405 protein-coding genes, 3 tRNA genes, 6 pseudogenes and 1 riboswitch (2 of these 415 cut by a window edge) are annotated in these 454,918 nt (G+C 73.0%); of the genes and pseudogenes, 163 read left to right on the top strand and 251 right to left on the bottom strand.

Annotated elements, in window-relative coordinates; translation table 11 throughout:
• Window positions 1-320, top strand: the end of a protein-coding gene (gene glyA, locus AC1VWI_RS30045; protein WP_499514123.1) for a serine hydroxymethyltransferase. 952 nt of this gene lie to the left of the window's left edge; 320 of the gene's 1,272 nt are visible here — the last part of the coding sequence; its start codon lies beyond the left edge, outside the window; it ends in the stop codon at window positions 318-320.
• 155 nt (window positions 321-475) lie between these two features.
• Window positions 476-1,858, top strand: coding sequence for an L-serine ammonia-lyase (locus tag AC1VWI_RS30040; RefSeq protein WP_499514122.1), 1,383 nt, complete (start codon window positions 476-478; stop codon window positions 1,856-1,858).
• A gap of 26 nt (window positions 1,859-1,884) precedes the next feature.
• On the opposite strand, the gene fxsT (AC1VWI_RS30035) is transcribed toward AC1VWI_RS30040, so the two are convergent.
• The 3 genes from fxsT (AC1VWI_RS30035) to AC1VWI_RS30025 form a co-directional block, all read right to left on the bottom strand.
• Entirely contained in the window at window positions 1,885-4,368 is a 2,484-nt protein-coding gene (gene fxsT / locus AC1VWI_RS30035) for an FxSxx-COOH system tetratricopeptide repeat protein (protein WP_499514121.1), read from the bottom strand.
• 111 nt (window positions 4,369-4,479) lie between these two features.
• Window positions 4,480-5,265 carry a hypothetical protein gene (locus AC1VWI_RS30030; RefSeq protein WP_499514120.1) on the bottom strand — a complete coding sequence of 262 codons (786 nt, stop codon included), beginning with the start codon at window positions 5,263-5,265 and terminating at the stop codon, window positions 4,480-4,482.
• Between the two features lie 85 nt (window positions 5,266-5,350).
• A complete protein-coding gene (locus AC1VWI_RS30025; RefSeq protein WP_499514119.1) occupies window positions 5,351-6,442 on the bottom strand; it encodes a YhgE/Pip domain-containing protein in 1,092 nt (363 codons plus the stop codon).
• Window positions 6,443-6,510: 68 nt separating this feature from the next.
• Here AC1VWI_RS30025 and AC1VWI_RS30020 point away from each other — a divergent pair, with 68 nt between their 5' ends.
• Window positions 6,511-6,963 carry a MarR family winged helix-turn-helix transcriptional regulator gene (locus AC1VWI_RS30020; protein ID WP_499514118.1) on the top strand — a complete coding sequence of 151 codons (453 nt, stop codon included), beginning with the start codon at window positions 6,511-6,513 and terminating at the stop codon, window positions 6,961-6,963.
• Window positions 6,964-7,025: 62 nt separating this feature from the next.
• On the opposite strand, the gene AC1VWI_RS30015 is transcribed toward AC1VWI_RS30020, so the two are convergent.
• Together AC1VWI_RS30015 and AC1VWI_RS30010 are read right to left on the bottom strand one after the other, a co-directional pair.
• Entirely contained in the window at window positions 7,026-7,724 is a 699-nt protein-coding gene (locus AC1VWI_RS30015) for an anti-sigma factor family protein (protein WP_499514117.1), read from the bottom strand.
• Complete coding sequence (locus AC1VWI_RS30010; RefSeq protein WP_499514116.1) at window positions 7,721-8,278, bottom strand: sigma-70 family RNA polymerase sigma factor; 558 nt, start codon at window positions 8,276-8,278, stop codon at window positions 7,721-7,723. Before AC1VWI_RS30010 ends, AC1VWI_RS30015 begins: the two co-directional genes overlap by 4 nt.
• Before the next feature lie 184 nt (window positions 8,279-8,462).
• Here AC1VWI_RS30010 and AC1VWI_RS30005 point away from each other — a divergent pair, with 184 nt between their 5' ends.
• From AC1VWI_RS30005 to AC1VWI_RS29995, 3 genes are all read left to right on the top strand, one after another.
• Window positions 8,463-9,515: a hypothetical protein gene (locus AC1VWI_RS30005; protein WP_499514115.1), complete on the top strand. Its 1,053-nt coding sequence runs from the start codon at window positions 8,463-8,465 to the stop codon at window positions 9,513-9,515.
• Window positions 9,516-9,606: 91 nt separating this feature from the next.
• Entirely contained in the window at window positions 9,607-10,674 is a 1,068-nt protein-coding gene (locus AC1VWI_RS30000) for a right-handed parallel beta-helix repeat-containing protein (protein ID WP_499514114.1), read from the top strand.
• Window positions 10,671-11,747, top strand: coding sequence for a methyltransferase (locus tag AC1VWI_RS29995; protein ID WP_499514113.1), 1,077 nt, complete (start codon window positions 10,671-10,673; stop codon window positions 11,745-11,747). The genes AC1VWI_RS30000 and AC1VWI_RS29995 overlap by 4 nt, the downstream gene beginning before the upstream one ends.
• A gap of 4 nt (window positions 11,748-11,751) precedes the next feature.
• Here the strand turns inward: AC1VWI_RS29995 and AC1VWI_RS29990 are convergent, their stop codons facing one another.
• The 10 genes from AC1VWI_RS29990 to AC1VWI_RS29945 all read right to left on the bottom strand — a co-directional run bounded on the left by AC1VWI_RS29990 (window position 11,752) and on the right by AC1VWI_RS29945 (window position 20,597).
• On the bottom strand, window positions 11,752-13,098 hold the full coding sequence (locus AC1VWI_RS29990) for an acetyl-CoA carboxylase biotin carboxylase subunit (protein ID WP_499514112.1): 1,347 nt from the start codon (window positions 13,096-13,098) through the stop codon (window positions 11,752-11,754).
• Between the two features lie 6 nt (window positions 13,099-13,104).
• Complete coding sequence (locus AC1VWI_RS29985; protein WP_499514111.1) at window positions 13,105-13,734, bottom strand: acetyl-CoA carboxylase biotin carboxyl carrier protein; 630 nt, start codon at window positions 13,732-13,734, stop codon at window positions 13,105-13,107.
• Window positions 13,731-15,419, bottom strand: a complete 1,689-nt coding sequence (accD, locus tag AC1VWI_RS29980) for an acetyl-CoA carboxylase, carboxyltransferase subunit beta (RefSeq protein ID WP_499514110.1) — start codon at window positions 15,417-15,419, stop codon at window positions 13,731-13,733. Before accD ends, AC1VWI_RS29985 begins: the two co-directional genes overlap by 4 nt.
• Entirely contained in the window at window positions 15,412-15,744 is a 333-nt protein-coding gene (locus AC1VWI_RS29975; RefSeq protein ID WP_499514109.1) for a TcmI family type II polyketide cyclase, read from the bottom strand. Before AC1VWI_RS29975 ends, accD begins: the two co-directional genes overlap by 8 nt.
• Window positions 15,741-16,202 carry an SRPBCC family protein gene (locus tag AC1VWI_RS29970; RefSeq protein WP_499514108.1) on the bottom strand — a complete coding sequence of 154 codons (462 nt, stop codon included), beginning with the start codon at window positions 16,200-16,202 and terminating at the stop codon, window positions 15,741-15,743. Before AC1VWI_RS29970 ends, AC1VWI_RS29975 begins: the two co-directional genes overlap by 4 nt.
• Before the next feature lie 2 nt (window positions 16,203-16,204).
• Complete coding sequence (locus AC1VWI_RS29965; protein WP_499514107.1) at window positions 16,205-16,462, bottom strand: acyl carrier protein; 258 nt, start codon at window positions 16,460-16,462, stop codon at window positions 16,205-16,207.
• Window positions 16,463-16,490: 28 nt separating this feature from the next.
• Window positions 16,491-17,711, bottom strand: coding sequence for a ketosynthase chain-length factor (locus AC1VWI_RS29960; protein WP_499514106.1), 1,221 nt, complete (start codon window positions 17,709-17,711; stop codon window positions 16,491-16,493).
• A complete protein-coding gene (locus AC1VWI_RS29955) occupies window positions 17,708-18,976 on the bottom strand; it encodes a beta-ketoacyl-[acyl-carrier-protein] synthase family protein (protein ID WP_499514105.1) in 1,269 nt (422 codons plus the stop codon). The genes AC1VWI_RS29960 and AC1VWI_RS29955 overlap by 4 nt, the downstream gene beginning before the upstream one ends.
• Window positions 18,973-19,410: a cupin domain-containing protein gene (locus AC1VWI_RS29950; protein WP_499514104.1), complete on the bottom strand. Its 438-nt coding sequence runs from the start codon at window positions 19,408-19,410 to the stop codon at window positions 18,973-18,975. Before AC1VWI_RS29950 ends, AC1VWI_RS29955 begins: the two co-directional genes overlap by 4 nt.
• Before the next feature lie 80 nt (window positions 19,411-19,490).
• On the bottom strand, window positions 19,491-20,597 hold the full coding sequence (locus AC1VWI_RS29945) for a SchA/CurD-like domain-containing protein (protein ID WP_499514103.1): 1,107 nt from the start codon (window positions 20,595-20,597) through the stop codon (window positions 19,491-19,493).
• A gap of 140 nt (window positions 20,598-20,737) precedes the next feature.
• On the opposite strand from AC1VWI_RS29945, the gene AC1VWI_RS29940 reads away from it, so the two are divergent.
• Window positions 20,738-22,375: an FAD-dependent oxidoreductase gene (locus AC1VWI_RS29940; RefSeq protein ID WP_499514102.1), complete on the top strand. Its 1,638-nt coding sequence runs from the start codon at window positions 20,738-20,740 to the stop codon at window positions 22,373-22,375.
• A gap of 132 nt (window positions 22,376-22,507) precedes the next feature.
• On the opposite strand, the gene AC1VWI_RS29935 is transcribed toward AC1VWI_RS29940, so the two are convergent.
• The 5 genes from AC1VWI_RS29935 to AC1VWI_RS29915 form a co-directional block, all read right to left on the bottom strand.
• Complete coding sequence (locus AC1VWI_RS29935; RefSeq protein ID WP_499514101.1) at window positions 22,508-23,395, bottom strand: scabin-related ADP-ribosyltransferase; 888 nt, start codon at window positions 23,393-23,395, stop codon at window positions 22,508-22,510.
• Window positions 23,396-23,684: 289 nt separating this feature from the next.
• On the bottom strand, window positions 23,685-24,182 hold the full coding sequence (locus tag AC1VWI_RS29930) for an ATP-binding protein (protein WP_499514100.1): 498 nt from the start codon (window positions 24,180-24,182) through the stop codon (window positions 23,685-23,687).
• A 254-nt stretch (window positions 24,183-24,436) separates the two neighbouring features.
• Window positions 24,437-25,204, bottom strand: coding sequence for an enoyl-CoA hydratase/isomerase family protein (locus tag AC1VWI_RS29925; RefSeq protein WP_499514099.1), 768 nt, complete (start codon window positions 25,202-25,204; stop codon window positions 24,437-24,439).
• A gap of 58 nt (window positions 25,205-25,262) precedes the next feature.
• On the bottom strand, window positions 25,263-26,441 hold the full coding sequence (locus AC1VWI_RS29920; RefSeq protein WP_499516956.1) for a L,D-transpeptidase: 1,179 nt from the start codon (window positions 26,439-26,441) through the stop codon (window positions 25,263-25,265).
• 202 nt (window positions 26,442-26,643) lie between these two features.
• A complete protein-coding gene (locus AC1VWI_RS29915) occupies window positions 26,644-27,795 on the bottom strand; it encodes a L,D-transpeptidase (RefSeq protein WP_499516955.1) in 1,152 nt (383 codons plus the stop codon).
• Window positions 27,796-28,129: 334 nt separating this feature from the next.
• On the opposite strand from AC1VWI_RS29915, the gene glgX reads away from it, so the two are divergent.
• The 5 genes from glgX to AC1VWI_RS29890 all read left to right on the top strand — a co-directional run bounded on the left by glgX (window position 28,130) and on the right by AC1VWI_RS29890 (window position 38,146).
• On the top strand, window positions 28,130-30,325 hold the full coding sequence (glgX, locus tag AC1VWI_RS29910) for a glycogen debranching protein GlgX (protein ID WP_499516954.1): 2,196 nt from the start codon (window positions 28,130-28,132) through the stop codon (window positions 30,323-30,325).
• 135 nt (window positions 30,326-30,460) lie between these two features.
• The gene (locus AC1VWI_RS29905; RefSeq protein ID WP_499516953.1) at window positions 30,461-31,660 is read left to right on the top strand and encodes an MFS transporter; all 1,200 of its coding nucleotides are present in this window, start codon (window positions 30,461-30,463) and stop codon (window positions 31,658-31,660) included.
• Between the two features lie 34 nt (window positions 31,661-31,694).
• Window positions 31,695-33,539, top strand: coding sequence for an ABC transporter ATP-binding protein (locus AC1VWI_RS29900; protein WP_499514098.1), 1,845 nt, complete (start codon window positions 31,695-31,697; stop codon window positions 33,537-33,539).
• Complete coding sequence (locus AC1VWI_RS29895; RefSeq protein ID WP_499514097.1) at window positions 33,536-35,431, top strand: ABC transporter ATP-binding protein; 1,896 nt, start codon at window positions 33,536-33,538, stop codon at window positions 35,429-35,431. The genes AC1VWI_RS29900 and AC1VWI_RS29895 overlap by 4 nt, the downstream gene beginning before the upstream one ends.
• A gap of 339 nt (window positions 35,432-35,770) precedes the next feature.
• Window positions 35,771-38,146 carry a M4 family metallopeptidase gene (locus AC1VWI_RS29890; RefSeq protein WP_499514096.1) on the top strand — a complete coding sequence of 792 codons (2,376 nt, stop codon included), beginning with the start codon at window positions 35,771-35,773 and terminating at the stop codon, window positions 38,144-38,146.
• Between the two features lie 50 nt (window positions 38,147-38,196).
• On the opposite strand, the gene glgP is transcribed toward AC1VWI_RS29890, so the two are convergent.
• Window positions 38,197-40,833, bottom strand: a complete 2,637-nt coding sequence (glgP, locus tag AC1VWI_RS29885; protein ID WP_499514095.1) for an alpha-glucan family phosphorylase — start codon at window positions 40,831-40,833, stop codon at window positions 38,197-38,199.
• Between the two features lie 567 nt (window positions 40,834-41,400).
• On the opposite strand from glgP, the gene AC1VWI_RS29880 reads away from it, so the two are divergent.
• The 4 genes from AC1VWI_RS29880 to glgB all read left to right on the top strand — a co-directional run bounded on the left by AC1VWI_RS29880 (window position 41,401) and on the right by glgB (window position 49,427).
• Window positions 41,401-43,398, top strand: a complete 1,998-nt coding sequence (locus AC1VWI_RS29880) for an alpha-1,4-glucan--maltose-1-phosphate maltosyltransferase (protein WP_499514094.1) — start codon at window positions 41,401-41,403, stop codon at window positions 43,396-43,398.
• The gene (treS, locus tag AC1VWI_RS29875; RefSeq protein WP_499514093.1) at window positions 43,395-45,095 is read left to right on the top strand and encodes a maltose alpha-D-glucosyltransferase; all 1,701 of its coding nucleotides are present in this window, start codon (window positions 43,395-43,397) and stop codon (window positions 45,093-45,095) included. The genes AC1VWI_RS29880 and treS overlap by 4 nt, the downstream gene beginning before the upstream one ends.
• 206 nt (window positions 45,096-45,301) lie before the next feature.
• Window positions 45,302-46,759, top strand: coding sequence for a maltokinase N-terminal cap-like domain-containing protein (locus AC1VWI_RS29870; protein ID WP_499514092.1), 1,458 nt, complete (start codon window positions 45,302-45,304; stop codon window positions 46,757-46,759).
• A gap of 37 nt (window positions 46,760-46,796) precedes the next feature.
• Window positions 46,797-49,427: a 1,4-alpha-glucan branching enzyme gene (gene glgB, locus AC1VWI_RS29865; protein ID WP_499514091.1), complete on the top strand. Its 2,631-nt coding sequence runs from the start codon at window positions 46,797-46,799 to the stop codon at window positions 49,425-49,427.
• A gap of 9 nt (window positions 49,428-49,436) precedes the next feature.
• Here glgB and AC1VWI_RS29860 read toward each other — a convergent pair whose 3' ends face one another.
• Window positions 49,437-50,633 (bottom strand): hypothetical protein, encoded by a 1,197-nt coding sequence (locus AC1VWI_RS29860; RefSeq protein WP_499514090.1) that lies wholly within the window; start codon window positions 50,631-50,633, stop codon window positions 49,437-49,439.
• A gap of 567 nt (window positions 50,634-51,200) precedes the next feature.
• Window positions 51,201-51,980, bottom strand: a complete 780-nt coding sequence (locus tag AC1VWI_RS29855; protein WP_499514089.1) for a metallophosphoesterase family protein — start codon at window positions 51,978-51,980, stop codon at window positions 51,201-51,203.
• A gap of 162 nt (window positions 51,981-52,142) precedes the next feature.
• Between AC1VWI_RS29855 and AC1VWI_RS29850 the strand changes: the two genes are divergently transcribed.
• Together AC1VWI_RS29850 and AC1VWI_RS29845 are read left to right on the top strand one after the other, a co-directional pair.
• Complete coding sequence (locus tag AC1VWI_RS29850; protein WP_499514088.1) at window positions 52,143-53,078, top strand: DUF4231 domain-containing protein; 936 nt, start codon at window positions 52,143-52,145, stop codon at window positions 53,076-53,078.
• A gap of 37 nt (window positions 53,079-53,115) precedes the next feature.
• A complete protein-coding gene (locus tag AC1VWI_RS29845; RefSeq protein ID WP_499514087.1) occupies window positions 53,116-54,006 on the top strand; it encodes an alpha/beta fold hydrolase in 891 nt (296 codons plus the stop codon).
• 7 nt (window positions 54,007-54,013) lie between these two features.
• Here AC1VWI_RS29845 and fxsT (AC1VWI_RS29840) read toward each other — a convergent pair whose 3' ends face one another.
• The 6 genes from fxsT (AC1VWI_RS29840) to AC1VWI_RS29815 form a co-directional block, all read right to left on the bottom strand.
• Window positions 54,014-57,931, bottom strand: coding sequence for an FxSxx-COOH system tetratricopeptide repeat protein (fxsT, locus tag AC1VWI_RS29840; protein WP_499514086.1), 3,918 nt, complete (start codon window positions 57,929-57,931; stop codon window positions 54,014-54,016).
• On the bottom strand, window positions 57,915-59,258 hold the full coding sequence (locus tag AC1VWI_RS29835; protein ID WP_499514085.1) for a TIR-like protein FxsC: 1,344 nt from the start codon (window positions 59,256-59,258) through the stop codon (window positions 57,915-57,917). The genes fxsT (AC1VWI_RS29840) and AC1VWI_RS29835 overlap by 17 nt, the downstream gene beginning before the upstream one ends.
• Before the next feature lie 120 nt (window positions 59,259-59,378).
• Window positions 59,379-60,164, bottom strand: coding sequence for an AAC(3) family N-acetyltransferase (locus tag AC1VWI_RS29830; RefSeq protein ID WP_499514084.1), 786 nt, complete (start codon window positions 60,162-60,164; stop codon window positions 59,379-59,381).
• 1 nt (window position 60,165) lies between these two features.
• Window positions 60,166-62,523 (bottom strand): FxsB family cyclophane-forming radical SAM/SPASM peptide maturase, encoded by a 2,358-nt coding sequence (locus tag AC1VWI_RS29825; protein WP_499514083.1) that lies wholly within the window; start codon window positions 62,521-62,523, stop codon window positions 60,166-60,168.
• 32 nt (window positions 62,524-62,555) lie between these two features.
• Window positions 62,556-62,753 carry an FxSxx-COOH cyclophane-containing RiPP peptide gene (gene fxsA / locus AC1VWI_RS29820; protein WP_499514082.1) on the bottom strand — a complete coding sequence of 66 codons (198 nt, stop codon included), beginning with the start codon at window positions 62,751-62,753 and terminating at the stop codon, window positions 62,556-62,558.
• Between the two features lie 515 nt (window positions 62,754-63,268).
• Entirely contained in the window at window positions 63,269-64,642 is a 1,374-nt protein-coding gene (locus AC1VWI_RS29815) for a cation:dicarboxylate symporter family transporter (protein ID WP_499516952.1), read from the bottom strand.
• Between the two features lie 143 nt (window positions 64,643-64,785).
• On the opposite strand from AC1VWI_RS29815, the gene AC1VWI_RS29810 reads away from it, so the two are divergent.
• Window positions 64,786-66,420, top strand: a complete 1,635-nt coding sequence (locus AC1VWI_RS29810; protein WP_499514081.1) for a sensor histidine kinase — start codon at window positions 64,786-64,788, stop codon at window positions 66,418-66,420.
• A complete protein-coding gene (locus AC1VWI_RS29805) occupies window positions 66,417-67,100 on the top strand; it encodes a response regulator (protein ID WP_499514080.1) in 684 nt (227 codons plus the stop codon). Before AC1VWI_RS29810 ends, AC1VWI_RS29805 begins: the two co-directional genes overlap by 4 nt.
• Window positions 67,101-67,107: 7 nt before the next feature.
• Here the strand turns inward: AC1VWI_RS29805 and AC1VWI_RS29800 are convergent, their stop codons facing one another.
• On the bottom strand, window positions 67,108-68,133 hold the full coding sequence (locus tag AC1VWI_RS29800) for an ATP-dependent 6-phosphofructokinase (RefSeq protein ID WP_499514079.1): 1,026 nt from the start codon (window positions 68,131-68,133) through the stop codon (window positions 67,108-67,110).
• Between the two features lie 158 nt (window positions 68,134-68,291).
• On the opposite strand from AC1VWI_RS29800, the gene pta reads away from it, so the two are divergent.
• The 3 genes from pta to pyk all read left to right on the top strand — a co-directional run bounded on the left by pta (window position 68,292) and on the right by pyk (window position 73,079).
• A complete protein-coding gene (gene pta, locus AC1VWI_RS29795; protein ID WP_499514078.1) occupies window positions 68,292-70,370 on the top strand; it encodes a phosphate acetyltransferase in 2,079 nt (692 codons plus the stop codon).
• Between the two features lie 23 nt (window positions 70,371-70,393).
• Window positions 70,394-71,545, top strand: a complete 1,152-nt coding sequence (locus tag AC1VWI_RS29790; RefSeq protein ID WP_499514077.1) for an acetate kinase — start codon at window positions 70,394-70,396, stop codon at window positions 71,543-71,545.
• Between the two features lie 109 nt (window positions 71,546-71,654).
• The gene (gene pyk, locus AC1VWI_RS29785; RefSeq protein ID WP_499514076.1) at window positions 71,655-73,079 is read left to right on the top strand and encodes a pyruvate kinase; all 1,425 of its coding nucleotides are present in this window, start codon (window positions 71,655-71,657) and stop codon (window positions 73,077-73,079) included.
• Window positions 73,080-73,193: 114 nt separating this feature from the next.
• On the opposite strand, the gene AC1VWI_RS29780 is transcribed toward pyk, so the two are convergent.
• The 4 genes from AC1VWI_RS29780 to AC1VWI_RS29765 all read right to left on the bottom strand — a co-directional run bounded on the left by AC1VWI_RS29780 (window position 73,194) and on the right by AC1VWI_RS29765 (window position 77,359).
• A complete protein-coding gene (locus tag AC1VWI_RS29780; RefSeq protein ID WP_499514075.1) occupies window positions 73,194-74,462 on the bottom strand; it encodes a hydrogenase expression protein HypF in 1,269 nt (422 codons plus the stop codon).
• Window positions 74,452-75,063 (bottom strand): DUF6114 domain-containing protein, encoded by a 612-nt coding sequence (locus AC1VWI_RS29775; RefSeq protein WP_499514074.1) that lies wholly within the window; start codon window positions 75,061-75,063, stop codon window positions 74,452-74,454. The genes AC1VWI_RS29780 and AC1VWI_RS29775 overlap by 11 nt, the downstream gene beginning before the upstream one ends.
• Before the next feature lie 92 nt (window positions 75,064-75,155).
• Complete coding sequence (locus AC1VWI_RS29770) at window positions 75,156-75,779, bottom strand: DUF6230 family protein (protein WP_499514073.1); 624 nt, start codon at window positions 75,777-75,779, stop codon at window positions 75,156-75,158.
• A 620-nt stretch (window positions 75,780-76,399) separates the two neighbouring features.
• A complete protein-coding gene (locus tag AC1VWI_RS29765) occupies window positions 76,400-77,359 on the bottom strand; it encodes a tetratricopeptide repeat protein (protein ID WP_499514072.1) in 960 nt (319 codons plus the stop codon).
• A gap of 189 nt (window positions 77,360-77,548) precedes the next feature.
• Between AC1VWI_RS29765 and AC1VWI_RS29760 the strand changes: the two genes are divergently transcribed.
• Window positions 77,549-78,166, top strand: a complete 618-nt coding sequence (locus AC1VWI_RS29760) for a TetR/AcrR family transcriptional regulator (RefSeq protein WP_499514071.1) — start codon at window positions 77,549-77,551, stop codon at window positions 78,164-78,166.
• Window positions 78,167-78,368: 202 nt separating this feature from the next.
• Window positions 78,369-79,502: a DUF3103 family protein gene (locus tag AC1VWI_RS29755; protein WP_499514070.1), complete on the top strand. Its 1,134-nt coding sequence runs from the start codon at window positions 78,369-78,371 to the stop codon at window positions 79,500-79,502.
• A gap of 97 nt (window positions 79,503-79,599) precedes the next feature.
• Here AC1VWI_RS29755 and icmA read toward each other — a convergent pair whose 3' ends face one another.
• From icmA to AC1VWI_RS29740, 3 genes are all read right to left on the bottom strand, one after another.
• The gene (gene icmA / locus AC1VWI_RS29750; RefSeq protein WP_499514069.1) at window positions 79,600-81,300 is read right to left on the bottom strand and encodes a coenzyme B12-dependent isobutyryl-CoA mutase large subunit; all 1,701 of its coding nucleotides are present in this window, start codon (window positions 81,298-81,300) and stop codon (window positions 79,600-79,602) included.
• A 152-nt stretch (window positions 81,301-81,452) separates the two neighbouring features.
• Window positions 81,453-81,782 (bottom strand): DUF3817 domain-containing protein, encoded by a 330-nt coding sequence (locus AC1VWI_RS29745; RefSeq protein WP_499514068.1) that lies wholly within the window; start codon window positions 81,780-81,782, stop codon window positions 81,453-81,455.
• Window positions 81,783-81,841: 59 nt separating this feature from the next.
• Window positions 81,842-82,348, bottom strand: coding sequence for a MarR family winged helix-turn-helix transcriptional regulator (locus AC1VWI_RS29740; protein ID WP_499514067.1), 507 nt, complete (start codon window positions 82,346-82,348; stop codon window positions 81,842-81,844).
• A 417-nt stretch (window positions 82,349-82,765) separates the two neighbouring features.
• Between AC1VWI_RS29740 and AC1VWI_RS29735 the strand changes: the two genes are divergently transcribed.
• Window positions 82,766-84,391, top strand: coding sequence for a M4 family metallopeptidase (locus AC1VWI_RS29735; RefSeq protein ID WP_499514066.1), 1,626 nt, complete (start codon window positions 82,766-82,768; stop codon window positions 84,389-84,391).
• Window positions 84,392-84,501: 110 nt separating this feature from the next.
• Here the strand turns inward: AC1VWI_RS29735 and AC1VWI_RS29730 are convergent.
• Window positions 84,502-84,741, bottom strand: a pseudogene (locus AC1VWI_RS29730) (MFS transporter); the annotation flags it as partial.
• Between the two features lie 72 nt (window positions 84,742-84,813).
• Window positions 84,814-86,037, bottom strand: a complete 1,224-nt coding sequence (locus tag AC1VWI_RS29725) for an MFS transporter (protein WP_499514065.1) — start codon at window positions 86,035-86,037, stop codon at window positions 84,814-84,816.
• Between the two features lie 78 nt (window positions 86,038-86,115).
• Here AC1VWI_RS29725 and AC1VWI_RS29720 point away from each other — a divergent pair, with 78 nt between their 5' ends.
• On the top strand, window positions 86,116-87,090 hold the full coding sequence (locus tag AC1VWI_RS29720) for an ArsR/SmtB family transcription factor (RefSeq protein ID WP_499514064.1): 975 nt from the start codon (window positions 86,116-86,118) through the stop codon (window positions 87,088-87,090).
• Window positions 87,091-87,126: 36 nt separating this feature from the next.
• Here AC1VWI_RS29720 and AC1VWI_RS29715 read toward each other — a convergent pair whose 3' ends face one another.
• Complete coding sequence (locus tag AC1VWI_RS29715) at window positions 87,127-87,420, bottom strand: MTH1187 family thiamine-binding protein (protein WP_499514063.1); 294 nt, start codon at window positions 87,418-87,420, stop codon at window positions 87,127-87,129.
• The gene (locus tag AC1VWI_RS29710) at window positions 87,417-87,770 is read right to left on the bottom strand and encodes a DUF3817 domain-containing protein (protein WP_499514062.1); all 354 of its coding nucleotides are present in this window, start codon (window positions 87,768-87,770) and stop codon (window positions 87,417-87,419) included. The genes AC1VWI_RS29715 and AC1VWI_RS29710 overlap by 4 nt, the downstream gene beginning before the upstream one ends.
• 211 nt (window positions 87,771-87,981) lie before the next feature.
• Between AC1VWI_RS29710 and AC1VWI_RS29705 the strand changes: the two genes are divergently transcribed.
• From AC1VWI_RS29705 to AC1VWI_RS29685, 5 genes are all read left to right on the top strand, one after another.
• Window positions 87,982-88,809 carry a DUF2127 domain-containing protein gene (locus AC1VWI_RS29705; RefSeq protein WP_499514061.1) on the top strand — a complete coding sequence of 276 codons (828 nt, stop codon included), beginning with the start codon at window positions 87,982-87,984 and terminating at the stop codon, window positions 88,807-88,809.
• A gap of 3 nt (window positions 88,810-88,812) precedes the next feature.
• A complete protein-coding gene (locus tag AC1VWI_RS29700; RefSeq protein WP_499514060.1) occupies window positions 88,813-89,451 on the top strand; it encodes an AIM24 family protein in 639 nt (212 codons plus the stop codon).
• A complete protein-coding gene (locus AC1VWI_RS29695; RefSeq protein WP_499514059.1) occupies window positions 89,451-90,101 on the top strand; it encodes an AIM24 family protein in 651 nt (216 codons plus the stop codon). The genes AC1VWI_RS29700 and AC1VWI_RS29695 overlap by 1 nt, the downstream gene beginning before the upstream one ends.
• A complete protein-coding gene (locus tag AC1VWI_RS29690; RefSeq protein WP_499514058.1) occupies window positions 90,098-90,874 on the top strand; it encodes an AIM24 family protein in 777 nt (258 codons plus the stop codon). Before AC1VWI_RS29695 ends, AC1VWI_RS29690 begins: the two co-directional genes overlap by 4 nt.
• 64 nt (window positions 90,875-90,938) lie before the next feature.
• Complete coding sequence (locus AC1VWI_RS29685) at window positions 90,939-91,415, top strand: MarR family winged helix-turn-helix transcriptional regulator (RefSeq protein ID WP_499514057.1); 477 nt, start codon at window positions 90,939-90,941, stop codon at window positions 91,413-91,415.
• A gap of 60 nt (window positions 91,416-91,475) precedes the next feature.
• Here AC1VWI_RS29685 and meaB read toward each other — a convergent pair whose 3' ends face one another.
• Both meaB and AC1VWI_RS29675 read right to left on the bottom strand, forming a co-directional pair.
• A complete protein-coding gene (gene meaB, locus AC1VWI_RS29680; protein WP_499514056.1) occupies window positions 91,476-92,432 on the bottom strand; it encodes a methylmalonyl Co-A mutase-associated GTPase MeaB in 957 nt (318 codons plus the stop codon).
• A gap of 159 nt (window positions 92,433-92,591) precedes the next feature.
• Window positions 92,592-93,767, bottom strand: a complete 1,176-nt coding sequence (locus AC1VWI_RS29675) for an acetyl-CoA C-acetyltransferase (protein ID WP_499516951.1) — start codon at window positions 93,765-93,767, stop codon at window positions 92,592-92,594.
• 172 nt (window positions 93,768-93,939) lie between these two features.
• Here AC1VWI_RS29675 and mce point away from each other — a divergent pair, with 172 nt between their 5' ends.
• From mce to AC1VWI_RS29640, 7 genes are all read left to right on the top strand, one after another.
• Window positions 93,940-94,368, top strand: coding sequence for a methylmalonyl-CoA epimerase (gene mce / locus AC1VWI_RS29670; RefSeq protein WP_499514055.1), 429 nt, complete (start codon window positions 93,940-93,942; stop codon window positions 94,366-94,368).
• Between the two features lie 178 nt (window positions 94,369-94,546).
• Window positions 94,547-98,443 carry a polarized growth protein Scy gene (scy, locus tag AC1VWI_RS29665; RefSeq protein ID WP_499516950.1) on the top strand — a complete coding sequence of 1,299 codons (3,897 nt, stop codon included), beginning with the start codon at window positions 94,547-94,549 and terminating at the stop codon, window positions 98,441-98,443.
• A 103-nt stretch (window positions 98,444-98,546) separates the two neighbouring features.
• The gene (locus AC1VWI_RS29660) at window positions 98,547-99,479 is read left to right on the top strand and encodes a coiled-coil domain-containing protein (RefSeq protein WP_018563504.1); all 933 of its coding nucleotides are present in this window, start codon (window positions 98,547-98,549) and stop codon (window positions 99,477-99,479) included.
• 131 nt (window positions 99,480-99,610) lie between these two features.
• Window positions 99,611-100,597, top strand: coding sequence for an ABC transporter ATP-binding protein (locus AC1VWI_RS29655; RefSeq protein ID WP_499514054.1), 987 nt, complete (start codon window positions 99,611-99,613; stop codon window positions 100,595-100,597).
• Window position 100,598: 1 nt separating this feature from the next.
• On the top strand, window positions 100,599-101,375 hold the full coding sequence (locus AC1VWI_RS29650) for an ABC transporter permease (RefSeq protein WP_499514053.1): 777 nt from the start codon (window positions 100,599-100,601) through the stop codon (window positions 101,373-101,375).
• 113 nt (window positions 101,376-101,488) lie between these two features.
• Window positions 101,489-102,706: an ABC transporter ATP-binding protein gene (locus AC1VWI_RS29645; protein ID WP_499514052.1), complete on the top strand. Its 1,218-nt coding sequence runs from the start codon at window positions 101,489-101,491 to the stop codon at window positions 102,704-102,706.
• Window positions 102,703-103,572, top strand: a complete 870-nt coding sequence (locus tag AC1VWI_RS29640; protein ID WP_499514051.1) for an ABC transporter permease — start codon at window positions 102,703-102,705, stop codon at window positions 103,570-103,572. The genes AC1VWI_RS29645 and AC1VWI_RS29640 overlap by 4 nt, the downstream gene beginning before the upstream one ends.
• A gap of 31 nt (window positions 103,573-103,603) precedes the next feature.
• Here AC1VWI_RS29640 and AC1VWI_RS29635 read toward each other — a convergent pair whose 3' ends face one another.
• Complete coding sequence (locus AC1VWI_RS29635) at window positions 103,604-103,927, bottom strand: Rv1322 family protein (protein WP_499514050.1); 324 nt, start codon at window positions 103,925-103,927, stop codon at window positions 103,604-103,606.
• Between the two features lie 214 nt (window positions 103,928-104,141).
• On the opposite strand from AC1VWI_RS29635, the gene AC1VWI_RS29630 reads away from it, so the two are divergent.
• Entirely contained in the window at window positions 104,142-105,167 is a 1,026-nt protein-coding gene (locus tag AC1VWI_RS29630) for an LLM class flavin-dependent oxidoreductase (protein ID WP_499514049.1), read from the top strand.
• Window positions 105,168-105,220: 53 nt separating this feature from the next.
• Here AC1VWI_RS29630 and AC1VWI_RS29625 read toward each other — a convergent pair whose 3' ends face one another.
• A complete protein-coding gene (locus AC1VWI_RS29625; protein ID WP_018563511.1) occupies window positions 105,221-105,613 on the bottom strand; it encodes an SCO5389 family protein in 393 nt (130 codons plus the stop codon).
• Window positions 105,614-105,799: 186 nt separating this feature from the next.
• Here AC1VWI_RS29625 and nucS point away from each other — a divergent pair, with 186 nt between their 5' ends.
• Entirely contained in the window at window positions 105,800-106,462 is a 663-nt protein-coding gene (nucS, locus tag AC1VWI_RS29620; protein ID WP_499514048.1) for an endonuclease NucS, read from the top strand.
• Window positions 106,463-106,550: 88 nt separating this feature from the next.
• Here the strand turns inward: nucS and AC1VWI_RS29615 are convergent, their stop codons facing one another.
• The 3 genes from AC1VWI_RS29615 to AC1VWI_RS29605 form a co-directional block, all read right to left on the bottom strand.
• Complete coding sequence (locus AC1VWI_RS29615) at window positions 106,551-109,112, bottom strand: ATP-binding protein (protein WP_499514047.1); 2,562 nt, start codon at window positions 109,110-109,112, stop codon at window positions 106,551-106,553.
• A 243-nt stretch (window positions 109,113-109,355) separates the two neighbouring features.
• On the bottom strand, window positions 109,356-109,679 hold the full coding sequence (locus AC1VWI_RS29610; RefSeq protein WP_018563514.1) for an STAS domain-containing protein: 324 nt from the start codon (window positions 109,677-109,679) through the stop codon (window positions 109,356-109,358).
• Between the two features lie 189 nt (window positions 109,680-109,868).
• The gene (locus AC1VWI_RS29605; RefSeq protein WP_499514046.1) at window positions 109,869-110,717 is read right to left on the bottom strand and encodes a 3-hydroxyacyl-CoA dehydrogenase family protein; all 849 of its coding nucleotides are present in this window, start codon (window positions 110,715-110,717) and stop codon (window positions 109,869-109,871) included.
• 241 nt (window positions 110,718-110,958) lie between these two features.
• On the opposite strand from AC1VWI_RS29605, the gene AC1VWI_RS29600 reads away from it, so the two are divergent.
• Window positions 110,959-111,531 (top strand): cob(I)yrinic acid a,c-diamide adenosyltransferase, encoded by a 573-nt coding sequence (locus tag AC1VWI_RS29600; protein ID WP_499514045.1) that lies wholly within the window; start codon window positions 110,959-110,961, stop codon window positions 111,529-111,531.
• Between the two features lie 10 nt (window positions 111,532-111,541).
• On the opposite strand, the gene AC1VWI_RS29595 is transcribed toward AC1VWI_RS29600, so the two are convergent.
• Window positions 111,542-112,093 carry a hypothetical protein gene (locus tag AC1VWI_RS29595; RefSeq protein WP_499514044.1) on the bottom strand — a complete coding sequence of 184 codons (552 nt, stop codon included), beginning with the start codon at window positions 112,091-112,093 and terminating at the stop codon, window positions 111,542-111,544.
• A 133-nt stretch (window positions 112,094-112,226) separates the two neighbouring features.
• Between AC1VWI_RS29595 and AC1VWI_RS29590 the strand changes: the two genes are divergently transcribed.
• The gene (locus AC1VWI_RS29590) at window positions 112,227-113,429 is read left to right on the top strand and encodes a sensor histidine kinase (RefSeq protein WP_499514043.1); all 1,203 of its coding nucleotides are present in this window, start codon (window positions 112,227-112,229) and stop codon (window positions 113,427-113,429) included.
• Window positions 113,426-114,076, top strand: coding sequence for a response regulator (locus AC1VWI_RS29585; RefSeq protein WP_499514042.1), 651 nt, complete (start codon window positions 113,426-113,428; stop codon window positions 114,074-114,076). Before AC1VWI_RS29590 ends, AC1VWI_RS29585 begins: the two co-directional genes overlap by 4 nt.
• A 46-nt stretch (window positions 114,077-114,122) precedes the next feature.
• Here AC1VWI_RS29585 and AC1VWI_RS29580 read toward each other — a convergent pair whose 3' ends face one another.
• From AC1VWI_RS29580 to AC1VWI_RS29460, 25 genes are all read right to left on the bottom strand, one after another.
• The gene (locus AC1VWI_RS29580) at window positions 114,123-114,569 is read right to left on the bottom strand and encodes a DUF2550 domain-containing protein (RefSeq protein ID WP_499514041.1); all 447 of its coding nucleotides are present in this window, start codon (window positions 114,567-114,569) and stop codon (window positions 114,123-114,125) included.
• A gap of 99 nt (window positions 114,570-114,668) precedes the next feature.
• Window positions 114,669-115,049, bottom strand: a complete 381-nt coding sequence (locus tag AC1VWI_RS29575) for a F0F1 ATP synthase subunit epsilon (RefSeq protein ID WP_499516949.1) — start codon at window positions 115,047-115,049, stop codon at window positions 114,669-114,671.
• A 123-nt stretch (window positions 115,050-115,172) separates the two neighbouring features.
• A complete protein-coding gene (atpD, locus tag AC1VWI_RS29570; protein ID WP_499514040.1) occupies window positions 115,173-116,615 on the bottom strand; it encodes a F0F1 ATP synthase subunit beta in 1,443 nt (480 codons plus the stop codon).
• 2 nt (window positions 116,616-116,617) lie between these two features.
• Window positions 116,618-117,535, bottom strand: coding sequence for a F0F1 ATP synthase subunit gamma (locus AC1VWI_RS29565; protein WP_499514039.1), 918 nt, complete (start codon window positions 117,533-117,535; stop codon window positions 116,618-116,620).
• A gap of 2 nt (window positions 117,536-117,537) precedes the next feature.
• Window positions 117,538-119,109 carry a F0F1 ATP synthase subunit alpha gene (atpA, locus tag AC1VWI_RS29560; protein ID WP_499514038.1) on the bottom strand — a complete coding sequence of 524 codons (1,572 nt, stop codon included), beginning with the start codon at window positions 119,107-119,109 and terminating at the stop codon, window positions 117,538-117,540.
• A gap of 89 nt (window positions 119,110-119,198) precedes the next feature.
• On the bottom strand, window positions 119,199-120,014 hold the full coding sequence (locus AC1VWI_RS29555) for a F0F1 ATP synthase subunit delta (protein ID WP_499514037.1): 816 nt from the start codon (window positions 120,012-120,014) through the stop codon (window positions 119,199-119,201).
• Window positions 120,011-120,556 carry a F0F1 ATP synthase subunit B gene (locus AC1VWI_RS29550; RefSeq protein WP_018563526.1) on the bottom strand — a complete coding sequence of 182 codons (546 nt, stop codon included), beginning with the start codon at window positions 120,554-120,556 and terminating at the stop codon, window positions 120,011-120,013. Before AC1VWI_RS29550 ends, AC1VWI_RS29555 begins: the two co-directional genes overlap by 4 nt.
• A gap of 44 nt (window positions 120,557-120,600) precedes the next feature.
• Window positions 120,601-120,843, bottom strand: a complete 243-nt coding sequence (atpE, locus tag AC1VWI_RS29545) for an ATP synthase F0 subunit C (RefSeq protein ID WP_018563527.1) — start codon at window positions 120,841-120,843, stop codon at window positions 120,601-120,603.
• A gap of 78 nt (window positions 120,844-120,921) precedes the next feature.
• On the bottom strand, window positions 120,922-121,752 hold the full coding sequence (atpB, locus tag AC1VWI_RS29540; RefSeq protein WP_431965728.1) for a F0F1 ATP synthase subunit A: 831 nt from the start codon (window positions 121,750-121,752) through the stop codon (window positions 120,922-120,924).
• 210 nt (window positions 121,753-121,962) lie between these two features.
• The gene (locus AC1VWI_RS29535) at window positions 121,963-122,376 is read right to left on the bottom strand and encodes a Cg1360 family ATP-synthase-associated protein (RefSeq protein WP_499514036.1); all 414 of its coding nucleotides are present in this window, start codon (window positions 122,374-122,376) and stop codon (window positions 121,963-121,965) included.
• A 255-nt stretch (window positions 122,377-122,631) separates the two neighbouring features.
• Window positions 122,632-123,939, bottom strand: coding sequence for an MraY family glycosyltransferase (locus AC1VWI_RS29530; RefSeq protein ID WP_499514035.1), 1,308 nt, complete (start codon window positions 123,937-123,939; stop codon window positions 122,632-122,634).
• A gap of 118 nt (window positions 123,940-124,057) precedes the next feature.
• A complete protein-coding gene (gene glyA / locus AC1VWI_RS29525) occupies window positions 124,058-125,359 on the bottom strand; it encodes a serine hydroxymethyltransferase (protein ID WP_499514034.1) in 1,302 nt (433 codons plus the stop codon).
• 180 nt (window positions 125,360-125,539) lie between these two features.
• Window positions 125,540-126,172 carry an arsenate reductase/protein-tyrosine-phosphatase family protein gene (locus tag AC1VWI_RS29520; protein WP_499514033.1) on the bottom strand — a complete coding sequence of 211 codons (633 nt, stop codon included), beginning with the start codon at window positions 126,170-126,172 and terminating at the stop codon, window positions 125,540-125,542.
• Window positions 126,169-126,816: an L-threonylcarbamoyladenylate synthase gene (locus AC1VWI_RS29515; RefSeq protein ID WP_499514032.1), complete on the bottom strand. Its 648-nt coding sequence runs from the start codon at window positions 126,814-126,816 to the stop codon at window positions 126,169-126,171. Before AC1VWI_RS29515 ends, AC1VWI_RS29520 begins: the two co-directional genes overlap by 4 nt.
• 31 nt (window positions 126,817-126,847) lie before the next feature.
• The gene (prmC, locus tag AC1VWI_RS29510; RefSeq protein WP_499514031.1) at window positions 126,848-127,693 is read right to left on the bottom strand and encodes a peptide chain release factor N(5)-glutamine methyltransferase; all 846 of its coding nucleotides are present in this window, start codon (window positions 127,691-127,693) and stop codon (window positions 126,848-126,850) included.
• A 16-nt stretch (window positions 127,694-127,709) separates the two neighbouring features.
• Window positions 127,710-128,798: a peptide chain release factor 1 gene (prfA, locus tag AC1VWI_RS29505; RefSeq protein ID WP_499514030.1), complete on the bottom strand. Its 1,089-nt coding sequence runs from the start codon at window positions 128,796-128,798 to the stop codon at window positions 127,710-127,712.
• 114 nt (window positions 128,799-128,912) lie between these two features.
• A complete protein-coding gene (gene rpmE, locus AC1VWI_RS29500) occupies window positions 128,913-129,137 on the bottom strand; it encodes a 50S ribosomal protein L31 (protein ID WP_431965655.1) in 225 nt (74 codons plus the stop codon).
• Between the two features lie 123 nt (window positions 129,138-129,260).
• Window positions 129,261-130,385 (bottom strand): LCP family protein, encoded by a 1,125-nt coding sequence (locus tag AC1VWI_RS29495; RefSeq protein ID WP_499514029.1) that lies wholly within the window; start codon window positions 130,383-130,385, stop codon window positions 129,261-129,263.
• Between the two features lie 287 nt (window positions 130,386-130,672).
• Window positions 130,673-132,604 (bottom strand): transcription termination factor Rho, encoded by a 1,932-nt coding sequence (gene rho / locus AC1VWI_RS29490; protein ID WP_499514028.1) that lies wholly within the window; start codon window positions 132,602-132,604, stop codon window positions 130,673-130,675.
• A gap of 398 nt (window positions 132,605-133,002) precedes the next feature.
• Entirely contained in the window at window positions 133,003-133,926 is a 924-nt protein-coding gene (gene thrB, locus AC1VWI_RS29485) for a homoserine kinase (protein WP_499514027.1), read from the bottom strand.
• A 260-nt stretch (window positions 133,927-134,186) separates the two neighbouring features.
• Complete coding sequence (gene thrC / locus AC1VWI_RS29480; protein WP_499514026.1) at window positions 134,187-135,275, bottom strand: threonine synthase; 1,089 nt, start codon at window positions 135,273-135,275, stop codon at window positions 134,187-134,189.
• A gap of 7 nt (window positions 135,276-135,282) precedes the next feature.
• Window positions 135,283-136,632 carry a homoserine dehydrogenase gene (locus AC1VWI_RS29475; RefSeq protein ID WP_499514025.1) on the bottom strand — a complete coding sequence of 450 codons (1,350 nt, stop codon included), beginning with the start codon at window positions 136,630-136,632 and terminating at the stop codon, window positions 135,283-135,285.
• Between the two features lie 126 nt (window positions 136,633-136,758).
• Window positions 136,759-138,150 (bottom strand): diaminopimelate decarboxylase, encoded by a 1,392-nt coding sequence (gene lysA, locus AC1VWI_RS29470; protein ID WP_499514024.1) that lies wholly within the window; start codon window positions 138,148-138,150, stop codon window positions 136,759-136,761.
• 19 nt (window positions 138,151-138,169) lie between these two features.
• Complete coding sequence (nrtL, locus tag AC1VWI_RS29465) at window positions 138,170-139,150, bottom strand: ArgS-related anticodon-binding protein NrtL (RefSeq protein WP_499514023.1); 981 nt, start codon at window positions 139,148-139,150, stop codon at window positions 138,170-138,172.
• Between the two features lie 76 nt (window positions 139,151-139,226).
• Window positions 139,227-139,658, bottom strand: a complete 432-nt coding sequence (locus AC1VWI_RS29460; RefSeq protein ID WP_499516948.1) for a response regulator — start codon at window positions 139,656-139,658, stop codon at window positions 139,227-139,229.
• A 237-nt stretch (window positions 139,659-139,895) separates the two neighbouring features.
• Between AC1VWI_RS29460 and AC1VWI_RS29455 the strand changes: the two genes are divergently transcribed.
• Window positions 139,896-139,967: transfer RNA gene (locus tag AC1VWI_RS29455), tRNA-Arg, on the top strand.
• Between the two features lie 218 nt (window positions 139,968-140,185).
• On the opposite strand, the pseudogene AC1VWI_RS29450 reads toward AC1VWI_RS29455, so the two are convergent.
• From AC1VWI_RS29450 to AC1VWI_RS29425, 6 genes and pseudogenes are all read right to left on the bottom strand, one after another.
• Window positions 140,186-140,326, bottom strand: a pseudogene (locus tag AC1VWI_RS29450) (tyrosine-type recombinase/integrase); the annotation flags it as partial.
• 282 nt (window positions 140,327-140,608) lie between these two features.
• Window positions 140,609-141,376, bottom strand: a complete 768-nt coding sequence (locus AC1VWI_RS29445) for a glycine-rich domain-containing protein (protein ID WP_499514022.1) — start codon at window positions 141,374-141,376, stop codon at window positions 140,609-140,611.
• 708 nt (window positions 141,377-142,084) lie between these two features.
• Complete coding sequence (locus AC1VWI_RS29440) at window positions 142,085-142,714, bottom strand: hypothetical protein (protein WP_499514021.1); 630 nt, start codon at window positions 142,712-142,714, stop codon at window positions 142,085-142,087.
• Window positions 142,715-143,196: 482 nt separating this feature from the next.
• Complete coding sequence (locus tag AC1VWI_RS29435; RefSeq protein WP_499514020.1) at window positions 143,197-144,048, bottom strand: alpha/beta fold hydrolase; 852 nt, start codon at window positions 144,046-144,048, stop codon at window positions 143,197-143,199.
• Between the two features lie 94 nt (window positions 144,049-144,142).
• On the bottom strand, window positions 144,143-144,349 hold the full coding sequence (locus tag AC1VWI_RS29430) for a bestrophin-like domain (RefSeq protein ID WP_499514019.1): 207 nt from the start codon (window positions 144,347-144,349) through the stop codon (window positions 144,143-144,145).
• Entirely contained in the window at window positions 144,337-144,714 is a 378-nt protein-coding gene (locus AC1VWI_RS29425; protein ID WP_499514018.1) for a bestrophin-like domain, read from the bottom strand. The genes AC1VWI_RS29430 and AC1VWI_RS29425 overlap by 13 nt, the downstream gene beginning before the upstream one ends.
• A 230-nt stretch (window positions 144,715-144,944) precedes the next feature.
• Here AC1VWI_RS29425 and AC1VWI_RS29420 point away from each other — a divergent pair, with 230 nt between their 5' ends.
• Complete coding sequence (locus tag AC1VWI_RS29420; protein WP_499514017.1) at window positions 144,945-145,175, top strand: DUF397 domain-containing protein; 231 nt, start codon at window positions 144,945-144,947, stop codon at window positions 145,173-145,175.
• Between the two features lie 149 nt (window positions 145,176-145,324).
• Here the strand turns inward: AC1VWI_RS29420 and AC1VWI_RS29415 are convergent, their stop codons facing one another.
• The 4 genes from AC1VWI_RS29415 to AC1VWI_RS29400 all read right to left on the bottom strand — a co-directional run bounded on the left by AC1VWI_RS29415 (window position 145,325) and on the right by AC1VWI_RS29400 (window position 150,712).
• On the bottom strand, window positions 145,325-146,053 hold the full coding sequence (locus AC1VWI_RS29415) for an LAVTG motif-containing sortase-dependent surface protein (protein WP_499514016.1): 729 nt from the start codon (window positions 146,051-146,053) through the stop codon (window positions 145,325-145,327).
• Window positions 146,054-146,456: 403 nt separating this feature from the next.
• The gene (locus tag AC1VWI_RS29410; protein ID WP_499514015.1) at window positions 146,457-147,170 is read right to left on the bottom strand and encodes a PspA/IM30 family protein; all 714 of its coding nucleotides are present in this window, start codon (window positions 147,168-147,170) and stop codon (window positions 146,457-146,459) included.
• Between the two features lie 44 nt (window positions 147,171-147,214).
• On the bottom strand, window positions 147,215-149,236 hold the full coding sequence (locus AC1VWI_RS29405) for a TPM domain-containing protein (protein WP_499516947.1): 2,022 nt from the start codon (window positions 149,234-149,236) through the stop codon (window positions 147,215-147,217).
• Window positions 149,237-149,491: 255 nt separating this feature from the next.
• Window positions 149,492-150,712, bottom strand: a complete 1,221-nt coding sequence (locus AC1VWI_RS29400) for a DUF6777 domain-containing protein (protein WP_499514014.1) — start codon at window positions 150,710-150,712, stop codon at window positions 149,492-149,494.
• Window positions 150,713-151,159: 447 nt separating this feature from the next.
• Here AC1VWI_RS29400 and AC1VWI_RS29395 point away from each other — a divergent pair, with 447 nt between their 5' ends.
• Window positions 151,160-151,810 (top strand): cysteine hydrolase family protein, encoded by a 651-nt coding sequence (locus tag AC1VWI_RS29395; RefSeq protein ID WP_499514013.1) that lies wholly within the window; start codon window positions 151,160-151,162, stop codon window positions 151,808-151,810.
• Window positions 151,811-151,823: 13 nt separating this feature from the next.
• Here the strand turns inward: AC1VWI_RS29395 and AC1VWI_RS29390 are convergent, their stop codons facing one another.
• Window positions 151,824-153,749: an alpha/beta hydrolase family protein gene (locus AC1VWI_RS29390; protein ID WP_499514012.1), complete on the bottom strand. Its 1,926-nt coding sequence runs from the start codon at window positions 153,747-153,749 to the stop codon at window positions 151,824-151,826.
• Window positions 153,750-154,095: 346 nt separating this feature from the next.
• Here AC1VWI_RS29390 and pstS point away from each other — a divergent pair, with 346 nt between their 5' ends.
• The 6 genes from pstS to AC1VWI_RS29360 all read left to right on the top strand — a co-directional run bounded on the left by pstS (window position 154,096) and on the right by AC1VWI_RS29360 (window position 161,504).
• Complete coding sequence (gene pstS / locus AC1VWI_RS29385) at window positions 154,096-156,291, top strand: phosphate ABC transporter substrate-binding protein PstS (RefSeq protein ID WP_499514011.1); 2,196 nt, start codon at window positions 154,096-154,098, stop codon at window positions 156,289-156,291.
• Window positions 156,292-156,622: 331 nt separating this feature from the next.
• Window positions 156,623-157,333: a DUF2470 domain-containing protein gene (locus tag AC1VWI_RS29380; RefSeq protein WP_499514010.1), complete on the top strand. Its 711-nt coding sequence runs from the start codon at window positions 156,623-156,625 to the stop codon at window positions 157,331-157,333.
• A 126-nt stretch (window positions 157,334-157,459) separates the two neighbouring features.
• Window positions 157,460-158,350, top strand: coding sequence for a sigma-70 family RNA polymerase sigma factor (locus AC1VWI_RS29375; protein ID WP_499514009.1), 891 nt, complete (start codon window positions 157,460-157,462; stop codon window positions 158,348-158,350).
• 34 nt (window positions 158,351-158,384) lie between these two features.
• On the top strand, window positions 158,385-159,014 hold the full coding sequence (locus AC1VWI_RS29370) for an alpha-ketoglutarate-dependent dioxygenase AlkB (protein ID WP_499514008.1): 630 nt from the start codon (window positions 158,385-158,387) through the stop codon (window positions 159,012-159,014).
• 108 nt (window positions 159,015-159,122) lie between these two features.
• The gene (locus AC1VWI_RS29365) at window positions 159,123-160,061 is read left to right on the top strand and encodes a serine hydrolase (RefSeq protein WP_499514007.1); all 939 of its coding nucleotides are present in this window, start codon (window positions 159,123-159,125) and stop codon (window positions 160,059-160,061) included.
• A 354-nt stretch (window positions 160,062-160,415) separates the two neighbouring features.
• Window positions 160,416-161,504 (top strand): S1 family peptidase, encoded by a 1,089-nt coding sequence (locus AC1VWI_RS29360; protein WP_499514006.1) that lies wholly within the window; start codon window positions 160,416-160,418, stop codon window positions 161,502-161,504.
• Window positions 161,505-161,622: 118 nt separating this feature from the next.
• Here AC1VWI_RS29360 and AC1VWI_RS29355 read toward each other — a convergent pair whose 3' ends face one another.
• A complete protein-coding gene (locus AC1VWI_RS29355) occupies window positions 161,623-162,435 on the bottom strand; it encodes an acyl-CoA thioesterase (protein WP_499514005.1) in 813 nt (270 codons plus the stop codon).
• Between the two features lie 202 nt (window positions 162,436-162,637).
• Window positions 162,638-162,853 carry a DUF6296 family protein gene (locus tag AC1VWI_RS29350; protein ID WP_499514004.1) on the bottom strand — a complete coding sequence of 72 codons (216 nt, stop codon included), beginning with the start codon at window positions 162,851-162,853 and terminating at the stop codon, window positions 162,638-162,640.
• A gap of 143 nt (window positions 162,854-162,996) precedes the next feature.
• Between AC1VWI_RS29350 and AC1VWI_RS29345 the strand changes: the two genes are divergently transcribed.
• Window positions 162,997-163,422, top strand: a complete 426-nt coding sequence (locus tag AC1VWI_RS29345) for a RidA family protein (protein ID WP_499516946.1) — start codon at window positions 162,997-162,999, stop codon at window positions 163,420-163,422.
• Window positions 163,419-164,123 carry a 4'-phosphopantetheinyl transferase family protein gene (locus tag AC1VWI_RS29340; protein WP_499514003.1) on the top strand — a complete coding sequence of 235 codons (705 nt, stop codon included), beginning with the start codon at window positions 163,419-163,421 and terminating at the stop codon, window positions 164,121-164,123. The genes AC1VWI_RS29345 and AC1VWI_RS29340 overlap by 4 nt, the downstream gene beginning before the upstream one ends.
• 171 nt (window positions 164,124-164,294) lie before the next feature.
• On the opposite strand, the gene AC1VWI_RS29335 is transcribed toward AC1VWI_RS29340, so the two are convergent.
• The 3 genes from AC1VWI_RS29335 to AC1VWI_RS29325 all read right to left on the bottom strand — a co-directional run bounded on the left by AC1VWI_RS29335 (window position 164,295) and on the right by AC1VWI_RS29325 (window position 167,433).
• Complete coding sequence (locus AC1VWI_RS29335; RefSeq protein WP_499514002.1) at window positions 164,295-165,278, bottom strand: IS481 family transposase; 984 nt, start codon at window positions 165,276-165,278, stop codon at window positions 164,295-164,297.
• A 103-nt stretch (window positions 165,279-165,381) separates the two neighbouring features.
• Complete coding sequence (locus tag AC1VWI_RS29330; RefSeq protein ID WP_499514001.1) at window positions 165,382-166,278, bottom strand: LysR family transcriptional regulator; 897 nt, start codon at window positions 166,276-166,278, stop codon at window positions 165,382-165,384.
• Window positions 166,279-166,389: 111 nt separating this feature from the next.
• Window positions 166,390-167,433, bottom strand: coding sequence for a helix-turn-helix transcriptional regulator (locus AC1VWI_RS29325; protein ID WP_499514000.1), 1,044 nt, complete (start codon window positions 167,431-167,433; stop codon window positions 166,390-166,392).
• Between the two features lie 153 nt (window positions 167,434-167,586).
• On the opposite strand from AC1VWI_RS29325, the gene AC1VWI_RS29320 reads away from it, so the two are divergent.
• The gene (locus tag AC1VWI_RS29320; protein WP_499513999.1) at window positions 167,587-167,787 is read left to right on the top strand and encodes a hypothetical protein; all 201 of its coding nucleotides are present in this window, start codon (window positions 167,587-167,589) and stop codon (window positions 167,785-167,787) included.
• Window positions 167,788-167,944: 157 nt separating this feature from the next.
• On the opposite strand, the gene AC1VWI_RS29315 is transcribed toward AC1VWI_RS29320, so the two are convergent.
• From AC1VWI_RS29315 to AC1VWI_RS29175, 29 genes are all read right to left on the bottom strand, one after another.
• Entirely contained in the window at window positions 167,945-168,940 is a 996-nt protein-coding gene (locus tag AC1VWI_RS29315; protein ID WP_499513998.1) for a TauD/TfdA family dioxygenase, read from the bottom strand.
• Between the two features lie 3 nt (window positions 168,941-168,943).
• Window positions 168,944-170,047: an amino acid kinase family protein gene (locus AC1VWI_RS29310; RefSeq protein ID WP_499513997.1), complete on the bottom strand. Its 1,104-nt coding sequence runs from the start codon at window positions 170,045-170,047 to the stop codon at window positions 168,944-168,946.
• Window positions 170,044-171,102, bottom strand: coding sequence for an aspartate-semialdehyde dehydrogenase (locus AC1VWI_RS29305; RefSeq protein ID WP_499513996.1), 1,059 nt, complete (start codon window positions 171,100-171,102; stop codon window positions 170,044-170,046). The genes AC1VWI_RS29310 and AC1VWI_RS29305 overlap by 4 nt, the downstream gene beginning before the upstream one ends.
• Window positions 171,099-172,079 carry a DMT family transporter gene (locus AC1VWI_RS29300; protein ID WP_499513995.1) on the bottom strand — a complete coding sequence of 327 codons (981 nt, stop codon included), beginning with the start codon at window positions 172,077-172,079 and terminating at the stop codon, window positions 171,099-171,101. The genes AC1VWI_RS29305 and AC1VWI_RS29300 overlap by 4 nt, the downstream gene beginning before the upstream one ends.
• Before the next feature lie 33 nt (window positions 172,080-172,112).
• On the bottom strand, window positions 172,113-173,039 hold the full coding sequence (locus AC1VWI_RS29295) for an amino acid ABC transporter substrate-binding protein (RefSeq protein WP_499513994.1): 927 nt from the start codon (window positions 173,037-173,039) through the stop codon (window positions 172,113-172,115).
• Window positions 173,036-174,337 (bottom strand): methylaspartate mutase, encoded by a 1,302-nt coding sequence (locus AC1VWI_RS29290; RefSeq protein WP_499513993.1) that lies wholly within the window; start codon window positions 174,335-174,337, stop codon window positions 173,036-173,038. Before AC1VWI_RS29290 ends, AC1VWI_RS29295 begins: the two co-directional genes overlap by 4 nt.
• A complete protein-coding gene (locus AC1VWI_RS29285; protein ID WP_499513992.1) occupies window positions 174,337-174,795 on the bottom strand; it encodes a cobalamin B12-binding domain-containing protein in 459 nt (152 codons plus the stop codon). The genes AC1VWI_RS29290 and AC1VWI_RS29285 overlap by 1 nt, the downstream gene beginning before the upstream one ends.
• 119 nt (window positions 174,796-174,914) lie before the next feature.
• Window positions 174,915-175,901 carry a helix-turn-helix transcriptional regulator gene (locus tag AC1VWI_RS29280; protein ID WP_499513991.1) on the bottom strand — a complete coding sequence of 329 codons (987 nt, stop codon included), beginning with the start codon at window positions 175,899-175,901 and terminating at the stop codon, window positions 174,915-174,917.
• Window positions 175,902-175,929: 28 nt separating this feature from the next.
• Complete coding sequence (locus tag AC1VWI_RS29275; RefSeq protein ID WP_499513990.1) at window positions 175,930-177,315, bottom strand: acetyl-CoA carboxylase biotin carboxylase subunit; 1,386 nt, start codon at window positions 177,313-177,315, stop codon at window positions 175,930-175,932.
• A 12-nt stretch (window positions 177,316-177,327) separates the two neighbouring features.
• Complete coding sequence (locus AC1VWI_RS29270; RefSeq protein WP_499513989.1) at window positions 177,328-177,876, bottom strand: acetyl-CoA carboxylase biotin carboxyl carrier protein; 549 nt, start codon at window positions 177,874-177,876, stop codon at window positions 177,328-177,330.
• A complete protein-coding gene (locus tag AC1VWI_RS29265; RefSeq protein WP_499513988.1) occupies window positions 177,860-179,572 on the bottom strand; it encodes an acetyl-CoA carboxylase carboxyltransferase subunit alpha in 1,713 nt (570 codons plus the stop codon). Before AC1VWI_RS29265 ends, AC1VWI_RS29270 begins: the two co-directional genes overlap by 17 nt.
• A 17-nt stretch (window positions 179,573-179,589) precedes the next feature.
• On the bottom strand, window positions 179,590-180,054 hold the full coding sequence (locus AC1VWI_RS29260; protein ID WP_499513987.1) for a DUF4188 domain-containing protein: 465 nt from the start codon (window positions 180,052-180,054) through the stop codon (window positions 179,590-179,592).
• A 47-nt stretch (window positions 180,055-180,101) separates the two neighbouring features.
• Window positions 180,102-181,514: an aldehyde dehydrogenase family protein gene (locus tag AC1VWI_RS29255; RefSeq protein WP_499513986.1), complete on the bottom strand. Its 1,413-nt coding sequence runs from the start codon at window positions 181,512-181,514 to the stop codon at window positions 180,102-180,104.
• The gene (locus AC1VWI_RS29250; RefSeq protein ID WP_499513985.1) at window positions 181,511-181,939 is read right to left on the bottom strand and encodes a hypothetical protein; all 429 of its coding nucleotides are present in this window, start codon (window positions 181,937-181,939) and stop codon (window positions 181,511-181,513) included. Before AC1VWI_RS29250 ends, AC1VWI_RS29255 begins: the two co-directional genes overlap by 4 nt.
• Window positions 181,932-182,342, bottom strand: a complete 411-nt coding sequence (locus AC1VWI_RS29245) for an acyl carrier protein (protein ID WP_499513984.1) — start codon at window positions 182,340-182,342, stop codon at window positions 181,932-181,934. The genes AC1VWI_RS29250 and AC1VWI_RS29245 overlap by 8 nt, the downstream gene beginning before the upstream one ends.
• A 5-nt stretch (window positions 182,343-182,347) precedes the next feature.
• On the bottom strand, window positions 182,348-182,968 hold the full coding sequence (locus tag AC1VWI_RS29240; protein ID WP_499513983.1) for a sigma-70 family RNA polymerase sigma factor: 621 nt from the start codon (window positions 182,966-182,968) through the stop codon (window positions 182,348-182,350).
• Window positions 182,969-183,260: 292 nt separating this feature from the next.
• Complete coding sequence (locus AC1VWI_RS29235) at window positions 183,261-184,490, bottom strand: MFS transporter (protein WP_499513982.1); 1,230 nt, start codon at window positions 184,488-184,490, stop codon at window positions 183,261-183,263.
• A complete protein-coding gene (locus tag AC1VWI_RS29230) occupies window positions 184,487-185,836 on the bottom strand; it encodes an amidohydrolase family protein (protein ID WP_499513981.1) in 1,350 nt (449 codons plus the stop codon). The genes AC1VWI_RS29235 and AC1VWI_RS29230 overlap by 4 nt, the downstream gene beginning before the upstream one ends.
• Window positions 185,833-187,086, bottom strand: coding sequence for an ATP-grasp domain-containing protein (locus AC1VWI_RS29225; protein ID WP_499513980.1), 1,254 nt, complete (start codon window positions 187,084-187,086; stop codon window positions 185,833-185,835). Before AC1VWI_RS29225 ends, AC1VWI_RS29230 begins: the two co-directional genes overlap by 4 nt.
• Entirely contained in the window at window positions 187,074-188,018 is a 945-nt protein-coding gene (locus AC1VWI_RS29220; protein ID WP_499513979.1) for a transketolase family protein, read from the bottom strand. Before AC1VWI_RS29220 ends, AC1VWI_RS29225 begins: the two co-directional genes overlap by 13 nt.
• Window positions 188,015-188,215: a hypothetical protein gene (locus AC1VWI_RS29215; RefSeq protein ID WP_499513978.1), complete on the bottom strand. Its 201-nt coding sequence runs from the start codon at window positions 188,213-188,215 to the stop codon at window positions 188,015-188,017. Before AC1VWI_RS29215 ends, AC1VWI_RS29220 begins: the two co-directional genes overlap by 4 nt.
• Window positions 188,212-188,412: a hypothetical protein gene (locus AC1VWI_RS29210; protein ID WP_499513977.1), complete on the bottom strand. Its 201-nt coding sequence runs from the start codon at window positions 188,410-188,412 to the stop codon at window positions 188,212-188,214. Before AC1VWI_RS29210 ends, AC1VWI_RS29215 begins: the two co-directional genes overlap by 4 nt.
• Window positions 188,409-189,221, bottom strand: coding sequence for a thiamine pyrophosphate-binding protein (locus AC1VWI_RS29205; RefSeq protein WP_499513976.1), 813 nt, complete (start codon window positions 189,219-189,221; stop codon window positions 188,409-188,411). The genes AC1VWI_RS29210 and AC1VWI_RS29205 overlap by 4 nt, the downstream gene beginning before the upstream one ends.
• On the bottom strand, window positions 189,218-191,080 hold the full coding sequence (locus tag AC1VWI_RS29200) for a M20/M25/M40 family metallo-hydrolase (RefSeq protein ID WP_499513975.1): 1,863 nt from the start codon (window positions 191,078-191,080) through the stop codon (window positions 189,218-189,220). The genes AC1VWI_RS29205 and AC1VWI_RS29200 overlap by 4 nt, the downstream gene beginning before the upstream one ends.
• Complete coding sequence (gene argC, locus AC1VWI_RS29195; RefSeq protein ID WP_499513974.1) at window positions 191,077-192,141, bottom strand: N-acetyl-gamma-glutamyl-phosphate reductase; 1,065 nt, start codon at window positions 192,139-192,141, stop codon at window positions 191,077-191,079. The genes AC1VWI_RS29200 and argC overlap by 4 nt, the downstream gene beginning before the upstream one ends.
• A complete protein-coding gene (locus AC1VWI_RS29190) occupies window positions 192,134-193,453 on the bottom strand; it encodes a DegT/DnrJ/EryC1/StrS family aminotransferase (RefSeq protein WP_499513973.1) in 1,320 nt (439 codons plus the stop codon). The genes argC and AC1VWI_RS29190 overlap by 8 nt, the downstream gene beginning before the upstream one ends.
• Complete coding sequence (locus AC1VWI_RS29185; RefSeq protein WP_499513972.1) at window positions 193,450-194,100, bottom strand: PLP-dependent aminotransferase family protein; 651 nt, start codon at window positions 194,098-194,100, stop codon at window positions 193,450-193,452. Before AC1VWI_RS29185 ends, AC1VWI_RS29190 begins: the two co-directional genes overlap by 4 nt.
• 26 nt (window positions 194,101-194,126) lie before the next feature.
• Window positions 194,127-195,017 (bottom strand): RimK family alpha-L-glutamate ligase, encoded by an 891-nt coding sequence (locus tag AC1VWI_RS29180; protein WP_499513971.1) that lies wholly within the window; start codon window positions 195,015-195,017, stop codon window positions 194,127-194,129.
• The gene (locus AC1VWI_RS29175; RefSeq protein ID WP_450387848.1) at window positions 195,014-195,202 is read right to left on the bottom strand and encodes a lysine biosynthesis protein LysW; all 189 of its coding nucleotides are present in this window, start codon (window positions 195,200-195,202) and stop codon (window positions 195,014-195,016) included. Before AC1VWI_RS29175 ends, AC1VWI_RS29180 begins: the two co-directional genes overlap by 4 nt.
• 320 nt (window positions 195,203-195,522) lie before the next feature.
• Here AC1VWI_RS29175 and AC1VWI_RS29170 point away from each other — a divergent pair, with 320 nt between their 5' ends.
• Window positions 195,523-197,259, top strand: a complete 1,737-nt coding sequence (locus AC1VWI_RS29170) for a hypothetical protein (protein ID WP_499513970.1) — start codon at window positions 195,523-195,525, stop codon at window positions 197,257-197,259.
• A 24-nt stretch (window positions 197,260-197,283) separates the two neighbouring features.
• On the opposite strand, the gene AC1VWI_RS29165 is transcribed toward AC1VWI_RS29170, so the two are convergent.
• From AC1VWI_RS29165 to AC1VWI_RS29105, 13 genes are all read right to left on the bottom strand, one after another.
• Window positions 197,284-197,892: a LysE family translocator gene (locus tag AC1VWI_RS29165; protein ID WP_499513969.1), complete on the bottom strand. Its 609-nt coding sequence runs from the start codon at window positions 197,890-197,892 to the stop codon at window positions 197,284-197,286.
• Window positions 197,886-198,632, bottom strand: a complete 747-nt coding sequence (locus AC1VWI_RS29160) for a thioesterase II family protein (protein ID WP_499513968.1) — start codon at window positions 198,630-198,632, stop codon at window positions 197,886-197,888. Before AC1VWI_RS29160 ends, AC1VWI_RS29165 begins: the two co-directional genes overlap by 7 nt.
• A 7-nt stretch (window positions 198,633-198,639) precedes the next feature.
• Complete coding sequence (locus AC1VWI_RS29155) at window positions 198,640-198,894, bottom strand: acyl carrier protein (RefSeq protein WP_499513967.1); 255 nt, start codon at window positions 198,892-198,894, stop codon at window positions 198,640-198,642.
• Window positions 198,891-203,216 carry a non-ribosomal peptide synthetase gene (locus AC1VWI_RS29150; protein ID WP_499513966.1) on the bottom strand — a complete coding sequence of 1,442 codons (4,326 nt, stop codon included), beginning with the start codon at window positions 203,214-203,216 and terminating at the stop codon, window positions 198,891-198,893. The genes AC1VWI_RS29155 and AC1VWI_RS29150 overlap by 4 nt, the downstream gene beginning before the upstream one ends.
• Window positions 203,213-203,983: a 4'-phosphopantetheinyl transferase family protein gene (locus AC1VWI_RS29145; RefSeq protein WP_499513965.1), complete on the bottom strand. Its 771-nt coding sequence runs from the start codon at window positions 203,981-203,983 to the stop codon at window positions 203,213-203,215. The genes AC1VWI_RS29150 and AC1VWI_RS29145 overlap by 4 nt, the downstream gene beginning before the upstream one ends.
• Before the next feature lie 22 nt (window positions 203,984-204,005).
• Window positions 204,006-205,763 carry an acyl-CoA dehydrogenase family protein gene (locus AC1VWI_RS29140; protein WP_499513964.1) on the bottom strand — a complete coding sequence of 586 codons (1,758 nt, stop codon included), beginning with the start codon at window positions 205,761-205,763 and terminating at the stop codon, window positions 204,006-204,008.
• Entirely contained in the window at window positions 205,760-207,520 is a 1,761-nt protein-coding gene (locus tag AC1VWI_RS29135; protein ID WP_499513963.1) for an acyl-CoA dehydrogenase family protein, read from the bottom strand. The genes AC1VWI_RS29140 and AC1VWI_RS29135 overlap by 4 nt, the downstream gene beginning before the upstream one ends.
• 359 nt (window positions 207,521-207,879) lie before the next feature.
• Window positions 207,880-209,502 carry a PfaD family polyunsaturated fatty acid/polyketide biosynthesis protein gene (locus AC1VWI_RS29130; RefSeq protein WP_499513962.1) on the bottom strand — a complete coding sequence of 541 codons (1,623 nt, stop codon included), beginning with the start codon at window positions 209,500-209,502 and terminating at the stop codon, window positions 207,880-207,882.
• A 28-nt stretch (window positions 209,503-209,530) separates the two neighbouring features.
• Window positions 209,531-217,246: a beta-ketoacyl synthase N-terminal-like domain-containing protein gene (locus AC1VWI_RS29125; RefSeq protein WP_499513961.1), complete on the bottom strand. Its 7,716-nt coding sequence runs from the start codon at window positions 217,244-217,246 to the stop codon at window positions 209,531-209,533.
• 50 nt (window positions 217,247-217,296) lie between these two features.
• On the bottom strand, window positions 217,297-224,172 hold the full coding sequence (locus AC1VWI_RS29120; protein WP_499513960.1) for an SDR family NAD(P)-dependent oxidoreductase: 6,876 nt from the start codon (window positions 224,170-224,172) through the stop codon (window positions 217,297-217,299).
• 36 nt (window positions 224,173-224,208) lie between these two features.
• Window positions 224,209-225,096, bottom strand: a complete 888-nt coding sequence (locus tag AC1VWI_RS29115) for a thioesterase domain-containing protein (protein WP_499513959.1) — start codon at window positions 225,094-225,096, stop codon at window positions 224,209-224,211.
• Window positions 225,080-225,346, bottom strand: a complete 267-nt coding sequence (locus tag AC1VWI_RS29110; protein WP_499513958.1) for an acyl carrier protein — start codon at window positions 225,344-225,346, stop codon at window positions 225,080-225,082. Before AC1VWI_RS29110 ends, AC1VWI_RS29115 begins: the two co-directional genes overlap by 17 nt.
• 15 nt (window positions 225,347-225,361) lie before the next feature.
• On the bottom strand, window positions 225,362-226,654 hold the full coding sequence (locus AC1VWI_RS29105; RefSeq protein WP_499513957.1) for an NAD(P)/FAD-dependent oxidoreductase: 1,293 nt from the start codon (window positions 226,652-226,654) through the stop codon (window positions 225,362-225,364).
• Window positions 226,655-227,066: 412 nt separating this feature from the next.
• Between AC1VWI_RS29105 and AC1VWI_RS29100 the strand changes: the two genes are divergently transcribed.
• The gene (locus AC1VWI_RS29100) at window positions 227,067-227,474 is read left to right on the top strand and encodes a DUF3291 domain-containing protein (protein ID WP_499513956.1); all 408 of its coding nucleotides are present in this window, start codon (window positions 227,067-227,069) and stop codon (window positions 227,472-227,474) included.
• Window positions 227,471-229,009, top strand: a complete 1,539-nt coding sequence (locus AC1VWI_RS29095; RefSeq protein WP_499513955.1) for an MFS transporter — start codon at window positions 227,471-227,473, stop codon at window positions 229,007-229,009. The genes AC1VWI_RS29100 and AC1VWI_RS29095 overlap by 4 nt, the downstream gene beginning before the upstream one ends.
• Window positions 229,010-229,072: 63 nt before the next feature.
• Here AC1VWI_RS29095 and AC1VWI_RS29090 read toward each other — a convergent pair whose 3' ends face one another.
• Window positions 229,073-230,062 (bottom strand): alpha/beta fold hydrolase, encoded by a 990-nt coding sequence (locus AC1VWI_RS29090; protein ID WP_499513954.1) that lies wholly within the window; start codon window positions 230,060-230,062, stop codon window positions 229,073-229,075.
• Between the two features lie 283 nt (window positions 230,063-230,345).
• Here AC1VWI_RS29090 and AC1VWI_RS29085 point away from each other — a divergent pair, with 283 nt between their 5' ends.
• A complete protein-coding gene (locus AC1VWI_RS29085) occupies window positions 230,346-231,380 on the top strand; it encodes an ATP-grasp domain-containing protein (protein WP_499513953.1) in 1,035 nt (344 codons plus the stop codon).
• A gap of 47 nt (window positions 231,381-231,427) precedes the next feature.
• On the top strand, window positions 231,428-231,868 hold the full coding sequence (locus AC1VWI_RS29080; protein WP_499513952.1) for an SRPBCC family protein: 441 nt from the start codon (window positions 231,428-231,430) through the stop codon (window positions 231,866-231,868).
• Between the two features lie 66 nt (window positions 231,869-231,934).
• Here the strand turns inward: AC1VWI_RS29080 and AC1VWI_RS29075 are convergent, their stop codons facing one another.
• The 3 genes from AC1VWI_RS29075 to AC1VWI_RS29065 all read right to left on the bottom strand — a co-directional run bounded on the left by AC1VWI_RS29075 (window position 231,935) and on the right by AC1VWI_RS29065 (window position 234,629).
• On the bottom strand, window positions 231,935-233,149 hold the full coding sequence (locus tag AC1VWI_RS29075; protein ID WP_499513951.1) for a transglycosylase family protein: 1,215 nt from the start codon (window positions 233,147-233,149) through the stop codon (window positions 231,935-231,937).
• Between the two features lie 138 nt (window positions 233,150-233,287).
• Window positions 233,288-233,875: a pyridoxamine 5'-phosphate oxidase family protein gene (locus AC1VWI_RS29070; RefSeq protein WP_499513950.1), complete on the bottom strand. Its 588-nt coding sequence runs from the start codon at window positions 233,873-233,875 to the stop codon at window positions 233,288-233,290.
• A 58-nt stretch (window positions 233,876-233,933) separates the two neighbouring features.
• Window positions 233,934-234,629: a pentapeptide repeat-containing protein gene (locus AC1VWI_RS29065; protein WP_499513949.1), complete on the bottom strand. Its 696-nt coding sequence runs from the start codon at window positions 234,627-234,629 to the stop codon at window positions 233,934-233,936.
• Window positions 234,630-234,716: 87 nt separating this feature from the next.
• Here AC1VWI_RS29065 and AC1VWI_RS29060 point away from each other — a divergent pair, with 87 nt between their 5' ends.
• Together AC1VWI_RS29060 and AC1VWI_RS29055 are read left to right on the top strand one after the other, a co-directional pair.
• Complete coding sequence (locus AC1VWI_RS29060) at window positions 234,717-236,126, top strand: FtsW/RodA/SpoVE family cell cycle protein (RefSeq protein WP_499513948.1); 1,410 nt, start codon at window positions 234,717-234,719, stop codon at window positions 236,124-236,126.
• Complete coding sequence (locus tag AC1VWI_RS29055) at window positions 236,123-237,586, top strand: penicillin-binding transpeptidase domain-containing protein (RefSeq protein WP_499513947.1); 1,464 nt, start codon at window positions 236,123-236,125, stop codon at window positions 237,584-237,586. The genes AC1VWI_RS29060 and AC1VWI_RS29055 overlap by 4 nt, the downstream gene beginning before the upstream one ends.
• An 18-nt stretch (window positions 237,587-237,604) precedes the next feature.
• Here the strand turns inward: AC1VWI_RS29055 and AC1VWI_RS29050 are convergent, their stop codons facing one another.
• On the bottom strand, window positions 237,605-238,687 hold the full coding sequence (locus tag AC1VWI_RS29050) for a ferritin-like domain-containing protein (protein WP_499513946.1): 1,083 nt from the start codon (window positions 238,685-238,687) through the stop codon (window positions 237,605-237,607).
• 52 nt (window positions 238,688-238,739) lie between these two features.
• Here AC1VWI_RS29050 and AC1VWI_RS29045 point away from each other — a divergent pair, with 52 nt between their 5' ends.
• The 7 genes from AC1VWI_RS29045 to AC1VWI_RS29015 all read left to right on the top strand — a co-directional run bounded on the left by AC1VWI_RS29045 (window position 238,740) and on the right by AC1VWI_RS29015 (window position 245,549).
• Window positions 238,740-239,642, top strand: coding sequence for an AurF N-oxygenase family protein (locus AC1VWI_RS29045; protein WP_499513945.1), 903 nt, complete (start codon window positions 238,740-238,742; stop codon window positions 239,640-239,642).
• A 30-nt stretch (window positions 239,643-239,672) separates the two neighbouring features.
• A complete protein-coding gene (locus AC1VWI_RS29040) occupies window positions 239,673-240,428 on the top strand; it encodes a TetR/AcrR family transcriptional regulator (RefSeq protein WP_499513944.1) in 756 nt (251 codons plus the stop codon).
• A 34-nt stretch (window positions 240,429-240,462) separates the two neighbouring features.
• Complete coding sequence (locus AC1VWI_RS29035) at window positions 240,463-240,729, top strand: DUF8847 domain-containing protein (RefSeq protein ID WP_499513943.1); 267 nt, start codon at window positions 240,463-240,465, stop codon at window positions 240,727-240,729.
• A gap of 155 nt (window positions 240,730-240,884) precedes the next feature.
• Window positions 240,885-242,480: a chitinase gene (locus tag AC1VWI_RS29030; RefSeq protein WP_499513942.1), complete on the top strand. Its 1,596-nt coding sequence runs from the start codon at window positions 240,885-240,887 to the stop codon at window positions 242,478-242,480.
• A gap of 126 nt (window positions 242,481-242,606) precedes the next feature.
• Window positions 242,607-243,755 carry a C40 family peptidase gene (locus tag AC1VWI_RS29025; protein WP_499513941.1) on the top strand — a complete coding sequence of 383 codons (1,149 nt, stop codon included), beginning with the start codon at window positions 242,607-242,609 and terminating at the stop codon, window positions 243,753-243,755.
• Window positions 243,756-243,856: 101 nt separating this feature from the next.
• The gene (locus tag AC1VWI_RS29020; RefSeq protein WP_499513940.1) at window positions 243,857-244,441 is read left to right on the top strand and encodes a TetR/AcrR family transcriptional regulator; all 585 of its coding nucleotides are present in this window, start codon (window positions 243,857-243,859) and stop codon (window positions 244,439-244,441) included.
• 88 nt (window positions 244,442-244,529) lie between these two features.
• Complete coding sequence (locus tag AC1VWI_RS29015; RefSeq protein WP_499513939.1) at window positions 244,530-245,549, top strand: zinc-dependent alcohol dehydrogenase family protein; 1,020 nt, start codon at window positions 244,530-244,532, stop codon at window positions 245,547-245,549.
• Window positions 245,550-245,562: 13 nt separating this feature from the next.
• Here the strand turns inward: AC1VWI_RS29015 and AC1VWI_RS29010 are convergent, their stop codons facing one another.
• Window positions 245,563-246,987 carry a selenium-binding protein SBP56-related protein gene (locus tag AC1VWI_RS29010; RefSeq protein WP_499513938.1) on the bottom strand — a complete coding sequence of 475 codons (1,425 nt, stop codon included), beginning with the start codon at window positions 246,985-246,987 and terminating at the stop codon, window positions 245,563-245,565.
• Window positions 246,988-247,231: 244 nt separating this feature from the next.
• Here AC1VWI_RS29010 and AC1VWI_RS29005 point away from each other — a divergent pair, with 244 nt between their 5' ends.
• Window positions 247,232-247,858: a DUF4328 domain-containing protein gene (locus AC1VWI_RS29005; RefSeq protein WP_499513937.1), complete on the top strand. Its 627-nt coding sequence runs from the start codon at window positions 247,232-247,234 to the stop codon at window positions 247,856-247,858.
• Window positions 247,859-247,909: 51 nt separating this feature from the next.
• On the opposite strand, the gene AC1VWI_RS29000 is transcribed toward AC1VWI_RS29005, so the two are convergent.
• The 5 genes from AC1VWI_RS29000 to AC1VWI_RS28980 all read right to left on the bottom strand — a co-directional run bounded on the left by AC1VWI_RS29000 (window position 247,910) and on the right by AC1VWI_RS28980 (window position 253,357).
• Window positions 247,910-249,145, bottom strand: coding sequence for a styrene monooxygenase/indole monooxygenase family protein (locus AC1VWI_RS29000; protein ID WP_499513936.1), 1,236 nt, complete (start codon window positions 249,143-249,145; stop codon window positions 247,910-247,912).
• Window positions 249,146-249,218: 73 nt separating this feature from the next.
• The gene (locus AC1VWI_RS28995; RefSeq protein ID WP_499513935.1) at window positions 249,219-249,821 is read right to left on the bottom strand and encodes a GTP-binding protein; all 603 of its coding nucleotides are present in this window, start codon (window positions 249,819-249,821) and stop codon (window positions 249,219-249,221) included.
• A 1-nt stretch (window position 249,822) separates the two neighbouring features.
• Window positions 249,823-250,248 (bottom strand): DUF742 domain-containing protein, encoded by a 426-nt coding sequence (locus tag AC1VWI_RS28990; RefSeq protein WP_499513934.1) that lies wholly within the window; start codon window positions 250,246-250,248, stop codon window positions 249,823-249,825.
• Entirely contained in the window at window positions 250,248-250,763 is a 516-nt protein-coding gene (locus AC1VWI_RS28985; protein ID WP_499513933.1) for a roadblock/LC7 domain-containing protein, read from the bottom strand. Before AC1VWI_RS28985 ends, AC1VWI_RS28990 begins: the two co-directional genes overlap by 1 nt.
• A complete protein-coding gene (locus tag AC1VWI_RS28980; protein WP_499513932.1) occupies window positions 250,763-253,357 on the bottom strand; it encodes a sensor histidine kinase in 2,595 nt (864 codons plus the stop codon). The genes AC1VWI_RS28985 and AC1VWI_RS28980 overlap by 1 nt, the downstream gene beginning before the upstream one ends.
• 357 nt (window positions 253,358-253,714) lie before the next feature.
• Between AC1VWI_RS28980 and AC1VWI_RS28975 the strand changes: the two genes are divergently transcribed.
• Entirely contained in the window at window positions 253,715-254,560 is an 846-nt protein-coding gene (locus AC1VWI_RS28975) for a hypothetical protein (protein WP_499513931.1), read from the top strand.
• A gap of 38 nt (window positions 254,561-254,598) precedes the next feature.
• On the opposite strand, the gene AC1VWI_RS28970 is transcribed toward AC1VWI_RS28975, so the two are convergent.
• Window positions 254,599-255,027, bottom strand: a complete 429-nt coding sequence (locus AC1VWI_RS28970; RefSeq protein ID WP_499516945.1) for a MarR family winged helix-turn-helix transcriptional regulator — start codon at window positions 255,025-255,027, stop codon at window positions 254,599-254,601.
• A gap of 284 nt (window positions 255,028-255,311) precedes the next feature.
• Window positions 255,312-257,753 (bottom strand): endopeptidase La, encoded by a 2,442-nt coding sequence (gene lon / locus AC1VWI_RS28965; RefSeq protein ID WP_499513930.1) that lies wholly within the window; start codon window positions 257,751-257,753, stop codon window positions 255,312-255,314.
• A gap of 183 nt (window positions 257,754-257,936) precedes the next feature.
• Between lon and AC1VWI_RS28960 the strand changes: the two genes are divergently transcribed.
• From AC1VWI_RS28960 to AC1VWI_RS28915, 10 genes are all read left to right on the top strand, one after another.
• The gene (locus tag AC1VWI_RS28960; RefSeq protein WP_499513929.1) at window positions 257,937-258,503 is read left to right on the top strand and encodes an RNA polymerase sigma factor; all 567 of its coding nucleotides are present in this window, start codon (window positions 257,937-257,939) and stop codon (window positions 258,501-258,503) included.
• Window positions 258,497-259,387: a zf-HC2 domain-containing protein gene (locus AC1VWI_RS28955; protein WP_499513928.1), complete on the top strand. Its 891-nt coding sequence runs from the start codon at window positions 258,497-258,499 to the stop codon at window positions 259,385-259,387. Before AC1VWI_RS28960 ends, AC1VWI_RS28955 begins: the two co-directional genes overlap by 7 nt.
• On the top strand, window positions 259,384-260,169 hold the full coding sequence (locus AC1VWI_RS28950) for an ABC transporter ATP-binding protein (protein WP_499513927.1): 786 nt from the start codon (window positions 259,384-259,386) through the stop codon (window positions 260,167-260,169). The genes AC1VWI_RS28955 and AC1VWI_RS28950 overlap by 4 nt, the downstream gene beginning before the upstream one ends.
• Window positions 260,166-261,500 carry a hypothetical protein gene (locus AC1VWI_RS28945; RefSeq protein WP_499513926.1) on the top strand — a complete coding sequence of 445 codons (1,335 nt, stop codon included), beginning with the start codon at window positions 260,166-260,168 and terminating at the stop codon, window positions 261,498-261,500. The genes AC1VWI_RS28950 and AC1VWI_RS28945 overlap by 4 nt, the downstream gene beginning before the upstream one ends.
• Window positions 261,501-261,531: 31 nt before the next feature.
• Window positions 261,532-262,143 carry a hypothetical protein gene (locus tag AC1VWI_RS28940; protein WP_499513925.1) on the top strand — a complete coding sequence of 204 codons (612 nt, stop codon included), beginning with the start codon at window positions 261,532-261,534 and terminating at the stop codon, window positions 262,141-262,143.
• Window positions 262,144-262,187: 44 nt separating this feature from the next.
• Window positions 262,188-262,871, top strand: a complete 684-nt coding sequence (locus AC1VWI_RS28935) for a spermidine synthase family protein (RefSeq protein WP_499513924.1) — start codon at window positions 262,188-262,190, stop codon at window positions 262,869-262,871.
• Between the two features lie 61 nt (window positions 262,872-262,932).
• Window positions 262,933-263,679: a response regulator transcription factor gene (locus tag AC1VWI_RS28930; RefSeq protein WP_431967385.1), complete on the top strand. Its 747-nt coding sequence runs from the start codon at window positions 262,933-262,935 to the stop codon at window positions 263,677-263,679.
• Complete coding sequence (locus AC1VWI_RS28925) at window positions 263,676-264,773, top strand: HAMP domain-containing sensor histidine kinase (protein WP_499513923.1); 1,098 nt, start codon at window positions 263,676-263,678, stop codon at window positions 264,771-264,773. The genes AC1VWI_RS28930 and AC1VWI_RS28925 overlap by 4 nt, the downstream gene beginning before the upstream one ends.
• A 204-nt stretch (window positions 264,774-264,977) precedes the next feature.
• Entirely contained in the window at window positions 264,978-268,793 is a 3,816-nt protein-coding gene (locus tag AC1VWI_RS28920; RefSeq protein WP_499513922.1) for a multifunctional oxoglutarate decarboxylase/oxoglutarate dehydrogenase thiamine pyrophosphate-binding subunit/dihydrolipoyllysine-residue succinyltransferase subunit, read from the top strand.
• A 158-nt stretch (window positions 268,794-268,951) separates the two neighbouring features.
• A complete protein-coding gene (locus AC1VWI_RS28915) occupies window positions 268,952-269,131 on the top strand; it encodes a DUF6104 family protein (protein ID WP_431967379.1) in 180 nt (59 codons plus the stop codon).
• A 24-nt stretch (window positions 269,132-269,155) separates the two neighbouring features.
• Here AC1VWI_RS28915 and AC1VWI_RS28910 read toward each other — a convergent pair whose 3' ends face one another.
• On the bottom strand, window positions 269,156-269,725 hold the full coding sequence (locus AC1VWI_RS28910; protein ID WP_499513921.1) for a DUF4232 domain-containing protein: 570 nt from the start codon (window positions 269,723-269,725) through the stop codon (window positions 269,156-269,158).
• 257 nt (window positions 269,726-269,982) lie between these two features.
• Between AC1VWI_RS28910 and AC1VWI_RS28905 the strand changes: the two genes are divergently transcribed.
• The 3 genes from AC1VWI_RS28905 (at window position 269,983) to AC1VWI_RS28895 (ending at window position 272,996) form a co-directional block, all read left to right on the top strand.
• A complete protein-coding gene (locus AC1VWI_RS28905) occupies window positions 269,983-270,852 on the top strand; it encodes a DUF4097 family beta strand repeat-containing protein (RefSeq protein WP_499513920.1) in 870 nt (289 codons plus the stop codon).
• Between the two features lies 1 nt (window position 270,853).
• A complete protein-coding gene (locus AC1VWI_RS28900) occupies window positions 270,854-271,759 on the top strand; it encodes a PadR family transcriptional regulator (protein WP_499513919.1) in 906 nt (301 codons plus the stop codon).
• An 802-nt stretch (window positions 271,760-272,561) separates the two neighbouring features.
• On the top strand, window positions 272,562-272,996 hold the full coding sequence (locus AC1VWI_RS28895; RefSeq protein WP_499513918.1) for a hypothetical protein: 435 nt from the start codon (window positions 272,562-272,564) through the stop codon (window positions 272,994-272,996).
• 15 nt (window positions 272,997-273,011) lie between these two features.
• On the opposite strand, the gene AC1VWI_RS28890 is transcribed toward AC1VWI_RS28895, so the two are convergent.
• From AC1VWI_RS28890 to AC1VWI_RS28880, 3 genes are all read right to left on the bottom strand, one after another.
• Window positions 273,012-273,632 (bottom strand): LuxR C-terminal-related transcriptional regulator, encoded by a 621-nt coding sequence (locus AC1VWI_RS28890; protein WP_499513917.1) that lies wholly within the window; start codon window positions 273,630-273,632, stop codon window positions 273,012-273,014.
• A gap of 818 nt (window positions 273,633-274,450) precedes the next feature.
• On the bottom strand, window positions 274,451-275,413 hold the full coding sequence (locus AC1VWI_RS28885; protein ID WP_499513916.1) for a zinc-binding dehydrogenase: 963 nt from the start codon (window positions 275,411-275,413) through the stop codon (window positions 274,451-274,453).
• A 132-nt stretch (window positions 275,414-275,545) separates the two neighbouring features.
• Window positions 275,546-276,793, bottom strand: coding sequence for an NAD(P)-dependent malic enzyme (locus tag AC1VWI_RS28880; protein WP_499513915.1), 1,248 nt, complete (start codon window positions 276,791-276,793; stop codon window positions 275,546-275,548).
• A gap of 496 nt (window positions 276,794-277,289) precedes the next feature.
• Here AC1VWI_RS28880 and AC1VWI_RS28875 point away from each other — a divergent pair, with 496 nt between their 5' ends.
• Genes AC1VWI_RS28875 through AC1VWI_RS28865 form a run of 3 tightly spaced genes read left to right on the top strand, consistent with a single transcriptional unit; the run spans window position 277,290 to window position 279,993 of the window.
• Complete coding sequence (locus AC1VWI_RS28875) at window positions 277,290-278,231, top strand: ABC transporter substrate-binding protein (RefSeq protein ID WP_499513914.1); 942 nt, start codon at window positions 277,290-277,292, stop codon at window positions 278,229-278,231.
• Window positions 278,232-278,257: 26 nt separating this feature from the next.
• Entirely contained in the window at window positions 278,258-279,208 is a 951-nt protein-coding gene (locus AC1VWI_RS28870) for an amino acid ABC transporter permease (RefSeq protein ID WP_499513913.1), read from the top strand.
• Window positions 279,205-279,993: an amino acid ABC transporter ATP-binding protein gene (locus tag AC1VWI_RS28865; RefSeq protein WP_499513912.1), complete on the top strand. Its 789-nt coding sequence runs from the start codon at window positions 279,205-279,207 to the stop codon at window positions 279,991-279,993. The genes AC1VWI_RS28870 and AC1VWI_RS28865 overlap by 4 nt, the downstream gene beginning before the upstream one ends.
• Window positions 279,994-280,061: 68 nt before the next feature.
• Here AC1VWI_RS28865 and AC1VWI_RS28860 read toward each other — a convergent pair whose 3' ends face one another.
• Window positions 280,062-280,826 (bottom strand): methyltransferase domain-containing protein, encoded by a 765-nt coding sequence (locus AC1VWI_RS28860; protein WP_499513911.1) that lies wholly within the window; start codon window positions 280,824-280,826, stop codon window positions 280,062-280,064.
• 79 nt (window positions 280,827-280,905) lie between these two features.
• Between AC1VWI_RS28860 and AC1VWI_RS28855 the strand changes: the two genes are divergently transcribed.
• Window positions 280,906-281,535: a CGNR zinc finger domain-containing protein gene (locus tag AC1VWI_RS28855; RefSeq protein ID WP_499513910.1), complete on the top strand. Its 630-nt coding sequence runs from the start codon at window positions 280,906-280,908 to the stop codon at window positions 281,533-281,535.
• Here the strand turns inward: AC1VWI_RS28855 and sodX are convergent.
• Window positions 281,439-281,873, bottom strand: coding sequence for a nickel-type superoxide dismutase maturation protease (gene sodX, locus AC1VWI_RS28850; RefSeq protein WP_499513909.1), 435 nt, complete (start codon window positions 281,871-281,873; stop codon window positions 281,439-281,441). The genes AC1VWI_RS28855 and sodX overlap by 97 nt on opposite strands.
• A 138-nt stretch (window positions 281,874-282,011) precedes the next feature.
• Between sodX and sodN the strand changes: the two genes are divergently transcribed.
• From sodN to AC1VWI_RS28830, 4 genes and pseudogenes are all read left to right on the top strand, one after another.
• Entirely contained in the window at window positions 282,012-282,407 is a 396-nt protein-coding gene (gene sodN / locus AC1VWI_RS28845; protein ID WP_018563636.1) for a superoxide dismutase, Ni, read from the top strand.
• A 122-nt stretch (window positions 282,408-282,529) separates the two neighbouring features.
• Window positions 282,530-283,696 (top strand): annotated as a pseudogene (locus AC1VWI_RS28840) (serine hydrolase domain-containing protein); the annotation flags it as partial.
• Between the two features lie 247 nt (window positions 283,697-283,943).
• A pseudogene (locus AC1VWI_RS28835) lies at window positions 283,944-284,231 on the top strand (DUF3471 domain-containing protein); the annotation flags it as partial.
• A 290-nt stretch (window positions 284,232-284,521) separates the two neighbouring features.
• A complete protein-coding gene (locus tag AC1VWI_RS28830) occupies window positions 284,522-284,896 on the top strand; it encodes a helix-turn-helix domain-containing protein (protein WP_499513908.1) in 375 nt (124 codons plus the stop codon).
• Here the strand turns inward: AC1VWI_RS28830 and AC1VWI_RS28825 are convergent.
• The 8 genes from AC1VWI_RS28825 to AC1VWI_RS28790 form a co-directional block, all read right to left on the bottom strand.
• Window positions 284,891-285,130: a hypothetical protein gene (locus AC1VWI_RS28825; protein WP_499513907.1), complete on the bottom strand. Its 240-nt coding sequence runs from the start codon at window positions 285,128-285,130 to the stop codon at window positions 284,891-284,893. The two genes, AC1VWI_RS28830 and AC1VWI_RS28825, sit on opposite strands and share 6 nt — an antisense overlap.
• Window position 285,131: 1 nt before the next feature.
• The gene (locus AC1VWI_RS28820) at window positions 285,132-285,377 is read right to left on the bottom strand and encodes a hypothetical protein (RefSeq protein WP_499513906.1); all 246 of its coding nucleotides are present in this window, start codon (window positions 285,375-285,377) and stop codon (window positions 285,132-285,134) included.
• Window positions 285,374-286,057 carry an IS3 family transposase gene (locus AC1VWI_RS28815; protein ID WP_499516944.1) on the bottom strand — a complete coding sequence of 228 codons (684 nt, stop codon included), beginning with the start codon at window positions 286,055-286,057 and terminating at the stop codon, window positions 285,374-285,376. Before AC1VWI_RS28815 ends, AC1VWI_RS28820 begins: the two co-directional genes overlap by 4 nt.
• Window positions 286,057-286,356: a transposase gene (locus tag AC1VWI_RS28810; RefSeq protein WP_499513905.1), complete on the bottom strand. Its 300-nt coding sequence runs from the start codon at window positions 286,354-286,356 to the stop codon at window positions 286,057-286,059. Before AC1VWI_RS28810 ends, AC1VWI_RS28815 begins: the two co-directional genes overlap by 1 nt.
• Window positions 286,357-286,455: 99 nt before the next feature.
• The gene (locus AC1VWI_RS28805) at window positions 286,456-287,142 is read right to left on the bottom strand and encodes a hypothetical protein (RefSeq protein ID WP_499513904.1); all 687 of its coding nucleotides are present in this window, start codon (window positions 287,140-287,142) and stop codon (window positions 286,456-286,458) included.
• A 103-nt stretch (window positions 287,143-287,245) separates the two neighbouring features.
• The gene (locus AC1VWI_RS28800) at window positions 287,246-289,018 is read right to left on the bottom strand and encodes a zinc metalloprotease (RefSeq protein ID WP_499516943.1); all 1,773 of its coding nucleotides are present in this window, start codon (window positions 289,016-289,018) and stop codon (window positions 287,246-287,248) included.
• Between the two features lie 133 nt (window positions 289,019-289,151).
• Window positions 289,152-289,364 carry a hypothetical protein gene (locus tag AC1VWI_RS28795; protein WP_431969350.1) on the bottom strand — a complete coding sequence of 71 codons (213 nt, stop codon included), beginning with the start codon at window positions 289,362-289,364 and terminating at the stop codon, window positions 289,152-289,154.
• A gap of 47 nt (window positions 289,365-289,411) precedes the next feature.
• Window positions 289,412-289,627: a hypothetical protein gene (locus tag AC1VWI_RS28790; protein WP_179280271.1), complete on the bottom strand. Its 216-nt coding sequence runs from the start codon at window positions 289,625-289,627 to the stop codon at window positions 289,412-289,414.
• A gap of 361 nt (window positions 289,628-289,988) precedes the next feature.
• Between AC1VWI_RS28790 and AC1VWI_RS28785 the strand changes: the two genes are divergently transcribed.
• On the top strand, window positions 289,989-290,249 hold the full coding sequence (locus tag AC1VWI_RS28785; protein WP_499513903.1) for a hypothetical protein: 261 nt from the start codon (window positions 289,989-289,991) through the stop codon (window positions 290,247-290,249).
• A 294-nt stretch (window positions 290,250-290,543) separates the two neighbouring features.
• A complete protein-coding gene (locus AC1VWI_RS28780; protein WP_499513902.1) occupies window positions 290,544-290,858 on the top strand; it encodes a hypothetical protein in 315 nt (104 codons plus the stop codon).
• Between the two features lie 87 nt (window positions 290,859-290,945).
• Here the strand turns inward: AC1VWI_RS28780 and AC1VWI_RS28775 are convergent, their stop codons facing one another.
• Together AC1VWI_RS28775 and AC1VWI_RS28770 are read right to left on the bottom strand one after the other, a co-directional pair.
• The gene (locus AC1VWI_RS28775) at window positions 290,946-291,206 is read right to left on the bottom strand and encodes a hypothetical protein (protein WP_499513901.1); all 261 of its coding nucleotides are present in this window, start codon (window positions 291,204-291,206) and stop codon (window positions 290,946-290,948) included.
• Window positions 291,207-291,493: 287 nt separating this feature from the next.
• Window positions 291,494-291,895, bottom strand: a complete 402-nt coding sequence (locus AC1VWI_RS28770; protein WP_499513900.1) for a helix-turn-helix domain-containing protein — start codon at window positions 291,893-291,895, stop codon at window positions 291,494-291,496.
• A 618-nt stretch (window positions 291,896-292,513) separates the two neighbouring features.
• Here AC1VWI_RS28770 and AC1VWI_RS28765 point away from each other — a divergent pair.
• Window positions 292,514-292,990 carry a hypothetical protein gene (locus AC1VWI_RS28765; RefSeq protein WP_499513899.1) on the top strand — a complete coding sequence of 159 codons (477 nt, stop codon included), beginning with the start codon at window positions 292,514-292,516 and terminating at the stop codon, window positions 292,988-292,990.
• Window positions 292,991-293,006: 16 nt separating this feature from the next.
• Here the strand turns inward: AC1VWI_RS28765 and AC1VWI_RS28760 are convergent, their stop codons facing one another.
• Window positions 293,007-294,374, bottom strand: a complete 1,368-nt coding sequence (locus AC1VWI_RS28760; RefSeq protein WP_499516942.1) for a polysialyltransferase family glycosyltransferase — start codon at window positions 294,372-294,374, stop codon at window positions 293,007-293,009.
• A gap of 296 nt (window positions 294,375-294,670) precedes the next feature.
• Here AC1VWI_RS28760 and AC1VWI_RS28755 point away from each other — a divergent pair, with 296 nt between their 5' ends.
• Window positions 294,671-295,036: a YciI family protein gene (locus AC1VWI_RS28755; protein WP_499513898.1), complete on the top strand. Its 366-nt coding sequence runs from the start codon at window positions 294,671-294,673 to the stop codon at window positions 295,034-295,036.
• A 51-nt stretch (window positions 295,037-295,087) separates the two neighbouring features.
• A complete protein-coding gene (locus tag AC1VWI_RS28750; protein WP_499513897.1) occupies window positions 295,088-296,389 on the top strand; it encodes an RNA polymerase sigma factor in 1,302 nt (433 codons plus the stop codon).
• Here AC1VWI_RS28750 and AC1VWI_RS28745 read toward each other — a convergent pair.
• Window positions 296,379-296,645, bottom strand: a complete 267-nt coding sequence (locus AC1VWI_RS28745; RefSeq protein ID WP_499513896.1) for a hypothetical protein — start codon at window positions 296,643-296,645, stop codon at window positions 296,379-296,381. The genes AC1VWI_RS28750 and AC1VWI_RS28745 overlap by 11 nt on opposite strands.
• A 296-nt stretch (window positions 296,646-296,941) precedes the next feature.
• On the opposite strand from AC1VWI_RS28745, the gene AC1VWI_RS28740 reads away from it, so the two are divergent.
• Together AC1VWI_RS28740 and AC1VWI_RS28735 are read left to right on the top strand one after the other, a co-directional pair.
• The gene (locus AC1VWI_RS28740; RefSeq protein ID WP_499513895.1) at window positions 296,942-297,568 is read left to right on the top strand and encodes a histidine phosphatase family protein; all 627 of its coding nucleotides are present in this window, start codon (window positions 296,942-296,944) and stop codon (window positions 297,566-297,568) included.
• A gap of 175 nt (window positions 297,569-297,743) precedes the next feature.
• Window positions 297,744-300,461, top strand: a complete 2,718-nt coding sequence (locus AC1VWI_RS28735) for a SpoIIE family protein phosphatase (protein ID WP_499513894.1) — start codon at window positions 297,744-297,746, stop codon at window positions 300,459-300,461.
• A 12-nt stretch (window positions 300,462-300,473) separates the two neighbouring features.
• Here the strand turns inward: AC1VWI_RS28735 and AC1VWI_RS28730 are convergent, their stop codons facing one another.
• Both AC1VWI_RS28730 and AC1VWI_RS28725 read right to left on the bottom strand, forming a co-directional pair.
• A complete protein-coding gene (locus tag AC1VWI_RS28730; RefSeq protein WP_499513893.1) occupies window positions 300,474-301,454 on the bottom strand; it encodes an acyl-CoA dehydrogenase family protein in 981 nt (326 codons plus the stop codon).
• 378 nt (window positions 301,455-301,832) lie between these two features.
• Complete coding sequence (locus AC1VWI_RS28725; RefSeq protein WP_499513892.1) at window positions 301,833-302,984, bottom strand: acyl-CoA dehydrogenase family protein; 1,152 nt, start codon at window positions 302,982-302,984, stop codon at window positions 301,833-301,835.
• Window positions 302,985-303,031: 47 nt separating this feature from the next.
• Here AC1VWI_RS28725 and AC1VWI_RS28720 point away from each other — a divergent pair, with 47 nt between their 5' ends.
• Genes AC1VWI_RS28720 through AC1VWI_RS28710 form a run of 3 tightly spaced genes read left to right on the top strand, consistent with a single transcriptional unit; the run spans window position 303,032 to window position 305,685 of the window.
• Window positions 303,032-303,817, top strand: a complete 786-nt coding sequence (locus AC1VWI_RS28720; RefSeq protein ID WP_499513891.1) for an SDR family oxidoreductase — start codon at window positions 303,032-303,034, stop codon at window positions 303,815-303,817.
• Between the two features lie 16 nt (window positions 303,818-303,833).
• A complete protein-coding gene (locus tag AC1VWI_RS28715) occupies window positions 303,834-304,481 on the top strand; it encodes a TetR/AcrR family transcriptional regulator (RefSeq protein WP_499513890.1) in 648 nt (215 codons plus the stop codon).
• A gap of 46 nt (window positions 304,482-304,527) precedes the next feature.
• Window positions 304,528-305,685, top strand: coding sequence for an acetyl-CoA C-acetyltransferase (locus AC1VWI_RS28710; RefSeq protein ID WP_499513889.1), 1,158 nt, complete (start codon window positions 304,528-304,530; stop codon window positions 305,683-305,685).
• An 84-nt stretch (window positions 305,686-305,769) separates the two neighbouring features.
• On the opposite strand, the gene AC1VWI_RS28705 is transcribed toward AC1VWI_RS28710, so the two are convergent.
• Window positions 305,770-306,714: an SDR family oxidoreductase gene (locus tag AC1VWI_RS28705; protein ID WP_499513888.1), complete on the bottom strand. Its 945-nt coding sequence runs from the start codon at window positions 306,712-306,714 to the stop codon at window positions 305,770-305,772.
• On the bottom strand, window positions 306,711-307,496 hold the full coding sequence (locus AC1VWI_RS28700; protein WP_499513887.1) for an SDR family oxidoreductase: 786 nt from the start codon (window positions 307,494-307,496) through the stop codon (window positions 306,711-306,713). Before AC1VWI_RS28700 ends, AC1VWI_RS28705 begins: the two co-directional genes overlap by 4 nt.
• Before the next feature lie 54 nt (window positions 307,497-307,550).
• Here AC1VWI_RS28700 and AC1VWI_RS28695 point away from each other — a divergent pair, with 54 nt between their 5' ends.
• The 9 genes from AC1VWI_RS28695 (at window position 307,551) to AC1VWI_RS28655 (ending at window position 316,096) form a co-directional block, all read left to right on the top strand.
• Window positions 307,551-308,318, top strand: coding sequence for an enoyl-CoA hydratase family protein (locus AC1VWI_RS28695; protein WP_499513886.1), 768 nt, complete (start codon window positions 307,551-307,553; stop codon window positions 308,316-308,318).
• On the top strand, window positions 308,315-309,145 hold the full coding sequence (locus tag AC1VWI_RS28690; protein ID WP_499513885.1) for a CoA transferase subunit A: 831 nt from the start codon (window positions 308,315-308,317) through the stop codon (window positions 309,143-309,145). The genes AC1VWI_RS28695 and AC1VWI_RS28690 overlap by 4 nt, the downstream gene beginning before the upstream one ends.
• Window positions 309,142-309,873, top strand: coding sequence for a CoA-transferase subunit beta (locus tag AC1VWI_RS28685; protein WP_499513884.1), 732 nt, complete (start codon window positions 309,142-309,144; stop codon window positions 309,871-309,873). Before AC1VWI_RS28690 ends, AC1VWI_RS28685 begins: the two co-directional genes overlap by 4 nt.
• Window positions 309,873-310,934, top strand: a complete 1,062-nt coding sequence (locus tag AC1VWI_RS28680) for an NAD(P)H-dependent flavin oxidoreductase (RefSeq protein ID WP_499513883.1) — start codon at window positions 309,873-309,875, stop codon at window positions 310,932-310,934. Before AC1VWI_RS28685 ends, AC1VWI_RS28680 begins: the two co-directional genes overlap by 1 nt.
• A 597-nt stretch (window positions 310,935-311,531) precedes the next feature.
• A complete protein-coding gene (locus tag AC1VWI_RS28675) occupies window positions 311,532-313,049 on the top strand; it encodes an ArnT family glycosyltransferase (RefSeq protein WP_499513882.1) in 1,518 nt (505 codons plus the stop codon).
• A 16-nt stretch (window positions 313,050-313,065) separates the two neighbouring features.
• On the top strand, window positions 313,066-313,956 hold the full coding sequence (locus tag AC1VWI_RS28670) for a 1-aminocyclopropane-1-carboxylate deaminase/D-cysteine desulfhydrase (RefSeq protein ID WP_499513881.1): 891 nt from the start codon (window positions 313,066-313,068) through the stop codon (window positions 313,954-313,956).
• A 10-nt stretch (window positions 313,957-313,966) separates the two neighbouring features.
• Window positions 313,967-314,476, top strand: coding sequence for a GNAT family N-acetyltransferase (locus tag AC1VWI_RS28665; protein ID WP_499513880.1), 510 nt, complete (start codon window positions 313,967-313,969; stop codon window positions 314,474-314,476).
• A gap of 206 nt (window positions 314,477-314,682) precedes the next feature.
• Entirely contained in the window at window positions 314,683-315,096 is a 414-nt protein-coding gene (locus AC1VWI_RS28660; RefSeq protein WP_319138557.1) for an ATP-binding protein, read from the top strand.
• A gap of 43 nt (window positions 315,097-315,139) precedes the next feature.
• A complete protein-coding gene (locus AC1VWI_RS28655; protein ID WP_499516941.1) occupies window positions 315,140-316,096 on the top strand; it encodes an RNA polymerase sigma factor SigF in 957 nt (318 codons plus the stop codon).
• 42 nt (window positions 316,097-316,138) lie between these two features.
• On the opposite strand, the gene AC1VWI_RS28650 is transcribed toward AC1VWI_RS28655, so the two are convergent.
• Window positions 316,139-316,561 carry a hypothetical protein gene (locus AC1VWI_RS28650; protein ID WP_499513879.1) on the bottom strand — a complete coding sequence of 141 codons (423 nt, stop codon included), beginning with the start codon at window positions 316,559-316,561 and terminating at the stop codon, window positions 316,139-316,141.
• 74 nt (window positions 316,562-316,635) lie between these two features.
• Between AC1VWI_RS28650 and AC1VWI_RS28645 the strand changes: the two genes are divergently transcribed.
• Both AC1VWI_RS28645 and AC1VWI_RS28640 read left to right on the top strand, forming a co-directional pair.
• Window positions 316,636-317,604 carry a diacylglycerol/lipid kinase family protein gene (locus AC1VWI_RS28645; RefSeq protein WP_499513878.1) on the top strand — a complete coding sequence of 323 codons (969 nt, stop codon included), beginning with the start codon at window positions 316,636-316,638 and terminating at the stop codon, window positions 317,602-317,604.
• Window positions 317,605-317,921: 317 nt separating this feature from the next.
• Window positions 317,922-318,179: a WhiB family transcriptional regulator gene (locus tag AC1VWI_RS28640; RefSeq protein WP_018563321.1), complete on the top strand. Its 258-nt coding sequence runs from the start codon at window positions 317,922-317,924 to the stop codon at window positions 318,177-318,179.
• 174 nt (window positions 318,180-318,353) lie between these two features.
• Here AC1VWI_RS28640 and AC1VWI_RS28635 read toward each other — a convergent pair whose 3' ends face one another.
• The 6 genes from AC1VWI_RS28635 to AC1VWI_RS28610 form a co-directional block, all read right to left on the bottom strand.
• The gene (locus AC1VWI_RS28635; RefSeq protein ID WP_499513877.1) at window positions 318,354-319,802 is read right to left on the bottom strand and encodes a sensor histidine kinase; all 1,449 of its coding nucleotides are present in this window, start codon (window positions 319,800-319,802) and stop codon (window positions 318,354-318,356) included.
• A gap of 366 nt (window positions 319,803-320,168) precedes the next feature.
• On the bottom strand, window positions 320,169-321,239 hold the full coding sequence (locus tag AC1VWI_RS28630) for an SIS domain-containing protein (protein WP_499513876.1): 1,071 nt from the start codon (window positions 321,237-321,239) through the stop codon (window positions 320,169-320,171).
• A 47-nt stretch (window positions 321,240-321,286) separates the two neighbouring features.
• Complete coding sequence (locus AC1VWI_RS28625; protein ID WP_499513875.1) at window positions 321,287-322,810, bottom strand: glycoside hydrolase family 3 protein; 1,524 nt, start codon at window positions 322,808-322,810, stop codon at window positions 321,287-321,289.
• Window positions 322,807-323,694, bottom strand: a complete 888-nt coding sequence (locus AC1VWI_RS28620) for a carbohydrate ABC transporter permease (protein WP_499513874.1) — start codon at window positions 323,692-323,694, stop codon at window positions 322,807-322,809. Before AC1VWI_RS28620 ends, AC1VWI_RS28625 begins: the two co-directional genes overlap by 4 nt.
• A gap of 5 nt (window positions 323,695-323,699) precedes the next feature.
• Window positions 323,700-324,665 carry a carbohydrate ABC transporter permease gene (locus AC1VWI_RS28615; RefSeq protein WP_499513873.1) on the bottom strand — a complete coding sequence of 322 codons (966 nt, stop codon included), beginning with the start codon at window positions 324,663-324,665 and terminating at the stop codon, window positions 323,700-323,702.
• Window positions 324,666-324,763: 98 nt separating this feature from the next.
• Entirely contained in the window at window positions 324,764-326,041 is a 1,278-nt protein-coding gene (locus AC1VWI_RS28610; protein ID WP_499513872.1) for an extracellular solute-binding protein, read from the bottom strand.
• Window positions 326,042-326,266: 225 nt separating this feature from the next.
• On the opposite strand from AC1VWI_RS28610, the gene AC1VWI_RS28605 reads away from it, so the two are divergent.
• The 3 genes from AC1VWI_RS28605 (at window position 326,267) to mctP (ending at window position 329,065) form a co-directional block, all read left to right on the top strand.
• The gene (locus AC1VWI_RS28605; RefSeq protein WP_499516940.1) at window positions 326,267-327,046 is read left to right on the top strand and encodes a GntR family transcriptional regulator; all 780 of its coding nucleotides are present in this window, start codon (window positions 326,267-326,269) and stop codon (window positions 327,044-327,046) included.
• A gap of 133 nt (window positions 327,047-327,179) precedes the next feature.
• Window positions 327,180-327,437, top strand: coding sequence for a DUF3311 domain-containing protein (locus AC1VWI_RS28600; RefSeq protein ID WP_499513871.1), 258 nt, complete (start codon window positions 327,180-327,182; stop codon window positions 327,435-327,437).
• The gene (gene mctP / locus AC1VWI_RS28595) at window positions 327,434-329,065 is read left to right on the top strand and encodes a monocarboxylate uptake permease MctP (protein ID WP_499513870.1); all 1,632 of its coding nucleotides are present in this window, start codon (window positions 327,434-327,436) and stop codon (window positions 329,063-329,065) included. Before AC1VWI_RS28600 ends, mctP begins: the two co-directional genes overlap by 4 nt.
• 57 nt (window positions 329,066-329,122) lie before the next feature.
• On the opposite strand, the gene AC1VWI_RS28590 is transcribed toward mctP, so the two are convergent.
• A complete protein-coding gene (locus AC1VWI_RS28590; RefSeq protein WP_499513869.1) occupies window positions 329,123-330,094 on the bottom strand; it encodes a GlxA family transcriptional regulator in 972 nt (323 codons plus the stop codon).
• Between the two features lie 247 nt (window positions 330,095-330,341).
• Window positions 330,342-330,501: riboswitch (cobalamin riboswitch) on the top strand.
• A gap of 130 nt (window positions 330,502-330,631) precedes the next feature.
• Here AC1VWI_RS28590 and AC1VWI_RS28585 point away from each other — a divergent pair.
• Entirely contained in the window at window positions 330,632-333,016 is a 2,385-nt protein-coding gene (locus AC1VWI_RS28585) for a ribonucleoside-diphosphate reductase subunit alpha (protein ID WP_499513868.1), read from the top strand.
• On the top strand, window positions 333,016-334,026 hold the full coding sequence (locus AC1VWI_RS28580; protein WP_499513867.1) for a ribonucleotide-diphosphate reductase subunit beta: 1,011 nt from the start codon (window positions 333,016-333,018) through the stop codon (window positions 334,024-334,026). The genes AC1VWI_RS28585 and AC1VWI_RS28580 overlap by 1 nt, the downstream gene beginning before the upstream one ends.
• Before the next feature lie 49 nt (window positions 334,027-334,075).
• Here AC1VWI_RS28580 and AC1VWI_RS28575 read toward each other — a convergent pair whose 3' ends face one another.
• The 9 genes from AC1VWI_RS28575 to AC1VWI_RS28535 form a co-directional block, all read right to left on the bottom strand.
• Entirely contained in the window at window positions 334,076-334,864 is a 789-nt protein-coding gene (locus AC1VWI_RS28575) for a hypothetical protein (protein ID WP_499513866.1), read from the bottom strand.
• A 66-nt stretch (window positions 334,865-334,930) separates the two neighbouring features.
• On the bottom strand, window positions 334,931-335,551 hold the full coding sequence (def, locus tag AC1VWI_RS28570; RefSeq protein ID WP_499513865.1) for a peptide deformylase: 621 nt from the start codon (window positions 335,549-335,551) through the stop codon (window positions 334,931-334,933).
• A gap of 73 nt (window positions 335,552-335,624) precedes the next feature.
• Window positions 335,625-336,596: a tetratricopeptide repeat protein gene (locus AC1VWI_RS28565; RefSeq protein WP_499513864.1), complete on the bottom strand. Its 972-nt coding sequence runs from the start codon at window positions 336,594-336,596 to the stop codon at window positions 335,625-335,627.
• A gap of 232 nt (window positions 336,597-336,828) precedes the next feature.
• Window positions 336,829-338,040 (bottom strand): HD-GYP domain-containing protein, encoded by a 1,212-nt coding sequence (locus AC1VWI_RS28560; protein ID WP_499513863.1) that lies wholly within the window; start codon window positions 338,038-338,040, stop codon window positions 336,829-336,831.
• Window positions 338,037-339,338: an HD-GYP domain-containing protein gene (locus AC1VWI_RS28555; protein WP_499516939.1), complete on the bottom strand. Its 1,302-nt coding sequence runs from the start codon at window positions 339,336-339,338 to the stop codon at window positions 338,037-338,039. Before AC1VWI_RS28555 ends, AC1VWI_RS28560 begins: the two co-directional genes overlap by 4 nt.
• A 120-nt stretch (window positions 339,339-339,458) precedes the next feature.
• Window positions 339,459-339,779: a mycothiol system anti-sigma-R factor gene (rsrA, locus tag AC1VWI_RS28550; RefSeq protein ID WP_499513862.1), complete on the bottom strand. Its 321-nt coding sequence runs from the start codon at window positions 339,777-339,779 to the stop codon at window positions 339,459-339,461.
• The gene (locus AC1VWI_RS28545) at window positions 339,776-340,435 is read right to left on the bottom strand and encodes a sigma-70 family RNA polymerase sigma factor (protein ID WP_026251453.1); all 660 of its coding nucleotides are present in this window, start codon (window positions 340,433-340,435) and stop codon (window positions 339,776-339,778) included. Before AC1VWI_RS28545 ends, rsrA begins: the two co-directional genes overlap by 4 nt.
• 232 nt (window positions 340,436-340,667) lie before the next feature.
• A complete protein-coding gene (locus tag AC1VWI_RS28540) occupies window positions 340,668-341,300 on the bottom strand; it encodes an alpha/beta hydrolase family protein (RefSeq protein ID WP_499516938.1) in 633 nt (210 codons plus the stop codon).
• A gap of 38 nt (window positions 341,301-341,338) precedes the next feature.
• Complete coding sequence (locus AC1VWI_RS28535; RefSeq protein ID WP_499513861.1) at window positions 341,339-342,154, bottom strand: SOS response-associated peptidase; 816 nt, start codon at window positions 342,152-342,154, stop codon at window positions 341,339-341,341.
• A 54-nt stretch (window positions 342,155-342,208) separates the two neighbouring features.
• On the opposite strand from AC1VWI_RS28535, the gene AC1VWI_RS28530 reads away from it, so the two are divergent.
• From AC1VWI_RS28530 to AC1VWI_RS28515, 4 genes are all read left to right on the top strand, one after another.
• A complete protein-coding gene (locus AC1VWI_RS28530) occupies window positions 342,209-342,904 on the top strand; it encodes a M50 family metallopeptidase (protein ID WP_499513860.1) in 696 nt (231 codons plus the stop codon).
• A gap of 86 nt (window positions 342,905-342,990) precedes the next feature.
• Window positions 342,991-344,337 carry a 3-phosphoshikimate 1-carboxyvinyltransferase gene (gene aroA, locus AC1VWI_RS28525; protein WP_499513859.1) on the top strand — a complete coding sequence of 449 codons (1,347 nt, stop codon included), beginning with the start codon at window positions 342,991-342,993 and terminating at the stop codon, window positions 344,335-344,337.
• A gap of 3 nt (window positions 344,338-344,340) precedes the next feature.
• Window positions 344,341-345,342, top strand: a complete 1,002-nt coding sequence (rsgA, locus tag AC1VWI_RS28520; RefSeq protein WP_499513858.1) for a ribosome small subunit-dependent GTPase A — start codon at window positions 344,341-344,343, stop codon at window positions 345,340-345,342.
• Window positions 345,343-345,407: 65 nt separating this feature from the next.
• Window positions 345,408-345,731, top strand: a complete 324-nt coding sequence (locus AC1VWI_RS28515; protein WP_361798116.1) for a DMT family transporter — start codon at window positions 345,408-345,410, stop codon at window positions 345,729-345,731.
• Between the two features lie 39 nt (window positions 345,732-345,770).
• On the opposite strand, the gene AC1VWI_RS28510 is transcribed toward AC1VWI_RS28515, so the two are convergent.
• The gene (locus AC1VWI_RS28510; RefSeq protein ID WP_499513857.1) at window positions 345,771-346,397 is read right to left on the bottom strand and encodes a TetR/AcrR family transcriptional regulator; all 627 of its coding nucleotides are present in this window, start codon (window positions 346,395-346,397) and stop codon (window positions 345,771-345,773) included.
• A gap of 160 nt (window positions 346,398-346,557) precedes the next feature.
• Between AC1VWI_RS28510 and hisN the strand changes: the two genes are divergently transcribed.
• Together hisN and AC1VWI_RS28500 are read left to right on the top strand one after the other, a co-directional pair.
• Complete coding sequence (hisN, locus tag AC1VWI_RS28505) at window positions 346,558-347,355, top strand: histidinol-phosphatase (protein ID WP_499513856.1); 798 nt, start codon at window positions 346,558-346,560, stop codon at window positions 347,353-347,355.
• Window positions 347,356-347,497: 142 nt separating this feature from the next.
• Entirely contained in the window at window positions 347,498-347,887 is a 390-nt protein-coding gene (locus AC1VWI_RS28500; protein ID WP_499513855.1) for a CBS domain-containing protein, read from the top strand.
• Window positions 347,888-347,964: 77 nt separating this feature from the next.
• Here AC1VWI_RS28500 and AC1VWI_RS28495 read toward each other — a convergent pair whose 3' ends face one another.
• Window positions 347,965-349,425 carry a catalase gene (locus AC1VWI_RS28495; RefSeq protein ID WP_499513854.1) on the bottom strand — a complete coding sequence of 487 codons (1,461 nt, stop codon included), beginning with the start codon at window positions 349,423-349,425 and terminating at the stop codon, window positions 347,965-347,967.
• Between the two features lie 156 nt (window positions 349,426-349,581).
• Between AC1VWI_RS28495 and AC1VWI_RS28490 the strand changes: the two genes are divergently transcribed.
• Entirely contained in the window at window positions 349,582-349,992 is a 411-nt protein-coding gene (locus tag AC1VWI_RS28490; protein ID WP_499513853.1) for a Fur family transcriptional regulator, read from the top strand.
• Here AC1VWI_RS28490 and AC1VWI_RS28485 read toward each other — a convergent pair.
• From AC1VWI_RS28485 to AC1VWI_RS28465, 5 genes are all read right to left on the bottom strand, one after another.
• The gene (locus AC1VWI_RS28485) at window positions 349,962-351,221 is read right to left on the bottom strand and encodes a hypothetical protein (RefSeq protein WP_499513852.1); all 1,260 of its coding nucleotides are present in this window, start codon (window positions 351,219-351,221) and stop codon (window positions 349,962-349,964) included. The two genes, AC1VWI_RS28490 and AC1VWI_RS28485, sit on opposite strands and share 31 nt — an antisense overlap.
• A gap of 204 nt (window positions 351,222-351,425) precedes the next feature.
• Window positions 351,426-351,499, bottom strand: a tRNA-Met gene (locus AC1VWI_RS28480).
• A gap of 51 nt (window positions 351,500-351,550) precedes the next feature.
• The gene (locus AC1VWI_RS28475; RefSeq protein ID WP_499513851.1) at window positions 351,551-353,413 is read right to left on the bottom strand and encodes a tetratricopeptide repeat protein; all 1,863 of its coding nucleotides are present in this window, start codon (window positions 353,411-353,413) and stop codon (window positions 351,551-351,553) included.
• A 201-nt stretch (window positions 353,414-353,614) separates the two neighbouring features.
• Window positions 353,615-353,688, bottom strand: a tRNA-Met gene (locus tag AC1VWI_RS28470).
• Between the two features lie 39 nt (window positions 353,689-353,727).
• On the bottom strand, window positions 353,728-356,610 hold the full coding sequence (locus AC1VWI_RS28465) for a UPF0182 family membrane protein (RefSeq protein WP_499513850.1): 2,883 nt from the start codon (window positions 356,608-356,610) through the stop codon (window positions 353,728-353,730).
• Between the two features lie 125 nt (window positions 356,611-356,735).
• Between AC1VWI_RS28465 and AC1VWI_RS28460 the strand changes: the two genes are divergently transcribed.
• Complete coding sequence (locus AC1VWI_RS28460; protein ID WP_499513849.1) at window positions 356,736-357,290, top strand: PPA1309 family protein; 555 nt, start codon at window positions 356,736-356,738, stop codon at window positions 357,288-357,290.
• A gap of 65 nt (window positions 357,291-357,355) precedes the next feature.
• On the opposite strand, the gene AC1VWI_RS28455 is transcribed toward AC1VWI_RS28460, so the two are convergent.
• The 4 genes from AC1VWI_RS28455 to AC1VWI_RS28440 all read right to left on the bottom strand — a co-directional run bounded on the left by AC1VWI_RS28455 (window position 357,356) and on the right by AC1VWI_RS28440 (window position 360,403).
• On the bottom strand, window positions 357,356-358,423 hold the full coding sequence (locus tag AC1VWI_RS28455) for a YlbL family protein (RefSeq protein WP_499513848.1): 1,068 nt from the start codon (window positions 358,421-358,423) through the stop codon (window positions 357,356-357,358).
• 44 nt (window positions 358,424-358,467) lie between these two features.
• Window positions 358,468-358,635 carry a hypothetical protein gene (locus AC1VWI_RS28450; protein ID WP_179279782.1) on the bottom strand — a complete coding sequence of 56 codons (168 nt, stop codon included), beginning with the start codon at window positions 358,633-358,635 and terminating at the stop codon, window positions 358,468-358,470.
• A 146-nt stretch (window positions 358,636-358,781) separates the two neighbouring features.
• Complete coding sequence (locus AC1VWI_RS28445; RefSeq protein ID WP_499513847.1) at window positions 358,782-359,240, bottom strand: molybdenum cofactor biosynthesis protein MoaE; 459 nt, start codon at window positions 359,238-359,240, stop codon at window positions 358,782-358,784.
• Between the two features lie 59 nt (window positions 359,241-359,299).
• Window positions 359,300-360,403, bottom strand: a complete 1,104-nt coding sequence (locus AC1VWI_RS28440) for an SDR family oxidoreductase (protein ID WP_499513846.1) — start codon at window positions 360,401-360,403, stop codon at window positions 359,300-359,302.
• Window positions 360,404-360,531: 128 nt separating this feature from the next.
• Between AC1VWI_RS28440 and AC1VWI_RS28435 the strand changes: the two genes are divergently transcribed.
• On the top strand, window positions 360,532-361,980 hold the full coding sequence (locus AC1VWI_RS28435) for a zinc-dependent metalloprotease (protein WP_499513845.1): 1,449 nt from the start codon (window positions 360,532-360,534) through the stop codon (window positions 361,978-361,980).
• Window positions 361,977-362,504: an NUDIX hydrolase gene (locus AC1VWI_RS28430; RefSeq protein ID WP_499513844.1), complete on the top strand. Its 528-nt coding sequence runs from the start codon at window positions 361,977-361,979 to the stop codon at window positions 362,502-362,504. Before AC1VWI_RS28435 ends, AC1VWI_RS28430 begins: the two co-directional genes overlap by 4 nt.
• Before the next feature lie 33 nt (window positions 362,505-362,537).
• On the opposite strand, the gene AC1VWI_RS28425 is transcribed toward AC1VWI_RS28430, so the two are convergent.
• The 4 genes from AC1VWI_RS28425 to AC1VWI_RS28410 form a co-directional block, all read right to left on the bottom strand.
• Window positions 362,538-363,299 carry an AIM24 family protein gene (locus AC1VWI_RS28425; protein WP_499513843.1) on the bottom strand — a complete coding sequence of 254 codons (762 nt, stop codon included), beginning with the start codon at window positions 363,297-363,299 and terminating at the stop codon, window positions 362,538-362,540.
• Between the two features lie 16 nt (window positions 363,300-363,315).
• Window positions 363,316-363,999, bottom strand: coding sequence for an AIM24 family protein (locus tag AC1VWI_RS28420; protein WP_326572541.1), 684 nt, complete (start codon window positions 363,997-363,999; stop codon window positions 363,316-363,318).
• Between the two features lie 12 nt (window positions 364,000-364,011).
• The gene (locus tag AC1VWI_RS28415; protein WP_499513842.1) at window positions 364,012-365,700 is read right to left on the bottom strand and encodes a TerD family protein; all 1,689 of its coding nucleotides are present in this window, start codon (window positions 365,698-365,700) and stop codon (window positions 364,012-364,014) included.
• Between the two features lie 87 nt (window positions 365,701-365,787).
• Window positions 365,788-366,363, bottom strand: coding sequence for a M48 metallopeptidase family protein (locus AC1VWI_RS28410; protein WP_499513841.1), 576 nt, complete (start codon window positions 366,361-366,363; stop codon window positions 365,788-365,790).
• Between the two features lie 216 nt (window positions 366,364-366,579).
• Here AC1VWI_RS28410 and AC1VWI_RS28405 point away from each other — a divergent pair, with 216 nt between their 5' ends.
• On the top strand, window positions 366,580-367,701 hold the full coding sequence (locus AC1VWI_RS28405; protein WP_499516937.1) for a TOMM precursor leader peptide-binding protein: 1,122 nt from the start codon (window positions 366,580-366,582) through the stop codon (window positions 367,699-367,701).
• A gap of 70 nt (window positions 367,702-367,771) precedes the next feature.
• Window positions 367,772-369,142: an ABC1 kinase family protein gene (locus AC1VWI_RS28400; protein WP_499513840.1), complete on the top strand. Its 1,371-nt coding sequence runs from the start codon at window positions 367,772-367,774 to the stop codon at window positions 369,140-369,142.
• A 22-nt stretch (window positions 369,143-369,164) separates the two neighbouring features.
• Here AC1VWI_RS28400 and AC1VWI_RS28395 read toward each other — a convergent pair whose 3' ends face one another.
• The 5 genes from AC1VWI_RS28395 to AC1VWI_RS28375 form a co-directional block, all read right to left on the bottom strand.
• Window positions 369,165-369,365, bottom strand: coding sequence for a hypothetical protein (locus AC1VWI_RS28395; protein WP_326572546.1), 201 nt, complete (start codon window positions 369,363-369,365; stop codon window positions 369,165-369,167).
• A 73-nt stretch (window positions 369,366-369,438) separates the two neighbouring features.
• On the bottom strand, window positions 369,439-369,750 hold the full coding sequence (locus tag AC1VWI_RS28390; protein WP_499513839.1) for a putative WhiB-interacting protein: 312 nt from the start codon (window positions 369,748-369,750) through the stop codon (window positions 369,439-369,441).
• Window positions 369,747-370,094, bottom strand: coding sequence for a WhiB family transcriptional regulator (locus AC1VWI_RS28385; protein WP_499513838.1), 348 nt, complete (start codon window positions 370,092-370,094; stop codon window positions 369,747-369,749). Before AC1VWI_RS28385 ends, AC1VWI_RS28390 begins: the two co-directional genes overlap by 4 nt.
• Before the next feature lie 105 nt (window positions 370,095-370,199).
• Window positions 370,200-370,490, bottom strand: a complete 291-nt coding sequence (locus tag AC1VWI_RS28380) for a hypothetical protein (protein ID WP_499513837.1) — start codon at window positions 370,488-370,490, stop codon at window positions 370,200-370,202.
• Window positions 370,491-370,642: 152 nt separating this feature from the next.
• Window positions 370,643-372,853, bottom strand: a complete 2,211-nt coding sequence (locus AC1VWI_RS28375) for an ATP-dependent DNA helicase UvrD2 (protein ID WP_499513836.1) — start codon at window positions 372,851-372,853, stop codon at window positions 370,643-370,645.
• 153 nt (window positions 372,854-373,006) lie between these two features.
• Between AC1VWI_RS28375 and AC1VWI_RS28370 the strand changes: the two genes are divergently transcribed.
• On the top strand, window positions 373,007-373,264 hold the full coding sequence (locus AC1VWI_RS28370; protein WP_499513835.1) for a glutaredoxin domain-containing protein: 258 nt from the start codon (window positions 373,007-373,009) through the stop codon (window positions 373,262-373,264).
• Between the two features lie 54 nt (window positions 373,265-373,318).
• Here the strand turns inward: AC1VWI_RS28370 and nudC are convergent, their stop codons facing one another.
• Genes nudC through AC1VWI_RS28355 form a run of 3 tightly spaced genes read right to left on the bottom strand, consistent with a single transcriptional unit; the run spans window position 373,319 to window position 379,185 of the window.
• On the bottom strand, window positions 373,319-374,272 hold the full coding sequence (gene nudC / locus AC1VWI_RS28365) for an NAD(+) diphosphatase (protein WP_499513834.1): 954 nt from the start codon (window positions 374,270-374,272) through the stop codon (window positions 373,319-373,321).
• Window positions 374,273-374,315: 43 nt separating this feature from the next.
• Window positions 374,316-375,704, bottom strand: a complete 1,389-nt coding sequence (locus AC1VWI_RS28360) for a dipeptidase (protein ID WP_499513833.1) — start codon at window positions 375,702-375,704, stop codon at window positions 374,316-374,318.
• 10 nt (window positions 375,705-375,714) lie between these two features.
• A complete protein-coding gene (locus tag AC1VWI_RS28355) occupies window positions 375,715-379,185 on the bottom strand; it encodes an ATP-dependent helicase (protein ID WP_499513832.1) in 3,471 nt (1,156 codons plus the stop codon).
• Between the two features lie 117 nt (window positions 379,186-379,302).
• On the opposite strand from AC1VWI_RS28355, the gene AC1VWI_RS28350 reads away from it, so the two are divergent.
• Window positions 379,303-379,581 carry a type II toxin-antitoxin system Phd/YefM family antitoxin gene (locus AC1VWI_RS28350; protein ID WP_499513831.1) on the top strand — a complete coding sequence of 93 codons (279 nt, stop codon included), beginning with the start codon at window positions 379,303-379,305 and terminating at the stop codon, window positions 379,579-379,581.
• Entirely contained in the window at window positions 379,578-379,985 is a 408-nt protein-coding gene (locus AC1VWI_RS28345; RefSeq protein WP_499513830.1) for a type II toxin-antitoxin system VapC family toxin, read from the top strand. The genes AC1VWI_RS28350 and AC1VWI_RS28345 overlap by 4 nt, the downstream gene beginning before the upstream one ends.
• Window positions 379,986-379,995: 10 nt before the next feature.
• Here the strand turns inward: AC1VWI_RS28345 and AC1VWI_RS28340 are convergent, their stop codons facing one another.
• Together AC1VWI_RS28340 and AC1VWI_RS28335 are read right to left on the bottom strand one after the other, a co-directional pair.
• Window positions 379,996-383,283, bottom strand: coding sequence for an ATP-dependent helicase (locus AC1VWI_RS28340; protein WP_499513829.1), 3,288 nt, complete (start codon window positions 383,281-383,283; stop codon window positions 379,996-379,998).
• A 234-nt stretch (window positions 383,284-383,517) separates the two neighbouring features.
• Window positions 383,518-383,919 (bottom strand): MGMT family protein, encoded by a 402-nt coding sequence (locus tag AC1VWI_RS28335; RefSeq protein ID WP_499513828.1) that lies wholly within the window; start codon window positions 383,917-383,919, stop codon window positions 383,518-383,520.
• Between the two features lie 566 nt (window positions 383,920-384,485).
• On the opposite strand from AC1VWI_RS28335, the gene AC1VWI_RS28330 reads away from it, so the two are divergent.
• Window positions 384,486-386,996, top strand: a complete 2,511-nt coding sequence (locus tag AC1VWI_RS28330; RefSeq protein WP_499516936.1) for a lysylphosphatidylglycerol synthase transmembrane domain-containing protein — start codon at window positions 384,486-384,488, stop codon at window positions 386,994-386,996.
• Between the two features lie 52 nt (window positions 386,997-387,048).
• On the top strand, window positions 387,049-387,675 hold the full coding sequence (locus tag AC1VWI_RS28325) for an NIPSNAP family protein (RefSeq protein ID WP_499513827.1): 627 nt from the start codon (window positions 387,049-387,051) through the stop codon (window positions 387,673-387,675).
• Here the strand turns inward: AC1VWI_RS28325 and AC1VWI_RS28320 are convergent.
• On the bottom strand, window positions 387,648-388,727 hold the full coding sequence (locus tag AC1VWI_RS28320; RefSeq protein WP_499513826.1) for an ATP-dependent DNA ligase: 1,080 nt from the start codon (window positions 388,725-388,727) through the stop codon (window positions 387,648-387,650). The genes AC1VWI_RS28325 and AC1VWI_RS28320 overlap by 28 nt on opposite strands.
• A 76-nt stretch (window positions 388,728-388,803) precedes the next feature.
• Here AC1VWI_RS28320 and ligD point away from each other — a divergent pair, with 76 nt between their 5' ends.
• From ligD to AC1VWI_RS28295, 5 genes are all read left to right on the top strand, one after another.
• Window positions 388,804-389,835: a non-homologous end-joining DNA ligase gene (gene ligD, locus AC1VWI_RS28315; protein WP_499513825.1), complete on the top strand. Its 1,032-nt coding sequence runs from the start codon at window positions 388,804-388,806 to the stop codon at window positions 389,833-389,835.
• Window positions 389,836-389,901: 66 nt separating this feature from the next.
• The gene (locus AC1VWI_RS28310; protein ID WP_499513824.1) at window positions 389,902-390,993 is read left to right on the top strand and encodes an Rv3169 family protein; all 1,092 of its coding nucleotides are present in this window, start codon (window positions 389,902-389,904) and stop codon (window positions 390,991-390,993) included.
• Window positions 390,990-392,057, top strand: a complete 1,068-nt coding sequence (locus tag AC1VWI_RS28305; RefSeq protein ID WP_499513823.1) for a phosphotransferase family protein — start codon at window positions 390,990-390,992, stop codon at window positions 392,055-392,057. Before AC1VWI_RS28310 ends, AC1VWI_RS28305 begins: the two co-directional genes overlap by 4 nt.
• A 282-nt stretch (window positions 392,058-392,339) precedes the next feature.
• On the top strand, window positions 392,340-393,209 hold the full coding sequence (locus tag AC1VWI_RS28300) for a glycerophosphodiester phosphodiesterase (RefSeq protein WP_499513822.1): 870 nt from the start codon (window positions 392,340-392,342) through the stop codon (window positions 393,207-393,209).
• Window positions 393,210-393,320: 111 nt separating this feature from the next.
• Window positions 393,321-394,508 (top strand): acyltransferase family protein, encoded by a 1,188-nt coding sequence (locus AC1VWI_RS28295; protein WP_499513821.1) that lies wholly within the window; start codon window positions 393,321-393,323, stop codon window positions 394,506-394,508.
• Between the two features lie 92 nt (window positions 394,509-394,600).
• Here AC1VWI_RS28295 and moeZ read toward each other — a convergent pair whose 3' ends face one another.
• The 5 genes from moeZ to pelF form a co-directional block, all read right to left on the bottom strand.
• Entirely contained in the window at window positions 394,601-395,779 is a 1,179-nt protein-coding gene (gene moeZ, locus AC1VWI_RS28290; RefSeq protein WP_499513820.1) for an adenylyltransferase/sulfurtransferase MoeZ, read from the bottom strand.
• Window positions 395,780-395,884: 105 nt separating this feature from the next.
• Complete coding sequence (locus AC1VWI_RS28285; protein WP_499513819.1) at window positions 395,885-396,646, bottom strand: spherulation-specific family 4 protein; 762 nt, start codon at window positions 396,644-396,646, stop codon at window positions 395,885-395,887.
• Entirely contained in the window at window positions 396,634-397,554 is a 921-nt protein-coding gene (locus AC1VWI_RS28280; RefSeq protein ID WP_499513818.1) for an NAD-dependent epimerase/dehydratase family protein, read from the bottom strand. The genes AC1VWI_RS28285 and AC1VWI_RS28280 overlap by 13 nt, the downstream gene beginning before the upstream one ends.
• Before the next feature lie 118 nt (window positions 397,555-397,672).
• Window positions 397,673-398,716, bottom strand: a complete 1,044-nt coding sequence (locus AC1VWI_RS28275; protein ID WP_499513817.1) for a hypothetical protein — start codon at window positions 398,714-398,716, stop codon at window positions 397,673-397,675.
• Window positions 398,713-400,377 carry a GT4 family glycosyltransferase PelF gene (gene pelF, locus AC1VWI_RS28270; protein WP_499513816.1) on the bottom strand — a complete coding sequence of 555 codons (1,665 nt, stop codon included), beginning with the start codon at window positions 400,375-400,377 and terminating at the stop codon, window positions 398,713-398,715. The genes AC1VWI_RS28275 and pelF overlap by 4 nt, the downstream gene beginning before the upstream one ends.
• Window positions 400,378-400,683: 306 nt before the next feature.
• Between pelF and thrS the strand changes: the two genes are divergently transcribed.
• Window positions 400,684-401,970, top strand: a complete 1,287-nt coding sequence (gene thrS / locus AC1VWI_RS28265) for a threonine--tRNA ligase (RefSeq protein WP_499513815.1) — start codon at window positions 400,684-400,686, stop codon at window positions 401,968-401,970.
• 63 nt (window positions 401,971-402,033) lie between these two features.
• Here the strand turns inward: thrS and AC1VWI_RS28260 are convergent, their stop codons facing one another.
• The 7 genes and pseudogenes from AC1VWI_RS28260 to AC1VWI_RS28230 all read right to left on the bottom strand — a co-directional run bounded on the left by AC1VWI_RS28260 (window position 402,034) and on the right by AC1VWI_RS28230 (window position 409,988).
• Window positions 402,034-403,653 (bottom strand): dipeptide ABC transporter ATP-binding protein, encoded by a 1,620-nt coding sequence (locus tag AC1VWI_RS28260; protein ID WP_499513814.1) that lies wholly within the window; start codon window positions 403,651-403,653, stop codon window positions 402,034-402,036.
• Window positions 403,650-404,648: an ABC transporter permease gene (locus tag AC1VWI_RS28255; protein ID WP_499513813.1), complete on the bottom strand. Its 999-nt coding sequence runs from the start codon at window positions 404,646-404,648 to the stop codon at window positions 403,650-403,652. Before AC1VWI_RS28255 ends, AC1VWI_RS28260 begins: the two co-directional genes overlap by 4 nt.
• Window positions 404,645-405,571, bottom strand: a pseudogene (locus AC1VWI_RS28250) (ABC transporter permease); the annotation flags it as partial. The gene AC1VWI_RS28255 and the pseudogene AC1VWI_RS28250, both read right to left, overlap by 4 nt.
• Before the next feature lie 22 nt (window positions 405,572-405,593).
• On the bottom strand, window positions 405,594-407,306 hold the full coding sequence (locus AC1VWI_RS28245; RefSeq protein ID WP_499513812.1) for an ABC transporter substrate-binding protein: 1,713 nt from the start codon (window positions 407,304-407,306) through the stop codon (window positions 405,594-405,596).
• A 160-nt stretch (window positions 407,307-407,466) separates the two neighbouring features.
• On the bottom strand, window positions 407,467-407,583 hold the full coding sequence (locus AC1VWI_RS28240; RefSeq protein WP_499513811.1) for an Ms4533A family Cys-rich leader peptide: 117 nt from the start codon (window positions 407,581-407,583) through the stop codon (window positions 407,467-407,469).
• 40 nt (window positions 407,584-407,623) lie between these two features.
• Window positions 407,624-409,015: a DUF3152 domain-containing protein gene (locus tag AC1VWI_RS28235; protein WP_499513810.1), complete on the bottom strand. Its 1,392-nt coding sequence runs from the start codon at window positions 409,013-409,015 to the stop codon at window positions 407,624-407,626.
• Between the two features lie 4 nt (window positions 409,016-409,019).
• Complete coding sequence (locus AC1VWI_RS28230; protein WP_499513809.1) at window positions 409,020-409,988, bottom strand: alpha/beta fold hydrolase; 969 nt, start codon at window positions 409,986-409,988, stop codon at window positions 409,020-409,022.
• Between the two features lie 186 nt (window positions 409,989-410,174).
• Here AC1VWI_RS28230 and AC1VWI_RS28225 point away from each other — a divergent pair, with 186 nt between their 5' ends.
• The 4 genes from AC1VWI_RS28225 (at window position 410,175) to AC1VWI_RS28210 (ending at window position 412,086) form a co-directional block, all read left to right on the top strand.
• Window positions 410,175-410,393 carry a hypothetical protein gene (locus AC1VWI_RS28225; RefSeq protein WP_499513808.1) on the top strand — a complete coding sequence of 73 codons (219 nt, stop codon included), beginning with the start codon at window positions 410,175-410,177 and terminating at the stop codon, window positions 410,391-410,393.
• Between the two features lie 100 nt (window positions 410,394-410,493).
• On the top strand, window positions 410,494-411,129 hold the full coding sequence (locus AC1VWI_RS28220) for a TetR/AcrR family transcriptional regulator (RefSeq protein ID WP_499513807.1): 636 nt from the start codon (window positions 410,494-410,496) through the stop codon (window positions 411,127-411,129).
• A gap of 135 nt (window positions 411,130-411,264) precedes the next feature.
• Window positions 411,265-411,495, top strand: a complete 231-nt coding sequence (locus tag AC1VWI_RS28215; protein WP_499513806.1) for a DUF3107 domain-containing protein — start codon at window positions 411,265-411,267, stop codon at window positions 411,493-411,495.
• Window positions 411,496-411,810: 315 nt separating this feature from the next.
• Window positions 411,811-412,086, top strand: a complete 276-nt coding sequence (locus AC1VWI_RS28210; protein WP_499513805.1) for a hypothetical protein — start codon at window positions 411,811-411,813, stop codon at window positions 412,084-412,086.
• 53 nt (window positions 412,087-412,139) lie between these two features.
• On the opposite strand, the gene AC1VWI_RS28205 is transcribed toward AC1VWI_RS28210, so the two are convergent.
• The gene (locus AC1VWI_RS28205; RefSeq protein WP_499513804.1) at window positions 412,140-412,874 is read right to left on the bottom strand and encodes a ferritin-like fold-containing protein; all 735 of its coding nucleotides are present in this window, start codon (window positions 412,872-412,874) and stop codon (window positions 412,140-412,142) included.
• 485 nt (window positions 412,875-413,359) lie between these two features.
• On the opposite strand from AC1VWI_RS28205, the gene AC1VWI_RS28200 reads away from it, so the two are divergent.
• Window positions 413,360-415,027 carry a DEAD/DEAH box helicase gene (locus tag AC1VWI_RS28200; RefSeq protein WP_499513803.1) on the top strand — a complete coding sequence of 556 codons (1,668 nt, stop codon included), beginning with the start codon at window positions 413,360-413,362 and terminating at the stop codon, window positions 415,025-415,027.
• Between the two features lie 127 nt (window positions 415,028-415,154).
• Window positions 415,155-416,036: an alpha/beta fold hydrolase gene (locus AC1VWI_RS28195; RefSeq protein WP_499513802.1), complete on the top strand. Its 882-nt coding sequence runs from the start codon at window positions 415,155-415,157 to the stop codon at window positions 416,034-416,036.
• Here the strand turns inward: AC1VWI_RS28195 and AC1VWI_RS28190 are convergent.
• Window positions 416,033-416,941, bottom strand: coding sequence for an NYN domain-containing protein (locus AC1VWI_RS28190; protein ID WP_431960347.1), 909 nt, complete (start codon window positions 416,939-416,941; stop codon window positions 416,033-416,035). The genes AC1VWI_RS28195 and AC1VWI_RS28190 overlap by 4 nt on opposite strands.
• A gap of 231 nt (window positions 416,942-417,172) precedes the next feature.
• Here AC1VWI_RS28190 and AC1VWI_RS28185 point away from each other — a divergent pair, with 231 nt between their 5' ends.
• On the top strand, window positions 417,173-417,313 hold the full coding sequence (locus AC1VWI_RS28185) for a DUF8834 family protein (RefSeq protein ID WP_086020735.1): 141 nt from the start codon (window positions 417,173-417,175) through the stop codon (window positions 417,311-417,313).
• Window positions 417,314-417,420: 107 nt separating this feature from the next.
• Here the strand turns inward: AC1VWI_RS28185 and AC1VWI_RS28180 are convergent, their stop codons facing one another.
• The 4 genes from AC1VWI_RS28180 to AC1VWI_RS28165 form a co-directional block, all read right to left on the bottom strand.
• On the bottom strand, window positions 417,421-418,035 hold the full coding sequence (locus tag AC1VWI_RS28180) for a MarC family protein (RefSeq protein ID WP_499513801.1): 615 nt from the start codon (window positions 418,033-418,035) through the stop codon (window positions 417,421-417,423).
• A gap of 35 nt (window positions 418,036-418,070) precedes the next feature.
• Window positions 418,071-418,940: a PHP domain-containing protein gene (locus tag AC1VWI_RS28175; protein WP_499513800.1), complete on the bottom strand. Its 870-nt coding sequence runs from the start codon at window positions 418,938-418,940 to the stop codon at window positions 418,071-418,073.
• Between the two features lie 82 nt (window positions 418,941-419,022).
• Window positions 419,023-419,661: a DUF6758 family protein gene (locus tag AC1VWI_RS28170; protein ID WP_499513799.1), complete on the bottom strand. Its 639-nt coding sequence runs from the start codon at window positions 419,659-419,661 to the stop codon at window positions 419,023-419,025.
• Between the two features lie 182 nt (window positions 419,662-419,843).
• Window positions 419,844-420,434 carry a suppressor of fused domain protein gene (locus AC1VWI_RS28165; RefSeq protein ID WP_499513798.1) on the bottom strand — a complete coding sequence of 197 codons (591 nt, stop codon included), beginning with the start codon at window positions 420,432-420,434 and terminating at the stop codon, window positions 419,844-419,846.
• Window positions 420,435-420,875: 441 nt separating this feature from the next.
• On the opposite strand from AC1VWI_RS28165, the gene AC1VWI_RS28160 reads away from it, so the two are divergent.
• Window positions 420,876-421,991, top strand: coding sequence for a magnesium and cobalt transport protein CorA (locus AC1VWI_RS28160; RefSeq protein WP_499513797.1), 1,116 nt, complete (start codon window positions 420,876-420,878; stop codon window positions 421,989-421,991).
• An 11-nt stretch (window positions 421,992-422,002) separates the two neighbouring features.
• Here AC1VWI_RS28160 and AC1VWI_RS28155 read toward each other — a convergent pair whose 3' ends face one another.
• Window positions 422,003-422,947 (bottom strand): DMT family transporter, encoded by a 945-nt coding sequence (locus tag AC1VWI_RS28155; protein ID WP_499513796.1) that lies wholly within the window; start codon window positions 422,945-422,947, stop codon window positions 422,003-422,005.
• A 137-nt stretch (window positions 422,948-423,084) separates the two neighbouring features.
• Here AC1VWI_RS28155 and AC1VWI_RS28150 point away from each other — a divergent pair, with 137 nt between their 5' ends.
• Window positions 423,085-423,612, top strand: coding sequence for a hypothetical protein (locus AC1VWI_RS28150; protein WP_499513795.1), 528 nt, complete (start codon window positions 423,085-423,087; stop codon window positions 423,610-423,612).
• Window positions 423,613-423,621: 9 nt separating this feature from the next.
• Here the strand turns inward: AC1VWI_RS28150 and AC1VWI_RS28145 are convergent, their stop codons facing one another.
• Complete coding sequence (locus AC1VWI_RS28145) at window positions 423,622-424,323, bottom strand: hypothetical protein (RefSeq protein WP_499513794.1); 702 nt, start codon at window positions 424,321-424,323, stop codon at window positions 423,622-423,624.
• A 173-nt stretch (window positions 424,324-424,496) separates the two neighbouring features.
• Here AC1VWI_RS28145 and AC1VWI_RS28140 point away from each other — a divergent pair, with 173 nt between their 5' ends.
• The 3 genes from AC1VWI_RS28140 to AC1VWI_RS28130 all read left to right on the top strand — a co-directional run bounded on the left by AC1VWI_RS28140 (window position 424,497) and on the right by AC1VWI_RS28130 (window position 427,484).
• Window positions 424,497-425,756 (top strand): magnesium transporter MgtE N-terminal domain-containing protein, encoded by a 1,260-nt coding sequence (locus tag AC1VWI_RS28140; RefSeq protein ID WP_499513793.1) that lies wholly within the window; start codon window positions 424,497-424,499, stop codon window positions 425,754-425,756.
• Entirely contained in the window at window positions 425,720-426,247 is a 528-nt protein-coding gene (locus AC1VWI_RS28135) for a DUF1003 domain-containing protein (protein ID WP_499516935.1), read from the top strand. The genes AC1VWI_RS28140 and AC1VWI_RS28135 overlap by 37 nt, the downstream gene beginning before the upstream one ends.
• A 79-nt stretch (window positions 426,248-426,326) precedes the next feature.
• A complete protein-coding gene (locus AC1VWI_RS28130; RefSeq protein ID WP_499513792.1) occupies window positions 426,327-427,484 on the top strand; it encodes an Mrp/NBP35 family ATP-binding protein in 1,158 nt (385 codons plus the stop codon).
• Between the two features lie 87 nt (window positions 427,485-427,571).
• Here AC1VWI_RS28130 and AC1VWI_RS28125 read toward each other — a convergent pair whose 3' ends face one another.
• The 5 genes from AC1VWI_RS28125 to sigE all read right to left on the bottom strand — a co-directional run bounded on the left by AC1VWI_RS28125 (window position 427,572) and on the right by sigE (window position 432,140).
• Window positions 427,572-428,183, bottom strand: coding sequence for a hypothetical protein (locus AC1VWI_RS28125; protein WP_499513791.1), 612 nt, complete (start codon window positions 428,181-428,183; stop codon window positions 427,572-427,574).
• Between the two features lie 78 nt (window positions 428,184-428,261).
• Complete coding sequence (locus AC1VWI_RS28120) at window positions 428,262-428,702, bottom strand: sec-independent translocase (protein ID WP_499513790.1); 441 nt, start codon at window positions 428,700-428,702, stop codon at window positions 428,262-428,264.
• 133 nt (window positions 428,703-428,835) lie between these two features.
• On the bottom strand, window positions 428,836-430,332 hold the full coding sequence (locus AC1VWI_RS28115) for a S1C family serine protease (protein ID WP_499513789.1): 1,497 nt from the start codon (window positions 430,330-430,332) through the stop codon (window positions 428,836-428,838).
• A gap of 69 nt (window positions 430,333-430,401) precedes the next feature.
• On the bottom strand, window positions 430,402-431,367 hold the full coding sequence (locus tag AC1VWI_RS28110) for an anti-sigma factor family protein (protein WP_499513788.1): 966 nt from the start codon (window positions 431,365-431,367) through the stop codon (window positions 430,402-430,404).
• A complete protein-coding gene (gene sigE, locus AC1VWI_RS28105; RefSeq protein WP_499513787.1) occupies window positions 431,364-432,140 on the bottom strand; it encodes an RNA polymerase sigma factor SigE in 777 nt (258 codons plus the stop codon). Before sigE ends, AC1VWI_RS28110 begins: the two co-directional genes overlap by 4 nt.
• A gap of 136 nt (window positions 432,141-432,276) precedes the next feature.
• On the opposite strand from sigE, the gene AC1VWI_RS28100 reads away from it, so the two are divergent.
• Window positions 432,277-432,942 (top strand): O-methyltransferase, encoded by a 666-nt coding sequence (locus AC1VWI_RS28100; RefSeq protein WP_499516934.1) that lies wholly within the window; start codon window positions 432,277-432,279, stop codon window positions 432,940-432,942.
• A gap of 109 nt (window positions 432,943-433,051) precedes the next feature.
• Here AC1VWI_RS28100 and AC1VWI_RS28095 read toward each other — a convergent pair whose 3' ends face one another.
• Window positions 433,052-433,219, bottom strand: a complete 168-nt coding sequence (locus AC1VWI_RS28095) for a DUF3117 domain-containing protein (protein WP_018561471.1) — start codon at window positions 433,217-433,219, stop codon at window positions 433,052-433,054.
• Window positions 433,220-433,481: 262 nt separating this feature from the next.
• On the opposite strand from AC1VWI_RS28095, the gene chcB reads away from it, so the two are divergent.
• A complete protein-coding gene (gene chcB / locus AC1VWI_RS28090; protein ID WP_499516933.1) occupies window positions 433,482-434,273 on the top strand; it encodes a 2-cyclohexenylcarbonyl CoA isomerase in 792 nt (263 codons plus the stop codon).
• Between the two features lie 28 nt (window positions 434,274-434,301).
• Here the strand turns inward: chcB and AC1VWI_RS28085 are convergent, their stop codons facing one another.
• Window positions 434,302-434,892, bottom strand: a complete 591-nt coding sequence (locus AC1VWI_RS28085; protein WP_499513786.1) for a DNA-3-methyladenine glycosylase I — start codon at window positions 434,890-434,892, stop codon at window positions 434,302-434,304.
• Window positions 434,889-435,269: a cell division protein DivIVA gene (locus tag AC1VWI_RS28080; RefSeq protein WP_499513785.1), complete on the bottom strand. Its 381-nt coding sequence runs from the start codon at window positions 435,267-435,269 to the stop codon at window positions 434,889-434,891. The genes AC1VWI_RS28085 and AC1VWI_RS28080 overlap by 4 nt, the downstream gene beginning before the upstream one ends.
• A 123-nt stretch (window positions 435,270-435,392) precedes the next feature.
• Here AC1VWI_RS28080 and folP point away from each other — a divergent pair, with 123 nt between their 5' ends.
• Window positions 435,393-436,253, top strand: coding sequence for a dihydropteroate synthase (folP, locus tag AC1VWI_RS28075; protein WP_499513784.1), 861 nt, complete (start codon window positions 435,393-435,395; stop codon window positions 436,251-436,253).
• Between the two features lie 10 nt (window positions 436,254-436,263).
• Here the strand turns inward: folP and AC1VWI_RS28070 are convergent, their stop codons facing one another.
• Complete coding sequence (locus AC1VWI_RS28070; RefSeq protein ID WP_499513783.1) at window positions 436,264-437,061, bottom strand: LOG family protein; 798 nt, start codon at window positions 437,059-437,061, stop codon at window positions 436,264-436,266.
• 81 nt (window positions 437,062-437,142) lie between these two features.
• Window positions 437,143-438,210 carry a succinyl-diaminopimelate desuccinylase gene (dapE, locus tag AC1VWI_RS28065; protein WP_499513782.1) on the bottom strand — a complete coding sequence of 356 codons (1,068 nt, stop codon included), beginning with the start codon at window positions 438,208-438,210 and terminating at the stop codon, window positions 437,143-437,145.
• Between the two features lie 64 nt (window positions 438,211-438,274).
• On the opposite strand from dapE, the gene AC1VWI_RS28060 reads away from it, so the two are divergent.
• Both AC1VWI_RS28060 and AC1VWI_RS28055 read left to right on the top strand, forming a co-directional pair.
• On the top strand, window positions 438,275-439,276 hold the full coding sequence (locus AC1VWI_RS28060) for a VldE C-terminal domain-containing protein (RefSeq protein ID WP_499513781.1): 1,002 nt from the start codon (window positions 438,275-438,277) through the stop codon (window positions 439,274-439,276).
• Between the two features lie 285 nt (window positions 439,277-439,561).
• Entirely contained in the window at window positions 439,562-439,975 is a 414-nt protein-coding gene (locus AC1VWI_RS28055) for an ATP-binding protein (protein ID WP_499513780.1), read from the top strand.
• 79 nt (window positions 439,976-440,054) lie between these two features.
• On the opposite strand, the gene dapC is transcribed toward AC1VWI_RS28055, so the two are convergent.
• Both dapC and fdxA read right to left on the bottom strand, forming a co-directional pair.
• Window positions 440,055-441,167 (bottom strand): succinyldiaminopimelate transaminase, encoded by a 1,113-nt coding sequence (gene dapC, locus AC1VWI_RS28050; protein ID WP_499513779.1) that lies wholly within the window; start codon window positions 441,165-441,167, stop codon window positions 440,055-440,057.
• Window positions 441,168-441,261: 94 nt separating this feature from the next.
• Complete coding sequence (gene fdxA, locus AC1VWI_RS28045) at window positions 441,262-441,582, bottom strand: ferredoxin (protein WP_018561461.1); 321 nt, start codon at window positions 441,580-441,582, stop codon at window positions 441,262-441,264.
• Window positions 441,583-441,695: 113 nt separating this feature from the next.
• On the opposite strand from fdxA, the gene AC1VWI_RS28040 reads away from it, so the two are divergent.
• Both AC1VWI_RS28040 and AC1VWI_RS28035 read left to right on the top strand, forming a co-directional pair.
• On the top strand, window positions 441,696-442,721 hold the full coding sequence (locus AC1VWI_RS28040) for a GNAT family N-acetyltransferase (protein ID WP_499516932.1): 1,026 nt from the start codon (window positions 441,696-441,698) through the stop codon (window positions 442,719-442,721).
• A 10-nt stretch (window positions 442,722-442,731) separates the two neighbouring features.
• On the top strand, window positions 442,732-443,556 hold the full coding sequence (locus AC1VWI_RS28035; protein WP_499513778.1) for a transglutaminase-like and tetratricopeptide repeat-containing protein: 825 nt from the start codon (window positions 442,732-442,734) through the stop codon (window positions 443,554-443,556).
• Between the two features lie 199 nt (window positions 443,557-443,755).
• On the opposite strand, the gene AC1VWI_RS28030 is transcribed toward AC1VWI_RS28035, so the two are convergent.
• The 8 genes and pseudogenes from AC1VWI_RS28030 to AC1VWI_RS27995 form a co-directional block, all read right to left on the bottom strand.
• Entirely contained in the window at window positions 443,756-444,364 is a 609-nt protein-coding gene (locus AC1VWI_RS28030) for a response regulator (protein ID WP_499513777.1), read from the bottom strand.
• The gene (locus AC1VWI_RS28025; RefSeq protein ID WP_499513776.1) at window positions 444,294-445,541 is read right to left on the bottom strand and encodes a sensor histidine kinase; all 1,248 of its coding nucleotides are present in this window, start codon (window positions 445,539-445,541) and stop codon (window positions 444,294-444,296) included. The genes AC1VWI_RS28030 and AC1VWI_RS28025 overlap by 71 nt, the downstream gene beginning before the upstream one ends.
• A gap of 13 nt (window positions 445,542-445,554) precedes the next feature.
• Window positions 445,555-446,268 carry an ABC transporter permease gene (locus AC1VWI_RS28020; RefSeq protein ID WP_499513775.1) on the bottom strand — a complete coding sequence of 238 codons (714 nt, stop codon included), beginning with the start codon at window positions 446,266-446,268 and terminating at the stop codon, window positions 445,555-445,557.
• Window positions 446,265-447,183, bottom strand: a pseudogene (locus AC1VWI_RS28015) (ABC transporter ATP-binding protein). Before AC1VWI_RS28015 ends, AC1VWI_RS28020 begins: the two are co-directional and overlap by 4 nt.
• A 136-nt stretch (window positions 447,184-447,319) precedes the next feature.
• Window positions 447,320-449,410, bottom strand: a complete 2,091-nt coding sequence (locus AC1VWI_RS28010; protein WP_499513774.1) for a VanW family protein — start codon at window positions 449,408-449,410, stop codon at window positions 447,320-447,322.
• Between the two features lie 194 nt (window positions 449,411-449,604).
• Window positions 449,605-449,961, bottom strand: a complete 357-nt coding sequence (locus AC1VWI_RS28005) for a DUF6113 family protein (RefSeq protein WP_499513773.1) — start codon at window positions 449,959-449,961, stop codon at window positions 449,605-449,607.
• On the bottom strand, window positions 449,958-450,851 hold the full coding sequence (mshB, locus tag AC1VWI_RS28000) for an N-acetyl-1-D-myo-inositol-2-amino-2-deoxy-alpha-D-glucopyranoside deacetylase (RefSeq protein WP_499513772.1): 894 nt from the start codon (window positions 450,849-450,851) through the stop codon (window positions 449,958-449,960). Before mshB ends, AC1VWI_RS28005 begins: the two co-directional genes overlap by 4 nt.
• Before the next feature lie 50 nt (window positions 450,852-450,901).
• Window positions 450,902-451,096, bottom strand: a complete 195-nt coding sequence (locus tag AC1VWI_RS27995; RefSeq protein WP_026251431.1) for a hypothetical protein — start codon at window positions 451,094-451,096, stop codon at window positions 450,902-450,904.
• 188 nt (window positions 451,097-451,284) lie between these two features.
• Between AC1VWI_RS27995 and AC1VWI_RS27990 the strand changes: the two genes are divergently transcribed.
• On the top strand, window positions 451,285-453,417 hold the full coding sequence (locus AC1VWI_RS27990) for a S9 family peptidase (RefSeq protein WP_499513771.1): 2,133 nt from the start codon (window positions 451,285-451,287) through the stop codon (window positions 453,415-453,417).
• Here AC1VWI_RS27990 and AC1VWI_RS27985 read toward each other — a convergent pair.
• A complete protein-coding gene (locus AC1VWI_RS27985) occupies window positions 453,414-454,433 on the bottom strand; it encodes a hypothetical protein (protein WP_499513770.1) in 1,020 nt (339 codons plus the stop codon). The two genes, AC1VWI_RS27990 and AC1VWI_RS27985, sit on opposite strands and share 4 nt — an antisense overlap.
• A 435-nt stretch (window positions 454,434-454,868) precedes the next feature.
• Here AC1VWI_RS27985 and AC1VWI_RS27980 point away from each other — a divergent pair, with 435 nt between their 5' ends.
• Window positions 454,869-454,918: the 5' portion of an ABC transporter permease gene (locus tag AC1VWI_RS27980; RefSeq protein WP_499513769.1), read on the top strand. Its footprint extends 979 nt past the window's final position; the window shows 50 of its 1,029 coding nt (coding positions 1-50); the start codon lies at window positions 454,869-454,871; its stop codon lies beyond the right edge, outside the window.

Below are 454,918 nucleotides of genomic sequence, written 5' to 3'. Positions count from 1 at the left end.
ACGTGCACCTGGTCCTGGTCGACCTGCGCCACAGCGAGCTCGACGGCCAGCAGGCCGAGGACCGGCTGCACGAGATCGGCATCACGGTCAACCGCAACGCCGTCCCGGACGACCCGCGTCCGCCGATGGTCACCTCGGGTCTGCGCATCGGCACCCCGGCGCTGGCCACCCGCGGCTTCGGCGCGGAGGACTTCCGCGAGGTCGCCGACGTCATCGCCGAGGCCCTCAAGCCGGGCTTCGACGCGGGGACCGCCGAGGCGCTCGCCGCCCGGGTCACCGCCCTGGCCGAGAAGCACCCGCTGTACCCCGGCCTGAAGTAGCGAGCGTCACCCGGTGTGCGGGGCCGGCCATGAGGACGGTCCCGCACACTGGAACAAGTGCGGCGCACCCACGCCGCAACACGTACCACCCCGGCGGCGACCCCGCCGGCCGCCCGCGGACAACGGGGTCCGCGAACCCGAGGAGTCATCGCACCGTGGCCATCTCCGTCTTCGACCTCTTCTCGATCGGCATAGGCCCGTCCAGCTCCCACACCGTGGGCCCGATGCGCGCCGCGCGGATGTTCGCCCAGCGGCTGAAGAACGACGACCTGCTGGCGGGCGTGGCCTCCGTGCGCGCCGAACTGTTCGGCTCGCTCGGCGCGACCGGCCACGGCCACGGCACCCCCAAGGCGGTGCTGCTGGGCCTGGAGGGCCACTCCCCCCGCACCGTCGACGTCGAGACCGCCGACGAGCGGGTCGAGCACATCCGCAGCAGCGGCCGCCTCAGCCTGCTCGGCGTCCACGAGATCCCGTTCTCCGCCGCGGACGACCTGATCCTGCACCGGCGCCGCTCGCTGCCGTACCACGCCAACGGCATGACGCTCTTCGCGTACGACGAGGGCGGCGCGCCCGTGCTGGAGAAGACCTACTACTCGGTGGGCGGCGGCTTCGTCGTCGACGAGGACGCGGTCGGCGAGGACCGCATCAAGCTCGACGACACCGTGCTGAGGTACCCGTTCCGCACGGGGGACGAGCTGCTCCGGCTCACCCGGGAGACCGGTCTTTCCATCTCCGGCCTGATGCTGGAGAACGAGAAGGCCTGGCGCACCGAGGCCGAGATCCGCGCGGGCCTGCTGGAGATCTGGCAGGTCATGCAGGACTGCGTGAAGGCCGGGATGACCCGCGAGGGCATCCTCCCCGGTGGCCTCAAGGTCCGCCGCCGCGCCTCCGCGACCGCCCGCCAGCTGCGCGCCGAGGGCAGCACGGTGGCGCACGCCATGGAGTGGGTCACCCTCTACGCCATGGCCGTCAACGAGGAGAACGCCGCGGGCGGCCGCGTCGTCACCGCCCCCACCAACGGCGCCGCCGGCATCATCCCGGCCGTGCTCCACTACTACGTGAACTTCGTGGCCGGGCAGTCGACGGAGGCGGAGAAGGAGGACGGCGTCGTCCGCTTCCTCCTCGCGGCGGGCGCGATCGGCATGCTCTTCAAGGAGAACGCCTCCATCTCCGGCGCCGAGGTCGGCTGCCAGGGCGAGGTCGGCTCCGCCTGCTCCATGGCCGCGGGCGGCCTCGCCGAGGTCCTCGGCGGCGGCCCGGAGAAGGTCGAGAACGCCGCCGAGATCGGCATGGAGCACAACCTCGGGCTCACCTGCGACCCCGTCGGCGGGCTCGTCCAGATCCCCTGCATCGAGCGCAACGGCATGGCCGCGGTCAAGGCCGTCACCGCCGCGCGCATGGCGATGCGCGGGGACGGGCGGCACCACGTCTCCCTCGACAAGGTCATCAAGACCATGAAGGAGACCGGGGCCGACATGAAGGTCAAGTACAAGGAGACCGCCCGCGGCGGCCTCGCGGTCAACGTCATCGAGTGCTGACCCCGCCTTCGCGGACGCGCACGCCGTCACCGCCACGCACGTGACGGCGTGCGCGACAGGCGCGGGACACGTGGTGCGTCCCGAGCCCGGGCGAGGTCGGCACGGGCACTCTCGGTGTACGGGTGGTGCGCACCCAGGACCCGTGCGTAGTCCGCGAGGACGGACTCCAGGCAGATGACGGCACGAGAGCGCTTGCCCGCCGCCAGGAGGGCGAGGCCGAGGTTGCGGCGGGCGTTGAGGGTGCGCCGGTTGTCAGGCCCCAGGACGCGTTCCCGGTCGGTCACGCATCGTTCGAAGAGCGCGAGGGCCGTGGGGTGCCGGTGCGCCGCCGTGTGGGCCCGGGCCAGGAAGACGCGGATGACGAGCGTCTCCGGGTGGTCGGGGCCGAACCGGCGCTCGCTGTGGTCCGCGAGCCGTCGCAGTTCATCGATCGCCTCGTCGACCCGACCGGCCCCCTGCAGCGCAAGGGCCCGGTACCGGCCCCACCAGAACTGCAACTCGTGATCATCGTCGTGGTGGCGGCGGAGGTCGGCAATCACCCGGTCGTGGAGCGCCAGCGATTCCGCCCAGCGGCCCACCCGCCCGTACATACGGGCCAGTTCGCCGCGCGCGTTGAGCGTCGAACCGTGGTCGGATCCCATGGCCCTCACGTTGTCGGTCACGTTCTTCTCGAAGAGTGCCAGTGCCCGCGCGTCGTCGCCCTTGGACCGGAGCGTGCTGGCCAGATTGATCTGCGCACGCATCGTCGTCTGGTCGTCCGGACCGTTGACGCGGAGGCTGTCCTCCAGGTTCTGCCGGTGCAACGCCTCCGCCTCGTCAAGGCGACCTGCTCCTTCCAGGGCGTAGCCGAGCGAGTTGACGGCCTCGAGGGTCCGGGGGTCGTCGGCGCCGAAGCGCCCACGGCACGCGGCCACGTGCCGCTGGCGCAACAGCACCGCGAGGTCGTACCGGTCGGCCACCTGGTACGCATACGCCAACACGGCCAGCGCCCTGAGAAGCCCGTCGTCTCCGGCTGGGACGAGTCGTTCGTGCTCCGCGACGACCGTCTCGCCGACGCTGCACGCACGGAACACCTCGGTGCGGGCCGCCAACAGGCCGACGACGGCGACGTGCAGGTCCATCAAGGCACGTCGGGTGTCGTCATCGACCGATTCGGCAGCCGCCCACAGGGCGAGGATGTGGTCGGTCAGTCCCCTTTCGGCGGCCCCACGCACGGCTGCACCGTCATTGAGGGGCAACAGGGCCCTCAGCCCAGCCCCCGCCTCCACGATCCGCTCGCCGAGGGTGCCTTCGGCACGGAGCCGGTCCCGGACGATCCGCTGGACCAGCCGGTGCATCAGTACCGTCTGACCGTCCAGGCTCAAGGTCACCACCGACGCCTCGGACAGCCGTCCCACCACGTGGTCGATCTCCGCCGGCTCCCGTCCGGACAGCAGGGCCCGCAGGTCCTCCCGGTGCACACCGGCCGGTGACAGCAGGGAGATCAGCTCGACGACGCCTCGTACGGTCGGCCCGCGCTCACCGGTCTCCGCCTGCTCAATGGCCAGGAGCAGCGCCTCCGCCACACCGATGGGGTACGGCTCCCCAGGCACCCGGCGCATGACACCGCCCAGCGGGTCACGGCGGAAGCGTTCGCGATACTCAGCGAAGGTCAGCCCCTGGGAGCGGATGACCCATGCGGCCTGGGCGAGCCCAAGCGGCAGGCACCCCAGGTCCGCGGCGAGTTCGCGGGCTGCCGCTTCGTCCCCGGCTTCCCACCGGCTCAAGCCGGCGGTCTCGCGCAGAAAGGCCATGGCCTCGTCCTGGGTGAACACCCCGATGTCCACAAGGGCACCGAGGTACGTGACCGAACGTAGCGTGCTGGTGATCAGCGTGCGGGTCCGCCCGGTACGGGGCAACCACCGGGTCACCTCGTCGGGATCAACCACGTTGTCGAGGACGAGCAGGGCGGGCTCGGGCAGACGTTCCAGCCACCGTCGAGCAGCGGCGGCCCCGAGTTCGGCGTCCTGGACTGCTCCTTTGACGCCGGCCGCCTCGGCGAGGTCGTCGAGGCCGGCCACAACCTGGCCCGGCTGCTCGGCGACGATCCAGGCGACCACGCGCCATCCGGCTTCGATGCAGGAGCGCGCGTACGCTCCGGCAAGCTGTGTCTTGCCCACACCACGGCCTCCGGTGAGCGAACACACCACGGCGACGCCGCCGTTGTCCATCGCTTCCTCGACCTGCGCCACAAGTTCGGTGCGCTCCTGGAATGCGATCGGCTCCCGGGGGAGCGACCCGACAACCAAGGGCCCCGCCAGGGTCACCTCGGGCGGCGGCTCGGCCCGGACCTCCCGAGCGTCCCGTGCGGCCCACCATCCGCCGACGCTGAGCACAGCAGCGCTGGCCGTGGAGGCAAAGGCAAGAGCGGCGTCCGGCTCGGCACCGGCCAGGGTGAAGACGACCCACGGCAGCAGAAAGGCGGCCATGGCGGACAGAACGACGACGGTCCAGCGAACCCCATGCCCCACAGCAGACCTCCGTGCCGGACCGGCTCCCCTGCACGGCCCGGTGTGGCCATGGTGCCTGACCGGTACGCGCACTCGACACCGTTCGGGACGATCTGCACGGATCCGCCCGCGTCAGCGGTACGTGAGCACCGCCCACACGCCGGTCGCGGCGACCGCGAGGGCGTAGAGGGCGACGGCGGCGCGCAGGATGCGCGTCTTCGCCGGGGCGGCCAGCCGGGTGCGGGACAGCAGCCAGGCGAGGGCCGGGAGGACGAGGACGGCGTGGAGGCTGACGCCGTGGAGGGGCTTGAGGGGGGCCGTGGAGGCGTAGGCGGCGGCCTGGTGACCGGTGCGGGTGAGGTGGACGCCGCGGGCGATCATGGCGGCGCCCGAGAGCAGGGCGACGAGCAGGATCGCGAAACCGGAGCGCAGGGCGAGGGGCATGCCGGCGGGGCCGGCGGGATTGCGCCGGAAGGACGCGACGGCGAAGGCCGACAGGACGGCGACGAGCACGGCGCCGCCGGCCGCGAGCGTCATGGAGACGGCGGTGTCGAAGCCGGTCTCCATGTCGAGGTGCGAGGGTACGTGCCGCCACGCCTGCAGGGTGATGCCGACGACCTCGACGACGCAGTCGGCCGCGAACACGGCGAGCAGTGCCGTGCGCAGGCGCGCGCCGACGTCCAGGTACGAGGTGACCCAGGTGATCGCGACGAGGGTGAGGCCGAAGGAGAGCCCGAAGGTCATGGGCTTGCGCCAGGACACCGGGCCGTCCCAGGGGCCGCCGTCCACCGCGAGGACGGCGAGGTGGAACAGGCCCGAGAGGATCAGCAGGGCGCCGGTCGCGTGACACAGGCGGTCGGCCGTGCGGGGGCCGTCGTGCGCCCGTGCCCCGGCGGTGGGGATGGTGGTCGTCGCCATGGCCCCAGCGTGCCGGGGGCGGCACGGCCGGTCGTCGTCCGGGGGGAGGCCGGCCGGATACGTCCCCGGGAGCAGTGGTTCCCGCTCAGCGGGTGGCCGCGTGCACGATCCCCGAGGTCGCCGCGATGCGGTCGAGCAGGAACATGGTGCCGACGCTCGCCACGATCCAGCTGCAGAGGATGACGATCCCGCGGGTCAGGCCGTCGTGGTGGAAGTAGGCGATTCCGTCCATGGCACGGACGCCCACCCCGGCCGGCATGACGGAGGCCAGTGGCTCCAGCCAGCCCGGCAGGAAGTACGGCGGGAGGACGCCGCCACTGGTGGCGTTCCCGATGATGAGCATGAAGATCGAGCCCAGGAGCACCCCGGCCGGGCCGAAGACGCGGATGAGCGCGACGGTGGCGGCGGCGACCGCGCCGGCCATGAGGGTGACGACGCCGAAGATTCCGAAGAAGGAGCCGGGTATCGCGCCGAAGGCCGTACTGGCGATGAGGGTGGTGGCCAGGCCGCCGACGACGGCGAAGAGGCCGATGCTCAGGACCCGCTGGTAGAAGGAGAGCCGTGGCGCGACCTGGTAGGTCAGCTGGCCGAAGAGGAAGCCGGCCAGGATCAGCCCGAAGGAGGCGTAGAAGACCGACAGCCCTCTGCTGTCACCGGACGACAGCGGCAGGATGTCGACCACCGGGATCTTGTGGTCCTCGCCGTGCGGAACGGACGCCAGGGGGGTGAGCAGGGCGGACACCGCGGGGCCGTTCGCACCGGCGTAGACGACCTGGGGCTTGCCGCCCTCGGACAGGTAGGCCGCATAGGCCTCCCGGTGCTCCACCGCGTGCCGGGCCGAGGCCGCGTCGGGATACCGGTCGACCTGGAAGGCCTCGGGCGCGATGCGCTGGAGGCGGACGTCGAACAGGGCCGCCGAGTGGTCCGAGGCGACGACGGCAACCGGCAGCCGGTGCGCCGTGGGCGTGTGGAAGGCGGCGAGGAAGACGCTCACGAAGGACAGTCCGACGACGAGCACCGTGATCACCGGGGTGATCACCGCCTTCGGGCCTGTCAGTCCCGCCCGGGCGGGCGGTGCGTCGGTCTGCGGCCCCGGGACGTGCCGGTGTCGGTGCCGCTGGTGGGACGGGGGCGGGTCCGCAGGGGGGTTCGCATCGGTGATGATCACGGTGTCCACCAGGGGGAGTCCCTCCTATAATATAAGTTGACTTATATAAGTTAACAGACAACAGAGAGGCGTCCGGCATGCCCCTGCGCGAACCCCGCGAGCACATCGGCTACCTGATCTGGCAGCTCGCGCAGGCTTACGCGATCCGCATCGAGCAGGCGATGCGCCCACTCCGGCTGACCCAGGCGCAGTTCAGCACCCTCATGCAACTGAGCGTCTACGGGGCCATGTCGAGTGCCGAACTGGCACGCCGCTGCGGGGTCACACCGCAGTCCATGGGCACCGCGGTCCAGGGACTGGCCGAGCGCGGACTGGTCGAACGCAGGGCACATCCGACGCACGGCCGGATCATCGAGATCAGCGTCACCCCGGAGGGCGAGGAGCTGGCGGTCCGCGCCGAGCGGGCCATCGCCCCCGCCGAGGAAGAGGCCCTCTTCCCCTTCGCCCCGCACGAGCGCGAGCGGGTCCGGGCCGACCTGCAGCGGATGCTGGCGACCCTCAACCCGTACGCGCTGTCCGAGGGTGACTGAACGCTCACGTCGACGCCGGCGCCCGCATCGGTAGACCGCCCGACCACCGGCTCCCGGGGTGGTCAGGGCTTCGCCGACACGTAGGCCGTGCCGTCGGCGGTCTCCACGAGGACGGCGGCGACGTCCTGCGGGGCCACCGCCGCCGAGCCGTCCAGGCTGACGCCGTGGCCCTCCCCGGTCGGCGACACCACCCAGCTTCCGGCGATCTGCCGGGAGCCGTCCCGCGCCACCACGACCAGCAGGCAGTGCTCCCCCGCCGGGATGCCGCCGACCCGGGCGTGGAGCCGCACCCAGGCGGTGGCCGGGGTGAGCCGCACGGTCAACCGGGCCCCGGTGGACGGATCGGTGGCCGAGGCGGTGCGGACGGGCCACGGCGGCGGGGCCGCGGCCGGCGGCCGGACCGCCTGCCCGGCCCGGTGCTCCCCGATGAGCACACCGCCCTGGAGGAGGCCGGCCGCCACCACCGCCGCCGCGACCCCGGCGGCCGCCCACCGGCGGCGCCGCGCGCCCGCGCGTTCGGCACGCACCTGACGCAACGTCCGCTGCAGCAACAGCTCCCCGGCCTCGGGCGGGCCGTCCAGGAAGGCCTCCGGCGGTACGTCCCCCAAGGCTTGTGCCAGGGAGCGCAGTTCCCCGAGTTCGGCGGCGCAGGGCCGGCAGGACGCGACGTGCTCGTCCACGGCGCGGGCCTCCTCCTCGTTCAGCGCACCCAGGACACGGCCGGTGAGCGCCTCCCCGTCGTGCCGCTCCCCCGTGCTCATGCCGCGACCTCCCCCATCTCGACGGGCCCCTGCCGGCAGAAGTCGCGCAGCGCCTTGAGGGCGTAGTGCGACCGGGACTTCACCGTGCCCGGCGGGATGCCCAGTGACCTGGCGGCCTCGGCGACGCTCTGCCCACGGAAGTAGAGCGCGTACAGCACGTCGCGGTGGTCGGCGGAGAGCCGTTCCAGGGCCTCCATGACGACCACGGCGTCCACCACCGCCTCCGCGTGGTCGCGCTCCACCGGCCCGGTGGCCGTCGACTCGGCCACCTCGGTGGGACGGGCGGCCCTGGCCCGGTGCCGGTCGGTGATGAGGTTGCGCGCCACGGTGAGCAGCCATCCCCGCACCGAGCCCTTGCCGTTGAGCAGCGCCTCGGGATGGCGCCAGGCGCGGATCAGGGTCTCCTGGACGACGTCCTCGGCCGCGGCGCGGTCGCCGGTGAGGCGGGTCGCGTACGCGAGCAGGGCCCTGCCGTGTTCCTCGTAGAGCGCCCTGACGAGCGCCTCGTCACTCGTGCCCCGGCTCTGCCGGATACGGGGCCGCATTGCCGCCATCCGCCCACTCCGTCCGCCCACCGACCGTGCCGCGGTGCCTCGAGGCAGACACGGCCCCCACCCGGGGCGGGTTCAGGTGAGCCGCCTCACACCGCGCGGCCCGGCATTGAACCGCCGGGCCGCGCGGGCCGTGTCTGGTCACACGCCCCCACGTGCCCGGCCGGTCCACAGGAGGAGAGGAACGATGCGGTACAGCCCCGCGATGAGGACGGTCCGCCTGCTGGCGGCGGCCGCCGTGCTGTTCGCCGTCGCCCCGTCCCCCGGCGCCGCCGCGGGCCGCTCCCCCGCCGCCCCCGTACGGCTGGTGCCGCAAGGACCGGCGACCGCCGCCGGTGCGCCCCGTCCGTCCGGTCCGTCCCGTGGTGACGCCGGCCGGCCGCCGTACGGCGCGGCGGCGGGGGCCGGCGTGGTGATGCTGCTGGCCGGCCTCGCCGTGGGCCGCCGTCCGCTGCTGCGGGCGCTGCGCCGGCGCCGGCGGGCAGCGCTGGGCCGGCGGCTCGCCGCGGACACCCGTACCCCGCTGGTGGTGCGGCACGCACTGCGTGAACTGGCCCTGGCGGGACGGCCCGGCAGCCCGGTCCGGGTGCGGGGCGTGCTCGCCGAGCCCGGCCGGGTGCTGGCCACGGTCTCGGCGTGCGGGCCCGCCCCGGCGCCGTGGACGGCGCTGACCCCGACCCGCTGGGAGCGCACGGGTCTCGTCCCGGCCGAGACGGCCGCCACCGGCCCGGGGCCGCTCCCCCAACTGACCAGGCTGGGCGCGGTCGGCCGGGGGCAGCTGCTGGTCAACCTCGCGCGGATCGGCGGCGTCCTCAGCGTGCTCGGGGATCCCGCGGTCGCGCGGGACGCGGTGCTCGCCCTGGTGGACGGGGTGTTGGAGGCGGCGCCCGCGGGCCGCACCGTGGTGGTCGCCGTCGGTCCCGGTGCCCGTGACCTGCCCGGGCCGCCCGCCGTGGTCCGGGTCCGGAGCGTCCGTCAGATCGCCGCGCTGCGCGGCGCGGGGGCGCCGCAGGTCCCGGCGGGGCTGGTCGTGCTGCTGCACCGGCCGGACGCCGAAGAGGCCCGCTTGCTGACGACACTGGCGGGCCCGAAGGGCGGCGGCTGGACGGTCCTGACGGTCGGCCATGTCCCGGGCGCCCATTGGCGCTGGTACGCGGCGGCCGACGGAACGTTGGACGCGGGCGTGCTCGGTCACCGGGTGGTGGTGCCCGTGCGGCCCTCCGTCCGCTGCCGCCTCTGATGCCCCGGCAGAGTGGCGATACGACAGAACCACTCATAGCGTCAGATTTCAGGTGACTCGGGACGTCACCCGGAAAGCAGGTACGGCAGTCATGACACTTCGTCGGCCCCACGCGGCCGCCGTGGTCGCGGTCGTCAGCGTGCTGGGGCTGTGCGCCGTTCCCCGGGCCGAGGCCGCGCCGGGCGCGCTCGTCGTCCGGCCCGGGGAGTCCGTCCAGGCCGCGGTGGACCGGGCCCGGCCGGGCGACGTCATCGAGATCCTCCCCGGGACCTACCCGGGCAGCGTCAACGTGACCAAGCCCCGGCTGACGCTGATCGGCCACGGCACCGACACCGTCCTCACCCCGGCCGGCAGGAGCGACCAGAACGCCTGCGCCCTGGCGGGCCACGGGCTGTGCGTCACCGGAACGGAGCAGAGCGGGCTGGACGGTGTGCGGCTGATGTCGCTCTCGGTCTCCGGCTTCCGCAAGAACGGCGTCGACGCCTCGTGGACCGACGGCCTCGAGGTCAGTGACGTGACCGCCGAGGACAACGGGCACCAGGGCATCGGCGTCCAGCACTCGGTGCGGACGCTGCTGCGGGACAACGTCTCCCGGCAGAACGGCGAGTCGGGGATCTTCCTGGCCAACACCGCGGACGCGGAGGGCGGCGCGCTGGACACCGAGCGCGCCCGCATCAGCGGCAACGAGCTGACGGGCAACCGGATCGGGGTCGTGCTGCGCCGGGTGCGCAACCTGGGGGTCGTCGACAACCACATCACCGCCAACTGCGGCGGCGTATTCGTCGTCGGGGACGAGGGCGTCCCCCGGGCCGGGGGCCTGACCGTCTCCGACAACCTCGTGGCGGCGAACAACAAGTACTGCCCGCCCAACGCCCGGCTCCCCTTCATCCAGGGTGCCGGGATCGTGCTGACGGGGGCAGAGCGGACCCTGGTGGTCCGCAACCGGGTCGTGGACAACCACGGCACCTCACCGATGTCCGGCGGGATCGTGCTCTTCCGCAGCGTGGTGGGCGCCCCCGACACCGGCAACACCGTCCGGGGCAACACGACCCTGGGCAACCGCCCGGCCGATCTGGCCGACCGTGACCAGGGCACCGCGAATGTCCTCCGTGACAACACGTGCCGCGTCTCCGAACCGAAGGGGTTGTGCGAGGAATGACCTTGACAGAAGCCACCAACGCGGACGGCACCGCGACCGCGGCGCCCGCCGAGTCCGCCACGCCGCCGGCGATGCGCCTGCGCGAGCTCGTCTTCGGCGCCGCCTGCGCCGCCGCCGTACGGGCCGCGGCAAGGCTCGGCGTGCCGGACGCGCTCGGCAAGGAGCCCTCGACCGTCGACGAGCTCGCGGCCATGGTCGGCACGGCGCCGCGCCAGCTGCGCCGGCTGCTGCTCGCCCTGGCCGCGTACGGGGTCTTCGAGCAGCAGGCGGACGGCCGCTTCGCCCACACCGAGATGTCCCGGATGCTCCGCAAGGACAGCCCGAACACCCTGCACTACATCGCGCTGTGGTGCACCGAGCCGTGGACGTGGGAGGTCTGGCCGCGGCTGGACGAGGCGGTGCGCGGCGGCCGCAACATCTTCCCGGAGGTCTTCGGCAAGGAGTTCTTCGAGTACCTCCACGACGACGCCCGCGACAGCGCCCGAGTCTTCGACCGCGCCATGACCGCCTCCAGCCGGCAGTCCGCCGAGGACATCGCGGCGCTGCTCGACCTGTCCGGCGTCCGCTCGGTCGCCGACATCGGCGGCGGTCAGGGGCACGTGCTGGCCGCGCTGCTGGAGAAGCACCCCGAGCTGCAGGGCACGCTGCTGGACCTGCCGAAGGTCGTGTCCGGCGCCGACCCGCGGCTGCGCGAGGGCGGTCCGCTCGCCGCGCGGGCCCGGCTGGTGCCCGGGGACTGCCGGGTGGACATCCCGGTGGCCGCCGACATGTACATCATCAAGAACATCCTGGAGTGGGACGACGACAGCACGCGCCGCACGCTGCGCAACGTCGTCGCGGCGGGCGGCGCCGGCGCGAAGGTGATCGTCATCGAGAACCTCGTCGACGACACGCCGTCCATGCGCTTCACCACCGCCATGGACCTGCTCCTGCTGCTGAACGTCGGCGGCCAGAAGCACACGCGGGACAGCATGGTGAAGCTGATGACGGAGGCCGGGCTGCAGGTGGGCGAGGTGGCCCCGGTCAACGCCTACCTGCACGCCCTGCACAGCACGGTCGGCGGGGCGCGGTGACCCGCTAGCCGGTCATCTCCCCCACCAGACCGGTGGTGTGCCGGCCCGCCCGGAACTCCGGGCGGGCCAGCACCTTGCGCAGGAAGCCCGCCGTGGTGCACACACCCTCGCCGCGCACCCGCAGTTCCTCCAGGACGCGGTCCATCCGGGCCAGCGCCCGCTCCCGGTCCGGGGCCCAGACGACGGCCTTGGCGAGCAGGGAGTCGTAGTCGGGGCCGATCCGCCAGCCGGGGAAGGCATGGGTGTCCACCCGTACGAAGGGCCCGCCGGGCACCTCGAACTCCGTGAGCAGACCCGGGGTCGGCGTGAAGTCCCGTGCGGGGTCCTCGGCGTTGACCCGGCACTCGACGGCGACCCCGCGGTGCACGACGTCCTCCTGGCGCAGGGTCAGCGGATGGCCCGCGGCGACCAGGATCTGCTCACGGACCAGGTCGATCCCGGTGACCATCTCGGTGACCGGGTGCTCCACCTGGAGCCGGCAGTTGATCTCCATCAGGTGGAAGTCGCGCTCCGGGGTGAGCACGAACTCGAAGGTGCCCACGCCGGTGTAGCCGACCGCCCGGGCGCCGCGCACGGCCGCGTCGCACATCTGCGACCTCAGCCGCGCCGGCAGGTCCGGGGCGGGGGTCTCCTCCACCAGTTTCTGGTGGTGCCGCTGCACCGAGCAGTCGCGCTCGCCGAGGTGGACGACCGCGCCGTGCCGGTCGCAGAGCACCTGCACCTCCACGTGGCGGGCCCGCTCGACGTACCGCTCCAGGTAGAGCCGGTCGTCGCCGAAGACGGCGCGGGCGTGCGCCGCGGTGCGCTTGTAGGTGTCCAGCAGCCGGTCCGGGTCGGTGACCGCGGCCATGCCGCGTCCCCCGCCGCCCGCGACGGCCTTGAGGATCACCGGGTAACCGGTCTGCTGCGCGGTCTCCTTGGCGTCGGCGGCGCCGGCCAGCGGGCCCGTGCTGCCGGGCAGCACGGGCAGTCCGGCCTCGGCCATCAGCGCGCGGCAGGCGGCCTTGTCGCCGAGCCGGGACAGCACCTCGGGGGAGGGCCCGATGAAGGTGAGGCCGTTGGCCTCGCAGACCTCGGCGAAGTCGGGGTCCTCGGACAGGAAGCCGTAACCGGGGTGGACGGCCTGCGCGCCGGTGCGGCGGGCGGCCTCGACGACGGCGGGGATGTTGAGGTAGCTCGCCCTCGCCGGGGGCGGTCCGATGTGCACGGCCTCGTCGGCGAAGCGCACGACGGCCGAGTCGCGGTCGGCGGTGGAGTACACCGCGACGGTCCGGATGCCGAGTTCACGGCAGGCGCGCGCGACCCGCAGCGCGATCTCGCCACGGTTGGCGACCAGGACGGTGGAGAACACCGGCCCTCACTCCCCCACCGGTATCGGCTCCAGTGCGATCAGCGCCTGCTGGAACTCGACGGGCTGCCCGTCCGGGACGACGACCTCCACGACCCGGCCGGCCGCGTCCGCCTCGACGATGCTCATCATCTTCATGACCTCCAGGACGCCCACGGGCTGGCCGGGGCGGACGAGGTCGCCGACGCTCACGCACGGGCGCTCGCCGGGTTCCGGGGCGTGGTAGAAGGTGCCCACAGTGGGAGCGCAGACGTAGTGAACCGCCGTGGAGTCGCACGCTCCGTGCGCCTGTTGCGCTCCCGGTGCGCCCTGGGCCCGGCCGGCGGAGGAGGCCGGTGCGGGGGCGGCCGCGGGTGCCGCGGCCGGGTCCGCCGCCGGAACGGGTGCGGCGGTGTGCGCGGCAGTGGACGCGGGGGGCTGCGCCTGCGGTTGCGGCCACTCGATCTCGACCGCCGTCTGCCCGTGGCGCAGCCTGATGCGCTGCGGCGGGGTGGGCATGGAGCGGGCCAGCTCGGTGGCGCTGCGGCAGACCGCCTCCAGCACCGGGAGCGCGGCCGGCGCACTGCCGGGGGACGTTCCGTTGAGGGCCTTGCCCGCGCCCGGGGGGCGGGCCGTCCTGTCGTCGCCGTGGAGTGTCACGGTGCTGCCTCCTCCTCCAGTCGGCCGAAACGGTGGAACCGGTCGCGGCGCTCGGCCAGCAGCCGGTCGGGGGCCCAGGGACGCAGTTCGTCCAGGGCGGCCGAGAGCGCGCCGCCGACGAGGGCGGCCGCGTGGGCGTGGTCCCCGTGGGCGCCGTCGGGCGGCTCGGGGACCACACCGTCGACGATGCCCAGCCGGAGCAGATCGCGGGCGTGCAGCCGCAGGGCGGCCGCCGCCGCGGGGGCGGCGCCGGGGTCCTTCCACAGGATCGCGGCGCAGCCCTCGGGGCTGATCACGGAGTAGATGCCGTTGGCGCTGACCAGGACCCGGTCGGCGACGGCGAACGCCAGTGCGCCGCCGCTGCCGCCCTCGCCGGTGATCACGGCGACGACCGGCACGGGCAGCCGGGCCATCAGCCGCAGGTTCTCGGCGATGGCCAGGGCCTGGCCGCCGCTCTCCGCCTCCGGGCCCGGGTTGGCGCCCGGGGTGTCGATGAGGGTCACCACCGGCATGCCCAGCTTGGCGGCGGTGCGCATCAGGCGGGCCGCCTTCCGGTAGCCGGCCGGGGTGGCCATGCCGAAGTGCCGCCGCCTGCGCTCCTCCAGCCCGGGTCCGCCCTTGTGGTGGCCGATCAGCATGACCGGGCTGCCGTGGAGCAGGCCGGGACCGCCGATGACGGCCGGGCAGTCGGCGGCCAGCCGGTCGCCGTGCAGTTCGTGGAAGTCCTGGAGCAGATGGGCCGCGTAGTCGGCCGCCGTGGGCCGCAGCGGGTGCCGGGCCAGCCGTACCGCCTCCCAGGCGTCCCGCTCCGGCAGTTCGTCCGCCGTGCGGACGACGCGGACCGCGGGCCCGCGCTCCCGCTCCGCCGCGGCGCCGCCGGAGCGCAGCCGCAGCAGCCGGGCCAGCGTCGGGCGGAGCGCGGCGCGGGGGACGACGTCGTCGATGAGGCCGCGCGCGAGGAGGAACTCCGCGGTCTGGAAGCCCTCGGGGAGCCGCTGGCCGGTGGTCTGCTGGATGACGCGCGGCCCGGCGAAGCCCATCCGGGCGCCGGGCTCGGCGATGATGACGTCGGCGAGGGTCGCGTAGGAGGCGGCGACGCCGCCGTAGGTGGGGTCGGTGACCAGGGACACCACCAGGACGCCCGCCTCGTCGAGTTCGGTGAGCGCCTGGGCGGTCCTGGCCATCTGCATCAGCGACAGGGCGCCCTCCTGCATACGGGCGCCGCCGGAGGCGGTCACGAGCAGCAGGGGGACGCGCCGTCGCAGACTGGTCCGGGCGGCCCGGGTGATGTGCGAGCCGACGCCCAGGCCGAGGCTGCCGCCGAGGAAGTGGAAGTCCATCGCGGCGACCACGACCGGCTGTCCCTCGACGGTGCCGTGCACGCAGACGACGGCCTCGTCCAGACCGGTCGCCGCGCGGGCCTCGCGCAGCCGCTCGGCGTACGGGCGGGTGTCCGTGAAGCCCAGCGGGTCGTGCTCCGCCGGCCGCTCGCCGCGCTCCGCGGCGAGCGGCCGGCAGGAGCCGGGGTCCAGCAGCTGGTCCAGCCGCTGCCGGGCGGTGAGCCGGCCGTGCGCGCCGCACTCGGGGCAGACGCGCAGCGTACGGGTGTAGCGCTTGCCGTAGACGAGCGCGGCACAGCGCTCGCAGCGCACCCAGTCCGGCTCGGCGGTGGCCGTGTCAGCCACTGCGCTCCCAGCGGTAGAACTCCCGTGCCATGGCGTCCTTGGGCTCGCGCCAGGTCTCGGGGTCGTACGCGGAGATGAAGGACGACAGCTGGTCGCTGATGTCCCGGAACGCCGGGTGGTCCTTGTACCTGCCGACCTCCGGGCCGGGCGGCCGCTCGGCCTCGACCAGGTGCAGGTAGACGTCGCCGAACTGGAACAGGCTGCGTCCGGTGACGCCGATCAGCCCCGGCAGTTCGCCCTTGTCGGACTCGGCGAAGACCTGCGCCACCTGCTCCTCGACGCCGGGCTTCATCCTGGCCACGATCAGGCTGCGGTAGGTCTTCATGCCGCGCCGCCCCCGTGGCGCTGCACGATGCGCTCGCGGATCAGCTCCAGCTGGATCTTGGAGTTGTCGTTGATCCGGGCGGTCATCGCCTCGTCGTCGAGGGGGGCGCCGGGCTTCATGGCGAAGTCCTGGGTCCAGCGCATCCGGGTGCCGCCGGGGACCTCCTCGTACTGCCAGTGGATGTCCATGTACTGGAACGGGCCGGTCTCGACCCGGTGCGCGCGCACCGTGCGGGTGGCGCGGTCGGCGGTCCGCTCGGAGACCCAGCTCCACACCTGGCCGTGCTCGTCGGGGTGCATGGTGAGCCGGAAGACGACCCGGTCGCCCTCGCGCTCCACGATCTCCACGGAGGCGTACTCGCTGAACAGGTCCGGCCAGCCCTCCACGTCGTTGGTGACGTCCCAGACGACGTCCATGGGGGCGGGGATGGTGATCTCGTTCTCGGTGTGGCCGGGCATGGTCAGACTCCTGCCTTGAGTGAGTTGTTCACGACGTCCATGAAGGCGCCGGGGGTCTTGCACGAGTCGGCGTCGCCGGCGATCGGGATGCCCCGGTCGTTCTCCAGGGCGCCGACGATGCCGAGCAGGCCGAGCGAGTCCAGGCCGTACTCGGCGAAGGGCGTCTCGGGGTGGCCGGTCAGCAGGGCCACGTCGACGGTGATGCCCGCATTGGACTTCATCAGGGTGGCGAGTTCGCCGTAGGTCAGTTCCTTGCTCATGGAAGAGCTCTCCTTCACTGCGCCTGCGCTACGCCCGGACGACCAGGGCCGAGTTGGAACCCATGAGGCCGCGGCTGAGCACCAGCGCGGTCCGCAGTTCCGCCGGCCGGGGCCGGCCGATGACCAGGTCGAGGTCGTGGCAGGTGTCGGTGATGTTGGGGGTGGGGGGCACGACTGCGTGCCGCAGGGCGAACACGGCTGCGGCCACGTCGAGCACCGGGGCGCCGCAGTAGGCGCGGCCGGTGCCGGTCTTGGGGGCGGTCACGGGAATCTTCCGGGCGCGCTTGCCGAACACGTCGGCCAGGGCCAGCGCCTCGGCGCGGTCGGCCTCCGGGGTGCCGAGTGCGTCGGCGAAGACGACATCGATGTCCCCGGGTGCGCACCCGGCTTCCGCGAGGGCGTCGCGGATGGCGCGGGCCAGTCCCTCACGGGACTCCGCCCAGCGCGAGGCCCCGGTGAAGGTGGCACCGTGCCCCGCGATGACGGCCTGCACCTCGGCCCCGCGTCCGGCGGCGTGCTCGGGGTCCTCGACCACGAGCATCGCGCCGCCCTCGGCGGGGGCGAAACCGCGGGCGTGCCGGGTGAAGGGCAGATAGGCCCGTTCGGGATCCTCCTCCAGGCTGAGTTCTTCGTATCCGAGCTGGCAGACACCCGAGTACGGCGCCAGCGGCGCCTCGGCGGCGCCGACGACGACGGCCCGGGTGCCGTTGCCACGGGTGATGTTGCGGCAGGCGTGGGAGATGGCGTCGAGACCACCGGCTTCGTCGCTGGCCACCACGCCGCAGGGGCCCTTGAAGCCGCCGCGGATCGAGATCTGACCGGTGCTCGCCGCGTAGAACCACGCGATGGACTGGTACGGGCCGACGAAGTTCGGCCCCTTGCCCCACAGGTGCTGCAGTTCGCGCTGGCCGAACTCGCCACCGCCGGAACAGGCCGCCGTCACCACTCCGATGTCGAAGGGTGACTCCTCGTCGAAGCGCAGGCCCGAGTCGGCGATGGCCTGGTCGGCGGCCGCCATCGCGAAGTGGGTGAACCGGTCGGTCTGCACGGTGTAGCGGTCCTCGACGACCGCCGACACCTCGAAGCCGCGGACCTCCCCCGCGACCCGAAGCGGCAGGTCCCGGCATCCCTCGCGGGTGACCGCGTCGAGGACGGCGACACCTTCCCTGGTCGCCTTCCAGAAGGCGTCGGCTCCGATGCCGTTCGGCGCGACGACGCCGATGCCGGTGACCACCGCTTGCGTGTTCATCGCTGGCTCCCCTCCGGTCGGTTGAGGACGACCGCGGACTGGAACCCGCCGAATCCGCTGCCGACCGACAGCACGGTGCGCAGCTTCAGCTCACGGGCGGTGCGCGGGACGTAGTCCAGGTCGCACTCCGGGTCCGGGGTCTCGTAGTTGGCGGTCGGCGGCACCACGCCGTGGGCGAGGGCCAGGGTGCAGGCGGCCAGTTCGATCGCGCCGATCGCACCCAGGGAGTGGCCGACCATGGACTTGATGGAGCTCATGGGCGTGGAGTAGGCATGCGCGCCCAGCGAGCGCTTCACCGCCGCGGTCTCGTGGCGGTCGTTCTGCTTGGTGCCCGAGCCGTGCGCGTTGACGTAGTCGACGTCCGACGGGTCGATCCTGGCGTGGTCCAGTGCCTGGTCGATGGCCTCGGACATCTCCAGGCCGTCGGTGGTGAGCCCGGTCATGTGGTAGGCGTTGCCGTACGTGGCGTAGCCACCGATCTCGCAGTAGATCCGGGCACCGCGGGCCTTGGCGTGCTCCAGTTCCTCCAGGATCAGCACGGCGCCGCCCTCGCCCATGACGAACCCGTCGCGGCGGGCGTCGAAGGGACGGGAGGCGTGGGCCGGGTCGTCGTTGTTGGGGGAGGTGGCCTTGATGGCGTCGAAGCAGGCCACCGTGATGGGTGAGATCGGGGAGTCCGACGCACCGGCGATGATGATGTCGGCGCGTCCCTCCTCGATGGTCTGGAACGCGTAGCCCACGGCGTCCAGGCCGGAGGTGCAGCCCGTGGAGACGGTCTGCACGGGACCGCGGGCGCCGTGCCGTTCGGCTATCTCCGAGGCGAGCGCGCTGGGCGCGAACGCCCGGTGCAGGTGCGCACCCGCCTGCCGGTGGTCGACGTCCCAGCGGGTGCCACGTTCACTGACGCGTATGTAGTCGTGTTCCAGCCGGGTGGTGCCTCCGACGGCGGTGCCGAGGGAGACCCCGACCCGCCAGGGGTCCTCCTCGTCCAGTTCCAGCCCGGCGTCGCGGACCGCCTCGGCGGCCGCGACGAGCGCGAACTGGACGTACCGGTCGGCGCGTTCCAGGTCCCGCGGGCTCAGCCCGCAGGCCGCCGCGTCGAAGTCGACCTCAGCGGCGATGCGGGACCGGAAGCCCGTCGGGTCGAAGAGCGTGATCCCGCGGGTCGCCGTCCGGCCGGCGGTGAGCAGTTCCCAGAAAGCGGGGACCCCGACACCGCCGGGGGCGACGACACCGGCCCCGGTGACCGCCACCCGGCGGGTCATGACGCCGCGTCCTCGGTCTGCTCGGTGGGCTCGGTGTCGACATGGCCCAGCTCCGGGCGCGGAGCGAGCGGACCGAGGTGGAAGACAAGCCGGGCCTCGGTGTCGCCGACGTTGCGGAAACGGTGGCGGACGTACGGCGGGATCATCAGGCCCTGCTCCGGGCGGAGCACGTACGGCTCCCCGTCGAGGTCCACCTCAAGCGCACCGCACACCACGTACACGAACTCCTCCGAGTACGGGTGGTAGTGCTCGCCGATCCGGTCACCGGGCTCCACGAGCGCGACGCCCATGAAGCCGCTGGTGGCGCCGCACGCGGTCGGGGTGAGCATCGCCCGCAGGTCGCCGCCGCGACGGCGGTTGTGCGGGGTGTCCCCCAGGTTCACGATGGTCGGCGTGAACGGGACGTTCCGTTCGTTGGTCAGAAGATCATCCATGCTTGCCTCCTCCGGCGGGGCCGGCCCGGGGCGCACCCCGGGCCGGCCGGTACCTGCCGGCTGCCGATGGCTCGTACGGGTCAGGACGTGGCCGCGCTGCGGTCGGTGACCATGCGCATGTCGTATTCGACGAGGAACCGCTTCAGGCCCTGCTCGTCCGCGAGGTCCCAGTCGGGACCGAGGTCGAGCAGCCGGGCGAGGACGCCGGCCTTGTGCTTGCCGGCGGCACCCACGGCGATGAGCGAGGCCTCCTCGACCGGGACCCGCAGGTCGACCAGGCGCACCACGATGTCCTCGCTCTCGCGCAGGAAGACGGTGCTGCGCGCGAGCGGCCCCTTGCGGACGTCCACGGCCTCCTCGTCCTGCTGGGCGAGCATCTTGGCGACGGCCTGGCCGGAGCCCGCCTTGGCCGGGTAGATCAGGGCGTGGCGGCTCAGGCCCTCCGGCCGGTCGGTGCCCTTGGCGACGTGGTGCACGGCCGGGAGCGCGGCGCGGGCGAAGAACTCCCGTGCCGAGCCCGGGTCGTTGAGATCCCGGTCCACCTCCAGGTAGGGGTTGATGGCTTCCTCGACCGCCCGCACCTCGGGCTGGCGGGCGACATGGCGCAGTGCCCTGGCCAGGTCGCCCTCCACCTCCACGGCGCGCACGACGCGGTTGCCGTGCATGAACAGCGAGGTGCGGCGCAGCCGCGTGTTCTCGTCGACCACGGCCTGCGGCGAGGTGTAGCCGGACAGGATGTCCGCCACCTGCTGTTCGCTGCCGGGCTTCACGGTGAAGGTGATGGCGTGGCGGATGATCCCGTCCCCGACCCTCGGCACGGTCTGCATGCGACCGGACTCGTAGGAGGTACGGGTCTCCCGCAGCACCCCGAAGCGGAGCGAGCGGGTGTCCTTCACGCAGCCGTGCATCGGCTGCACCATCTCCAGATGGGTCGGGCTGTCCACCCAGGCGAGGAAGTGCAGCGCACTCTCCCACTCACTGGTGATCAGCCATTGCGAGGGATTTTCGATCGACTGGCAAAGCTGGTCGCTGACGTGTCCGGGCACGGCAGCGACGTGGCGGCACATCTGGTCATACGCGTCAAGAAACCGCTGCTCGGCGTCGTCTTCAACATCAAGCATGAGGACGACGCGCAGGCGATTGCCATCGAGCGCGGACTGCGAGACCTTTTCGGCCTGGGCCGGCATATTCCACCTCTTCCGAGAGCGAGCAACCCCCGAGGTCCGTCGTCCAACGATCGTGCTGTGGTGGCCCAACCGGTGCGAGATATGTGATCCAATTGGGTGACGGGCGAAAATACCCCCGGTAATCGGGCATCAAGGGAGCTATGACTCCACAGGCCGAAGACCGGGTTCCGGTCCTCATCGTGGGGGGCTCCCTCGTCGGGCTCTCCAGCTCAGTCTTCCTGGGCCGGCTCGGCGTCCGGCACGTCCTCGTCGAGAAGCACCCGGGTACCTCCATCCACCCCCGTGGCCGCGGCAACAACCTGCGGACCATGGAGCTGTTCCGTACCGCCGGGGCCGAGCCGCTGATCCGGCGGGCCGCCTCCGTACTCGCCGACAACCACGGCATCCTGCAGGCCGACTCACTGACCTCGGACAACGCCGAATGGCTGTTCCGGGAGATCGACCCGGGCGGCCGGCTGTCCGGCATCAGCCCCAGCGGCTGGTGCCTGTGCAGCCAGAACGACCTGGAGCCGGTGCTCCTGGACTACGCCCGCACGCTCGGCGGCGACCTGCGCTTCAGCACCGAGCTGGTGTCGTTCACCCAGGACGACGACGGCGTCACCTGCGAGCTGATGGACCGGGAGACCGGCGACCGCAGCACCGTCAGGACCGACTACCTGGTCGCGGCCGACGGTCCGCGCAGCCCGGTGCGCAGCGCACTGGGCATCGGTCACACCGGACGCGGCGACCTCTTCGCCAACATCAGCGCGACCTTCCGCGCCAAGCGGCTGGCCGACGCGGTGGGCGACCGCTACTTCATCGCGTGCTACCTGACCAATCCGGACGCCGACGGCGTGCTGCTGCCGGTCGACAACCAGGAGAACTGGGTCTTCCACGCGCCCTGGCACCCCGAGCGGGGCGAGTCGCCGGAGGACTTCACCGACCAGCGGCTGGCCGCGCACATCCGCACCGCGGTGGGCGTGCCGGACCTGGAGATCGAGATCACCGGCCGGGCCCCCTGGCGGGCCGCGGAGCGGGTCGCGGACTCCTACGGGCGCGGGCGGGTGCTGCTCGCCGGCGACTCGTGCCACGAGATGTCGCCCACCGGCGCCTTCGGCTCCAACACCGGCATCCAGGACGCCCACAACCTGGCGTGGAAGCTCGCCGCGGTGACCGGCGGCTGGGCCGGGCCGGAGCTGCTGGAGACGTACGAGGCCGAGCGCCGCCCGGTCGCGGTGGCCACCAGCGAGCGGGCCTCCGCCCGTTCCGCCGAGCACGCCCACCCGGGCTACGCGCCGCCGGCCGGCGGCGGGCCACAGAAGGGGGTCCTGGTGGTCGCGCTGGGCTACCGCTACCCCGAGGGCGCGTTCCTGGGCGCGGACCCGGGGCGGCCGGTCGTCCCCGAGGACTTCCGGCCGGTCGCCGAACCCGGTGGCCGTTCCCCGCACGTGTGGGTGACCACCCGGGAGGGCGAGCGCCGCTCCACGCTGGACCTGTACGAGCGCTCCATGGTGCTGCTCACCGGCGACGGGCCGAAGGGCACGGCCTGGCACGACGCGGCCCGCACGGTCGCGGAGCGCCTCGGGGTGCCGCTGCAGGCGTACCGGCTCGGCGAGTCCACGCAGGCCGACCTGGTGCCCGAGGCGGGCACGGACTGGACCGCGGTGCACGGCATGACGCCGAGCGGCGCGATCCTGGTCCGCCCGGACGGCTTCGTCGCCTGGCGGAGCCGCGAGGCCGTCGAGGACCCCGCGGCGACGCTGGACGAGGTCCTCACCTCGGTGCTGCGGCTCGGCTGACCGTACGAACGGCGGCCACCACGCTCACGCGAGCGCCGGTGGCCGCCGTTCCCGTTCGCCGGCGCCCTCGGCCCGGGGCGCCGCCGCCGGGGTTCGACGTCTCCCCCGCACCGCACGGCGGGAAGGGCTCCCTCAGCCCACCGGGCCGTCCCCGCCCTCCACCGAGGACCGTGGCGCGCCCGGCTGGGCGGCGGGCGGTGTCCCCTGCTGGACGGCGGGCGGTGCGGACGGACGGACCGCCGGTGACGCACCGGGCTTGGCTGCCGGAGGCACGGAGGGCCGACCGGCCGGTGACGCACCCGGCTTGGCTGCCGGAGGCGCCGACGGGGCGGCGGGAGGCGCGGAGGGGGAAGAGGGGGCCGCGGGGGCCGCGGGCTCCTTCACCCCCGTCCAGTCGGGGGCCGGCCAGCCGCGCCACGGCGAGTACGCGGGGTTGACCACGCACCGGGCCGTGAGCTCGGCCTTGGTGGCCTTGTCCACCGGGCAGGCCTTCACGAGGAACTGGCGGGCGATGCCCCCGGGGAAGACCACGCCGGTACGGGCCGAGCGCAGTTCACGGGTACCGAGGGTCTCGTCGAGCTCGATGCCCCCGGGGGCGTCGATGTAGTAGTGGTAGGCGGCCGTGTGCTGCCTGAGGGCCTCGCGGTCGTAGGTGGTGGCCACGAACGGCGAGGGTTGCTCGCGGCGGGCGTAGGCCTGCAGGTCGTACTCGCCGTCGCCCACGTCCTCGGGACGCAGGCCGTCCTTGAAGACGGTCTCCGGCGGGCGGTCGTCGCCGTGGAAGAGGGCGTTGCAGTTGGAGCGCCAGGTCGGCTCGTCGGGCCTGATCCGGTCGAGGTCGACGCTGGTGTCCGCGGCGGCGTAGAGCCGGTCGGGAACGACGGGGCACCATTCGGGGACGGCCGGGTCGCGTGGAAGACCCGGGGCGACGGCCGCGGAGGCCGTGCAGACGGGGAGTGCGAGCACCCCCAGCGAAAGGGCGGCGGCGCAGAGCCGGCGCAGCGTGCGCAGTGCGATCATATGCCCACGATCACCCCGGTATCGCCCGGTCGCCGGAATGGTCACCCTTGTCGGCGTGTCCCGCCGGAAGACGAAAGAGGCCCCTGCGCATCGTTGTGCGACGCTGCTGGGGCCTCTCGATTCGTCGTGGAGCCAGGGGGTGTGATCCACGACGCCATGGGACGACCGAGCCCGGGTCATGGGGGTCGTTGCTCCACAACTATACGAGACATCGCAGCCGAAACCTCGCGATGTGGGAGTGAGGTGGGACACTGACCTTGTAAACGCAGGTTTGCTGTTCATTTGGCGTTCAGCGGTCCATGACCCGCATTTCGAACCAGGTGGTCTTGCCGCGTGGCAGCAGATCCACCCCCCAGCGGTCGGCGAGCTTGTCGATCAGGAAGAGGCCCCGCCCGCTCACGTCCATCTCGCGCACCGGCATCAGGCAGGGCAGCGCCCGCGAGGGGTCGCGTACCTCCACCCGGATCCAGCCGCGGCGGCGCAGCATGCGCAGGCCGAAGGTACGGGCCCCGGTGTGACGCACGGCATTGCCGACGAGTTCGGAGACGAGTAACTCGACGACGTCGTTGAACTGGGGCAGACCCCAGAGCCGGAGCACCGAACGGCTCAGCCGCCGGGCCGTGGCCGCGGACTCCGGGCGCGAGGAGAGCCGCACCTCGTCCACGGAGGGATTCCCCAACAGATCGAGGGACGTCGCCGCCAGATCGTCGACCGCCGTGGGCGGCCACCCCGCCGCCGGGACCGTTACCCGCTGCGGCTGCTCAGATGCTCCCTGCTGCCCCGCCATGCTCTCATGATGGCCGTACGCGACGGCGGTTCGGGGCGGATCGGGGGAATTGACGGGGCGGAACGCGTCATTCCGAGTTGCCGTACCGGCATATGTCAAGGGCAATGATGGATCTCACACGACCCCTCCCACCTGCGCGAAGGGGGCATCGGAGAGGAACGGCCGACGAATCCGGCGCAGGTCGCCTTAAGGTCCTCTTAAGGTCGGCTTAAGGCGACCCGACGGGCACCGGCTGTCACTCAACCGGGTTGGGTCTAGCGGAACTTCGCCTTGCCCGGACCCTCCTCGACGAAGCTGCGCATGCCCGTCGTACGGTCCTCGGTCGCGAACAGCCCTGCGAACAGGTTCCGTTCGATGGTGAGGCCGGTCTCCAGATCGGTCTCGAGACCGGCGTCCACGGCCTCCTTGGCGGCGCGCAGCGCCAGCGCCGGCCCCCGGGCCAGCCGCTCGGCCCAGGCGCGGGCCTCGGCGTACACCTGCCCGGCCGGGACCACCTTGTCCACCAGGCCGATGGTGAGCGCCTCGTCGGCCTTGACCATGCGGCCGGTGAAGATGAGGTCCTTCGCCTTGGCGGGACCCACCAGGCGCGACAGCCGCTGCGTGCCGCCCGCGCCGGGGATGAGGCCGAGCAGGATCTCCGGCTGGCCGAGCTTGGCGTCCTCCGCTGCGACCCGGATGTCGGCGCAGAGCGCGAGTTCGCAGCCGCCGCCGAGGGCGTAACCGGTCACGGCGGCCACCACCGGCTTGGGGATCCGGGCGACCGCCGTGAAGGAATCCTGCAGTGCGCGGGACCGCACGGCCATGGCCTCGTAATCCATGACCTGCATTTCCTTGATGTCCGCGCCCGCCGCGAACACCTTCTCGCCGCCCCAGATCACGACGGCCCGTACGTCCTCGCGCCGGGAGGCCTCCTCCGCCACTTCGCGGAGCCGGTCCTGGGTCGCGACGTCCAGGGCGTTCATCGGGGGGCGGTCCAGGCGGATGGTGCCGACACCCTCGTCGACCTCGAGATTAACTGTCATGGCCGACGAGGGTATCCGTGAACGCCCGTTTACGCTGCGACGTGCCTCACGGGGCGCGTCAGGAGGCGGGGGTCCACTGGCTCCACGGCAGGTTCCAGCCGTTGAGCCCGTTCCACCACTGCACGGTCTTGTCGTGGGAGTTCTTGACCTGCACGACGTCACCGATCATCGAGTTGTTGTAGAACCACGAGGACGGGGTGTCGCCGCTGCCGCCGCGCACGTCCCGCAGGCCCACGCAGCCGTGGCTGACGTTGGCGTTGCCGAAGGTGCCGGGCGAGGCCCAGTAGTTGCCGTGGATGAAGGTGCCCGAGGTGGTCAGGCGCTGGGCGTTGGGCACGTCCTTGATGTCGTACTCACCGCCGAAGCCCACGGTGTCGCCGTTCATGCGCGTCACCTTGTACCGCTCGGTGATGACCATCTTGCCGTTGTAGGTCGTCGTGCCGGGCCCGCCCGAGGTGATCGGGATGGTCTTCAGCAGGCTGCCGTCGCGGTAGACCTTCATCGTGTGCTTGGCGGCGTCGACGATGCTGACCTGGCTGCGGCCGATGGTGTAGTGCACGTCCTTGGACTGGGTGCCGTAGACGCCCTTCGCGCCCTCGACCCCGTTCAGCCGCAGGGAGAGCGTGATCTTGGTGCCCTTGGCCCAGTACTTCTCGGGACGGAAGTCGACGCGCTGGTCGCCGTACCAGTGGCCGACGACGGGGACCGAGGGGTTCGCGGTCACCTCGATCGCGTCCTGGACCGCCTTCTTGTCGGTGATCGCCCGGTTGAACTTGAGCGAGACCGGCATGCCGACGCCGACCGTCTGGCCGTCCTCGGGGGTGAAGAAGCCGATGAAGGTGTCCTTCGGGGTGACCGTGGTGAAGCTCGCGTGCTTGGCCGACTCGCGGCCCGCACCGTCCTTGGCTATCGCGTCCACCGAGTACTCGGTGGAGGTGCCGAGCGTCTCGGTCGGCTCCCAACTGCTGCCGTCGGCGGATATCTTGCCCTCGACCGGGTCGCCCTTGCCGCTCTTGACCACGACCGAGGTCAGCTTGCCCTTGCCGGCGGTGACCTTGAGGTCCCCCGTCGTGGCCACCTCGTCGGCCCCGTCCTCGGGCGCGATGGTCACGACGGCCTGCGACTCGGTCGTGTCCCCCTTGCCGCCCTGTGAGGCCGAGGCACCGGGCCTGGCCTTGTCCCCGTCCTTGCTGTCGCCGCTGGCGCTGCCCCCGCACGCGCTGACCAGGAGCAGCATCGCCCCCACCGCGAGGGCCAAGGTGGTCCGCCTTGCGCCCGGCGCGCCCTGTATCGCCTTCAACTCACGTCTCCCCAAAACCGGCCCGTGGCCCCGTGGCCCAAGGGTGAGTCCCCCTCACCTAGCGCTTAGAGAACCACACGGAACCGGTGTTGTGGATCCCGGTATTGTCACCGTTCCGTCCCAGTCGCGGGGCCCGGCCTCAGCCGCCGGCCGCCCACTGCTCCCAGGCCATGTTCCAGCCGCCCAGGCCGTTGTCGGGAGCGACGGTGCGGTCGTGGGAGTTGACGACGGTGACGAGGTCGCCGACGAGCGAGTGCGCGAAGAACCAGGCCGCCGGGGTGGCCGTCCCGCCGCCCTTCACGTCGAGCAGGCCGACGCAGCCGTGGCTGGTGTTGGCCGCGCCGAAGGTGCCGGGGGTGGCCCAGTAACTGCCGTGCACGAAGGTGCCGGAGCGGGTCAGCCGCATGGCGTGCGGGACGTCGGGGATGTCGTACTCGCCGCCGAAGCCCACCGTGTCCCCGTTCATCCGGGTCAGCCGGAGCTTCTCGGAGATGACCATCGCGCCGTTGTACGTCGGGTTGGACGGGGCGCCCGCCGAGATCGGCAGGACGCGCGTGACCTGCCCGCCGCGGCGCACCGTCAGGGTGTGCGCGGCGGCGTCGACGGTGCTGGTCTGGTCCCGGCCGATGTCGAAGGTGACGTCCTTGGACTGCACCCCGTAGACCCCGGGGCCGGTCTCGACGTCGAGCAGCCGCAGCGAGAGCGTCACCTTCGTGCCGGGGACCCAGCGCTCGCGGGGGCGGAAGTCCAGGCGCCGGTCGCCGAACCAGTGCGGGGCGATCTCGACGGCGGGCGAGGAGGCGACGCGGACGGCGCGCTCGACGGCGGCGCGGTCGGTGACCGGCCGGTTGAAGTCCAGGGAGACGATCATGCCCGTGCCGACGGTCTGCCCGTCCTCGGGGGTGAAGTAGCCGATGAGGGTGTTCTTGGGGACGAGGGTGGTGAACACCGCGTGCTTGGCGGCCCGCCGGCCCCCCGTGTCCTCGGCGACGGCGTCCACCGTGTACTTCTCCGACAGCGACAGCCTGGACCGGGCGTGCCAGCGGGAGCGGTCGGCGGTGAACACGCCCTCGACCACCTCCCCCTCCCCGTCCTCGACGTGCACGGAGGTGAGCAGGCCGTCCTCGGCCTCGACCGTCAGCGGGTCGTCCGCCTCCACGTCACGGGCGCCGTCCCCCGGAGTGATCCTGATCCTCGCCTCGGACACCTTCGGGGTGTCGTCGGCCACCGCACCGCTGTCCGCCGGCCCGAACCCGAGCCCGCACGCCGTCAGCATCCCCGCCAGCCACATGGCGGTGGCAAGCCCCGCCCCCGCGCGCAGAGCGCGCCGCACCGCAGTCGTCACGCTCGGTCAACGACCGGACGGCCCCGGGGAAACGTCTGCGGCGCGTCCGATCGATCACGCGTGTGACGCCGCAGGGTGAACGGGAAGGTAAAGCGGGAGGGCGCGACGCGCGCGCGGAGGGACACCGCGCCGCGCACGGGCACGGCCGGCGCCGGCCGGGTCCGGCGTCCCCCGAGCCGCAGGAGGCGAGCACGTGTCGGAGACGCGCGAGGACGAATCGGTCGACCGGGCCGGAAAGCTGCGCCCGAACGGCCACCGGACCGCCCCCGTGGCCGTGCCGCTGCCGCGCCCGGAGACCGCGCCGGCCGTGCCGGGGCCCGCCGGGGCCGGGGACACCCTGGTGTGGCCGGGCAGCCCGCAGCCGCTGGGGGCGCGCTTCCACACCGGCCCCGACGGACGCCCGGGCACCAACTTCGCCCTGTGGGCGGGCGGCGCCGAGTCGGTGGAGCTGTGCCTGTTCGACGACGAGGGGACCGAGACCCGGGTCCCGCTGACCGAGCTGACCCACGAGATCTGGCACGGCTTCGTGCCCGGGGTCCTGCCCGGCCACCGGTACGGCTACCGGGTCGGCGGCCGCTGGGACCCGTGGACCGGTGCCCGCTGGAACCCGGCCAAGCTGCTGCTGGACCCGTACGCGCGGGCGGTCGACGGCGACTTCACACTGCCCCCCGAGGTGTACGGCCACGTCCGCGACTGGCCGGAGCAGGAGGTCGCCGACACCGTGCGGGACAACCGCGACTCGGCCCCGTACGTGCCCAAGGGCGTCGTGGTGGATGACGACGACCCCTGGACGGACGACCGCAGGCCCAAGACGCCCTGGGCCGACTCGGTCATCTACGAGCTGCACGTCCGCGGCTTCACCATGCGCCACCCCGGCATCCCGCTCGAACTGCGCGGCACCTACGCCGGGCTGGCGCACCCGGCGGCGATCGAGTACCTCACCGGCCTCGGCGTGACGGCCGTCGAACTGCTGCCGGTGCACCAGTTCGCGCACGAGGACCACCTGCTGCGCCGGGGCCTGCGCAACTACTGGGGCTACAACTCGATCGGCTACTTCGCCCCGCACGCCGGCTACGCCGCCACCGGCACCCGCGGACAGCAGGTGGGCGAGTTCAAGCGGATGGTGCGCGCCCTGCACGACGCGGGGCTGGAGGTGATCCTCGACGTCGTCTACAACCACACCGCCGAGGGGAGCGAGTTCGGGCCCACCCTCTCCCTGCGCGGCATCGACAACCGCGGCTACTACCGGCTGCCGGGCGACGCGCGCCGCTACGCCGACTACACCGGCTGCGGCAACACCCTCCACGTCGTCCAGCCCCAGGTGCTCCGGCTGATCACCGACTCCCTTCGCTACTGGGTGACCGAGATGGGCGTCGACGGCTTCCGCTTCGACCTCGCCGCGGCGCTCGCCCGGTCGATGCACGACGTCGACATGCTCTCCCCCTTCCTCGCCGTCATCGCCCAGGACCCGGTGCTGCGCCGGGTCAAGCTCATCGCCGAGCCCTGGGACGTCGGCTCCGGCGGCTACCAGGTCGGCGCCTTCCCGCCGCTGTGGACGGAGTGGAACGACCGCTACCGCGACACCGTCCGGGACTTCTGGCGCGGCACCCAGCACGACGTGCGCGACCTGGGCTACCGGCTGTCCGGCTCCAGCGACCTGTACGCCTGGGGCGGGCGCCGTCCGTACGCCTCGGTCAACTTCATCACCGCGCACGACGGCTTCACCCTGCGCGACCTGGTGAGCTACGAGCGCAAGCACAACGAGGCCAACGGCGAGGACAACCGCGACGGCACCAACGACAACCGCGCCTGGAACTGCGGGCACGAGGGCGAGACCGACGACCCGGCCGTGGGCGGGCTGCGCCGCCGTCAGCTGCGCAACATGCTCTCGACGCTGCTGCTGTCGACCGGCGTGCCGATGCTGGTGGCCGGTGACGAGACGGGCCGCACCCAGGGCGGCAACAACAACGCGTACTGCCAGGACAACGAGATCAGCTGGCTGGACTGGTCGCTGCCGCAGGATCCTGACTGGGCCTCGCTGCGCGAGCTGACGGCCCGGCTGATCGCCTTGCGCCGCGCTCACCCCGTGCTGCGCAGGAGGGCCTTCTTCTCCGGCCGGCCGCAGTCCGCCGAGGGCCTGCGGGACCTGGCCTGGTTCACCGCGCAGGGCCGGGAGATGACCGACGGCGACTGGTACAGCCCCACGTCCACGCTCGGGATGTACCTGTCGGGCGCCGACATCCCGCACCGCGACGCGCGCGGCCGCCCGGTCACCGACGACAGCTTCCTGGCGGTCTTCCACGCCTCGCACCGCCCGGTCCGCTTCACGCTGCCGGGCGGGCCGTGGGCCAGGGAGTACGAGTTGCTGCTCGACACCTCGCGCGAGGACCAGACGGAAGCACCGGGCAGCCGGCACCGCGGCGGGAAGGCGCTGACCGTGCCGGGGAGGACGGTGCTGCTGCTGCGCGCCGTCTGAGGGACGAGACGCGGCGGCAAAGGTGTGGACTCGGCCAATTGGTCCAGTCCACACTGGTCGTCCGTGACCTCCGCACCTCCGCCATCGCCGCCGTGCGCCTCCGGCCGCGCCCTGCCGGCCACCCCCCGGGACCGCCTGTGGTCACGGGGGTTCAGCCTGTACTTCACCGCCCGCAGCGTCGCCATGCTCGGCGACTCGATGCTGCCCGTCGCCCTGTCGGCCGGGCTGCTCCAGCACGGCTACGGCGCGGGCGACATCGGCTACGCCATGGCCTCCTTCACCGCCTGCTTCGCCGGGCTGGTCGTCCTCGGCGGCGTGTTCGCCGACCGGTTCAGCGCCCGCGGCCTGATGATCGGCGCCGACCTGGTGCGGGTCGGCACGCAGTCCCTGGCCGCCTGGCTCTTCTTCTCGGGGCACGTCGTGCTCTGGCAGATCTGCCTGATCGGCGCCGTCAACGGCGTGGCGGGCGCCATGTTCCAGCCGGGGGTGGCCAGCACGGTGCCCCAGGTGGCACGGGACGTCCAGGAGGCCAACGGGGTGGTCCGCACCGCCGAGTCCCTGATGGCGCTGGCCGGCCCGGCGCTCGCCGGCGTGCTGGTGGCCTTCACCTCGGCGGGCGGGGTGTTCGCCGCGCACGCCGCCACGTACGCGGTGAGCGCCGTCTGCCTGCTGCTGCTCCGGCTGCCGGCCCGGACCGCGCGGGAGCCGCGGGACGCCGCCCGGCGCAGCAGCTTCCGGGCCGACCTGGTCGAGGGGTGGCGGGAGTTCCGGGCCCGTACCTGGATGTGGTCGGTGATCGTCATCTGGATGGGCTTCATGATCCTCGTCATGGGCCCGGTCACCCCGCTGGCGGCCGGCGAGATCCTGCCAGCGCACGGCCCGAAGGCGTACGGCCTGGTCTCCTCCGCCCTGGGGGCGGGCACCGCGCTCGGCGGGCTGCTGGCGATACGGCTGCGGCCGGCCCGGCCGCTGCGGGGCGGGGCCGTGGCGCTGTTCGGCTTCGCGCTCTACCCGGCCGCGGTCGGCGCCGGGCTGCCGGTGCCGGCGATCGCGGCGGCGGTGCTGGTCGCCGGGACGGCCTGGGCGTTCTGGAGCGTGATGTGGGCCACCAGCGTCCAGACCCAGGTGCCCGGCGAGATCCTCAACCGCATCCACGCCTACGAGGTCGCCGGCTCGGTCGCCATGCTGCCCGTCGGGCAGGCCCTCGCGGGGCCGGCGGCGGGTGTCTTCGGGGCGCGCCCGGTGCTGGTGGCCGGTGGTGCGGTGACCCTGCTGGTGTGCGTGGCGCTGCTGGCGGTGCCCGCCGTGCGCGACCTCGGCCGAAAATCCGGATGAGCGTTGTCGGTGGTCGCACGTAGTCTCTGAAACGATGCCTGAGTCGACCAACCAACCCGAGCCCGAACGTTCCCGATCCGCCGTGCGCTCACTGCTGCGCCTGTGGCCGTACGTGAAGCCGATCAGCCACCGGCTGTTCGGTTCCGCGGGCGTGGCCGTGGTCGCGTCGTGCCTGGCGCTGCTGATCCCGCTGGTCCTGAAGTGGATCGTGGACGGCCCGGTCGCCGACCACGAGCCGTCCGGGGTGTGGCTCGGCGGCGGGCTGGTGCTGCTGCTCGGTCTCCTGGAGGCCGGGCTCTTCGGCGTACGGCGCTGGCTGGTGGCGCGCCCCATGGCCGCGCTGGAGGCCGGGATGCGGGCCGAGCTGTACCGGAGGCTGCAGCGCCTGCCGGTGTCCTTCCACGACCGGTGGGGCTCGGGCCAGCTGCTCTCACGGGCCACGAACGACCTGCAGATCCTGCGGATGTTCCTGACCTTCCCGATGGTCTTCCTGGCGGTCAACACGGCCACCATCGCGGCGGGCTTCGGCATCCTGTTCGTGCAGCGCTGGTCGCTGGGGCTGATCCTGCTGGGCCCGGTCGTGCCGCTGGTGATCCTCTGCTCGTACTTCGAGGCGCGCTACCAGGTCGCCTCCCGCACCGCGCAGGACCAGGTCGGCGACCTGACCACGCTGGTCGAGGAGTCGGTGCTCGGCATCCGCATCATCAAGGCCTTCGGCCGGCACCGCAGCCAGGCCGACGCCTTCCGCCGGCAGTCGCGCGAGCTGCGCGGCACCGAGCTGCGCAAGGCCGGGCTGCTGGCGGACCTGTGGATGGTGATCACCGCGCTGCCGGACGTGGCGCTGGGCGCGGCGCTGGTCCTGGGCGCGGTGCAGGTCGCCGACGGCGACCTGTCGGCGGGCACGCTGGTCGCCTTCCTGTCCACGGCGCTCGCGCTGCGCTGGCCGGTGGAGTCGCTGGGCTGGCTGCTCTCCTTCAGCAACGAGGCGGCCACCGCCGCCGACCGCGTCTTCGAGGTCCTGGACACCGAGGTCCCGCCGGAGACCGGCTCGGGGACGGGGACCGGCCCGGTCGGCGGCGAGGGCGGGCGGCCCGCCGACGGCATCCGCTTCCACGCCCTGCGCTTCCGCTACCCCGACGCCCCCGAGGGCAGCCCCGACCTGCTCACCGGGATCGACCTGCACATCCGCAGCGGCGAGACCGTGGCGCTGGTCGGCGCGACGGGCAGCGGCAAGACGAGCCTGACCTCGCTCATCCCGCGGCTGTACGAGCCGACCGGCGGCCGCATCACGCTGGACGGCACCGACGCCGCGCAGCTCACCCGGTCCGCGCTGCGCTCCCTGGTCGCGACGGCCTTCGAGGAACCGACCCTGTTCTCCGCCAGCGTGCGGGAGAACGTGCTGATGGGCGCTCCCGACGCGGGCGAGACGGACCTGCTGCGGGCGCTGGAGATCGCCCAGTGCGACTTCGTCCACAAGCTGCCGCAGGGTGTGGACACCCAGGTGGGAGAGCAGGGCCTGAGCCTGTCCGGCGGTCAGCGGCAGCGGCTCGCGCTGGCCCGCGCGGTCGTCGGCCGCCCCCGCTTCCTGGTGCTGGACGACCCCCTGTCCGCCCTCGACGTGCACACCGAGGCCCTCGTCGAGGCGGCCCTGCGCCAGGTGCTGGCCACCACGACGGCGCTGGTGGTCGCCCACCGCCCCTCCACGGTGATGCTCGCCGACCGGGTGGCGCTGCTGTCGGAGGGCCGGGTCACCGCGGTCGGCACCCACCAGGAGCTCCTGTCCTCCTCCGCGGTCTACCGCCGCCTGATGTCCGGCCAGGACGGGAGCGCGCCCGCCGCGCCGGACCGTCCGCAATTCGAAGGGAGCAGCACCCGATGACCTCCGTCGCGGAGTCGCAGCCTGCCGAGCAGTCGGCCGACGGGGAACCGGCGGGGCACCGGGAGACCGAGGAGGCCCGGGAGGCCCGGCAAGCCCGGGAGGACGACCTCTTCGACCGGGACCGGCTCCCGGCGCCCGAGGGGGCGTCACGCGCCCTGCTGCGGGAACTGGTCGGGCCGCACCGGCGGCGCGTGTGGCTGGCGGCCGTGGTGCTGCTGCTGCAGCAGGCGGCCGTGCAGGCGGGCCCGCTCATCGTCGCGGTGGCCATCGACCGGGCCATCCCGGCGCTGCGCCGCGACGGCCACGGCCCGCTGATCGCGGTCGCCGTCGGCTACATCGGCTGCGCCGTCGCCGGCGGTCTCCTGCAGCGGACGTTCGTCCGGCAGGCCGGCCGGGTCTGCCAGGACGTGCTGGTCGACCTGCGCGGCCGGATCTTCCGGCACGCCCAGGCGCTCGGCCTGGACTTCCACGAGCGCTACACCTCGGGCCGGATCATCGCCCGCGCCACCTCCGACGTGGAGTCGATCCGGGAGCTGCTGACCGAGGGCCTCCAGGAGCTGCTGAACGTCGGGCTGTCGGTGCTCTACATCTCGGCCGTCCTGCTGTGGCTGGACTGGGGGCTCGGCCTGTTCGCGCTCGCCACCGCGGTGCCGCTGGTGGTGACCGTCCGGATCTTCCGGCGCCGGTCGGCCACGGTCTACACACGCCGTTCCGCGGCGATCGCCTCCGTCATCGTGCGCTTCACCGAGACGATGAACGGCATCCGGCCCGTACAGGCCTTCCGCCGCGAGAAGGCGAACGACGAGGCCTTCGACGAGCTCAACGCCGCCCACCGGCAGGCCAACGGTGACGCGATCCTGGAGATGGGCCGCTTCACCGTGAGTTCCTGGCTGATCGCCAACACCTCGGTGGCGCTGGTGGTGCTGTGGGGCGCGTACCGCGTCGCCTCCGGCTCGCTCGCGCTGGGCGTGCTCGCCGCCTTCGTGCTCTACCTGCGGCGGCTGTACGCGCCGATCGACCCGCTCGGCATGTTCCTCAACTCCTACCAGTCGGCGGCCGCCTCGCTGGAGAAGATCGCCGGGCTGCTGGCCCAGCGGCCGACGGTGCCCGAGCCGCAGACACCGCGGGCGCTGCCTGCCACGCCGGCGGACATCCCGGGCCGCGAGGTCGTCTTCGAGGGGGTCCGCTTCGCCTACCGCACGGGCGGCGAGGTGCTGCCCCGCTTCGACCTGCGGCTGCCCGCCGGGCAGACGGTCGCGGTGGTCGGCGCCACCGGCGCGGGCAAGTCGACGCTGGCCAAGCTGCTGGCCCGGTTCTACGACCCGACCGACGGCCGGGTCACCCTGGACGGGGTGGACCTGCGCGAGCTGGCCCTGCCGGAGCTGCGCCGCGGGGTGGTGATGGTGACCCAGGAGGCGTTCCTCTTCTCCGGCACGGTCGCCGAGAACATCTCCATCGGCCGCCCGGAGGCCACCCGTGAGGAGATCGAGGACGCGGCCAGGGCGATCGGCGCCCATGACTTCATCGCGGCGCTGCCCGAGGGCTACGACACCGACGTCCGCAAGCGCGGCGGCCGCATCTCGGCGGGCCAGCGCCAGTTGGTGGCCTTCGCCCGCGCCCTGCTCGCCGACCCGGCCGTGCTCATCCTGGACGAGGCGACCTCCTCGCTGGACGTACCGGGCGAGCGCGCGGTGCAGCAGGCGATGCGCGAGGTGCTGCGCGGCCGCACCGCCGTGATCATCGCCCACCGGTTGTCGACGGTGGAGATCGCGGACCGGGTGCTGGTGATGGACCAGGGCCGCGTCGTGGAGGACGGCACCCCGGCCGAACTCGTCTCCGGCGCGGGCCGCTTCGCCGATCTGCACCAGGCCTGGCGCGACAGCCTCGTCTGAGCCACCGGCACCTTCCGGGGCGTGCGGGGCCGGCCGGCCCCGCACGCCCCGGCTTCTTTCCGGCACGCTTCGCCCCTCCCTGTCCGGAATGCGAACCCGACGTCCCCCTCAAAGGACGAATTCGGCCAACTTCTCGCCACGTACATGACACCAAGCCGTGAACAGTGGCACTCTTCCCCCCGTCGGCCGTCAGTACGCCCACACACCGCACCGCTTCGTGCTGACGCACCGGCCGAACTCCGCACGTCCCACCCGCACGGCTAGTTCCGCCCGGGCAGCACACCCCGTCTGCCCGGCTGTCCCCGGCCGCCAACCGCGGCCGACGCAGTAGGAGTCCGAGTGAGACGATCCCCCCGCAAGGCAGTCGCGGCCGCCAGTGTGGTCGCCACCGCCGCGTTCATCGCCGTCGGCATACCGGCCACCTCCGCCACGGCGAACGCCGCCCCCCACACGAGCCAGCTCCGCACCGGAGCCCTCGAGGCGAAGCTCACCCCCGCCCAGCGCACCGCGCTCATCAAGAGCGCGAGCGACCGCACCGCCGTCACGGCGCAGTCGCTGGGTCTGGGCAGCAAGGAGAAGCTGGTCGTCAAGGACGTCGTCAAGGACGCCGACGGCACGCTGCACACCCGCTACGAGCGCACCTACGCCGGGCTCCCGGTGCTCGGCGGCGACCTCGTGGTGCACGCGCCCGCCAAGGGCACCGGAACGGTCGGCACGACGTTCAACACGAACCAGAGGATCACGGTCGCCTCGACGACGCCGAAGGTCGCCGAGTCCGCCGCGACGACCGCCGCGCTGAAGACCGCCAAGACGCTGAAGGCCCAGGCGCCCGCGGCCGACGACGCCCGCAAGGTGATCTGGGCCGGCCAGGGCACGCCGAAGCTCGCCTGGGAGACCGTGGTGAGCGGCCTGCAGGACGACGGCACCCCGAGCCGGCTGCACGTCGTCACCGACGCCGTGACCGGCAAGGAGCTCTACCGGTACCAGGACATCAAGACCGGCACCGGCAACACCCAGTACAGCGGCCAGGTGTCGCTGACCACGACGCTGTCCGGCTCGACGTACCAGCTGTACGACACGACCCGCGGCGGCCACAAGACGTACAACCTCAACCGCGGCACCTCCGGCACCGGGACGCTGTTCACCGACGCCGACGACGTCTGGGGCGACGGCACCGGCTCCAACACCCAGACCGCGGGCGCCGACGCCGCCTACGGCGCCCAGACGACCTGGGACTTCTACAAGAACACCTTCGGCCGCAGCGGCATCCGCAACGACGGTGTCGCCGCGTACTCGCGGGTCCACTACAGCAGCGGCTACGTCAACGCCTTCTGGGACGACAGCTGCTTCTGCATGACCTACGGCGACGGCTCGGGCAACACCCACGCGCTGACCTCGCTGGACGTCGCGGGCCACGAGATGAGCCACGGCGTCACCTCCGCCACCGCGAACCTCACCTACTCGGGCGAGTCCGGCGGCCTGAACGAGGCGACCTCCGACATCTTCGGCACGGGCGTCGAGTTCTACGCCAACAACAGCAACGACATCGGTGACTACCTCATCGGTGAAGAGATCAACATCAACGGCGACGGCACCCCGCTGCGCTACCAGGACAAGCCGTCCCGCGACGGCACGTCGCCCGACAACTGGTACTCCGGCATCGGCAACCTGGACGTCCACTACTCCTCGGGCCCGGCGAACCACATGTTCTACCTGCTCTCCGAGGGCAGCGGCGCCAAGGTCATCAACGGGGTCAGCTACAACAGCCCGACCGCCGACGGCATCGCCGTCGCCGGCATCGGCCGTGCCGCCGCGCTGCAGATCTGGTACAAGGCGCTGAGCACGTACATGACGAGCAGCACCAACTACGCGGCCGCCCGCACCGCCGCCCTGAACGCCGCGACGGCCCTGTACGGCGCCGGATCCGCCCAGTACGCGGGCGTGCAGAACGCCTTCGCGGGCATCGGTGTCGGCAGCCACGCGCCCGTCTCGGGCGTCACGGTCACCAACCCGGGCAACCAGAGCAGCACCGTCGGCACCGCCGCCAGCCTGCAGATCCAGGCCAGCAGCACCAACAGCGGCGCGCTGAGCTACGCGGCCAGCGGCCTGCCCTCCGGTCTGTCGATCAACGCCTCCACGGGCCTGATCTCCGGCACCCCGTCCGCCGCGGGCACGTACAACACCACGGTCACGGTCACCGACTCCGCGTCCAAGACCGGCACCGCCTCCTTCACCTGGACCGTCACCACCCCCGGTAGCTGCGCCTCCAGCCAGCTGCTCGGCAACCCCGGGTTCGAGTCCGGCAGCGCCTCCTGGACGGCCACCAGCGGTGTGATCACCAACTCCAGCAGCCAGGCCGCCCACGGCGGTTCGTACAAGGCGTGGCTGGACGGCTACGGCTCGACGCACACCGACACGCTCACCCAGTCGGTGACGATCCCGGCCGGCTGCAAGGCGACCTTCACCTTCTGGCTGCACATCGACTCCGCCGAGACGACCACCAGCACCCAGTACGACAAGCTGACCGTCACGGCCGGGTCGACCACCCTGGCCACCTACTCCAACCTCAACAAGGCCTCGGGCTACACCCAGAAGTCCTTCAGCCTGAACTCCTTCGCCGGCTCCACCGTCACCCTGAAGTTCACCGGCACCGAGGACTCCTCGCTGCAGACGAGCTTCGTGGTCGACGACACCGCGGTGAACACCAGCAGCTGACCCCCGTCGGCTGACCGCACACGCCGGGCCCGCTTGCGTGGACGTCCGGCTCAGCGCAGCACGCCGGCCGTCATCCCCGTCGCCTCGGGCGGCACCGCGATCAGCCCGAGCTCGGCGACCGAGGCGAGCAGCCGGTGCATCGGGAGCACGCGGACGGTGTAGCCGAAGGGGCCGGTGCGGTCGAGGGTGAGCGGGCCCTCGTAGAGCCAGCGGCCCTCCAGGTCCGGCCGTCCGCCCGGTTTGAGGGAGACCACGGTCGGGTCGGCGATCCGGTCGGAGTCGTCGACGCGCCCGGACACCACCTGGACGTCCACGTCCCCGGGCTCCAGGCCGCCGAGGGCCACCTGGACGCGCAGGGTGAGCGTGGTCCCGAGCTCCGGGGAGCCGCCGACCGAGACACCGGTCTCCACGTGGTCGACCGCGATCATCGGCCACTGCTCGCGCACCCGCCGCTTCCACGCGGCGAGTTCGACGGACTCCCCGCCCCCCGCGAGACGGTGGGCGCGGGCGGCGGGCGCGTACAGCCGGGTCACGTACTCGCGGACCATGCGCCCGGCGAGCACCTTCGGCCCCAGGGTGCTCAGGGTGTGCCGGACCATCTCGATCCAGCGGACCGGCAGACCGTGCGTGCCGCGGTCGTAGAACCGGGGCGCGACCTGGTTCTCGACCAGGTCGTAGAGGGCGGCCGCCTCGATGTCGTCGCGGCGGTCGGGGTCGCCGGCCGCGCCGAAGCCGTCCGCGGTGGGGATCGCCCACCCGTTGTTGCCGTCGAACCACTCGTCCCACCAGCCGTCCAGGACGGACAGGTTGAGGCAGCCGTTCAGCGCGGCCTTCATGCCGGAGGTGCCGCAGGCCTCCAGCGGCCGCAGCGGGTTGTTCAGCCAGACGTCGCACCCGGGGTAGAGGTGCTGGGCCATGGCCATGTCGTAGTCCGGCAGGAACACGATGCGGTGCCGCACCCTGGGGTCGTCGGCGAAGCGCACCAGCTCCTGCACCAGCCGCTTGCCGCTGTCGTCGGCCGGGTGCGCCTTGCCCGCGACGACGATCTGGATCGGCCGGGTCGGGTGCAGCAGCAGCTCCATCAGCCGGTCCTGGTCGCGCAGCATCAAGGTGAGCCGCTTGTACGACGGGACCCGGCGCGCGAAGCCGATGGTCAGCACGTCCGGGTCGAGGACGTCGTCGACCCAGCCCAGCTCGGCCGAGCCGGCGCCGCGCTGCCGCCAGGAGGCGCGCACCCTGCGGCGCACCTCCCGCACCAGCTGTTCGCGCAGTTCCCGGCGGAGCTCCCAGATCGCGGCGTCGGGGATGCGGAAGACGCTCTCCCAGGTGTCGGCGAGCCCGGTGGTCATCGCGTCCTCGGCGTTCTGGACGCCGGCCTGCCGGGCGCCGAGCCGGAACACCTCGGGCGCGACCCAGGTGGGGGCGTGCACGCCGTTGGTGATGGAGGTGATCGGCACCTCCTCCGGGTCGAAGCCCGGCCACAGCCCGGCGAACATCTCGCGGCTGACGCCACCGTGCAGGGTGGACACGCCGTTGGCGCGCTGCGCCAGCCGCAGCCCCATCACGGCCATGTTGAAGACGTTGGGGTCGCCGCCGGGGTAGGTCTCCATCCCCAGCTCCAGCACCCGCTGGACGTCGACGCCGCGCAGCTCGCCGTCGTCGCCCAGGTGCCGGGCGAGCAGCTCGCGGTCGAAGCGGTCGATGCCGGCCGGTACGGGGGTGTGGGTGGTGAAGACCGTACCGGCCCGCACGGCCTCCAGGGCGGAGTCGAAATCCAGCCCTTCTCCGTCGGCCGCGAGCTCGCGGATGCGTTCCAGGCCGAGGAAGCCCGCGTGCCCCTCGTTGGTGTGGAAGACCTCGGGCGCCGGGTGCCCGGTCAGGGCGCAGTAGGTGCGCACGGCACGGACGCCGCCGATGCCGAGCAGCATCTCCTGGAGCAGCCGGTGCTCGCTGCCGCCGCCGTAGAGGCGGTCGGTGACGTCCCGTTCGTTGGGGTGGTTCTCCTCGACGTCGGAGTCGAGCAGCAGCAGCGGGACCCGGCCGACCCGGGCCAGCCAGACGTGGGCGCGCAGGCTGCGCCCGCCGGGGAGGTCCAGGGCGATCAGGACGGGGCCGCCGTCCTCGTCCCGCAGCAGCGACAGCGGCAGCTCGTTGGGGTCGAGCACGGGGTAGTGCTCCTGCTGCCAGCCGTCCCGGGACAGGGACTGGCGGAAGTAGCCGTGCCGGTAGAGCAGACCGACGCCGATCAACGGCACGCCCAGGTCGCTGGCGGCCTTGAGGTGGTCGCCGGCCAGGATGCCGAGGCCGCCGGAGTACTGCGGCAGCGCCGCGGTGATGCCGAACTCGGGTGAGAAGTAGGCGATGGCGGCGGGGAGTTCCCCGGCCTCGGCAGCGCCCTGGTACCAGCGCGGGTTGCCGAGGTAGTCGTGGAGGTCCTCGACGGCGGTGCCGAGCCGGCGGAGGAACCTGCGGTCCTTGGCGAGGGCGTTCAGCCGGTCCTTCGAGACCGCGCCGAGCAGCCGCACCGGGTCGCCGGCCGCCGCTCTCCAGCCCTCGGGGTCGACGGACTGGAACAGCTCACGGGTCTCGTTGTGCCAGGACCAGCGCAGATTCTGCGCGAGCTCCCCCAGGGGACGTAGTGGTTCGGGCAGGACGGTTCGCACGGTGAATCGACGAATAGCCTTCACATCTCCGACGGTAGCGGCATCTTTCGGTGCGGTGGTGACAACCGGGGCCCCAACACCCCGCGGCCCGGCACCGCCGCGCGGCACCCGTCGCCTGGCGCACCAGGACGCGCCGGGCGTCCCGGCGCACCCGCGCGCGGCCCGGTGGACGCCTCGTCAGCGTGTCGGGCGGCGGCTACGACAGTCGCAGCACGGCCCCCGGGCCGGGGCGCACCGCGGGAGCTACGACCGGCGGCCAGGACCGGGGCACGGGCGGGACCCGGCGCCCCGGCGGCCGCGCGCGCCGGTCCGCCGGACGGTGGCCGGTTGTCTGCGTCCGGGCGCCGCCGGGGCCGCCCGGCGCGCAACTTACGCGCCAGTACCCCTTCCCGGGGAGTATTCGACCGTCATCCAATGGGCAGGCTCACCCTTGCGCGACGCGGCGCCGAACCCTCCCACACCACAACTCGTATCCGCCCACCCGAGTGAACGCGGACAGGAGCGGTCATGCCCACAGGCAGGCATCCGAAGGAGCAGATAAAAAGAGCGGAAGGTACCCGTCCGGCCACCCGCACAAACTGGTGAGGCGCAATGATCGGTCGCATCCCCGTCCTGGACGTCCGCCCGCTGGTCGACTGCGGACGCCGCCCCGCCAAGGCCGTGGTCGGCGAAACCTTCCAGGTCACCGCCACGGTGTTCCGGGAGGGACATGACGCGGTGGCGGCGAACGTGGTCCTGCGCAGCCCCGCGGGACGCTCCGGGCCACGGATCCCCATGCGCGAACTCGCCCCCGGCACCGACCGGTGGGGCGCCGAGGTGACGCCCACCGCGGAGGGCCGCTGGACGTACACGGTGGAGGCCTGGAGCGATCCGGTGGCCACCTGGCGGCACCACGCGGGCATCAAGGTCCCCGCCGGCATCGACACCGAACTGGTCCTCGCCGAGGGGGCCGAGCTGCACGAGCGCGCGGCGGCCGGGGTGCCGAAGAAGGACGGCCGGGCCGTGGTGCTGGCCGCGGTCGACGCCCTGCGCGACACCTCCCGTTCGGCCGCCGAGCGGCACGCCGCCGCCCTCGCACCGGACGTGGTGGCGGTGCTCGGCCGGCACCCGCTGCGCGACCTGGTGAGCGCCTCGCGCCCGGCGGCCCTCCAGGTGGAGCGGCAGCGGGCGCTGTTCGGGTCCTGGTACGAGATGTTCCCCCGGTCCGAAGGCGCCGTGGTGGACCCCTCGGGCCGCAAGCCACCGAGGTCCGGGACCTTCCGCACGGCGGCCGAGCGACTGCCGGCGATCGCCGCGATGGGCTTCGACGTGGTCTACCTGCCGCCCGTCCACCCGATCGGCGCAGCGTTCCGCAAAGGGCCCGACAACACGCTCGACCCCGGCCCGCACGACGTGGGCTCGCCCTGGGCGATCGGCTCCGCGGAGGGCGGCCACGACGCCGTCCACCCGGACCTCGGGACGATCGAGGACTTCGACTTCTTCGTGGAGCGGGCCCGTGAGCTGCGCCTGGAGATCGCGCTGGACTTCGCGCTGCAGTGCTCGCCGGACCACCCGTGGGTCGGCAAGCACCCCGAGTGGTTCACCACCCGGGCGGACGGCTCGATCGCGTACGCCGAGAACCCGCCGAAGAAGTACCAGGACATCTACCCGATCGCCTTCGACGCCGACTTCAGCGGCATCGTGCAGGAGACCGAGCGGGTGCTGCGGCACTGGATGGACCACGGGGTGCGGATCTTCCGGGTCGACAACCCGCACACCAAACCGGTGGTCTTCTGGGAGAAGGTCATCGCCGACATCAACCGCACCGACCCCGACGTCATCTTCCTGGCGGAGGCGTTCACCCGTCCGGCCATGATGCACACGCTGGCCCAGATCGGCTTCCAGCAGTCGTACACCTACTTCACCTGGCGCAACGGCAAGCAGGAACTGACGGAGTACCTGACGGAGCTGTCCGGTGAGGCCGCGGCCTACATGCGGCCCAACTTCTTCGTCAACACCCCGGACATCCTCCACGCCTACCTGCAGCGCGGCGGCCGCCCGGCGTTCGAGGCGCGTGCGGTCCTCGCCGCGACCCTTTCCCCCACATGGGGGGTGTACGCCGGATATGAGCTCTGCGAGAACGCGCCGGTGCGCGAGGGAAGCGAAGAGTACCTACACTCGGAGAAGTACGAGCTCAAGCCCCGTGACTGGGCGGCAGCCGAGGCCGAAGGCCGTTCGCTGGCTCCGCTGCTCACCACGCTGAACCGGCTGCGACGCCGCCACCCCGCGCTCCAGCAGCTGCGCGACCTGCGCTTCCACCCCGTGAACAACGACGCGGTGCTGGCGTACTCCAAGCGCTCGGGCGACGGCAGCGACGTCGTACTGGTGGTCGTCAACCTGGACCCGCACCACACCCAGGAGGCGACCGTCTCGTTGAACATGCCGGAACTCGGCCTCGCGTGGCACGAGTCCACCCCGGTGCGCGACGAGCTCACCGGCGAGACCTACCACTGGGGCAGGGACAACTATGTGCGCCTCGAGCCGGGCCGCGCGCCCGCGCACATCCTCACCCTGCGACCTACTCCATCGACAGGAGGGTCACCCACTTGATCGTCAACGAACCCGTACCTGACACGTTCGAAGACACCCCGGCCAAGGACCGGGACCCCGACTGGTTCAAGCGGGCCGTCTTCTACGAAGTGCTCGTACGGTCCTTCCAGGACAGCAACGGCGACGGCATCGGCGACCTCAAAGGGCTCACCGCCAAACTGGACTACCTGCAGTGGCTCGGGGTCGACTGCCTGTGGCTGCCGCCGTTCTTCGCCTCGCCGCTGCGCGACGGCGGCTACGACGTCTCGGACTACACGGCCGTGCTGCCGGAGTTCGGGGACCTGGCCGACTTCGTGGAGTTCGTGGACGCCGCCCACCAACGCGGTATGCGCGTGATCATCGACTTCGTCGTCAACCACACCAGCGACCAGCACGACTGGTTCCAGCAGTCCCGCACGGACCCCGACGGCCCGTACGGCGACTACTACGTCTGGGCGGACGACGACAAGCAGTACCAGGACGCCCGCATCATCTTCGTCGACACCGAGAGCTCCAACTGGACCTTCGACCCGGTGCGCAAGCAGTACTACTGGCACCGCTTCTTCTCGCACCAACCGGACCTCAACTACGAGAACCCCAAGGTCCAGGAGGAGATCCTGGCCGCCCTGCGCTTCTGGCTGGACCTCGGCATCGACGGGTTCCGGCTGGACGCGGTGCCGTACCTGTACCAGGAGGAGGGCACCAACTGCGAGAACCTGCCGCGCACCCACGGCTTCCTGAAGATGGTGCGCGAGGAGATCGACGCCCACTACCCCGACACCGTCCTGCTCGCCGAGGCCAACCAGTGGCCCGAGGACGTGGTCGACTACTTCGGCGACTACGCCAAGGGCGGCGACGAGTGCCACATGGCCTTCCACTTCCCGGTGATGCCGCGCATCTTCATGGCGGTGCGCCGGGAGTCCCGCTACCCGGTCTCGGAGATCCTGGCCAAGACCCCGGCCATCCCGCACAACTGCCAGTGGGGCATCTTCCTGCGCAACCACGACGAGCTGACGCTCGAGATGGTGACGGACGAAGAGCGCGACTACATGTACGCGGAGTACGCCAAGGACCCGCGCATGCGGGCCAACATCGGCATCCGGCGCCGGCTCTCCCCGCTGCTGGACAACGACCGCAACCAGATCGAGCTCTTCACCGCCCTGCTGCTCTCCCTGCCGGGCTCGCCGATCCTCTACTACGGCGACGAGATCGGCATGGGCGACAACATCTGGCTCGGTGACCGCGACGCGGTGCGCACGCCGATGCAGTGGACCCCGGACCGCAACGCGGGCTTCTCCTCCTGCGACCCGGGCCGGCTCTACCTGCCGACCATCATGGACCCGGTCTACGGCTACCAAGTCACCAACGTCGAGGCGCAGATGAGCTCCCCGAGCTCGCTGCTGCACTGGACCCGCCGGATGGTGGAGATCCGCAAGCAGAACCCGGCCTTCGGCCTCGGTTCGTACACCGAGCTGCCCTCCACCAACCCGGCCGTCCTGGCCTTCCTGCGCGAGTACAAGGACGACCTCGTCCTGTGCGTGAACAACTTCTCGCGCTTCGCCCAGCCCACCGAACTCGACCTGCGGGCCTTCACCGGCCGGCATCCCGTCGAGCTGATCGGCGGGGTGCGCTTCCCGGCCATCGGCGAGTGGCCCTACCTGCTCACCCTCGCCGGTCACGGCTTCTACTGGTTCCGGCTCCGCCGCGACGTGGCGTAGGCGGATCCGCCGGGGCAGGCTCCCCCTGCCGGATCCAGCGTCATATCGGATGCTGTACGGGCCCTTGTCCCTCGTACGCCAAGTACGCCAATTGCTCCACCGGCTCGGATGATATTCGTCCGACACGTCCCACTCGTCGGACCATCGCCGCAGCGCGCCCCTTCACTTAGGGAACCAGCAGGCCCGGCACCCGAGGAAAGGACGTCATGTCGGACACCTCGTGGCTTCGCACCTCAGCAGTCCGGCCGGGGACCACCGTGCCCCCGGCACCGGGACTGCTCTCCGCGCTCGGCCCGTTGCTGCGGGAATGGCTGCCCCGGCAGCGGTGGTTCGCCGGGAAGGGGCGGCCGATCAGCGGCTTCGGGCTGGTCTCGGCCACCGAGCTGCTGCCCGCCGACGGGCGGCTGGGCACCCCCGGACTGCTCCATCTGCTGCTCGACGTCCACCAGGACGTGCAGGAGCGGATGCCGGGCACCGGGCACGGGAAGCCGGCCGACACCTACCAGTTGCTGCTCGGCACCCGGGCGCTGCTGCCGCCCGCGCTGGCCCCGGCGCTCGTCGGGCACGCCGTCGGCGGACCGTTGGACGGCCTCACCATCTACGAGGCGCTCCACGACCCGCGTCTGACGTCCCTGCTGCTGGAGCGGCTGCGGGCGCCCGGCCGCACCGGGCACCTGCGCTTCGGCTCCGAGCCCGCCGCGGCGATCCCGGCCGGGCTGGCGCCGCGGCTGTCCACCGCGGAGCAGTCCAACAGCTCGGTCATCTACGGCGACACGTTCATCCTCAAGCTGTTCCGGCGGGTCGCCCCGGGCCCCAACCCCGACCTGGAGCTCTCGCTCGCCCTCGCGCGGGCCGGTTCGCGGCGCGCCGCGGCGCCCGCCGCCTGGTTCGAGGCGCTCGGCCTGTACGACGAGCCCGCCACGCTCGGCGTGCTGCAGCGCTTCCTGCCCGGTTCCGCCGGGGCCTGGGAACTCGCCCTGCAGGCGGTGGAAGACGGCACGGACTTCTCCGGCGAGGCGCACGCGCTGGGGCGCGCGACCGCGGAGGTCCACCTGGCGCTGGCGCGCGCCCTGCCGACGAGCACCCTGCGCCGTCCGCAGATCGAACTGCTCGCCGCCGCGATGGCCGGACGGCTGGACGCCGCCGCCGCGGCGGTGCCCGCCCTGCGGCCGTACCGCGCGGCACTGCGGGCCGCCTTCGACGACCTTGCCGCACTCGGGACGCTCGGCACGACGCTGGCCGCCCAGCGCATCCACGGCGACCTGCACCTCGGCCAGGCCCTGCGGACCGGGCCCGGGGGGTGGGTGCTGATCGACTTCGAGGGCGAGCCGGCGCGGCCGCTGCCCGAACGCCGCCGTCCCGCGTCCCCGGTGCAGGACGTCGCCGGGATGCTGCGCTCCTTCGACTACGCCGCCCGGCACCACGACCCGTCCGCCTCCGGGGCGCCCGAATGGGCCAGGACGCAGCGCGCCGCCTTCTGCGCGGGCTACGCCGAGGCCACCGGGACCGATCCGAGGGACGAGCCCGTCGTCATACGCGCCTACGAGACCGACAAGGCCGTCTACGAAGTGCTCTACGAGGCCAGGCACCGGCCCGCCTGGCTCCCCATCCCCATGGCCGCGGTGCGCCGCCTCGCGCAGCCGCCGCACGGCCGCACCCCCTGACCGGGCGCCCCCACGCCCATCCGAGGAGGACCTGACCGTGACCGATCGCCAGCCGTTCCCCGACTCCACCCCCGGCACCCCCGGCCCGGGCGGGAACGGGAGGGCCCGCGCCGCACGTCCCGCACGCGGCACCGGGTCCGAGGGCTCGGCTCCCCCGCCGCCCCCCGCCGCCCCGCCGACCCCGCCGGTCCCGGCCACCGGGCCGCAGAAGGCCGCCGGCGCGAAGCCCGCACGTGGGGGGAAGACCGCCGGCGCGGAACCCGCGGCCGAGGGCGCCCGCCCGGCCGCCGCGGACCGCCCGCGACCGGACGCGTCCGGCTCCTCCGAGGCCGTCGCGCGGGGCTACGACCCCGCCGGGTCCGGGCGGCCGGCCGCCTCGGGCACCGCGCCGCGCACCGTGCCCCCCGCGGGGGTCGGCCACCAGGCGCCGCCGCCCGCGCCCGAGGTCGCGCCGGCCGCCGGCCCCGTGACCGGCGATGTGCCCCCGGCCCCGGAGCTCGACCCCGGCGAGCGGCGCCGGTTGCTGGACGGCGCCCACCACGACCCGCACGGGCTGCTCGGCGTCCACCGCGTGGCGGACGGCCTGGCCTTCCGGGCACTGCGGCCGTACGCGCGGAGCGTGGCCGTCGTCACCGGCGACGGGGCGCGGACGGCGCTGCACCACGAGGGCGACGGGCTGTTCAGCGGTGTGCTGCCGCTGACCGAGGTCCCCGCGTACCGGCTGGCCGTCAGCTACGACGGCGACGAGCGCGAGGTGCACGACCCGTACCGCTTCCTGCCGGCGCTCGGCGAGTTCGACCTGCACCTGATCAACGAGGGGCGGCACGAACAGCTGTGGAAGGCGCTCGGCGCCGAGCCGATGACCCATGAGGGCGTCACCGGCACCCGGTTCACCGTGTGGGCGCCCAACGCGCGCGGGGTGCGGGTGGTCGGCGACTTCACCTGCTGGGACGGCACCGCCTTCCCGATGCGCTCACTGGGCTCGTCCGGCGTGTGGGAGCTGTTCCTGCCCGAGGTCGGCGAGGGGCAGCGCTACAAGTTCGAGGTCTGCGGGCCGGACGGCGGGCGGCGGCTCAAGGCCGACCCGATGGCCCGCCGCACCGAGACACCGCCCGCCACCGCCTCCGTCGTCACCGCGTCCCGCCACGAGTGGCAGGACACCGACTGGATGGCCTCGCGCGGCCGCGTGCCCGTGCACGAGGCGCCCTTGTCGGTGTACGAGGTGCACCTCGCCTCGTGGCGGCCGGGGCTGTCGTACCGCGAACTGGCCGAGCAGCTCCCGGCGTACGTGCGCGACCTGGGCTTCACGCACGTGGAACTGATGCCGGTCGCCGAGCACCCCTTCGGCGGCTCGTGGGGCTACCAGGTCACCTCGTACTACGCCCCCACCGCCCGGATGGGCACCCCGGACGACTTCCGGTACCTGGTGGACGCGCTGCACCGGGCGGGCATCGGCGTCATCATGGACTGGGTGCCGGCCCACTTCCCCAAGGACGACTGGGCGCTGGCGGACTTCGACGGCACCAACCTCTACGAGCACCCCTGGCGCGGGGACCATCCCGACTGGGGGACGCTGGAGTTCGACTTCGGGCGCACCGAGGTCCGCAACTTCCTGGTGGCCAACGCGGTCTACTGGTGCGAGGAGTTCCACATCGACGGGCTGCGGGTGGACGCCGTCGCCTCCATGCTCTACCTGGACTACTCCCGCGAGGACGGCCAGTGGGCGCCGAACGCGTACGGCGGGCGCGAGGACCTGGACGCCGTCGCCTTCCTGCAGGAGATGAACGCGACCGTATACCGGCGCTGCCCCGGTGTCGTCACCATCGCCGAGGAGTCCACCGCCTGGGACGGCGTCACCCGGCCCACCCACCACGTCGGCCCGGCCGGCTTCGGCGGGCTCGGCTTCGGCCTGAAGTGGAACATGGGGTGGATGCACGACTCGCTGGAGTACATCAAGCACGAGCCCGTGCACCGCAAGTACCACCACAACGAGATGACCTTCTCGATGGTGTACGCCTACAGCGAGAACTACGTCCTGCCGATCTCGCACGACGAGGTCGTCCACGGCAAGGGCGCGCTGGTGGCCAAGATGCCCGGCGACTGGTGGCAGCAGCGCGCCGGCCACCGCGCCTACCTCGGCTTCATGTGGGCCCACCCGGGCAAGCAACTGCTCTTCATGGGGCAGGAGTTCGCGCAGGGCGCCGAGTGGTCCCACGACCACGGGCCGGACTGGTGGCTGCTCGACGAGACCTACTCCGCGGCGGGCGACCACCGCGGTGTGCGGGACCTCGTCCGGGACCTCAACACCTGCTACCGGGCCACTCCGGCGCTGTGGCAGCTCGACACCACCCCGGACGGCTTCTCCTGGCTCGACGGCGGCGCAGCCGAGGACAACGTCTTCTCCTTCGTGCGCCTCGACGCCGGGGGGAACCCGCTGGTCGCCGTCAGCAACTTCTCGCCGGTCGTCCGCCACGGCTACCGGATCGGCGTGCCGGACGGGGTGGAGGCGCTGCGGGAGGTGCTCAACACCGACGCCGCCGCGTACGGCGGGAGCGACGTCACCAACCCCGAGCCGCTGAAGTCCGAGCCGGTCGCCTGGAACGGCCGGCGCGAGAGCGTGCAGCTCACCCTGCCGCCGCTGGCCACGGTCTGGCTGCGGCCGGCCTGACCGTACACGTCACGGGATGCCGAGTGCGGCCCGCCTGCGCCACGCCAGGTGCAGGCAGGCCCGCCCCGCGGAATGGGTACGGGGGTGCCGGGCGTAGCCGAGGACGTTCTCCTCGGTGAAGGGCAGCCCCTGGTGGCCGTGGCCGACCACGATCACGCCCTCCTCGTTGCGCTCGGTCATGCCGCCGAAGACGGTGTCGAAGGTCGCGGCCTCCCACACGCAGACGGTGAGCAGCTCCGGCTTCCAGTTCAGCGGGTCGAGCCCGAGCCCCAGGAAGCTGAAGCGGGCCCGGCCCTCGCGGGCGGCGCGGTTCATGCTCGCGTACGGCTCGTCGGTGTCGTAGTCGAGGGTCGCCCCGCCGACGCCCCCGGCGTCCGGCGCGCCGAGGAACTCCTCCGCGTACTCGCGCATCGTGTTGTGCCACAGGTCCAGGTCGGAGTGCCAGACCGGCAGCACGTCGGCGTGCGGCTGGAACTCCCCGGCGGGGACGACGTGGGTGGTGTTCATGGCGGTGGCCACGCCCTGGGCGTCGCGCCGGTGGAGGAAGAAGTACGCCCGGTCGCCGTCGACCCTGACGGTGAGGGTGCTGACGCCGGACTGTGCGCAGCGGCGGCCCAGGTCGAAGGGGTCCCCCAGCCAGCGGCGGTAGCGGCCGGCCATCGGGGCGTCGCCGTCACGGTGGCGCAGGGCGGCCTCGTAGGCGAGCGGCTCGGCGGTGTCGTACGAATCGAAGTAGCCGGCCAGCGCGAACTCCAGGGCCGGCGCCCCCTCCCCGGGCGTCACCCCGGTCAGCCGGTAGCCGGGCCCGTTGAACCACATCGCGGGCCGGTCGTACTCCCCCACGGCCGAGGCGAAGCCGTCCCGGCGCGGCCAGTAGCCCCGCAGCCTGCGCTTCGCGGCCGCGAACTCCCCCTTCCCCGGCTCCGGTTCGGGCCGCAGGCTCAGCCGCACCCGCGCGGCGGGCAGCGGCTCCTCGGGGATCCACCCCGGCGCCGTGAGCAGCGCCAGCTCCCCGTCCCGCGCGGGATGCGCGGCCAGTCCCGCCTCCGCCAGCTCCGCGCGGTGCTCCTTGAGGTGCCGGCGCACCTCGATGAAGCGGTCGACCGCCCGCTGCCGGTGCACGGTGCGCTGCGGCTCCCACGCCAGATACGCCGCCACGGCCGCCAGTGGCAGGCCGGCCACCGCGGTGAGCGTCCCCACATCCATGCGGCGTTCCTACCAGCGGCGCCGGGGCCGGACAACACTGTTCCCATGGCGGTGACACAGCAACTCGCACGGGTGACGGAGGAGTTCCTGGCCCGATGCCGTACGGCGGCCCGGGAGAGCCCGGACGGCGACCCGGGATGGGACCCGCCGCGCGAGGACGTGCTCGACCTCGACTGGGCACCGGCGCCGCTGAAGAGGGTGTGCCGGGCCGCGGGCGCGGCGGCACCGGCCCTGGCCGCGCTGGAGCGCGCGGTGGACGGCGACCCGGAGGTCGCCGTCGCCTTCCTCGACCACCCGGAGGCGGTCGGCGTGTTCGGGCCGCCTCCCGGCGCGGTCGCCCCGCCGGACGTGACCCTGGTCGCGGAGGGTCTGGCGGCGATCGACTGGGACGCGGTGAGAGCGCACGGGGCGGACCACGGGCTGCCGGGCGTCCGTGATCCCTGGGGATACCTGACGGGCACTTCACCGCGCTGCGCGCCTTCTACGAGCAGGCCGCGCGGCGGGGGCTGTACGTCGTCGTGTGGTGGGACTGAGCCGTCCTCACCTCGCGTCGCGTGCGCCGCGGCGTCAGCCGCCGTCGCGCGGGCGCTGCGGCGCGGTCCGCCCGTCGCGCGGGCCCCACGCGTCGATCACGGCCTCGGCCGGATGGCAGCCGAGTACGTACTCCCGCGCCCACCGCGCCGCGCCCTCGAAGCCGGACTCCGCGACGATCCGCGCGGCCGCCGTCTCGCGGTCGTAGACGGTGCGGCGCAGCTGGACGCCGCCCGCGCCCAGGAGCGCCCAGTGGGCGCCGTCGCGGCCGTACGGCATGCCGACGCTCCCGGGGTTGACGACCAGCCGGCCGTGGACGACCCGGGCGTACGGCATGTGCGTGTGCCCGCAGACGACGGTCTCCACCTCGGGGGCGACGCCGGACATCACCTCGGCCCAGCGTTCGGCGCGGGAGTCGACGAGCACGATCTCCTCGTCGTCGCGCGGGGTGGCGTGGCAGAACAGCGTCCGGCCCGGGCCGTCAACCTCCAGCTCCACGGTGTCCGGGAGGCCGGCCAGCAAGGTCACCTGGTCCTCGCGGAGCCGCCGCGCGGCCCAGTCCGACTCCGGGTACCCGGTCGTCCTGCCCGTACGGCGGTGCTCGACCAGTTCGCGGTCCGCGTTGCCGCGGATCCACAGGGCGCGCCCGCCGAGGTCGCGCAGCGCGTCGAGGGTGGGCACCGGCATCGGGCCCGCCGCGTGGTCCCCGGTGAGGACCACCCGCTCGGCGGCGCGGACGTCGGGCTCGGCCAGTACGGCCTGCAGGGCCGGCAGGTTGCCGTGGACGTCGGACAGGACCGCGACTCGTCTCAGCACACCCGTCAGCTTGCCCGCCGCTGCGGCCCGTGCGGCGCGCGTTCGCCGAGGGCGTGACGGACCTGCCGCAGCGGCGCCGCCCGCGCGGCCACAGCGCGTGCGGGGAGCGGGAGTTCGGCCGGACGCCTACTGGGCTGCCGCCCCCGGCACGCCCATACTGGGATGACTGCGGGATTCAGCGAGTGCGGGGGGCCGCTGCCGATGGTGAGCGAACGCGAGTTGCTCCCGGACCTGTTCCGGTCCGCCGACCGGGCGTCACTGCGGGGCCAGTGGCAGACCGTACGGCTGTCGCGCCAGCAGCTCGGCCTGCTCACGGTGGCCTCCGTCTTCAGCTCGTTCGACGCCACCGCGGGCCGCCTGCACTGGGCTTCCTGGCTCGCGGCCGTCCTGTTCGCGTACGCCGCGTGGACCACCTGGGTGATCCACCGCCAGAACCCGCAGGCGCTGTGGTACGAGGGCCGTGCGCTGGCCGAGTCCATGAAGACGCTCGCCTGGAAGTACTCGGTGCGGGCCGACCCCTTCACGCCGCCCGGCGACGAACGCGACCCGGACGCCCTGTACCGGCTGCAGCTCGGTGACGTCCTGCACACCTTCCGGCGCAGCAGGGCCCTGCCCTCCCACGTCGACTCGGGCATCACCCCGGCGATGCGGCGGCTGCGGGACGCGCCGCTGCGCGTGCGGCACGACGTGTACCTGCGGGAGCGCATCCGGGTGCAGCACGAGTGGTACACGATGAAGGCGGTCCGCTGCGAGGTGAACGGGCGCCGGGCGGGACGGCTGGCGATGGCCTTCCCGCTGCTCGGCGTCCTCTTCCTGGTGCTGCGGGCGGGCGGCTGGTCACCCTTCGACACCCTGGGCTTCGTGTCGGCCATCACGGCCTCGGTCGCGGCCTGGGCGCAGCTGCGCCAGTACAGCCCGCTGGCCGCGGCGTACCGGGTGGCGGCCGACGAACTGGAGCTGATCCGGGTGCAGCTGGCGTCCTTGGACCTGGACGACCCGCATGCCGAGCACCTGTGGTCGCAGCTGACCCGGGACGCCGAGGACGCGGTGTCCCGGGAGCACACCACCTGGCAGGCGAGGCGCGAGATGCGCGTGTGAGGGACGGACCGCAGGACACGAGAGGGGGCCGCTCGCAGTGCGTGTCGTACGGGCGAGGGACGGGCGGGAACTGGCGGTGGAGACCCGGGGCGATCCGCGGGGCAGGCCGGTGTTCCTGCTGCACGGCACACCCGGCAGCCGGCTCGGCCCGGTGCCGCGCAGCGCCGTGCTGTACCGGCTGGGAGTGCGGCTGATCTCCTTCGACCGGCCCGGGTACGGCGGCTCCGAGCGGCTGCCCGGCCGGCGGGTCGCGGACGTCGCCGCCGATGTCGCGGCGATCGCCGACGCCATGGGCCTGGACGGGTTCGCGGTGGTCGGCCGCTCGGGCGGCGGGCCGCACTCGCTCGCGTGCGCCGCGCTGCTGCCCGACCGGGTGACGCGGGTGGCGGTGCTGGTGGGGCTCGCGCCGCGGGACGCGCAGGGGCTCGCCTGGTACGCGGGGATGACCCGGTCCAACGTCCGCGACCACACCACCGCCGACGCGGCGCAACGGCGGCTCGCCGTCCGGCTGGAACTGCGCTCCCGCACCATCCGCGACGACCCGGCCAGCCTGCTCGCCGTGCTCCGGGAGGAGATGCCGGAGCCGGACCAGCGGGTGATCGCGGACGCGGGCCTGCGCACGATGCTGCTGCGCACCTACGCGGAGGCGCTGCGCACCTCGGCCGACGGCTGGATCGACGACACGCTGGCGTTCAACCGGAGCTGGGGGTTCGGCCTGGACCGCATCGCGGCGCCGGTGCTGCTGTGGCACGGCGAGGACGACGTGTTCTCCCCGGTGGCGCACTCGCGCTGGCTGGCCGAGCACATCCCCGGCGCGAGCATGGTGGTGCAGCCGGGGGCCGCGCACTTCGCGGCCCTGTCGGTGCTGCCCAAGGTGCTCGCCTGGGCGGCCGCCGGGGGCGGTCGGGCACGGTCGATGCCCGCCTGACCGCCGCTCACACCGGCTGCGGCTCCAGGTCCCGGTTGACCCGGTACCACTCGCGGGCGGCCCGGCTGAGGGGGTGCTCCTCGCCGAGCAGCCGTACGCACTCCGGAAGCACCTTGCTGCGGATCGCCTGCGCCCGTGCGTGCCGGCCGGACTGCCGCAGGGCGTAGGCCAGGTTGATCTCGCAGGCCAGGGCGTCCGGGTGCTCGGGACCGTAGCGCTCGGTGAGGCCGCGCAGGGCGGTCTCCAGGAGGGTCACGGCGCGGTCGGTGTCCCCCTGTTCGCCCGTGGCGTTGCCCAGGTTGATCGTGCAGTTGAGGGTGTAGGGGTGCCGGGGGCCGACCGCGCGTTCCAGCCCGGCCAGGGTTTCGGTGCCGACCGCCACGGCCTCCTCGGCGTTGCCGCTGCCCCGCAGGTAGATGGCGAGGTTGTTGCGGCAGGCCAGGGTGAACGGATGCTCGTCGCCGAGCAGCCGGCGGTAGGCGGCGAGGGCGTCGGTCGCCAGGTCGCGGGCCTTCGCCTTGTCGCCGGCCGCCGAGTAGTCGGCGGCGAGGTTGAGCGCGCAGGCGAGCGTGTCGGGCACGTCGGGCCCGTACCGCTCCAGGTAGCGGTCGTACGTCACCTGGGTGAGCCGCATCGCCTCCGCGGCGCGGCCCGCCTTGCGCAGCGAGACGGCGAGGCTCTTGGCGTTGCGGAGGGTCTCGGGCACGTCGGGGTTGAGGACGTCCTGGAAGACGTCCATCACCTCTTCGAGCATCGCGACGGAACCGGTGTAGTCGCCGATCTCCCGCAGGTCGCGGGCGAGGTTGGCCTTGGTGGACAGGGTGTACGGGTGGCGGTCGCCGAGCATCGGGGTGCGCCGGTCCACGGTCTCCTGGTCCAGCCGGCGGGCGAGTTCGGAGTCCCCGGTGAGCCGGTAGTCGATGGCGAGGTTGTTGGCCGCGACGAGCGAACGCGGGTGCTGCTCGCCGAAGATGTCCTTGAAGCCGGCGTAGATCTGCTCGTCGCGTTCCCTGGCCTCCTGGAACAGGCCCAGCGCCCGCAGGTCCGCGGCGAGGCTGCCGCCGGTGATCAGGGTGTGCGGGTGACCGGGGGCCAGCAGGGCGGTCTGCCGGGCCAGGGTGTCCTCGTCGTACTGCCGGGCCTCCTGGTACTTGCCCTGCGAGCGGAGCACGTTGGCGAGCTCGAACTGCAGGTTGAGGGTCTGCAGGTCGTCCTCGCCGAGGGACTGCTGCCACACGCCGAGGAGTTGCTCGGCCAGTTGCCTGGCCTGCTCCAGTTCGCCGCTCTTCCACAGGTAGCGGACACGGTTGACCAGCAGCTGGCGTGGCTTCTCCTCGCGGCAGTCCTCGGCCTGCGACGGCGCGAGGTGCGGCCAGATCAGCTCGAACCCGGGCCAGTTCGCCGGGTCGTTGATGGCGTCCTCCGGCGGCCGGGCCTCGGCGAGGATGCGGTGCACCTCGTGCATCGTGTCCTGCTGGTCGTCCTCCGACATCTCCGAGCGCACGGCGGCCTGCACCAGCCGGTGCACCTGGATGCTGCTGTCGGCCGGGTCGACCTTGGCCAGGGCGAAGCGGTTGAGCGCCTGGATGACCTTGCCGAGCATGTAGCGGTCGCGCAGCTGGGGGTCGTGCGGCAGCAGCGCCTGGATCATGGAGTCGCTCTCGATGAGGGTCATCGAGATCGGCTCGGCCGCGAAGAACGCGCACAGCTCCAGCAGCCGGACGGCGGCCTTGGACTGGTTGCGCAGCCGGCTGATGGAGATGCTCCAGGTCGCCCCGACCTCCCGCGGGTAGCCGGCGGCGGTGGTGACCGACAGCGCCTTGGTCGTCTGCTCCTTGAGCTGGTGCACGTAGACGTCGACGGGGGTGGCGGTTTCGGCGAGCCACGCGGCGGCCACCTCGACCGCCAGCGGCAGGTCGCCGACCGCCTCGGCCACCTGCCCGGCGTCCTCCCGGCTCATCCCGCCGACCCGGCGGCGCAGGTGCTCCACGCTCTCCGAGCGGTTGAAGACCTCGATCTCCAGGGGCTCGGTCGGTCCCGTCGGCGGCTTGTTCCGGGCGGTGACCACGATGTGGCCGCGTCCCCCGGGAAAGAAGCGGCGCACCCGCTCGGGGTCCTCGACGTTGTCGAACACCAGCAGCCAGCGCGGGAAGCGGGTGCCGGTGGCCAGTTCGTCACGGGCCGCCTCGGCGGCCTCGGAGACGCTGTCGCCGACCCTCAGCTCCAGGCGGCGCGCGAGTTCGGCGAGGGAGGGCGCGATCCGGTCCTCCTGCTCCGCCTCGATCCACCACACGAGGTCGTAGTCGGCCTTGAAACGGTGCGCGTACTCCAGCGCCACCTGCGTCTTGCCGACGCCGCCGAGGCCGTGGAGGGTCTGCGGGAAGGGCTGGACGGAGGGGTTGCCGCCGCCCAGGCGGTCGCGCAGCCGGTCCAGGACGGTGGAGCGGCCGGTGAAGAAGGTGTTGCGGGGCCGCAGGTTGGACACCTTCGGGTCGCCGACGGGGTAGCGCGGGCCGTTGGTCATGGCGGTCGGGTTGAGGTCCGTGTCGTCACGGCCGAGGGCGCGCAGCAGCGTGGTGGCGGCCGCGGCGTGGTCGAGCCGCACCAGGCTGACCGGGCTGCGCTGGGCCAGCGGCGGGCCGGGGCGCACGTCGCCGACCCGGATCGGCAGCAGCTGGTGCTGCGGGCCCGAGGGGTCGGTGCCCGAGCTCGACTCCCACACCCGCATGGCCCGCCGGGACCGCAGGTAGGCGGCGGAGAGCACGACGAGAGTGCGGGCGGAGGCCCCGGCCACGGCGGGCTGTTCCGCGGGGGCGGTGTGGGTCTCCACGTCCCAGGGGACGACCCGGAACCCGGCCCGGGTCAGGATCCACTCGATCCAGTCCGCCCACATGCGGTCCTCGGGCACGTACGCCAGCACCAGGCCGGACGGCGGGACGGGTCTGCGCCGGGTGAACTCCGCCGCCCAGCGCAGCCGTTCGGACTCCGCGATCGGGGGCAGCGAGTTCACCGCGCCGCCGGAGACCACGGAGGTCAGGCGTTCGCAGGCCGACAGCATCGAGCTGGACAGGCCCGGGGCGTCCCCGAAGGTCGCCAGGATCTCCTCGTAGGCGTAGAAGGGACGGTACGGGATCTCCACCGATCCCCAGTAGGAGACGAGTTCGTCGTCGTCCATGCCGGCCGGGAGACCGTCGAACTGGGCGCGGGCCAGGGCCCGTCCGGCGTCCGCCTTCTCCTTCTCGCCGTCGTCGATGCGCATCGGCACGGGGAAGATGCGGATGCCCCGGCCGTTGTAGCGCTCCTCGATGTCGCGGGCGACGGCGGCGGCGCCGAAGATGCTCTGGTCGCTGAGGGTGAAGCAGACCACCAGCTCGTCGGGCATGTGGACGGTGCAGATGTCGGCGATGTCGCTGAGGCCGGTGCGGCTGTCGATGAGGACGTAGTCGTAGTGGCGGCGCATGTCCGCGCGCATGGCGTCCAGGAACTGGCCGCCGCCGAAGCGGTCGTAGAAGACGTCCCAGTCGATGCCGGTGAGCGCGGTGGAGTAGTTGCGGTCCTGCCGGCCGGCGGACAGGTAGTCCAGGCTGCCGCCGCCGGGGAAGGCCCAGTTGAGGGATATGGCGTGCGGGCGGACCCGGGCGAACTGGCGGTGCCAGTCGGGCGGCCGCGGCACGTCGCGCAGCGCCTCCTCCCGGTACTCGGTGATCAGGTCGATCATGCCGGTGGTGGCCGCGAGCGCGGAGGGGTCCAGGAAGGGGTGGAAGAAGCGGAAGAGGCCCGGGGCCTCCAGGTCCCAGTCCACCGTCAGCACCCGGTGGCCGTTGGCGGCGAGGATCCAGGCGGTGTTCGCCAGGGCCATGGTCCGTCCGGTGCCGCCCTTGTACGAGTAGAACGTGATCACACGTCCGTTACGGCTCTCGGTCATCCTGGCCCTCCGGTTTGTCGGGTTCCGTGGTGCCGCGGTCGTCGTGCAGGCCGTACGGGGAGGAGCGCTCGGGTCCGTACGCCCCTGGGGACGGGCCCCGGAGCCTCGGGCGCGAACTGTGCGGGCCCTGGGGCGGGAAGGCCGGGGCGTGGGCGGCGTAGTGCTTGGCGGCACGTCCCACGGCCCTGGGCACGTCGTCGCTGAACGCCTCCAGGCTCGGGATGTTGTTGCGGACGAAGCGCCCGCCCGGGCCGTCCGCGCGGCTGGGGTCGAGGGCGTCGTCGGCGAGGCGGCGCAGGGCCTCCTCGTGGCCGCCCGACTCCGGGTCGGCGCGGTTCCACGGCACCAGGACGCTGACCCAGGGCCGGTGCTCGCTGCCGAAGCGGCTCAGCATCTCCCGCCGGTCGGGCGAGTCCAGCGCCCAGCGGTCGAGCAGCAGCAGTCCGGGGGCGGTGGGCGTGGGGTCCAGCAGGCGGTCCAGCTCCTCCTCGAACACCCCCACGCTGACCCGGTAGTCGAGGTTGCGCGCCAGGTCGGCCGCGTGGTCGGCGAGCGGCCTGCTGCTCTGCGGGCGGTAGGGGTTCCAGTCGCGCGGCGAGGGCCCGTAACAGGTGGGGCTGCGGCCCGCGGGCAGTTCCTCGGCGTCGCAGCAGGCGAGCACCGTCACGCGCAGCGGCCGGCTGGCGCCCGGGGGGCCGAAGGCGCTGGGGACGTGGTGGTAGTCGAGGTGACGCCCTTTGGCGATCTTGGTGTCCTCGACGACCTGCACGATGCGCTGTGCGAGGCGGTAGACGGCCCGCTCGTACTCGTGCTTGAGGTAGCTGAGCTTGATCAGCCCGTAGAAGCCCTCGGCGGCGTAGTCCTCGCCGAAGTCCGCGTGGTTGAACTGCAGTCCCTCGGCCGGGCCCGGCATGTCGTTCGCGGCGACCGGCACCCACAGCGCGGGCACGATGCCGGATATCGGGCGGTCGTGCAGGGACCGGTGGTGGACGGCGCGCTGGGAGAAGGCGAACCACTCCTTGCCGCACTGCTGGCTGCGGAAGTAGCGGGGCGAATAGAGCGGGACGAAGACCTGGCAGTGCGCCAGCGCCTCGGCGAGCGATTCCGGCCAGCCCTCGCCGACGTTCATCCCCCGGTCCATGAAGCCCGCCTTGACCCCGGCGGGCAGTGTCGTCATCTGCAGGATGTGTGCGCACAGGTCGTTGTAGAGCTTGGCGACCCACAGGTCGGGGTCGGGATCAGAGGGGTCGTTCCTGGGGGTGTGCGCGTAACTGAGGAAGAAGTAGGGCTTGTCCGAGGCGTCTCCCTGCCCCACGGGTAATGCCATGCGCCATCTCCCCCGCCCGCCTGCACGACCCCACTCCGCCCCTCGTGAGGGAACCTCAGTGTAGGAACCGTCTATTCTCCGGCGGAATAGCGCATGACCATCATTTTTGCCCGGATTACGTCAACGCCCGTTGTTCACCAGCCACTTGGCGATGACGTCCACGGCGTCGGCGATCGGCACCAGATGGCAGGGCGCGTCGCCGAGGGGACCGTCCAGCACCGCGCACTCGCGCGCCACCACCGGGACCAGCCGTGGGAAGTGGCGGTCGTCGATGTCGGGCGCCTGGAAGTGCACCCACTCCTTGCCGCCGTCCGCGGTGCGCACCAGGGCCTGGTACGGGCGGTCCGGCGGCGGGACCGCCCGGTAGTCGGCGAGGTGGTAGGCGGTGCAGACCCACAGGTCCACGCCGATCAGCAGGGCACGGGCCCGCAGGTCGTACAGCCGGGCGGTGGGCGAGTCCTCGCCCAGGTGGCTCTCCAGCTCGTGGCCCTCGGTGACGAAGCGCGCGGCCGGGCCGAAGGCGGTGAAGGAGGTGTGCGGGTGCGCGCTGCGCAGCGCGCCCGGCACCAGCCGGACCTCCTCGGCGAGCCGTCCCACGCTGGGCGAGACGGGGGTGGTCAGCGGGTCGAAGGCGGGCATCGCGTCGCGGTAGGCGGCCAGTTCCGCCTCGCTCATGCCCTCCGTGCGCTGCCGGTCCAGCCGGGAGGTGACGGAGTTCTCCGGGGTCGCCGCGTACGCGACCAGGGTGCCGTGCTCGCCCAGCGCCGCCCGCAGCGCCTCGACCACGGTGCGTCCGCCGCCCTCGACCGGGCCGATCGCCTTCAGCGAGCCCTGGACGAGCAGCACGTCCCCCGCCTCGACGCCCAGCGCGCGCAGATCCCGGGTCAGGCTTTCCAGAGTGTGCACCTCAGACCCCGTTCAGTTCGGAGAGCCAGGGGGCGACGGTGCCGGCCATCCCGTCCGCGAAGCGCTTTCCGAGCGGGGTCAGCGAGCCGCTGCCGGCCAGCCGGTCGACCGCCTCCGCGGTCTCGCGGGTCCAGCGGGCGAAGGGCGCGGCCGCCTCCGGGACGCCCCGGCGGGCCAGCGCGCGCCAGTACTCGGCGACGGCGACGTGCGCGTACGTCCCCTGCAGCAGCCCCTCCAGCGGGCGCGGGTCGGGGCGCCACGGGGCGTGGAAGAGGCGGGTGTCCTCCGGGTCGTACAGGTCCATCAGGTCCAGTACGGCACCGAGCTTCACGTGCTGGAACTCGTGGGCGACCAGCAGGACCAGCGTGTCCGGGGCGGCGGGCCGCGCGATGCCGACCGCGCCGAACGCCTGCCGGGCGGCCCCGCTGACGTCGCTGCCGTCGCCCGGCGGGACCAACGGGGTGATGGTGCCGAGCCCGGCGGCCAGTCCCGGCACGTAGCGGGGCAGCTCACGGCCGAGGAAGTCCCAGGCGGCGACCAGGTCCTCGTGCCAGGCCTTGACCTCGGCCTCGTCCTGCCGGGGCACCAGGGGCCACTGGTGGGCGTCGCGGTAGGGGTCGGTGTCCTCCAGCGCGACGCTCCATCCGGCCGGGCCGACCCGCCGTACGGGGTGCCACCGCGCGTCGCCCGGGTCGTGCGCGCCGATCCTCACCGTGCGGCCGGCGGCGCTCACGCCGAAGCCGTCGGTGGTCGCGGCGACCTCGGCGTCCGCTCCGTCGGGGGCGCCGACCAGGACGCGGCCGAGCCCCGGCAGGCGTACCGCGCCGTCGCGGACGGGCACCCGCACGCTCGCCCCGTACCGGCTCGCGGCCCGCACCACGGCGGCGGCGGCGAACTCGGCGAGCCCCGCCACGTCCGCCCCGCCGTCGCCGCCCGTCTCCAGGCAGTGCCGGGCCCACGGCCGGACGTAGGGATGGGCGAGCACCTCGTCCAGGGCCTCCGGCGCGGCCTCGTCGACCTCGGCGAGCACCCGCCAGACCGCGGCGGTCCTGCCGTCCCGGGGAGCGCGCTCCCAGACGGCGGTGAGCAGTCCGCGGGTGATCTCCAGTTGCTCGGCGGCGAGCGCGGCGACCGTCGCGGCGTCGCCGTAGCCGGCGGCCAGCTGGTCGATCTGGTCCTCGGTCAGCGAGGACTGGGGCTGCCGCCCCGACGCGGTGCTCACCGGATCCTCCCGTTCCGTCTCCTCGGCGTCACGGATGCCGAGGATCAACTCCATCAGGTCACCGCAGTACGCGGACGGATTCTCGAATCCGGTCCCGGTGCGGTAGCGGTGCGCGTACAGTCCCCCGCCGCAGACGTCGACGACCGGGCAGCGGCGGCACTCGTCGCACAGCCCCTCCTTGCCCTGCCGCCGGGCCGCGATGCCGGGGTGGGCGGCGACCTCGTCCAGGGAGTGGGCGAACACGTCCATCCCGGTGGCCGGGGCGCCGTCGTAGGCGGTCTTGAGCGAGTCGGCCTGCTCGAAGGTCCCGTCGGTCTCGATGACGACCAGGTCGACCGGGTCGGTGCCGATGGACTCGACGAGGCTGCTCCCGCCGCGCAGCATCCGGCGCACGGAGTCGAAGACCCGCACGGGCACCGGGCGCCCCTCGGCCGCCCAGCGGCGGTGGACGGTCAGCAGCCACTGCGCGTAGGGCGCCCGGGCGCCGCCGGGGCGCGCGGGAGGGGCGTCGTGGGTGGCGTGGGGCAGCAGGAAGTCGATGCGGGGCGGTTCGAGCGCCATCAGGGCCTCGTAGACCGCCAGCGGGTCGTTCTCCACGTCGATGGTGCAGAGCAGACCGCCGTACAGATGGCGGTAGCGCGGCTCGCGGAGCAGCCCGAGCGACGCCACCACCCGGTCGTAGCTGCCACGCCCGTCGGCGAACCGCCGGTGGCGGTCGTTCTCGGCCCGGCCGCCGTCCAGGGAGACGCCGACCGAGATGCCGAACTCGTCGAAGACGTCGCAGAACCGTTCGTCCAGGAGGACGGCGTTGGTCTGGATGCCGAGCTCCAGGGCGCACACGCCGTCGAGCGCCCGGCGCAGCGCCTCGGCCGCCCGCCGGATCCGGGCCGGGCCTGCCAGCAGGGGTTCTCCCCCGTGGAACACCACCTGGACGGCCGCGAGACGGTGCGCCGCGGCATGCTCGGCGATCCGTGCGGCCACCCGTTCGAACACCTCGTCGGGGGTGGCCCGGACACGCGTTTTCCAGCTGGTGTCGGCGTGCTCGTAGACGTAGCAGTGATCGCACGCCAAATCGCACCGGCTGTGCAGTTTCAGCACGAATTGTGACAGCGCTCTGGCCGGTGCTGATGTCTCCATGACTGCGGCCCGGACCCCCGAGTCGGCCGGGCCTACTTGCTGCTGAACGACTGGAAGGCCGCGACCGGGACGTTCCCGGCGGAGGCGGCGGCGGGCATCACGCGGTCAAGGGCCGGGGAGGCCACGGAGCTGCCGCGGGAGGCCAGCTCGGCCAGCGGGATCCTCCGCCGCGCCTGCGAGCGCCGGGTCGGAGCGTCGTGGCCGGCGTTCACGGTGGGGGTGGCAGTCATAGCGGGGTCCTCGTTCGGTAAGGTGCGTTGGCGCGCACACCATTTGTCCGGAATTGAGTAGAATCATCTCACTGCATCCCAGACCTTGAAAGGCGACGCAGCACTCCTAACGAGCGAGCCGTCCGCAAGTGTGCGGTTTACGCCAAATGCAGCAGACGACGGACTCGCGCACTCCCCACCCCCCAACGCCGGGCCGTGTGATTATCTCCCTTACAGGGAACGGGAATTGGCCATATCCACGAACCGAGACGAACTTTCTGAAGCGGTTCGTGCGCCGCTCCCCACACATCCCCTCGTCACGCCTCCCGGCGCATCGCGCCGCATGCCCGGCGCCCCGCGCACGAGTCCCGCACACCCGCGCGCTGACCTGCACCGACGCGCCCCGGCGCACCTCGTGGAACTCGCGCCGCACCCTGGACCGATCGGGTGAACTCCCCCGCCCCCGCACACCACAACGGGTCCCGCCGGGCGGAGGGGGGATCCGCCCGGCGGGACCGTTCAGGGGTGACGGCCGGTCAGGCCGTCGTCACCGGCTCCTTGCCGGTGTCCACGGGGGCGGCGGGCTCGGGGGCCGTGCCGTGGCCGTCGTCGACGAGCGTGGTCTCGTCGAAGGGCAGCTCACCCGCGAACACGCGCTGGGCCTGCTCACGGTCGAACTCCTTGGTCCACGTGCCGATCAGCACCGTGGCGACGGCGTTGCCCGCGAAGTTGGTGACGGCGCGGGCCTCGCTCATGAAGCGGTCGATGCCGACGATGAGGCCGACGCCGTCGACCAGGGCCGGCTTGTGCGACTGGAGCGCTCCGGCGAGGGTCGCCAGGCCCGCGCCGGTGACGCCGGCGGCGCCCTTGGAGGCGACCATCATGAAGAGCAGCAGGGTGATCTGCTGGCCGATGGCGAGCGGCTGGCCCATCGAGTCGGCGATGAACAGCGAGGCCATGGTCAGGTAGATCATGGTGCCGTCGAGGTTGAAGGAGTAGCCGGTCGGCACGGTGATGCCGACGACCGGGCGGCTGACGCCCAGGTGCTCCATCTTGGCGATCAGGCGGGGCAGCGCCGACTCCGAGGACGAGGTGGAGACGATCAGCAGGAACTCCCGGCCGAGGTACTTCAGCAGCTGGAAGAGGTTGACCCCGGCGAAGAAGCGGAGCATCAGGCCGAGCACGACCACGACGAAGATCAGGCAGGTGACGTAGAAGCCGAGCATGATCGTGGCGAGCGCCTTGAGGGCGTCCACGCCCGCCGAGCCGACGACCGCCGCGATCGCGCCGAAGGCGCCGATCGGGGCCGCCCACATGATCATGGACAGGACGCGGAAGACCAGCTTCTGGATGTGGCCGACGCCGCGCAGGATCGGCTCGCCCGCCGTCCCCAGGGCCTGCAGGCCGAAGCCGACCAGCAGGGCGACCAGGAGGGTCTGCAGCACCTGGCCCTCGGTGAAGGCGGAGACCAGGGTGACCGGGATGATGCTGAGCAGGAAGTCCGGCAGGGTCTCGGCCGGGGCGTCCTTGGCCTGTGCCTGGCCCGCGTCCTTGAGCGCGTCGGTCAGGTGCAGCCCGTCGCCGGGCTGGAGGATGTTGCCGACCACCAGGCCGATGGCCAGGGCGACGAAGGACATCACCACGAAGTAGCCGAGGGCGAGGCCGCCGACCCTGCCGACCTTGGCGGCCTGGCGGACCGAGCCCACGCCGAGCACGATCGTGCAGAAGATGATCGGCGAGATCATCATCTTGATGAGGTTCACGAACCCGGTGCCTATGGGCTTCAGCTCGATGGCCGCGTCGGGCGCGACCATCCCGAGCACGGCGCCGGCGATCGCGGCGACGACCACCGCGATGTACAGGAAATGGGTACGGTCCCTGCGACCCTGGGTACGGCTCTGTACCGGCACTGACACCTTCGTCTCCTCGGTCCACCCGGACGTCGTCCCGGGACGCCCGCGATTGGATAGGTCCCGGTGACTATGCGCCCGGGCAGTGAGCCAGGTCACGTTTGCGTTCATTGTGTTCGCGGGACCTGTGCACACTGGTGGGCATGCCGCTCCCGAGCCCCCTCCACCGCCCCCGGCCGCGCCGCCGTGCGCGCAGCCTGGCGGGCCAGTTGTTCGCGATGCAGGTGGTCATCGTGGCCATGGTGGTCGCGGGCATCGCGGTGCTCGTCTACGTCAACGCCGCCGGCCGCGCGGAGGACGCCGCGCGGGACCGGGTCACCGCGGCCGCGCGGGCGGTGGCCGACGCCCCCTCGGTCGCGGCCGCGATCCGCGGCGAGGACCCCACCGCCGCGCTCCAGCCCTACGCGGAGCAGGTCCGCCTGGACACCGGCGTGTCCTTCATCACCATCATGAGCCCGGCCGGCATCCGCTGGACGCACCCCGACACCGACCAGATAGGCCGCCCCTTCCTCGGGCACATAGAGCGCGCCCAGCAGGGCGGCACCTTCACGGAGACGTACACCGGCACGCTGGGCGCGTCGGTGCGCGTCGTCACCCCCGTCCGGGACGACGGCCGGATCGTCGGGCTGGTCAGCGTCGGCATCACGGTCGAGGCCATCACCGACCAGGTGCGGGACCAGCTGGCGGTGCTGATCGGGATCGCCGCGGCGGCCCTGGCGGTCGGGGGCCTGGGCACCTACTTCGCCAACGCCCGGCTGCGCCGCCACACGCACGGCATGGCCGCGGACGAGCTGAGCCGCATGTACGACTACCACCAGGCGACGCTGCACGCGGTGCGCGAGGGCCTGATCCTCATGGACGCCGACCGCAGGGTCGCCCTGTGCAACGACGCCGCCCGCGAACTGCTGGGCCTGCCGGGGGACGTGGTGGGCTCCTACGTCGCCGACCTCGGGCTGCCCGCCTCGCTGACCGGCGCGCTGCTGGCGGCCGAGCCGCGGGTGGACGAGGTGCACCTGACCGCGGAGCGGGTGGTGGTGGTCAACACCTCGCCGGTGCGCGGCGGGGAGCGCCGGGGCACCGTGGTGACCCTGCGGGACCACACCGACCTGCAGTCGCTCACCGGCGAACTGGACTCCGTACGCGGTTTCGCCGAAGCGCTGCGCTCGCAGGCGCACGAGGCCTCCAACCGGCTGCACGCGGTCGTCTCCCTCATCGAACTGGGCCGCACCCAGGACGCGGTGGAGTTCGCCACCGCCGAACTGCAGCTGGCCCAGGCACTGACCGACCGCGTCGTCGCGGCGGTGGCGGAACCGGTGCTGGCCGCGCTGCTGCTGGGCAAGGCCGCCGAGGCGAACGAGCGCGGTGTGGAACTGACGGTCACCGAGGACAGCCGCATCGACGACGGGGTGCTGCCCGCCTCACTCACCTCCCGGGACCTCGTCACCCTCCTGGGCAATCTGATCGACAACGCCCTGGACGCCGCCATCGAGGGCGCCGCGCAGACGACGGCGCGCCCGCACGTCGAGGTCACCGCACGCACCGACGACGGCGAGTTGCTGCTGCGGGTCACCGACAGCGGGCGCGGGGTGGACCCGGCCGTGGTGCGCGAGGTCTTCCGCCGCGGCTGGACGACCAAGAGCCACGGGCACGGCCTCGGGCTCGCGCTCGTCGAGCAGACCGCCCGGCGCGCGGGCGGCACCGTGGACCTGGAGCGGGCGGTGGGCGGCGGCGCCTCCTTCACCGTACGGTTGCCGCTGCGCGGGGAGGTGCGGACATGATCAAGGTGCTGGTCGTCGAGGACGACCCGGTGGCGGCCGACGCCCACCGGCTGTACGTCGAGCGGCTGCCGGGGTTCACGGTGGCCGCGGTGGCCCACTCCGGGGGCGCGGCGCTGCGCGCGCTCGAACGGCACCAGGTGGACCTGATCCTGCTGGACCTCAACCTGCCCGACGGACACGGGCTGCAGGTGGTGCGCACGCTGCGGGCGGCCGGGCACACCGCCGACGTGGTGGCGGTGACCTCGGCCCGCGACCTGGGCGTGGTGCGGCAGGCCGTCTCGGTCGGGGTGGTGCAGTACCTGCTGAAGCCCTTCACCTTCCCCACCCTGCGCGACCGGCTGGAGCGCTGGGCGCGCTACCGCGACGAGCTGGCCGGCGGCGAGGCCTCCGGCCAGGACGAGGTGGACCGCGCCCTGGCGGCGCTGCGCAGCCCGGAGGGCTCGGTGCTCCCCAAGGGCCTCAGCGGCCCCACCCTGGAGGCGGTGACGGCGGCGCTGCGCGAGGCGGCGGAGGGCCTGTCGGCGAACGCGGCGGCCCAGGCCGTGGGCGTCTCCCGGATCACGGCCCGCCGCTACCTTGAGCACCTGGTGGAGACCGGCCGCGCGGTCCGCGCCCCGCAGTACGGCCAGGTCGGCAGGCCGGAGCTCACCTACCGCTGGGCCCCGCAGCGCCGTTCGTGACAGGGCGTCAGAAGACCGACTCCGCCTCCTGCATGCGGTCCTCGGGCACCCGTTTGAGCACCATCACCGCGTCGGCGAGCGGCACCAGTTCCACCGCGGTGCCGCGCAGCGCCGTCATGCAGCCGAAGGCCCCCTTGTGCGCGGCCTCCACGGCGTGCCAGCCGAAGCGGGTGGCCAGGACGCGGTCGTAGGCGGTGGGGACGCCGCCGCGCTGGACGTGGCCGAGGATGACGGGGCGGGCCTCCTTGCCCATGCGCTGCTCGAGCTCGGCGGCGAGCCGGGCGCCGATGCCGGCGAAGCGCTCGTGGCCGTAGGCGTCGATCTCGCCGTGGGCGTACGGCATGGTGCCCTCGGCGGGGTGGGCGCCCTCGGCGACGCAGACGACGGCGAACTTCTTGCCGCGGGCGAAGCGCTCCTCCACCATGGCGACGAGGTCGGCGGGGTCGAAGGGCCGTTCCGGGAGGCAGATGCCGTGCGCGCCGCCGGCCATGCCGGACTCCAGGGCGATCCAGCCGGCGTGCCGGCCCATGACCTCGACGACCATGACGCGCTGGTGGGACTCGGCGGTGGTCTTGAGCCGGTCGATGGCCTCGGTGGCGACGGTGACGGCGGTGTCGAAGCCGAAGGTGCGGTCGGTGGCGGAGATGTCGTTGTCGATGGTCTTGGGGACGCCGACCACCGGCATGCCCGCCTCGGCGAGCAGCCGGGCCGCGGTGAGCGTACCCTCGCCGCCGATGGGGATGAGGACGTCCAGTCCGTAGCCGGAGCACACGGTGCGCCAGTTGTCGGCGGCCTCGTGGAGGCGGGCGCGTTCCAGGCGGGAGGAACCGAGGATGGTGCCGCCCCGGGCGAGGATGCCGCTGACGGAGTTGAGGTCGAGCGGACGGTAGCGGCCCTCCAGCAGGCCCTTGAAGCCGTCCTCGAAGCCGATGACCTCGTCGCCGTGGTAGGTCAGCGCGCGGTGGGTCACCGAGCGGATCACGGCGTTGAGTCCGGGGCAGTCGCCGCCGGCGGTGAGGACTCCGATGCGCATGGCGCTCCACGCTCCCTCCGGTCGCGTGTACGGTCGCCTTTTCGCATCGTAGGTCCGCACCGCACCCGCCGCGCGTCATACGCACACCGAACGGTAATGTCAACAGATATCCGCCACCCGACTGGGTGGATCACGCCGGGCAGGAACGGAGAGAGCGCGTGACGCGCAGCGTGTACGTAACCGGTATCGGCAGGGGGGACGGCCGCCAGGTCGTCGAGCTGGGCGTGATGGAGCTGCTGACCCGGCAGGTGGACCGCGTCGGGGTGTTCCGGCCTCTGGTCCACGACACGCCCGACCGGATGTTCGAGCTGTTGCGCAGCCGCTACCGGCTCACCCAGGACCCGGCGACCGCCCACGGCCTGACCTACGAGGAGGCGGCCGCGCTCCAGGCCGAGCAGGGCCGGGACGCGCTCATCGCCCGCCTGGTGGACCGCTACCACCTGGTGGCCACCGAGTTCCCCACCGTGCTCGTCCTCGGCTCGGACTTCCACGAGACCAACCTCCCGGGCGAGCTCGGCATCAACGCCCGGCTGGCGAACGAGTTCGGCGCCTCGGTGATCCCGGTGGTCGGCGGCCGCGAGCAGACCGCCGACGCGGTCGTGGACGAGGTCCGCAACGCTCACCTGTCCTACACCGGCCTGGGCTGCGACATCGTCGCCATGATCGCCAACCGGGTGCCGCCGGAGGTGCTGGAGGAGGCCGCGTCGCGGCTGCGCCGCAGGCTCCCGGTGCCCGCGTACGTGCTGCCCGACGAGCCGGCGCTGTCGGCCCCCACGGTCGCCCAGGTCGTCGAGGCGCTCGACGCCGAGGTGCTCCTCGGTGACCACGGCGGACTGTCCCGGGACGTGATGGGCTTCGTCTTCGGCGGCGCGATGCTGCCGACCTTCATCCGCGCGCTGACCCCCGGCTGCATGGTGATCACTCCGGGCGACCGGGCGGACCTGATCATCGGCTCGCTGGCCGCGCACTCCGCCGGTTCCCCGCCCATCGCCGGCATCCTGCTCACCCTGGACGAGGTGCCCGGCCCGGAGATCATGGCCCTGGCGGCCCGGCTGGCCCCCGGCACACCGGTCATGTCGGTGCCCACCGGCAGCTTCCCGACCGCCGCCGAGCTCTTCGCCCTGGAGGCGCGGCTGGGCGCGGCCACCCCGCGCAAGGCGGAGACGGCGCTCGGGCTCTTCGAGAAGCACGTGGACGGTCCCGAGCTGACCGAGCGGCTGTCGGTGGTCCGCGGCGAGCGCGTCACCCCGATGATGTTCGAGCACGAGCTGATCGAGCGGGCCCGTACCGGGCGCCGCCGGGTGGTCCTCCCCGAGGGCACCGAGGAGCGCATCCTGCACGCGGCCGAGGTCCTGCTGCGCCGGGACGTCTGCGACATCGTCCTGCTCGGCGACGAGGACGCCATCCGCAAGCGGGCGGGAGAGCTCGGCGTCAACGTCGACGTGCCCGGCTGCACCCTGACCGACCCCCAGACCTCGCCGCTGCGCGAGAACTTCGCGGAGCTCTACGCCAGGCTCCGCGCCCACCGGGGCGTCAGCTACGAGCTGGCGTACGACGTCGTGGCCGACGTCTCCCACTTCGGGACGCTGATGGTGGAGCAGGGCCTCGCCGACGGCATGGTCTCCGGTGCCGTCCACTCCACGGCGGCGACGATCCGCCCCGCCTTCGAGGTCATCAAGACCGCTCCGGGCGCGGCCATCGTCAGCTCGGTCTTCTTCATGTGCCTGGCCGACCGGGTGCTGGTGTACGGCGACTGCGCGGTCAACCCGGACCCGGACGCGGAGCAGCTGGCCGACATCGCGATCCAGTCCGCCGAGACCGCCGCGCAGTTCGGGGTCGAGCCGCGGGTGGCGATGCTCTCGTACTCCACCGGCACCTCCGGCTCGGGCGCCGACGTGGACAAGGTGCGCCGGGCCACCGAACTGGTCCGGCAGCGGCGCCCGGAGCTGCTGGTGGAGGGGCCCATCCAGTACGACGCGGCGGTCGACGCCAAGGTCGCGGCCACCAAGCTGCCGGACTCGAAGGTCGCCGGCAACGCCACCGTGCTGATCTTCCCGGACCTCAACACCGGCAACAACACCTACAAGGCGGTGCAGCGTTCGGCGGGCGCGGTGGCGGTCGGCCCCGTGCTGCAGGGCCTGCGCAAGCCCGTCAACGACCTGTCGCGCGGCGCGCTGGTCCAGGACATCGTCAACACCGTCGCCATCACGGCCATCCAGGCGCAGGGCGACCGGTGACCGGCCACCACAGGGAAGGCACCGTGACCGCAACCCGCGTCCTCGTCCTCAACTCCGGCTCCTCGTCGGTGAAGTACCAGCTGCTGGACATGGCCGACGGCAGCCGGCCGGCGGCCGGGATCGTCGAGCGGATCGGCGAGCCGGGCGGGGTCGCGGACCACGCCGAGGCGCTGAAGACGGTCGCGGAGGAGCTCGCCGCCCGCGGCCTCGGCCTGGACTCCCCCGAACTGGCCGCGGTGGGCCACCGGGTCGTGCACGGCGGCACGCGCTTCACCGAGCCGACGCTGATCGACGACGAGGTGCTCGCCGCCGTCGAGGACCTGGTGCCGCTGGCCCCGCTGCACAACCCGGCGAACGTCACCGGCATCCGGGTCGCCCGCGACCTGCGCCCGGACCTGCCGCAGGTGGCCGTCTTCGACACCGCCTTCCACTCCACGATCCCCGAGCACGCCTACCGCTACGCGGTCGACCGGGAGACCGCCGACGCCCACCAGGTGCGCCGCTACGGCTTCCACGGCACCTCGCACGCGTACGTCTCCCGCGCGACGGCGCGGCTGCTGGGCAGGGACCCGGCCGAGGTCAACGTCATCGTCCTGCACCTGGGCAACGGGGCCTCCGCCTCGGCCGTGCGCGGCGGGCAGTGCGTGGAGACCTCGATGGGACTCACCCCGCTGGAGGGCCTGGTGATGGGCACCCGTTCGGGGGACCTGGACCCGGCCGTGGTCTTCCACCTGGCCCGCGTGGGCGGGATGGCGGTGGCGGAGATCGACGACCTGCTCAACAAGCGCTCCGGCCTGCTGGGCCTGTGCGGCGACAACGACATGCGGGAGATCGCCCGCCGGATGGCCGAGGGCGACGCGGCGGCCCAGCTCGCCTTCGACGTCTACGTCCACCGGCTGCGCAAGTACGTGGGCGCCTACACCGCCGTGCTGGGGCGGGTCGACGCGATCGCCTTCACGGCGGGCGTCGGCGAGAACTCCGCGGCGGTCCGGGCCGCCGCCATGGCCGGCCTGGAGGGCCTGGGCGTCGAGCTCGACGCGGTGCGCAACGCGGTGCGCGGCAGTGCCGCCCGCGTGGTGTCGGCCGCGGGCAGCCGGGTGGCGGTGGCGGTCGTCCCCACCGACGAGGAACTGGAGATCGCACAGCAGACGTACGCGCTGGTCACCGGCCGGTGACTCGTTGCGGCCACCCGGAGGCTCTACTCTATGGCCGCCGTCCGCACCGTCCATGCCTCCCCCGCACGGGAAAATTCCGGAGCGGAACAAACCCGATAGGATCGTCCTCATGCGCCGAGCGAAAATCGTCTGCACCCTGGGTCCCGCCGTCGACTCCTACGACCAGCTGAAGACGCTGGCCGAGGCCGGTATGAACGTGGCCCGCTTCAACTTCAGCCACGGCAGCCACGCCGAGCACGAGGAGCGCTACCAGCGGGTGCGCAAGGTCTCCGTGGAGACCGGACGTGCCATCGGCGTGCTGGCCGACCTCCAGGGGCCCAAGATCCGCCTGGAGACCTTCGCGGACGGTCCCGTGGAGCTGGTCGCCGGTGACGAGTTCGTCATCACCACCGAGGACGTGCCCGGTGACAGGACCATCTGCGGCACCACCTACAAGGGCCTGCCCGCCGACGTGCGCGCCGGCGACCCCGTCCTGATCAACGACGGCAACGTCGCGCTGCGCGTGATCGACGTCGACGGCCCGCGGGTCCGCTGCCTGGTCGTCGAGGGCGGCGTCATCTCCGACCACAAGGGCATCAACCTGCCCGGCGCCGCGGTCAACGTGCCCGCCCTGTCCGAGAAGGACATCGAGGACCTGCGCTTCGCCCTGCACATGGGCGTCGACATGGTGGCGCTCTCCTTCGTCCGCGACGCCAAGGACGTCCGCGACGTCCACCGCGTCATGGACGAGGTCGGCCGCCGCGTGCCGGTCATCGCCAAGGTCGAGAAGCCGCAGGCGGTCGACAACATGGAGGACGTCGTCGCGGCCTTCGACGGCGTCATGGTGGCCCGTGGCGACCTGGCGGTGGAGTACCCGCTGGAGAAGGTCCCGATGGTGCAGAAGCGGCTGATCGAGCTCTGCCGCCGCAACGCCAAGCCGGTGATCGTCGCGACCCAGATGATGGAGTCGATGATCACCAACTCCCGTCCGACCCGCGCCGAGGCCTCCGACGTCGCCAACGCGATCCTGGACGGTACGGACGCGGTCATGCTGTCCGCCGAGTCCAGCGTCGGCAAGTACCCGATCGAGACCGTGAAGACGATGTCGCGGATCATCGAGGCGGCCGAGGTCGAACTGCTCAAGCAGGGCCTGTGGCCGCTCAACGGCCGCAAGCCGCGCACCCAGGGCGGCGCCGTCGCCCGCGCCGCCGCCGAGCTCGCGGACTACCTGGACGCCAAGACCCTGGTCGCGTTCACCAAGTCCGGCGACACCGCCCGTCGGCTGGCCCGCTACCGCGTGCCGCAGACGGTGGTGGCGTACACGACCGACGAGTCGACCCGCAACATGCTGGCGCTCACCTGGGGCGTGCAGACCACCGTCGTCCCGCACGTGAACACCACCGACGAGATGGTCGAGATCGTCAACCAGGAGATGCTGAAGCTCAGCGACTACGCCGAGGGCGACACCGTGATCATCACGGCCGGCTCCCCTCCCGGCGTCCCCGGCACCACCAACCTGGTGCGGGTCCACCACCTCGGCCACCGCGCGGTCTGACCGGCCGCCGGGCCGCCCGGAACACGGGAACGGCGGAGGGCACCTCCCCTTGCGGGGACGGCGCCCTCCGCCGTTTCCTCGTGCGGCTCCCGGAGGGGTCCTGTGCGGCCGGGCTCAGTCCGCGGTGTTGTACACGTGCATGCCGGGGACCTTCAGCGTGCCGCCGAACTGGCCGGCCTGCTTGACCGTGACGTTGGTGAAGAAGGCGGCCGGCACGTTGATCGGGGGCGGGGTGTCCGGGGTGAACTCGATCGGGATGAGCCCGAAGAGGTTGCCCTTCAGCGACTCGGTGTACATCGTCACCGTGCCGTTGCGGATCGTCGAGGTGCTGCCCTTGCGGGCGTCCACGTGCCCGACGGTGCCGTTCGGCCCCACGACCTCCTGCTGCAGGTCCTTGATGTCCACGCCGGTGGCGGTGAACTTCAGGACCTTCTTGACCTTCCCGCTCCAGGTCTTGACCTCGACGATGCCCTTGTAGTCGAGCCCGGTCAGGGTCAGCAGGCTGCTGCGCAGGACCCAAGGGTCGTCGGGCAGCAGCGACTGCGTCTCCTGGTAGGCGGCGTCCGCCAGGGCCTGCGCGTCGTGGGTCGGGCACGGGAACGGGGTCTTGCCGTCCGCCGACACGGCCGGGGAGCTCTGCGAGGGATCCGGGGTCTGCGTCGCCTTCCCGGTCGTCTCCGAGAGCTTCTCGACGGCCTCCGACACGGTCTTCTTCAGCGTGTCGGTGGTGTCCTCGGCCTTCGTCCTCACCGTGCCCGTGGAGGCGCTCGGCTTGGGAGCGGCCGAGGTCGCGCCCGGGGCGGGCGTCGAGGTCGCCGAGGGGGTCGCCGTGGCGGACCCCTCGCTCTTCTTGTTGAGCCCCAGCAGGTCGCCCAGGGCGTCACCGACGCCCAGCGGGTCCAGCGGGTTGTTCTGCTGGGCCGCCGAGGGCGAGGCCGACGGGGTGGGCGCCGTCGTCCCCGTGCCGCCGGACGAACCGCCGCCGCTCTCGTCGCCCTTGCCGCCCTCGTCACCGGAACCGGGGGAACCCGACGGGTCGCTCGACGGGCTCCCGGACGGATCCGGGGTCGGGGTCTTGGTGCCGCCGCTCGACGGGGTGGCGCTCGGCGTCGCGGACTCCGCCGGCTCGTCGGGCTGCTCGATGCACTTCGTGCCCGAGAACGGGTTCTTCGGCAGTTCGTCGGCAGAGGCCAGCCTCGGCGTCAGTCCCATGCCCATCAGGACCGCCGTCGGCATCGCGGCCAGGGCTATCGCCTTGCCCGCGGGCATCTGCAGCTTGGTCAGCAGCGACTTCCTCGGTGCCGCGTGCCGCGGCCCCGTTCTCTCACGGGTGCCGCTGCCGGCGGCGACCCCGGAAGCGGGCTGGACCTCATCACCCCGCACTGTGCCTCCCGTTCGCGTCTACGGTCTCGGCGCCGTCCGCCGGGTGCTGCGGGGCGGTCCCTGCCTGGTCGGCGGCCGGGTGGGCCGGGTACTCGCCGTAGGCCGCCGCGTAGGGGGAACCGGGCGGCGGCACGTAGCCGGCGTCACCGTCGTCACCCTTGCCGCTGCCGGGCAGTTCGGCCGGGTCCGCGCCGCCGTCGGCGGGCGGTACGCCCGGGGCCCACGAGACGGCGAGGGCACCGCCGATGAGGCCCAGCAGGAAGCCGATCAGGAAGCCGCCGAAGTTGGAGACCACCAGCGACACCAGCGCCAGCAGGATCGACGCGACGCCCGAGAAGACCCGCACCGCCGACTGGAACCACATGGTCAGGCCGAGTACGACCAGCAGCACGCCGATGATCAGCGAACCGGACCCGGCCGTGGTGGCCATGGTCAGGCTCAGCGCGCCGAGCGAGAGATGGGCGTACGGGAAGTACGCGATGGGCAGTCCGGCCAGCAGTGTCAGCAGGCCCGCCCAGAACGGCCGCTGTCCGCGCCATACGCGGAAGCGGAACCGCCAATAGCCGAACCGGCCCCTCAGTCCGTGTGTCTCGGCGCTCATGGAAAACAGCTCCCTGGGACTGGCGTTTCTAGAAAGAGTCAGGGGTGAGGAAGGTGAGGGGCATCCCGTGCCCCCCACCCCCTCTGGTCAGGCTAGAAGCACTCGTACTTCTTGCCGGAACCGACCTTCACCGACATGCTCAGCCCGCTGAGCTTGAAGGTGCCCGCGCTGGTCGCCCACGCGGTCTGGGTCACACCGGTGAGGTGCGCCTTCCGGGCCTCCTGGGCGAAGGAACCGGGGTCGGTCTTGTCACCGGCCTTGATGCCGGGGCCCTGCTGGGTGTCACCGGCGGCGACACCGATGTTGATGTCGGTGAACTCCGCATCGGCGTCGAGCTGGTCGAGGTCGATGTAGAGGTTCTTCGCCTCGACCTTCTTGCCGTCGTTGCCGGCACCGAGCTTCAGCGTGACGTCGCCGATCGGCGTCGGCACGACCACGGACTGGCACAGCCCGGTGATCGTGGCGCTGTCGAACGCGGAGACCGCGACCGGGATCGGCTTGCCGCCGTGCTGGACGTCGATGGCTCCGTACTGGACGAAGCCGTCACCGTCCAGGTCCTGGGCGGCGACCTTGAACTGCTGGCCCGAAACGCTGAACGACGCGGCGAGCGCGCCCTGACCCAGGGCCACGCCTATCGCCGCGGTGGCCGCGACGCTCGGCACCATGACGACGGCGAACCGCTTCCATCTGGTACCGCCGCGGATGAGCGACTCCATGACTTTCCTCCTTCTCGGACGTACATCTCCGGCCGGAATCGTGGGGATTGCGGCGGGATGGGAGAAGTGCTACGTCCTCGGGAAGGAGAGCGCCGTATCGACGGCCGTCACGCGGGAAAGAGCGGACGACGCTGTCCGAAAAATCGGCGATCACCCCCGAGCGACAACCACACGGCCACGCTCTCGCGCAACCTGCTGGACAGGCCCCGCCGGACGGCAGAGACCCCCCTGTCCGCGGTCCGCGTCCGCTGCTGGCACAGCATCGGCGTCCCGGCCCGGTGGGGACCCGTTCGGCGATCGGACGGCTGGGTGCCGACTGCTCGGCGACGGACCGGGCTTGGCCGATCGTGGTCCATTCGGCGCCGCTGCACAAGGGGCGTCGTTACTAGCGGGTAACGGTGCGATAACCCAGGAGATATGGTCTAGACCATAACCGCTACGCTGCGTAGTTGCGGTGGGGGTGTGAAAATCACCCATCGTGTGATGGATCCGGACAGAGTCCCGTCACTCTCTTACCGGAAGTAACAGCGGCCGCGCTTCATCAAGATTTGGTAAAGCGCGGCCGGTCTTGATCGAGGCTCGAAATGGCTTTCGAGGCACGGCCACCTTACGTGATCAGGTCAGAACAGCACCCGTGCCAGCGCCGCACGCGCGGCCGTCACCCGGGGGTCGTCGGACCCGATCACCTCGAACAGCTCCAGCAGCCGCAGCCGCACGGTGTCGCGGTCCTCGCCCGCGGTGCGCCGCACGGTGTCCACCAGCCGTCCGAAGGCGTCCTCGACATGGCCGCCGACCAGGTCCAGATCGGCCACGGCGATCTGCGCCGCCACGTCCGCCGGGGCGTCCGCCGCGGCCTTGCGGGCGGCCTGCGCGTCGACGCCCTGCACCCGCTGCAGCAACTCGGCCTGCGCCAGGCCCAGCTTCGCCTCGGTGTTGGCCGGCTCGTCCGCGAGCACGTTGCGGTACGCCTGGATCGCGCCACCGAGGTCGCCCTGGTCCAGCGCGTCGTGCGCCGCGGACAGCGCGAGCTCCTGCGGGGTGGGCGGCCGCTCCTCGGCGACCGGCGCCTCGGCGCCCTCCTCGACCGGTACGCCCGTGATGCCGAAGCGCTGCTCGGCCACGGCGACCAGCTGGTCCAGCACCTCGCGGATCTGGTCCTCGGGTGCGGCGCCCTGGAAGAGCGGCATGGCCTGGCCGGCCAGCACCGCGAACACCGCGGGGATGCCCTGCACGCCGAACTGCTGCACCAGCAGCTGGTTCGCGTACACGTCGATCTTCGCGACGACGATCCGGCCCGCGTAGGAGCCGGCGAGGTACTCCAGCGTGTCCTGCAACTGCACACTCGCGTCCGCGCGGTCGGTCCAGAAGTGGACGACGACCGGGACCTCGGTGGAACGCTGCAGGACATCGCTCTCGAAGGTGGCCTCGGTGACCTCGGTCACCAGGGCGGGGGCGGCGGGCTCTCCCCCGTTGCGGGCGGCTTCCGCGCGGGCCTGTTCGGCCTTCGCCTTGGCCTCTCCGGCCGCCTTCACCGCGGCGAGGTCGACCACGCCGCTCATGGACATGTTCCGTGGCTGCATGAGACCAATCCTCCCCCCTCGTCGCGGTTCCCGGGGAATCGCCCCCCGAAAGCGCCACCTGCGGCGCGCGACGGTGACGCGCTGTCCGGCGCGAGGTCCCCTCCCGCGCGGCGGCCGCCACCCTTTCGATACGACCCGTAGCGTAACTGTACGGCCGCACCCTACGCAACGGGGATAGGGTTCCCAGCCATGTGCGCGCGTGAAACAGGCAGAAGGACCGGACGCCCCCGCAGTGCGGAGGCCGACCGGGCGATCCTGGACGCCGCGCGGCAGGCCCTGGTCGAGCTCGGCTGGGGCAAGCTCACCATGGGCGACGTCGCGGCCCGCGCGAGGGTCGCCAAGACCACCCTCTACCGGCGCTGGGCGAACAAGAACGAGCTCGCCGTGGACGCGGTCGCCGCGCTCTTCGACGAGCTCGAACTGCCCGACCGCGGCAGCCTGCGGGCCGACGTGGAGGGCGTGGTCCTGCAGTTCGCGGCCCTGCTGGAGCAGCCCGCCACCAAGACCGCGCTCATGGCGGTGGTCGCCGAGGCCACCCACGACGAGGCACTGCGGCAGCGGATCCGGGAGGCGATCGTCGACCGGCAGAAGCGCCTGGTCATCGAGGGCCGCCGGCGCGCCCAGGAGCGCGGGGAGATCCCGCCGGACGACGGCGACCCCGCGCCGCAGATCGACCTGATCTTCGACGTGATCGCGGGTGCCGTGGTGCACCGCGCGCTCGTCAGCTGCGAACCGGTGGACGCCGACTGGGCGGCCCGCTTCACCACCGTCCTGCTGGGCGGGCTCGCGGCGGCGTCAACGGCGTAGCCGTCGCCGGGAGTTCGGCTTCCCTTTGCTCGATGGAGCCGCGACACCTCTTGCCCGCGTGGCATGTCATCGTCATGATTACCGGCGGGTCATCTACTCGCATAGACAACCCGGCGGCCAGGCATGGCCGTTGCTCGGCGTTCCCTCGTTCCACCCTGTCAGCGCGCCCATTGATCGCTCGCCCCCAGGAGGATCGATCCACGTGAGACACCCTCACCCCGGTCGGCGCGGCGTCGTCGCCACCGTCGCCGCCTCGCTGATCGCCCTGACGGCCGCACAGAGCGCCACCGCGCTCCCCGCGTCCGCCACCCCGCGTGCCCACGCCCCGTCGTCCGCCGTCACCGTGGCGGAGGAACAGGCGGCGCGCGCCATCGCCGGCTCCCTCTCCGACGCCTCATGGCGCGCCCGCGTCCGCCACGCGGCGCTGGCCTCGGACGAGGTGGCCGTCACCGAGCTCGCCGGCCCGCAGTTGCGGCCCGCGCTCGCCGACGCCGACCGGCGGATCGCCGCCGCCAAGGGCCTCGGCGCTGACGTCGGTTCCCTGCTGCGGCTGCGCCTCGGGGACGACTCGATGCGCGGGGCGCTGGCCGCCGGCGTCACCCCGTGGGTGGCCGCGGCCAGTTCCGACGAGGACGTCCGCACCGTCACCGCCTACGACAGCCGGGGCCGGGCCCACCGCCTCGACGCCCGCAGCGCTCCCAGCCACCCGGTGTACGTCGTCGACATCGACGGCTCCAAGGCACTGGCCGCGGGCCTGGACGTCCTCCAGTCGGAGCTGGGCCGTCAGGGCCTGACCTCCTCCGCCCGGCGCCCCGCGGCGCCGTCCTCCGCCTCGGCGGCCGCGGCCGGCTTCTGGACCACGCGGATCACCCAGGTCCGGCTCTCCGACGACGAGGAGCCGTGGGTCAAGGGCGACGCCGAGATCTACACCCTCGTCACGGGATTCGGCCAGGACGGCCTCGTGCGGGTCGACCCCGTCGACATGCCGTACCTGGACAACGACGGGACGACGTACAGCCCGAACCAGATCCTGGTCAACTGGTCGCTGTACAAGTACAACCTCGCCGACGCCGTGATGATGGAGGACGACGGCAGCACCAACTACCGCGACCTGGCCAAGGCCATCGCGGGGATCCTGCTGACCATCGCCGACCAGGGCACCTACATCCCGCTGGTGAACGCGGTCCTGGACGCCATCCCGGACGACTGGTGGACGGACGACCCGGACTACGTCGACTCCTGGTACACGCTGGCGCAGAGCGACAACGGCACCCGCTACGGCGCCCGCGGCAACGGCTGGATGACCCTCCAGCCGTACTTCGTCGAGCAGTTCTGAGCAGCGTGCCCGCCGCCCCCTTGCACCGGGGGCGGCGGGCACGGCAGCGGGGCCCGGTGGGAACACGCGTTGTTCCCACCGGGCCCCGCGTCGTCCGTCAGAAGCGCGCGGGCTCCGTGTAGCTGCCCCACTCGTCGCGCAGGGCCCCGCAGATCTCGCCCAGGGTGGCCTCGGCCCGCACCGCGTCCAGCATCGGCCCGATCATGTTGCTGCCGTCCCGGGCGGCGGTCAGCATCGCCTCCAGCGCCTTGCGGACGGCCGCGTCGTCGCGCTCGCCCTTGCGGCCGGCGAGCACGCGGACCTGCTCCCGCTCGACCTCGTGGCTGACCCGCAGGATCTCCAGGTCGCCCGTCACGGAGCCGGTGTGGCAGTTGACGCCGACGACCTTCTTGTCGCCCTTCTCCAGGGCGCGCTGGTACTCGAAGGCGGCCTCGGCGATCCGGCCGGTGAAGTAGCCGTCCTCGATGCCGCGCAGGATGCCCGAGGTGATCGGACCCACCGCGTGCCGGCCGTCCGGCACGGCACGGGCGCCGAGCTCCTTGATCTTGTCGAAGATCTTCTCCGCGTCCGCCTCGATGCGGTCGGTCAGCGCCTCGACGTACCAGGAACCGCCCAGCGGGTCGGCCACGTTGGCGACGCCGGTCTCCTCCATCAGCACCTGCTGCGTGCGCAGCGCGATCTCCGCCGCCTGGGCGCTGGGCAGCGCCAGCGTCTCGTCCAGGGCGTTGGTGTGCAGCGAGTTCGTGCCGCCGAGGACCGCGGCAAGGGCCTCGACGGCGGTGCGGACGACGTTGTTGTACGGCTGCTGGGCGGTCAGCGAGACGCCGGCCGTCTGGGTGTGGAAGCGCAGCCACTGCGCCTTGTCGGTCTTCGCGCCGTACACGTCGCGCATCCAGCGGGCCCAGATCCGGCGCGCGGCGCGGAACTTGGCGATCTCCTCGAAGAAGTCCAGGTGGGCGTCGAAGAAGAAGGACAGGCCCGGCGCGAAGGTGTCGACGTCCAGCCCGCGCGACAGGCCCAGCTCCACGTAGCCGAAGCCGTCGGCGAGGGTGTAGGCGAGCTCCTGCGCGGCCGTGGAACCGGCCTCGCGGATGTGGTAGCCGGAGACCGACAGCGGCTTGTACGCGGGGATGCCCGCCGCGCAGTGCTCCATCAGGTCGCCGATCAGGCGCAGGTGCGGCTCGGGGGCGAAGAGCCACTCCTTCTGCGCGATGTACTCCTTGAAGATGTCGGTCTGCAGGGTGCCGTTGAGCACGGCGGGGTCGACGCCCTGGCGCTCGGCGGCCACCAGGTACATGCAGAAGACCGGCACCGCGGGGCCGGAGATCGTCATGGAGGTGGTGACGTCGCCGAGCGGGATGTCCTTGAAGAGGACCTCCATGTCGGCCGCGGAGTCGATGGCGACACCGCAGTGGCCGACCTCACCCAGCGAGCGGGGGTCGTCGGAGTCGCGTCCCATGAGGGTGGGCATGTCGAACGCGACGGACAGGCCGCCGCCGCCCGCCTCGAGGATCATCTTGTAGCGCTCGTTGGTCTGCTCGGCGTTGCCGAAGCCCGCGAACTGGCGGATCGTCCACGTACGGCCCCGGTAACCGGTCGCGTGCAGACCCCGCGTGAAGGGGTACTCGCCGGGCCAGCCGATCCGCTCGAAGCCGGGCACCTCGGCACCCGCGGGCGGGCCGTACACGGGCTCGACCGGGTCGCCGGAGAGCGTGCTGAAGTCGGCCTCGCGCTTGCGCGCGGTGTCGTAGCGCGCCTGCCAGCGGCTGCGCCCCTCCTCGATGGCTGCAGCGTCCATGCCGTGTCTCCGCCTCTCTCGCCTTCCGGGCCGGTCCCCGTACCACGAGGATGACCCCTACAAGGCGAAAATACTAGGACGTCCTAGTACCTGTCGACGGCGGATCCCCCCGTCCGCCGAACGAGGGGAGGAAGTCGCTGGTCAGGCCGGTCTCAGACCTTGACGGGTTCACCCGCGGGGGCCACCAGCGGGGTGACCTCGCGGCGCACCTTGCGCTCGACGAAGAACGCGGCGGTGGGGATGGTCCCGGACAGCAGCACCCACGCCAGCTTGCCGAACGACCACTTCGCCTTGGAGCCCAGGTCGAAGGCGAAGACCAGGTAGATGATGTACAGCACACCGTGGACCTGGGAGACGGCGAGCGTCACCCCCTCACCGGTGTCGAAGCCGTACTTGAAGACCATGCAGGTGCAGAGCACCAGCAACATGACGGCGGTGATGTAGGCCATCACCCGGTACCGGGTCAGGACGCTGCTTTTCATGGCGACGAGCGTAACCGGTGCGATTCCGGCGCTTCCCCCGGCCCCGGCCGTGGCGCGCGTCACTCCTCGAAGTCCCCCGCGGCTATGCGCAGCGGCCGCAGCAGGTCGAAGATCTCCGCGCACTGCTCGTCGTCGTACGCGCCGAGCCCGAACTTCATCCCCATGAGGTCCTCGGTGGCGGCCTCGCACACCTCCCGGCCCTTGACGGTGATGGAGGCGAGCGTGCCGCGCCCGTCGTTGGGGTTGGGCCGCTTGGCGACGAAGCCGGCGGCGACCAGTCGGTCGACGGTGTTGGTGACCGAGGTGGGGTGCACCATGAGGCGTTCGCCGATCTTGGACATCGGCAGCTCGCCCTCCTTGCTGAAGGCCAGCAGCACCAGGGCCTCGTAGCGCGCGAAGGTCAGCCCGTAGGGCTTGACGACGGAGTCGACCTGGGAGAGCAGGATCTGCTGGGCGCGCATGATCGACGTGATCGCGACCATCGAGGGCACGCGCCCCCAGCGCCGGGTCCAGATGTCGTCCGCACGGGCGATGGGGTCGAAGGGCAGGCTCAGCGGCTTGGGCACAGGCCCGAGCCTACCCGTCGGTCACATGCTGGGCAGCCGCGTCTCGCGGGGCGGGACGGCGCGCCTCACCCGGGCCATGGTGCGCGTGATCATACGCCGGGCTCCCGTCACACGTATTACCGCGGTGTTTCAGCCACCCGGGCCGCGGATCGTGACCGGAAAGCCGCCCTCCCTGGGGAGGGTTTCCCCTACTCGCGGGACGGAGTTGTCACCCTTTGGGCCGGGAGATGGCCGCATGGGCCGGGGCCGCCGTCGCACGAACCGGCCAATGCATGAAATGCACCTGTCATTAACCCGTCGTTCGGTGCGAGGCTCCTTGCCGCGCGGAACACCGCGCGTCCCCCACACCGCTCCGGGCGCCCACCTGCCCGGAGTCCTCGCCCGTCGCCCCCACGCGACGGGACCCAAGGAGTCACATTGCGCAAGAAGCTGGCACTCGGCACCCTTGCCGCCGCCTCGGCGCTCCTGGCCGGCGGTCTCCAGTCCTTCGCCGCGAACGCCCAGAGCGCCCCCACCGCTCCGGCCCTCGCCGCCTCCCACGCGCAGGCCCTGTCCGACGCCCGCGGCAAGGCCGCCGGCCTCGCCGGGAGCCTCGGGCTCGGCGACCGCGAGCAGCTGACCGTCAGGGACGTCGTCGTCGACCCTGACGGCACCCGTCACCTGCGCTACGACCGCGCCTACGCCGGCCTGGAGGTGCTCGGCGGCGACCTGGTGGTGCACCAGGACAAGAGCGGCGCCACCCGGTCCGTCTCGCGTGCGGTCACCGCGAGGATCGCGCCCGCCACGCTCACGCCCTCCGTCACGGCCGCGGCCGCCGAGGAGAAGGCCGCGGCGACGGTCAAGGGCCTGCTGAAGACCCCGCTCGTCAAGGGCGAGGAGCCGCTGAAGGCGGTCGGGCGGGCCGCGGCCCCCGAGAAGGTCGTCTGGGCCGTCAGCGGCACGCCCCGCCTGGCGTACCGGACCGTGGTCCACGGCACCCAGGCCGACGGCACCCCCAGCGCGCTGAACGTCATCACCGACGCCGCCACGGGCGCCGTGATCCAGGCCTACGAGGGCATCCAGACCGGCAGCGGCACCGGCGTCCACGTGGGCTCGGTCCCGCTGACCACCACGAAGTCCGGCAGCACCTACACGCTCAAGGACGCGAGCCGCGGCGGCATCTACACCACGGACCTGAACAACCGCACCAGCGGGACGGGGACAACCTTCTCCGACACCGACGACGTCTGGGGCAACGGCGCCGCCTCCAACCGCCAGTCGGCCGCCGTGGACGCGCAGTTCGGCGCGGCGGCGACGTGGGACTTCTACAAGAACACCTTCAGCCGCTCCGGCATCCGCAACGACGGCAAGGGCTCCCTGTCGCGCGCCCACTACGGCAGCAACTACGTCAACGCCTTCTGGGACGACAGCTGCTTCTGCATGACCTACGGCGACGGCTCGGGCAACACCCACCCGCTGACCGCCCTCGACGTCGCGGGCCACGAGATATCCCACGGCGTCACCAGCGCCACGGCCGGCCTGACGTACTCCGGCGAGTCCGGCGGCCTCAACGAGGCCACCTCCGACATCTTCGGCACCATGGTCGAGTTCTACGCCAACCTCGCCTCCGACACCCCCGACTACCTCATCGGCGAGAAGATCGACATCAACGGCGACGGCAGCCCGCTGCGGTACATGGACAAGCCGTCCAAGGACGGCGCCTCCGCCGACTACTGGTCGTCCTCGGTGAAGAACCTCGACGTCCACTACTCGTCGGGCGTGGCCAACCACTTCTTCTACCTGCTCTCCGAGGGCAGCGGCGCCAAGACCATCAACGGCGTCAGCTACAACAGCCCGACGAAGAACGGCTCCACCGTCACCGGCATCGGCCGCGCCAAGGCCGCCGCCATCTGGTACCGCGCGCTGACGGTGTACTTCACTTCGTCCACCAACTACGCCAAGGCCCGCACCGCGACCCTGAACGCGGCCAAGGACCTGTACGGCAGCGGCTCCGCCGAGTACAACGCGGTCGCCGCCGCGTGGACCGGGGTCAGCGTCAGCTGACCCGGGACCGGTTGACCCGACCGGCACCCCCATCACCCGTGGTGCCGCGGACCGCCCCATACGGTCCGCGGCACCACGAGCACGCCTGCGCCGGGCTCCGCCCGGCCCCCTCACCCGCCGCCGACGGCAGTCCCCCGCACCCGCGCCAGCACCAACAGGACGCACACCGTCCCCGCACCCCCCGCCACCGCCGTCACCGCGTGCGGCCGGGCGAACTCCGCCGCCGCACCCGCCACCGCCATCCCCAGACCCTGGATCGTCATCAACCCCGCCGACTGCAACGTCATCGCCCGCCCCCGCAACCCCTCCGGCACCGCCGCCACGAACCACTGAGCCGAACCTCCCCCGGCCGCCCTCGCACCGCTCGGCCCCAAGGGGCCTCACGGGCTTCGGACGCCTGCGCCGGGCTCCGCCCGGCCCCCTCACCCGCCGCCGACGGCAGTCCCCCGCACCCGCGCCAGCACCAACAGGACGCACACCGTCCCCGCACCCCCCGCCACCGCCGTCACCGCGTGCGGCCGGGCGAACTCCGCCGCCGCACCCGCCACCGCCATCCCCAGACCCTGGATCGTCATCAACCCCGCCGACTGCAACGTCATCGCCCGCCCCCGCAACCCCTCCGGCACCGCCGCCACGAACCACTGATCGAGGCCGAGGGTGTAGGCGGCCGTCAGGCCCGTGGTGAACATCGCGGCGACGGCCAGGGGCAGCGAGGGGCGCAGGGCGAAGAGGGCGTACGGGAGGAGGGAGCACGCGGCGAGGGGGACGGTGAGGCGGGCGCGGGCGGCCGGGGGCAGGAAGGCGCCCGCGAGGAGTTCGCCGAGGACGGTGCCGACGGGCATCGCGGCCATGAAGAGGCCGAGGCCCGGGGTGCCGGCGCCGATGGAGTCGGTGTACGGGGCCGCGAGCGCCTCCGGGAACACCACGAAGAACGGCTGGATCCAGCAGAGCAGCAGCAGGGACCGCACCCGGGGGTCCCGCAGCAGACGGCCGCTGCCGCCGGCGGAGCGCGCCGCGCCGCCGCCGCGTGCGGGGCGCCGCGCGGTGCCGAGGCGCAGCAGCAGGGCGGAGCCCAGGAAGGCCGCCACGGTGATCGCCAGCGCGGCCCGGGGCGGCAGGAGGACCAGCAGGAACCCGCCGACGCCGAAGCCCACGATCTGCGCGCCCTGGGCGACCATGCGGATCAGGGACCGGCCCAGCACGAAGGTGTCGCCGGGCAGGATGTCGGCCAGGCTCGCGGCCCGGGTGCCGGTGAACACCGGGGCGATCATCGCCATCACGCACCGCAGGCCGAGCAGGACCGCGATCGGTGTCCCGGGCAGCACCATCCCGGCCGCGCACGCCGCGCACAGCAGGTCGCACACGACGAGCACCCGGCGCGGCGGGAAGCGGTCGGAGATCCCGGCGAGCAGGGTGCCGCTGAGCGCGTACGGCACGAAGCCGAGCGCGAAGGTGAGCGCGGTCAGCAGCGGCGACCCGGTGAGCCGGAACACCAGCACGGACAGCGCGATCTCGGCGACCACGGTGCCCTGGAGCGACAGTACGTGTGCCGCGAAGACCGCCCGGAACTCCCGTACGGCGAAGACCGCGCGGTAGCCGCGCCCGGCGGCCGGGCCCGCCGCGGTGGTGTCGGTGTTCAGCGTCATGGGCGCAGCCTGGCGGCCCGGACGGGGCACGCCGTAGTGTTTCGGCTCCAGCCGAAAGTCGAGGAGCAGGGGTCCGCCGTGCCGTTCCGTATGCGCTTCGGACCGGACGACCTGCTGCGCTGCCGGTTCGCGGTCTCCCCGCTGTGGGAGACCGAGGGGGCCGTCCGCACCCTGAAGGAGCCCGGGCTGCAGACGTACCACGTGCCGTGGCTGCGGCAGACCCGTGAGGCGGCCCGGGCACTCGACCTCACACCGTTGTGGCTGCTGATGCCCCGCCCCGGCCACAGCCCGGACTTCCTCTGCCCGCCCCCGCTGGGCCCGTCGGCGGCCATCGAGGACGAGCTCGCCCGGGTGCGGGCCACCGATCCGGAGGTCGCCCGGCAGGACATGGCCCGTTCGCTGGCGGACACCCCGGGCGCCGCCGGCAGCCCGCGCGGCCGGGCGATGCTGGCCGACCCGGCGCGCGCGGTGCGGGAACTGGCGGATCTGTACGAGCGGGCCTGGGAGACGCTGGTGGCGCCGTACTGGCCCCGGTTGCGTGCCGTGCTGGAGGCCGACATCGCCTTCCGCGCGCGCCGGCTGGCGGACGGCGGGCTGACGGGCCTCTTCGCCGACCTCCACCCCTCGCTGAGCTGGGCGGACGGCACCCTCACGCTGCACAAGCCGACGGAGCACGACCGGGACCTGGGCGGCGACGGCCTGGTCCTTGCGCCCAGCGTCTTCGTGTGGCCGGACCTCGCGGCGGGCTTCGACCCGCCCTGGCAGGGCACCGTCGTCTACCCGGCACGCGGCATCGGCGGCCTGTGGCAGACCCCGCAGGCCGCCTCCGAGGCCCTGGTGCGGCTGCTCGGCGCCAACCGGGCGGCCATCCTCGGCGGTCTGGGCGAGCCGGCGACCACGACCGCGCTCGCCCACCGGCACGGCCTCGCCGTGTCGTCGGTGTCGGCGCACCTGTCGGTCCTGCGGGACGCAGGGTTGCTCACCTCGCGCCGCTACGGCCACCAGGTGCTGTACGAGCGCACCCCGCTGGGCGGCGCGCTGGCCGGCGAGTGACCGCCGGGACGCGGAACGCCGCGGGGTGCGGAGCGGCTACTGCGCGAGGTACCGCTCGACGGTCTCCACCTTGGAGGTCAGCCCGTCGGTGACGCCGGGCCGGATGTCGGCCTTGAGGACCACCGAGACGCGCGGTGCCCGGGCCTCGACGGCTGCCACGGCGCGCTTGACGACGTCCATGACCTCGTCCCACTCACCCTCGACGGAGGTGAACATCGCGTCGGTGCGGTGGGGCAGCCCCGACTCGCGGACCACCCGGACCGCGTCGGCCACGTACGCGCCGACGTCCTCGCCGACGCCGAGCGGGGTGACGGAGAAGGCGACGATCATGCCTCGACCACGCCTTCCTTGAGCTCCTTGCGCGCGCGGGCGGCGATGACGCCGGCCTCGGCCTCGCGGCGGAGCCTGCGCTCGGCGAAGAAGCCGCCGGTGGGGAGGACGGAGAGCACGAAGTACAGCGCGGCGCGGCCGAGCGGCCACTTGGCGCGGTTCCAGGCGTCCAGCCAGAACAGGACGTAGAGGATGAAGAGGACGCCGTGGATGTACCCCATCGGCCGAACCGCGTCGAAGTCCGTGGTGCGCTTGAGCACCGAGCAGACCAGCAGGAGCAGGAAGGAGACCGCCTCTGGGGCGGAGACCAGGCGGAGCCGGTTCAGGGCGGAGGCGGCCTTGATGTCCACGGGACCTCACTATCGGGACAGGGACTGCGGCGGGCACGGGCACTGCGATCGGAGTGTTTGTGAACGCGATCACAAGTGTTCCGCCCATTATCACCCGGCCCTCCGGCCGCCCCGCCCCCGGGGCCCCCGGGGGAACAGGTGAACCATCGGCGCGCGGGACGCGTCCCCCTCCACGACGGAAGACGAACCGCCCTCTCGAGGAAGAAGCGGGATGAAGCTGGACTGGGACCGCCGGCACTGCGCCCGGCGCGGGCACATCACGTACGCGCCCGACGAGGCGCACCTGCGGGAGCGGCTGCGCGCCGACACCGCGCTGGGAGAGGTGTGGCGCTGCCTGCGCTGCGGCGACTTCGCCCTGGGTGCGCCGCACGGCTCGGGTCCGGCCGACCGGGCGCCCGAGGTGCCGCGCGGCCGGGCGCTGCGCGACCTGTTCATCCTGCGCTTCCTGGCGGTCGAGCGGCTGTTGCGGGGGGTGTTCATCGTCGTCGCGGCCTGGGCGGTGTGGCGGTTCAGCAACTCGCAGGACTCGGTGCGCCGGTTCTTCGAGGAGAACCTCACCGTCTTCCGCCCGGTCTTCCGGCACTTCCACTACGACCTCGACCACTCCCCCGTCCTGGACACCATCCGCCGCACCTTCGAGTACCGGCACTCGACGCTGCTGATCGTGGCGGGCGCGCTGCTCGCGTACGCGGTGATCGAGATCGTCGAGGCCGTCGGCCTGTGGGCGGCCAAGCGGTGGGCGGAGTACCTGACGGTGGTGGCGACCGCGGCCTTCCTGCCGCTGGAGGTCTGGGAGCTCACCGAGAAGGTGAGCTACCTCAAGATCGGCACGCTGGTCCTCAACGTCCTCGCCGTCCTCTACATCCTGCTCTCCAAGCGGCTGTTCGGGCTGCGCGGCGGTCACGCGGCCTTCGAGGCCGAGCGCCGCGGCGCCTCGCTGCTGGAGGTCGAGGAGGCGGCGGGAGCGCCGCACGGAACCACTGCACCCCATGTGACGAGGACCCTGGTGACGGGTTCCTCCCGGACGGATACGGTCTGACCCGTGGCTCAGTTTCGATTGCAGGGCAGCAAGGTGCTCGCCGTGGACATGGCCGGCGACGCCGTCAAGGCGAAGAACGGCTCGATGGTCGCGTACGACGGCCAGATGAGCTTCAAGAAGATGTCCGGGGGCGGTGAGGGCCTGCGCGGCATGGTCACCCGGCGGCTGACCGGGGAGTCGATGGAGGTCATGGAGGTGCGCGGGCAGGGCACCTGCTACTTCGCCGACCGCGCGAGCGAGATCAACCTCGTCCGCCTGAACGGGGAGAAGCTGTACGTCGAGGCCAGTAACCTGCTCGCCACCGAGGCGACGCTGCGCACCGGCACCACCTTCACCGGCCTGCGCGGTGCCTCGCAGGGCAACGGCCTGTTCACCACCACGGTGGAGGGCGTCGGCCAGGCGGCGATCACCTCCGACGGCCCGGCCGTGGTGCTGCGCGTCGCCCCCGGCCTGCCGCTGCAGGTGGACCCGGGCGCGTACGTGGCGCACACCGGCAACCTCCAGCAGCACTTCCAGGCCGGCATCAGCTGGCGGTCGGTGATCGGCGAGTCGGGCGGCGAGTCCTTCCAGATCCGCTTCGAGGGCGACGGCCTGGTGTACGTCCAGCCCAGCGAGCGCAACACCATCGGGGGGCAGGTCTGATGCCGTTCACCCGCGTCAACTCCAAGATGGTCGAGGCCCAGGTGCTGCCGGGCCAGCGGCTGTTCAGCCAGCGCGGCGCGATGCTGGCCTACCGGGGGAACGTGAGCTTCACCCCCAACGTGCAGGGCGGCCAGGGCGGCATCGGCTCGATGATCGGCCGCCGGCTCGCCAACGAGGCGACCCCGCTGATGACCGTCGAGGGCCACGGCTCGGTGATGTTCGGCCACGGCGGCCACCACGTGCACTGCGTCGACCTGACCGGCGACACCCTGTACGTCGAGGCGGACCGGCTGCTGGCCTTCGACGGCTCGCTGCGGCAGGGCACGATGTTCATGGGGTCCCAGGGCGGCGTCATGGGCGTCATCCGCGGCCAGGTCACCGGCCAGGGCCTGTTCACCACGACCCTGCAGGGGCACGGCGCGGTCGCGGTGATGGCCCACGGCGGCGTCATCGAGCTGCCGATCACCCCCCAGCGCCCGGTGCACGTCGACCCGCAGGCGTACGTCGCCCACCGCGGGGACGTCCGCAACAAGCTGTCCACCGCACTCGGCTGGCGCGACATGGTGGGCCGCGGTTCGGGTGAGGCGTTCCAGCTGGAGCTGTCGGGTCAGGGCACGGTCTACGTGCAGGCGAGTGAGGAGAAGCTGTGAGCACCGGACCCGTCGTCCACGACCCGTACACCCTGCCGGTCGACGACAACGTCAACCCCTACGCCTTCAGCGTCGACCTGAAAGGCCAGTGGTTCCTGCAGAAGGGGAAAATGATCGCCTACTACGGGCAGATCAGCTTCCACGGCATCGGCCACGGCGCCCTCGACGGGCTGATCCGCAGCAACTTCCACTCCCCGCTGCACGCCGCGGACTGGGTGGTCGCCGAGGGCCAGGGCAAGATGATCCTCGCCGACCGGGCGTTCGACGTGAACTCCTTCGACCTGGAGGACGGCAACCTGACCATCCGGTCGGGCAACCTGCTGGCCTTCCAGCCGGGCCTGTCGCTCAAGCAGTCGATCATCCCGGGCTTCCTCACCCTGATCGGCACGGGGAAGTTCGTGGCGGCCTCCAACGGCGCCGTGCACTTCGTCGAACCCCCGGTCCGCGTGGACCCCCAGGCCCTGGTGGGATGGGCGGACTGCCCCTCCCCCTGCCACCATTACGACCACGGGTACATGCGCGGCGTACTGGGCGGCCTGCGGGCGCTGACCGGGGTCGGCGGCACCTCGGGCGAGGAGCACCAGTTCGAGTTCGTCGGCGCGGGGCAGGTACTGCTCCAGTCGAGCGAGGTCCTCATGCCCGAGCAGGCCACGGGCGCGGTCCCGCACGAGGCCGGCGTCCCGGGCGGCGGAGCGGGCGCCGCGGGCATGCCGCAGGGCGTGCCGAGGCTCCCGGGACAGCTCGGGGACCTGCAGCGCCGCTTCGGTCTGTGAACCTACCGACACGTATCGGGACCCCAAATAATCCGGATTTCAACTTTCTGGGTATAATTCCATCATGGAGACAGAGACCGGCACCCTTTGGCTGACCGCCGACGAGCAGCGCACCTGGCGCATCCACCTGGAGGTCAGCAAGTTGCTGACCCACCAGCTCGAACGGGACCTGCAGCCGTACGGTCTGACGTACAACGACTACGAGATCCTGGTGAACCTCTCGGAGTCGCCCGAGCACCGCATGCGGATGAGCGACCTGGCCCGCGCCACCCTGCAGTCCAAGAGCCGGCTGTCCCACCAGATCAGCCGGATGGAGACCGCGGGCCTGGTCCGCCGCGAGAACTGCGAGTCCGACCGGCGCGGGCTGTTCGCCGTCCTCACCGAGGACGGCTGGGAGACCATGCGCAAGGTCGCCCCGCACCACGTCGTCGCCGTCCGGGAGCACTTCATCGACCTGCTCCCGGCCGAGGACCTGGCAGCACTGCGCAAGGCCCTCCACCCCGTCGCGGACCACCTGCGCGCGGTGCGCGGCAAGGCCTGACCCACCCGGCGGCCGGCCCGTTCGCCCGCGCCCTGAGGCCCGCGCCCCAGGACGCGGGCCTCAGGCCTGCTCGGTGAGGCCGGCGACCAGTTCGTCGGCGGCGGCGTACGGGTCCAGCTCGCCGGCGACGATGCGCTCGGCGAGCGCGCCGAGGCGGCGGTCGCCGTGGAGGTCGCCGATGCGCTCGCGCAGCGTGGTGACGGCGATGTGCTCGACCTCCAGGGCCGCGCGGCGCAGCCGGCGCTCCGCCAGCACGCCGTGCTCCTCCATCCAGGCGCGGTGCTTCTCCAGGGCCTCGACCACCTCGTCGATGCCCTCGCCGCGGGCGGCGACCGTCTTGACGATCGGGGGGCGCCAGTCGCCCGGCCCGCGGGCCTCGCCCAGGCCCAGCATGTGGTTGAGCTCGCGGGCGGTCGCCTCGGCACCGTCCCGGTCGGCCTTGTTGACGACGTACACGTCGCCGATCTCGAGGATGCCGGCCTTCGCCGCCTGGATGCCGTCGCCCATACCCGGCGCGAGCAGCACCACGCAGGTGTCGGCCTGGGCGGCGATCTCCACCTCGGACTGGCCGACGCCGACGGTCTCCACCAGGATCACGTCGCAGCCGGCCGCGTCGAGCACGCGGATCGCCTGCGGCGCGGCCCAGGCCAGACCGCCCAGGTGGCCGCGGGTGGCCATGGAGCGGATGTAGACGCCGGGGTCGGAGGCGTGGTCGCTCATCCGGACCCGGTCACCGAGCAGGGCTCCCCCGCTGAACGGCGAGGAGGGGTCCACGGCCAGCACCCCGACCCGCTTCCCGGCCCGCCGGTACGCCGAGACCAGCGCGGACGTCGACGTGGACTTGCCGACGCCCGGCGAGCCGGTCAGGCCGACCACGTACGCGCCGCCGGTCAGCGGCGCGAGCGCGGCCATCACCTCCCGCAGCTGCGGGGACGCCCCCTCCACCAGTGAGATCAGCCGGGCGACCGCCCGCGGGCGGCCCTGCCGTGCCTGCTCCACCAGGGTGGGGACGTCCATCGCTGTGCTCCTCTTGTTTCAAGGCTCGGTTCGCCTCCGGGGCGCTCGGAGCACCCGCCGACAGTCGATCATGCTCGGTCCCTCGTTCCTCGGGACCTCCGCGTGTTCTCCTTTTCGGCGGGCGCCGCGCCCCTTCGGCTCACTCGCCCACAGGTCGTGTTACTTGCCCGGAACGCGGATGATCAGGGCGTCGCCCTGGCCGCCGCCGCCGCACAGGGCCGCCGCGCCCACGCCGCCGCCGCGGCGCTTCAGCTCCAGGGCGAGGTGCAGGACGATACGGGCGCCGGACATGCCGATCGGGTGACCGAGGGCGATGGCGCCGCCGTTGACGTTCACCTTTTCAGGTGTCACGCCCAGGTCCTTCATTGACTGCACGGACACCGCCGCGAAGGCCTCGTTGATCTCGATCAGGTCCAGGTCGCCGACGGACAGCCCCTCCTTCTTCAGGGCGTGCGCGATGGCGTTGGACGGCTGCGACTGCAGCGAGTTGTCCGGGCCGGCCACGTTGCCGTGGGCGCCGATCTCGGCGATCCACTCCAGGCCCAGCTCCTCGGCCTTGGCCTTGCTCATCACGACCACCGCGGCGGCGCCGTCGGAGATCTGCGAGGAGGTGCCCGCGGTGATCGTGCCCTCCTTGCTGAAGGCGGGGCGCAGCTTGGCCAGCGACTCGGCCGTGGTCTCCGCGCGGATGCCCTCGTCCTTGGCGAAGACCACCGGCTCGCCCTTGCGCTGCGGGATCTCCACCGGGGTGATCTCGGCCTCGAACAGGCCGTTCTTCTGCGCGGCGGCCGCCCGCTGGTGGGAGAGCGCGGCGATCTCGTCCTGCTCGGCGCGGCCGATGCCCAGGCGCGTGTTGTGCTTCTCGGTGGACTCGCCCATGGCGATGTTCTCGAAGGCGTCGGTGAGACCGTCGTACGCCATGGCGTCCAGCATCTGGACGGCGCCGTACTTGAAGCCTTCGCGGGACTTCGGCAGCAGGTGCGGGGCGTTGGTCATCGACTCCTGGCCGCCGGCCACGACGACGTCGAACTCACCCGCCCGGATCAACTGGTCGGCGAGGGCGATGGCGTCCAGACCGGACAGGCAGACCTTGTTGATCGTCAGCGCCGGCACGCTCATCGGGATGCCGGCCTTGACCGCGGCCTGACGGGCCGGGATCTGCCCGGCACCCGCCTGGAGCACCTGGCCCATGATCACGTACTGCACCTGGTCGCCGCCGATGCCGGCCCGGTCCAGGGCGGCCTTGATGGCGACGGCACCGAGTTCGGCGCCGGAGAAGGTGCGCAGCGAGCCGAGCAGCCGGCCCATGGGAGTGCGCGCACCCGCGACGATCACGGACGTTCGTGCCTGGCTGGTCATGACGCGGCCCCTTTGCACGGAGGGAAGGTTAACGATGGTTTTCGAGGGTGCTGTCAATGTACTGAGGGGTGGAGCCGGCGGTCACCCGGCAGACGGTGTGATCGCGCGCACGTTGCGTGACCATGCCGACCGGCGGTCCACTGGAGTCATGCTGACGCGAATCGACCACATCGGCATCGCCTGCTTCGACCTCGACAAGACCGTCGAGTTCTACCGTGCCACCTACGGCTTCGAGGTGTTCCACACCGAGGTGAACGAGGAACAGGGCGTGCGCGAGGCCATGCTCAAGATCAACGAGACCTCCGACGGCGGGGCCTCCTACCTCCAGCTGCTGGAGCCCACCCGCGCGGACTCCACCGTCGCCAAGTGGCTGGCCAAGAACGGAGAGGGGGTGCACCATATCGCCTTCGGGACCGAGGACGTCGACGGGGACGCGGCGGCCGTCCGCGACAAGGGCGTGCGGGTGCTCTACGACAGCCCGCGCACGGGTTCCATGGGGTCGCGGATCACCTTCCTGCACCCCAAGGACTGCCATGGTGTGCTCACCGAGCTCGTCACCTCGGCCAAGGACCACTGACCGGAGACGACTCGCCCCGGTAGAGTGGCCTGGCGACCCCGGGGTGGGCTGGGGTACCTGCCCGCGCTTCGGCGTGGGATCGGACACAATTCTCCGCAAGGCCCCGCGGTAAACGGGGCCCCGGGGAATCTCACTCGGTTGGCGGGTGGGTACACCAGGAGACGGATGGGACCGCGGAGTGCGGGGCTACGACCGCTACGAGGTTGAGGACGACCACCTCTCGCAGTTCGAGGCCGAGATGGAGCGGCTTCGTAAGGAGCGGGACAAGGTCGTCCAGCATGCCGACGACCTCGGCTACCAGGTCGAGGTGCTGCGCGCCAAGCTGCACGAGGCGCGCCGTAACCTCGCGACGCGCCCTGCCTACGACAACCTCGGCCACCAAGCCGACCAGTTGCTGCGCAACGCCCAGATCCAGGCCGACCAGCTGCGCGCCGACGCCGAGCGGGAGCTGCGCGAGGCGCGCGCGGCCACCCAGCGGCTGCTCCAGGAGCAGGCCGAGCACCAGGCCCGGGTGGAGGCCGAGTGGCACGCCGAGGCCGTCGCCCGGCGCCGGCGGCTGGACGAGGAACTGGCCGATCGCCGCACCAACGTCGAGAGCCACGTCAACGAGAACGTGGCCTGGGCCGAGCAGCTGCGTGCCCGCGCCGAGTCGCAGGCGCGCCGGCTCATGGAGGAGACCCGCGCGGAGTCGGAGGCCGCGCTGGCCGCCGCCCGCGCCGAGGCCCAGCGGATCGCCGAGGGCGCCCGCGACCGGCTGGAGTCGGAGTCCACGACCGCCCGCGCCGAGGCCGACCAGTTGCTGCGCCGTGCCCGCGCGGACGCCGAGCGGCTGCTGAACGCCGCGGCCAGCCAGGCCCAGGAGGCCACCACCCAGGCCGAGCAGCTGCGCGCCTCCACCCAGAGCGACACCGACAACGCCCGCACCCAGGCCGGCGAGCTCTCCCGCTCCGCCGAGGAGAAGCTGCGCGAGGCCCAGGAGAAGCTGCGCGAGGCGCAGAGCGAGTCCGACCGGCTGCGCGAGGAGGCCGCGTCCAACGCCGCCAAGCGGCTGGCCACCGTCGACGCCGACAACGAGCAGCGCACCCGTACGGCCAGGGCTGAGGTGGCCCGGCTGGTCGCCGAGGCCACCAAGGAGGCGGAGGCCGCCAAGGCCGAGGCCGAGCAGATCCTCGCCGACGCCAGGACCGAGGCCGAACGGCTGCACAGCCAGGCCCAGGAGACCGCCAAGTCCGAGGCCGCCGAGGACGCGGCGGCGGCCCTCGCCAAGGCGGCCCGCACCGCCGAGGAGGTCCTCAACAAGGCCACCGAGGACGCCCGTGCCACCACCCGCGCGGCGAGCGAGGAGGCCGAGCGCATCCGCCGCGAGGCGGAGACCGAGGCGGACCGGCTGCGCGGCCAGGCCGAGGAGTCGGCCGAGGAGCTGCTCGGCACCGCCAAGGACGACACCAAGGAGTACCGCGCCAAGACGGTCGAGCTGCAGGAGGAGGCCCGCAGGCTGCGCGGCGAGGCCGAGCAGCTGCGCGCCGAGGCGGTCGCCGAGGGCGAGCGCATCCGCGGCGAGGCGCGGCGCGAGGCCGTGCAGCAGATCGAGGAGGCGGCCCGGTCCGCCGAGGAGCTGCTGACCAAGGCGAAGGCCGAGGCCGCGGAGCACCGGCAGAAGGCGACCGTCGACTCGGAGAAGGCCCGTACCGAGGCGATCGAGCGCGCCGCGGGGCTGCGCAGGCAGGCCGACGAGCTGCTGGAGCGCGCCCGGGGCGAGGCCGAGCAGGTGCGCACCGAGGCCGAGCAGCAGGCCGAGCAGGTACGGGAGGACGCCGAGGGCGCCGGCCAGGTGCTGCGCGAGGAGGCCGAACGCGCCGCCCAGCGGCTGCGCGACGACGCCGAGGCCGATCTGGTCCGGCTGCGCGAGGAGGCCGAGCGCCGCATCACCGCGGCCGAGGAGGCGCTGCGCGAGGCCCGCACCGAGGCGGAACGGCTGCGCCGCGAGACCGCCGAGGAGGCGGCCACGCTGCGCACGGAGGTCGCCGAGCGCGTCAGGGCGCTGCAGGAGCAGGCCGAGCAGGAGACGGTGCGGCTGCGGGACGAGGCCGCGGCCGACGCGTCGCAGACCCGGGCCGAGGCCGAGCAGCTCGCCGTCCGGCTGCGCGGTGACGCCGCCGCCGAGGCCGAGCAGTTGCGCACCGAGGCGCAGGAGACCGCCGACCGCCTCCGCTCGGAGGCGCAGGAGACCGCGGGACGGTTGCGGGCCGAGGCGGCCGAGGCGCTGTCCGCCGCCCAGGAGGAGGCCGCACGCCGCCGCCGGGAGGCCGAGGAGCTGCTGGCCGCGGCCCGCGGCGAGGCGGAGCAGGAGCGCGCCCAGGCCGGTCGTGAGGGCGAGGAGCTGCTGGCGGCCGCCCGCAAGCGGGTGGAGGAGGCCGGCGCCGAGGCGGAACGGCTGGTCGCCGAGGCCGAGCGGCACGCCGCCGAGCTGGTCGGCGCGGCCGAGCAGACCGCCCAGCAGGTGCGGGACTCGGTCAACGGGCTGCACGAGCAGGCCGAGGAGGAGATCGCCGGGCTGCGCTCGGCGGCCGAGCACGCCGCGGAACGCCTGCAGTCCGAGGCCCAGGATGCCGCGGACCGGCTGCACGCGGACGCCAACGCCGAGCGCGAGCGCGCCACCGAGGACGCCCAGCGGCTGCGGCGCGAGTCGCAGGAGGAGGCCGAGGAGGCCCGGCAGCTCGCCGACCGCACGGTCGGCGAGGCGATCGAGGAGGCCGACCGGCTGCGGGTGGAGACCCGCGACGAGTCCAACCGGCAGCGGGTGGAGGCCGCGGAACAGGCCGACCGGCTGCTCACCGAGGCGATCGAGGAGGCCGACCGGCTCCGCGCCGACGCCGCCGCCCGGGCCGAGGAGACCGTGGGCAAGGCGCAGCGCGACGCCGAACGGCTGGGCATCCTGGCCAAGGACGCCCTCGACTCCGCCGAGCGCGACGCCGAGGAGCGCCGCCGTGCGGCCGAGGAGTCGCTGGGCACCGCCGAGGCGGAGGCCCGCCGCATCCTCGACGAGGCGCGCGACGAGGCCAACAAGCGCCGCACGGAGGCGGCCCAGCAGGCCGACCAGCTGATCACCAGGGCCCGCGCCGAGGCGGAGCGGCTGGGCATCCTCGCCAAGGACGCCCTCGACTCCGCCGAGCGCGACGCCGATGCGGCCCGCGCGGAGTCCGACCGGATCCGGGACGAGGCGCGCGAGGACGCCAACAAGCGCCGCGCCGAGGCCGCGGGGCAGGCGGACGAGCTCATCTCCCAGGCGCAGGGCGAGGCGCTCAAGATCGGCACCACCGCGGAGGAGCAGGCCGACACGATGGTCGGCGCCGCCCGCAAGGAGGCCGACCGGATCGTCGGCGAGGCCACCTCCGAGAGCAACGGCATGGTGGAGCGGGCCCGTACGGACGCCGACACGCTGCTGGAGGAGGCCCGCAGGGACGCCACCGCCATCCGCGAGCGCGCGGAGGAACTGCGGCAGCGCGTCGAGGCCGAGGTCGAGGAACTGCACGAGCGGGCCCGTAGCGAGTCGGCCGCCACGATGAAGTCGGCGGGCGAGCGGGTCGACAAGCTGGTCGAGGCCGCCACCGAGCAGCTGGAGAAGGCCGAGGCCAAGGCCCGCGAGCTGGTCACGGACGCCGAGGCCAGGGCCGAGGAGACCCGGTCCACCGCGAGCGCGGAGGCCAGCAAGGTCCGCATCGCCGCGGTGAAGAAGGCCGAGGAGCTGCTCAAGGGGGCCGAGCAGAAGAAGAACGACACGGAGCGCGACGCGGAGCGGGTGCGGAGCGAGGCCCGCGTCGAGGCCGAGCGCATCGTGACCGAAGGCAAGAAGGAGCTCGAGGTGCTGAGCCGGCGCCGCCAGGACATCAACGCGGAGATCACCCGCGTGCAGGATGTCCTTGAGGCACTGGAGTCATTCCAGCAGCCGATCGACGGGGGAAAGAGCAACAGTCAGAACCCCACGCAGAACGGTAAGAACACGGTCACTGCAGGTGCAGCGGCCGGCACGACCCGGACAGGGAGCAAGCGGTCCGACGATGCGCCACTCGATTGAGCGGTCATTGTGCACAGTTACTGGACAGTGACTGTAGGACACGCCGCTTGGGCCCCTAGGATTCCCCCTATCACCCCACCCGGTCTGAATTGACAGGAACCCCATGAGCGACACTTCCTCCCCCTTCGGCTTCGAGCTCGTGCGGCGCGGATACGACCGCGGGCAGGTGGACGACCGCATCACCAAGCTCGTCGCCGACCGTGACAGTGCACTGGCCCGGATCAATGCGCTGGAGAAGCGCATCGAGGAACTCCACCTCGAGACCCAGAACGCGCAGGCGCAGGTCAACGACGCCGAGCCGTCGTACGCCGGTCTCGGCGCGCGGGTCGAGAAGATCCTCCGCCTCGCCGAGGAGGAGGCGAAGGACCTGCGCGAGGAGGCCCGCCGGGCCGCCGAGCAGCACCGCGAGCTGGCCGAGTCCGCCGCCACCCAGGTGCGCAACGACGCCGAGTCCTACGCCGCCGAGCGCAAGACCAAGGCCGAGGACGAGGGCGAGCGCATCGTCGAGAAGGCCAAGGGTGAGGCCGGCCAGCTGCGCGCCGACGCGCAGAAGGACGCGCAGGCCAAGCGCGAGGAGGCGGACGCCCTCTTCGAGGAGACCCGAGCCAAGGCGGCCCAGGCCGCGGCCGACTTCGAGACCAACCTGGCCAAGCGCCGCGAGCAGTCCGAGCGTGACCTGGCGTCCCGTCAGGCCAAGGCCGAGAAGCGCCTCGCCGAGATCGAGCACCGCGCCGAGCAGCTCCGCCTGGAGGCCGAGAAGCTGCGCACCGACGCCGAGCGCCGCGCCCGCCAGACGGTGGAGACCGCGCAGCGTCAGGCCGAGGACATCGTGGCCGACGCGAACGCCAAGGCGGACCGCATCCGCAGCGAATCCGAGCGCGAGCTGGCGGCGCTCACCAACCGCCGCGACAGCATCAACGCCCAGCTGACCAACGTCCGCGAGATGCTGGCCACGCTGACCGGTGCGGCGGTCGCCGCGGCCGGCGCCCCCGCCGACGACGAGCCCGTCTCGCGCGGCGTCCCGGCCCAGCGCTGACGTCCCACCGGTCTTCCGGAGCACATCGAGCCCCCTGTCCCCTCGGCAGGGGGCTCGGTCGTGTGCGGGAGCGCAAACGGGGGCGTGAATTCCGCGTGCATCGCACGCCGCGGCCAAATAGTGTATGCGGCATGATCGAGCTGCAGGGGCTGACCAAGCGGTACGGCGACAAGACCGCGGTGGACGACCTCACCTTCACGGTGCGGCCGGGGGTGGTCACCGGCTTCCTCGGCCCCAACGGGGCGGGCAAGTCGACGACGATGCGCATGATGCTGGACCTGGACAATCCGACCAGCGGCAGCATCCGCATCGACGGCAAGCACTACCGCGAACTCCACGAACCGCTCAAGCACATCGGGGCGTTGCTCGAGGCCAAGGCCATCCACGGCGGCCGCACGGCGTACAACCACCTGCTGTGCCTGGCCCAGTCCAACCGCATCCCGGCCCGCCGGGTCGACGAGGTGCTGGAGACCGTCGGTCTCGCGCCCGTCGCCAAGAAGCGTTCCAAGGGGTTCTCCCTCGGCATGGGACAGCGTCTCGGCATCGCCGCGGCGCTGCTCGGCGACCCCGAGATCCTGATGTTCGACGAGCCGGTCAACGGACTGGACCCGGAGGGCATCCACTGGATCCGCAACCTGATGAAGGGGCTGGCCGCGCAGGGCCGCACGGTCTTCGTCTCCAGCCACCTCATGAGCGAGATGGCGCTCACCGCCGAGCACCTGATCGTGATCGGCCGCGGCAAGCTGATGGCGGACACGACGATGGCGGACTTCATCGCCGAGAACTCCCGCTCCTACGTGCGCGTCCGCACCCCCGAGCCGGAGAAGCTCAGGGACGCGCTGGCGGCCGCGTCGATCACCGCGGTGGTCGACGACGAGGGCGCCTTCGAGATCGAGGGCGCGGAGTCCGCCAAGATCGGTGAACTCGCCGCCCGGCACCAGCTGGTGCTGCACGAGCTCAGCCCCCAGCAGGCCTCCCTGGAGCAGGCCTTCATGCAACTCACCGCCGAGTCGGTGGAGTACCACGCCGGTGGGGCGGCGGCGGAGGCCGGTGAGGCCGCGGCTCCCGCGCCCCAGTGGGGCGCCGCCTGGAACACGAACACCGGAAAGGAAGCCTGACATGGCAGCGACCACCGCTGTTCTGCAGTCGGAGTGGACCAAGGTCAGGACCGTCCGGTCGACCGTGTGGACGCTGGCGTCCGCCGCCGTGCTGACCATCGTCATCAGCGGTCTGTTCTGCCTGCTCTTCCGTACCCAGTGGGACACCATCGAAGAGGGCGCCCGCGCCCAGTTCGACGCCACCGCCCAGAGCCTGTCCGGTCTCTTCCTCGGTCAGCTCGCGCTGATCACCTTCGGCGTGCTGATCATCTCCAGCGAGTACAGCACGGGCATGATCAGGGCATCGCTCTCGGCGGTGCCGCAGCGTGCGACCTTCTACCTCTCCAAGGTCGCCGTCGCCGCCGGCATCACCTTCGTCCTCGGGGTGATCGTCAGCTTCGTCTCCTTCTTCATCGGGCAGGCCATCCTCGGCGGTGACCTCGCCACCTCGATCAGCGATCCGGGGGTGCTGCGCGCGGTCTTCGGCGCCGGCCTCTACATGACGCTGATGGTGCTCTTCGCGGTCGGCGTCGCAACGATGCTGCGCAGCCCGCTGGTCTCACTGGGCATCCTCATCCCCTTCTTCTTCCTGATCTCCGGGATCCTCTCGGCCGTGCCGGGCGCCAAGGAGGTGGCCCGGTACTTCCCGGACCAGGCCGGCAGCAAGATCATGCGGGCCACGATCGCCCCGGACGACCCCGCCCCGTACAGCGCGTGGGGCGGACTCGGCATCATGGCGCTGTGGGTGATCGTCGCGCTGATCGGCGGCTACGCGTTGCTGAAGAAGCGGGACGCCTGACCGCTCCCGGGCAATTCCGGCCTCACGGGGCGGGAACCGATCCCACCCCGCTAGCCTCCTAATCCTCATGGGGGCGAGCGCCGCCCCGCGGACAGTTCGTCGAGGGGCGGAGCATGATCGAGGCAGTCGGCCTCACCAAGACCTACGGCAGCAAGACGGCCGTGTACAACCTGTCCTTCCAGGTGCGGCCCGGCATGGTGACCGGCTTCCTGGGGCCCAACGGCTCCGGGAAGTCGACCACGATGCGGATGATCCTGGGCCTGGACACCCCCACGGCCGGACGCGTGACCGTCGGCGGACAGCCGTTCCGGCAGCTGCCCAACGCCCCGCGCCGGGTGGGCGCGCTGCTGGACGCCAAGGCCGTGCACGGCGGGCGCAGCGCGCGCCAGCACCTGCTGTGCCTGGCGCAGTTGTCCGGGATCCCGGCCCGCCGGGTGGACGAGGTGCTGGGCGTGGTGGGCCTGCAGGAGGTCGCGCGCAGGCGCTCCAAGGGCTTCTCGCTCGGCATGGGGCAGCGCCTCGGCATCGCGGCGGCGCTGCTGGGCGACCCCGAGGTGCTGCTCTTCGACGAGCCGGTCAACGGTCTGGACCCGGAGGGCATCCACTGGGTGCGCCATCTGATGCGCAAGCTCGCCTCGGAGGGCCGTACGGTCTTCGTCTCCTCGCACCTGATGAGCGAGATGGCGCTGACCGCGGACCACCTGATCGTGATCGGCCGCGGGCAGCTGCTGGCCGACATGAGCGTCAAGGACTTCATCGCCCGCAACTCCACCGGCTTCGCCATGGTCCGCACCCCGGACGTGGCCGCGGACCGCGACAAGCTCACGAAGGCGCTGACCGGGGCGGGCGCGCAGGTGCAGCAGGAACAGGACGGCGCGCTGCGCGTGACCGGTCTCGAACTGCCGCGGATCAGCGACGTCGCCCACGAGTCCGAGGTGCGGCTGTGGGAGCTCTCGCCCCACCAGGCCTCGCTCGAGGAGGCCTACATGCGCCTCACCAACAGCGCCGTCGACTACCGCTCCACCGCCGACCCGCGGCAGGGCCTGCAGCAGCCCGGCGGTGCGCCGGCCCCCGGCGGCTGGGGCATGCCGCCACAGGCGCCGTACCCGCAGCCCGTCCCGCAGCAGCCGCCGTACGGGTACGGCCACGGGCAGCCGCAGCCGCAGCCCCCGGTGCAGCCGTACGCGGCGCCGACCGCGCCCGTGAACCCGTACGCGCAGCCGCCCGTGCCGCCCGCCGCACCCGTACCGCCGGCCGTGCCCGCCGCTCCCGCGGCTCCCGTCGCCCCGCCCGCCCCGCAGCCGACCCAGCCCGTCGAGGACGCCCGATGACCGCCCCCGTCTACAGCCCGGCTCCGCAGTTCTCCTCCACCGTCCCGGTGCACAGGACCCACCTCGGCCACGCGCTGAAGTCCGAGTGGACCAAGATCCGTACGGTGCGCTCCACGCTGTGGACGCTCGGCGTCATGCTGCTGCTGATCCTCGGCATCAACCTGCTCGTCGTCGGCCTGGGCTCGACCGAGAACGTCTCCGACCCGGTGCTCGGCTTCGGCCTGTTCGGGGTGCTCCTCGGCCAGCTCTGCGTCATGACCCTCGGCGTGCTGGTGATCAGCTCCGAGTACGGCACGGGCATGATCCGCACGACCCTCACCGCGTGCCCGCAGCGCGGCCGGGTGCTCACCGCGAAGGCGATCGTCTTCTTCGCGCTGACCTTCACCGTCACCACCGTGGCCTGCGCGCTCACCGCGCTGATGAACTACGCCACCTTCGGCGGCAGGTCGGTGGGCGACGACACCTTCGTGGGCGCCCGGCTCGTCATCGAGGACGGCCTCACCACCGCCAGCGGCACCCAGTGGCTGGGCGCCACCGTCGGCGTCGGCCTGTACGTGGCGCTGCTCGGGCTGCTCTCGCTGGCCGTGGGCGCGCTGCTGCGGCACTCCGCGGGCGCGATCACCACGATGATGGGCGTGGTCCTGCTGCCGCTGATCATCGCGATCTTCATGCAGTCGGACAGCCTCCGCAAGGTGCAGGAGAAGCTGATCGAGTACTCCTCCCCCAACGCCATCGCCTCGCTCTACCAGATGCCGATGCTGGAGAACGGCGACGCCGACGGCGTGCGCCAGTTGATCGGGCTCGCGATCATCACGGCCGTCGCCCTGGGCGCGGCCTACGCGGCGCTCGCCAAGCGCGACGTCTGACCCGGGTCACCGGGCAGCTTCCGCCCCGCGGTCAGTACCGGGGGGCGTTCCGGGACCGCTGGAGCCGTGCGCTCCGGCGGTCCCTGGCGTTCCAGCAGGCGGTGTGCCAGTGGCGCCGGTCCTCCACGCCGCCGTGCTCCGGCCAGGCCACCAGGTGCCCGACGCCCGGCGGGATCTCCTGGTCGCAACCGGGGCAGCGGTAGTGCTTGCCCCCCGGACTCCCGCTCAGCTGGCGGACGGTCCACTGCTCGCCCTGCCAGCTCTCCACACGCTCCGGGCCCCTGGCCGGTCCGGCCTCGGGACGCTCCTCGGCTCTGCCGGCGGCGCCTCGGGGGCGGTTTCGGCGCGGGGACACGGGCACACACCTCATGCGGTTCGGGGGACTCGGGACCGCCAACCAGCGTACGCGTAGCGCGGACCGTGCCGGGTACCCGGTCGGGGAACCCCCCATTCCGGCCATCACCGCGAAAATCATGAAATCGCGGTGCGCGGACCGTGCCTTTGGCACGTGTCAGGCGTTAGTGCCAGTAGGGGAGCCGGGTCGGCCACCGAGGAAGGTGTGAAGCACGATGCGTGTCGGTACTTTCGTCCTCGCCGCCCAGTTCCCGGGGCAGGGACCGGGGGAGGCGCTGCACCGCGCGGTGCGGTCCGCAGAGGCGGCGGAGAAGGCCGGGCTGGACTCCGTATGGCTGGCGGAGCACCACTTCGTGCCGTACGGCGTGTGCCCGTCGGCCGTGACGCTCGCCGCGCTGTTGCTGGGCAGGACGCACCGGATCGGGATCGGTACGGCCGTGAGTGTCCTGCCGACCGCGCACCCCGTGGCGCTCGGCGAGCAGGCGGCGCTGCTGCACATCGCCTCGGGCGGCCGTTTCACGCTGGGCGTGGGCCGCGGCGGCCCCTGGGTGGACCTGGAGGTCTTCGGCGCCGGACTCGCCGCCTTCGAGAAGGGTTTCCCCGAGTCGCTGGACCTGCTGCTGCGCTGGCTCCGGGAGCCGCGCGTGGGGGCCTCGGGTGAACGATTCGCCTTCCGCGAGGTCGACGTCGTGCCGCGGGCGGACGAGTTCGAGGAGCCTGGCGGGCCGCCGGTCGTCGTCGCCTGCACCTCGCCGGGCAGCGTCCGGCTCGCGGCACGCAGGGGTCTGCCGATGCTGCTCGGCATGCACTGCGGCGACGAGGACAAAGCTGCCATGGTCGCAATGTGGCAGGCCGAGGCGCGCGATGCGGGGCTTTCACCCGAAATGGTGGCCACGGCGGAACATGTCTCCGCGGGCGTGGTACAGATCGCGGACCGCCGCGCGGACGCGGTGGAGACCCTCACCAAGGCGATGCCCGGCTGGCTCCAGCGGGGCCTCGCCGCGCACCGCACGGTCGACGGCCGGCCCCGGACGATGCGCGATCCGCTCGCCTACACCGAACTGCTCTGCGACCTCCACCCCGTGGGCCCGCCCGCGCTGTGCGCCGACCGGCTGGCGGCCACCGCCGAGCGGACCGGCATCAGCCGCTTCGCCCTGCTCGTCGAGGGCTCCGGCGATCTCGCGGCCACCGAGGAGAACGTGGCGCGGCTCGGCAGCGAAGTGCTCCCGCAATTGGCCTGATTGAAACATCAAAGAGCAGTGGTGCGACCAACGGCGGGAGCACCCTGCCCGGTTCAGCAGTCCCGCAGCTCCGGGGACTGGTTCAGCAGCTGTGCGCGTACGGAGGTGAAGGTGGCGTAACGCCCGTCGACCGCCGGGTCCAGCGGGAACACCGCGACCCGGTGGCAGTTCTGGAACGCCAGCCGGACCCCGAAGTGCCGCTGCAGGGCCCCCCGTATCGCGTCACTCGCCAGGGCGCGGAGCAGCTGCCCGCGTGCGTGCTCGTCCGGCGGAGGTACCTGGTTGTCGGCGAACTCGCCGCCGTCCACCTTGAGTTGTGCCGCCAGAGAGCTGATCATGTCCCATGCGTAAGGCAGGGAAGTCCGGACGCAGTCGACGAATTCCCGTTCGTCGACCTCGCCTCGCTCGGCCTGTTCGAGGAGGGCCGGTGAGACGTCGAGCGACATGAGTACTCCTCTCGTGACCCCCCTGTCCGAGGAGTCAGACGGACTACGGAGAGAAGCCGCCCAGAGTTCTCCCGCGCGACGGCTTCCACCCACAACCGTAGGCGGCGAGGTCCCATGACACTAGGCGCGAGCGCTCACAACAGGCCATTTTCCGACCGCGCCCGGTAGCGAGTAACGTTGCCGACCATGCGTCTCGTCATCGCCCGTTGCTCCGTGGACTACGCGGGCCGGCTCTCCGCCCATCTGCCGTCGGCCACCAGGCTGCTCCTGGTCAAGGCCGACGGCAGCGTCTCCGTCCACGCCGACGACCGTGCCTACAAGCCGCTGAACTGGATGTCGCCGCCCTGCACGCTCAAGGAGGGTGAGGACGGGGTCTGGACGGTCACCAACAAGGCCGGCGAGCAGCTGATCATCACCATCGAGGACGTGCTGCACGACTCCACGCACGAACTCGGGGTCGACCCCGGCCTGATCAAGGACGGCGTCGAGGCCCACCTCCAGGAGCTGCTGGCCGACCGCATGGAGGTGCTCGGGGAGGGCTGGAGCCTCGTCCGCCGCGAGTACCCGACGGCCATCGGCCCGGTGGACATCCTGGGCCGGGACGCGTCCGGCACGACCGTCGCCGTCGAGATCAAGCGCCGCGGCGAGATCGACGGCGTCGAGCAGCTCACCCGCTACCTCGAACTCCTCAACCGGGACCCCCTGCTGGCGCCCGTGAAGGGCGTCTTCGCGGCCCAGGAGATCAAGCCGCAGGCGCGCGTCCTCGCCACGGACCGCGGCATCGACTGCGTCGTCCTCGACTACGACGCGCTGCGCGGCATCGAGGACGACAAGCTCCGCCTCTTCTGACGCCAGGTCCCAGCGCGGCCGCGGGAAAGCACCACGGCGCGGCCCGGCGGTCGGCTGACCACCGCGGCCGCGCCATGACGGGCGCCGGTCAGGCGATCGTGCCGGGGGCGCCAGGAGCGCCGGGCAGATCGGGGCCCATGCTGGAACTCTCGGGCGCGCTCGCGCTGGCGGAGGTGCCGCCGTCCTCGGAGCCGCCGTCGGTGCCCGTGTCGCTCGGGGTGGGTGTGGGCGAGCCCGTGTCGCTCGGCGTCGTCGACGGGGTCCCGCTGGGGCCGCCGTCGGTCGGGTCGCCCGTGCCGCCTGTGTGGCCGCCGCCCGTGCTCCCTCCCCCGCTCGTGTTGCCGCCCGAGCCACCGCCGTGCGAACCACCGCCCGAGCCGCCGCCGGTGGCCGCGCCACCGCCCGCCGAGGAACCCCCGGCGGCCCCGCCGTCGGTGCCGCCGGAGTCGCCACCGGAAACGGACCCGACGCCGCCAGTGCCGCCTGCCGGGGCGCCCGGCGCCGTCGCGGCGTCGGTGCCGCTCGCGGAGGGGCTGGGCCGCCGGCTGGAGCCGGGGCTCGGGGCGTCCTCGGCCGGGAAGCCGTCGTCCGCGTCGTCCTCCTGGGCGGACTCGACCGGCTTGACGTTCATGGGTGTGTTCTGGTCACCGCCGGAGGCCGTCGTGCCGAGGGTGACGACGGTGCCGAGGACGGCGGCCAGCAGGGCGCCCGCGCCGACGGCGACGAGGTTGCGGCGGGAGCCGGTGAGGGCGATCCGGCGCGGGGCGGCGGCCGCCGCGGCCAGGCGCTTGCCGATGATCGTCGTGGGCGCCTCGGACATGTCGGTGCCCGCCGCCGGGGTCTCGACGCCGGCGAGGCCCGTGCCGGGCACAGGACCGCCCGCGCGGTCCACGACGAGCGCGAGGGTGCGGCGCCCCACCGTGGTGCCCTGGCGGTCCGCGAGGGCGCCGCGCAGGGCTATCGAGGCCTCCAGTTCGCTGCGGGCCCGGTCCAGGTTGCCGAGGCACAGCGCCAGGACGCCGAGTTCGTGGAGGAAGTACGCCTCCTCGGCCACCTCCCCCGCGAGCCGGGCGGCCTCCTGGCCGACGCGCAGCGCACGCTCCCACGCGCTCCAGTGCATGGCGGCCGCAAGGACGGGCGCCACCGTACGGGCCAGGAGCACCGCCGCGCTGGTGTGCCCGCCGTCACGGGCGGCGCTCAGGGCGCCAAGGATGGCCTCCGCCTCGGCGGCGACGCGCTTCGGGGTGACGGAGGGGTGCCCGGCCCACCAGGCGTAGTGCTGGGCAGCGGCCAGCGCCTGCGGTGAGCCCTCGGCAGCGGCCTCCGCGGCCAGTCCGTCCACCAGGGCCAGTTGGCGGCTCACACCGGCCGCCAGGCGGTGGTGCGCCGCGACGGGGACGGCGAGCCCGACGGCCACGATCTCGCCGAGCGCGGCGTCTCCGTGGGTGTCGCCGACGAGCGCCGGCAGGTGCGCCTGGTGCGGGCACTCGCCGCCCAGGGCCACCGCGAAGCGCAGCGCCTCCTGCGCCGAGGCGCCGAGGCGGGAGGCGAGCAGGGCGGCGGGCGCGGCGCTCTCGGCGAGCGAGGGTAGCGGCACGTGCGAGGCCGACGCGCCCGGCTCGGTGCCGAAGGGCGCGTCGACGGAAAGTTCGTCCGTCGCGTCCACGTCGCCCCACACGGACTCGTCGGCCGCGAGGATCTCCGCCCCGAGCGCGTCGCGCTGCCGCAGCAGCGCACCGGCCTGGACGAAACGCAGCGGCAGGCCCTCGGACTCGAACCACAGGTCGGCCGCCCAGGCGGTCTCCTCCTCCACCAGGGGGCGACCCGCGGAGAGCTCCAGCAGTTCCAGGCAGGCGACCCGGGGCAGTCCGGGGAGGAAGACCTCTTCGACCAGGGAGTCGCTTGCGGGGGACGGCACGTCGGGCGTCGCGGACACCAGGAAGGCGCACTCGGGCGCCGCCGCGAGCAGTTCCTCCAGGGAGGCGCCGCCGAACTCCAGGTCGTCCAGGACGACGACCCCGCCGATGTCGCGCAGCAGCTCCAGCAGGCGGCTGCGGTCGGGGCGGTAGTCCTCGGTGTCGTAGACGGTGGCGAAGAGCTCCTGCAGCAGGTCGCTGGGGGTCCGCCGGTAGCCGGAGAGCCGGATCACGCCGTCGGGGGCGAGGTCCTCGCAGGCCCGGGCCACCGCGTCGAGCAGCACGCTGCGGCCGGCGCCGGAGGGCCCGGTGACGCGCACCGAACGGCCCCGGGAGAGCAGCCGCACCAGGCGCTTGCGCTCCTCCTCGCGCTCCAGCAGCGGGAGCTCGGGGGCGCGTGGCCCCGGCGGCACCGTCGGCCGGGCGGCGGCGGTCAGCGCGGCGCGTTCCTCCGCGGTGCGCCGTACGGGTGCGGGCAGGTCGCCGGGGGCGAGGGAGCTGACCTCGCTGCCGTCGACGGGGTTGAGGGTCAGCCTGCAGTCGCCCACGAGGAGTTCGACGACGCGTGGCGCGTCGCTGTCCCCCGTTCCCGCCCCGACCTCGAGGGCGAGCGGGTCGCGCGGCGGCCGGCCGACGCGCGGGGTCGGCGCGGTGCCGTCCTCCGCGCCGCCGGCCGATGTCGCGTCGGCAAAGCCCGTGGAGTCCTGTTGTGCGCCGTACTCGTCACCGGTCATGTCGGGTCCGTGTGGGTCCATTAGTCTCCGCCCCCCATAAGCGTCGCAGCAGGGCCCCACCGGGCCCGTGGTCGCGCCGTGGGACCGGTCCGGCTCCCCTCCTCGGCGTACGGGGTTGAGGCACGCCGGAACCGAACCCTAAACCTTCCCGCAGCATGTGCGAAGCCCAGGGCGGCGATGCCGCCCTTGCGTCCGAATCTGTCCGGGGTTGCCGCTTCCGTATCGGCGCGCCCGGTGGGTGCGCTAGGTCCGCGGCAGTGCTTCTGCCGCGATTCCCCCCTCGATGACCAGGATGCGGTGCAGCCGGGTGGCGACCAGCAGGCGCTGCATCTGCGCGGGCACGCCCCGCAGGACCAGGCGCCGGTCGGCCCGGCCGCAGCGGCGGTGCGCCCCCATGATGACCCCCAGACCCGTCGCGTCCCACGAGTCGAGTTCGGTCAGGTCGAGCACGAGGTCGCCGTGGCCGCCGTCCACGGCGCTGTGCAGGACCTTGCGGGCGTCCGCCGCGGTGCGGACGTCGAGGCGGCCCCCGACGACCAGCTCGGCGTGATCGCCCCTGATGTGCATTACGCCTCCCCGTGGAGTGAATGGGTGGAACTGCCGTGGTTCTACGTAACTGACGGTCCGTCGTACGAAGAGGTTGCCGTCTGTGAGCGAACCGATACCGAATTCACCCTTGCGAGTGACAGGAGGGGTCCGAGGGGCCCAGTCCTCCGGCCATCCGCACCGGACCGGGCCCTTCCGGTTGACGCTCCGTCAGTAGCGGTAGAAGCCCTCGCCGCTCTTGCGGCCGAGCGCGCCCGCGTCGACCATGCGCCGCATGAGCTCCGGCGGGGCGAACTTCTCGTCCTGGGACTCGGTGTAGATGTTGTCGGCGGCGTGCAGCAGGATGTCGACGCCGGTGAGGTCGGCGGTCGCCAGCGGGCCCATCGCGTGGCCGAAACCGAGCTTGCAGGCGATGTCGATGTCCTCGGCCGTGGCGACGCCCGACTCGTAGAGCTTGGTGGCCTCGACGACGAGCGCCGCGATCAGCCGGGTGGTGACGAAGCCGGCCACGTCCCGGTTGACGACGATGGTCGTCTTGCCGATCTCCTCGGCGAAGGCCTTGGCGCGCGCCAGGGTCGCGTCGCCGGTCTTGTAGCCGCGGACCAGCTCGCACAGCTGCATGAGCGGGACCGGCGAGAAGAAGTGGGTGCCCACCACGCTCTCCGGGCGCTCCGTCACCGCCGCGATCTTGGTGATCGGGATGGCGGAGGTGTTGGAGGCCAGCACCGCGTCCGCCTTGGCGATCTTGTCCAGCGCGCGGAAGATCTCCTGCTTGACCTCGATCTTCTCGAAGACGGCCTCGACGACGATGTCGGCGTCGGCGGCCGCGTCCAGGTCGGTGGTGGTGGTGATGCGCGCGAGCGCGGCGGCCGCGTCCTGCGCGGTGAGCTTGCCCTTGGCGACGAACTTCTCGTAGGACGCCTCGATCCCGCCCTTGCCCCTGGCCAGCGCCTCGTCCGTGATGTCACGCAGGACGACCTCGTAACCCGCCTGTGCGGACACCTGCGCGATACCGGAGCCCATCAGGCCGGCTCCGATGACGGCGAGCTTCTTCGCCACGGCACACACCTATCTTCTCGATGCTGTTGCCGGGACCTTAACGTCGCTTCACAGCGGAGCGCAGCAGGAAGAGAGCCGGGTCACCCTGTGTCCTTCGTCGCACAGTTGAGGGCCCCGGCGCCCAGTTGCGGGCGCACCGCGTCCAGTTTGACCGGGACCGCCCCCGGAGTCCGCATCCGCTCCCCGCGCCGCGGGCCCGTCGCGGGGCGCGCCCCGGGCGCGGTCTGACTACGCTCGACACATGGTCAATCTGACGCGCATCTACACGCGGACCGGGGACGACGGCACCACCGCCCTCGGCGACATGAGCCGTACGGCCAAGACCGACAGCCGCATCTCGGCCTACGCGGACGCCAATGAGGCGAACGCGGCAATCGGTGTGGCGATCGCCCTCGGCGCGCTCCCGCAGGAGGTCGTGTCCGTCCTCGTACGGGTCCAGAACGACCTCTTCGACGTCGGCGCCGACCTCGCGACGCCCGTCGTCCCCGACCCCAAGTACCCGCCGCTGCGCGTCGAGCAGACCTACGTGGACCGGCTGGAGGCGGACTGCGACCGCTTCCTGGAGGAACTGGAGAAGCTGCGCAGCTTCATCCTGCCGGGCGGCACCCCGGGCGCCGCGCTGCTCCACCAGGCGTGCACGGTCGTCCGCCGCGCCGAGCGGTCCACGTGGACCGCGCTGGAGGAGCACGGCGGGACGATGAACCCGCTCACCGCCACCTACCTCAACCGGCTGTCCGACCTGCTGTTCATCCTGGCCCGTACGGCCAACAAGGAGGTCGGCGACGTGCTGTGGGTGCCCGGCGAGAACCGCTGACCCCGCCCGCTCAGGTGCGCGGCGCGGCGGCCGGCCCCCGCTTGGGCCACAGCGTGTAGCTCGCCGCGACGACCGCGTGGATCCCGGCCGTCGCCGCCATCCGCACCTGCCACTCCCGCAGGGCTGCCGTGCGTCCGGCGTCCGCGACGAGCCAGACGGCCAGTTGCAGCAGCGTGGCCGCGACCGCGGCGGACACCGCGGTGCGGCCGAGCAGCCGCCACTCGCGCAGGGCCCGGGCCCTGCCGTACTTCGGTGCCGGCGACGGCTCGGGGCCCCCCGCGAAGCGGTGCGCGAAGCGGGCGTCGGCCCAGCGGACGACGCCGTGGCCGTAGCCGGCGGAGAAGCCGACGTACGCGGCGGCCAGGCCGTGCCGGGCGGCGGCCGTGCCACCGTCGCGCAGGTCGGCCACCGCCGCGGCCAGCAGCAGCAGGTCCACCAGGGGCACGCACACCAGCAGCGCTGCGCCGGCCCGGGGCCGGCGCAGCAGGTAGCGCACCGCGAGCCCGGCGCCGAGCAGCGCCCAGAAGGCGATCTCGCACCCGGCGATCAGGGTCACCCACATGCCGCAAGGCTCCCCCGCGGCCGCCGTGGGGCGCGTCGTCGGCGCTGATGAGCCAGCTGCATCCTTCGGTGTACGCGCCGGGTCCGACCACCGGCCGACGCGCACGGTCCGCGCCGCGTGCTGGGATGGGTCCATGACGACCACCGCCGCCCGGCGCCCGCCTCGCGACGACGTGCTGATCGCCGTGTCGGGCCTCGCGGGCGGCCTCGCGATGTGGGCGTTCGGGCTGTACACCCACTCCGGGAACCATCCGGCGGGCGACCACCGCTGGCTGCCGCTGCTCCCGCTGGTGGTCATGGCCGGATGCGAACTGCTGCGGCGGACCGCGCCCCGCGTCGCGATCGTCCTCGGCGCGCTCACCTTCGGCGCGGACTTCGTGATCGGCTCGCTGCTGGTGACCGTGCTGATGTTCACCGACCTCGTGTACGCCGCCGTCCTGTACGGGCCGAAGCGGCTGACCCGGGTCGTGCCGGTCGTCAGCGTGCTCGGCACGGCCGCGCTCACCGCCACCGCCGTGGTGGTGCACCCGGTCGCCGAGTCCCTGCTGATCGGTGTGGTCGGTGCCCTGGTCTCGGTCGCCCCCGCCTGGACCGGCGTGGTGGTGCGGCGGCACCGCGACGAGGCCGCCCACGAACGGCTGCGCGCGGAGCAGACCGCGCTCCTCGCGGAGCTGGACCGCCGGGAGGCGGTGGGCCGCGAGCGGGCCCGGATGGCCCGCGAACTGCACGACATGGTGGCGGGCCACCTCTCCGCGATCGCCATCCACTCCACCGCCGCGCTGTCCCTGGACCGCCACGAGGGCCCGGCCCGCGAGGCGCTGGGGGTGATCCGCGAGAACAGCGTCGAGGGCCTGTCCGAGATGCGCCGGCTCATCGGGCTGCTGCGCGACTCGGCGGGCGAGGACGGGGAACCGGCCCCCGTCCCGCGGCTGGCCGGCCTGGACGCGCTCCTGGAGCAGATGCGCGCGGCGGCCCCGCACTCGGCCTTCGTACTGCGCGACGGGCGCCCCGAGGGCGCCGCCGCGCTGCCCGCGCCGGTGGAGCTGGCGGCCTACCGGATCGTGCAGGAGTCCTTGACCAACGTCCTGAAGCACGCGGCGCCCGGCGAGGTGCCCGTCATGCTGGAGCAGGAGGCCGAGGCGCTGACGGTGACCGTGGCGAGCCCCTGCCGGATCGGCGGCCCGGGGCACCGGCCGGACCCCCGGGCCCCCGGCTCCGGCAGCGGCCTGATCGGGATGCGGGAACGCGCCGAGCTGCTGGGCGGCACCTTCGAGGCGGGCCGGGAGGGCACGACATGGCGGGTACGGGCGGTACTGCCCATGAAGGGGAACGCATGATCCGGGTGGTCGTCGCCGAGGACCAGGCCGCGGTACGGGCGGGGCTGGTGCTGATCCTGGGCTCGGTGCCGGACATCGAGGTGGTCGGCGAGGCCGCCGACGGGGAGGCCGCGGTCCGCGTCGCCCGTGAGCTGCGCCCGGACGTGATCCTCATGGACCTCCAGATGCCCAGGCTGGACGGGGTCGCCGCGACCCGGGAGATCGTCGCGGAGCGGCTGGCGGACGTGCTCGTCCTCACCACCTTCGACCTGGACGAGTACGTCTTCGGGGCGCTGCGGGCGGGCGCCGCGGGATTCCTGCTGAAGGACACCGAGGCGGACCGGCTGATCGAGGGCGTACGACTGGTGGCCCGCGGCGAGGGGATGATCGCGCCCGCGGTGACCCGCCGGCTGATCGGCGAGTTCGCCCGCCCTCGGCCGCGCCCGGCGCCCGACCACGCCGTGCTCGGCGCGCTGACGCCACGGGAGCGGGAGGTGCTGGTCTGCGTGGGCGAGGGCCTGTCCAACGCGGAGATCGCGGCGCGGCTGGAGATGGCGGAGGCCACGGCGAAGACGCACGTCAGCCGCATGCTGGCCAAGCTGGAGCTGCGCAGCCGCGTGCAGGCCGCGGTGCTCGCGCAGGAATGGGGGCTGTCCGTACGGCCCTAGGGCCGGCGGGACCGGGGGGACCCCCAACCAGCGGGGGGAAAGACTGTCAGGCCACGTTCACGCGCTGGCCGGGAGGGGCGGCCTCGAGCCAGGCGAGGAAGCCGGTGAGGGCGTCGTCGCTCATGGCGAGTTCCAGACGGGTGCCGCGGTGCTCGCAGACCAGGATGACGGAGTCGGAGAGGAGCGCCAGCTCCTCCTGCCCCTCCGGGACGCGGCGGTGCAGCACCTCGATGGCGGAGCGTTCCAGCACCCGGCGCGGCCGGGGCGCGTACGAGAAGACCCGGAACCACTCGATCCGGTCACCGCTGTAGCGGGCGACACCATACGCCCAGCCCTTGCCGGAGGGTTCGCCGGCGCCGGTGGGCGGCATCCGCAGGCTGCAGTCGAACGTGCCGCCGGGCCGCTGGATCAGCCGGCGCCGCAGCCCGAAGACGAACAGCCCCAGCAGCGCCACCGCCACCAGGGCCCCGCACACCTGAAAAGCGAGGATCACGCCCACCGACCTCCTCGCTCCGTGTCACGAATAGGGATACTGCAGCCGCGGGACACCCTCACGGGCCTCCCGCGGCTCATGGCCCGGTGGGCCGGGTGCTCAGCGCGACCCGCTGGTCGCGGCGATCAGCCGGACCTCGGCGCGGCGCTCACTGGCGGCGTCGGCGTCGGCCTTCGCACGCTCCAGAGCCCGCTCCGCACGCTGGACGTCGATCTCGTCGGCGAGCTCGGCGATCTCCGCGAGCACCGACAGCTTGTTGTCCGCGAAGGAGATGAAACCGCCGTGCACCGCGGCGACGACGGTGCCGCCCTCGCTGGTGCGGATCGTCACCGGACCGGACTGGAGCACGCCCAGCAGCGGCTCGTGGTTCGGCATGACGCCGATGTCGCCGGACTCGGTGCGTGCGACGACAAGTGTGGCCTCGCCGGACCAGACACTGCGGTCCGCTGCGACCAGCTCGACGTGCAGCTCAGCCAAGATGGCTCCTCGGGTCGGCACCCACCGCCGTCCGGCGGGTGCATAAAACAAAGGATAACGGGGGTGCGGCAAGGGGGCGGACACAGGGTCCGCCCCCTGCCACGGTGAGCCGTCAGGCGACGGGCGTCAGCTGACGCCGAGCTCGCGGGCGTTGCGCTCGAGGTCCTCGATGCCACCGCACATGAAGAACGCCTGCTCAGGGAAGTGGTCGTACTTTCCGTCGGCGATGGCGTTGAACGCGGAGATCGACTCGTCCAGCGGGACGTCGGAGCCGTCGATGCCGGTGAACTGCTTCGCCGCGTGGGTGTTCTGCGACAGGAAGCGCTCGATGCGGCGGGCGCGGTGGACGGTGAGCTTGTCCTCCTCGCCCAGTTCGTCGATACCGAGGATCGCGATGATGTCCTGGAGGTCCTTGTACTTCTGCAGGATCCCCTTGACGCGCATAGCGCACTCGTAGTGGTCCGCCGCGATGTAGCGGGGGTCCAGGATGCGGGACGTCGAGTCCAGCGGGTCCACCGCCGGGTAGATGCCCTTCTCCGAGATCGGACGGGACAGAACGGTCGTCGCGTCCAGGTGGGCGAAGGTGGTCGCCGGCGCCGGGTCGGTCAGGTCGTCCGCGGGGACGTAGATCGCCTGCATCGAGGTGATCGAGTGACCACGGGTCGAGGTGATGCGCTCCTGGAGGAGGCCCATCTCGTCCGCGAGGTTCGGCTGGTAACCCACCGCGGAGGGCATGCGGCCGAGCAGCGTGGAGACCTCGGAACCGGCCTGGGTGAAGCGGAAGATGTTGTCGATGAAGAACAGCACGTCCTGCTTCTGCACATCGCGGAAGTACTCCGCCATGGTCAGACCGGCCAGCGCCACGCGCAGACGGGTGCCCGGGGGCTCGTCCATCTGGCCGAAGACCAGGGCGGTCTTGTCCAGGACGCCGGACTCCTCCATCTCCTGGATCAGGTCGTTGCCCTCACGGGTGCGCTCGCCGACGCCGGCGAAGACGGAAACGCCCTCGTGCAGCTTCGCCACACGCATGATCATTTCCTGGATGAGGACGGTCTTGCCGACACCGGCGCCGCCGAACAGACCGATCTTGCCGCCCTTGACGTACGGGGTCAGCAGGTCGACGACCTTCAGGCCGGTCTCGAACATCTCGGTCTTGGACTCGAGGTCCTCGAACTTCGGCGCCTTGCGGTGGATCGTCCAGCGCTCGCCGACGTTGGCGTTCTCCTCGGGGACGTTCAGCACCTCGCCGAGGGTGTTGAACACCTTGCCCTTGGTGAAGTCGCCGACGGGGACGGTGATGCCCGTGCCCGTGTCGGTCACCGAGGCCTGGCGGACCAGACCGTCGGTGGGCTGCATCGAGATCGCGCGGACCACGCCGTCGCCCAGGTGCTGGGCGACCTCGAGGGTCAGCGTCTTCTTCTTGCCGGCCTCGGCCGGGTCGGCGACCTCGACGGTGAGGGCGTTGTAGATCTCCGGCATGGCGTCGACGGGGAACTCCACGTCGACGACCGGGCCGATGACCCGGGCGACGCGGCCCGTGGCAGCGGCCGTCTCAACAGTGGTGGTCATGATTAGTCACTCCCCGCAGACGCGTCGGCCAGGGCGCTGGAGCCACCGACGATCTCGCTGATTTCCTGGGTGATTTCGGCCTGGCGGGCCTGGTTGGCAAGCCGCGTGAGCGTCTTGATGAGCTCCTCGGCGTTGTCGGTCGCCGACTTCATCGCGCGGCGGCGGGCGGCGTGCTCGGAAGCGGCACCCTGCAGCAGCGCGTTGTAGATCCGGCTCTCGACGTACCGCGGCAGCAGTGCGTCCAGGACGCCCTCAGCCGACGGCTCGAAGTCGTACAGGGGGAGGATCTCCCCCTCCTTGCGGGCCTCGCCACCGGTGGCGTCGACGAGCGAGAGCGGCAGCAGCCGCTTCTCCACCGGCGCCTGCGTCAGCATCGACACGAACTCCGTGAAGATGATGTGCAGTTCGTCCACGCCGCCCTCGGCGGTGTCCTTGAGGACCACCTCGATCAGCGGGTCGGCGACCGACTTGGCGTCCGCGTACGTCGGCTTGTCGGTGAACCCGGTCCACGAGTCCTCGATCGCGCGCTCACGGAAGCCGTAGTACGCCACGCCCTTGCGGCCGACGATGTAGTGGACGACCTCCTTGCCCTCCGAGCGCAGCTGCTCGGTGAGCCGGTCGGCGGCCTTGATCGCGTTGGACGAGTAGCCGCCGGCCAGACCGCGGTCGCTCGTGATGAGCAGCACCGCGGCGCGCGTCGGGTTCTCGGTCTCCGTGGTCAGCGGGTGGTTCGTGTTCGAACCGGTCGCGACCGCGGCCACCGCGCGGGTGAGTTCGTCGGCGTACGGGGACGAGGCGTGGACCTGGCGCTGGGCCTTGACGATCCGGGACGCGGAGATCATCTCCATCGCCTTCGTGATCTTCTTGGTCGCGGTGACGGACTTGATGCGGCGCTTGTATACCCGAAGCTGGGCGCCCATGCTCAGCCCTCACCCAGCAGCTTGCCGTCCGAGGTCTCGAACTGCTTCTTGAACTCCACGACCGCGTCGGTCAGGGCCTCGACCGTGTCGTCGCCGAGCTTGCCGGTCTCGGCGATGCTCAGCAGGAGGTCCTTCTTCTCGCGGCGGAGGTAGTCCAGCAGCTCGCGCTCGAAGCGGCGGATGTCCTCGACGGGCACGTCGTCCAGCTTGCCGGTGGTGCCGGCCCAGATGGAGACGACCTGGTCCTCGATCGGGAACGGGGCGTACTGGCCCTGCTTCAGCAGCTCGACCATGCGCTTGCCGCGCTCCAGCTGCGCCTTGGAGGCCGCGTCCAGGTCGGAACCGAAGGCGGCGAACGCCTCCAGCTCGCGGTACTGGGCGAGGTCCACGCGCAGTCGGCCGGCGACCGACTTCATGGCCTTGATCTGCGCCGAGCCACCGACTCGGGAGACCGAGATGCCGACGTTCAGTGCCGGGCGCTGGCCCGCGTTGAACAGGTCGGACTCCAGGAAGCACTGGCCGTCGGTGATGGAGATGACGTTGGTCGGGATGAACGCCGAGACGTCGTTGGCCTTGGTCTCGACGACCGGCAGACCGGTCATCGAGCCGGCGCCCAGCTCGTCGGAGAGCTTGGCGCAGCGCTCCAGCAGGCGGGAGTGCAGGTAGAAGACGTCACCCGGGTAGGCCTCACGGCCCGGCGGGCGGCGCAGCAGCAGGGAGACGGCGCGGTAGGCGTCGGCCTGCTTGGACAGGTCGTCGAAGACGATCAGGACGTGCTTGCCGTCGTACATCCAGTGCTGGCCGATGGCCGAGCCGGTGTACGGGGCCAGGTACTTGAAGCCGGCCGGGTCGGACGCCGGGGCCGCCACGATCGTGGTGTACTCCAGGGCGCCGGCCTCCTCCAGCGCGGCGCGCACGCCGGCGATGGTGGAGCCCTTCTGGCCGATGGCGACGTAGATGCAGCGGACCTGCTTCTTGGGGTCGCCGGAACGCCAGTTGTCACGCTGGTTGATGATCGTGTCGATCGCCAGGGCGGTCTTGCCGGTCTGGCGGTCGCCGATGATCAGCTGACGCTGACCGCGGCCGATCGGGGTCATCGCGTCGACGGCCTTGAGGCCGGTCTGCATCGGCTCGTGCACGGACTTACGGGCCATGACGCCGGGAGCCTGGAGCTCCAGGGCGCGGCGGCCGTCGGTCTCGATCTCGCCGAGGCCGTCGATCGGGTTGCCGAGCGGGTCGACGACGCGACCCAGGTATCCTTCGCCGACCGCGACGGAGAGCACCTCACCGGTGCGCTGCACCGGCTGGCCCTCCTCGATGCCGCTGAACTCGCCGAGGACGATCGCACCGATCTCGCGCTCCTCGAGGTTGAGGGCGAGACCGAGGGTGCCGTCCTCGAACTTCAGCAGCTCGTTCGCCATGACCGAGGGCAGACCCTCGACCTTGGCGATACCGTCGCCGGCCAGGCTGACCGTTCCGACCTCCTCGCGCGAGGCCGCGTCCGGCTTGTACGACTGGACGAAGTTCTCCAGCGCGTCCCGGATCTCCTCCGGCCGGATCGTGAGCTCCGCCATCTGGGTTCCCTGCTCTCCTTGTTGGGCCCGAAGTATTCGCTACGGCCCAACTCGGGCCGCTGGTACTGCTCTTTGAGTTGGTGGCTGGTTCAGCCGGCCATCCGCCGACTCGCCTCTTCGAGGCGGTCCGCGATGGTCCCGTCGATGACCTCGTCGCCGACCCGAACCGAGATGCCGCCGCGGACCGCGGGGTCCACGTCGAGGTTCAGGTGCACCTGCCGGCCGTAGATCGTGGCCAGCGCGGCGCCGAGGCGCTGCTTCTGCCGGTCGCTCAGCGGAACCGCCGAGACCACGACCGCAACCGTGCGGTTACGGCGCGTCGCCGCCAGCTTGGACAGGGCGTCGATCCCTGCCTCCAGGCTACGGCCTCGCGGGTGGGTCACGAGACGGACCACGATCCGCTCGGTGACCGGGTTGGCGCGGCCGCCCAGCAGCGAGTGCAGCAGGGCCGCCTTCGCCTGGGTCCCCGCGGCACGGTCGGTCAGCGCCGCCCGCAGCTCGCTGCTGCCGGAGACGATGCGGCCGAAGCGGAACAGCTCGTCCTCGACGTCGTCGAGGACGCCCGCACGCTCCGCGGCGATCAGGTCGGCGCCGTAGGACAGCTCCTCCAGCGCGTCGGTCAGATCACGCGACTGCGACCAGCGGCTGCGGACCATGCCCGCGACCAGGTCGGACGTCTCGCCGCCGATCTGCCCGCCGAGGACCGCCTGCGCCAGACCCGCCTTGGCCTCTCCCGGCTGCGCGGGGTCGGTCAAGGCGCGGCGCAGCGAACCCTCGCGGTCGAGCAGCCCCGTGACGGCGGCCAGCTCCTCGGCGAGCTTCGCCGCGTCGACGGACGTGTTGTCCGCCAGCGCGTCGAGGCGCTCGCGCGCGGTGGCCAGTGCCTCGCGGCTCGCTCCGTTCATCGCGCGGCCTCGGCCTTCTCCTCGAGCTCGTCGAGGAAGCGGTCGATCACGCGGCTCTGGCGGGCGGTGTCCTCGAGGGACTCACCGACGATCTTGCCGGCCAGGTCGGTGGCGAGCTTGCCGACGTCCTGGCGCAGGGCGTGCGCGGCGGACCGGCGGTCGGCCTCGATCTGGGCGTGACCGGCGGCGATGATCTCCTCACGCTGCCGCTGGCCTTCCGCACGCATCTCGGCGATGAGCGCGGCGCCCTGCTCCTGCGCCTCCTGGCGCAGACGCGCGGCCTCGTGGCGGGCCTCGGAGAGCGACTGCTTGTACTCCTCGAGGGTCCGCTGAGCCTCGGCCTGTGCGGCCTCGGCCTTCTCCATGCCGCCCTCGATGGCCTCGCGCCGCTCGTCCAGAACCTTGTTGATGTTCGGGAGGAGCTTCTTGGCGAGGAAGAAGAAGACGATGGCGAAGGCGATGAGACCGATGACGAGCTCTGGGATCGGCGGGATGAGGGGGTTCTCCGCCTCCTCGGCCGCCAGCTGTGCCAGGGCGTTCACATCAGTGCCTTCCGTCGAAAGGGGTTGGTCTCGTCAGCCCGGACTCAGGAGGTCGGGTAGACGAACGGCATGACCAGACCGATCAGCGCGAGCGCCTCACAGAAGGCGAAGCCGAGGATCTGGTTGGCGCGGATCAGGCCGGCGGCCTCGGGCTGGCGGGCGAGGGCCTGCGTACCGTTGCCGAAGATGATGCCGATGCCGACGCCGGGGCCGATGGCCGCGAGGCCGTAGCCGATGGAGCCCAGGTTGCCGAGGATCTGGGTGGCGGCGAGGTTCACAGCGGACATGCTGTTTCTTCCTTCTCTTTCACGGACCGGTGGGGGTTGGCCACCGGACAATCGGGGGGCTGTGCGTCGCGCGGGTGCTCAGTGGTGCTCGGCGAGCGCGCCCTGGACGTAGGAGCAGGCCAGCAGCACGAAGACGTACGCCTGGACGGCCTGGATGAAGAGCTCGAAGGCGGTCATCACGATGACCATCACGAACGAGACACCGGCGTAGGCGATGCCGATCCCGTTGAGCAGGTACCAGCTGGCGATGGTGAACAGCAGCAGCAGGACGTGACCCGCGAACATGTTGGCGAACAGTCGCACCGCGTGCGTGAACGGCCGGACGATCACGTTGGAGAGGAACTCCAGGCCGACGACCATCGGCAGGACCGCGCCGAGGTTCTTGTCGTAGCCGGTGATGTTCTTCCAGCCGCCGACGAAGCCGTGCTTCTTGAAGGTCAGCGACATCCACGTGACGTAGACGATCGCGGCCAGCGCGGCCGGGTAGCTGATGATCGCCGTGACGGGGAACTGGGCGATCGGCACGATCGACCACAGGTTCATGATCCAGACGAAGAAGAACAGCGCCACCATGAAGGGCACGTACTTCTCGCCGTCACGCTTGCCGATCGTCTCGTAGACGATCCCGCGGCGCACGAAGTCGTAGCCGGCCTCGGCGACCATCTGCAGCTTGCCGGGGACGATCTTCGGCTTGGCGAAGGCAGCCCAGAAGAAGCCGACGATCACGATGCTGCCCAGCAGCGCCAGCAGCATCGTCTTGTTGAAGTAGGCGCTGCTGTCCGCGTCGCCGATCAACGGCTTGAAGAGGAAGGAGTGCAGGCCGGGGGCCGGGAAGCCGCACCCGTCGAAGATGTGGCAGTTCGTCTCGAAGGCGAGCGTCGTTACATCACTCACCGAGAGCTCCTTCAGCGTGACGCATAGGTACGGCAACCTCTACGTGTCGGCGCGGCACGTGGCCACGGAACGGCACTGGACTGGTCTTACGGATGTGGGGGCGGCGGGTGGGCGCTGAGCCGAAGGGCTGTTGCGAAGGCATGACTGCCACCCGCGCCAGCTCTGCCGCAGTTGAGACCGGACGATAGCAAACGAGCGGAACTTCGCCCGCACCGGCCCTGCTGTTCACGACGGAGTTCCGGCGGATCCGGGCTCCACGTACAGCATCTTGGTCTTCATATGAGCACGGGCCTGGGCGGCGATCCACACCAGGGTCGTACCGAGCAGGGTGAAGGCGAACACCTGGGTGTCGAACAGCGTCGTGTGCTTGAACACGGCCAGCACGATGGCCAGGAGCAGCAGCTGCACGGTGTAGAGCATCAGGCCCATCGCCTGGAACAGCGTCGGGTAGGAACGGGCGGTGCGCTGAAGCACCGTCAGACCGATTCCCATGAACACGATCACCACCACCGCGCCGAAGCCCGCGCCGATCGCGCCCTTGCCGCCCGCGAGCATGCCGGACACAGCCACCGCGATCACCCCCGCGGCAGCGGCGGGCACGGCGCAGTTCAGGAGCGTTCGGACGTCGTTGGACTGCATGGCGGCAGCTCCTCCGGCGAGGTTGGGGGTACAGGGGTCGTCGAGGACGAGGGTAGCCCGGCCGCGAGGACATGCCTCACGCCGGAAGACCATCGCACTAGGGTCTTTCGGCTTGATTCCGGGTTCTCGTGAACGGTATCACAAACTATTTGATGAGGTCTTTACCCGGTTCGTGTGTGACCTGTCACACGGAAGGAGTAACCGGTGTGGCGCCTACCTGACGCTGCACCACGGCTGTGCTATCGCGCGGCCGGCCTACGGACGGGTGCCCGCGCTCCGTCCGGCGTCCACCAGGGACCGTGCGCTGAGCGCGGTCGCGCCGTTGACGCCGGGGGCCTCCCCCGCGGCGATCGTGGCCGCCGCGGCGGCGTGCGCCGCCTGCGCGGCCTCCACCCGGGTACGGCGGTAGCGCGGCGGGACGAACGCCTCGGCCCAGCGCGGGGCCCGGGGCCGGAAGCGCGGCATGAGCAGGGCGATCAGTCCCATGGCGCTCAGCATCACGATGCCCAGGACGATCCACAGGCTGGAGGAGTTGACCGAGAAGGCGACCGCGCCGAAGGAGATCAGCGCGGACCAGAAGTACATGATCCACACGGCCCGGCTGTGCGAGTGGCCGATGTCCAGCAGCCGGTGGTGGAGGTGGCCGCGGTCGGCGGCGAACGGCGACTGCCCGTTCCAGGTACGGCGCACGATGGCCAGCACCAGGTCGGCCGCCGGGATCGCGATGAGCGTCAGCGGCAGCAGCAGCGGCATGTAGACCGGCACCATGAAGTGCGTGGTGTCCCGGGTCGAGCCGGTGAGGTTGGTGATGGCGTCGGGGTCGGTCTGACCGGTGATGGAGATGGCGCCGGAGGCCAGCACCAGGCCGATCAGCATCGAGCCCGAGTCGCCCATGAAGATCCGCGCGGGGTGGAAGTTGTGCGGCAGGAAGCCCAGGCACATCCCGATGAGGATCGCGCTGAACAGCGTCGCCGGGGCGGCGGCCTCGATGCCGTATCCGTACCAGATGCGGTACGCGTACATGAAGAACGCGATCGCGGCGATGCACACCATTCCGGACGCGAGTCCGTCGAGTCCGTCGACGAAGTTCACCGCGTTGATCGTGATCACGACCAGGGCCACGGTCAGCAGGGTCGACTGCACCGGTGTGAGCGCGACGATGCCCTTGCCCGGGATGGGCAGCCACAGCACGGTCAGACCCTGCAGCACCATCACGCCGGCCGCGATCATCTGCGCGCCCAGCTTGATCAGCGCGTCCACGCCCCACTTGTCGTCCAGCACGCCCAGCAGCCAGATCAGCCCGGCGCCGGAGAGCAGTGCCCGTGGCTCGTTGGAGAGCTCGAAGACGCTCTTGAGGTTGGTCAGGTGGGCCGCCACCAGCAGGCCCGCGCACAGACCGCCGAACATGGCGATGCCGCCGAGGCGTGGCGTGGGTTCGCGGTGGACGTCACGATCACGGATCTCGGGCATGGCGCCCGCCGCGATGGCGAACTTCCGCACCGGCCCCGTGAGGAGGTAGGTCACGGCGGCTGCCACGCAGAGGGTCAAGAGGTACTCGCGCACGGCCACACCCTATTCGCGTCCGGGTGGCGACTGTAAACACAGACGAAGACTCACAGCGGGTACCCAGGGTTGCACACACCACTCCCGGGGGCGGCCCGCGCCCCCTGTGAAGCGCGTCTCAGCCGGGGTACGGGGGGAAGCCCTCGACCAGTTCCGCGACCTCGCCCGCCAGTCCCCGCTCCTCCCGCAGCGCCCGTACGATCAGGTCCGCGACCTGCGGCATCTGCTCCTCGCCCATCCCCTGGGTGGTCACCGACGCGGTGCCCAGACGGATGCCGGAACCGGCCGCGCAGGGCTCCGTGTCGTACGGCAGCGTGTACTTGTCCAGCACGATCCCGGCGGCCGCGCACAGCCCGCGGGCGCGCATCCCGGTGACCCCCAGGGCCGAGACGTCGGCGGCGATCAGATGCGTGTCCGTGCCGCCGGTGGCGATGCGCAGGCCGCACGCGGCGAGCGCCCCGGCGAGCGTGCGGGCGTTGGCGACGACCTGGTGCGCGTAGAGCGCGAACTCCGGCCGCGCCGCCTCCCCGAGGGCCACCGCCTTCGCCGCGACGGCGTGCATGTGCGGGCCGCCCTGCGAGAACGGGAAGACCGCCCGGTCGATGCGCTGGGCCAGGTCCGCGCCGCACAGCACCAGCCCGCCGCGCGGACCGCGGAGCGTCTTGTGCGTGGTGGCGCACACCACGTCCGCGTACGGCACCGGGTTGGGGGCGGCCCCGCCGGCGACCAGGCCGAGCGTGTGCGCGGCGTCCACGATCAGGTATGCGCCGACGTCGTCCGCGATCTCCCGGAAGAGGGCGTAGTCGATGTGCCGGGGGTAGGCGATGCCGCCGCAGACGATCGCCTTCGGACGGTGCCGGTGGGCCAGGACCCGCAACTGCTCGTAGTCGATCAGCCCGCCCTCCTCGAAGGTCCCGCCCCGTGTCACCCCGTAGCCGGCGAAGCGGAACCAGCGGCCGGAGAAGTTCGACTCGGAGCCGTGGGTGAGGTGGCCGCCGTGGGCCAGCGACATCGCCAGGACGGTGTCCCCGGGGACCAGGAGGGCCGCGTAGGCGGCCAGCACGGCCGAGGAGCCGGAATAGGGCTGCACGTTCGCGTGCGCCGCTCCGAACAACCGTGTGGCCCTTTCCACGGCCAGCCGCTCGGCCAGGTCCACCAGCTCGCACCCGGCGTGGTGGCGGTGACCGGGGTAGCCCTCGGCGTACTTGTTGGCGAGCGGCGAGCCGAGCGCCGTCAGGACGGCCGGGGAGGTGAAGTTCTCGCCGGCGATCAACTGCAGGCACGAGGCCTGCCGCTGGGCCTCCCCGAGGAGGATGTCGGCCAGCTCGGGGTCATGGGCGCGCAGCTCGTCGAGGCCGCGGCCCCCGGCCGGGAGCGTGGGGGTGACTATGTGGGGTGAAGACGCTTCCGCGGTGGGCATGGCGGCGCTCCCGGGGGCGGCTGGGAAGGTTCTCACCTGCCACTGTTGCACCCTTCGGGACATTTCGCGCCGCGTTGTGCTCCACCGGGGGCCGGGTTTCCGCCAGGGGCCGCGCCGCCGTGCCGCGGCAGCCGCCCCGAGGGCCACGTGCGTCGTGCTGAAACCTTCCGCCCGGGGCGGTCAGGCGGTGGGCGCCGGCATCCCGGTGAGCGCGGTCAGGACGGGGTCCAGCGCGTCGTGGATCTCCTCGCCGATGCTGCGGAAGAACGTCAGCGGGGCCCCGTACGGGTCGTACACCTCGTCCGCGTCGGGGGTGGGCGCCAGCAGCCACCCGCGCAGGGCCGCGGCGGCACGCACCAGGGACCGCGCGCGCTCGGTCACGCTGCCCTCCGGCAGCGTCGCCGGGTCTATCGCCTTCACCAGCCGGGTGAACTCCTTGAGCGTGAAGGTGCGCAGCCCCGCCGCGTGCCCCATGGAGATCACCTGGGCGCGGTGGTCGCGGGTCGCGGTCAGGACGAGGTCGGCGTCGATCACGTGGTCGTCGAGGAGTTCGCGGCCGAGGAACCCCGTGGGGTCGGCGGCGTACTCGGCGAGCACCGTGGCGGCGTGCGCCTCCATCGGCGAGCCCTCGTGCCCCCAGGTGCCGGCGCTCTCCACGACGATCCCCGCGGCGCCGTCACCGAGCCGCAGCGTCAGCTCGTGCCGGGTCAGCCGCTCGGCCATGGGCGAGCGGCAGACGTTGCCGGTGCAGACGTGGAGGATGCGGAACGGGCGCTCGCCGTGATCCCACTGCCCGGGTATGGGCGGTGTCAATTGCCGACCTCCAGGTCGGGGACGACCTCACGGAGCTGCTCCGCGCTGATCGCGCCCGCCCGCAGCAGGACGGGCACCTTGCCGGTGACGTCCACGATCGAGGACGGCACGGCCGCGGGCGTCGGGCCGCCGTCGAGGTAGATCGCGACGGAGTCGCCGAGCATCTCCTGCGCCGCGTCGCAGTCCTGCGGGGAGGGGTGACCGGTCAGGTTGGCGCTGGAGACGGCCATCGGGCCGGTCTCGGTCAGCAGCTCGATGGCGACCGGGTGCAGCGGCATGCGGACGGCCACGGTGCCGCGGGTGTCCCCCAGGTCCCACTGGAGCGACGGCTGGTGACGGGCGACGAGGGTGAGGGCGCCCGGCCAGAAGGCGTCGACCAGCTCCCAGGCCTGCTCGCTGAAGTCGGTGACCAGGCCGTGCAGGGTGTTCGGGGAGCCGACCAGGACGGGCGAGGGCATGTTGCGGCCCCGGCCCTTGGCCTCCAGCAGGTCGCCGACGGCCTCGGTGCTGAACGCGTCCGCGCCGATCCCGTAGACGGTGTCGGTGGGCAGCACCACGAGCTCGCCGCGGCGTACGGCGGACGCGGCCTCGCGCAGTCCGGCAACCCGGTCCGTCGCGTCCGAGCAGTCGTAACGCCGTGCCATCAGCAGACCTCCATGACGTGTGGCGCCGTGGTCACGGCGTCGCCTTGCGGGCAGTGGTGAACCGGGGACGGTTGTTGAGGTCGGGGTGGTCGGCGGCGTCCGCCCAGCCGGCCTCCTCGGTGAAGATCCAGGGCACCTGGCCGCCCTGGGTGTCGGCGTGCTCGATGACGACGACCCCGCCCGGCCGCAGCAGCCGGTGCGCGGTGCGCTCGATGCCGCGGATGGTGTCCAGGCCGTCCTCACCGGAGAACAACGCCATCTCGGGGTCGTGGTCGCGGGCCTCCGGCGCCACATGCTCCCACTCGGTGAGCGGGATGTAGGGCGGGTTGGAGATCACCAGGTCCACCTGGCCGTTGAGGTCCTGGAAGGCCTCCAGGGCGTTGCCCTGCCGCAGGTCGACCTTGCTGCCCTCGACGTTCTTGCGGGCCCACACCAGCGCCTCGTCGGACAGCTCCACCGCGTGCACGCGGCTGCGCGGCACCTCCTGCGCCAGGGCGAGCGCGATGGCGCCCGAACCGGTGCACAGGTCGACGATGAGCGGCTCGGCGACGTCCATGGCGCGCACGGCGTCTATGGCCCACCCGACGACCGACTCGGTCTCCGGGCGGGGCACGAAGACCCCCGGGCCCACCTGGAGCTCCAGGTACCGGAAGAACGCGCGGCCCGTGATGTGCTGCAGCGGCTCGCGGGCCTCACGGCGGGCCACGGCCTCCCAGTAGCGCGCGTCGAAGTCGGCGTCGGCGACGGTGTGCAGCGCGCCGCGCTTCACCCCGTGCACGTACGCCGCGAGCTCCTCGGCGTCGAACCGCGGCGAGGGAACGCCGGCGTCGGCCAGCCGCTGGGTCGCCTGGGCGACCTCGGCGAGCAGCAGGTTCACGTTCTCCGCCTCCGGTTCAGCTTCCGTCGCCCGCGGCAGCCAGCTTGGCGGCCGAGTCGGCGTCGACGCAGGCCTGGATCACCGCGTCCAGTTCCCCGTCGAGGACCTGGTCCAAGTTGTACGCCTTGAAGCCGACGCGGTGGTCGGAGATGCGGTTCTCCGGGAAGTTGTAGGTGCGGATGCGCTCGCTGCGGTCCACCGTCCGCACCTGGCTGCGGCGGGCGTCGGAGGCCTCGCGCTCGGCCTCCTCCTGCGCGGCGGCCAGCAACCGGGAGCGCAGGATGCGCATCGCCGACTCCTTGTTCTGCAGCTGGCTCTTCTCGTTCTGGCAGGAGACGACCAGCCCGGAGGGCAGGTGGGTGATGCGCACCGCGGAGTCGGTGGTGTTGACCGACTGGCCGCCGGGGCCCGAGGAGCGGTAGACGTCGATCCGCAGGTCGTTGGCGTTGACCTCGACCTCGACCTCGTCGGCCTCGGGGGTCACCAGCACACCGGCGGCGGAGGTGTGGATCCGGCCCTGCGACTCGGTGGCCGGCACGCGCTGGACGCGGTGCACGCCCCCCTCGTACTTCAGCCGGGCCCAGACGCCCTGGCCGGGCTCGGTGGCACCGTTGCCGCCCTTGGTCTTCACCGCGACCTGGACGTCCTTGTAGCCGCCGAGGTCGGAGGCGTTGGCGTCGATGATCTCGGTCTTCCAGCCCTGGCGCTCGGCGTAGCGCAGGTACATGCGCAGGAGGTCGCCGGCGAACAGCGCGGACTCCTCGCCGCCCTCGCCCGCCTTGACCTCCAGGATCACGTCCTTGTCGTCGCTGGGGTCACGCGGGACGAGCAGCAGCCGCAGGCGCTCGGTGAGCTCCTCGCGCTGCTTCTCCAGCTCCTTCACCTCGGCGGCGAAGTCGGGGTCGTCCGCGGCCAGTTCGCGCGCGGTGCCGATGTCCTCGCCGGTCTGCTTCCAGCCGCGGTAGGTGCCGATGATGGGGGTCAGCTCCGCGTAGCGCTTGTTGAGCTTGCGCGCGTTGGCCTGGTCGGCGAAGACCGCCGGGTCGGCAAGCTTCTTCTCGAGGTCGGCGTACTCGCCGATCAGTTCCTCGACCGCCTCGAACATCAGGATCCCTGCTTCTGGAAGGGGTGAACGCCGGTGTACCAGCCTGGGACGACAAAGCGCCGGTCCGGCCGCCGGAGGATATCCGGACAGCCGTGGACCGGCGCTTTCGGGTCGCTACTTCTTGGCGGACCCGGCCGCCTTGCCGAAGCGGGCCTCGAAGCGGGCCACGCGGCCACCGGTGTCGAGGATCTTCTGCTTGCCCGTGTAGAACGGGTGGCACGCGGAGCACACGTCGGCGCGGATGACGCCCTCGGTGACGGTGCTGCGGGTGGTGAACGAGTTGCCGCAGGTGCAGCTGACCTGCGTCTCCACGTACTCCGGGTGGATGTCGCGCTTCAAGGGATTCTCCTAGTGTTCGGGAGGGTCCCGGGTCGTGCTGCGGGCTTGCGTCACGTGAACCGGGGCCGACGTACCAGTCTGCCAGCACTGGCCGCATCTGCCCAAACCGGGGCCCGCGGCGATCTATTCCGATCCCGTCGCGGACGGCTGCGAGGAGCTCCTGACCACACCGTTCGTGTCGACGTCGTCACCCGCCGAACCCTTGGTGGCGGACCTGGGGATCGGCTTGTCGGCCCTTAGCGCGGCCCAGACCTGCTCGGCCTGGTCGGGGATCGGCAGGACGCGGTTGGGGTCGGCGGGGTCGTAGCGCACCGGCATGGTGACCGTGTTGATGTCCTTGGAGCCCAGGTCCTTCAGGCTCTCCCCCAGGCCGACCAGCTCCTTCACCGACGCCAGCTCCGAGTCGGTGGTGATGGCGCCGGTGGCGGTGTCGGCGATCTCGTAGAGCCGGGTCGGCGAGCTCAGCAGCCCGATGCCGTTCACCCGGTCCACCAGGGCGCTGAGGAAGGCCTGCTGCAGCCTTATCCGGCCCAGGTCGCTGCCGTCCCCCACCCCGTGGCGGGTGCGGACCAGACCGAGGGCCTGCTTGCCGTCGAGGTGGTGCGTGCCGGCCGGCAGGTGCAGATGGCTCCGGTTGTCGCTGATGGCCTGGCTGGTGGTGACGGTGACCCCGCCGAGGGCGTCGATGAGGTGCTGGAAGCCGGCGAAGTCGATCTCGATGTAGTGGTCCATGCGGATGCCGGTCATCGTCTCGGCCGTCTTGACCGCGCAGGCCGGGCCGCCGATCGCGTACGCCTCGTTGAACATCTCGCCCCGGCGGGGCGGGGCCGTGCCGCCGCCGGGCTCGGCGCAGGCGGGGCGGTCGACGAGGGTGTCGCGGGGGATGCTCACCACGCTCGCCCGGTGGTGCCCCTGGTAGACGTGGACGATCATCGCGGTGTCGGAGCGGGCGGTGCCGTCGTCCTGGCCGCCGCCGGCCTTCTGGTTGCTGCCGGAGCGGGAGTCTGAGCCGAGGACGAGGATGTCCATCGAGCCGTTGTCGACGTCGGCCGGCCGGTCGCGTCCGAGGAGGGCGTTGATGTCGATGCCCCTGATGTTGCCGTTGAGCTTGAGGTAGAGGCAGCCGACGGCGGTGGTGGCCAGCAGGAGGAACGTCGCCACGACCCAGGCGGTGATCCGCAGGGCCCGTCGGCGGGGGCTGCGCCGGCGTCGCCGGGCGGCTCGTCCGTCGTCCGCGTGATCGGCCATCGGCTCCTCTGTCCTGATCGGCTCCTCATGATTGGGGTACCCGTTCGCGCGCCCGATCAGGCACGGGAGGGGTGCCCGCACAGGGCAATGACAGCGGGTCCGGGAGCGCCCCGCCTCGGGACGCGCCGGATCCGCCGCAGGTGAGAGCCATCCGGTCGGTGCCGCGGACGGGCTCGAGCGGCCGCGCACGAGCGGCGGGCGGGCACGAGCGGGTGGGGACGACGGAAGGCCGGTCCCGTCACCGAAGTGACGGGACCGGCCTCCTGGGCCGTGCCGACGCCGGGGCGTCAGTCGTTGTTGCCGCCCGGGGTGGTCTTGGCGATCTGCATCAGGAACTCGGCGTTGGACTTGGTCTGCTTCATCTTGTCCAGCAGCAGCTCGATCGCCTGCTGCGAGTCGAGCGCGTGCAGCACCCGGCGCAGCTTCCAGGTGATGTTGAGCTCGTCCGGAGCCAGCAGGATCTCCTCCTTGCGGGTGCCGGACGGGTCGACGTCCACCGCGGGGAAGATCCGCTTGTCGGCGAGCTTCCGGTCGAGCTTGAGCTCCATGTTGCCGGTGCCCTTGAACTCCTCGAAGATCACCTCGTCCATGCGCGAGCCGGTCTCGACCAGCGCGGTGGCCAGGATGGTCAGCGAGCCGCCGTCCTCGATGTTGCGCGCGGCACCGAAGAAGCGCTTCGGCGGGTACAGCGCGGTCGAGTCGACACCACCGGACAGGATGCGGCCGGAGGCGGGCGCCGCGAGGTTGTACGCGCGGCCCAGACGGGTGATGGAGTCCAGCAGGACGACGACGTCGTGGCCCAGCTCCACCAGCCGCTTGGCGCGCTCGATGGCGAGCTCGGCGACGGTGGTGTGGTCCTCGGCGGGACGGTCGAAGGTCGAGGAGATGACCTCGCCCTTCACCGACCGCTGCATGTCGGTGACCTCTTCCGGACGCTCGTCGACGAGGACGACCATCAGGTGGCACTCGGGGTTGTTGCGGGTGATCGCGTTGGCGATGGCCTGCATGATGATCGTCTTACCGGTCTTCGGCGGGGCCACGATCAGGCCGCGCTGGCCCTTTCCGATCGGGGCGACCAGGTCGATGATCCGGGTGATCAGCTGGCCGGGCTCGTTCTCCAGCCGCAGCCGCTCCTGCGGGTACAGCGGGGTGAGCTTGCCGAACTCCGGACGGCCGCGGCCGCTCTCCGGCGCCATGCCGTTGACGGAGTCCAGGCGCACCAGGGCGTTGAACTTCTCGCGGCGCTCGCCGTCCTTCGGCTGCCGGACGGCACCGGTGACGTGGTCACCCTTGCGCAGGCCGTTCTTGCGGACCTGGGCGAGCGAGACGTACACGTCGTTCGGGCCGGGCAGGTAGCCCGAGGTCCGGATGAACGCGTAGTTGTCGAGGATGTCGAGGATGCCCGCGACCGGGATCAGGACGTCGTCGTCGGCGACCTGCGGCTCACCCGCGAAGTCGTCGCGGCGGTTGCCGCCCCGCCCGCGGCGGTCGCGGTAACGGCCCCGGCGCCGGCGGCCGCTGCCGTCGAACTCGTCGTCGTCCTGGTGGCCGCCGCCCTGCGGACCGCCGCCCTGCTGCTGGCCCTGGGGGCCGCCGCCCTGCTGCTGACGCTGCTGGCCGCCGTCCTCGCCGCCCTTGCGGCGGTCGCGCTGACGGTCCCGCTGCCGGTCGCGGCGGCTCTCGCGGCGCTCGTCGCCGCCCTTGGCGTCGCCGGACCTGCCCTCGGCACTGTCCACGGCGGCCTCGGCACGGCCCTCGGCGGACTGCTCCGCCTTGGCGGACTCCGACTTGGCCTTGGCCGCGGGTGCGGTCTTCTCGCCGGCCGGCTGGCCGGGGATCTCGATCTGCTTCGGCTGCTGCTCGGCGCCCTGGTTCCCGGCCTCGGCGGATTCACCCGTACGGGTGCGCGAGGTCGCCCGGCGCTTCGGCTTCTCGGCGGCGGGCGCGCCCTCGGAGGCGGTGGCCTTGGTGCCGCTGCCGGACTGCGCGGCCTTGATGGTCTCGATGAGCTGGCTCTTGCGCATCCGCGCGGTGCCCTTGATGCCGAGACCGGAGGCGAGCTGCTGCAGCTCGGCCAGGACCATGCCGTCAAGACCGGTACCGGCGCGGCGGCGCCGCGCGGCGGGGGCAGTGGCAGCACCGGTGGCAGGCGCGGCAGCATCGGACGCGGCGACAGGGCTGTCTGCGCGTACGCCCATCAGATCGGTGGTGTCGCTCACGAAGGGTCCTTCCCTGGAGCGGACGTCGGCCTGTCTGGCTCGGCGACCGGTCGTGCTGTCCGGATCCGGTCCTTATCACTTACGCCGGACCCGGGGCGGTGGTCCGCCTGATGGCGGAGGAAATGATGTGGAACAAAAAAACACAGTTACCGGCGAGGTGAGAGTCCACTCTCGGGTGAAACGTCACCCGCGCCGTCTCCGGAGCGTGCTCGGCACTGCCCAGGCAGGCTGCCTATGCGGTGTGGGAGGCTCCCGGAAGAATGGGCGGTCCCGATGCGGGACACAAGGCACCGGGACAACAGGTCCAGCAGGCGGGCGCCTGAGTCCACGGGTGCAGCAATGAGATTAACACTACCGGATCCAACAAACATTCCCCCTCTCTACGACCGGCAATCGTGTCACTGCCCCACGGCGAGCGGCAGCACACTCGCCCCCGCCGCGTCGAGGGCCAGGCGGTTCGCCGCCCACCCCTCGGCCGCCAGCCGGGAGACCTTGTCGGCGGTGTCCTCGTCCGCCAGCGCCAGCACCGTGGGCCCCGCACCCGAGATGACAGCGGGGACGCCCTCGGCGCGCAGTCGGTTCACCAGTGCCGTGCTCTCCGGCATCGCGGGCGCCCGGTACTCCTGGTGCAGCCGGTCCTCGGTGGCGGGGAGCAGCAGGTCGGGGCGCCGGGTGAGGGCCTCGACCAGGAGTGCGGCGCGTCCCGCGTTGACCGCGGCGTCCACGTGCGGGACGGTGCGCGGCAGCAACCCCCGGGCGGTCTCGGTCAGCACCGGCCTGCCCGGCACGAAGACCACCGGAACGACCGACTCGCAGGGGTCCATACGGACCGCGTGGGCGGCCCCGCCCTCGGTCCAGGCCAGTGTGAAGCCGCCGAGCAGACAGGCGGCGACGTTGTCCGGGTGGCCCTCGATCTCGTTGGCCAGTTCCAGCAGCGCGGCGTCGTCGAGCTTGTCCTGCCCGCCTATCGTCACCGCGCGGGCGGCCATGATGCCCGCGCAGATGGCGGCGGAGGAGGAACCGAGGCCGCGGCCGTGCGGGATGCGGTTGGCGCACACGACCTCCAGGCCGCGCGGCTGACCGCCGAGCAGGTCGAAGGCGGTGCGCAGGGACCGTACGACCAGGTGGTTCTCGTCGCGGGAGAGCGAGTCGGCGCCTTCGCCGGCGATGTCGACGTGCAGACCGGAGTCGGCCACCCGGACCACGACGTCGTCGTAGAGTCCGAGCGCCAGGCCGAAGGCGTCGAAGCCCGGTCCGAGGTTGGCGCTGGTCGCGGGGACGCGCACTCGGACGGCGGCGGCGCGGAAGGCTGGTCCGGCCATCGTTCGATGACTCTCCTTGTTTCCAGGGCGTTTCTGCCTCGCGATGCCGCGGCATCGTTGCCGTACGGCGGCGAGGACTTGGGGGACCGTACCAAGGGGATCCCGCGAGGAGGATGCCAATGGCATGGGCCAGAACGGCGTGCGGCGGCGCCGGTGTGAGGCAAGCCTATCGAAGGAAGGTTCTCCTGCGACATAGGGCGCACGGACAGCGCGTGATGCGTGTCGCGTGCGGTTCCGTGCGCCCCTGTCGTCCCGCGGGGTCAGAGCAGTCCGAGCCGGTCCGCGGCCGTGTCGGCGTCCACCGGGACGGTGATGGGCTGCGGCGCGCCGGCGACCGCCCAGTCGGGGTCCTTCAGGCCGTTGCCGGTGACGGTGCAGACGATCCGCTGGCCAGGGTCGACCGCGCCCTGCTCGGCGGCCTTCAGCAGCCCGGCGACGCTCGCGGCGGAGGCCGGCTCGACGAAGACGCCCTCCTGCGCGGCGAGCAGCCGGTACGCCGACAGGATCTGACGGTCCGTCACCGAGTCGATCAGTCCCCCGGATTCGTCCCGCGCCTCCTCGGCGAACTGCCACGACGCCGGGTTGCCGATCCGGATCGCGGTGGCGATCGTCTGCGGCTGGCGCACCGGGTGGCCCAGCACGATCGGCGCGGCGCCGGAGGCCTGGAAGCCCCACATGCGCGGATTGCGCGTCGACACGCCGTCCGCGCGGTATTCGCGGTAGCCCTTCCAGTACGCGGTGATGTTCCCGGCGTTGCCGACCGGCAGCACATGGATGTCCGGCGCGTCGCCGAGCGCGTCCACGATCTCGAAGGCGGCGGTCTTCTGGCCCTCGATGCGGGCCGGGTTCACCGAATTGACCAGCGCCACGGGGTACTTGTCGGACAGGCCGCGGGCGAGGTCCAGGCAGTCGTCGAAGTTGCCCTCCACCTGCAGGATGCGCGCCCCGTGCACCAGCGCCTGGCCCATCTTGCCCAGCGCGATCTTGCCCTGCGGCACCAGGACGGCGCACACCATCCCGGCCCGCACCGCGTACGCGGCGGCCGAGGCGGAGGTGTTGCCGGTGGAGGCGCAGATGACCGCCTGCGCGCCCTCCTCCTTCGCCTTGGAGATCGCCATGGTCATGCCGCGGTCCTTGAAGGAGCCGGTGGGGTTGGCGCCCTCCACCTTCAGGTACACGTCGCAGCCCGTGCGCTCGGACAGCACCTGGGCGGGGACCAGCGGGGTCCCGCCCTCCAGCAGCGTGACCACGGGGGTCGCCGCGCCGACCGGGAGCCGCTCCCGGTACTCCTCGATGAGGCCGCGCCACTGGTGGGTGGCCGGCACGCGGCCGGCAGACACTGCGTTCATCGCTGGATTACTCCCCTTCCACACGCATGATGCTGGCGACGCCCCGGACGGTGTCGAGCTTGCGCAGCGCCTCGACGGTCGCCGCGAGCGCCGCGTCCGGCGCCCGGTGGGTGACGACGACGAGCGACGCCTCCCCGCCTTCCCGTCGCCCGCCACCACCCTGCTCGACGGCGGCTCCGTCGCCGCTGCCCGGATTCCTTCCCTGCTGACGAACGGTGTCGATCGACACCTGGTGCTCGGCGAAGACCGTGGCCACCTGGGCCAGGACACCCGGTTTGTCCGCCACGTCCAGGCTGATGTGGTAGCGCGTCACCACGTCACCCATCGGGCTGACGGTGAGCTGCGCGTACGCCGACTCCCCCGGCCCGGTGGTGGCGGCCAGCTTGTTGCGGCAGGTCGCCACCAGGTCCCCCAGCACCGCGGAGGCCGTCGGCGAGCCGCCCGCCCCGGGACCGTAGAACATCAGCTGGCCGGCGGCCGCGGCCTCCACGAAGACCGCGTTGTACGCCTCGCGCACGCTGGCCAGCGGGTGCGTCAGCGGGATCATCGCCGGGTGAACGCGGGCGGTGACCGAACGGCCGTCGGCGCTGCGCTCGCAGATCGCCAGCAGCTTCACCGTGCAGCCCATCTTCTTGGCCGAGGCGATGTCGGACGCGGTGACCTCGGTGATCCCCTCGCGGTGCACGTCACCGATGGTCACCCGGGTGTGGAAGGCGATGCCGGCCAGGATCGCGGCTTTGGCGGCGGCGTCGAAGCCCTCCACGTCGGCGGTGGGGTCGGCCTCGGCGTAGCCCAGCGCGGTGGCCTCGTCCAGCGCCTCGGAGTAGCCGGCACCGGTGGTGTCCATCTTGTCGAGGATGAAGTTGGTCGTGCCGTTGACGATGCCCAGCACCCGGTTGACCTTGTCGCCGGCCAGCGACTCGCGCAACGGGCGGATCAGCGGGATGGCGCCGGCGACCGCGGCCTCGTAGTAGAGGTCCACCCCGTGCTCGACGGCCGCGGCGTGCAGCGCGGCGCCGTCGGCGGCCAGCAGCGCCTTGTTGGCGGACACCACGCTGGCGCCGTGCTCGAAGGAGGTGGTGATCAGGGAGCGGGCGGGCTCGATGCCGCCGATCACCTCGACGACCACGTCGATGTCCCCGCGTTTGACCAGGGCGGTCGCGTCCGTGGTGAGCAGCTCGGCGGGCACGCCCGCGCGCACCCGGTTGGGCCGCCGTACCGCGATCCCGGCGAGCTCCACCGGTGCGCCGATCCGCGCGGCGAGGTCGTCCGCGTGCGTCGTCATGATGCGCGCCACCTCTGAGCCGACAACACCACAGCCCAGCAGCGCCACCTTCAGCGGACGCGTACGCATCATCCGACCTCGCTTCGCGGTTTACGGCTTTTCAAGCCTCTTGGACGGTCCCAGTCTCACGCACCGGACGGAAGTTTCCACGTGCTGTCCGGATCGCGAGACCGGTCTCCTTCTATGTGAGATTTCACGTCAGCCGACGTCGAGACGCAGGAGATCTTCTTCCGTCTCGCGCCGGACGATCACCCGGGCCTCGCCGTCCTTGACGGCGACCACCGGGGGGCGCAGGGCGTGGTTGTAGTTGCTGGCCATCGAGCGGCAGTACGCACCCGTCGCCGGCACCGCCAGCAGGTCACCGGGCGCCAGGTCGGCGGGGAGGAAGGCGTCGCGCACCACGATGTCGCCCGACTCGCAGTGCTTGCCGACGACCCGGCTCAGCATCGGCTCGGCGTCGCTCGACCGCGACACCAGCGCGACGCTGTACTCGGCGTCGTACAGCGCGGTGCGGATGTTGTCCGACATCCCGCCGTCCACGCTCACGTACGTCCGCAGGCCCTCCAGCGGCTTGATCGTCCCCACCTCGTACAGGGTGAACGCCGTCGGGCCCACGATCGCCCGGCCCGGCTCGACCGACAGCCGCGGGACGGCGAGCTCCGCGCCCCGGCACTCCCGGGAGACGATCTCCCCCAGCGACTTGGCGATCTCGTGCGGCTCGCGCGGGTCGTCGTCCGGGGTGTACGCGATGCCGAGGCCGCCGCCGAGGTCGATCTCAGGCAGCTCCACCCCGTGCTCGTCGCGGATCTGCCGCAGCAGGCCGATCACGCGGTGCGCCGCCACCTCGAAGCCGGAGGTGTCGAAGATCTGCGAGCCGATGTGCGAGTGGATGCCTACCAGTTCGAGCGAGTCCAGGCGCAGCACCCGGCGCACCGCCTCGGCCGCGTCCCCGCCGCCCAGGGAGAAACCGAACTTCTGGTCCTCGTGCGCGGTGGCGATGAACTCGTGGGTGTGCGCCTCGACGCCGACCGTGACGCGGACCTGCACCCGCTGCCGCCTGCCCAGCTTCTGCGCGGCGTCCGCCACCCGGACGATCTCCTGGAACGAGTCCACCACGATCCGCCCCACCCCGGCCTCGACGGCCTGGCGGATCTCCTCCGTGGTCTTGTTGTTGCCGTGCAGCGCGATCCGGTCGGCCGGCATCCCCGCGGACAACGCAACGGCCAGTTCCCCGCCGGAGCACACGTCGAGGTTGAGCCCCTCCTCGTCCAGCCAGCGCACCACGGCGCGGGACAGGAACGCCTTGCCCGCGTAGAAGACGTCGGCGTCCGCGCCGAAGGCCTCGCGCCAGGCACGGCAGCGGGCCCGGAAGTCGGCCTCGTCCAGGATGTAGGCGGGGGTGCCGAACTCCTCCGCGAGACCGCGGACGTCCAGTCCGCCGACGGTGGCGACGCCCTCGGCGTCCCGGGTGACGGTACGGGCCCAGACCCGGGGGTCCAGGGTGTTCAGGTCGGCGGGCGGCGCCGCGTAGTGACCCTCGGGGAGGACGTCGGCGTAACGGGGCCCGGCGGGGTGTGCGGAACGGCTCATCGTCTCGTGCTCTCTGCTCTCACAGGTGTCGGGGGGCGCTGATGCCGAGCAGGGTCAGGCCGTTGGCAAGCACGGTCCCGGCGGCGTCGGCGAGCGCCAGGCGGGCCCCGTGAACGGCCGAGGGTTTCTCCTCGCCCTTCGGCAGCGCCGGGCACTCGTCGTGGCAGCGCAGGAAGGCATCGGCCGTGCGCTCCAGCAAACGCGCCACCCGGTCGGGTGCGCCGTGCCGGGCAGCGGCCTCCACGGTGCGGGGGAAGTCGGCGATCAGGCCGAGCAGTTCGGTCTCCGCGGGATCCCGGCGGCCGGATTCGGCGCCGGGTTCCAGGCCCAGGTCATGGGCGTTGCGCAACAGGGCCCGGCTCCGGGCGTGAGCGTACCGGACCCGGAACAGGGGGTTGTGCTCGCGCTGCGCCAGGTGCGCCGCGGGGTCGGTGCGGGGGGCGACCTCGGCGGGCGGGCGCAGCAGCGCCCAGGCGGTGGCGTCGGCGCCGAGGCTGCGGCGCAGCTCGTCCGGCGTCGCCCGTACGGGGTGCGGCCGCCGCCGCGCGGGCGGCTCGACGCCGGTGGCCGCGTGGAGCCTGCGGAGGGCGGCGGCGTAGGCGTCGGCACGGGCCTCGCCGGTGGGTGCGGGGAGGGCCGCGGCCTCGTACTCCCCGACCCCGTAGCGGTGGCCCCGCTCGCGTACGAGATCGACGAGGGCCTCGTGGGACTCCCCCTGGAGGGTGATGTTCAGGAACCCCGGTGCGGCGACGTCCACCCGGGCGATGCCGGGGGCGGCGGCGAGCCGGCGGCCGATGACGTCGGCGACGGCGAGCGGCGCGACGCCGGTCAGGGGAGCCAGCTGCAGGGCCACGTTGGTGGCGTAGTCCCCGCACCCGGGCCGCGGCGGCCTGCGCACGACGACCCGCTCGGGCACCGGGCCCGCGAGGCTGAGCTCGTCGGCCTCCACGGCACGACGGACCGTGGCGAGCACGGTGCGGGAGAGCTCAGCGGGGGTCACAGACGCAAGCGTAGGCGAGGAGGGGGGTACCGACGCGAACGGGTTTCACCCTTTGGTCACCCCTGGTCACCCGCGGTCAGGCAGTGCCCGGGGTGCCCGCCGACGCGCCCTGCTGGGGTGCGTCGATGTCCTTGTCGACGAGCCTGCGCACCACGTTGAGCAGCTCGCCGGGCTCGAAGGGCTTGCTGAGGAAGGCGTCCACCCCGGCGGCGACGCCGCGCTCCACCTCGGCCTGGGTGCAGGCACTGACCACGACGATCCGCACGTCACGGGTGCGGGGGTCCGAGCGGAGGCGGGCCGCCGTCCGTATCCCGTCCAGGCGCGGCATGACGACGTCCAGCGTCACCACATCGGGGCGCACCTGCTGCACCACGTCCAGGCATTCGGCACCATCGGCCGCGGTCACGACCTCGAAGCCCTCCAGCTCGAGGTTGACCCTGATCAGCTGCCGGATGACCTTGTTGTCGTCGACGACAAGCACCCGGCCGGACTCGCCCGGCACATTCAGAGCCTAGGCGCGCCGGATCGGATGCGTCCGCGTTTTCCCCATTCCTTCCCCGACCGGGGGACCCCGCCCCGGTGCGCCGGACACGCGCCGCCGCCATGGGCTATGCCACCGGCACGCGGCGCGAGGCACGCCCGCCACCCCCTCCCCACCCGCAACCCGCCTCCCCGGAAACCCTGTACACGGACACCCCTTCCAGGCTGGTAAGGTTTCACCCGTCGCCGCCACAGCGGCCGACACGCCCCCGTAGCTCAGGGGATAGAGCAACGGCCTCCGGAGCCGTGTGCGCAGGTTCGAATCCTGCCGGGGGCACCTTGTACGAGGTGCCAAAAGACCCCGCCACCAGCGAAGACGCTGAGTGCGGGGTCTTTGCGTATGCGCAGGCGTGTGTCGCCGAAAGTGGGCGTAGGACGGGGTCTGTGGACAATACGTGGACAGGATCTTGAGCCATCGGCCCAGGTCAGCCCCCGAAAACAGCGAAGGCCCCCGGACAGGTCCAGGGGGCCAGGATCGCAGAACTCCGCGGGCCGTCACTCGTACGCGCGCAGCAGGTCCTCGATGCGGCGGTTGGCGACCTCCTGCCGGCCGTCGATGCACTTGGCGTACCGACTCAGCAGCACCTCTGCACTGTGGCCGCCGTCGGCAACCTCGGTGGCGTTCAGCCACGTCGAAGCCTCACGCGGAGGTCCTGGTGCCGGTGGAAGGTAGCGCCGGTCCGTCAAGCCTGTGCGCCCGATGCCGCTGGGTCGGGAGCGATGCGCAGCAGGAACTACACAGCAAGCGTCGCCAGCGCGGACGACCGGCATCGGTGGCGCCAAGCGCCACCAAGACAGTGCGGTCTGCAAGAAGGGGAAGACACCAGCCGACGCGAACGCCACTGGGGGGGCCGCTGGCTCCTGGCCGGGCTGGCCCGGTATGCCTGACGACACGCCGGGCCCGCCGTATGGCGTTGGCTACCACCAGATGAGTACGTATCCGTTGGCGCCGTTTGCGGCAGGTGTGGCTGGAGTTTCCCTCGCGCCGTCACCGCCCAGGCTCACACCCGGCGGCGCGGGCACAATGCCGTTGACCCCCGGGCTGCCCCCCTGGCCGGCATTTGGTCCAGGGTTCTCGAAGGCGTAACGCTGGCCGGCCGCGCCCTGATAGGCCAACCCACCGGTCGGACAGTCCCCGTTCCCGCCGGGAGTGGGCACGGGGGGAAATGCGAAGGCCCCGCCGGCGCCGCCGTTGGCGCTCGCGAGTATCTGGCCGCCGGGGCCGCTCACGGTGCTATCCGACCCGGCTGTGCCGGGCATAAGCGGCGGCCCGCCGGTCCCGCCCTGACCGACGGTTACCTCGTACGCCGACCCCGGCTGCACGGGTACGGCGCACCAGGCGAGGCCACCAGCACCTCCGCCAGCGCCGACAGTGATGTCTCCGAGTAGTCCACCACCACCGCCGCCGGCGCCCCACAACTGGACGAAGACCTTGGTGACCCCGGCGGGCGGGACGAATTCCCTGCTGCTGGCGAATAGCAACAGGTCGTGCTCGGCACCGGGCCCGGGAGGACCAGGCGGTCCTGGGGGTCCTGGGGGTCCTGGGGGTCCGGGAGGGCCAGGGCGGCCCGGGGGCTTCGGGCAGTAGCCGGGCGAGGCCGGGACGGAGAAGCACGAGAAGGCTGTCTGTTGGGCGTCATGCTCCTCGACCGCCGCAACATGTCCCGTGGTATCGGCGTACGCCATACCCGTCACACCGGACGCCAGTGCCACGCTCGCGGCTACCGACCACACGCGCACACAGCCTGAGCGCCGCCGTATCGAGGCCTGGGGCCTGGTTATTCGGTACAACACGTCACCTCCAGGAATGGGCTCTCAACGGGCGGCCCGCGCCGCCTCCCCGAAGGGGAGCTGCCGTGGGGCAGCAACGAACCCACAGCAAGAATTCCTCTGAGTTACATGATGTGCACTTTCGGTAGCCGACTGGGTGATCTCGGCGAACCCTCCGCCAGCCGCGCCCGCGCTGCACCGTTCGGCCGCTGCGACGCTCGCCCCGCGAACCCGACCTCCGGGTGAGCAGCGAGCAAGGAACGCGTGCCGGCAGCGCGCCCTGGGCGTCTGCTCAGTTCGGAGGCGCTCTGCCACACTCCTCACGCCTGCGCTCCGGAGCTGTGTGCGCAGGTTCCAATCCTGCCGGGGGCACCTTGTACTAGGTGTCAAAAGACCCCGCCACCAGCCAAGACGCTGAGTGCGGGGTCTTTGCGTATGCGCAGCCGTGTGCCGCCGGAAGTGGCCGTATGACGGGGTCTGTGGACAGTACGTTGACAGGATCTTGGAGCGTTCGCCAAGGTCAGCCCGCCACATTCGACGGACCGTGTCTGACAGTTCCTCCGGGAGCGCCGGCCGGTCCACTCCCCCGATTGGCGAGGGGATTCGTGGATCATGGTCCCTGGCTCAACGCCCGGGGAAGCGGACGCTGTCGCGGGCCCTCTGATGCGTCTGGCTCGCTGCCTGCTCGTCCGCCGCGGGAGCGTCGGTTGCGACGTTAACGACATGGTCGTCGTCGCTGATGATGCGGATGAAACCAACCCAGTCGGCGACAGCGGGGTTGGTGACACGAGCATCGAGGACCGCATGGCCATTGACCGTGCTCTTCTTGATGTTGGTCGCCTTGAGGTCGTCGTCGGGGTAGTCGTTGTTGGCGTTCAGGAGGAACTGAAGCTGCAAGTCCAGATCCGCCGACAAGGTAGGCCCGTCATTAACGGTGATGGTGGTGGTTTCGTCTGCGGCAGTCACCGAATACGAGCGAGCGGCGTAGGTAATGTCGTCTTCGACGATCTCCTCCTTGGTGGCCTTTCCAGGAAGTTTGAACATGATGCCAGTGGGGGAATCCGTGGTCTTCACCCATTCCGCCGTATCGGCCTTACCGTGATTGCCTGGCTCGGCCACCGTCACTGTCCTGATGCCGGCGGACGACGGCGCCGGGGCGGCGAAGGCACTAGCGGGAAGCAGCACGCCTCCTGCAGCCAGGGAAGTCGCGCCGGCAACCATCAGAAAGCGCTGCGTTGACGAGAGGCGAGCCATGAGAATCACTCCTTGCGAGACATGGGGAACGGCGTGCGTCGGGCGGCTTTAATAATTCGCAGACATTTTCACGGTGGGCCATATCCCGCCGTACCGCCTGACTCACTTCCGGATGATGCAGGCGTACAACTGCTCTGCGTGAACCCACGTGCCATTCAAGGCCCAATGCGGGATCACGTCATGTTCCGAGATCGCGTGACACGAGAACTCGGGACTTGCCGGAAGGAGGCGTTCCTGATAGCGGAGCAAGCAGTGGGGGTCAATATCATTTCGCCACCCCAGGGCGCCCACGGACAGGGGCCCGCAGTAGGTCCGCGCAGCGGACACGATGACCGGCGCCACTGTCCCGGGCAGGAGGGGTGAGCACGTCAGCCACTCCGATCGCCCGGCCGGACCGTCAGAGCACTGTGGGCGAGTCGCGCCATTGCCGACCGCAGAAGCACCCGATCGCCCTCAAACGTCGCCCGCACTTCACGGACCGGTCATGCGGCGAGTGTCGCCAGCGTCCGCTCGGGTGCGGCAAGGATCGAGAAGTGACCCTGGCCGGGATGGATGTGAAGGCGTGCGCCCGGAATCGCCGCGGCGAAACGGCGAGCGTGCTGGAGCGGGACGGTGGTGTCGGCGTCCCCGTGGTGGATCGACGTGGGCACCCTGATCGATTCGAGGTCGAAACCCCAGGTCGAGGTCAGTAGGCGCAGATCCTGTGCGACCCCCCAGCTTCCGCGGTGGAACGCTCGCAGGTAGTTGGCCAGGAAGGCCGCGCGTGCGTCCGGCTCGGCGAGGGCGCGCCGGTCGCCGGCGGGCATCTCGCTGGTCGCCAGGCGAAGGAACAGCTCTGGTGTCCGGCGCGCCAGCGTGGCCAGGCGGCCCAGAAACCAGCCACCGAAGGCTGGGGCGTGCCGGGCGATCGGCAAGGACGCGCGCTGCCCGGTTGCCATCCCTCGCGTGGGCCAGGCGGGCGGCCCAAGCGGCGCGATGAGCAGCAGGCTGCGGACGCGGTCAGGTAGCTCGGACGCGCAGGCCGCCGCGAACGCTCCGCCGCCCGAAACGCCGAGCAGCGCCACCGAGCCGACTTCCAACGCGTCCAGGACCAAGGCGGCTTCCGCAGCCCAGTCCACGACCCGCGGCAGGCGACGGGCGTCGGTGCCGCCGATGCCGGGGCGGTCCGGGGCGATGAGGCGCAGACCGAGCGTGCGGGCGGCGCCCGCCAAGGCGTACACGGTCAACCCGGAGTCGGCCAACCCGTGGCAGAACAGCACCGCAGGCGCGTCCGGCTCCCCCACCGCCTCGACCGATATCACGCCGCCGTCAGCTCGACGCAGCTCCAGCCTCATATCGTCTCCCATGACCTTGATCTGAGAGCTGCCTGCGCACAGGTCATCGGCCCGTTGCGGGGCCCCGGCGGATCCCTCGCTGGAGTTCACCACGTCACTTGCCCCAGTACTTGCTGAGCTGACCTTCCATGAATGGATGGGGACTCGCGCTGACTTCGCCGGCGAAGGGGTGTTCAAGCACGAGGACGAGGGTGAGGCTCAGGCCTACCAGCAACGCGATCGACCCTACGAAAAGCAGCTGCACCTTGAGGCTCTCCACCCCGTAAAGCAAGGTGATCAGCATGACGATCAACGCGGCCACGCATCCTCCACAATAGCGTGGACGTAGTCCCCGATCGCACGGTCCAATTTTTGCTGCACATCGTCTGGAAAACCGTGGGCGTTGCGGGAGATCACAGCGAGATCTGTGGCCTCCGAGGTCACCACTGCTTGAACTTGCTCAAGATCGGTCCACAAGGTCACGATGACGAAAGCAAGGACGATTCCGTAGATGGCTCCGAACAGTTCAAGTACCGTGCGCGACACATCATTGGTCACGCCATTGCTCAACTCGGGAAAGACACGGCGCGCCACCAAGCAAGCGGCGAGCGACAGAACAACAACGCCGCCAACGATGAGGATCGCGAGGCTGGCCGTGTCCAGGTTGTTGAGTAGCCAAAGTCCCACGTCAGCGACTCTATCCAGCTCGCGGCCGCGTTCAGGGTCGGCACGACCAACGCCACCGCTACATCACCGAGGTAGTCGAAGTACTGGCCGCGCCGGCCCCGACGCTCGCAGAAGCAGCACCTAGTGCCGCAGGTCGTTCGTGCGGCCCGCGCCTTCAGGCGAGATGCGCATCAGGACCATCAGGGTGATGCTGAAAGGAGAACGTCCATCCGATTGCAACAGGAGATCCCATGATGGACGCAGCCAAGACTGAGCTGTACGCAATAGACCTGACTGATGCGGCGTGGGTTACGAGCAGCTACAGCAACAGGTGGGACAAGACGTGTGTGGAGGTCGCAGACCTCGGCGGCGGCGCGGTTGCGGTCCGCGATTCGCAGAACCGGGAGTTGCCGCCGCTCCGATTCACCGCAGAGGAGTGGGCCGCGTTTCGACTGGGCGTGCGTGACGGCGAATTCGGCTAGAGATTGCCGTCGGCAGCCAGGACCGCCGGTTCTACCCGAGGACCCCTTCGGCAACCGCCTCAAGTTCCGAGAGCCCACGGCATCCTGAGACGACGGCGGCGCCGGACCCTTCCCGGGGCCGGCGCCGCGTGACGGCAATGTGCGGTCGATCAGTGCTGTGCGGCGCCCTTGCGGCGGCGCAGCACCAGCACAGCACCCGCACCCAGCAGCAGCAGCGCGGCGAAGGCGATGCCACCGACCTGGGCGCCGGTCTCGGCGAGCCCGCCGCTCTCCGTGCCGGAGGAGTCGGAAGCGGACGGGGCGACGGTCGCGGAGGGCGAGCCGTTCGGCTGCTCACCGCCCGCCGGGGCAGAGGCCGACGGCGACGCGGAGCCCGAGGGTGAGCCGCTCGGCTGCTCACCGCCTTCCGGAGCGGACGCGGTCGGGGAAGCGGAGCCGGAGGGCACCGTCCCGCCGCCGTTGCCCTCGTCCTTGCAGTCGACCCAGAAGACCTTGTGCTTGGCGCGGCCGTGCTCTCCGTCGAAGTTCCAGAAGAGCTTGTAGTGGCCGTCCGCGAGCGCGAGGTTTTCGGTGCGCTCGTGACCGGAGCCGTCGAGGGTGAGCGAGCCGGACTTCACCGTCTCGCCCTTCTGACCGTCGGTCGGCGACCACCGCTCGATGGACCAATCGGCCTTCTGGGCACCGTCGAACTGGAAGCCGTCGAGGTAGAAAGTGCAGACGTGCGGCTCGTTGTTGTGCAGCTCCTCGCCGGTCTTCGCGTCGTGGATCTTCACATTGCCGTTGTCGCCGGGGGCGTTGTGGGCGAGGGCGGCGGGCGCCAACAGCAGGGATGCTGCCAGGGCCGCCGTCGCCGCGCCTGCCGTGGAAAGGGCGCGCATGGGCGTACCACCTGTGGGGTGTGAAACGGAATGCGGGGGGAGGCGGCCAGGTTCCACCTCGCTGACCAGCACGTCAAGGAATGGTTGACCTCATTAGTCGGACTACGTCACAACCGCCCCATAGGTCCGACATAACAATTACGCCACACCGTTCACGTTTGAAGAAGCGCCTAGCAGCACGGCGGGCGGTACGCGCTCGGTGCGCACCTGGGTACCCCCGGAGCCCGCCGTCGGTCACTCGTACTCGCGCAGCAAGTCCTCGATACGGCGATTGGCCACCTCCTGCCGCCCGTCGATGCACTTCGCGTACCGACTCAGCAGCACCTCCACGCTGTTGGCCGTCCGCTCGGCAACCTCGGTCGCTGCATGCCCACGGTGGAGTCGGCGAGGTGGTGGCCTGCGGTCAGGCGTGGGCTTTGAGAGCGGCCAGGCGGGCTTCGATCTCGGCCGCGTCGCCCATGGTGTCGAGGCGCTCGAACTGGGCGTCCAGTGAGGAGTCGGCGAGTTCCTGCTGGCCGAGTGCCCTGGCCTCCTCGCGGCGGACTATTTCCTCGAAGCGGCTCAACTCGGAGGTGGGATCGAGCACGTTGATGTTCTCGGCGGCGTCCAGCATCTGGCTCTGCGCGTGGGCGGTCTTGGCGCGGGCCACCAACTGGTCGCGCTTGGAGTGGAGTTCCGTCAGCTTGACCTCCATTTGGGCGAGGCCGAACTTCAGTTTGTCGACGACCTCCCGCTGCATGGCGATCGTGGGCTCGGCGTCCTTCGCCTCGCGCCCGGCCTGGAGCTGGCGCTGCAGCGCCACCTTGGCGAGGCGGTCGAACGCGTCGGCCTCGGCTTCGGAGCCGGCGGCCCGCAGGTCGTCCGCCTTTCGGCTGGCGGCCAGCGCCTTGGTGCCCCATTCGGTGGCCGCCTCCACGTCCTCCTGGTGGTCCTGCTCCAGGAGGCGCAGATTGCCGATGGTGGTGGCGACCGCCTGCTTGGCCTCGTCGATGTTGTTGCTGTAGTCGCGGATCAGCTGGTCGAGCATCTTCTGCGGGTCTTCCGCCTGGTCCAGCAGGGCATTGATGTTCGCCTTCGCCAGCTGTGCGACGCGGCCGAAGATCGTCTGCTTGGTCATGGGACCGACCCCTTCCTTGGGTTGCCGTCTGCGTACGCCTTGGCTCAGAACCTGCCGCCACCGCCCCTCCGCCCGCGCGTCCCGCCGCCGCCGAAGCTGCCGGGGCCGCCGCCCCCACCGATCCCGCCGCCGAACATGCCCCCGCCGGCCCCGCGGCCCATGCCGCCGAAGATCTCCCCGAGCAGGATGCCGCCGAGCACCGCACCGCCCATGCCGCTGCCCCCGCGGCGGCCGCCCATGGCATCGCCGTACGGACTGCCGTACATGCGCACGTCCCCCTCGGCCTGCTGCTGCGCCGCGCGGGCCAGCGCATCCGCCCGCTGGGCCTCGGCGAGCGCGGCGGTGGGATCGGAGTCCTGCGCCAGTTCGAGGTGCCGCTGTGCCTCGGCGAGACGCGTCCTGGCCTCGCTGCCCACCGCCGCACGGTGGGTCGTGATGAAGTCCGAAGCGGCGCCCACGGCGCTGCGCGCGGTGAGCAGGGCCTGGTCGAGCAGGGAGCGGGCCCTGCGGTTGCCGGCCTCGTGTGCGCGCGCTCCCGTGAGGGCCTCCTCGAGGGCCGCGTCGGCCTCCTCCACGCGGCGCAGTACGTCGATCGGGTCGTACGGTCCCGCGGCGATGTGCGTCCGCACCTCGCCGACGACCGATTCGGCGCGGGCGATCCGGCCGTACAGGTCGGCTGTGGAGATGCCCTCGGGCGTGCCGGCGAGCATGCCCCGCGCCTCCGCGAGGTCGGTCTCGGTCTCCGTCAGCGCGCCGGGCAGCTTGCCCGCCGCCTCCGCGAGCTCCTGGGCCAGTCGGCCGACGGCGTCCACGAACGTGCCCGCCTGGTCGATGGCGCCCTCGGCGGCCCGCAGATGCACCGCGGCCGTGCCGCCCGCGCCCGCCGCGACGGCCTCGCGGGCCTGGCCGAGCTGGGTCGCGGCGAACACCAGCCGGTCCCTGGCCTGCTCGACGTGGCCCGTGACGGGCTGGACCGCGGTGGTTGCGTACCGCGTGCCGAGCGTGGTGAGCGTGGCCTGCGCGGTGTCGGTGCGGCCGGTGATGTCCCGCAGCTCCGCCTCGGCGTGCTCCAATGCCTGGGGCGCGTTCTGCTCCAGCGCGCGCAGCCGGTCGAAGCCCTCGGCCTCCGCGTCGAGCCGGCGATTGGCCTCGGTGCACCGCGCGATGATCTCGTCCAGCATGCGGCGCTTGGCCGCGTCGTCCTCGGGCATCGCGTCGTCGAGCTGCTGCCGCAGCCGGAAGGCCACCGTGAGCTGCGACTGCGCATACCCGAGCGCCTCACTGTAGGGCGCGGCCGCCTCTTCGCCGAACTGGGCGGTGGCGAATCCGAGTTCCTCGGTGCTGGTGCGCACCGCGTCGTCCGTGTCGACGAGCAGCTCCCTGGCCCGCTGGTCGAGTTCGGGCAGGGGCAGGGGCACGCTCTCGGTTCCGCTCGGGCCGGGGGACCCCCAGCCCTGGGTGGTACGGGGCCCGGAGCGCTTCCTGCGCCGGGCGTACACGTACCAGGCGAAGGCGAGCGCGGCTGCGATCACCACGACCGGCAGAAAGAGATCACCCGCACCCCTGTGGCTGCCGGCGCCACCGGGGTCGGCCTCGCCCGGGGTGATCGCCGGGGTGGGCACGGGCATGCCCGCGAGGACCGCGCCGATGCCGTCCGCCGCGCCGATGGCCGCCCCTGCCCAGTCGTTCTGCCGCAGCGCCGGTTCGACCGCGGTCTGCGCGACGTCTTGCAACTGGGCGTCGGTCAGCTGCGAGTCCCGGTCCACGGAATACGCGTACTGCCGGTCGTGCGTGGCGACGGCCAGCAGTACGTCGTTCAGGCCGAGGCCGTTGCGCTCGGCGGTCGCGTCGGCCCAGTTCTGGGCTGAGCGGCCGGAGAAGTCACGTACGTAGGCGACGTAGAGCTGCACGCGGTGCACGTCGTCGAGATTCCTCAGTGCCGTTCCGACGGCGCCCTTGCGGTCGCCGAGCGCGTCCACCCTGTCCGTGATCTGGCCGGTCCGCGACAGCACGATCGGATCGTCGGCGCGGGCGCCTGCGGCGGGCAGAACCAGCCAGCAGAGCATTGCCAGCGCGCCGATCACGGCATACGCGGTACGCAGGGTGTGCGAGGTGCGAACGCCTCCGTGCGACGGTTCCCGGCTCCGGTACGGCCTCACTTTGTGAGCGTATTACCCCTTCTGTCACACCGCGACCGAGAACGTCCCGGGCTGGGTCGTCCGCACATCGCCGTACGAGGGGCATCGGTCATGCGTCGAGCCGGTCGACGGCGTTCACGTCCCTGCTTCCGCGAGCTCGTCGGTCCTCGATGCGCCGATGCCTCAGCTGGGTTTGACGGGGGACTTGGGCTGGGTGGGGGGTTGCTGTTGCTGGGGCTGGTCGCCCGTCCCGCCGCCTCCGCCGGAGGACTTGGGCGGGGCCGGGGGCTGTTCGGGCTGTTCGGGCTGTTCGGACTGCTGGGGCTGGGAGGGGGGCTTCTGGGGCTGTTCCGGGGTGTTGGGCGTGGCCGGGGGCTTGGGTTGCTCCTGCGTGCCTGGGGACTCCGGGGACTTCGGTTCCTCCTTCGGCGACTGCTCCTCGCTCTTCGGCGACTCTTCCTTCTTCGGGGATTCCCCTTCCTCCTTCTTCTGCTCCTCGCTCTTCGGGGACTCCTCCTTCGGCGACTCCTCCTTGCCCTTCTCCGGCGACTGCTCCTCCGTGCCCGGCGACTTGGGCTCCTCCTGCTTCTTCTCCTCGCTCGGCGGCGGCGCCGTCTTCCCCGGCGGTTCCAGCTGCGAGCCCGTGGACGGCGACGGAAGGACCGGCACCGGGGAGCCGGACGGCTGGCCCTTGGGGGGTTCGACCTTGTGGTCCTGCTTGCCCTCGACCTTGCCGCTGGGACGCTCGAACCAGCGCTTGCTGTCCTGGTCGTAGAGCGTGAGCGTCATCATCGGCTTGTCGGACGGGACGACCGCCACCAGGCCGGCCGCGCGGAAGGTGTCCCACTGGCGGCCGCTGTACGTAGGCGTGCCGTTGACGGCGTCGGGCGAACTCAGCGGGTTGCCGCAGGTGCAGCGGACCACCGGGACGCCGTGGTCGTCGACCATGACGGGGGTGCCGGCCTGGAGGATCGCCTGGTAGTCGGTGGCCTGGCCGTCCTTGAAGCCGTGGCTGGTGACGCGGGTGTCCCAGTTGAGCTGAACCGGCGTCAGCGCGCGCAGGTGGGAGGGGAGGTCCTGCGGCTCGACCTTCAGGGTGTCGGCGAAGGCCGCGGTGCGGGCCGGGTCCTTGGTGAGGTACGCGATCTGCTTCTCGACGTCGCAGGCGGACTCGTTCTGCTTGCCGCTGTAAAGCCCCGGGTGGGCGCCGCTCACCTTGAGGGTGCCGCCCGGGGCCGAGGACTCGTTGGGGGTGATGGTGGGGGTGACCGCGGTGCCCGATTCGCCCGCCGTGGAGGGGGTGAAGGGGTCCGGGCCTGCCGCGGAGGCGTTCTGGAGGAAGATCTCGCCGCCGCCCTTGGTGCCGCCCAGGAACGAGAAGGCGAAGATCACCGCGACCGCCACGACCATCGCGGTGCCCGCGGTGACGAGGGTCCGGCGGGCCCGCCACCACGGGGCGGGGGGTCCGCGGTGGCGGCCGGGTTCTCCGCCCGGTGGACCCGGTGGGCCCGGTGGTCCTGGTGGTGGCGGCGGGCCGGGGGGTGGCGCCGCCGGTGGGGGCGGGGGGCCCGGTGTCACCGGTGGGTGCTCACCCGACGGCCGGCCGGACAGCGGTCCGGACGGAGGGCCGGTGGGGCGTTCGGGCGGAGGAGGTATGGAACTCACGGCACTCTCCCCAGACGTGGGGCAGCGGGAATTGAGGTCGATTCCCGTGCGCCCTCCGATTCCATTATGTGCACCCTTCCGGAAAGGCGGCAGTGGGGCATCCGCGAAGCTGTCGCCGCCGCACCGGCTTCCGTGGCGTGACCTGCTGCGCAGGTGGCCCTGCGGGTCGGGGACGAGAATCGGTACATGGAAGCAGTGGGATACACCAGCGCGAACACCGGTCTCTTGCTGATCGACCCGTACAACGACTTCCTGTCCGACGGCGGGAAACTGTGGCCCCGCGCGAAGGCGGTGGCCGAGCAGGTGGGGCTGCTCGACCACATGCGTGAGGTGCTCGCGGCCACCCGGGCCCGCGGAATCCGGACGTTCTTCGTCGCGCACCGCCGCACCGCCCCCGGGGACTACCAGGAGTGGGAGCACCTCTCCCCCGCCCAGGAGGCGACCGTCAAGGGGCAGGTCTTCGCCCAGGGCTCCTGGGGCGGCGAGTTCCACCACGACTTCCAGCCCGTGGACGGCGAGATCCAGGTGCACGAGCACTGGTCGTCGAGCGGCTTCGCCAACACGGACCTGGACTTCCAGCTGAAGCAGCACCGGCTGTCGCGCATCGTGCTGATCGGGATGCGGGCCAACACCTGCGTCGACACCACGGCACGCTTCGGCCAGGAGCTCGGCTACCACGTCACCCTGGTGCGGGACGCGATCGCCGCCTTCAGCCCGGCGGAGATGGAGGCGACCTTCGAGGTGAACGCGCCGGTCTACGCGCACGCCATCCTCACCACGGAGGAGTTCCTCGACGTGCTGCCGCCCTGCACCGAGGAGTACGGGGCAGGGCGGTAGCGGCGGGTGCGGGTCAGGGCTGCTGCGGGGCGGTGAGCCAGCGGTCGTACCAGGCCACGCTGCGGCGCAGCAGGTCCAGCAGATGGCCGCGTCCGCCGATCATGTGGCCCTCGCCGGGGTAGACGACGAACTCGTGGGGGACGCCGTGGTGGCGCAGGGCCCGGTGGAGGAAGAGGCCCTGGCTGACCGGCACATTGGTGTCGTCCTCGCCGTGGAGGATCAGGACCGGGGTACGGACACGGGAGGCGTACGAGACGGGGCTGACGCGGTCGTGGGGGTGGGGTCCGGGGCCCTCCCAGCCGATGCTGCCGCTGCCCGCCGACTCCCGGACGGCCCCCTGCTCGCCGGTCGCGGCCAGCATGCCCCAGTCGCAGATGCCGGCGCCCACGATCGCGGCCTTGAAGCGGTCGGTCTGCGTGACGGCCCACGCGGCCAGGTAGCCGCCGTGGCTCCAGCCGCCGATGCCGAGGCGGTCGGGGTCGGCGACGCCCTGGGCGACGAGGAGGTCGATGCCCTCGGTGATGTCGGTCCATTCCGCCCCGCCGACGGCGCCGTCCGTCGCGGTGGCCGCGAAGGCGTGGCCGTGGCCCTCGCCGCCGCGGGGGTTGGGGAGGAAGACGGCGTAGCCGGCGGTGGCGAGGAGCTGGCCGGGTGGCAGGTCGATGTGGAACTGCCATGAGTCGCTGTAGCGCCCGTACGGGCCGCCGTGCGCGAGGGTGATCAACGGGAAGGGGCCGTCCTCGCGGGTGCGGCCGGGCGGCAGGAGGAGCAGGCCGTCGAGGGCGAGCCCGTCGGAGGCCTTGTAGGAGAGGCGTTCCTGGCTGCCCCACGGGATGTCGCGGATCTCGGGGCGCGTGTCGCTGATCCGGGTGAGCGGGCCGTCGGGCGGTCCGGTGTGGACGTCCTTGGGCTCGTACGCGGTGCCCGCGAGCACGGCGACCGTCCCGCCCGTACGGCTCGCGGTGAGCGCGTGGACGATGCCCGGGCGGGTGTGCAGGCGGCGGAAGCGCCGCTCGCCGGGGTCCAGCCGGAACAGCGCGGTGTACAGGCCGTCGGCGAAGACGGCCAGGGGCGGGCCGTCGGCGACCTGGAGGAGTTCGGTGGGGCAGACGGTCATGCCGGCGGTCAGGTCGCGTGCCTCCGGCCGGGGCCGCTGCTCCGGGTCGGCCGGGATCACGCGGTCCAGGACGGCCGGGGAGCCGACCAGGCCGGGCGGGGTGGTGGCCAGGTGGGCGAGGTGCCAGCCGTCCTCGGCCCGCCACCAGACGGGGCGCTGCGCCGCGTGCCCGGCCGGGCCGAGGTCGTGGACGGTGAAGGCGGCGGTGTCGACGAGGTGGAGCTCCGCGGTGAGCGAGCCGGGGTCCTCCTCCACGCACTCCCAGGTGAGCACGGCCAGCATGCCGCCGTCGGGGCGCTCGGCCACCTCGACGACGTGCCGGTCGCCGAGGGTGTCGAGGGTGCGGACGGCGCCGCTGTCGAGGTCGAGCAGGCGCAGGCGGGCGGAGGGCTCGGGGCCCGTCCGCTCGGTCCACACCATCACGTCGTCGTCCTCGGCCTCGTCGGGTGCGTCGGCGGCGATCAGGGCGACGGTGCGGCCGTCGGCGAGCGGCAGGTGGTTCGCGATGCCGCCGGGCCAGGCGGTGAGGGCCTCGGCGGGGCCGTCCGGTCCGCCGTCGGCGGCGAGGCGTACGCGGTGCAGTTGCCCGCCGGTGACGAAGAGGACCGCCGCCGAGTCCGGGGTCCAGCGCGGGGCGCCGATCCAGCTCGTGCCGTCGGTCAGCTGCCGCGCCGGGGCGCCGCCGTCGGCGGGCACCGCCCACAGGGCACTGGCCAGGCGGTCCGCGATGGCGAGGGGCCGCGCCGTGTGGACGACCGTGCCGCCGTCCGGGGAGAGGGCCGGGAACATCGGTATGACGCTGTCCAGGACCGTCCTTGCCACGATGTCGCTCTGTGCCGTCAATGTGCCCTCCGCAGCGTCCACTTGGGTCTCGCGTTCCTCCTGCTGGGAACCGATCCTGCCGCAGCCCGCGACCCGTGGATAGGCTCGAAGGATCATGGAGCTGTCGCCGACGAGGCCGGACCGCCTCGCGAACGGCTGCCCCGGCGCCCTGCCGGCGGCGGGGGGTGACCTGCTCCCCGGGGTGCGTGCGCACGCGGGTGATCGCGCTGGAGGGCAAGGAGTTCGCGCTCGGGCGGTGAGGTCCGGGCTGCCCGGTACGGGCCCCTGGTGAGGGGCCGCTCCCTATGCTGTGTGCTGCTGCTGGGCGCGGGGAGGGAGCGACCGGGTGACGCTGGTGGAGGGGGATCCGCGGTCCGTCGGCGGGTACCTGCTGGAGGGCAGGCTGGGCACGGGCGGGATGGGGGTCGTCTACCTGGCCAGGTCGGTGTCGGGGAGGGCGCTGGCGGTCAAGGTGGTCCGTCCCGAGTTCGCCGAGGACGCCGGCTTCCGGGACCGGTTCCGGCGCGAGGTGGCGGCCGCGCGGCGGGTCAGCGGGGCGTTCACGGCGCCCGTGGTCGACGCCGACGCCGACGCGGAACAGCCGTGGCTGGCCACCCTGTTCGTATCGGGACCGGCGCTGTCGCGGCGGGTCGCGGAGCGGGGGCCGCTGCCGGCGGAGGAGGTCCTGGGGCTGAGCGCGGGTCTGGTGGAGGCGCTGCGCGACATCCACCGGGCCGGGCTGGTCCACCGCGACCTGAAGCCGGGCAATGTGCTGCTGGCGGAGGACGGGCCGCGCGTCATCGACTTCGGGATCGCCCGGGCCGCCGACACCGAGCGGCTGACCAGGACCGGGACGATGGTCGGCACGCCCGCCTTCATGGCCCCCGAGCAGTTCCGTGCGGGCGCCGTCGGCCCGGCGTGCGACGTCTTCGCGCTGGGTTCCGTCCTGGTGTACGCGGCGACCGGCCACGGCCCGTTCGACGGCGACAGCTCGCACGCGATCGGGTTCCGTGTGGTGTACGAGGAGCCGGACCTGACCGGGCTGCCGGAGGAACTGCACGCCTTCGTGGCGCCGTGCCTGGCCAAGGACGCGCAGGAGCGCCCCTCGGTGGAGGAGCTGCTGGCCTTCCTGACGCTGGCCCGCGCCGGGGGATCCGGGCCGGACCCGGAACCCGCCCCGCCGGAGCCGGAGGAGCCGGAGCCCGACGAGCCGGAGCCCGACGAGCCCGGGTCCGGGCCCGGTCCGGAGCGCTCCCCCACCCTGGCCGACCGCCCCCGGGACACCGCCACACGGGTCATCCGCCCGGTGCCGCGCCCCGGGGCGTTCGGGCCGCCACCGGTGGACCAGGCGGGGCCCACCGGTCCGGTTCCGGCGCCGCGCGGGCGGGCCCGCGGCAGACGGGTGGCCCTGGCGACCGGCGCCGTGCTGGTCGCCGCGTCGCTCGCGGTGGGCATCCCCCTCCTCGTCGACCGCGACGGCTCGGGCGGCAAGGACGGGGACGGCGCGGCGGCGCAGGGCCCCTCGGGGAAGCGGAGAGCGTCCTCCGGGGAAGCGTCCTTCTCCTGCCCGGGGGCCGGGGACGCCCTCGCGGGCGGCGGGGCGAGCGCCGTGAGCGGGGCTGTGGACGCGTGGACTGCCGGCTTCCAGGCCGCCTGCCCCGGCTCCACGGTCTCGTACCAGCCGACGGGCTCGGGTGCGGGAACGATGGCGTTCCTGCAGGGGACGGCGGACTTCGCGCTCTCCGACGTGCCGCTGGCGACCGGGGAGGTCCTGCAGTCCGGGAAGCTCTGCACGGGCGGCGGCAAGGCCGTCGACCTGCCGTTGCTGGCCACGCCGGTGGCGGTCGTCTACCACCTGCCGGGGGTGGACGGGCTGGTGCTGGACCCGCCGACGCTGGCGAAGGTCTTCGACGGGCGGATCACCCGCTGGAACGACCCGGCGATCGCGGTGCTCAATCCGGACGTCGCCCTGCCGTCCCGGGCGATCACGGCCGTCCACCGGGCCGACGCCACCACCAGCACGAGGACGTTCACCGGGTACCTGCGGGAGGCGGCGCCGGACGCGTGGCCGTACGAGGCGGCGTCCGACTGGCCGGGGAGCGCAGCAGAGGGCGTGGCCGGCGCGGACGGTGTGGCCGCGCGGGTCGCGCAGGAACCGGGCGCGATCGGCTATCTGGACTTCGCCTCGGCCGGAGGGCTCGACGCGGTACGGCTGGACACCGGGGCGGCCGAGCCGGTGGCGGCCGCCGTCACCACCGCCACGCGCGCCCTGGCCACCGCGCGGACGGCGGGGAGCGGCGGCGGCCTGGCGCTCGACCTGGCCGGCACGGGCGCGGCCCCCGGCGCCTACCCGATCACCCGGGTCGGCTACGCCGTGGTCTGCGACAAGGGCAACGAGCCCGCCTCCCTGGAGACGTTGAAGGCGTTCCTGCTGTACGCGGTCAGCGGTCCGGGGCAGACCGCCGCCGAACGCCAGGGTCACGCCCGGCTGCCGGCGGCGCTCGCCGCGAAGGTGCGGGACGCGGTACGAGCGCTGGGCTGAGCAGCCGGAGGCCGCCGGGGTTGTCGTACGCGCTGGTGGCGGTTGGCGTCGGCGCCTTCGCTGCGGGTGCGGCACCGCTGTCGGGGTTCGGCTCCGGCCGCCTCGACCACGGGCTCGGCGGCTGTTCACGGCGGGCTTCGGGCCTCGTGGCGCTGTGCGTGGGAGCGGGGGCGGTCTCACGCCGGCCCGGTCGCCGCGCCGTGGTCCGCGACGTGAGGAGGGAACGCGCCCGCGTGCCGCGCCGCGCACGTGCGGCCCCGTGGGGGATGGCGACACCCGGGCACATGTGGTTAGGTTAGGCAAACCTAACCTAGCTCTTGCGGAGATCCGGATGCGCAGCAAGACCACCACCCCCCTCGCTCCCGCCCGGCCGACCCACGCCGAACGCATCCGGTCCGTCCTCGCCTCGGCCCACTCCATGACCGTGGTCACCGACCGGGAGCGCACGGAGGTCACCCGGCTGACCGCGCGGGCGCTCGCCGGCCACGTCCATCTGCACCCCCTCGAGACGGCCTTCGGCCCCGAGAGCACCCCGATCTCGCTGGAGTTCACCGACGTCGCCCCCACCCCGGTACGGGACCGGGTGCGGGCCCGCGTGACCGTCACCGGCTGGACGGCCGCGCCGTACCGGGCGGACGCCCCGGACAGCCAGTGCGTGCAGTTCGTGCACGCGAGGCTGGAGACGGCGGAGGGCACCGCCTCCGTGGGCCTGGCCGAGCTGACGACGGCGGAGGCGGACCCGCTGGCGACGGCCGAGGCGGGGATGCTGACGCACCTGGTGGACGACCACGCGGAGCTGGTGCCGCTGCTCCTGCGGCTGGTGCAGCCCGCCCCCGCCCCCGGCGCGCGGCAGGTCCTGCCCGTGGCCGTGGACCGTTACGGGATCACGCTGCGCGTGGAGTACGCGAACGGCCACACCGACGCCCGCCTGCCCTTCCCGTCCCGCCTGCAGAACGCGGACCAGGCGGGGAGCCAGATCCAGGCGCTGCTCAACAGCGCCCGCCGCGCGTCGCACCGGGGACGGCTGTTCGCCGGCTGGTGACCAGGGGCCGCGGACGCCGCCCCTCCGTGGCCCCGGCCCCCGTCACACCCCTCTGTCACATTGGAGGCGACCGGTTCGTCAGTGCGCCGAGGGAAGCCGGCGGAACGCGACGAGGGAATGGAACCGATGGACGACAAGGAGTTCCTGGCGGAGCGGTTCGAGGAGAACCGGGCGCACCTGCGGGCGGTGGCGTACCGCATGCTGGGGTCGCTGGCCGAGGCGGACGACGCCGTGCAGGAGGCGTGGCTGCGGCTGAACCGGGCCGGGGCGGACGGGATCGGGAACCTGGGCGGCTGGCTGACGACCGTGGTGGGCCGGGTGTGCCTGGACATGCTGCGCTCGCGGACCTCCCGGGGCGAGTCGTCGCTGGACGACGTACGGGTGCCCGATCCGGTGGTGAGCCGGGAGGACGCGGCCGGCGACCCGGAACAGGCGGCGCTGCTGGCGGACTCGGTGGGGCTGGCGCTGCTGGTCGTGCTGGAGACGCTGTCGCCCGCCGAGCGGCTCGTCTTCGTGCTGCACGACATGTTCGCGGTGCCCTTCGAGGCGATCGCCCCGATGGTCGGGCGCACGCCGGCGGCGGCGCGGCAGCTGGCCAGCCGGGCGCGGCGCCGGGTGCAGGGGGCCGCACCGGCGCCGGACGCGGACCTCGGCCGGCAGCGGGAGGTGGTCGGCGCGTTCCTGGCGGCGTCACGCGCGGGCGACTTCGAGGCACTGGTGGCGGTGCTCCATCCGGACGTCGTGCTGCGCGCGGACACCGGCGCCGCCTTCCCGGGGGCGACCCGGGAGGTGCGCGGCGCGCGGACGGTCGCGAGCCAGGCGCTCTCCTTCCGGCGGACTGCCCTGCACGCACGGCCGGCACTGGTCAACGGGGCGCCGGGGGTGGTCGCCGTGGCGGAGGGCCGGGTGGTGTCGGTCATGGGCTTCACGATCGTGGACGGGCTCGTCGTCGAGCTGGACATCCTGGCCGATCCCGAGCGGCTGGCCGGGCTCGACCTGGCCGCGTTCGGCGAATAGCTCATTTGTTCGATTGAGGGGTTACCCTGGACGCATGACCGCACCGCTCCAGGGATCGCTCTTCGACCAGACCGACGAGTTGCTGCTCGGTCCGCTGGACGGCCTCCGGCGGACCGGGCTCGGCAGCGGCGCGTGGGTCGACCTGCTGCCCGGGTGGCTGCAGGGGGCCGACGCCCTGTTCGAGGAACTGGCCGGCTCGGTCCCGTGGCGGGCCGAACGACGGCAGATGTACGAGCGGGAGGTGGACGTACCCCGGCTGCTGGCCTTCTACGGGGAGGGTGAGCGGCTGCCGCACCCCGTCCTCGACGAGGCCCGGGCCGCGCTCGACGCCCATTACGCGGACGAGCTCGGCGAGCCCTTCGTCACGGCGGGGCTCTGCTTCTACCGGGACGGCCGGGACAGCGTCGCCTGGCACGGGGACCGGACGGGACGGTCGGCGACCCAGGACACGATGGTGGCGATCCTGTCCGTCGGCGACCCGCGCGACCTGGCGCTGCGGCCCCGCGGCGGGGGCGCGGCCTCGATGCGGCTGCCGCTCGGGCACGGCGACCTCGTGGTGATGGGCGGCTCCTGCCAGCGGACGTGGGAGCACGCGATCCCCAAGAGCACGCGCGCCGTGGGACCGCGGATCAGCGTCCAGTTCCGCACGCGCGGCGTCCGCTGACCCCCGCCCCGCACCCCGGTGCCGTATCCGTACAACCTTTCGCCCACGGCCGTGGGTCAACGTCTGCGAGCCCCGGGAGCGGGGTCCAGGGGATGACGGGGAGGGGCCATGGGGCGGGGACGGACGGCGCGGCGCGCCGGGAGAGCGGTGGCGGTCGCGGTCGTGATGGGCGCGGTCGTGCCGACGGCCGTCGTGGGAACCGGTGCGGGGAGCGCCGCGGCGGCGGCACCGGCGGTGGTGTGCACCTCGGGCAAGGCGGGGCTCGCGGCGAAGCTGCGCACCGACATCACCAACGCGCTGCGCGGCAGGACGGCGACGGTGGCCCTGTCGCTGCGGGACCGCAGGACGAAGACGGTGTGCACGCTCCGTGCGGACCAGCGGTTCGACTCGGCGAGCACCGTGAAGGTGACGGTGCTGGCCACTCTGCTGTGGGACAACAAGAAGCACAACCGCTACCTGACGGCGCGTGAAGTGAAGCTGGCCACGGCGATGATCACCAAGTCGGACAACGCGGCGACCACGCAGCTGTGGCGGCAGCTGGGGGTGGCCAAGGTGAAGGGCTTCCTGAAGGCCGCGGGCATGACCCGCACCGTGCCGGGGAGCAACGGCTACTGGGGGCTCACGCAGATCACGGCGAAGGACGAGCAGCGGCTGCTCGACCTGGTGACGGCGAAGAACGCGGTGCTGAGCGACAACTCCCGGGCGTACGTCCTGAAGCTGATGAACAAGGTGGTCGGCACGCAGCGCTGGGGCACCCCCGCCGGCGCCCCGCGCGGGGTGACGGTCCACGTGAAGAACGGCTGGCTGCCGCGCGCCACCCACGGCTGGCGGGTGCACAGCCTCGGCGCGTTCACCGGTTCGGGGCACGACTACTCCCTCACGGTGCTGACGCAGGACAACCGCACCATGAACACCGGGGTCGCCACGATCGAGGCGGTCGCCCGCGTCGTCCACCGGGACCTCAACCCGGCGGCCACCGCCGCGGGGACGCAGTCGACGACGCGTACGCCGCAGGAGGCGATCCCCGCCGTCCCGCCCGGCACGTAGCAGACCGGAACCGACGGCACGACAGGCGCCCCCGCGGGGGCGCCTGTCGGCGTTCGCGCAGGCGGTACCGGACAGGTGTAGTCCTCACCGGATGTGCCCGGCCCGTCGCGCAGCGCGGCGGGAGCCCTCCCGCACAGCGGAATGAAAGGTTCCACACCGGGAATCGGGATGTCTTGTGAGGCGGCTGTGGAGACCGGAATCCTGCCTTGCCGGTCACGGAACGGCCTCGGAATACTCGACGGCGTTGCTTGGCGTGGACACGCATTCTTTTCGGGATGTGACGCCTTGGACCGCAAATTCCTCCGGGTTGGCGGTAGTTGAGCCGGCCCATCCCCCCACGTGGAGGTACAGGACTTGAAGCATCGTCGAATATCCGGGCGGAAGGCCGTGCTCGCGGGCAGCGGGGCGGCGGCCGTGCTGGCGGCACTGATCGTGCTGCCCCAGGCCAACGCGGCGCCGAGCCCGGCGCCCGCCCCCAAGAGCCTCACGCCCGCGGCCGCGGTGACCCTGGCCGCGCACCTCACCTCGCAGCTCGGCACCGAGGACACCGCGGGGTCGTACTACGACGCCGGCAGCGACCGGCTCGTCGTCAACGTGCTCGACGCCGCGGCCGCCGACACCGTGCGCGCGGCGGGCGCCGTGCCGAAGACGGTCGCCAACACCATGGCCGAACTGCGCTCCGCCACGCGCACCCTGGGCCTGGAGGCCCGTATCCCCGGCACGGCCTGGTCCGTCGACCCGCGGACCAACCAGGTGGTCGTGACGGCCGACCGAACCGTGTCGGCGGCCGGGATGGCGCGGCTCGGCAAGGCGGTCGACGGCCTCGGCGCCGGGACCGCCCGGATTCACAAGTCGAAGGGCGAGTTCACGCCCTTCATCGCCGGCGGCGACGCCATCTTCGGCTCCGGCGCGCGCTGTTCGCTCGGCTTCAACGTCGTCAAGGACGGACAGCCGTACTTCCTCACCGCGGGTCACTGCGGCGTGGACATCAAGAGCTGGTCGGACAGCTCCGGCGGACAGGAGATCGGCTCGGTCGAGGCCGCGACGTTCCCGGGCCACGACTACGCGCTGGTGAAGTACACCGGCACCGGTGTCGACCACCCCAGCGCGGTCGACCTCTACAACGGCTCGACGCAGGAGATCACGTCGGCGGCCACGCCGACCGTCGGCCAGGCCGTGCGGCGCAGCGGCAGCACCACCCAGGTGCACGACGGCACGGTCACCGGGCTCGACGCGACCGTCAACTACCAGGAGGGCTCGGTCTCCGGGCTGATCCAGACCGACGTCTGCGCCGAGCCCGGCGACAGCGGCGGCGCCCTCTTCTCCGGCAGCACCGCGCTCGGCCTGACCTCCGGCGGCAGCGGCGACTGCACCGGCGGCGGGGAGACGTTCTTCCAGCCGGTGACGGACGCGCTGGAGGTGTACGGGGCCGAGATCGGCTGACCCTCGCGGCGCCACGGCGCAGCGGCGGCGCCGGACACCCCTCCCCGGGACCGGGAGGGGGTCCGGCGCCGCCGCCGTCCGCGTGGGGACGGGGCGGGAACGGGCGGGAACGGGCCGGTCAGCCCTGCCGGCCGGGGCGGAACTCGCGTACGGCGCGAGCCTGACGGGCGAGGGCGAGCAGCAGGCCGTCCTCGGTCCACACGGCGCTGTCCTCCACGGCCCAGCCACCGCCCGCGTGTTCGGTGCGGCTGCGGACCAGGACCCAGCCCTGCGCGGGCGCGGCGTCCAGGACGTCGGTGAAGTGCACGGTCAATTCGGCCGTCGGCACGGGGCGGGGCTCGGTCCAGACCGCGAACAGCGCGGGCGGCAGGGCGTCGGCGAGGACGACCAGCGCCTGCGGGTCCAGCGGCCGCCCGTCGGCGAACCGCATCCAGGCGAGGAGTTCCGCGCGCTCCCCGCCGGCCAGGGGGCGCGCGTCGCCAGCCGGGCGGATCTCCAGGTGGGCGGCGAACGCCGCCAGCGAACGCGGCAGGGTGAGCGGCGGGCAGGCGCCGGGCGCGGGGACGGCGGGCGCGGGCGTGCCGGTGTGGGCGGGGCCGGGTTCGCTCCGTCCGAACACGGCGGTGCCGGTGAGCGCGGCGGCACCGTCCTGCAGGGCGGTGACGGAGGACACGGACGTACGGCGCCCCTCGCGCAGGGTGGTCGCCGCCAGGCGCAGCGGGCGCTCGTCGACGGGGGCCAGGAAGTGCGCGCCGAGCGTGCGGACCGGGAGGCCCTCCCCCGTCCGCGCGGCCAGGTCGTCGCGCATGGCGGTCAGCGCGAGGGCCGCGACGTAGCCTCCCTGCGCCCCGTTCCAGGACCACCAGGAGCGGTCGACGCGGACGGTGCCGGTGGTGTCCTCGGTATCCGTGTCCGTGATCGAGGCGGGCATGACGTCCCCCTGGGAATGTGGGTTCGCTGTCCGCTCCACGGTAATCCAGTGAGTTGGATATTCAAATCAACTCGGCGGGAAGCCCGGCGGGTGACGGGGGCGGTCCGCACGGACACGGACGGCGACCAGAGGTGAGCGACCCGCAGCGGCGTCCGGCGGCGGTCACGTGGCCGGTTCCGGGACGCCGGTGGCGACAGGGCGTTCAGTGCGGCGTCGCCCGCGAGGGGACGTCGTGGTGCTGGTGCCCGCCCGTCGCGAGCATGCGGACCTCCCCCCGGTCGCTGATCTCCGCCTGGACGATGCCGGTGTCGTCGCTGTACACCGGGTGCCCCCCGGCACCCTTGCGCTCGGTGCGCTTGACGACCACGGTGTCGCCGGAGACGGGGAAGGTCAGATCGTAGGTTTCGGCATGACTCATGAGGGGAACCTCCTGTCTCCGCCCATATGACGATTTATGCCCAGAGAATCCCTGGCCAATGACACCGGTCATGACGTCCGCTGTGGCGCCGGGTCGACCCCCTGGGAGAGCATGGAGCGGTGTCGATCATCAAGGGGGAACGCATGGCGCACCTCACCCACCTCGCCGCTCCGGAGGGTGTCCCGCCGGGCACCGGTTACAGCCACGTCGTGTGGGGCGAGGGCCGGTTCGTCGCCGTCTCGGGCCAGATCGCGGTGGACGAGCGGGGTGAGCTCGTCGGACCGGGCGACCCGGCGGCGCAGGCGCGCCAGGTCTTCGGCAACCTCGACCGCTGCCTCACGGCCGCCGGGGCGGGCTGGGGCGACGTGGTCAAGCTGACCTTCTTCGTCACCGACGTCGCCTTCCTGCCCGCGGTCCGCGAGGCGCGCGACGCCTACGTCGACACCGAGCGGCCCCCGGCCAGCTCGGCGGTGCAGGTGGCCGCACTCATCCGGCCCGAACTGCTGCTGGAGGTCGAGGCGTTCGCGATCGTCCCGGCCGCGTCCACGGCCCCGGCGGCCCGGCCGTGACCCTGGTCCCGGAGCGGTTCAGCGTGACGGCGGCGGCCCGGCGCCTGCCCCCGCCGGGGCCCGGCGAACCGCCGCGGCTGTGCCTGGTGGACACGGCGGCGAACGCGGCCGCCGCCGTCCACCTCGCGCCCGGGCTGCTGGACCGGGAGGAGCGCGAGCGGGCCACGGCCTTCCACTTCGACCGCGACCGCACCAGCTACGTCACCGCGCACGTGGCGCTGCGCCTGCTGCTGGCGGCGTACCTGGGGACCCCGCCCGGCAAGGTGCCGCTGACCCGGGAGACCTGCCCGTCCTGCGGCGGCCCGCACGGCCGGCCCGCGGTCGAGGGCGGTACGCCGCACTTCTCGCTCTCGCACTCCCGGGAGCTGACGCTGGTGGCCTTCGCCGCGACCCCGGTGGGGGTGGACGTGGAGGCGCTGCCCGGCCAGGAGGCCGTCGACGGCGTGTGGCGCTCGCTGCACCCGGCGGAGGTCGACGAGCTGGGCGGGCTTCCGCCGGCGGAACGCCGCGAGGCCTTCGCGCGGGCGTGGGCACGCAAGGAGGCGTACCTGAAGGGCCTGGGGACGGGCCTGGCCAGGGACCCGTCCGAGGACTACGTGGGCTCCGGACCCGCCCCCGCCGCGGGCCCCGAGGGCTGGTCGCTCTCCGACGTCGCCGTCGGGGACGGCCACCGCGCGGCCGTCGCCGTACGGCTGGGCTAGGCCGTGTCGTCAAAGGAGCGCCGGCCGCCCGGAGGGCGGGCCCAGCGGCGTCTGGTGCGGTGCATCGTAAGGCGGAGAGTCGTCCTCGTAGTGGGCTACTCGGACGATTCGACAACGCAGCGAGGTGCCGTGCCAGGCGCCGCTGGGCAGGCGGGACTTTGACGACACGGCCTAGCTGTATTGACCCGCAGCGTTGTTGACGCGGCTGATTGGGGGCTTGCCTCCGAGTGCGGTGTGGCAGCGATGGTGGTTGTAGGTGTGGAGGAAGTCTGCCAGGGCTTTGGTGCGCTCTGCGTTTGAGGTGTAGGGCCGTAGGTAGGCCCATTCTTCGAGCAGGGTGCGGTTGAAGCGTTCGACCTTGCCGTTCGTCTGTGGCCGGTAGGGCCGGGTGCGTTTGTGGGTGATTCCGGCCGCGACGAGGGTGTCTCGCCAGGCCTTGGATTTGTAGCAGGAGCCGTTGTCGGTCAGGACACGCTCGACGGTGATCCCGTGGGCGGTGAAGAAGACTTGCGCCCGTTGCCAGAAGGCGATGGCGGTGTCCTTGCGCTCGTCGGGCAGGACCTCGCTGTAGGCCAGGCGGGAGTGGTCGTCGATGGCGGAATGGATGTAGCTGTAGCCGATCACCGGCGTGCAGTTCTGCCGCTGGGTGGTGGTGGCTTGCCGGTTTCGGTCTCCCGCGGCCCTGCCCACGGTGCGCCAGCCGCCTCCGTCTGGGATGTTGCCCAGTTTCTTGATGTCGACATGGACCAGCTCGCCCGGCCGGGCCCGTTCATAGCGGCGGATCGGCTCGCCGGTGGGTCGGTCGATCCAGGCCAGCCGGTGCAGGCCGTGCCGGGTCAGGATCCGGTGAACTGTCGAGGCCGGCATCCCGAGGATCGGCCCGATCCGTGCCGGGCCGAGCTTACGAGTGGTCCGCAGGTGACAGACCCGGGCCTCCATGGCGGCCGGTGTGCGGTGGGGGACGGTGTGTGGCCTGCTCGTACGGTCGTGCAGGCCGGCGTCGCCCTCGGCCCGCCAGCGGCGGACCCACTTGTGCGCCGTGGCGCGCGAGATGCCCATCTCCGCCGCGACATGAGCGACCGGGCGACCCGCGCAGACACGCTCGACCAGTAGCCGCCTGCCGTGCACGGTCAGGCGGGCATTACGGTGGGACACGAAGACCTCCGGTGCGGTGCAGTCCTAGACAGCTCCACCACACCGGAGGTCTTCGCCGTGATCAAGACCCAGCAGGTGTCAACAACGCTCGTGGTCAATACACCTAGCGCGCGTACTCCTCGGCGAGGAAGCGCATGGTCTGGTCGACGAAGACCCGCATCTCGCGGGAGAGGTTCTTGCCCCGCCGCCAGGCGATCTGGGTGTGCACCTCGAAGGGCACCGGCCACGGGAGGGTCACCAGCGTGCCGGCCTCCAGCGCGTCGGCGACGGTGGCGGTCGGCAGCAGGCTGATGCCGAGCCCCGCCGCGACCCCGCGCTTGATGGATTCGATGGTCCCGAACTCCAGGAAGGGCAGCGACTCGCCCGTACCGTCGTTGAGTTCGGCCTCGAACAGCTCGCGGTAGGCGCAGCCGGCCTCGGCGGAGATCACCTGGACCTGCCGCAGGTCGTCGGTGGTGATCTTGTGCGCCCGGGTGAGCGGATGGTCGGGTGCGGCGACCACGGTCAGCGGCTCGGAGCCCAGGACCTCGGTCTGAACGCCGGGGTGCTGGGTCTCGGCCTCCATCAGGAAGCCCATGTCGAACATGCCCTGGCGCAGCGCGTGGCAGGTCTCGGCGCACAGGCTGGGCCGCAGCACGATGTGCAGGGCCGGGTAGCGGTGGTGGAAGAACTCCAGTAACGGGGGCATCCGGTAGGAGGTGATGCTCTCCATCGAACCGATCGTCAGCACTCCCGAGGGCTCCTCGGAACCCAGCGTCGCGCCGCGCGCCTCGCCGGCGAGGGAGAGCATCTGCTCGGCGTACGGCAGCAGCCGCTGGCCGGCCTCGGTGAGCTGGATACGGCCCCCGAGACGGTCGAAGAGGTCGACGCCGAGCGACATCTCCAGGCCCTTGATCTGGGCCGTGACGCTGGATTGCGCGTACTTCAGTTCCGTCGCCGCCCGGGTGAAGCTGAGCAGCGTCGCCACCTTGTGGAACGTCGCCAGCTGCCGAATGTCCATTGACCCCTCCCGTGGTTCGGCTCGCGCCGGATCAATACTCCCTCCACAGGAAATCAAGCCGCCGGTGCCGGGCGCCAGAACTCCGGGTTGTCTGATCGAGGACAACGCCCGTCAGCATTCGGACACATCGCCTCCGGCGGGATCGGGGGGAACGGCATCGCCGTCGGGGATCAATCCCTGGCGGCCGATCAGCAATCCCGCCTGGAATCTGCTGGTGGCGCCGAGTTCCTCCATGATTACGGATATGTGGCGACGGCATGTACGGGTCGCCATCCCGAGGCGGCGGGCGATCACCTCGTCCTTCAATCCCATGGCCATCAGCCGCAGAATTGACAACCGCAGGTCCTCCGTGACCTGCTGGTATTCGGCGGTCCGGCCGACGTCGAAGGGCTGGCTGCCCTGCCATATGGACTCGAACGAGCGGCAGAGATAGGCGACGAGCGTGGGATCGGAGACAATCGCCGCACCCGGCGGTTCCTTTCCCTTCCGTTCCTTCGGAATGAACGCCAGTCTGCGGTCGTAGATGATCAGCCGCTCGGAGAGCTCCTCGGCGGTACGGACCTCGGCGCCGCCCTCGCAGATCTGCCGCACGTAGGTGCGGGTGGCGAGGCTGGTGCGGGCGGTGTGCTGGTAGAGCGTGCGGATGCGGATTCCACGGCGCCGCATCTCCAGGGTCTGCACCAGGTCCTGTTCGAGCAGTTCGGCGCTGCGACCGCCGCCGGGCTGCAGGCTCATCCGCTCCTCGCTGCAGCGGCGCCGCGCCAGGTCGATCTCCCTGCGCACTTCCTCGAAGTCGTCCAGCACCCTGACCGGCACGTCGTCGGGGGCGGCCCGGTCGCTCGTGCGGTAGACGGCGGACAGCGCCCGCAACTGCCGGTGGATCGCGGCGATCTCCTGCCGGCGGTGGGCGATGGACAGCTCGAGCGGTGTCACCAGTTCCGCTTCCGCGACGTCAGGGTCGAGCGCCACGACGGAGCGGCCGGAGCCGATGCGGCCGAGCAGCCGCAGCTCCTCCAGGGTCTTGCGGGCCTCGGCGACCAGGTCGACGCCGACGCCCAGCTCGGCGGCGATCTCCTCATCCCTGAAGGCACCGTCTCGCAAAGCGCATTCGTACGCATCAACAGCAAGGTCGTCCAACAGGCGATGCTCGTCCACCGATCACCCACCCCATGCCCGATTTGCCGCTATCCACTTGTTGCCGCTCCATCATAGGACACTTCCGGCGGCTCGAACTCGATCTCCGCGACTGACACCTTGTTCTCGTGCCCACAAAGGGCGCGACAGACAAGCGATGTGGGGGGATCCACGATGGTGAACACTCGTCATTTACTTGCCCGGGGCTTCTCGGTGATCGTCCTGGCGGCCGGAGTTGTTTACTCCGCCACCCCGGCGGCCCCGGTCGTTTCCGGCGGCAACGGGCCGCGGAACGTCACGCTGGCGGATGACAAGTGGGACGTGGCTCCGATCGGTGGCGCCGACACGCATTCGGCCGACGGCCACCAGGCCTGATTCGTCACGGAATTGGTTGAAGGAGAAATCATGTCGTCGAATGACCCCATGACCGCACCTACCGGTGCCCCGGAAGAGGAATCCGGCACTCTGCACTGGCCGGGGCGGCACCGCTAGCCGCCCGCCGCCGGCCGCGGCCCGGCCCGGGGCCCGCGGCTCAGTGGTGCACGCGGCGGTCGCCCGGGGTCACCCGGTACCTGATGTCCCACAGGTTGCGCCGTACGTACGTGCGCTGGAGCCAGCGGTCCCGGCCGTCGTAGCGGGCGGTGAACTCCGAGCGGGCGTGCACGCCCTTGCGGTTGTTGACCAGCAGGGCCGTGCCCGGCTCCAGCCGTACGGCGTGCGCGGTCGCGCGGCAGGCCTCGTGCAGCAGTTCCAGGGCCGCGGCGGCCCCCCGGGTCAGGGGGCGCACACCGTTGGCGGAGACGGCGATCCCGGGGAAGTCCCGGGAGCCGCTGACGATCGGCACCGGGTCCGACAGGACCTCGGCACCGCCCGCGACATCGCGGGTGTAGCTGCCCGGCGCGTTGAGCCGGAACAGCGGACTGCGCAGCGCCTCCAGCGCCCCGTCCGCCAGCTGCCCGCAGATGTCGCGGGCGTCCGCGTAGTAGGTGGCCGCCGTGCCGGAGGGGTCGCCGCGCAGGCAGTTGAGGACCAGGAAGTCCGGGTTGGCGACGTCCCAGCGCCCGGCCGGGTCGTGGGTGATGTCGCTGTGGAAGTTGAGGAAGACGGCCGAGCCCTGGTTGGTCTGGGTGCTCTCCCCGCCGGGGACGGGGACCACGTCGTGGATCAGCCGCCCCTCCTTCTCGGTGAGCACGCCGACGGGCTCGCCCAGCAGCCCGGACAGGCCCAGCAGCACGCCCTCGGCGACGAAGCCGCGCTTGGCGGTGCTGGGCCCGCCGTCCACCGGGGTGGGCGGCAGGTCCCGGTCCACGGGCAGGTTGCGCACCAGCGCGACGCCCGGGGTGTCGATGTGCCGGCCGAAGTCCAGCACCTGCTGGAGCAGTTCCGTGGGCAGCGCGGCGAAGACCCGGTGGTAGCGGGTCATGGCCCGGTCGATGTCCGGCGCCGGGTCGGGGAGCGCCGCGAGCCGCTCCCCGATGTCGTCCCGTACCGCGTCGGGCAGTTCCAGCTCGGCGAAGGTCGCCTTCACGGCTCACACTCCTACAAGGCGGGCGTCGGGGGCACCGGGGACGGCCGGGAAGTCCAGCCGGTCGTGCAGCCGCTGCGCGAGGTGCAGGGCGTCCTCGCCGCTCTCGGCGATGTGGGTGGTGACCTTGCTGCCGCGCACCTCCGCGACCGGCACCCCCACGTGCCGGCCCGGGGTGACGCCCTGCCGCAGCTGGACGGCCTCCAGGTCGACGTACCCGCCGATGACGGCCACCCGGGACTCCTGGGTGAGCCGTACGGTGTCGATGCCGGCGACGTGGAAGGCGTTGTGCGCGGCGTCGGCGCGGGCGTCGTCGGGGAAGTCCAGCACCACCGAGCGCCGGTTGAGGACGACGGCGGCCAGCTGGTTGCCGACCGCGCTGATCCGGGTGCCCGAGGAGTACGGGGCCCGGTTGTAGCGCAGCACGATCTCGATGCGGTGCCGCAGCGCGAGCTGGACGGCGCGGCGGTGCAGCACCTTCGCCCCGTACAGCGACATCAGGGCGGCCATGTTGTACGAGACCTGCGGCAGCATCCGGGCCCCGGTGACCAGGTGCGGGTCGGAGGTGTAGATGCCGTCGACGTCGGAGTGGATCTCGCAGACGTGGCTCTCCACGGCGCGGGCGACCGCCAGCGCCGACAGGTCGGAGCTGTTCTTGCCCAGCCAGGTGGGCCGTCCCTGGCCGTCCACGGCCTGGCCGCCGGGGACGACCACGACCTCGTGCCGGTCGAGCGCCCTCCTCAGGGGGCCGGGGTCGGTGCTCACCACCCGGGCCCACAGGAAGGAGGAGTTGGTGACCAGGCCGACCTGGTGCCCGGCGAGCACGGTGGCGCTGCGGCCCGCCTTGTGCAGGGCGCTGGCCAGCAGGTGGGCGCTGACCAGGTCCCCGGTGGCGAGCATGCCCGCGGCGGTGGCGTCCTCGGGGCGCAGGTTGACCTCGTGCAGCCGGCCGCGCAGCCCCTCGGTCTCGCCCTGCATCGCGCTGACCACGACCGCCAGCGGCCGCCCCTCGCGGCGGATGCGCTCGTCCAGCCCGGCGGCGAGGTCGTGGTAGGCGGCGTGCGTGCGGAAGGTGGAGCCGCCGAACTTCAGCACCGCCGGGGCCTTCATCGCGCGCCTCCGCCCAGGAAGCCGCGGGTCAGCGCGTACTCGGCGATCTGGACGGCGTTCAGGGCCGCGCCCACCCGCAGGTTGTCCGAGACCAGCCACATCCAAAAGCCCCGCGGGTTGTGCGGGGCGACCCGGATCCGCCCCACGTGGACGTGGTCGGGGTGCCCGGCGGTGAGCGGGGTGGGGAAGCCGCCCGGGTGCTCCCGGTCGTGGACGGTGACCTCGGGCAGCGCGGCGAGCAGCGCGACGAGTTCCTCGCGGTCCACCGGCGCCCCCGCCTCGACCCACACCGCCTCGGAGTGGGAGTTGACCACCGGCACCCGTACGCAGGTGGCGGTCAGGTCCAGGTGCGGGAGCCCGAGGATCTTGCGCGACTCCTGGAGCATCTTCTGCTCCTCCAGGGTGAAGCCGCCGTCCAGCAGCCGGTCGATGGAGGGGACGACGTTGAAGGCGAGGGCGGGCCGGAAGCGCTCGGAGGGCAGGTCCGCGTCCGGGTCGCGCAGCGCGACCTCGCTGCCCTCCAGCAGTTCCTCGATGCCCTGGTGGCCCTGGCCGGAGGCGGCCTGGTACGTGCTGACCACCACCTGCCGGACCCCCCAGCGCCGCTGCACCGGCAGCAGCGTGCGGACCAGCGGGATGGTGGAGCAGTTGGGGTTGGCGACGATCCCGCCGGCCGGCCGCCGGTGCAGCTCGCCGGCGTTGACCTGCGGCACCACGAGCGGGGTGTCGGGGTCCATGCGGAAGGCGTTGGTGTTGTCGATCACCAGCGCGCCCTGGGCGACGGCGGTCTTGGCCCACTTGTCGCTGACCGACGTGCCGGCCGAGAAGAACGCGATGTCGGCCCGGCCGAAGTCGAAGTCCTCCAGGGCGGAGACCTCGCACGCGCGCCCGTCGACCGCCACGTGGCGGCCCGCGCTGCGCGCCGAGGCGACGAGGTGGATCTCGCGGTAGCGCAGTCCGCGCTCCTCGATCAGCTCGATGAGGGTGCTGCCCACGGCCCCCGTCGCGCCGACGATGGCGATGCGCGGGGCGGCGGGATCGGTAACGAGGGTCATCGGGGATCTCCGATCTGGACGAGCCCGGCTGCGGGTGCCGTGGCTTCCGGTTCGGTGCCGTCGGCCGTGGCGGGGCGGCGGCCCCGCCACGGCAGCAGCGGCCAGCCGAGGTTGACGCCGAGTCCGGCGGCGGCGATCAGCGGCACTCCGAGGGCCTGCAGCGGCCCGACGCGGTGGCCGTAGACGGCGAGGTCCACCAGGATCGCCACGGCCGGGTAGACGAACGACAGCACGGCGATGCGGTCGGTGGACAGCTTCCGGTACGAGGAGTAGAGCAGGACGTACATCAGGCAGGTGTGGATCACGCCGAGGCCCACCAGCCAGCCCCAGCGCGCCCCGAGGCCCGCGGTCTCGCCGAGCCGGGCGAAGGGCAGCAGCAGCGGGATGCCCACCAGCACCTGGATCAGCGCGGTCAGTTGCGGGCGGACGGTGGTGAGCCGCTTGGCGATCACCGTGGCGAAGGCGTACAGCAGGGCGGCAAGCAGCGCTTCGGCGACGCCGAGCGGGTACCCGTCCCCGCCGGGACCGGCGCCGGGAAGTCCGGCGACGAGCAGCACCCCGGCGAAGGCCAGCAGGATCCAGCCGGCGCGGTGCCGGTCGAGCCGTTCGCGGAACAGCGCGACGCCCAGCAGCACCACGTAGAAGGGCTGGGTGTGGTAGACGACGGTGGCCACCGAGATCGAGGTGCGGTGGTACGCGTCGAAGAGCAGCACCCAGTTGAGGACGATGAACACCCCGCCGAGCGCGGCGAGCGCGAAGCTGCGGCGGGTCAGCCCGGTGTTCCTCAGGTGGCCCCGCAGCAGGCAGTAGGCGGCCAGCGCCACCGCCCCGAAGACGCAGCGGAAGAGCACCACGGTGGAGGAGGAGACCCCGGACTCCAGGACGAAGACGCCCAGGGTGCCGGAGAGCCCCATGGCCGCGGTGAGTTCGAGGGCGCCTGCGCGCCCGTGTGCTGCGGGTGTGGTGTCAGTGGTCATGCGCCCTCGGCTCCTTCCGCGGCGGACGGGGGGTCAGTGCAGGGGGACGGCGTAGTGCAGCCCTCCCCGGGTCCACAGTTCGTTGGGGCCGCGCGGCACGTCGAGGCCGGAGGCGGCGCCCAGGTTGCGCTCGTACACGTCGGCGTAGCTGCCGACGGCGGTCAGCACGCGGGCGGCCCACCGCTCGTCGAGCCCGACCGCGGGGCCGTGCGGGCCGGCCTGCGCGGCGGCCTGCGCCACGCCCTCGTGCTCGGCGGCGGGCAGCAGCTGCAGCACCCAGCGGACCAGCCGGAACCAGTGCGGGTCGGTGTCGCGGACGGCGGCGGCCATCGGCTCCCGGGAGATCGAGACCGGCAGGAGGCGGTGTGCTTCGGGGTCCGGCAGCCCGGCGCGGGCGCCGGCCAGGGCGATGCGGTCCAGGACGTACGCGGCGCAGTCGCCGGAGGCGTACGCGGCCAGCGCCTCGGCGGGGTCGTGGAAGCCGACGGGGACGGTGGTCAGGCCCCGCGGGCCGTACCACGCGGCCAGGTTGACCGGGGTGGTGCAGCCGGTGTGGACGGCGAGCCGCCGCCCCGCGAGGCGGGCCGGGTCGTCGATGCCGTCGGCGGCCCGCACCAGGAAGCCCTCGCCGTCGTAGGCGGTGATCCCGGCGAAGAGCACCGGGTGGGCGGCCTCCCGGCCCAGCGTCCAGGTCAGGTTGCACACCGTCAGGTCGGCCTCGTCCGCGGCGAGCACGCGGAGCCGGTCGGCGGCGCGCACCGGGCGCCAGTCGACGGCCTCCGGGTCGTGGAGGACGGCCGCCGCCACGGCGCGGGCGATGTCGGTGTCCAGCCCGGTCCAGCGGCCGTCGCCGGTGCGCAGGGACAGCCCGCGGATGCCCTGGGAGACGGCGGCGCGCAGGGCGCCCCGGGCGCGGACGGCGTCCAGGGTGCCGGTCCTCGCGCGCGGGGGGGCGGTCACGAGGCGTACCCGGGGAGCGGGCGCGCGGCGCCGGTGAGGTCCTCGCGGTCGTAGTGGCGTTCGTTGAAGGAGAGCATCTCGCCCAGGCCGCGTGCGGTGACCGGGGCGACGGGCGCCGCCGGGCCGTCCGTCCGGCCGGCGCTCACCGGCATCGCGCCGGCCTCGGTCCAGCGGAGCATGCCGTAGGGGTCGACGGCGGCGCGGGCGCGGTCGGCGTTGTCCGGGTGCAGGCAGTACGGCACGTCGAGGACGCCGCGGGCGAAGGCCGCCACGAGGGCGTCGCCGACGGTGTCCCCGAGGGCGAGGGCGGCGTCGACGAGCGTCCTGGCCTCCTCGTACAGGCCGGTGGCGGTGGGCCCCGGCCCGGTGGAGGCGCCGGCGGCGGCCGATTCCGCGACGGCGTGCGCGAACTCCAGGGCCTCGACGTTCTCCTCGACGGTGGGGATGCGGTGGGACTCGGCGGGGGTCTTGACCACCAGCCGCTCCGCGCCGCCGCGCACCGCGAGCCGGACGCTGTGCTCCAGCAGCCGGTAGGAGCCGATCGGGGTGCGCGGGAAGACGCCCATGAAGGTGTAGAGCACGAGGTGCCGGTCGGTGTCCGCCAGCCGTTCCGCGGCCAGCCGGCGCAGCGCGGCCAGGGCCTCCAGGTCCTGGCCGGGGTGGACCTGCTGGGCGTAGCTGAGCGAGATGCCGGTCAGCCCGTGCTCGCGGAAGAACATCCCCTCCAGCACGCTGAGCGCCACCAGCAGCGACGGCGGGCACAACTGGCCGAGCATGCAGCCGCCGAAGGTCTCCAGGTGCGGGGGCACCGGCAGCCCGGCCAGGAGTTCGCAGGCCGCCCGCCACTCGCGGACCGCCTCGGCGAGCGGGGTGCGGCTGTAGGGCAGGCAGTACGAGACGGGGCCGCCCTCGGTGGCGTCGATCCCGGCCTCGGCCATGACGCGGAACAGGCGCAGCGGCAGGGCGGTGCCGTGCCGGAGCTGCACGGGGAACTCCCGCGCGGCCGTCCCGGCCAGCAATTCCCGCACGGCCACGGGCCCGTGGGCGAGCAGCGGGAAGCCGTTGAGGTCGGCGGCGCGGTCGCGCAGGGCGCGGCGGGCGGCGGCGTAGTCGTGGCAGCGGGTGTAGCTGTCGAGGGTGATGGTGCCGACCGAGGTGGCGCGGGCCTCGCGCACGGCACGCAACCCCGCCCGCATCCGGTCGAGTTCGCCGAAGCCCATGCGCGGCTGGACGACCAGTCGCCCGGCCGCGCGGGCCCGGCGGACGAACGCGGAGAAGCGGTCGGGGCTGTGCGGCATCAGGCCACCTCCGCCAGGGCGGGCGGGGTGCGCAGCGCCCGCAGGTACGTGCCGAAGCGGGCGAGCGCGCCGCCGCCGGTGTCGTCGCCGTCGGCGAAGACGGCGTCGTAGCCGGCGGCGGTCAGACGGGCGGCGAGGCGGGCGTCGTCGCGTCCGTGGACGCCGAGCTTGCCGCCGATCACGACGGGGAGGGCGGCGAGGGCGGGATCGGCGCGCAGGGCGCGGATCAGACGCAGGCCGTCGAGGTGACCGTGCCCGTTGACGGTGCCGATGACCAGCAGGTCCGGGCGGAGCGCGCGGCAGGCGCCGGCGATCTCCGCGTCGGGGGTGAGGCTGCCGAGGTTGGACACCTCGTGGCCGTGCTCCTCCAGCAGCAACTGCAGGAACACCAGGTTCCACATGTGCGCGTCGGAGGAGACACCGGAAACAATGATCCGCCTCCGGGAGGCGGCAGCCATGCCAGTCATTGATTCCCTCGGTAGGAATGTGGAGTGGGCCGGGGAAATCATCCGCGGCGCGCCGCCGGAGGGTCCAGCGGGGCCGGGTAGAAATACCCGAACGTCGCGATCAGGAATTTCTATCCCGCACTGTCCGGATCGTCCCCGTTCCCGAACAGGTCCAGCCTGGTTGCGGCCATGCCCAGTTGGAAGCGGGTCTCCACACCGAGCTTCTCGCACATCCCCGACAGGTAGCGGCGGAGCGTACGGGTGGAGATACCCAGCCGCCGGGAAATGAATTCATCCGACCTGCCGAGTTCCAGCTGGCGCAAAATGGCCACCTCGACGTCCTCGAAGACGTCGCCGTCGAAATCGCCGTCGACCGGTTTCGCGTGCTCCCAGATGTGGTCGAATATCACTTCGAGAAAGGCGACCACGGTCGGGTCGCGGAACAGCGCGGCGCCGCCGCCCTTTCCCGTGGACACCAGGGCCACGACCCCGTCCAGCAGGATCATCCGGCCGGGTATGACCGCCGCGGTGCGCAACTGGGCGCCCAGGTCGCCCAGTCGGGTCATGTGCCGCAGCGCCTCCCGCTGCCGGCGCGCGGTGTGCGGGACCACCGTCCGGTACCGCACGCCCCGGTCGAGCAGGTCGCGGTCCAGGTCGAGGGCGGCCCGCAGGGTCTGCGGGCCGCCGAGGGTGGGGTGGGCGGTGAGCACGCGGTCGCGGACCTGCGACGACAGATCGGCGAGCCGGTGCCGTACGGCGTCGCCGTCGGTGAGCAGTTCGGTGGTGGTGCCGGCCAGCCGCTGCCGCTGGTGGGCGTCGTACAGGGCACCGAGCGGGCCGAGGTCGCGCCGGGTGGTGTCGATCTGGCGCAGCAGCTGGTGCGCCTGGAGGCTGAGGGAGGCGGTGAGTTCGGCCGCGGCCAAGCCGGGCGAGACGACCTCGTAGCGGCAGGGACCGTCCGGATGCAGCAGCCGGTGCGCCATCAGCCGCTTGACCGACTCGTCGAAGTCGTCCGGAACCATTCCGAGTTCCGACGCGCACCGGTCGGCGTCCGGCGACACCTGCAGCAGGTGCCGGTAGACGCCGATGTCCTGGGTCGTGAGCTCCTGGTCCGACACGGCGGCTCCCCTCGGCTGGTCGTGCTGCTCACATGGCGAAGTGGCGCTCCAGGAAGTCGGTGGCCACGTCGCCCCGGCGGAACTCGGGGTGGCCGAGGATCTCCTGGTGCAGCGGGATCGTGGTGTGCACGCCGGGCCCGGAGACCTCGAACTCCGACAGCGCGCGCAGGGTGCGCTCGATGCAGCTGCCGCGGTCCGGGCCCCAGACGATCAGCTTCCCGATCATGGAGTCGTAGTACGGGCTGACGCGTGAGCCCGGGTCGTAGTCGGTGTCCACCCGGACCCACGGGCCGCCGGGGACGCGGTAGCGCTCCAGCAGTCCGGGCGTGGGGGCGAAGGCCCGGGCCGGGTCCTCGGCGTTGATGCGGCACTCGATGGCGTGCCCGCGGATCTCCACGTCCTCCTGCTTGACCGACAGCGGGCTGCCGGAGGCGACCCGCAACTGCTCGCCGACCAGGTCGACGCCGGTGACCAGCTCGGTGACCGGGTGCTCGACCTGGATCCGGGCGTTCATCTCCATGAACCAGAAGACGTCCTCGCCGCGGGCACCGTCCCCGCCGCCCTCCCCGCCGCCGGACTCCAGCAGGAACTCCACCGTGCCCGCGCCCCGGTAGCCCACCGCGCGGGCACCGGCCAGGGCCGCCGCGCCCAGCCGCTCCCGCAACTGCGGGGAGACCCCGGCCGAGGGGGACTCCTCGACGAGCTTTTGGTGACGGCGCTGCACCGAGCAGTCGCGCTCGCCCAGGTGCACGGCGCCGTCGAAGTCGTCGCAGACGACCTGGATCTCGATGTGCCGGGTCTTCTCCAGGTAGCGCTCCATGTAGACGGCGCTGTTCTTGAAGACGGCCTGCGCGCTGGCCCGGGTGGCGGTGTAGGCGTCCCTCAGGTCCTGCGGGCGCCGTACCACCGTGATGCCGCGGCCGCCCCCGCCCGCCGCGGCCTTGATGATGACCGGGTAGCCGATCGAGGCGGCGACGGCCTCGGCGGCCTCCACCGAGTCGACCGGCTCGATGGTGCCCGGCAGCAGCGGCAGTCCGGCCTCGGTCATCAGCCGGCGGGCGGTGGCCTTGTCGCCGACGTTCTCCATGACGTCCGGGGGCGGGCCGATGAAGGTGATGCCGTCGTCGGCGCAGATCTCGGCGAAGTACGGGTCCTCGGAGAGGAACCCGTAACCGGGGTGGATGGCCTCGGCACCGGTTTTGACGGCGGCGCCGATGATGTTGGGGATGTTGAGGTAGCTGCGGGCGGGCGCGCCCGGGCCGATGTGCACGGCCTCGTCCGCGGCCTTGACGAACCGGGCGTCGGCGTCCGGGGTGGAGTACACCGCCACCGTGCGCACGCCCAGGTCGCGGCAGGAGCGGATGATGCGCAGCGCGATCTCCCCGCGGTTGGCGACGAGCACCTTGTCGAACACGGCTGTGCCCTCTCAGTCGACGGGGACGAGGTCGATCAGCGGCTGGGCGTACTCGACGACCTCGCCGTCCTGGACGTGGATCGCGTGCACCCGGCCGCGGGTCTCGGCGGTGATCGCGTTGAGCAGCTTCATCGCCTCGATGATCGCCAGCTGCCGGCCGGGCTCGACGACGTCGCCGACCTGCACGAAGGGTTCCGCGCCGGGCGAGGACGCCCGGTAGCACGTGCCGACCAGCGGTGCGGTGACGCTGACCAGCCCGGCGGGCGGGGCGTCCCCGTCGGGTATGGCGGGGGCGGCGGGGGCGGCGGGCGCCGCCGGCTGCGCGGGGGCGGCGGTGCCCGGTGCGGCGACGGCGGGGGCGGGCGTGGGGGCGGCCGCGACCGGGGCGGACTCCCACTCCACGTCCACGCTGATCCCGCCGGCCCGCAGGGTGATCCGCCGCAGGGTGCCGGGCAGTTCGCCGGCCAGCAGCCGGGTCTGTGCCCGCAGCTCCTCCACGGTCATCGCGCCGTCGGCCGTCCCGCCGGCCGCCTCGGTGGTCTCCTCAGTGCTCGTGCTCATCACGCTTCTCCCAGTCCACTACCGGCTGACGGTCGGGGTGCCCGAAGCGGTCGAACCTGTCCCGGCGCACCTCGACGAGCCGGTCCCCCGGCAGGTCGAGCAGCGGGGCCAGGGCCCGTACCAGGGCGGTCTTGACATTGAGCGCGGTGGGGTACGGCGCGGTGTGCGCGCCGTCCGGCGGCTCGGGCACGATGGCGTCCACCACGCCGAGGCGCAGCAGGTCCGAGGCCGTGAGCCGGAGCGCGTCCGCGGCCCGGCCGGCCTGCTCGGCGGTGCCGAACAGGATGGTCGAGCAGCCCTCCGGACTGATCACCGAGTAGTACGCGTTCTGCAGCATCAGCACCGTGTTGGCGACGCCCAGGGCCAGTGCCCCGCCGCTGCCGCCCTCGCCGGTGACGACGGAGACCACGGGCACGCGGACCCGGGAGAGTTCGAGGATGCACTCGGCGATGGCCAGGCTCTGGCCCCGCTCCTCCGCGCCGATGCCGGGGAAGGCTCCGGGGGTGTCGACGAAGGCGACGATCGGCAGGCCGAACCGGTCCGCCAGCCGCATCAGCCGCAGCGCCTTGCGGTAGCCCTCGGGGTTGGGCATCCCGAAGTTGCTGCTCACCAGCTCGGCGGTGTCGTGGCCCTTCTGGTGGCCGAGGACGACCACGCTCTGGCCGCCGAGCCGGGCGATGCCGCCGACGAGCGCCCGGTCGTCGGCGAAGGCCCGGTCGCCGTGCAGGGCGACGAAGTCGTCGAAGACGTAGCCGATGTACTCGCGCGTGGTGGGCCGCTGGATCGTGCGGGCCAGCGCCACCGTGTCGCGGGTGCTGCGCACGGCCGGGACGGGCGTGGTGAGCGGCTCGGCGCCCGCCGGGTCCGGCAGTTCGGGCACCGAGGGACCGAGCAGGGTCAGCAGCCGGGCCAGGTGCTCGCGCTGGTTCTCGCGCGGCACGACCGCGTCGATCATGCCGTGCTCCAGCAGGAACTCCGCGCTCTGGAAGCCCGGCGGCAGCTCCTCGCGGATGGTGTTGCGGATGACCTGCGGTCCGGCGAAGCCGATCAGGCTGCCCGGCTCGGCGAGGATGACGTCGCCGAGCATGGCGAAGGAGGCGCTGGCGCCGCCGAAGGTCGGATCGGTGTTGAGGTTGATCACCGGCAGCGCCGCCTCGCGCAGGGCGGCGATCCACTGCGAGGTCTTGGCCATCTGCATCAGGGAGAGCGCGCCCTCCTGCATGCGGGCCCCTCCGGAGGCGGCGACCAGCAGCAGCGGCAGCCGCTCGGCGAGGGCCCGGCGGGCCGCGCCGGCGATGGCCTCGCCGACCACCGAGCCCATGCTGCCGCCCATGAAGCTGAAGTCGAGCACGGCGGCGACCAGCGGGCGGCCCTCGATCGTCAGGCGCCCGGCGAGCACGGCGTCGTTGCGTCCGGTCCTGGCCTGGGCGTCGCGCAGCCGGTCCCGGTACGGCTTGCTGTCGGTGAAGCCGAGCAGGTCGCGCGGCCGGTGGTCGTCGGGGAAGGCGCGGAAGCTGCCCGGGTCGGCGAGCTGCTCGATCCGGGTGTCCGGCGGTATGCGGAAGTGGAACCGGCACTCGGGGCAGACCTTGCGGTTGCGGTCCAGCCGCTTGCCGTAGATGAAGGCGCCGCACGCCCCGCACCTGCGCCACTGGACGTCCTGGCCGGCCCGTACCGGGCCCTGCTGCTGTGTCACGGCGGTGTCCTCCTGCCCTATCCGCGGTCCGGGACCTGCGCGAGCGGCCGTTGCGGCCGGCCGGCGGTGGCCCTGGCGATGCCGAACGGCGGCATGTTGCGGTAGACGGTGTGCGTCCGGGCGGGGTCCACGACGTAGGCCTCGTGGAAGATCCCGACGGCGCCGTCGTTGCCGACCGTGCGGTTGAAGCGGGCCCAGGCGGGACGGTGGGCGGCCTCGGTGTTGCGCGAGTACGCCATCAGCTCGTCCATGCTGCGCCAGTACTGGACCATGATCACGGTGCGGTTGAGCCAGGTGCGCGAGCCCAGGAAGCCGTGGTCCTTCTGCTTGTTGAGCTCGATCAGCATCGGGAACATGGCGAGGAAGGACGGCAGCCAGCGGTGCACCTTCCAGAAGCTGTTGATCCTCATCCCGATGAGGAAGAGGACGGTGCCCTCGGGCGGGTCCGCCACCTGGGGTACGGTCTCGACCTTGCCTGCCACGGGGCGCTCCTCTCGGATCTGCTCGGCTCACAACGGTGGGAACGGGCTCAGAACGGGTAACTGCGGGGCGGGACGCTGCTGGTGAGCGTGTGCCAGCGGGTGAAGGCCTCCAGGGCGGCCCGGCCGCCGAAGCCGGAGGCGTTGCCCGACGCGCCGACGCCACCGAAGGGCAGCCGGGGGTCGTGGCCCACGGTCTGGTCGCCGACGTGGACGACGCCGCAGCGGATCCTGCGGGCCAGCGCCCGGCCGCGTTCGGCGTCGGAGGTGTAGACGGCGGCGGTCAGTCCGTGGTCGGAGGCGTTGGCCAGGGCCACCGCCTCGCCGTCGTCGGCGAAGGCGGTGACCGTGGCCACCGGGCCGAAGACCTCGGTCCTGAAGATGTCCATCAGCGGGGTGACGTCGGCCAGGACGGTCGGCGGGAAGTACGGTCCGCGGGCCCGGCCGCCGGTGACCAGCCGGGCGCCCTGGGCGATGGCGTTCTCCACGGCGGCGGCGATCGAGGTGAGTTGGCGCTGGTCGATGACCGGCCCGATCTGCGCGTCCTCGCGGTACGGGTCGCCGATCCGCAGTGCCCCGGCGTGCCGGGCGAGCGCGGCGGTGTACTCCTCGGCCACCTCGCGCTGGACGAGGTGCCGGCGGGCGGCCATGCAGATCTGGCCCTGGTGCAGGAAGGACCCCCAGGAACCGGCGGAGGCGGCCTGTTCGAGGTCGGTGTCCGGCAGGACGACGAACGCGTTCTGCCCGCCGAGTTCGAGGACCACCCGCTTCAGCAGGCGGCCGCAGGTCGCGCCGATCTCCCGCCCGGCCTCGGTGGAGCCGGTGAACGACACCATGGCCACGTCCGGTGCCTGCACCAGGGCCCGGCCGGTGTCGGCGCCGCCGTGCACCACCTCCAGCACGCCCCCCGGCAGCCCGGCGTCGGCGAGGACCTCGGCCAGGAAGCGGCCGCCGGACAGCGGGGTGTGCGGATCGGGCTTCAGCAGCACGGTGTTGCCCAGCGCGAGGGCCGGGGCGACCGAGCGCAGGGCCAGCAGCAGCGGGAAGTTCCAGGGGACGATCACCCCGACGACGCCCAGCGGCACCCGCCGCACCTCGGTCTGCCTGCCGGGGTCGGAGCCGGGGCCGTGCGGGGCCTCGGGCTCCCGCACCAGTTCGGCGGCGTGCCGCAACTCCCCGGCGCCCGCGTGGACCTCGTAGAAGGCCTTGCCGGGGATCGACCCGCCCTCGCGGACCAGCAGGTCCTGGACCTCCTGGGCGCGTTCCACGAGCAGCCCGGCGGCGCGCTCCAGCACCTCGGCCCGGCCGGCGGCCGGCAGCGCCGCCCAGCCCGGCGCGGCGGCGGCCGCCCGGCGGGCGGCCGAGGCCACGGCACCGGGTCCGGCGAGCGGGACCTCGCCCAGCTCCTCGCCGGTGATGATCTCGCGGCTGACCAGCAGCCCGGTATCGGTCGCTGTGCTCACCTGCGTACCTCGGTCTCGTCGTCTGTGGCGGTGGGGGTGGCGGGGCGCTCGCGGCGGGTCAGCACGGCGAAGGCGGTGACCCGGCCGGCGTCGGCGGTGACGGTCACGTTGACGTCACCGCTGAGCACGGTGTCGGCGAAGCGCGCCAGCTCGCCCTTGAACAGCAGGGTCCAGGGCCCTCCTTCGGGGCCCCGTACGTCGATGTCGCCCCAGCGGCCGCCCACCCGGGGCGGCGCGGCCAGGGCCCGCAGCGCGGCCTGCCGCAGCGACCAGCCGACCGCCGAGGCGCCGCCGGCCGGCAGCCGCAGCGCCTCGGGGCCGTGCCAGGCCACCAGCCTCCGGAAGGAGTCCACGTGGACGTCGCAAGTGCCCACCCGCACCACGGTCCTGCCCTCCGCGGACGCCCGCGCCGATTCCTCAGGCATGGACCGGCCGCCCTTCGGCCAGCATGTGCTCGACCATCGCGACGAGGTTCCCGACGGTCAGCCGCTCCAGCATCCGGTCGAGGGTGAGTCTCCCCGCCCAGACCTCGGGGTCGAGTTGCGGCATGACGACGACCAGCCTTTCCAGACCGCGCCGGCTGATGATTCCGTTCGCGTCGCAGAATTCCTCGTCCGGGACCTCGCCCTGGAGATAACGGCCGCACCGTTCGACGGAGAGGACCACCGGGACACAGCATTCGATCCGGAAGAACACGTCGAGCAGGTCGAGCGATTCCAGGCCGAGGTCGGAGGCGAAGGCGAGATCGGGATGGTATTTCTCCGGGTCGATTCCCATCGCCTCCACGACGACGGACCGCACCAATTCCTCGACGTCATAGCGAGGCATGCGCATCACTCCCATCCGGCAGCTCGGCCGGCCGCGGCTTCGGGGCCTTCCCCCACCAGATCCGCCGACCGCCCCGGACCGGACACCTCGCCCCCCGGGCACCGCCCGCAGGGCGCCGGCCCGGACGGCGGCACGGGCTCGCCCTCCTCCGCGGCCGCCAGCGCGCGGCGCAGTCTGCGCAGGCAGCGGGTGCGGATGGGGCCGACCGAGCCCAGCGACATGGACAGCGCCGAGGAGATCTCCTCGTACGAGGCCGGCGGGTCCTCCAGCGCCATCTGCAGCACGCCGCGGCACTGGTCCGACAGGCCGTCGATGGCCCGCAGGACCTCTTCCTTGCGGTGCGCCCGCAGGGTGATCTGCTCGGGGCTCTCGTGGTGGCCGGACAGGACCTCGAGGGTCTGGCTGTCCCCCACCATGACGAGTCGCTTTCCCCGTGTGACCACTTTGAGGGATTCACGCCTCGCCACGGTGGCGAGCCAGTCACCGATCCGGTCCGGGTCGCGAATGCGGTCCACATTCTGCACCAGCCGGAACCAGGTCAACTGCCGTACGTCCTCGGCGTCCACGTCGTTCATCCGGTGGCTCCGGATGACGGACCAGACGAGCCGGCCGAATCGCTCGACCATCTCGTCCCAGGCCGTTTGTTCCCCTCGCGCACACCCCGCCAGAAGCTCCGCATTCCCCTTCCGGGTCATTGGGATTCCTCCGTCTGGAAATTGCCGGACTTTCGACGGGTGCGTATTCCATGCAACCCGGCGCGGGGGTTTGCGGGCAAGCGGTGCCCGCTGTCAGCAAGCGGCCTGGCCGCACCTGGACAGCGGTGCGTCCGGTGCGCGGGCCGGGGCACGGTGGCGCACGCCTGGGCGCGCCCCGCGGCGGCACCGCACGTGTGCGGTGCCGCGGGTGCACCGACCCTCCCTAGGCCGCCGAGGGCGCGGGGGCGGGGGTCGTCTCGGGGTCGGGGTCGGGTTCGGCCGTGCGCTCGCGGGCGGAGACGCCGAGGCTGACCAGGGCGCAGGCGGCCGCGAGGGCGGCGGTGAGGTACCAGTTGAGCCCCGGGATGCCGGTGTTGTGGGCCAGGTCGAACAGGGCGCCCGCGACCAGCGTGCCGGCCATGTTGCCGAAGCTGCGGAAGAAGTGCATGGCGCCCATCGCCCGCGCCAGCCGGTCCGCCGGGATCCGCCGGGTGACCCACAGGTCGAACGAGGGCGTGAAGAGGATGTCCCCGAAGACCACCACGAAGCAGCCGACCACCACCCACAGCACGTTCCGCCCCGCGCCGAACAGGACGAACGCCAGCGCCATCGCGCCGAACGCGACCGCCATGACCTGCCCGGGACGGAAGTGCTTGATCATGAACCGGAAGGCCGGGTACTGCAGCGCCATCAGCGTGATGCCGCTGATCCAGAAGGGTGCCGAGACCGGCAGCCCCTTGACGTACTCCTCCATGAACAGCGGCATGCCGACCAGGAAGCTGATCGACATGATCCAGAACAGGCTGGACAGGAAGAAGTAGCGCGTGCCCGCACCCGCCTTCAGGCCCTTCAGGACCGCGAAGTTGACCAGCGGGGTCGCCGCGGCGGCCGCCCGGTCCTGCTCCCCGTCGCGCGGGATGACGAAGACCGCGGCCAGGCAGTAGCCCGCGAAGAGCGCGAAGACCACCCCGAACAGCACGCGCATGTCGGCCCACAGGAAGAGCCCGCCGACGACCGCACCGGCGATGACGCCGGTCTGGCAGGCCATCTGGAAGTACGAGAAGGCCTTCGCGCGGTGCTCCTCCGGCAGCGCGCCCAGGATGTTCTTCAGCCCCGGGAAGGACATGCCCGACCCGAAGCCGACGAAGAAGGCGCACAGACCGTACGCCACGAGCCCGTCCGCGAAGCCCATCAGGCCGAGGGCGACGGCCTCCAGGGCGATGCCGGCGATGACGCTGCCGCGGGTGCCGAGGCGGGCGCCCAGCCCTTCGTAGAAGAAGGTGGAGGACAGCCGGCCCACGTAGGTCAGGAACATCACGAACCCGGCCCAGAAACCGCTGTACTCGACGCCCAGGGTGGACACGAGGTGCGGGAAGTAGATGTAGTTGCCGACGTGCGCCAGTGCGATGCCGACGCAGACACCGGCGAGCGTCCTTTTCGCCGTTGCGTTCACGAGTCCGACCTCTCGTCGTGGTGCAGGCCGACCTTCCCTCCCGAGGGGGTCGCCCGCAGGGACCTGATCTCCTGCGCGACGGTCTGGCGGTCGACCACCACGCCCGCCGCGACGGTGAGTTCGGGCAGGGCGGACAGCGGTTCTTCCTTGGCGGCCGCCGGGAGCAGGTTGAAGGTCGCGGGGGCGCCTTCGTGAAGAAGATCCGGCGAGGGTGCCGACCCGGACACCTCGTCGAAGAAGAGCCGGTTGTCCAGGGTGGCGGCGCGCAGCAGGCCGTGCCGCAGGGCGGCGCGCTCGCCCGGGTCGTCACCGGCGAGCCGGTCCAGCTCCCCGAGCAGGCTGTAGCCGTGGAAGGCGCCGGTGTTGCCGCAGTCGGTGCCGACCAGCATGCCGCGGCGGGACAGGGCCCGGAGGCTGTTGGCGCGCATGGTGGCGAGCGCGGCGGTGCGGGTGTCCTGGCAGCCGAAGCGGATGCCGAAGGGCTCCTCGACGCCGGCGACGAAGTCGAGGTTGGCCGGGTCCTGGGTCTCGCGGAAGCCGGGCCTGCCGTACTCGCGCCGGAAGTCCTCCCGCTCCATGACCATCGGGTACAGCCCGCCGAGGGTGGAGACGAAGCGCGCCCCCTCCAGGGCGCGCCAGTCCTGCGCCGTCAGCTCCAGGTCGCGGACGGGGTGGGCGAAGAGCCGGAAGCCGTACGCGTACGCCTGCAGGACCTCCTCGCGGGTGTTGCAGTCGAGGATCGCGGGCAGCCCGTGCGTCCGGACCACCCGCGCGACGTGCTCCAGCACGGGCGCGGGCAGCCGCGAGAAACGCCGGGCCGTGCCGGGCTGTTCGGTGCCGTCGGTGAACATGACCTTGAGGAAGGTCGCGCCACGCGCGCGGTTGGCGGTGATCAGCGGCTCCAGGTCGTCGCCGACCCCGAGCATGAAGACCGGAGCGGGGAACTCCACGCCGTGCCCGGTCAGTCCCTCGCCGTCGCGCATGGAGGTGGCCGCGTAGCCGCAGTGCGCCAGCCGCGGGTACGGCACCGGGGACGTGGCGCGGCCGGCCTCCCAGGCGTCGGCGACCAGCGGGAAGCCGAACATGTCGACGACGTGCGTGACGCCGTGGAAGAGGTACGACAGAGCGGAGATCCGCGCGTCGTCGAGGGAGTCGTCGAAGTTGGCGGGCAGCGCGAGGTGGGCGTGCGCCTCGACGAAGCCCGGCCACAGCTCCGGCTCGCCGCCGGCCCGGACGTCCCGGTCGGCGACCGCCGCGATCCGGGTGAAGACCCCCTCGCCGACCTCCACGTCGTACAGCGTCTCCGGGTCGAGGAGGGGGACGGCGACGCGCCGGAGCGCGCTCACCGGGCGACCTGGACGGACAGGTCGACGGCGATCCGGTCCAGCGCCGACTCGCAGCGGCCCCCGGCCTCCGCGCGGCCGTTGCCGGTGAAGATCACGTGGCCGAGCCAGTCGAAGTTGCTCTTCGACAGCCGCGCGACACCGGTGCCGGGGGCGCGGTAGCTGAGGGCCTCGACGAAGCCCGGTTGCTCGTTGAGCGCGGTGAAGTCCACCGCGCGCAGGGTGCCCTCGACCGGCGAGCCGAACCAGCGGCCGCTCGCGGTGACCGTGCCGGGGAAGGGCAGTTCCGGCGTCTCGCCGAGCGCCTGGCGGATGACCTCCAGGTAAGGGTCCACCCCGCTGGAGATCTTCATCAGCTGCGGCACGATGCCGCCGATGAGCCGGCCGTTGACCTCGCACAGCACCGGGCCGTCGGCGGACAGCAGGTACTCGGCGTGGATGAAGCCGAAGTCGATGCCGAGGGCGCGCAGCGCCTTCTCGTTCATCTCGAACAGCTCGTCCTGCAGCGGGTGGCCGCGGAAGTACGTCGCGCCCATCTCGATGAAGTACGGGAAGCCGCTCAGGCAGCGGTCGGTGATGCCGAGGTTGACGATCTCCCCGCCGGCCAGCACCACGGCCTCGACGGAGACCAGCTCGCCCTCGACGAACTCCTCGACGACGACGTCCGGGATGCGGGTGACGCCGCGCCCGTAGTCGGCGACCTTCGCCAGGTCGGCGAGGTAGGCCGCCAGGTCCTCCTCGCCGGTGAGGTGCAGGACGTGCAGGCTCGCCGTGCCGTCGGACGGCTTGACCACGCACGGGAAGCCCACCTCGCGGATCGCGGCCTCCACCTCGTCCAGGGCACGGGCGTGCGCGAAGCGCGGCTGGCGCACGTCGGTGCCGGCGAGGGTGAGCCGGGTGCGGTGCTTGTGGCGGGCGTTGAGGGCGCCCTCCACGCTCATCCCGGGCAGGCCGAGGGCGCGGGCGACGGAGGCGGTGTGGACGGTGTGGTACTCGCTGTAGGTCGTCACGCCGTGGACCGGGCTGCTCGCGTGCACCTCCTTCGCCAGCTGCTCCAGCGCGTCGATGGAGAACGCGGACTCGCTGGTGATCACCCGGCAGCGGGGGTGGGCGAAGGCCGGCTCGGCGAGCGGTGACGCGGCGACGTAGAAGCCGGGGTCGGCGCTGACCAGCGTCACCTCGTGGCCCAGGGACAGGGCGTTGGCGATGCCGGCGACGCCGTTCGGATTGCATTCGACCATCAGTACGTGCATGAGAACCCCCTCGGTTGGTGCGGGATCGGATTCAGTGCGCGGAGCACGGCGGGCAGGTGGAGGCCGAGCGCGGCCATCACCTCCTGGTGGTCGCCGCCCTCGGACGGCCAGCCGTGGCCGGCGCCGACGGAGGTGACCTCGCAGGCCGGCAGCAGCAGCGCGAGGGCCTCGGCGACGCCGCCCTCGGTGCGGTGCTCCTCGACGACGACGAAGCGTCGGTGGTGGCGGGCGAGTTCGGCCGCGGCGCGGGAGAGGTGGGCGTGGTCCAGGTAGGTGAGGTGGGCGTGCGCGGTGCCGGGGCGCTCCGCGCGGGCGGCCAGCGCGAGCCGGGTGCCCTCCTCACCGACCGAGACCAGGCACCGCTCGCCGGCCGCGCCGGAGCCGTGGTGCTCCCAGGTGACGGTGCCGCCCTCCGCGACGGGCGCCTGCAGGCTCTCGTACGCGGCGTTGCGGCCGGTGCGGATGTAGTGCGGACGTCCGGAGCGGACCGCGGCGCGGACCACGGAGCGCATCTCGGCCTCCCCGTACGGCGCGGCGATCGTCACGCCGGGGATGCTGCGCAGGACGGCCAGGTCCTCCAGGCAGTGGTGCGTCGTGCCGAACCACGCGCCGGACACGCCCGCGTACGGGGCGACCACGGTGACGCCGGCGCGCAGGTAGCCGAGGGTCAGCTTCAGGCTCTCGGCGGCGCGCAACGCGGCGAAGGGGGCGAAGGTCGAGACGAACGGCTTCCACCCGGCGGCGGCCAGACCGGCCGCCATGTCGACCATCGCGGCCTCCGCGATGCCCAGGTTGAGGAACCGTTCGGGGTGCGCCCGCTGGAAGGGGTGACCCTTGCCGCCGAGATCGGCCTCCAGGCACAGGACCCGGTCGTCGGCAGCGGCGAGCGCGGTCAGTTCGGCGCGGTAGGCATCGCGCCCGGACAACGTCATCGCAGCGCTCCCTTCCGCTGGGCGGCGCACGGGGCGACCGCAGAGGAACGGGTGGCGGCGAACCGGCCGCGGCGGTGCGCCCGCTGGAAGGGGTGACCCTTGCCGCCGAGATCGGCCTCCAGGCACAGGACCCGGTCGTCGGCAGCAGCGAGCGCGGTCAGTTCGGCGCGGTAGGCATCGCGCCCGGACAACGTCATCGCAGCGCTCCCTTCCGCTGGGCGGCGCACGGGGCGACCGCAGAGGAACGGGTGGCGGCGAACCGGCCGCGGCGGTGCGCCCGCTGGAAGGGGTGACCCTTACCGCCGAGATCGGCCTCCAGGCACAGGACCCGGTCGTCGGCAGCGGCAAGCGCGGTCAGATCGGCGCGGTAGGCATCGCGCCCGGACAACGTCATCGGATGAGTCGCTTCCACTGGGCGGCGCGCGCGGCGTCGATCGTCACGTAGTGCGAGGCGGCCTTCCCCTCGACGGGCGGCACGCCCTTGCCCTTCACGGTGTGCGCGACGACCGCGAGCGGGCGGGTGGCGGCCGACCGGTCGGCGGCGAACAGGGCCGACAGCGCGCCCAGGTCGTGGCCGTCGACCTCGGCGGTGTCGAAGCCGAAGGCCGCGAAGCGCTCCGCGAGGTGCGGCAGGGGGGAGATGTCGGCCACCATGCCGTCGTTCTGGCCGCCGTTGCGGTCCACGACCAGGACGAACCCGCCGAGCCGCTGGGCGGCCGCGACCTGGCAGGTCTCCCAGACCAGGCCTTCCTGGAGTTCGCCGTCCCCCGCGACGGCGATCGCCTTGCCGGTGCCGCCCTGCAGCCGTTGCGCGAGCGCCCAGCCCGCGGCGTAGGCCACGCCGTGGCCGAGGCTCCCGGTCGGGAACACCACGCCCGGCACCTTGGGTCCCGGGTGGCCGGTGTAGGGCCGGCCGGCCAGACCGTAGTGCGGGGCGGGGTTGTCCGGGATCACGCCGGTGACGTGGAGCGCGGCGTACAGGCCGGCGGCGGCGTGGCCCTTGCTCAGGACGACCTGGGTGCCGTCGTCCGCCGCGGCGGCGTGGTCGAGGGCGGCGACGAGGACGTCGAGGACGGACAGGCTCCCGCCCAGGTGGCAGCCGCGGGGGCTCGCCGCCATGTCGACGACGAGTTCGCGGGCGCGGCGGGCCCGTTCGGCGAGCTGCGGGGACGCGGTCTCCCGTACGGCGGTCGCGGGCGTCATGCCGCGCCGCCGGAGGTGAACCAGTGGCGGACGGCGTCGGCGAGGACGCCGCGGGCGCGGCGGTACTCGTCGGCCGGGAGGCGTTCGGCGTCCGTGTGGTCGAGGGAGGCGTCGCCGGGCCCGTAGGCGACCATGGGGACGCCGTGCCAGGTCGTGGCGAGGGTGTTCATGTCGGAGGTGCCCTTCTTGACGACGTGCCGGGGCCGGATGCCGGCGCGCGCGAACGCGCGGCCGAAGGACCTGGCCAGGGTGGTGGCGCGGCCGCCCGCGACGCCGGGGGTGGCGCGGAGCACCTCGACGGCCAGGCCGTCGCCGGGGGCGTCGGGCACCAGGGCGGCCTTGCGGACGGTGGCGAGGTCGGCGTCCGGCGGGATGCGGAAGTTGAGCGTGCCGACGGCCCGCTGGGCCTCCCGGGAGTCGTGGGTGCGGACGTCGATGAGGGCGCTGAGCGCGTCGGGCGCGTGGGCGGCGACGGCGGCGCGGATGCCGGCGACGGCGCGCAGCAGCAGGTCGGGCGCGGTGACGGCGCCCATGCCCGCGGAGTGGCCGCTGGCGGCGGTCGCCGTGAGGCGGAGCTTGAACAGGCCGAAGTAGCCGAGGGTGAGGGTGCCGGAGCCGCTGGGCTCGCCGATGACGACGGCGTCGGCCGGGTAGTGGTCGCGGGCGTGGAAGGCGCCCTTGGCGGAGGAGACCTCCTCCTCGACGGCGCCGACGACCCGCAGTTGGCCGTCGTCCGGGACGTCGGCCGCGGCCAGCACCTCCAGGAACGCGGCCAGGCTCCCCTTGGCGTCGACGGTGCCCCGGCCGGAGAGTTCGCCGTCCCGCCAGGCGGCCGGCCAGTGGTGCGGCACGGTGTCGAGGTGGCCGAGGAGCAGCAGGCGTCGCGGGCCGTCCCCGCGGGTGGCGACGAGGTTGCCCGCGGCGTCGACGTGCGCGTCGATGCCGTGCCCGGCGCACCACTCGCGCAGGTAGGCGGCGAGTTCGTGCTCGTCCCCGGAGACGGAGGGGATGCCGGCGGCGCGGCCGAGCAGGGTCAGGTCCTCCGCGGGGGGCGCCTCGCGCCAGAACCGGGTCCAGCCGGTGGGCTCGGCCAGGGTGTGGGGGCCGGTGATGGCGACGTCCCCGGTCCCGTCGAGGGCGAGTTCGGCGGCGCGGACCTTCTGCCGCATGCGGCCGCCCGCGTACCGCGCGGCCTCGCCGGGGTGGGCGTGGCGGAGCGTCGACGCCGGGTCGGCGGGGTCGGTGAGCAGTCCGGCGGTGCCGGTGACGAGGCGGAGGTGGTCGGCGTCCAGGGCGCGCGCGAGGGCGGCGGCCAGGACGTCGGCGTCCACGTTGAGGGGGGCGCCCCCGTCGCGGTCGCGCACCGGCGGCGACACGCACACCACGTCGTACGCGTCCAGCAGGGCGCGCAGCGCCGCCGTGTCGACGTCCTGCGGGACCCCGGCCCGGTGGTCGCGCACGACGCGGCTGCGGCCCTCGGGCGTCACCGTCTTCAGCGGCCGGTTGGCGCGCCCGCCGACGAGCCCGCCACGGGCGGCGACGGCGGTGAGGACGGTACGGCCCAGGTCGCGCAGGCCCGCCTCGACCGAGGGCAGGGTGACCCGCTCGTAGGCGTCGACGATGTGCGTCATCTCCTCGGGCGGGCAGTAACGCACGGTGTCGCCGCTCGCGAGGCGCAGTTCGGGCATGGCGCGCCCGAGGGCGGTGTAGTGCCGCTCGATGCCGACGGCGCCGCCCGCCACGAGCAGGACGCGGGCGCCGCGGGCGACGAGGTCGGACAGCTCGTGGAGGATCGCGCCGCGGGCGAGGGTGGCGCTGCCCACCTTGACGACGTACAGGGGCCGGTACGGGGTCGTCACGGCGCCACCGCCGTCCGGGGCAGGCCCGCGGTCTCGTCGAGGCCGCAGAGCAGGTTCATCGCCTGGACGGCCTGCCCGGCCGCGCCCTTGACCAGGTTGTCCAGGGCGGCGACGGCGACGGCCTGGTCGTCCTTGACGACGACGGCGACCTCGGCGACGTTGGAGCCCACGACCGCCTTCAGCATCGGGAAGTCCTGCGGCGCCCTGGGCGCGGGGCGCACCTTGACGAAGGGGCGGCCCTTGTAGGCGCGTGCGTAAGCGCGCTTGACGTCCAGGCCGGTCACGCCCTCGCGCAGCCGGGCGTACCCGGTGACGAGGATGCCGCGGGGCACGTCGAGGCTGTGGCTGGTGAAGCGCAGCTCGGGCGCGGTGCCGGTGAGGTCGGCGATGGCCTGCCGGATCTCGGGGGCGTGCCGGTGCCCGAAGGGCTTGTGGACACGGAAGTTGCCGGCCCGCTCGGCGGGGTGCTCGCCGCTGTCACGGCCGCCGCCGGTGGAGCCGGTCTTGGCGTCGACGACGACCTCGGGCAGCGCGAGCCCGTCCGCGAAGAGCGGGTGCAGGGCGTAGACCGAGGCGACGGCCATGCAGCCGGGCAGGTTGACGAAGCGGCCCTGCGGGACGGCCGGGGACAGCTCCGGGACGTAGTACGCGAAGTCCTCTGCGGCCGGCTGCTCGGCGGTGCGCGGGTAGTGGGCGCGGATCTCGCCCGGGTCGCGCAGCCGGAAGTCGCCCGCGACGTTGAGGATCCGCTTGGCGTGCCCGGACAGCACCGGCAGCAGCCCGGGCAGTGTGCCGGTGGGCAGGCAGGAGATGGCGACGTCGACGTCGTTGGCGTCGTCGGCCAGCTCCCGCAGCGGGCGCAGCGTCAGCCCCGCGGCACGCGGGTGGTTGCGCAGCCACGGGTGGACGGCGCCGAGCGCGGCGCCGGCGGCGCGTTCGGCGGACAGGAAGGCGAGCTCCACGCCGGGGTGGTCCAGCAGCAGCCGGACGACCTCTCCCCCGCTGTAGCCGCTGGCCCCCGCGACGGCGACCCGGACCGTGCCGGGCGTGGTGTCAGCCAAGGCGGGCCGCCTTCTCGTAGGGACGGCGGAAGTCGCCCTCCTGGACGAGCTTGCGGATCGCGTCGGGCCGGCGGGCGACCTTGGCGAAGGCGTCGGCGTAGCGCAGGATGCGCTCGTACTCGACCGGGGAGCGCAGCTCGCGGCAGAGCACGAGCGTGGTGTCGAGCATGTGCCGGATCACCGGGAAGTCCTGCGGGGTGTGGTCGCGCACGGCGCCCGGGTTGAGGGTGAAGGGGTGACCGCCGCCGAAGCCGGCCCGGTGCACGAAGGGCAGGTGGCAGGGGATGGGCGTGTTCTGCCACTCGCGGGCCGGTACGCCCTCGGCGACCAGCAGCTCGTGGACGGCCTCCTTGACCGCGTACGCGGGCAGGTCCGCCAGGCCGATCGCCTCGGGGTGCAGGGTGACCCGGTACATGTTGTAGGCGTGGACGTGGCCCTCGGGCACGTACGGCGGGGTGAACAGGCCGGTGCCCTTCAGGGCCTCGCCGAGCAGGGCGGCGTTCCGGGCGCGGACCGCGTCGTAGTACGGCAGCCGCTGCAGCTGGCTCGCGCCGAAGGCGGCGGCGATCCAGGCCATGCCGTAGTCGATGCCGTGCCGGTCGAGGTAGGCCGTGGCCCGGTCGTACGACTCCTGCTCGGCGAAGAAGGCGATGCCGCCCTCGCCGCCGAGCGGGAAGTTCTTGTCGGCCATCAGGCTCTGCCCGGCGGCGTCGCCGAAGGAGCCGGCCACGCGGTCGCCGACGCGGGCGGAGTGGGCGTGCGAGGCGTCCTCGACCAGGGCGAGGCCGCGGAGGTCGGCGAGGGCGCGCAGCGCGGTCACGTCGGCGGGCAGGCCGTGGACGTGGACGGGCATCAGGGCGCGGGTGCGCTCGGTGACCGCCGCCTCGGCCGCGGCCGGGTCCATGCAGTAGGTGCGCGGGTCGACGTCGACGAAGACGGGGACCGCGTGCGCGGCCACGACGGCCTGCGCGGTGGCGATGAAGGTGAACGCCGGGACGATCACCTCGTCGCCGGGCCGGACGCCCGCGCCGACCAGCGCCATGTGCAGGCTGGAGGTGCCGCTGGCGGTGGGCAGCGCGAACGCCGCGCCCACGTAGGCCCGGTAGGCCTCGGCGAAGTCGGCGACGACCTTGTCGGGATCCTGCCGCTGGGCCAGCAGGAGGTTGAAGACGTCCTCCTTGGTGACGACCGGGAACAGGGTGCGGCGCAGGTCCCTGGGGATGACCGCCGCGCCGCCGAGGGCGGCCAGTTCGGCGGTCACGTCGTCGGGGTGCGGCAGCGGCAGGGGTGCCGCGGGGAAGTCGGTGATCATGATTCAGCTCCCGAGAGGTCGCCCGGCGGGGCGGCCTGGGTGAGGGCCATCCGGACGCAGGCGGCGACGAGCGGGCTCAGCCGGTAGTTGAACTGCACGCCGGGCACCAGTCGCGGGTCGGCCTCCTCCTGCGTCCACATGGTGCGCAGGTCGTACGCGCCGAAGATCTTGAGCCGTTCGGCGCGGGCCCACACGGCGGGGTCGTCGGTCAGGACGGCGGCGGCCGGGCCGAAACCGAGGCCGGTGAGGTCGGCGACGAGCACCGGCGCGGTGCCCGCGGCGGCGAGCCGGGTCAGGTCGTGGGCGTTGACGGCGTCGAGCTCGACCAGGTCGTACGGGACCGGGCCCGCGGCGTCGCCGGTGGCGCTGGCGGTGGCGGTGATGCCGAGCCAGTCCAGGAACGCGCGTTCCCGGTCGCCGGCGCCCGGCCGGGCGGCGACGCGGTCGCCGTGGCCGATGCCCTGCCCGGCGAGCGCCCCGTGCAGGGCGCCGCTGCGGCTGTTGAACAGCGCGGCCCTGGCGCGGCCGGTGCGCCGGGTGAGCAGCCGCTCCAGGCCGGGCAGTTCGCGGTCGCTCTTCTCGATGCTCATCACCACGCCCGAGGTGAGGACCCGGGTGAGCACCGTGGCGGTGTCGAACGCTTCCATGGGTGGGGTTCTCCTCCGTCTGCCGATTACGCGGCGGTGGCGGCGGACTCGGGCCGGTAGGTCTCGACGACGTAGTCCGCGAGGTGGCCGGCCACGTCCACGCCGTGCTTGGCGGAGGAGCGGGCGAACTCGGGGTTCGCGTTGACCTCCAGGACCATCAGCTCGCCGGTGGTGCGGTCCTCGACGAGGTCGACCCCGTAGAAGCCCTCGCCGAGCGCGTCCACCACCTGGGCGCAGCGCTTCTCCATCTCGCGGGTCAACGGGACCCGTACGACCTCGGCTCCGAGGTGGGTGTTGGTGCGCCAGTCCGGCGAGACCCGCCGGATGGCGACGACGGGCGTGCGGCCGACGACCACGATCCGCAGGTCGTGGCCGGGCTTGTCGACGTACCGCTGGACCAGGACGGGGAAGAGCTTGCCCGCGGCGTCCGCGGACTCCCGTCCGCCGATCCACGCCTCGACGCACTCCTCGCTGGTCATCCGGGAGACCCCGCGGCCCCAGGAGCCGCTCACCGGCTTGATGACGGCGGGCAGTCCGACCTCGCCGACCGACTCGCGGACCTGCGCGTAGCTGAAGGCGTGGAAGGACTCCGGGTGGGGGACGCCGTGCCTGCTGAACAACAGGGCCTGCAGGCCCTTGTCGTTGCAGGTCTCGATCGTCGTCGCGCGATTCAGCGCGGGAACTCCGCTGAATTCCAGCCGGCGGGCCACATTGACGGCCTCGCGGTGCGAGAGATTACGGATGAGTGCGAGGGCGGGCGGTTTCTTCCGGCCCGTCACCAGCCCGGCCAGGTCCTCCAGCAGGACCGGGCGGACCGCGAGCCCCCGCGAACGCAACGCCTCCAGGAGGAGTTTCTCGTCGGGGCGCAGGACGGTGGCCGACAGCAGCACCTCTAACCCGGCGTCGGACCCGGTCACTCGCCCCAGTCCTCTTCGACCTCGGGCGCGAGCTCTATCCGTGCGCCGGCCTCGGACTTCTCGACGACCTCGTGCTCCTGGCCGCAGGCCGCGCACTCGGTGATCTCGCCCTTCAGCCAGTCCTGCCGGACCGGGATGTCCGTGTCGCACACCAGGCACTGGAGCGCCGCGACAGGAGCAGTCATTTCTCTTTCCTTTCCACTGCATTCCGGGGCGGAAAAAGCAACTTCAGAATCCCCCGCCGGCAACTCGGCGGTCCAGCGGGTTCGCCGCCGTCCTGGTGATACGGCCATCGGGATCCTCAATGGGAAACCGGCCCGTCCGGCGCGCGCACCGGCACCGCGGGTTTCCCGCGAAAGCGGAATTCACCGCGCTGCGGTGCGACCGCGGCTCGGATCACGGCGCGACGACGGTGCGGATGAACATCCGGGGAACGGACGGTGACGGCGGGATCCGTCGAACGATGTGTTCGATAAGTCCGTTATGTGGATGCTAGCTTCGGCCCGTGAACGACTCGGGCCTGCTCACCCTCGACACGCCGCTCCCACCGGCCACCCGCCGCACCCCGCGGCTCCTCCACTGGGTCACCGCGCTCCCCGTGCTCGCGCTGCTCGGCTGGTCCGTCGCGACGGCGGAACTCCACGGGGACATCAGGTACGTCCTGGCGTGCCTGCGGACCGCCGGCGCGGACGGCCTGTCGCCCTCCGAGACGTTCACCCACCGGCCGTTCTTCTACCGGTGGTTCGTCGCCGGGCTGGACTCGGTCACGGCCGGACCGGTCGCCGTGCGCGAGATGATCATCCGGCTCGCCGGAATCCTGCTGTGCGCGGCCGCGGCGCTGGTGCTGCGATGGGCCATGGCGCGCCGTCTGCCGCGTCGCGACGCGACGATCACGGCCGCCGTGGTGGGGCTCTCCCTCGCGTTCGCGCCGCGGACCGACTTCCTGCAGCCCGAGTGGGCCGCGACGCTGCTGTCGGTGGTGGCGGTCGCCCTGGTGCTGGGCCTCGACCGGCCGTGGACCGCCGCGCTCGCGGCCTCCTTGCCGCTGGCGCTCGCGGTGCTGATGAAGTACTCCACGGCGGCGACGGCCGCGATGGCACTGCTCGTCGTCCTCGCCGTCGACCGGCGCAGGGCGTTGCTGCTCGCCGGGACGACGGTGGCCGGCGGGGCCCTGCTCTTCGCGATCAGTGTGTGGTCGGGGTCCCACGAGTGGCAGTGGGTCCGCGACATGCCGCGGATCAACAAGGGGGCGCTGACCCGGCAGGGCCTCGACCCCGCCTTCCTGCTCGACAGGGCCGCCGACTTCCTGGCGAACCGGGTCTACTTCAGCCCGATGGTCGCCCTGCTCCCCGCCGCGCTGCTGCTGTTGCTGTCCCGTCAGGCGGACCGGCGCAGGCGGGTGGAGTGGGCCGTGCTGGCGGTGCTGATCTGCGCCGGCTGCCTGGCCGCGGTGGCGGTGCAGGGCAACTGGTTCGCCTACCACGCCGCAGCCCTGCCGGTCTTCGCCGCGGCCGTGTGGGGCCTGGCGGTGGCCCGCTGGTACGGGGACCTCAAGCGGCCGCCGCTCTTCCTGACCGCGGTCACGGCGCTGTACGCGGTGCTGGTGCCCCTCGCCTCCCTCGCGCCCGCCTGGGCCCAGGGGACGGCGGCGGGCTGGCTGGCCGGGGCTGTCGCCCTGGCCGCGGCGTGCGCCGACCTGCGCCTGGCCCGTGACGGTGCGCGCCGCCCCGGCACCGCCCGGTGGCCCCGCGCCGCCCTGGCCCCGGTCGCGCTCTGCGGGGCGCTGTGCGTGGCGGTGACGGTCTGGCCCTCCTCCCCGCACCTGATGGGCCGTGCCGGGGTGAGCTCGACCAACGCCGAGTACCTGCGGACCAGCGCGGACAAGGCCGCCGCGGCGGACGCGGTGCGCCGGCGGATCCCCGACGGCGCCCCCGTGCTCTACCTGGCCTTCGGTGACGACGCCTACTTCGTGGACCACCCGGTGCGGTGCCGGTACCCGATCCCCACCTTCCTGCAGCGCGTGCGGTACCTGCCGGACGTCAGCGCCCTCCGGTCGCACGCCGAGAACGCCCGCTGCATCACCGAGGACCCCGCGCCCTACGCCGTCCTGCAGCGTGCCTGGTTCGACCTGGACCGGGTCGACCCCTCGGTCGCGGCGCGCATCGAGGAGGTCTACGACTGCCCGCAGACCGCGGACCCACGGGACCTCGTGGTCTGCCGGCTCCGGGCGGGCCGCGGATAGCGCCGCCCGGAGCGCGGCGCGCGCTCAGTGCACCGCGAGGCGCAGCGCGAAACCGATGAGCAGCAGTCCGGTGACGCGTTCGACGCGGGCCCGCACCACGGGCCGGCGCAGTACCGCGCCGACCCGGTCGACCACGACGACGTAGGTGCCGAACCAGGTCACGTACAGCACGGCGAAGACCAGCGAGAGCAGGAGCGCGCGCGGCAGGACGCTGCCCTGGGCGGGCAGGAACTGCGGGAGGAAGGTCACGAAGAACAGGGCGACCTTCGGGTTGAGGGAGTTGGACAGGAAGCCCTGCCGCAGGTGGGCCGCACCGTTCGGCGGCGGGTCCCCGTCCGCCGGCTCCGGGGAGTCGGCGGCGCGGCGGGCCGCGCGCAGGGTCGTGAAGCCCATGTACAGCAGGTAGCCCGCGCCCACGGTGCGCAGCACCGTGAAGGCGACCGTCGAGGCCATCAGCAGCGCCGAGACCCCGAGCGCGGCCGAGGCGATGTGCACGCCCAGCCCGAGCACCCCGCCCACCATCGTCAGCAGCCCGCCCGCGCGGCCCGCAGCCAGGGCGTTCCTGGTGATCAGCGCCTGGTCGGGCCCGGGGATCATGATCAGGACGAGCGAGGCGGCGGCGAAGGTCAGCACGGCGGCGTCCGCAGCCGGGCGGCGAGCGCGCGGAGCACGACCGCGCTGTGCTCGCGCAGGTAGAAGTGGCCACCGGGGAAGGTGCGGACCTCCACCGGAAGGGTCGTCAGCTCCTGCCAGGCCGCCAGCTCGGCCTCGCCGACCCGGTCGTCGCGGCCGCCGAAGACCGTCACGGGGACCTCCAGCGCAGGCCGGTCCCGCCAGCGGTAGGTCTCCACGATCGTGTAGTCCGCCCGCAGCGGCACCGCGACCAGCGTCCGCAACTCCGGTTCGTCCAGCACTTCCCGCGGGATGCCGCCGTGCAGCCGGGAGACCTCCGCCAGCAGTTCGTCGTCCGGCAGCAGGTGCAGCCCCCGCGAGGTGCGCGGCAGGTGGGGCGCCGGGAAGCCGGAGACCACCAGGCGCTCCGGGAGCCCGCGGCCTGCCTCGCGCAGGGCGCCGGCCAGCTCGTACGCCACCAGGGCGCCGAGGCTGTGCCCGAAGAACGAGTACGGCGCGCCGAACGCCACCTGCTCGGTGAGCGCGGCGACCAGTGTCCCCATCGAGGTCAGCGGGGGCTCCCCGAAGCGCGACCCGCGGCCGGGCAGCTGCACGACGTGCAGTTCGACGCCGGTCAGGGCGCGCGCCCAGCGGACGTACTCGGCGGCCGAACCCCCGCCGTGGGCGAAGCAGTACAGCTTCGGAGCGCCGGGCCGGGCGGGCCCGCTGACCAGCCAGCGGGCCGACAGTTGGGTGATCATGGCGGGACTACCTCCCCAGGGGGGCCGGTCGGGCGGCGACGAGATGGGCCGCGAGGGCGTCGGCCGTCGGGTGGTCGGCGATCGCCTTGGGCGTCGTGTCGATCCCCAGGTCCTCCTCCAGGCGCCCGCACAGGTCGAGGGTGGTCGCCGAGTCGAAGCCCAGGTGGTCCAGCGGCAGCGTCGGGTCGATCTCGTGGGGCGCGACGTCGAGGAGTTCCGCCAGGAAGGCGACGATCCACTCCCGCATCTGCTCGTACGTCATCGTGTCTCCTCCGTCAGCGGCTCGGACGGGCCGAGCAGCCCCTCCAGGTGGCCGTCGAGCGCTTCCACCGTCGTGTACTGCAGGACCGTGCCGACGGGCACGGTGATCCCGAACGCCGTACGCAAGGACGCGACCAGCCGGGCCGCGAGCAGCGAGTCGCCGCCCGCCTCCAGGAAGTCGTCGGCGAGGTCGGCGCTGCCGAGGCCGAGCACCTCGCGCCAGATCTCGACCAGCTTGCGCTGGCGGTCGGTGCGCGGCGGTTTCGCGGGCCGGCCGCGCGCGGCGGTGCGGGCGCCGGCCTTGGCGAGCGCCTTGCGGTCGACCTTGCCGGTGCCGCTGAGCGGCAGCTCGGTCAGCGCGAACAGCTGGGCCGGCACCATGTGGGCGGCCAGCTGCCCGGCGGCGAAGTCCCGCAGCGCGTCGGGGGCGAAGCGGCTGCGCCGGTCCGGGCCGCGTGCCACGAGGACGTCGAAGCCCACCGAGCCGGGGCCTCCGTCGCGGGGCGTGAGCACGGCGCTGTCGGTGAAGCCCGCGGCGGCGAGTTCGGCCGCCCACTGCGCGCGGTCGAGCAGCGGGTGCGTGCTGCGCAGTTCGGTGTCCTCGAAGGTGTCGAAGCCCTGCTGGAGCCCCATCACCAGGTCGAACCACGGGTGGAAGGCGGTCTGCTCGACGATCAGCAGGGTCCCGCCGGGGGCGAGCAGCCCCCGCAGGGTGCGCAGCGTACGGCGCACCTGGCGGGTGTCGTGCAGCACGCTCGCCGCGACGACCAGGTCGGCGGTGTGGTCCTCGAAGCCCTGGGTCTGCGGAGGCGCGTCCAGATCGAGCAGGTCGCAGCGCAGGAACGGGTACTGCGTGCCGAGGACCTCGCGGGCCCGGTCGGTGAAGTACCGGGAGATGTCGGTGAACAGGTACTCCGTGGGCGCCGTGCGGCCGGCGGGCAGCAGCGGGAGCAGGTGCCGGGTCAGCGAGCCGTAGCCCGCACCGACCTCCAGGACGCGCAGCGGCCGGTCGGCCGGCCATCCGGCGGCGAGGCGGCGCACCGCCTCCGTGGCGACGGCGTACGTCGGGCCGAACAGCCGCTCGTAGACGCCGGGGGTGCGGTCGGAGGCGTACAGCTCGGCGGAGTGCACGCTCTGGGTGAGGACCCCGGCGACGTCCCCGGCCAGGGCCAGCATCCAGTCGGTGACGTCCTCGGGGATGCCCAGCACCTCGCCCAGCACGGTGCGGCTGCGGGCGGCGAGCGCGTCGGGGATGCCGTCCGCGGCGGGCGGCCGCGCCGCCGCGGCCCGGGCCAGCCAGCGCTCGTAGCGCGGGGCGACACCGGCGGCGGCGTTGTCGGGCAGGCCCAGGCGGTGGAAGGCGGTGCCGACTGCGGTCGCGTACACCTCGTTCAGCACGTCCCAGGCGGTGCGCAGCTCCCGCGGCGAGGGACCGGGGGCGGGCACCTCGGCGGCGGAGCACAGCGCCCGCCAGTCGGCTTCGGCCCGGTCGGGATCGGCGTGCTCGGTGACGAAGAGCCCGTCGGCGCCTCCGGGGTCCCCGGCCGGGACGACGTACCCCAGCAGCCGGGCCGCGCCGGCCTCGCCGTCGGCCTTGACCACGACCGCGCTGTCCACGCCCGGGTGCCGGGTGAGGGTCGCCTCGATCTCGCCGAGCTCCACACGATGTCCGTTGATCTTGACCTGACCGTCCCTGCGGCCCAGGAACTCGATGCTGCCGTCCGGCAGGTAGCGGCCGAAGTCGCCCGTCCGGTAGAGCCGTTCGCCGGTGACCGGATGCGTGACGAAGGCAGCGGCGGTGCGCTCGGCGTCGCCCCGGTAGCCGCGGGCCAGGCCGTGGCCGCCGATGTACAGTTCGCCGGCGGTCCACACGGGACAGGGCGCGTACCGCTCGTCGAGGACCTGGAAGGTCTGGTTCCGCAGCGGCGTGCCGTACGGCACGCTCGTCGCGCCCGCCGGGACCTCCTCCACCGGGTGGAAGATCGACCAGATCGACACCTCGGTGGCGCCGCCCAGGCTGATCACCCGCGCCCGCGGCCACAGCGCGTGGATGCGGCCGGGCAGGTCGACGGGGATCCAGTCGCCGCTGAGCAGCACCAGCCGCAGGTCCGGCGGGACCTGCGCGCCCCCGGCCTCCAGATGCTCGACCAGCATCTGCATCTGCGCGGGCACCGAGTTCCACACCGTCACCCCGTGCGCGGCCATCACCTCGGACCAGTGCGCGGGTTCGGCCCGCTGGTCCGGGTCGGGCAGCACCAGCGCGGCCCCGGCGGCGAAGGTGCCGAACAGGTCGTGCACGGACAGGTCGAAGCCGAGGTCGGCGAGGCCGAAGAGACGGTCGGTGGGGCCGATCCCGAAGCGCTCGTTGATGTCGGCGACGGTGTTGAGGGCCGCCCTGTGCTCGATCATCACGCCCTTGGGGGTGCCGGTCGAGCCCGAGGTGTAGAGGACGTACGCCAGGTCGGCGGGGTCGGCCGGGCCCGCCTGCACGGCGTCGCCCGGGGTGGCGGTGGTGCCGGAGGGCGGCTCCGTGAGGACGCGGGGCAGGTCCTGCGGCCACTCCAGCCGCGCGTCCGTCCCGGCGTCCGTGACCACCGCGACCGCCCCGGCGTCCGTGAGGATGCGCTCCCGGCGCAGGGCGGGCAGTTGCGGGCCGACCGGGAGGTAGGCGCCGCCCGCCATGAGCACGCCGTAGGCGGCGGCGACCTGGGCGGGGCCCTTGTCGAGGGTGATGCCGACGGTACGGTCGCGCAGGTCGCCGTCGGAGAGCCGGCCGGCGACGGAGGCGGCCCACGCGGCGAGTTCGCCGTAGGTCACGGTGCCGGCGGTCGTGATCACGGCGGGACGCCCCGGGTGCCGTCCGGCGCGGTCGACCAGCGCGGAGTGCAGCAGCCCGGACGGCAGCTCGCCCTCGGTGGCGTTGGCGGCCTCGCGGGCGGTGAGCTGGTGGGCGGGGAGCGGGATCACCAGCTCCTCGTCCCACGGGGATCCGTCGGCGGCGAGCCGCGCCACGGCGCCGGTGTAGGCCGCGAACATGTCGTCGAGCATGCCCTCGGGGAAGAGCTCCTCGACGGCGTCCCAGGTCAGGTCCAGGCTTCCGGTGATGTCGACGACCTGGTGGTCGAGCCAGACCTGCGGGGTCTGGCTGATCCGGTACGTGATGGAACCGAAGTGGTCCATGGCCGACGAGACGTCCGCGGCGGTGCCCAGGCCGCTGGTGAAGACGACCGGCATCGTCTCGAAGCCGTTCTGCAGGCCGAGGCGGCGGCGTTCGCGCAGCGCCTGCAGGGCGCTGACGTGGCGGTGCCGCAGGTCCTTGCGCAGCTGCCGCTGGACGCGCCCGGCCCGCTCGGCCAGCGGGACTCCGCCGCTCGCGTCCGTCTCCAGCAGGCAGATGGACGTGAAGTCGCCGACCACCCTGCGCAGATGGGGGTGGACTCCGCGGTGCCCGGCTCCGTCGCCGGAGAGCACCAGCGGGAGCCGGTTGAAGAGGGTGAGGTTGAGGGTGAACCGGCGGGTGCCGCTCCACATCGCCAGGACCTCGGAGAACACCGTGGCCAGCAGCGCCGTCGGGGTCAGGCCGCGCTCCTCGCAGCGCCCCTGCAGCCGCTTCCAGTCCTCCGGCGCCAGGTGGAACTCGCGGTGCGTGAAGACCGGCTTGTGCACGGCGACCGGGGACTTCGCCAGCGGCAGGTCGGGCGGCGGGGCCAGCGTCGCGGCGCGCGCCGTCCAGTACTCCCGGGCCTTGCGGTGCCGCGGCGACTCGTCGCCCCGCTCCAGGGCGAGCGCGTAGTCGCGGAAGCCCACCTCGACCGGCGGCAGCACCCGCTCCTCGTCCTGGCACAGCTGCGCCCACTCGCTGAACAGCACGGTGATGCTGGCCAGGTCGACCATGAGCAGGTCGAGGCTGACGTGCAGCCGGTCGTGGCCGGGCAGCCGGGACATGCGGATGTCGAACAGCGGCCAGTCGGCCGCGGTGTACACGCGGTGCGACATCTCCCCGCGCACCTCGGCCAGATGCCGTTCCGCCTCCTGCGGGGGCGCCCCGCGCAGGTCGGTGCAGCGGATCTCGTAGGCGGGGACCTCGGGCAGGATCCGCTGCCGGCCGTCCTCGCCGACGACGCAGCGCAGCATGCCGTGCCGCTCGATGAGCCGGGTCCAGGCGCGGGAGAGCAGCGCCGGGTCCAGGCGGCGGCCCTCCAGCTCGAAGTAGGCGTGCGGGGCGACGTTGCCGAGCACGAAGTTGGGGCCGCGGCCGACCCAGTACGCGTACTGGATCTCGGTCAGCGGGAAGGGGGCGTGGGCGTCGTCGTTCGCGGTCATCGGGATGTCCCCTCCGGGAGGAGTTCTGCCATGGCGGAGCGCAGCCGTACCGGCAGCGGCCCCTCGTCGTCCTCGCTGGCGCGGATGGCCACGCCGAGCGCGAACCGGTCCCACACCTGGAGCACCTGCACCTGCCACAGGGGGCGCTCGGGTTCGGGGATCTCGTCGTCGACGACGGCCAGGCCGCCGTCGCGCAGGCGGTGCACGGAGAAGGCGTCGAAGCCCCGGCACATGCCCATGCCGGTGGCCTTGGTGTACGCCTCCTTGGCGACCCAGGAGTCGGCGAAGGCGTGACCGCGCTGGTCCTCGCGGTCGCGTCGCAGCACCTCGTTCTCCAGGGGGGTGAAGACCTTCGGCGCGAACTGCATCGCCTCGGGCCGGGCGGGGGTGGTCTCGGCGTCCACCCCGGCGGTGCGGCCGCGCACGACGATGGCGGCGATCAGCCCGTTGGTGTGGGTGATGTTGAAGTCGAGCCCCCAGTCGGCGCCGTCGACCACGGGCCGCCCGTACTTGCCCTTGCGGAAGCGCCACGAGTCCGGTGGCTCGTCGGTGTAGAGCGACAGGACCTGACGGGACAGCAGCCGTGCGCCGAGGAAACGGCGCCGGGCGGCGGGGAACAGCAGCCGGTCGTGCCGGGCGCGCTCCTCGTCGGTCAGCAGCTCCAGACCGCCCGTCGCCTCGGCGAACCGGTCCACGTCCTCCTCGGCCAGCAGCCACACGTCGGCGCTGTCGGCGAGCGGGTCGGCGGACGGTACCGCGGTGTCCATGAGCACTGCCTCCATCGGTGGGTCACCAGTTGACGGGGAACGCGCGGAAGGAGAAGAGCAGGCCGTCGCGGTGCGCCGCCTCCAGCGCCGCGGCCACCTCGTCGACCTCCTCGGGGCCGGTCACCCGGCGCGTGGGGTGGAACCGCCGCAGCAGCCGCTCCAGGCAGAGCAGCAGCACCGCCGGGGAGCGCAGCGGCGGGCTCAGGCTCTCCCGGCCGCGCAGGTGGAGGTGGACGACGGCCGCGGCGGCGGAGACCGTCGTGTACTGCTCGGCCAGGTCGAACAGCTCGGCCGACTGGCCCGCGGCCTTGCCGAGGGAGGAGGTGAGCTTGCGGTGCTCCTCGGCGATCCGGTCCAGTTCGCCGGCGAGCGCGTCCGCGGTCGCCGCGCCGTCCGCGAGCCGGGCCGCGTCGCGGCCGGTGGTGGCCGCCGCCTCCCGCCGCAGCTCGGCCACGGCCGCGCGCAGGGTGACCACCGGGTCGTCGACGCCGCGGCTGAACAGCTGCTGCCCGGCGGGCCGGTACGGCTCCATGGGGTGGGCCGGGTCGAAGAGTGCGGCGACCCTGGCCGCGGCCTGTTCGACCAGCCCCGGCGGCGGGGTGACGGCGGAGGTGAGCAGCGGTCCGAGCTGCAGGGCGATGTTCTTCAGGTTGACCACGGTGTTGCCGTCGGCGAAACCGGCCACGCCGAAGTCGCGCCGCGCCTTCTGGAAGATCCCGTGCCGGGGGTGGTCGCGCAGCCAGTGGCGGGCGCCGAGCACCACGCCCAGCCGGCCGAGCGTCCCCTCCAGCAGGGTGGGCACGAAGTACTTGACCGCCGATGACCAGATGCTGATCTGCGCCGGGGCCATCTGCAGGGCGCGCACCGCGGTGGAGGTCATGGCGTCGGCGACCAGCAGTTCGGCGTAGGACTCCGCGAGCTGCCGCCGCGAGTACGGGATCGCCGAGACCGTGGTGCCGAAGACCTCCCGGGTCGTGGCGAAGTCCAAGGTGGTGCGCAGGGCGGTGTCCACCGTGCTCAGCGCGATCAGGTTGATCAGGACGCGGGCGAACTGCCCGGCTTTCAGGGCGATCTCCAGGCCCTGACCCTCGCGGCCGACGAGCGCGGCGGACGGAACGAAGCAGTCCCGCAGCCGCACCCCGCTCATGTCGAGGCCGCGCAGGCCGTGCAGCGGCTCGTCGGGCAGCGGTTCGCAACTGCCTTTGGTCAGGGCGCGCTTGTCCAGGGCGAGGATCGAGTAGCCACCCGGGCCGCCCTGGGGGGAGGTGCGGGCGAAGAGCATGACGACGTCGGCCTGGGTGGCGTTGCCGATCGTCCACTTCTCGCCGTCGAGCAGCCAGCCGCCCTCGACGGGCCGCGCGGTCAGCTCGTTGGCGAGCACGTCGCTGCCGTGCCGGCGCTCGGACAGGCCCCAGGCCATCTTGCCGCCGGAGCGGACGTGGTCCGCGAAGGACGTGCGCTGCTCGTCGCTGCCCGCGATCCACAGCGGCATGTAGGCGATGCTGGTGATCACCATCGCGGTGGCGGTGGTGGGGTCGCGGCGGGCGACCAGCCGGAACAGGTGGTAGCCGTCCTGCACGTCGACGGCCCGGCCGCCGTGCGCGGCGGGCACGATCCAGTCGTACAGGCCCCAGGAGGCCAGCAGGTCGACGAACTCGTGCGGGTACGCCTCGCGTTCGTCCAGGTCGAGGACGCGGGCGTACGGCATGGGACCGGAGGGGTCGTTGGGGCTCCCCAGGTGGCGCTCCAGGTCGGCCATGAGCGCGGGCAGATCGGTCATGTCTCCTCGTCCTCCGGTCCCGGTCGGTCGCACAGCCGCACCGGCAGTGCCGTGAACAGGCGGCGTGCCGCGTCGAGTTCGGTGATCAGCCGGCCCGCCGGGGCGACGTCCCGGCCGGCGGTGCGCGGGTCGCGGCCCCCGGCCACCGTGAGGAGCAGCGCCGTCACGGCGGTGAGCCATCCGGCTCCGCCGGGCTCCGGCTCGCCGTACAGGCCGCCGCGGTCGCGGTGGAACCACCAGGTCAGGGCCGCCGTCGCGGCCGCGTGGAGCGGGCACAGCCGGTCCGCCAGGTCGAGCAGGTCGGGGGCCGTCCGCTGCCGCGGCGCGGCCGCCGCCTCCCGGAAGGTCGCGGCCAGGCCCGACTGCACCCCGGTGACCAGCGTCGCGGCGCGCGTCGCGCCCCGGCGGTGGAGTTCGGCGGCGATGGTGTCGGCGTGCGAGGCGAAGCCGAGCAGGATGTCGTCGCCCGGCCGGGCCCCCAGGTCGAGGGCGGCGGGGTCGAGGCCCGGCAGGGCGGCGCCGCCCAGGTCGAAGAGGGCGGCGAGCCTGCGCTCGCGCTCCGGTTCCGGTTCCCGGGGTGTGGCGTACGCGGGCAGGAACATCGCGACCGCCCGCAGGTTGCCCAGCACGCTGGTGTCGATGACCTCGACCATCGCGTTGTCCCGGACGGCCTTGTCGAGGACGGCGCCCGGGCCGTCGCCGTCCCGCAGCACCGCGCGCGCCCCGACGAGGGCGCGGGCACGGCGCGCGCAGTCGGCGGTGAGCCGGGTGGCCAGGCGCTTGACGACGGACGAGGCCAGGCCGAAGGTGCCCGGCGCGACATGGGCGTACCGGGCCGCGACGAGCGCCGACAGGTCGGCGGCCATGAACTCCGCGGCGGCCACCGCCAGTTCCCGCGCCCCGTACGGGGTGTCGGCGACCGGCTCGCCGCCCGTGCGGTGCGCCCGCGCGAACCGCAGGGCGGTGCGCAGCGCGGTGTCGGCGGTCGCCAGGCAGCCCGCGGTGCTCATCAGCCGGACGATCTGCTGGGCCCGCATCGCCCCGGCGAGCCCGGCGCCGGCGCCGCCGACCACGGCGTCCGGCGGCACGGGCACCGCGTCGAAGGCCAGGTCCGCGAAGTCGATGCCCCGCATCCCCGTGGTGCGGCGCGCGGGCAGCCGCCGCACGCGGGCGTCGGCCAGGGTCTCCGGGCCGAGCAGCAGCGCCGTGAACGCCGCCGGGCCCCGGTCGGCGGTCCTGGCCACCACGACGGCCGCGTCGGCGCTCGCGCCGCGCCCCACGAGCCATTTGGTGCCGGTCAGCGTCATGGCGCCGGTGTCGAGGCGGCAGGTGTTCGCCAGCACGTCGCTGCCCGCGTGCTCCTCGGACAGCCCGAACGCGACGGTACGGCCCTCGCGCGCCCACGCGGCGACGGTCCTGCGCTGCTCGGGGGTGCCGGCGGCGAGCACGGTCATGACGGCGGAGATGCCGAACATGGTGGCGGGCATGACGTTCACGTCCCGCCGGGCGGCGACACGGACGAGGACGTGGGTGTCCTCCAGCGTGCGCAGGCTCCCGCCGAGGTCCGCGGGGAGGTAGGCGACGTGGAAGTCCTCCTCCCGCAGCCGCGCCTCCCACCGCGCCGGGTACGCCTCTTCGTCGTCACGGGCCGCCCCGGCGGCGAAGCCGTAGGCATTCCCGGGCTCCCACGGGTCCCCGAGGGCGGCGTCCAGCGCCTCGGCGGCAGCGAAAGGGGTCTCCGGTCCCGCGGGCGTCACGTCGCCGGGCCTTCGCGGCCGCACTGCGACGGCCGTCGACGACGGAGCGGGGCCGTCCCCCTCCGCCCCCCGGGCTGCCCGCGGCCGCGGTGCCGCGCCGGGCACCCGGCCGGAAGACCCGGTCCCGCGACCGGACCGGCCCGGGGCCCAAGGGTGTTCCGCCCCCGCAGCAGACGCCGCCGGGCCGTCCGCTCCGGACCACGGCACATCGTCGCCCGGAGCGCGGGAGGCGGTCACCTCCGCGCCCGCGACGGCTCCGTCCCGCGGGGGCAGCCGGAGCCCGCGCCCCGTCCCCGGCACGTCGTCGTGCGCGGCGCCGGACACGAAGGGCGCTCCCGGCGGGGACGATTGCCGGCGCCTCACGGCCGTACCCCCACCGCGGGGCCGGGCGCGTTCGCGTCGTCCGGCGATGGCCGGGTCGCGATGCCCGCCGGGAAGGCGACCCCCGCCGCACGCAGGAACGCGAGCCGCTGGTGGAAGGCGGCGCCGGTCATGATCTGCCGGGCGACGTCCGCGACCCGCCGGTGCTCGGGGGCCGCCAGGTACGTCCCGCGGACCCAGGCGTTGAAGCTGCCCATCGCCGGCCCGCACCAGATCTGGTAGTCGACGGCACGGTCGGCCTCGCCGGTCTTGGCCCAGCGCGAAGCCATGCCCAGGTACCAGCGGAAGACCAGCGCGGCACGCCGCTTGGGGTTGCCCTCGGCGCGGGCCAGCTGGTCGGGGTCGCGCCGCCGGAAGTACGCGAGGGTCTCGTCCCACACCGTGTCCAGCGGACGCCGGAAGACCTGCTGCTCCACCTTCTGCCGCACCGCCGCCGGGATGGCCTCGATGCCGTCGTACGTCCGGTACAGCTCGTAGAGCTGCTTGGCCCGCATCGGGAAGAACGTGCCCCGCTTGAGCACCTGGAGCTCGACGCCCATCTCGAACATGTCGGCCGCCGGGGCCATCTCGAAGTCGGCGATGCCCGCCTGGGCCAGCATCTCCTTGACGCGGGGCGAGGTGTCGGCCTCCAGGCAGGACTGGTTGACCGATCCCGTCACCACGTAGTCGGCGCCCATGGCGAAGGCGGCGGCCGCCGCCTCGGGCGTGCCGATGCCGCCGGCGGCGCCCACGCGGATGCGCTCGGCGTAGCCCTCCTCCTGCTGGACGGCGTCGCGCTGCCGGATGATGACGGGCAGCAGCGCGGGCAGCGGGCGGCGGTCGGTGTGGCCGCCGGAGTCGGCCTCGACGGTGATGTCGTCGGCGAGCGGGACGCGTTCGGCGAGCCGGGCCTGCTCCTGCGTGATCGCGCCCTCGGCGACGAGCGCCCGCACCATGGCCTCGGGGGCGGGCCGCATGAACAGCTCGGCGAGTTCGGGGCGGGAGATCTTGGCGATGACCCGGTTGCCCGCCGTCACACCGTACGGTCCGCCGGCCCGCAGCCCGGCCAGCCGGTAGCGGACGAGGTGCGGGGTGAGGGCGAGGAAGGCGGAGGCCTCCACGCAGGGCACGCCGTACTTCAGGAACAGGTCGACGGCGGTGCGCTCCAGCCGCTCCTCGCTCGGGCTGTGGATGAGGTTGCAGGCGTACGGGAGGCCGGGGATCTCGTCGCGGAAGCGGACCAGGGCCTTCTCCACGGCCTCCGGGAGCAGGCCGGCCGCGCCGTACGAGCCGAGGAAGCCGGCCCGGGCCATGGCGACGACCATGCCGGCGGAGGCGATGCCGTTGGCCATGGCACCGCTCATGTAGGCGTAGCGCAGGCCGTGGGCCTTCAGGAAGGCGGCGCTGCCGAGGCGTTCGGGACCGAGCGGGGGCGCGGCGGCGACGATCTCGTGCTCGCCGGCCGGGCCGACGGCGCCGCCGGTGGCGGCGCCCAGCCCGTAGGGACCGCGCAGGACGTAGACGGGCTCGTCGAGCCGCATCAGGGTTTCGTAGACCCCGGTGTCGCCGACAGCCGGCGCCTGGGGTCCGGTCCACCGCGGCCGGTGGAGGTCGGTGGTCATGCTGCGTCTCCTGTCGCTCGCCGCTTGCTCAGGTCCGGTCGTGGTGGATCTCGATGCCGATGTCGCCCAGCCGGTAGATCCGCAGGGTCGACTTCCAGACGCTCGCGTCGCCGAGCAGCAGGATCCGGCCCGGTTCGCGGCGCACCTCCTTGACGTGCACGTCGAACTCCATGTCCGGGTCGGTGCGGAGGATCTGGCCGCGGTAGCTCCAGGTCATCTCGGTGCCGGAGGCGAGCGCGAAGCGCGGGTTCACCAGCCCGTCGGTGAGCCCGGCCTCGACGGCGTACACCTGCAGGCCCTGCAGCAGCGCCTCCACGCCCAGCGATCCGGGCATCACGGGGTCGCGGTGGAAGTGGCAGCTGAAGTACCAGTCGTCGGGGCGGATGGAGCGGTGGCCGCGCAGGTAGCCCCGGCCGTGCTCGCCGCCGCCGGGCAGGACGTCGACCCATTCGACGAGGTCGAGGTGGCCGCCGGCCAGCCGGGTCGTGCCCCGGGTGGCCTGCGCGGCACGGTGGGCGGCCAGGTCGACGCGGCGGACGCCGGCCGGGCGGGCGGGCTGCCGGTCGAGCCAGGGCAGGACGTGCTCGCCCTTGTCGAGGCCGACCTGGTTCTCCAGGGCCTTGGCGTTGAAGTAGCCGAACAGGGACTCGCCGCGGTAGAAGACCTCGCCGTCGGCGGAGAGTTCGTACGCGTAGTTCTGCAGGATCGAGCCGGGCATCCGGTCGCTGGACAGCAGCGTCGAACGGTGCCTGATGGTCTTGCCGCGCAGGTCGACGTCCTTGACGAGGGTGGCGCGGCCGTCCAGGTTGCGGATGCTGAACTGCTCGTCCGGGAAGGGCAGCGTGGCGCCCAGGTAGTAGCCGAGGAGGATGGCGGCCTGGAGGCTGGACTCCATGTGGACGCAGTTCGGCATGGACGGGTGCCCGTTGTGCGCGTAGTACCAGGCGTCCTCCGGCGCGTCGTACTCGGTGACCATGACGGCGCCCTTCTTCAGCACGCCGCGGGTGCCCTCCAGTGCCATGACGCGGTCGACGAAGAGGAAGTCGCCGTTGGGGATGTACGGCGCGCGGCTGTCGGCGTAGACCTCGAACTCGGGGCCCATCGCGACGGCCAGGTCCCCCTTGGCGGCGTGCGCCATGTGGAACTCGTTGAGCAGCGCGGGCTCGCCGCTCGCGGGGCTGAGCCGGCCGAGGAAGTGCGGCACCGTGCCGCCGGTCTCCGGGCGGTACGGGGTGCCGGGCTTCTCCACCAGGCGGATCCCGAGGCCGGTGACCCCGATCGACGGCTTGCCGTCGCGCAGCACGACCACGTCCGCGGTGATGGCGGGACGGGGCAGCAGCGTCAGCCCGGTGACGTCGATCCGGTACTCGATGCGTTCGGTCGCCGGGGTGATCTGGCCGCGGACCTTGACCTCCGTGGTCAGGCCCTGGACGGGCTGGAAGCGGGCGTCGGGGAAGCACAGGTGCAGGCCGAGGGACATCGCGTACACCTCCAGCAGCTGCACCGCGCCCTCGGCGACCAGCGAGCCGGCGAGCACCGGGTCGTCCGGGAAGTGGCAGGTGAAGTACCAGCCGTCCGGGACGAGGTGCTTGACGGCCTCGATCCGGCCGAGGCCGTGCGCGCCGCCCTTGCGGTCCAGCACGGTGACCTCGTCGGCCATGCGCAGCCGCTCGCCGGGCAGGCGCAGGGAGGTGTTGCAGCCCTCGGGCTGCCGGTGGCCCGGCCCGAAGACGTCCGCGATCCGTCCCTCGGCGAGCGCCGCCAGGTCGGCGGCGGTCAGCGCGGTGCGGGAGGTGGGCTGCACGGGCTTGAAGGAACTCGCCCCGGAGAAGGCGCCGTCACCCTTGGGCGGCACGGCCCTGCCCTGGATGATGCCGAGCGAGTTCTCCAGTTCGTCGTCGGTGAAGAAGCCGGCGCAGGCGTTGTTCAGCTTCAGGATCAGCTCGCCGTCGGCGTAGCAGTCGTAGTGGAAGAAGAACAGCGTCGTGTCGCCCTGCCGCACGAACTGGTCGATCCAGATGTCGTAGCGCAGCGTCTGGCCGACCCGCGGCAGGTCCCCCACGAAGCTGAGGCTGCTGTCGAGCAGGCGGTAGACGCGGTCCCCGCGGTTGGTGAAGTCGATGCCGAGGTAACTGATCAGCAGCAGGTCGCACTGGCCCGCCTCGATGGTCACCGCCGGGGGCACCTGGCCGTCGACGGCGTACCAGGCGTCGACCGGCACGTCGTACTCGGTGCGGATGAACGAGGGCTCGAACGCCCCCGGTTCGGCCTCCAGCGCGGTGACGCGGGTGGCGAAGTGGTACGGCGGGGCGGGCAGCCGGACACGGCGGCGGTGACCGTCGATCTCGGCGAAGCGCGGGCCGAAGACGTTCCCGATCTTCCCGGTGGCGAACTCCAGGAGGTCGTGCTCGTCCCAGACCACGCCCTCCGGCTTGGGCGGGCGTACGGCGGGGGTCGCGGGGGCGGGGGCGGTCGCGGGGGCGGACAGCAGGGCCGCCAGCTGGTCGCGCAGGGCCCGCTGGGCGTCCAGCACCTCCCGGTGGGCCTCCAGCATCTCGCTGCGCAGCCCGCGCACGAGCGCGGCGGTGCTCTCCTGCCGGGGCGGCTGTACGGGCAGCGGCGCCCCGAAGATGGCCGGGCCCGGCGGCTCCTGCGGCTCCACGACCGGCACCGGCGGGGCGGCCGCGGCTACGGTCGCGGTCACGGCGGCGGCCGGGATCATCGTGATCGGCTCCCGCTCCAGCACGAGCGCTGGTGCGGGCGGCTGTGCGGCGGGGCTGATCGACATCGCGGTGTCCCATTCCGTGGCGGATTCGGCACCCACGGCGTTCGCCGGGGCGGGGATGACGTTCCCGGTGGACGGCCCGGACGCCCCACCGTGCGTACGGCCCGCGACGGGCACCGGCGCCTCGGTGGAAGCGGGTGCGACGGGCTCCGCGACGGCGGGCACGGATGCGTTGGCCTGCGGCGTCTCCGTACCGGGAAAGGGCGGGCGGGTGGGAGGCGCCACTACGGACGCGCGGCCCGTAACGGCGGGAACGGACTGGCCGCCGTCGGGCACCCGCGCGGCGGGAAGGGGCGGACGGGCGGGAGACCCCGCGACGGACGCGCGCTCCGCCGCAACGGGCACCGGCGGATCGGCGGGAACCGCCACCGCGGACCCGCGGCCCGCAACGGCCGGGACGCACTGGCCGCCGTCGGGCACCCGCGCGCCGGGAAGGGGCGGACGGGCGGGAGACCCCGCGACGGACGCACGCTCCGCCGCAACGGGCACCGGCGGATCGGCGGGAACCGCCACCGCGGACCCGCGGCCCGCAACGGCCGGGACGCACTGGCCGCCGTCGGGCACCCGCGCGCCGGGAAGGGGCGGACGGGCGGGAGACCCCACGACGGACGCGCGGCCCGCAACGGCGCGCACCACCGGCCCGGCCCCCGCACCCGCAACCACCGCGCCCCGCGCGGGCCGCAGCCCCGCCACCACCGGTCCCGCGCCCGCGGCCACCAGCGGCGCGACCGGCGCGCCGCCCACCGTGAAGGTGCGCAGGCCGATCGGGCGCCGGGCGGCGGACGCGGAGACGGACACCGGGGTCGCGAACGCGCCGAGGTCGACCGGGACGCCGTGGGAGGCCAGTCGGGCCACGAGGCGGGCGATGTCGCCGGCGCCGCGTGCCCCGCGCCGGTCGACGGAGACCGCCACGTGCGGCTCGTCGCCGAGCGTCTCGTGGATCCAGCGGGCGCACGTACTGCTCGGTCCGACCTCGATGAAGCAGCGGAACCCGTCCGCGTACGCCCGCCGCACCAGCCGCGGGAAGTCGACCGTCTCCCGCAGCGTGACGGCGATGTTCGCGGCGACGGCGTCCGGGTCGAGGCCGGTCACGGGCGCGTAGTGCCGGCTGCTGTAGAGCGTCAGGCCGCCGACGTCGCCGGTCGGGTAGCGGTTGAGGTCGGCGAGTTCGCCGAGGACGCCGTCGACGACCGGGCAGTGCATGACGTGGTTGGCCGGGGAGCGGGCGCTGCGGCAGTCCAGTGCGGCGACGAGCTCGGCGCACTGGCCGGGGTCGCCGGCGACCACGACCTCCTGCGGGGTGTTGACGTGGGTGATGAAGACCCGGTCGAAGCGCTCGACGGCCGCCCGTACGTCGTCGGCCGTGGCGAGCAGCACATGCGTGGCCCACACCCGCGCGTCCGGGACGTCGTCGCCGAGTCCCCACAGCTCGCGCACCGTGCGCTTGGGTCCGCGCAGCATGTCGTCGAAGAGCGGCGAGGCGCTGATCTTCGCGTCCCCGCGGGCGCTCTTGATCCAGCCGCCGGTGGCGAAGAGCATGCTGCTCTCCCCGAGGCTGTAGCCGAACGCCCCCTGCACGGGCACGCCCAGGACCTCCCGCACCAGGTCCGTCGACAGCAGCGCGTAGCTGGTGCCGGCGGCCAGCATCAGGGGGATGTCCTCGACGAGTTCGCCCTCCCGGCGCATCAGTTCGCGCCGTCCGAGGGGCTCACGGGAACGCGGGTAGAGGGCGGCGCTGCGTAGGAGCTCCGCCGGGAGTTCGGCCTGCGCCTCGAACCGGGGCAGCAGCCCGGGGAAGGCACGGAAGAGGGAACGGCCCAGGCCCAGGTAGGAGTTGAAGGCGCCGGGGAAGACCAGGGCCACCTTCGCACTGCCGCCGGCGCCGATCGGCCGGGAGGTGAAGTGGCTGCCGGAGGGCGAGGTCCACTCCCCGCCCGACCGCCACACCTGCGGCAGGTCCTTGACGGCCTGGTCGATCTGCCGGGCGAGCCCGGCGGTGTCGTCGGCGACGAGGACGGCCTTGAGCCGGGCGGGGCGGTCCTCGGCGAGGGCCGCCCAGTCCCCGTCGAGTGCCGCCCGCAGCTCGCCGAGCCGTCGCAGCAGCCCCTCGATGTCGTCGGCGCCGACGGGCACGACGAGGCCGCCGCCGGAGCGCGCCCAGTCGGTCTCGGCGACCTCGCCGCGCACCATGGCACCTGCCAGGACGACGTGGCCGTGGCTGCCCGCCGTGCCGGTGACGCTCACCGACGCCGCGCGCCGTCCGTCGCGCCGGGCCCGCAGCCAGGGGCGGGAGTCGGCGGGGAGGAAGAAGGAGGAGCCGTCCGGAGGGACGGCTCCGCCGCCCGGGGCGACCGGGAAGTAGGCGTGGTGCAGGCACAGCGCGGCCCGGATGACGGAGGCGAGCGCGGAGGCGCAGCCGGTGTCGCCGACGCAGGCGTGGACTGCGGACAACGCGGTGCGCAGCTCGCCGCCGGCCCGGTCACGGGTCCAGACCCGGGCCAGGCCCTCGCGTTCGGCGGCGGTAGCGGCGCCCGCCTCGACGAGTTCGACGTCGGCCGGGGTGAGCCCGGCGGCGGCCAGCGCGTCCTCGGCGGCGCGGGCGACCAGTTCGGGGCGGGCCCCGGGGGTCACGTCCCCGCGGTGGTGGACGGCGACGGCCTCCACCGTGGCGTACACGGTCCGTCCCGGCGGCACCGACGCGGGCCGGGTGACGACGACGGCCCCGGCACCCTCGCCGAGGACGCGCAGCCCGTCCCGGACCGAGCCGGGCTCCAGCAGTTCGCGGGCGAGGGTGTTCTCGGGCCCGGCCGCGAGGTCGACGGCGCCGACGAGGACGGCCTCGACGGTCGGGTCGAGCAGCAGCAACCGGGCGACGTCGAGGGCGTCGACGCCCACCGAACTGTCGGAGGAGAGGGTGAAGGAGGGGCCGGTCAGGTTCCACAGCGAGGAGACCCGGCTGGCCATGATGTTGCCGATGTAACTGAGCACCTCGTTGGGCTCGATGGAGTCGTGGACGCCGTTGCGGGCGGCCCGGGTGAGCTCGGCCAGTTGCCCGGGGGTGGGCTCCACGCCGGCCTGCGCGCACCAGTCGGCGAGCTTGCGGCCCAGTTCGTAGCGTGAACCGTGGCCGTGCGCGCTCGGTTCCATCTCCATGCCGACGACGACGGCGACCCGGCGCGGCCCGGCGTCCCCGCCGGTGCCGGGGCGCGGCCGCTCGTACCCGGCGTCGCGCAGCGCCTCCTCGGCGACGCGCATCATCAGCAGGTGCTGCTGGTTGAAGTGGTCGAGGTCCTTGGGCGGGATCTTGTACGAGGTCGCGTCGACCTCGAACTCCTCGACGTACGCGGCCCTCGGCGCGTGCTCGCCGGCGAGCCCGGCCCGGGCGAGGGGGCCGCCCTCGACGTCCTCGAAGCCGCGCCACCGCTGTCCGGGCAGCGCGCGCACGGCGTCCAGGCCCTCGTACCCGGCGCGCTCGAAGGCGTCCAGCGTGGTGAACGAACCGAAGTGCGCGCCCATGCCGATGACGGCCAGCGGCGGCACCGGCGTCGCTGCGGAAGCGGGCTCCGGAACGCGGTCGCGGTCACGGTCGGGGGCGGGGTCGGGGGCCGAGAGGACGACGTGCGCGTTCGTACCGCCGAAGCCGAAGGCCGAGACGCCGGCCCGGCGGGGACCGCCGCCCGCGGGCTCGGGCCAGGCCACCGCCTCACGGACGACCCGGTCGGCGACGGTCCCCGGCAGGGGCTGCCCGACGCCGATGGTGGGCGGGATCGTGCCGTGCGACAGGCCGAGGACGACCTTGATGAGGCTGGTCATGCCGGCCACGGTCAGCAGGTGGCCGATGTTGGACTTGACCGACCCCAGCAGCGGTCCGCGGCCGAAGAACGCCTCGACCCCGCCGAGTTCGGTGCTGTCGCCGAGCGGGGTCCCGGTGGCGTGGCACTCCAGGTACTGGACGGCCGAGGGCTCCACGCCCGCCTCGCGGTAGGCGAGTTCGTACGCGGCGAGCTGCCCGGCGGCGTTCGGCACCAGCATGTGCTTGCCCGGGCCGTCGTTGGTGAGGGCGAGCGCGTCGACGACCGCGTACACCCGGTCGCCGTCGCGCCGGGCGTCGGCCAGGCGCTTCACGGCGACCATGGCGGCGCCCTGGCCGGTGACGATGCCCCGGGAGCGGGCGTCGAAGGGCTGGCTGAAGCCGTCCGGCGGATAGGCCCGAAGGTCGGAGAAGGACAGGTGGATGACGGTCGGGTCGGGGGCGCAGACCCCGCCCGCCAGCATCAGGTCGGCGCGGCCCGTCTCCAGGTGGGCGCAGGCCAGCTTCAGCGCGTACAGCGCGGAGGAGCAGGCGGCGTCCAGGGTGAAGCGGGGCCCGTCGAGGCCGAGCGCCGCGGCCACCACCTGGGCGGGCATCCCGCCCGCCCACAGGTTGTGGGCGGCGGCGGTGCCCGCCGGGCCGGCGGCCCCGGCGGGGTCGCCGCCGGGTGCCGCCGGGAGACCGGCGTCCGCCAGTCCCCGGGCCACCGCCGAGTCCCACAACTCTCCGGCGACCCTGCCGGAGGCCGGGGTGGGGAACGGGTAGTTCCCGAACACCACCCCGGTCCTCCGTCCGCTCCGGCCGGCCGCGGCGCCGGGGGGAGAGCCCGCGTCGGCCAGAGCGTCCCCGGCCACCCGGAGCGCCCAGTGGAACGAGCGGTCCAGGCCGGCCAGGTAGTCGGACGGGAGCAGGTATCCGCTCGGGTCGAAGGCCGTCGCGTCCCCCTCCGTGAGGAACCCGCCCCGGGTGCAGTAGATGCGGTGCCGGTCGTCGGGGTCGGTCTCGCGGACCCCTGGGTCCTGCCCGAAGATCCGGCTGTCCCCGTCGGTGCGCGAGTCCACGCCGCCGGTCAGGTTCCGCCAGTAGTCGTCGGGTGTCCCTGCCCCGGGGAAGAGGCAGGCCAGGCCGACGATCGCGTACTTGCCCATGGTGGGTCAGCCTCCGAGTGTCCGAGTCGGTCCGGTCGGGTCGGCGGTCGTCAGACCGGGACGGCGGCGGTCGCGCCGGACCGTCCGGAGGGCCCGAACTTGCCCTCCAGTTCCGGGTCCTCGACCAACGCCACCCCGTCGAGCACCTGCAGGACCCGGCCCTCGCGATCGAGCGCGGTGATCGAGCAGGTCACCCCGGTCGTGGCCGGCCGGACGTCCTCCACCGCGATCAGGAAGTCCTCGTCGGCGGGCAGGGGGGCGAAGAGCCGGATCCGGGAGACCTCCATCGGCAGGCTCGCCCGGCCGCGGAACAGCCGGACCCACACCAGCCCGGCCTGCAGCAGCAGGTCGGCCAGGACGGGGCTGTGCCGCAGGCCGTGGTAGGCGCCGTGCGCCGGGACGGGGTCGCCGAGACGGGCGCCGAGCAGCAGCCGGTGCTCGTCCGAGGCGAGGATCCGGCGCAGCCCGCGCAGCGACGGGCCGTGGAAGAGCGTGCCGTCGCGGTAGAGGTAGCCGGCGTCGGTGCCGCTCGCCGCCCGGGCCGCCTCGGCGAGGTCCGCGCGGTCCGCGGGACGCGGGCCGGGTCCGGCCGTGCCGACGGTGCCGCCGTACGCGGGGCGGCTGCGCCCGGCGGTGTCGACGGCGGAGGCCAGCACGTCCAGGGTGCCGGGACCGGCGTTCCGGCCGGGCTCCACGAACAGCCGCAGCCGCTCGGGGACCTCGCCCTCGGCGCCGTCCAGGACGACCCCCTTGAAGACCTTGAACCCGCTGACCTCGGTGACCGTCCCATCGGTCGCCGTCTCGACGGCGTTGAGCAGGGCGCCGACCGCGGCGGTGGCGGGCAGCACCCGCCTGCCGCCGATCGCGTGGTCGGCCAGCACCGTCTCGGCGGCCAGCCGGTCGAGCCCACGGTCCACCAGCAGCGACACCGGCGCGCCGGACCCGGTGGCGGGCGGCGCCGACAGCGGCTTCAGCGGGCCCGCCACGATGACCGTGTCGTGGCCGCGCTCCGCCGTGAACTGCTCGGCGAAGATGCCCGCCCCGGTCGCGACCGGCACCAGCTCCACCCCACGGGAGGCGAACATCCGGCGCAGGTCGTCGGTGACCATCCCGCCGTCCCAGGCACCCCAGTTGACCGAGGTCACCCGGGCCGACGGCAGCTCCCGCTTGAGCCGTACGGCGAGCCGGTTCAGCGCCTCGTTGGCCACGGCGTAGTCGGACTGGCCGCGGTTGCCGAAGAACCCGGCGACCGAGGAGAAGAACACCAGGTGCCGCAGGGCGGCGGTGCCGCGCAGCGCGTCCAGGACGTTGCCCAAGCCGACGATCTTGGTGCCGAGGACCCGGTGGACCTCCTCCGCCGTCTTGTCCGCGATCAGCCGGTCGGCCAGCACACCCGCGCCGTGCACGACCCCGGTGACCCGGGGCGCGTACGGGGCCAGGGCGGTCCGCACCGCGGCGGCGTCGGTGATGTCGACGGCGACGTACTCCACGCTCCCGCCGTACGCCCGCAGCCGGCGCAGGTTCTCCGAGATCTCCCGGCTGCCCGTCAGCTCCCGGTAGACCGCCTCCACCCCGCGCGGGGTCGGCTTCTCGCCGCCGGCGGCGATCCGCCGGGCGATCGCGCCCTTCAGCGTCGCACCCTCCAGCCCGGCGGCCCACTCGGGCTCCGGGGCGGCCTCGCTGCGGCCGAGCAGCAGGAGCCCCGCCGGGCGCGCCGCCACCAGCGCCCGCAGGCAGTCCGCCGTGATGCCGCGCGCTCCGCCGGTCACCACGAGCAGGTCGTCCGCGCCGATCTCCGGCACGGCCACCGCGGGCCCGGCCGGTACCTCCGCCGACGGCACGACGGTGCGGCGGCCCTGCGCGTCGTGCCCGACGTCGGCGAGGTCGCCCGCCAGGTCCTTGATCTCGCCCAGGAAGCGGGCCGCGATCGTGTGGTCGTCCAGCCCGGGCGCGAAGTCCACGGTGCGGGTGAACAGTTCCGGCACCTCGATGGCGAGGGTCTTCACCAGTCCGCTCACACCGCCCAGCAGCGCCGGGCCGGACGCACCACCGCGGTAGCCGTTCGCCCCGTCCAGCTGCGTGACCGCCACGAACGCCGCGCGCGTGCCCCCGGCCGCCGCGGCCTTCAGCGCGGGCTGCGTCTGCCGGGCCACGAGCACGGTGTGCGCCAGCCGCCGTGCGGCGTCGGCCCACTCTTCCGCGGCCGCGGCCGCCACCTGGACGACGAGGTCGAGCCTGCCCGCCGTCACGACGCGGGCCAGTTCGTCGGCGTCCCACGTCCGCAGCGACCGTACGGCGTCCGCCTCGGCCGCGGTCGCCACCCCGTCGGGCAGCCCCACGACCTCCACCCGCCAGCCGTCCGCGCGCAGCGCGGCCACCACCGGCCGGGTCAGCGTCGACCCGTCGTCCACCACGAGCGCGGTCCGCTGCTCGGCGTACGCCCCCACGACCGCGTACGGCGCGGGCAGTTCGCGTAACGCCGCGAACGTCCGCCCGATCCCGGACGCGGCCGGGTACGTCACCGTCAGCGGCGCCTCCGCACGGGTCGCGGGGACGGGCGCGGGGCCGGTGATGGAAGCGGAGGCACCGGCGAGGAACCCGGCGATGTCGTCCAGCGTGCGCAGCTCACCCAGCCGCTCGGGGTCAATGTCTCCCGACACCGGGAACCGCTCCTGCAGCGCCCCCATGATCTGCACCCGCTTGATCGAGTCAATGCCCAGATCGGCTTCGAGATCCATCCCCGGCTCCAGCATCTCCGCCGGATAACCCGTCTTCTCCGCCACCACCTCAAGCAGCGCATCGAGCACCGCAGAGTCGGCAGCAACAGGAGCAGCCTCCGGCGTCTCTACCGGTGCCGGCGTGGCAACGCCGCCGAGGAACCCGGCGATGTCGTCCAGCGTGCGCAGCTCACCCAGCCGCTCCGGATCGATGTCCCCCGACACCGGGAACCGCTCCTGCAGCGCCCCCATGATCTGCACCCGCTTGATCGAATCGATCCCCAGGTCGGCTTCGAGATCCATCCCCGGCTCCAGCATCTCCGCCGGATAACCCGTCTTCTCCGCCACCACCTCAAGCAGCGCATCGAGCACCGCAGAGTCGGCAGCAACAGGAGCAGCCTCCGGCGTCTCTACCGGTGCCGGCGTGGCAACGCCGCCGAGGAACCCGGCGATGTCGTCCAGCGTGCGCAGCTCACCCAGCCGCTCGGGGTCAATGTCTCCCGACACCGGGAACCGCTCCTGCAGCGCCCCCATGATCTGCACCCGCTTGATCGAGTCAATGCCCAGGTCGGCTTCGAGATCCATCCCCGGCTCCAGCATCTCCGCCGGATAACCCGTCTTCTCCGCCACCACCTCAAGCAGCGCATCGAGCACCGCAGAGTCGGCAACAACAGGCACAGCCTCAGGGGCAGGGGCAGGGGCAGGGGCTTCTACGGGTGCCGGCGCAGCGACACCACCGAGGAACCCCGCGATGTCGTCCAGCGTGCGCAGCTCACCCAGCCGCTCGGGATCGACGTCTCCCGACACCGGGAACCGCTCCTGCAGCGCCCCCATGATCTGCACCCGCTTGATCGAATCGATCCCCAGGTCGGCTTCCAGATCCATCCCCGGCTCCAGCATCTCCGCCGGATAACCCGTCTTCTCCGCCACCACCTCAAGCAGCGCCTCCAACACCGCAGAGTCGGCAGCAACAGGAGCAGGCGCAGGCGCAACGGTCTCCGCAGGGGTGACCTCGGGCACGGCCTCAGCCACGGCCTCAGCCACGGCCTCAGCCACGGCCGGCGGGGGTGCGGTGTCGCCGCGGAGGGTGTCGATCAGCAGGCGCGTCGCGCGCTCGTGGGCGGTGGTGATGGAGCTGCCGTGCTGCTCGATGAGCCGCAGGGCGGCGTCCGTGTCGGGGTGGCCGCCCGCGCGGACGGTCTGTTCCAGGGAGGTGATCGCCTCGCGGACGGTCGCGACGTGGGCGTCGAGGATCTCGGCCTGGAGTCCCAGGCCCTCACGGACGACGTCGCTCAGGGCGTCGGACGGGGCAGCCTCCGGAGTCGGCGCGGGCTCCGCCGTCTGCGGCGCGACCGTGACACCCGGCTCCGACAGGGCCTTCGCGTACGCCTCGCGCCGTGCGTCGGAGACGTAGTTGACGCCGCGCAGCGGGATCGTGAGCCCCTTGCGGACGGGCGCGTCCGGGAGCGGCTCGGCGTGGTCGTCGATGCCGGTGACCGGGAGGCCGAGGACGGCCAGTTCGACGGCGGCCCGCTTCAGCGAGATCTCGCCGTCCTTGCTGGGCCCGCCGTCGACCGCGACGCAGACCACGTCGCCGCGCCCGTCGAGGATGCGTTCGATGAGGTCGGACAGCACGCGCTTGGGCCCGAACTCGACGAAGACGCGGTAGCCGTCGGCGTACATCTCCTCGATGCGGGTCTGGAACGCGACGGGCTGCAGCAGCTGCTCGACGAGCGTGTCGCGGTTGGCGTCGGCGTCCGTGCCGTACGCGGCGCCCGGGGTGTTGGCGTAGACGGGGATGCCCGGCGCGCCGAGGCCGACGCGGTCGACGGCCTCGCGGAAGGCATCGGCGGCGTGGGCGACGAAGCGGGTGTGGAAGGCGGCGGAAACCGGGAGCCGCTTGGCGGGGATCTTGCGGGCGGCGACATCGGCGACGAGGCGGTCGATCTCGGCGGTGGGGCCGCCGACGACGACCTGGCCGGGGGCGTTGATGTTGCAGATGGCGACGCTGCGGTAGGTGGCGACGAGCCCCTGCACCTCGCCGAGTTCGGCGCGTATCGCGGCCATGGCGCCCGGGTCGAAGTCGGCGGCGGCCGCGCGCGGCGGGGCCATGGCCAGGCCGCGCGCGCGGGCCAGTTCGGCGAAGCCGTCGTCGTCGAGGGCGCCGGCCGCCCACAGGGCGGTGAGCTCGCCGAAGGAGTGGCCGACGGTCCCGTCGGGGGCGAAGCCGAGCTCGCGGAACCAGGCGAACTGCCCGGCCGACAGGGCGCCGATGGCGGGCTGTGCGAAGTCGGTGCGGCGCAGCGCCTCCTCCTGGGCCGCACGGGTGGCGTCGTCGAAGGCGGGCGGCGGGAAGACGACCCGGCCGAGGGTCTCCGGGCCGGTGCTGATGCGGTTGGCCCTGTCGTACGCGGCGAGGACGGGCGGCAGGGCGAGGGCGGCCCGGCGGCCCATGCCGACGTACTGGCTGCCCTGCCCGGCGAAGACGGCGGCCGTCTTCGTCCCGGACGGGAGCCCGGCGCGGCGGTAGCTGATGCCCTTGGGGTGCTGCCAGGAGGACGCCTCGGGCTTGGCGCGCAGCAGCTCCACGGCCGCGGCCCGCAGTTCCTCGAACTGGGCGTCGTCGCGGGCGACGATGCCGAGCCGCGCGTCGCCCGTGGGCACCCGGCCGGCCGGGTCGGGGGCGGCGCCCTGCTCCAGGCGGCGGGCGAGCGCCTCGGGGTCGGCGGCGTGCCACAGGCCGGTGCGGGCCACCGGGCCGAGCACCGTGCGGGCCGCGGCGGGGTCGTGCTCCTCCAGCACCATGTGGAAGTTGGTGCCGCCGAAGCCGAAGGAGGAGACCGCGGCGCGCCGCTTGTCGCGCGAGGGGTCCAGGACCCAGGGGCGCGCCTGGGGGCTGACGTAGAAGGGGGTGCGCGCGGGGTCGACGGCATCGCTGGGCCGGTCGACGTTGATGGTGGGCGGCAGCACCTTCTGGTGCAGGGAGAGCGCCAGCTTGATGAGGCCCGCGGCGCCCGCGGCGGCCTTGGTGTGCCCGATCTGGGACTTGACGCTGCCGATGGCGGCGTAGCCGAGCTGACCCGCACCGGGCTGCTCCGTGACGAACGACCCGAGGGCGGACAGCTCGGTGTGGTCGCCCACCGCCGTGCCGGTGCCGTGGGCCTCGAAGAGCTCCACGGAGCCGGCGGGCACGGCCGCGTCCTCGTAGGCGCGCCGCAGCGCAAGCTGCTGGCCCTCGGCGCGCGGGGCGTAGATGGACTTGAAGCGGCCGTCGCTGGAGGTGCCGATGCCGCGCAGCACGGCGTAGACCCGGTCGCCGTCGCGCTCGGCGTCGGCGAGCCGCTTGAGGGCGAGCATGCCGATGCCCTCGCCGATCAGCGTGCCGTCGGCGGACTCGTCGAAGGGCTTGATGACCTGGCTCTTGGAGAACGCCGGGGTCTTGCTGAAGCACATGTACATGAGGATCGTGTTCTCGGCGTCGCAGCCGCCGGTGAGCATCAGGTCGGCTCGGCCCTCGATCAGCTCGCTGACGGCGAGCTTGACGGCGGCCAGCGAGCTGGCGCAGGCGGCGTCGACGGTGCAGTTGGTGCCACCGAGGTCGAAGCGGTTGGCGATGCGCCCGGCGACGACGTTGCCGAGCATGCCGGGGAAGGAGTTCTCCTCCCACGGGATGTACGCCTTCTTGAAGCGGCGGGCGATCTCCTCGGCGTCGGCCTCGCTCAGTCCGACGCTGCGCACGACCTCCTTCAGCACGGGCGTCTGCAGGCGCGCGGAGAGCGGCTGGGTGAGGGAGTTGGCGCCGGTGACGCCGAGGATGACGCCGGTCCGGCTCGCGTCGTACCAGTCCGCACCGTCCGTGCCCGCGTCGCGCAGCACGTCGCGCGCGACGGTCAGCGACAGCAGCTGCAGGATGTCGGTGACCTCCAGGGTGTTCGGAGGCAGGCCGAACTCCATGGGGTTGAAGGCGACCTCCGGCAGGAACCCGCCGCGCCGGGCGTAGGTCTTGTCCTCGGCGGCGGGGTCCGGGTCGTAGTGGTCGTCCACGTTCCAGTGGCTCGCGGGGACGTCCTCGATGCAGTCGCGGGCGTCCACGATGTTGTGCCAGAACTCGCGCAGGTCGCGCGACTTGGGGAACAGGCCGGCCAACCCGACGATGGCGATCGGTGTCTCGGCCAGACGTGAGTGATGCACGACGGTCCTCTCGGTCATGGGCGCCGGGTGGCGGGGGCGCGGATCCACGAGTGCTCAGGCGACGGCCGGGTCGGCCAGCAGTCCGGCGAGCACGGCGACGGCGGTGGGCTCCCGGAGCATCGTGTAGTGGTCGCCGGGGACGCCCAGCTGCCGCACGGGGCGGGTGCTGAGCCGGCTCCAGCCGAGGTCACCGCGGTCCGGGAGCAGGGAGCGCTCCGGCTTGACGAGGGTGACCGTGCGGTCGAGCGGAGCGGGTTCGTACGGTGCGGTGCAGCGGTTGTTGCGCAGCAGCCCACCGTGGTACGCGGCGTAGAGCTTGCGCAGCCCGGCCAGTTCGGTGCCGGGGGGCAGTACGCCCTGGGCGGTGGCCGCGGCCAGCAGCGCGGGCAGGCCCTCGTCGGTGTCGGCGACCGGCGGGACGCGCAGGACGACGGGGCGGCCGCGCTTGGCGCCGAGGTACATCGCGAACCAGTCGAGGAGCATCGCGGGGTCCAGCAGTTCGTCGGCACGCTTGAAGGCGGGGACGGGGGCGATGCTGTCGAGGAGGACGAGTTCCTCCAGCCGGGCGCCCTGTCCCGCGGCGTCGAGCCGGGCGGCGATCTCGAACCCGACGACGCCGCCGAAGGACCAGCCGACCAGGGAGAACGGCGCGTCCGCGGGCGCGGAAGCGGTGAGTTCTGACAGGCAGCGCTCCGCCAGGCCGGCGATGGAGACCGTGGCCGCGGCCGGGTCGAGGGCGGCGGCGAAGAACTCCGGGATGGTGCCGAGGTCGAGCAGGGACAGCGCGGTGTCCGAGGGCAGCCGGTCGGCGAGCGGCTGCCACGCCGTGGGCGCCAGTGCGCCCGGGTGGACGGCGTAGAGCCGGCGGGCCGCCCCGCCGGCCGGTTCACGCAGCGGCGTGAGGACCGGGCGGGGGGCGGTACGGTCAGGCCGCTGCGACATGGCGGGCGTTCTCCTCGGCGATGTGCTCCGACAGCGCGGCGATGGTGGGGTGGTACCAGAGCGCGGTCGCCTCCAGCTCGAAGCCGAGCCACTTCTCCAGCTCGCCGGCGAGGATCAGCGCCTCGGTGGAGTCGAGGTCGAACTCGTCGAAGTAGCGGTCGACGTCGATCTGGGCCGGCTCGACCTCCAGCCGGACCGCGAGCTTCTCGACCAGCCAGGCCTGCGCTTCCTCGGCGGTGACACGCTGCATGGGGATTCCCTCACTTCACTTCTTGATGTCGCGGGCGATGGACTCGGCGGCCTTGAGCCCGGAGACGTACCCGGCCTCGTGGGAGCCGATCAGGTCGTGGCCGATCCTGGGCGAGTGGAAGTACGAGCCGGCGAGCTTGATCCGGCCGGTGTCGTTGACGGCGTAGATGGTGCGCTGCATGGAGCGCACGTCCAGGTCGATCACCGGGTGGGTGAACGGCAGCTCGCGGATGACCAGTTCGTCGCGGGGGACGACCGGGCAGTCGAGGGTGACGAAGTAGTCCTGGCGGGCGGTGAAGCCCTGCAGGGAGTTCATGTAGTACGCGACCCAGGTGCGGGTGCGGCCGTCGACGGTCTTCAGGCCGTAGTTCCAGCTCTGCCAGCGGGAGCGGTCCGGCGGCATGCCTGACGGGTCGGTGTGCAGCACGGCCCGGGTGGAGCTGTAGCGGACCTTGCCCAGGACGTCGGCCTGCGCGGCGGTGGGCCGCTCCAGCATCGCCAGGGTCTGGTCGGCGTGCGAGGCGAGCACCGCGTAGTCGTAGCGCTCCTCGCCGTCGGCGGTGCCGATGACGACGCCGCCGTCCGGGCCCGCCTCCTCCCGGACCCGGGTGACCGGGCTGCCGGTGCGGACCGTGCCGTTGACCGCGGCGACGACCCGGCGGACGTACTCGACGCTGCCGCCGGCGACGGTCTTCCACGCCACCGAGCGGCCGCCGAGGCCACCCGGGTCGTGCGACATGAAGAAGGCGATGACGGTGGTGGCCGGCATCTCCCAGATCAGCTCGGCCGGCACCGACCAGACGGCGGTGGCGAGCAGCACCACGTAGCCGTACTTGAAGGCGTCGGAGTAGCCGCCCCGGTCCAGGTACTCGCCGAGGGCCATGTCGGTGCGCTTGCGCAGGAAGTCGCGGGGGGCCTCGCGGTGGAATCGCTCGGCGTCCCGCCACAGGGGCAGGAAGTCGGCCGGGTAGCGCCCCGCGATCTCCTCCTCGGTGAGCTCGAACTCGGCGGTGCCGTAGTCGAGTCCGCGGTCGAGGTCGAAGAAGTCGAAGCCGCCGGTGTGGTCCAGGGCCGTGGCGCCGATCTCCTGGAAGAAGGCGCTCAGCTGCGGGTACGTCCGGGAGTTGAAGACCACGAAGGCGGTGTCGATCCCGATGGTGCGGCCGTCCTCCTCCACCTCGACGGTCAGGGCGTGGCCGCCGGGCCGGTCCTCCTTCTCGTAGACGGTGACTTCGACGTCGTCGGGCAGGTGGTACGCGGCGGACAGGCCGGATATGCCGGCCCCGACGACAGCGACACGGGTGGTCATGACAGGCAGCCCCTCGGCTCGAGCAGTTCTCAGGAACCGGTCGCGTTGGGCGACGGCGGCTGGAGCGCAGAGGGCTGGGACCTCTGAAGGCGTGAAGTCGTCCGTGTCCCGCGCGGATCGGCGCGGCAGGCGGCGCACTGGGAACGTAGGGCGGCCCGGGCCGGAGGGTCAAACACCGCATCATCGACGGTTTCCGGCCCATCGGGGCCGCCGATGCGCCCCGTCCCGGGTGTCCGGATCGGTGCCCGGGGGGCACCGGGGGCGCGAACAGGCCAACTGCCGCGCGGACCGGCCTATCGGCCGCCCGGAGGTGTCCGGAAGCCCCGCGGGAGGGACTCATGTGGGTGGCGGGAGTTCCCGCCGTGACGGCGCGCACCGGCCGCGCACCCGTACCGAAGAGGAGAGAGCTGCCATGCCCACCATTCCCTGGATGCCCGGGGCCGCCGCCAAGGAGTCCGCCGGCTCCGGTGAGGCCGTGGTCATGGCCTCCAAGCTCCAAGTGAAGTCGCTGCTGAGCGTGCCCCGTTTCTTCCTGCTGTCGCTGGTGGTGTGGAAGCAGGTGCGGTCGGCGCCCGGCGTGGTCGGTGCCTCGCTGCGGGCGGAGCCGCTGAAGAAGACCTTCTGGACGCTGTCGGCGTGGCGGGACCAGGAGGCGCTGGACACCTTCGCCCGCACCGACCCGCACGCGCGGATCGTGGCGCGGCTGCGGAAGGTGATGGACCGCTCGGTGTTCGTCTTCTACCCCACCGCCCGCGACGCCCTGCCCGTCGCCTGGGACGACGCCACCCGGCGCCTGGCGGAGAAGGAGCGCGCCCAGTGAGCACCGTGACGGGCGCCGCGTCCGCGCAGGCACCGCAGAAGCCGGTGATCCCGCGCGGCCGGCTGGTGCTGCTCGCCGCCTGCCTCGGGCTGTTCATGTCGTTCATCGAGGTGACGGCGGCGATCTCCACGCTGCGCGCCTTGCAGGTCGACATGCAGGTCGCCCCCGCCGACCTGAGCTGGGTGTCCAGCACCTACACCCTGGTGGTGGCCGCGTGCGTGCTGTCGGGCGGCGCGCTCGGCGAACGCTACGGGCGGCGGCGGGTGTTCCTGACCGGCGTGGTCGCGCTGGCGGCCGGCTCGCTGGTCGTGGCCACCGCGGGCGGCTTCCCGCAGGTGCTGGTGGGGCGGGCGGTCAGCGGTGTCGGCGGTGCGCTGGTGCTGCCGACCTCGCTGGCGATCATCACCACCACCTTCTTCGTCGACCTGCCGCGCATGCTGCGCTCCATCACGGTGTGGGTGTCGGTGTCCGGACTCGGCCTGGCCCTCGGGCCGCTGCTCGGCGGCGCCCTGCTCGACCGCTTCGACTGGCCCGCGGTCTACCTGGTCAACACCCCGCTGGCGGTGGTCACGGTGGCCGTCACGCTGTACGCGGTGCGCGAGTCGAAGGTGCCCGACCGGCCGCTGGACCTGCCCGGCCAGGGCCTGTCCGTGCTGGGCCTGGGCACGCTGGTGTACGGGATCGCGGTCGGCGGCCGCGCCGGGTACGACGACCCGGTGGTGGTGGCGGCGCTGGCGGTGGGCGTCGTGTCGCTGGTCGCGCTGGTGCTGGTGGAGCGCCGTACGGACGTGCCGATGCTGGACGTGCGCATGATGGGCTCGGTGCGGGTGTCGGCGGCACTGGTGGTGGCCGCGGCGGCGCTGTTCGCGTTCGTCGGCGTCATCTTCCTGCAGGTGCTGTTCCTGCAGCGGGTGCAGGCCGTCGCGCCGATGGCCACGGGCGTGCGGCTGCTGCCCGCGATGGTCTTCTTCGTGCTGTCCACCCTGGTCGCCCAGCGGATCGCCGGGCGGGTCGGCGCGGCCCGGCTGCTGGCGGCCGGTTCCCTGGTGACGGCCGCCGCCGCCATGGTGCTGGTGCGGCAGCAGCCGGACAGCGCGTACGCGATCACGGCGGTGGGCCTGGCCCTGGTCGGTCTGGGCAGCGGGCTGGTCGTCGCGCCGTCGACGGCGGCCGCCTTCGCGGTGGTCCAGCCCGCGCAGATGGGTGCCGCGTCGAACGCCGTGACCGCGTTCCGGCAGATCGGTTCGGTGCTGGCGACCTCGGTGCTCGGCGCCGTCCTGGCGGTCCGTTTCATCGGTGCGCTACCGCAGCGGCTGACGGCCGCCCATGTGCCGCCGCCGGTCGCCGACGCGGTCGTGGCGGTGGCGCGCAGCGGCGGAAGCGGCAGCGGCCGCTCCACACCCGCGGTGACGGACGCGATCGGCGCGTCCTTCACGGTCGGCATCCACACCGGCCTGTGGGTCGTCGCCGGGGTGTCCTTCGCGGCGGCCGTGCTGGCCGCGGTGTTCCTGGCCCGCAAGCCGGCCGCGGCGTAGCGCGGACGCGGGCCCGCCGAGGACCGCGGCGCGGTGGGGGCGGCGCCCCCACCGCGCCACCGCTCAGCGGCGGAAGCGCCGCACCGCCGCGACGAGGACCGCGCCGGCCACGAGGGCGACGCTCGCGACGCCGCCCACGCTGGTGAGGAGCTCGTCCCGGGGGCCGGTGTCGGCGAGCGCGGGACCGCCTTCGGAACCGGACGCGGTGCTGTCGGCGGCCTCGCGGATCATGCGCACGACGGCGTCGGGGTGGGAGAGCATCGCGACGTGAGAGGAGTCGACCTCGACGGTGTGCGAGCCCGCCCGCTTGGCCTCGAAGCGTTCCAGCGCCGGGTTGATGGCGTGGTCGGCGGAGGCGACCAGCGCCCACGAGGGGATGGTCCGCCACGCCGCGCCGGGCGCCTTGTCGGTGAACGCCCGCAGTGCGACCGGCCGTTGCTCGGCGGACATCAGCCGGGTCGCCGCCACGGGCAGGTCCGCGGCGAAGACCTTGCGGAAGACGGAGTCGCGGATGTAGATGTCCGTGCCGCTGCCCGACCCGTCCCGGTACGGCACGGGACGCTGCGCCGAGGCGAGGTCGCTCGGCGCGAACTTCGCCGAGAGCGCACCCAGGGTCTCCCCCGCGTCCGGCATGAACGCCGAGACGTAGACCAGTGCCTTGACGTTCGGGTTCCCCGCCGCTGCGCCGCTGATCACCGCGCCGCCGTAGGAGTGGCCCGCGAGCACGATCGGGCCGTCGATGCTCTTCAGCACGCTGGCCACGTAGGTCGAGTCGCCGATCAGGCCCCGCAGCGGGTTGGCGGGGGCGACGACCGTGTAGCCGGCGTTCTCGAGGCGCTCGACGACCGGGGTCCAGCTCGACGCGTCGGCGAAGGCGCCGTGCACCAGCACCACGGTCGGCCGGGCCCCGCCGCGCGCGGCGGCGCCGTCGGCGGCCGACGAGGCGAGGGCGGGGGCGGCGGCGATCGCCGTCGAGGCGAGCGCCGCGACGAGCGCTCCCGTGCGGGCTATGCGACGTCGGTGCAGCGGAGCGGGGGAGGACGGCCCAGCCATGCTCTTCTCTCTTCCGGCCGGAGGGGCTGCTGTCGCCTCCCAGCCTTGGCCCGCCGCCGCCGTCCCGCTCGTTCCCGGGGGACGGACGAGTGACGGCGGGTCGTCCGCTCTTCGCGTGCGCTCCGCGGACGTGAAACACCGGCGTCATCGAACACGGATATGATCCGCCTCACACAAGATCCCGGACGGCCGGAAATGGTGCGCTCCCGCATGCCTTCCTGCCGCGCCGCATGCATGAGGGGAGCGTCCGATAGCCCTCCGAATATGGCTCAGCAGCGCGGGGGTGGCCACCACCCAGGTGATGCGGATGCTGCGCGGCAACCCCGACTCCGTGGACGTCCGCGTCTACGGGAGCAATGTCGATCCCTCGGCACCCGCCCTGGCCGCCTGCGACGTGGCCGAGGTGGAGCCCCGCCACGTCGGCGACGACGCGTACGCCGAATTCGCCCTCGACTTCTGCCGCAGGCACGGCATCGACGTCCTCGTCCCGCCGCGCCGGCTGACCGCGCTCGCCGGGCGGGCCGGCGACTTCGCCGCCGCGGGGACCCGGCTGATGTGCTCGCCGCCGGCCTCGATCAAGGTACTGACCAGCAAGAGCCGTACGTACCAGGAGGCGCTCGCCGCCGGGATCCCCGTGCCGCCGTGGCGGGTGGTCCGGGACGCCGACGGCCTGCGGGACGCGGTGGACGAGCTCGCCGCGACCGGCGAGACCGTCTGCATCAAGCCCGCCGGCGAGTACTCGGCCTTCGGCTTCCGCATCCTGGAAGACCGGCCGATGGACATCCGTGACCTGCTCGCCCCCGCCAGGCCGATGGCCTCGGTCGAGGCGGTCGCCCAGGCGATGAAGCGGGCCGCCGACGAGGGCGAGCACGTGCCCAGCATGATCGTCATGCCGTACCTGGAAGGCCCCGAGGTCAGCGTCGACTGCCTGTCCGCCCCGGGCGGGGAACTGCTCGCCGCGATCCCCAGGGCCAAGGAGGGCCGCTACCGGCTCCTGCTGGACGACCCCGCCATCACGGAGATCGCCCGTCGCCTCGTCAGGCACTTCGGCCTCGCCTACCTCTCCAATGTGCAGCTGCGCCACCGCAAGGGCGAGCCCGTGCTCCTGGAGGCGAACCCGCGCCCCTCCGCCGGGATCTTCCAGACCGCCTTCACCGGCGTGAACCTGCCCTGGGCCGCCGTCCGCCTGCTCACCCAGGGTGACGCCGGGCTCCGCACCGCCCCCCGCCTCGGCGGCCGCGTCGCCGTGACGGAAGCGGTCACCGAGGTCCCGGACGTCCCTCGCCTCCCTGACGTCCCGGAGGTCAACGTGGCGTGAGCCGGGACCGGGGGGCACGCTGGAGGGAGGAAGGCAGGTGGCAGTTCATGAGCAGACTCGAAGAGCAGATCGACCTGAACGTGCCGACCGAGGTGGCGTGGCAGCACCTGCACCGCCTGGAGGAGTACCCGCAGTTCGTCGCGGGTGTCCGGGAGGCCGGCGCCACCGGGGACGGCAAGGCCCGGCTCGGCGTGTCGGGGACCGGTGGCGGCTTGCTCGACGCGGAGTTCTCCGACCGCACCAAGGCCCGGAGCGACACCCGGGAGATGACCTGGCGCACCAGCGGCGGTGCCGAGATCACCGGGACGTGCTCGGTCCTCCCGATCGACGAGCAGCACAGCCGCGTCCAGGTACGCATGGAGTACGACCCCGCCGAGATCCGCGACGCCTTCGGCGGCCCCAAGGGCTTCGCCCAGGTCAGCGCAATCGAGCGCACGGTCCGTGACGACCTCGAACGCTTCAAGGACCTCGTCGAGCGCGAGCACTAGCCGGCCCTTCGCGCGGTCCGTGCGGCCCGCCACGCACGGACCGCGACGGGAGCCAGCCGTGTGCCGCTAGAGGCGGACCCCGTGCCGCCGCAGGTAGGCGACCGGGTCGACGTCGGAGCCGTAGCCCTCGCCCGTGCGCACCTCGAAGTGCAGGTGCGGGCCGGTGGTGTTGCCCGTGGAGCCCGAGCGGCCGACCTGGCGGCCCGCGGCCACGGTCTGGCCGGTCCGTACGGTCAGCGAGGACAGGTGGCCGTACTGGGTGTACATGCCGTCGTGGTGCCGGATCACGACCTGGTAGCCGTAGGCGCCACCCCAGCCGGCCTCGACGACGGTGCCCGCGGCGACCGACTTGACGGAGGTGCCGGTGGGCACGGCGAAGTCCTGGCCGGTGTGGTAGCCGCTGGCCCAGTGGGATCCGCTGCGGTGGTACGGGGTGCCGAGCGCTCCGCCGACCGGCGCGACGAAGGTCTGCGCGGCGGAGGCGGGTGCGGCGTGCCGCTCGGCGGGCCTGGCGGTCTTCGCGGGCTTGGCCGGCTTGCTGGGCTTGGCGGGCTTGCTGGGCTTGGCGGGCTTGCCTGACTTGGCGGGCTTGGACGCCTTCGCCGGCTTGGGGTCCTTCGCGGGCTCCGCTCCCGGCACGGACAGTTCCTGTCCGGGGAGGATGAGGTCGGGGTCGGCTCCGACGACCCGGCGGTTCACTGCGTAGAGCCGCTGCCAGCCGCCGCGGACGTCCTGCTCGTCGGCGATCTCGGAGAGCGTGTCCCCGCTGACGACCGTGTAGGAGTCGTCCCGCGCCGCGGGGGGACGGTCCGTCCCGGGCTTCTCCTTGGGTTCGGTCTTCTTTGCCGGGGCCGCCGCACGTCGCGGCGGGTCCTGCGCCCGCGGTCCGCCCCGGGTGAGCCCGGCGCGCTGTGAGCAGACGGGCCACGCCCCGGGACCCTGCCCGTCCAGGACCCGTTCGGCTATCGCCATCTGCTCGGACCTGGTGGCCAGGTCGGCCCGGGCGGCGAACTTCCCACCGCCGTAGGCCTTCCACGTCGACTGGGCGAACTGCAGCCCGCCGTAGTAGCCGTTGCCGGTGTTGATGTGCCAGCGGCCGCTGCTCTCGCACTGGGCGACCTTGTCCCACGTGCCGGTCGTGGCCGCGCCCGCGCCCGTGGCCGCGACCAGCGGCAGGGCGAGTCCCGCTCCGGAGGCGGCGGTGACGGCGACCGACACCGGCGAGAGCCGGCTCGGCGGCTGGGGTCTGCGGTGGCGACCGCGCACGGGCCGTACGGGCATGGGGGGACCACCTCTCGGCTCCGGACACACGGCCGTACAAGTACGACAGAGGGATCTTGTCGCCGCAAGGGTGCTTTTGAGACTCTGTCGTCCCAAACCGTGCGGCCCGGAACCGGGTTGGCGCGGTGGCGCCCCCTGTCAGGACGTGCGGGGCGGCAGCGGGAGCGGCAGCCCCGGCAGGCCGTCGAGGCTGACCGCGACGTACGGCTTGCCCACGCAGTAGTCGCTGAAGGACTCCTCGGTCTCGCGGGAGAAGCGCTGGGTGTGCAGGGGCCGTTCCTCACGGAAGTCCAGGAAGGGGACGGCGAATCCGCAGCTGTCGCTGATGCGTTCGGCGGTGACGACGATGACGGCGCGCAGGTCGGTGCGCGCGCGGATGTCGTCGGAGAAGTGCGGGAGCAGGTCGTCCCATCGCGGGTCGTCGCGGAAGACGGGCTCGCCGCGGCCGTGCACCCGCACGATGGTCGGGGGCCCGGTGAAGGCGCACCACATCAGGGTGATGCGTCCGTTCTCCCGCAGGTGGGCGATGGTCTCGGCGCCGCTGCCGCCGAGGTCGGCGTAGGCGAAGGTGCGGTCGTCGAGGAGGGCGAAGGAACCGTCGAGGCCCTTGGGCGACACGTTGACGTGCCCGTCGCCGGACAGGGGCGCGGTGGCGGTGAAGAAGACCTTCTGCTCCTCGATGAACGCGCGCAGGCGCCCGTCGATGCGTTCGTACGTCTTTCCCATGCCTGTGATTCTGCGGCGGCGGCCCGGCTTCCGCCGCACCTTTTCGGCCGTGGGCGGGTCAGCGCCGCCGGGGACGGCGGGGGCCGTCGTCCGCTCCGTCCCGGACGACGATGCCCAGCGCGGCGGCCAGCGCCGGGGCCAGGTCGAGCAGCTGGGCGCTGCCGATGACGGCGCCGCGCAACGAGTCGTGCCCGTCGGCGAGGTCGAGGCGGGTGGCGCCGCGCAGGTCGGTGGCGTCGAGCTCGGCACGGCCGAGCCGCAGGCGTTCCAGGGCGGTGCCGGGGAAGGAGACGTCCTTCAGGCGGGCGCCGCCGAGGTCGACGTCGCGCAGCACGCAGTCCTCGAAGACGACCTCGTGCAGCCGGGCCGAGCGCAGGTTGACGGAGTCGAACTTGCAGCGCCGGAAGGCCACCCGCCGCAGCACCGCGCCGAAGGCCTCGACCCCGGCGAGCACGCAGGAGTCGGCGGTGGCGTCCATCCAGTTCGTCTCGGCCGCCGAGGTGCCGACGAAGCGGTCGCCCTGCAGCCAGACCTCGTTGAAGCGCGCCCGGCGCAGGCTGCCGCCCTCGAAGACGGTGTCGGTGACCGCGCACTCCAGGAAGACGGCGCCGCCGGCGTCCTGTTCGCCGAAGGTGAGTCCGTCGAAGTGCACGGTGTCGTACCGCTCCTCGACGCCCAGCCCGGCCTCGTCGAACGGCTCCAGCGCCTGCGCGTACGGCAGCTCGGACAGGGACTGCGGTGCCTTGAAGGTCATGGCGGCCACGCTAGTGGCCCCCTGTGACAACGCCACCTCCCACGAATATGAACGATTTGTCCGGGATGTCTTGCTACGTTGCGTCCCATGACCGCCCCCGCCCCCGGGACCTCGCCACCGGCCCTCGCCGTGCCCCCCGTCCGGCTGCCCCGGCGCCGGGGCGTCGAGCTGGCGCTGCTGGTCGGCGCGGTGCTGATCCCGGTGTACGGCTACTGCGCCGTGGGCCTCGCGCACGACGGCGCCGTACCGCAGGGGGCGGCCGGCTACGGCGCGGCGCTCGGCGGGCTGGCGCTGGTGGCCCATCTGGCGGTGCGCCTGCGCGCCCCGTACGCGGACCCGCTGCTGCTGCCGATCGGGGTGCTGCTCAACGGCCTCGGCCTGGTCCTGATCTACCGCCTCGACCTGGAGACCCCCGACGCCGCCGCCCCGGCGCAGTTGGTCTGGTCCGGGCTGGGCGTCGCCCTGTTCATCGCGGTCGTCCTGCTGCTGCGCGACTACCGCGCCCTGGCCGGGTACGCGTACCTGGGCGTCGTGGCGGCCCTGGTGCTGATGATCGTGCCGAGCCTCTTCCCCGCCGTGAACGGCGCCAGGATCTGGATCCGGGTCGCGGGCTTCTCCTTCCAGCCCGGCGAGTTCGCGAAGGTGCTGCTGGCGGTCTTCTTCGCGGCGTACCTCGCGGACAACCGCGCCGCGCTCGCGTACGCCGGCCGGCAGGTCCGGCGGTTCCGCCGGCTGCAGCTGCCGACCGGCCGGGTGCTGGGCCCGGTGCTGGCGGTCTGGACGATCAGCCTCGGCGTGCTGGTGGTGGAACGCGACCTGGGGACCTCGCTGTTGTTCTTCGGCCTCTTCGTGATCCTGCTCTACGTCGCCTCCGGCCGCACCGGCTGGATCGCGATCGGGCTGCTGCTGTCGGCGGCCGGCGCCTTCCTCGTCGGCACGCTCGAACCGCACGTGCACTCCCGGGTGGCGGACTGGCTGCACCCCTTCGCCAGCATCGAGGCCGGACAGGGCCCGGGCCAGCTGGCGCAGTCGCTGTTCGCGTTCTCCGCCGGAGGGCTGCTGGGCACGGGCCTGGGCGAGGGGCACTCGATCCTGATCGGCTTCGCGGCCAAGTCCGACTTCATCCTGGCCACGGCGGGCGAGGAGCTGGGCCTGACGGGGCTGACCGCGCTGTTCCTGCTGTACGGACTGCTGGTGGCCCGGGGCTACCGGGCGGGGCTGGCGGTCCGCGAGCCGTTCGGCAGGCTGCTGGCCGTGGGGCTGGCCTCGATCGTCGCGCTGCAGGTCTTCGTGATCGCCGGCGGGGTGACGGACCTGATCCCGCTGACCGGGATGGCGATGCCGTTCCTGGCGCAGGGCGGTTCGTCGGTCGTCACCAACTGGGTGATCGTCGCGCTGCTGATCCTGCTCAGCGACACCGCCCGCCGCCCGCCGCCCGGCCCGGACACCGGCCGGACCGCCGGCCGGGCCACCGGCGGTGGGGCGGCCGCGGCGTGACCCCGTACGCCCGCCGGGCCGCGGCGCTGTGCCTGCTGCTCCTCGTCGCCCTGCTGGTGAACGCCATCCGGGTCCAGGTGGTGCGGGCCCCCGCGTACGACGCGAACCCCGCCAACCGGCGGGTGCCGATCGACCGTTACGCGCAGCCGCGCGGCGACATCCTCGTCGGCAGCCGGCCCGTGACCGGCTCCCGGTCCACCGGCGCCCAGCTGGACTGGGTCCGCACCTACGCCGACGGCCCGCTCTACGCGCCCGTGACCGGCTTCTCCTCCCAGACCTACGGCACGGCCCTGCTGGAGGCCGCCGCGGACGACGTCCTGTCCGGCTCCTCCCCCGGGCTGTCGGCGCTCCCGCTGTGGAACGCGGTCAGCAGGGCGCCGCAGCGCCCGGGCGACGTCCGCACCACCATCGACCCGGCCGCCCAGCAGGCCGCGTACAAGGCGCTGGGCGGCAAGAAGGGCGCGGTCGCCGCCCTCGATCCGGCGACCGGCCGGATCCTGGCGCTGGTCAGCACGCCCTCCTACGACCCCGCGACGATCGCCGGCACCGGCCCGGAGGCGCTCGGCGCCTGGCACCGGCTCGTCACCGCCGAGGACCAGCCGATGCTCAACCGGGCGCTGCGCCAGACGTACCCCCCGGGTTCGACCTTCAAGACGGTGACGGCGGTCGCGGCGCTCGCCTCCGGGGCGGTCACCGACGTCGGGAAGCCCACCGACTCCCCGGACCCCTACCGCCTTCCGGGCACGACGACGACGCTGGGCAACGAGTCGGCGTCCGCGGGCTGTGAGGACGCGCCGCTGCTCCACGCGTACGTCGTCTCCTGCAACACCGTCTTCGGCAAGCTCGGCGACGACGTGGGGCTGCGGGCGATGCGCGAGACGGCCGAGGCCTTCGGCTTCAACGACCCCTCCATCGGGGTCCCGTCGCACCCCGCGGTCAGCGTCTTCGACCGCCGCATGGACCGGGCGCAGCTGGCGCTGTCGTCCATCGGGCAGTACGACACCCGGGCCACCCCGCTGCAGATGGCGATGGTCGCGGCGGCCGTGGCCAACGACGGCACGCTGATGTACCCGCACCTGGTGGACCGGACCACCGACGGCGCCGGCCTCCCGCTGGAGATCACCGGTGAGCGGGCCTACCGGCAGGTGATGGACGCGACCGTGGCCTTCGTGATGCAGGACATGATGGTCGCCGTGGTGCGGCACGGCACGGGCCGCAACGCCGCCCTGCCCGGCGCGGTGGTGGGCGGCAAGACGGGCACGGCGCAGCACGGTGAGGACAACCGCGGGAACCCGTTCGCCTGGTTCATCTCCTGGGCGAAGGAGGGCCGGGGGGCCCCGGCGAAGGTCGCCGTCGCCGTCGTCGTGGAGGACGCCGCCGCGGACCGCGCCGACATCAGCGGCGGCGGCAAGGCGGCCCCGGTCGCCCGCGCCGTGATGCGCGCGGTGCTGGGACGCTGATCCCGTGCCCGGCCGCGGTCAGTCCTGGGCGCCCAGCGCGATGGCCTGCTCGACCTCGGCGGCCCGCTCGGTCTCCTCCTGGGCGAAGCGCTCGGCGTCGAGCTTCTCGGCGATCTCCTCGTCCTGGGCCATCAGCAGGTCGAGGTTGGAGTCGCCCATCTCCAGGACGCCCATGTCGACGTAGGCGCGCTGCAGCCGCTCGCCCCACAGCCCGATGTCCTTCACGCACGGCACGATGCGGCTGAACAGCAGCTTGCGGAAGAGCTGCAGGTACTCCGAGCGCTCGCTCAGCTCCTCGGCCTCCTGCCGCGGGATGCCGAAGTCCTCCAGCACCTCGGCGCCGCGCAGCCGGTCGCGCATGAGGTAGCAGCCCTCGATGACGAACTCCTCGCGCTCGCGCAGTTCGGCGTCGGACAGCTGCTTGTAGTGGTCGCGCAGCGCCATCCGCCCGAAGGCGACGTGCCGGGCCTCGTCCTGCATGACGTAGGCGAGGATCTGCTTGGGCAGCGGCTTGTCGGTGGTGTCGCGCAGCATGCCGAAGGCGGCCAGCGCGAGCCCCTCGATGAGCACCTGCATCCCCAGGTACGGCATGTCCCAGCGGGAGTCGCGCAGGGTGTCGCCGAGCAGGGCCTGCAGCGAGTCGTTGATCGGGTAGACCATGCCGACCTTCTCGCGCAGGAAGCGGGAGTAGATCTCGGCGTGCCGGGCCTCGTCCATGGTCTGGGTCGCGGAGTAGAACTTGGCGTCGAGGTCGGGCACCGACTCCACGATGCGGGCGGCGCAGACCATGGCGCCCTGTTCCCCGTGCAGGAACTGGCTGAACTGCCAGGACGCGTAGGCACGGCGCATGTCGCGCTTGTTCCGCTCGGACATCTTGTCCCAGTAGGGGGTGCCGTAGACGGTCATGTTCTGGTCCGGCACGCCGAGCGGGTCGTACGGGTCGACCTCGATGTCCCAGTCGATGCGGGTGACCGCGTCCCACTGCTTGTCCTTGCCCTTCTGGTAGAGGGCGAGCAGCCGGTCGCGCCCGTCGTCGTACTCCCAGGAGAAGCGGGCGGCTCCGGAAGCCGGGATCTCCCACAAGTTGTCCTGCGACGGCATTGGCGTCTCCTCGACTCTTGACGGGCTTGCTGACACACAGTCTCATAAGAGCATGACCGCTGGCACCCCTCTTGCAACGCGTGAAAAAGTGGCGGAGCGGCTGCTCGACGCCTCCGCGAAGCACTCCTTCGACCCCGACACCGAGCTGGACTGGGACGCCCCGTTCGAGGACGGCGCGTGGTTCTGGCCGCCCGAGCTGTGCTCCCTGTACGACACCCCGCTGTGGAAGCACATGTCGCAGGAACAGCGGATCGAGCTGAGCCGGCACGAGGCGGCGTCGCTGGCCTCGATCGGCATCTGGTTCGAGATCATCCTCATGCAGCTGCTGCTGCGGCACTCCTACGACCTGGACCCCACCAGCGGGCACGTCCGCTACGCGCTCACCGAGATCGCCGACGAGTGCCGCCACTCGAAGATGTTCGCGCGGCTGGTCACCCGGCTCGGCACACCCGTCTACAAGCCCTCGCGCACGGACCACAACCTCGGGCGGGTGCTGAAGACCGTCTCCACCACACCCGGTTCCTTCACCGGCACCCTGCTCGCCGAGGAGATCCTCGACTGGATGCAGCGGCTGACCTTCCCGGACGAGCGCGTGCAGCCGCTGACCCGTGGCGTCACCCGCATCCACGTGGTCGAGGAGGCCCGGCACATCCGCTACGCCCGTGAGGAGCTGCGCCGCCAGATGAGCTCGGCGCCGCGCTGGGAGATCGCCTTCACCCGGATCTCCTCCGCCGAGGCCGCACGGGTGATCGCCCGGTCGCTGATCAGCCCCCAGGTGTACGCCTCGGTCGGGCTCGACCCCCGGTACGCCGCCGAGCTGGCCCGCACCAGCCCGCACCGCCGCGACGTGATGCGGCAGGCGGCGCGGAAGCTGATGGACTTCCTGGAGGAGATCGGCATGTTCGAGGGTCCGGGCGTACGGCGCATGTGGCGCAGCTCGGGACTTCTCGGGTAGCACGGCGCGCGGGCGGATACGCTGGCGTTCATGAACGGCAGTTCGACGCCGGCGCCCGCCGCCGCTCCCGCCTACCGCCGGCTGAGCGTCGAGCAGCGCCGTACCCAGTTGCTCGCCGCCGCCGTGGACCTGTTCGGGCACCGCAGGCCCGAGGACGTCTCGGTCGACGACGTGGCCGCGGCCGCCGGGGTCTCGCGTCCCCTGGTCTACCGCTACTTCCCCGGCGGGAAGCAGCAGCTGTACGAGGCCGCCATGCGCAACGCCGCCGAGGAGCTGCGGACCTGCTTCGTGGAGCCCGCCGAGGGCGAGATGACCCAGCGCCTGTCCAACGCGCTGGACCGCTACCTCTCCTACGTGGACGAGCACGACGCGGCGTACTCCGCCCTGCTGCGCGGCGGCAGCGTCGCGGAGACCAGCCGGACCGACGCCATCGTGGACGGCGTCCGGCGCGGCGCGGCCGAGCAGATCCTGATGCACCTGGGCGCGCCGCACCCCGGACCGCGACTGGCGATGATGGTGCGCTCCTGGATCGCCAGCGTCGAGGCCGTCTCGCTGACCTGGCTGGACGAGGGCAAGCAGCCCCCCGCCCAGGAGCTGCGGCGGTGGCTGGTGGACCACTTCATCGCGCTGCTGCTGGTCAGCTCCACCACCGACCAGGAGACCGCCGAGGTCGCGCTGGCCGCCCTGGAACGGGAGAGCGCGGGCAGCCCCGCCGGGGACCTGGCCCGCCGGGTGACCCCGCTGGCCCAGGCAGTCGCACATCTGCTCCCACCTGCCGTTTCCTGAACGTGGCCCCCTCCCCAGGGCCTACCCTGACCCCGTGAGGCATGAGGACACGGAATTCGTCGGAGGGCCGCTGGACGGCCGGGTGCTGGGGGTGCTGACCGGCATCACCGGGCAGCCCCCGAAGGTGTACGAGGTACCGGTGCCGCAGGAGGACGGCGCACCCCCCGTCGTGCACGTCTATCATCGCGAGCCCAGCCCCGGCCCGCGCGCGCAGCGCCGTACGCGCTGGGTCTTCGTCTACGACCCGGAGGGGAACCGGCCGGAGAAGCCGCGCTGGCCCTGGTCGAAACCGCGGACGTGAGCCGCAGGGGCGGTCGCGCGGGCGGACCGCCGCCGGACGGGTGATCCGGGTGACCGGCCATGGGGATGGTCCGGACCATTGACAGGATTGGTCCAGACCTGTTTGCTGCGAGTTGTCATGCGCACTTCTTCTCGCCCCCGAAGGAGCGGCCCCCCATGAGACACCTCGTCGCCGCGACGGCGACCCTCGCCTGCACCGCCGTCCTCGGCGGGCTGGTCGCCCTCGCCCCCACGGCGCACGCCGGTGAGTTCCTGGTCAACGGAGGCTTCGAGTCGGGCAACCTGTCCGGCTGGAGCTGCGACTCCGGCACCACCCAGGTGGTGACCGGGCAGGCGAAGAGCGGCAGTCGCGCCCTCGCCGGCACCCCGAGCGGCACCGGGACCGCGCAGTGCAAGCAGACGGTGGGCGTCGCCCCCAACACGGCGTACACCTTCTCGGCGCAGGTCAAGGGGAGTTACGTCTACATCGGCGTGGACGGCGGCACCAGCACCTGGACCCCGGGCACCGGCGGCGCCTACCAGCAGCTGAACGTCAGCTTCACCACCGGCCCGAACCAGACCAGCGCGACGGTCTACGTCCACGGCTGGTACGCGCAGCCCACGTACTACGCCGACGACCTGTCGCTGACCGGGCCCGGCGGCCCGACGCCGAGCCCGACCCCCACCGACCCGACGCCGACGCCGACCCCCACCCCGACCCCCACTCCCACGCCGACCCCCACCCCGACCGATCCGACGCCGTCCTCCCACGCCCTCGTGGGCTACCTGCACTCCAGCTTCGCCAACGGCTCCGGCTACGTCCGCATGGCCGACGTCCCCGCGAGCTGGGACTACATCGACCTCGCCTTCGGCGAGCCCACCTCCACCACCTCCGGCGACATCCGCTTCAACCGCTGCCCGGTCGCCGAGTGCCCGAACGTGGAGTCCGACGCGGAGTTCAAAGCCGCGATCAAGGCCAAGCAGGCGCAGGGCAAGAAGGTGCTGATCTCCATCGGCGGCCAGAACGGCCAGGTCCAGCTCACCACCGCCGCCGCCCGCGACGCCTTCGTCAGCTCCGTCGGCAAGATCATCGACACCTGGGGACTGGACGGTCTCGACATCGACTTCGAGGGCCACTCGCTCTCCCTCAACGCCGGTGACACCGACTTCAGGAACCCGACCACCCCGGTCGTGGTCAACCTGATCTCCGCGCTGAAGACCCTCAAGGCCAGGTACGGCGGCGCCTTCGTGCTGACCATGGCCCCCGAGACCTTCTTCGTCCAGCTCGGGTACCAGTTCTACGGCCCGGGCCCGGCCGGCGCCCAGGACCCGCGGGCCGGCGCGTACCTGCCGGTGATCCACGCCCTGCGCGGGGATCTGACGCTCCTTCACGTCCAGGACTACAACTCCGGGCCGATCATGGGACTGGACAACCAGTACCACCAGATGGGCGGTGCCGACTTCCACATCGCCATGACCGACATGCTGCTCACCGGCTTCCCGGTCGCGGGCAACACCTCCCGGGTGTTCCCGCCGCTCTCCCCGTCGCAGGTGGCCGTCGGCCTGCCCGCCAGCAGCAACGCGGGCAACGGCTGGACCACCCCGGCCGAGGTGAACAAGGCGCTCGACTGCCTTACCCGGAAGGTCAACTGCGGCGGCTACACCACCCACGGCACCTGGCCCGCGCTGCGCGGCCTGATGACCTGGTCCGTGAACTGGGACAAGTACAGCAACTGGGAATTCCAGCGGAACTTCGACACCTATTTCGGATGACGCCGGACGAACGGGTGGCTCCGCGACCGGCGGAGCCGCCCGTTCCGGCCCGTCCCTCTGTCGCAGCCGACCCGATCATGTAAGGATCTACCCGCACGTATCGGTGGAACAGGCGGAGGTGACGGGATGTCAGCAGCACACCGGCCCAAGGAGTGGGTGCGCAGGGCACTCGTCTGCGGGACGCTGCTGGCCGCCGCGGCGCTCGGGATCCCCGCCCAGGCCTACGCCGCTCCCGACGATCCGGTGCCGGACGACCGGACGCTCGTCGTGCTGCTGGAGCAGCTGCAGGACCTCTACCACAAGGCCGAGCAGGCCACCGAGACCTACGACCAGGCCAAGGCCGAGCTCGACGAGAACCAGAGCAAGGCCGACCGCCTCGACCACCAGCTCGCCGAGGAGCGCACCGCGCTCAGTGACGCCCGCGCACTGGCCGGGCAGCTGGCGCGGGAACAGTACAAGTCCGGTGGCGTCTCCCCGTACCTCAACCTGCTGCTCAGCAAGGACCCGCAGGACGCCTTCACCCAGGGGCACATGCTCGACCGCGCCGCCGGCAGCCAGGCCGAGCTCGTCGCCCAGCTGGAGAACGGCGAGAAGCGGATCGCCGCGCTCAACCGGGCCCAGCAGCACGCGCTGGACGGTTCGGAGCAGCTGGAGGAGAAGCAGCGCGAGGCCAAGGAGGACATCGAGCGGCAGCTGGCCGACGTCGAACGGATCCTCGCCGGACTGACCGGCGCCCAGATCGAGGACCTCCAGCAGCTGGAGCAGCAGGGCATCGACCAGGCGCAGGCGGCCTTCCTGCGGTCCGGCCGGCTCGGCAGCACGGCACTCGCGCCGTCGAAGGCCGGCAACCGGGCGCTGAGCTTCGCCTACGCCCAGATCGGCAAGCCCTACGTCTGGGGTGCCGAGGGCCCGAAGGCGTACGACTGCTCGGGCCTGACCTCGCAGGCCTGGGAGCACGCGGGCACCACCATCCCGCGCACCAGCCAGGAGCAGTGGAAGCAGCTGCCGCACGTCCCGCTCAACCTGCTGCGCCCCGGCGACCTGGTGGTCTACTTCCCCGGCGCCACCCACGTGGCGATGTACATCGGCAACGGCATGGTCATCCAGGCCCCGCGCCCGGGCGGCTTCGTCAAGATCTCCCCGATCGCCGCCAACCCGGTCCTCGGCGCCGTCCGGCCGGACTCCGACGACCCGTCGATGAAGCACTACGTCTCCCCCGTCGCCCCCAAGTCGGCCCACGACCCGACCCCGCTCGGCGGCGCCTCGAACTCCTGAGGCCGCGGTGTGACCAGGGCCTCAGCGGCATCGGACAGACCTGTCTGTTAGTTTTGCCGTGAGGGGCCCGCCGGGCCCCGGCGAGGACCACGGTGAGCACCATGCCCACGACGGCGAAGCGCCCCCCGGCGCGCGAGCGCATACTGACCACGGCCGAGGCGCTGTTCGCCGCGCACGGCCTGCGCGGCGTGGGGATCGACCGGATCATCGCCGAGTCGGGCGTGGCCAAGTCCACGCTCTACGTCCACTTCCCCTCCAAGGACGAACTGGCCGCCGCGTACCTGCGCAGGGTCGACGACTCCTGGCGGGGCAGGCTGCGCGCCGCCGCGCTGGCGGCCGGGGACGATCCCCGCGAGCAGTTGGTGGGCCTGTTCGACGCCGTCTCGGCCTCGTACGAGCGCCACGGCTTCCACGGCTGCCCCTTCATCAACGCCGCCGCGGAGAGCGAGCCGGGCAGCCTGCCGCACGAGGTGACCTTGGTGCACAAGCGGGCCGTGCGGGCATGGGTGCGCGGGCTGGCCGAGGCGGCCGGCGCCGCGGACCCCGACGAGCTGGCACTGCAGCTGACCCTGCTCGTCGACGGCACCCTGGCCGCGGGCAAGCTCGAACAGGACCCGGCGATGCCGGCCGCCGCCAAGGCCGCGGCGCGGGCCGCGGTCGAGCGGGCCTGCCCGCCCGCCGTCTGATCCCGGCCGCGCCCTCGTCCGCACCATGGGGACGAGGGCGTTCCTTCGACCCTCATCAAACAGACCTGTCTGTTCGAAAGGACATCCGATGACCTCCTCCCGCCCCCCGGTGGCCCCCACCATGCGCGCGGTCCTGCTGGAAGAGTTCGGCAGCCCCCTGATCCTCGGCGCGATCCGCACCCCCGCACCCGGCCCCGGCCAGGTGCTGGTCCGGATCGCGGCCTCCGGGGTGAACCCCCTGGACACCAAGATCAGTGCCGGGAAGGCCGCCCACGCCCGCACCCGGCCGCCCGCCGTGCTCGGCCTCGACCTGGCCGGTGTCGTCGAGGAGGTCGGGGCGGACGTCACCGGCCTCGCACCCGGGGACGAGGTCTTCGGCATGACCGGCGGGGTAGGCGACCTCCAGGGGTCGCTGGCCGAGTACGCGGCCGTGGACGCCCGGCTGCTGGCCCGCAAGCCCGCCGCGCTGACGATGCGTCAGGCAGCGGCGCTCCCCCTGGTCTTCATCACCGCCTGGGAGGGCCTGGTGGACCGGGCGGGCGTGCACGAGGGGCAGAAGGTGCTCGTCCACGGCGGCGCCGGCGGCATCGGGCACGTGGCCGTGCAGCTCGCCCGGGCCCGCGGCGCCGAGGTCTTCGCCACCGGCTCGCCGCGCAGCCTGGAGACCATCGCCGCTCTCGGTGCGACCCCGATCGACCGCACCGCCACCCCGGTCGACGCCTACGTCGCCGAGCACACCGGCGGCGAGGGCTTCGACGTCGTCGTCGACACCGTCGGCGGGGAGACGCTCGACGCCTCCTTCACCGCGGTGCGCACCTACACCGGCCATGTGGTGAGCGCCCTCGGCTGGGGCAGCCACAGCCTCGCGCCGCTGTCCTTCCGAGGTGCCAGCTACTCCGGGGTCTTCACGCTGCTGCCGATGCTCACCGGCCGCGGGCGCGAGCACCACGGCGGGATCCTGCGCGAGGCCGCCGCCCTCGCCGAGGCCGGGGCGCTGCGGCCGCTGGTCGACCCGCGCCGCTTCACCCTGGCCACGGCCGCCGAGGCGCACGGCGTGGTCGAGCGCGGCGAGGGCCGGGGCAAGGTCGTCGTGGACGTCGCCGGGTGACGGTGCCCGGCGGTCAGCGGCGGTAGCAGTACGAGTCCGAGGAGGCGTCGCCGCCTTCCAGGCGCGTCTGGTGCACCCGCAGTCCCCGGAAGTCCGGGCCGTGCGGGAAGAAGCCGCTGTCGACGCGGAGCCCGCCGCGTGAGGTGTCGGCGTCGAGCTTGACCATCCACGGGTCGATGCCCTCGGGGTAGAACTGCGCGTCCCAGGCGGCGTACAGGGAGTTCGTCACGTACACCCGCCGTCCGTCGCGGCTGAGCTCGACCATCTGCGCTCCGCCGCTCAGCGGGACGTCCGGCTCCGCGGGGTGCGTCTGCCGGCCGGTGATGCCGCCCAGCCGCACGGACGCGGTCCGCCTCGGCCGGAGCGGGTCGCCCACGTCGTACTGGTGGAGGTCACCGGTCCCCCACGCGGAGACGTACAGCCACCGGTCGTCCACCGACAGGTCGATGTCGGTGATCAACGGGGGCACGGCGCCGAACGGCCGCAGCGCGGGGGGCAGGTCCTCCGCCCGGGCGGGCTCGGCGGGCAGGGTGATCACCTTGCGGACCGTGAAGTCGCCGCCCTCCCGGGTCCACAGCCACACCGACGCCGACAGGTCCTCGACGTCGACGACGGTGTTCACGAACCCCCAGGTGGCCTCGGGGTCGTGCGAGGGGCGCAGCTCCAGCACCATCTGGTTCTCGTCCCCCAGGTCGACGCGCTGCAGGTGCCGGCCCGTGTCCAGGTCCCAGAAGTGCACCGCGTGCCCGTAGCGGCGGTCCAGCAGCAGTTCGGGCACGAGCCCGTCCTCGATCATCGAGGGGCTGCCCCACTCGCTGGTCACGGCGATGTTCTCGCGCAGGTGCCACCAGACGTCGTAGGCGAGCGACTGCGGTCCGCGCTCGCTCTCCCAGGCCCGCAGCACGTCGAAGGTCTCGTGGTCCAGCAGTGCGACGCCGCCGGGCCCGTCCGCGCCGTCCGCGCCGCCGAGGCAGGACAGGAACACCCCGTCGGGGCCGCAGTGGAGGGTGTGCGGCCGCGAGTAACCGGCCCTGGCGGCGAGCTCCCCGGCCTCGACGACCTTGACCAGGCGCGGGCGGGTGGGATCGGGGCCGGTGTCGAGGACGTGCAGCCGGGAGGAACGCAGGCCCGGGACGATCAGGTAGCGCCGCGCGGCGTGGTGGTGGCCGGGGTGGGCCAGCGCGCTCGAGCAGGCGTTCCAGCCGAAGTGGTGCAGTTCGTCGCCCCGGTCGGGCATCTCGACACGGGCGGCCACCTGGCCGTACACCGGGGATCCCGGATCGGTGACGACGGTGAACAGGGCGTCCGGGCGCTCCCCGGCCGGGTCGAACCCGACGACGTAGGCGAGCTTCTCGGCGGCCGCGGCGACGGCGTCCGCCGGGGTGCGGTACAGGGTGGGGTCACGGTGGCCGTCGCGGTCGTGCTCGGTCGTCGTCATGGCTGTTCCCTCTCCCGTACGGGAGCCCGGACCAGGGGCCTTGCGGCGGACGACCGGGCCCGGCCGTGCGGGATCTGTGTGCGGACGCCGGACAGATGTCCCGTACGACGAGCGTTTCACAGCCCCGGAGAGGTGCCAAGGCGGGACCCGGGGCGCCCGGACGGCCCGCCCCGCGCCGGGCCCGGTTGCCGGGACGCGGGCGGCGCTGGACCGGATGCCGGGGCCGGTAATAGGTTGCGGCCTCGTGACCCGCGACGACGCCATCGCCATGTCCCCGCCCGTGCGGCCGGCCGAGGGCGAGCCGGTCTTCGTCCCGAAGGCGACGACCGTCGTCGTCGTGGCCGCGCTCGGGACCTGTGTGCTGGTGAACGCCGCGCTGCTCGTCGCCCGGCTGCTCCTCGACCGCGCCGCCGGCGGCTCGGCCGCCGCCCTCGCGCGCGGCGACGAGGTCGTCGCCCTCACCGGTCTGAGCCATCTCGCCTTCGTGCTCACCGGGGTCGTCTTCCTGCGCTGGCTGTGGCAGATGCGGGTGAACGCCGAGGCGCCGGCGCCCGGCGGCCACCGGATGCGTCGCGGCTGGACCACGGGCGCGTGGCTGATACCGCTGGTCGGCTTCGTCCTGCCCAAGCGGATCATCAACGACATCTGGGCCGCCAGTTCCCCGCCCGGACGCCCGCGGCGCACCAGTGTGCTGCTGACCTCGTGGTGGCTGCTCTTCGTGGCGGCGCAGCTCCTCGCCTCCCCCTCCGCCACCACGGGCCCGCCCGCGGCGGAGACGGCCGGCGCCGCGCTCTACGTCCTGGCGGGGGCGCTGTGCATCGCCGTGGTGCTGCGGCTCGCCGCGATGCAGCGGTCGCGCCTGCGGGCCTGAGGGCGGCGGGCCGTCCGGCGCCGGCGGCGTGCACCGCCGGCGCCCGGGCCGTCAGGCCCCGGCGGCCGAGGCCAGGTAGGCGGAGGTCGCCGCGGGGTCGTAGAAGTACGACTCGTAGTCCGACGGGTCGTCGAAGCCGTTGGCGAAGCGGTTCGCGACCGCCGGCAGCTGCCCGGCGGCACCGATCAGGCCCAGGATGTGCTCCGGCGGCGGGCCGAGGAGGGCGTTGGTCCACTTGGTCACCGGCTCGGCGGTGGCCCAGAAGCGGGCGAAGGCGGACTCCATCCAGTCCCGGTCGAAGGGCTTGTCGCCGTGCTCGACGATGGCGTCGAGGTAGGCGGCCGCGCACTTGGAGGCGCTGTTGGAGCCCTGCCCGGTGATCGGGTCGTTGGCCACGACGACGTCGGCGACGCCCAGCACCAGCCCGCCGGAGGGCAGTTCGGCGACGGGGTGCCGGACCACCGGCGCGAAACGCCCGGCCAGGGTGCCGCCGGCGTCCGTCAGCTCGACGTCACGGGCGCGGTCGTACTCCCACGGAAGGTGACGCTGCATCAGTTCAAGGGTGATGCGCAGGTGTTCCTGCGGGTCCTTGACACCGCCGAAGACGTCGAGCGGACCGCCCGGGAGCCCCTCCCAGAAGAGGATGTCGCAGGGGCCGGAGGTGGTGAACGCCGGGATCACGATCAGTTCGCCGGCGCCGGGCACCATGTTGAGCCGCACCGCGTGGAAGTCGGGGTGCTCCGGGCGCGGGCCGAGGCCGTGCACGTAGGCGACGGCCAGCGCACGCTGCGGGCTGTCGTACGGGGAACGCTCGGCGTCCCGGCCGAACATGGAGACCAGCTCGCCCTTGCCCGCCGCGACCATCACCAGGTCGTAGGCGCGGGAGAAGTAGTCCAGGTCGCCGACGGTCACGCCGTGCACGACCAGCTTGCCGCCGCGCTCGACGAAGGTCTCCAGCCAGCCGGCCATCTTCACCCGCTGGTCGACGGACTGCGCGTACGCGTCGAGGCGTCCCACCCAGTCGATGGGCCGTGATCCGTCGGGGGCGGCGACGGAGACCCCCAGGCCCTCGATCCGGGGGGTCTGGTCCTCCCAGAAGCCGAGGCCGAGGTCGCGCTCGTGGCCCAGCGCCGTGCCGAACATGCACTGGGTGGACATGACACGCCCCTGGCGTATCTCGTCCGCCGTGCGGTTGGACATGACGGTGACCTCGTATCCCCGGGACTGCAGGCCCAGGGCCAGTTGGAGCCCGGACTGGCCGGCTCCCACGATCAGTATCTTGCGCAAGGCGGCATGCTCTCTCGTACGGTGCGGCTGGGATGCGTCCGGCGGGCGTCCCCACGACCCCGCCGGAAGACTGCTACTCCGGCTGGGCGACGAGGGCCTGCTTGACCAGGGCCAGCAGTACCTGGATCACCGACTGTCGGTCGCGGGCGTCGCATATCACCACCGGGATCTCGTCCGGCACGGCGAGCGCCTCGCGGACGTCGATCTCGTCGTAGGCGGTGGTGCCCTCGAAGCGGTTGACCGCCACGGCGTAGGGCAGGCCGCTGCTCTCGAAGTAGTCCAGTGCCGGGAAGGCGTCGGCCAGCCGGCGGGTGTCGGCGAGGACGACGGCGCCGATCGCCCCGCGCACCAGGTCGTCCCACATGAACCAGAAACGCTGCTGGCCGGGGGTGCCGAACAGGTAGAGCACCAGCTCCCGGTCGAGGGTGATCCGGCCGAAGTCCATCGCCACCGTGGTGGTGGTCTTGTCCGGGGTGGACCCGAGGTCGTCGATGTCCTCACTGGCACTGGTCATCACCGCCTCGGTGGTGAGCGGGGTGATCTCCGAGACCGTGCCGACGAAGGTGGTCTTGCCCACGCCGAAGCCGCCCGCCACCACGATCTTGGTCGAGGTGGGGGCCTGGCTCACGTCCAGCTGCCACTCCTGCAGGCCGTCTTCTTCCGCGAGGGACGACATGTCAGAGCCTGCGAAGTCCACCGAGAACCCTCTCCAGCAGTGCGCGATCCGGGGCGCCGGGCCCGTGCCCGGTCCCGTACACGCGGATCCTTCCCTGATCGGCCAGGTCGCTGAGCAGCACCCGGACGACGCCGAGCGGCATGCGCAGCAGCGCCGAGATCTCCGCCACCGAGCGCATCCGGCGGCACAGCTCCACGATGGCCCGCATCTCCGGCATGACGCGCTCGGCCCAGCTGCCCGAGGTCAGCTCCCTGCGTTCGGTGGAGGCGTCGATCGTCGCGACGAAGGTCTCCACCAGCAGCACGTGGCCGAAGGACGTACGGCCGCCGGTCAGCGCGTACGGGCGCACCCGGGCGGCCCTGCGCCCGGCACCCCGTACGGGGAGGACGGCGGCCGCCCGGGCCGCGGCGATCACCGGACGGCGCATCAGCGGCCCCCCTCGATCGCCTGGCGCAGCTCCGTGCGGAGCGCCGGGGTGAGCACGTGGCCGGCCCGGCCCACGAACAGGGCCATGTGGTAGGCCACCACGCTCATGTCGCACTCGGCGTCCGCGTGGACGCCGAGCAGCGAACCGTCCCCGATCGTCATCACGAACACGCTGCCGTTCTCCATCGCCACCCCCGTCTGGCGCACGCCGCCGCCGTCCATCAGGCGCGCGGCGCCGTCGGTCAGCGAGGCGATGCCGGAGACCACCGTGGCCAGGTCGGCGGAGGTGCCCGCCGGGCCCTTGGGGCGTCCGCCCGCGCCGTCCTCCGCGGCTTCGTCAGCCGCGTCGGCCTCGTCCTCGGGCTCCGAGGTCAGCAGCAGCAGTCCGTCCGAGGACACGACGGCCACGGAGCGGACCCCGGGCACGTCCTCCACGAAATTGCTCAGCAGCCACTGGAGGCTACGTGCCTCGTGGCTCAGGCCCCGTTCACTCTGGGTGTCCGTACCGGCCGACATCAACCGCGTGCCTCCTCGACGCCTTCGGCTTCGACTTGTTGGTGTCCCCCCGAACTGCCTTCTGCCGCGGCCGCGTCCGCGGCCGCCCTCGGCGCGGGCAGGCCGCGCCGGATCTCCTGCGTCTCGGCCTCGGCCTCCGCCCGGCCGTCGCGCAGACCCCGGGCGAAGCCGCCGAGCTTGCGCCGCAGCTCCTCCGGGTCCACCCCGCCGCCCTGCTGGGCCCGCCCACGGAGCTGCGGTTCACCCGACAGCCCCGTGGACCGCGGCACCCGCTGCGGGAGCCCCTTGGCGGTCAGCGCCACGCCGTCCGGCACCTCCACGGAGGCCGGAGCCGGTGCCGCGGGCGGCGCAGCGGGCGCCTCGGCGGCTTCGGCCGGTGCCGGCCCGGTTTCCGGGGCCGGTGTCGGGGCGGGGGCGGGCTGGTCGGCGCGGGCGTGCTCGATGGCGTCGCCCCCGGGTCCGGGCGCCTCATCGGGCGCCGGCTCCGTCACGGGCTCCACGGCCGCCGGTGCCGTCCGCGCCGCCTTCCCGGCCTGCTCGGCGCGTGCGCTCCGCAGCGCCGTGCCCGGCTGCCACGGCTCGCCCGCGACGGCCGCCTCCACGGGGGTCTGCGGGCCGTCCGGGTCCTCCGCCGGCGCGGTGAGCGCCGCGGGGACGACCACCACGGCGGTGGTGCCGCCGCGCTTGGCGTCTCGGAGCTGGACGCGGATGCCGTGCCGGGCGGCGAGCCGGGCGACGACGTAGACGCCCATACCGGTGGCCTCGCCGCCGGAGGCCTGCTCCGCGGGTTCGGCCTGCGTCAGCAGCGCGTTGAGCTCGTCCAGCCGGGCCGTGGGGATGCCGATGCCCTGGTCCTCGACCGACAGCATCAGCTCGCCGCTCTCCAGCATCCAGCCGGACAGCTCCACCTCGGTCTCCGGCGGGGAGAACGCGGCCGCGTTCTCCAGGAGCTCGGCGACCAGGTGGCTGAGGTCGTCGGAGGCGAAGCCGGCGATGCGTCCCGCGGGCAGCTGCTGGATGCGGACGCGCTCGTACTTGTCGATCTCGGAGACCGCGGCGCGCGCCACGTCGACCAGCGGGACGGGCTTGGGCTGCGCGTGACCGTGTTCTGCTCCGGCGAGCAGCAGCAGGTTCTCGCTGTTGCGGCGCATGCGGGTGGCCAGGTGGTCCAGCTTGAACAGCTGGGCGAGCTCGTCCGGGTCGTGGACCAGTTCCTCCAGCCGCTCGATCAGCGTGAGCTGGCGCTCGACCAGACCGAGGGTGCGCAGCGTCAGGTTGACGTAGGTGCCGTGGACGTTGCCCTGCAGGCTGCCCAGGCGCGTGGTGAGCGCCTCCTGCCGGCCGTGCAGCAGGTCGCGTTCCGCGGCGAGGGCGTCCCGCACGCCCTGGAGCTTGGTGTGTTCGGCGTCCTGCGCGGCGACGCGCTCGCGCAGCCCGGCGACCTCGGCGCGGAGCGCGTTGACCGCCCGGGCCGTCGCCGCGAACTCGTCGGAGCCGACGATCCTGACCTGCTCCCCCGCGGGGACGTCCCCGCGGGCGAAGCGATTGAGCGCGGCGGCCGGCCGGGTGATGGAGCGGGCCGTGGAGACGCCGACGCCGAGGACGAGCAGGAAGCACACGGAGGCGAGGGCGACGTGGAGTTCGAGGGCCGTCACGTCGTCGTCGCGCAGCGCGGCGAGCCGGTCGGCGGCGGCGGCCGCGAGCGAGGACTCGACGCCGCGCATCATGTCGATCCGCGCGGAGAGCGCCGCCTGGACCGCTCCCGGCTTGAGCGCGCGGTCGGCGGCGGACAGCGAGGAGCTGTTCAGCAGCTGCTTCAGGCGCTTGTCGGCCTGGTTGACGTCGGAGCCGGTGACCGTCTGGTCGTACTGCTCGACCGCGGCCTGCGAGGCCCCGCCGCGGAAGTCGGCGAGCGCGGACCGCTCGCTGACGGCGGCGGTCTGCGCGGCACCGATCAGGGCGGACTCCCCGCCGCCCGCGGTGAGCGCGCCGACCAGCAGGCCGCGCTGGACGGAAGCCTGGTCGACGGCGCGGGCGAGTCCGGGCAGCGCGGTGGTGTCGGCGGAGGCGCCGCGGGCGGGCAGCGAGCGGGCGACGGCGGCGCCGACCCCGTTCAGCGCCCGGATCGCCGGGTCGTAGGCCGCGACGGCCGCCTCGGCGGAGCCGGGGCCGGAGAGCACCTTCTGCCGGACGGCGGGGAGTTCCCCGAGCTGCCGGACGACCTCGGCGGTCGCGTCGGCGAAGGCCGGGGCGTCGTCGGTGTCGGTGTCGGCCGCCGCCGTCAGCACCTCCTGGACCTGGCGGTCGACCCGCTCCCGCTGGGCCTCGGAGACGCCCGTGCCGCCCTCGGTGGAGCGGCCGCCGGCCACGAAGACGGCCATGCCGTCGCGTTCGTCGGCCAGGGCGTGGGACAACGAGACCGCCTGGGCCTCCAGCCGCGCCATGCCGACCAGCCGCTGGGACTCGGCCAGATCGCGCACGCCCGTGGCCACGCCCGGGGCGGAGGCGGCCAGGACCGTGACGGCGCAGATCAGCAGGGCGCCCAGCAGTCTCTGCCGTACGCGCTTGGTCCGCGGGTTACGTCGTGTTCGCACCGGTGCTCGCTATCCCGTCTCGCCTGGTCCACTGGTCCCGAGATGACGACACATCGGCCGAGCGCCGAGCACGGCAACGTCTGGCCTCATCCCGGCATCGTCCCGACCTTCTCAGGCCGGCCCGGAATGCAGATGTGCGTCCCCCGCCTCGACACCCGAACGAGTGAATCGCAACGACAAGTTGACGTTCAACTCCCCGGCTGGATCGTTACGCGCACGCCCCCCGGCCGTCCGGGACCGGAACTGGCATCGGAGCCGCCGCCCTGGCAGGATGCGCACCTTCACTGACCGGTAACCCCCGGCGAGCGCCCCCGGGGTTCGAACAGCTCCCCCGGGCGGCTGCTGCAGACTGGCCGCATGCGCATCGAGACGGCGACCGAGCCCGGCAGCCCCGGACGCCCCAACGAGGACTTCGTCGCGGTGGCCATGCCCGCGTCAGGCGGCGGCGGTTCACTGGTCCTGCTGGACGGCGTCACCCCTCCCGACGGCCCCACGGGATGCCGTCACGACGTCCCCTGGTACGTCGCCGAGCTGGGCGGATCCATGATCGAACTGTCCGTTTCGCCCGCGGCCCCGAGCCTGGCGCAGTGTCTCGCGGAATCCGTCCTGCGCACCGCCGACGCGCACCGCGGCAGCTGTGACCTTTCTCACCGCCGCACCCCGCAGGCGACCGTGGTGGCGGTCCGGTGGAATGCGGACACGGTGGAGCATCTGGTGCTATCCGACTCGGTGTTGCTCATCGAGGACACCACAGGTCACGTCGGTGACCTGCGCGACGACCGGCTGGGCCGGCTGCCCGGTCCGGTGCCCGCGCTGCGCGCCGCGGTGCGTGCCCTGCCGCGCGGCACGGCCGCCCGTGCCGAGGCCGCCGCGGAGTACGGGCGGGCGGTGGAGGCCCTGCGCAACGCCGAGGGCGGCTTCTTCACCGCGGCGGCGGACCCCGCGGTCGCCGAGCGCGCCGTCACGGGCACCCGGCCGCGCTCGCAGGTCCGCGCGGTCGCGGCCCTGACGGACGGCGCCGCCCGGCTGGTCGAGGTCTTCCACGAGCAGGACTGGCAGGGCACGTTCACCCTGCTGCGCGAGGCCGGCCCCGAGGAGCTCCTGCGGCGCGTGCGCGCCGCGGAGTCCGCCGACCCGGACGGCACCCGCTTCCCCCGCGGCAAGGCGCGCGACGACGCGACCGCGGTGTTCGCGCAGTGGTGACGACGGCGTTGCCGCGCGCCGGGCGGAGGCCGCGCGGGTCAGGCGCCGTCCTGCTCCTGCGAGTCGTTCAGCTGGCCCAGCAGCCGGGCCAGTTCCCGCAGTTCGTCCCGGTCCCAGCCGCTGAGCCGGCTGACGTAGCGCGCCCGGCGCGCGGTGCGGACGCGTGAGAAGCGCTCGGCGCCCCCCGTGGTGAGCTGCACCAGGTAGGCCCGGCCGTCGGCGGGGTCGGGTTCGCGCCGGATGAGCCCGAGCACCTCCAGGGCGCGCAGTTGACGGCTCATCGTGGCCTTGCCGACGCCGAAGTAGCCGGCGAGCACGGTGGCCCGCTCGGGGCCGGTCTCGGCGAGCCTGGCGAGGATCCCGTACGCCGCGGGCTCCAGGTCCGGATGGACCTCGCGGGCCATCTCGCCGGAGGAGGCGCGGGCGCGCCGCAACAGGACGGTGAGCTCGCGTTCGAGCGCCTCCATCACGGGGTCCGCCTCCCCGGGGGAGCCGGCGGTTCCGGCCACCTCGTCACCCGCTTTCCGTCGTGAAGACCTGTCGTATCCGGCCGCCGTGCACACGGCGTCCCCAGTATTTCGCAGACGCGGACGCACAGCGTGACCAGGGGCCCTTCCCCGCCCGGTGTCCCCGCCCCGCACGGCCCGGCCGCGCGGACGCCACCGCGTGGGCCGCTTGCCGGACGCACGGGAGCGGCCCCTCCTCAGGCCGTGGGAGGGGCCGCTCTCCATTCACCCGGTCAGGGCCTGACTCAGGCCGCGACCGAGGCTTCCAGCCCGGAGTCCGCGCCGGTGACGGCGGGCTCCAGGGCCAGCTTGAGCACGTGCCGGACGTCCGAGACCGCGTGGACCTCCAGCTTCTCCAGGACCTCGGCGGGGACGTCGTCCAGGTCCGCCTCGTTCCTCTTGGGGATCACCACGGTGGTGATCCCGGCGCGGTGCGCCGCCAGCAGCTTCTGCTTGACGCCGCCGATCGGCAGCACGCGCCCGGTCAGCGACACCTCGCCGGTCATCGCCACGTCGGTGCGGACCCGCCGCCCCGACAGGAGCGAGGCCAGCGCGGTGGTCATGGTGACACCCGCGCTCGGGCCGTCCTTGGGGACCGCGCCCGCGGGGACGTGGAGGTGGACGCCGCGCTCCTTCAGGTCGCCGACCGGCAGCTCCAGTTCGGCGCCGTGCGAGCGCAGGAAGGAGAGCGCGATCTGCGCGGACTCCTTCATCACGTCGCCCAGCTGCCCGGTGAGCTGCAGCCCGCTGCCGCCGGTCTCCGGGTCGGCCAGCGAAGCCTCGATGTAGAGGACGTCGCCGCCCGCGCCGGTCACCGCGAGGCCGGTGGACACGCCGGGCACCGCCGTGCGCCGCTCCTGCGGGTCCTGCGCCGACTCCGGCACGTGGTGCGGCCGCCCGATGAGGTCCCGCAGGTCCTGCGGGGTCACCGTGAACGGCAGCTCGCGCTCGCCGAGTTCGTGCTTGGCCGCGACCTTCCGCAGGATGCGGGCGATCGAACGCTCCAGGGTGCGCACGCCCGCCTCGCGGGTGTACTCCCCGGCCAGCCTGCGCAGGGCCGCGTCGTCGACCGTCACCTCGTCCTCACCGAGCCCGGCCAGCTCGCGCTGGCGCGGCAGCAGGTGGTCACGGGCGATGACGACCTTCTCGTCCTCGGTGTAGCCGTCCAGCCGCACCAGTTCCATGCGGTCCAGCAGCGGCTCCGGGATGGCCTCCAGGACGTTGGCGGTGGCGAGGAACACCACGTCGCTCAGGTCCAGTTCGACCTCCAGGTAGTGGTCCCGGAAGGTGTGGTTCTGGGCCGGGTCCAGGACCTCCAGCAGGGCGGCGGCCGGGTCGCCGCGGTAGTCGGAGCCCACCTTGTCGATCTCGTCCAGCAGGACCACCGGGTTCATGGACCCGGCCTCCTTGATGGCGCGCACCAGCCGGCCGGGCAGCGCGCCGACGTAGGTGCGCCGGTGCCCGCGGATCTCCGCCTCGTCGCGGACGCCGCCGAGCGAGACCCGCACGAACTTCCGCCCCATGGCGCGGGCCACGGACTCCCCGAGCGAGGTCTTGCCGACGCCGGGCGGGCCCACCAGGGCCAGCACCGCGCCTCCGCGGCGGCCGCCGACGACCCCGAGCCCGCGGTCGTTGCGGCGCTTGCGCACGGCCAGGTACTCGGTGATGCGTTCCTTCACGTCCTCCAGGCCCGCGTGGTCGGCGTCCAGCACCGCCCGCGCGCCGGGGATGTCGTAGGCGTCCTGGGTCGTGGTGTTCCACGGCAGCTCCAGGACGGTGTCGAGCCAGGTGCGGATCCAGCTGCCCTCGGGGGACGCGTCACTGGACCGCTCCAGCTTCTCGACCTCCTTCAGGGCGGCCTCGCGCACCTTCTCGGGCAGGTCGGCGGCCTCGACGCGGGAACGGTAGTCGTCCGCCTCGTCCTCCGGGTCGCCGTTCAGCTCGGCCAGCTCCTTGCGGACGGCCTGGAGCTGCTGCCGCAGCAGGAACTCGCGCTGCTGCTTCTCCATGCCCTCCTGGACGTCCTTGCGGATGGTCTCCGCGACGTCCTGCTCGGCCAGGTGGTCACGCAGCCACTGCGTGGCCAGCTTCAGCCGGGCGACCGGGTCCAGGGTCTCCAGCAGCTCGATGCGCTGGCTGGTGGTGAGGAAGCCGGAGTAGCCGGCGTTGTCCGCGAGCTGCGAGACGTCCTCGATCTGCTGGACGCGGTCCACGACCTGCCAGGCGCCGCGCTTGCGCAGCCAGCTGGTGGCCAGGGCCTTGTACTCCTTCATGAGCTCCGCGACGGTGCCGGGGGCCTCGGCCGGTGCGGTCTCGGAGAGCTCGGTGCCCTCCACCCACAGGGCGCCGCCGGGGCCGGTCGTGCCGGCGCCGATGCGCACGCGGCTCACCGCGCGGATCACGGCACCGGGATCGCCGTCCGACAGACGTCCCACCTGCTCCACGGTGCCCAGCGTGCCCACGCCGGCGTAGTCCCCGTCCACCCGGGGAACGAGCAGCACCCGCGGCTTGTTGCCGAGTCCGGGCCGACCGGACCGCTGGGCGGCCTGCGCCGCCTCGACCGCGGCGCGCGCCTCGGCGTCGGTCAGGTCCACCGGCACGACCATGCCGGGCAGGACCACCGAGTCGTCGAGGGGCAGCACGGGCAGGGTGAGCGGCGCGAACGCCGACGAAGACGACTGAGCCATTATCTCTCCCTAAGCAATCAAGTTGAGCTACGCAGACTCAATGCATCTGATGCCCCTGGTGTTCCCCGAGCCGTGTTCGCTCTGAGCGATCGGCCGCGGCGCAGGACGCGCGCCTCCTCCGCCGCCCCCGAGAACCGTTCGCGGGGGCGGCGGCGATAGAGGGGCGTGAGACTCTTCCGCCCCATGAGCCACGAGCCGCCCGGAGACGACGCGCTGATGCGCGCGATCGCCCGGGGCGACACCCAGGCCCTCGCAGATCTGTACGACCGCCATTCCGGATGGCTGCACGCCCGGCTCTCGCGGCGCTGCCCGGACCCGGAGACCGTCCGGGAGGTGCTGCAGGACACCTTCGTGGCGGCCTGGCGCTCGGCGGGCACCCACGGCGGCGGGGCCGCGGGTGGCTGGTTGTGGGTGATCGCCGCCCGGCGGCTGGCGGACGCCCGCCGCGCCGCGGTGCGGGCCGGCACCCGCGACCTCCTGGCCGCGGAGGAGCCCGGCACCACCCCCTCCGCCGAGGAGCACGTCCTCGCCGGCCTGGAGTACGGCGACGTCGGCGCCGCGCTCGACCGGATCTCCCCCGAACTGCGGGCCGTCCTGCGGGCGACCGTGATCGACGGCCTCACCACGCGGGAGGCCGCGCGCCTGCTCGGGATACCCGAAGGCACCGTCAAGACCCGGGCCTCGCGGGCGCGCCGCGAACTGCGCTCCGCCCTCGCCGCCCTCGGCACCGCAGGAGGAGCCGCATGCTGACCCCCGCCCGGGGACGCCTCGCGTGGCGCACCCCCGGAACCCCGCAGGCGGACCGGACCGGCTGGCACGTGCCGGACGGCACGGCCGCCGCCTACGCCGACGGCACGCTCGCCGACCCCGCCGCCTGGTCGGTGGACAAGCACCTGGAGTCCTGTGCGGCCTGCGCCGCCCGGATCTCCTCGCTGGCCAGGGCGGGCGAGGGCGGAGCGGTCCTCTCCGAGGTCCGGGACGCGGTGCTCACCGCGGCCACGGGCACCGCGCCCCGGCCGGCCCCGCCCCTCGCGCGGGCGGCCGGGGCCCGACCCTGGCACGCCGCCGTCCGCTCCGCCCGCACGCTGCGTCCGGCCTGGGTGGCGTCGGTGCTGCTGACGCTGGCGGTGGCCGTGGCCCTGACGCGTCTGGGCGGGGCGCCGCAGGGACGCCCCTGGCTTCTGGTGCTCGCCCCGGCGCTGCCGCCGGTGGGCGTGGCCCTCGCGTACGGGAGGTACGGCGACCCCGCCCACGAACTGGCCGCGTCGACACCCTCCGGGGGGCTGCGGCTGCTGCTCACGCGCACCGCAGCCGTGCTGGCGGTGTGCGTGCCGCTGCTGACCGCCGCCGGGGGCGTCCTGGCGGGCACGGGCGCCGCGGTGGCGTGGCTGCTGCCGGGGCTCGTGCTGACCGCGGCCACGCTCGCGCTGGGCAGCTGGACCGGCTGCCACCGGGCCGCCGCCGTGGTGACGGCCGGCTGGCTGTGCGCCGTCGTCCTCTGCGGGCTCCCGCCCGGGTCCGCGCCCCTGCTGCTCTCCCCCGCCGCGCAGCCCGCCTGGGCCGCGGCCGGCGCCGCCTGTGCCCTTCTCCTGACCCTTCGCCGTACCGCTTTCGACCACCTGGAGCGCCCATGACGACCGAGCCGACCGTCTCCCTCGACGGTCTGACCGTGAGACATCGCCGGACCACCGCCCTGGACGCCCTCGACCTGCGCATCGGGCGCGGGGTCCACGGGCTGCTCGGCCCCAACGGCGCCGGCAAGACCTCGCTGATCCGGGTGCTCGCCACCGTGGCCGGGTACCGGTCGGGCCGCCTGGAACTGCTGGGCCACGACCCGGCGACCCAGGCCGGGCGCACCGCGATCCGGCGGCGCCTGGGCTACCTGCCGCAGGAGTTCGGCTACTACCCGGGCTTCACGGTGCGCGAGTTCGTGGCGTACGTGGCCTGGCTGAAGGAGATCCCCAAGGCCGCGGTGCCGGCGGCCGTCGACCGCGCGATGGAGCGGGTCGGCGTCGCCGAGCGCGCCGACGTGAGGATCAGGACCCTGTCCGGCGGCATGGTGCGCCGGGTCGGCATCGCCCAGGCCATCGTCAACGACCCCGACCTGCTGCTGCTCGACGAGCCGACCGCCGGTCTCGACCCGGAACAGCGGGTGGAGTTCCGCGCCCTGCTCAGGGAAGTGGGCACCACGGCGACCGTCCTGGTCTCCACCCATCTCGTCGAGGACGTGGCCACCGCCTGCACGGACGTGACGCTGCTCGACGGCGGACGGGCCGCCTTCCGCGGCACCGCGGCGGAGCTGGCCGCGGCCGGGGACGACGACGCGGCCGGGGACAGCCCGATCGAGCGCGGCTACACGGCGGCGCTGCGCCGTCACCGCGGTGCGGCCTCCGGCGTCCGGGAGGCCGCCGTATGAGCGCCCCTGGCACCCTGGCCACCACTCCCCCGGCGCCTTCCGCCACGCCCCGTGTCCACCGCGTTCACCGTGTCCACCGTGTCCACCGCACCGAGCTGCTGCGCGGCTTCGGGGCGTGGACGGGGGCCGCCGTGGCCGGCAGCGTCCTCGTCACCGTCCTGGCCAGGCGGTACTCACTGGGGGACGACTGGGCGGTGCTCCACGGCGCGCTGCGCGAGGCAGGCCTGCTCCTCGGCGGTCCGCTCGCCCTCGCCGCCGGCTGCTGGCAGGGCGGACGCGAACGGCGGCGCGGCACCGGCGACCTGCTCGCCTCGGCCGCGCGGCAGCCGCTGCGCAGGGCGCTGGTCGCGGCCCTGCCCTCGATGGCCTGGCCGGTGCTGGGCTATCTGGCGGCGGTCGGCGTGTGCCTGGCGCTGGTCCTGCCGTACGCGTCCCACGGGCACCCCGCGTGGGACCGGCCGGCCGCGGACGCGGTGGCGCTCGGGACTCTGGGCGCGCTCGGCTTCGCGGCGGGGCGGGCACTGCCCTGGCGCTTCGCGGCACCGCTGCTCGCGGTCGCCGGGTATCTGCTGCTCGGCATCGGCGCCTACGGCGAGTCGGGCGCCACGGTACTCAGCCCCGCGTACGCCGGCCCCTCCGGTGACGCCCCGGTGTGGTGGGCCGCCCCTCTCGCCTCGGTGTGGTTCGCCGGAACGGCCGCGGCCGCGCTGCTGGCCGGTCACGCCAGGCGGCGGGTGCTCGCCGTCCTGCCGCTGGTCGTCGCCGTCGCGGCCGCGTCCGTCCTGTACCGGAGCGGCGCCGACCTGTGGCGGCCCGACCCCGCCGCGTCCGCGCTCGTCTGCGACCAGGGCACCCCCACGGTGTGCGTCCGCGCGGCGCACGGCTCGGCCCTGCCCGCGGTGCGTGCGGTGGTGGACCGCGTCGACGCCCGGCTGGACGGCGCCCCGGGAGCGCCCGTCCGGTACCGCGAGGGGGGATCGCCGGAGACGGCGCCGCCCGGGGAGGTCCGGTTCCAGCTGTACGGCGGCGTCTTCCGAGGCCGCCTGGGCGACGACGGCATGCTCTACCGGGACTTCGTGTACGCCGTCTCCTCCTCGGCCGCATGCGAGAGGGACCGAGCCGGTGCGCGCGCGTACGCCAACGAGTACGCCGCCCAGGAGTGGCTGGGCCTCGGGAGTCCCCTCTTCACCGCCGACCCGGCCCAGGCGCGCCTGGCGCGGTCGGGGGCGCAGCGCCTGCGCGCCATGACGGCCGCCGACCGCCGCGCCTGGTTCGGCCGCTACCTGGCCGGCGTCCGGGCCTGCGACGTCGGCGAAGTCCCCGCGCCGTGACCCCCACCGGACCCGTCGAGGAGCCCTCACGATGACGCCGACCCTTCTGCCCCTCTATCTCCGCTCACGCGGTCTGCCCGGCACCGCCGCCGCGCTGGCCGTCCTCTTCGCCGCCTCCCGCTGGGGCGCGGACTGGCTGGTCAGCCGGCCGTTCTTCGGCACAGGCGCCCGCGTCCCGGTGGTCGTCCTCGCCCCGGTCCTCGCGGCGGCCGTCACCGGGATCTCCCTCCACACCCACTCCGGGGAGGTGGACCGCGGGGCCCCGCTGCCCTGGTGGCGGTGGCGGGCCGTGCACCTGATCGCCCTCACCGGGTCGGCGGTGCTCTGGCTGGGCGCGGCGGTCCCCGGGGACCCGGACCGCTTCGGTGCCCCGACGATGGTCCGGGGCGTGATCGGCTTCACCGGCCTCGCGGCCGCGGGCGCCGCCGTCCTGGGTGCCCGGCTGAGCTGGCTGCCGCCCGTGCTCTACGGCGGCAGCGTCTACCTCGCGGCTCCCCGCACTCCGGGCGGGGCGGCCGCGGTGTGGGCCTGGTCGATGCAGCCGGGCGCCCAGCCCGCGGCCTGGGCGACCGCCGCCGTCCTCTTCGCGGGCGGCGCCGCCCTGGTGGCCGTCCGGGGACCGGCCCCGGGCCGCTGCGGGTGAAAAACCCCGTCCGGCCCGGCGGGTCATCTCATTACGCTGGGTCCATGGACGCGAACGAAGAGGAACGGCCCGTCACGCTCGACCGTCGTGACGGGCCGTACGGGGAGGTCGCGCTCCGGCGCAGCGGCGGGCGCTACGAGATCATCGCCAACGGCACCTTCCTGATGGACACCTCCGACGGCCGCTCGGAACGGCTGCTGGTCGACGCGGCGCTGGGCGCCCTCCCGGCGGACCGGGCCGAGCCGTCGGTGCTGATCGGCGGCCTCGGGGTGGGTTTCTCGCTCGCGCGGGCGGCGGCCGAGCCGCGCTGGGCGCGGATCGCGGTGGCCGAACGGGAACGGGCGGTGATCGACTGGCATCACACGGGCCCGCTGGCGGACTTCTCCGAGCACGCGCTGGAGAACCCGCGGGTGAGCGTCGTCGAGGGCGATCTGGTGGCGTACGTGCGGGAGGCGGACGTGACGTACGACGCGCTGTGCCTGGACATCGACAACGGCCCCGACTGGACGGTCACCGAGGGCAACGGGGGGCTGTACGGACCGGAGGGTCTGGCGGCCTGCAGGGAGCGGCTCGAACCCGGCGGCGTACTGGCGGTATGGTCTGCGCAGCCGTCCGCCGCGTTCGACGACGCCTTGCGGTCGGCGCAGTTCACGCAGGTCCGGACCATCGAGATCCCGGTGAATCGGGGCGTTCCGGATGTCGTGCACCTGGCAATCAAACCCGCATAGCCGCGTCGCCGTCCCGCCCCGTACGCTGCTGCGCAACGCAAACGACCATGGGGGACCCCACATGGACAGCACACAGCCGACGACCGCCGACGCCGCAGCGGTGGCGGCCACCCCCGGTGCGCAGCGCCGCGTGCTGGTGGTGGAGGACGACGCGACGATCGCCGACGCCATCGCGGTACGCCTGCGGGCCGAGGGCTTCCAGGTCCGCACCGCGGGCGACGGCCCCGCCGCCGTGGAGACCGCCGCCTCCTGGCAGCCCGACCTCCTCGTCCTCGACGTCATGCTCCCCGGGTACGACGGCCTGGAGGTCTGCCGCCGCGTGCAGGCCTCGCGGCCGGTCCCGGTGCTGATGCTGACCGCCCGCGACGACGAGACCGACATGCTGGTCGGGCTCGGCGTGGGCGCCGACGACTACATGACCAAGCCCTTCTCGCTGCGCGAGCTGGTCGCCCGGGTGCACGTGCTGCTGCGCCGCGTGGAGCGCGCCACGATCGCCGCCCGCGACCCGCGCGGCGCCAACATGCAGCTCGGCGACCTGGAGATCGACAACGCCCAGCGGCGGGTCCGGGTCCGGGGCGCCGACGTGCACCTCACCCCGACCGAGTTCGACCTGCTGGTCTGCCTGGCCCAGCAGCCGCGCGCGGTGCTCTCCCGGGAGCAGCTGCTGGCCGAGGTCTGGGACTGGGCGGACGCCTCCGGCACCCGCACCGTCGACAGCCACGTCAAGGCGCTGCGGCGGAAGATCGGCGCGGAGCGCATCCGTACCGTGCACGGCGTCGGCTACGCGCTCGAGACGCCCACGCCGTGAGCCCCTACAGCGCGCCGCGCCCGCCGAAGCTGCGGGAACGTGTCTGGGCCGCGCTGAGGCCGTACGACCCCTTCCGGTCGATCAAGGCGGCGCTGCAGTACCTGGTGCTCGCCTCCGTGCTGATCACCACGGGCCTGGTCTTCGTGGCGATGCACTCCGCGACCGAGATCCGGATCATCACCATCTTCTCGATCATCGCCTCGCTGCTGATCTCGCAGCTGGTGGCGCACGGGCTGACCGCGCCGCTGCGCGAGATGACCTCGGCCGCCGGCGCCATGGTGCGCGGCGACTACAGCCGGCGGGTCACCGCGGTGCGCCGCGACGAGGTCGGCGAACTGGCCGAGACCTTCAACCGGATGGCCGCCGACCTGGAGGCCGTCGACCGGCACCGCAAGGAGCTGGTGGCGAATGTCTCACACGAGCTGCGCACCCCGATCGCGGCGCTCCGCGCGGTCCTGGAGAACGTCGTCGACGGGGTCTCCGAGGCCGACACGGAGACGATGCGCACCGCGCTGCAGCAGGCGGAGCGGCTGAGTCTGCTCGTCGCCCACCTGCTGGACCTCTCCCGCCTGGACAACGGCATCGTGCCGCTGGACGCCAAGCGCTTCGAGGTCTGGCCGTACCTGTCGGCCGTGATCAAGACGGCCGGCCTCGGCCTGAAGGACGCCAGGGCGCACGGCGGCCGGGCGCGCAAGGACGTCCACCTCCACCTGGACGTCTCACCGCCGGAGCTGACCGCGTACGCGGACGCGGAGCGGCTGCACCAGGTGGTCGCCAACCTGATCGACAACGCCGTCAAGCACAGCCCGCCCAGCGGCCGGGTCACCGTCCGCGCCCGGCGCGGCACCGGTCCGGGCAGCCTCGACCTGGAGGTCCTGGACGAGGGCCCCGGCATACCCGAGGCCGAGCGCACCCGCGTCTTCGAGCGGTTCAACCGCGGCACCGCGGGACCGGGGGACGGCGGGACCGGGCTGGGACTGGCGATCGCGCGCTGGGCGGTGGACCTCCACGGCGGACGCATCGCGGTGGCCGAGTCCCCCCGCGGCTGCCGGATCCGCGTCACCCTCCCGGGGTCCGCGACGGCGTCGGCTTGACGCTCCCGCCCGGGCGGACGTTGCCAGAGGCAACCGGACCAGTCGATTCAGGTCCCCATTCCCGCCAAACTCCGCCCCGAAACCGCCTTTCCGATGTGACTTAGGCGACGACTGGCCTCCCCGCCTGCAGGAAACGCTCAGGTAGGCGTAGCCTTTATTTCCGCTGTCCATCACCTTGTGAAGCGGAAGAGGGCGGTTGCCGCCGTGTCGCCACACCCCAGTAGCTCGAGCGTCCCGACCGAAACCGATGGGCAGGGCCAGGGCCCTGCCGCGGGCTTCGGGCCTAACGAGTGGCTTGTCGATGAGATCTACCAGCAGTACCTCCAGGACCCGAACTCGGTGGACCGAGCCTGGTGGGACTTCTTCGCCGATTACAAGCCGGGAGCGGATACGGGTTCCGCAGTCGCCTCGGGCCAGCCTCAGGCGGCCCCCGCAGCGCCTCCGGCCGCTCCGGCCGCGCCCGCTGCCCCCGCACCGGCCGCTCCGGCCCCGGCACCCGTGACGCCCGCCGCCGCGCCGGCCCCGGTCGCCCAGGCCCCGGCCCCCGCCCCGGCCGCTCCGGCCCCCGCGAAGCCCGCCGTCGAGAAGCCCACTCCGGCGCAGCCGCAGCCGACGGCCAAGGCCGCCCCGGCCACCGAGGCGGCCCAGGGACCCGAGTACGTGACGCTGCGCGGCCCGTCCGCGGCCGTGGCGAAGAACATGCACGCCTCGCTGGAGCTGCCCACGGCCACGTCCGTGCGCGCCGTCCCGGTGAAGCTGCTGTTCGACAACCGCATCGTCATCAACAACCACCTCAAGCGCGCCCGTGGCGGCAAGGTCTCCTTCACGCACATCATCGGCTACGCCATGGTGCAGGCACTGAAGATCATGCCCGCGATGAACTGGTCGTTCGCGGAGAAGGACGGCAAGCCGACGCTGGTCAAGCCCGACCACGTCAACCTGGGCCTCGCCATCGACCTGGTCAAGCCCAACGGCGACCGCCAGCTGGTCGTCGCGGCCATCAAGAAGGCCGAGACCCTCAACTTCTTCGAGTTCTGGCAGGCCTACGAGGACATCGTCCGCCGCGCCCGGGTCGGCAAGCTGACGATGGACGACTTCTCCGGCGTCACCGTCTCGCTCACCAACCCCGGCGGCATCGGCACCGTCCACTCGGTGCCGCGCCTGATGCCCGGCCAGTCGGTGATCCTCGGCGTCGGCTCCATGGACTACCCCGCCGAGTTCCAGGGCACCTCGCAGGACACCCTGAACAAGCTGGGCATCTCCAAGGTCATGACGCTGACCAGCACCTACGACCACCGGGTCATCCAGGGTGCGGCGTCGGGCGAGTTCCTGCGCATCATGAACCAGCTCCTGCTGGGCGAGAACAACTTCTTCGACGACATCTTCAAGGCGCTGCGCATCCCCTACGAGCCGGTCCGCTGGCTCAAGGACATCGACGCCAGCCACGACGACGACGTCACCAAGGCCGCCCGCGTCTTCGAGCTGATCCACTCCTACCGGGTCCGCGGCCACGTCATGGCCGACACCGACCCGCTGGAGTACAAGCAGCGCAAGCACCCCGACCTCGACATCACCGAGCACGGCCTCACCCTGTGGGACCTGGAGCGCGACTTCGCCGTCGGCGGTTTCGCCGGCAAGTCGCTGATGAAGCTGCGCGACATCCTCGGAGTGCTGCGCGACTCGTACTGCCGCACCGTCGGCATCGAGTTCATGCACATCCAGGACCCGCTGCAGCGCAAGTGGATCCAGGACCGCGTCGAGCGCCCGCACACCAAGCCCGAGCGCGACGAGCAGCTGCGCATCCTGCGCCGCCTCAACGCCGCGGAGGCCTTCGAGACCTTCCTGCAGACGAAGTACGTCGGCCAGAAGCGCTTCTCCCTCGAGGGCGGCGAGTCCGTCATCCCGCTGCTCGACGCCGTCATCGACGCCGCCGCCGAATCGCGGCTGGACGAGGTCGTCATCGGCATGGCCCACCGCGGCCGGCTGAACGTGCTGGCCAACATCGTCGGCAAGTCGTACGCGCAGATCTTCCGCGAGTTCGAGGGCAACCTCGACCCGAAGTCGATGCACGGCTCCGGCGACGTGAAGTACCACCTGGGCGCCCAGGGCACCTTCACCGGCCTGGACGGCGAGCAGATCACCGTCTCGCTGGCCGCGAACCCCTCGCACCTGGAGGCGGTCGACCCGATCGTCGAGGGCATCGCCCGTGCCAAGCAGGACGTCATCGGCAAGGGCGGCACGGACTTCACCGTCATGCCGGTCGTGCTCCACGGCGACGCGGCCTTCGCCGGCCAGGGCGTCGTCGCGGAGACCCTGAACATGTCGCAGCTGCGCGGCTACCGCACCGGCGGCACCGTGCACGTGGTGATCAACAACCAGGTCGGCTTCACCGCCGCCCCGGAGTCCTCGCGCTCGTCGATGTACTCCACCGACGTCGCGCGCATGATCGAGGCGCCGATCTTCCACGTGAACGGCGACGACCCGGAGGCCGTGGTCCGCGTCGCACGGCTCGCCTTCGAGTTCCGCCAGGCGTTCAACAAGGACGTCGTCATCGACCTCATCTGCTACCGCCGCCGCGGTCACAACGAGGCCGACAACCCGTCCTTCACCCAGCCGCTGATGTACGACCTGATCGACAAGAAGCGCTCGGTGCGCAAGCTCTACACCGAGTCCCTCATCGGTCGCGGCGACATCACCCTGGAAGAGGCCGAGCAGGTCCTGCAGGACTACCAGGGCCAGCTGGAGAAGGTCTTCACCGAGGTCCGCGAGGCGACCGCGCCGGCCGCCCCGCAGGAGGAGGAGAACCAGGCCACCGGCCCGGAGTTCCCCGTCCCGGCGGACACCGCGATCAGCCAGGAGACCGTCAAGCGGATCGCGGCCTCCCAGGTCAACATCCCGGAGCGGATCACCGTCCACCCGCGTCTGATGCCGCAGCTGCAGCGCCGCGCGGCCATGGTCGAGGACGACACCATCGACTGGGCCATGGGCGAGACCCTCGCCATCGGCTCCCTGCTGATGGAGGGCACCCCGGTCCGGCTCGCCGGCCAGGACTCCCGCCGCGGCACCTTCGGCCAGCGGCACGCCGTGCTGGTCGACCGGGAGACCGGCGAGGACTACACCCCGCTGCTCTACCTCGCCGAGGACCAGGCGCGCTACAACGTCTACGACTCGCTGCTCAGCGAGTACGCGGCGATGGGCTTCGAGTACGGCTACTCGCTGGCCCGCCCGGACGCGCTGGTCGCCTGGGAGGCCCAGTTCGGTGACTTCGTCAACGGCGCCCAGACCGTCGTGGACGAGTTCATCTCCTCCGCCGAGCAGAAGTGGGGCCAGACCTCCGGCGTCACCCTGCTGCTGCCGCACGGCTACGAGGGCCAGGGCCCGGACCACTCCTCCGCCCGCATCGAGCGCTTCCTGCAGCTGTGCGCGCAGAACAACATGACGGTCGCGGTCCCGACCACCCCGGCGAACTACTTCCACCTCCTGCGGTGGCAGGTCCACAACCCGCACCACAAGCCGCTCATCGTCTTCACCCCGAAGTCGATGCTGCGCCTGAAGGCGGCGACCTCGAAGACGGAGGAGTTCACCTCCGGCCAGTTCCAGCCGGTCATCGGCGACGGCACCGTCAAGCCCGAGGACGTCCGCAAGGTCGTCTTCTGCTCCGGCAAGGTCTACTACGACCTCGTCGCCGAGCGTGAGAAGCGTGGTGCCTTCGACACCGCCCTCATCCGCATCGAGCGTCTCTACCCGCTGCCGGGCCTGGAGATCCAGGCCGCCCTGGCCCCGTTCACCAAGGCCCAGAAGTACGTCTGGGCCCAGGACGAGCCGGCCAACCAGGGTGCCTGGCCGTTCATCGCCCTCAACCTGATCGACCACCTCGACCTGGTGCTCGGCGCCGCGCCCGACAACGCCGACCGGCTGCGTCGTGTGTCGCGTCCGTCCTCCTCGTCGCCGGCGGTCGGTTCCGCCAAGCGGCACCAGCAGGAGCAGGAGCAGCTCGTGCACGAGGTCTTCGAGCTCTGAGGCCCGTAGTCCCCGGTACGACGCGCAGGGGTCCCGCACTCGTCGAGTGCGGGACCCCTGCGCGTACGCGGGCCGGCAGGAGGGGGCCCCGGCCCGGGCGGCGGGAGTACCTATCCTGGCCTGGTACGTCATCCTTCGACCCTGATCCGGAGCACCCCTTGTACTTCACCGACCGCGGCATCGAGGAGCTGGAGAACCGGCGCGGCCAGGAGGAGGTCACCTTCGAGTGGCTCGCCGAGCGGCTGCGGGAGTTCGTCGACCTCAACCCGGAGTTCGAGATCCCGGTGGAGCGGCTGGCGACGTGGCTGGCCCGGCTGGACGACGACGAGGACGAGTAGCCGCGAGCGGCGGGACCGCCGGGCTCAGGTGCGGAAGGCGCCGAACCGGACCCCGTCGCCGCAGACGCTGAAGACCGCCGGGGTGCCGTCGGCCGTGGTGACCTCGACCGTACGGGCCACGTCGTCGGGGAGCGCGACCTGCACGCGGGAGGCCTGGACGGGGCAGACCTCGCGTGCCGAGGGGGTCCCCTCGACGTTGAGGTCGGTGTAGCGGACCTCGGCGACGGCCGTGGTGCCCCCGCGGAGCTCCACGGCTTCGGTGCCGGCGGCGGAGTTGTCCGCCTCGACGGGGGCGGCCTTGCCCTGGTCGTCCCTCGCGGTGAGGGTCGTGGCGCCGGTCAGCCTGCAGGGGGCGCCCGAGGTGTTGGTGAGCTCGACCCGGGCGACCGCGGGCTGCGAGGCGGTCGCGTGGACGGCGGCGGCCAGGAAGCGTACGGCGGTCGTGCCGGCCGTGCAGGCGCTCACCCGGGCGTTCGCGGGGCTCACCTCGGCGGCGGGCCCACCGGTCTCGGTACGGGTGCCGCAGGCGGCCAGGGCGAGGCCCGTCAGGAGCAGGACGGTCGCGGCGGTGGCGGTGGCGGTTCGAGGGCCCATGAGGGATGAGCACATCACCCGGCGCCCGTACGGCCGCTCGCGGCGCGCACGGCGCCGCGTCCCGCGGGGAGGACCTCACCCGTTCGCCGCGTGACCGGCCGTACCCGGGCGCCGTTCCGCCGCGAACCGCCACCGGGGCGCGCACGGCGCTCCCTTGACTTCCGATCCACGCGATATATCGTGTCTATCGAGAGACGCGATATGTTGCGTTGTCGGCGTTGACCCGGCGTGCCCGGGTGACCCCAAGGAGGGGCGAAATGAGCGGAACCCCCGGCTCACGGGAGTGGACGGTCACCGAGCCGCACAAGATGGTCTTCGACGCAGGCGTCGACACCCTGCACGTCCGGATCGTCAACGGTGCCGTCAACGTGGTCGGCGTCGACGAGGGCCCGGCGCGGCTGGAGGTGAGCGAGCTCGACGGCCCCCCGCTGATCGTGTCGCACGAGGGCGGCACGCTCACCGTCACCTACGAGGACCTGCCCTGGAAGGGCCTGCTCAAGTGGCTCGACCGCAAGGGCTGGCGGCGGCACGCCGTCGTCTCGCTCGCGGTCCCGCAGCGCACCAGCGTGTCGGTGGGGGTGGTCGGGGCGAACGCCGTGATCTCGGGGATCTCGGACCGCACCGCCGTACGGGGCGTCAACGGCGACATCACGCTGGTCGGCCAGGCCGGCCCGGTGACCGCCGAGACGGTCGCGGGGAACGTGGAGGCCCAGGCGGTCTCCGGCGACCTGCGGGTCAACACCGTCTCCGGCGACCTGACCGTGGTCGAGGGCAGCGGCGCCGCCGTCAAGGCCGACTCGGTCAGCGGCAACATGGTGCTCGACCTGGACCCGCGCAGCGGCGCGGACGTCCGCCTGACCTCGGTCTCCGGGGAGATCGCGATCCGCATCCCGGAGCCCGGGGACGCCGAGGTGGACGCCAACACCACCAGCGGCGACGTCTCCTGCGCCTTCGACGAGCTGCGGGTCAGCGGGCAGTGGGGCGCCAAGCGGATCTCCGGCCGGATGGGGTCCGGCGGCTCCCGGCTGAAGGCCACCACGGTGTCGGGCGCGATCGCGCTGCTGCGCCGCCCGCCCCAGGAGGACCACGGACCCGCGGACGCCGATCCGTTCCGGAAGGACGTCTGAGATGGCCCCCGTCTTCGCCCACGGCCGGCTCCGCCTCTACCTGCTCAAGCTGCTGGACGAGGCCCCCCGTCACGGCTACGAGGTGATCCGGCTGCTGGAGGAGCGCTTCCACGGCCTGTACGCCCCCTCCGCCGGCACCGTCTACCCGCGGCTGGCCAAGCTGGAGAAGGAGGGCCTGGTCACCCACTCCACGGAGGGCGGCCGCAAGGTGTACTCGATCACCGACGCGGGCCGCGCGGAACTCGCCTCCCGCAGCGACGAGATCGCCGACCTGGAGAACGAGATCCGCGACTCCGTCTCCACGCTCGCCGCCGAGATCCGCGAGGACGTCCGCGGCGCCGCGGGCGACCTGCGGCGCGAGATCCGGGCGGCCGCCCAGCAGGCGGCGCACACCCAGCCGAAGTCCTCCCCGGCGGACTGGAAGGAGCAGATGCGCCGCTCCAAGGAGGAGATCCGGCAGGCCCGCGAGGAGGCCCGTACCGCCAAGCGCGCCGCCAAGGAGGCCCAGGACGCCGCACGGGACGAGGTGCAGCGCATCGCGCGCCGCGTCCAGGAGGAGGTCCAGGACCATGTCCGGCGCGGCGACTGGCAGACCGGCGTCCGCGAGGGGCTGGCGGAACTCACCCGGGAGCTCGGCCAGTTCGGCCGCACCTCCACCTCCTGGCCGCCGTACGTGAAGCCCGAGCCCGCCGAGGCGCCCGAGTGGGGCGCGGAGGACGCCGCCGTGACCGAGGACCCTGCCCGCGACCTGGAGCGCCTGCTGGACCGCTTCCGCGACGACGTCCGCGACGCCGCCCGCGACAACGGCGTGGACGCCGAGCAGTTGCGCGAGGTCCGCCGCCATCTGTCCACGGCGGCCGCCCACATCGGCGTCGTGCTGCGCGGCAAGCACAAGGGCCGGGACTAGGCCGCGTCGTCAAAGGAGCGCCGGCCGCCCGGAGGGCGGGCCCAGCGGCGTCTGGTGCGGTGCATCGCAAGGCGGAGAGTCGTCCTCGTAGTGGGCTACTCGGACGATTCGACAACGCAGCGAGGTGCCGTGCCAGGCGCCGCTGGGCAGGCGGGACTTTGACGACACGGCCTAGCCGCAGGGCCCGGACGGGGTCGTCCCCGATGCGTCAGGGCCCCGCCGGCGGGGCGGAAGTCCGGACCCGGGCGGGGCCCGCAGCGCAGGACGTAGGGAGTTCCCCGATGCCGCGGCCCCCGTCCGCTGGCAGGCTCTCCGATGCGACGGCACCGGCTCCGGCCGAGCGCCGTCGGGTGCGCGCCGGCCCAGGGGGAGCCGTGCCCGCGGCCAGGCGGTGGCCCGGCCGGTCGACTGCCCGGTGGCCACAGTGCCGCGGACCGGGGTGTCCGAGGCGGCGGGAATCCCGGTGGCCCCATGACGACGGCCGTCCCGCGCGGTGCGGGGCGGAGTTCTTGGCCGATCGGACGGAGGTGGTGACCGTGACCCCCAGGAACGCCCGTGAACCCCGCAGGACCCAGGGCGGCACCCGGAACGGCGCACGCGAGACGGCCACCGCAGGAACCGGCTCGGGCACGCTCCGCGGGAGCGTCGTCCGGCTCGTCGGCCTGGTCGCCGAAAGCCTCAGGGGGGCGGCCGCCGAGGCACCCGAGGTCGTCGACCTCGACCGGCCGCCCCGCTCCCGCGCGGAAGTCGCCATGCGCAGGCCGCCGTCGGGGAATCCCCCCGGGGCAGGATCGCCGCGCGCATGGCGGCTCCCCCGACGCTCCCCCGGCCGGGCGCACCCGCGGCCCCGCCCGTGCCCCCGAAGACGGCCGGGACGCATGTCCCCCTCCCCGACGGCATACGCCTGACGGCGTGGGTCACCGGCGACGGGCACGGGGTCACGGTGATCATCCGCAATCCCCACCCTGCCCGTTCCCTGGCCGGGGCCGCGTGGCGGTCCGCCTTCACCGCGGACGGGTCCGCGTCCCCGGTGCTCCGCGTCGCCGTCCACGGGGTGCCGTACGCCTGGGAGCCGTCCGCCGGGGAGAGCGCCTTCCCCGAGGACGCCGAACTGTCGTGCCGCGTGCAGGGCGACGACCCCGTCCCGGGGCTCCCCGAGGCCGGGCAGCCGGTGGAGGTCACGCTGCGGGAGGGGCGGCCACCGGTCACCAAGACGCTGTGGACACCGCTGCGCTGACCGTCCGGAGCCTGCTCACCGCACCATGCCGGCCGTCGCCAGCGTACGGGCGAGGTCGGAGCGCGACCGGATGCCGAGCTTGCGGTACACCCGCGTGAGGTGCGCCTCCACGGTCTTGCGGGACAGGAACAGGGTCGAGGCGGTCTCCAGGTTGCTGAGCCCGCCGGCGACGGCGCGGGCTATCTGGAGTTCCTGGGCGGTCAGCAGGTCGGCGAGGGAGACCTGCGCCCGCTGCGGCGCGACGCGGTGTCCGGCCGCCGCCAGTTCGGCCTCCGCCCGCGCGGCCCAGGGACGGGCGCCCAGCGCGCTGAAGGTGGTGAGGGCCGCGAGCAGCGGGACGCGGGCCTCCGCGGGGCGACGCAACCGCCGCATCACCTCCCCGTGCACCAGAGCCGTCCGCGCCTGGCCGAAGGGCATCTCCCGGCGGGCGTGCGCCCGGTCCGCCGCGGCGAACAGCCGTACCGCCTCGTCGGCGTCGGTCGCCAGCAGACCGCGGCAGCGTGCCGTCGCCGCCTCGGGCCAGGCCAGGCCGGTGGCCCGGGCCCGCTCGTCGAGCCAGTCGGCCAGTCCGGCCGCCCGGTCGCGGTTCCCGCCGCGGACGTGCGCCTCCGCCAGGTCGGCCACGAAGGTCAGCATGTTGGGATTGCCCAGCCCGCACTCCTCGGCGAGCGCGAAGGCCCGCTCCAGATGGCGAACGCAGTCGTCCGGGTCTCCCGCGGTGAGTGCGGCCGAGCCGAGGGCCCCGAGAGCCAGGACTTCCAGGCCGTGCGTGACCGGCCAGCCGTTCCGCTCCCGATAGGCCGCGATGTGCCGCTCGCAGCCCTGGCGGTCGCCGCGGCGTCCGTCGATACGGGCGAGCAGGATGGCGGCATAGCTGCCCGTGGTGACCTGGCCCAGCTCGCGTGCCCAGCGGACGGCCTCGGCGGCGTCGGCCCTCGCCGCCGCCCAGTTCCGCCAGCTCTCGGCCTCGCACCGGCCGGCCAGGGCGTAGGCGAGCAGTCCGAGCGAGGCGCCGCGCCGGATCCGCTCGACGACCCCGCCGAGCAGGGAGGCCGCGGCGGCGTCCTCGTCGGCCCAGGAGAGCCTCGCCTATCTGCACCGTCAGTTGCTGCAGCTCGGGGGTGACGGCCTCGGGAAGGGCCGCCCGCTCCCGCAGCAGCAATTCCCTGCCTTCCCGCACCTGGCCGGCCAGCGCCATGGTGGCACCGAGCAGGGCACGTGCCCAGTCGTGGCCGCCGTCCCGGTGCGCCGTGCCACCACGTCGCGGACCAGATTGCCGCAGTCCATGTGATGCCGCAGCCACCGGGAAGGCGGGCCCTGGCGTGCGGTGACGACCGGTGACGTCCTGGGCGGCCCCGTGCCGGTGTGGCTGCCGGCGCACGTACTGCTCCCGGTGTTCCGGGCGGCCTCGGGTCCGGGGCCCGCTGAGGGCCTCCGGACCCACGCGCCGGCCCTCAGACCGTCAGGACGACCTTCCCGAACAGGTCCCCGCCCGCCATCTTCTCGAAGCCCTCGCGGGCCCGGTCCAGCGGCAGCACGGTGTCGATGACCGGGCGCACCCCGGTGACGGCACAGAAGCTGAGCAGGTCCTCCAGCTCGTCCTTGGTGCCCATGGTCGAGCCGACCACCTTGAGTTCCAGGAAGAAGATCCGGTTGAGCTCGGCGGCCTTCGGGTTGGGCCCGGAGGTCGCGCCGGAGATCACCAGCGTGCCGCCGGGGCGCAGCGACTTGACCGAGTGGGACCAGGTCGCGGCGCCGACGGTCTCGATGACCGCGTCCACGCGCTGCGGCAGCCGGGCGCCCGGCTCGAAGGCGGCGTCGGCGCCGAGGTCCTCGGCGCGCTTGCGCTTGGCCTCGTCGCGGCTGGTGGCGAAGACCCGCAGGCCCGCGGCCTTGGCCAGCACGATGGCGGCGGTGGCGACGCCGCCGCCCGCACCCTGGACTAGGACGGAATCACCGGGGCGCACACCCGCGTTGGTGAAGAGCATCCGGTAGGCGGTCAGCCAGGCCGTGGGCAGGCAGGCGGCCTCCTCGAAGGAGAGCTCCTTCGGCTTGGGCAGCAGGTTCCAGGTGGGCACGGAGACCTTCTCGGCGAAGGTGCCCTGGTACTTCTCGGTGAGGATGCTGCGCGGCTCGTCGGGGCCCACCCCGTGACCGCTCAGGCCGACGACGGGGTAGACGACGACTTCGTTGCCGTGCTCGTCGATCCCGGCGGCGTCGCAGCCGAGGATCATCGGCAGGCTCTCCTCGCCGAGCCCCACCCCGCGCAGCGACCACAGGTCGTGGTGGTTCAGGGAGGCGGCCTTGACGGTGACGGTGCTCCAGCCGGGCCGTGCCTCCGGCTCGGGGCGCTCCCCGAGTTCGAGGCCGCTCAGCGGCTGGTCGCGGTCGATTCGGGCGGCGTAGGCAGCGAACATGACCTTGACGCTAGCGCCGCGCGGTGCCCCGGCGTAACCGCACGGGGATGTGACACGCGCCGCGCGGCGCGGTGCCCCCGACCGGCGGGCACCGCGCCGCGCGGCGGCGTGGTCTGCGGGCGTACGGCGCGCTCAGCGCCGGGCGACGCCCTCGGCGCGGGCGGCCGCGGCCACGGCGGCGGAGACCGCGGGGGCCACGCGCTCGTCGAACGGCGAGGGGATCACGCAGTCGGCGGACAGTTCGCCGTCCACCACGGCGGCCAGCGCCTCGGCGGCGGCGATCTTCATGCCCTCGGTGATCCGGGAGGCCCGCACCTGCAGCGCGCCCGCGAAGATGCCGGGGAAGGCGAGCACGTTGTTGATCTGGTTCGGGAAGTCGCTGCGCCCGGTGGCGACGACGGCCGCGTACTTGTGCGCCACGTCGGGGTGGATCTCCGGCGTGGGGTTGGCCATCGCGAAGACGAAGCAGCCCTTCGCCATGGTGGCGACGGCCTCCTCCGCCACGGTGCCGCCGGAGACGCCGATGAAGACGTCCGCACCCGCGAGCGCTTCCTCCAGGGTCCCGGTGAGCCCGGCCCGGTTGGTGTACGTGGTGAGCTCGCGCTTGGCGGAGTTCAGGTCCTCGCGGCCCGCGTGCACCACGCCCTTGCGGTCGGTGACGGCGACGTCCCCGATGCCGGCCTCGACGAGGATCTTGGCGATGGCGACGCCCGCGGCACCGGCCCCGGAGATCACCGCGCGCAGCTCGCCCAGCGCGCGGCCGGTCAGCCGGGTGGCGTTGCGGAGCGCGGCGAGCGTGACGACGGCCGTGCCGTGCTGGTCGTCGTGGAAGACCGGGATGTCCAGGCGCTCCTGCAGCTTGCGCTCGATCTCGAAGCAGCGGGGGGCGGAGATGTCCTCCAGGTTCACCCCGCCGAAGGAGGGTGCGAGGCGCACGACGGTGTCGACGATCTCGTCCACGTCGGTGGTGGCGAGCGCGATCGGGACCGCGTCCACGCCGCCGAACTGCTTGAAGAGGATCGCCTTGCCCTCCATCACCGGCAGGGACGCCTCCGGGCCGATGTCGCCGAGGCCCAGCACCGCCGTACCGTCCGTGACCACGGCCACGACCTGGGACTTCCACGTGTAGTCGTGGACCAGCTCGGGCTGCTCGGCGATGGCGGTGCACACGCGGGCGACGCCCGGCGTGTAGGCGAGCGACAGGTCGTCGGCGTTGCGCACCGGGACGGTCGCGGTCACCTCCATCTTGCCGCCGCGGTGGAGGGCGAAGACCGGGTCCACGGGGCTTTCCGGGCCGTCGCCGTCGGCGCTCTCCGCGTGTTCGGTCCTGTCGGTGCTGTCCGTGCCGTCGGTGCGAGGATTGACAATCTCCGCTGCCACTGTTGACCCCTTTGTCCGAATTGTCTATGAGGGTACTACCCCCTACAACAGGGGGTAGGTGGGCTCGGCTTCCGTACACCCGGACTCGAGTGGTCCCGGGCGCGACGGAGGCCAGGCGCGCCGCACGCGCGCCGAGGGGCCCCCGGTGAGGGGTAAGGGTCTGTTGTACCGGAAGACGGTTTCCGCTGACGAGTCTGTGCGCCGCACCACGGTGTCGCACATCGGGAACTTCTGCGCACAACGCAACAAGCCGTCCGAATAGCGGGACAAGGAAAGTGATGCACGCAACTTCGCAGCACGGCCCCACCGCGGTCCGGCCTTGGTGTACCGGCCTGGTGGGGGTCAGGGGATCGCCCGTTATGCGATTTTGACACATCCGGGCCCCCATGAGGACGTGTCCGGATGGCAAGATGCGGAGATCACACGTGAACGCGACATCCGAACGTGTGTACCCGGAGATCGGCTGCTCCCAGGATTCCCGCAGGAGGAACCACCAATGACCGCACGTACCACCCGTCGCTCGACCGTGACGAGCCGCTTCGCCGCGGTCGGAGCGATCGCGGTCGCCGGTGCCCTCGTCCTCACCGGTTGCGGCGACCAGACGGACAAGGGCGGGTCCCCGTCCGCGTCGAGCGACGCGTCCAAGGCGCCGCTCTTCGACAAGCTGCCGAAGTCGGTGCAGTCGGCGGGCGTGCTCAAGGTCGGCTCGGACATCGCGTACCCGCCGGTGGAGTTCGTCAAGGACGGCAAGAACGTCGGCATTGACCCGGACCTGGCCGACGCCATGGCCAAGCAGCTCGGTGTGAAGGTCGAGTTCAACAACGGCACCTTCGACACCCTGCTGACCGGTCTGCGCGCCAAGCGCTACGACATGGTGATGTCGGCGATGAGCGACACCAAGGACCGCCAGGAGGGCGTCGACTCCTCCACCGGCAAGAAGGTCGGCGAGGGCGTCGACTTCGTGGACTACTTCACCGCGGGCTCCTCGGTCATCGTGAAGAAGGGCAACCCGGAGGGCATCACGTCCCTCGCGGACCTGTGCGGCAAGAAGGTCGCCGTGCAGCGCGGCACCACCTCCCAGGACCTGCTCAAGGCCCAGAAGTGCGACAAGCCGATGTCGATCGAGCCCTTCGACACCGACACCGAGGCGCAGACCCGCCTGAAGGCCGGCGGCGTCGTCGCCGACGTCTCCGACTTCCCGGTCGCCGCGTACGCCGTGAAGACCTCCGGCGGCGGCAACGACTTCGAGCTCGCCGGCGAGCAGGTCGAGGCCGGCCCGTACGGCATCGCGGTCGCCAAGAGCAACACCGAGCTGCGCGACGCGCTGCAGGCCGCGCTGACCGCCGTCATCAAGGACGGCTCCTACACCAAGGTCCTGGAGAAGTGGGGCGTCACCGACGGCGCCGTCACCGAGGCCAAGATCAACGGCGGCTCCTGAGTCACGACAGCAAGAGGCTTCCCTCCATGTCCGAAGCGAATGACAAGGTCCCGGCCGGCACCCCGGCCGGGACCCCGCCCGCCGCGGCCTCCCGCCCGGAGGCCATCAAGGCGATCCCCGTACGCCACTACGGCCGCTGGATCTCGGCGATCCTGGTGCTGGCCGTGCTGGGGCTGCTGGTCAACGCGTTCGCCAACGCGAACGTGAACTACGGGGCGATCCCGGACTTCCTGTTCGACTCCGCGGTCCTCAAGGGCCTTCGGAACACGGTCGTCATCACCGTGGTCTCGATGGCGCTGGGCCTGATCCTGGGCATCGTGCTCGCGGTGATGCGGCTGTCGAAGAACCCCGTGACCTCCTCGGTGGCCTGGGGCTACATCTGGTTCTTCCGCGGCACCCCGGTCTACGTCCAGCTGCTCATCTGGTTCAACCTGGCGCTGATCTTCCCGGTCATCAATCTCGGCTTCTACAAGGACGAGATGAACCAGTTCATGACCCCCTTCATGGCCGCGCTGCTCGGCCTGGGTCTGAACGAGGCCGCGTACATGTCCGAGATCGTGCGGGCCGGCATCCAGTCCGTCGACGAGGGCCAGACCGAGGCGTCGCACGCGCTGGGCATGACCCAGGGCCAGAACCTGCGCCGTGTGGTGCTGCCGCAGGCGATGCGGGTGATCGTCCCGCCGACCGGCAACGAGTTCATCAACATGCTGAAGACCTCGTCGCTGGCCGCGCAGGCCGCCCAGTACGCCGAACTGCTGCGCTCCACCACCGACATCGGCAACACCACCGGTGCCACCGTGGAGATGCTCTTCCTCGCCGCGGTCTGGTACCTGGTCCTCACCTCGGTGTTCTCGGTGGGCCAGTACTACCTGGAGCGCCGTTACGCCCGCGGGACGACCCGCAACCTGCCGCCCACCCCGTGGCAGCGAGTCAGGGCCAACCTGGGCACCTTCCGCCGCCCGGAGGTGGCACGATGACCGACTTCAGCAAGGGCACCGGCGCCCACCCGATGGTCAAGGCCGAGGCGGTGCACAAGCACTTCGGCCTGGCCCACATCCTCAAGGGCATCGACCTGGAGGTCGCCCCGCGTGAGGTGTTCTGCCTGATCGGCCCGTCGGGCTCGGGCAAGTCCACCTTCCTGCGGTGCATCAACCACCTGGAGAAGATCAGCGGCGGCCGGCTCTCGGTCGACGGCGAGCTGGTCGGCTACCGGCAGAAGGGCGACAAGCTCTACGAGCTCAAGGACCGCGAGGTCGCCGCGAAGCGCCGCGACATCGGCATGGTCTTCCAGCGCTTCAACCTCTTCCCCCACATGACCGCGATCGAGAACGTGATCGAGGCCCCGGTGCGGGTGAAGAGGGAGGCCAAGGCCGTCGCCCGCGAGCGCGCGCTGGCCCTGCTGGACCGGGTCGGCCTGCGCGACAAGGCCGGGCACTACCCCGCCCAGCTCTCCGGTGGTCAGCAGCAGCGGGTGGCCATCGCCCGCGCGCTGGCGATGGAGCCGAAGCTGATGCTCTTCGACGAGCCCACCTCCGCGCTCGACCCGGAGCTGGTCGGTGACGTCCTGGACGTCATGCGGGGCCTCGCCGAGGACGGCATGACGATGATCGTGGTCACCCACGAGATGGGCTTCGCCCGCGAGGTCGGCGACGCCCTGGTCTTCATGGACGACGGCGTCGTCGTCGAGTCCGGCCACCCGCGCGACGTGCTCACCGACCCGCAGCACGACCGCACCAAGGCCTTCCTCTCCAAGGTCCTCTGACCGGGCGTGCGTGAGGGGCGGCGCCGTCCGGCGCCGCCCCTCACGCGTTCCCCCGCTCGGGGTACGGATCACTTCAGCCCGAGGACGATCGCATCCGACACCGAACGCCAGACCTCCCGGGCCTCGCCGAAGCCGGCCTCCCGCAGGGCCGCGGCGTGCCAGGCCGGGGGCAGCTCGTCCCCGTCGGCGTGGGAACCGTAGATCACGAACCGCTCCTCGGTGGGACCGGCCAGCACGGGGTCGGCCTTGGCGGTGGCCCACCACTGCTCCCAGTCCAGCACGCCCTCCGCCCTCCGCCGCTCGCGGCGGGCCCGGTCCAGCTCGCGCACGGCCGCGTTGAGCCGCGGCGTCGAGGCGTCGGGCATGTGGTCGGCGTTGAGGAACACCCCGCCATCGCGCAGCAGGCCGGCCAGCGTCCCGTACAGGGCCTCCAGCGGCCCGGGCTTCAGCCAGTGCAGGGCGGTCGCGGTGAGCACGGCGTCGTAGGTGTCGTACGGCAGGGCCCGCGACCAGTGCGGGTCGCGCAGGTCGGCGGTGACGAACTCGATCCTGCGCTCGCCGGCGAAGTGGCCGCGGGCGATCGCCAGCAGCGCCGGGTCGAGGTCCACGCCGGTCGACACGGCGTCCGGGAAGCGCCGCAGCAGCCGGTCGGAGATGCTGCCGGTGCCGCAGGCCAGGTCCAGCACCCGGGGCGCGGGGCCGGCCAGCGCCTCCACCATGTCGAGCATGATCCGGAACCGTTCCTCCCGGTCCGGCAGGTACCACTCCTGCTGCCGGTCCCAGCTGTCCTGCCAGGCCTGCCAGTCGGTCACCGCCGCAGTGGTGTCGGACATACGGTTCCCCTCCAGTCGTAATACCCTTAGAGCAAGAGCAGTCATTACCGACCTTAGAGCGCACGCGTAAGGACTACAAGTGGAACTCGCCTATTACTCCGACTACGCCGTGCGCCTGGTGAACAGCGAGGAGCCCGAGCGCGGCCTCGACCATCTGACCTCGGTCGATGCCGTGCGCGAGCTGTTCGGTCCGGCCAGCCAGGCGGCGGGCCGCGTGGGCGACGCCGACGTACAGCGGCTGCGCACCGTCCGCACCCGGCTGCGCGGCGTCTTCGAGGCCGCCTCCGAGGGAGACGAGGTGCGCGCCGTGGACCTGCTGAACGCACTGCTGCTGGAGTTCCCGGTCAGCCCGCAGATCTCCGGCCACGAGTACCTCGACGAGAGCGGCCGGCCGGACTGGCACATGCACCTCGCCGAGCACGCGGCCACGGCGACCGCCTCCTACGCCGCGACCGCCTGCATGGGCCTGGCCTTCCAGCTCACCGACCTCGGTGTGGACCGGCTCGGCATCTGCCAGGCCACCACGTGCCGCAACGCCTACATCGACACCTCGACCAACCGGTCCCGCCGCTACTGCTCGGACCGCTGCGCGACCCGCGCCAACGTCGCGGCCTACCGCGCCCGCAAGCGCCTGGAGAACGAGCGGTCCGCCCTGAGCGGCCTGACGCAGGACACCAGCCAGCCCGCCACACCGGCCGCCGACCGCTGAACCTCGCGCGGCGGCCGGAAGCGCCCCCGTCCCCGGGCGAGCACCAGCTCGTCCGGGACGGTGCCGAACTCCCTGCTGTCGTTCTCCACGAAGGTGTTGTCGCCCAGCACCCACCAGCCGCCCTCGCGCCGCTCCACGGCGCGTTTGACGATCAGCAGGTCCTGCTGGAGCGGATGGCGCAGCACCACCACGTCACCCTCGCGGACCTCCGCGGCGCTCCTGACGTGTTGCACCAGCAGCCAGTCGCCGTGCTGCAGCGTCGGCACCATCGACGGACCTGTCACCTCGACCAGCTGGTACGGCACTCTCCTCCTCTGCCCAAGCCCGGGCTCACGCATGCTCAGCCTCCTCCTCCATGCTCCACCAGCCCAGGGTGACACCAGACTTTTGTCCTAAGCACCAAGGGGCACCCGAGAAAACCACTCGACAGGGGAGTAATCTCCCTGGTGGAAAGACGATCACGAGGAAGGACAGTCATGCTCGCTCGCCTGTTCGCGCCCAAGGTCAAGGTCAGCGCCCACTGCGACCTGCCCTGCGGTGTCTACGACCCGGCCCAGGCCCGCATCGAGGCGCAGTCCGTCAAGGCGGTCCAGGAGAAGTACCAGGCCAACGAGGACCCGCACTTCCGGGCCCGCGCCATCGTCATCAAGGAGCAGCGCGCGGAGCTCGTCAAGCACCACCTGTCGGTGCTGTGGAGCGACTACTTCAAGGCGCCGCACTTCGAGAAGTACCCGCAACTGCACCAGCTCTTCAACGACGCGCTGAAGGCGGGCAGCGCCGCCAAGGCCTCGACCGACCCGGCGACCGGCCAGAAGCTGCTCGACCTGATCGACCAGATCGACGCCATCTTCCAGGAGACGAAGAAGGCCTGACCTGGCGTCGGCGCACCGCGCCCGGTCCGGGCGGCCCCGCAGGGGCCCGCGCGGACCGGGCGCGGTCGTACGCCCCCCGATCGGACCGTGACCGCAGGACAGTGCCTCCCGGCGCGCTTTGAATGGGCGCCATGCCGCTGCGCTCCCCCCGGGTCCGGACCTCACGCCCCCGCGCCCTGGCCGCACTCGGCCTGGTGGCCGCGCTGACCGCCGGTGGTCTCGCCGGCGCGGTCGCGCCGGCACCGTCCGCGCACCGGGGCGGACCGGTCCCCTCCCCCTCCGGCGGCGCCGGCACGCTCCCGGACGCACCGCCCGCCCAGCCCCCGCCGCAGCTGACGGCCGCGCAGGTGGCCCGCGCCGTGGACCGCCTGGACGGTTCCGTGCGGGAGGCGATGCGCAGGACCGGTGTGCCCGGCGTGGCGGTCGGGGTCGTCCACGACGGCCGGGTCCTGTTCCTGAAGGGCTACGGCCTGCGCGAGGTGGGCCGGCCCGGCCGGGTCGGGCCCGACACCGTCTTCCAGCTCGCCTCGGTCTCCAAACCGCTCACCACCACCGTCGTCGCCGGTGCGGTCGGCGACGGGACCGTCGGCTGGGACGACCGGGTGCGGGAGCACGACCCCGGCTTCCGGCTGAAGGACCGCTGGACCGGTGACCACCTGACGCTCGCCGACCTCCTCTCCCACCGCAGCGGCCTGCCCGACCACGCGGGCGACCTCCTCGAGGACCTCGGATTCGGCCGCGCCCACATCCTCGGCCGGCTCCGGTACGAGCCCCTCGCCCCCTTCCGGACGAGCTACGCCTACACCAACTTCGGCTTCACCGAGGCCGCCCTCGCCGTGGCCCGCGCGGCGGGCACCTCCTGGGAGGAGCTGGCCCGACGGGAACTCCTGCGGCCGCTCGGCATGACCTCCACCGGTTTCCGCTTCGCCGACTACGTGGGCGCCCGTGACAGGGCCGCCGCCCATGTGCGCGCGGACGGCCGCTGGCAGGCCCGGTACGTACGCGACGCCGACGCCCAGAGCCCGGCGGGCGGCGCGAGTTCCACCGTCCGGGACATGACGAAGTGGCTGCTGCTCCAGCTGGGCGACGGGAGGTACGACGGGCGCCGGGTCGTCGACGCCGCGGCGCTGGAGCGGACCTGGCGCCCGCACGTCCTGGCCCAGCCACCGCGCGCCCCGGCCGGGCGCAGCGGCTTCTACGGCCTCGGGTGGAACGTCGGCCACGACGACCGCGGCCGGCTGCGGATCGGTCACTCCGGCGGCTTCGGCCTCGGCGCCGCGACCTACGCGGGACTGCTCCCCTCCGAACGCCTGGGCCTGGTCGTCCTCACCAACGGCGAACCGATGGGCGTCCCGGAGGCGATCGCCGAGGGCTTCTTCGACACCGCGCAGAACGGCGGCCCCACCGTCGACTGGCCGGCCTTCTTCGGCCCGCCGGCTCGACGAGGAAGGGCGGTCGCGGACGGACTACGACGCTCCCCCGGCGCGCGCCGCCCCGGCCGCGCCGTACGACGCGTACACCGGGAGCTACGCCAACGACTACTACGGCCCGATGACCGTGCGCGTCCGCGACGGCGCCTTGACGATGGAACTGGGCCCGCGGCCGCTGCGCTTCGCGCTGCGCCACTACACGGGCGACACCTTCAGCTACGAGACCACCGGCGAGAACGCGGTGGGCCGCTCCGGTGTCACCTTCACCCTGGGTGTGGACGGCCGGGCCGGCCGGGTCCGGGTGGAACACCTCGACGCCGACGGACTGGGCACCTTCACCCGGACCGCCGGGGCCGCCCCCGCCGGACGGACCCCCCGGGCCGGAGGCAAGTGACGGCCCGGGGGGCGCTTGCGCGGGGTACCGGCGCGCCACCCCCGAGCCGTCACTCGCGCTCCCGCGTGCGCACAGGCACACGCTCCGGAAGGGCGGGGGCAATACCGCGGAAGTCCGTGTGCGGGGCGCCCCGTCTTTGATGGACTCGCCCCCGTGGCGGTACCGCTCCCGAGGCCCGGGGTGAAGGTGCAGGTGAGGGGGTGTGGGTCCGGGTCGGGCGGGTGGGGCCGCTGTAGACTCGATCTCACTCGTACGGGTCAACCGACGTGCTAGCAGGAAGAATCCATCCCGTGGTGAACGCACTGCAGGAACTGATCAAGCGCCGGCTGGAGCAGCGGGGCTGGTCGTACGGTGAGGTGGCGCGGCGCGGTGGCGTCCCGCGGTCGACGGTGCATCACCTGGCGACAACGGCGCGGGTGGCCCGGATGCCGCAGCAGTCCACGCTGGAGGGCCTGTCGCGCGGGCTGGAACTGCCGCTGGAGGCGGTACGCCGCGCCGCGGCCGAGGCCTGCGGGATCCACCTGTACGTCGAGGACGGCACCGGCACCACCCCCGACCCCGAGGTGGCCACCCTCATCGCCAGCGTCCGGCAACTGTCCGAAGCCGACCGCCGACACGTCGCCGCCCTCGTCGAATCCCTCCTCCGCAGCTCCACCCGGTCATAGTCCGCCCGCCGCCGGGCGGTCCGGCGCCGGGCCGTCGGGCGCCGCGCAGTCCGGTGGTCCTGCGCCGCGTGCGGAGCGGCAGCGGTACAGGAAGTCGTCCTGGTCGAGGCCGCACAGCGCCGCCATCGGTTCGACGGGCGGTCGCTCGAAGCGGTACGCCGTCAGCGCGCCGAGCAGCGCGCGGCCGTACGCCGGGCGCGGTGTCCTGCGCTGCGGAGGGGCCGTCCGGAACATCTCAGCACGCCGCCGGTCTGACGATGCGCAGCCAGCCGATGACCGCGTTGACGGTGGCGTAGTCGAGTTCGGCGATCCTGGCGACGGCGTCCGCGTCGTCCCGGCGGACCGGGACCCCGGCGGCGTCGAGGGCGCAGTGCAGCATGACCTGGTGCGCCTGCGTGGGCGGCAGGGTCTGCCCCGCACGGATCTGGGTGCGCAGCAGGTAGGAGATCGGCAACGGGGGCGTCGGTCGGTCCACGGTCATGCTCGGGTTCCCTCGAAGTAGTCGGACAGGGCTGTGGTGAGGTCGAGCCGGCTGTGCCATGTGCGGTGGTCGAGGAGTTCGGTCTGCGTCCGGGCCCAGAAGGCGCCGATCACGGCGTGGTCGTTCCGGTCGGCGACCAGGCCGGTGGGGGGCGCCAGTCCGCGGGCGTGGGCGCGTTCGGTGAAGACGAGGGTGGTGAAGCGCCCCTCGGGCCGGGGGCCGGGGTGGACGGAGTGCCGCAGCACCGCCCTGCTCAGGGCGTCCGCCGCCACGGCGGCGGCCGGTGCGGAACCCGTGCTCCAGCCCATCAGCCGGCGGGCGTGGGCGTCGAGCACGATCACGCAGAGCAGTTCGCCCTGGCGGGTGGCGAGTTCGACGGCGTCGGTCACCCAGAGCCGGTCGGGCACGCCGGGGCGGCCCTGGAGCCCGGCACGCCGCATGAGCAGTTCGACGGTGCCGTGGCTGATGGGGATGCCGTGCCGCAGGGTGAGTTCCTCGTGGATGCGCCGGTACCCGAAGGTGCCGCGCGAGGCGGCGTGGATGGAGCTGATGAGGTCCGTCAGCCACAGGTGCCGGGTGGAGCGGGGGGAGGGGGGCCGGCCGCGCCAGGTGAAGTACCCCGATTCGGAGATGCCGAGGACGCGCGTGGCGGTCCGGACCGGGAGCCCCTCACCGGCCATCACCTGCACGGCCTCAAATCGCCTTTTGGGGACACCACATCGCGCAGCAGCTCGGTGACCCGCCGGTGGACGGCGAGTTCGGTCTCCAGTTCGGTGATGCGCCTGCGGGCCGCGGTCAGCTCGGCGGTGCCCATCGGTGCGCGCCGCGGCCTGCCCAGGTGCGGCAGGTGCGTGCGCCGCCATTGGTAGATCGTCTGGTCGCCGAGGCCGAGGTCCAGGGCGACCTTCTTCACCGGCTCGCCCGCGACCAGCAGGTCGAGGGCCTTGCGGCGCAGCTCGGGCGGGTATCGCTTGGGCACTTCGTCCTCCGGAAGGCCGGTCGTGGTCCCGGGCCGGGGACCCGTCTGGGGGTTTGGGGAGGTGAGGGACGTGCCCCCGGCCCGGAAGCGGTGGGGGCGTCAGCTGACGTGGCGGTGCATGGTCACGGTGGGCCGGAACTCCCGCAGCGTGCTCGTTCCGGCTCCGGCCGGGACGGCTGCCGCCGCGCGGTCGAGGACGGCCCTGACCTCGGCGGCGAGGGCGTCCGCGCGGCGCTCGATCTCGGAGATCGGGTCGCCGCACCGCCTCAGCTCGGCCACCCGGCGCCGGATGTCGGCGAGCCGGTCCCGGTCGCGGGCGCTCAGGGTGAGTGGCCGCGGGGTCGCCACGATGAACTGGTAGGCGCCCGCGAAGGTCTGGCATCCGGTGCAGTGCTGGTTGACGGCACGGCTGATGTTCGTCGCGTTGATCCGCCGGAGGTCGACACCGGAGGTGGTGACGATCTGGAAGGAGAGGGCGATCGAACGGCACGGACGGGAGAGCGAGCAGCCGACGGAGGCGGCGACCGCCCGGTTGTGCGCCGCGGCGGCGACGAGCGGCCCGAACTGGTGGATCGAGAACTCCTCGTCGTACTGGACGGGGTGTGCCCGGTTGGCGAGGGTGTGCGCCTCGTCCACGGCGGCGCCGACGCTGCGGGGGATGTGCGACCCCGATGCCGCGCCGGCCGGGGCCGCGGTGGCGAGGGCGACGAGGCCGGCGGTGGTCAGCATGCCCAGCCGGACGGCCTTGCGGCCCACCGTGCTGGTGTGGGGCTTTCGGTGCGTCACGGACTTCTCCTGTACCGGTGGAAGGGATGTCGGGGGGAGGGGGGAGGGGGGAGGGGGGAGGGGGGAGGGGGTGGGAAGGGAAAGGGAGGAGGGACGGCCCGCGTCAGGTCGGCAGGGGCGCGGGGAAGGACACGGTGAAGCTCGGGATGGGGGGCTCCGAGGGCGTCGCGGAGTCCGACGGTGTGGCGGAGGGGGAGCCGTCGGACGGGCTCGGCCCTGCCGTGGCCGTGGTCCGGGTGCTGCTCGGTTGCGGTTCGCTGCGCGAGGCCCGCGGGCTGGGCGAGTTCGACGGCGAGGGGCTGCCGCTCGCCGAGGCGGAGGCGTCGGCGGAGCCGGACTCCGAGGGCGCTGCCGAGGACGCGGTCGCCGACGGCTCGCCCACCGCCACGGTCACCGGGGGTGTGGTGACGCTGGGCAGCGGTGCGGGGGCGACCGGACGCAGGGGCCTGATCTCGGGCACTCCGGGCTGCAGGATGGGCGCGATCGGCGGCTGCGGCGGCAGCGGCTTGGGGGTCACCCCGCCCACCCATGCGGCGCACAGCGCCGCAGCTCCGGCGAGTGTGGCCCCGCCGATGAGGAGCCTGAGCCGGAGGTTCCCCTCCGTGGCGCGGACGACGTGGCGGACGAGCCGGCCCCCGAGGCGCACCGACAGGTACGCCGCCCCCGCCAGGGGGAAGATCAGCATCAGGCTGCCGATGACCCCGACCGTCCCGGCGGCGAACTGGCCCTCGGCGAAGGCGGAACCGGTCCCGGTCAGCTGCTCGGCCAGGGACCGCAGGCTCGTCTCGAGCAGGCGCGGCAGGTTCCACAGCACGTAGCCGAGCTCGGCCAGCAGCAGGGGCACCATCGTCAGCACCCAGGTGGTGACGATGATCCGGGCGGAGCGCTTGAGGTCGGAGACCTCGGGGGGCACCGGGCGGCCCGGGAGCATGCTGCGCAGGATCGGCTTGATCTTGCCGAAGAGGTCCGGGACGCCGGCGAGGTCACCGAGGATGTAGTAGCCGTCCAGCCGGACGGCCGGCATCAACTGCTCGATGATCTCGAAGTGGGCCAGGTAGATGGCGGCGAGGAAGAAGGACTGCCCGGTGGCGAAGTAGCCGCCCGCCAGGGCCAGTATGAAGACGACGTTGAAGTAGACGCCGCCCAGGTCGGTGCGCATGCGCCCGCCCCGGCCGATCCGGTAGACGTCGGTGACGTCGGTGTACATCGACGGCCAGATGAGGAAGATGCCGCAGCCGATGGCCCCGGGGCGGGCCCCGCCGTAGCGGCACGCGGAGGCGTGCCCGAACTCGTGGAAGACGAGCGAGGCCACGGTCAGCGCGAACACCACGAGCATCAGCACCGGCTGCTCCAGCACCTGGAGCACCGGGGTCATCGCCCCGTGGACGGCGAACAGCCAGATCTCCATGGCGACCGCCGTCGCGAGCACCAGCGTCACCGCCAGCGGACGGTGCAGCCAGGCCAGGGAGCGGGCGATCCGGGCGACCTGCCGCTCGCGGAAGATGACCCGGTGGCCCTTCAGGACCAGCAGGAGGTCCGCGGTGGGCCCGGTGACCTCGTCGTCCTCCTGCCCGAAAGGGACGGTGACGCCCAGCGGCTGGAGCTTGTTCTCGATCAGGTAGTGCACGTTCTCGGCGCTGACCTCACGGCCGAAGCGCCCGCTCACCCGGTGCGAGATGGCCTCGGTGTCGCGCCGTCCGTCGATGGCGCGGGCGACCAGGTACAGCAGCCGGCTCAGCTGCACGACCTGCCCGTCCCCCCGGCGGACGATGTACCGGGGTTCGGTGGTCCCCGAGCCCTTGTACTCGCCGAGGAGTTGCAGGCCCGCGCCGAGCCGCGGGACGGGGAAGCCCGTGTCGTGGAGGGGAGGTTCCATCACGTCCGCGCCGTAGACCGCCGTTCCCGTGGGGCCGGGGCCGTGAGCAATGTGACTTTCCGTCACCGTCCTGCTCTTCCTCCCGAGACGGACCGCGCCACGACGGGCGCGGTCCGCACACGTACGGGTGTTGTTACTGGCGGATGTTGATGGCCTGGACGGCCTCGGACTGGGCGACCGCGAACGGGGAGAACTGGTTCGCCGCGAGCGACTCGTTGTGGGCGTCGACGTGCGCGATGTTCTTGGTCACGTGCGTGGTCTTGACGAAGCTGAACTTCAGCTTGCCCAGGGCCTCGCGGCCGGGCAGCAGCTCCGCGGACTCGGCGTCGAGCTGGTCCATGTTCATGGGAGGGGGATACCTTTCTCGGTATGCGGAAGGAGGTGGAACGCCGACTACTGCTTGATGTTGATGGCCTGGGTGGCCTGCGACTGGGCGACCGCGTACGGCGACCACTCGTTGGCCGCGAGCGACTCGTTGTGGGCGTCGACGTGGGCCACGTGCTTGGTCACGTGCGTGGTCTTGACGAAGCTGAACTTGAGCTTGCCCAGGGCCTCGCGGCCGGGCAGCAGCTCCGCGGACTCGGTGTCCAGCTCACGCATGTCGAGCATGGGGGATCCTTCGTACGAGGGGTGCGGACGGGGGCCGGGTCCCAGAACCCGTCCATCCACACCGGACGATCTGTCTGACGGCGTTGGACAGTAGTCGGGCACCACGGGCCCGGCAAGCGATTCGGACCCATGACTGTCCGTCAACACGGTCGCTGCGCAAGGGAAACGACAGGTGGGAGCGCCGGCGAGGGCACCTCGGACACCCGGCCCCACCCCCCGGATATCACTCGAACGGGTCAATCCGCCCCCTGCCCGATGTGGGGAAGTCCCGGCAGAGGGGGCGAAGCGCGACGAACCGGTGGCTATCCTCTCGATCCCCGAGGCGCTTGGGCCGACCAAGCCTCCGGTGAGAGGGGTGCACGTGCTTGTCGTTCAAGGGGCGACCGCCACCGCCGTCGTCCGCCACCGGACCGGAGAGCCGGTGGTCCTGCTTTCCGGCGAACTCCCCGCGGTCCTCACGCCGGCCGCCCTGAACGAACTGCTGAATCTGGCCGCGGCCGTCCTCACGGCCGAGGAGATGACCCTCTTCCGCAGTTGCCTGACCGCACTGCGCTGCGGGGAGAATCTCCAGGAACGCCGTATCGAGGTCAGCGGCGCCGTCCTCACCGTCTACAGCAGCTGACCGGAACCGAATTCCACCATTTTGGATTACATTTCCCGGGGCATTTTCAAAACGTCCGGAGTGGGCGACATGCCGAATACAGATCACCCTGGAGGGTGTTTCCCCGGCGTCCCCCGAGGGATACCCGGGCGCCAACTCCCGAAGCTCAGGAGCGGTTTTCCCGCGGAAACGGGGGTAAGCCGACGGGTCGCCCGTTCGGCCGCGCGGCACCGATCGGCGGAATGAATGCGGCACAAGTCCCGAGTAACGTCTGGCGGGCCATCCGGCAATTCACCGAGTTTGAGGAGAAATGCGGTGAGAAAATTCGTTCGCGCTGCCGCAACGGCGGCACTGGCCACGGTCGCCCTGGCGGTCCCCATGACGGCGACGGCATCCGCAACCCCGTCCCACTCCGCGTCCGGCCACTACCGGAACGCCGGGCACGGCAACTGGGGCGGGGACTACGGCCGCTGCGGGCCACGCCACTGGGGGTACGGCAGGTGGGACGATCGCTGGGACCGCGGCCGGGGCCACGGCCACGGTCGCGGCTTCGCCCACCACCGGTACGACCGCTTCGGGTTCGGCCGGTACTGGCAGGACCGCGACTGCGACTGCCGCTACCGCTACTGAACCGGCCACCCATGACGTGGGCCCCCGGGAAGGGGACTTTCCCGGGGGCCCACCCCTGTGCGCATTCCGTTCCGCACGCCCCGCCGCTCAGCTGCTGTAGACGGTGAGGACGGCGCCGCTGACCTCGATACGGCGTTCCTGGAGTTTCTCCCCGCAGCGCAGTGCGGTCAGGCAACTGCGGAAGAGGGTCATCTCCTCGGCCGTGAGGACGGCCGCGGCCAGATTCAGCAGTTCGTTCAGGGCGGCCGGCGTGAGGACCGCGGGGAGTTCGCCGGAAAGCAGGACCACCGGCTCTCCGGTCCGGTGGCGGACGACGGCGGTGGCGGTCGCCCCTTGAACGACAAGCACGTGCACCCCTCTCACCGGAGGCCCCGGGTCCACGAACTCGTCGTCCCGAGACTGGAGAGAATATCCCCGTGCTCCCCACTCTTTGTCCGTTCTGGGTTACTTCACCACCACACGCCCCGTCAGGCACGGCATGGGCATGGCCAATCGGACGCCGGGTACCGGTCAGCGGACTGCAGCAAGGGCCAAATCAGCACGCTGCTGCACCAGATGGACCGGGCCGTCCGCAGTAGACGCCGAGCGGCGTTTGGCGTTGCGATGTTCCCTGCGCCGGCGCGCGCCCCCAGGGGTCAGCCGGACTCCGGACCGGACGCCGACCGGGGCTCGGTGGAGCTGCGGAGGAGCGATTCGACGAGGGCGGCGACGTGCCGGCGGTCGGCTTCGGACAGTTGCTGGACGCTGGCGATGAGGGTGGCCACCTCGGGGTCGGGGGTGGTGCCGGTGCCGTCCTCGACGTACAGGTGGATCCCGCAGGCCTCGGCCGCGGCGCGGCGTACCGCCTCCAGCGGCAGTTCCAGCCCGCGCGACAGGCCCTCCAGCGTGGACTGCTGCGGCATCCGGGCCACCCGCGCGGTTGTCGCCAGGTGATGCACCGTCGACCGCGGGACGCCACCGCGCCGCGCCACCTCACCGTACGACCAGCCCCGCTGCTCCAGCCGGCGCTTGATCAGTTCCTGCAGTGCGTTCACCACGGGATGGATTCTTCCTGCTAGCACGTCGGTTGACCCGTACGAGTGAGATCGAGTCTACAGCGGCCCCACCCGCCCGACCCGGACCCACACCCCCTCACCTGCACCTTCACCCCGGCGTGCCACGTCGGCCGGACCGAACTGCCGCGAAATGCTTGCCGCGGGGCGCACCAGGGACTAGCGTCCAATGTCATCAGACAACTCGTCCGATGGCTATGGACGGCGCGGTGCGGACCCGCTTCCGCCCGACCGCCCCACCGGGCTCCCCTGCGAAGGCGGTCCGCACCCCGGAATCCCGACGGTGATTCTGCGCTTCCCCGGGCGGTTTCATCCGGCGTCGCCAAAACTGCCCTCCCTCCTCCGAAACCCGTACCTTCAACGCTCCGGGACGCGGCGCGTCACGCCCGGCGCCGGTGACGTCGGACGGAATCTAGGGGTGATCAACGCCCCCGAAACCCGGTTGCCCAAAACTGGCCGCTTTTGCCCCATCCGATCAAGTGATTCAACGTCATGGGCATTGCTCTCCGCACATGCCGGCAGCAGATATATGCATGCTTCGTCGGCTTCCCCGGCCGGACGGTGTCCGTGCGCCGATCACTCGCAGCAGAATCCGGGAGTGGTATGTGCGACGAATTCTGCGGGCCCGCCCTCGCGGCATGGCTCGCCCGAGGAGCCGGTGACCCACGGCGCCGCCTCGACGAGTGGGCGCGCGCCAGGAACCGGGTGACGCTGCTGCCGGCCGGCCACCGGTGGGACGCCGTCAGGATCCCCGAACGGCCGGGCCACGAGGTCCTGGCACGACTGCAGGACAGCACCGCGCCCGTGGGGCCCGTCATGTGGGACCGGCGCTGCGGCTTCCTGTACTTCCTGGTGCCGCCGCGCGCCGAGGACGTCTGGTCCCCGCTCGGGCTGCGCTTCCTCACCCTCGGCGGGTGGCTGGCCGCCGCCGACCCGCGCAGGCCGGCCCGGCACCCGGCCCTGTGGATCCACTCCAGGGGCGCCGTGGAACTCACCGGCCCGGCATATCTCTACATCGCCTGCCTGGAGGTGCTGACCGCCGGCGCCCGCCCCCTGCGGCGCGTCCCCGCGCCCCTGTGAGACGGCCGCCGGCCCGTCACACCCGCAGCGCCCGCCCGCCGCGCACGGCACGTACGCCCCGCACGGCGCGCAGGATGCGCACCACCCGGCGCACGGCGCGGTGACGGCGGAGGGCCTCGGCGCGGACCGGGCTGCCCCCGGGCAGGCGCAGGCTGGTGAGGCGGCGGCGCTTGAAGTACCGGGGGTGGCGCGGCAGATGACGGCGGAGCCACTCCTCGGCCTCCGGGCGCAGCCCGGGGTGGAGACGGGCCTGCATGCAGTAGCCCACGGTCCGCAGCAGCGGGGCGAGGGTCCCCTCCACCACCTCCGCGGTGAGGGCCGGCGGGCGGCCGGCGAGGGCGACGTCCCGCTCCAGGTCCGGGAGGGCGGCGTCGACGAGGGTGAGCGGGATGCGGCCCTCGCTCTCGTACGGGGCGATCCGCTCCAGCAGCGGCCCGGTGCCGACGCGTGCGGCGGGGATGCCGTGCAGGGCCGCGGCGGTGAACAGGGCGGTCGAGGAACAGCCGACGACCAGCGCGGGACGGAACCGCGCGAGCAGGGCCTCGGCGGCGACGGGCCCCTCCAGGACCGCCAGTTCCACGCCGAGCCCGGCGGCGGCCTTGCCGAGCGAGGACGTCAGGTCCTCGGGCGCGCCGGGATCGGGGGCGTAGACCAGCGAGGTGTGACCGGCCGCGACCGCTCCGCGGAGCATGCGCACGTGGAGCCCGGCCTCCTCCCGCCCGTCGACGAGGCCGCTCGCGCTCAGGTGCTCGCCGAGCAGGAGTGCGGTGTGCCGCTCGGGAACCGGCGGGACGAGGGCGGCCATGCCCTGGAGCGTGCTCAGCAGCACGTCCTTCGGGACGGCCACGGGCTCCACCGCGTGCTCGGCGAGCAGCAGCGGGCGCAGCCCCGGCAGCAGGTCGACGTGGAGCAGCCGCGCGATACGGCAGCCGAGGCCGGCCGGCAGCCGGTCGGCGGTGGGTCCGTAGCCCGTCAGGCCGGCGGCGTACACGTGGACCGGGCTCTCGGCGAAGATCTCGGCGACCGAGCGCGCGGGCGGCGAGTGCGGCGCCTCGCAGACGATCTCCACGGGTCCCTCGCCCAGCTCCCAGGCGAGCCGCAGTGCCCGCTCCCACAGGGTGAGGTCCTCCTCGCGGGGCGACCAGTCGGCCGGGTGGTGCGGGGCGATGGCGGCGTTCCAGGAGCGCACGGCGTCGAACTCGGGCATCAGCGCGGCGAAGCCCGGCGTGCGGTCGAGGGGCGTGGCGAGCTCGGGGACGGCCGAGACGTCGCTCACCACGAGAAGACGGCGGCGGCCCCCACGGGGTCCGAACAACCCCGCCCGGATGGCCGCCGTGACGGTCGCCGCCGCGTAAGGGGTGGCGGCGAAGAAGATCTGGGTCATCCACTCGTCCTTCGTGTCGCCGCGCGCCCGGCGCGGCATCCGGTCCGGGGCGCGGCGCTGCCGCTCGTGGCCCAGCATCACGGACCGGTTCCTCCCGGTCCAAGCCATGGCGCCGGATATCACCGGTCCGAGTGAGCGGGGCCCGGAACGGCCCCGGAACACGGCCCCGGAACACGTCCGCGGAAAAAACTTCCTCCGACGTGTCGATCCGCGCGCCGCCCGTTCGACGCGTAGGCAGGAGCGGGGAGGATCCCCACCCGTGCCTGAGGAACCCGTACCTGAAGAAGGAGAACGCGATGCGTTTCATGTCCCTGATCCGGATCAACGAGGACAACGTCCCCGAGGGCGGCCCCGACGAGCGGCTGATGGAGGAGATGGGCAAGCTCATCGAGGAGATGTCCAAGGCCGGCGTGTTGCTGGACACGGCCGGTCTGCGGCCGACCTCCGAGGGGACGCGGCTGCACTGGGACCACGGGAAGCTGTCCGTCGTCGACGGGCCCTTCACCGAGTCCAAGGAGTTCATCGGCGGATACGCGATCGTCCAGGCGAAGTCGAAGGAGGAGGCCGTGGAGTGGACCAAGCGCTTCCTGCAGGTCCACGGCGACGCCTGGGAGATCACCTGCGAGCTGCGGCAGGTCGAGGAGGCCCCCGAGCTCTCCTGAGGCGCCCGGAGCGCCGCCGGTTGCCCTCGCCCGGAGCGGCTGCTCTGATGGGTGGCTGTGACGGCTCCGGCTCCAGGTACCGATGACGCCCGCCGCGCGATCGAGGCGGTGTGGCGGATCGAGTCGGCCCGGGTGATCGCCGGTGTCGCGCGGATCGTGCGCGACATCGGCGTCGCCGAGGAGCTCGCGCAGGACGCCCTGGTCGCCGCCCTCGAGCAGTGGCCGGGCGCCGGCGTCCCGGACAACCCCGGTGCCTGGCTGACGACCACGGCAAAGCACCGGGCGATCGACCTCGTCCGCCGCAAGGAGGTCTTCGCGCGCAAGCTCGTGGAACTCGGCCACACCCTGGAGGGCGGCCAGGCGTACGAGCCCGACTTCGCGGCTGCCGAGGCGGCCGCCGACGGCGACATCGAGGACGACCTGCTGCGGCTGGTCTTCACCGCCTGCCACCCCGTGCTGTCCACCGGGGCCCGCGTGGCGCTCACCCTGCGGCTGCTCGGTGGTCTGACGACCGCCGAGATCGCGCGCGCCTACCTCGTCCCCGAGGCGACCGTCGCCCAGCGCATCGTGCGGGCGAAACGGACGCTTGCGAAGGCGGACGTGCCCTTCGAGCAGCCGCACGGGCCCGACCGGGTCGAACGGCTCTCCTCCGTCCTGGAGGTCATCTACCTGGTCTTCAACGAGGGCTACTCGGCGACCGCGGGCGACGACTGGATGCGCCCGGCGCTGTGCGAGGACGCCCTGCGCCTCGCCAGGGTGCTGGCCGGGCTGATGCCCAAGGAGCCCGAGGTCCACGGCCTGGCCGCGCTGCTGGAGATCCAGGCGTCCCGTTCTGCCGCCCGCACCGGCCCGGACGGGCAGCCCGTCCTGCTGGCCGACCAGGACCGGCGGCGCTGGGACCAATTGCTGATCCGGCGCGGCTTCGCCGCCCTGGCGCGCGCCGAGGCGGCGGGCGGTCCGCCGGGCCCGTACGCGCTGCAGGCCGCCATCGCCGCCTGCCACGCCCGCGCCCTGCACGCGCGGGACACGGACTGGCGGCGGATCGCCGAGCTCTACGCGGCCCTGGCGCGGCGCGCGCCGTCCCCGGTGGTGGAACTCAACCGGGCGGTCGCGGTCGCCATGGCGTACGGACCGCAGGAGGGGCTCGCGCTCGTGGACGGGCTCACCGACGAGCCGTCGCTGCGCGGCTACCACCTGCTGCCGAGCGTCCGCGGTGACCTGCTGGAGCGGCTCGGCCGGTACGCCGAGGCCCGCGAGGAGTTCCTGAGCGCCGCCTCCCTGACCCGCAACGAGCGCGAGCGTGCCCTGCTGGTCGAGCGCGCCGCCCGGGCGAGCCTGGCGGCTAAGGGGTAGGCGGCCGGGCGCCGGGTCCCGGGCCTCGACGGCGGCCGGCGGTGCCGTCGATGGCCTCGACGACCGGGTGGCGGTGCGCCTCGGACCCGCGCAGGGCGTGCAGCATGACGAGCATCATCAGCGGGCACATCAGGGCCACGGCGAGGATGAAGATCGCACCGATCGGCACACCGAGCCCGACCGCGACCACCACCGCGACCGCGGCGACGAGCCCGTACAGCCCGTAGTGCCGGCCGGTCGCCCTCGCCTTGTCCATCGCGGCCTCCCGCGGTCTCGCCGACGGCGTGGATTTCATCGTACGGCCGCGGGCGCGTGCCGCATCCGGACGCCGACGGCCCCTGCGCGGGGCCCGGGTGACGGGCGGGCCCGGGGGGACGGCACGCGCCCCCGCAGTCACCCGCGGACTCCCACGCGCCCTCACCGAGGGGGTGCCGGGCGGGTGGACATACGTCCCGCTCATGGGATCATCCTGCGGTGCGCCGCCCGCGGCGCGGCGGGAACCGCGGCCCGCGCGGGACACCCATCGTCGTCGACACCCGAGAGGGACAGGGCATGACCGGAACGGCGAGCCGCTACCTCTACCTCACCCGGCACGCCGAGGCGCTGCCGGACGGGAGCGGCCTGACGGAGAACGGCTTCCGGCAGGCCGGACTGCTCGGCGAGCGGCTGGGGGGCTCCCCGGTCTCCGCCGTCCACCACGGTCCGCTGCCCGGGGCCGCGCAGTCCGCGGCGCTGATCGGCGAGCGGCTGGGGAGCGGGGTGCCCGTGGCGTCCAGCGAGCTCGCGGGGGACTATCCGCCGTACTTCCCCGCGGAGTCCGAGCTGCCGCCGGACAGCGCGTACTACCTCTCCCGCTTCCTCGACCACTTCTCCGCCGAGGAGCGCGCCTGGGGGCCGCACTGGGCCGCCGAGGCGCTGACCCGGTTCGCCGGGCCGATGGCGGCGGGCAAGGCGGCGCACGAGCTGGTCGTGACCCACAACTTCCTGATCGGCTGGCTGGTCTCGGCGGCGCTGGACGCGCCCCGCTGGCGCTGGCTCAGCCTCAACCACGCCAACGCCGCCCTGACGGTGATCCGCTACACCCCCGGCCGGCCGAACTCGGTACTGCTCCTCAACGACATGCGGCACCTCCCGGAGGAACTGCGCTGGACCGGTTTCCCGGCCGAGCTGCACTTCTGACGGCGCTCGCCCGGTCCCCCGCCGGACACCGGACACCGGACACCGCGCGCGGCGTACGCCCCGCGCGCGGGCCCGGTACCCGGTCCGGGGACCTTGTGGCCTATGGCAACCTCAAACCGGGCAGTGTTAGAAATGTCGGCATGGTCGACGTTTTCGACCGATTCGGGGCGTCACAATGCGGTCACTGACCGAGAAGAGCCCGCGGAGCGTCGCCGGACAGGTCTTCATCCTGCAGGTGGCGATCGTCGTGCTGCTCGTGGCGGGCGGCGTGTTCGCGCTCGTCGTGCAGTCCCGGCACGACAGCGAGCGCGAGGCCGTGAACCGTTCGATCGCGGCGGCGAGCACCTTCGCCCGCTCCCCCGGCCTGGTGGACGTGCTGGAGGAACCGGACCCCTCCAAGACCCTCCAGCCCATCACCGAACTGGCCCGCAAGGAGGCCGGGGTCGACTTCATCGTGGTGATGGACACCAAGGGGATCCGCTACACGCACCCCATCCCCGGCCGGATCGGCCAGCAGTTCGTCGGCACCATCGGGCCGTCCCTGCAGGGCAGGGTCTACACCGAGAGCGTGCAGGGCCCGCTCGGCCACGAGGTCCAGGCGGTCGTGCCCGTCTTCGACCCCGTCGCCGACCCGCACGGCCAGGTCGTGGCACTGGTGTCGGCCGGCATGAAGGTGAAGAACGTGACCGGCGTGGTCGCCAGGCAGCTGCCGATCATCCTCGGCGCCGGCGCGGCCGCGCTCGCCTTGGCCATGGGCGGCACCGCCCTGGTCGCCAGACGGCTGCGCCGGCAGACCCACCGCCTGGACGCGGCCGAGATGACCCGCATGTACGAGCACCACGACACCGTGCTGCACTCCGTGCGGGAGGGCGTGCTCATCGTCGACGAGGACGGTCGGCTGCTGCTCGCCAACGACGAGGCCAAGCGCCTGCTCGACCTCGCCCCCGACGCCGAGGGCCGGCGGATCACCGACCTGCCGGGGCTCGAACCGGACACGGTCGAACTGCTGACCTCCCAGCGGGTGGCCACCGACGAAGTGCTGCCGGCCGGCGACCGCCTGCTGGCGGTCAACCAGCGTCCCACCGACGGCCACGGCGGCCCCAAGGGCTCGATCGTGACCCTGCGCGACTCCACGGAGCTGCGGGCGCTGTCCGGCCGCGCCGAGGACGCCAGGGAACGCCTCAAGCTGCTCTACGACGCGGGCCTGGGCGTCGGCACGACCCTCGACGTGGTGCGGACCGCCGAGGAGCTGGCGCAGGTCACCGTGCCGCGCTTCGCGGACTTCGTCACCGTCGACCTGGCCGACCCGGTGCTGCGCGGCGAGGAGCCGAGCGGCACCGCCGGCTCCGACATGCGCCGCACGGCCGTCAACGGCATCCGCTCCGACGCCCCGCTCTACCCGCTCGGCAGGCTGATCGACTTCCTGCCCTCCACCCCGCAGGCGCGCGGCTTCGGCAGCGGCCGTGCGGAGATCGTCGCCGACCTCTCCGCGGACCCCGGCTGGCTCGCCCAGGACCCCGAGCGCACGGACCGGGTCGTGGGGTACGGCATCCACTCGCTGATCGCGGCCCCGCTCAAGGCCCGCGGCGTGGTGCTGGGCATCGCCAACTTCTGGCGTTCGGAGAAGCCGGAGCCGTTCGACGAGGAGGACCTCTCGCTCGCCGAGGAGCTCGTCGCCCGCGCCGCGATCAACATCGACAACGCGCGCCGCTACACCCGCGAGCACGCCCTGGCCGTCACCCTGCAGCGCAGCCTGCTGCCGCGCGCGCTGCCCGAGCAGAGCGCCCTGGACGTGGCCCACCGCTACCTGCCCGCGCAGTCCGGCGTCAGCGGCGACTGGTTCGACGTGATCCCGCTCCCCGGCAACCGGGTGGCGCTGGTCGTCGGCGACGTCGTCGGCCACGGGCTGCACGCCGCCGCCACGATGGGGCGGCTGCGCACCGCGGTGCACAACTTCTCCACCCTCGACCTGCCGCCCGACGAGCTCCTCGGCCACCTGGACGACCTGGTCGGCCGCATCGACCAGGACGAGTCCGGCACCGGCGTCGGGGCCGGCGTCATGGGTGCCACCTGCCTGTACGCGATCTACGACCCCGTCTCGCGGCGCTGCGTGATGGCGCGGGCCGGACACCACCCGCCCGCCCTGGTGCGCCCCGACGGCGGCGTGGAGTTCCCCGACCTGCCCGCCGGGCCGCCGCTGGGCCTGGGCGGCATGCCGTTCCAGACGGCGGAGCTGGAGCTGGCGGAGGGCACCCAGCTGGTCCTGTACACCGACGGGCTGATCGAGGACCGCAGGCGGGACCTCGACGTCGGCATGGAGATGCTGAAGCAGGCCCTGGCCGCCCACCCGGACCGGCCCCCCGAGGAGAGCTGCCAGGCCGTGCTGGAGGCGCTGCTGCCGGGCCGTCCCAAGGACGACGTGGCGCTGCTCATCGCCCGCACCCGGTGCACCCCCGCCGACCACGTCGCCGAATGGGACGTGCCCCTCGATCCCGCGGCCGTGTCGGGGATGCGGGCCGCCGTCGCGGAGAAGCTGGACGAGTGGGGCCTGTCGGAGCTGGCGTTCGGCATGGAGCTGGTGCTCAGCGAACTGATCACCAACGCGATCCGCTACGGCTCCGCGCCCATCAGGGTCCGGCTGCTGCTGGACCGCACGCTGACCTGTGAGGTGTCCGACGGCAGCAGCACCTCGCCGCACCTGCGCTACGCCGCCACCACCGACGAGGGCGGCCGCGGGCTGTTCCTGGTCGCGCAGGTCGCCGAACGCTGGGGCACCCGCTACACCCCCGAGGGCAAGGTGATCTGGGCGGAGCAGCCGCTGCCCGCCTGGGCGGACCGCGCCCTGGACGCGGGCGCGCGGCTGACGGGCGCGGTCGACGCCTCGACGCGGTGAACGCCCCCGGGCTCAGCCGGACGTCCGCGCCAGCACACGGGCCCGGCACCGGGCCGGCGTGCCCCAGGCGGAGCGCAGCGCGCGGGCCTTGGTGAGCCACAGGGACAGGTCGTACTCGGCCGTGTAGCCGAGGGCGCCGTGCAGTTGCAGCGCGGTCCGCGCAGCCCGGTACGCGGCCTCGCCGCAGGCCACCTTCGCGGCGGCGACGTCGGCGCCGGTCCCTGTCACCGCGGCGCCGTGCAGCAGGGGGCGGGCGAACTCCAGGGCGATCAGGGTGTCGGCCAGCCGGTGCTTGACGGCCTGGAAGGAACCGACCGGCACCCCGAACTGGTGGCGCCGGCGCACATGGTCGACCGTACGGGCCAGCAGCGCGAGCCCGACGCCGAGCGCCTGGGCCGCCGTGACGAGCGCCGCCAGGTCGGCGGCCCGGGCGGCCGCGGTCGCGACGGCGGGCCCGGCGGCCAGCACCGCCGCGGTGCCCTCCTGCGGGACGGCCAGACGCCGGACGGGGTCGAGGGAGGCCAGGACCGGGCCGTGGTCGCGGGCCAGGAGCAGCCGGTCGCCGCTCACGACCAGGACGGCGTCGGCGGCGTCGGCGTCAAGGGCGTGGCCGCCCTCCGGCGCGGCGAGACCCAGCACGGCCCGTCCCGCGGCGACGCGGGGCAGCCACTCCTTGGCCGGCCCCGGGTCGGGCAGCGCGTCCAGGAGCGCGGCGGCGGCCACCGTCTCGACGACCGGGCCCGGTAGGGCGTGCCGCCCCAGCTCGACGAAGGCGAGGGCGAGCTCGACGGGGCGCGGGCCGTAGCCGTCGTAAGCCTCCGGCACGGCGAGCGCGAAGAGCCCGGCGTCGGCCAGCCGGGCCCACAGCCGCCGCCCCGGTGCGTGCTCCCCCGCGGCCCAGGCACGCGCCGCCTCCGGCGTCCCGGCGGCGGCGAGCATGCGGTCCAGGGCGTGGGCGAAGTCCGCCTGCTCCACGGTCGGCAGGAACCTCATCGGCGACGCCCCCTCGGCAGCCCGAGCAGCCGCTCGGCAATGATGTCGCGCTGGATCCCGCTCGTACCCGCACACGCAGGACGACGCGAGTCACCAGCGCCGTACGCCCCGGCACGGCCGGCACGAAGCGCCCGGCAGCAGCGGGCCGGACCGTGCTCCCCCACGCCCCGGGCGCCCGGCAGGAACCTCATCCGCGACGCCCCCTCGGCAGCCCGAGCAGCCGCTCGGCGATGATGTCGCGCTGGATCCCGCTCGTACCCGCACACGCAGGACGACGCGAGTCACCAGCGCCGTACGCCCCGGCACGGCCGGCGCGAAGCACCCGGCAGCAGCGGGCCGGACCGTGCTCCCCCACGCCCCGGGCGCCCGGCAGGAACCTCATCCGCGACGCCCCCTCGGCAGCCCGAGCAGCCGCTCGGCGATGATGTCGCGCTGGATCTCGTTCGTACCCGCGTAGACGGGCCCCGCGAGCGCGAACACCCAGCCCTCGGCCCAGGGGCCCCCGGCGGCCTCCCCCGGCGGCCCCAGGAGGTCCAGCGCGGTCTCGTGCAGGGCGATGTCCAGCTCGGACCAGAAGACCTTGGTGAGGCTGGAGGCGCCTGCTTCCGGTGCGCCGCCCTCGGCGGCGCGGGCGGCGCCCGCGTAGGCGGCGAGCTGGTACGCACGGGCGCCGATCAGCGCGTCCGCGACACGGTCAGCGGCGGCCGGGTCCGCGTCCTCGCCGCAGGAGTGCCACAGGGCCGCCAGGCGGCGCGCGGCCGCCGTGAAGCGGCCGGGGCTGCGCAGGGTGAGGCCGCGCTCGTCGGCCGCCGTGCTCATGGCGACCCGCCAGCCGTCGCCGGGGGCGCCGACCACGTCGGCGTCGGGCACGAAGACCTCGTCCAGGAAGAGTTCGGCGAAGGCCGGCTTCCCGTCGAGGCGGGCGAGCGGGCGCACGGTCACCCCGGGCGCGTCGAGCCCGAACATCAGGTAGGTCAGCCCCTGGTGCGGCCGCGGCGCCCCGGGGTGGCTGCGGAACAGCCCGAACGCGCGGTCGGCGAACGCGGCGCGGGAGGACCAGGTCTTCTGGCCGCGCAGCAGCCAGCCGCCCTCGGTGCGGGTGGCCGTGGAGCGCAGCGACGCCAGGTCGGAGCCCGCCTCCGGCTCGGACCAGGCCTGTGCCCAGATCACCTCGCCGCGCGCCATGGGCGGCAGGACGCGGTCGCGCTGCTCCTGGGTGCCGTGCTCCAGGAGGGTGGGCCCGAGCAGGCTGATCCCGTTCTGGCCGACCCGGCCGGGCGCCCCGGCGGCGTGGTACTCCTCCTCGAAGACCAGCCACTGGAGGAGCGTCGCGTCCCGCCCCCCGTAGGCGGCGGGCCAGGAGACGACCGACCAGCGGTCGGCGGCCAGCCGGCGCTCCCAGGCGCGGTGGGCGGCGAAGCCCTCCGCCGTCTCCAGGGAGGGCAGCGGGACGGCCGGGACGTGCGCGGCGAGCCAGTCCCGGGACTGGCGCCGGAAGGACCGTTCCTCCGCGGTGAAGTCGAGATCCACCCGCTCCCCCTTCCCTAACAAGTGTTTGGTAGATTAACGTCGGTGGTGTGACTCCACCACCCCCGTACCAGCCGGGCCACGCGCTGCTGGCGGACCGCACCGCGGTCGTCACCGCGGCGGCGGGCGCCGGCATCGGCGGCGCGACGGCCCGGCGCCTCCTGGAGGAGGGCGCCCGGGTGGTGATCGGCGACGTCCACCAGCGGCGGCTGAAGGAGTGCGCGGCCGCCCTGGCGGACGAGTTCGGGCCGGACCGGGTCGCCGCGCTCCCCTGCGACGTCACGGACGAGACCCAGGTCGCGGCGCTGCTCGACCTCGCGGAGCGCCGGCACGGGCGGCTGGACGTCGTGGTCAACAACGCCGGCCTCGGCGGCACCGCCGAACTGACCGAGATGACCGACGGGCAGTGGGCGCAGGTCCTCGACGTCACCTTGACCGGCACCTTCCGCTGCACCCGCGCCGCACTGCGCCGGATGAAGGCCTCCGGTGCCGGCGGCGTCATCGTCAACAACGCCTCCGTCGTCGGCTGGCGCGCCCAGGCCGGGCAGGCGCACTACGCCGCGGCCAAGGCCGGGGTCATGGCGCTCACCCGCTGCGCGGCGGTGGAGGCGGCGGCGTACGGGGTGCGGGTCAACGCCGTCTCCCCCAGCCTCGCCATGCACCCGCACCTGGTGAAGGTCACCACCCCCGGCCTGCTGGCGGAGCTGACCGCGCGCGAGGCCTTCGGCCGCCCCGCGGAACCCTGGGAGGTCGCCAACGTGATCGTCTTCCTCGCCTCCGGCTACTCCTCGTACATGACCGGGGAGGTCGTCCCGGTGAGCAGCCAGCACGCGTGAAGCGAGAATGATCCCCGTGCCGAAGACCACTCCGAAGACCACGCCGAGGACCACCAAGAGCCCCGCGGGGGCCGCGGCCCCCTCCGACGGGCGCCGCGCCGAACTCCTCGCCATCGCCGCCAGGGTGTTCGCCGCGCAGGGCTACGACGCCACCACCGTCCGGCGGATCGCCGACGAGGCGGGGATGCTCGCGGGCAGCCTCTACTACCACTTCGACTCCAAGGAGTCGATGCTGGACGAGATCCTCTCGGCCTTCCTGGACGAGCTGTGGGCCGGGTACGAGGACGTGCTCGCCACCGGCCTCGGCCCACGGGAGACCGTCGAGGCCCTGGTCACCGAGTCCTTCCGGGAGATCGACCGGCACCTGGACGCCGTCGCGATCTACCAGCGGGAGGCCCGGCAGCTGGCGTCCTCCCAGCCGCGCTTCGCCTATCTCGGCGATTCGCAGCGCAGGTTCGAGCGGCTCTGGCTCGGGACGCTGGAACGCGGCGCCGCCGCCGGGGTGTTCCGCGCCGACCTCGACCTGCGGCTGGCGTACCGCTTCATCCGCGACACCGTCTGGGTCGCGGCGTCCTGGTACCGGCCGGGCGGGCAGCACAGCCCCGAGGAGATCGCCCGGCAGTACCTGTCCATGGTGCTGGACGGCGTCACCGCCCGGGAATGACGCAGCCGCACCCGGTCCACCACCCGGTCCCCACGGAGGAGCAGTCATGGCCGAGGCCTACATCGTCGAAGCGGTCCGCACCCCGGTCGGCCGGCGCGGCGGCGGGCTGTCCGCGGTCCACCCCGCCGACCTCGGCGCCCATGTACTGAAGGCGCTGGTGGAACGCTGCGGGGTCGACCCGGCCGCAGTCGAGGACGTCGTCTTCGGCTGCCTCGACCAGGTCGGCCCGCAGGCGGGCGACATCGCCCGCACCAGCTGGCTGGCGGCCGGGCTGCCCGAGGAGGTCCCCGGCGTGACCGTCGACCGCCAGTGCGGCTCCTCCCAGCAGGCCGTCCACTTCGCCGCCCAGGGCGTGCTGTCCGGCACCCAGGACCTCGTCGTGGCGGGCGGAGTCCAGAACATGTCGGCCATCCCCATCGGCTACGCCAACCACCGGGCCGTCGAACCGCTCGGCCTGACCGCGGGCCCGTTCTCCGGCTCCGAGGGCTGGCGCGCCCGCTACGGGAGCACCCCGGTGAGCCAGTTCCACGGCGCGGAGCTCATCGCCGCGAAGTGGGGCATCACCCGTAAGGCCATGGAGGAGTTCGCGCTGCGCTCCCACCGGCGGGCGGTCGCCGCGATCGACGGGGGCCGCTTCGACCGCGAACTCACCCCCTACGCCGGTGTGACCACCGACGAGGGCCCGCGCCGCGACACCACTGCGGAGAAGATGGCCGGCCTCAAACCCCTGGTGGAGGGCGGGCGGCTGACCGCGGCCCTGTCCTCCCAGGTCTCGGACGGGGCCGCCGCCATGCTCATCGCCTCCGAGCGCGCGGTCCGCGAGCACGGGCTCACCCCGCGGGCGCGGGTCCACCACCTGTCGGTGCGCGGCGAGGACCCCATCCGCATGCTCTCCGCGCCCATCCCGGCGACCGCGCACGCCCTGAAGAAGACCGGGATGACCATCGACGACATCGACCTGGTCGAGATCAACGAGGCCTTCGCCCCCGTCGTCCTGGCCTGGCTCAAGGAGACCGGCGCCGACCCCGGCCGGGTCAACGTCAACGGCGGCGCCATCGCGCTGGGCCACCCGCTCGGCGCCACCGGCGTGAAGCTGATGACCACCCTCCTGCACGAACTGGAGCGCACCGGCGGGCGCTTCGGACTGCAGACAATGTGCGAGGGCGGCGGCCAGGCCAACGTCACGATCATCGAACGGCTCTGACCCGCCGGCCGGACGACCGGGAGGCCGAGCGCGGTATCGGCGCGACCGCACCGCGACGTGGGGGCCCGTGCCACCGCCCCCGCGTCACTCCCCCTCCGCCCGCGCCCCGTACACCCGCCCGGGGGGCTCCGCCGCCGCGAGCAGCTTCACGGCGGCCTCCCCCGCCTCCGCGGGCGTCCAGCGGGCGCCCCGGTCGGCGGTCGGCCCCGGCCGCCAGCCCTCCATGACCGTGATGCGGCCGCCCTCGGCCTCGAAGACCCGCCCCGTGACACCGGCCGAGGCGGCCGACCCGAGCCAGACGACGAGCGGCGAGACGTTCCCCGGCGCCATGGCGTCGAAGGCGCCTGCCCCGGGCGCGGCCATGGCCTCGGCGAAGACCGCCTCGGTCATCCGGGTCCGGGCCGCCGGGGCGACGGCGTTGACCCGTACCCCGTACCGCGCCAGCTCCGCGGCGGCCACCAGGGTCAGGCCGACGACGCCCGCCTTGGCGGCCGCGTAGTTGCCCTGCCCGACGCTGCCCAGCAGCCCGGCACCGGACGTGGTGGTGACGATCCGCGCGTCAGGGGTGCGGCCCGCGCGGGTCTCGGCCCGCCAGTGCGCGGCCGCGTGCCGCAGCGGCAGGAAGTGGCCGGTGAGATGGACCCGCAGGACGGCGTTCCAGTCGTCCTCGTCCAGGTTGACGAGCATCCGGTCACGCAGGAATCCCGCGTTGTTGACCAGGGTGTCCAGCCGCCCGAACGCCTCCAGTGCGGTGGCGACGAGGGACGCCGCCCCCTGCGGGGTGGCGATGTCGCCGTCGTGCACGACGGCCTCGCCGCCCCGGGCACGGATCTCGGCCGCCACCTCGTGGGCGGGCGCGGCCGAACTCCCGGCGCCGTCCGGCCCGCCGCCGAGGTCGTTGACCACGACCCGGGCGCCCTCGGCGGCGAACGCCAGGGCGTGCGCCCGGCCCAGCCCGCGCCCCGCACCGGTGACGGCGACCACGCGCCCGGCGCAGACCCCCGTCGTGGCGCCGCCCTGTGCGGTCATCCCGCCCATCCCGCTCCCCTTCCGTACCCGGCCGCGGTGAGGAACACCGGGGCCTCGCCGCCGCCGTGCAGGTGCAGGCTGGCGCCGCTGATGTAACGGGCCCGCTCGGAGGCGAGGAAGACACAGGCGTCCCCCACCTCCACCGGCTCCGCGAGCCGCCCGAGCGGCACCGTGCGCTCCACGGCGGCGACGCCGTCCTCGTCCCCGTAGTGCAGGTGCGACGACTCGGTGCGGACCATGCCGAGCACCAGGGTGTTGACGCGGATCAGCGGGGCCCATTCGACGGCCATGGAGCGGGCCAGGCTCTCCAGGCCCGCCTTGGCCGCGCCGTAGGCCGCCGTTCCCGGTGAGGGGCGGCCGCCGCTGACGCTGCCGATCATCACGACCGCGCCACCCTCTTGCTGACGGGCCATCACCTGATGGGCGGCGAGCGAGGCGTTGAGCGGCGCCAGCAGATTGAGCTCGACTACCCGCGCGTGCCGTTCGGGTCCCGCCTCGCCGAGCAGCCGGTAGGGCGTCCCGCCCGCGTTGTTGACCAGGACGTCGATGCGCCCGTAGGTCTCCGCCACCGTGTCGAGGACCCCCGCGGTGGCGCCCGGATCGCGCAGGTCCACCGCCCGGAAGTCGGCTCCGTCGGGCGGCGGCCCGGGCGGCGGGCGGCGGGCGCAGACCACGACGCGGGCGCCGGCCTCCGCGAACGCACGGGCGATGCCGGCGCCGACCCCGCGCGTGCCGCCGGTGACGACGGCGACCCGGTCCGACAGATCGACAGTCATGCTCACGCCGGAGTACCTTTCCCCTAACAAACGTTTGGTGGAAAGGTAGCTGATCCACGGATGACTGTCTCCACCGCGCACCCCGAACCCGGCGTCGCCGCCGTCACCGTCGACCACCCGCCGGTCAACGCCCTTCCCGTAAGCGGCTGGTACGAACTGGCGGACGCCCTGCGCGCCGCCGGCCGCGACCCGGGCACCCGCTGCGTCGTCCTGCGCGCCAAGGGCCGCGGCTTCAACGCGGGCGTCGACCTGAAGGAGATGCAGCGCACCGCGGGCCACACGGCCCTGATCGGCGCCAACCGCGGCTGCTACGAGGCCTTCGCCGCCGTCTACGAGTGCGAGGTGCCGGTCGTCGCCGCCGTGCAGGGGCACTGCCTGGGCGGTGGTGTCGGTCTGGTCGGCAACGCGGACGCCGTCGTCGCCGCCGAGGACGCCTCCTTCGGCCTGCCCGAGCTGGACCGCGGCGCCCTGGGCGCGGCCACCCACCTCGCGCGGCTGGTCCCCCAGCACTTGATGCGCACGCTCTACTTCACCTCCCGCACGGTCACCGCCGCCGAACTCCACCGCCACGGCTCGGTCTGGCAGGTCGTGCCCCGCGGGGAACTCGACGCCGCGGCCCTCGCCCTCGCCCGCGAGATCGCGGCCAAGGACGGCGAGCTGCTCCGCCTCGCCAAGGCCGCCATCAACGGCATCGACCCCGTCGACGTCCGCCGCAGCTACCGCTTCGAACAGGGCTTCACCTTCGAGGCCAACCTCAGTGGCGTCGCGGACCGGCACCGCGACGCCTTCGTGTCCGGTTCCGCGTCCGGGTCCGGGGGGCGACGATGAGCGACAAGCTCATGACCGCGGACGAGGTGGCGGCCGAGCTCCGCTCCGGGATGACCGTCGGCATCGGCGGCTGGGGCTCCCGCCGCAAGCCGATGGCCCTGGTGACGGCCCTCCTGCGGTCCGGCGTCACGGACCTGACGGTCGTCTCCTTCGGGGGCCCGGACGTCGGCCTGCTGGCCGCGGCGGGCCGGATCCGCAGGCTGGTCACCGCCTTCGTCACCCTGGACTCGATCCCGCTCGAACCGCACTTCCGCGCCGCCCGGCAACGCGGCGCCCTGGAACTCGGCGAGCTGGACGAGGCCATGATGATGTGGGGCCTGACCGCGGCCGCCCACCGGCTGCCCTTCCTGCCGGTGCGCGCCGGGCTCGGCTCCGACGTGATGCGGGTCAACCCCTGGCTGCGGACGGTCACCTCGCCCTACGACGACGGGGAGGAGCTGGTCGCCGTCCCCGCGCTGCACCTGGACGCCGCCCTGGTGCACCTCAACCGCGCCGACGCCCGCGGCAACGGCCAGTACCTCGGCCCCGACCCGTACTTCGACGACCTGTTCTGCGAGGCGGCGGACACCGCCTATGTGTCGTGCGAACGCGTCGTGGACACCGCCGACCTGCTCAAGGCGGCCGGCCCCCAGTCCCTTCTGGTGAAGCGGCAGTTCGTCACCGGGGTCGTCGAGGCCCCGCACGGAGCGCACTTCACCTCCTGCGTCCCCGACTACGACCGCGACGAGGACGTCCAGCGGGAGTACGCCCGGGCCGCCGCCGATCCCGACGCCTGGACGGCCTTCGCGGAACGTCTGGTGTCCGGCGCGGGGAAGGAACGGCCGTGAACCCCACCCGCGCCGAATACGCCGTCGTCGCCTGCGCCGAGGCGTGGCGTGGCGACGGCGAGGTGCTGGCCGCCCCCATGGGGCTGATCCCCTCCCTGGGCGCGCGGCTGGCCCGGCTGACCTTCGCACCCGGCCTGCTGCTCACCGACGGTGAGGCCCTCCTCCTGGACGCGGCGGGCGAGGTGGAGGGCTGGCTGCCCTACCGGCAGCACCTGGCGCTGGTCACCGGCGGGCGGCGGCACGTCATGATGGGCGCGAGCCAGCTCGACCGGTACGGCAACCAGAACATCTCCTGCATCGGCGACTGGCGGCGTCCCACCCGGCAGCTGCTGGGGGTGCGGGGCGCGCCCGTCAACACGCTCAACAACCCGACCAGCTACTGGGTGCCGCGGCATTCGCCCCGCGTCTTCGTCGAACGCGTCGACATGGTGTGCGGCGTCGGCCACGACAGGGCGGCCGCCGCCGGCCCGTCCGCCACCCGGTTCCACGACATCCGGCGGGTCGTCAGCGACCTCGGCGTCTTCGACTTCGAGACCCCCGAACGCACCATGCGCGTCCGGTCCCTGCACCCCGGGGTGAGCCCGGCCGCCCTCCAGGAGGCCACCGGCTTCCCGCTGCCGCTCCCCGCGGACCCGCCGCGCACCCGCGCGCCCGGCGCCGAGGAACTGCGGCTGATCCGTACCGTCCTCGACCCCGAGGGGCTGCGGGAGCGGGAGGTGCGGGCCTGATGGAGACCGCGCTGACCCGGCTCGTCGGGGTCCGCCACCCCCTGGTGCAGACCGGCATGGGCTGGGTCGCCGGTCCCCGCCTGGTGTCGGCGACGGCGAACGCCGGCGCGCTCGGCATCCTCGCCTCGGCCACCATGAGCCCGGAGCATCTGCGCCGGGCTGTGCGGGAGGTACGGGAGCGCACCGAGGGGGCGCCGTTCGGGGTCAACCTGCGGGCGGACGCGGGCGACGCCGCGGAAAGGGTGCGCATCATCGTCGAGGAGGACGTCCGCGTCGCCTCCTTCGCGCTGGCCCCCACCCGTGAACTCATCGGCCGTCTCAAGGACGCGGGGGTGGTCGTCATCCCCTCCGTCGGCGCGCGGCGGCACGCCGAGAAGGTCGCCGCCTGGGGCGCGGACGCCGTGATGGTGCAGGGCGCCGAGGGCGGCGGCCACACGGGGCACGTCGCCACCACGGTGCTGCTGCCGCAGGTCGTGGACGCCGTCGGCATCCCCGTGATCGCGGCGGGCGGCTTCTTCGACGGCCGCGGCCTGGCGGCCGCCCTCGCGTACGGTGCGGCGGGCGTCGGTATGGGGACCCGCTTCCTGCTCACCTCCGACAGCCCGGTGCCCGACCCGGTCAAGGCCCGCTACCTGGCCGCGTCCGTGCGGGACGTCGTCGTCACCGACCGCGTCGACGGGCTGCCGCACCGCATGCTCCGCACCGACCTGGTGGCCGCCCTGGAGCGCTCGGGGAAGGCGGCCGCCCTGCTGCGGGCCCTGCGGCACGCGGCGGCCTTCCGCCGCGTCTCGGGGATGGGCCCGCGCGCCATGGTCCGCGACGGCCTGGCGATGCGGCACGGCAGAAAGCTGACCTGGAGTCAGACCCTGCTCGCCGCCGGCACGCCGATGATGCTGAAGTCCGCGATGGTCGACGGCCGCCCGGACCTGGGGGTGATGGCCGCCGGGCAGGTCGCGGGCGTGATCGGCGACCTGCCCTCCTGCGCGGAACTCGTCGCTCGCGTCATGGCCGACGCCGAGGACGCCCTCGCCCGGCTGGCCTCCCTCGCCACGCCCGCCTGAGGGCCCGTGGCGGGCCCCCTCGCGGCCGCCCGGCCACGCGACGGCAAAGCGGTACCCGCGGACCGCTGACGCCACCCTCACGGACGACCACGCGTCCCCGGCGTGCAGGCCCCCGTGCCCTTTCCGGCCGCCGACGACGCCCGGCCCCAGCACCATCGCGGCTGCAGCCGCATGCCGCAGCCGACTCCGCGACGGCGGCAATGCCCCGGGCACCGTGGGCGCCCGCCGAACTTGCGCAAGAGCTCGTCCTCGCCGCCAAGGGCCTCGCCGAGCAGACCCAGCCGATCCCGGCGATGCTCCCGCCGCGGCTGCCGGCCTACGAGGTCACCGATGCCCACGGCCCGGGGCCCAGACGCGCCGCGAGCGCTGCCAGGGCCGAGGGAGGCCCGCTGCGACGGGCACGCCACCCCTCATGGCCCGGCCGAGCGGAGCGGCCCCGCACACGGACCGGCGAAGGCGCCACGTCTCCCGTCGTCGCCGCCGGCGGCGCCACCCGGGCGAACGGGCCCGGCGGCGCTCACCCCACCGGTCGAGCCGCCCCGGGGGAGCGGCGCGCCGCCTTGATCACGTGCGCCACGGCTGTTGCCATGACGCACTATGGCGACGACGCATGAGCTGACGTCACCGGATGCCCGGCCCCGCGCGCGCCACGCCGCACCGCCGCGCAGCCGCCCGCACTCCGAGGTCCATCTGCTCGCCTCCCTGGCGGCGCTCTTCACCGTGGTCCAGCTCCTCCTGGTCGTCGCGCCCGGCATGGGCCTCGGCTGGGACGAGTCGGTCTACGTCAGCCAGGTCTCCCCGGACATCCCTTCGGCCTTCTTCAGCGCGCCCCGCTCCCGGGGCGTGCCGGTCCTCGTCGCGCCGATCGCGCTGCTGACCGCGTCGACCCTCGCGCTCCGGGTCTATCTGGCGGTCCTGTCGGGCGCGGCCCTGTTCCTGGCCCTGTGGCTGTGGCGGCCGCTGCTCGGCACCCGGGTGGTGGCGCTGGCCGGGCTGCTCTTCACCGGGCTGTGGGTGACCCTGCTGTACGGCCCCCAGGCGATGCCCAACCTCTGGGTCGCGCTGGTGGCCCTGATCGCGGTGGGCTGCTACCTGCACGCGGCGGCGCCGGGCCACACCGGCCGGGGCGCACTCGCCGGCCTGGCGGTGGCGTTCGCCGCGCTGACCCTGCTGCGCCCGCACGACGCCGCCTGGCTGGCCCTGCCCCTGGGCGTCGCCGCGCTCTTCGTGCGCGGCCGGCGCCGGCCGGTGCTGCTCGCGGCCATCGCGGCCGGGGTGCTGCTGGGCGGCGCCCAGTGGGTGGTCGAGGCGTTCACCAGCTACGGCGGCATCCTGGCCCGGATGGACCGCGCGAACGCCATCGAGGGCGGCCTCGGCTGGCACCTGGCCTTCGCCGACCAGCTCAGCACCCTGGACGCGTCGCACACACTGTGCCGCCCCTGCGACGCCGTCTGGCAGCACAAGGGGGACGCCGTGTGGTGGTTCGCCCTGCCCGTCCTGGTGGCGGCCGGGGTCGCCCTCGCGCCGCGCCGCGAGGGGCAGGCGCCCGGGGCGCGGTTCCTGCCGGCGGTGTGCGGCCTGTCCCTTGCGCTGCCCTATCTGGTGCTCATCGACTACGCCGCACCGCGCTTCCTGCTCCCCGCGTACGCCCTGCTCGCCCTGCCCGCGGCCCAGTGCCTCCTCCTGCTCCCCGCGCGGGTACGGCCGGCGCTGCGCCCGGCCGTCACCGGCGCCGTGGTCGCCGTCGTGCTCGCGCAGCTCGTCACCCAGCAGATCGTGCTCCACCGCGCGGTGCGCAGCTCGACCATCGGCAACGAGGACTACGCCCGCATGGCCGCGGAACTGAACCGGCTGGGGGTGCGCCCGCCGTGCCTGGTGACCGGGCCGATGGCGACGCCCGTCGGCTACCAGGCACGCTGCGCCTCCGGCCAGACCGCGGGGAACAACGAGAACCTGACCCCGGCCGGCATCCTGCGCCTGGCCCGCACCCAGCCCGTCGCCGTCCTCACCCCGCGGGGCGGGCAACCGCCCGCGTACGCGCGTGACTGGCCCTCCCACCCGCTGCCGGACCTGAACTACCACCAGGGCTACCGCGTCCACCTCTCGCCCAGGTGACGGCCACAATGGACGGGTGATCCCGGACGTCCGCCTGCCCTCCCCGCTGGTCGAGCTGCGCGACGACGAGCGGCTGGCCGGGCGCGGCGTCCGGATGCTCGTCAAGCGGGACGACCTGATCCACCCCGACCTGCCGGGCAACAAGTGGCGCAAGCTCCACCTCAACCTGCGGGCCGCCTTCGACGGCGGCCACCGCCGCCTGCTGACCTTCGGCGGCGCCTACTCCAACCACCTGCGCGCCACCGCCGCCGCGGGCCGGCTGCTCGGCATCGCCACCACGGGCGTCGTCCGCGGCGACGAGCTGGCCGGGCGCCCGCTCAACCCCTCCCTCGCGCGGGCCGCCGCCGACGGCATGCGGCTTCACTTCGTCGACCGGGGCACCTACCGCCGCAAGGACGAACCTGAGGTCCTGGCGGCCCTCCTGGACCGTCTGGGGCCCGCCTACGTCCTCCCCGAGGGCGGCAGCAACGCGCTCGCCGCACGGGGCTGCGTGGCGCTCGGCGAGGAGCTGCGCGGCAGGGCGGACGTCGTGGGCGTGGCCTGCGGGACGGGCGGCACCCTGGCGGGCCTGGCGGCCGGTCTGGATCCGGGGCAGCGGGTCATCGGGTTCCCGGTCCTCAAGGGCGGCGGGTTCCTGGCCGGGGAGATACGCCGCCTCCAGGAGGCGGCGTTCGGCGGGCCGCGCGGGTCCTGGCTGCTGGACGACCGCTTCCACCACGGCGGCTACGCCCGCACCTCGCCCGAGCTCCATGCGTTCGCGGCGGACTTCGGCACGCGGCACGGTTTCGTCCCGGACCCCGTCTACGTCGCGAAGATGCTCCACGGCCTGTTCTCGCTGGCGCAGGAAGGTGCCTTCGCGCCCGGGACGACGGTCGTGGCCGTCGTGACCGGGCGGCCGACCGGTTAGCCTTGCTGGCATGATCCGAGCCGCGACACCTGCCGACGTCCCGGAGATCCACGCGATGATCCGCGAACTCGCGGAGTACGAACGGGAGCCGGACAGCGCGCGGGCCACCACGCAGCAGCTCCACGACGCGCTCTTCGGCCCGGATCCGGCCGTCTTCGCGCTCCTGGCCGAGGACGACGCCCTGGGCACGCCCGTGGGCTTCGCGCTGTGGTTCCGGAACTTCTCCACCTGGACCGGGACCCACGGCGTCTACCTGGAGGACCTGTACGTGCGCCCCTCTGCGCGCGGCGGCGGCCACGGCAAGGCCCTGCTCGCCGGACTCGCCGCCATATGCGTGGAACGGGGCTACGAACGTTTCGAATGGTCCGTGCTGGACTGGAACGAGCCGTCCCTCGCCTTCTACCGTGCGATGGGCGCCCGCCCCCAGGACGAATGGACGGTGCAACGACTGACCGGCGACCCCCTTCGTGCCCTCGCTGAGCAGGCACGTGTCAACAAAGCGACATCTCTTTCGATTTGACACCGCCGACCACTAGCGACGTTGCGTGCTCGTGCGCCTACTATGGGTGACAGCCATGGGGTGCCGGGTCAGGGCTCATTCATGGCGGCGACCGTGCTCCGTCCGGGCGACACCGGGGTACGGATCGCGATAGCGTCGCTGGCGAACCGAATCAGATCCAGTGCAATGCCGATGTGGGCAGTGCGTGTGCCACCTTGGAGGTGAGGGTGTCCCAGATCGCAGGCGAGCCCGGGTCGAAGGACTTCGTCGAGGTCCGGCTGCCCGCGGCGGGGGCCTACCTGTCGGTGCTGCGTACGGCGACGGCAGGACTTGCGGCCCGCTTGGACTTCACCCTCGACGAGATCGAAGACCTGCGCATCGCCGTGGACGAGGCGTGCGCCATCCTGCTCCAGCAGGCCGTCCCGGGGTCCGTGCTGAGCTGCGTCTTCCGCCTGGTCGGGGACGCCCTGTGGGTGACCGTGTCGGCGCCCACCACTGACGGCCGCGCCCCGGAGCGCGACACCTTCGCCTGGACCGTGCTGTCCGCGCTGGCCGGCGAGGTGGACTCCAGCGTGGCCGACGACAAGACCGTGAGCATCGCCCTGCACAAGAAGCGCGGTGCCGGACCGGGACAGCTGTAACGGGGGAATCGCCGTGAACGATCTGGAAGGCAGCACGCCGGGGGTGCGGGGCCGCCCCGTACCCGCCCCTGCGGCGCGGCGCCAGGAGGCGCGGCCGCATCCCGGTACCGGGCCCGTGTCCGGCCTCGGGAGCAGTGACGCGGCCGGGCAGACGGATCAGGCGGATCGGGCGGATCGCATGGCGCAGGAGCAGCAGGAACAGCAGGAACAGGACCACGGGCAGGAGCAGCACGGGCACCACGAGACCCACGACCGGGCCGGGGCCCGGGCGCTCTTCGTGGAGCTCAGCAAGCTCCCCCCGGGCTCCCCGGAGCGCGCCGAGCTGCGCAACCGGCTGGTCCGCATGCACCTGCCGCTGGTCGAGCACCTCGCCCGGCGCTTCCGCAACCGGGGCGAGCCGCTCGACGACCTCACCCAGGTCGCCACGATCGGGCTGATCAAGTCCGTGGACCGCTTCGACGTGGACCGCGGGGTGGAGTTCTCCACCTACGCGACCCCCACCGTCGTCGGCGAGATCAAGCGGCACTTCCGCGACAAGGGCTGGGCGGTGCGCGTCCCGCGCCGTCTGCAGGAGCTGCGGCTCGCCCTCACGACGGCGACCGGCGAGCTCTCGCAGCAGCACGGGCGGGCCCCGACGGTGCACGAGCTGGCCGAGCACCTGAAGATCACGGAGGAGGAGGTCCTGGAGGGCCTCGAATCCGCCAACGCCTACAGCACGCTCTCCCTGGACGTGCCCGACACCGACGACGAGTCGCCGGCCGTCGCCGACACCCTCGGCGCCGAGGACGACGCGCTGGAGGGCGTGGAGTACCGGGAGTCGCTCAAGCCGCTGCTGGAGCAGCTGCCGCCGCGCGAGAAGAAGATCCTGCTGCTGCGCTTCTTCGGGAACATGACCCAGTCGCAGATCGCCCAGGAGGTCGGCATCTCCCAGATGCACGTCTCCCGGCTGCTGGCCCGGACGCTGGCCCAGCTGCGCGACAAACTCCTGGTCGAGGAGTGACGGGACGGCGGAGGTGACGGCGGCGCCCCCGGGCGCCGCGGCTCACTGCTCCGCCGTACGCCCGATCCCGAGGGCGTCGGTGGCCGCGGGGTGGACCAGGAGCACCAGCTCGGCGACGGCGGCCACTCCCAGCGCGGCACCGGCGGCGATCATGACGCCGCCCGCCTGCACCATGCTCCAGGCGACGGGGAGCGCGACGAGCTGGATGATCAGCGCGGGGCCGCGGCTCCAGCGGCGCGCGTGCCAGAGCCCGTACGCGGCCGCCAGCGGCATGGCCGCCAGGGCGAGGACGGTCACGCCTCCGGCCTCCGCCTGGCGCGGGCTGTCGGGGTCGCCGAGGATCCCTAGGGCCAGCATCGCGATCCCCCAGGCCGCCAGCGCGGCGCCTTCCAGTGCCGCGACCGCGGCCGCCGCCGCGAGGCGGCGCGTACGGCCCGGCTGCGCGGGCTTCTCGTTGCCACTCACCCCAGCAGGGTAGCCGCCGTATCCGGGCCACCAGGGGTGCGGCCCGGTACCGCCCGGTAGGTACCCTGGCGGGCATGCGCGCCCTTCTCGTGGTCAACCCAGCCGCCACCACCACCAGCGCCCGGACGCGTGACGTACTCGCGCACGCGCTCGCCAGCGACCTGAAGCTGGAGGTCGCCGCGACCGAGTACCGCGGCCACGCCCGCGACCTCGCGCGGCAGGCCGCGGAGGGCGGGGAGATCGAGCTGGTCGTCGCCCTGGGCGGGGACGGCACGGTCAACGAGGTGGTCAACGGTCTGCTGCACAACGGCCCCGACCCCGACGGCCTGCCGAAGCTCGCGGTGGTGCCCGGCGGGTCCACGAACGTGTTCGCGCGCGCCCTGGGGCTGCCCAACGACGCCGTGGAGGCGACCGGCGCGCTGCTGGACGCGCTGCGCGAGCGCAGCTCCCGCACGGTCGGCCTGGGCCTGGTGAGCGGCACCCCGGGCACGGAGGACGAGGGGGTGCCGGCGCGCTGGTTCACCTTCTGCGCCGGGCTGGGATTCGACGCGGGCGTCGTGGGACGGGTGGAACAGCAGCGCGAGCACGGCAAGCGCTCCACCCACGCGCTCTACATACGCCAGGTCGTGCGCCAGTTCCTCACCGAGCCGAACCGGCGCGCCGGTGCGATCACCCTGGACCGGCCGGGTGAGGACCCGGTGACCGACCTCGTGCTGGCCCTGGTGTGCAACACCGCGCCGTGGACCTACCTGGGCAACCGCCCGATCTACGCCTCGCCGCGCGCGTCCTTCGACACCGCCCTCGACGTGCTGGGACTCTCCCGGCTGACCAGCACGGCGGTCACCCGCTACGCCACCCAGCTGCTCCGTTCGACCCCGGAGCGCGGGCCGCAGGGCAAGCACGCGACCTCCCTGCACGATCTGACGGACTTCACCTTGCATTCGCAGGCGCCACTGCCGTTCCAGGTGGACGGAGACCACCTGGGACTGCGAATGAGCGCAACCTTCACAGGCGTACGCCGTGCACTGCGTGTGATTGTGTAAGCAGAAGGACATAAAGTCCTTTCACTCGAACGTTTAGGCTGCCCTACACCCCATGGAAGTACGGCTGTGACGGAGCCGACACCGAGGATTCAAAAAAAACTTTTCGGAAGGGGTTGTATCCGCAGCCCAGGTTTGCGAGGCTCTTCCTGGCGATCGGGACAGCCGCTCATCGGGCGTCCTCGGTAGCCGGAATCCTCACCACACCCCCGCGGGACCGCACCAGGAGACTGGGCGATGTCCCGTGTCGTGTCTGAGGATTCGTGAAAGCGTTCACATTCACAAGCAACTTACATGCAACACAAGGAGATGGAGCAGCCATGGACTGGCGTCACAACGCCGTTTGCCGCGAGGAAGACCCCGAGCTCTTCTTCCCCATCGGCAACACCGGTCCTGCGCTGCTGCAGATCGAGGAAGCCAAGGCCGTCTGCCGCCGCTGCCCCGTGATGGAGCAGTGCCTGCAGTGGGCGCTGGAGACCGGCCAGGACGCCGGCGTGTGGGGTGGCCTCAGCGAGGACGAGCGTCGCGCAATGAAGCGCCGCGCCGCCCGCAACCGCGCCCGCAACGCCAGCGCCTGACGCACTCGCTTACCCCCGAGCCGCAGCGCGCAGCACCTCCGAACCGCGCAGCATCGCGACGCGAAGAGCCCCGGCCGCTCCCCGAGCAGCCGGGGCTTCGGCGTTCCCGGAGCCCGCTCCTGCGAGGTCTGCCGACCCGCCGGACCCGCCGGACTCGCAGCACCTCGACGGGTTTCAGCCCTCCAGCGGCAGTTCCAGGACGACCTTCGTCCCGCGTTCCCCGGCCGGGACCATGTCGAAGCTTCCGCCCAACTCCCCCACCACCAGGGTCCGTACGATCTGCAGCCCCAGGTTGCCGGCCCGCTGCGGGTCGAACTCCGCGGGCAGGCCGCGCCCGTCGTCCCGTACCGCGATGCCCAGCTTCTGCCCGTGCCGTTCGGCGGCCACCTCGACGGTGCCCTGCTCGCCCGGCCCGAACCCGTGCTCCAGGGCGTTCTGCAGCAGTTCGGTGAGGACCATCGACAGCGGGGTGGCCACCTCGGCCGTCAGGATGCCGAACCGCCCGCTGCGGCGCGCGGTGACCCTGCCCGGGGAGATCTCGGCGACCATCGCCAGCACGCGGTCGGCGATCTCGTCGAACTCGACGCACTCGTCGAGGTTCTGCGACAGGGTCTCGTGCACGATCGCGATCGAGCCGACCCGCCGCACCGCCTCCTCCAGCGCCTCCCGGCCCTTGTCGGAGTCCATCCGCCGGGCCTGCAGCCGCAGCAGCGCCGCGACCGTCTGCAGGTTGTTCTTCACCCGGTGGTGGATCTCCCGGATGGTGGCGTCCTTGGTCATCAGCTCGCGCTCCCGGCGGCGCAGCTCGGTCACGTCCCGCAGCAGCACCAGGGAGCCGTTGTGCGTGCCCTTGGGGCTCAGCGGGATCGCCCTCAGCTGGATGACGCCGCCGTTGCCCTCGATCTCGGTCTCCCGCGGCGCCTTGCCGCCGGCGACGGTCACCAGCGCCTCGTGGCTCTTGGTCCGCGAAGGGGCCAGTTCGGCGGAGACGGAGCCCAGGTGGTGGCCGACGAGGTCGGCGGCCAGGCCGAGCCGGTGGTAGGCGGAGAGCGCGTTGGGACTGGCGTACTGGACGACGCCCTCGGCGTCGAGCCGGATCAGGCCGTCGCCGACCCGCGGCGAGGCGTCCATGTCGACCTGCTCGGAGGGGAACGGGAAGCTGCCCGCCGCGATCATCTGCGCCAGGTCGGACGCGCTCTGCAGGTAGGTGAGCTCCAGGCGGCTGGGGGTCCGCACGGTGAGCAGGTTGGTGTTGCGGGCGATGACCCCGAGGACCCGCCCCGCACGGCGCACCGGGATGGACTCGACCCGGACCGGGACCTCCTCGCGCCACTCCGGGTCACCCTCCCGGACGATCCGGCCCTCGTCGAGTGCGGCGTCCAGCATCGGGCGCCGGCCGCGCGGCACCAGGTGGCCGACCATGTCGTCCTGGTACGAGGTCGGGCCGGTGTTCGGCCGCATCTGGGCGACGGAGACGTAGCGCGTCCCGTCACTCGTCGGGACCCACAGCACGAGGTCCGCGAAGGAGAGGTCGGAGAGCAGTTGCCACTCCGATACCAGCAGGTGGAGCCACTCGAGATCGGAATCGTCGAGGTCCGTGTGCTGGCGTACGAGATCGTTCATGGAGGGCACGCAAATGAGCGTATCCCGCGCTCATGGCAGGCGCCGTCATCCAGTCCCCACAAAGGTCTCCGACGACCTATGATCTGACTGCGTCACCTTGTGGACAGGCGTTAGTGGTCTAGTCCAGAATTGACGTACAACCGAACTTCCATCCTTCCCGCACAGAAGGGTGGAGCGAGGCCCCGGCGCTCTCTGCCCTGACTGCGCCAGGCCTCATGGTCGGCCCTGACGGGCCGCGGGAACCGCACATCCCGCGTGCCACGGGCCGACGGCAGCTCCGGGCTGCGGTGCTGGGCGGGTTGAGGGTCCCGTCCCGGCGCCGCGGCCCGAAGTGGTGTCAGGGCCCTTTCCGGCCCGCCCTCCGGCTCAGCGCGTCTCGGTCACCTTCGCCAGCGCGCGCGGCGCATCGGGGTCCTGGCCGCGGGCGATGGTGATCTCGTAGGCCAGCATCTGCAGCGGGAGGATCTCCAGGATCGGCTGCACCTCCTCGGCCACGCCCTCGGTGGGGAGGACGAAGCCGGCGGAGGCGGCGTCGACCGACGCCTGGTTGCCGATGACCACCAGATCGGCCCCACGGCCGCGGAGCCGGTCCAGCACCGGCTGGAGCGCCTCGCCGCCCTTGCCCTCGGTGACGATCGCGATGACCGGGGAGACGTTGTCGACCATGGCCAGCGGGCCGTGCAGCAGGTCGGCGCCGGAGAAGGACAGAGCCGGGATGTAGCTGGTCTCCATCAGCTTCAGCGCGGCCTCCTTCGCGGTCGGGTAGCCGTAGCCGCGTGAGGTGAGCACCAGGCGCTCGGCGAAGCGGTAGCGCGCGGCGAGCGCCCTGACCTCGTCCTGGCGGGCGAGGATCTGCTCCGCGAGTTCCGGCAGGACCTTGGCGGCGTTGCCGTCGCCGCCCCGCAGCCCCTCGACGAACAGGTAGAGCGCGAGCAGCTCGGCGGTGTACGTCTTGGTCGCCGGCAGCGCCTTCTCCGGGCCGGCCAGGACGTCGATGTGGAACTCGGAGACCTCGGCCAGCGGCGAGTCGGCGTTGTTGGTGACCGCCAGGGTGATCGCGCCGGCCTCGCGGGCGGCCCGGGTCGAGGCCACCAGGTCCGGTGAGCCGCCGGACTGGCTGACCGTGACGACCAGGCAGTCCGTCAGGTCCGGGCGCGCGCCGTAGGCGGTGGTGGTCGACATCGACGTCAGCCCCGCGGGCTTGCCGAGGACCACCTCCACCAGGTACTTGGCGTACAGGGCCGCGTTGTCGGAGGTGCCGCGCGCGGTGAGCAGGACGAAGCGCGGTCCGCGCGCGGCGATCCGCTCGGCGGTCCGCCGGATCCGCGGGGCGCCCTCCTCGAGGATGCGGCGCAGCACCGCGGGCTGCTCGGCCATCTCGCCGGACATGATCCGGCCGGGCATCGGCTGCTGCTCGGCCGGCGACGGGGCGGACATTCTCGGGGCCTCCAGGTGGATCCGGAACGGATGTGCCGCGGCGGACCTCAGTCGCCGGCCTCCTTGCCCGCGATGACCTCCGCGGCCGCCCGCCCGCACACGCGGGCGGCGCCGTGGGTCGCGATGTGCAGCGCGCCGGACGGTGCCGCCTGGGGAACGCCCATCTCCACCACCACCGTGTCCGGACGGGCGGCGAGCAGCGCGCCCAGCGCCTCGGCCATCCAGGGGTGACGGTGCACGTCACGCACCACTGCGACGATCCTACGAGTCCCCGCCGACCGCAGCACATGTGCGGTCAGCGCGTCACCTTCGCGAAAGCTCCCGGTCACCGTGCCCGGGAAGATCCGGTCGAGCTCGGCGGCGACGCCCCACGGGGTCTCGTCGCCGACGGCGATGTTGGCGACCGGGGTGAACGCTGCGACGTACGGCGCCTCGGCGACCGGCAGGTACGCGTCGGTACGGGTCACGCGCAGGGCGCGGCGGGCCGCGACCAGGCCGATTGCGGGGTCCGGTGCCGCGCTCGCCGGAGCCGCGGAGCGCTCGGCGGCCCAGGCGGCCAGGCTCCGCACCCGTCCGGCGGCGTCGGCGAGCCGCTCCCGGGGCAGGTCGCCGTCGCGCACGGCGGCGACGATGGCGTCGCGCAGGGCGACCACCGTCTCCTCCTCGGCGAGGCCGCCGCCCACGCAGATGGCGTCGGCGCCGGCGGCGAGCGCCAGGACGGTGCCGCGCTCGATGCCGTACGCGTCGGCGATGGCGCGCATCTCGATGCCGTCGGTGACGATCAGGCCGTCGTAGCCCAGTTCGTCGCGGAGCAGTCCGGTGAGCACGGCGGGGCTGAGGGTGGCCGGGCGGTCCGGGTCGAGGGCGGGCACGAGGATGTGCGCGCTCATCACGGCCTTGCTGCCGGCGGCCAGGGCGGCCCGGAACGGGGCGAGTTCACGGGCGTGCAGGGTGTCCGGGTCGACGTCCACCCGGGGCAGGGCGTGGTGGGAGTCGACGGAGGTGTCGCCGTGACCGGGGAAGTGCTTGGTGCAGGCGGCGACCCCGGCGGACTGCAGGCCCTCGACGTACGCGGCGGTGTGCCGGGCGACGAGCAGTGGATCGGAGCCGAAGGAGCGCACGCCGATGACCGGGTTGCGGGGGTCGGAGTTGACGTCCGCGGACGGCGCCCAGTTGAGGTTGACCCCGCACTCGGCCAGCCGGCGGCCGAGTGCGGCGGCGACGTCGCGGGTCAGGGCGGTGTCGTCGACGGCGCCGAGGGCGAGGTTGCCGGGGAAGGAGGAACCGCTGCGGGCCTCCAGCCGGGTCACGTCACCGCCCTCCTCGTCGGCGGCGATCAGGACGTCCGGCCGTACCGCGCGCAGCTGCGCGGTGAGCGCGGCCAGTTGCCCGGGCGACTCGATGTTGCGGGCGAACAGGGCGACGGAGCCCAGTCCCTCGGCGAGCCTGCGCAGCAGCCACTCGGGTGCGGTGGTGCCGTGGAAGCCCGGCTGCAGGACGGTGAGGGCGTCGCGGACGAGGTCGCCCGGATCCGCGGTGCCGTCGTGGATCTGGCTCAAGGTCTCGGTCATCCCTTCACCGCCCCGGCGGTCAGTCCGGCGGCGACCCTGCGCTGCACGATCAGGAAGAAGATCACCACGGGCACGCCCATCATGGTCGAACCGGCCATCATCGGCGCGTAGTCCGTGCCCCGCGAGGTGACGAAGTTGCCGAGCCACACCGTCGCCGTCTGGTGCTCCTGGCTCATGATGAGCATCGCGTACAGGTACTCGTTCCACGCCTGGATCAGCGCGTAGATGGAGGTGGCGACGAGGCCCGGGGCGAGCAGCGGCAGGATGATCCGGAAGAACGCGCCCATGCGCGTGCAGCCGTCGACCATCGCCGACTCCTCCAGCTCCTTGGGGATGTTGACGATGAATCCGCGCAGCGTCCACACCGTGAAGGGGAGCACGAAGGTCAGGTACGTGATGACGAGCCCGGAGAGCTTGTCGATCTGGTCGATCTGGTTGAGCAGCAGGAAGACCGGGATGATCATCGCCACCAGCGGCACCATCTGCACGGCGAGGATGGCGACGATCACCGCCTTGCGTCCGCGGAAGACGAAGCGGGAGATGGCCAGCGCCGCCAGCAGCCCGATGACCAGGCCGAGGCCGACGGTGGAGCCGGCGACGATCAGGCTGCGGCCGACCGATCCCCAGAAGTCGCCGACGTCGAGGGCGTCGGAGAAGTTCTGGAAGGACAGGCTGGTCGGGAAGAGCTTGGGGTCGGGGTCGATGGCGTCCTTGGCAGGCTTGAACGCCGTGTTGAGCATCCAGTAGACCGGGAAGCCGGAGACCACCACGACCAGCAGGCCGAGCAGGTTGTAGACCGTCCGCCCCTTGCGCCGGGGCCGCCGGGCGGCGCGCGCCGCCGGAGCGGCGGCCGGCACCCTCTCGGCGGGAGCCGTGTCGAGCATGGCCGTCACTCCACCTCTCCGATCTTCAGCATCTGGCGCATGTAGACGGCCATCACCCCGAGGAGGAGCAGCACGGTGATGACGGCGATGGCCGCGCCCGCGTCGTAGTCGTTGGCGACGAAGGCCTGGTCGTAGGAGTAGGTGGTGAGGACCTGGTACGCGGGCTCGGGGTGGCCGTCGCGCATGAGGAAGACCTGCGGGAAGACGCCCATGTCCCAGATGACCGACAGCGTCGTCAGCATGACGATGATCGGCTTGAGCACCGGCAGGGTGACGTGCCGGAAGACCTTGACCGGCCCGGCGCCGTCCATGCGGGCGGCCTCCTCCAGTTCCTTGGGCACCTGGGTGAGGCCGGCGTGCAGGGTGATGGCGACGAAGGGGATGGCGCCCCACACCACCATGAGGGTGATGACCAGGAAGCCCTGCTTGGTGTCGGTGAACCAGTTGTGGCCGCTGAGGTCCACCCCGGGCAGCCGGCTGAGCAGCCAGTTGAGGACGCCGTAGTCGCTGTCGAACATCCACTTGAAGATGGTGATGGCGACGACCACGGGCATCGCCCAGCTCGCCACCAGCACGATGTTGATCAGCGCCTTGACCCAGGGCGAGACCCGCTGCATCAGCAGCGCCACCCCCATGCCGACGACGAGCGTGAGCAGAACCGCCGCGAGGGTGAAGAGCAGCGTGCGCAGGACGACGCCCCAGAAGACCGAGTCCCCCAGAACGTGGGTGTAGTTGGCGACTCCCTGCCAGTCGCCGGGCAGCCCCTGCCAGAGCTCGGCCTGCCCGTACTGCTTGAACGAGAGGGTGACCAGCCGGACCAGCGGATAGCCGAGGACCAGCAGCAGGACGCCGATGGTCGGCGCGAGCAGCGTCCACGGGAGCGCGGCTCCGCCGAAGCGGCGTGGCCTGCGGCCCGGTCCCGCCGGCCGCGGGCGCGGCACCTTGTCCAACGGTGTGTCAACGGCACTCATCATGTGCTCCTCGGCTACTCCAGTCCCTGGCGTCGCGCCGGGGCCGGCCGCCCTGGGGCGGCCGGCCGGCGTCGATCACTGTGTTGCCCGTGTGCCGGTCAGCCGGCGTTGATCACCGCGTTGATCTGCTCGTCCGCGGACTTGGTCGCGTCCTCGATGGACGCCTTGCCGACCGCGATGTCGTTGAGCATGTTCTGCAGGATCTGCTTCTTCTCGACCTGCAGCCAGCCCGGGGCGGTCGGGACGAACCAGGTGTTCTCGTTGGCCCGGGCGGAGGCCGCCGTCGCCGGGTCGTCCTTCAGCGGGGCGAGCAGCGACTTGGCGTTGGGCAGGTTGCCCTTGGAGATGAGGACCTTCTGGGCGGCGCTGTTCGTGAAGCCGTTGATCCAGTCGGCGGCGAGGTCCTGCGCGGCGGACTTGGCCGGGATGACCAGGTCGGAGCCGCCGATGAAGTTCGGCAGCAGTTCGCCGTTGGGGCCGGGCAGCGCGAAGGTCTCCAGGTTGTCCTTCAGCTTGCCGGTCTTGTCGGTCTTCGGGTCGGCGGCGGCGCCGCCCTCCCAGCTGGCGCCGTAGATGAGCGCGGACTTGCCCTGGCCGTAGACGATGTAACGGTCGGACTCGTCCTTGTTCTTGTCGCCGTGGAAGTACGCGTCGAGGACGCCCTTCCAGGTCTTCAGGCCCTCGATGGACTTGGGGTCGGAGAGGGTGGCGGTCCACTTGCCGCCGTCCTCCTTGGCGACGTCGCCGCCCGCGTCCTTGACGAAGGCCAGCGCGGTGTACCAGTCGCGGCTGGGCTGGTACCAGGCGGAGAACTTGTCGCCGTTCTTCTTCTGGATCTTGTCGAGCGCGTCGGTCAGCTCGGCCCAGGTGGTGGGGGCCTTGGTGACGCCGGCCGCCTTGGCGACGTCCTTGCGCCAGGTGCCGACACGCGCACCGGCGTAGTAAGGCACGCCGTAGGTCTTGCCGTTGTACGTCACGGAGCCCTCGAGGGCGTCCAGCCAGTCGCCGGAGTTCTCGAACTTGCTCTTGTCGACGGGCGCGAACGCGCCCTTGACCAGGTAGCCGAGGGTCTCGGTGTTGCCCATCTCGACCACGTCCGGCACCTTCTTGGTGGCGAGGACGGCGTCGAGCTTCTGGTTCTTGGCGGTCCACTCGTAGTACTCGTGGTGGATCTTCACGCCCTTGTGCTCGGCCGTGAAGGCGTCGTCCGCCTGCTTGACCAGCTCGGGCCAGTTCTTCTGTGCGTCGACCGTCAGCCAGACGGTGATCTCCTTCGGCGCCGAGGCCTTGTCGGAGCCCTTGTCGTCCGAACCGCAGGCCGCAACGCCGGCGACCATGACGGCGACACCGATCGCCGCGATCAGCTTGCGCTTCACAACACCCTCCCCAGGGCAGTGAGTACCAAGTGGTGTAGACCAGTGCCCGAAGCTTGGCCTAGACCTTTAGGGGTGTCAAGGGTGTATAAGAGCACCGGACGCGTCCGTTACCGGACCGACATCTGGGCTCGTAACGCGATATGAGCCCGGCCCGTGCCACGATGTGAGCCGCGAATGACGGAGGAGCCGGTGACGGCAGCACGACAGCACTCGGGAGCAGAGGCGATGGAGACGGACGGCGAGGCCGGCACAGCGGTGACGGAGACCGCGGAGGCGCCCGGGACCGTGGCCGGACGGACCGCGCGGGTGCCCAAGTACTACGGTCTGAAGCGCCATCTGCTCGAACTGACCCAGACGATGCCCCCCGGCTCCCCGGTGCCCCCCGAGCGCACCCTGGCCGCCGAGTTCGACACCTCGCGCACCACCGTGCGGCAGGCGCTGCAGGAACTGGTGGTCGAGGGCCGCCTGGAGCGCATCCAGGGCAAGGGCACCTTCGTCGCCAAGCCCAAGGTCTCCCAGGCGCTGCAACTGACCTCGTACACCGAGGACATGCGGGCCCAGGGCCTGGAGCCGACCTCACAGCTGCTCGACATCGGCTACATCACCGCCGACGACCGGCTGGCCGAACTGCTGGACATGAAGGCCGGCGGCCGCGTGCTGCGCATCGAGCGCCTGCGCCTGGCGAACGGCGAGCCGATGGCCATCGAGACCACCCACCTGTCGGCCAAGCGCTTCCCCGCGCTGCGCCGCAGCCTGGCGAAGTACACCTCGCTCTACACCGCCCTCGCCGAGGTCTACGACGTCCGGCTCGCCGAGGCGGAGGAGACCATCGAGACCTCGCTCGCCACCCCGCGCGAGGCGGGCCTGCTGGGCACGGACGTCGGGCTGCCGATGCTCCTGCTGTCCCGGCACTCGATCGACACCGGCGGCGAGCCCGTGGAGTGGGTGCGCTCGGTCTACCGCGGCGACCGCTACAAGTTCGTGGCCCGCCTGCAACGACCCTGACTCCCGCGCGGTTCCCGGGTCTTGTAGATCGTTCCCATACCGCAATGCGGGCAGGTAGTGACGCGCCTCCCGTCCTGACTCTAGATTGCCTGCGCATTACACAGGAGTAAGAGATCAGGACGGAGCCGTAGCAATGTCCGAACCATCCGGAACCTCCGGGCGGCCACCGGTGGTCACCACCACCCGCGTGATCGCCGGTGTCTGCCTCGTCATCCCCTTCGTCGCCATGCTCTGGGTCGGCTCGTACGCGAAGCTGACGCCGGAGTTCATCGGCATCCCGTTCTTCTACTGGTACCAGATGCTGTGGGTGTTCCTGTCCTCCGGACTGACGTACGCCGCGTACGTGCTGGTCCGTCGTGAGGAGCGGGCACGGAAGGAGGCCACGAAGTGAAGGACGGGGTCAACGGCGTCGCGCTCGGCGTCTTCATCTTCTTCTTCCTGGTCGTGACGGTCCTGGGTTTCCTGGCCGCACGCTGGCGCAGGGCGGAGAACGCGCTGCACCTGGACGAGTGGGGCCTGGGCGGCCGCAGCTTCGGCGGCTGGATCACCTGGTTCCTGCTCGGCGGTGACCTGTACACGGCCTACACCTTCGTGGCGGTGCCGGCGGCGGTCTACGCGGCGGGTGCGTCCGGCTTCTTCGCCGTGCCGTACACGATCCTGGTGTACCCGCTGATCTTCACCTTCCTGCCGCGGCTGTGGTCGGTGTCGCACAAGCACGGCTACGTCACCACCTCCGACTTCGTGCGCGGGCGGTTCGGTTCCAAGGGCCTGTCGCTGGCGGTGGCGGTCACCGGCATCCTGGCCACGATGCCCTACATCGCGCTGCAGCTGGTGGGCATCCAGGTCGTGCTGGACGTGATGGGCGTGGGCGGCGGCGAGTCGTCCAACTGGTTCGTCAAGGACCTGCCGCTGCTGATCGCCTTCGGTGTCCTGGCGGCCTACACCTACTCCTCCGGCCTGCGGGCGCCGGCGCTGATCGCGTTCGTGAAGGACACGCTGATCTACATCGTCATCGCGGTGGCGATCATCTACATCCCGATCAAGCTGGGCGGCTTCGACGACATCTTCGCCAAGGCCGGCGACGCCTACTCCCAGGTCAACCCCGCCACGGGCAAGCCGCGCGGATCTTTGGCGCCGGGCGACACCGCCCAGTGGGCGTACGGCACGCTGGCGCTGGGGTCGGCGCTCGCGCTGTTCATGTACCCGCACTCCATCACCGCCGTGCTCTCCAGCCGCAGCCGTGACGTCATCCGCCGCAACACCACCGTGCTGCCGCTGTACTCGCTGATGCTGGGCCTGCTGGCGATGCTCGGCTTCATGGCGCTGGCCAGCGGTGTCGGGGCCGGGGTCAAGGGCTACAACGGCCAGCTGGCGATCCCGCAGCTGTTCGAGAACATGTTCCCGTCCTGGTTCGCGGGCGTGGCCTTCGCCGCGATCGGCATCGGCGCGCTGGTGCCGGCGGCGATCATGTCGATCGCCGCGGCCAACCTGTTCACCCGCAACATCTACAAGGACTTCCTCAAGCCGGACGCCACCCCCGCGCAGGAGACCCAGGTCTCCAAGGTGGTCTCGCTGCTGGTCAAGGTCGGCGCCCTGGTCTTCGTCCTCACCATGGACAAGACGGTCGCGATCAACTTCCAGCTGCTGGGCGGCATCTGGATCCTGCAGACCTTCCCGGCCCTGGTCGGCGGCCTGTTCACCCGGTGGTTCCACCGCTGGGCGCTGCTGGCGGGCTGGGCCGTCGGCATGGTCTACGGCACCTGGGTGGCGTACGGCGTCGCGAGCCCGGCCCAGAAGCACTTCGGCGGCTCCTCCGACACCATCCCGGTCATCGGGCAGATCGGCTACATCGGCCTGACCGCCTTCGTGCTCAACCTGGTGGTCACCGTCGTCCTCACCTTCGTCCTGCGGGCCCTGAAGGCCCCCGAGGGCGTGGACGAGACCAGCAAGAGCGACTTCACCGCCGACGCCGGCGACCCCGGCGTGCAGAAGGACCTGCCGGTGGGCGCCGGTCACTGACCGCCGCTCCGGCCACGATCACGGGCCGCCGCCCCGTCCCAGGGCGGCGGCCCGTCGTCATGCCGTACGGGCCGGCTCCGGGCAGCGGAAGGTGCGGCGGTACGCCTGCGGGGTGGTGCCCACCCAGCGGGCGAAGTGGTGCCGCAGGGTCGCCGCGTTGCCGAAGCCGGCGCGCGCGGCGACGGCGTCCACCGTCTCGTCGGTGCCCTCCAGCAGCTCCCGTGCCAGCAGCACCCGCTGGCCCAGCAGCCAGCGGTACGGCGTCGTGCCGGTCTCCTGCTGGAAGCGGCGCGCGAAGGTGCGCGGCGACATGTGCGCCCGGGCGGCCAGCTCGTCGACGGTGACCTCGCGGTCCAGGTGGCGCTCCATCCACGCCAGGACCTCGCCCACGGTGTCGCAGCGCGTGCGCGGCAGCGGGCGGTCGACGTACTGCGCCTGGCCGCCCTCGCGGTGCGGGGGTACCACCATGCGCCGGGCGATGGCGTTGGCCACGTCGCTGCCCTGCTCCTTGCGGACCAGGTGCAGGCAGGCGTCGATCCCGGCGGCGGTGCCGGCCGAGGTGATCACCGGGTCCTCGTCCACGTACAGCACGTCGGGCTCGACCCGCACCCGGGGGTGACGCCGCGCCAGTTCCTCCGCGTGCCGCCAGTGGGCGGCGCAGCGACGGCCGTCCAGCAGGCCGGCGGCGGCCAGCACGAAGACCCCCGAGCAGACGCTGAGCACCCGCGCCCCGCGCCCGACGGCGCGGTTCAGCGCCTCCAGCAGCTCCGGCGGGTACTCCCGGCGCACGTAGGAGTCCCCGGCGGGCACCGCGACCAGGTCGGCCTCCTCCAGCCGTTCCAGCCCGTGCCGGGTGCCGATGGTGAACCCGGCGGACGAGGTCAGCGTCGGGCCCTCCGCGGACGCCACGGCGAAGTCGTACGCCGGCAGGCCGTCGTCCGACCTGTCGATTCCGAACACCTCGCAGACCACCCCCAGTTCGAAGGGATGGACACCGTCGAGCAGGACCACGGCCACGTTCTGCAGCATGTGTCCAGGATGGCAGAGGGCTCGCGCGGGCGTGGCAGGATTTCGAGGTAGCACGTCGGTCCTGCCACTCCCGGCGGGGTCGCGCGAGGAGCACAGTCGAAGGCATGGAAACCTTCCTCGCCACCGTCACCGCACTGGTCTTCTTCCTGGCCCTGGCGCTCGCCGCCCTGACCGGGCACGTCCACGACTCCCGCGACGGCCATGACTGGCACCGGTGAGTCCGTCACTGTGTAACCGCACCGACACAACATCTGGTGGTGTCACGGGCGGGCGCCACTAGATGTATGCTCAACTCCGCTGTCGCCGCAGGGGAAGCCGGTGGGAATCCGGGACTGCCCCGCAACGGTGTGCGGGCGCCTGAAGGCGTGCCCGCGAGTCCGAGTACCTGCCGACGGCACCGTCCGGCGCGCCGCCCGGACGGTGAAGTGTCCGGGCCTCGCGGGTTGGGCCGGCGGACGCGCCGCGGCATGCCCTGGCCTGCCCCGCGTGCGCCCCGTCGCTCCTCCGCGTCGCCGCCGTACGAGGGAGAGAGCACACGTGACCATCGCGCCCGCCGCACCCGCCACCGCATCGGAACCTGCCTCAACCGGAGCCGATCTGCTGCGCGTCCTGACGGAACTGACCGCAGACCTCCCCGACACCGACCCCGGCCGGGTCGCCGCCGCCGCGCTGCGCGGCCGCAGCGCCACGGCGGACGAGGCGGAACTGCGGGCGCTGGCCACCGAGGCCGCCGCCGGGCTGATCGCGGAGGACCCGCAGTACTCGCGGCTCGCCGCCCGCCTGCTCGCCCTCGCCGTCGCCGACGAGGCCGCGGGCGAGGGCGCCGTGTCGTTCTCCACGTCCATCGCGGTGGGCCACCGCGAGGGCCTGATCGCCGACGGCACCGCCGCCTTCGTCGCCGAGCACGCCGCGCGGCTTGACGCCCTGGTCGACGGCGCGCTCGCCGACGGCGCGGACGACCGCTTCGGCTACTTCGGCCTGCGCACCCTGCACAGCCGCTACCTGCTGCGCCACCCGATCACCCGCCAGGTCATCGAGACCCCGCAGCACTTCATGCTCCGCGTCGCCTGCGGCCTGGCCGAGGACCGCACCGGCCGCTCGGTGGACGAGGTCGCCGCGCTCTACGGCCTGATGAGCCGGCTGGACTACCTGCCCAGCTCCCCCACGCTCTTCAACTCCGGTACCCGGCACCCGCAGATGTCCTCGTGCTACCTGCTGGACTCCCCGCTGGACGAGCTGGACTCCATCTACGGCCGCTACCACCAGGTCGCCCGGCTGTCGAAGCACGCCGGCGGCATCGGCCTGTCGTACTCCCGCATCCGCTCCCGCGGTTCCCTGATCCGCGGCACCAACGGCCACTCCAACGGCATCGTCCCGTTCCTGCGCACCCTCGACGCCTCCGTCGCCGCCGTGAACCAGGGCGGCCGCCGCAAGGGCGCGGCCTGCGTCTACCTGGAGACCTGGCACGCGGACATCGAGGAGTTCCTGGAGCTGCGCGACAACACCGGTGAGGAGGCGCGCCGCACCCACAACCTCAACCTGGCGCACTGGATCCCGGACGAGTTCATGCGCCGCGTCGACACCGACGGCACCTGGTCGCTGTTCTCCCCCGCCGACGTGCCCGAGCTGGTCGACCTGTGGGGCGAGGAGTTCGACGCCGCCTACCGCAAGGCCGAGGCCGCGGGCCTGGCCCGCAGGACCCTCCCCGCGCGCGAGCTGTACGGTCGCATGATGCGCACCCTCGCGCAGACCGGCAACGGCTGGATGACCTTCAAGGACGCGTCCAACCGCACCGCCAACCAGACCGCCGAGCCCGGCCGCGTGATCCACTCCTCCAACCTCTGCACGGAGATCCTGGAGGTCACCGACGACGGCGAGACCGCGGTCTGCAACCTCGGCTCGGTCAACCTCGGCGCCTTCGTGGGCAAGGACGGCGGCGCCGGGGAGGAGGTCATCGACTGGGAGCGGCTGGACGCCACCGTCCGCACCGCCGTGACCTTCCTCGACCGCGTGGTGGACATCAACTTCTACCCGACCCGCGAGGCCGCCTCCTCCAACGAGCGCTGGCGCCCGGTGGGCCTGGGCGCGATGGGCCTGCAGGACGTGTTCTTCAAGCTGCGGCTGCCCTTCGACTCAGCCGAGGCCAAGGCCCTGTCCACGAAGATCGCCGAGCGCATCATGCTCGCCGCGTACGAGGCCTCCTGCGACCTGGCCGAGCGCCACGGCCCGCACCCGGCCTGGTCGCAGACCCGCGCCGCCCGCGGCGTGCTCCACCCGGACCACTACGACACCGAGGAGAACTGGCCCGAGCGCTGGGCGGCGCTGCGCGCCCGCGTCGCCGCCACCGGCATGCGCAACTCGCTGCTGCTGGCCATCGCCCCGACCGCCACGATCGCCTCGATCGCGGGCGTGTACGAGTGCATCGAGCCGCAGGTCTCCAACCTCTTCAAGCGCGAGACGCTCAGCGGTGAGTTCCTGCAGGTCAACTCCTACCTGGTGGACGACCTGAAGAAGCTCGGCGTCTGGGACGCGCAGACCCGCGACGCCCTGCGCGAGTCCAACGGCTCCGTCGAGGGCTTCAACTGGATCCCCGCGGACGTCCGCGAGCTGTACCGCACCGCCTGGGAACTCCCGCAGCGCGCCCTGATCGACATGGCCGCGGCCCGTACGCCGTACCTCGACCAGAGCCAGTCGCTCAACCTCTTCATGGCCGCACCCACCATCGGCAAGCTCAGCTCGATGTACGCGTACGCCTGGAAGCAGGGCCTGAAGACGACGTACTACCTGCGCTCCCGCCCGGCCACCCGCATCGCCCAGTCCGCCCGCGCGGCCGCCCCCATCCCGCTCCAGCAGACGACGCCCGACGCCGACGCGATCGCCTGCTCCCTTGAGAACCCCGAGTCCTGCGAGGCCTGCCAGTAATGAGCTCCACCAAGAGACTGCTCGACCCGGGCTTCGAGCTGACCCTGCGTCCGATGCGCTACCCGGACTTCTACGAGCGCTACCGCGACGCCATCAAGAACACCTGGACCGTGGAGGAGGTCGACCTCCACTCCGACGTCGCCGACCTCGCCAAGCTCTCCCCCGGCGAACAGCACATGATCGGCCGGCTGGTGGCCTTCTTCGCCACCGGCGACTCGATCGTGGCGAACAACCTCGTGCTGACCCTGTACAAGCACATCAACTCCCCCGAGGCGCGGTTGTACCTGTCGCGGCAGCTCTTCGAGGAGGCCGTGCACGTCCAGTTCTACCTGACGCTGCTCGACACCTACCTGCCCGATCCCGAGGAGCGCACGGCCGCGTTCGCGGCCGTGGAGAACATCCCCTCCATCCGCGAGAAGGCGCAGTTCTGCTTCCGCTGGATGGACTCGGTGGAGTCCATCGACCGCCTGGAGACCAAGGAGGACCGCCGCCGCTTCCTCCTCAACCTGATCTGCTTCGCGGCCTGCATCGAGGGCCTGTTCTTCTACGGCGCCTTCGCCTACGTCTACTGGTTCCGCTCGCGCGGCCTGCTGCACGGGCTGGCCACCGGCACCAACTGGGTGTTCCGCGACGAGTCGATGCACATGGACTTCGCCTTCCACGTGGTCGACACCGTCCGCGCGGAGGAGCCCGAGCTCTTCGACGAGGAGATGGGCAAGCAGGTCACCGCGATGCTGGAGGAGGCCGTCGAGGCGGAACTCCAGTTCGCCCGCGACCTGTGCGGCGACGGCCTGCCCGGCATGAACACCGACTCCATGCGCGCGTACCTGCAGTGCGTCGCCGACCAGCGCCTGGTCCGCCTCGGCCTGCCGGCCCGCTACGGCTCGGAGAACCCCTTCTCCTTCATGGAGCTGCAGAACGTCCAGGAGCTGACCAACTTCTTCGAGCGCCGCGCCTCCGCGTACCAGGTGGCGGTCGAGGGCTCGGTCTCCTTCGACGACGACTTCTGACCGACTGAACGGTTGGGGCCCGGCCTGATCGGCCGGGCCCCGCCCGCGGTCACTTCAGGGCGACCGCGTCGGCGGCCGAGGTCACCTGGGCCGTCGTGGTCGTGCCCGGGAAGAACCAGCGCCAGTTGCCCGCCGCGGTGGCGGTCACCTTGGTGCTCAGCGAGCCGTTGCTGCTCGTGGTCGCCGTCTTGACGGTGCTCCACTTCGTGGAGCCCGCCTTCTTGAACTGCAGCTTCACGGGCTGCCCCGCGTAGCCCCAGTACTTCAGGCTCTGCCAGCTCGCCCGCGTGAGCTTGCCCTTGACGGTGAGCTTGCCGCCCTTGGCGACCGGCTCCGGGCCCGCGTCGGTGGTGAGCACCGAGGCGCGCTTCACCTTGAACCGGGCGATGTCGTCGCTGATCCAGTAGTCACGGTCGTTCGCGTGCACCGTGGCGTCGACCCGCCAGACACCCGCGACCTGGTTGGCGTTCCAGTCCGGATCGCCCACCACCGACGAACGGATCGACGTCGGGTCGATCAGCAACGTGGCCGTGCACACCGACGTGGTGGCGCTCTTCTTCACGCAGCGGGTGTCGAACGCGTCGGCGGGGCCCCACCCGTTGGCCGTGTTGAGGGCACCCACCCGCGAGACCTTCTTGACCCCCGAGTTGTCCCTGATCGTCATGACGATCGGGAACTCGACGGCCTTCTTCGTCCCGACGATCACATTGGTGCCGTGGTCCACCACGGTCTTGATGACCCGGATGTCCCCCCGCCCCTCGGCGTGCGCGACCGGCGCCGTCAGGACCACCATCGCCGCAGCACCCGCCGCCGCGGCCGTCAGCGCTCTGTGTCGCATGTCCCTCCCCTGCTCGTCCCCGGCGCGATCATGCCGGGGGACGAACAGGTTAACGGCAGGAACCGATCAGTCGTTCGGGACGGTCTCGTACTTCGGCGTCAGCTCCGCCATCTGCTTCAGCGCGTCCTTGCGGTCCCGCTTGGAGAGCCGGTCGATGTAGAGGTACCCGTTGAGGTGGTCGGTCTCGTGCTGCAGGCAGCGGGCGAAGAAGCCCTTGCCCTCGATGACGACGTCGTTGCCGTGCAGGTCCTGGCCGCGGCAGACCGCGTAGTCGGGGCGCGGCAGTTCGGCGTACGCGCCCGGCACGGACAGGCAGCCCTCGTTGCCGTCGTCCAGGACGCGGCGCTCGGCGGGAAGGTCGTCGACGACGGGGTTGACCACGTGGCCGACGTGGCGGACGCCGTCGTCGTCCGGGCAGTCGTACACGAAGACCCGCAGGGGCACGCCGATCTGGTTGGCGGCGAGGCCGACGCCCTCGGCGGCGCGCTGGCTGGCGAACATGTCGTCGATCAGCGTGGCCAGCTCGTCGTCGAAGGACGTGACCGTCTTGCACGGCTGGTGCAGCACCGGGTTGCCGACGACCGTGATGGGGCGGACGGTGCCGCGCTCGCGGTGGGCGGCCTCACGCTCCTCCGCGTCCGTCACGTCGTCGGTGAATGCGGTCTGCTCGGTCTCCTGCTGCGACATGGTCCGTCGTACGCCTTCCTGGGGCCTTCTCCAAAGCTCAATAGCCCATCAAGGGTACGTGCCCGCGACGGTGTCAGCAGACCTCTTCGAGATCACGCCAGTCCCGGGTGTCCGGACTGTCGGCGACCCAGCTGTCCAGCAGCCCGCGCACCAGGCCGACCGGGGCGGCGATGCCGCACTCGCGCTCGGGGGCCCACAGGGCGCCGGGGGTGCGGTGGCTGAGGTGGCCCGGGTGACCGGGTTCGCCCTGGTCGTGCGGGTCGCGGGAGGCGTCGGAGCCGTCGTCGGTCGGCATGCGGCTCTCGGAGCAGGTGCGGCAGAGCAGCCGTACGGAGGACGACCAGTCCTCGGCGGCGTACCCGGCGTCGGCGGCGAGCTGCTCCAGGGCGTCGCGGTCCGACTCGGTCGCCGCCTCCAGCAGGACGAGCCAGGTCGGCACCGGCGAGGGCGCCCACAGCTCGATCTCGTCGAAGACGGGGTACGTGGCGCCGCCGGCGGTGCGCCGCTCGCCGTGCGGGACGCCGTCGTGGAGCACGACCTCGCCCCAGCGGCGGCCGGAGGACGGCAGCGGGATGCTCAGCACCTCGATGCGGGCCGGGTCGATCCGGCGGCCCCAGACCACCTCGGCCTCGCCCTCCGGGGAGAGCCGCACCGCCGAGCTGCCCAGCTCCATCTCGACGGGGCCGGTCCCTGACGCGTCGGGCCGCAGCCCGTACGCCTGCCAGGCGCGGCGGGCGAGCGGCCAGTCCTGCAGTGCGGTGGCGGCGATGCCGACGTTCCACCAGTCGGGGGCGCCGGGCGCGCGGTCCAGCAGGGCGACGGCCCGCAGGCCGGTGGTGCGGGCCTGCTCCCAGTCGTGCCGGAACTTGTGCAGCAGCGCGAGGTTGTACCAGGACTCCGAACGCCAGGGCTCCAGGTCGGCCGCACGGATCAGCAGCGCACCGGCGTCCTCGTACCGTCCGTCGCTGATCAACGTGAACGCCCGGTCGGTCGCCTGCCGCCACGTGGCGGAGGGCCGGTGCCGTGCCCTGCCGAAGATCCTCAAGGTGTCCCGCCTGCCGTTCGCTTTCGCTGGTGCCCCACGGTGCCCCGTCCGTCCCCCCACGTCCCGTGCTCAGCGGTGCTCATCAGTCCTCCTTGCCATCGGCAGGGCCTGTCACACACGGCCGGGCGCGTCGGTTTGGCAGCATCGCCGCCATGGTGCGCCTCTTGAGCGCTCTGCGCCCCTGCGGGCATCCAACCATGCCCCTTGGTGCGCCCGCTCATTACCGGTGGGTTCACTGCCCGGCCCGGGCAACGACCCTGGTCAGCGCCTCGACCACGCGAGGGTCGTATTCGTGCGCGGTATCGAGGCGTAACCGCTCCAGCGCCTGCAGCCCCCGGCCCACGGCGGTGCCGCCTCCGGCCAGGTCCTCGTAGGCGTTGGCCGTACGCACGATGCGTCCCGCGAGCGGTTGCTCCCGGTACGGATCGGCCTGTCCCTCCACGATCCGCGCGACTTCCTCGGGCGCACCCGTCCGGCGTACGACCTCCGCGCCGAGCAGGGCGATGCGGCGCCGTTCCACCTGATCGAGGGACGAGGTGGCACCGCCGGGCACGGGGTCGACGAGGGAGAGCTGGCCGATGTCGTGCATCAGCGCGGCGTGCTCCAGGGCCGCCAGCGACCGTCCGCCCAGGCCGAGTTCCCGTCCCATGGCGTGGCTGAGCTCGCTGACCCGGCGGGCGTGCCCCACCGGGGTGTAGCCGGCGACCTCGGTGGCCCGGGCCAGCGAGGCGATGGTCTCCCGATGGGTGGCCCGGATCGCCGCGTGCCGCCGGAAGGCCGTCTGCGTCAGCAGCAGCGGCACCCCGCACACGGGCAGCGCCCACAGCCCGGCCGCCTGCTCGGCCTGCGCCAGCACGACCCCGCCGGCGCACACGGCGGAGCCGACGCCCGGCAGGACGGCCAGTTCGTCGCGGAGGACGGAGGCGAAGGGATGCCCGGTGCGGGCGGCGCCCAGCACGGCGGCCAGCACGGCGTCGCACAGGATCGTGCTGGCCAGCAGGAGGACGGCGTAGCCCGGATGGCCGCCGCTGCCGCCGTAGAGCGGCTGCCCGGTCGCCGCGGCGAACGCCACCGTCAGCACGCGCCGTGCCGCCGCGTCCCGTGGCGCGCCCCTCAACTGCCCGGCGACCACCGCGGCGGCGGAGACCGCCACCACCACCGCCACCGCCTCGGCCGCGAGCAGCGCGTACGCCAGGGCCCCGGCGAAGGCGACGGGGGCTGCCTCCCGTCCCTCGGGCTCCGGGATCCGGAAGGCTTCGCCGACCACGACCAGCGCCCCGAACGCGGCGGCCGCCGCGGGATCGGCGACGCCGTGCGACGCCGTCCAGACCAGGGCGGCGCCGCCCACGGCGAGCGCGACCCCGTGGACGGCGAGCACGACGAAGGGCGTGCGTCTGCGACGGCGCCGGTGGTCGCCGCCTCCGCGGCGTCCGGTGGCGCTCACGGGCGCGGCTCGGGGGTACGGCCGGGCGGGGCCTCGCGGCGGGCGTGGCGCCGGGTCTGCGCGGGGGCGAAGGGTTCCGGCTCGTCGGCGGTGACCGCCGGGTTCCAGCCGTCCCGCCGGACGGCGCGGATCAGGGCCTGCACCATGAGGGGGTCGAAGTGGCTGCCGGCGCAGCGGCGCAGCTCCCCCAGGGCGTCGTCGACTCCGCGGGTGGCCTGGTAGGCCCGCGTGGAGGTCATCGCGTCGAAGGCGTCCGCGACGGCCACCAGCCGCGCCGAGGACGGGATGGCCTCGCCGGCCAGGCCGTACGGGTAGCCCGATCCGTCGAGGCGTTCGTGGTGGTGGAGGATCGCGGTGCGGGCGTCGTCGAGGAAGGCGATGCCGCGCACCATCTCGTGGCCGTAGCCGGGGTGCAGCTCGATGATCCGCCGCTCCTCGGGGGTGAGCGGGCTGTCCTTGCGCAGCACCCGGGTGGGCACCCCCAGCTTGCCGATGTCGTGCAGGATGCCGGCCAGCCGCAGGGCCTCCACCCGCTCGGGCGGCAGTCCGATCTCGCGGGCGATCAGTGCCGACGCCCGGCCGACGCGCTCGCTGTGGCCCCGGGTGTAGCGGTCCTTGATCTCCACGGCCTGCACCAGCGCCCGCACCGTGGCCTGGTGCGCGGCCCGCTCGCGGCGCGCCTGGCCGACGACCCAGCGCGCGATGTGCGTCGGCAGCAGGGCGAGGACCGCGGCCACCGCCCCGTACGGGCCCTGCCAGAGCACCGCGGCCATGAGCCCCACCAGGCCGTAGGTGAGGTGCGGGGCGAGCGGTTCGAGCAGGGCCTCCCGGAAGGCCACGGCCGGGGCGGTGCGCTCGGCGGTGATCAGCACGCCGGCGGTGAGGGCGGCGGAGTAGAGGCAGAAGGCGAGGACGGCCGCCAGCGCGGGCACCAGCAGTCCCGGCAACCGCGCGAAGTCGCCTTCCCCGAAGGCGTGCCGGACCTGGGCCGCGGCGGCCGTGGCCAGGGCGAGCTGCGCGGCGTGCCAGACCCGGCGCACCGGGCCCGGCTCGCCCCGGACCGGCGCGAGGAGGCCACCGGGCACGGCGACGAGTGCGGCCGCGCCCGGGGGAAGCAGGAGCGCGGCCGCGAAGAGCACCGGGGGCAGGGACGCCCCCGTCCGTTCCCCTGCCGCGTAGACCACCGCCAGCACGGCCGCGGTCGCCCAGGGAGTGCCCTCGTGGGGGCCGGTGACGAGGGCGCCGCACGCCGACACCACGACGAGCGGGATGTACACCCGCGCCGCCGCGGGGAGCATCCGGACCGTCCGCTTCGCACGCACCCCACCGAGGCTAGGGGCGCGGCCGTCGCGCGGTGGGCGAGCGGCCGCGATTCCCGCCTTCGGGTGATCCCGGGTGGCTTGCCTGTACGGGCTGCGTCAGCCGGCCGGGAAACCGGTCGGCGTGCTGCCGCCGTCCGCGGGCTCCGGCACCGGCGCCACCTCGCCCGCGCGGATCAGCTCGATCCGCGTGAGCACCTTGGACCGCAGGTCCGTGGGCACGTCGTCGTGCCCGCAGCAGCGCTTGACCAGCTTCTTGACGGCCTGCTCCAGGCCGTACTTCTCCAAGCAAGGGTGGCACTCGTCGAAGTGCTGCTTGAACTTGGCGCAGGCGTCGTCGGACATCTCGTTGTCCAGGTACTCGTAAAGATGTTCGAGTACCTCGGAGCAGTCCGTCTCATGCGGGTTGCCGCAGCTCATGTGCCCGAGCCCTTCTCATCTCCCGCGCCCGCCGGGACGAGCCCGCGCTCCCGCGCGTAGTCCTCCAGCAACGAACGCAGCTGCCGCCGCCCCCGGTGCAGACGGGACATCACCGTACCGATGGGGGTTCCCATGATGTCGGCGATCTCCTTGTAGGCAAAGCCCTCGACGTCCGCGAGATAGACCGCGATCCGGAATTCCTCCGGGATCGCCTGCAGCGCCTGCTTCACGTCCGAGTCGGGAAGGTGGTCCAGCGCCTGGGACTCGGCGGAGCGCAGACCCGTCGACATGTGCGACTCGGCGCGGGCCAGCTGCCAGTCCTCGATCTCCTCCGTGCCGCTGCGCTGGGGCTCGCGCTGCTTCTTGCGGTAGGAGTTGATGAAGCTGTTGGTGAGGATGCGGTACAGCCACGCCTTCAGGTTGGTGCCCTCACGGAACTGGTGGAACGACGCGTACGCCTTCGCGTACGTCTCCTGCACCAGGTCCTCGGCATCGGCCGGGTTGCGGGTCATGCGCAGCGCCGCCGAGTACATCTGGTCCAGGTACTCCAGGGCGTCCCGCTCGAAGCGCGCGCTGCGCTCGACGTCGGACTCCGGAGTCACCTGCACCTCAGGCACCTCGGACGGGCTGTCGTCGTTGCCGCTGACCGGACCCACCTCCTCCACGACGGTCACGGGGCCGTAAGCGGACCCCACGCCATCGGAGGATATCCCGGGCGGGATCGGCGCGCTGTTCCTGTCCGCCCCGCCCATCGCCGGCCACTCCGGCCACGACAGGTAGGGCGCCTCGGCACGGGCGCGGCACTCGGCTCTGACCATCCGGCTGCCTTCCTCACTGTGCGTACGTTCTTTCGCGTGGACGACTCGCACAACACGGGTCGCGCACCGCTCATTCCCGAAGCGGGGGCAGTTCCTCCAGCCAGCCCAGCACCGCGTCCGTGATGACGCTGAGTGCTGCCTCCTGGGTGAGGTCCGCGGACTTCGGCACGGCGAACCCGTGGTCGCCGTGCGGCACCTCGACCGGCTCGTACCCCTCCGGGAACTCGTCGGGGCGGCCGAAGGGGTCGCGCCCGCCCTGCAGGGCCAGGACCGGCACCCCGGCGCCGGTCAGCTCGCCGGCCCGGGACTTCTCCGGCTTGCCCGGCGGGTGCAGCGGGAAGGACAGCGCCAGCACCGCGACCGCGCCCAGCTCCACCGCCGTACGGCAGGCCACCCGGGCCCCCGCGCTGCGGCCGCCGGCGACGACCGGCAGGCCGGGCCGGGCCAGTGCGGGCCACAGCGCCGTCCACGCGGTGTCCAGGGTCTTCGGCGCGGGCGCCACCTTCTTGCCGGCCACCCGCCAGGGCTGCTCCACCAGCGCGACCGTCCAGCCGCGCGGCGGCAGGGCACCGGCCAGGGCCTGCAGGTCACGGGCCTCGACGCCGCCTCCCGCACCGTGGCCCAGCGCCACGACGGCGCGCGGCCGGCGGGCCCGGTGCCAGAGGACACGGGCGTCCCCCACGGGCGTCGGCACGGTCTCCATGATCTCGCTCACAGCGGCCAGTCTGGCACCGCGGGCGGTCAGAACAGGGTCGCCTCCTCGGGCGCCTCGATCGGCTCGACCAGCTCGGGCCCGTTGTTGCGGACGTTGCTCACCTCGGTGCGCACGGGGTACGCCCGCAGCAGGCCGGGCCGCGGCGGCACGAGCAGGCCGCGCAGGTCCGCGACGTCGGTGCGCGCGGGGTCGAGCCAGTCGTCCCAGTGCTCCGGGGTGATCCACAACGGCATGCGCGGGTGGATCTCGGCCAGGGAGCGCGGGCCGCCGGGGCGCTCGTCGGCGTCGGCGAAGGGCTCGGTCTCGGCCTCGGTGGTGATGACGGTGCAGGTGACCCACCAGGCGCGCGGGTGCTCGTCGGGCAGGGTGCGGTCGCGCCAGAACTCGTACAGCCCGGCCATCGCGAAGACCGAGCCGTCGACGGGGGTGACGAAGTACGGCTGCTTGCGGGGCCGCTTCTTCCTCCCCTCCTCCTCCAGCTGCCGCTCGTCCCTGCCGGTGACCCACTCGAAGTAGCCGTCGGCGGGCAGCAGGCAGCGGCGCGAGGCGAAGGGGCGCCGGTAGGAGGCCTTCTCGTGCACGGTCTCGGCCCGGGCGTTGATCATCTTCACACCGACGTCGGGCGTCTTGGCCCAGCTCGGCACCAGCCCCCAGCGCAGGGTGCGCAGCTGGCGCACGATCTCGCCGGTCTCCTTGTCGGGCCGCTCCAGCACCGCGTAGGTGCTGTCGGTCGGCGCGACGTTCCAATTGGGGTCCAGCGCCTCGGTGGGATCCCATTTCCGCACGTCGAAGAGCCCGACGAGATCCTCGGGCCCCCGGCTCGCTGCATATCGACCGCACATGAGTGCCAGATTGCCACGGCGCGGACACAGCCGGCCGTCGTATGGTGCGGAACCGTGCAGCTCTTCGACTCCATCTTCGGCACCCAGCCCGCGCCCTCCCCCTGGCTGGTCGGCGCCACGGCGGCCGTCGCCCTCGCCGCGGTGCTGCCGCACGTCCTGTGGCGGCTGTCCCGCAACGCGATCACGATCGCCCACGAAGGCGGCCACGGCCTGGTCGCCCTGCTGTCCGGACGCCGTCTGCAGGGCATCAGGCTGCACTCGGACACCTCGGGCCTGACCGTCTCCCGCGGCAAGCCGTACGGCCTCGGCATGATCCTCACCGCGGCGGCCGGCTACACCGCGCCGTCCCTGCTGGGCCTCGGCGGGGCCCTGCTGCTCGCGGCGGGGCACATCACCGCACTGCTGTGGGGGGCGACGGCCCTGCTCCTGGTGATGCTGGTGATGATCAGGAACGCGTACGGGGTGCTGACCGTCCTCGTGACCGGCGGCCTCTTCCTGCTGGTGTCCTGGCTGACCGAGCCCGGGGTCCAGGCGGCCTTCGCCTACCTGGTGGTGTGGTTCCTGCTGTTCGGGGGCGTACGGCCGGTCCTGGAGCTCCAGCGCAAGCGGCGCGGTGGTGCGGCGCCCGGATCGGACGCGGACCAGCTGGCCCGGCTGACGCACACCCCGGCGGCACTGTGGATGCTGTTGTTCTACGCGGTGGCGCTGCTGTCGCTGTTCGGCGGCGGCCGCTGGCTGGTGGGTCTGTAGGCCTTGCGAGCGGGTATCTGTTTCCTTCAGGTTTCGTCCGCTTTGTGAGCGATTCGCCTTCTCCTTGAGCCACTACGCTGGGGGCCATGACCGGTAACCCCGCGCACACCGCCCTGTGGCCCGCGCCGCTCGCGTCCGCCCCCGTCCAGGCGACGGTCACCGTGCCCGGATCCAAGTCGGTCACCAACCGCGCCCTGGTGCTCGCTGCGCTCGCCTCCGAGCCGGGCTGGCTGCGCCGCCCGCTGCGCAGCCGCGACACCGTGCTGATGGCCGACGCGCTGCGCACCATGGGCGTCCAGATCGACGAGGTGGTCAATCCCTACGGCGGCGAGGCCTGGCGGGTCATCCCGGCGGGGCTGCACGGTCCGGCCTCCGTCGACGTCGGCAACGCCGGCACGGTCATGCGGTTCCTGCCGCCGGTCGCCGCACTCGCCGACGGCCCGGTGCACTTCGACGGCGACCCGCGCAGCCACGAGCGCCCGCTGAACGGGGTCATCGACGCGCTGCGCACCCTGGGCGCCCGCATCGACGACGAGGGCCGCGGCGCACTGCCGCTGACCGTGCACGGCGGTGGGGCGCTGGACGGCGGGCCGGTGTCGGTCGACGCGTCCTCGTCCTCCCAGTTCGTCAGCGCCCTGCTGCTGTCCGGCCCCCGCTTCAACCAGGGTGTCGAGGTGCGGCACACCGGCCCGACGCTGCCGTCGCTGCCGCACATCAAGATGACCGTGGAGATGCTGCGGCACGCCGGGGCCAAGGTCGACACCCCGGAGAACGGCGGCGAGCCCGACGTGTGGCGGGTCGACGCCGGCGCGCTGCTCGGCGTCGACCTCACCGTCGAGCCGGACCTCTCCAACGCCCAGCCCTTCCTCGCCGCCGCGCTGGTCACCGGCGGCCGTGTGGTCATCCCCGACTGGCCGCGGCGCACCACCCAGCCCGGTGACGCGCTGCGCGAGCTGTTCACCCGGATGGGCGGTTCGTGCGAGCTGACGGACACGGGCCTGGTCTTCACCGGCTCCGGCCGGATCCACGGCATCGACGCCGACCTGTCGGACGTCGGCGAACTCACGCCCGGCATCGCGGCGGTCGCCGCGCTCGCCGACTCCGAGTCCGTGCTGCGCGGCGTGGGGCACCTGCGTCTGCACGAGACCGACCGGCTGGCCGCGCTGAGCAAGGAGATCAACGAGCTCGGCGGCGACGTCACCGAGACCGAGGACGGACTGCGCATCCGGCCGCGGCCGCTGCGCGGCGGTGTCTTCCACACCTACGAGGACCACCGGCTGGCCACCGCGGGCGCCGTCCTTGGCCTCGCCGTCGACGGCGTCCGGGTCGAGAACGTCGCGACCACCGGCAAGACGCTCCCCGACTTCCCCGAGATGTGGACGGCCATGCTGGGCACGGCACCGGCGGCCTCCGCGTCCCCCGTGCGGGCCTGAACCATGCGGCGCTACGGCAAGCACACCGACGAGGACGACGTCCGGGTCCGCCCGAACCGCAAGGGCAACCGCCCCCGCACCAGCATCCGGCCCAAGCACGAGGACGCCGAGGAGGGCTTCGTCCTCACCATCGACCGCGGCCGCATCACCTGCCTCGTCGAGGACCGCACGGTCACCGCGATGAAGGCCCGCGAACTGGGCCGCAAGGGCATCGCGGTCGGCGACCGGGTGGGCATCGTCGGCGACCTGTCCGGCGAGAAGGACACGCTGGCGCGCATCGTGCGCGTCGAGGAGCGCAGTTCGGTGCTGCGCCGCACCGCCGACGACACCGATCCGTACGAGCGGGTCGTCGTCGCCAACGCCGACCGGCTCGCCATCGTCACCGCCCTCGCCGACCCCGAGCCGCGCCCCCGGCTCATCGACCGCTGTCTGGTGGCGGCGTACGACGCCGGGCTCGAACCGCTGCTGGTGCTCACCAAGTCCGATCTCGCCTCGGCGGAAACGCTGCTGGAGACGTACGCGCCCCTGGGCGTCCCCTACGTCGTCACCAGCCACGAGCACTTCGACGCCGACGCGACGGCGGCCGTCCGCGAGCACCTCAAGGGCCGGATCACCGCCTTCGTCGGCCACAGCGGCGTCGGGAAGACCACCCTGGTCAACGCCCTGGTGGAGCGTCAGCGCGCGACCGGCCTCGTCAACGCGGTCACCGGACGCGGCAGGCACACCACCACCTCGGCGCTCGCGCTGCCGCTCAGCGGCGCGGAGGGCTGGGTCATCGACACCCCGGGGGTGCGCTCCTTCGGCCTCCACCACGTCGATCCGTCCCGGGTCATCCACGCCTTCCCCGACCTGGAGCCGGGCACGGAGGACTGTCCGCGGGCCTGCAGCCACGACGAACCCGACTGCGCGCTGGACGCCTGGGTCGCCGACGGGCACGCGGAACCCGCCCGGTTGTTCTCGCTGCGGCGGCTGCTCGCGACGCGTGAGCGCAAGGAAGGGGACTGAGACCCCATTTCCGGGCATGCTGTGTGATGATCGCTCATCGACAGACGGAAACGGGAGGGCGTTCGATGGCCTGGCTCCTCGTGGTGGTCGCTGGACTCCTCGAAACCGGCTTCGCGGTCTGCCTCAAGCTCTCCCACGGGTTCACCCGCCTGTGGCCGACCATCGCGTTCTGCGCCTTCGCACTCGGCAGCTTCGGCCTGCTCACGCTCGCCCTGAAGAAGCTGGACGTCGGGGCCGCGTACGCGGTGTGGACGGGCATCGGGGCGTCCGGGACCGCGATCTACGGCATGGCCTTCCTCGGCGACGTCGTCTCGACCCTGAAGCTGATCTCCATCAGCCTGGTCGTCCTGGGCGTCATCGGGCTCCAGCTCTCCGGCTCCACCCATTGACCGCCCCGGCCGGTCCGCACCGGGGCCGCGCCGCGCCCGTCACCAGCCGCGCTGGAGCAGCCCCCGGACCAGCCGGGCGACCCGCCGGCACGCCTCCTCGTCGGAGGCCGCGGGTGCGACGACGTAGGAGACGGTGACGCGCACCGCGGTCTCACAGGCCCAGTCGGCCTCGGCCCGGTCGACTCTGGGGAAGCGCCGCCCCAGCACGGTCGCGGCGCGCGCCCGGAAGCCGTCGAGGAGTTCGGCCGGGGCGAGCGGGGCGTCGTCCCTCCGCTGCCGCCGGCCCGGCAGCCGCGGCACCGGCACCGGCACGACGGCCGCCGCCGGGACCCGGTCCCCGCGGCAGCCGGTGAGGACCGCGCGCACCAGCGGGCTGCGGCGGGCACTGTGCAGGGTCCAGGCGGTCGCGGCGGCGAAGCAGTCGCCGGCGTCGGCGCCCTGCCGCCCGGCGGCGTCCAGGGCGCGCTCCACGCCCGCCAGGAACGCCTCCGCCTCCCGCCGCGCCAGGGCTCTCGCGAGCCCCTCCTTGGTGCCGAACTCGTTGTAGAGGGTCTGCCGCGACACCCCGGCCGTGGCCGCGACGTCGACCATCCTGATCGTCGCCCACGAGCGGTCGCCCAGAGCGGACAGCGCCGCGTCCAGGAGTGATTCACGCGCTGTCGGCACGATCGCCTCCAAGCGGTCTCAAGCGGGTCTCGAGCGGTCTCCACCGGTACCGGGCGGCCTCAGGGGCTGTGGGCCAGAATTGACGGGCCGTCGGTCCGTGTCAACCCTCCCCGCGTACCCTGCGTGACCTCGACCTGCCGCGATCGATACTGTTCGCTCCATGCCGGACTTCAACGACGATCTGCGCCTCGCCCACATCCTTGCCGACGCCGCCGACGCCGCCACCATGGAGCGCTTCAAGTCCCTGGACCTCAAGGTCGAGACCAAGCCCGACATGACGCCGGTCAGCGAGGCGGACAAGCGCGCCGAGGAACTGATCCGCAGTCAGCTCGGACGGGCCAGGCCGCGCGACGCCGTGCTCGGCGAGGAGTACGGCACGGAGGGCAGCGGTCCGCGGCGCTGGATCGTCGACCCGATCGACGGCACCAAGAACTACGTCCGCGGGGTGCCGGTGTGGGCCACCCTGATCGCGCTCATGGTGCGCGGGGAGCGGGGCGACGAGGGCGTGGTCGGCATGGTGTCCGCGCCCGCCCTGGGGCGCCGCTGGTGGGCGGTGAAGGGCGGCGGGGCGTACACCGGGCGCAGCCTGTCCTCGGCCACGCGGCTGCGGGTGTCGCAGGTGAGCCGGCTGGCGGACGCCTCCTTCGCGTACTCCTCGCTGAGCGGCTGGGAGGAGCAGGGCCGCCTGGACGGCTTCCTCGACCTGACCCGGTCCTGCTGGCGGACGCGCGCCTACGGTGACTTCTGGCCCTACATGATGGTCGCCGAGGGCGCCGTGGACATCTGCGCCGAGCCCGAACTCAGCCTGTGGGACATGGCGGCGAACGAGGTGATCGTCCGCGAGGCCGGAGGGCGCTTCACCAGCCTGGACGGGACCGCGGGACCGTACGGCGGGAACGCGGCGGCGTCCAACGGGCTGCTGCACGAGGACATGCTCGACTTCCTGAACCGCCCGTAACCGACCGACCCCTCACACTACCGATCACCCTCCGCGCGCCCCTTGCTGCGGACCGCGGCGCATGTGAACATGAGAATGCGTGAGCTTGTGCATTTGTGAAACGGTTCTCAAGACGGCCACGACGCAGCCCGAGGGGTATCCCATGCTCGTACGCGACGCCATGAGTACGGTCGTTCTCACGGTCGGTCCCGCCCACACCCTCCGCCAGGCCGCCCGGCTGATGTCCGCCCGACGGGTGGGCGCGGCGGTGGTACTCGATCCCGACACCTGCGGTCTCGGCATCCTGACCGAGCGCGACATCCTCAACGCCATCGGTGCGGGGCTCGACCCCGACCACGAACTCGCCGCCGCCCACACCACCACCGACGTGGTCTTCGCCGCGCCCCGGTGGACCCTCGAGGAGGCGGCCGCCGCGATGGTACGCGGCGGCTTCCGGCACCTGGTGGTGCTGGACGACCGCAACCCGGTCGGCATGGTCTCCGTACGCGACATCGTGCGCTGCTGGCAGCCCGCGCGCGCCCTGGCCGGCTGACGGCCCGGACATGGATCGGAGGGGGCCGGGTGCCTGGACGCACCCGGTCCCCTCCGGGTCTGTGGGACGGACGCCCGTCAGCCGCGCAGGGCTCGGACGGCGGCCTCCAGCCGCTTGCCGAAGTCCTCGTCGGCACGGCGGAAGTTGCCGATCGCGCGCTCGGCGATGTCGTCGCGCGACACCTTGGCGATGAATCCCGAGAGGTTGGCGACCAGGCGCTCCTTCTCCTCCTCCGACATCAGCCGGTAGAGGTTGCCCGCCTGCACGAAGTCGTCGTCCTCGGCGTGCGAGGGAGCCTCGTGGTTGCCGGTGTACCCGGCGACCGCGGTGGCCGACCACAGGGGACGGCCGGTCTGCGCCGGGCCGCCGAAGCTGTTCGGCTCGTAGTTCCTGGCCCCGCCGTGGCGGCCGTCGTAGAGCGCGCCGTCGCGGCCGTGGGTGCGCGCCTCGGTCGCGTGCGGGCGGTTCACCGGCAGGTGGTCGGCGTTGATACCGACGCGGTAGCGGTGGGCGTCACCGTAGGCGAAGAGCCGGCCCTGCAGCATCTTGTCCGGGGACGGGCCGATGCCGGGCACGAAGTGCGCCGGGGAGAAGATCGACTGCTCGACCTCGGCGAAGATGTTCTGCGGGTTGCGGTTGAGTTCCAGCCTGCCGATCTCGATCGGCGGGTAGTCCTCGTGCGGCCACACCTTGGTGAGGTCGAACGGGTTGAAGCGGTAGGCCGCCGCCTCTGCCGCGGGCATGATCTGCACCTGCACGGTCCAGCTCGGGAACTCGCCGCGCTCGATGGCCTCGCGCAGGTCGCGCTGGTGGGAGTCCGGGTCCTCACCGGCGAGCCGGTTGGCCTCCTCCTGGGTGAGGTTCTGGATGCCCTGGTCGGTCTTGAAGTGGTACTTGACCCAGAAGACCTCGCCGGCCTCGTTGTTCCACTGGTAGGTGTGCGAGCCGTAGCCGTTCATGTGGCGGTAGCTCGCCGGGATGCCGCGGTCGCCGAACAGCCAGGTCACCTGGTGCGTCGACTCGGGCGACAGCCCCCAGAAGTCCCAGACGTTGTCCGCCTCCTGGGACCCGGTGTACGGGTCGCGCTTCTGGGTGTGGATGAAGTCGGGGAACTTGATGGCGTCCTTGATGAAGAACACCGGGGTGTTGTTGCCGACGAGGTCGTAATTGCCCTCCTCGGTGTAGAACTTCACCGCCCAGCCGCGCGGGTCGCGCACGGCGTCCGCCGCACCCAGGTTGCCGGCGACGGTGGAGAACCGCAGGAAGGTCTCCGTCTGCTTGCCGACCTCGGAGAGGAACGCCGCCCGCGTGTACTTCGTCACGTCGGCGGTCACCGTGAAGGTGCCGTAGGCGCCGGCGCCACGGGCGTGCACCACGCGCTCCGGGATGCGCTCGCGGTTGAAGTGGGCGAGCTTCTCCAGCAGCTGCTGGTCCTGGACCAGGACCGGTCCCCCGGGGCCCGCGGTCTCGCTGTTCTGGTTGTCCGCGACCGGGGCGCCCGCCTCCGTGGTCAGCGGGCCGGTCTCCTGAACCGTCACGTGCTTCTCCCTGGGTTGGTGCTGTGCCGTGGCTTACGCCGGAAGCGATCCTACGATAGACAGAGTCCAAGTCAAGAAGAGCCCCAAACTCGTACCCGGTCGGAACACGGACCGTCACTGTTAAGCTGTTGCCATCCCACTGATAGGTGAAATGGAATGAGTGACCTGCTGGAACGACTGCGCGGCCGCGGATGGCGCATGACCGCGCAGCGGCGCGTCGTGGCCGAGGTCCTGGACGGCGACCACGTCCACCTGACCGCCGACGAGGTGCACGCCCGCGCGGCGGCGAGACTGCCCGAGATCTCCCGCGCGACCGTCTACAACACCCTGGGCGAACTGGTGTCGCTCGGCGAGGTCATAGAGGTCGCCACCGACGGCCGCGCCAAGCGCTACGACCCCAACGCCCACCGCCCGCACCAGCACCTGGTGTGCTCCAGCTGCGGCACCGTCCGGGACGTCCACCCGCACGGCAACCCGCTGGCGGACCTGCCCGACGCGGAGCGTTTCGGGTTCACCGTCTCCCAGGTCGAGGTCACCTACCGGGGCCTGTGCCCCGCCTGCGCCTGACGCTGCGCGGCCCGCCGCACGCGTTCCGCGGCCTTCCGCACCCCCTGCTCCGGCCGGGTGCGCCCCACCCACACCGTCTCCACCGGCACCTGGCCGGCGACCTTGGAGAGCGCCTCGAAGGCCTCCCTGGCCACCCCGGGGTCCGGATCCACGGCCAGCGGCGCCAGCTGCCGCAACAGCCCCTCCCGCGGGACGAGCCGTCCCGCGGCGCGCACCGCGGCACGGCGCACCACGGGCGGCCACGGAGTGCGCACCTCACGGGCCAGCCGCAGCAGCAGCGGCGCGTCCGAGGCGTCCCCGCACTCCCCCAGCCCCGTCACCAGCCCGGCCACCAGCCGCGGCGGACTCTGCGGGCCGCAGCGCAGCAGCTGCCTGCGGTACGCCAGTGCCGGGGGTTCTCCCCTGCTGTACAGCCGCCAGCGGGCCTGGGCGCGGACGATCCGCGCCGGGTCGGCCAGCGGCGCGGTCAGCCGGGCCGCCGGCACGTCGTCCGGCAGCGCCGCGACCGCCAGCTCCCGCACGGCCGCCGAGCGGGCCCACAGCAGCCGCCCTGCCTGGTCCGGGTCCATCTGCAGCAGCCGCTCGGCGCACAGTCTGCGGCACACCTGGTCCGGGTCGCGCAGCGCCGTGCGCACCAGGTCCCCGCGGACGAACTCGCCGAGTTCCAGGGCCAGCTCGACCCCGAAGCGCCGGGTCAGCGGGTCCGTGTCGGCGGCCAGCGCACGCACCGCCCGCCGTGCCTCGGGCGCCGCCAGCACCCCGCGGTACGCCTCGGGGGTGTGCGTCGCCCGGCTCCGTCCGCGCAGCCTCAGCAGCAGCCGTACGGCCGCGGCGGCCTCGTCCGGGGCGGTACGGCGCAGCAGCGCCTCCAGGGCCCGGTCGCGAACCTGGTCCACCCAGTCCGCCGTCCGCAGCGCGAGGGCGGAGGCCACCAGCGGCCCGCCGTGCACCGCCAGCTCCTCCACGGCGGCCTGCCGGATGCGGCCGTCCCGGTCCATCGCGGCCAGCAACAGGCGCAGCGGTTCACTGTCGCCGGGCGCCGGGGGCGTGCCCTCCTGCACCCGGGCGGCACGGTCCAGCAGCAGCCACAGCCGGGGCGGCGCCGCGGCCAGCGCCTTGAGCGCCGCCGCGCGGTCGTAGGCGGCCTCCTCGTCGTCGGCGGCGCCGCGCAGCTCGCGCAGCAGGCCCTCCGCCTCCGCGGCCGCGCACAACCGACCCCACCGCGTCACATCCCTGAGTTCCGTCGGCTGCCGCTTACGCCGCCTGCGCAGCAACCCCGCCTCCTCGCGCCGCCTGAGGGCCTGTCCTCAGGATCGCGCGCCGGCGCCGGTGGGCCCAGGATCGTCGGCACCCTTTTGCCCGAACCATGCCTGGCCTATACCCAACGCATACGAGAAGGCCCGGAAGCCATGGCTTCCGGGCCTTCTCTTCAGTAGCGGGGACAGGATTTGAACCTGCGACCTCTGGGTTATGAGCCCAGCGAGCTACCGAGCTGCTCCACCCCGCGTCGTTGTGTCTTCAGACTACCCTCCCGGCGCTGAGCAGCGCAAATCGCTTCTCACGCGGACAGCTCGTGCTCCAGGGCGTCGGTCAGCCGGGCGGCCCGCTCGGCCACCTCGGCGGGGCCGCACTCCACCGCGCGGGCGCACCACGCCTGGGCGTCCGCGAGCTGTCCGTGCCGTGCGGCCAGCAGGGCCAGCCGCAGCGCGGCGCGTCCGTGGCCCGCGTCGGCGGCACGCGTCCACCACAGGGCGGCCTCCGGCTCCGCGCCCTCGCGGGCGAGGAGCAGCCCGAGGTTGAAGGCCCCGTTGCGGCTGCCGCCCTCGGCGGCCTCCCGGTACCAGTGGGCGGCGTCCACGACGTCCCCGCGCTTGGCGGCACACATGCCGAGCCGCACCTGGGCACGGCGGTGCCCCTGGCCAGCGGCGCGTGCGTACCACTCCTCGGCCTCGCCCTCGGCCTCCTGCGTGCCCTGCGCGTCCAGCAGCGCACCGAGCCGGAAGGCGCCCTCCGGGCTGCCGCCGCCCGCCGCGCAGCGCAGGTGGCGCTCGGCGCCGTGCGCGTCACCCTCCTTCTGCAGGGCGATGGCCACCTGGAGCGCGGCCTCGCCGTGACCGCTGGCCGCAGCGCGCTCGTACCAGCGCCGCGCGGTGGCGTCGTCGCCCCGCCCGGCGTACAGGATGCCGAGGTTGAAGGCGGCGTCCACGCTGCCCGCCTCCGCCGCCTTGGAGAACCAGGGCTCGGCGCCCGCCGCGTCGCCGCGCTGCAGCAGGAGCACGGCGAGCGCGTTGGCCGCCTCGCGGTGCCCGGTGTAGGCGGCCTTGCGGTACCACTGCTCGGCCTGGGCCGTGCGGCCCTGACCGGCGCAGAGCAGACCGAGGTTGAAGGCGCCGTTGATGTCCCCCGCCTCGAGCGCGGCCCGGTACCACCGCTCGGCGGTCTGGGTCTCGCCCTCCTGGGCGTGCAGCGCGCCCAGGGCGTTGGCGGCGTTGCCGTCGCCGGCGTTGGCGGCACGCCGCCACCAGGTGGCGGCCCCGTCGACGTCACCGGCGTCGCGCAGCAGGAAGCCGAGCGCGCAGGCGGCGCGCGGCTCTCCGTCGCGGGCGGCGGTCAGGTACCAGCGCTTGGCCTCCTCGAACTCGCCGCGCTCCTCCAGGAGCGTGCCGAGGCGCAGGGCGGCCCTGCGGTGCCGGCGGGCGGCGGCCTGCCGGTACCACTGCTCGGCCTCGCGCTCCTCGCCGCGCTCGGCGCAGATGCCGGCGAGCCGGTAGGCGGCCTCGCGGTGGCCGTGCTCGGCGGCGGCGTGGAACCAGCGCTCGGCACCGACGTCGCGCCGGTGGTCCAGGAGGTCGGCCAGCGCGTACGCGCCCAGGGTGTGCCCGGACTCGGCGGCCTGGCGCAGCCAGTACTCCGCGCCGGGCTCGTCGCCGCGCTCGCGGAAGTGCCGGCCGAGCGCGTGCGCGGCCGCGGCGGAACCGGCGACCGCCGCGATGCGCCACCAGGCGGCGGCCTCGTCGGCGTAGCCGCGCTGGTGCAGCAGCAGGCCCAGGTTGTTGGCGGCCGGGCGGTCCCCTCCGGCGGCGGCGCCGCGCAGATGGGGCTCGGCGCCCTCGAGGTCGCCGCGGCGCAGCAGCAGGGTGCCCAGGACGCTCATGGCCCCGATGTCGCCGTGCTCGGCGGCCCGCCGGTGGCGCGCCTCGAGTTCGGCCTCCTCGCGGGCCTCCAGGGTCTCCTCGTCCGGGAGGTCGGACTCGATGAGGCGCTCCTCGTCGAGACCGCCCACCCGCGGACCGGGCAGCAGGTCGGCGACGGCCGGCACCAGCGCGGCCCCGGCCGCGGGCACGGTCGTCCGCCCCGCGGACCCGGGATCCCGGATCTGACGAGTCTTCAGCAGCCTTGCACCATCCCCCATGAGGTCCATCGTCGCATCACCCGTACCCGCAGTACACCTGGTATGCGGCAAACCTGCAGAGTTCAGCCGATCCCAGTTGGTCACTTCGTAGGTCACTACAGCGTTTTGTCGACTTCCCGACATGATGCCAACCGAAACCTCTGCGGTACCAGTTCCCCCCCTACAAGTGAAAGGGCCCGGAGTCTATTGACTCCGGGCCCTCTCCAACAGTAGCGGGGACAGGATTTGAACCTGCGACCTCTGGGTTATGAGCCCAGCGAGCTACCGAGCTGCTCCACCCCGCGTCGGTGGAACAACAGTACCACGACGCGGGGTGGGCCCCGTCAGCCCTGCCCGCCCGCCTGCTGCTCGGCCTCCTGGGCCCGCTTCAGCGCGTCGGCGAGATCCTTCTGCGCCTGGCCGTACGCGCCCCAGTCGCCCTCCTTGAGCGCCTTCTGGCCCGCGTCGTACGCCTGCTGGGCGTCCTCCAGGGCCTGGGCGACCGTCGGATTGCCGGAGGCCGGCGGCTGGGTGCCCCCGCCCGTCTCCGGTGGCGTCTCGGGCGTGCCGCCGTCCGAGCCGAACACGGCGTCGAGCGCCTGCGCGAGCGTGTCCTCGAACTCGGTCTGGCCGCCGTAGCTCACCAGCACCTTCTTCAGCAGCGGGTAGTTGGTGCCCGCGCCGCGGACGTAGACCGGCTCGACGTACAGCAGCCCGCCGTCGAGGGGCACGGTCAGCAGGTTGCCGTACTCGACCTCCGAGTCACCGCCCTTGAGCAGCCTGATCTTCTCCGCCACGTCGGGGTCGGAGTTGAACTGGCTCTGCACCTGCTGCGGTCCGGACACCGTGGTGTTCGACGGCAGCTTCAGCACCCTGATCGCGCCGTACTCCGGACTCTTCGCGTCCGCGTCGACCGCCATGAAGGCGCTGAGGTTCTCGCGCTTGTTCGGCGTGAAGGTCGTGGTGAGCGAGAACGCCTGGTCGTTCTGGCCGGGCATCTTCAGGCTCAGGTAGTACGGCGGCACCGACTTGCCGGTCTTGGCGGCCGGGTCGTTGGGAACCGCCCACACCTCACTGCCGCTGTAGAAGGTCGACGCCTTGGTGACGTGGTAGCGCGTCAGCAGCTCGCGCTGCACCTTGAACAGGTCCTGCGGGTAGCGCAGATGCGCCATCAGCGCGTCGTCGATCGCCGTCTTGGGCTCGACCGTGTCCGGGAAGGCCTTCATCCAGGTCTTCAGCACCGGGTCCTCGGTGTCCCACTGGTAGAGCGTGACCTTGCCGCTGTACGCGTCGACGGTCGCCTTCACCGAGTTGCGGATGTAGTTGACCTGGTTCTGCTGCGCCAGCACGGCGCGCTGCCCGTCGGTCAGCGAGTCCGCGGTGGTGTCGCCCAGCGTCGTGCGCGACGAGTACGGGTAGCCGTTGCTCGTCGTGTAGGCGTCGACGATCCACACGATCCGGCCGTCGACGACCGCCGGGTAGGAGTCGCCGTCGATCGTCAGCCAGGGCGCGACCGCCTCGACCCGCTCCTTGGGCATGCGGTTGTACAGGATCTGCGAGTCGTCGCCGACGGCGCCGGAGTAGAAGATCTGCGGCTCGCCGAAGGACACCGCGTACGCGAGCCTGGTCACCGGGTTCTTCAGGCCGACGCCGCTCTTGGCGGTGTACGTGTACGGCTTCTCGCCGCTGTCGTCGGTGTAGTCGATCTCCGGCGTGGTCTTGTCGCCGACGATCGACCACTGCTTGGTCTGCTCGCCGTAGTAGATCCGCTGCTGGTACGTCCCGAGGTCGCCCTTGGTGGGCAGGTTGTACTCGGTGAAGTCCGGCTCGCCGCTGGCGGTCGTGGTGGTGCCCTTGGCCGCCACCATGCCGTAGCCGTGCGTGTACTTGAAGTGGTCGTTGATCCAGCTGTGCTGCGGGATGCCCTCGAGGTTCAGCTCCCGCAGGCCCACCACGGTGTCCTGCTCCTTGCCGTCGATCGTGTAGCGGTCGACGTCGAGCGTGGACGGGAACGCGTAGTAGCCGCGCACCTTCTGCAGCTGCTGGTAGGTCGGCGAGACCACGTTCGGGTCCAGCAGGCGGATGGACGCCGCCGTGTCGGCGTCGCTGCGCAGCTTCTCCTTGCCGTCCCCGCTCGTGCCCGAGTAGTCCGTCACGTCGGCGTGGTCGATGCCGTACGCCTCACGCGTGGCGTCGATGTTCTTCTGGATGTACGGCTGCTCCTTGGCGGCCTCGTTCGGCTGCACCTGGAACTTCTGCACGATCGCCGGGTACAGGCCGCCGATCAGGATCGCCGACAGCACCATCAGGCCGAAGCCGATCAGCGGCAGCGACCAGGTGCGCCGCCACAGGGTGGCGAAGAACAGCAGCGCGCAGATGATGGCGATGGCGAACAGGATCGTCTTCGCCGGCAGGTAGGCGTTGGCGTCCACGTAGCGCAGACCCGTCCAGTCGCCCGACCTGAGGTTGCCGGACTTCACCGCCAGCGAGTAGCGGTCCAGCCAGTACGCGACGGCCTTCAGGGTGACGAACAGGCCCAGCAGCACCGACAGGTGCCCGGTCGCCGCCGCCGTCGCCCGGCCGCCCGGGGAGGTGAGCCGCAGGCCCCCGTACAGGTAGTGCACCAGCGCCGCCGCCAGCAGCGACAGCACGACCGCCGCGAAGCCGAAGCTCAGCAGGAAGCGGTACCAGGGCAGGTCGAAGGCGTAGAAGGAGATGTCCACGTGGAACTGCGGGTCCTTGGTGCCGAACGACGTGGAGTTCGTCCACAGCAGCCATGTGCGCCACTGGCTGGAGGCGGAGGCTCCGGCGATCAGCCCCACGAGCGCGCAGACGGTGAGCAGCACCCACTTCTTGTAGGGGGCGATGCCCATCCGGTAGCGGTCGAGGCTCTGCTGCTCCATCGACATCGCGCTGAGCGGCGGCCGGAGCCGGTGCGCGAGGTACACGTTGACGCCGACGGCCGCGGCCATCAGCAGGCCGAAGACGAAGAACAGGCCGATCTTGGTCCACAGGGTGGTGGTGAAGACCGAGGAATAGTGGACGGAGCGGTACCAGAGCCAGTCGGTCCAGAAACCCGAGAACATGACGAAGGCCATGGCCAGCACGGCCAGGACGCCCAGGGTCATGAGCAGTGTCCGGGCTCGCCGCGACGGGCGGCCCACTCTGATCCGCGGCCCGTGCGGACCCCCGCCGCGGTCCGGCATCTGGAATACCAAGGTGCGCACCTCGAAGTGTCGGTCTCCGTCGGACGCCCTACCGGCGCCCACTGATGCAACTTACTCAGCGTTTACTCAGTTCCCCAAGGCTCCCGATTGGGGATGCGGGTCACAGAACAGGCAGGATGTTGAGCATGTCCAACAACACGTCCGAAGGTGCGCCGCTCACCGCGAACCCGCTCACCCGTGCCGTCCTGGAAATCGACGACTACGCGTCCGGCCTCGGCTGGGACCAGCCCGCCCGGCTCTTCGCCCTCGTCGACACCGCGGCGCTGCGCGTACAGGAGCCCAAGCTGGCCGAGGAACTCGGCCTCGGAGACGGGGCAGCCGCGGGGCTGACCCCGATCGAGCAGGACGAGCTGCCGCCGGGCGCCGCGCTGGACGAGTTCCTGGCCACCATCGCCTGGCCCGGTGTCGTCAGCGGCTGCGCGCTCACCGTGGAGCGGCTGATGCTGCCGCCGTCCGCTGAGGAGTCCATCCCGCAGGGGCTGGACGACGCCGCGCTGGCCCGCTGGGTCGCCGGGCACCCCGACCGCCAGGAGGTCCGCATGACGGTGGGCGTGCTGCGGGACGGGTCCCGGGAGTCGGCGGTGCGGCTGCGCGAGAAGGACTCCCCCACCGAGGTGCTGACCGGTTCCGCGCTGGTGCCGGGGCTGGCCGACGCCTTGGCGGCGACCTTCGAGGAGTGACGCCGACGGCCCCGGGGAGTTCCCCGGGGCCGTCGGTCCGTACGGATGCGGGATGCGTCCGCCGCTCAGCCCTTCGTGCAGGAGGGCAGGGCCGACGTCTTGCCGTCGCGGATGTCCTTGAGCGCGTCCAGGGCGTCGTCGATGGTCTTCACCTTGACCAGGGTGAGGCCGCTCGGGGTGTCGGTCGCCGCCTCCGCGCAGTTGTCGGCGGGGGTCAGGAAGTACTCGGCGCCCTTCTGCCGCGCGCCGATGGTCTTCATGTCTATGCCGCCGATGGGACCGACCTTGCCCTCGTCGTCGATCGTGCCGGTGCCCGCGACGAACTTGCCGCCGGTGAGGTCCTCCGGGGTGAGCTTGTCGACGATGCCCAGCGCGAACATCAGGCCGGCGCTCGGGCCGCCGACGTCCGCCAGCTTGATGTCGATCTTGAACGGGAAGGTGTGCTCGACGCCGGCCTGGATGCCCACGACCGCCCGGGCCTCGCCGTCGTCGTCCGACTTCGCCGTGGTGATGGTCACGTCCTGGGTGGCGTCGCCCTTGGCGCCCTTGGGCACGACGGTGAAGACCACCTTCTGCCCCGGCTGGTGCTTGGTGACGAGCGATGCGACGTCGCCCGCCGCCTTGACCGGCTCGCCGTCCACGGCCTTGATCACGTCTCCGGCGTGCAGCTCGCCCTCGGCCGGGGCGCCCTTGACCACGGCGGAGACGATCACCCGGGAACCGACGGGTATGCCGAGCTCGTCGAGCGCCGCGACCTTCGCGCTGTCCTGGGACTGCGTGAACTCCTCCGCGTTCTCCTGGTCGGCCTCCTCGGCCGTCTGCCCCTTGGGGTAGAGCGTGTCGTGCTCGACGACCTTCTGGTCGTGCGCCAGCCAGCCGACGACCGCCTCGACCAGGTTCATCGAGTAGTCCGCGCTCGTCACCCGCACCGTGGTCATGTTGAGGTGACCGCTGGTCGGGTACGTCTTGTGCCCCGAGATCTGCAGCACCGGAGCCCCGCCGTGCGACCCGAGCGTGTTCACCGTCGGCCCCGGCGACATCTCCGCGTACGGCACGGGCCACAGGAGCGCGACGCACAGCAGCGCTATCAGGGTCAGGGTCGATGCGAGCAGCGTCGCGGTGCGGCGTGGCATGGAACGACAGTACGGTACGGAACCCGCAGCCGCCCCGTGGGGCCTCAGGCCGGGCCGCCCGATCCGGTGCGCTGCATGGCCTCGCGGAAACGCTCGTAGTCGGCGAGCGAGGCGCCGTCCCCGGTGGACCGCGTACGCGCCGCCCAGCTTCCCCAGACGGCCGCGGCGATCGCGGCGACCAGCGGGATGAGCAACCATGCGAGCGCTGCCACTTCGGCCTCCTGGACGCGCATGCCGATCAAGAACTATGAGCAGACTAATCTTCTGCTGCTACAACGTTCAGAGTGGGTGGCAGGTTACGCAACCGCAGGTGGGCCACTCAGTGGCGAGGCGGGCGGCGACCGCCCTCCCCCGGGGGTCAGTGGGCGCAGGCGCCGACCCACTCCTCGGTCCCGTCGGCGAAGGCCTGGTGCTTCCAGATCGGGACCTCGCGCTTGAGGTCGTCGATGAGCCGCCGGCAGGCGGCGAAGGCCTCGGCCCGGTGCGGGCAGGAGACGGCGACGACGACCGCGAGGTCGCCGACGCGCAGGTCGCCCACCCGGTGGACGGCGGCCAGTGCCTTGACCGGGAAGTCCGCGACGACCTTCTCCGCGACCCGGCGCAGCTCGGCCTCCGCGCCCGGGTGCGCCGAGTAGCCGAGCCCGGTCACCTCCGCGCCCGACGGGCCGTCGTGGTCACGGACCGTGCCGACGAACAGCGCGGTGCCCCCGGCGGAATCGTGCCCCACGGCGCGGAAGACCTCGTCCACGGACAGCTCCGTGTCCCGGACCGCGATGAGCCGGACGGGTTCGTCGTGCGTCTGTGCCATGCGCCTCATGCTGCCCCATCACCCGCCATGCGGAAACCCCCTTCCGGAGCGAGTTCGCGCGGCGACGCTCAGACACCGCGGCGCTTGCGCGCCCGCCGCACCATCGCCGCCGTGCCGACCAGGGCGACCGTCGCACCGGCCGCGCCGAGCGTGGCCGCGTCCTTGCGGCCCAGGCGCCGCCCGACGACGGAGTTGCGGCCGGAGACCTCCTCCAGCAGGACGGCCAGCACCTCCTCGTTGGTCCACTTCGGCCGCCAGCCCGACTCGTGCAGCCGGCTGCCGCTGACCACCCACGGGTGCATCGTGTACGCCAGGTCGCCCGCCGGGGAGGGGGTGAGCCCCAGCCGGTGCAGCCGGGAGGCCGCGCCGAGCGCCACCGCGGGCGGCAGTTCCATGCGGCGGATGCCCGAGAGCTCCTCGACCTCCTCCTGCTCCAGCCAGCCGTCGCAGCCCACGGTCATCTCGCCGTCCACCTTCTCCAGCGCCGCGTGCTCCAGCGCCGTCACCAGGTCCTCCACGTGGCAGAACTGCCAGCAGGGGCGGCTGCCGCCCACCACCAGCAGCCGCGGCGACTCGAAGTAGCGGGTCAGCGCGGTGTCGGTGCCGCCGACCAGCACGGCCGGGCGCAGGACGGTCACGTTGAGGCCGGGGTGCGCCCGGGGGGCGCGCTTGCCCAGCCGCTCGATCTCCAGCAGGTCGCCCACGAAGGACGCCTCCGCGGTCGCGCGCAGCGGGGCGTCCTCGGCGAGCGGGATGTCGTTGTCCGGGTGGGCGCCGTAGACCATGGCCGAGGTGCACAGCACCACGCGCGGCACGCCGGCGGCGGCCGCCGCGGTGAGCACCGTCTGGGTACCGCGCACGTTGAAGGCACTGCGCGCCTTGGGGTCGGACTCCAGGTCCAGGTCGAGCGCGAGGTGGACGACGACGTCCACGCCGCGCAGCCGCTCGGCGATCGCCGGGTCCCGTACGTCGAGCACCGCCCACTGGGCACCGGGGACGTCGCCGCGGCGCTCGTCGATCGCCACGACCTTCTTGACCTGGTCGGATTCGGCCAGCCGCAGGGCCAGCAGCAGGCCGACACCGGAGGCGGCGCCGGTGACGGCGACCACAGGTCCGGCGGGGGCCCTGCCGCCGCTCCGCTCTGGGCGAACGGTCGGTTCTGGGGAACTCACCAGGTGTCTCCCACGGTTGTCTCTGGTACCGGGTGCGCGGTCCGCAACCGCGGTCCGTACGCAGCCATCCTGCCTGACGGGTGTCTAGGCTGGAGGTACAGCCCACAACACACAGAGCCGAGGAAACCGTGAGCGACATCCCATTCGGATTCGGAGTCCCTCCCGAGGAGCCCGAGGAAGGGGACGACGGCAAGAAGTCCGGCGGTTCCGGCGGCGGCTCCCGGGGACCGGCCAATCCCTTCGGCTACGGCGGCGGGAATCCCTTCGGCGGCGGCGCCGGCGGGGACAACCCGTTCGCCGCCATGTTCGGTTCGCTGAACCCCAACGACCTGGGCGCGGCCTTCCAGCAGCTGGGCCAGATGCTCTCGTACGAGGGCGGCCCGGTGAACTGGGACATGGCCAAGGACATCGCCCGGCAGACGGTGGCCCAGGGCACCCCGGACGGCTCGAAGGACGTCAGCGTGGGTCCCGCGGACCGGGCGAAGGTCCAGGAGTCGCTGCGGCTGGCTGACCTGTGGCTCGACGGGGTGACGTCGATGCCCTCCGGCGCCGGCTCGGCCGTGGCGTGGAGCCGGGCCGAATGGGTCGAGGCGACCCTGCCCGTGTGGAAGGAGCTGGTCGACCCGGTCGCCGAGCGCGTCGGGACGGCGATGGGCGATGTGCTGCCCGAGGAGATGCAGGCCATGGCGGGCCCGCTGCTCGGCATGATGCGCTCCATGGGCGGCGCCATGTTCGGCACGCAGATCGGGCAGGCGCTGGGCACGCTCGCCGGTGAGGTCGTGGGCTCGACCGACATCGGCCTGCCGCTCGGCCCGGCCGGCAAGGCCGCGCTGCTCCCCGCCAACATGGAGGCCTTCGGCGAGGGCCTGAGCGTGCCGCAGGACGAGGTCCGGCTCTACCTGGCGCTGCGCGAGGCGGCGCACCAGCGGCTGTTCGCCCACGTGCCGTGGCTGCGGGCACACCTGTTCGGCGCCGTCGAGGGGTACGCCCGCGGTATCAAGGTGGACACCGCGAAGCTGGAGGACGCGGTCGGCCAGCTCGACCCGTCGAACCCCGAGGCGCTCCAGGACGCCCTGCAGCAGGGCATGTTCCAGCCCGAGGACACCCCCGCGCAGAAGGCGGCGCTGGCCCGTCTGGAGACGGCCCTGGCCCTCGTCGAGGGCTGGGTGGACGCGGTCGTGCACGCGGCCGCCGCCCCGCACCTGCCGTCGGCCGGGGCACTGCGCGAGACGCTGCGCCGGCGCCGGGCGAGCGGTGGCCCCGCGGAGCAGACCTTCGCCACGCTGATCGGCCTGGAGCTGCGGCCCCGCCGGCTGCGGGACGCCTCCCGGCTGTGGGCCTCGCTCACCGACGCGCGCGGCGTCGACGGGCGCGACGGGCTGTGGGCCCACCCCGACATGCTGCCGACCGCCGCCGACCTGGACGACCCCGACGGCTTCGTCCACCACGAGCAGCTGGACTTCTCCGAGCTGGACAAGATCCTCGGCGAGGCCGCGGGCGGCCATGGGAAGGACGTCCGGCGGGACGAGGACGAGCACGACGGTACCGACGAGGGCAAGGGCGACGACGAGAAGTGAGCCTGCACGACGACGCCGTACGCGTCCTGAAGGACTGGTCCGCGCCCGACACGGGGCAGGAGCGGCTCCGGGAGACCTACCTGGCCCACCTGGAGGCGCACCCGGACGGCATGTGGAAGGCCTGCGCCGAGGGACACGTCACGGGCAGCGCCCTGGTGGTGGACCCGGAGCGCGGGCGGGTGCTGCTGACCCTGCACAAGAAGCTCGGCATGTGGCTCCAGATGGGCGGGCACTGCGAGCCGCAGGACACCTCGCTGGCCGCAGCCGCGCTGCGTGAGGGCGTCGAGGAGTCGGGCATCCCCGGACTCACCCTGCTGCGTCCCGGGCCGGTCAACCTCGACCGGCACCTGACGCCGTGCGCCTGGCACCTCGACGTGCAGTACGCCGCCGTCGCGCCGCCCGGCGCGGTGGAGGAGATCAGCGAGGAGTCGCTGGACCTGAAGTGGTTCTCCTACGACGAGGTCGCCGACGTCGCGGACGGTTCCGTCCGGACGCTGCTGGCCCGCACCCGCGCGCTGCTCTGAGGCGGCGCGCGGGGCGGGACCGGCGGCGGGAGCTCAGCGGTTGCTGAAGATGTTGCCCTGGTTCATCCCGTGCGCGCCCTGCTGGCCGAAGCCGTACTGGGCGGCGGCGCCACCGCCGAGCTGGGCGTTCTGCGGCGGCATCAGCTCGCTGGGCTGCACCAGGACGTGGCCCTGGCCGAGGAAGTTGAGCTCCCAGCCCTCGCCGGTGTTGCCGCGCCGCCGCCAGACGCCCGAGGAACTGGTCTGCGCCTGCATCTGCACCCGGAGCGAGGACGACCAGGCGACGACCGCGTCGGAGTCGGCCGAGACGTACTTGTCCGGGGTGACCGGCATCAGCAGCGGCTTGCCCGAGGTCATCAGCGCGACCTTGCCGCGCCCCGTGATGTTGAGGTTGTAGGCGCCGCTGCCGGAGATGCCGAACTGGCTGTCGACGGAGATGACCTCCCAGTGCAGCCCGGAGTCGAGCGCCAGCACATAGGCGCCGTCCACGGTCAGGCCCTCCTGGTCCACGTCGACGACGTGGATGTGCTGGGCCAGGTTGGCGAGGTAGACCGTGCCCTGCCCGGAGCAGCGCATCAGCTCCAGGCCCTCCCCGGTGCGGTGGCGGGCGGTGCGCTGGGCGTGGCTCTGGTACTCGCCGTCGAACTCGATCAGGCCCTGGTACGCGACCATGGCGCCCTTGCGGGCCAGGCAGTCGGTGCGGCCGTCGAGCTTGACCCGCAGCAGGTACGGGTTCTGGAGTGCGTACTGGTCCTCGGTCTGGACCTCGGTGTAGCCGAAAAGCGGGCTCTGCATGGTGTCTCGCTCCCCCTCAGCCCCGGACTCGGAGGCGGTCGGTGCTGTCCTCACTGGGCTGTACGACGACGAAGCCCTGACCGGAGAAGCCGATCTGGAAGGCCTCGCCGCTGCCGCGCCCGATGAGGGCCGACGCCTTGAAGCTGCGCTTCGCCTTCGTCTTCAGCCCGCTCGACCAGGCCACGAGGGCGTCCGGGTCGACGTAGGTCTCGTCCTCGCCGCGGCCGCAGTCGACCACGACCGGGGTGCCGCGCGAGGTGATGGCCACCCAGCCGGTGCCCGAGATCCCGACGTTGAACAGACCCTGGCCGGCGAACTTGGCCAGGCCCTTCACCCGCTCCACGCCCCACTGGAGGTGGGCGTCGAAGGCGAGCAGATTGCTTCCGTTGACCGACAGCGCCTCGTTGTTGAGGTAGACGCAGACGACGTCGGCGCCGTAGTCGGCGAGGTAGAGCAGTCCGTCGCCGGAGCACTTCATGATCGGTGCGCCCTCGCCGGTGAGCCACTGCGAGGCCATCTGGCGGACGGCGGGCGGGTTGGGCTCGTACTGGACGAAGCCCTCGTAGGCGACCATCGAACCGGTGCGCGCGAAGAGGTCCTGGCCGCTCTGCATCGCCACCTTCAGCATGCTGCTGCCGTGGTTCTCCATGCGGGCGGTGACCGGTGCCGGGGCGTACCCGGAGATCAGTGACTGGTCCATGACGGGCTCCCCTCAGACCTCGTACGGCTGGACGATGATGAAGTTGCCGGGGGCGCCCCGGAACTGCAGGTTCACGGTCTCCCCGCTGTGTCCCGGGTAGGCGTTCCTGCGCAGCCGCACCTGGCTGGAGAGCACCACCTGCGAGGCCGCCGACCAGGCGACGATCGCGTTGCTGTCGGCGTAGGTGGTCGGGGTGACCGGCAGCACCACCGGGGTGCCGTGGGTCTTGACCACGACGGTGCCCGTGCCCTGGAACTGCATCGTGAACAGGGCGCCGCCGGGGATGCCGTGACCCTCGATGCGGCGCACCTCGTGCTGGAGGGACTCGTCGAAGGCGAGCACGTTCTCGGCGGAGACGCAGATGGCGTCGCCCTGGAGCTCGATGGGGTGCAGGTAGGACGCGTCCTCGGCGAAGAAGACCTGGCCGCGGCCGGTGCAGCGCATCAGCTGCATCTCCTGGCCGGTCATGTTGCCGACGATGCGGCCGGTGAACCCGGCGCCCTTGTAGCCGAATTCGACCTTGCCCTGGTAGAGCACCATGCTGCCCTGACGGGCGAGCACGGGCTGGCCGCCGGCCTGCGAGAGGTCGGCGCGCATCAGCTTCGCGTTCTGCTGGGTCCAGCGCTGGCCGGTGGGCAGCTCGCGGTACTTCTGCATCGCGGCCGCCAGCCCGGCGCCCGGGGTCTGGGGGACCTGGCCGGCGTGCGGGGCCTGCGGCGGCTGGCCGAACGCGGGCTGACCGAACGCGGGCTGACCGAACGCGGGCTGACCGGGCATGCCCTGACCCGGCATCGGCTGACCGGGGACGGGCTGACCGTAGGAGGGCTGGCCGTACGGGGGCTGGCCCGGCGCGGGCTGGCCGTAAGGCGGCTGACCCGGCATCTGGCCGGGGACCTGGCCCGGAGGCGCCTGCGGCGGCGGGACCTGGCCGAACGGCGGCTGGCCCGGGGGCGCCTGCGGCGGGGCCTGCGTCGGCGTGGTCATCGGCGCCACCATGGTGGGGGCGGCGTGCACGGGGGCCGGAGCCGGTGCGGGCGGAGCGCCGAAGGCCGGTGCGGGCTGCGGCGGGGCGGGCGGCGCGGCGGCCGCCGGGGGCGCGAACCCGGGCGCGGCACCCGCCGGAGGCCCGAAGCCCGGTGCCGCGGCGGGCTGCTGCGGCGCCGCCTGCTGCTCCTCGGCGACCTCGCCGCCGAAGTTCTTCAGCAGGGCATCGAGCCCGCCGTCGAAGCCCTGGCCGACGGCGGCGAAGCGCCAGACGTCCTTGAGGTAGAAGTCGGCGAGCATGACCGCGCGTTCGGTGCTGAACTCGGCGCCCGTGAAGGTGTAGCGGGCGACCTCCTCGCCCCCGGCGACGATCCTGACGTAGCCCGGGCCGATCTGCGACATCTGCCCGGCGCCGTCGATCGTCGCGGTGAAGCTCAGCTTCTGGATCTGCGCGGGGATCCGGTCCAGCGTCACGCGGAAGGACTCGGTGTCCCCGGCCTGCGCCCCCAGCTGCTGGATCGCCTCCTCGGGCGACTTGGGCTGGTTGAAGAAGATGAAGTAGCGGTCGTCGGACAGCTGTTCCCCGGCGTCGAGCCCGAAGCAGCTGATGTCGAAGCCGAGACCGGGGCCGCTGATCTGCACGCCGATGTACAGATCCGTCCCTGCGGTCAGGTCACTGATCTTGGCCTTGTGGCCGCGCTGGAATTCCCTGGCCATTGCTAAGGACCGTCCCCCCATCCGTACGTACGTACTTGTTGCGTTGCGCCAGGCTAACCGCTGGCCGTGACAGGGGCTATTCCCCCGTTATTCCTCGCGTGCCGTGGGCGGGTGGGGCAGCCGGGCCGCGGCGGCGACGCCCTCGAGGTACCCGCGCGCACGTTCGGTGCGCGGGTAGGGCTCCAGCAGCTTCCAGAAGTCCGGCCCGTGGCCGGGCACCAGGAGGTGGGCGAGCTCGTGGAGGAGCACGTAGTCGACGACGTACTCGGGCATGCCCTGGAGGCGGTGGGACAGGCGGATGCTGCCCTCGGCCGGTGTGCACGAGCCCCAGCGGGAGTTCTGGTTGGTGACCCAGCGCACGGTCCGCGGCATGGCGCGGCCGCCGAGGTACTGCGCGGACAGCTGCGCGGCGCGGGCGGCCAGTCCGTCGTCGCCGAGCCTGCGGCGGCTCTCCTGGGCGGCGAGCTTGTCCAGCATGACCGTCACCCAGCGCTTCTCCTCGGCGACGGACATCCGGGCGGGGATGAGGACCACGGTGACGTCGCCCTCGCGGTACGCCGACACCGTCCGGCGTCGACGGGCGCTTCGGCGCACTTCGACCGCGCTGGTCCGGGGGGCGCGCGGGGGCTGGCCGGAAAGGCTCTGGGCGGGGTCGGCGGACACGCCCCGACGTTACCCGCACCGGGTCCGGGAAGTCCCGCCCGCGGGGGTGCTCGGTGAGAAAGGAGAGCAGAGAGATACCGGGCTGTAGTCATATCGAATGATCATTTGCATCGCCTGTGGATAACTTTCCCGGCCCGTGCGGGGATATCGGGCATGCTGGCCTGACACGGAATCGGAACGATCTCTCGATCGGGAACTCTGCCCACGGGGGTGGCGATGCGTCCCATGCTCAAGCCGGCGATGCGCCGCAGTTGGCGCAGCCGCGAAAGCCTGCAATTCGGCGTCGACCCGGCGCACGCGGTGGTCCTGGACCCGGTGGACGGTGCTGCCGCCGCCTTCCTCGACCTGCTCGACGGCACGCGCGGACTCGGTCCGCTCGCCCGCGAAGCGGAATCGCTGGGGCTGCGGCCCCCGCAGGCGCGGCGGCTGCTCGGATTGCTGGCCGAGGGCGGTGTGCTCGACGACGCGACGGCGCACGCCGAGCTGTCCGAGACGATACGGCACCACTCAGCCGCGCTGGACCGGCTCCGCCCCGACCTGGCGGCGCTGTCCGTGGTGCACTCCGACCCCGGTGGTGCGGCGGACCGGATGGGCCGGCGGCGGGCGGCCCGCGTACGGGTGGCCGGGGCGGGCCGGGTCGGCGCGACCGTCGCGGCGGTCCTCTCCGCGGCGGGGGTCGGCCGGGTCGACGTGCGCGACGGCGGCCGGGTCGAGCCCTGGGACACCGCTCCGGGCGGCATCCCCGCCGAGCACATCGGTGAGCGCCGGGACGCGGCGGCGCGGGGTCTGGTGCGCAGGGCGGCGCCCGATCCGCGGGCGGCGGCGGTGGGCCGCCGGGGGCCGTCCGCCGCGCCCGAGCCCGGACTGTCGCTGGTGGTGGTCGCGCCGCGCGACGGTCTGGCCGCCTACGCCCCTGACGCCCAGGAGGCCGAACCGCTGATGGCCGCCGGGATCCCCCATCTGTACGCGGGGGTGCTGGAAGGCCGGGGCGTGGTGGGTCCCCTGGTGGTGCCGGGGAGCACGGGGTGTGCGGAATGTCTGGGACTGCGGATGGCGGACGCCGACGCGGCCTGGCCCAGGGTGCTGGCGCAGCTGAGGTCCGGGCGGAGCGGGGTCCCCGCCTGCGACGTCGCGCTGGCCACCACGGTCGCGGGGCTCGCCGCGGCGCACGCCCTGGCCTTCGTCGACGGCGGCCGGCCGCCGAGCTGCGGGGGGCGCGTCGAGATGGGCCTGGCCCGGCTCACGACGGAGGTGCGGCCGGTGCCGGGTGACCGCAGATGCGGCTGCGGTGCGCACGCCGCGGGTGCCGGCGCGGCGGACGACGCCGGAGGTTTGTGACACGGCCGGTGCCATGGTCCGGGAGGGGAGGGGGACAATGACGACGTGACCGATCGGAAAGAGGGGGCGCATGTCTGATCTTCCGCGCAAAGCCGTGACCCGTACCGCCAAGTTGGCGGCGCTCCCACTGGGATTCGCCGGGCGGGCGACACTGGGACTGGGCAAGCGGCTCGGCGGGCGCCCCGCGGAAGAGGTCGCCACCGAGCTGCAGGAGCGGACGGCCGAACAGCTCTTCAAGGTCCTCGGCGAGCTGAAGGGCGGTGCCATGAAGTTCGGGCAGGCCCTGTCGGTCTTCGAGGCCGCCCTGCCCGAGGAGGTCGCGGGCCCCTACCGCGCCGCCCTCACCAAGCTGCAGGACGCGGCGCCGCCGATGCCCGCCCGCACCGTGCACGCCGTACTGGCCGAGCGCCTCGGCGAGGACTGGCGCACCTTCTTCATCGAGTTCGAGGACCAGCCGGCGGCGGCCGCCTCGATCGGGCAGGTGCACCGGGCCGTGTGGCACGACGGCCGCAAGGTCGCGGTGAAGGTCCAGTACCCCGGCGCGGGGGACGCCCTGCTGTCGGACCTCAACCAACTCGGCAGGGTGGCGAGGCTGTTCGGGCCGCTGATCCCCGGCATGGACATCAAGCCGCTGATCTCGGAGCTGCGCGACCGGGTCTCGGAGGAGCTGGACTACGAGCTGGAGGCACAGGCCCAGCACGCCCACGCGGTGGAGTTCGCCGACGACCCGGACGTGGAGGTGCCGGACGTGGTGCACCGCACGGACCAGGTGCTGGTCACGGAGTGGATGGACGGGGTGCCGCTGGCGGAGGTGATCTCGCGGGGCACGGCGGAGATGCGCGACCGCGCCGGTCAGCTGCTGGCGCGCTTCCTGTTCGCCGGCCCGGCCCGCACCGGGCTGCTCCACGCCGACCCGCACCCGGGCAACTTCCGGCTGCTCGTCGACGACGGCCCTGCGGAGGGCTGGCGGCTGGGCGTGCTCGACTTCGGCACCGTCGACCGCCTGCCGGAGGGCCTGCCGGTGCCGATAGGGACGGCGCTGCGCCTGGCGCTGGCCGACGACGCGGAGTCGGTGCACTCGATGCTCCGCCAGGAGGGCTTCGTCAAGCCGACGATCGCACTCGACCCGGACGCCGTGCTGGACTACCTGCGGCCGATCATCGAGCCCGCGGCGGTGGACGAGTTCACCTTCGCGCGTGGCTGGATGCGCGCGCAGGCGGCGCGGGTCGCCGACCCGCGCTCACCCGCGCACCAGTTGGGCAAGCAGCTCAACCTGCCGCCCTCGTACCTGCTCATCCACCGGGTGACGCTCAGCACCATCGGGGTGCTGTGCCAGCTGGCGGCCACGGTCAGGCTGCGGGACGAGCTGCTCGAGTGGCTGCCGGGCTTCTCCGGGGAGGACCTGGCCCCGCTGCCCGAGGCCGAGGACGCCTCGGCCTAGCCACAGGGGGGCCGGGACGGCCCTACCACCAGGAGGAGTCCAGCCGGCCCTCGATACTGCGGATGTTGGTGCGGGCACAGTCGTCGCAGAAGTACACGCGGCTGCCGTTCTCGACGGAGCAGGTCCAGGTGAGGGGGAGTCCCTCGGCGACGGCCCCGCAGCGGGCGCACGTCGTCGTGGTGGGAGCAGTCCCGACCCGTTCGAATTGAGTCTTCTGGTCCACTTCGTGACGATACCGCGGGGCCGGTCGAAATCGACCGGCCCCGCGGTTGTGTGTCGTTGCCGATGTGTGAGCGCTACTGCATCACGGCCATCGCCAGCGCCCGGCGGGCGCGCAGCGAGGCGCGTTCGGCGCGGCGCTGCAGGCGCCGGGCGTTGAGCACGCGGAGGGCCATCCGTTCGTGCTCGGCCTCGTAGAGGCGCTCTTGCATATGGGCACGCGCCATGGCTTCTGGCATGAGTTGCATTTCGAGGTTCCTGTTCTGACGCTCAGCGGGAGCGTCGGAGGGCGGGGCGGGGCGTTCGGTGGCGGACGGGTTCATCGGGGCCTGCTTCTTGGGGTCGTGCGTGAGGGGACGGTCGATCGTTCCGACGGCAGGGCGCTTCATGCCACAACCGCGTTCTTGCGCGGACGGCCACGGGGACGCTTGCGCGGCACCACGACGCCCTGCACGAAGAGCTCTCCACCCCAGACACCCCAGGGCTCACGGCGGTCCTTCGCGCCGGCGAGGCAGGCCTCGAGGACCGGGCAGGTCTGGCAGAGCGACTTGGCGTACTCGACATCGGCCGGGGACTCGGCGAAGAAGACCTCCGGGTCGTAGGTCCGGCACGGGACGGGGACGCCGAGGCGGTCGATCTCGTCGTCGAGCTCGGTGAGGGGCAGCAAGGGGACCTCCGGGTCAGGCGGGCGTACGGGGGCGGGTACGGACGGTGCGTGCGGGGTGAGATGCACGATCGCTTCGTTCCTCATCTGTTTGTCGGGGGGTGGGGAAAACAGAAGGGCCGCGGATCCCGGTCTGGGATTCCGCGGCCCTGGAGGTGCCGGCCTGATCGTCGATCAGGCTGGATCACTCCAGGGTTCGAGCCCGCGGGAGGCCCACTTCGGGTGCTGCTGCTTCTGGGTTCCGGCACCATTGGTCGCCGCAAAGGCATAGGCCTGGGCCTCAGCCATTACTGCCACCGCCGGCGCCTGCGTCGGTCGCTCGCCGCCGCGCTCCCGGATGGAGAGAACGGTGGTGGGCAGACCGCCGGACAGGCGGCTGGACAGACCGGTGCCACGGAGCGAGGCACCAAGGGAGCAGGCGGCGGCGACCGGACGATCGGTCATTTTCGTCATGAACCTGGTCACTGGTCTCGCCTCCTCTCGGCGTCTCGTTGGGCTGGTCTGACAGGTGGTGCTGGGTCAGTACATCACGGATCGCACCGCTCCGGGAAGGTCCTTCACAGAGCCGCGCCGTTCGCGCTCACGCAGGCTATGGGGATTTCCTCGGGGCGCGCAAACTATTTTCCGGGCTCTTCCGCAACAGCTTCGTCACCGGCCTCGCCGACGGGCTCCCGCCCCGTGCACAGGGCGAGGACGTCGGCGCCGAACTTGTCCAGTTTGCGGGCCCCGACCCCGGAGATGACGGACAATTCACCCTCCGTGGTGGGCCGCACCTCGGCGATCGCCAGCAGCGTCTTGTCGGTGAAGACGCAGTAGGCCGGCTGGCCCAGTGCCTTGGCCTGCTCCACCCGCCACTCGCGCAGCCGCTCGTACAGCGCCTCGTCCATGTCGGAGGGGCAGTCCTCACAGCGCATCAGCTTGATCTCACCCGCGTCGGACAGGGTGCGGCCGCACACGCGGCACTGCACCGGCCCGCGCCGCTTCCTGCCGCCCGGGCCGCGCTCCACGCCGCCCGTGGCGGCCGAACGACCGCCCGCCCTGCCCCGGGCCGCCGAACCCGGCCGCAGCCCGTCCAGGAAGCGCGAGGGCCGCCTGCCGCCGCGACCGCCCGGCGAGCGGGACAGGGCCCACGACAGGGCGAGGTGGAACCGGGCGCGGGTGACGCCGACGTAGAGCAGCCGGCGCTCCTCCTCTACCTGCTCGTCGGTCTTGGCGTAGGTGATCGGCATCGTGCCCTCGGTCAGGCCGACCAGGAACACCGCGTCCCACTCCAGGCCCTTGGCGGCGTGCAGCGAGGCCAGGGTGACGCCCTCGACGGTCGGGGCGTGCTGGGCGCCCGCACGTTCGTCGAGCTCGGCGACGAAGTCCGCGAGCGTGGCCTCCGGCCGGGCCCGCGCGAAGTCCTCGGCGAGTCGCACCAGGGCCGCCAGCGACTCCCAGCGGTCGCGGACCGCGCCCGACCCGGCCGGGGGCTCGGAGGACCAGCCGCGGCTGCTGAGCACCGCCCGCACGTGCGCGGGCAGGTCCGCGTCGTCCAGACCCGGGTCGGAACCGCCGCCCGCCCGCGCGGCCCCGCGCAGCAGCATCCCGGCCTCGCGGACCTCGGGACGCTCGAAGAAGCGCTCGGCCCCGCGCAGCTGGTACGGCACGCCGGCGTCGGCCAGCGCCTGCTCGTAGACCTCGGACTGGGCGTTCACCCGGTAGAGCACGGCGATCTCGCTGGGCCGCACGCCCCCGTCGATCAGCTCGCGGATCCGCCGGGCGGTGCCCTCGGCCTCGGCGGGCTCGTCGGCGTACTCGGTGTAGACCGGCTCGGGGCCGGCCTCGCGCTGCGAGACCAGCTCCAGACGGTGCTGGGCGGCCTGGCCCCGGGCCTGGGACAGCAGCCCGTTGGCCAGGTGCACCACCTGGGGGGTGGAGCGGTAGTCGCGGACCAGCTTGACCACCGTGGCCTCCGGGTGCCGGCTGCGGAACCCGAGCAGGAACTCCGGGGTGGCACCGGTGAAGGAGTAGATGGTCTGCGAGGCGTCGCCGACGACGCAGAGGTTGTCCCGGCCGCCGAGCCACAGGTCGAGCAGCCGCTGCTGCAGCGGGCTGACGTCCTGGTACTCGTCGACGACGAAGTGCTGGTACTGGGAGCGGACGGCCTCGGCGACGTCCGGCCGGTCCTCCAGGACGCCGACGGTGAGCAGCAGCACGTCCTCGAAGTCGATGACCCCGCGGTCGCGCTTGAGCTGCTCGTACGTCGTGTAGATGCGGGCGATCTCGGCGGCGTCGCGCGGGATGTCCCGGGCCGCCTTGGCGGCGGCCGCCGGATAGTCCTCCGGGACGGTCTGGGTGACCTTGGCCCACTCGATCTCGCCGGTGACGTCGCGCAGCTCGTTGCGGTCCAGCCGGATGCGGGAGCGCGCCCCGGCCTCCGCGACCAGCTGGATCTTGCGCTCGGCCAGCCGCGGCATCTCGCCGCCGATGGCCCGCGGCCAGAAGTACTGCAGCTGGCGCAGCGCCGCGGAGTGGAAGGTGCGCGCCTGCACGCCGCCCGCGCCGAGCTGCCGCAGCCGCCCGCGCATCTCACCGGCCGCACGGGCGGTGAAGGTGACCGCGAGCACACTGGCGGGCTGCATCATCCCGGCCCGCACCCCGTACGCGATCCGGTGGGTGATCGCGCGCGTCTTGCCCGTGCCGGCTCCCGCCAGCACGCACACCGGGCCGTGCAGGGCGGTGGCGACGGCGCGCTGCTCGGGGTCGAGCCCGGCGAGCACGGCGTCCGCCGAGTCCGGGACGGCGGGGAAGTCCGGGAAGAGCGGGGTGTGGGTTGGTGCAGTCACCCCGCCATGCTGCCAGGTCCCGGGAGACGGCCGGGAAAGTTATCCACAGCTGAGGTGGGATGGTCGTACCGCGAACGATTGCAAGGAATGCCGAGGCGAGGGGTTAGCGTTCTCGGGATCGACGTCATCCCCCGCCTTGAGGAGCGAACACCGATGTCCGGCACTGTGACGATGTACAGCACCACGTGGTGCGGATACTGCCGCCGCCTGAAGGGTCAGCTGGACCGTGAGGGAATCACCTTCACGGAGGTCAACATCGAGCAGGACCCGGACTCGGCGAAGTTCGTCGAGAGCGTCAACGGGGGCAACCAGCTCGTCCCGACCCTCCTGGTGTCCCCCAAGAGCGGCGCCGAGCCGGTCGCGCTCAGCAACCCGAGCCTGGCCCAGGTCAAGCAGGCCCTCGCCGGCTGAGGCCGGCCCGGCCCGGCCGCGCGGCAGGCACGGCCGGGCCGCACGGGCCCGCGCTCAGCGGCGGGCCGGCAGCGGCATCCCGTACCAGCGCTCGATCAGCCGCGCCGCGATGGAGATCCCGTACGGCGGCAGCACCTCGCCGGTCTCCATCGCCTTGCGGTACTCCTCGCGGGAGAACCAGCGCGCCTCGTGCAGTTCCTCGCCGTCCACGGTGATCTCCGCGGACGTGGCGCGCGCCATGAAGCCCAGCATCAGGCTGGAGGGGAACGGCCAGGGCTGGCTGGAGACGTAACCCACCTCGCCGACGGTCACGCCGGCCTCCTCGGCGACCTCGCGCACCACGGCCTGCTCGATGGACTCCCCCGGCTCGACGAAGCCGGCCAGCGTCGAGAAGCGCCCCTCCGGCCAGTGCGCCTGGCGGCCCAGCAGCGCCCGGTCCTCCTCGTCGGTGACCAGCATGATCACCGCCGGGTCGGTGCGCGGGTAGTGCTCCGCGCCACAGGCCGGGCAGCGGCGGATGTGACCCGCCGCGGCCACCACGGTGCGCTCGCCGCAGCGCGAGCAGAAGCGGTGCATGCGCTGCCAGTTCTCCAGGGCGACCGCGTGCACCATGAGCCCCGCGTCGCGGTCCGACAGCAGGGCCCCGACCTCCCGCAGCCCCGCCGGGCGGGCGGCCTCGTCCAGGCGTCCGGGCAGCGCGTCCTTCTGCAGCGCGAAGTAGCGCACCCCCTCCTCGTCGACGCCGAGGAAGTAGCGGTGCACCTCGCTCTCCGGTGCCTCGAAGCTCGGCATCATGACCAGCTCGGTGCGGCCGTCCGGGGTGTCCTCGACCAGGACCTGCCCCCCGGAGACCACGAACACCTGCGTCTTCGGGTGGCTCCAGGCCGCCGCCAGCCACGCCTCGTCGAGCCGGTGCTCGGCGGCGCGGTCCACGCCCGACGGGCGGGCGAGGGGCGGCGGGAAGGCCGTCGCGTCGAAGGTGGTTCCGGTTCCGGACGTATCGGACAAGATTGCTGTCAACTCCCCGTAGCGCGCGGATGGATGCGGATGCTCACAGAGTCGTGAACTCGCTCCAGAGGTACGCGGACGTCTCCACGCCCTTGAGCAGAAGGTCGAGTTCCACCTTCTCGTTCACCGAGTGCCAACCGTCGGACGGCACGGAAATTCCCAGGAACAGGACGGGGACATCGAGCACGTCCTGCAGGTCGGCCGCCGGGCCCGAGCCGCCCTCGCGGGTGAACAGGACCTCCTTGCCGAAGGCCCGGCCCATGGCCCGGGTCACCGCGCCCAGCGCGGGGTGGTCCAGCGGGGTCAGGCAGGGGCGGGTGGCGCCCCAGAAGGTGATCTCGTGCCGGATCCCGGCGGGGACGCGCGCGGCGACCCAGTCGGCGACCAGCCGCTGCACCCGGTCGGTGTCCTGCCCGGCCACCAGCCGGAACGACAGCTTCAGCTGCGCCGAGGACGGCACGATCGTCTTGCCTCCGGGGCCCTGGTAGCCGCCGCCGATGCCGTTCACCTCGGCGGTCGGCCGGGCCCAGACCCGCTCCAGGGTGGAGTAGCCGGCCTCGCCGCTCGTCGCGTGCGACCTCGCGGTGCGCAGCCAGCGCTCCTCGTCGAAGGGCAGCCGGGCGAACAGCTCGCGCTCGCGGTCGGTCAACTCGACGACGCCGTCGTAGAAGCCGGGGATCGTCACGCGGCCGTCCGCGTCGTGCAGCGCCGCGGCCAGCCGGGCGGCCTCGGTCGCCGGGTTGGGGACGGCGCCGCCGAAGGAACCGGAGTGGATGTCCTGGTCGGGGCCGTACAGGTCGACCTGGCAGTCGGCCAGGCCGCGCATGCCGGTGCACACGGTGGGGGTGTCCTCGTCCCACATGCCGGTGTCCGAGACGATCACGGTGTCGCAGGCGAGCCGTCCGGCGTGGGCACGGACGAGGTCGGTGAAGTGCGGGGAGCCCGACTCCTCCTCGCCCTCGATCAGCAGCTTCAGGTTCACCGCGGGGGCGGTGCGGCCGGTGGCGGCCAGGTGGGCACGGACGCCGAGTGTGTGGAAGAACACCTGTCCCTTGTCGTCGGCGGCGCCCCGTCCGTACATCCGGCCGTCGCTGATCCGCGGCTCGAAGGGCTCGCCGTCCCAGCCGTCCTCGAGGGCGGCGGGCTGCACGTCGTGGTGGCCGTAGACCAGCACCGTCGGCGCGTCCGCCGCGTCGGAGGGCCACTCGGCGAAGACCGCGGGAGCACCCGGGGTCTCCCACACCTCGGCCACCGGGAAGCCGGTCTCCTTCAGCTTCGCCGCCAGCCACTCGGCGCTGCGCCGTACGTCGGCGGCACGCTCCGGATCGGCCGAGACGGAGGGGATGCGCAACCACTCGGCGAGGTCGCCGAGGAAGGCGTCACGATGTGCTCCGACGTAACTGCGGACGGCGCTGTCCGGGGTGGTGCTCATGTCCTTGAGCCTATCGGGCGGCGCCGGAACCCTCGGCGTCGGCACCGGGCGCGTCCCCCGGCCCGGGCTCCGGGCCGCCCAGCAGGAGGCGTTCCAACGCGGCCCGGCCGGGCAGCGCCTCGGGCCGGATCAGCTCCCCCGTCCTCACGTGCAGGAAAGCGGCCGTGACCTGTGACAACGGCACTCCGTGCCGCTCGGCCCAGGCGAGCCGGTAGACGGCGAGCTGCAGCGGGTCGGCGGTGCCGGCCCGACCGGTCTTCCAGTCGACGATCTCGTAGCGCTCACCCTCCCGGTACACCGCGTCGATCCGGCCGCGGATCACCCTCCCAGCGAGGTCGATCTGGAACGGCGCCTCGACGCGGTAGGGGGTGCGCTCGGCGTACGGGGTCCGCAGGAAGGCCTCCTTGAGTTCGGCGAGGTCGCGCTCGTCGGCGATCTCGTCGTCGCCCTCGATGCCGGGCAGCTCCTCGGGGGCGATCAGCGGCAGTTCCTCGAACCGGGACTCGACCCAGGCGTGGAAGCGGGTGCCGCGCCGGGCCGCGGGCCGTGGTGGGCGGGGCATGGGGCGGGCCAGTTCGCGGGCGAAGCCGTCGGGGTCGGCGGCCAGCCGCAGCAGCGCGGAGGCGGTGAGCGTGGTGGGCAGGGGGACGTCGCGGACGGCCGCGCGCGAGCGGAGCAGCTCCTCGGTGAGCGCGTCGAGGTCCCGGTCCCAGGAGGCGACGGCACGGGCCTCCTCGGGGAGCAGCGCCTCACCGCCGCCGAACCCGGACGCGGCCGCGGGTACCGAGGCGGTCCCGGGTACGGAGGCGGGCACGGGCCCGTGCGGGCCGGGCTGCCCGGGGATGGCGGGCGGCCGGTCGTCGGACCAGTCCTCCCAGTCGCCGGCGTCCTCCTCGCCGTACTGGTCGTCGTACGCGTCGTACGCGTCGTACGCGTCGTACGGCGGCTCCTCATCGTCCTCGGGGGGCGGCGGCCAGTCGGGGTCGGGAGGGGCGGCCACCGGGTACGCGGCCGGCGTCCGCAGGTGATCCAGCACCTTGCGCGCGGCCTCGCGACGGCGGGCCAGGGCGGCCGGGTCCAGGGGCAGCGGCCACGGCGTCTCGGCCGTACGGGCCAGGGCCGGGTTGACGGCGTCGGGCGCGGGCTCCTCCGCCCAGTGCTCGACCTCGCCGTGGCCGGCCTCGCAGTGCGCGCGCAGGGCGTCGAGGAAGGCGGACGGGCCGAAGGGCCGCTTCTGGCTGGGCCCCCACCAGTGGCCGGAGCCGAGCAGCAGGGAGCGCGGCCGGGTGAAGGTGACGTAGCCGAGCCGGAGCTCCTCGACCCGGTTGTGTTCGGCCATGGCCGCCTTGAAGGCGGCCAGGCCCGCCCGGGACCACTCCTCGACGTCGGGGAGGGTGGCGGCGTCACCGCGCAGCGCGTGCGGCAGCGCCTTGGCGTTGAAGTGCCACAGCTCGCGGCCCCGCTCGCTCGGGAAGCCCTTGCGCACCAGCCCGGGGACGGCGACGACGTCCCACTCCAGCCCCTTGGACTTGTGCGCGGTGAGCACCTTCACCGTGTTCTCGCCGGCGGGCAGCGAGCTGTCCAGGCCCTTCTCGTACTGGGCGGCGGTGCGCAGGAAGCCCAGGAAGGCCAGCAGCGTGGCCTCGCCGTCCAGCGAGGCGAAGCCGGCCGCCACGTCCAGGAAGGCGTGCAGGGTCTCCCGGCGGCGGGCGGCCAGCGCGTGCGGGGACGCGGAGAGCTCGACCTCCAGGCCGGTGACGGCGAGCACCCGGTGCAGTACGTCCATGAGCGGGTCGGCCAGCGACCGGCGCAGCTCGCGTATCTCGGTGGCCAGGCGCGCGAAGCGCACCCGCGCCTCGGCCGAGAAGGGCAGGTGGTCGTCGGGCTCTCCGTCGACGAAGGTCTCCAGGGCGTCGGCGAGCGAGATCACCTCGGCCGGGTCGACGCCTTCCACGGCGGCCGCCAGGCGGTCCGCGGTGTCGCCGCGGCCCGGTACGAGCAGCCGGGCCCGCCGTCCCAGCAGCGCCAGGTCGCGCGGCCCGATCCGCCAGCGCGGCCCGGTCAGCAGCCGGACGAGGGCGGCGTTGGCCGTCGGGTCCTGCAGCACCTCGCAGACGGCGACCAGGTCGGCGACCTCCGGCAGGTGCAGCAGCCCGGACAGGCCGACCACCTCCACCGGCACGTCCCGGGCGACGAGCGCCGCGTGGATGTCGGCGAAGTGAGCGGCGGCCCGGCACAGCACCGCGATCTCGCCGGGCGCGGTGCCCGTGCGGACCAGGTGCGCGATGGAGTCGGCGATCCAGGCGATCTCCGCTTCCTGGGTGGGCAGCAGCGCGCAGCGCACGACACCGTCCCGTTCGGCACCGGGCGCGGGCCGCAGGGCCTCGACACCCTCGTGACGCTCGCGCAGCTCGGCGGCGAGGTCGTTGGCGAGGTCGAGCAGCCGGCCGCCGCTGCGCCGGTTCTCCGAGAGGGACTGGCGCCGGGCGGGCGTCCCGTCGGCGTGCGCGAAGTGGAGCGGGAAGTCGTCGAGGTTGGCCACCGAGGCGCCGCGCCAGCCGTAGATGGCCTGGCAGGGGTCGCCGACCGCGGTCACCGGATGCCCCGTGCCGTCGCCGAACAGGGCGGAGAGCAGCAGGCCCTGGGCGACGGAGGTGTCCTGGTACTCGTCGAGCAGCACCACGGCGTACTGCTCGCGCAGGATGCGGCCGACCTCGGGGCGGGTGCGGGCGAGCGTCGCCGACAGGGCGATCTGGTCGCCGAAGTCGAGCAGGTCGCGCTGCTTCTTCTCGGCGCGGTACGCGGCGGCGAGCCCGGTCAGGTCGATGCGGGCGCGCGCCGTCTCGGGGAGCCTGCGCAGATCCGCGTTGGTGAGCCGGACGCCGTCGAGGGCGGCGAGCCACTCCCGGTCGTGGGCGAGCAGCCGCTCGGGCGGCACCAGGTGCTCCGCGAGCTCGCCCTCCAGCGCCAGCAGATCGCTGACCAGGGTCGGGATGCCCTTGGTGAGCGCCGGGAAGGGACCGGGCGCGGCCCGCAGGACGCGCGCCGCCAGCTGGTAGCGCGTCGCGTCGGCGAGCAGCCGCGCGGTCGGCTCCAGCCCGATGCGCAGCCCGTGCTCCTTCAGGAGCTGTCCGGCGAAGGCGTGGTACGTGGAGATCTGCGGCTCGCCCGGCGCGTGGTCGGGGTCCGCCGGGTCCGGGTCGGTGACCCCGGCCCGGACGAGGGCCTTGCGCACGCGCTCCGAGAGCTCGCCGGCGGCCTTGTTGGTGAACGTCAGCCCCAGCACCTGCTCGGGGGCGACCTGCCCGGTGCCGACCAGCCACACCACGCGGGCCGCCATGACCGTGGTCTTCCCGGAACCGGCACCGGCCACGATCACCTGCGGGGCGAGCGGCGCGGTGATGCACGCCAGCTGCTCCGGGGTGAACGGGATGCCCAGCAGCTCCTTGAGCTGCTCGGGACCGGTGATGAGGGAGGACACGAAGGGGAGGTTATCGGGCACCACCGACAGCGGCCGCCGCCGCCCGTTCCCGCCGGATGCCACCCGGGCGCATTCCGCTCCACCGATGTAGAACATCGCGTTCTACGAGCTGGAAGCATGGAGCGCATCCCGGTACGCGAGCTGAACCAGAACACCAGTGCCGTGCTCGCGCGCGTCCAGCACGGCGAAGCGTTGGAGGTGACCGTGAGCGGAACCCCGGTGGCCCGTCTCGTGCCCATCTCGGGCAGCCAGTCCGTACTGGACCGCATGGTCGCCGAGGGACGCGCCACCCCACCCGCGGCCTCGGGGCCGGTCCCGGTGCTGCCTGCGCTCGGCGATCCGGGGATCGACACGGCGGCCGCGCTCGTCGACATGCGCGACGAGGAGCGCTGGTGATCTACCTGGACTCGGCGGCGATCGTGAAGCTGGTCCGCCGGGAGCAGGGCACCCGGGAGTTGGTCGCCTGGCTGAACGACCGCCCCAACGAGCCTTTGGTGTCGTCGTCGCTCGTCGAGATGGAGGTCCCACGTGCTCTGCGCCGGTCGGCCCCGCAGGCACTCGCCGGCGTCCCCGGTGTGATCACCCGGCTCTACCGGTTCGAGATCGACGTAGCCGTCCGTGCCACGGCCTGCGCCTACGGTGATCCACTGCTCCGCCCGCTCGACTCGATCCACCTCGCGACGGCGCAGCTGCTCGCCGGCCAGGCAGGCGCGGATCCACTCGTGTTCGTCACGTACGACCAGCGCCTGCTGAAGGCCGCCCAGGACATCGGGCTGCGGGCCGAGGCCCCCGGCTGCTGAGACCCCCGCCTCACTCCACCACGTGCCGTCCCTCGGGGCGGCCGCTGCAGGAGGCCCGGAAGGCGCAGTTCTCGCAGTGCTGGCCGGTGGAGGGGGTGAAGCGCTCGTCGAGGACGCGGGCGGCCGCGCCGGCGAGCAGGGTGTCGGCCCAGTCGCCGCTCAGCGCCTCCTGGTGCTGGACGGTGGGCTGGGTGTCGCCGCCGTCGCGGCGGGCGGCGCCGAGGCGGAGCTGGACGAGCTCGGCGCCGCCGGGGGCGGGCCGGGTGCCGTGGAAGAGCTCGTCGACGGCGCCCTCGCGGACCGCGAGCTGGTAGACGGCGAGCTGCGGGTGGCCCTCGACCTCGGCGGCGGTGGGCTTGGCCTTGCCGGTCTTGAAGTCGACGACGTAGGCGTTGCCTTCGGCGTCGGTCTCGACGCGGTCCATGCTGCCGCGGATGCGGACGGCCACGTCCCCCGTCTCCAGGGTGACGTCGAAGCCGTGCTCGGAGGCGACGGCCTGGCGGCCGCGTTCCATGACGTGCCAGCGCAGGAAGCGCTCCAGGGCGGCCCGGGCGTTCTCCTTCTCCTGCTGGGACTTCCAGGGGGCGTCGAAGGCCAGGGCGTTCCACACCGAGTCCAGCCGCTCCATGAGCACGTCCAGGTCGGCCGGGGTGCTGCCGGAGGCGACCTCGTCGGCGAGGACGTGCAGGACGTTGCCGAAGCCCTGCGCCGCCGTGGAGGGCGGCTCGGCCTTCACCTCGCGGCCGAGGAACCACTGCAGGGCACAGGTGTTGGCCAGCTGGTCCAGCGCGCTGCCGGAGAGGGTGACCGGCTGGTCGCGGTCCCGCAGCGGGACCTCGGAGCGGGTCTGCTCGTACAGGCCCCACCAGCGTTCGGGGTGGGCGGCGGGCACCAGCGGCTGGCCCGCGTCCTCCAGGGCCGCCAGGCGCGCCAGGCGCCGGGCGGCGGCCTCGCGCAGGGCGGGGGAGGCGGCCGGGTCGACGGTCGTGGCGCGCAGCTCGGCGACGAGGGCCGCGACCGACAGCGGGCGGCGGGCCCGGTGGGTGACGTCGACGGGCTCGACGCCGAGTTCGGTGAGGAAGCGGGAGGGCTGGTCGCCGTCGTCGGCGGCGGCCTTCACGGCGGTCACGACGAGCCGCTCACGGGCACGGGTGGCCGCGACGTAGAACAACCGGCGCTCCTCGGCGAGCAGGGCGCCCGGGGTGAGCGGCTCCGCGAGGCCGTCGCGGCCGATGCGGTCGGCCTCCAGCAGCGAGCCGCGGCGGCGCAGGTCGGGCCAGAGCCCCTCCTGGACGCCGGCGACGACGACGAGCCGCCACTCCAGGCCCTTGGAGCGGTGCGCGGTCATCAGCCGTACGGCGTCGGGCCGGACGGCGCGCCGGGTCAGCACGTCGGCGGCGATGTCCTGGGCGGACAGCTCCTCCAGGAAGTTCAGCGCGCCACGGCCGCCGGTGCGCTCCTCGGCGCGGGCGGCGGTGTCGAAGAGCACGCACACCGCGTCCAGGTCCCGGTCGGCGTTGCGTCCGGCCGCGCCGCCGCGCGCCGCGGCCCGCTCCAGCCGGCCGGGCCAGGGGGTGCCGTCCCACAGCTCCCACAGCGCCTCCTCGGCGGTGCCGCCGCCGGCCAGCAGCTCGCGCCCCTTGCGCAGCAGCCCGCCGAGCCGCTGGGCGCCCCGTGCGTACGACGGGTCGTGCGCCACCAGCCGCTCGGGCTCCGCGAGCGCCTCGGCGATCAGCTCGTCCGACGGCCGCGGTACGACGACCCCGGCGGCCCGCTCCTCCTCGCGCAGGGCGCGGCCCAGGCGGCGCAGGTCGGCGGCGTCCATGCCGCCGAGCGGGGAGACCAGCAGGGTGAGCGCGTCCTCGACGCGCAGGCCCGGCTCCGCGGCGTCGGGCAGGGCGGCGTGCGCGCAGACCCGCAGGGCGAGCAGGAGGGGGGCGACGGCGGGCTCGTCGCGCAGCGGGAGGTCGTCCCCGTCGATCTCGACCGGCACCCCGGCGGAGGTCAGGGCCCGCCGCAGCACGGGCAGCGAGCGGGAACCCGCGCGCACCAGGACGGCCATGTCGGACCAGGGGACGCCGTCCTCGAGGTGGGCGCGGCGCAGCACGTCGGCGATGCCGTCGAGTTCGGCACCGGGCGTGGGGTAGGTGCGGACGGCGGCCGAGCCGCCGTCGCGGACCGGCGCGAGCTCGCGGTGGGCGCGGACGGCGGCGGCCGGGAGCCGGGTCAGCGGCATCCGCCGCGTCAGGAGCCGGGTGGCGGCCAGCAGGGCGGCACCGGAACGGCGGGAGGTGGTGAGGACGCGGACGCCGGCTGGGCGGCCGTCGGCGTGCCGGAAGGCCTCGGGGAAGCCGAGGATGCCGTTCACGTCGGCACCGCGGAAGGCGTAGATGGACTGGTCGGGGTCGCCGAAGGCCACCAGGTGGCGGCCGCCGCCCGCGAGCGCCTGCAGCAGCCGCACCTGCGCCGGGTCGGTGTCCTGGTACTCGTCGACGAAGACGGCCTCGTAGGCCCCGGCGAGGTGGCGGGCCACCTCGGGACGCCCGGCCAGGAGCACCGCGCGGTGCACCAGTTCGGCGTAGTCGATGACGCCCTGGAGGTCGAGGACGTCCAGGTACTCGGCGAGGAAGCCGGCCGCCGCCGACCAGTCGGGGCGGCCGGTGCGGCCGGCGGACGCGGCCAGGGCGCGCGGGCCGAGGCCGAGCTCGCGGGTGCGGGCCAGCACGGCCCGTACCTCGTCGGCGAAGCCGCGGGTCGTCAGCGCCGCGCGCAGCTCGTCCGGCCAGCGCACCCGGGTCCGTCCCCGCCGCTCCAGTTCGGCCTCGCCCGCCAGGAGCTCGCGCACCGCCAGGTCCTGTTCGGGGCCGGACAGCAGCCGCAGCGGGTCGGCGAACAGCTCGGGGTCCTGGTGGGCGCGGACCAGGGCGTAGCAGAACGAGTGGAAGGTGGTCGCCTGCGGTGCGGCCGCGCCGCCCATCCGGGCGGCCATGCGGTCCCGCAGTTCGCCCGCGGCCCTGCGGCTGAAGGTGAGGACGAGGATCCGTTCCGGATCGGTGCCGCGCCGCACGCGTTCGGCGACGGCCTCGACCAGGGTGGTGGTCTTCCCGGTGCCCGGACCGGCGAGCACCAGGAGCGGACCGCCCGCGTGCTCAACCACCGCGCGCTGTGCGGCGTCCAGTTCAGGGGGCGTCACCGGTTCCGGAGCGGTCCGTAGCAGTCGGTAGCCGCCGGAAGGCCCGACCGTCCCCCCGGAGCGCCGTGCGACGGCGTCCGTCTGGCGGGTGGAGGAGGAGGTCACGTGGTTCGCCGGTTCCGTGTGCGTGCGGGTGCGTGTGCGGCGGCCTGTGCCGCCGGTGGCCGGGGGAGGCCGGGTGCCGACGGTACGCCACCGGCCGACGGGACCGCCGCGCGTCCCGTCCTTCCCGTACGGATGCGGGAGCGGCCGGGCGCGGGGCGCCGTACTCCGTCCGGACGGCCGATGGCATCAACCGGTCGCCGATGGCGGAAGCTGGATGGTGTGAGCGTCCGGTCGTCAGTCGTCCCCGCCGGGGCCGGGCACGGGGTCCGTGCCGTCCCAGCGGGCCCTGCGCATGTCGAGGCGGGGTATGTGGCCCTTCGCGGCCCGCGGGGCCTGGCGCAGCGGGGTGCCCTCCGCGCGGTAGTGCTCCAGGGCGCGCAGTTCGTGGCCCGGCAGCAGCCCGCCGTCCGCGCGCACCACGCGCCACCACGGCACGGCCCCGCCGTACAGCGCCATGACGTGGCCCACCTGCCGGGGACCGCCCTCCTCCAGCCACTCGGCGACGTCGCCGTAGGTCATGACCCGTCCGGGCGGGATCCGCTCGGCGACGTCCAGCACGCGCTCCGCGTACGCGGGCAGCTCCTGGACGTCGTCGTCCGGACCGTCGTCCGGGTCGTGTGCGGTGTCCTTGCTCATCCGTCACATGGTGCCCCACGGCACCGACAGTCGCGGCCGGCGCCCGCGCGTGCGGGGGCGCCCGGGACGGCGAATTGCCCCCTCCTGCGCCCATGCGCGCGCCGCTCGTGCCACCATCATCCGGGCGGTGACTGGTGATACGAGATCAAAAAGAGACAGCAGGAGAGCACGACGTGAGCGGGAACGGAGCCGCTCGCGCGGTCCCCGCTGCCTCCGAGGGCCCCGGGGACGGCGCTCCGGCGGCTCCGGACGAGCGCGCCGAGCAGGCCGTGTCCGCGTCCGGTGACGCCCCGCGCGGTGAGACCCGCGCCACATCGAAGGCCCCGGCCGGACAGCCGGCGGTGACGCCCGCGCGGTCCGGGGACGACGCCCAGGACGACACCCCCGGCACCGCCGAGGCCCCGGACATCGAGACCCCGGACGCCGAGGCCCCGGACATCGAGACCCCCGGCACCGCCGACGGCCCCGGCGCCGAAGAGTCCGTCACCGGCACCACCCCGCACACCGACCCGGTGGCGCGGGACGAGCCGCTGCTGCCCGCGCGCGTGCACCGGCCCGTCGACCTCATGCGCTTCCTCTTCGGGCTCCTCGGCATCGCGATCGTGCTGATGATCGCGGGCTTCGCGCACGCGACGACCTCCGGCGTGGAGCAGGACATCGCCGAGGGCGCGACGCACGCGCCCGAGCCGCTGATCACGATCGCCGGGCTGCTGGCGACCGTGGCGGTGCTGATCGTGCCCGTGGCGTTCGCCGTGGAGCGGCTGATCAAGCGGGACGGGCTGCGCATCGCGGACGGCGTGCTGGCCGCGGTCCTGGCCCACGGGGTGTCGCTCGCCACCGACCTGTGGGTGTCGGACGCGGCGCCGGTGGCGATCCGGGACGCGCTGACCCGTGACGCGCCCGGCGGCGGGATCACCGACCCGGTCCACGGCTACCTGGCCCCGGTGATCGCCTACATGACGGCGGTCGGCATGGCCCGGCGGCCGCGCTGGCGGGTGGCGCTGTGGTTCGTGCTGGTCGTGGACTCCTTCGCGGTGCTGGTGGGCGGCTACACGACACCGTTCTCGATCATCGTGACCGTGCTCATCGGCTGGACCGTGGCGTACGGCACGCTCTACGGGGTCGGCTCGCCGAACGTCCGCCCGACCGGCCAGAACCTGCTCGCGGGCCTGCGCCGGGTGGGCTTCGCCCCGCTGACCGCGGTCCGCGCGGAGGACGAGTTCCCCGACGCGCCCGACTCCGACCGGGGCCGCCGCTACCTGGTGACCCTGGAGCAGGGCCCGCTGCTCGACGTCACGGTCGTGGACCGCGAGCAGCAGGCGCACGGCTTCTTCTACCGCATGTGGCGCCGGCTCCAGCTGCGCGGGATCACCCAGCGGCGCAGCCTGCAGTCGCTGCGCCAGGCGCTGGAGCAGGAGGCGCTGCTGGCCTACGCGGCCATCGCCGCCGGCGCCAACGCCCCGCGGCTGATCGCCACCTCCGAGCTGGGCCCGGACGCCGTGATGCTGGTGTACGAGCACATGGGCGGGCGCTCCCTGGACGCGCTGTCGGACGAGGAGATCACCGACGAGGTGCTGCACGGCGCCTGGGAGCAGGTGCGGGCGCTGCAGTCGCGCCGGATCGCGCACCGCAGGCTGGTCGGCGAGGCGCTGAAGATGGATCGCCACGGCGACGTCTTCCTGACCGACCTGCGCGGCGGGGAGATCGCGGCGGGCGACATCGTGCTGCGCATGGACGTGGCGCAGCTGCTCACCACCCTGGCGCTGCGCGTCGGCCCGGAGCGGTCGGTGGCCTCGGCCGTGGCCGTGCTGGGCCCGGACGCCGTCGCCGACTCCCTGCCGCTGCTGCAGCCGATCGCGCTCAGCCGCACCACCCGGGCCACGCTGAAGCAGCTCGCCAGGGAGCGCGCGCAGCGTGAACGCGAGGCGGTGCTGGCCGCGTCCCGCGCCCGGCGGGCGGACGGGGTGACCGGTGACGCGGGTGAGGCAGCCGGCAAGGACGCGGGCAAGGAGACCAAGGCCGAGCGGCGGGCCGAGAAGAAGGCGATCGAGGACGCGCTGGACGGGGTCCGCGAGGAGGACCTGCTCACCCGGATCCGCCACCAGGTGCTGCTCATCCGTCCGCAGGCCCCGGTGGAGCCGGTACGGCTGGAGCGGGTGCGGCCGCGCACGCTGATCAGCATCATCGCGGGCGCCTTCGCCGCGTACTTCCTGCTCTCCCAGATCAGCAGCATCGACCCGGCGACGCTGCTGGCCGAGGCGAACTGGATCTGGGTCATCGTGGCCGTGCTGGCCTCCGCGCTCAGCTACGTCGCGGCGGCGATGGCGCTGTCCGGCTTCGTGCCGGAGAAGCTGTCCTTCGTCCGCACCACGCTGGCGCAGGTCGCCGGTTCCTTCGTGAAGCTGGTGGCCCCCGCGGCCATCGGCGGCGTGGCGCTCAACACGCGCTACCTGCAGAAGTCGGGCGTGCGCCCGGGCCTGGCGGTGGCGAGCGTGGGGGCCTCGCAGCTGGTCGGCCTCGGTTCGCACATCAGCCTGCTGCTGGTGTTCGGCTACATCACGGGCACCGAGAAGACGCCCTCCCTGTCGCCGTCCCGGACGGTGATGGCGGGCCTGCTGACGGCCGGCGTGCTCTTCCTGGTCGTCACCGCGGTGCCGCCGTTGCGGCGCTTCGTGTCCACGCGGGTGCGGGCGCTGTTCGCCGGGGTGGTGCCGCGCATGCTGGACGTGCTGCAGCAGCCGATGAAGCTCACCACGGGCATCGGCGGCACGCTGCTGCTGACCCTCGCCTTCGTGCTCTGCCTGGATGCCAGCATCCGCACCTTCCACGGCGAGGTGAACTTCGCGGCGGTCGCGGTGATCTTCCTGGCGGGCAACGCGCTGGGCTCCGCCGCCCCGACCCCGGGTGGCCTGGGCGCGGTCGAGGGCGCGCTGATCGCCGGTCTGACCACCATCGGCCACCTGGACTCGGCGACGGCCACCTCCGCGGTGCTGCTGTTCCGGGTGCTGACCTTCTGGCTGCCGGTGCTGCCCGGCTGGCTGGCTTTCACCCAGCTCACCAGGCGGCAGGCGCTGTGACGCGGGCCCACTGACAGGGGATGTCAGTGGGCCGCCCCTACGGTCCCCCGTCATGGACACCACGCACATCGTCGAGTTGCGGCAGTACACCCTGCGCCCCGGCGCCCGGGACACCCTGGTCGAGCTGTTCGAGCGCGAGTTCGTCACCAGTCAGGAGGCCGCCGGGATCCGGGTCGGCGGCCGGTTCCGCGACCTGGACGACCCGGACCGCTTCGTATGGATGCGGGCCTTCCCCGACATGGCGGCCAGGACCCGCGCCCTGCACGCCTTCTACGACGGCCCCGTCTGGCGGGCGCACCGCGAGGAGGCCAACGCGACCATGACCGACTCCGACGACGTCCTGCTGCTGCGCGGCCCCGGTTACCGCGTGCCGGACGACGCCGGGCTGGTCGTCGCGACCGTCTGCCACCCCGCCGACCCGTCCGGCTTCGTGCCGCCGGACTCCGCCCGCGCCGTGCACCGCACCGAGCACGCGGCCAACGGTTTCCCGGCGCTGCCCGTGCGCACCGGCGAGGACGTCGTGGTCTGGTTCGCCGCCTACGCGCAGGCCGGCGCACGCCCCGCGGAGCCCGCCCTGCCCGCCGGCCCGGAGCGGCGGTTGCTGCGGCCGCCGCAGCGGCTGCGGCTCGCCCCGGTGCGCGTTGCGGGGCCTCAGCGCAGGATGTCGCCGAGGTCGTAGCCGACCGGTTCCTCCAGCTGCGCATAGCTGCAGCCGGCGGGGTCGCGGTCGGGCCGCCAGCGGCGGAACCGGGCGGTGTGCCGGAATCGGTCGCCCTGCATGTGGTCGTACGCGACCTCCAGGACGCGCTCGGGCCGCAGCGGGACCCAGGACAGGTCCTTCCCCGCGCTCCAGCGGCTCTGGGCCCCGGGCATGCGGCCGCCGGGCTCTCCCCCTGGCTTCGCCGGGTGTGCCCCCGCCTCGGCCCAGTCGGCCCAGGGGTGGCCCTCGGCGGACTCCATGCGCAGCGGCTCCAGTTCGGCGACGAGTTCCTCGCGCCGGCGCATCGCGAACGAGGCGCAGACGCCGACGTGCTGGAGCCGGCCGGCGGCGTCGTGCAGGCCGAGCAGGAGGGAGCCGACGACGGGACCGGATTTGTGCCAGCGGAAGCCGGCCAGCACGCAGTCGGCGGTGCGCTCGTGCTTCACCTTGATCATGACGCGTTCGTCGGGGCGGTAGCCGACGTCCGGGGGCTTGGCGACGACGCCGTCCAGTCCCGCGCCCTCGTACTGCTCGAACCACCGCCGGGCCAGCTCGATGTCGGTGGTGGCGGGGGCGACGTGGACCGGTGGCCGTGCCGTGCCGAGCGCGTCGACCAGGGCCTGGCGGCGCCAGGTCTGCGGGTCCGCCATCAAGGAGCGGTCGCCGAGCGCCAGCAGGTCGAAGGCGACGAGGGAGGCGGGGGTGCGTTCGGCGAGCTGCCGCACACGGGAGTCGGCGGGGTGGATGCGCTCCAGCAGGGCGTCGAAGTCCAGCCGGCCCTCGCCGGCGATGACGATCTCCCCGTCGACGACGGCACGCGGCGGCAGTTGGGCGCGGACCGCCTCGACGACCTCCGGGAAGTAGCGGGTCAGGGACTTGCCGGTGCGGCTGCCGATCTCCACCTCGGCGCCGTCGCGGAAGACGATGGCGCGGAACCCGTCCCACTTGCCCTCGTACAGCATGCCGGGCGGGATCTCGGTGGCGGACTTGGCGAGCATCGGCTTCACGGGCGGCATCACCGGCAGGTCCATGCCGCGATTCTCCGCCCGACGGGCGCCGCCCGCCCGTCGGGCCTACCGTGTCGGGGACGGGAGAGGCGGTGACGGCATGGCAGAGGCGGTCGAGCTGACCGTCGGCGAGCGGACGGTCCGGATCTCGAACCCGGGGAAGGTGTACTTCCCGGAACCGGGCTTCACCAAGCTGGACGTGGCCCGCTACTACCTCACGGTCGGCGACGGCGTCCTGCGGGCGCTGCGCGACCGGCCGACGACGATGGAGCGATACCCGGACGGGGTCGAGGGCGAGTCGTTCTTCCAGAAGCGCGCGCCGAAGAACACCCCGGACTGGATCCCCACCGGCCGCATCCGCTTCCCCTCCGGCCGCCACGCCGACGAGATCTGCCCGACCGAGGTGGCCGCGGTCGTCTGGGGCGCCAACCTCGGCTGCCTCACCTTCCACCCGTGGCCGGTCCGGCGCGGCGACCTCGACCACCCGGACGAACTGCGCATCGACCTGGACCCGCAGCCGGGCACCGACTTCGCCGACGCGGTGCGCGTCGCCGGCGAACTGCGCGGGCTGCTGGAGGAGCTGGGCCTGCGCGGCTGGCCCAAGACCTCCGGCGGGCGGGGCCTGCACGTCTTCGTGCCCATCGAGCCCGAGTGGACGTTCACCGGGGTGCGGCGGGCCGCCATCGCCATCGCCCGCGAGATGGAGCGTCGGATGCCCGGGCAGGTCACCAGCGCGTGGTGGAAGGAGGAGCGCGGCGAGAAGATCTTCGTCGACTACAACCAGACCGCGCGCGACCGCACCATCGCCTCCGCCTACTCCGTACGGCCCAAGCCGTACGCCCCGGTCTCCGCGCCGCTGCGCTGGGAGGAGGTGCCGCAGGCGCACCCGCGGGACTTCGACCTGGTCACCATGCCCGCGCGCTACGCCGAGCTGGGCGACGTCCACGCCGGCATGGAGGAGCACGCCTTCCGGCTGGACGCCGTCCTGGAACTGGCCGAACGCGACGAGCACGACCGCGGGCTGGGTGACATGCCGTACCCGCCGGACCACCCCAAGATGCCCGGGGAGCCGCTGCGGGTGCAGCCGAGCCGGGCCAGGAACAAGCCGGACGCCGCCGGGGGCGAGGACTGACGGCGCGGCAGGACGGCGCGGCACGACCCCTTCCCACCGCGACCGCGCTGACGCATCATCAGGCGCATGCCCGCGCCTCGACCCGTGCCCCTGGACGAGTACCCGGTCCATCAGATCGCCCGTTCCATGCGCCACGTCGCGACCGGTGACCGCAACGCCTACGACCGTTCGATCTTCCACTTCTTCGACCACGAGGGCCGGGCCCTGCTCGTCACCGGCCTCGGCGTCCACCCCAACCTCGGCGTCACCGACGCCTACGCGACCCTGACGCGCGGAACCGGCATGCTCGCGGTGCGCGCCTCGGACGCGCTCGGCGAGGACCGCATGCGGCAGCAGGTCGGGCCGCTGCGCATCGACGTCCTGGAACCGCTCCGCAGGCTCCGGCTGACCTGCGACGACGAATTCCTCTCGTACGACCTGGAATGGGAGGCCGCGTTCCCGGCCGTCGAGGAGCCGCACCACGCCCAGTACCGGGGCGGCCGGCTCTTCCTGGAGGCCAGCCGCTTCGTCCAGGCCGGCACCTGCCACGGTGTGGTCCGCACCGGCGACGGCGAGGAGATCCACGTGGAGCGCGGCCGCTGGACGGCCACCCGGGACCGCAGCTGGGGTGTGCGCCCGGTGCCCGGCGAGGCGCCGGGACGGGCCGAGGAGGAGCACCGCCCGCAGGGTTTCCACTGGCTGTGGATACCGATCCGGTTCGACGACCGCTTCGTCATGGTGATCGCCCAGGAGGACGCCGACGGCTACCGCTCCCTGGACGAGGCCCTGCAGATCACCGAGCACGGCCCGGACCGGCAACTGGGCCGGGCCCAGGTCGGCATCACCTACCGGGAGGGCACCCGCACCCCGGTCTCCGCCGTCGTCCACCTCGACGGCGGGAAGATCGAGGCCGAGGTGCTGGTCTCCAGCCCGCTCGCCGTCGGGGCCGGCTACCCGCCCGCCCGCGACTGGCAGCACGGCGAGTGGAAGGGCCGCGGATGGCTCGACCGCCGTGCGTATGACCTGACGGATCCGGCGGTCATGGCGCCGGCCGCGTACGGAGTCACCGACCACGCCGCGCGTTTCGCCTGGGACGGCCGGGTCGGCTACGGCATCTTTGAGCACGGCAGCTTCGGCCGCCACACCCCCAGCGGCTTCACCGGTCAGGAGGCCATGTGACAACGGTGCGCACCACCACCCGCGATCCCCGACTGCTGCGCAGCCGCCTCGACGAGTGGCTGGCCGCGAAGCACCCCGGCGCCCACAGCCGCGCGGTGCACGCCCCCTCCGCGAACGGCCTGTCCAGCGAGACCGTCCTGTTCGACCTGGCCGTCCCCCATCCGGGGGGCACCGCACGCCAGCGCATCCGCCCCTGCGTGCTGCGGCTGGCCGGCGACCCCGACGCCTACACCGTCTTCCCGACGTACGACATGGCCGCGCAGTACCGCGTCATCCGGACGGTCGCCACGCGCACCCGCGTCCCCGTGCCCGAACTGCTGTGGCTGGAGCCCGACCCGGGGCCGCTCGGCGCGCCCTTCTTCGTCATGGAGCGCGTCCCGGGGCGCGTCCCGCCGGACGTCATGCCCTACACCTACGGCGGCAACTGGCTCTTCGACGCCTCCGAGGAGGACCGGGCGCGGCTGGAACGTTCGACGGTGCGCGTCCTCGCCGAACTCCACACCGTCCCCGGCGAGGGGACCCTGCGCGCGCACGTCGACGCCCAACGCGCCTACTACGAGTGGGTCGTGGACGGGCTGGCGCCCTCCCCCGTCATCGAGCGGGCCTTCGCGTGGCTGGAGAAGCACTGGCCCGCCGACCCCGGCCCGTCCGTGCTCAGCTGGGGCGACGCCCGGGTCGGCAACATCGTCTACGACGCCGACTTCGCCCCCGTCGCCGTCCTCGACTGGGAGATGGCCTCCGCCGGCCCCCGGGAACTGGATCTCGCCTGGCTGGTGTACCTGCACCGCTTCTTCCAGGACCTCACCGTCACCGCCGGCTTCCCCGGCATGCCGGACTTCCTCGGCCGCGACCGCGTCGCGGCGACCTACGCGGAGCTCACCGGGCACACCCCGCGCCACCTGGACTTCCACCTCCTGTACGCCGCGCTGCGGCACGCGGTCGTGATGCTGCGGATCGGTCACCGCCAGGTGCACTTCGGGGAGCGCGAGATGCCGGCCGACCCGGACGCGCTGATCCTGCACCGGGACACGCTGGAGGCGATGGTGGAGGGCCGCCACGGCTGATCCCGGGACCCGGCCCGGAACCTCACGCAGAACCTCACGCTCCGTGACGGCGGGGCCGTCCGGGGTGCCCGCAGCGGCGCCCCGGACGGCCCCGCGGCCCGTTGCCGGGCGGCCGCCACCCGGGTGGACCTCAGGACCTGCGGCCGGACGTCATCCGTGCCACCCTGGCGGGGGAACGGGATGACGATATTCACCCGTTTGTCATGTCGTGCGCTGCTGTATCCGGGTACGGGCTGCGACCCTCGGTCGGGGAGGGGATCCGCGCCGTCGTGAGGAGTACGCATGCACCAGCACCTCGCCCGTACCGCCACGGCCGTCGCCCTGCTGGGAGCCTCCGCGTTCGTCACCATGCCGGCCCACGCGGCCCCCGCGGACCCCTCCTCCCCCACGGTCTTCGCCCACCGGGGCGCGTCCACCGAGGCCCCCGAGAACACCCTGGCGGCCGTACGCCGGGCCAACGAGCAGCACATCAAGTGGATCGAGAACGACGTCCAGCGCACCAAGGACGGGGCCCTGGTGGTGATCCACGACACGACGCTGAACCGCACCACCGACGTCGAGCAGGTCTTCCCGGACCGCTCCCCCTGGCGCGTCGCCGACTTCACGCTCGCCGAGATCCGCCGGCTCGACGCCGGCAGCTGGTTCGCGCCCCGCTTCCGCGGCGAGCGCGTCCCCACCCTCCAGGAGTACCTGGCCCTCCTCGACCGCGACCAGCAGGGCCTGCTGCTGGAGCTCAAGCAGCCCGAGCTCTACCCCGGCATCGAGAAGCAGACCGTCGACACCCTCGAGAAGGCCGGCTGGCTCGACCGGGCCCACCTCTCCGGCCGCCTGGTCATCCAGAGCTTCAGCGCCGACGCCCTGCGCCGCACCCACGCACTGCGCCCGGCCGTCGAGACCGGCTTCCTGGGCAGCCCGCCGGTCTCACAGCTGAAGGAGTACGCGGCCTTCGCCGACCAGATCAACCCGGACGAGAAGGACGTCACCTACGCCTACGTGCAGGCGGTCCACGGCACGAAGGGCCCCGACGGCAAGCCGCTGCGCGTGAACGCGTGGACGGTCGACGACCTCACCACCGCCGTCCGCATGGCGGCCCTCGGCGCCGACGGCATCATCACCAACCGCCCGGACGTCATCCGCAACGGCGTGCAGTGACCCGGACGGGGGCGTGCGCGGCCCGTTGAACCGCTCGGCCGAACGCGACGTACCAGTCACCGTGGGTGGCACCGGGTCGCCGACGTGGAGGGAAAGGGCCGAACGATCCCCTTGGACGCGAGCCGCCCCGTCAGCAGCGCCGGCACGGCGCACGGCCGGCAGGAAGTGCCGGGCCTCGAAGGTCTGCGCGGCCTGGCCGCACTGTACGTACTCCTGTTCCACTGCTGGCTGTACACGTTCCCGGGGTATCCCGACAGTTCCGCCCCCCGGTGGCTGGACGGGCTGATGTACGGCCGGCTCGCCGTCGTCTTCTTCCTGGTGCTGTCGGGGTTCTCGCTGGCCATCTCCCCGGCGCGCGACGGCTGGCGGCTGGGCGGTGCCGCCCGTTTCCTGCGGCGCCGGGCCTGGCGCATCCTCCCCCCGTACTGGGCGGCGCTCGCGCTGAGCCTGGTCGTCGCCTTGTTCGTGGTGCCGGCCTCGCACTTCGGGCCGCCCACCGGCGCGACGGTCCTGGTGTACGGGCTGGTCGCCCAGGACGTGTTCACCGCGCCGACGCCGAACGGCACGTTCTGGTCGATCGGCGTGGAGGCGGAGCTCTACCTCCTCTTCCCGCTCCTGCTGTTCGTCCGGCGGCGGCTGGGGGCCGTGGTCCTGGTCGCGGGCGTGACGCTCCTGGTCGTCGCCCGGGGCCTGACGGCCGCGCACGCGACCCCGGTGGAGGGGGACAACTGGCTCACCCCGCACCTCGCCCCGGTGTTCGTCGCCGGCCTGGCGGGCGCGGGGATCGTCGTCGCGTCGGCCCGGGTCCGGCGCCTGCCGTGGCACTGGTTCGCCGTCCTGGCCGCCGTGCCGGTCGTGGCGCTCGCCGCCGTCAAGGGCCGGGTCTGGACGGTGGACCACTACTTCTGGGTGGACCTCGCCGTCGCGCCCGCCATGACGATGCTGATCGCCGCGGTCGCCACCGGAAGGCCCGCCCTCCTGCTACGGCTCCTGACCGCACGCCCCGTCCGGGTCCTCGGCGACTTCTCGTACAGCCTCTACCTCGTGCACCTGCCCGTCGTCATGACCGTCATCAGGCGCGTCGCCCCCGGGTTCGTCTCCCCCGGGCTGCCCACGTTCTGGTTCACCCTCGTAGTGGCGTTGCCCGTCTCGCTGCTGGTGGCGTGGCTGTTCGCCCGGATCTTCGAGCTGCCCTTCAAGCGGCACCGCTCCTGGAAGTCCCTGCTCGCGCCGGTCCGTTCGCGGACCAACGGGCCGGCCCGGCCAGGGCCGGCCGAGGCCGCGCCGGCAGGTCCGTGACGTCCGGCCCGTGACGTCCGGCCCACGGGAACGGCGAAGGCCCGCGGCGTCCGAACCGGTCGGACGCCGCGGGCCTTCGCCTCACCTGTCGGTCAGTACACCGGCTTGTCGGGCTCGATCGTGTTGACCCAGCCGATGACGCCACCGCCGACGTGGACCGCGTCGGAGAAGCCCGCGGACTTCAGGACGGCGAGGACCTCGGCGGAGCGGACGCCGGTCTTGCAGTGCAGGACGATCTTCTTGTCCTGGGGGAGGTCCTGGAGGGCGTTGCCCATGAGGAACTCGTTCTTGGGGATCAGACGCGCACCCGGGATGGAGACGATCTCGTACTCGTTGGGCTCACGGACGTCGATGATGTCGATGTTCTCACCGTCGTCGATCCACTCCTTGAGCTGCTTGGGAGTGATCGTCGACCCCATCGCCGCCTCCTGCGCCTCCTCGGAGACGACGCCGCAGAAGGCCTCGTAGTCGATGAGCTCGGTGACGGTCGGGTTCTCGCCGCAGACCGCGCAGTCCGGGTCCTTGCGGACCTTGACCTGGCGGTACTGCATCTCCAGGGCGTCGTAGATCATCAGGCGGCCGACGAGCGGCTCGCCGGTGCCGGTGAGGACCTTGATGGCCTCGGTGACCTGGATGGAGCCGATGGACGCGCACAGCACGCCCAGGACACCGCCCTCGGCGCAGGAGGGCACCATGCCCGGCGGCGGGGGCTCGGGGTACAGGCAGCGGTAGCAGGGGCCGTGCTCGGACCAGAAGACCGACGCCTGGCCGTCGAAGCGGTAGATGGAGCCCCAGACGTACGGCTTGTTCAGCAGCACGCACGCGTCGTTGACCAGGTAGCGGGTCGCGAAGTTGTCCGTGCCGTCGACGATCAGGTCGTACTGGCTGAAGATGTCCATCACGTTGTCGGCCTCGAGCCGCTCCTCGTGGAGGACCACGTTGACGTAGGGGTTGATGCCCTTGACGCTGTCGCGGGCGGACTCCGCCTTGGAACGGCCGATGTCCGCCTGGCTGTGGATGATCTGGCGCTGCAGGTTGGACTCGTCGACCTCGTCGAACTCCACGATGCCGAGCGTGCCCACCCCGGCGGCGGCCAGGTACATCAGGGCGGGCGAACCGAGACCGCCGGCGCCCACACAGAGCACCTTGGCGTTCTTCAGCCGCTTCTGCCCGTCCATCCCCACGTCGGGGATGATCAGGTGGCGGGAGTACCTGCGGACCTCGTCGACGGTGAGCTCGGCGGCCGGCTCGACCAGGGGTGGCAGCGACACGGGGACTCCGTTTGTCGATCGATCACTACGGTGGTTATTCCCGTAACACTGCCACGCCCTTCTTCATTCCGAGACCGCCGTCCCGAGGGGCGAGACCGATGTTGGTCACATGCTGGGCGGTGGCTGGCGGCGGAGCATGCGCGAGGCCTCGTCCCAGTAGCCCGGCAGGCCGTCCCAGGCCGCGTGGTCGGTGCGGTCGGTGAAGTAGACGGTCGCCGCGCCCTGCCAGCGGGCGATCCGCATGGCGTTCTCCAGGTGCGGGGCGGGGACGCCGTGCACCAGGTGGCAGAAGCGCTCCGGCGGGTACGCGGCCGTCCACTCCGGCGCTTCCGACCAGCGGTACTGCATCCACGGCCCGGCGAAGGTCACCAGTTGGTCGGCGGCTTCGGCGTAGCCCTCGTACGGATGGCAGCCGTGACCGAGCACGACGTGCCCGGTGCCGCCGCCCTCCACCGTCAGCAGCGCGCGCAGGGTGGTGATCACCCGGCGGCAGTCGGACAGCTCCGAACTCGTGGTCGGCGCACGGTCGAGGTAGAAGCCGTCGACCCGGTACCAGTCGAGGAAGCGGTGCGCGTCGGCGACCAGTTGGCCAAAGGGACGCGCCCCGTGCCGGGTGTCCAGGTACCCGAGCACCGGTACGGCCGCGTCGCGCAGCCGGGCGCACGCCTGCGTGTAGAGCGGGTCGATCCGGGCGCCCGGGCCCCGCGCCGCGTTGAGCACCACCCAGTGCATCGGCGCCTCGGGACGGGCCAGTTCGGCCCATTCGCCCGGGGCGACCAGCGGGTGCGCGTACGCGGGGACCCCGAAGCCCAGTCCGTCGCAGCGGTCGATCGGCCTGCGCAGGCCGCTCGGTGTCACACGCGGCATGCCGCCTCCATCCAGACGTCGGCGAGGGATTCCTCGAGGGCGATGCGCGGACGCCAGCCGAGGCGGTCGCGGGCGGTACGGATGTCGGCCTGCTGCCAGGCGCCGCAGCCGTCCGGGTAGTGGGGGTGGCCGGTGCCGTTCGCCATCAGGTGCGGGTCCTCGACCTCGTGGAGGGCGCCCGCGTAGCCCGCGGCGTTGGCCAGGGCCGCGGCCACCTCGCGCAGCGGTACGGCCCGGCCCGTGCCGATGTTGACCAGGCCCTGGGCGGCGGAGAGCGAGGCCGCGTGCACGGCGCGGGCCACGTCGCGCACGTCCACGAAGTCCCGCTGCACGCCGAGTCCGGTCAGCTTCAGCTCGCCGTCGCCGGTCTGCATGGCCCGGCGCATCGCCTCCGCGAGCCGCCCGATCGGCGAGGCGGTGGGCGTCCCCGGGCCGACCGGGGTGAAGACCCGCAGCACGACGGCGTCGAGCCCGGAGCCGAGCACCAGTTCCGTCGCGGCGAGCTTGCTGACCCCGTACGGACCGCCCGGACGGGGCACGGCGTCCTCGGCCGTCGAGGAACCGGTGGGTGAGGGCCCGTACTCCGCGGCACAGCCCACCTGGACCAGCCGGGCGGAGGTGGCGCTGCGGCGCATCGCCTCGCACACGGAGGCGACCGCGATCGTGTTGTGCCGTGTGAGTTCGCGTGCCCCGCCGCGCGTGGCGCCCGCGCAGTTGACGACGACCCCGGGGTGGACGGCGTCCATGAAGCGCGCCAGCGCGCCGGGACTGCCGGACGACAGGTCGAAGCGCACGTCCGCGTCGTCGCTGCGGCCGAGGGCGGTCAGCTGCACGGCGGGGTCGGCCAGCAGCCGTTCGGCCACATGGCGGCCGACGAATCCGTTGGCGCCCAGGAGGAGGACTCTCATAGCGAGCGCCTCCGCTGCGCTCGCCGTGGTCGGGGGTGCGGGTGGGTCATCGTGAATGGCTCCTTGGCTTCTTCTACGGAACTGCGGGGTGTGCCGGGCCGCCCCGGCCGCCGGCCGCTCATCGCGGCGCCGCCGCGACCGTGTGCGCCGACGCGCGCGAGAGCGTGGTCAGGGCGTGGGCCGCCAGCGCCAGGGCGGCGGCCGCGCAGGCCAGCACGGGGACGGCGGCCGGCGGGAGGGGGGACCGGTTCAGCAGGGCCGCGGCCAGGGCCACGGCCTCGGTGGCGCAGGCGAGCCCGGTGCCGATGGCGGCCGGGTCGGGGTGGCCGTGCACCGCGAGCAGACGGGCGGTGAACAGCAACAGGGCGAGCGCCGCGGGCCCGGCGAGCGCGGCGGGGGTGAGCGGGGCACCCGCCACGGCCCGTGCGGCGCACAGCAGCACGAGCACGAAGGCGAGGAAGAGTGCGAGCGTGCCCGCCAGCAGCGGCCGCACGGCACCGCCGAACTCCTCCAGGCTGCGGCTGCGCAGCAGGTGCCCGCGGGAGCGCACCGCGAAGCGGTGGGCGCACCAGGCGGCCGGCGCGAGGGACAGCGCGAGCGCGGTCAGCTCGGCGGCGTCCGCGGCGGGCAGCACGCCCCCGGCGAAGCCGTCGACCGCGCGCGGCCCGTACAGCCCGAACCCCACCAGCCAGCAGCTCCACACCGCGCCCGCCGGGCCCGTACCGTACGGCGCCCTCAGCGGTCCGCGGCGCAGGGCGACGAGGAGCACGAGCAGGAGCAGCGGCAGGGCCACCGCGACCACCGTGACCGGCGGCAGCAGGCGCAGTGCCCCTCCGGCGGCGGCGCAGACGGCGCCCGGGGCGAGGGTGAGCAGCAGGGCGGGGCGGTCCGCCGGCCGGCCCGCGGCGGGCGGGGCGGTGGCGCGGGGCACCCGGGCGTAGAGCTCCTCGGCGAGGGAGAAGACGTCGCGGTGCCGGAAGCCCGCCGCGACGCGGTCGGTGACGCCCTGCGCCTCCAGTCCGGCCACGATCTCCAGCGGGTCCACCGCCTCGGCGCACAGCTGGCGGTGACGGTGCATCAGGGCGCGGACGGGGTCGGCGGGGCCGCGTTTGCGGGGGCCGCCCCTGCGGGCGCCGGCTTCGGTCTCCTGCACGTGGCTCATGCGCGTTCCCGCCCCTCGGCTCCGGCGTACGCGGGCTCACGGGCGGCGAGCGCCCAGGCCGGCACGGCCGTCCAGTGGCCGGGGACACGGGATTCGGCGGGCCTGCCGAAGGGGACGGGGGTGCCGTCCGGATCGCGCAGCGGGGCCTGACGGCCGGGCGCGTGGGCGACCAGGTCGAGGTAGATCTCCCGGAACGCGGCCAGGTTCCGCTCGACGGTGAAGAGCTCCAGGGCGCGTTCGCGTGCGGCGGCGCCCAGCCGCTGCCGGCGCTCGGGGTCGCGCAGCAGGGCGACGCAGGCCTCGGCGAGCGCCTTCGGGTTGCGCGGGGGCACGACCAGGCCGGTCCCGCCGATGACCTCCCGTACGGCGCCGACGTCCGTGGAGACGGTGGCCCGGCCGCAGAACATGGCCTCGACCAGGGTGACCGGGAAGCCCTCGACGACGCTGGAGAGGACGACCACGTCCCCGGCCGCGTACGCGTCGGGGAGCGCCGGGGCGCCCGGCGAGCCGAGCTCCTCGAAGGTGACCGGGTTCTCGCCCGCGGTGACGGCGTCGGCCGCCTCGTCGGGGAAGAGCTGCGCCGCCAGGGAGCGGCACTGCTCCAGGTACGCGGGGTCGCCCTCGCCGGCGCGCACGACACGCAGCCGCGCCCCGGGTTCCTCCTTGCGCACCTCCCCGAAGGCGTGCAGCAGCCCTACCAGGTCCTTGCCGGGGTCGACCCGGCCGACCCACACCAGCGCCGGCTCGCCGCCCTCGGCGTCGGCCGGGGGCTCGGGCACGGGCCCCTGGTAGCCGGGGTAGACCGTACGCACGCGGTCCCGCTCGGCGCCGCAGTGCTCCTGCCAGCGGCGCGCGTGGGCGTTGCCGGGGGTGACCAGGGCGGCCCGGCGGTACGCCTCGCCCGCGAGGTGGCGGTGGAAGGCGGCGAGCAGGGCGCGTACGGGGGCGGACAGTCCCGCGGCACGGTGCAGCAGCAGGGTCTCGCGCAGCCGCACGCCGTACTCGGTCACCAGCAGCGGCGTGCCGAAGAACCGTTTGGCCAGGAGAGCGGGCAGAAGGGCGGTGCCGCCGGTCACGGCGTGGCAGAGGTCGGCGGTGGCCAGCGCGTCGCCGAACTCGTCGTACCAGGGCGCGGCCAGCGGCCGCAGCGCGCGCTCCAACTGGTCGGCCGCGAGCAGGAGATCGCCCACCCCCGCCTCTCCGACGAGGGGTCGCGCGCCGGGCGCCCGGCAGACCTCCTCCAGCACGCGCACCGCGTGCTCGGAGCGCAGCAGCGCCGGGACGCCACCGTCCTCGCGGGCGAGTTCGGCGAGGCCGTAGAGCGCGGAGGCGAAACGGTCCGCCACGCCATTGGCCCCGGCGTCGCCCGCCAGCACGCCGACGAGGTCGCGGTACTGCTCCAGCGCCTGCGCCCGCCGCCGGCGCGCCTTGCCCGGCACGCCCCCGGGCCCCGGCGGCGGCCCCCACAGCGGCAGCACGCGCACGTCTCGCACCTGCGGTGGCAGCGCCGGCAGCCCCGCCGTCCCGGCCCGTTCGTTCCTGCCGAGCGCGTACACCGCGAACTCGTGCCCGGGGAGACCGCGCACGAGCCGGTCGACCCAGGCGCCCCCCTCACCCCGGGCGTACGGATAACCACCCTCCGCGAGTAATGCGACACGCACGTCTGCCCCCTCTCCGCACCGGTCTGTTCAGGCGCGATGACCGTATTCCGGCGAAGTGGGGGCACGACGGACGGTTGTCCGCCATGCCACCGAAAGGGGTGAAGAGACGTAACTTTCCCCAGCGTTGTGCGTTGTGACCGGGTAGACGTTCACCGGGTGGTCCCCGGGCGAGCGGGGCGCGGTGCGATTCCCGCGCGGGCGCCGGCGGTGGCTGTTATCGTCACCGGTATGAAGCGCGCTGCCATGACGACGACGCCGGAGAGTGTCCCGGCGCGCTGACCCCTGTCATGAAGAAGCCCCGGGCGAGTGCCCGGGGCTTCCGCTTGCGGTCATTCGCCCGCCGTCCGCGAGGAGACCGCCATGCACGACCACCGCAGACTCGGCCGCGAGCTCGGCCTGTTCGACACCGACCCGCTGATCGGCGCAGGACTGCCCTACTGGCTGCCGGACGGCGCCGCCGTCCGGCACGCCCTGGAGGAGTACGTCCGCGAGGCCGAACGCCGGGCGGGCTACCGGCACGTGTACTCACCCGTGCTCGGCAAACGCGAGCTGTACGAGATCTCCGGGCACTGGGCGCACTACAGCGACGACATGTTCCCGCCGATGGACCTCGGCGGCGAGCAGGTCGTGCTGCGGCCGAGCCTCTGTCCCCACCACGCGCTGATCTACCGCTCGCGCCCGCGCAGCCACCGCGAACTGCCGCTGCGCATGGCCGAGCTGGGCGGCATGTACCGCTCCGAGCTGTCCGGCGTGCTCGGCGGGCTCACCCGCGTACGGGCCATCCAGCTCAACGACGCGCACATCTTCTGCACCCTCGACCAGGTCGCCGACGAGGCCGCCGCCGCCCTGGGGATGATCGGCCGGGCGTACCGCGCCCTGGGCATCACCCCCGCCCGTCACCGGCTCTCCCTCCCCGGGCCCGGCGGCAAGTACGTCGCCGAGCCCGAGCTGTGGGAACGCTCCACCGCCCTGCTGACCGAGGTCCTGGACCGCTCGGGGCTGCCCTACGAGGCGGCGGAGGGCGAGGCCGCGTTCTACGGGCCCAAGATCGACGTCCAGGTCGCCGACGGCGCGGGCCGCGAGGCCACCTTGTCCACCGTGCAAATCGACTTCCACCAGCCCCGGCAGTTCGGGCTGCACTACATCGGCGCGGACGGCGCGAAGCACCGTCCGGTCATGGTGCACCGCAGCGTCGTCGGCAGCGTGGAGCGGGCCGTGGCGCACCTGGTCGAGCAGCACGGCGGAGCGTTCCCCCCGTGGCTCGCGCCGACCCAGGTGGCCGTCCTGCCGGTATCGGAGGCCGAGCTGCCCGAGGCCGAGGCGCTGGTGGGGCGGTGCCTCGGCCTGGGCCTGCGCGCGGACCTGCGCGCACCGGACCGCGGCACCCTCGGGGCGCGCGTCCGGGAGGCCCGCCTCGTCCCCTACCGGGCCGTCATCGGCCCGAAGGAGGCCGCGGACGCGCACGTCGCCCTGCGGCTCCGCGATGGCCGCCGCCTTCCGCCGCTGCCCGCGCACGTGGTACTGGAACGCGTCCGTGCGGCCGTGGCCGCCCATGACGTGGAGCTGTGGCCCGGGCGAGAGGACCCCGCCTGACCCCCGCGCGGCACGGCGGACCGGGGCGCGCCCGTCCGACCGGGCCGGGCGCGCCCCGGCGCGTCAGGCGGTGGCCGCCAGGGCGTGGCGCCGGGCGGCGCGCCGGGCGGCGGACTCCTCCGGGTCGAGCACCGGGACCGCCGCCAGCAGCCCCTTGGTGTACTCGTGCTCCGGCGCCTCGTAGACCCGCCCGGCAGGCCCGTACTCCACGACCCGGCCCGCCCGCATGACCGCGACGTTGTCACTGACCTGACGCACCACGGCCAGGTCGTGGGCGATGAAGACCAGTGCGATTCCCAGCTCGCGCTGCAACTCGCCCAGCAGCCGGATGACCTGCGCCTGCGTCGTGACGTCGAGCGCCGACACCGGCTCGTCGCAGACGATCAGCCTCGGCTCGGGCGCCAGCGCCCGGGCGATGCCGACGCGCTGCCGCTGACCGCCGCTGAACTCGTGCGGATAGCGGTGGTACCAGTCGGGGTCGAGCCCGACCCGTTCCAGCAGTTCCCGCACGCGGGCGACGACCGCGGCGTCGTCGAGCACGCCGGCCGTCCGCAGCGGGTCCGCGATGGACTCGCCGATGCTGCGCCGCGGGTTGAGCGAGGACACCGGGTCCTGGAACACCATCTGCAGTCCCGGCGTGCCCGGGCCGGAGCGCGCGCCCGGGCGCCGCAGCTCGCCGCCCGTGGGCTCCAGGAGCCCCCCGAGCATCCGCCCGAGCGTGGTCTTGCCGCTGCCGCTCTCGCCGACGACGCCGAGCGTCTCGCCCGCGCGCACGGTCAGCGAGACGCCGTCGACCGCCGCGACCCGGGAGCCGCGCCGGCCGAACTCCCGCCGCAAGCCGACGGCTTCGAGAAGGACCTCGCCCACGGCCGCGCCGCGCGGCTTCGCCGTCTCCACCCGCGGGACCGCGGCCACCAGGTCCCGCGTGTACGGCTGCTGCGGTGCGCCCAGCACGGTGCCGACCGGCCCGCGCTCCACGGCACGGCCGTCCTTCATCACCAGGACCTCGTCGACGCTCCCGGCCACCACGCCCAGGTCGTGGGTGACCAGCAGCAGCCCCATGCCGGTCTCCTGCCGCAGTTCGCCGAGCAGGTCGAGGATCTGCGCCTGCACGGTGACGTCGAGGGCCGTCGTGGGTTCGTCCGCGACGAGCAGCCGCGGCTCGCAGGCGAGCGCCATGGCGATGAGCGCCCGCTGGCGCATGCCGCCGCTGAACTCGTGCGGCCGGAAGCGGGCCCGCCTCGGTGCGTCGGCGATGCCGACCCGGTCGAGCACCTCGACCGCCCGCGCGCGGGCCGCCCTCCGGGAGGCCTTGGGGTGGTGGACCCGGTAGACCTCGGCGATCTGGTCGCCGATCGCGAAGTACGGGTCGAGCGAGGACAGCGGGTCCTGGAAGACCATCGCCGCGAGCCCGCCGCGCAGCCCGCGCAGTTCCTTCTCCCCAGCGGACAGGACGTCGACGCCGGCCACCCGCACCGAGCCGCCGATCCGCGCACCGCTGCCGCGGTGCAGTCCCAGCAGGGTGAAGGCGGTGGCGCTCTTGCCGCTGCCGGACTCGCCGACGACGCCGAGGGCGCCGCCCTGCTCCAGGGAGAAGGAGAGCCCGTCCACGGCCCGGACGGTGCCCGTGCCGGTGGGGAAGTCGACCGTGAGGTCCTCGACCTCGATCAGCCGTGACGTCATGCCAGCACCACCCGTCGGTCGGCCACCGCGTACAGGACGTCCGCGAGGGCGTTGGCGAGGACCACGAAGAAGCCGGTGACCAGCACCAGTCCGACCACGACCGGCAGGTCCTCGGTCTTCACCGAGTCCACCAGGCTCTTGCCGAGCCCGGGGATGCCGAAGAGCGACTCGGTGAGCACCGCGCCGCCGAACATCGTCCCCAGGTCCAGCGCGGTCAGTGCGATGACCGGTGGCAGGGCGCCGCGCAGCGCGTGCCGTCCGATGACGGAACGCTCGCGGACGCCGTAGGCGCGGAAGGTGCGCACATGGTCCTCGGCGAGCGTGTCCAGCATGGAACTGCGGGTCAGCCGGGCGTACTTGGCGCTCTCCAGGATGGCCAGGGAGAGCCAGGGCAGCACCAGGTTCCACGCCCACTGCTCGGGGTCCTCGGTCAGCGGGACGTAGGACGGGAAGGGCAGCCAGCCCAGCACCGAGACGAACAGCAGCATCAGCAGGATGCCGATGATGAAGACGGGCACGGCGTTGCCTGCGAGGGTGAGCCCGGTCAGCAGCCGTTCGGTGAGCCCGCCGTGGCGCAGCGCCGAGAGCACCCCGGTGCCGACGCCGATGACCAGCCACAGCACCATCGCACCCAGCGAGAGCGAGGCGGTGGCCGGCAGCCGCTGCGCGAGCAGGGAGGTCACCTGCTCGCCGCTCTGGTAGGAGAAGCCCAGGCAGGGTGCGCCGCAGTGCTCGGTGCCGACACCGGTGCTGATGTCGGTGCCGGCGAACAGGCCGTGCAGGAAGTGGGCGTACTGCGCGTAGGCCGGGTCGTCCAGGCCCAGCTGGGTGCGGACCTGGGCGACCTGCTCGGCGGAGCACTTCGGCCCGCAGGCCAGCCGTGCCGGGTCGCCGGGCAGGACGTAGAAGAGCGCGTAGACCGCGATGCTCAGTACGAGCAGGACCAGCAGGGCCGCCAGCAGCCGGCGCAGCGCGAACCGGGTGAGGAGGATCATGACCGCGCCTCCTTGCGCCTGCGGGCCAGGGACCGCAGGCGGCTGCCGGCGCGCGGGTCCAGGGCGGTGCGCACGCCGTCACCGAGGGCGGTGAAGGCGAGGACGGTGACGAAGATCAGGCCGGCGGGCAGCAGCACGTACGTCGGATCGGCCTGGTACCAGGTGGTCGCGGAGGAGAGCATCTGTCCCCAGGAGGGCGTGGGCGGCTTGACGCCGATGCCGAGGAAGGACAGTCCCGCTTCCGACGCGATGTTGGAGGGCACCAGCAGCGCGCTGTAGGTCACCACGGGCGCGGCCAGCGACGGCAGCAGTTCGCGGCGCGCGATCCGCCACCGGCCGGCGCCGCCGAGCCGGGCGGCGGCCACGTAGTCGAGGGACTTCAGGCTCAGGGTCTGGGCCCGGACGATGCGGGAGGTGCCGCCCCAGCCGAGCAGGCCGAGGACGAGGACCAGCAGCACCGGACGCGGGAAGCCGGCGGGGACGATCGCCAGCAGGGCGATGGAGAAGACCAGGGTGGGCAGCGCCAGCATGACGTCGGTGGTCCGGCTGAGCAGGTTGTCCAGGAAGCGGTTGCCGAGGCCGGCGGCGAGGCCGACCGCGACCCCGAGGACGACCTGCACGACGGTGGCGGCGAGGCCGATGCCGAGCGAGATCCGCGCGCCGTACACGAGCCGGGCGAACAGGTCGCGTCCGGTCCCGGGTTCGACGCCGAGCCAGTGGTCGGCGCTCACGCCGCCGAAGGAGCCGGTCGGCACGCCGCCGAGCGCGGAGTCGACGGCCGAGGCGTGGTACGCGTCCGGGTCCTGCCCCTCCAGGGCGGCGAGCAGCGGGGCGGCGAGGGCCACCAGGACGAGCAGGGCGATCACGGCGACCCCGGCGAGGGCGGCGCGCTGGGCGCGCAGCCGCCGCCAGAGCTGCCGGGCGCGGCGAGCACGTCGGTCGTGGTCACTTGACCGCGACCTGCGAGACGTCGAGGACGCCGGTCCAGTCGCTGATGACGACGTTCTTGACGTCCTTGCCGTACAGGCGCTTGTAGACCGGGTGGACCAGCGGCACGGTCAGCGCCTGCTCGCCGATCTTCTTGTCGAGGGCGCCCCAGCGGACGGCGGCGGCCTTGAGGTCGGTGAGCTTGTTGATCTCGTCGATCTCCTGGTTCACGGCCGGGTCGTCGAGCTGGGCGTTGTTGAAGTTGTAGCCGTCCTTGACGATCTGCCGGCCGTCGAAGATCGGGGCCAGGAAGGGGCCGCCGGACGGCCAGTCGGCGCCCCAGCCGGCGAGGAAGAAGCCCGGCTCGGTCTTGATGCCGTGGATCTTCTCGCTGTAGGCGCTGGACTCCAGGCCCTCCAGCTTGACGGTGATGCCGGCCTTCTTCAGGGCGTCCTGCAGGGCGGTCGCGACCTCCGGGCCCTGCTCGTCGCCGCCGCTGCTGTCGTGGGTCAGCGTGACGGTCAGGCCGTTCGGGTAACCGGCCTCCTTCAGCAGCTCCTTGGCCTTGGCGGCGGCACCGCTCTTGCCGGCCGGGAACGCGTCGTACGGGGTGTAGCCGAAGGACTCCTGCGCGGGCAGGAAGGTGGTGGCCGGCTCGGCGAGCGAGGAGCCGCCGAGGGCGTTGACGACGGTGCTGCGGTCGACCGCGTAGGAGATCGCCTGGCGCACCTTGGGGTTGTCGAACGGCTTCACCTTCGGGTTGAAGGAGATGTAGTCGGTGTAGCCGAAGTGCCCGGTGCCGACGCGGCCCGCCAGCTCCTCGTCGCCGGTGATCTTGGCGAGTTCGGCGGCGGTGAGGTTGGTGTCGGTGGTGACGGCGGCGGCGTCCTTGCCGGAGCCGGAGGACAGCCGCTGGTTGATCACGGCGGCGTCGAGGCCGGAGCGGACGTCGATGCGGTCCGGGTAGGCCTTGCGCTCCTCGTCGGTCTTCGGGTCCCAGTGGGTGTTGCGCTCCAGGACGAGGTGCTCGCCGTCGTTCTCGTTGCCGACGACCTTGTACGGGCCGGAGGAGAACGGGTGGTTCTCGTACTTGGTGCCGGTGTCCTTGGCCTTCGGCACGGGGGCGAAGGAGGTCTGGGTGGCCAGGAACGGGAAGTCGCCCTCGGGCTTGTTCAGGTGGAAGACGATGGTCTTCGCGTCCGGGGTCTCGATGGAGGCCAGGCCGCCCTTGTCCTTGTACGGGCCCTGGTACTCCTTGCCGCCGACCAGCCAGTCGCGCAGGTAGGGGGCACCGCCGGACAGCTCGGCGGCGAAGGAGCGCTCGATGCCGTACTTGATGTCGGCGGTGGTGATCGCGCTGCCGTCCTCGTACTTCAGGCCGTCCTTGAGGTGGTACGTCCAGACGGTGGCGTCCTGGTTGGGCGTGCCGGTGTCGGTGGCCAGGTCCGGGACGACCTTCGCGCCGTCCGCGCCGTTCTCGCGGTTGCGGGTGGTCAGCGTGCGGAAGACCAGGCCGGGGACGTTGCCGCCGCCGGAGGTGTAGAGCCGCGCCGGGTCGAAGTCCTCCTGCGGGGACTGGTTGAGCACGTAGAGCGTGCCGCCCTTGGCCGGCTTGCCGTCGGCCGCCTTGGCCCCGCTGTCCTCCGGGCCGCAGGCGGCGGCGCCGCCGGTGATCGCCAGGACGACGGCTGCCGCTGCGAGGCGGCGAGGTGTGACGGACAGGTGAGACATCGAAGATCCCTTTCGCGGCTGCGAGGTGGAGAGGGCGGGGCTGGGGAAGGCCCGCAGGCAGCGGCGACGGCCTCATGAGGAGGCCGTGAGGGATCGATCAGATGTCGAGCACTGTGCCCACGGGCGGGAAGGTCCGGGGCGGGAGGGAAGAACGTGCCCTTTACGCGCCCGGCACCGTGGAGCACCGACACAGGATGTCGGCCACGCTGTGCCCGGCCACGCCGATGAGCGCCAGCTCGATGCTGGCGTCCTCGTCTGTGGCGGGGCTGTGCGGCATGCCGAAAACATTGAACGATTAATCGCCCGATGTCAAAAAGCTAGCCCCGGGGGTAGGGCCAGGCGTTGGGCTTGCAGGTCAGGCCCCCGTAGGAGAGGAACTTCGTCTGCTGCATCATGACCGGGGCCAGGGCGCCCTGCTTGGGGCAGAGCACATGGTCGTAGCCGAGCCGGTGCCCGACCTCGTGGTTGATCAGCATCTCGCGGTAGGCGGGCATCCGGTCCGGGCCGTACGTCTGCGACCCCTGCGCCCAGCGGTACGCGTTGATCATCGTCCGGGGAGTTGATGCCGCATCACATGACACGTTGTCAACCGTCGTGTCCAGGCCGGACTTCGCACACCAGGTGGCCGTCGTGCCGGGACTCGCCAGGGTGATCACGATGTCGGCCGGGCCCGTTGAGACCCGCTCGAAGGTGCGGGACCCGGCGTGCGCCCAACTCCGCTTGTCATTCAGCGTCTTGTAGACCGCGTCGGCGAAGAGCCGGCCGTCCAGCGGCAGCCCCTTCTCGACGTCCACCCGCACGCGCAGCAGGTTGCCCTTGCCGGGGGCCTTCTCCTGGCCGGCCACGGTCTGGAACTTCCCCGCCAGGCTCAGGTCCTGGTCGAGCGGGTAGCGCCGGACCATCGCCTGGTCGTAGCTGAGCGGGGCGGTGACCGCGGAGGGTGAGGTCGAGGGGGTCGCCCGGCCCTGGGAGCGGGACGCGGAGTCGTCGGTGCCCCGGCTGCCGCCCGGTGCCGCGGCGGCGGACGAGTGACGCTTGTCACCTCCGGCGGCCATCTGGCCCGCGACGACGACGGCCAGCACGGTCACGACCGCCGCGGCCGCGGCGCCGCTGAGCGCGCGAGTCCTGACGCCCTTCTTGGGCCGTTCGGGTTGTCCGTCGCCCTCCCCGGCCTCCGCGGCACCCTCCTCGGGTGCCCCGGGTCCCGTGGTGGCGGAGGGCGCGTCGAAGGCCGCGACGAAGTCCCGCCGCGGACCGGGGCCGCCACGGGCTCCCGCGCCGGGGGCCCGGCGCTGGCGCGGGAAGCCGGATATTCGGGGCGCGGTGAAGAGGTCCGCGTCGAGGGGGTCGTCGTCCTCCGGGTACTCCGTGCCGAGCGCGGTGTCCGCCAGCTCCGCGGGCCGGGTCCCGCGCGGCGTGCGCGGCGGGGCCCAGGAACCCGCCCGTCCCCAGGCCGAGTGCTCGCGGTGCTCGGGGTGGGAGTGGCCCGGGACGTCGTCGTGACCGTGCCCGGCGCCCCCGGGCCGGAAGCCGTCCCGGCCGCCCGGCACGGAACCACCGGGCGCCTGGCCCGGTCCGCCCGGCCGCTGCGGGGTCGTCGTCCCCGGGCCGGAACGCCGCCGGCGGCCGGTGCCCGAGTTGCCGCCGGCTATGCCCGGTACGTCGTCACGGCGGCCGTCACGGCCGCCCGGTGCGCTGTGCCTGCCCATGAAGTCAGTGATCCGTCCGCGCGTCCGTGGCGTCCAGCAGTTCGCGGAAGGCCCGCTCCACCGCATCGGGGTGCTCCATCATCGCGACGTGCCCGCTGTCGGGGAGCGTCAGCAACCGCGAGTCACGGAACGTCCGGGCGGCACGGTACGCCATCCGGGGGGCCACCAGCTTGTCCTTGCCCCCGTACACCAGCAGTGTCGGCGCGAGCACCCGCTCGGCCTGCCGCCACAGGCTGTGCTGGCCGCCGAGGGTGTAGGCGTCCACGATGCCGCGCGCCGAGCGGGTCAGCGCGTCCCAGAAGTACGGCAGCGCCAGCCGGCGCTCGTACTCCGTGGCGTGCTCGGTGAAGGACTCCTCGCTGACCTTCGACGGGTCGCCGTAACAGAGCCACAGCAGCTGCCGGGTGCGCCGCTCCACGGACCAGTCGCGGGTGGCGCGGGCCACCAGCGCGGTCGCGCCCGGCAGCCCCAGGAACGCGGTCGGCCAGGCGCCGTACTGGGGCGGCACCTCCGGCAGCGCGGGCGAGATCAGCGTCAGGGTGCGGACCAGGTCGGGCCGGGCCGCGGCGACCTTGGTGACGACCGCTCCCCCCAGCGAGTTGCCGAAGAGGTGCACGGGCCCGCGCCCGGAAGCCTCCAGCAGGCGCACGACGGCGCGCGCGTGCCCCCCGATCGAGTAGTTGCCGTCGTCCGGCGGCGGGGAGTGCCCGAAACCGGGCAGGTCCAGGGCCTCGCAGGACACCCGGTCCGCCAGCAGCCGCATCAGCGCCGACCAGTTGGAGGACGACCCGCCCAGGCCGTGCACGAAGAGCGCGGGCGGCAGCCCTTCGGCCTGCTCCGCCCGCGATCGTACGGTCAGCGTCCGGCCCGGCAGGGCCACGGTCCGCACCGTCTCCCCCTCCCCGGCTCTGGCTCCCGAAGGCGGTACGGGCACGGCGGCGAACGCGGCTTCGGGCGACTCCGTCGAGGACATGGGGCAATGTTACGAGGTGATCACGCGTGCGCTCGTGTGTTCGCCCTCACACGCGTCGTGGGGATTTTCCGCCCCTCCTGTCACTCTGCACACCCCGTCCCTGTCTCCTACGCTCGCAGAAGGGGAAAGAGGGGGACAGTGGGTAGCAGCGGGGGACGGCAGCGCACGACCAGACGGGAGGTGCCCGTGTCCGACGACATCGAGACCTTCGACGACGACGTCATCGACGACCTGGAGGACGCCGAGACCGACATCGAGGCGCCCGAGGCGGACATCGCCGAACAGCACCTCGAACTGCTGCAGCACCGCGATGTCCCGATCACCGAACGCCCCGACGACGCCGATCCGGCGGACGTGGCCGAGCAGCGCAGGGTGGTGGAACTCGACGAGGACGACTATCGCTGAGTTCCACTTGGTGAGAATGTGCGTTCGCACAGCGCATGCCCCCGCTACCGAAAAGTACGATGGCACCCGCAGCGCAGAACGACATCACATGGGAGGCGGCGTGACAGCCATCGAGCAGACTGAGGCGCGCCCTCGCGGCACACGCCTGCCGCGCCGGGCCCGGAGAAACCAGCTGCTGGGCGCAGCCCAGGAGGTGTTCGTCGCCCAGGGCTACCACGCCGCCGCGATGGACGACATCGCGGAGCGCGCGGGCGTCAGCAAGCCCGTGCTCTACCAGCACTTCCCCGGCAAGCTCGAGCTCTACCTGGCCCTGCTGGACCAGCACTGCGAGGCCCTGCTGGACGCGGTGCGCACCGCCCTGGCCTCCACCAGCGACAACAAGCAGCGCGTGGCGGCCACCATGGACGCCTACTTCGCGTACGTGGAGGACGAGGGCGGCGCCTTCCGCCTGGTCTTCGAGTCCGACCTCACCAACGAGCCGGCCGTCCGCGAGCGCGTGGACAAGGTCGCGCTGCAGTGCGCCGAGGCGATCAGCGAGGTCATCGCCGAGGACACGGGGCTGACCACCGAGCAGTCCATGCTGCTCGCCGTCGGCCTCGGCGGCGTCTCGCAGGTCGTGGCCCGTTACTGGCTCTCCAGCGGCAGCTCCATGCCCCGCGAGACCGCGGTGCAGTTGCTGACGTCGCTGGCCTGGCGCGGCATCGCGGGCTTCCCGCTGCACGGCGCCGAGCACTGACGCCTGCGCACGGCGGCTGTTCGCTCTGGGCGTGCCCGTCGGCCGGTGCCCTGGTGCCGGGCGCGGCTAATGTGTCCTGCGTACGGCGCGATTTCCAACCGCGCACACCGCAGACCGTTCGGAGGGACAAAAGCCGTGGAGGTCAAGATCGGCGTGCAGCACGCGCCGCGCGAGATCATCATCGAGAGCGCGCAGACGGCCGAGGAGGTCGAGAAGGCCGTCGCCGAGGCGCTCACGGGCACCGCCAAGCTGCTCAGCCTCACCGACGAGCACGGAAAGCGCGTGCTCGTGCCGGCCGAACGGCTGGCCTACGTGGAGATCGGTGAGCAGGCGGCGCGCCGGGTGGGCTTCGGCGCCCAGCTCTAGGCCGTGTCGCCAAAGGAGCGCCGGCCGCCCGAAGGGCGGGCCCAGCGGCGTCTGGTGCGGTGCATTGCAAGGCGGAGAGTCGTCCTCGTAGTGGGCTACTCGGACGATTCGACAACGTAGCGAGGTGCCGTGCCAGGCGTCGCTGGGCAGGCGGGACTCTGACGGCACGGCAGGGCGGAGCAGGTCAGAGCCTCGCCGCTCCCGCACCGGGACGACGCACGGCGGGTCACCCCCGAATGGGGTGACCCGCCGTTTCGCTGTGCGGGCCCGCGGGGTAGGACCCGTGCGACCGAAGTCTCCGGGAGGGGCCACACGATGATGTGGGAAGCGCTCGCGTTCGCCGCCGTCGGACTGTCCGTCGCGTACGCCGCGACCCGGATGCTCCCCCGGCGACGCCTTCCCGCGGCGACGCTGGTGCTCGCCACGGGAGCGGTCGCCGCCGTCCTCGGCGGTCTCATCACCCGCACCGTCCTCGGCTCGGACCGGTTCCTGATCAGCCTCGCCGTGTCGGTGGGGGTGGCGGCCGCCCTGCTCTCGCTGCTGGTGCGCCCGCCGCGGAGCGCCCGCCGGCCGGCGCCGCGCACGGCCTGAGCCGCACGGCCCCCGTACGGCTCCCCCCACGGCTCCCCTACGGCCCGGACCGCTCAGGCGGCCAGGCCCAGCGCCGCCATCCGCTTGGTGTGGGCCTCGGTGATCCGGGTGAACATCCGGCCGACCTCCGCGAGGTCGAAGCCGTCCGCGACCCCGCCGACCAGCATCGTGCTGAGCGCGTCCCGGTCCGCCACGACCCGCTGCGCCTGCGACAGCGCCTCGCCCATCAGCCGGCGCGCCCACAGCGCGAGCCGGCCGCCGACCCGCGGGTCGGCCTCGATGGCGGAGCGCACCTTCTCCACCGCGAAGGAGGCGTGGCCGGTGTCGTCCAGCACGGCCAGCACCAGCTCGCGGGTGTCGGCGTCGAGGCGGGCGGCGACCTCGCGGTAGAAGTCGGACGCGATGGAGTCGCCGACGTACGCCTTGACCAGGCCCTCCAGCCAGTCCGACGGCGCGGTCAGGCGGTGGAACTCGTCCAGTGCGGCGGCGAAGGGCTCCATCGCCGCGGTCGGGTCCGCCTCGACGGTGGTGAGCCGCGCGCGGAGCTGCTCGAAGTGGTGGAACTCGGCGGACGCCATCGCCGCGAGCTCCGCCTTGTCCTCCAGGGACGGCGCGAGCTTGGCGTCCTCCGCGAGCCGCTCGAAGGCGGCCAGCTCGCCGTACGCGAGTGCCCCGAGCAGGTCCACGACCGCCGCGCGGTACTGCGGGTCCGCGGACGCGGCGGCCCAGTCCTTGGCGGCGATGGTCGTCTCGGCGGGGGTGTCGGCGGGGGTGTCAGGCGTCTCCATGCTGCGCACAATAGCCAACCCCACCAGCGCGGCAACCATCCCGTGCGGGCCCGGCGCGCGCAAGCCGCGACGTGACCTGTCCCACGTACCCCGAAATCCATCCGCCGCAGGTGTGTGATTCCGGGGTACAGTGATATGGACCCGCCAGGTGACCCGGCGGGTCACGCATGAATGGATGCCCGGTCGGTGGCCCGATCGGCTCCTACCGACCGCCCTCCCCACGTGGGGAGGGGCCCGTATCGCGGCGCGCGCGAGGGCAGCGGTCCCGCGCACCTCGGCCACCCAGGGCCGTACGACACCTCGCGCGGTCAGCGCAGTTCCCTGCGCTCGACCCTCCCCTTTTCACACGCTCAGCGCCGCGTCCCAAACAGAAGAGGCAGAGCATCCTGACCACCATCACGACTTTCCGTGACCTGGGGATCCTCCCCGAGACCGCCGAGGCGCTCGAAGCCGTCGGCATCACCACCCCCTTCCCGATCCAGGAGATGACGCTCCCGGTCGCCCTCGCGGGCAACGACGTCATCGGCCAGGCCAAGACCGGCACCGGCAAGACCCTGGGCTTCGGCCTCCCGATCCTGGAGCGGGTCGTCGTCCCGGTCGACGTCGAGGCCGGGCGCGCCAAGCCCGAGGACGTCGTCGACGGTCCCCAGGCCCTGGTGATCGTCCCCACCCGCGAGCTGTGCACGCAGGTCACCAACGACCTGCTCACCGCCGGCAAGGTGCGCAATGTGCGCGTGCTGGCGATCTACGGCGGCCGCGCGTACGAGCCGCAGGTCGAGGCCCTGAAGAAGGGCGTCGAGGTGGTCGTCGGCACCCCGGGGCGTCTGCTGGACCTCGCCGGCCAGAAGAAGCTCAACCTGCGCAACGTCCGCGCCCTCGTCCTCGACGAGGCCGACGAGATGCTCGACCTGGGCTTCCTCCCCGACGTCGAGAAGATCATCGAGATGCTGCCGGTCAAGCGGCAGACCATGCTCTTCTCCGCGACGATGCCGGGCGCCGTGATCGGCCTGGCGCGCCGCTACATGTCGCAGCCCACGCACATCCGCGCCACCTCGCCGGACGACGAGGGCGCCACCGTCGCCAACATCACCCAGCACGTCTTCCGCGCCCACTCGCTGGACAAGCCGGAGCTCGTCTCCCGGGTCCTGCAGGCCGAGGGCCGCGGTCTGGCGATGATCTTCTGCCGTACCAAGCGCACAGCGGCCGACCTCGCGGAGCAGCTGGAGCAGCGCGGCTTCGCCTCGGGCGCCGTCCACGGCGACCTCGGCCAGGGCGCCCGCGAGCAGGCGCTGCGCGCCTTCCGCAACGGCAAGGTCGACGTCCTGGTCTGCACCGACGTCGCCGCCCGCGGCATCGACGTCGAGGGCGTCACCCACGTGATCAACTACCAGACGCCGGAGGACGAGAAGACCTACCTCCACCGCATCGGCCGCACCGGCCGTGCGGGCGCGTCCGGCACGGCGATCACGCTGGTCGACTGGGACGACATCCCGCGCTGGCAGCTGATCAACAAGGCGCTGGACCTGCCGTTCAACGCCCCGGAGGAGACGTACTCCACCTCCACCCACCTCTACGAGCTGCTCGGCATCCCCGAGGGCACCAAGGGCGTCCTGCCGCGGGCGGAGCGCACCCGGGCCGGCCTCGACGCGGAGGAGATCGAGGACCTCGGCGAGACCGGCGGCCGCGGGCGCGGCCGTGGTGGCCGCAAGTCCGGCCCGGCCGCCTCGGCCGAGGCGGAGGAGCGTCCGGCCCGCACCCGTACGCCGCGCCAGCGCCGCCGCACCCGCGGCGGACAGGCGCTCGACGGGGCGTCCGCCGAGGCGGAGGCGGTCGTCGAGACCGTCGAGGCCCCGGCCGCCGAGGCCGCGGCTCCGCGCCGCCGTCGCCGCACCCGTACGGGCACGGGCACCTCCGGCGCGTCGGGCACCTCGGGCACCGAGACCGTCGCGGCCGCCGCTCCGGTGGCCGAGGAGGTCCCGGCCCCCCGCCGTCGCCGTACGCGGTCCGGCGCCGCCGCCGGTGCCGAGACTCCGGCCGCCGCCGAGGCGGCGACCCCGGAAGCGGCTCCCGCGGAGGGCGAAGGCGCGGCCAAGACCGTCCGCCGCCGTCGCCGCACGCGGACGGCGAAGCCGGCCGACGAGGCCACCGGCTGACGCGACACCCGTACCCGGACGGCCGGGCGCCCCTCGTGGGCGCCCGGCCGTCGGCGTTCGCCCGCGCGGCGTCGGAGGTCGGGGCCCGCGTCGTGTGGGGGAAACCCGGCCCGGCTAGCCTCGGCGCATGAGCCGACCGCCGTTCCTGACGCTGCCCGAGAACGCCACCGCGTACCGCCTGGAGACGGCCCGCGGCCCCTTCGCCGTGCTGGACGCCGTCCCGCCGGCCGGCACGCCGCGGCGCGGCACCGCCCTGCTGGTGCCCGGGTTCACGGGCAGCAAGGAGGACTTCGTCGCGCTGCTCGAACCGCTCGCGGCCGCCGGCTACCGCACGGTCGCCGTGGACGGCCGGGGCCAGCACGAGTCCCCGGGCCCGCGGGACGAGGCGGCGTACGCACAGGCCGAGCTGGCCGCCGACGTCGTCGCGCAGACCGCGGCACTGGGCACCGCTCCCGGCGAGCCGGTGCACCTGCTGGGGCACTCGATGGGCGGCCTGGTCGTCCGCGCCGCCGTCCTGGCCGGGCACGGCGACGGCGCCGCCCTGCCCTGGGCGTCGCTCACCCTCATGAGCTCCGGCCCGGCCGCCATCGAACCCGCCCAGCAGGCCCGTACGAAGCTGCTGCTCGAGGCGCTGTCCGCGATGGACATGGAGGGCGTGTGGCGCGCGATGCGCGAGCTGGACGCCGAGGACCTCGAAGGCACGGCGAACGCCGAGGGCGCGGTCGAGGAGTTCCTGCACCGCCGCTGGCTGGCGACGGCGCCCGAGCAGCTGACGGCCACCGGCCGTCAGCTGCTCGACGAGCCGGACCGGGTGGCGGAACTCGCGGCCGTGCCCCTGCCGAAGCTGGTGCTCTCCGGCGCGGTGGACTACGCCTGGCCCGTGCCGTGGCTGGACGCGATGGCCGAGCGCCTGGGCGCCCGCCGCGTGGTGATCGAGGGGGCCGAGCACTCCCCCAACGCCGAGCAGCCGGCCCGCACTGCCGGCGCGCTGACCGGCTTCTGGGGTTAGAGCCGCGCCTGCAGGTGCTCCCAGAAGCCGTCGCGCAGCACGCGCCGCAGATCCGCGTGGCCGCGCAGCGAGATGTTGAGCATGCCCTCGGCCTCGACGAGCAGTTCCTGGTCGTAGGCGGGCGGCAGGTACGGGTGGCCGGGCAGCAGCTCGGCCAGGGAGTCCCGGCCGCGCGTGGCCAGCCACTGCGAGGCGACCCGGGCCCCGACGAAGTGCACGTCCTCACGGGTCGGGATGGGCCCGGTGGGGATCGGCGCGTCGCCGTAGACGGGGGCCGTGCGCCGGGTGATGTACGGCTTGCAGAAGTCGAGGTCGAGGGTGCGCAGGCTGTCGACCTCCCACAGCAGGGGGTCGGCCTGGTTGCGGCCGTCGGCGGCCTCGATGCCCCACAGGTGGACACGGGCGCCGTAACCCTGGGCGGCCTCGACCGCGGAGACCAGGTCCTCGTCGCCGCCGATCAGGACGGCGTCGCTGATGGCACGGTGCCGGGCCAGTGACTCCAGGTCGCTGCGGATCAGCGAGTCGACGCCCTTCTGCTGGCGGCTGGCGTTGAGGTTGCCGAGCCGCACCTTGACGTCGGGGAGCTCGGCGATGCGTTCCTGCTCGGCGGTGTGGATGCGGCGGCGGGCGCCGTCGTACCAGTAGACGCGCAGCAGCCGGCTGTCGGCGAAGAGGGTGCGGGCCCGGTCGATGAAGGCCTCGATGATGCCCTCGGCGTCGAGTTCGAAGGCCCTCCGGTCCTCGGTGCCCGCGACGAGGCGACCGGCCGCGGCGTACACGTACCCGGCGTCGACGAACACGGCGTGGGTCGCCGGGGTCGTGGCGACCTCGGCGAGCACCCGCTGCAGGAGCTCGTTCGTGCGCTCGATGCCGGCGGCGATGGCGGAAAGGGCGTCGTCGTTCATAGAGATCACATTGTCCGGCGGTTCCGTCCGCACACACAACCGGAACCAGGACCGCCGGTACCGGTGGCTACCCGCCGGTAGATGCGTGGGAAAAATTTTCTTTAGGACAGGGAAGGTTTTCGCGGGGGCAACTGTTGTTGATACATGAATGACCCAGGCAGGTAACGGCTGCGAAGCAGCCCCGTACTCCAATGGAGGAGTGCCCGGACGAAGGGAGAAGCCGTGAACACCATGCGCTTCGAGATCATGCGCCTCAACGACCAGGACGGTCGCGCCGTCGACTGCACGGTCGTGGACGCCGCCTCCGTCGACCAGATCGTCCAGCAGGCCGCCGCGATCGGCCAGCGCATCTACATCCGCCCGGCCCAGTAAGGCCCCGTCACCCCGGCGTGGCCCCACGGCCGGACGCCATGAACGCGAAGGGCCCCGTACACCACGGTACGGGGCCCTTGTCGCGTCCGGATGCCGCCGACGGTCCGTCAGCCCTCGCCGCGGATGAAGCCGAAGACCCCGTTGGCGATCTGCTGCACCGCGATCGCGGAGAGCAGCATGCCGGAGAGCCGGGTGACCAGCACCACACCGCCGTCCTTGATCAGACGGATGATCACCAGTGAGTAACGCATCGTCAGCCAGAGCACCACGTGCATCGCGACGATGGCGACCCACACCGACAGCTGCTGCCCGAACCCGTGCGCGCGCTGCACCGCGAGGATCACCGTCACGATCGCGCCCGGCCCGGCGAGCAGCGGCATGCCGAGCGGCACCAGCGCGACGTTGACGTCCTTGGTCTGGGTGGGCTCGTCCGCCTTGCCGGTGAGCAGGTCGAGGGCGATGAGCAGCAGGAGCAGACCGCCGGCGATCATCAGGGCCGGCACCGAGACGTGCAGGTAGTCCAGGATCTGCTGGCCGCAGATGCCGAAGACGGTGATGACGCCCAGCGCGACGGTGGCGGCCTGCCAGGCCATACGGCGCTGGACCTTGGCCGCGCGGCCGGAGGTGAGGGCGAGGAAGATCGGGGTGATCCCGGGCGGGTCCATGATCACGAAGAGCGTGACGAAGACCGACCCGAACAGGGTGAGGGAGAACAGATCCATGGGCCTTGCGAAGGGTTGCGGGGGTGGGTGGGGGGTCAGGGACGGGTGAGGGGCGCCGCGCCGGTGGCCCGGCGGACGAGCTCCCGGTAGACCTCGGGGTCGGTGGTGTACTCGCCGAGCCGGACGGTCTTGCGGGTGCCGTGGTAGTCGCTGGACCCGGTGGGGAGCAGTCCCAGCTCCGCGGCGAGGGCGCGCAGGTGGCCACGGGCCGGCTCGTCGTGGTCCATGTGGTCCACCTCGATGCCGTCGAGCCCGGCCGCGGCCAGGTCGTGGATGACGCCCTCGGGCACGCAGGTGCCGCGCTTGACGGCGGCGGGATGGGCGAAGACCGTCACCCCGCCCGCGTTCTTGACGAGCCGGATCGCCTCGAAGGGGTCGAGTTCGTGCTTCTCGACGTAGGCGCGCCCGCCCGGCCCTATCCACTCGGGCGTGAACGCCTCGGCGATGCTGTCCACCAGTCCCGCCTCGATCAGCGCCTGGGCGATGTGCGGCCGGCCCACGGCACCGTCGCCGGCGATCTCGGCGACGCGGTCCCAGGTCACCGGCACCCCGTGCTCGCGGAGCCGGGCGACCATGGCCTGTGCGCGGGGCACCCGGTCGTCGCGCACGAGCTCGCGCTCCCGGTGGAGCTCCGGTTCCTGCGGGTCGAAGAGGTAGGCGAGCATGTGCAGGCCCACCCCGTCGATGCGGCAGGAGAGTTCGGCGCCGGTGACCAGGACCGGCGCCGCGGTGCCCGCGGCGTGCAGTTCGGCCAGCGCCTTCTCGGCCTCGGCGTAGCCGCCGACCGTGTCGTGGTCGGTGAGGGCGACGACGTCCAGCCCGGCCGCGGCCGCGGCCCGGACCAGCTCTGCCGGGGTGTCCGTGCCGTCGGAGGCCGTGGAGTGGGTGTGCAGATCGATTCGCACGCAGGTCACTCCAGGCGCTCGGTGCTCGGACGGATTCAGGGGTTGTGATTACCAGGATAACTGCCCGGACAACCTGTGAATCTCAGGAGAGCAGGCGAGGGGAGAGCGCCCCGCACGGGACGAGATCGACTTCGGCGCCGGCCTCGCGCAGATCGGTCAGTATCAGCTCGTCGTACATGAGCAGGCCCGACTCCTCCGGCCACACGACCGCCCACAGCCAGAGCCCGAACGACTCGCCCGCGAAGACCGCGCGGTCCGGTGGCGTCCCGTTCACGTGCCACAGGCCGGTCGGCCTCCCGGCCGCGATCACCTTGGCGGCCGGCGGCTTGCCGATGCACATCGCCGGACCGGGGTCCGGCCCCGGGATCCCGGCGAACCTCGCCCCGAGCCCGACCCCGAGCTCCTCCGCCACCAGCACCATCTCGCCCTGCCCGCCGAGCGGCCCCGGACCCGAGCACGCCACCGCCGTGGCCCGTCCGCCGCTGCGGTCGTCCCCCGCGGACGCGACGCCGGTGAACAGCCAGCCCACCGGCAGCGGCCAGGGCATCCACACCGGGACGTGCGACCGGCTCACGACCACGCCGAGGGCTTCCACACTCGGTGGCACGACAGGCTGCAACGGATACACGGCGCCGTGCTCGTCGCACTGCCAGGAGTCGGCGAAGAGCCCGGGCGCTCGGACCCGGCCACCGCACTTCGGGCAACTGGGTTCGCCCCTCATAACGCCCCACGGTCCTCCGGCGGCGTGCCCGCGTCAAGGACGATCACCCGTCCGAGTTCGACGCGTGGCGTCGCCGCACGGCACACCTCCCCCGCCGGTCACACCTGTCGCCCGGCGGCGGTCCCGCGGGGACCGCTGAGGGGGTGTCACCGACCGCCGGGGCTCCGTCCGTCAGCCGGGGCTCAGTCCGTCAGCGGGACCGCCGCGCGCTGCGGGTCGCGCAGGTCGGTGCCCGCCTGCAGCCAGCGCTCCTGGAGCGCCCCGGCGCCGCGCACCCGCTTCCAGGCGGCCTCGTTCGCCGTCATCGGCAGGAGCGGGAAGAAGCGGACCGGGTCCATCGGGGCGTCGAGTTCCAGGTCCTCCACCAGACCACCGGGCTCGGCGACCAGGACGGCCGAGAACGCCGCCCCGGGCCACAGCGGTTCGCTCACGTCCAGCGAGTTCCCCGGCGCGACGACGACGCCCTCGACCTGGGGGCTGGCGGCCAGTACGGCGAGCGGCCGCAGGACCTTGTCCGTGTCGGCGCCGCGCCCGCCGCGCAGGGTCAGCACGAGCTCCGCGCGCGGGCCGCGCACCGGGTCCGCGACGACGGTGACGGGGTCGTTCATCGGTGCGCGCGACATGCCCAGGGTGGCGTACCGCAGCAGCTCACCCTCGCGGAAGCGCAGCACCTCGATCCGTTCGGTGCCCAGGAAGGTCACCGCGGCGCGGGCGTCCGGCTCACCGAAGGCCATGTGCAGCCGCGCCTCAACGAGCCCCAGTACGTCGACCATGAAGTGAGCATAGAGCGCGTATGGAACGTGCAAAGCCGCGGCTTCACGCAGGAGGCGCCTGATAAGGTGGGCCGTCGGCTACGCCGGTAGAGGCGTGCCACTTTCCCCCAGCGGGGAACGGCCGGAGGAGGTGGGGCTGCAATGGATCCTAGTCGACCGTGCAGTACCGGCAGCTCTTCCGCCCGGCAACCCTCCTGATCCCCCGCGTTCCGTACCCGGTCACCCGGGCGTGAAACCAAAGAACCACGGAACCGACGGGGATTCTCGAATTCTCCACGAGCACGAGCACGAGCGTGTGACGGCGCCGCGTGTCCGCTCGAACGGCCTGCCCGGGTCCGCCCTGCCGCCTCCGGAAGAGCTCCCTGAACTGCGCAGTGATCAACGGTGATCACCCTGCCCTGATCCGCATTTCAGCCCGGCCAGTCCGTGAAGGAGCTTGCCATGTCGATGATCCGCGACCTGCGCGCAGTCGTCCGCCCCGCCCTGCGCAAGAGCAGCACGTCATACGACTACGGCCCGGACCGCTCCCGCACCTCGTCCGCCGTGCCCAGCTCGGTCGTGGACTGCGCCGTCTACCGGGACGGCCGCCGCGGCAGCGACCACATCTCGCCGCGCGAGGCCCTGGAGAAGGTGCGCGGCGGCAACGAGGGCTTCGTCTGGATCGGCCTGCACGAGCCGTCGGAGCGGGAGTTCGCGGAGATCGCCGAGGTGTTCGGACTGCACCCGCTGGCCGTGGAGGACGCCGTCCACGCCCACCAGCGGCCGAAGCTGGAGCGCTACGACGACACGCTCTTCATGGTCTTCAAGACCATCCGCTACGTCGAGCACGCCGAACTCACCGCCACCAGCGAGGTGGTGGAGAGCGGCGAGGTGATGGTCTTCACCGGCCGGCACTTCGTCATCACCGTCCGGCACGGCGGGCACGGCTCGCTGCGCGCCCTGCGGCACCGCCTGGAGGACGACCCCGAGCTGCTCGCCAAGGGCCCCTCCGCCGTGCTGCACGCCATCGCCGACCAGGTCGTGGACGACTACCTGGCGGTCAGCGAGGCCGTGCAGGACGACATCGACGAGGTGGAGATCGACGTCTTCTCCGCCCAGGGCAAGTCGCCGCGGGCCACCGACGCGGGGCGCATCTACCAGCTCAAGCGCGAGGTGCTGGAGTTCAAGCGGGCGGTGTCCCCGCTGCTGCGCCCGATGCAGATGCTCAGCGAGCGGCCGATGCGCGTGGTGGACCCGGAGATCCAGAAGTACTTCCGGGACGTCGCCGACCACGTCGCCCGCGTCCACGAGATGGTGGTCGGCTTCGACGACCTGCTCAACTCCATCCTGCAGGCCAACCTCGCCCAGGCGGCCGTCGCGCAGAACGAGGACATGCGCAAGATCACCTCATGGGCGGCGATCATCGCCGTCCCGACCATGATCTGCGGTGTGTACGGCATGAACTTCGAGCACATGCCGGAACTCCACTGGCGGTACGGCTACCCGATGGTGCTGGTCGCGATCGGCGGGATCTGCCTCGCCATCCACCGCATCCTGCGCCGCAACGGCTGGCTGTAGGCCCGCGCCGGCTAGGCCTTCCTGCGGTCCGCCAGGATCACCAGGGCCAGCCCCGCGAGGATCACCGCGAGCGCCGGGTAGGCCGCCACGGGCGGGGTCTGGCCCAGCCAGACCGCCGCCACCAGGGCGGCGCCCGGCGTCTCCAGCAGGATCGCCGTGGACGTGGTCGACGCCCCGAGCCCGCGCACCACGCGGTTGAGCAGGCTGTGGCCGAGCAGTTGCGCGGCCACGGTCAGGGCGACGAGCTTCGCCCAGGTGCCGCCGTCGTAACCGCCGAGCGCCGAGCCCGAGGCCAGGCAGACGGCCAGCAGGGCCACGGCCGTGGTGGAGTAGCAGACGTAGGTGTACGCGGTCGTGCTGACGGTCCGTCGCACCTCCGCGCCGAGCAGGACGTACCCCGCCGCCGCGATGCCGCCGCCCAGCGCCAGGGCGTCCCCGACCAGGGCGCGCGGTGACAGCGACAGGTCGACGCCGGTCAGCAGCACCACGCCGGCGACCGCCAGCGCGGAGCCCAGCCACACCATCCGCGGCGGCCGGTGGCCGCGTATGAACAGGATCAGGGTGGTCCACACCGGCGTCGTCGTGCCCAGCGCCGTCGAGGACGCGACCGAGGTCATGGTCAGGCTCGGCAGCCACAGCCCGAAGTGCAGCGCCAGCACCAGGCCGGACGCGATCGACAGCCACAGCGCCCGGCGGCCCATCCCCCGCAGTTCCCGCCGGTGCCGCAGCCAGGCGAACGGGCTCAGCACACCCACGGCCATGGCGTTCCGCCAGAAGGCGATGGCCAGCGCGGGCGCGGCGGTGGCGGCGATCAGCGGCGCGGACAGGGAGACGCCGGCGATGGCGACGGCCAGGAGCGCGAAGTCCAGTGGCGGCCTCCCGTGCGGGGCTGCGCCGGAGTCGGTGTCCGCCTTCGGTACGGCGGGCGTGGTGCTGGCGGACGGCGCGGCGGACACGCGGTGTCTCCTCGGGGCACGGTGGGACGGTGGCCTCCTTAGCGTAAGGCCCGTCCGGGCCCCGAGCTCCTGTCGTCTCACCATGTGTGCGGCACCACGGCGGCGGCCCGTACGGCCCACGCCATAGGGTGGGGCGCATGACGGACACCGTGACGCAGCCGCAGCTGGACCAGGCCCTGATCGAGGAGGCCGTGAAGAAGTCCGGTCTGCTGTGGGCCGACGGTCAGGCCCTGTGGCACGCGTGGGTCGACGGTGCCGTGGTCGTCGTCGGCGGCGGCCCCGGCGAGCAGCCGCTGCCCGGGCCCGGACTCACCGACGGCGGCACCGCCACGGTCACCGTCCGCAGCAAGGACAAGGGCGGCCGGCTGGTCGTCTTCCCGGTCCGGGTCACCGAGCTGCGCCCGGACGGCGAGGCGTGGACGGCCGCGGTGGAGGAGCTCAAGGGCAAGCGGCTGAACGCGCCGGACGCGGAGACGATGACCGGACGCTGGGCCCGCGAGTGCCGCGTGCTGCGCCTGGAGCCCATCGGCGACCCCCTGGAGCGCCCCGGCGCGATGACGGACGCCAGTGGCGCGGCGGCCCCGGTGCCGACGTCCGCGACCACCCGGCAGCCGGTCCCGGCCGGTCTGCCGAAGCTGCTGCTGCGGGGCCGCAAGAGGGCCTGAGCCCCGGGCCTACTGCGTCACGGCCTTGCCGTAGTCGACGACGTCGTCCTCGTCCGGCGCGCGCAGCGTGAAGTCCTTGCCCCAGTCGGCCATGGTCAGCGTGCCGGCGCCGCCCGCGCGTTCGTAGCGCAGCGGGTACGGCTTGCCCTCCAGGGACACGTCGATCGTGCCGCCGTTGCCGCCGTCCGCGGAGAGGGCGATGGTGCGGACGCCGCCGACCGAGCGGTGGTCCCCGACGGCGAGTTCGCCGTGCAGGACGAACAGGCCCTCCAGCAGCACCTCCTTGTCGGTGAAGCCGCTGAACTGGTCGTACGTGGGGTCCCCGGCGGGCACCTTGACGTACTTGTTCTTGAGCTTGGCGCCGACCTGGTCGCCGTAGAAGCCGGCGCCCGCCTTGAGGTAGAGGTCGTCGCCCACCCGCAGCAGTTCGAAGGTGCTGCCGTCGGAGGTGACCTCGCCCAGGCCGCCGTTGCCGCGCAGCCGCATGTCGAGCGTGTAGGTGCGCCCCTTGCTGATGACGGTGCCGGACAGCCGCACCGTGTCGGCCGCGTCGGCGGCGGTGCGGGCCCGCTTCTCGATGGTCCCGGCCGGCAGCTTGCCGACGCCGTTGGTCCCCGCGTCCGGATCACCCGCGCACCCTGTCGCTCCGGCGAACACCAGGACCGCGCCCAGAAGGCTCACGAGGACGGCTGACCTGCGGCCGGGGATCACGTGTTCTCTTCCTCCTGCAGTTGTACGCGCCCGTCACACGAGGGCAGCGGCGAAGCGGAGCCGAAGCTACCGCAGCGTACCGCTGGCCGGGTGAACCGCTGTGAACGCCGTGCGAAGCCCCCGTGGAGCATTACCGCGCGCCCGGGGGGCGGGGGCGGCGTTAGCCTGGCGGCATGCCAGCGGGAACCTCCCGGGTCTTCGTCTCGCACCTTTCCGGGGTGCGGGTCTTCGATCCCAACGGCGACCAGGTCGGCCGGGTCCGGGACGTGGTCGTGATGCTGCGGGTCGGGGGCCGGCCGCCGCGTGTGCTGGGTCTGGTGGTGGAGGTCGTCAGCCGGCGCCGGATCTTCCTGCCGATCACGCGGGTGACGGGCGTGGAGTCCGGTCAGGTGATCACCACGGGTGTCGTCAACATGCAGCGCTTCGAACAGCGCCCGACCGAGACCCTGGTCCTGGGCGAGCTGCTTGACCAGCGGGTGACGCTGGTCGAGACCGGCGAGGACGTGACCGTGCTGGACGTGTCCATGGTGCGCCTCGCCGCGCGCCGCGACTGGGAGATCGACAAGGCCTTCGTGCGCCGCGGCAAGGGCGGCCCGCTGCGGCGCAGCGGGGAGACGCTGACGGTGGTGTGGTCCGCGGTCACCGGCTTCTCGCTGGACGAACACGCGCAGGGCGCGGAGGCACTGCTCGCCACCTTCGACCAGCTGCGTGCGGCCGACCTGGCGAACGTCCTGCACCACCTGTCGCCCAAGCGTCGCGCCGAGGTCGCCGCGGCCCTCGACGACGACCGCCTCGCCGACGTCCTGGAGGAGCTGCCGGACGACGACCAGGTGGAGATCCTCGGCAAGCTCGAGCAGGAGCGGGCCGCCGACGTGCTGGAGGCGATGGACCCGGACGACGCCGCCGACCTGCTGGCCGAACTGCCGAAGGAGGAGCAGGAGCGGCTGCTGGGACTGATGGAGCCGCACGAGGCGGCCGACATGCGCCGGCTGATGTCGTACGAGGAGCGCACCGCCGGCGGTCTGATGACCACGGAGCCGATCGTGCTGCGCCCCGACGCCACCGTCGCCGACGCCCTGGCGCGGGTCCGCAACCCGGACCTGTCCCCCGCGCTCGCCGCCCAGGTGTATGTCTGCCGGCCGCCGGACGAGACCCCGACCGGCAAGTACCTGGGCACGGTGCACTTCCAGCGGCTGCTGCGCGACCCCCCGTTCACCCTGGTCAGCGCGCTCCTCGACAGCGACCTGCAACCGCTGTCGCCGGACACCCCGCTGCCGGCGGTCACCAGCTTCCTGGCGACGTACAACATGGTGTCGGTGCCGGTCGTCGACGACAGCGGATCGCTGCTGGGCGCCGTCACCGTCGACGACGTCCTGGACCACCTGCTGCCAGAGGACTGGCGCGAGACGGAGCTGCACGAGGCGGCGCAGTGAGCGACGAGCGCCCCCGCGTCCGCCTCGACCAGCCGCGGGTACCGCGGATCAGCTTCCTGCCCTCCTACGACCCGGAGGCGTTCGGGCGGCTGTCGGAGAAGATCGCCCGCTTCCTGGGGACCGGGCGGTTCATCGTCTGGATGACGGTGGTGATCATCGCGTGGGTGGCGTGGAACGCGCTGGCGCCCCGCCATCTGCGCTGGGACTCCTACCCCTTCATCTTCCTCACCCTGATGCTGTCGCTGCAGGCCTCCTACGCCGCCCCGCTGATCCTGCTGGCGCAGAACCGGCAGGACGACCGCGACCGGGTCAACCTGGAGCAGGACCGCAAGGCGAACGACCGCAGCATCGCCGACACCGAGTACCTGACCCGCGAGGTGGCCGCGCTGCGGCTGGGCTTGGGAGAGGTCGCCACACGCGACTGGATCCGCTCCGAACTGCAGGAGCTGCTGAAGGACATCGACCAGCGGCAGCGTGCCGAGGCGGAGTGACCGCCGGGGTCGTCCCGCCGCCGTGTGAACCCGCCCACCGGGGGTCCTGCGGGCACGGTGCGGGACGTACCATCGACGCATGGCTACCGAAGCGCACGGCTCCTCCCCTTCGCCCGACGCGGTGCGCGCCGCGCTCGCGACGGTGAACGACCCCGAGATCCACAAGCCGATCACCGACCTCGGCATGGTCAAGTCGGTCGACATCGCGGACGACGGCGCGGTGCGGGTCGGCGTGTACCTGACGGTGTCGGGCTGCCCGCTACGGGACACCATCACCAACCTGGTGACCACCGCCGTGTCGAAGGTCGCCGGGGTCACCGCGGTGACCGTCGAACTGGACGTGATGAGCGACGAGCAGCGCCGCGAGCTGGCCACCTCGCTGCGTGGCGGGCAGGCGGAGCGGGAGATCCCCTTCGCGCAGCCCGGCTCGCTGACCCGGGTGTACGCGGTCGCCTCCGGCAAGGGCGGCGTCGGCAAGTCCTCGGTGACGGTGAACCTGGCCGCCGCGATGGCCGCCGACGGCCTGAAGGTCGGTGTGGTCGACGCCGACATCTACGGCCACAGCGTGCCGCGGATGCTGGGCGCGGACGGCCGTCCGACCCAGGTCGAGAACATGATCATGCCGCCCTCGGCCAACGGTGTGAAGGTCATCTCCATCGGCATGTTCACCCCGGGCAACGCCCCGGTCGTGTGGCGCGGCCCGATGCTCCACCGGGCGCTGCAGCAGTTCCTGGCCGACGTGTACTGGGGCGACCTGGACGTGCTGCTGCTCGACCTGCCGCCCGGCACGGGCGACATCGCGATCTCCGTCGCGCAGCTGGTCCCGAACGCCGAGATCCTCGTGGTCACCACGCCCCAGCAGGCGGCGGCCGAGGTCGCCGAGCGGGCGGGCACCATCGCCGTGCAGACCCACCAGAAGATCGTCGGCGTCATCGAGAACATGTCCGGGCTGCCCTGCCCGCACTGCGGCGAGATGGTCGACGTCTTCGGCAGCGGCGGCGGCGAACGGGTCGCCGAGGGCCTGACCCGCACCACCGGCGCGACCGTGCCGGTGCTCGGCCAGATCCCCATCGACGTGCGGCTGCGCGAGGGCGGCGACGACGGCCGCCCGGTCGTCCTGACCGACCCGCAGTCCCCGGCCGGCTCGGCGCTGCGGGCCATCGCGGGCAAGCTGGGCGGGCGTCAGCGCGGACTGGCCGGCATGTCGCTGGGCATCACGCCGCGCAACAAGTTCTGAACCGGCGGGCCGGCCACGACCGGCCCGCCGGACACCTCAGGGGCGCCTCCCGGCATGGGAGGCGCCCCTGAGCCGTTGCTCACGGCCTCACGGCCGGTACGTGGTGATGTCCTTCACCTGGGCCAGGCCGAGGCCGTAGGCGCTCATCCCGCGCCCGAAGGCACCCAGGTGCACCCCGCGCGCCGACCCGGCCATCACCCAGCCGTACTCCGACTCCCGGTAGTGGAACGGCGTGGGGACGCCGTCCACCGGCAGGCTGAGCGCCGACCAGTCGGGGCCCTCGAGGTTGTCCGCGAGGTCCCAGGCGATGGCGGTCTGCTGGTCGAGCCAGTTCTGCCGCAGGTGCCGCTCCATCTGGGTGGGCCAGGTGCAGGTCAGCAGTCCGGAGCCCGCCAGCCAGGCCGCCGAGGCGACCGAGGTGGCGTCCAGCACGCCGGTGCCGTCCGAGCTGCGCCGGACCGGGCGGTCGGCGACCGTGACGACCACCACGAAGCGGCGGTGGTCGGGAGTGGGCTCGACCTTGACCGACGGTTCGTCGCCGTGGCCGGTGGATCCGTGCTCGACCGTGCCGTCGGCGCTCATGCCGACCGGGGCGAGCCAGCGGTCGCCGGTGAACGCCTCGTCCAGTCCGTACCAGGTGAAGTCGGCCTTGAGATAGCCGCCGGTCGTACGATCCGCCGGATCAGCTGTGGTCTCCATACGCGCGGCGCCTCCTCCATAAGGGCAAACAAAGGGAGAATAGCCACTCGCGCTACGTGATCGGGGCAGGCCCCTGCATCAGGTGGCGTCGGAGTCGAACGGCGGGGCCTCGCCGGGCGTCAGGCCGTCGCGCTTGCGCAGCCGGTCCGGAGTGCCCGAGGAGCCCGCGGCGGAACCCGAGCCGCCGCCGCTGTCGCGGCCGTGCACGGCGTCGGTGACCGCCGACATCTCCTCCTTGAAGTCGAATCCGTTGCGGATCTCCTTCAGGCCCAGCTCGTCGTTGTCCAGCAGCTGCTTCCGGACGAAGTTCTTCGGGTGCAGGTCCTCGAATTCGAAGTCCTTGAACTCCGGGCCCAGCTCGCTGCGGATGTCCGCCTTCGCGCTGTCGGAGAACTCCCGCACCTTGCGGACGAACTGCATCACGTCCTTGATGACCTTGGGCAGCTTGTCCGGCCCGAACACGAGCACGGCAAGGATCACGAGCGCGACGACCTCCAGCGCGCCTATGTCTGAAAACACCGTGCAGCTCCTCGTGGTCCTCGGCCGGCGGACGGAATCCGGCGGATCTCACCGTACCTGCCCCAACCGTCTGCACGGGAGTGGGCAGGGTCAACAGTAGGTCGCGCCCCGGTAAATCCCGAATTCGCCGTGCTCAGTTCCCGCTGGCCGAGCCCAGGGTCAGCTCCATGGCGCGCTGCTTGCCGTCCCGCTTCACGGTGAGCTGCAGCGTGTCGCCGGGCCGGTGGGCGCGGATCCGCACGATCAGCTCCTCGCCGTTGTGCACCCGCTTGCCGTCGATGGCGGTGATCACGTCACCCGGTTCGATGCCCGCCTTGGCGCCGGGGCCGTTCGGGGTCACCGAGTCCCCCTCGCCCTGGCCCTCGGGGCTGACCTGGGCGCCGTCGCCGGAGTACTGCAGGTTGATGCTGACGCCGATCACCGGGTGGGTGGCCTTGCCGTCGTTGATCAGCTGCTCGGCCACCCGCTTGGCCTGGTTGACCGGGATGGCGAAGCCGAGGCCGATGCTCCCGCCCTGGCTGCTGTTGCCGAAGGGGTCGGAGCCGCTGTCCGCCGAGCGGATGGCGCTGTTGATCCCGATGACCAGGCCCTTGGCGTCGACCAGCGGACCGCCGGAGTTGCCGGGGTTGATCGGGGCGTCGGTCTGGATGGCGTCGACGTAGCTGACGTCGCTGCTGTTGGTCTCCCCGCCCGCGGTGATCGGGCGCTGGGTGGCGCTGATGATGCCGGAGGTGACGGTGCCCTCGAGGCCGTACGGGGCGCCGATGGCGACGACCGGGTCGCCGACCTGGGCGGCGTCGGAGTCGCCGAGGGTCAGCGGGTGGAGCCCCTTCACCCCGCTGACCTTGATGACCGCCAGGTCGTAGCCGGTGTCCCGGCCCACGATCGTGGCGGGCTTCACCTGGCCGCCGTTGAAGGTCACCGAGATGGTGCCGCTCTTGGCGACGCTCTCCACCACGTGGTTGTTGGTGAGGATGTGGCCCTCGCCGTCCAGCACGAACCCGGTGCCGGTGCCCTCACCGGCGTCGCCCTTGACGTGGATGTAGACGACGCCGGGCAGGACCTGGGCCGCGATGCCCGCGATGCTGTCCGGGGCGCGGGTGCCGGCCTCCGCGGTGGCCTGCGGCAGGGTCACCTCCGGCGTGCCGCCGCTGTCGTGCACGTAGGCGCCCAGCGCCCCGCCGACGCCTCCGGCGATCAGGGTGACGGCGATCAGGGCGGCCGCCAGCGGGGCGCGCCGGCTCCCCGTGCGCCGGGCGGTCGGCTGCTGCCCCGCGGAGCCGCCCGGGGGCGCCCAGGGGTCGTAGCGGTGCCACTGGCCGACGGACAGCGGCGCCGGGGGTCCGGGCGGGCCGCTCGGCGGCGGGGGCGGCGGCGCGGGCTGGTGCGGTGGTGGCGCCGCGCCGACGGGGGGCTGTACGGGCGGTGCGGGCGCCCAGGGGCCGGGCTCGCCGTACGGCGGGGTGTCGTACGGGTCCGGGGTGTGCCGGGGGGCCGCTCCGGCGGGGGGCCCGGCGGGTGCGTCGGGGACCGTGTCCGGGGCGGGCCGGTCCCGTGGCTCAGGGGGAACCGGCGCGACCGTCTCCGGCCGGCTCCACCACTTCGGCCCTTCGGCCTTCCCCTCGTCCACGGTGCTCCCCTACGACGACCAGTCCTCCCTGGATTGAACCAGGAGTCGGCGCCGCCCGCAGCCGACCGCTCAGCGGGTCACGGGGAAGTGGCCGACCAGAGGGACGACCGAGTCGAACGGGACGGGCACGGCCGGCGAGGCCGTGGCGCCGCTCGACGATGCGGGCGAAGCGGAGGGACTCGCGGTCGCCCGCGGGGCCAGGGCGGGTGCCGGGGTGACCCCGGGGACCGCGGATGCGGTCGAGCCGGTGACCGACCCGTCGTCGCCGGACAGACCCAGCGGCCGGGTGACGGTGCCGGCGGGCACCCAGCCGTCCGCGTCGGCGCCGTACGGATGCATGCCGCGGGAGTCGGGGTGCAGCAGGTCGCTGGTGGCCGTGCTCCACACGTCGGCGGCCGCGCGGGCGGTCGCACCGCTGAACGGCGTCGCGGGGGCGCCCGGGCCGCTGCGGGAGAGCGGGGTGCCGCCGGCTCCGTCGACCGCGGCGTCCAGCGGCAGGGCGCCGCCGAGCGCGATGGCCGCCATGGAGACCGCGCCCGCCGCGGCGAAGGCGAAGCGGCGCCGGCCGCGGGCCGCTGCGGCGGACGAAGCGGGGCCGACGGGCGCGACCGCCGCGCCGGAGCGGCCGCCCTCGTGGATCCGGAAGCCGCGCGACGCGGACGCGGACAGGGGCAGCGAGAACTCCTCGCGCGCCTTCCCGAACAGACCGCCGCCGAGGCGCTCACCGCCGAGGCTGGCCGTCTCCATCAGTCCGCCGTCCCCGAAGGGCCCTCTTCCGCCGTCCCCGTCACCCCCGGGCAGCTCCTGGAGGCGGGCGAGCAGGCCTGCGGAGAGGGCGGGCGGCGCCGAGGCGGCGACCACGTCCTTCATCCGGCGCTGCTCGTCGGCAGCGGCCTTGCAGTCGGGGCAGGTCACCAGGTGCGCGAGCACCCGGTCGCGGGCGTCGTCGTGCAGCTCGCCGTCGACGAAGGCGGCGAGATGGTCGCCCAAGTGCTGGTCGGCACACGTGAGATGCCGGCTGACACCGCTGCTCACGTGCTCCCGCCCTCCAGGGCCGGCCGGCCGGTGGCCAGGACGGGCGCGCGGCCCGGACGGGCGGCCGGCGCACGGTGCTCCAGCGCCTTGCGCAGGTGCGAACGACCGCGGTGGATACGGCTGCGCACGGTGCCCAGCTTCACGCCGAGCGTCGCGGCGATCTCCTCGTACGACAGGCCCTCGATGTCACAGAGCACGACGGCCGCGCGGAACTCCGGGGCGAGGGTGTCCAGCGCCTGCTGGATGTCCGCGTCGAAGTGGGTGTCGGCGAAGTGCTGCGCCGGGGACGGCTCGCGGCTCGGCAGCCGCTCCGCGGCGTCGTCGCCCAGGGCGTCGAAGCGGATGCGCTGACGGCGGCGGACCATGTCGAGGAAGAGGTTGGTGGTGATGCGGTGCAGCCAGCCCTCGAAGGTGCCGGGGGTGTACGTCGACAGCGAGCGGAAGACGCGGACGAAGACCTCCTGGGTGAGGTCCTCGGCGTCGTGCTGGTTGCCGGTGAGACGGTACGCCAGGCGGTAGACCCGGGCACTGTGCGTACTGACGATCTCCTCCCACGAAGGGGGGGTCCACGCCTGGTTGTCCCCGTCGGTGGCGAAGGTCGCGTTGGCGGCCACAGTCACGGACTCGTCGTTGCGCGGACGGTCGTCAGCTGTATCGGTCACGGATTTCGGCTCGCCGGCCGACCTACGGAAGCGCGACAGCACTCCCCGGTGACCCGCCGCAGCCGCACCTCCCCTGTCGGCTCTGGTGGTGTCCAGTAGAGCCCCTACCATAGCCACCTCGCCCGTTAGCTCCGGATAAGTGCCGGGCGCATCGCTCCCGGCCCCTGACGTTCAGGTCCGTCGCAGGTACCAACGAGCGGTCCCATCTGCGGGTTCCCGACCGCAACGGATACAGTCGCCAGGCGGGCTGCAACCGTCAGGCGGACAGGAGAGGGCAATTACCGGCAACCGGCAGGCGAGCTGGGCGTTCGCGGACGCTTTCGTCGCCGAGGACGACGCGCTGATACGAGCCCGCGGGCGAGCTCGTGAGGCAGGCGTGCGCCCCGTCTCCCCCGGCACCGGCGCGGCACTGCGACTGCTGGCCGCCGCCACGGACGCCAAGGCGGTGGTGGAGATCGGCACCGGCACCGGGGTCTCCGGCATCCACCTGCTGCAGGGCATGCGCCCCGACGGCGTGCTGACCACCGTCGACACCGAACCCGACCGCCAGCAGCACGCCCGCACCGCCTACCGGGAGGCGGGGTTCGCGGGGAACCGCGCCCGCTTCATCCCCGGCCGGGCGCTGGACGTCCTCCCCCGGCTCGCCGACGGCGGCTACGACCTGGTGTTCTGCGACGGGGACCGGCTGGAGTACCCGGACTACCTGGGCGAATCGTTGCGCCTGCTGCGCCCCGGGGGGCTGGTCTGCTTCGAGGGGGCCTTCGCGCAGGGCCGGTCCATGGACGCCGCCCACTCCGAGCCGGAGGTCATCCGGCTGCGCGAACTGATGCGGACGGTACGGGACAACGCGGCCCTCGCCCCCGTCCTGCTGCCGACCGACGACGGCCTGCTCTGCGCGGTACGGCGCGGCTGACAATTTCCCCGCCCGGAATGCACCTGTTTCCGGAGCGGCGCGCAAACGGACAAACAAGTGGGCCCCCGGCGCATGCCGCCAGGGGCCCAAGGCTTGGATTGGCCGGTTGTCAGGCGATGGCCTTCTTCAAAGCCTCGCCGAGTGCATCCGCCTCGTCCGGAGTCAGCTCGACGACAAGCCGTCCGCCGCCCTCGAGCGGAACGCGCATGATGATGCTCCGCCCCTCCTTGGTCACCTCGAGCGGGCCATCACCCGTCCGCGGCTTCATGGCCGCCATGCTCGTTCCCCTTCCTGAAACCAGCTCTTCGCACGCGGTGGCCCAGGCGCCACCGGACTCGAACACATTGGTTCTCGGCCATTATCCCGCATCGGGTGACCTGATGACCAACATCGGTTCCCATCCGTTCGAGAACCCGGTCCCGCAAAACCGTCCATTTCGGTGATCGCACTCTCGGCCGCGTTTGATGGGGGTCACATGTCCGTGCCCGGCGATCTCCGGCATGCTGGCCCCGAACGTGAGCCGCGACGAAGGGGACCACATGGCCGACACCGTGCTGTACGAGGTGAGTGACGGGCTCGCCACCATCACCCTGAACCGCCCCGAGGCGATGAACTCGCTGAACGTGGAGACCAAGGTCGCCCTGCGGGACGCACTGGAGGCGGCGGGCGCCGACCCCGCGGTGCGGGCCGTGCTGCTGACCGCGAACGGCAAGGCCTTCTGCGTCGGCCAGGACCTCAAGGAGCACGTCGCGTTCCTCCAGCAGGAGGGCGGCGGGCCGGCCATGTCCACGGTGCGCGAGCACTACAACCCGATCGTCACCGCGATCGCCACCATGCCCAAGCCCGTCGTCGCCGGGGTCAACGGGGTCGCCGCGGGCGCGGGCGCCGGCTTCGCCTTCGCCTGCGACTACCGCGTGGTCGCCGACACCGCCGCCTTCAACACCTCCTTCGTCGGCGTCGCCCTGACCGCCGACTCCGGGGCCTCCTGGACGCTGCCCCGGCTGGTGGGCCGCAGCCGCGCCGCCGACCTGCTGCTCTTCCCGCGCACGATCAGCGCGCAGGAGGCCTTCGAGCTGGGCGTCGCCAACCGCCTGGTCCCGGCCGGCGAGCTGGCCGCCGAGGCCGCCTCGGTCGCCCGCACGCTCGCCGAGGGCCCGACGGTCGCCTACGCGGCGGTGAAGGCCTCCCTGGCGTACGGCGAGGGGCACTCGCTGGTCGACACCCTGGTCAGGGAGGACGAGCTGCAGACGGCCGCCGGCGCCTCCGAGGACCACCGGATCGCCGTCGACGCGTTCCTGAAGAAGGACAAGCCCCGCTTCCTCGGCCGCTGAGCCGCGGCAGGCGGGGCGGCCGGGACGCTCAGCGGCGGGCGCAGCAGTCGGCCAGGTGGTCGTCCACCAGGCCGCAGGCCTGCATCAGCGCGTAGGCCGTGGTGGGGCCGACGAAGCGGAAGCCGCGCTTCTTGAGGTCCTTGGCCAGCGCGGTGGACTCCGCCGTGACGGCCGGCACGTCCGCGACCGTGCGGGGTGCCGGGCGTCCGGCGGGGTCCGGCGCGTACGACCAGACCAGGGCGTCCAGACCGCCCTCGTGGGCCTCGCGCAGCGCCAGGGTGGCCTGCGCGTTGCCGATGGAGGCGTCGATCTTGGCGCGGTTGCGGATGATGCCGGTGTCGGCGAGGAGCCGCTCCCGGTCGTCGTCGGTGAAGGCGGCGACCGCCTCCGGGGAGAAGCCGGCGAAGGCCTTCCGGAAGCCCTCGCGGCGGCGCAGGATCGTGATCCAGGACAGGCCCGACTGGAAGGCCTCCAGGCACAGCCGCTCGAAGAGGGCCGCCTCGCCGTGCACCGGGCGCCCCCACTCGGTGTCGTGGTACTCGACGTAGTCGTCGGTGGACAGCCCCCACGGGCAGCGGGCCAGGCCGTCCGGCCCGGTGACCACGCCGCCGTCGCTCACAGCCCGCTCCCGGGGGCGCGCGGGTCCTCGGGGGCCCGCGGGGCCTCGTCGGCGTCCTTGAGCAGCGAGTGGCCGCCGAGCCGGGTGGCGTGGGCGCCGGCCAGCGCGGCCTCCAGGTCGGCGATGTGGGCGTCGCGCTGGGCCAGTTCCGCGCCGAGGCGCTCCAGCACGTCGTCGACGTCCACCATGCGGTAACCGCGCACGGTCACCGGCAGGCGCAGCCGCTCGACGTCCGCGCGGCCCACCGGCCGCTGCGGCGGCAGCCGGTCCTCCACCCGGTCCGGCTCCACGTCACGGAGCACCCCGCCGTCGCCGAGCACCGCGAGGGCGACCGCGGCGACCACCGCGACCAACGCGATGAGCATGAACCAGAACAAGACCTCTCCCGGGGTCGGCCCGACGTGTACGCCACGATCGTGCCACGTCGCGCCGTGCGCGCGGTGTGCGGTCGGCGACTATCTTCGATCGGCGTACGACATTTCGAGGGAGGCAGGCGCGACATGCTGCGGCTGGGCACACGGGAATTCGGCGAGCACGAGCCCGTGATCATGGCGATCGTGAACCGGACGCCGGACTCGTTCTACGACCAGGGCGCCACGTTCACCGACGCACCGGCCCTCGAACGCGTCGGGCGCGCGGTCGCGGAGGGTGCCGCGATCATCGACGTCGGCGGGGTGAAGGCGGGCCCCGGCGAGGAGGTCTCGGCGCAGGAGGAGATCCGCAGGACCGCCGGTTTCGTCGCCGAGGTGCGCCGGCGCCACCCCGACGTGGTGATCAGCGTCGACACCTGGCGCCACGAGGTCGGCGAGGCGGTCTGCGAGGCCGGCGCGGACCTGCTCAACGACGCCTGGGGCGGCGTCGACCCCCGGCTCGCCGAGGTCGCCGCGAAGCACGGCGTCGGCCTGGTCTGCACCCACGCGGGCGGCGCGCTGCCGCGCACCCGGCCGCACCGGGTCGGCTACGAGGACGTGATGGCCGACATCCTGAAGGTGACGGTGGGCCTCGCGGAGCGGGCGGCCGCGCTCGGGGTGCGGCGGGACGCCATCCTCATCGACCCCGGCCACGACTTCGGGAAGAACACCCGGCACTCGCTGGAGGCGACCCGGCGGCTGCCGGAGATGACGGCCACCGGCTGGCCGGTGCTGGTCTCGCTGTCCAACAAGGACTTCGTGGGCGAGACCCTGGACCGCCCCGTCAAGGAGCGGCTGATCGGCACCCTGGCGACGACCGCCGTCTCGGCGTGGCTCGGCGCCCGGGTGTACCGGGTGCACGAGGTCGCCGAGACCCGTCAGGTGCTGGACATGGTGGCCTCGATCGCGGGACACCGGCCCCCGGCGGTCGCCCGGCGGGGGCTGGCGTAGGGCCCGCGGTTCAGTCGCCGGTCTCCTTGGTCACCAGGGCGACCGCCTCGTCGACGTCGTCCGTGACGTGGAGGAGTTCCAGGTCGACCGGGGACGCCTTGCCGCCGTCCACGACGGTGTTGCGGACCCAGTCGACCAGGCCGCGCCAGTATGCGGAGCCGAACAGGACGATGGGGAACTGCGTGACCTTGCGGGTCTGGACCAGCGTGAGGGCCTCGAAGAGCTCGTCGAGGGTGCCGAAGCCGCCCGGCAGGACGATGAACCCGGAGGCGTACTTCACGAACATCGTCTTGCGGACGAAGAAGTAGCGGAAGTTCACGCCGATGTCGACGTAGGGGTTGAGCCCCTGCTCGAAGGGGAGCTCGATGCCCAGGCCCACCGAGACCCCGCCGGCCTCGCAGGCACCCCGGTTGGCCGCCTCCATGGCACCGGGGCCGCCGCCGGTGATGACGGCGAAGCCCGCCTCGGCCAGGGCGCGGCCGATGCGGACGCCGGTCTCGTAATCGGCCGAGCCCTCCGCCATACGGGCGGAACCGAAGACGCTGACCGCCCTGCCGAGTTCGGCGAGCGCGCCGAAGCCCTCGACGAACTCCGACTGGATGCGCATCACGCGCCACGGGTCGCCGTGCACCCAGTCCGAGGGTCCGCGGGTGTCCAGCAACCGCTGGTCTGTCGTGGACTTCTGCACCTGGCCCCGGCGCCGTACGACGGGACCGGTGTGGCGCTCGGGCCAGCCGCGCCCCGTGGGGCTGCTGCCCTCCGCCGCGGCTGTCTCGGCGGCGGACGCCTCCTCCGCGTCACTGTCCATGTCGCGCTCCTTTCGCTGCCGTCCGGTCAGGGTACGACCGCGTCCGCCGGGCGGATCAAGAACGCGCCGCTGAATTGCTCGTTACGACAGCCAGGCGCGCAGCTTCTCCTCCGCCTCCAGGACGGCGGCGACGGCGACGTGCTCCTCGCGGGTGTGGGCGAGCCGGGGGTCGCCGGGGCCGTAGTTCACGGCCGGGACGCCCAGCGCGGAGAAGCGGGCCACGTCGGTCCAGGCCTCCTTGGGCGCGGGCTCGGTGCCGATGGCCTCGACGAAGGCGGCCGCCGCCGGGTGCGACAGGCCCGGCAGGGCGCCGGGGGCGCTGTCGGTCAGCCGCACCTCGTACCCCTCGAAGACCTCGCGGACGTGGGCGAACGCCTCGGCCTCGGAACGGTCGGGGGCGAAGCGGAAGTTGACGATCACCGCGCAGGAGTCGGGGATCACGTTCCCGGCGTGACCGCCCTCGATCATGACGGCGTTGAGGCCCTCGCGGTAGGTGAGGCCGTCGACGACCGCCTGCCGCGGCTCGTAGGCGGCGAGCCGGGCCAGCACGGGCGCGGCCTTGTGGATGGCGTTCTCGCCCAGCCAGCTGCGCGCGGAGTGGGCGCGGCGGCCGGTGGTCTCCACCCGGAACCTCAAGGTGCCCTGGCAGCCGCCCTCGACCTTTGCGTCGGTGGGCTCCAGCAGGACGGCGAAGTCGCCGGCGAGCCACTGCGGGTGGTTCTCGGCGAGCCGCTTGAGGCCGTTGTGCTCCGCCGCGATCTCCTCGGCGTCGTAGAAGACGAAGGTCAGGTCGCGGTTGGGCTCGGTGAGGGTCGCGGCGAGCCGCAGCTGGACGGCGACCCCGGACTTCATGTCGGAGGTGCCGCAGCCCCACAGGACGCCGTCCTCGTCGAGGCGGGAGGGCACGTTCGCGGCGATCGGCACGGTGTCCAGATGACCGGCGAGTACGACGCGCTCGGCCCGGCCGAGCCGTGTGCGGGCGACGACGGCGTCCCCGTCCCGGTCCACCGTGAGGTGGGGCAGGGCGCGCAGGGCGCTCTCCACGGCGTCCGCCAGCGGCTTCTCGGCGAGGCTGACGGAGGGGATGTCGACGAGCTGCGCCGTCACGGCGGCGGCGTCCTGACTGAGATCGAGCACGGGCCGTTCCATGCCGCCGACCCTACCGGGGGCCTGACGGGGCCACCGGTACAGCGGGCTTCGGTACGGTGTGCGCGTGCCGAAGCCACCGTCGACCTCGACACCCGCCGCAAGCGCCCCCCGCAGGCGGGGGCGCGCAGCCCGTCTGATCACCGCAGGACTGGTCCTGCTGGGGGTCGCGGGCTACTCCGCGTACCACCTGGCCGGCCTCGGCGGCGGTCCGCGCCATCCGGCCTGCACGGTCACCACGCAGGCCGGCAGCCTGACCCTGGAGCCCCAGCAGGCGGCGAACGCCTCGACGATCGCCGCGGTGGCGACCTCGCGCGGGCTGCCGGAGCGGGCGGTGACGATAGCGCTGGCCACGTCCATGCAGGAGTCGGCGCTGCGCAATCTCGACCACGGGGACCGCGACTCGGTGGGCCTGTTCCAGCAGCGCCCTTCGCAGGGCTGGGGCACGGCCGCGCAGATCATGGACCCGGTCTACGCCTCCAACGAATTCTTCGACGGCCTGGTGAAGATCCACGGCTATTCCCGGCTGCCCCTCACGGTGGCCGCGCAGAAAGTGCAGAAGAGCGGCTTCCCGCAGGCGTACGCCAAGCACGAGGCGGACGCCGCGCTGCTGTCCGGCGCGCTGACCGGCCGGCACGCGGGGGCGCTCACCTGCGTCACCCCCCTGGCCGCGCGGGCGGTCTCCGGGGGCGACCCGGCGAAGGTGCGGGAGCGGCTGGTGCGGGAGTTCGGGGCCGACGTGGCGCCGCGCACCACCGAGACGCCCGCGGACCCGGACGGCGAGGCCGCGCGGGACGCCAAGAACGGTGCGCGGGGCGGGGGTCCGGCGCGGCGCACGGTGGCCGTGCCGTCGGCCCCGGCGGGGAACGAGGCGCGCGGCGACGAGGGCCGGCGGGGCTGGGAGCTGGCCCAGTGGGCGGTGGCGCACGCCCATGAACTGAAGGTGGAGAAGGTGTCCTTCGGGAACCGCGAGTGGTCGGCCAAGGCCTCCGACCGGGGCTGGACGGCATCGAATTCCGACGCCGCGCACGGGGCCGGGGGCGACGTCAGGATCACCGTCGCGCAATAGTGCGGGTATTCACCCCCAGGCGGGTGATTCATACGCCAAAACCATCAGATGCGAATCCCCTCGTTCGGGGGTGCGAAAAAAGCTCCTGATCAAGGGCTGTGACGTTTCCGCGGCACTTCCGGCTCCGTCCGAATTGCTCCGCTTTACCGCCCCGGGAATCCTTTCGCATTACCAATTCTTTACTCTTGGCGGCCGCAACCTTCGGCCCCCTTCACGCGGTAGTCACGACGTCCGCCCCGCGGACATGTCACGTCGAAACCGTCGTCTCTCCGTAAAAGGAGCACCATGTCTCTCCCCCTCGCGCGTCGGATCGCCCGGGCTGCCCTGCTGGTCGGCGCGGCCGCGGCTCCTCTCATCGGTGCCGGTGCCGCGTCCGCCGCCGCGCTCCCGCAGGTCGGCGACCTGGGTGGGCTGACCAACGTGGACAAGACCCCCGAGCTCACCGGCACCGTGAACGGCGTGGCCAAGCAGTCCGGCGCCGTGAAGACCGTGCAGGAGGCGCTGCCCGCGACGACCGACACCGTCAGCGACCTCGCCAAGGGCGCCCAGCCCGCCTTCAAGGGCGCCGCGACGCAGACCGCCAAGACCGTCGGCGGCACCGCCCAGGAGCTCGGGAAGACCGCCAAGGGCTCCGGGCTGCCGGGCGGCCTCCCCTCCACCGGCCGGCTGCCCCTCCAGGGGCTCCCCATCGGCGGCTGACCCCCCACAGCCGCACCGAAAGGGCCCGGGGAGCGGTGCTTCCCGGGCCCTTTGCGCCGGCGTCGTGGCCGCCCGCGGCTCAGGAGGACAGCCGGCGCACCGCCGCCGCCACCCGCTCGTCGGTGGCCGTGAAGGCGATCCGCACGTACCGCTCCCCCGCCGCGCCGTAGAAGTCGCCGGGCGCCACGAGGATGCCGTGCTTGGACAGGTCCGCGACGGTGTCCCAGCAGGACTCGTCACGCGTCGCCCACAGGTACAGGCTCGCCTCGCTGTGCTCGATGCGGAAGCCGGCCGCCTCGAAGGCCTCCCGCAGGGACGCCCGCCGCCGCGCGTAGCGCTCGCGCTGCCGGGCCACGTGGGCGTCGTCCCCGAGCGCCGCGACCGTGGCGGCCTGCACCGGGGCGGGCGTCATCATGCCGCCGTGCTTGCGGATCTGCAGCAGCTCGCCGAGCACGGCCGGGTCGCCCAGGAGGAACGCGGAGCGGTAGCCGGCCAGGTTGGAGCGCTTGGACAGCGAGTGGACGGCCACGATGCCCTCGTAGGAGCCGCCGCAGACGTCCGGGTGCAGGACCGAGACCGGGTCGGCGTCCCAGCCCAGCTCCAGGTAGCACTCGTCGCTGAACACCAGCACGCCGTGCTCGCGCGCCCAGGCGACGGCACGGGTCAGCTCGTCCTTGGACAGCACGCGACCGGTGGGGTTGGAGGGGCTGTTGAGCCACAGCAGCCGCAGCCCGGCCGGGTCGGGCTCGGTCGGTTCGTCGTAGACGACCGCCTCGGCGCCCGCCAGCCGCGCCCCGACCTCGTAGGTCGGGTAGGCCAGCCGCGGGTACGCCACCTTGTCGCCCGCGCCGAGACCCAGTTGGGTCGGCAGCCAGGCGACCAGTTCCTTGGAGCCGACGACCGGCAGCACGTGCGCGTCGGTCAGGCCGCCGGCGCCCAGCCGGCGGCCGGCCCAGCCGGTGATGGCGGCGCGCAGCTCGGGCGTCCCCCACACGGTCGGGTACCCGGGGCTGTCCGCGGCCCCGGCCAGGGCCCGCTGCACGACGTGCGGGACCGGGTCGACCGGGGTGCCGACCGACAGGTCGACGATGCCGCCGGGATGGGCGGCGGCCGTGGCCTTGTACGGTTCGAGCCGGTCCCAGGGGAAGACGGGGAGTCTGGACGAGACTGGCTGCGCCACGGCGGTGCTCACTTTCCGTTCCTCGCAGGCACGCGGCCTGCCACTACCTGAAACACGGCGGTCCCGTACGGCGGTGTGCCGTACGGGACCGCCCGCAACGGTCGGGTCACTCGCCCTGCGGCGGCAGGGCGGCGATGAAGGGGTGGTCGCGCTCGATCAGCCCGAGCTTGGAGGCACCACCGGGCGAGCCGAGCTCGTCGAAGAACTCGACGTTCGCCTTGTAGTAGTCCTTCCACTCCTCCGGGGTGTCGTCCTCGTAGAAGATGGCCTCCACCGGGCAGACCGGCTCACAGGCTCCGCAGTCGACGCATTCGTCCGGGTGGATGTACAAGGACCTCTGGCCCTCGTAGATGCAGTCGACCGGGCACTCCTCGATGCACGCCTTGTCCTTGACGTCGACACAAGGCTGCGCGATGACGTAGGTCACGCTGTCGTTCCTCCTCGGTAGGGCTGTCTCGCGCGGGAGCGCGGCGTCGTCGATGCCCGCCCCTAGTATCTCCGTTCTTGGGCAGCAGACGAACAGGAGGGGCGGTCATGAGCATGGATTTCACCGCCGGAGGCCGGCTCGAGGTACGCATAACCCCTTCTGACGTGGGCAAACGCGTTTCGGTTCGAAGGGTCGCGGAGATCGTCGAGGGGCGGCCGGTGTTCGCCGACGCCGTCGGGATTCTCACATCGTGGAACGAAGGGGTGCTTGTTGTCACCCGTCGGGACGGGGAGACCGTCCGCATCACGGAATCGTCCCTGGTCGCGGGCAAGATCGTGCCCGACGCACCGGCGCGCCGCGGTGCCCGTGCGCCCCGCGCGACGGCCAGGGAACTGCAGGAGTCGGCCTCCCGCTGCTGGCCCGCGCAGGAGGCCGCCCGGCTGGGCGCGTGGACGCTGCGGGCGGCGGGCGGCTTCACCCGGCGCGCGAACTCCGTGCTGCCGCTGGGCGATCCGGGTGTCCCGCTGACGGAGGCCGCCGCGCGGATCGCCCGCTGGTACGGCGACCGCGGCCTGCCGGCGTACGTGCAGGTCACCACCGGCGGCGAGGACTCCGACGAGACGCTGGCGCAGGCGCTGGGCGGCCTCGGCTGGACGGCGGAGGGCCACGCCCTGCTGCGCACGGCCGCCCTGGCGCCGATCGCGGACCTGCCCGGCACCGAGGCCGTACGCCTGTCCCGCGAGGCCGACGCGGCGTGGCTCGCCCGCTACCACCGCACGGGTGACCTCGGCGACGCGGCGCTGAAGGTGCTCACCGGCGGCCCCTCGGTGTGGTTCGCCACGGTGCCGGGGGACGGCGACCCCGCCGACGCCGGGCCCGCGGCGATCGGCCGCTGCGTCGTCGACGGCCGCTTCGCCTCCTTCGGCGCCGTCGAGGTGGCCCCCTCCCACCGGCGGCGCGGACTGGCCCTGGCCGTGATGGCCGCGCTCGCCCGCAAGGCCCTGGACGAGGGCGCCTCCGGCGCGTACCTGCAGGTCGAGACCGACAACGAGGGCGCGCGCGCCCTCTACGACCGGATGGGCTTCACCACCCACCACGCGTACCACTACCGGCGCGGCCCGCTGTCCGCGGAAGGGTGAGAACCCCGGTATGGACGACTCCACCAGGCAGCGCTTCGCCGAGGCCGCCCGCGAGGTGCGCCCCGACCTCGCGGACCTGTGCCTGCTCATCGGGGCCGAGGCCGACCCGTCCCTCGACGAGGCCGGGACGGACGCGGCGCAGATGGAACTCGACCGTCTGGCCGGGCTCCTGCCGTACGGTCTCACCGGCCCCGCCGAGTGGGCCGACGCCGCCGCCGAACTGCTCGCCGGCCGCTGCGGGTTCGGCGGCTCCCCGGCCGACTACCAGCGGCTGGAGTCCTCGCTGCTGCACGAGGTGCTGCAACGACGGCGCGGGCTGCCGATCCTGCTGTCGGTGGTCTGGATGGAGGTCGTCCGGCGCGCCGGCGGCCCGGTCCACGGCGTCGCCCTCCCCGGGCACTTCGTCGTGGGCTTCGGCGACCCCGCGGGCGTCTTCGTGCTGGCCGACCCCTTCAACGGCGGCCGGCGGCTCGGGGAGGAGGACGTGCGCCTGCTGGTGGCGGGCGCGACGGGGGCCGCGCCCTCCCCGGCGATGCTGGAGCCCGCGGATCCGCTGGACATCGTGCTGCGGGTGCTCAACAACATCCGCGCGTGGGCCTCGGCACGGCCGGAGCACCTGACGACGCAGCTGTGGGCGGTCGAACTGGCGCTGCTGCTGCCCCACCATCCGGCACGGCTGCGCCTCGAACACGCCCAGCTCCTGGTGCGGAAGGGGGACTTCGCGCGGGGCGCCGCGGAGATGGAGGCGTACGCGGACGTGCTCGCCGAGTCGGAGCCCTCCGCCGCGACGGCGATGCGGCGGCAGGCGCGGGCCGCCCGCGCGCTCCTCAACTGACCACCCGGGGAGGGATGCGGGCTCGCAGGCGGGTCGTGGGCAGGCGGTCCGCCGCGAGGCGGAACGGGTGGGCACAACCCACGACGGCGCCGCGCCTGTGCAGTGCCTCGGGTTTCTCCCCAGCCTGGCGGCTGGGAGAGGAACGACTTCCCGCACCCCGCACGGGAACTTCCCACCATCCCCCCGGGGCGGCGGGCGGCTAGAGCCAGCCGCGTTCGAGGGCGATGCGGACCGCTTCGGCGCGGTTGCGCGCGGCGGTCTTCTGGATCGCGGTGGAGAGGTAGTTGCGGACGGTCCCCTCGGAGAGGTGGAGGCGGCGGGCGATGTCCGCGTTGAGGGAACCGTCGGCCGCCGCGCGCAGGACGTCGCGCTCGCGCGGGGTGAGGGGGTCGGCCCCCTCCGAGAGCGCGGCGGCGGCGAGCGCGGGGTCGATCACCTTCTCCCCGCGCAGCACCCTGCGCACCGCCTCCGCGAGTTGCCCCGCGGGCGCGTCCTTGACCAGGAACGCGTCGGCGCCCGCCTCCATGGCCCGGCGCAGGTACCCGGGCCGGCCGAAGGTGGTGACGATGACGACGCGGACCCCGGGCAGTTCCGCCCGCACCACGGCGGCCGCGTCGAGGCCGGTCATCGCCCCGGGCATCTCGATGTCGAGGAGGGCGACCTGCGCCCCGGCGTCGCGGGCCGCCCCGACGACGTCCTCGCCGCGCGCGACCTGCGCGACCACCTCGATGTCCTCCTCAAGCCCCAGCAGCGCGGCCAGGGCCTCGCGCACCATCGACTGGTCCTCCGCCAGCAGCACCCGGATCATGGCCGTGAGCGTAGTCGGCCGGGACCACGGCGTGGAGGGTGAAGCCGCCGTCCGCGGCGGTCTCCAGGCGGCCACCGGCGAGCAGCAGGCGCTCCTCCAGGCCGGTCAGGCCGTTGCCGCGTCGTGAGCCGCCGGGGCCCGGGCCGCGGCCGTCGTCGGCGACGGTGAGCGCCACCGTGCCGTCGTCCTCGGCGACGGTCACCACGCAGCGGGAGGCGCCGCTGTGCCGTACGACGTTGGTGACGGCCTCGCGCAGGGCCCAGGCCAGCGCACCCTCGGCCTCCGGGGTGAGCGGGGCGGCCACGGTGGCGGGCAGCTCGGCGCGGACACCGGCGGCCTGCAGGGCCTCGCGGGCGCCGGCGAGCTCGGCGGCGAGGGTGGGCCTGCGGTAGCCGCTGACGGCCTCCCTGACGTCCACGAGGGCCTGCCGGCTGACCCGCTCGATGTCGGCGACCTGCGCGGCGGCGTCCTCGGGGCGGCCGGGCAGCATGCGTCCGGCCAGTTCGCTCTTGAGGGTGATCAGCGACAGCGAGTGGCCGAGCAGGTCGTGCAGGTCGCGGGCGAGCCGCAGGCGTTCCTCCGTGGCGGCCAGCTGGGCCACCGCCGCCCGGGCCTCGCGCAGTTCGCGGGTGGTGCGCACCAGCTGGCGCACCCCGGTCATGGCGTAGCCGCCGAGCAGGCACGGCACGAGCAGCGAGACCACCGTGGCCTCGTTCGCCCCGGTGAGCCCGGCGACGGCCGCGAGCACCGCGGTCACCAGCGGGATCGCCCAGCGCGCCTGCCGGCCGGGCAGCACCGCCCCGCAGCCGACGGCCAGGTAGACGAACAGCACGAGGAAGGCGTCGCCCAGGGTGAACGTCATCAGCAGGCCCAGCCCGCCGAGCAGCAGGAGCTGCCCGTACACCCAGCGCGGCTGGTGTTCCGCGTTGGTCCGCAGGAAGACGATGCCCAGGTAGGCGGCGACGAAGGCGGCGAGCCCGAGCCAGCCGAGCACGGTCGCGGTGAGGCCGTGCCCGCCCTCGGCGAGGTCGCTGACCGGGGCGCCCAGGTAGAGCATCCACATGGCCACCCAGACCAGCTTGACCACGGCCTGACGGCGGTTCTCCGGGGCCCGGCCGATGGCCGGGGCGTCCCGGGGCTCGGCGGCCTCCCGCTGCTGTGGCGTTCCGGCGGCCACGATCGTTCTCCTCTCAGGCCTTCGCGGTGTCCTTGCGGTACATCCAAGCGGCTGTCCCGGCGAAGACCAGCCCGTAGACCACCAGTACGGCGATGTCCCGGGCGTGCGGGGCCTGGCCGAGTTCGACGGCCTGGCCGAGCGCCGCGTACGGCCGGGCGGGCAGCAGGTTCGCGATGTCGCGCAGCCAGCCGGGGAAGGAGCTGAAGGGCATCCACAGGCCGCCGAGCAGCGCGAGCCCGAAGTAGGCGATCATCGCGATGGGGCGGGCGGTCTCCGCCGAGGCGACGTAGCCGATGGCCACGCCGAGCGCGGCGAAGACGAAGCTCCCCGCCCAGCTGGTGAGCAGCACCCCGGCCCACTGCCAGGCGGCCATCCGCACGCCCTTCACGGCGCCGCCGGCGAGCAGCACGAGCACGATCGAGGGCAGGCTGACCGTGGCGGCCGCGGCGATCTTCGCCAGGACGTAGCCGCGCCCGGGCAGCGCGGTGAGCCGCAGCTGGCGCACCCAGCCCTTGTCGCGCTCCCGGGCGATCCGCTCGGAGTTACCCATGAGCACGGCGGTCATGGCGCCGAAGGCGCACATCGCGACCATGTAGTACGGCACCGTCGCGGCCTTCTGGCCCGCCGTGAGGATCATGAAGAGCAGCACCGGGTACAGCACCGAGAAGAACATGAACCTGCGGTTGCGCAGGACGCGCAGGATCTCCAGCCGGGCCAGCGTCCTCATCGCGCCGCCACCTCCTCCTTGGACTCCTCGGACTCCTTGGACGGCTCCGTGATGGCCAGGAAGGCCTGCTCCAGGCCGAGCCCGGCGACCTCCAGGTGCCGGGGGTAGAGCCCGGCCGCGTAGACCGCGTGCACCGTCGCGTCGGCGTCCGTGGAGCGGATGCGCACCGTGCGCCCGGTGACCTCCACGTCCGTGACCCGCGGCAGGGCCCGCAGGGCGGGCTCGTCGGGCGGGGTGTCCAGGTCGAAGACGATACGCCGGACCCCGGCCCGCGCCTTGATCTCGGCGGCGGTGCCGTCGGCCACCAGCCGGCCGCCCTGCAGGACGAGCACCCGGTCGGCGACGGCGTCCGCCTCCTCCAGGTAGTGGGTGGCGAAGAGCACCGTGCGGCCCTGCTTCACCTGGCCGCGCATGGCCTCCCAGAAGGCCTGCCGGGCGGAGACGTCCATGCCGGTGGTCGGCTCGTCGAGGACCAGCAGGTCGCTCGCGCCCGCCGTGGCCAGGGCGAAGCGCACGCGCTGCTCCTGGCCGCCGGAGAGCTTGTCGACCTTGCGGTCGGCGATGGACTCCAGCCCGGCGGCCGCCATCACCTCGGCGACGGGGTGGGCCCGCGGGTGCAGGTCGCAGGCGAGCCGTACCAACTCGCGCACGGTGACCTCCTCCATGAGGCCGCCGCTCTGCAGCACGGCCCCGACCCGGCCCTCGGTGATCGCCCGGCGCGGGGTGGAAGACCTCGACGGTGCCGGAGTCGGGCGTGCGCAGCCCCAGCAGCAGGTCCAGCGCGGTCGACTTGCCGGCGCCGTTGGGGCCCAGCAGGGCGACGGTCTCACCCGGGTGGAGGGTCAGGCTCAGGTCGTCGACGGCCCGGACCTGACCGAAGCTCTTGCTCACGTGCGTGAACACTGTTGCGGTCATGGCAGCAGCGTCGCCGACGGCACGGTCCGGGCGGCAGTGCCGGGCGTCCTGTTGCGCGGATGACAGATGTCATGGGTGTGGCCCCGGTACGGGTACCGGGGCCACACCCTTCACGCGTGGATCGGGCGACCGGGGGTCAGGACGTGCCCTCGATGGTCACCGTCTTCTTGGCGGTGTCGGTGGTCTGCAGCGCGGGCAGCATCGCGGAGGCGACGTCCTCCGGGGTGACGGCGGTCTTGCTGCCGTCACCACGCTCGACCAGGACACCGTCGAAGGCGCCGCCGTACAGGCCCTTGAGCACCTTGCGGTCGATGTACGGCGTCAGGTTGCCGTCCTGGTCCGGCACCATCGTGAGGATCTTCGACAGCGAGTTCTGCGGGCTGAACGGGAGGGGTGCCCCGGCGCCCGCACGGACCATGACGAACCCGGACATGGCCGTCTTCCCGAAGCCGTTGACGGCCTTGTCGAGCGCCTCCTGGGTCACCTTGGGCTGGACGGTGGTGACCTTCAGGCTGACCGCGCCGGCCTTGCCGGTGGCGACCTGCGTGGCGTAGGCGGCGGTGACGGTGTCGATCGAGGCGGCCACGTCCACGCCTTCGTGGGGCTTGCCGGGGACGGCGACGGCCTTGCCCTTCACGAACTTGACCATGCCCTCGGAACCCGAGCCGCCGAGACCCCGGGAGAGCTTCTCCAACTGGGCGCGGAGCTTCTCGCTGTCCGTGGTCAGCACGGGATCGGCCGCGCGCGAGCCGCCGAACAGCGAGCCGATGACGGTGACCGGGTTGTAGTCGCGATGCGCCACGTTGCGGACGGTCGCGTCGGTGTCGAGGACGAGACCAGCGGCCGCGGGCTTCAGCGACGTGCGCTGGTCGCCGACGGTGACGGTGATCGGCGCGTTCTTCCGGGAGCCGAGCGCCTGGTCGAGGACCGCGACGGCCTGGTCCTTGGTCTTGCCGCCGATCCCGACGCCGTAGACGGTCGTACCGGCCGGGACGTCGGAGTGGTCCATCAGCAGTCCCGCGCCGTAGGCGATGCCCAGCACGCCCAGCACCCCGACGCCCGCCAGTATGAGCTTGGAGCGGCCCTTGGCCTCGGGCTGCGCCGCACTCTGACGGGCGGCGGGCGGGGCGGGCCGGTTGGCGGACGGTCCCGCGGGGGGAACCGCCGGGATGCCGCTGACGACGGTGTCGCCGGACATCCGGTCGGCCGCGGAGGACGGGAACGGCGTGGGGAACGGCGGCCGGCCGGCGGCGGGGCCCGCCGGGGGCACCCGCATCTCCCCGGTGACCGGGCCCGTGGTGGGGCCGGCCGGCGGCTGCTGCCCCGGGAAGGGCACGCCTGCTCCGGGACCGGCGGGCGCCGCGCCGGGGCCGCCGGGGAACGGGCGTGGTGCCGGCGCGGGACGTCCGGGACCCGCGGGGCCCCCAGGGCCGCCGAGACCGCCGGGACCGCCCGGGCCGCCCGGCATCACGGGGCCACCGGGACCCGCGGGGCCACCGGGGCCACCCGGCGCCACCGGACCCCCGGGACCGGCCGGGCCGACCGCGCCGTCGTTCAGGTACGGGATGCCACCGCGTCGCGGGCCGCCGGGGGCGGCGCCAGGTCCGGGGACCGGTCCGCGCTCCATGGGGCCGGGCTGGGCGGGGATGTCGCCGAGCTGCATCGGCTGGGTGACCTCGGGAGCGGAGAACCCCTGCATCGGCTCGGGACCGGGCGCCGGGCCCGGCCCCTGGCCGGCCTCGGGCCTGGGGGCGGCCTTCCGCGGCGCGAACCAGTCGCTGGCCGGCTTCTCGCCCCTCGGCGCCGGAGCCGGCTCCGCGGCGGGTTCCGGCGCGGGCGCCGGAACGCCCTGACCGGCCCCGGTACCGCCGCCGGCGGTCCAGCCCGTGGACAGCGGGGTCGACTCGGTCTCGGGGGCGGCCGGGGCGGACCCGGCGGGCGCCCCGCCCTCCGCGCCGCCCTCGACGGGCGTGCGGACGACGACCGGCGGGATCGGCCGGGACCCGGGGATGTTGATGCGCACCCGGGTGGTCAGCGTGGTCTCGGTCTTGGTCTCCTCCGCGGCGGGAGCCGCAGCGGGCTCCCCGGTCGCGGCCCCGTCGCGCGGGTCCTCCTGCGGATGCAGCGACGGAAACGGTCGGGTTCCGTACGGCGGGGTACCCGACGGGTACGCGGCTCCGCCCCGGCCCTGGGGGCCGGGGGACGGACGATCAGTTTCACGACTCAAAGCAGGCTCTCCCGGTTCGCTTCGCCACCCGTCACGGCCTTTCCGCGGGCGGCCCGGCGGCGCGCACCACCATACTGGGCGCCGCGTCGGAGCCGCCTGCCCGCCGGATGGAGACCGCCCTGATCAAAGGGGTTTATGTGACGTCAACCGCCAAAACGGGCGACGCTCGCTCCGTAACGGACGCAACGTGGCGCCTATGGTGCCTCAAGTGATCCACCGGCGGGAGGACGGGGTTGCACAAGCGTGGCCGACATCACGCCGGCCATCGCTCCGCCCAACAGGTAGACGTACGGACTGATTCCGTTGGCGAACAGGAAATCACCCTCCGGGCGGGCGGAGCTCAGCAGCATCACGGTGATCAGCCACACCGCCGCCGGCACCACGGCGCCCAGCCGCGTGCCGGTCAGCCGGGCGCCGCCGTGGAAGAGCGCCGCGCTCCCGGCGAGCGCGAGCAGCAACCCGCCCGGGAACCAGGCGGCCTGGACCAGCGACCCCGCGACGGCGACCAGCACGCCCAGGACCACGAGCAACGGGTAGGCGGCGCGCCTCATGCCCCGGTCCCCGCGAACAGATCGTCCTCCAGGCTCCCGGCCGGCACGGGCACGCCCTTGACCAGACGGTAGAACTCGGCGCCGAACAAGGGCTGTCCGAGGTCGTTGGAGAGCGCGAAGAACGGGCCGTCCACCGCGATCTGGGTGACGTGGGCCTTCATCGCCGCGGCCTTCTGCCCGGCGTAGCGGGCCTCCACGTCGATGGCGGCGGTCACCAGGGCGTCGTCCACCACGCCCGGGACGTCGTCGGCGGTCGCGATGCCCTCGAAGGGGATCTGCCGGCCGGCCCCGCGCAGCCGGGCGAAGCCCTCCTCGACCACGCGGCGCGGGATGCAGTTCCAGTAGATCTTGGCGATGGAGTGCGGGCCGCCGAGGTCACGCCGGTAGGCCGGTTCCGCGGCCAGTTCCGCGGCGCGCATGGAGACCCGGTGCGCCTTGATGTGGTCGGGGTGGCCGTAGCCGCCGTCGGGGTCGTAGGTGACCAGCACCTGAGGACGGACCTCGCGGATCACCTCCACGAGGTACGAGGACGCGAGGTCGAGGTCCGCCCGCCAGAAGCTCTCCGGCCGGTCGTTCTGCGGCACGCCCATCATCCCGGAGTCCCGGAAGCGGCCGGCGCCGCCCAGGAAGCGGTGGTCGGTGACGCCGAGCTGCGCCATGGCGTCGGCGAGTTCGCCGGTCCGGTGCGCGCCGAGGGTGTCGTCGCGGTCGGGGGCCAGGTGCGCCAGCTCGGGCGGGATGACCTCGCCCTCCTCGCCGAGGGTGCACGTCACCAGCGTGACGAGCGCGCCCTCGGCGGCGTACTTGGCCATGGTGGCGCCGTTGTTGATCGACTCGTCGTCGGGATGCGCGTGGACGAGCAGCAGTCGGCGGGCGGGCGGTGCGGTCATGAGGAGAGCCTAGGGCAGGCCCCGCGGCTCACCAGGGGGAAGCCACGGGCTCAGAACTTGAAGTCGCCGATCATGCCCGCGACGTTGCTGGTGAGGTCCCGGATCGTCGGCGCGATGGAGGAACTCGCCAGGTAGAACCCGAGCAGTACGCAGACCACCGCGTGCCCCGCCTTCAAACCGGCTTTCCTGACCAGCAGGAAGACGACGATCAGCAGCAGCAGCACCGCCGAAATCGAAAGTGCCACAGCGGCACACCTCCAGGGCCTCAGAGTCCGACAGCACTTGCCAACCGGTTGTTACCCACTCTCGGCAGTGGATCATAACTTTGTGGCGCACCGCATAGCTCGTCGCACGGGAGCACGCGGGGGCGCATGGCCGGATCTCGTGGTTGGCGTGCGCCGGGCTCACCGGCGGGCGGTGGCACACTCCCCCCATGACGCAAGCGCTCTCGTTCCCGCGGCAGTACGCCCGCACGCAGCGGTTCTCGCTCGGCGCCCCGCGCGCCTTCACCGTGTCGCCGGACGGCGGCCGGATCGTCTTCCTGCGCTCCCGTTCCGGCACCGACCGCTCGCACCTGCTGTGGGTGCTGGACCCGCAGTCGGGCGCCGAGCGGGTCGCGGCGGACCCCGGGGTGCTGCTGTCCGGCGCGGCGGAGGAACTGTCGCCGCAGGAGAGGGCGCGCCGGGAGCGCAGCCGGGAAGGTTCGGCGGGAATCGTCGGCTACGCGACCGACGACGCGGTGGAGCTGGCCGCGTTCGCCTTGTCCGGAAGGCTCTTCACGGCGGAGCTGCGGGCCGGCACGGCCCGGGAGATCGCCGTGCCGGGCCCCGTGGTGGACCCGCGTCCTTCGCCGGACGGCCGCCGGGTGGCCTACGTGGCGGACGGCGCGCTGCGCGTGGTGGACGCCGACGGCGGCGGGGACCGGGCGCTGGCCGAGCCCGAGGGACCGGACGTCGGCTACGGACTGGCGGAGTTCATCGCCGCCGAGGAGATGTCCCGCAGCCGCGGCTACTGGTGGGCCCCGGACGGTGCCTGCGTACTGGCGGCCCGCGTGGACGCGTCCCCGGTCCGCCGCTGGTGGATCGCCGACCCCGCGAACCCCGCGCAACCGCCCGCCGAGGTGGCCTACCCCGCCGCCGGCACCCCGAACGCCGAGGTCACGCTGGTCCTGCTGACGCTGGACGGGGCGGCGACGCCGGTGGAGTGGGACCGCGAGCGCTATCCGTACCTCGCTCAGGTGCACTGGTCGGCGGCGGGCCCGCCGTTGCTGCTGGTCCAGACCCGGGACCAGCGCGAGCAGCTGTACCTGACGGTGGACACCGCCACCGGCGGCACCCGGGAGGTGCACCGGGACAGCGATGAAATCTGGCTTGATCTTTTCCCCGGGGTGCCCGCCTGGCTGTCCGGCGAGCGCCTCGTGCGCATCTCCGACGAGAACGGCTCGCGAGCACTGTTCGTCGGTGAACAGCCGTGGACGGGACCGGAGTTGCACGTACGCGCGGTGCTCGGGACGGACGGCGACGGCGTCCTGCTGTCGGCCTCGGCGGGGCACGGCGCCAAGGACCCGGAGACCGGCGAGATCCATGTGTACCGCGCCGACGGAGGCCCCGCCGGAGCGGTCCGGCTGAGCGGCGGCCCGGGCGTGCACTCCGCGGTGCGCGCCGGGGCCGTGACGGTGCTGTCGTCCGCGTCGCTGGAGTCGGCCGCCACGACCGTCCGGGTGCTGCGGGACGGCGAGCCGGTGACGGAGATCGCCTCGCACGCCGAGACCCCTGTCCTCACCGCGCGCCCGGTGCTCGTCAGCGCCGGCGAGCGCGGCGTCCCGGCGGCGGTGCTGCTCCCCTCGGGGCACCGGGAGGGCGACGGGCCCCTGCCGGTGCTGATGGACCCGTACGGCGGACCGCACGGCCAGATGGTGGTGAGCGCCCAGCGCGGCTACCTGCAGGCGCAGTGGCTGGCCGACCAGGGCTTCGCGGTGGTCGTCGCGGACGGCCGGGGCACCCCCGGGCACTCCCCCGCCTGGGAGAAGGCGATCGCCGGCGACTTCGCGGGCGTCACACTCGACGACCAGGTCCACGTGCTGCACGCCCTGGCCGGCCACTACCCCCTGGACCTCACCCGGGTGGGCATCCGCGGCTGGTCGTACGGCGGGTACCTGGCGGCGCTCGCCGTGCTGCGCCGCCCGGACGTCTTCCACGCCGCGGTGGCGGGCGCGCCGGTCACCGACTGGCGGCTGTACGACACGCACTACACCGAGCGCTACCTCGGCCACCCCGAGGAGCGGCCGGCGGTGTACGCCGCCAACTCCCTGGTCACCGACGCCGGTCTGGCGGACCCGGCGGACGAGGTCCGGCCGCTGATGATCATCCACGGCCTCGCCGACGACAACGTGGTGGCCGCGCACACCCTGCGGCTGTCCTCCGCACTGCTGGCCGCGGGCCGCCCGCACGAGGTGCTCCCGCTGTCCGGGGTCACGCACATGACGCCGCAGGAGGAGGTCGCCGAGAACCTGCTCCTGCTCCAGGTCGCGTTCCTGAAGCGTTCCCTGGGCGTCGTGACAGGTTAGGGCGGGTCCTGCAGGTACGCCGCCCGCGCCTCGGAGGCGGGGCCGGGCGGCGGCGGCGGCTGCGGGTAGGAGCCGAAGACGGGGAGGACGGCGGTCTGCTCGTACAGGGGCATGGACAGGTTGTCCGCTGCCGTGGGGACCTCCGCCTCCACGTACGGATCGCCGCCCGGGACGCCCACCGCCGCCAGGTCGCCGGGGACGAGCAGCAGCGTCACCACCAGCGCGGCGCCCACCGCGAAGGCGGCGGCGAAGTCGTCGGCGCCCGGGGCGTCGATCCTCGAGGTGCCGATCACCGGGACCGCGGTCACGGCGAGCAGCCCGGCCACGCAGATGCCCAGCGGCCGGGCGAACGGGGCCCGTACGAAGGCGGCGAGGCCCGCGGCCGCGGCCAGGCCGGCCGTCGCCCAGACCAGCCACTCGTAGGGCGCCCCCAGTTGGGAGTCCACCAGGTAGCCGCCGCCCACGGTGCGCCAGAAGAAGCCCGGCGGCAGCGGCGCCGCCGGGTCCGACCGCCGGGAGAACTCCAGGACGCCGGTGATGAGCGCCACCACGAGCAGCAGCATCCCCGCCAGCACGCCCGCCGCGGGCCGTGGCGGGGCGGGCGCGTCCTCGCCGGTGCGCCGTACGACGACCAGCAGTACGAGGGCACCGGCGATCTGCCCGCCCGCGGTCACCAGCAGGGCTCCCTGCAGCCCGGGCGGGCTGCCGCCCGAGGAGGGGGCCAGGAGGTAGGCCGTGGGGGTGCGCAGCGCCAGGGTCAGCACCGCGGCCGCCCCGAGGACCCCGACGCCGCCGGGCTTGAGGGACGCGACCGCGGCGGCCACGTAGAGCCCGAGGAGCAGCAGGTCCACGGTGGAGGTCACCAACGGCGCCCCGCCGACGGGTACCGCAAGACCCGCCCACACCCTGACGGCGCCCTCCGCCCGGAACTGGACGAGGTCCTGGCCCAGCCAGGCCGCCTCGGCCGCCGCCAGGGCGGCACAGACCGTTCCTCCGAGCCGATACGCCTGCCGCATGGCCACCTCCCCGGCCCCTCCGGCAGCACTGTCCTTTGGCCTTCCGAGGGGATACGTACCGGGCCGGTCCAGCGTTCACCGCGGACGTACGGCGGCCGGCCGGGGCGATGTGTGATCACCCCGGCCGGCCCACGGCACCCGCACGGCCGTACGCTGCTCAGCGTGGCGCGTCCGTATATCGGTGATGCGTCGATCAAGTTGCCTGCGTGTAAAAGAATTTCATCCTGAATCCTCCGCATTCGCGGATGGACCGCAGGAGCTGTCAAGCACGCGTTCGCGACGATATCCAAAACCTTGCCCCAAGATAACCACGATCTCGTCTTCCGATCGCTTCACCCCCTTGACTGGCCGCCAAATCCATTGCCCAATACCGGCTAGCTAGCCACGGGCGTTCACATGCGCCACCAAAACTCCTTGGTGCGGGGGCAGATGACCATGTCCAGTCCGAGCACGGCCGCGAACCGGCCGGAACCCGTTCCGGCACA

It is taken from the genome of Streptomyces sp. TOM-9, from assembly GCF_056858595.1.
This window is presented reverse-complemented; position numbering and strand designations above follow the sequence as displayed.

Bases quoted from the DNA above. Each gene is read 5' to 3' on its own strand.
- AC1VWI_RS30030 (WP_499514120.1), bottom strand. From the start codon at position 5,265: ATGGCGACGACCACCATCCCCACCGCCGGGGCACGGGCGCACGACGGC.
- AC1VWI_RS30020 (WP_499514118.1), top strand. From the start codon at position 6,511: ATGCCCCTGCGCGAACCCCGCGAGCACATCGGCTACCTGATCTGGCAG.
- AC1VWI_RS30015 (WP_499514117.1), bottom strand. From the start codon at position 7,724: ATGAGCACGGGGGAGCGGCACGACGGGGAGGCGCTCACCGGCCGTGTC.
- AC1VWI_RS30010 (WP_499514116.1), bottom strand. From the start codon at position 8,278: ATGGCGGCAATGCGGCCCCGTATCCGGCAGAGCCGGGGCACGAGTGAC.
- AC1VWI_RS30005 (WP_499514115.1), top strand. From the start codon at position 8,463: ATGCGGTACAGCCCCGCGATGAGGACGGTCCGCCTGCTGGCGGCGGCC.
- AC1VWI_RS30000 (WP_499514114.1), top strand. From the start codon at position 9,607: ATGACACTTCGTCGGCCCCACGCGGCCGCCGTGGTCGCGGTCGTCAGC.
- AC1VWI_RS29995 (WP_499514113.1), top strand. From the start codon at position 10,671: ATGACCTTGACAGAAGCCACCAACGCGGACGGCACCGCGACCGCGGCG.
- AC1VWI_RS29975 (WP_499514109.1), bottom strand. From the start codon at position 15,744: ATGAAGACCTACCGCAGCCTGATCGTGGCCAGGATGAAGCCCGGCGTC.
- AC1VWI_RS29970 (WP_499514108.1), bottom strand. From the start codon at position 16,202: ATGCCCGGCCACACCGAGAACGAGATCACCATCCCCGCCCCCATGGAC.
- AC1VWI_RS29965 (WP_499514107.1), bottom strand. From the start codon at position 16,462: ATGAGCAAGGAACTGACCTACGGCGAACTCGCCACCCTGATGAAGTCC.
- AC1VWI_RS29960 (WP_499514106.1), bottom strand. From the start codon at position 17,711: ATGAACACGCAAGCGGTGGTCACCGGCATCGGCGTCGTCGCGCCGAAC.
- AC1VWI_RS29955 (WP_499514105.1), bottom strand. From the start codon at position 18,976: ATGACCCGCCGGGTGGCGGTCACCGGGGCCGGTGTCGTCGCCCCCGGC.
- AC1VWI_RS29950 (WP_499514104.1), bottom strand. From the start codon at position 19,410: ATGGATGATCTTCTGACCAACGAACGGAACGTCCCGTTCACGCCGACC.
- AC1VWI_RS29945 (WP_499514103.1), bottom strand. From the start codon at position 20,597: ATGCCGGCCCAGGCCGAAAAGGTCTCGCAGTCCGCGCTCGATGGCAAT.
- AC1VWI_RS29940 (WP_499514102.1), top strand. From the start codon at position 20,738: ATGACTCCACAGGCCGAAGACCGGGTTCCGGTCCTCATCGTGGGGGGC.
- AC1VWI_RS29935 (WP_499514101.1), bottom strand. From the start codon at position 23,395: ATGATCGCACTGCGCACGCTGCGCCGGCTCTGCGCCGCCGCCCTTTCG.
- AC1VWI_RS29930 (WP_499514100.1), bottom strand. From the start codon at position 24,182: ATGGCGGGGCAGCAGGGAGCATCTGAGCAGCCGCAGCGGGTAACGGTC.
- AC1VWI_RS29925 (WP_499514099.1), bottom strand. From the start codon at position 25,204: ATGACAGTTAATCTCGAGGTCGACGAGGGTGTCGGCACCATCCGCCTG.
- AC1VWI_RS29920 (WP_499516956.1), bottom strand. From the start codon at position 26,441: ATGCTGCTCCTGGTCAGCGCGTGCGGGGGCAGCGCCAGCGGCGACAGC.
- AC1VWI_RS29915 (WP_499516955.1), bottom strand. From the start codon at position 27,795: ATGTGGCTGGCGGGGATGCTGACGGCGTGCGGGCTCGGGTTCGGGCCG.
- AC1VWI_RS29900 (WP_499514098.1), top strand. From the start codon at position 31,695: ATGCCTGAGTCGACCAACCAACCCGAGCCCGAACGTTCCCGATCCGCC.
- AC1VWI_RS29895 (WP_499514097.1), top strand. From the start codon at position 33,536: ATGACCTCCGTCGCGGAGTCGCAGCCTGCCGAGCAGTCGGCCGACGGG.
- AC1VWI_RS29880 (WP_499514094.1), top strand. From the start codon at position 41,401: ATGATCGGTCGCATCCCCGTCCTGGACGTCCGCCCGCTGGTCGACTGC.
- AC1VWI_RS29870 (WP_499514092.1), top strand. From the start codon at position 45,302: ATGTCGGACACCTCGTGGCTTCGCACCTCAGCAGTCCGGCCGGGGACC.
- AC1VWI_RS29860 (WP_499514090.1), bottom strand. From the start codon at position 50,633: ATGGATGTGGGGACGCTCACCGCGGTGGCCGGCCTGCCACTGGCGGCC.
- AC1VWI_RS29850 (WP_499514088.1), top strand. From the start codon at position 52,143: ATGACTGCGGGATTCAGCGAGTGCGGGGGGCCGCTGCCGATGGTGAGC.
- fxsT (WP_499514086.1), bottom strand. From the start codon at position 57,931: ATGACCGAGAGCCGTAACGGACGTGTGATCACGTTCTACTCGTACAAG.
- AC1VWI_RS29835 (WP_499514085.1), bottom strand. From the start codon at position 59,258: ATGGCATTACCCGTGGGGCAGGGAGACGCCTCGGACAAGCCCTACTTC.
- AC1VWI_RS29825 (WP_499514083.1), bottom strand. From the start codon at position 62,523: ATGGAGACATCAGCACCGGCCAGAGCGCTGTCACAATTCGTGCTGAAA.
- fxsA (WP_499514082.1), bottom strand. From the start codon at position 62,753: ATGACTGCCACCCCCACCGTGAACGCCGGCCACGACGCTCCGACCCGG.
- AC1VWI_RS29810 (WP_499514081.1), top strand. From the start codon at position 64,786: ATGCCGCTCCCGAGCCCCCTCCACCGCCCCCGGCCGCGCCGCCGTGCG.
- AC1VWI_RS29805 (WP_499514080.1), top strand. From the start codon at position 66,417: ATGATCAAGGTGCTGGTCGTCGAGGACGACCCGGTGGCGGCCGACGCC.
- AC1VWI_RS29800 (WP_499514079.1), bottom strand. From the start codon at position 68,133: ATGCGCATCGGAGTCCTCACCGCCGGCGGCGACTGCCCCGGACTCAAC.
- pyk (WP_499514076.1), top strand. From the start codon at position 71,655: ATGCGCCGAGCGAAAATCGTCTGCACCCTGGGTCCCGCCGTCGACTCC.
- AC1VWI_RS29775 (WP_499514074.1), bottom strand. From the start codon at position 75,063: ATGAGCGCCGAGACACACGGACTGAGGGGCCGGTTCGGCTATTGGCGG.
- AC1VWI_RS29770 (WP_499514073.1), bottom strand. From the start codon at position 75,779: ATGGAGTCGCTCATCCGCGGCGGTACCAGATGGAAGCGGTTCGCCGTC.
- AC1VWI_RS29765 (WP_499514072.1), bottom strand. From the start codon at position 77,359: ATGCAGCCACGGAACATGTCCATGAGCGGCGTGGTCGACCTCGCCGCG.
- AC1VWI_RS29760 (WP_499514071.1), top strand. From the start codon at position 77,549: ATGTGCGCGCGTGAAACAGGCAGAAGGACCGGACGCCCCCGCAGTGCG.
- icmA (WP_499514069.1), bottom strand. From the start codon at position 81,300: ATGGACGCTGCAGCCATCGAGGAGGGGCGCAGCCGCTGGCAGGCGCGC.
- AC1VWI_RS29745 (WP_499514068.1), bottom strand. From the start codon at position 81,782: ATGAAAAGCAGCGTCCTGACCCGGTACCGGGTGATGGCCTACATCACC.
- AC1VWI_RS29725 (WP_499514065.1), bottom strand. From the start codon at position 86,037: ATGACGCTGAACACCGACACCACCGCGGCGGGCCCGGCCGCCGGGCGC.
- AC1VWI_RS29715 (WP_499514063.1), bottom strand. From the start codon at position 87,420: ATGATCGTCGCCTTCTCCGTCACCCCGCTCGGCGTCGGCGAGGACGTC.
- AC1VWI_RS29705 (WP_499514061.1), top strand. From the start codon at position 87,982: ATGAAGCTGGACTGGGACCGCCGGCACTGCGCCCGGCGCGGGCACATC.
- AC1VWI_RS29695 (WP_499514059.1), top strand. From the start codon at position 89,451: ATGCCGTTCACCCGCGTCAACTCCAAGATGGTCGAGGCCCAGGTGCTG.
- AC1VWI_RS29685 (WP_499514057.1), top strand. From the start codon at position 90,939: ATGGAGACAGAGACCGGCACCCTTTGGCTGACCGCCGACGAGCAGCGC.
- meaB (WP_499514056.1), bottom strand. From the start codon at position 92,432: ATGGACGTCCCCACCCTGGTGGAGCAGGCACGGCAGGGCCGCCCGCGG.
- mce (WP_499514055.1), top strand. From the start codon at position 93,940: ATGCTGACGCGAATCGACCACATCGGCATCGCCTGCTTCGACCTCGAC.
- AC1VWI_RS29660 (WP_018563504.1), top strand. From the start codon at position 98,547: ATGAGCGACACTTCCTCCCCCTTCGGCTTCGAGCTCGTGCGGCGCGGA.
- AC1VWI_RS29655 (WP_499514054.1), top strand. From the start codon at position 99,611: ATGATCGAGCTGCAGGGGCTGACCAAGCGGTACGGCGACAAGACCGCG.
- AC1VWI_RS29650 (WP_499514053.1), top strand. From the start codon at position 100,599: ATGGCAGCGACCACCGCTGTTCTGCAGTCGGAGTGGACCAAGGTCAGG.
- AC1VWI_RS29645 (WP_499514052.1), top strand. From the start codon at position 101,489: ATGATCGAGGCAGTCGGCCTCACCAAGACCTACGGCAGCAAGACGGCC.
- AC1VWI_RS29640 (WP_499514051.1), top strand. From the start codon at position 102,703: ATGACCGCCCCCGTCTACAGCCCGGCTCCGCAGTTCTCCTCCACCGTC.
- AC1VWI_RS29630 (WP_499514049.1), top strand. From the start codon at position 104,142: ATGCGTGTCGGTACTTTCGTCCTCGCCGCCCAGTTCCCGGGGCAGGGA.
- AC1VWI_RS29625 (WP_018563511.1), bottom strand. From the start codon at position 105,613: ATGTCGCTCGACGTCTCACCGGCCCTCCTCGAACAGGCCGAGCGAGGC.
- nucS (WP_499514048.1), top strand. From the start codon at position 105,800: ATGCGTCTCGTCATCGCCCGTTGCTCCGTGGACTACGCGGGCCGGCTC.
- AC1VWI_RS29615 (WP_499514047.1), bottom strand. From the start codon at position 109,112: ATGACCGGTGACGAGTACGGCGCACAACAGGACTCCACGGGCTTTGCC.
- AC1VWI_RS29610 (WP_018563514.1), bottom strand. From the start codon at position 109,679: ATGCACATCAGGGGCGATCACGCCGAGCTGGTCGTCGGGGGCCGCCTC.
- AC1VWI_RS29600 (WP_499514045.1), top strand. From the start codon at position 110,959: ATGGTCAATCTGACGCGCATCTACACGCGGACCGGGGACGACGGCACC.
- AC1VWI_RS29595 (WP_499514044.1), bottom strand. From the start codon at position 112,093: ATGTGGGTGACCCTGATCGCCGGGTGCGAGATCGCCTTCTGGGCGCTG.
- AC1VWI_RS29590 (WP_499514043.1), top strand. From the start codon at position 112,227: ATGACGACCACCGCCGCCCGGCGCCCGCCTCGCGACGACGTGCTGATC.
- AC1VWI_RS29585 (WP_499514042.1), top strand. From the start codon at position 113,426: ATGATCCGGGTGGTCGTCGCCGAGGACCAGGCCGCGGTACGGGCGGGG.
- atpD (WP_499514040.1), bottom strand. From the start codon at position 116,615: ATGACCACCACTGTTGAGACGGCCGCTGCCACGGGCCGCGTCGCCCGG.
- AC1VWI_RS29565 (WP_499514039.1), bottom strand. From the start codon at position 117,535: ATGGGCGCCCAGCTTCGGGTATACAAGCGCCGCATCAAGTCCGTCACC.
- atpA (WP_499514038.1), bottom strand. From the start codon at position 119,109: ATGGCGGAGCTCACGATCCGGCCGGAGGAGATCCGGGACGCGCTGGAG.
- AC1VWI_RS29555 (WP_499514037.1), bottom strand. From the start codon at position 120,014: ATGAACGGAGCGAGCCGCGAGGCACTGGCCACCGCGCGCGAGCGCCTC.
- atpE (WP_018563527.1), bottom strand. From the start codon at position 120,843: ATGTCCGCTGTGAACCTCGCCGCCACCCAGATCCTCGGCAACCTGGGC.
- AC1VWI_RS29535 (WP_499514036.1), bottom strand. From the start codon at position 122,376: ATGCAGTCCAACGACGTCCGAACGCTCCTGAACTGCGCCGTGCCCGCC.
- glyA (WP_499514034.1), bottom strand. From the start codon at position 125,359: ATGCCCACCGCGGAAGCGTCTTCACCCCACATAGTCACCCCCACGCTC.
- AC1VWI_RS29515 (WP_499514032.1), bottom strand. From the start codon at position 126,816: ATGGCACGGCGTTACGACTGCTCGGACGCGACGGACCGGGTTGCCGGA.
- prfA (WP_499514030.1), bottom strand. From the start codon at position 128,798: ATGTTCGAGGCGGTCGAGGAACTGATCGGCGAGTACGCCGACCTCGAG.
- AC1VWI_RS29495 (WP_499514029.1), bottom strand. From the start codon at position 130,385: ATGGCCGATCACGCGGACGACGGACGAGCCGCCCGGCGACGCCGGCGC.
- thrB (WP_499514027.1), bottom strand. From the start codon at position 133,926: ATGGCCGGACCAGCCTTCCGCGCCGCCGCCGTCCGAGTGCGCGTCCCC.
- thrC (WP_499514026.1), bottom strand. From the start codon at position 135,275: ATGAACGCAGTGTCTGCCGGCCGCGTGCCGGCCACCCACCAGTGGCGC.
- AC1VWI_RS29475 (WP_499514025.1), bottom strand. From the start codon at position 136,632: ATGATGCGTACGCGTCCGCTGAAGGTGGCGCTGCTGGGCTGTGGTGTT.
- lysA (WP_499514024.1), bottom strand. From the start codon at position 138,150: ATGAGCCGTTCCGCACACCCCGCCGGGCCCCGTTACGCCGACGTCCTC.
- AC1VWI_RS29445 (WP_499514022.1), bottom strand. From the start codon at position 141,376: ATGGCGTACGCCGATACCACGGGACATGTTGCGGCGGTCGAGGAGCAT.
- AC1VWI_RS29440 (WP_499514021.1), bottom strand. From the start codon at position 142,714: ATGGCTCGCCTCTCGTCAACGCAGCGCTTTCTGATGGTTGCCGGCGCG.
- AC1VWI_RS29435 (WP_499514020.1), bottom strand. From the start codon at position 144,048: ATGAGGCTGGAGCTGCGTCGAGCTGACGGCGGCGTGATATCGGTCGAG.
- AC1VWI_RS29420 (WP_499514017.1), top strand. From the start codon at position 144,945: ATGATGGACGCAGCCAAGACTGAGCTGTACGCAATAGACCTGACTGAT.
- AC1VWI_RS29415 (WP_499514016.1), bottom strand. From the start codon at position 146,053: ATGCGCGCCCTTTCCACGGCAGGCGCGGCGACGGCGGCCCTGGCAGCA.
- AC1VWI_RS29410 (WP_499514015.1), bottom strand. From the start codon at position 147,170: ATGACCAAGCAGACGATCTTCGGCCGCGTCGCACAGCTGGCGAAGGCG.
- AC1VWI_RS29405 (WP_499516947.1), bottom strand. From the start codon at position 149,236: ATGCTCTGCTGGCTGGTTCTGCCCGCCGCAGGCGCCCGCGCCGACGAT.
- AC1VWI_RS29395 (WP_499514013.1), top strand. From the start codon at position 151,160: ATGGAAGCAGTGGGATACACCAGCGCGAACACCGGTCTCTTGCTGATC.
- AC1VWI_RS29380 (WP_499514010.1), top strand. From the start codon at position 156,623: ATGCGCAGCAAGACCACCACCCCCCTCGCTCCCGCCCGGCCGACCCAC.
- AC1VWI_RS29375 (WP_499514009.1), top strand. From the start codon at position 157,460: ATGGACGACAAGGAGTTCCTGGCGGAGCGGTTCGAGGAGAACCGGGCG.
- AC1VWI_RS29370 (WP_499514008.1), top strand. From the start codon at position 158,385: ATGACCGCACCGCTCCAGGGATCGCTCTTCGACCAGACCGACGAGTTG.
- AC1VWI_RS29365 (WP_499514007.1), top strand. From the start codon at position 159,123: ATGGGGCGGGGACGGACGGCGCGGCGCGCCGGGAGAGCGGTGGCGGTC.
- AC1VWI_RS29355 (WP_499514005.1), bottom strand. From the start codon at position 162,435: ATGCCCGCCTCGATCACGGACACGGATACCGAGGACACCACCGGCACC.
- AC1VWI_RS29350 (WP_499514004.1), bottom strand. From the start codon at position 162,853: ATGAGTCATGCCGAAACCTACGATCTGACCTTCCCCGTCTCCGGCGAC.
- AC1VWI_RS29345 (WP_499516946.1), top strand. From the start codon at position 162,997: ATGGCGCACCTCACCCACCTCGCCGCTCCGGAGGGTGTCCCGCCGGGC.
- AC1VWI_RS29330 (WP_499514001.1), bottom strand. From the start codon at position 166,278: ATGGACATTCGGCAGCTGGCGACGTTCCACAAGGTGGCGACGCTGCTC.
- AC1VWI_RS29320 (WP_499513999.1), top strand. From the start codon at position 167,587: ATGGTGAACACTCGTCATTTACTTGCCCGGGGCTTCTCGGTGATCGTC.
- AC1VWI_RS29310 (WP_499513997.1), bottom strand. From the start codon at position 170,047: ATGAAGGCCCCGGCGGTGCTGAAGTTCGGCGGCTCCACCTTCCGCACG.
- AC1VWI_RS29305 (WP_499513996.1), bottom strand. From the start codon at position 171,102: ATGACCCTCGTTACCGATCCCGCCGCCCCGCGCATCGCCATCGTCGGC.
- AC1VWI_RS29300 (WP_499513995.1), bottom strand. From the start codon at position 172,079: ATGACCACTGACACCACACCCGCAGCACACGGGCGCGCAGGCGCCCTC.
- AC1VWI_RS29290 (WP_499513993.1), bottom strand. From the start codon at position 174,337: ATGCCGCACAGCCCCGACCGCTTCTCCGCGTTCGTCCGCCGGGCCCGC.
- AC1VWI_RS29285 (WP_499513992.1), bottom strand. From the start codon at position 174,795: ATGGCTGCCGCCTCCCGGAGGCGGATCATTGTTTCCGGTGTCTCCTCC.
- AC1VWI_RS29270 (WP_499513989.1), bottom strand. From the start codon at position 177,876: ATGAGCACGAGCACTGAGGAGACCACCGAGGCGGCCGGCGGGACGGCC.
- AC1VWI_RS29250 (WP_499513985.1), bottom strand. From the start codon at position 181,939: ATGCCTGAGGAATCGGCGCGGGCGTCCGCGGAGGGCAGGACCGTGGTG.
- AC1VWI_RS29245 (WP_499513984.1), bottom strand. From the start codon at position 182,342: ATGCCTCGCTATGACGTCGAGGAATTGGTGCGGTCCGTCGTCGTGGAG.
- AC1VWI_RS29240 (WP_499513983.1), bottom strand. From the start codon at position 182,968: ATGGTCGAGCGATTCGGCCGGCTCGTCTGGTCCGTCATCCGGAGCCAC.
- AC1VWI_RS29225 (WP_499513980.1), bottom strand. From the start codon at position 187,086: ATGCACGTACTGATGGTCGAATGCAATCCGAACGGCGTCGCCGGCATC.
- AC1VWI_RS29220 (WP_499513979.1), bottom strand. From the start codon at position 188,018: ATGACGTTGTCCGGGCGCGATGCCTACCGCGCCGAACTGACCGCGCTC.
- AC1VWI_RS29215 (WP_499513978.1), bottom strand. From the start codon at position 188,215: ATGACGTTGTCCGGGCGCGATGCCTACCGCGCCGAACTGACCGCGCTC.
- AC1VWI_RS29210 (WP_499513977.1), bottom strand. From the start codon at position 188,412: ATGACGTTGTCCGGGCGCGATGCCTACCGCGCCGATCTGACCGCGCTT.
- AC1VWI_RS29205 (WP_499513976.1), bottom strand. From the start codon at position 189,221: ATGACGCCCGCGACCGCCGTACGGGAGACCGCGTCCCCGCAGCTCGCC.
- AC1VWI_RS29190 (WP_499513973.1), bottom strand. From the start codon at position 193,453: ATGATCACCGACTTCCCCGCGGCACCCCTGCCGCTGCCGCACCCCGAC.
- AC1VWI_RS29185 (WP_499513972.1), bottom strand. From the start codon at position 194,100: ATGGAAGCGTTCGACACCGCCACGGTGCTCACCCGGGTCCTCACCTCG.
- AC1VWI_RS29175 (WP_450387848.1), bottom strand. From the start codon at position 195,202: ATGACTGCTCCTGTCGCGGCGCTCCAGTGCCTGGTGTGCGACACGGAC.
- AC1VWI_RS29160 (WP_499513968.1), bottom strand. From the start codon at position 198,632: ATGATCACCCAACTGTCGGCCCGCTGGCTGGTCAGCGGGCCCGCCCGG.
- AC1VWI_RS29155 (WP_499513967.1), bottom strand. From the start codon at position 198,894: ATGACGTACGAGCAGATGCGGGAGTGGATCGTCGCCTTCCTGGCGGAA.
- AC1VWI_RS29150 (WP_499513966.1), bottom strand. From the start codon at position 203,216: ATGACCGCGAACGACGACGCCCACGCCCCCTTCCCGCTGACCGAGATC.
- AC1VWI_RS29145 (WP_499513965.1), bottom strand. From the start codon at position 203,983: ATGGACACCGCGGTACCGTCCGCCGACCCGCTCGCCGACAGCGCCGAC.
- AC1VWI_RS29140 (WP_499513964.1), bottom strand. From the start codon at position 205,763: ATGACCGATCTGCCCGCGCTCATGGCCGACCTGGAGCGCCACCTGGGG.
- AC1VWI_RS29130 (WP_499513962.1), bottom strand. From the start codon at position 209,502: ATGACCACCGACCTCCACCGGCCGCGGTGGACCGGACCCCAGGCGCCG.
- AC1VWI_RS29125 (WP_499513961.1), bottom strand. From the start codon at position 217,246: ATGGGCAAGTACGCGATCGTCGGCCTGGCCTGCCTCTTCCCCGGGGCA.
- AC1VWI_RS29120 (WP_499513960.1), bottom strand. From the start codon at position 224,172: ATGACCGAGAGGACCGTCGTGCATCACTCACGTCTGGCCGAGACACCG.
- AC1VWI_RS29115 (WP_499513959.1), bottom strand. From the start codon at position 225,096: ATGTCGCAGCGGCCTGACCGTACCGCCCCCCGCCCGGTCCTCACGCCG.
- AC1VWI_RS29110 (WP_499513958.1), bottom strand. From the start codon at position 225,346: ATGCAGCGTGTCACCGCCGAGGAAGCGCAGGCCTGGCTGGTCGAGAAG.
- AC1VWI_RS29105 (WP_499513957.1), bottom strand. From the start codon at position 226,654: ATGACCACCCGTGTCGCTGTCGTCGGGGCCGGCATATCCGGCCTGTCC.
- AC1VWI_RS29100 (WP_499513956.1), top strand. From the start codon at position 227,067: ATGCCCACCATTCCCTGGATGCCCGGGGCCGCCGCCAAGGAGTCCGCC.
- AC1VWI_RS29090 (WP_499513954.1), bottom strand. From the start codon at position 230,062: ATGGCTGGGCCGTCCTCCCCCGCTCCGCTGCACCGACGTCGCATAGCC.
- AC1VWI_RS29080 (WP_499513952.1), top strand. From the start codon at position 231,428: ATGAGCAGACTCGAAGAGCAGATCGACCTGAACGTGCCGACCGAGGTG.
- AC1VWI_RS29075 (WP_499513951.1), bottom strand. From the start codon at position 233,149: ATGCCCGTACGGCCCGTGCGCGGTCGCCACCGCAGACCCCAGCCGCCG.
- AC1VWI_RS29070 (WP_499513950.1), bottom strand. From the start codon at position 233,875: ATGGGAAAGACGTACGAACGCATCGACGGGCGCCTGCGCGCGTTCATC.
- AC1VWI_RS29065 (WP_499513949.1), bottom strand. From the start codon at position 234,629: ATGACCTTCAAGGCACCGCAGTCCCTGTCCGAGCTGCCGTACGCGCAG.
- AC1VWI_RS29060 (WP_499513948.1), top strand. From the start codon at position 234,717: ATGACCGCCCCCGCCCCCGGGACCTCGCCACCGGCCCTCGCCGTGCCC.
- AC1VWI_RS29050 (WP_499513946.1), bottom strand. From the start codon at position 238,687: ATGCCGTCGCAGGACAACTTGTGGGAGATCCCGGCTTCCGGAGCCGCC.
- AC1VWI_RS29045 (WP_499513945.1), top strand. From the start codon at position 238,740: ATGACCGCTGGCACCCCTCTTGCAACGCGTGAAAAAGTGGCGGAGCGG.
- AC1VWI_RS29040 (WP_499513944.1), top strand. From the start codon at position 239,673: ATGAACGGCAGTTCGACGCCGGCGCCCGCCGCCGCTCCCGCCTACCGC.
- AC1VWI_RS29030 (WP_499513942.1), top strand. From the start codon at position 240,885: ATGAGACACCTCGTCGCCGCGACGGCGACCCTCGCCTGCACCGCCGTC.
- AC1VWI_RS29025 (WP_499513941.1), top strand. From the start codon at position 242,607: ATGTCAGCAGCACACCGGCCCAAGGAGTGGGTGCGCAGGGCACTCGTC.
- AC1VWI_RS29020 (WP_499513940.1), top strand. From the start codon at position 243,857: ATGCCCACGACGGCGAAGCGCCCCCCGGCGCGCGAGCGCATACTGACC.
- AC1VWI_RS29015 (WP_499513939.1), top strand. From the start codon at position 244,530: ATGACCTCCTCCCGCCCCCCGGTGGCCCCCACCATGCGCGCGGTCCTG.
- AC1VWI_RS29010 (WP_499513938.1), bottom strand. From the start codon at position 246,987: ATGACGACGACCGAGCACGACCGCGACGGCCACCGTGACCCCACCCTG.
- AC1VWI_RS28995 (WP_499513935.1), bottom strand. From the start codon at position 249,821: ATGTCGTCCCTCGCGGAAGAAGACGGCCTGCAGGAGTGGCAGCTGGAC.
- AC1VWI_RS28990 (WP_499513934.1), bottom strand. From the start codon at position 250,248: ATGCGCCGTCCGGTGATCGCCGCGGCCCGGGCGGCCGCCGTCCTCCCC.
- AC1VWI_RS28985 (WP_499513933.1), bottom strand. From the start codon at position 250,763: ATGTCGGCCGGTACGGACACCCAGAGTGAACGGGGCCTGAGCCACGAG.
- AC1VWI_RS28975 (WP_499513931.1), top strand. From the start codon at position 253,715: ATGCGCATCGAGACGGCGACCGAGCCCGGCAGCCCCGGACGCCCCAAC.
- AC1VWI_RS28970 (WP_499516945.1), bottom strand. From the start codon at position 255,027: ATGGAGGCGCTCGAACGCGAGCTCACCGTCCTGTTGCGGCGCGCCCGC.
- lon (WP_499513930.1), bottom strand. From the start codon at position 257,753: ATGGCTCAGTCGTCTTCGTCGGCGTTCGCGCCGCTCACCCTGCCCGTG.
- AC1VWI_RS28960 (WP_499513929.1), top strand. From the start codon at position 257,937: ATGAGCCACGAGCCGCCCGGAGACGACGCGCTGATGCGCGCGATCGCC.
- AC1VWI_RS28955 (WP_499513928.1), top strand. From the start codon at position 258,497: ATGCTGACCCCCGCCCGGGGACGCCTCGCGTGGCGCACCCCCGGAACC.
- AC1VWI_RS28950 (WP_499513927.1), top strand. From the start codon at position 259,384: ATGACGACCGAGCCGACCGTCTCCCTCGACGGTCTGACCGTGAGACAT.
- AC1VWI_RS28945 (WP_499513926.1), top strand. From the start codon at position 260,166: ATGAGCGCCCCTGGCACCCTGGCCACCACTCCCCCGGCGCCTTCCGCC.
- AC1VWI_RS28940 (WP_499513925.1), top strand. From the start codon at position 261,532: ATGACGCCGACCCTTCTGCCCCTCTATCTCCGCTCACGCGGTCTGCCC.
- AC1VWI_RS28935 (WP_499513924.1), top strand. From the start codon at position 262,188: ATGGACGCGAACGAAGAGGAACGGCCCGTCACGCTCGACCGTCGTGAC.
- AC1VWI_RS28930 (WP_431967385.1), top strand. From the start codon at position 262,933: ATGGACAGCACACAGCCGACGACCGCCGACGCCGCAGCGGTGGCGGCC.
- AC1VWI_RS28910 (WP_499513921.1), bottom strand. From the start codon at position 269,725: ATGGGCCCTCGAACCGCCACCGCCACCGCCGCGACCGTCCTGCTCCTG.
- AC1VWI_RS28905 (WP_499513920.1), top strand. From the start codon at position 269,983: ATGAGCGGAACCCCCGGCTCACGGGAGTGGACGGTCACCGAGCCGCAC.
- AC1VWI_RS28900 (WP_499513919.1), top strand. From the start codon at position 270,854: ATGGCCCCCGTCTTCGCCCACGGCCGGCTCCGCCTCTACCTGCTCAAG.
- AC1VWI_RS28895 (WP_499513918.1), top strand. From the start codon at position 272,562: ATGGCGGCTCCCCCGACGCTCCCCCGGCCGGGCGCACCCGCGGCCCCG.
- AC1VWI_RS28890 (WP_499513917.1), bottom strand. From the start codon at position 273,632: ATGCTGACCTTCGTGGCCGACCTGGCGGAGGCGCACGTCCGCGGCGGG.
- AC1VWI_RS28885 (WP_499513916.1), bottom strand. From the start codon at position 275,413: ATGTTCGCTGCCTACGCCGCCCGAATCGACCGCGACCAGCCGCTGAGC.
- AC1VWI_RS28875 (WP_499513914.1), top strand. From the start codon at position 277,290: ATGACCGCACGTACCACCCGTCGCTCGACCGTGACGAGCCGCTTCGCC.
- AC1VWI_RS28870 (WP_499513913.1), top strand. From the start codon at position 278,258: ATGTCCGAAGCGAATGACAAGGTCCCGGCCGGCACCCCGGCCGGGACC.
- AC1VWI_RS28865 (WP_499513912.1), top strand. From the start codon at position 279,205: ATGACCGACTTCAGCAAGGGCACCGGCGCCCACCCGATGGTCAAGGCC.
- AC1VWI_RS28860 (WP_499513911.1), bottom strand. From the start codon at position 280,826: ATGTCCGACACCACTGCGGCGGTGACCGACTGGCAGGCCTGGCAGGAC.
- sodX (WP_499513909.1), bottom strand. From the start codon at position 281,873: ATGCGTGAGCCCGGGCTTGGGCAGAGGAGGAGAGTGCCGTACCAGCTG.
- sodN (WP_018563636.1), top strand. From the start codon at position 282,012: ATGCTCGCTCGCCTGTTCGCGCCCAAGGTCAAGGTCAGCGCCCACTGC.
- AC1VWI_RS28825 (WP_499513907.1), bottom strand. From the start codon at position 285,130: ATGTTCCGGACGGCCCCTCCGCAGCGCAGGACACCGCGCCCGGCGTAC.
- AC1VWI_RS28820 (WP_499513906.1), bottom strand. From the start codon at position 285,377: ATGACCGTGGACCGACCGACGCCCCCGTTGCCGATCTCCTACCTGCTG.
- AC1VWI_RS28815 (WP_499516944.1), bottom strand. From the start codon at position 286,057: ATGGCCGGTGAGGGGCTCCCGGTCCGGACCGCCACGCGCGTCCTCGGC.
- AC1VWI_RS28800 (WP_499516943.1), bottom strand. From the start codon at position 289,018: ATGGAACCTCCCCTCCACGACACGGGCTTCCCCGTCCCGCGGCTCGGC.
- AC1VWI_RS28795 (WP_431969350.1), bottom strand. From the start codon at position 289,364: ATGAACATGGACCAGCTCGACGCCGAGTCCGCGGAGCTGCTGCCCGGC.
- AC1VWI_RS28790 (WP_179280271.1), bottom strand. From the start codon at position 289,627: ATGCTCGACATGCGTGAGCTGGACACCGAGTCCGCGGAGCTGCTGCCC.
- AC1VWI_RS28765 (WP_499513899.1), top strand. From the start codon at position 292,514: ATGTGCGACGAATTCTGCGGGCCCGCCCTCGCGGCATGGCTCGCCCGA.
- AC1VWI_RS28760 (WP_499516942.1), bottom strand. From the start codon at position 294,374: ATGACCCAGATCTTCTTCGCCGCCACCCCTTACGCGGCGGCGACCGTC.
- AC1VWI_RS28755 (WP_499513898.1), top strand. From the start codon at position 294,671: ATGCGTTTCATGTCCCTGATCCGGATCAACGAGGACAACGTCCCCGAG.
- AC1VWI_RS28745 (WP_499513896.1), bottom strand. From the start codon at position 296,645: ATGGACAAGGCGAGGGCGACCGGCCGGCACTACGGGCTGTACGGGCTC.
- AC1VWI_RS28740 (WP_499513895.1), top strand. From the start codon at position 296,942: ATGACCGGAACGGCGAGCCGCTACCTCTACCTCACCCGGCACGCCGAG.
- AC1VWI_RS28735 (WP_499513894.1), top strand. From the start codon at position 297,744: ATGCGGTCACTGACCGAGAAGAGCCCGCGGAGCGTCGCCGGACAGGTC.
- AC1VWI_RS28730 (WP_499513893.1), bottom strand. From the start codon at position 301,454: ATGAGGTTCCTGCCGACCGTGGAGCAGGCGGACTTCGCCCACGCCCTG.
- AC1VWI_RS28710 (WP_499513889.1), top strand. From the start codon at position 304,528: ATGGCCGAGGCCTACATCGTCGAAGCGGTCCGCACCCCGGTCGGCCGG.
- AC1VWI_RS28705 (WP_499513888.1), bottom strand. From the start codon at position 306,714: ATGACCGCACAGGGCGGCGCCACGACGGGGGTCTGCGCCGGGCGCGTG.
- AC1VWI_RS28695 (WP_499513886.1), top strand. From the start codon at position 307,551: ATGACTGTCTCCACCGCGCACCCCGAACCCGGCGTCGCCGCCGTCACC.
- AC1VWI_RS28690 (WP_499513885.1), top strand. From the start codon at position 308,315: ATGAGCGACAAGCTCATGACCGCGGACGAGGTGGCGGCCGAGCTCCGC.
- AC1VWI_RS28680 (WP_499513883.1), top strand. From the start codon at position 309,873: ATGGAGACCGCGCTGACCCGGCTCGTCGGGGTCCGCCACCCCCTGGTG.
- AC1VWI_RS28675 (WP_499513882.1), top strand. From the start codon at position 311,532: ATGGCGACGACGCATGAGCTGACGTCACCGGATGCCCGGCCCCGCGCG.
- AC1VWI_RS28665 (WP_499513880.1), top strand. From the start codon at position 313,967: ATGATCCGAGCCGCGACACCTGCCGACGTCCCGGAGATCCACGCGATG.
- AC1VWI_RS28645 (WP_499513878.1), top strand. From the start codon at position 316,636: ATGCGCGCCCTTCTCGTGGTCAACCCAGCCGCCACCACCACCAGCGCC.
- AC1VWI_RS28640 (WP_018563321.1), top strand. From the start codon at position 317,922: ATGGACTGGCGTCACAACGCCGTTTGCCGCGAGGAAGACCCCGAGCTC.
- AC1VWI_RS28635 (WP_499513877.1), bottom strand. From the start codon at position 319,802: ATGAACGATCTCGTACGCCAGCACACGGACCTCGACGATTCCGATCTC.
- AC1VWI_RS28630 (WP_499513876.1), bottom strand. From the start codon at position 321,239: ATGTCCGCCCCGTCGCCGGCCGAGCAGCAGCCGATGCCCGGCCGGATC.
- AC1VWI_RS28625 (WP_499513875.1), bottom strand. From the start codon at position 322,810: ATGACCGAGACCTTGAGCCAGATCCACGACGGCACCGCGGATCCGGGC.
- AC1VWI_RS28620 (WP_499513874.1), bottom strand. From the start codon at position 323,694: ATGCTCGACACGGCTCCCGCCGAGAGGGTGCCGGCCGCCGCTCCGGCG.
- AC1VWI_RS28615 (WP_499513873.1), bottom strand. From the start codon at position 324,665: ATGAGTGCCGTTGACACACCGTTGGACAAGGTGCCGCGCCCGCGGCCG.
- AC1VWI_RS28605 (WP_499516940.1), top strand. From the start codon at position 326,267: ATGGAGACGGACGGCGAGGCCGGCACAGCGGTGACGGAGACCGCGGAG.
- AC1VWI_RS28600 (WP_499513871.1), top strand. From the start codon at position 327,180: ATGTCCGAACCATCCGGAACCTCCGGGCGGCCACCGGTGGTCACCACC.
- AC1VWI_RS28590 (WP_499513869.1), bottom strand. From the start codon at position 330,094: ATGCTGCAGAACGTGGCCGTGGTCCTGCTCGACGGTGTCCATCCCTTC.
- AC1VWI_RS28580 (WP_499513867.1), top strand. From the start codon at position 333,016: ATGAGCTCCACCAAGAGACTGCTCGACCCGGGCTTCGAGCTGACCCTG.
- AC1VWI_RS28575 (WP_499513866.1), bottom strand. From the start codon at position 334,864: ATGCGACACAGAGCGCTGACGGCCGCGGCGGCGGGTGCTGCGGCGATG.
- def (WP_499513865.1), bottom strand. From the start codon at position 335,551: ATGTCGCAGCAGGAGACCGAGCAGACCGCATTCACCGACGACGTGACG.
- AC1VWI_RS28555 (WP_499516939.1), bottom strand. From the start codon at position 339,338: ATGCTCCCCGCGGCGGCGCGGGTGTACATCCCGCTCGTCGTGGTGTCG.
- rsrA (WP_499513862.1), bottom strand. From the start codon at position 339,779: ATGAGCTGCGGCAACCCGCATGAGACGGACTGCTCCGAGGTACTCGAA.
- AC1VWI_RS28540 (WP_499516938.1), bottom strand. From the start codon at position 341,300: ATGGAGACCGTGCCGACGCCCGTGGGGGACGCCCGTGTCCTCTGGCAC.
- AC1VWI_RS28535 (WP_499513861.1), bottom strand. From the start codon at position 342,154: ATGTGCGGTCGATATGCAGCGAGCCGGGGGCCCGAGGATCTCGTCGGG.
- aroA (WP_499513859.1), top strand. From the start codon at position 342,991: ATGACCGGTAACCCCGCGCACACCGCCCTGTGGCCCGCGCCGCTCGCG.
- rsgA (WP_499513858.1), top strand. From the start codon at position 344,341: ATGCGGCGCTACGGCAAGCACACCGACGAGGACGACGTCCGGGTCCGC.
- AC1VWI_RS28515 (WP_361798116.1), top strand. From the start codon at position 345,408: ATGGCCTGGCTCCTCGTGGTGGTCGCTGGACTCCTCGAAACCGGCTTC.
- hisN (WP_499513856.1), top strand. From the start codon at position 346,558: ATGCCGGACTTCAACGACGATCTGCGCCTCGCCCACATCCTTGCCGAC.
- AC1VWI_RS28500 (WP_499513855.1), top strand. From the start codon at position 347,498: ATGCTCGTACGCGACGCCATGAGTACGGTCGTTCTCACGGTCGGTCCC.
- AC1VWI_RS28490 (WP_499513853.1), top strand. From the start codon at position 349,582: ATGAGTGACCTGCTGGAACGACTGCGCGGCCGCGGATGGCGCATGACC.
- AC1VWI_RS28475 (WP_499513851.1), bottom strand. From the start codon at position 353,413: ATGGACCTCATGGGGGATGGTGCAAGGCTGCTGAAGACTCGTCAGATC.
- AC1VWI_RS28460 (WP_499513849.1), top strand. From the start codon at position 356,736: ATGTCCAACAACACGTCCGAAGGTGCGCCGCTCACCGCGAACCCGCTC.
- AC1VWI_RS28455 (WP_499513848.1), bottom strand. From the start codon at position 358,423: ATGCCACGCCGCACCGCGACGCTGCTCGCATCGACCCTGACCCTGATA.
- AC1VWI_RS28445 (WP_499513847.1), bottom strand. From the start codon at position 359,240: ATGAGGCGCATGGCACAGACGCACGACGAACCCGTCCGGCTCATCGCG.
- AC1VWI_RS28425 (WP_499513843.1), bottom strand. From the start codon at position 363,299: ATGCAGAGCCCGCTTTTCGGCTACACCGAGGTCCAGACCGAGGACCAG.
- AC1VWI_RS28420 (WP_326572541.1), bottom strand. From the start codon at position 363,999: ATGGACCAGTCACTGATCTCCGGGTACGCCCCGGCACCGGTCACCGCC.
- AC1VWI_RS28415 (WP_499513842.1), bottom strand. From the start codon at position 365,700: ATGGCCAGGGAATTCCAGCGCGGCCACAAGGCCAAGATCAGTGACCTG.
- AC1VWI_RS28405 (WP_499516937.1), top strand. From the start codon at position 366,580: ATGCGTCCCATGCTCAAGCCGGCGATGCGCCGCAGTTGGCGCAGCCGC.
- AC1VWI_RS28400 (WP_499513840.1), top strand. From the start codon at position 367,772: ATGTCTGATCTTCCGCGCAAAGCCGTGACCCGTACCGCCAAGTTGGCG.
- AC1VWI_RS28390 (WP_499513839.1), bottom strand. From the start codon at position 369,750: ATGAAGCGCCCTGCCGTCGGAACGATCGACCGTCCCCTCACGCACGAC.
- AC1VWI_RS28370 (WP_499513835.1), top strand. From the start codon at position 373,007: ATGTCCGGCACTGTGACGATGTACAGCACCACGTGGTGCGGATACTGC.
- AC1VWI_RS28360 (WP_499513833.1), bottom strand. From the start codon at position 375,704: ATGAGCACCACCCCGGACAGCGCCGTCCGCAGTTACGTCGGAGCACAT.
- AC1VWI_RS28350 (WP_499513831.1), top strand. From the start codon at position 379,303: ATGGAGCGCATCCCGGTACGCGAGCTGAACCAGAACACCAGTGCCGTG.
- AC1VWI_RS28335 (WP_499513828.1), bottom strand. From the start codon at position 383,919: ATGAGCAAGGACACCGCACACGACCCGGACGACGGTCCGGACGACGAC.
- AC1VWI_RS28330 (WP_499516936.1), top strand. From the start codon at position 384,486: ATGCGCTTCCTCTTCGGGCTCCTCGGCATCGCGATCGTGCTGATGATC.
- AC1VWI_RS28325 (WP_499513827.1), top strand. From the start codon at position 387,049: ATGGACACCACGCACATCGTCGAGTTGCGGCAGTACACCCTGCGCCCC.
- AC1VWI_RS28320 (WP_499513826.1), bottom strand. From the start codon at position 388,727: ATGGACCTGCCGGTGATGCCGCCCGTGAAGCCGATGCTCGCCAAGTCC.
- ligD (WP_499513825.1), top strand. From the start codon at position 388,804: ATGGCAGAGGCGGTCGAGCTGACCGTCGGCGAGCGGACGGTCCGGATC.
- AC1VWI_RS28310 (WP_499513824.1), top strand. From the start codon at position 389,902: ATGCCCGCGCCTCGACCCGTGCCCCTGGACGAGTACCCGGTCCATCAG.
- AC1VWI_RS28300 (WP_499513822.1), top strand. From the start codon at position 392,340: ATGCACCAGCACCTCGCCCGTACCGCCACGGCCGTCGCCCTGCTGGGA.
- AC1VWI_RS28285 (WP_499513819.1), bottom strand. From the start codon at position 396,646: ATGCCGCGTGTGACACCGAGCGGCCTGCGCAGGCCGATCGACCGCTGC.
- AC1VWI_RS28280 (WP_499513818.1), bottom strand. From the start codon at position 397,554: ATGAGAGTCCTCCTCCTGGGCGCCAACGGATTCGTCGGCCGCCATGTG.
- AC1VWI_RS28275 (WP_499513817.1), bottom strand. From the start codon at position 398,716: ATGAGCCACGTGCAGGAGACCGAAGCCGGCGCCCGCAGGGGCGGCCCC.
- AC1VWI_RS28260 (WP_499513814.1), bottom strand. From the start codon at position 403,653: ATGACGTCACGGCTGATCGAGGTCGAGGACCTCACGGTCGACTTCCCC.
- AC1VWI_RS28255 (WP_499513813.1), bottom strand. From the start codon at position 404,648: ATGATCCTCCTCACCCGGTTCGCGCTGCGCCGGCTGCTGGCGGCCCTG.
- AC1VWI_RS28245 (WP_499513812.1), bottom strand. From the start codon at position 407,306: ATGTCTCACCTGTCCGTCACACCTCGCCGCCTCGCAGCGGCAGCCGTC.
- AC1VWI_RS28240 (WP_499513811.1), bottom strand. From the start codon at position 407,583: ATGCCGCACAGCCCCGCCACAGACGAGGACGCCAGCATCGAGCTGGCG.
- AC1VWI_RS28235 (WP_499513810.1), bottom strand. From the start codon at position 409,015: ATGGGCAGGCACAGCGCACCGGGCGGCCGTGACGGCCGCCGTGACGAC.
- AC1VWI_RS28230 (WP_499513809.1), bottom strand. From the start codon at position 409,988: ATGTCCTCGACGGAGTCGCCCGAAGCCGCGTTCGCCGCCGTGCCCGTA.
- AC1VWI_RS28210 (WP_499513805.1), top strand. From the start codon at position 411,811: ATGATGTGGGAAGCGCTCGCGTTCGCCGCCGTCGGACTGTCCGTCGCG.
- AC1VWI_RS28205 (WP_499513804.1), bottom strand. From the start codon at position 412,874: ATGGAGACGCCTGACACCCCCGCCGACACCCCCGCCGAGACGACCATC.
- AC1VWI_RS28200 (WP_499513803.1), top strand. From the start codon at position 413,360: ATGACGCTCCCGGTCGCCCTCGCGGGCAACGACGTCATCGGCCAGGCC.
- AC1VWI_RS28195 (WP_499513802.1), top strand. From the start codon at position 415,155: ATGAGCCGACCGCCGTTCCTGACGCTGCCCGAGAACGCCACCGCGTAC.
- AC1VWI_RS28190 (WP_431960347.1), bottom strand. From the start codon at position 416,941: ATGAACGACGACGCCCTTTCCGCCATCGCCGCCGGCATCGAGCGCACG.
- AC1VWI_RS28185 (WP_086020735.1), top strand. From the start codon at position 417,173: ATGCGCTTCGAGATCATGCGCCTCAACGACCAGGACGGTCGCGCCGTC.
- AC1VWI_RS28180 (WP_499513801.1), bottom strand. From the start codon at position 418,035: ATGGATCTGTTCTCCCTCACCCTGTTCGGGTCGGTCTTCGTCACGCTC.
- AC1VWI_RS28170 (WP_499513799.1), bottom strand. From the start codon at position 419,661: ATGAGGGGCGAACCCAGTTGCCCGAAGTGCGGTGGCCGGGTCCGAGCG.
- AC1VWI_RS28165 (WP_499513798.1), bottom strand. From the start codon at position 420,434: ATGGTCGACGTACTGGGGCTCGTTGAGGCGCGGCTGCACATGGCCTTC.
- AC1VWI_RS28160 (WP_499513797.1), top strand. From the start codon at position 420,876: ATGTCGATGATCCGCGACCTGCGCGCAGTCGTCCGCCCCGCCCTGCGC.
- AC1VWI_RS28150 (WP_499513795.1), top strand. From the start codon at position 423,085: ATGACGGACACCGTGACGCAGCCGCAGCTGGACCAGGCCCTGATCGAG.
- AC1VWI_RS28140 (WP_499513793.1), top strand. From the start codon at position 424,497: ATGCCAGCGGGAACCTCCCGGGTCTTCGTCTCGCACCTTTCCGGGGTG.
- AC1VWI_RS28130 (WP_499513792.1), top strand. From the start codon at position 426,327: ATGGCTACCGAAGCGCACGGCTCCTCCCCTTCGCCCGACGCGGTGCGC.
- AC1VWI_RS28125 (WP_499513791.1), bottom strand. From the start codon at position 428,183: ATGGAGACCACAGCTGATCCGGCGGATCGTACGACCGGCGGCTATCTC.
- sigE (WP_499513787.1), bottom strand. From the start codon at position 432,140: ATGGTAGGGGCTCTACTGGACACCACCAGAGCCGACAGGGGAGGTGCG.
- AC1VWI_RS28095 (WP_018561471.1), bottom strand. From the start codon at position 433,219: ATGGCGGCCATGAAGCCGCGGACGGGTGATGGCCCGCTCGAGGTGACC.
- chcB (WP_499516933.1), top strand. From the start codon at position 433,482: ATGGCCGACACCGTGCTGTACGAGGTGAGTGACGGGCTCGCCACCATC.
- folP (WP_499513784.1), top strand. From the start codon at position 435,393: ATGCTGCGGCTGGGCACACGGGAATTCGGCGAGCACGAGCCCGTGATC.
- AC1VWI_RS28070 (WP_499513783.1), bottom strand. From the start codon at position 437,061: ATGGACAGTGACGCGGAGGAGGCGTCCGCCGCCGAGACAGCCGCGGCG.
- dapE (WP_499513782.1), bottom strand. From the start codon at position 438,210: ATGGAACGGCCCGTGCTCGATCTCAGTCAGGACGCCGCCGCCGTGACG.
- AC1VWI_RS28055 (WP_499513780.1), top strand. From the start codon at position 439,562: ATGTCTCTCCCCCTCGCGCGTCGGATCGCCCGGGCTGCCCTGCTGGTC.
- AC1VWI_RS28040 (WP_499516932.1), top strand. From the start codon at position 441,696: ATGGATTTCACCGCCGGAGGCCGGCTCGAGGTACGCATAACCCCTTCT.
- AC1VWI_RS28035 (WP_499513778.1), top strand. From the start codon at position 442,732: ATGGACGACTCCACCAGGCAGCGCTTCGCCGAGGCCGCCCGCGAGGTG.
- AC1VWI_RS28030 (WP_499513777.1), bottom strand. From the start codon at position 444,364: ATGATCCGGGTGCTGCTGGCGGAGGACCAGTCGATGGTGCGCGAGGCC.
- AC1VWI_RS28020 (WP_499513775.1), bottom strand. From the start codon at position 446,268: ATGAGGACGCTGGCCCGGCTGGAGATCCTGCGCGTCCTGCGCAACCGC.
- AC1VWI_RS28005 (WP_499513773.1), bottom strand. From the start codon at position 449,961: ATGAGGCGCGCCGCCTACCCGTTGCTCGTGGTCCTGGGCGTGCTGGTC.
- mshB (WP_499513772.1), bottom strand. From the start codon at position 450,851: ATGACCGCACCGCCCGCCCGCCGACTGCTGCTCGTCCACGCGCATCCC.
- AC1VWI_RS27990 (WP_499513771.1), top strand. From the start codon at position 451,285: ATGACGCAAGCGCTCTCGTTCCCGCGGCAGTACGCCCGCACGCAGCGG.
- AC1VWI_RS27985 (WP_499513770.1), bottom strand. From the start codon at position 454,433: ATGCGGCAGGCGTATCGGCTCGGAGGAACGGTCTGTGCCGCCCTGGCG.